Source organism: Roseobacter cerffii (assembly GCF_054226325.1).
Genome location: NZ_CM135757.1, coordinates 1 through 447210 on the forward strand (window position 1 = coordinate 1; position 447210 = coordinate 447210).

Annotated in this window: 429 protein-coding genes, 1 tRNA gene, 1 pseudogene and 3 riboswitches (1 of these 434 only partly in view); of the genes and pseudogenes, 226 read left to right on the plus strand and 205 right to left on the minus strand. The window is 62.0% G+C overall.

Going from position 1 to position 447210, the window contains the following annotated elements; translation table 11 throughout:
* The 5 genes from dnaA (at position 1) to gyrB (ending at position 6897) form a co-directional block, all read left to right on the plus strand.
* Entirely contained in the window at positions 1 to 1374 is a 1374-nt protein-coding gene (gene dnaA, locus ACVC7O_RS00005; protein WP_458324058.1) for a chromosomal replication initiator protein DnaA, read from the plus strand.
* A gap of 142 nt (positions 1375 to 1516) precedes the next feature.
* On the plus strand, positions 1517 to 2635 hold the full coding sequence (dnaN, locus tag ACVC7O_RS00010) for a DNA polymerase III subunit beta (RefSeq protein WP_458324059.1): 1119 nt from the start codon (positions 1517 to 1519) through the stop codon (positions 2633 to 2635).
* Positions 2636 to 2683: 48 nt separating this feature from the next.
* Positions 2684 to 3787: a DNA replication/repair protein RecF gene (recF, locus tag ACVC7O_RS00015; protein WP_458324060.1), complete on the plus strand. Its 1104-nt coding sequence runs from the start codon at positions 2684 to 2686 to the stop codon at positions 3785 to 3787.
* Positions 3784 to 4404 (plus strand): LysE family translocator, encoded by a 621-nt coding sequence (locus tag ACVC7O_RS00020; RefSeq protein ID WP_458324061.1) that lies wholly within the window; start codon positions 3784 to 3786, stop codon positions 4402 to 4404. Before recF ends, ACVC7O_RS00020 begins: the two co-directional genes overlap by 4 nt.
* A 78-nt stretch (positions 4405 to 4482) precedes the next feature.
* The gene (gene gyrB, locus ACVC7O_RS00025; RefSeq protein ID WP_458324062.1) at positions 4483 to 6897 is read left to right on the plus strand and encodes a DNA topoisomerase (ATP-hydrolyzing) subunit B; all 2415 of its coding nucleotides are present in this window, start codon (positions 4483 to 4485) and stop codon (positions 6895 to 6897) included.
* A gap of 114 nt (positions 6898 to 7011) precedes the next feature.
* Here the strand turns inward: gyrB and ACVC7O_RS00030 are convergent, their stop codons facing one another.
* Together ACVC7O_RS00030 and ACVC7O_RS00035 are read right to left on the minus strand one after the other, a co-directional pair.
* Entirely contained in the window at positions 7012 to 7815 is an 804-nt protein-coding gene (locus tag ACVC7O_RS00030) for an enoyl-CoA hydratase (RefSeq protein WP_458324063.1), read from the minus strand.
* Between the two features lie 70 nt (positions 7816 to 7885).
* Positions 7886 to 8839 (minus strand): fatty acid desaturase, encoded by a 954-nt coding sequence (locus tag ACVC7O_RS00035; RefSeq protein WP_458324064.1) that lies wholly within the window; start codon positions 8837 to 8839, stop codon positions 7886 to 7888.
* Positions 8840 to 9040: 201 nt separating this feature from the next.
* Between ACVC7O_RS00035 and ACVC7O_RS00040 the strand changes: the two genes are divergently transcribed.
* Positions 9041 to 9817 carry a helix-turn-helix domain-containing protein gene (locus tag ACVC7O_RS00040; RefSeq protein WP_458324065.1) on the plus strand — a complete coding sequence of 259 codons (777 nt, stop codon included), beginning with the start codon at positions 9041 to 9043 and terminating at the stop codon, positions 9815 to 9817.
* Between the two features lie 59 nt (positions 9818 to 9876).
* On the opposite strand, the gene ACVC7O_RS00045 is transcribed toward ACVC7O_RS00040, so the two are convergent.
* The 6 genes from ACVC7O_RS00045 to ACVC7O_RS00070 all read right to left on the minus strand — a co-directional run bounded on the left by ACVC7O_RS00045 (position 9877) and on the right by ACVC7O_RS00070 (position 16726).
* Positions 9877 to 10308: an acyl-CoA thioesterase gene (locus tag ACVC7O_RS00045; protein ID WP_458324066.1), complete on the minus strand. Its 432-nt coding sequence runs from the start codon at positions 10306 to 10308 to the stop codon at positions 9877 to 9879.
* Positions 10309 to 10345: 37 nt separating this feature from the next.
* The gene (cueR, locus tag ACVC7O_RS00050; RefSeq protein WP_458324067.1) at positions 10346 to 10744 is read right to left on the minus strand and encodes a Cu(I)-responsive transcriptional regulator; all 399 of its coding nucleotides are present in this window, start codon (positions 10742 to 10744) and stop codon (positions 10346 to 10348) included.
* Positions 10741 to 12996 carry a heavy metal translocating P-type ATPase gene (locus tag ACVC7O_RS00055; RefSeq protein ID WP_458324068.1) on the minus strand — a complete coding sequence of 752 codons (2256 nt, stop codon included), beginning with the start codon at positions 12994 to 12996 and terminating at the stop codon, positions 10741 to 10743. Before ACVC7O_RS00055 ends, cueR begins: the two co-directional genes overlap by 4 nt.
* A 56-nt stretch (positions 12997 to 13052) precedes the next feature.
* On the minus strand, positions 13053 to 14567 hold the full coding sequence (locus tag ACVC7O_RS00060; RefSeq protein WP_458324069.1) for a heme biosynthesis HemY N-terminal domain-containing protein: 1515 nt from the start codon (positions 14565 to 14567) through the stop codon (positions 13053 to 13055).
* A 13-nt stretch (positions 14568 to 14580) separates the two neighbouring features.
* The gene (locus ACVC7O_RS00065) at positions 14581 to 15963 is read right to left on the minus strand and encodes a COG4223 family protein (RefSeq protein WP_458324070.1); all 1383 of its coding nucleotides are present in this window, start codon (positions 15961 to 15963) and stop codon (positions 14581 to 14583) included.
* A 67-nt stretch (positions 15964 to 16030) separates the two neighbouring features.
* Positions 16031 to 16726 (minus strand): uroporphyrinogen-III synthase, encoded by a 696-nt coding sequence (locus ACVC7O_RS00070; protein ID WP_458324071.1) that lies wholly within the window; start codon positions 16724 to 16726, stop codon positions 16031 to 16033.
* Between the two features lie 88 nt (positions 16727 to 16814).
* On the opposite strand from ACVC7O_RS00070, the gene tsaD reads away from it, so the two are divergent.
* From tsaD to ACVC7O_RS00095, 5 genes are read left to right on the plus strand one after another with little or no spacing between them, the layout of a single operon-like run.
* On the plus strand, positions 16815 to 17912 hold the full coding sequence (gene tsaD / locus ACVC7O_RS00075) for a tRNA (adenosine(37)-N6)-threonylcarbamoyltransferase complex transferase subunit TsaD (protein WP_458324072.1): 1098 nt from the start codon (positions 16815 to 16817) through the stop codon (positions 17910 to 17912).
* Complete coding sequence (locus tag ACVC7O_RS00080; protein ID WP_458324073.1) at positions 17909 to 18871, plus strand: NAD(P)H-dependent glycerol-3-phosphate dehydrogenase; 963 nt, start codon at positions 17909 to 17911, stop codon at positions 18869 to 18871. Before tsaD ends, ACVC7O_RS00080 begins: the two co-directional genes overlap by 4 nt.
* A complete protein-coding gene (locus tag ACVC7O_RS00085; RefSeq protein WP_458324074.1) occupies positions 18872 to 19144 on the plus strand; it encodes a YciI family protein in 273 nt (90 codons plus the stop codon).
* Positions 19144 to 19563 (plus strand): EVE domain-containing protein, encoded by a 420-nt coding sequence (locus ACVC7O_RS00090; protein ID WP_458324075.1) that lies wholly within the window; start codon positions 19144 to 19146, stop codon positions 19561 to 19563. Before ACVC7O_RS00085 ends, ACVC7O_RS00090 begins: the two co-directional genes overlap by 1 nt.
* Positions 19564 to 19613: 50 nt before the next feature.
* Positions 19614 to 20009, plus strand: a complete 396-nt coding sequence (locus ACVC7O_RS00095) for a DUF1761 domain-containing protein (RefSeq protein ID WP_458324076.1) — start codon at positions 19614 to 19616, stop codon at positions 20007 to 20009.
* A gap of 235 nt (positions 20010 to 20244) precedes the next feature.
* Here ACVC7O_RS00095 and ACVC7O_RS00100 read toward each other — a convergent pair whose 3' ends face one another.
* The 3 genes from ACVC7O_RS00100 to ahcY all read right to left on the minus strand — a co-directional run bounded on the left by ACVC7O_RS00100 (position 20245) and on the right by ahcY (position 22985).
* On the minus strand, positions 20245 to 20586 hold the full coding sequence (locus ACVC7O_RS00100; RefSeq protein WP_458324077.1) for a DUF2853 family protein: 342 nt from the start codon (positions 20584 to 20586) through the stop codon (positions 20245 to 20247).
* A gap of 217 nt (positions 20587 to 20803) precedes the next feature.
* The gene (locus ACVC7O_RS00105; protein WP_458324078.1) at positions 20804 to 21433 is read right to left on the minus strand and encodes a PRC-barrel domain-containing protein; all 630 of its coding nucleotides are present in this window, start codon (positions 21431 to 21433) and stop codon (positions 20804 to 20806) included.
* A gap of 166 nt (positions 21434 to 21599) precedes the next feature.
* Entirely contained in the window at positions 21600 to 22985 is a 1386-nt protein-coding gene (gene ahcY / locus ACVC7O_RS00110; RefSeq protein ID WP_458324079.1) for an adenosylhomocysteinase, read from the minus strand.
* A gap of 182 nt (positions 22986 to 23167) precedes the next feature.
* On the opposite strand from ahcY, the gene ACVC7O_RS00115 reads away from it, so the two are divergent.
* From ACVC7O_RS00115 to ACVC7O_RS00125, 3 genes are all read left to right on the plus strand, one after another.
* A complete protein-coding gene (locus ACVC7O_RS00115; RefSeq protein WP_458324080.1) occupies positions 23168 to 23812 on the plus strand; it encodes a hypothetical protein in 645 nt (214 codons plus the stop codon).
* A gap of 99 nt (positions 23813 to 23911) precedes the next feature.
* On the plus strand, positions 23912 to 24517 hold the full coding sequence (locus tag ACVC7O_RS00120; RefSeq protein ID WP_458324081.1) for an HD domain-containing protein: 606 nt from the start codon (positions 23912 to 23914) through the stop codon (positions 24515 to 24517).
* Entirely contained in the window at positions 24514 to 24999 is a 486-nt protein-coding gene (locus tag ACVC7O_RS00125; protein ID WP_458324082.1) for an N-acetyltransferase family protein, read from the plus strand. The genes ACVC7O_RS00120 and ACVC7O_RS00125 overlap by 4 nt, the downstream gene beginning before the upstream one ends.
* Before the next feature lie 94 nt (positions 25000 to 25093).
* Here ACVC7O_RS00125 and ACVC7O_RS00130 read toward each other — a convergent pair whose 3' ends face one another.
* The gene (locus ACVC7O_RS00130) at positions 25094 to 25648 is read right to left on the minus strand and encodes an ActR/PrrA/RegA family redox response regulator transcription factor (protein WP_458324083.1); all 555 of its coding nucleotides are present in this window, start codon (positions 25646 to 25648) and stop codon (positions 25094 to 25096) included.
* 85 nt (positions 25649 to 25733) lie between these two features.
* A complete protein-coding gene (locus ACVC7O_RS00135) occupies positions 25734 to 26351 on the minus strand; it encodes an SCO family protein (RefSeq protein WP_458326129.1) in 618 nt (205 codons plus the stop codon).
* Between the two features lie 95 nt (positions 26352 to 26446).
* Between ACVC7O_RS00135 and regB the strand changes: the two genes are divergently transcribed.
* From regB to ACVC7O_RS00195, 12 genes are all read left to right on the plus strand, one after another.
* On the plus strand, positions 26447 to 27835 hold the full coding sequence (gene regB / locus ACVC7O_RS00140) for a sensor histidine kinase RegB (protein ID WP_458324084.1): 1389 nt from the start codon (positions 26447 to 26449) through the stop codon (positions 27833 to 27835).
* 83 nt (positions 27836 to 27918) lie between these two features.
* Complete coding sequence (locus tag ACVC7O_RS00145) at positions 27919 to 29469, plus strand: PAS-domain containing protein (protein ID WP_458324085.1); 1551 nt, start codon at positions 27919 to 27921, stop codon at positions 29467 to 29469.
* Between the two features lie 46 nt (positions 29470 to 29515).
* Entirely contained in the window at positions 29516 to 29986 is a 471-nt protein-coding gene (gene tsaE, locus ACVC7O_RS00150; protein ID WP_458324086.1) for a tRNA (adenosine(37)-N6)-threonylcarbamoyltransferase complex ATPase subunit type 1 TsaE, read from the plus strand.
* Entirely contained in the window at positions 29983 to 31005 is a 1023-nt protein-coding gene (locus tag ACVC7O_RS00155; protein ID WP_458324087.1) for an aminoglycoside phosphotransferase family protein, read from the plus strand. Before tsaE ends, ACVC7O_RS00155 begins: the two co-directional genes overlap by 4 nt.
* Positions 30981 to 31673 (plus strand): nucleotidyltransferase family protein, encoded by a 693-nt coding sequence (locus ACVC7O_RS00160; RefSeq protein ID WP_458324088.1) that lies wholly within the window; start codon positions 30981 to 30983, stop codon positions 31671 to 31673. The genes ACVC7O_RS00155 and ACVC7O_RS00160 overlap by 25 nt, the downstream gene beginning before the upstream one ends.
* A complete protein-coding gene (gene addB / locus ACVC7O_RS00165) occupies positions 31666 to 34623 on the plus strand; it encodes a double-strand break repair protein AddB (RefSeq protein ID WP_458324089.1) in 2958 nt (985 codons plus the stop codon). Before ACVC7O_RS00160 ends, addB begins: the two co-directional genes overlap by 8 nt.
* The gene (addA, locus tag ACVC7O_RS00170) at positions 34620 to 38006 is read left to right on the plus strand and encodes a double-strand break repair helicase AddA (RefSeq protein ID WP_458324090.1); all 3387 of its coding nucleotides are present in this window, start codon (positions 34620 to 34622) and stop codon (positions 38004 to 38006) included. The genes addB and addA overlap by 4 nt, the downstream gene beginning before the upstream one ends.
* 36 nt (positions 38007 to 38042) lie before the next feature.
* Positions 38043 to 38363: a thioredoxin gene (trxA, locus tag ACVC7O_RS00175; protein ID WP_458324091.1), complete on the plus strand. Its 321-nt coding sequence runs from the start codon at positions 38043 to 38045 to the stop codon at positions 38361 to 38363.
* 134 nt (positions 38364 to 38497) lie between these two features.
* A complete protein-coding gene (gene hslV, locus ACVC7O_RS00180) occupies positions 38498 to 39055 on the plus strand; it encodes an ATP-dependent protease subunit HslV (protein WP_458324092.1) in 558 nt (185 codons plus the stop codon).
* Positions 39052 to 40128: a hypothetical protein gene (locus ACVC7O_RS00185; RefSeq protein WP_458324093.1), complete on the plus strand. Its 1077-nt coding sequence runs from the start codon at positions 39052 to 39054 to the stop codon at positions 40126 to 40128. Before hslV ends, ACVC7O_RS00185 begins: the two co-directional genes overlap by 4 nt.
* Positions 40129 to 40131: 3 nt before the next feature.
* A complete protein-coding gene (gene hslU / locus ACVC7O_RS00190; protein WP_458324094.1) occupies positions 40132 to 41436 on the plus strand; it encodes an ATP-dependent protease ATPase subunit HslU in 1305 nt (434 codons plus the stop codon).
* A gap of 38 nt (positions 41437 to 41474) precedes the next feature.
* Positions 41475 to 42701 (plus strand): MFS transporter, encoded by a 1227-nt coding sequence (locus ACVC7O_RS00195; RefSeq protein WP_458324095.1) that lies wholly within the window; start codon positions 41475 to 41477, stop codon positions 42699 to 42701.
* Here ACVC7O_RS00195 and ACVC7O_RS00200 read toward each other — a convergent pair.
* From ACVC7O_RS00200 to ACVC7O_RS00210, 3 genes are read right to left on the minus strand one after another with little or no spacing between them, the layout of a single operon-like run.
* Positions 42685 to 43278 carry a Smr/MutS family protein gene (locus tag ACVC7O_RS00200; RefSeq protein WP_458324096.1) on the minus strand — a complete coding sequence of 198 codons (594 nt, stop codon included), beginning with the start codon at positions 43276 to 43278 and terminating at the stop codon, positions 42685 to 42687. The genes ACVC7O_RS00195 and ACVC7O_RS00200 overlap by 17 nt on opposite strands.
* Positions 43275 to 44312, minus strand: a complete 1038-nt coding sequence (gene mltA, locus ACVC7O_RS00205) for a murein transglycosylase A (RefSeq protein ID WP_458324097.1) — start codon at positions 44310 to 44312, stop codon at positions 43275 to 43277. Before mltA ends, ACVC7O_RS00200 begins: the two co-directional genes overlap by 4 nt.
* A complete protein-coding gene (locus ACVC7O_RS00210; RefSeq protein WP_458324098.1) occupies positions 44309 to 44968 on the minus strand; it encodes a Tim44/TimA family putative adaptor protein in 660 nt (219 codons plus the stop codon). The genes mltA and ACVC7O_RS00210 overlap by 4 nt, the downstream gene beginning before the upstream one ends.
* A gap of 105 nt (positions 44969 to 45073) precedes the next feature.
* On the opposite strand from ACVC7O_RS00210, the gene ACVC7O_RS00215 reads away from it, so the two are divergent.
* Positions 45074 to 45550 carry an FxsA family protein gene (locus tag ACVC7O_RS00215; RefSeq protein WP_458324099.1) on the plus strand — a complete coding sequence of 159 codons (477 nt, stop codon included), beginning with the start codon at positions 45074 to 45076 and terminating at the stop codon, positions 45548 to 45550.
* 59 nt (positions 45551 to 45609) lie between these two features.
* A complete protein-coding gene (gene secB, locus ACVC7O_RS00220; protein WP_458324100.1) occupies positions 45610 to 46089 on the plus strand; it encodes a protein-export chaperone SecB in 480 nt (159 codons plus the stop codon).
* A gap of 3 nt (positions 46090 to 46092) precedes the next feature.
* Here secB and dnaQ read toward each other — a convergent pair whose 3' ends face one another.
* From dnaQ to ACVC7O_RS00240, 4 genes are read right to left on the minus strand one after another with little or no spacing between them, the layout of a single operon-like run.
* Entirely contained in the window at positions 46093 to 46779 is a 687-nt protein-coding gene (dnaQ, locus tag ACVC7O_RS00225; protein ID WP_458324101.1) for a DNA polymerase III subunit epsilon, read from the minus strand.
* Complete coding sequence (gene coaE, locus ACVC7O_RS00230) at positions 46772 to 47365, minus strand: dephospho-CoA kinase (protein ID WP_458326130.1); 594 nt, start codon at positions 47363 to 47365, stop codon at positions 46772 to 46774. Before coaE ends, dnaQ begins: the two co-directional genes overlap by 8 nt.
* Positions 47362 to 48210, minus strand: a complete 849-nt coding sequence (locus ACVC7O_RS00235; protein ID WP_458324102.1) for a shikimate dehydrogenase — start codon at positions 48208 to 48210, stop codon at positions 47362 to 47364. The genes coaE and ACVC7O_RS00235 overlap by 4 nt, the downstream gene beginning before the upstream one ends.
* On the minus strand, positions 48207 to 48806 hold the full coding sequence (locus tag ACVC7O_RS00240; RefSeq protein WP_458324103.1) for a Maf family protein: 600 nt from the start codon (positions 48804 to 48806) through the stop codon (positions 48207 to 48209). Before ACVC7O_RS00240 ends, ACVC7O_RS00235 begins: the two co-directional genes overlap by 4 nt.
* A 404-nt stretch (positions 48807 to 49210) precedes the next feature.
* On the opposite strand from ACVC7O_RS00240, the gene hemJ reads away from it, so the two are divergent.
* The 7 genes from hemJ to ACVC7O_RS00275 all read left to right on the plus strand — a co-directional run bounded on the left by hemJ (position 49211) and on the right by ACVC7O_RS00275 (position 56596).
* Positions 49211 to 49660 (plus strand): protoporphyrinogen oxidase HemJ, encoded by a 450-nt coding sequence (gene hemJ / locus ACVC7O_RS00245; RefSeq protein WP_458324104.1) that lies wholly within the window; start codon positions 49211 to 49213, stop codon positions 49658 to 49660.
* A gap of 135 nt (positions 49661 to 49795) precedes the next feature.
* Entirely contained in the window at positions 49796 to 51091 is a 1296-nt protein-coding gene (gene rho, locus ACVC7O_RS00250; RefSeq protein WP_458326131.1) for a transcription termination factor Rho, read from the plus strand.
* 29 nt (positions 51092 to 51120) lie between these two features.
* Positions 51121 to 52407 carry a tRNA uridine-5-carboxymethylaminomethyl(34) synthesis GTPase MnmE gene (mnmE, locus tag ACVC7O_RS00255; RefSeq protein ID WP_458324105.1) on the plus strand — a complete coding sequence of 429 codons (1287 nt, stop codon included), beginning with the start codon at positions 51121 to 51123 and terminating at the stop codon, positions 52405 to 52407.
* Positions 52408 to 52411: 4 nt separating this feature from the next.
* A complete protein-coding gene (mnmG, locus tag ACVC7O_RS00260; RefSeq protein ID WP_458326132.1) occupies positions 52412 to 54283 on the plus strand; it encodes a tRNA uridine-5-carboxymethylaminomethyl(34) synthesis enzyme MnmG in 1872 nt (623 codons plus the stop codon).
* 5 nt (positions 54284 to 54288) lie between these two features.
* Positions 54289 to 54885: a 16S rRNA (guanine(527)-N(7))-methyltransferase RsmG gene (rsmG, locus tag ACVC7O_RS00265; RefSeq protein WP_458326133.1), complete on the plus strand. Its 597-nt coding sequence runs from the start codon at positions 54289 to 54291 to the stop codon at positions 54883 to 54885.
* The gene (locus ACVC7O_RS00270; RefSeq protein WP_458324106.1) at positions 54878 to 55687 is read left to right on the plus strand and encodes a ParA family protein; all 810 of its coding nucleotides are present in this window, start codon (positions 54878 to 54880) and stop codon (positions 55685 to 55687) included. The genes rsmG and ACVC7O_RS00270 overlap by 8 nt, the downstream gene beginning before the upstream one ends.
* A 9-nt stretch (positions 55688 to 55696) precedes the next feature.
* The gene (locus tag ACVC7O_RS00275) at positions 55697 to 56596 is read left to right on the plus strand and encodes a ParB/RepB/Spo0J family partition protein (RefSeq protein WP_458324107.1); all 900 of its coding nucleotides are present in this window, start codon (positions 55697 to 55699) and stop codon (positions 56594 to 56596) included.
* On the opposite strand, the gene hemW is transcribed toward ACVC7O_RS00275, so the two are convergent.
* The 3 genes from hemW to rph are packed head-to-tail and all read right to left on the minus strand — an operon-like array spanning position 56593 to position 59064.
* Complete coding sequence (gene hemW, locus ACVC7O_RS00280; protein WP_458324108.1) at positions 56593 to 57750, minus strand: radical SAM family heme chaperone HemW; 1158 nt, start codon at positions 57748 to 57750, stop codon at positions 56593 to 56595. The genes ACVC7O_RS00275 and hemW overlap by 4 nt on opposite strands.
* Positions 57743 to 58354, minus strand: a complete 612-nt coding sequence (gene rdgB, locus ACVC7O_RS00285) for an RdgB/HAM1 family non-canonical purine NTP pyrophosphatase (RefSeq protein WP_458324109.1) — start codon at positions 58352 to 58354, stop codon at positions 57743 to 57745. Before rdgB ends, hemW begins: the two co-directional genes overlap by 8 nt.
* Positions 58351 to 59064 carry a ribonuclease PH gene (rph, locus tag ACVC7O_RS00290; protein ID WP_458324110.1) on the minus strand — a complete coding sequence of 238 codons (714 nt, stop codon included), beginning with the start codon at positions 59062 to 59064 and terminating at the stop codon, positions 58351 to 58353. The genes rdgB and rph overlap by 4 nt, the downstream gene beginning before the upstream one ends.
* A gap of 112 nt (positions 59065 to 59176) precedes the next feature.
* Here rph and hrcA point away from each other — a divergent pair, with 112 nt between their 5' ends.
* Together hrcA and ACVC7O_RS00300 are read left to right on the plus strand one after the other, a co-directional pair.
* Positions 59177 to 60241 carry a heat-inducible transcriptional repressor HrcA gene (gene hrcA, locus ACVC7O_RS00295; protein WP_458324111.1) on the plus strand — a complete coding sequence of 355 codons (1065 nt, stop codon included), beginning with the start codon at positions 59177 to 59179 and terminating at the stop codon, positions 60239 to 60241.
* A gap of 9 nt (positions 60242 to 60250) precedes the next feature.
* Complete coding sequence (locus ACVC7O_RS00300; protein ID WP_458324112.1) at positions 60251 to 60814, plus strand: nucleotide exchange factor GrpE; 564 nt, start codon at positions 60251 to 60253, stop codon at positions 60812 to 60814.
* 53 nt (positions 60815 to 60867) lie between these two features.
* Here ACVC7O_RS00300 and mutS read toward each other — a convergent pair whose 3' ends face one another.
* Complete coding sequence (gene mutS, locus ACVC7O_RS00305) at positions 60868 to 63504, minus strand: DNA mismatch repair protein MutS (protein ID WP_458324113.1); 2637 nt, start codon at positions 63502 to 63504, stop codon at positions 60868 to 60870.
* Between the two features lie 135 nt (positions 63505 to 63639).
* Between mutS and ACVC7O_RS00310 the strand changes: the two genes are divergently transcribed.
* Entirely contained in the window at positions 63640 to 65895 is a 2256-nt protein-coding gene (locus ACVC7O_RS00310; protein WP_458324114.1) for an NADP-dependent malic enzyme, read from the plus strand.
* On the opposite strand, the gene msrA is transcribed toward ACVC7O_RS00310, so the two are convergent.
* Positions 65896 to 66558: a peptide-methionine (S)-S-oxide reductase MsrA gene (msrA, locus tag ACVC7O_RS00315; RefSeq protein ID WP_458324115.1), complete on the minus strand. Its 663-nt coding sequence runs from the start codon at positions 66556 to 66558 to the stop codon at positions 65896 to 65898.
* A gap of 190 nt (positions 66559 to 66748) precedes the next feature.
* On the opposite strand from msrA, the gene ACVC7O_RS00320 reads away from it, so the two are divergent.
* On the plus strand, positions 66749 to 67444 hold the full coding sequence (locus ACVC7O_RS00320) for a sulfotransferase-like domain-containing protein (protein WP_458324116.1): 696 nt from the start codon (positions 66749 to 66751) through the stop codon (positions 67442 to 67444).
* Between the two features lie 9 nt (positions 67445 to 67453).
* Here the strand turns inward: ACVC7O_RS00320 and ACVC7O_RS00325 are convergent, their stop codons facing one another.
* A complete protein-coding gene (locus ACVC7O_RS00325) occupies positions 67454 to 68671 on the minus strand; it encodes an argininosuccinate synthase (protein ID WP_458326134.1) in 1218 nt (405 codons plus the stop codon).
* 132 nt (positions 68672 to 68803) lie between these two features.
* On the opposite strand from ACVC7O_RS00325, the gene ilvA reads away from it, so the two are divergent.
* Positions 68804 to 70039 carry a threonine ammonia-lyase IlvA gene (ilvA, locus tag ACVC7O_RS00330; protein WP_458324117.1) on the plus strand — a complete coding sequence of 412 codons (1236 nt, stop codon included), beginning with the start codon at positions 68804 to 68806 and terminating at the stop codon, positions 70037 to 70039.
* Entirely contained in the window at positions 70039 to 70860 is an 822-nt protein-coding gene (locus tag ACVC7O_RS00335; RefSeq protein WP_458324118.1) for an SDR family oxidoreductase, read from the plus strand. The genes ilvA and ACVC7O_RS00335 overlap by 1 nt, the downstream gene beginning before the upstream one ends.
* On the opposite strand, the gene ACVC7O_RS00340 is transcribed toward ACVC7O_RS00335, so the two are convergent.
* Entirely contained in the window at positions 70857 to 71189 is a 333-nt protein-coding gene (locus ACVC7O_RS00340) for an Hpt domain-containing protein (RefSeq protein ID WP_458324119.1), read from the minus strand. The genes ACVC7O_RS00335 and ACVC7O_RS00340 overlap by 4 nt on opposite strands.
* A gap of 152 nt (positions 71190 to 71341) precedes the next feature.
* Between ACVC7O_RS00340 and ACVC7O_RS00345 the strand changes: the two genes are divergently transcribed.
* Entirely contained in the window at positions 71342 to 72622 is a 1281-nt protein-coding gene (locus tag ACVC7O_RS00345) for a PP2C family protein-serine/threonine phosphatase (RefSeq protein ID WP_458324120.1), read from the plus strand.
* On the opposite strand, the gene ACVC7O_RS00350 is transcribed toward ACVC7O_RS00345, so the two are convergent.
* Positions 72610 to 73047, minus strand: a complete 438-nt coding sequence (locus ACVC7O_RS00350) for an NUDIX domain-containing protein (protein ID WP_458324121.1) — start codon at positions 73045 to 73047, stop codon at positions 72610 to 72612. The two genes, ACVC7O_RS00345 and ACVC7O_RS00350, sit on opposite strands and share 13 nt — an antisense overlap.
* Before the next feature lie 81 nt (positions 73048 to 73128).
* Here ACVC7O_RS00350 and hslO point away from each other — a divergent pair, with 81 nt between their 5' ends.
* From hslO to ACVC7O_RS00390, 8 genes are all read left to right on the plus strand, one after another.
* On the plus strand, positions 73129 to 74118 hold the full coding sequence (gene hslO / locus ACVC7O_RS00355; protein ID WP_458324122.1) for an Hsp33 family molecular chaperone HslO: 990 nt from the start codon (positions 73129 to 73131) through the stop codon (positions 74116 to 74118).
* Positions 74108 to 74704: a CoA pyrophosphatase gene (locus ACVC7O_RS00360; protein WP_458324123.1), complete on the plus strand. Its 597-nt coding sequence runs from the start codon at positions 74108 to 74110 to the stop codon at positions 74702 to 74704. Before hslO ends, ACVC7O_RS00360 begins: the two co-directional genes overlap by 11 nt.
* A complete protein-coding gene (locus ACVC7O_RS00365) occupies positions 74680 to 75858 on the plus strand; it encodes a CCA tRNA nucleotidyltransferase (RefSeq protein WP_458324124.1) in 1179 nt (392 codons plus the stop codon). The genes ACVC7O_RS00360 and ACVC7O_RS00365 overlap by 25 nt, the downstream gene beginning before the upstream one ends.
* Positions 75859 to 76024: 166 nt before the next feature.
* Positions 76025 to 77869: an ABC transporter ATP-binding protein gene (locus ACVC7O_RS00370; protein ID WP_458324125.1), complete on the plus strand. Its 1845-nt coding sequence runs from the start codon at positions 76025 to 76027 to the stop codon at positions 77867 to 77869.
* Positions 77866 to 79698 (plus strand): ABC transporter ATP-binding protein, encoded by a 1833-nt coding sequence (locus tag ACVC7O_RS00375; RefSeq protein ID WP_458324126.1) that lies wholly within the window; start codon positions 77866 to 77868, stop codon positions 79696 to 79698. The genes ACVC7O_RS00370 and ACVC7O_RS00375 overlap by 4 nt, the downstream gene beginning before the upstream one ends.
* Positions 79699 to 79738: 40 nt before the next feature.
* The gene (locus ACVC7O_RS00380; RefSeq protein ID WP_458324127.1) at positions 79739 to 80968 is read left to right on the plus strand and encodes a class I SAM-dependent RNA methyltransferase; all 1230 of its coding nucleotides are present in this window, start codon (positions 79739 to 79741) and stop codon (positions 80966 to 80968) included.
* Between the two features lie 31 nt (positions 80969 to 80999).
* Positions 81000 to 81779, plus strand: coding sequence for an ion transporter (locus tag ACVC7O_RS00385; protein WP_458324128.1), 780 nt, complete (start codon positions 81000 to 81002; stop codon positions 81777 to 81779).
* Between the two features lie 85 nt (positions 81780 to 81864).
* Positions 81865 to 82365, plus strand: a complete 501-nt coding sequence (locus ACVC7O_RS00390; protein ID WP_458324129.1) for a L,D-transpeptidase family protein — start codon at positions 81865 to 81867, stop codon at positions 82363 to 82365.
* Positions 82366 to 82368: 3 nt separating this feature from the next.
* On the opposite strand, the gene dalA is transcribed toward ACVC7O_RS00390, so the two are convergent.
* Positions 82369 to 82896, minus strand: coding sequence for a divisome-associated lipoprotein DalA (dalA, locus tag ACVC7O_RS00395; protein WP_458324130.1), 528 nt, complete (start codon positions 82894 to 82896; stop codon positions 82369 to 82371).
* 166 nt (positions 82897 to 83062) lie between these two features.
* Between dalA and ACVC7O_RS00400 the strand changes: the two genes are divergently transcribed.
* A complete protein-coding gene (locus ACVC7O_RS00400) occupies positions 83063 to 83674 on the plus strand; it encodes a L,D-transpeptidase (protein WP_458324131.1) in 612 nt (203 codons plus the stop codon).
* A gap of 140 nt (positions 83675 to 83814) precedes the next feature.
* Positions 83815 to 83991: a hypothetical protein gene (locus ACVC7O_RS00405; RefSeq protein WP_263842363.1), complete on the plus strand. Its 177-nt coding sequence runs from the start codon at positions 83815 to 83817 to the stop codon at positions 83989 to 83991.
* 71 nt (positions 83992 to 84062) lie between these two features.
* Here ACVC7O_RS00405 and hemH read toward each other — a convergent pair whose 3' ends face one another.
* On the minus strand, positions 84063 to 85133 hold the full coding sequence (gene hemH, locus ACVC7O_RS00410) for a ferrochelatase (RefSeq protein ID WP_458324132.1): 1071 nt from the start codon (positions 85131 to 85133) through the stop codon (positions 84063 to 84065).
* 57 nt (positions 85134 to 85190) lie between these two features.
* Positions 85191 to 86003: a methyltransferase domain-containing protein gene (locus tag ACVC7O_RS00415; RefSeq protein ID WP_458324133.1), complete on the minus strand. Its 813-nt coding sequence runs from the start codon at positions 86001 to 86003 to the stop codon at positions 85191 to 85193.
* A gap of 17 nt (positions 86004 to 86020) precedes the next feature.
* Here ACVC7O_RS00415 and ACVC7O_RS00420 point away from each other — a divergent pair, with 17 nt between their 5' ends.
* From ACVC7O_RS00420 to ACVC7O_RS00435, 4 genes are read left to right on the plus strand one after another with little or no spacing between them, the layout of a single operon-like run.
* Positions 86021 to 86749, plus strand: a complete 729-nt coding sequence (locus ACVC7O_RS00420) for a ComF family protein (RefSeq protein ID WP_458324134.1) — start codon at positions 86021 to 86023, stop codon at positions 86747 to 86749.
* Positions 86750 to 86785: 36 nt separating this feature from the next.
* A complete protein-coding gene (gene grxC / locus ACVC7O_RS00425) occupies positions 86786 to 87043 on the plus strand; it encodes a glutaredoxin 3 (RefSeq protein ID WP_458324135.1) in 258 nt (85 codons plus the stop codon).
* Entirely contained in the window at positions 87043 to 87876 is an 834-nt protein-coding gene (locus tag ACVC7O_RS00430) for a carbon-nitrogen hydrolase family protein (RefSeq protein ID WP_458324136.1), read from the plus strand. The genes grxC and ACVC7O_RS00430 overlap by 1 nt, the downstream gene beginning before the upstream one ends.
* Positions 87873 to 88316, plus strand: a complete 444-nt coding sequence (locus ACVC7O_RS00435) for a MarR family winged helix-turn-helix transcriptional regulator (protein ID WP_458324137.1) — start codon at positions 87873 to 87875, stop codon at positions 88314 to 88316. Before ACVC7O_RS00430 ends, ACVC7O_RS00435 begins: the two co-directional genes overlap by 4 nt.
* Here ACVC7O_RS00435 and ubiG read toward each other — a convergent pair.
* Positions 88313 to 89059: a bifunctional 2-polyprenyl-6-hydroxyphenol methylase/3-demethylubiquinol 3-O-methyltransferase UbiG gene (ubiG, locus tag ACVC7O_RS00440; protein ID WP_458324138.1), complete on the minus strand. Its 747-nt coding sequence runs from the start codon at positions 89057 to 89059 to the stop codon at positions 88313 to 88315. The two genes, ACVC7O_RS00435 and ubiG, sit on opposite strands and share 4 nt — an antisense overlap.
* Before the next feature lie 48 nt (positions 89060 to 89107).
* On the opposite strand from ubiG, the gene pip reads away from it, so the two are divergent.
* From pip to infB, 6 genes are all read left to right on the plus strand, one after another.
* A complete protein-coding gene (gene pip, locus ACVC7O_RS00445; RefSeq protein ID WP_458324139.1) occupies positions 89108 to 90079 on the plus strand; it encodes a prolyl aminopeptidase in 972 nt (323 codons plus the stop codon).
* Positions 90076 to 90972 carry an ABC transporter substrate-binding protein gene (locus ACVC7O_RS00450; RefSeq protein WP_458324140.1) on the plus strand — a complete coding sequence of 299 codons (897 nt, stop codon included), beginning with the start codon at positions 90076 to 90078 and terminating at the stop codon, positions 90970 to 90972. The genes pip and ACVC7O_RS00450 overlap by 4 nt, the downstream gene beginning before the upstream one ends.
* A gap of 133 nt (positions 90973 to 91105) precedes the next feature.
* Positions 91106 to 91684, plus strand: coding sequence for a ribosome maturation factor RimP (rimP, locus tag ACVC7O_RS00455; protein WP_458324141.1), 579 nt, complete (start codon positions 91106 to 91108; stop codon positions 91682 to 91684).
* Positions 91685 to 93304, plus strand: coding sequence for a transcription termination factor NusA (gene nusA / locus ACVC7O_RS00460; RefSeq protein ID WP_458324142.1), 1620 nt, complete (start codon positions 91685 to 91687; stop codon positions 93302 to 93304).
* 22 nt (positions 93305 to 93326) lie between these two features.
* Positions 93327 to 93947: an RNA-binding protein gene (locus ACVC7O_RS00465; RefSeq protein WP_458326135.1), complete on the plus strand. Its 621-nt coding sequence runs from the start codon at positions 93327 to 93329 to the stop codon at positions 93945 to 93947.
* 9 nt (positions 93948 to 93956) lie between these two features.
* Positions 93957 to 96431, plus strand: a complete 2475-nt coding sequence (gene infB / locus ACVC7O_RS00470) for a translation initiation factor IF-2 (RefSeq protein ID WP_458324143.1) — start codon at positions 93957 to 93959, stop codon at positions 96429 to 96431.
* Between the two features lie 81 nt (positions 96432 to 96512).
* Here infB and ACVC7O_RS00475 read toward each other — a convergent pair whose 3' ends face one another.
* The 4 genes from ACVC7O_RS00475 to ACVC7O_RS00490 all read right to left on the minus strand — a co-directional run bounded on the left by ACVC7O_RS00475 (position 96513) and on the right by ACVC7O_RS00490 (position 99277).
* On the minus strand, positions 96513 to 96647 hold the full coding sequence (locus ACVC7O_RS00475) for a hypothetical protein (protein WP_268247480.1): 135 nt from the start codon (positions 96645 to 96647) through the stop codon (positions 96513 to 96515).
* Between the two features lie 130 nt (positions 96648 to 96777).
* Positions 96778 to 97176 (minus strand): (deoxy)nucleoside triphosphate pyrophosphohydrolase, encoded by a 399-nt coding sequence (locus ACVC7O_RS00480; protein WP_458324144.1) that lies wholly within the window; start codon positions 97174 to 97176, stop codon positions 96778 to 96780.
* A 4-nt stretch (positions 97177 to 97180) separates the two neighbouring features.
* Positions 97181 to 98407, minus strand: coding sequence for a bifunctional glutamate N-acetyltransferase/amino-acid acetyltransferase ArgJ (gene argJ, locus ACVC7O_RS00485; RefSeq protein ID WP_458324145.1), 1227 nt, complete (start codon positions 98405 to 98407; stop codon positions 97181 to 97183).
* Positions 98408 to 98413: 6 nt separating this feature from the next.
* A complete protein-coding gene (locus ACVC7O_RS00490) occupies positions 98414 to 99277 on the minus strand; it encodes a peptidylprolyl isomerase (protein WP_458324146.1) in 864 nt (287 codons plus the stop codon).
* Positions 99278 to 99450: 173 nt separating this feature from the next.
* On the opposite strand from ACVC7O_RS00490, the gene secA reads away from it, so the two are divergent.
* The 3 genes from secA to ACVC7O_RS00505 all read left to right on the plus strand — a co-directional run bounded on the left by secA (position 99451) and on the right by ACVC7O_RS00505 (position 104875).
* Positions 99451 to 102159, plus strand: coding sequence for a preprotein translocase subunit SecA (gene secA / locus ACVC7O_RS00495; protein WP_458324147.1), 2709 nt, complete (start codon positions 99451 to 99453; stop codon positions 102157 to 102159).
* A 106-nt stretch (positions 102160 to 102265) separates the two neighbouring features.
* Entirely contained in the window at positions 102266 to 103294 is a 1029-nt protein-coding gene (locus tag ACVC7O_RS00500; protein ID WP_458324148.1) for a hypothetical protein, read from the plus strand.
* Positions 103295 to 103315: 21 nt separating this feature from the next.
* Positions 103316 to 104875, plus strand: a complete 1560-nt coding sequence (locus ACVC7O_RS00505; RefSeq protein ID WP_458324149.1) for a substrate-binding domain-containing protein — start codon at positions 103316 to 103318, stop codon at positions 104873 to 104875.
* 3 nt (positions 104876 to 104878) lie between these two features.
* Here ACVC7O_RS00505 and radC read toward each other — a convergent pair whose 3' ends face one another.
* The 3 genes from radC to dnaK all read right to left on the minus strand — a co-directional run bounded on the left by radC (position 104879) and on the right by dnaK (position 109101).
* Positions 104879 to 105640, minus strand: a complete 762-nt coding sequence (gene radC / locus ACVC7O_RS00510; protein WP_458324150.1) for a RadC family protein — start codon at positions 105638 to 105640, stop codon at positions 104879 to 104881.
* 318 nt (positions 105641 to 105958) lie between these two features.
* Complete coding sequence (gene dnaJ, locus ACVC7O_RS00515) at positions 105959 to 107113, minus strand: molecular chaperone DnaJ (RefSeq protein ID WP_458324151.1); 1155 nt, start codon at positions 107111 to 107113, stop codon at positions 105959 to 105961.
* Between the two features lie 77 nt (positions 107114 to 107190).
* Positions 107191 to 109101 (minus strand): molecular chaperone DnaK, encoded by a 1911-nt coding sequence (dnaK, locus tag ACVC7O_RS00520; protein ID WP_458324152.1) that lies wholly within the window; start codon positions 109099 to 109101, stop codon positions 107191 to 107193.
* A 211-nt stretch (positions 109102 to 109312) separates the two neighbouring features.
* On the opposite strand from dnaK, the gene ACVC7O_RS00525 reads away from it, so the two are divergent.
* Positions 109313 to 109915 (plus strand): alpha-ketoglutarate-dependent dioxygenase AlkB family protein, encoded by a 603-nt coding sequence (locus ACVC7O_RS00525; protein WP_458324153.1) that lies wholly within the window; start codon positions 109313 to 109315, stop codon positions 109913 to 109915.
* A gap of 6 nt (positions 109916 to 109921) precedes the next feature.
* Here ACVC7O_RS00525 and ACVC7O_RS00530 read toward each other — a convergent pair whose 3' ends face one another.
* Positions 109922 to 111535 (minus strand): putative bifunctional diguanylate cyclase/phosphodiesterase, encoded by a 1614-nt coding sequence (locus ACVC7O_RS00530; RefSeq protein WP_458324154.1) that lies wholly within the window; start codon positions 111533 to 111535, stop codon positions 109922 to 109924.
* 127 nt (positions 111536 to 111662) lie between these two features.
* Positions 111663 to 112487 carry an ABC transporter permease gene (locus ACVC7O_RS00535; protein WP_458324155.1) on the minus strand — a complete coding sequence of 275 codons (825 nt, stop codon included), beginning with the start codon at positions 112485 to 112487 and terminating at the stop codon, positions 111663 to 111665.
* Positions 112488 to 112606: 119 nt separating this feature from the next.
* On the opposite strand from ACVC7O_RS00535, the gene cysQ reads away from it, so the two are divergent.
* From cysQ to ACVC7O_RS00565, 6 genes and pseudogenes are all read left to right on the plus strand, one after another.
* Entirely contained in the window at positions 112607 to 113404 is a 798-nt protein-coding gene (gene cysQ, locus ACVC7O_RS00540; protein WP_458324156.1) for a 3'(2'),5'-bisphosphate nucleotidase CysQ, read from the plus strand.
* The gene (locus ACVC7O_RS00545; RefSeq protein ID WP_458324157.1) at positions 113404 to 114204 is read left to right on the plus strand and encodes a 3-deoxy-manno-octulosonate cytidylyltransferase; all 801 of its coding nucleotides are present in this window, start codon (positions 113404 to 113406) and stop codon (positions 114202 to 114204) included. Before cysQ ends, ACVC7O_RS00545 begins: the two co-directional genes overlap by 1 nt.
* 252 nt (positions 114205 to 114456) lie before the next feature.
* Complete coding sequence (galU, locus tag ACVC7O_RS00550) at positions 114457 to 115350, plus strand: UTP--glucose-1-phosphate uridylyltransferase GalU (RefSeq protein ID WP_458324158.1); 894 nt, start codon at positions 114457 to 114459, stop codon at positions 115348 to 115350.
* 150 nt (positions 115351 to 115500) lie between these two features.
* Complete coding sequence (locus ACVC7O_RS00555; RefSeq protein ID WP_458324159.1) at positions 115501 to 116517, plus strand: glycosyltransferase family 2 protein; 1017 nt, start codon at positions 115501 to 115503, stop codon at positions 116515 to 116517.
* Between the two features lie 203 nt (positions 116518 to 116720).
* Positions 116721 to 117707, plus strand: coding sequence for a glycosyltransferase family 2 protein (locus ACVC7O_RS00560; protein ID WP_458324160.1), 987 nt, complete (start codon positions 116721 to 116723; stop codon positions 117705 to 117707).
* Positions 117704 to 119404 (plus strand): annotated as a pseudogene (locus tag ACVC7O_RS00565) (DUF5927 domain-containing protein). Before ACVC7O_RS00560 ends, ACVC7O_RS00565 begins: the two are co-directional and overlap by 4 nt.
* Before the next feature lie 19 nt (positions 119405 to 119423).
* On the opposite strand, the gene ACVC7O_RS00570 reads toward ACVC7O_RS00565, so the two are convergent.
* From ACVC7O_RS00570 to ACVC7O_RS00665, 20 genes are all read right to left on the minus strand, one after another.
* Positions 119424 to 119888, minus strand: a complete 465-nt coding sequence (locus tag ACVC7O_RS00570) for a PTS sugar transporter subunit IIA (RefSeq protein ID WP_458324161.1) — start codon at positions 119886 to 119888, stop codon at positions 119424 to 119426.
* A 44-nt stretch (positions 119889 to 119932) separates the two neighbouring features.
* On the minus strand, positions 119933 to 120499 hold the full coding sequence (gene hpf, locus ACVC7O_RS00575; protein WP_458324162.1) for a ribosome hibernation-promoting factor, HPF/YfiA family: 567 nt from the start codon (positions 120497 to 120499) through the stop codon (positions 119933 to 119935).
* Between the two features lie 252 nt (positions 120500 to 120751).
* Positions 120752 to 121510, minus strand: a complete 759-nt coding sequence (gene lptB, locus ACVC7O_RS00580; protein ID WP_458324163.1) for an LPS export ABC transporter ATP-binding protein — start codon at positions 121508 to 121510, stop codon at positions 120752 to 120754.
* Positions 121510 to 122001 (minus strand): LptA/OstA family protein, encoded by a 492-nt coding sequence (locus tag ACVC7O_RS00585; RefSeq protein ID WP_458324164.1) that lies wholly within the window; start codon positions 121999 to 122001, stop codon positions 121510 to 121512. The genes lptB and ACVC7O_RS00585 overlap by 1 nt, the downstream gene beginning before the upstream one ends.
* 3 nt (positions 122002 to 122004) lie before the next feature.
* Positions 122005 to 122613: a hypothetical protein gene (locus tag ACVC7O_RS00590; protein ID WP_458324165.1), complete on the minus strand. Its 609-nt coding sequence runs from the start codon at positions 122611 to 122613 to the stop codon at positions 122005 to 122007.
* Positions 122614 to 122619: 6 nt separating this feature from the next.
* Positions 122620 to 123585, minus strand: coding sequence for a KpsF/GutQ family sugar-phosphate isomerase (locus tag ACVC7O_RS00595; protein WP_458324166.1), 966 nt, complete (start codon positions 123583 to 123585; stop codon positions 122620 to 122622).
* Positions 123582 to 124196, minus strand: coding sequence for a ribonuclease D (locus ACVC7O_RS00600; RefSeq protein WP_458324167.1), 615 nt, complete (start codon positions 124194 to 124196; stop codon positions 123582 to 123584). Before ACVC7O_RS00600 ends, ACVC7O_RS00595 begins: the two co-directional genes overlap by 4 nt.
* 93 nt (positions 124197 to 124289) lie before the next feature.
* Positions 124290 to 124973 (minus strand): PAS domain-containing protein, encoded by a 684-nt coding sequence (locus ACVC7O_RS00605; RefSeq protein ID WP_458324168.1) that lies wholly within the window; start codon positions 124971 to 124973, stop codon positions 124290 to 124292.
* A gap of 238 nt (positions 124974 to 125211) precedes the next feature.
* Positions 125212 to 126345, minus strand: a complete 1134-nt coding sequence (locus ACVC7O_RS00610; RefSeq protein ID WP_458324169.1) for a Gfo/Idh/MocA family protein — start codon at positions 126343 to 126345, stop codon at positions 125212 to 125214.
* Between the two features lie 2 nt (positions 126346 to 126347).
* Positions 126348 to 127400, minus strand: a complete 1053-nt coding sequence (locus tag ACVC7O_RS00615; RefSeq protein WP_458324170.1) for a sugar phosphate isomerase/epimerase family protein — start codon at positions 127398 to 127400, stop codon at positions 126348 to 126350.
* Between the two features lies 1 nt (position 127401).
* Positions 127402 to 128478, minus strand: coding sequence for a LacI family DNA-binding transcriptional regulator (locus ACVC7O_RS00620; protein WP_458324171.1), 1077 nt, complete (start codon positions 128476 to 128478; stop codon positions 127402 to 127404).
* A 10-nt stretch (positions 128479 to 128488) separates the two neighbouring features.
* Positions 128489 to 130120, minus strand: a complete 1632-nt coding sequence (locus ACVC7O_RS00625) for a dihydroxyacetone kinase subunit DhaK (RefSeq protein WP_458324172.1) — start codon at positions 130118 to 130120, stop codon at positions 128489 to 128491.
* A gap of 13 nt (positions 130121 to 130133) precedes the next feature.
* Complete coding sequence (locus tag ACVC7O_RS00630; RefSeq protein ID WP_458324173.1) at positions 130134 to 131129, minus strand: ABC transporter ATP-binding protein; 996 nt, start codon at positions 131127 to 131129, stop codon at positions 130134 to 130136.
* Entirely contained in the window at positions 131122 to 132219 is a 1098-nt protein-coding gene (locus tag ACVC7O_RS00635) for an ABC transporter ATP-binding protein (protein ID WP_458324174.1), read from the minus strand. Before ACVC7O_RS00635 ends, ACVC7O_RS00630 begins: the two co-directional genes overlap by 8 nt.
* A complete protein-coding gene (locus ACVC7O_RS00640; protein WP_458324175.1) occupies positions 132212 to 132583 on the minus strand; it encodes a bleomycin resistance protein in 372 nt (123 codons plus the stop codon). The genes ACVC7O_RS00635 and ACVC7O_RS00640 overlap by 8 nt, the downstream gene beginning before the upstream one ends.
* The gene (locus ACVC7O_RS00645) at positions 132583 to 132777 is read right to left on the minus strand and encodes a hypothetical protein (protein ID WP_458324176.1); all 195 of its coding nucleotides are present in this window, start codon (positions 132775 to 132777) and stop codon (positions 132583 to 132585) included. The genes ACVC7O_RS00640 and ACVC7O_RS00645 overlap by 1 nt, the downstream gene beginning before the upstream one ends.
* A complete protein-coding gene (locus ACVC7O_RS00650) occupies positions 132774 to 133712 on the minus strand; it encodes a carbohydrate ABC transporter permease (RefSeq protein WP_458324177.1) in 939 nt (312 codons plus the stop codon). Before ACVC7O_RS00650 ends, ACVC7O_RS00645 begins: the two co-directional genes overlap by 4 nt.
* Entirely contained in the window at positions 133709 to 133894 is a 186-nt protein-coding gene (locus ACVC7O_RS00655) for a hypothetical protein (protein ID WP_458324178.1), read from the minus strand. Before ACVC7O_RS00655 ends, ACVC7O_RS00650 begins: the two co-directional genes overlap by 4 nt.
* Positions 133894 to 134841 carry a carbohydrate ABC transporter permease gene (locus ACVC7O_RS00660; RefSeq protein ID WP_458324179.1) on the minus strand — a complete coding sequence of 316 codons (948 nt, stop codon included), beginning with the start codon at positions 134839 to 134841 and terminating at the stop codon, positions 133894 to 133896. The genes ACVC7O_RS00655 and ACVC7O_RS00660 overlap by 1 nt, the downstream gene beginning before the upstream one ends.
* Positions 134842 to 134940: 99 nt before the next feature.
* A complete protein-coding gene (locus ACVC7O_RS00665) occupies positions 134941 to 136260 on the minus strand; it encodes an ABC transporter substrate-binding protein (RefSeq protein ID WP_458324180.1) in 1320 nt (439 codons plus the stop codon).
* Between the two features lie 451 nt (positions 136261 to 136711).
* Between ACVC7O_RS00665 and ACVC7O_RS00670 the strand changes: the two genes are divergently transcribed.
* Positions 136712 to 137122 (plus strand): VOC family protein, encoded by a 411-nt coding sequence (locus ACVC7O_RS00670; protein ID WP_458324181.1) that lies wholly within the window; start codon positions 136712 to 136714, stop codon positions 137120 to 137122.
* A 73-nt stretch (positions 137123 to 137195) separates the two neighbouring features.
* Here the strand turns inward: ACVC7O_RS00670 and arfB are convergent, their stop codons facing one another.
* Positions 137196 to 137618, minus strand: coding sequence for an alternative ribosome rescue aminoacyl-tRNA hydrolase ArfB (gene arfB / locus ACVC7O_RS00675; RefSeq protein ID WP_458324182.1), 423 nt, complete (start codon positions 137616 to 137618; stop codon positions 137196 to 137198).
* 97 nt (positions 137619 to 137715) lie between these two features.
* On the opposite strand from arfB, the gene ACVC7O_RS00680 reads away from it, so the two are divergent.
* Positions 137716 to 138105 carry an STAS/SEC14 domain-containing protein gene (locus ACVC7O_RS00680; protein ID WP_458324183.1) on the plus strand — a complete coding sequence of 130 codons (390 nt, stop codon included), beginning with the start codon at positions 137716 to 137718 and terminating at the stop codon, positions 138103 to 138105.
* Between the two features lie 324 nt (positions 138106 to 138429).
* Here the strand turns inward: ACVC7O_RS00680 and ACVC7O_RS00685 are convergent, their stop codons facing one another.
* From ACVC7O_RS00685 to ACVC7O_RS00700, 4 genes are all read right to left on the minus strand, one after another.
* Complete coding sequence (locus tag ACVC7O_RS00685) at positions 138430 to 139050, minus strand: queuosine precursor transporter (RefSeq protein ID WP_458324184.1); 621 nt, start codon at positions 139048 to 139050, stop codon at positions 138430 to 138432.
* Positions 139051 to 139140: 90 nt separating this feature from the next.
* Positions 139141 to 140058, minus strand: coding sequence for an esterase-like activity of phytase family protein (locus tag ACVC7O_RS00690; RefSeq protein WP_458324185.1), 918 nt, complete (start codon positions 140056 to 140058; stop codon positions 139141 to 139143).
* Positions 140037 to 140966, minus strand: a complete 930-nt coding sequence (mepA, locus tag ACVC7O_RS00695) for a penicillin-insensitive murein endopeptidase (protein ID WP_458324186.1) — start codon at positions 140964 to 140966, stop codon at positions 140037 to 140039. Before mepA ends, ACVC7O_RS00690 begins: the two co-directional genes overlap by 22 nt.
* Positions 140963 to 142294: an MFS transporter gene (locus ACVC7O_RS00700; RefSeq protein ID WP_458324187.1), complete on the minus strand. Its 1332-nt coding sequence runs from the start codon at positions 142292 to 142294 to the stop codon at positions 140963 to 140965. Before ACVC7O_RS00700 ends, mepA begins: the two co-directional genes overlap by 4 nt.
* A 154-nt stretch (positions 142295 to 142448) precedes the next feature.
* Between ACVC7O_RS00700 and ACVC7O_RS00705 the strand changes: the two genes are divergently transcribed.
* The 3 genes from ACVC7O_RS00705 (at position 142449) to yaaA (ending at position 145712) form a co-directional block, all read left to right on the plus strand.
* Positions 142449 to 142736, plus strand: a complete 288-nt coding sequence (locus tag ACVC7O_RS00705) for a YggT family protein (protein ID WP_263842428.1) — start codon at positions 142449 to 142451, stop codon at positions 142734 to 142736.
* A 111-nt stretch (positions 142737 to 142847) separates the two neighbouring features.
* Positions 142848 to 144893 carry a DNA helicase RecQ gene (recQ, locus tag ACVC7O_RS00710; protein WP_458324188.1) on the plus strand — a complete coding sequence of 682 codons (2046 nt, stop codon included), beginning with the start codon at positions 142848 to 142850 and terminating at the stop codon, positions 144891 to 144893.
* A 39-nt stretch (positions 144894 to 144932) separates the two neighbouring features.
* The gene (yaaA, locus tag ACVC7O_RS00715; protein WP_458324189.1) at positions 144933 to 145712 is read left to right on the plus strand and encodes a peroxide stress protein YaaA; all 780 of its coding nucleotides are present in this window, start codon (positions 144933 to 144935) and stop codon (positions 145710 to 145712) included.
* Here the strand turns inward: yaaA and ACVC7O_RS00720 are convergent.
* The 5 genes from ACVC7O_RS00720 to ACVC7O_RS00740 form a co-directional block, all read right to left on the minus strand.
* Positions 145697 to 148009 (minus strand): response regulator, encoded by a 2313-nt coding sequence (locus ACVC7O_RS00720; RefSeq protein WP_458324190.1) that lies wholly within the window; start codon positions 148007 to 148009, stop codon positions 145697 to 145699. The genes yaaA and ACVC7O_RS00720 overlap by 16 nt on opposite strands.
* A gap of 103 nt (positions 148010 to 148112) precedes the next feature.
* The gene (locus ACVC7O_RS00725) at positions 148113 to 150155 is read right to left on the minus strand and encodes a hypothetical protein (protein WP_458324191.1); all 2043 of its coding nucleotides are present in this window, start codon (positions 150153 to 150155) and stop codon (positions 148113 to 148115) included.
* Entirely contained in the window at positions 150152 to 152929 is a 2778-nt protein-coding gene (locus ACVC7O_RS00730) for a DUF4159 domain-containing protein (RefSeq protein WP_458324192.1), read from the minus strand. The genes ACVC7O_RS00725 and ACVC7O_RS00730 overlap by 4 nt, the downstream gene beginning before the upstream one ends.
* On the minus strand, positions 152926 to 153831 hold the full coding sequence (locus ACVC7O_RS00735; protein WP_458324193.1) for a DUF58 domain-containing protein: 906 nt from the start codon (positions 153829 to 153831) through the stop codon (positions 152926 to 152928). Before ACVC7O_RS00735 ends, ACVC7O_RS00730 begins: the two co-directional genes overlap by 4 nt.
* Positions 153828 to 154835, minus strand: a complete 1008-nt coding sequence (locus ACVC7O_RS00740) for an AAA family ATPase (RefSeq protein WP_458324194.1) — start codon at positions 154833 to 154835, stop codon at positions 153828 to 153830. The genes ACVC7O_RS00735 and ACVC7O_RS00740 overlap by 4 nt, the downstream gene beginning before the upstream one ends.
* Positions 154836 to 154902: 67 nt before the next feature.
* On the opposite strand from ACVC7O_RS00740, the gene ACVC7O_RS00745 reads away from it, so the two are divergent.
* The 3 genes from ACVC7O_RS00745 to ACVC7O_RS00755 all read left to right on the plus strand — a co-directional run bounded on the left by ACVC7O_RS00745 (position 154903) and on the right by ACVC7O_RS00755 (position 156618).
* Positions 154903 to 155478, plus strand: coding sequence for a DUF1285 domain-containing protein (locus ACVC7O_RS00745; RefSeq protein ID WP_458324195.1), 576 nt, complete (start codon positions 154903 to 154905; stop codon positions 155476 to 155478).
* A gap of 74 nt (positions 155479 to 155552) precedes the next feature.
* On the plus strand, positions 155553 to 156296 hold the full coding sequence (locus ACVC7O_RS00750; RefSeq protein ID WP_458324196.1) for a TIM barrel protein: 744 nt from the start codon (positions 155553 to 155555) through the stop codon (positions 156294 to 156296).
* Positions 156297 to 156375: 79 nt separating this feature from the next.
* Positions 156376 to 156618, plus strand: coding sequence for a DUF2798 domain-containing protein (locus ACVC7O_RS00755; RefSeq protein ID WP_458324197.1), 243 nt, complete (start codon positions 156376 to 156378; stop codon positions 156616 to 156618).
* On the opposite strand, the gene polA is transcribed toward ACVC7O_RS00755, so the two are convergent.
* The 3 genes from polA to ACVC7O_RS00770 all read right to left on the minus strand — a co-directional run bounded on the left by polA (position 156615) and on the right by ACVC7O_RS00770 (position 160182).
* Positions 156615 to 159410, minus strand: a complete 2796-nt coding sequence (polA, locus tag ACVC7O_RS00760) for a DNA polymerase I (protein ID WP_458324198.1) — start codon at positions 159408 to 159410, stop codon at positions 156615 to 156617. The two genes, ACVC7O_RS00755 and polA, sit on opposite strands and share 4 nt — an antisense overlap.
* Positions 159411 to 159488: 78 nt before the next feature.
* The gene (locus ACVC7O_RS00765; protein ID WP_458324199.1) at positions 159489 to 159944 is read right to left on the minus strand and encodes a hypothetical protein; all 456 of its coding nucleotides are present in this window, start codon (positions 159942 to 159944) and stop codon (positions 159489 to 159491) included.
* Positions 159945 to 160005: 61 nt separating this feature from the next.
* The gene (locus ACVC7O_RS00770) at positions 160006 to 160182 is read right to left on the minus strand and encodes a zinc-finger domain-containing protein (protein WP_458324200.1); all 177 of its coding nucleotides are present in this window, start codon (positions 160180 to 160182) and stop codon (positions 160006 to 160008) included.
* Between the two features lie 233 nt (positions 160183 to 160415).
* On the opposite strand from ACVC7O_RS00770, the gene ACVC7O_RS00775 reads away from it, so the two are divergent.
* The 4 genes from ACVC7O_RS00775 (at position 160416) to ACVC7O_RS00790 (ending at position 164932) form a co-directional block, all read left to right on the plus strand.
* Positions 160416 to 160865, plus strand: coding sequence for a hypothetical protein (locus ACVC7O_RS00775; RefSeq protein WP_458324201.1), 450 nt, complete (start codon positions 160416 to 160418; stop codon positions 160863 to 160865).
* Positions 160866 to 160946: 81 nt separating this feature from the next.
* Positions 160947 to 162464 carry a 2,3-bisphosphoglycerate-independent phosphoglycerate mutase gene (gene gpmI / locus ACVC7O_RS00780; RefSeq protein ID WP_458324202.1) on the plus strand — a complete coding sequence of 506 codons (1518 nt, stop codon included), beginning with the start codon at positions 160947 to 160949 and terminating at the stop codon, positions 162462 to 162464.
* Entirely contained in the window at positions 162461 to 163591 is a 1131-nt protein-coding gene (locus ACVC7O_RS00785) for a murein hydrolase activator EnvC family protein (RefSeq protein WP_458324203.1), read from the plus strand. The genes gpmI and ACVC7O_RS00785 overlap by 4 nt, the downstream gene beginning before the upstream one ends.
* Before the next feature lie 6 nt (positions 163592 to 163597).
* Positions 163598 to 164932, plus strand: a complete 1335-nt coding sequence (locus ACVC7O_RS00790) for a S41 family peptidase (protein ID WP_458324204.1) — start codon at positions 163598 to 163600, stop codon at positions 164930 to 164932.
* Positions 164933 to 164988: 56 nt separating this feature from the next.
* Here ACVC7O_RS00790 and ACVC7O_RS00795 read toward each other — a convergent pair whose 3' ends face one another.
* The 3 genes from ACVC7O_RS00795 to ilvD form a co-directional block, all read right to left on the minus strand.
* Positions 164989 to 165360, minus strand: coding sequence for a hypothetical protein (locus tag ACVC7O_RS00795; RefSeq protein WP_458324205.1), 372 nt, complete (start codon positions 165358 to 165360; stop codon positions 164989 to 164991).
* Between the two features lie 12 nt (positions 165361 to 165372).
* Positions 165373 to 166146 carry a DUF6478 family protein gene (locus tag ACVC7O_RS00800; protein WP_458324206.1) on the minus strand — a complete coding sequence of 258 codons (774 nt, stop codon included), beginning with the start codon at positions 166144 to 166146 and terminating at the stop codon, positions 165373 to 165375.
* Positions 166147 to 166296: 150 nt separating this feature from the next.
* Complete coding sequence (ilvD, locus tag ACVC7O_RS00805; RefSeq protein ID WP_458324207.1) at positions 166297 to 168030, minus strand: dihydroxy-acid dehydratase; 1734 nt, start codon at positions 168028 to 168030, stop codon at positions 166297 to 166299.
* 207 nt (positions 168031 to 168237) lie between these two features.
* On the opposite strand from ilvD, the gene ACVC7O_RS00810 reads away from it, so the two are divergent.
* The 5 genes from ACVC7O_RS00810 to ACVC7O_RS00830 all read left to right on the plus strand — a co-directional run bounded on the left by ACVC7O_RS00810 (position 168238) and on the right by ACVC7O_RS00830 (position 175256).
* Entirely contained in the window at positions 168238 to 171327 is a 3090-nt protein-coding gene (locus tag ACVC7O_RS00810) for an ABC transporter transmembrane domain-containing protein (RefSeq protein ID WP_458324208.1), read from the plus strand.
* A gap of 12 nt (positions 171328 to 171339) precedes the next feature.
* The gene (locus ACVC7O_RS00815; RefSeq protein ID WP_458324209.1) at positions 171340 to 172239 is read left to right on the plus strand and encodes a CPBP family intramembrane glutamic endopeptidase; all 900 of its coding nucleotides are present in this window, start codon (positions 171340 to 171342) and stop codon (positions 172237 to 172239) included.
* 56 nt (positions 172240 to 172295) lie between these two features.
* On the plus strand, positions 172296 to 173246 hold the full coding sequence (accD, locus tag ACVC7O_RS00820) for an acetyl-CoA carboxylase, carboxyltransferase subunit beta (protein ID WP_458324210.1): 951 nt from the start codon (positions 172296 to 172298) through the stop codon (positions 173244 to 173246).
* Complete coding sequence (locus ACVC7O_RS00825; protein ID WP_458324211.1) at positions 173243 to 174517, plus strand: bifunctional folylpolyglutamate synthase/dihydrofolate synthase; 1275 nt, start codon at positions 173243 to 173245, stop codon at positions 174515 to 174517. The genes accD and ACVC7O_RS00825 overlap by 4 nt, the downstream gene beginning before the upstream one ends.
* A 160-nt stretch (positions 174518 to 174677) precedes the next feature.
* On the plus strand, positions 174678 to 175256 hold the full coding sequence (locus ACVC7O_RS00830; protein WP_458324212.1) for a hypothetical protein: 579 nt from the start codon (positions 174678 to 174680) through the stop codon (positions 175254 to 175256).
* On the opposite strand, the gene zapE is transcribed toward ACVC7O_RS00830, so the two are convergent.
* A complete protein-coding gene (gene zapE, locus ACVC7O_RS00835) occupies positions 175253 to 176311 on the minus strand; it encodes a cell division protein ZapE (protein ID WP_458324213.1) in 1059 nt (352 codons plus the stop codon). The two genes, ACVC7O_RS00830 and zapE, sit on opposite strands and share 4 nt — an antisense overlap.
* 234 nt (positions 176312 to 176545) lie before the next feature.
* Between zapE and ACVC7O_RS00840 the strand changes: the two genes are divergently transcribed.
* The gene (locus ACVC7O_RS00840; protein ID WP_458324214.1) at positions 176546 to 177787 is read left to right on the plus strand and encodes an MFS transporter; all 1242 of its coding nucleotides are present in this window, start codon (positions 176546 to 176548) and stop codon (positions 177785 to 177787) included.
* Here the strand turns inward: ACVC7O_RS00840 and ACVC7O_RS00845 are convergent.
* The 7 genes from ACVC7O_RS00845 to mbfA all read right to left on the minus strand — a co-directional run bounded on the left by ACVC7O_RS00845 (position 177784) and on the right by mbfA (position 183556).
* Positions 177784 to 178707, minus strand: a complete 924-nt coding sequence (locus ACVC7O_RS00845; protein WP_458324215.1) for an alpha/beta fold hydrolase — start codon at positions 178705 to 178707, stop codon at positions 177784 to 177786. The two genes, ACVC7O_RS00840 and ACVC7O_RS00845, sit on opposite strands and share 4 nt — an antisense overlap.
* Positions 178704 to 179621, minus strand: coding sequence for an ornithine cyclodeaminase family protein (locus ACVC7O_RS00850; RefSeq protein WP_458324216.1), 918 nt, complete (start codon positions 179619 to 179621; stop codon positions 178704 to 178706). Before ACVC7O_RS00850 ends, ACVC7O_RS00845 begins: the two co-directional genes overlap by 4 nt.
* Positions 179618 to 180238: an HAD family hydrolase gene (locus ACVC7O_RS00855; protein ID WP_458324217.1), complete on the minus strand. Its 621-nt coding sequence runs from the start codon at positions 180236 to 180238 to the stop codon at positions 179618 to 179620. The genes ACVC7O_RS00850 and ACVC7O_RS00855 overlap by 4 nt, the downstream gene beginning before the upstream one ends.
* A gap of 27 nt (positions 180239 to 180265) precedes the next feature.
* The gene (locus tag ACVC7O_RS00860) at positions 180266 to 180721 is read right to left on the minus strand and encodes a YaiI/YqxD family protein (RefSeq protein WP_458324218.1); all 456 of its coding nucleotides are present in this window, start codon (positions 180719 to 180721) and stop codon (positions 180266 to 180268) included.
* Positions 180718 to 181548 (minus strand): S-formylglutathione hydrolase, encoded by an 831-nt coding sequence (gene fghA, locus ACVC7O_RS00865; RefSeq protein ID WP_458324219.1) that lies wholly within the window; start codon positions 181546 to 181548, stop codon positions 180718 to 180720. Before fghA ends, ACVC7O_RS00860 begins: the two co-directional genes overlap by 4 nt.
* 67 nt (positions 181549 to 181615) lie before the next feature.
* Entirely contained in the window at positions 181616 to 182545 is a 930-nt protein-coding gene (locus tag ACVC7O_RS00870) for an AEC family transporter (protein ID WP_458324220.1), read from the minus strand.
* A 36-nt stretch (positions 182546 to 182581) separates the two neighbouring features.
* On the minus strand, positions 182582 to 183556 hold the full coding sequence (mbfA, locus tag ACVC7O_RS00875) for an iron exporter MbfA (protein WP_458324221.1): 975 nt from the start codon (positions 183554 to 183556) through the stop codon (positions 182582 to 182584).
* Positions 183557 to 183694: 138 nt separating this feature from the next.
* Here mbfA and ACVC7O_RS00880 point away from each other — a divergent pair, with 138 nt between their 5' ends.
* Both ACVC7O_RS00880 and ACVC7O_RS00885 read left to right on the plus strand, forming a co-directional pair.
* Positions 183695 to 184312 (plus strand): TetR/AcrR family transcriptional regulator, encoded by a 618-nt coding sequence (locus tag ACVC7O_RS00880; protein WP_458324222.1) that lies wholly within the window; start codon positions 183695 to 183697, stop codon positions 184310 to 184312.
* Positions 184313 to 184402: 90 nt separating this feature from the next.
* Positions 184403 to 184750: a DUF2794 domain-containing protein gene (locus tag ACVC7O_RS00885; RefSeq protein WP_458324223.1), complete on the plus strand. Its 348-nt coding sequence runs from the start codon at positions 184403 to 184405 to the stop codon at positions 184748 to 184750.
* 83 nt (positions 184751 to 184833) lie between these two features.
* Here ACVC7O_RS00885 and ACVC7O_RS00890 read toward each other — a convergent pair whose 3' ends face one another.
* The 3 genes from ACVC7O_RS00890 to ACVC7O_RS00900 form a co-directional block, all read right to left on the minus strand.
* Positions 184834 to 185571: a C40 family peptidase gene (locus ACVC7O_RS00890; protein WP_458324224.1), complete on the minus strand. Its 738-nt coding sequence runs from the start codon at positions 185569 to 185571 to the stop codon at positions 184834 to 184836.
* Between the two features lie 50 nt (positions 185572 to 185621).
* A complete protein-coding gene (locus ACVC7O_RS00895; protein ID WP_458324225.1) occupies positions 185622 to 187007 on the minus strand; it encodes a leucyl aminopeptidase family protein in 1386 nt (461 codons plus the stop codon).
* 63 nt (positions 187008 to 187070) lie between these two features.
* Positions 187071 to 187451 (minus strand): hypothetical protein, encoded by a 381-nt coding sequence (locus ACVC7O_RS00900; protein ID WP_458324226.1) that lies wholly within the window; start codon positions 187449 to 187451, stop codon positions 187071 to 187073.
* A gap of 145 nt (positions 187452 to 187596) precedes the next feature.
* Here ACVC7O_RS00900 and ACVC7O_RS00905 point away from each other — a divergent pair, with 145 nt between their 5' ends.
* The 5 genes from ACVC7O_RS00905 (at position 187597) to ACVC7O_RS00925 (ending at position 190658) form a co-directional block, all read left to right on the plus strand.
* Positions 187597 to 188247 (plus strand): carbonic anhydrase, encoded by a 651-nt coding sequence (locus tag ACVC7O_RS00905; protein WP_458324227.1) that lies wholly within the window; start codon positions 187597 to 187599, stop codon positions 188245 to 188247.
* 36 nt (positions 188248 to 188283) lie between these two features.
* Positions 188284 to 189261, plus strand: coding sequence for a sodium-dependent bicarbonate transport family permease (locus ACVC7O_RS00910; protein ID WP_458324228.1), 978 nt, complete (start codon positions 188284 to 188286; stop codon positions 189259 to 189261).
* A 3-nt stretch (positions 189262 to 189264) separates the two neighbouring features.
* Entirely contained in the window at positions 189265 to 189576 is a 312-nt protein-coding gene (locus ACVC7O_RS00915) for a P-II family nitrogen regulator (RefSeq protein WP_458324229.1), read from the plus strand.
* A 36-nt stretch (positions 189577 to 189612) separates the two neighbouring features.
* A complete protein-coding gene (locus tag ACVC7O_RS00920; protein WP_458324230.1) occupies positions 189613 to 190023 on the plus strand; it encodes a hypothetical protein in 411 nt (136 codons plus the stop codon).
* 107 nt (positions 190024 to 190130) lie between these two features.
* On the plus strand, positions 190131 to 190658 hold the full coding sequence (locus ACVC7O_RS00925) for a hypothetical protein (protein WP_458324231.1): 528 nt from the start codon (positions 190131 to 190133) through the stop codon (positions 190656 to 190658).
* A gap of 59 nt (positions 190659 to 190717) precedes the next feature.
* Here the strand turns inward: ACVC7O_RS00925 and ACVC7O_RS00930 are convergent, their stop codons facing one another.
* From ACVC7O_RS00930 to ACVC7O_RS00950, 5 genes are all read right to left on the minus strand, one after another.
* On the minus strand, positions 190718 to 191740 hold the full coding sequence (locus tag ACVC7O_RS00930; protein WP_458324232.1) for an aspartate-semialdehyde dehydrogenase: 1023 nt from the start codon (positions 191738 to 191740) through the stop codon (positions 190718 to 190720).
* Between the two features lie 67 nt (positions 191741 to 191807).
* Positions 191808 to 192584: an HpcH/HpaI aldolase family protein gene (locus ACVC7O_RS00935; RefSeq protein ID WP_458324233.1), complete on the minus strand. Its 777-nt coding sequence runs from the start codon at positions 192582 to 192584 to the stop codon at positions 191808 to 191810.
* 32 nt (positions 192585 to 192616) lie between these two features.
* Positions 192617 to 193240, minus strand: a complete 624-nt coding sequence (gene bluB, locus ACVC7O_RS00940; RefSeq protein ID WP_458324234.1) for a 5,6-dimethylbenzimidazole synthase — start codon at positions 193238 to 193240, stop codon at positions 192617 to 192619.
* A 41-nt stretch (positions 193241 to 193281) separates the two neighbouring features.
* A complete protein-coding gene (locus ACVC7O_RS00945) occupies positions 193282 to 193956 on the minus strand; it encodes a winged helix-turn-helix domain-containing protein (RefSeq protein WP_458326136.1) in 675 nt (224 codons plus the stop codon).
* 1 nt (position 193957) lies between these two features.
* Positions 193958 to 194245, minus strand: coding sequence for a hypothetical protein (locus ACVC7O_RS00950; protein ID WP_458324235.1), 288 nt, complete (start codon positions 194243 to 194245; stop codon positions 193958 to 193960).
* A gap of 176 nt (positions 194246 to 194421) precedes the next feature.
* Between ACVC7O_RS00950 and ACVC7O_RS00955 the strand changes: the two genes are divergently transcribed.
* The 5 genes from ACVC7O_RS00955 (at position 194422) to ACVC7O_RS00975 (ending at position 198393) form a co-directional block, all read left to right on the plus strand.
* The gene (locus ACVC7O_RS00955; protein ID WP_458324236.1) at positions 194422 to 194913 is read left to right on the plus strand and encodes a hypothetical protein; all 492 of its coding nucleotides are present in this window, start codon (positions 194422 to 194424) and stop codon (positions 194911 to 194913) included.
* 171 nt (positions 194914 to 195084) lie between these two features.
* Positions 195085 to 195714, plus strand: a complete 630-nt coding sequence (locus ACVC7O_RS00960; protein ID WP_458324237.1) for a ribonuclease HII — start codon at positions 195085 to 195087, stop codon at positions 195712 to 195714.
* Between the two features lie 90 nt (positions 195715 to 195804).
* The gene (locus ACVC7O_RS00965; RefSeq protein ID WP_458324238.1) at positions 195805 to 196899 is read left to right on the plus strand and encodes a DNA methyltransferase; all 1095 of its coding nucleotides are present in this window, start codon (positions 195805 to 195807) and stop codon (positions 196897 to 196899) included.
* 138 nt (positions 196900 to 197037) lie between these two features.
* Positions 197038 to 197598, plus strand: coding sequence for a TetR/AcrR family transcriptional regulator (locus tag ACVC7O_RS00970; RefSeq protein WP_458324239.1), 561 nt, complete (start codon positions 197038 to 197040; stop codon positions 197596 to 197598).
* A gap of 42 nt (positions 197599 to 197640) precedes the next feature.
* Entirely contained in the window at positions 197641 to 198393 is a 753-nt protein-coding gene (locus ACVC7O_RS00975) for an SDR family NAD(P)-dependent oxidoreductase (protein WP_458324240.1), read from the plus strand.
* Between the two features lie 42 nt (positions 198394 to 198435).
* On the opposite strand, the gene ACVC7O_RS00980 is transcribed toward ACVC7O_RS00975, so the two are convergent.
* The 3 genes from ACVC7O_RS00980 to mutY form a co-directional block, all read right to left on the minus strand.
* The gene (locus ACVC7O_RS00980) at positions 198436 to 198861 is read right to left on the minus strand and encodes a response regulator (RefSeq protein ID WP_458324241.1); all 426 of its coding nucleotides are present in this window, start codon (positions 198859 to 198861) and stop codon (positions 198436 to 198438) included.
* A 69-nt stretch (positions 198862 to 198930) separates the two neighbouring features.
* Entirely contained in the window at positions 198931 to 200082 is a 1152-nt protein-coding gene (locus ACVC7O_RS00985) for an alkane 1-monooxygenase (protein WP_458324242.1), read from the minus strand.
* A gap of 67 nt (positions 200083 to 200149) precedes the next feature.
* Positions 200150 to 201226, minus strand: a complete 1077-nt coding sequence (gene mutY, locus ACVC7O_RS00990; RefSeq protein WP_458324243.1) for an A/G-specific adenine glycosylase — start codon at positions 201224 to 201226, stop codon at positions 200150 to 200152.
* Between the two features lie 84 nt (positions 201227 to 201310).
* Here mutY and ACVC7O_RS00995 point away from each other — a divergent pair, with 84 nt between their 5' ends.
* Together ACVC7O_RS00995 and ACVC7O_RS01000 are read left to right on the plus strand one after the other, a co-directional pair.
* Complete coding sequence (locus ACVC7O_RS00995; protein WP_458324244.1) at positions 201311 to 201820, plus strand: DUF721 domain-containing protein; 510 nt, start codon at positions 201311 to 201313, stop codon at positions 201818 to 201820.
* A 13-nt stretch (positions 201821 to 201833) separates the two neighbouring features.
* The gene (locus ACVC7O_RS01000; RefSeq protein WP_458324245.1) at positions 201834 to 202511 is read left to right on the plus strand and encodes a DsbA family protein; all 678 of its coding nucleotides are present in this window, start codon (positions 201834 to 201836) and stop codon (positions 202509 to 202511) included.
* Between the two features lie 89 nt (positions 202512 to 202600).
* Here ACVC7O_RS01000 and lpxK read toward each other — a convergent pair whose 3' ends face one another.
* From lpxK to ACVC7O_RS01030, 6 genes are all read right to left on the minus strand, one after another.
* Positions 202601 to 203593: a tetraacyldisaccharide 4'-kinase gene (gene lpxK / locus ACVC7O_RS01005; RefSeq protein WP_458324246.1), complete on the minus strand. Its 993-nt coding sequence runs from the start codon at positions 203591 to 203593 to the stop codon at positions 202601 to 202603.
* The gene (locus ACVC7O_RS01010) at positions 203580 to 204827 is read right to left on the minus strand and encodes a 3-deoxy-D-manno-octulosonic acid transferase (protein WP_458324247.1); all 1248 of its coding nucleotides are present in this window, start codon (positions 204825 to 204827) and stop codon (positions 203580 to 203582) included. The genes lpxK and ACVC7O_RS01010 overlap by 14 nt, the downstream gene beginning before the upstream one ends.
* A gap of 6 nt (positions 204828 to 204833) precedes the next feature.
* The gene (locus ACVC7O_RS01015; RefSeq protein WP_458324248.1) at positions 204834 to 205076 is read right to left on the minus strand and encodes a DUF4170 domain-containing protein; all 243 of its coding nucleotides are present in this window, start codon (positions 205074 to 205076) and stop codon (positions 204834 to 204836) included.
* A gap of 57 nt (positions 205077 to 205133) precedes the next feature.
* Positions 205134 to 205919: an inositol monophosphatase family protein gene (locus tag ACVC7O_RS01020; RefSeq protein WP_458324249.1), complete on the minus strand. Its 786-nt coding sequence runs from the start codon at positions 205917 to 205919 to the stop codon at positions 205134 to 205136.
* On the minus strand, positions 205906 to 207252 hold the full coding sequence (locus ACVC7O_RS01025) for a TldD/PmbA family protein (protein ID WP_458324250.1): 1347 nt from the start codon (positions 207250 to 207252) through the stop codon (positions 205906 to 205908). The genes ACVC7O_RS01020 and ACVC7O_RS01025 overlap by 14 nt, the downstream gene beginning before the upstream one ends.
* A gap of 122 nt (positions 207253 to 207374) precedes the next feature.
* The gene (locus tag ACVC7O_RS01030; RefSeq protein WP_458324251.1) at positions 207375 to 208898 is read right to left on the minus strand and encodes a DUF2125 domain-containing protein; all 1524 of its coding nucleotides are present in this window, start codon (positions 208896 to 208898) and stop codon (positions 207375 to 207377) included.
* A 128-nt stretch (positions 208899 to 209026) separates the two neighbouring features.
* Between ACVC7O_RS01030 and ACVC7O_RS01035 the strand changes: the two genes are divergently transcribed.
* Both ACVC7O_RS01035 and ACVC7O_RS01040 read left to right on the plus strand, forming a co-directional pair.
* Positions 209027 to 209776, plus strand: coding sequence for an SDR family oxidoreductase (locus tag ACVC7O_RS01035; RefSeq protein WP_458324252.1), 750 nt, complete (start codon positions 209027 to 209029; stop codon positions 209774 to 209776).
* Positions 209773 to 210417 (plus strand): enoyl-CoA hydratase/isomerase family protein, encoded by a 645-nt coding sequence (locus ACVC7O_RS01040; protein ID WP_458324253.1) that lies wholly within the window; start codon positions 209773 to 209775, stop codon positions 210415 to 210417. The genes ACVC7O_RS01035 and ACVC7O_RS01040 overlap by 4 nt, the downstream gene beginning before the upstream one ends.
* Here ACVC7O_RS01040 and ACVC7O_RS01045 read toward each other — a convergent pair.
* Positions 210385 to 210678, minus strand: coding sequence for an HNH endonuclease (locus tag ACVC7O_RS01045; RefSeq protein ID WP_458324254.1), 294 nt, complete (start codon positions 210676 to 210678; stop codon positions 210385 to 210387). The genes ACVC7O_RS01040 and ACVC7O_RS01045 overlap by 33 nt on opposite strands.
* 73 nt (positions 210679 to 210751) lie before the next feature.
* Between ACVC7O_RS01045 and ACVC7O_RS01050 the strand changes: the two genes are divergently transcribed.
* The gene (locus tag ACVC7O_RS01050) at positions 210752 to 212086 is read left to right on the plus strand and encodes a mechanosensitive ion channel family protein (protein WP_458324255.1); all 1335 of its coding nucleotides are present in this window, start codon (positions 210752 to 210754) and stop codon (positions 212084 to 212086) included.
* Positions 212083 to 213267, plus strand: coding sequence for a TIGR03862 family flavoprotein (locus ACVC7O_RS01055; RefSeq protein ID WP_458324256.1), 1185 nt, complete (start codon positions 212083 to 212085; stop codon positions 213265 to 213267). The genes ACVC7O_RS01050 and ACVC7O_RS01055 overlap by 4 nt, the downstream gene beginning before the upstream one ends.
* Here ACVC7O_RS01055 and ACVC7O_RS01060 read toward each other — a convergent pair.
* Positions 213246 to 213830: a glutathione S-transferase family protein gene (locus ACVC7O_RS01060; RefSeq protein ID WP_458324257.1), complete on the minus strand. Its 585-nt coding sequence runs from the start codon at positions 213828 to 213830 to the stop codon at positions 213246 to 213248. The two genes, ACVC7O_RS01055 and ACVC7O_RS01060, sit on opposite strands and share 22 nt — an antisense overlap.
* 135 nt (positions 213831 to 213965) lie before the next feature.
* Between ACVC7O_RS01060 and ACVC7O_RS01065 the strand changes: the two genes are divergently transcribed.
* Positions 213966 to 214394 carry a GFA family protein gene (locus ACVC7O_RS01065; protein WP_458324258.1) on the plus strand — a complete coding sequence of 143 codons (429 nt, stop codon included), beginning with the start codon at positions 213966 to 213968 and terminating at the stop codon, positions 214392 to 214394.
* Between the two features lie 3 nt (positions 214395 to 214397).
* Here ACVC7O_RS01065 and holA read toward each other — a convergent pair whose 3' ends face one another.
* The 4 genes from holA to ACVC7O_RS01085 form a co-directional block, all read right to left on the minus strand.
* Positions 214398 to 215399, minus strand: coding sequence for a DNA polymerase III subunit delta (gene holA, locus ACVC7O_RS01070; protein ID WP_458324259.1), 1002 nt, complete (start codon positions 215397 to 215399; stop codon positions 214398 to 214400).
* Positions 215399 to 215875 (minus strand): LPS assembly lipoprotein LptE, encoded by a 477-nt coding sequence (gene lptE, locus ACVC7O_RS01075; protein WP_458324260.1) that lies wholly within the window; start codon positions 215873 to 215875, stop codon positions 215399 to 215401. Before lptE ends, holA begins: the two co-directional genes overlap by 1 nt.
* The gene (gene leuS / locus ACVC7O_RS01080) at positions 215862 to 218414 is read right to left on the minus strand and encodes a leucine--tRNA ligase (protein ID WP_458324261.1); all 2553 of its coding nucleotides are present in this window, start codon (positions 218412 to 218414) and stop codon (positions 215862 to 215864) included. Before leuS ends, lptE begins: the two co-directional genes overlap by 14 nt.
* A gap of 87 nt (positions 218415 to 218501) precedes the next feature.
* Positions 218502 to 219002 carry a DUF3576 domain-containing protein gene (locus tag ACVC7O_RS01085; RefSeq protein ID WP_458324262.1) on the minus strand — a complete coding sequence of 167 codons (501 nt, stop codon included), beginning with the start codon at positions 219000 to 219002 and terminating at the stop codon, positions 218502 to 218504.
* A gap of 286 nt (positions 219003 to 219288) precedes the next feature.
* Between ACVC7O_RS01085 and ACVC7O_RS01090 the strand changes: the two genes are divergently transcribed.
* A complete protein-coding gene (locus ACVC7O_RS01090) occupies positions 219289 to 220245 on the plus strand; it encodes a porin (RefSeq protein WP_458324263.1) in 957 nt (318 codons plus the stop codon).
* A gap of 107 nt (positions 220246 to 220352) precedes the next feature.
* Positions 220353 to 221006, plus strand: coding sequence for a YggS family pyridoxal phosphate-dependent enzyme (locus ACVC7O_RS01095; RefSeq protein ID WP_458324264.1), 654 nt, complete (start codon positions 220353 to 220355; stop codon positions 221004 to 221006).
* A gap of 6 nt (positions 221007 to 221012) precedes the next feature.
* Here the strand turns inward: ACVC7O_RS01095 and ACVC7O_RS01100 are convergent, their stop codons facing one another.
* Positions 221013 to 221522: a L,D-transpeptidase family protein gene (locus ACVC7O_RS01100; protein ID WP_458324265.1), complete on the minus strand. Its 510-nt coding sequence runs from the start codon at positions 221520 to 221522 to the stop codon at positions 221013 to 221015.
* Complete coding sequence (gene ribA / locus ACVC7O_RS01105; protein ID WP_458324266.1) at positions 221519 to 222607, minus strand: GTP cyclohydrolase II; 1089 nt, start codon at positions 222605 to 222607, stop codon at positions 221519 to 221521. Before ribA ends, ACVC7O_RS01100 begins: the two co-directional genes overlap by 4 nt.
* A gap of 161 nt (positions 222608 to 222768) precedes the next feature.
* On the opposite strand from ribA, the gene ACVC7O_RS01110 reads away from it, so the two are divergent.
* The 5 genes from ACVC7O_RS01110 to ACVC7O_RS01130 all read left to right on the plus strand — a co-directional run bounded on the left by ACVC7O_RS01110 (position 222769) and on the right by ACVC7O_RS01130 (position 226327).
* Entirely contained in the window at positions 222769 to 223455 is a 687-nt protein-coding gene (locus tag ACVC7O_RS01110; protein WP_263842530.1) for a response regulator transcription factor, read from the plus strand.
* 260 nt (positions 223456 to 223715) lie between these two features.
* Complete coding sequence (xth, locus tag ACVC7O_RS01115; protein ID WP_458324267.1) at positions 223716 to 224504, plus strand: exodeoxyribonuclease III; 789 nt, start codon at positions 223716 to 223718, stop codon at positions 224502 to 224504.
* Positions 224505 to 224558: 54 nt separating this feature from the next.
* On the plus strand, positions 224559 to 225473 hold the full coding sequence (locus ACVC7O_RS01120; RefSeq protein ID WP_458324268.1) for a tetratricopeptide repeat protein: 915 nt from the start codon (positions 224559 to 224561) through the stop codon (positions 225471 to 225473).
* Between the two features lie 27 nt (positions 225474 to 225500).
* The gene (locus ACVC7O_RS01125) at positions 225501 to 226145 is read left to right on the plus strand and encodes an LON peptidase substrate-binding domain-containing protein (protein ID WP_458324269.1); all 645 of its coding nucleotides are present in this window, start codon (positions 225501 to 225503) and stop codon (positions 226143 to 226145) included.
* Positions 226142 to 226327 (plus strand): Trm112 family protein, encoded by a 186-nt coding sequence (locus ACVC7O_RS01130; RefSeq protein ID WP_458324270.1) that lies wholly within the window; start codon positions 226142 to 226144, stop codon positions 226325 to 226327. Before ACVC7O_RS01125 ends, ACVC7O_RS01130 begins: the two co-directional genes overlap by 4 nt.
* A gap of 11 nt (positions 226328 to 226338) precedes the next feature.
* Here the strand turns inward: ACVC7O_RS01130 and ACVC7O_RS01135 are convergent, their stop codons facing one another.
* Positions 226339 to 227601, minus strand: coding sequence for a UbiH/UbiF/VisC/COQ6 family ubiquinone biosynthesis hydroxylase (locus tag ACVC7O_RS01135; RefSeq protein ID WP_458324271.1), 1263 nt, complete (start codon positions 227599 to 227601; stop codon positions 226339 to 226341).
* 48 nt (positions 227602 to 227649) lie between these two features.
* On the opposite strand from ACVC7O_RS01135, the gene ACVC7O_RS01140 reads away from it, so the two are divergent.
* From ACVC7O_RS01140 to ACVC7O_RS01155, 4 genes are all read left to right on the plus strand, one after another.
* The gene (locus tag ACVC7O_RS01140; protein WP_458324272.1) at positions 227650 to 228978 is read left to right on the plus strand and encodes an amidase; all 1329 of its coding nucleotides are present in this window, start codon (positions 227650 to 227652) and stop codon (positions 228976 to 228978) included.
* Positions 228979 to 229083: 105 nt separating this feature from the next.
* The gene (locus ACVC7O_RS01145; RefSeq protein WP_458324273.1) at positions 229084 to 230268 is read left to right on the plus strand and encodes an aminotransferase class I/II-fold pyridoxal phosphate-dependent enzyme; all 1185 of its coding nucleotides are present in this window, start codon (positions 229084 to 229086) and stop codon (positions 230266 to 230268) included.
* A gap of 18 nt (positions 230269 to 230286) precedes the next feature.
* Positions 230287 to 233097: a DNA translocase FtsK gene (locus tag ACVC7O_RS01150; protein WP_458324274.1), complete on the plus strand. Its 2811-nt coding sequence runs from the start codon at positions 230287 to 230289 to the stop codon at positions 233095 to 233097.
* Between the two features lie 117 nt (positions 233098 to 233214).
* Entirely contained in the window at positions 233215 to 233820 is a 606-nt protein-coding gene (locus tag ACVC7O_RS01155; protein WP_458324275.1) for a LolA family protein, read from the plus strand.
* A 5-nt stretch (positions 233821 to 233825) separates the two neighbouring features.
* Here ACVC7O_RS01155 and ACVC7O_RS01160 read toward each other — a convergent pair whose 3' ends face one another.
* The gene (locus tag ACVC7O_RS01160; RefSeq protein WP_458324276.1) at positions 233826 to 234410 is read right to left on the minus strand and encodes a transglycosylase SLT domain-containing protein; all 585 of its coding nucleotides are present in this window, start codon (positions 234408 to 234410) and stop codon (positions 233826 to 233828) included.
* Positions 234411 to 234659: 249 nt separating this feature from the next.
* Between ACVC7O_RS01160 and hspQ the strand changes: the two genes are divergently transcribed.
* Entirely contained in the window at positions 234660 to 234986 is a 327-nt protein-coding gene (gene hspQ / locus ACVC7O_RS01165; protein WP_458324277.1) for a heat shock protein HspQ, read from the plus strand.
* 35 nt (positions 234987 to 235021) lie between these two features.
* Here hspQ and ACVC7O_RS01170 read toward each other — a convergent pair whose 3' ends face one another.
* The 3 genes from ACVC7O_RS01170 to ACVC7O_RS01180 form a co-directional block, all read right to left on the minus strand.
* The gene (locus tag ACVC7O_RS01170; protein ID WP_458324278.1) at positions 235022 to 236596 is read right to left on the minus strand and encodes a gamma-glutamyltransferase family protein; all 1575 of its coding nucleotides are present in this window, start codon (positions 236594 to 236596) and stop codon (positions 235022 to 235024) included.
* Between the two features lie 249 nt (positions 236597 to 236845).
* Positions 236846 to 237331, minus strand: coding sequence for an ATP-binding protein (locus ACVC7O_RS01175; protein WP_458324279.1), 486 nt, complete (start codon positions 237329 to 237331; stop codon positions 236846 to 236848).
* Positions 237332 to 237337: 6 nt separating this feature from the next.
* Complete coding sequence (locus ACVC7O_RS01180) at positions 237338 to 237676, minus strand: STAS domain-containing protein (RefSeq protein WP_458324280.1); 339 nt, start codon at positions 237674 to 237676, stop codon at positions 237338 to 237340.
* 79 nt (positions 237677 to 237755) lie between these two features.
* Here ACVC7O_RS01180 and ACVC7O_RS01185 point away from each other — a divergent pair, with 79 nt between their 5' ends.
* From ACVC7O_RS01185 to ACVC7O_RS01235, 11 genes are all read left to right on the plus strand, one after another.
* Positions 237756 to 238928 (plus strand): thiolase family protein, encoded by a 1173-nt coding sequence (locus ACVC7O_RS01185; protein ID WP_458324281.1) that lies wholly within the window; start codon positions 237756 to 237758, stop codon positions 238926 to 238928.
* Positions 238925 to 239380: a GAF domain-containing protein gene (locus ACVC7O_RS01190; protein WP_458324282.1), complete on the plus strand. Its 456-nt coding sequence runs from the start codon at positions 238925 to 238927 to the stop codon at positions 239378 to 239380. Before ACVC7O_RS01185 ends, ACVC7O_RS01190 begins: the two co-directional genes overlap by 4 nt.
* 236 nt (positions 239381 to 239616) lie before the next feature.
* Positions 239617 to 240189, plus strand: coding sequence for a helix-turn-helix domain-containing protein (locus ACVC7O_RS01195; protein WP_458324283.1), 573 nt, complete (start codon positions 239617 to 239619; stop codon positions 240187 to 240189).
* The gene (locus tag ACVC7O_RS01200) at positions 240190 to 240810 is read left to right on the plus strand and encodes a LysE family translocator (RefSeq protein WP_458324284.1); all 621 of its coding nucleotides are present in this window, start codon (positions 240190 to 240192) and stop codon (positions 240808 to 240810) included.
* A 1-nt stretch (position 240811) separates the two neighbouring features.
* Positions 240812 to 241186, plus strand: a complete 375-nt coding sequence (locus ACVC7O_RS01205; RefSeq protein WP_458324285.1) for a GFA family protein — start codon at positions 240812 to 240814, stop codon at positions 241184 to 241186.
* Positions 241187 to 241189: 3 nt separating this feature from the next.
* Positions 241190 to 243643, plus strand: coding sequence for a GcvT family protein (locus ACVC7O_RS01210; RefSeq protein WP_458324286.1), 2454 nt, complete (start codon positions 241190 to 241192; stop codon positions 243641 to 243643).
* Positions 243640 to 244530: a homocysteine S-methyltransferase family protein gene (locus tag ACVC7O_RS01215; protein WP_458324287.1), complete on the plus strand. Its 891-nt coding sequence runs from the start codon at positions 243640 to 243642 to the stop codon at positions 244528 to 244530. The genes ACVC7O_RS01210 and ACVC7O_RS01215 overlap by 4 nt, the downstream gene beginning before the upstream one ends.
* A gap of 14 nt (positions 244531 to 244544) precedes the next feature.
* Positions 244545 to 246989 carry a GcvT family protein gene (locus tag ACVC7O_RS01220; protein ID WP_458324288.1) on the plus strand — a complete coding sequence of 815 codons (2445 nt, stop codon included), beginning with the start codon at positions 244545 to 244547 and terminating at the stop codon, positions 246987 to 246989.
* 237 nt (positions 246990 to 247226) lie between these two features.
* Positions 247227 to 247874, plus strand: coding sequence for a pseudouridine synthase (locus ACVC7O_RS01225; protein ID WP_458324289.1), 648 nt, complete (start codon positions 247227 to 247229; stop codon positions 247872 to 247874).
* A gap of 81 nt (positions 247875 to 247955) precedes the next feature.
* On the plus strand, positions 247956 to 248273 hold the full coding sequence (locus ACVC7O_RS01230) for an ArsR/SmtB family transcription factor (protein WP_458324290.1): 318 nt from the start codon (positions 247956 to 247958) through the stop codon (positions 248271 to 248273).
* Positions 248270 to 248695 carry an SRPBCC family protein gene (locus ACVC7O_RS01235; protein WP_458324291.1) on the plus strand — a complete coding sequence of 142 codons (426 nt, stop codon included), beginning with the start codon at positions 248270 to 248272 and terminating at the stop codon, positions 248693 to 248695. Before ACVC7O_RS01230 ends, ACVC7O_RS01235 begins: the two co-directional genes overlap by 4 nt.
* A gap of 202 nt (positions 248696 to 248897) precedes the next feature.
* Here ACVC7O_RS01235 and ACVC7O_RS01240 read toward each other — a convergent pair whose 3' ends face one another.
* Both ACVC7O_RS01240 and ACVC7O_RS01245 read right to left on the minus strand, forming a co-directional pair.
* Positions 248898 to 250100, minus strand: a complete 1203-nt coding sequence (locus ACVC7O_RS01240) for an EAL domain-containing protein (RefSeq protein ID WP_458324292.1) — start codon at positions 250098 to 250100, stop codon at positions 248898 to 248900.
* A gap of 128 nt (positions 250101 to 250228) precedes the next feature.
* The gene (locus tag ACVC7O_RS01245) at positions 250229 to 251656 is read right to left on the minus strand and encodes an aldehyde dehydrogenase family protein (RefSeq protein WP_458324293.1); all 1428 of its coding nucleotides are present in this window, start codon (positions 251654 to 251656) and stop codon (positions 250229 to 250231) included.
* Positions 251657 to 251793: 137 nt separating this feature from the next.
* Here ACVC7O_RS01245 and ACVC7O_RS01250 point away from each other — a divergent pair, with 137 nt between their 5' ends.
* Complete coding sequence (locus ACVC7O_RS01250) at positions 251794 to 252447, plus strand: peroxiredoxin (RefSeq protein ID WP_458324294.1); 654 nt, start codon at positions 251794 to 251796, stop codon at positions 252445 to 252447.
* Positions 252448 to 252572: 125 nt separating this feature from the next.
* On the plus strand, positions 252573 to 253229 hold the full coding sequence (locus ACVC7O_RS01255) for an HD domain-containing protein (RefSeq protein ID WP_458324295.1): 657 nt from the start codon (positions 252573 to 252575) through the stop codon (positions 253227 to 253229).
* Positions 253230 to 253278: 49 nt separating this feature from the next.
* On the opposite strand, the gene ACVC7O_RS01260 is transcribed toward ACVC7O_RS01255, so the two are convergent.
* From ACVC7O_RS01260 to ACVC7O_RS01275, 4 genes are read right to left on the minus strand one after another with little or no spacing between them, the layout of a single operon-like run.
* Entirely contained in the window at positions 253279 to 254454 is a 1176-nt protein-coding gene (locus ACVC7O_RS01260) for an acetate/propionate family kinase (RefSeq protein ID WP_458324296.1), read from the minus strand.
* Positions 254451 to 255860 carry a bifunctional enoyl-CoA hydratase/phosphate acetyltransferase gene (locus ACVC7O_RS01265; protein WP_458324297.1) on the minus strand — a complete coding sequence of 470 codons (1410 nt, stop codon included), beginning with the start codon at positions 255858 to 255860 and terminating at the stop codon, positions 254451 to 254453. Before ACVC7O_RS01265 ends, ACVC7O_RS01260 begins: the two co-directional genes overlap by 4 nt.
* Positions 255850 to 256623 (minus strand): enoyl-ACP reductase FabI, encoded by a 774-nt coding sequence (gene fabI / locus ACVC7O_RS01270; RefSeq protein WP_458324298.1) that lies wholly within the window; start codon positions 256621 to 256623, stop codon positions 255850 to 255852. The genes ACVC7O_RS01265 and fabI overlap by 11 nt, the downstream gene beginning before the upstream one ends.
* Positions 256624 to 256626: 3 nt before the next feature.
* A complete protein-coding gene (locus ACVC7O_RS01275) occupies positions 256627 to 258348 on the minus strand; it encodes a PHA/PHB synthase family protein (protein WP_458324299.1) in 1722 nt (573 codons plus the stop codon).
* A gap of 420 nt (positions 258349 to 258768) precedes the next feature.
* Here ACVC7O_RS01275 and ACVC7O_RS01280 point away from each other — a divergent pair, with 420 nt between their 5' ends.
* From ACVC7O_RS01280 to ACVC7O_RS01290, 3 genes are read left to right on the plus strand one after another with little or no spacing between them, the layout of a single operon-like run.
* A complete protein-coding gene (locus ACVC7O_RS01280; protein WP_458324300.1) occupies positions 258769 to 259788 on the plus strand; it encodes an ABC transporter substrate-binding protein in 1020 nt (339 codons plus the stop codon).
* Complete coding sequence (locus ACVC7O_RS01285) at positions 259775 to 260596, plus strand: ABC transporter ATP-binding protein (RefSeq protein ID WP_458324301.1); 822 nt, start codon at positions 259775 to 259777, stop codon at positions 260594 to 260596. Before ACVC7O_RS01280 ends, ACVC7O_RS01285 begins: the two co-directional genes overlap by 14 nt.
* Positions 260597 to 260598: 2 nt before the next feature.
* Entirely contained in the window at positions 260599 to 262161 is a 1563-nt protein-coding gene (locus ACVC7O_RS01290; protein WP_458324302.1) for an ABC transporter permease, read from the plus strand.
* On the opposite strand, the gene ACVC7O_RS01295 is transcribed toward ACVC7O_RS01290, so the two are convergent.
* Positions 262158 to 263213, minus strand: a complete 1056-nt coding sequence (locus ACVC7O_RS01295) for a glycosyltransferase family 4 protein (RefSeq protein WP_458324303.1) — start codon at positions 263211 to 263213, stop codon at positions 262158 to 262160. The two genes, ACVC7O_RS01290 and ACVC7O_RS01295, sit on opposite strands and share 4 nt — an antisense overlap.
* 125 nt (positions 263214 to 263338) lie before the next feature.
* On the opposite strand from ACVC7O_RS01295, the gene mdoH reads away from it, so the two are divergent.
* From mdoH to ACVC7O_RS01350, 11 genes are all read left to right on the plus strand, one after another.
* Positions 263339 to 265171: a glucans biosynthesis glucosyltransferase MdoH gene (gene mdoH, locus ACVC7O_RS01300; RefSeq protein ID WP_458324304.1), complete on the plus strand. Its 1833-nt coding sequence runs from the start codon at positions 263339 to 263341 to the stop codon at positions 265169 to 265171.
* A gap of 15 nt (positions 265172 to 265186) precedes the next feature.
* The gene (locus ACVC7O_RS01305; protein WP_458324305.1) at positions 265187 to 265795 is read left to right on the plus strand and encodes a YceI family protein; all 609 of its coding nucleotides are present in this window, start codon (positions 265187 to 265189) and stop codon (positions 265793 to 265795) included.
* A gap of 216 nt (positions 265796 to 266011) precedes the next feature.
* The gene (locus ACVC7O_RS01310; RefSeq protein ID WP_458324306.1) at positions 266012 to 267160 is read left to right on the plus strand and encodes an MHYT domain-containing protein; all 1149 of its coding nucleotides are present in this window, start codon (positions 266012 to 266014) and stop codon (positions 267158 to 267160) included.
* A 90-nt stretch (positions 267161 to 267250) separates the two neighbouring features.
* The gene (locus ACVC7O_RS01315; RefSeq protein ID WP_458324307.1) at positions 267251 to 268105 is read left to right on the plus strand and encodes an FAD binding domain-containing protein; all 855 of its coding nucleotides are present in this window, start codon (positions 267251 to 267253) and stop codon (positions 268103 to 268105) included.
* Positions 268106 to 268153: 48 nt separating this feature from the next.
* A complete protein-coding gene (locus tag ACVC7O_RS01320; RefSeq protein WP_458324308.1) occupies positions 268154 to 268648 on the plus strand; it encodes a (2Fe-2S)-binding protein in 495 nt (164 codons plus the stop codon).
* Positions 268645 to 271074, plus strand: coding sequence for an aerobic carbon-monoxide dehydrogenase large subunit (locus ACVC7O_RS01325; protein WP_458324309.1), 2430 nt, complete (start codon positions 268645 to 268647; stop codon positions 271072 to 271074). Before ACVC7O_RS01320 ends, ACVC7O_RS01325 begins: the two co-directional genes overlap by 4 nt.
* Positions 271075 to 271119: 45 nt before the next feature.
* A complete protein-coding gene (locus ACVC7O_RS01330; protein WP_458324310.1) occupies positions 271120 to 271995 on the plus strand; it encodes an AAA family ATPase in 876 nt (291 codons plus the stop codon).
* Complete coding sequence (locus ACVC7O_RS01335) at positions 271992 to 273170, plus strand: vWA domain-containing protein (RefSeq protein WP_458324311.1); 1179 nt, start codon at positions 271992 to 271994, stop codon at positions 273168 to 273170. The genes ACVC7O_RS01330 and ACVC7O_RS01335 overlap by 4 nt, the downstream gene beginning before the upstream one ends.
* Positions 273167 to 273955, plus strand: coding sequence for an XdhC family protein (locus ACVC7O_RS01340; protein ID WP_458324312.1), 789 nt, complete (start codon positions 273167 to 273169; stop codon positions 273953 to 273955). The genes ACVC7O_RS01335 and ACVC7O_RS01340 overlap by 4 nt, the downstream gene beginning before the upstream one ends.
* Entirely contained in the window at positions 273948 to 274556 is a 609-nt protein-coding gene (locus ACVC7O_RS01345) for a nucleotidyltransferase family protein (RefSeq protein WP_458324313.1), read from the plus strand. The genes ACVC7O_RS01340 and ACVC7O_RS01345 overlap by 8 nt, the downstream gene beginning before the upstream one ends.
* 111 nt (positions 274557 to 274667) lie before the next feature.
* The gene (locus ACVC7O_RS01350; RefSeq protein ID WP_458324314.1) at positions 274668 to 275123 is read left to right on the plus strand and encodes a CoxG family protein; all 456 of its coding nucleotides are present in this window, start codon (positions 274668 to 274670) and stop codon (positions 275121 to 275123) included.
* A gap of 35 nt (positions 275124 to 275158) precedes the next feature.
* Here the strand turns inward: ACVC7O_RS01350 and ACVC7O_RS01355 are convergent, their stop codons facing one another.
* The 5 genes from ACVC7O_RS01355 to ACVC7O_RS01375 form a co-directional block, all read right to left on the minus strand.
* Positions 275159 to 277366 (minus strand): TRAP transporter permease, encoded by a 2208-nt coding sequence (locus ACVC7O_RS01355; RefSeq protein WP_458324315.1) that lies wholly within the window; start codon positions 277364 to 277366, stop codon positions 275159 to 275161.
* A 91-nt stretch (positions 277367 to 277457) separates the two neighbouring features.
* Complete coding sequence (locus tag ACVC7O_RS01360; RefSeq protein ID WP_458324316.1) at positions 277458 to 278438, minus strand: TAXI family TRAP transporter solute-binding subunit; 981 nt, start codon at positions 278436 to 278438, stop codon at positions 277458 to 277460.
* Between the two features lie 293 nt (positions 278439 to 278731).
* Complete coding sequence (locus tag ACVC7O_RS01365; protein ID WP_458324317.1) at positions 278732 to 279457, minus strand: hypothetical protein; 726 nt, start codon at positions 279455 to 279457, stop codon at positions 278732 to 278734.
* A complete protein-coding gene (locus ACVC7O_RS01370) occupies positions 279454 to 280746 on the minus strand; it encodes a hypothetical protein (protein ID WP_458324318.1) in 1293 nt (430 codons plus the stop codon). Before ACVC7O_RS01370 ends, ACVC7O_RS01365 begins: the two co-directional genes overlap by 4 nt.
* A 376-nt stretch (positions 280747 to 281122) precedes the next feature.
* Complete coding sequence (locus tag ACVC7O_RS01375; RefSeq protein ID WP_458324319.1) at positions 281123 to 281782, minus strand: class I SAM-dependent methyltransferase; 660 nt, start codon at positions 281780 to 281782, stop codon at positions 281123 to 281125.
* 228 nt (positions 281783 to 282010) lie between these two features.
* Between ACVC7O_RS01375 and ACVC7O_RS01380 the strand changes: the two genes are divergently transcribed.
* From ACVC7O_RS01380 to ACVC7O_RS01415, 8 genes are all read left to right on the plus strand, one after another.
* Positions 282011 to 282397, plus strand: coding sequence for a Fur family transcriptional regulator (locus ACVC7O_RS01380; protein ID WP_458324320.1), 387 nt, complete (start codon positions 282011 to 282013; stop codon positions 282395 to 282397).
* Between the two features lie 34 nt (positions 282398 to 282431).
* Positions 282432 to 283046, plus strand: a complete 615-nt coding sequence (gene zrgA / locus ACVC7O_RS01385) for a zinc uptake protein ZrgA (protein ID WP_458324321.1) — start codon at positions 282432 to 282434, stop codon at positions 283044 to 283046.
* 2 nt (positions 283047 to 283048) lie between these two features.
* Positions 283049 to 283750: an ABC transporter ATP-binding protein gene (locus tag ACVC7O_RS01390; RefSeq protein ID WP_458324322.1), complete on the plus strand. Its 702-nt coding sequence runs from the start codon at positions 283049 to 283051 to the stop codon at positions 283748 to 283750.
* Positions 283747 to 284997, plus strand: a complete 1251-nt coding sequence (locus ACVC7O_RS01395; RefSeq protein WP_458324323.1) for an ABC transporter permease — start codon at positions 283747 to 283749, stop codon at positions 284995 to 284997. Before ACVC7O_RS01390 ends, ACVC7O_RS01395 begins: the two co-directional genes overlap by 4 nt.
* Complete coding sequence (locus ACVC7O_RS01400) at positions 284994 to 285500, plus strand: DUF3299 domain-containing protein (RefSeq protein ID WP_458324324.1); 507 nt, start codon at positions 284994 to 284996, stop codon at positions 285498 to 285500. The genes ACVC7O_RS01395 and ACVC7O_RS01400 overlap by 4 nt, the downstream gene beginning before the upstream one ends.
* A 291-nt stretch (positions 285501 to 285791) precedes the next feature.
* Positions 285792 to 286364: an aspartyl/asparaginyl beta-hydroxylase domain-containing protein gene (locus tag ACVC7O_RS01405; RefSeq protein WP_458324325.1), complete on the plus strand. Its 573-nt coding sequence runs from the start codon at positions 285792 to 285794 to the stop codon at positions 286362 to 286364.
* 28 nt (positions 286365 to 286392) lie between these two features.
* Complete coding sequence (locus ACVC7O_RS01410; protein WP_458324326.1) at positions 286393 to 287313, plus strand: alpha/beta fold hydrolase; 921 nt, start codon at positions 286393 to 286395, stop codon at positions 287311 to 287313.
* Positions 287310 to 288959, plus strand: a complete 1650-nt coding sequence (locus tag ACVC7O_RS01415; RefSeq protein ID WP_458324327.1) for an ATP-binding cassette domain-containing protein — start codon at positions 287310 to 287312, stop codon at positions 288957 to 288959. Before ACVC7O_RS01410 ends, ACVC7O_RS01415 begins: the two co-directional genes overlap by 4 nt.
* An 88-nt stretch (positions 288960 to 289047) precedes the next feature.
* Here the strand turns inward: ACVC7O_RS01415 and ACVC7O_RS01420 are convergent, their stop codons facing one another.
* The 5 genes from ACVC7O_RS01420 to ACVC7O_RS01440 form a co-directional block, all read right to left on the minus strand.
* Entirely contained in the window at positions 289048 to 289719 is a 672-nt protein-coding gene (locus tag ACVC7O_RS01420; protein WP_458324328.1) for a response regulator transcription factor, read from the minus strand.
* 130 nt (positions 289720 to 289849) lie between these two features.
* Positions 289850 to 291409: an ATP-binding protein gene (locus ACVC7O_RS01425; RefSeq protein WP_458324329.1), complete on the minus strand. Its 1560-nt coding sequence runs from the start codon at positions 291407 to 291409 to the stop codon at positions 289850 to 289852.
* A gap of 151 nt (positions 291410 to 291560) precedes the next feature.
* Positions 291561 to 292661: a hypothetical protein gene (locus tag ACVC7O_RS01430; protein ID WP_458324330.1), complete on the minus strand. Its 1101-nt coding sequence runs from the start codon at positions 292659 to 292661 to the stop codon at positions 291561 to 291563.
* Between the two features lie 191 nt (positions 292662 to 292852).
* A complete protein-coding gene (locus ACVC7O_RS01435; protein WP_458324331.1) occupies positions 292853 to 293620 on the minus strand; it encodes an anti-sigma factor family protein in 768 nt (255 codons plus the stop codon).
* A 1-nt stretch (position 293621) separates the two neighbouring features.
* Positions 293622 to 294152, minus strand: a complete 531-nt coding sequence (locus ACVC7O_RS01440) for an RNA polymerase sigma factor (protein WP_458324332.1) — start codon at positions 294150 to 294152, stop codon at positions 293622 to 293624.
* A gap of 143 nt (positions 294153 to 294295) precedes the next feature.
* Between ACVC7O_RS01440 and ACVC7O_RS01445 the strand changes: the two genes are divergently transcribed.
* From ACVC7O_RS01445 to ACVC7O_RS01460, 4 genes are all read left to right on the plus strand, one after another.
* A complete protein-coding gene (locus tag ACVC7O_RS01445) occupies positions 294296 to 295747 on the plus strand; it encodes a S8 family serine peptidase (RefSeq protein ID WP_458324333.1) in 1452 nt (483 codons plus the stop codon).
* A gap of 168 nt (positions 295748 to 295915) precedes the next feature.
* Entirely contained in the window at positions 295916 to 297607 is a 1692-nt protein-coding gene (locus ACVC7O_RS01450) for an SLC13 family permease (protein WP_458324334.1), read from the plus strand.
* Positions 297608 to 297711: 104 nt separating this feature from the next.
* Positions 297712 to 298893, plus strand: coding sequence for a glycerate kinase (locus ACVC7O_RS01455; protein ID WP_458324335.1), 1182 nt, complete (start codon positions 297712 to 297714; stop codon positions 298891 to 298893).
* Positions 298894 to 299093: 200 nt separating this feature from the next.
* Positions 299094 to 300041 carry a D-amino acid aminotransferase gene (locus tag ACVC7O_RS01460; protein WP_458324336.1) on the plus strand — a complete coding sequence of 316 codons (948 nt, stop codon included), beginning with the start codon at positions 299094 to 299096 and terminating at the stop codon, positions 300039 to 300041.
* Positions 300042 to 300056: 15 nt separating this feature from the next.
* Here the strand turns inward: ACVC7O_RS01460 and ACVC7O_RS01465 are convergent, their stop codons facing one another.
* Positions 300057 to 300908 carry a LysR family transcriptional regulator gene (locus tag ACVC7O_RS01465; RefSeq protein ID WP_458324337.1) on the minus strand — a complete coding sequence of 284 codons (852 nt, stop codon included), beginning with the start codon at positions 300906 to 300908 and terminating at the stop codon, positions 300057 to 300059.
* A 92-nt stretch (positions 300909 to 301000) separates the two neighbouring features.
* Between ACVC7O_RS01465 and ACVC7O_RS01470 the strand changes: the two genes are divergently transcribed.
* From ACVC7O_RS01470 to ACVC7O_RS01515, 10 genes are all read left to right on the plus strand, one after another.
* The gene (locus ACVC7O_RS01470; protein ID WP_458324338.1) at positions 301001 to 301780 is read left to right on the plus strand and encodes a sulfite exporter TauE/SafE family protein; all 780 of its coding nucleotides are present in this window, start codon (positions 301001 to 301003) and stop codon (positions 301778 to 301780) included.
* Between the two features lie 347 nt (positions 301781 to 302127).
* The gene (locus ACVC7O_RS01475; RefSeq protein ID WP_458324339.1) at positions 302128 to 302940 is read left to right on the plus strand and encodes a hypothetical protein; all 813 of its coding nucleotides are present in this window, start codon (positions 302128 to 302130) and stop codon (positions 302938 to 302940) included.
* Between the two features lie 35 nt (positions 302941 to 302975).
* Positions 302976 to 304529, plus strand: coding sequence for a DUF2272 domain-containing protein (locus ACVC7O_RS01480; RefSeq protein ID WP_458324340.1), 1554 nt, complete (start codon positions 302976 to 302978; stop codon positions 304527 to 304529).
* 138 nt (positions 304530 to 304667) lie between these two features.
* On the plus strand, positions 304668 to 306332 hold the full coding sequence (gene bchE / locus ACVC7O_RS01485) for a magnesium-protoporphyrin IX monomethyl ester anaerobic oxidative cyclase (RefSeq protein WP_458324341.1): 1665 nt from the start codon (positions 304668 to 304670) through the stop codon (positions 306330 to 306332).
* A 2-nt stretch (positions 306333 to 306334) separates the two neighbouring features.
* Complete coding sequence (gene bchJ / locus ACVC7O_RS01490) at positions 306335 to 306937, plus strand: bacteriochlorophyll 4-vinyl reductase (RefSeq protein ID WP_458324342.1); 603 nt, start codon at positions 306335 to 306337, stop codon at positions 306935 to 306937.
* Between the two features lie 472 nt (positions 306938 to 307409).
* Entirely contained in the window at positions 307410 to 308831 is a 1422-nt protein-coding gene (locus ACVC7O_RS01495) for a hypothetical protein (RefSeq protein WP_458324343.1), read from the plus strand.
* A 158-nt stretch (positions 308832 to 308989) separates the two neighbouring features.
* Positions 308990 to 309262: a hypothetical protein gene (locus tag ACVC7O_RS01500; RefSeq protein ID WP_458324344.1), complete on the plus strand. Its 273-nt coding sequence runs from the start codon at positions 308990 to 308992 to the stop codon at positions 309260 to 309262.
* Complete coding sequence (locus tag ACVC7O_RS01505) at positions 309263 to 310339, plus strand: glycosyltransferase (protein WP_458324345.1); 1077 nt, start codon at positions 309263 to 309265, stop codon at positions 310337 to 310339.
* Complete coding sequence (locus tag ACVC7O_RS01510; protein WP_458324346.1) at positions 310336 to 312399, plus strand: glycosyltransferase; 2064 nt, start codon at positions 310336 to 310338, stop codon at positions 312397 to 312399. The genes ACVC7O_RS01505 and ACVC7O_RS01510 overlap by 4 nt, the downstream gene beginning before the upstream one ends.
* Positions 312396 to 312830 (plus strand): hypothetical protein, encoded by a 435-nt coding sequence (locus ACVC7O_RS01515; RefSeq protein WP_458324347.1) that lies wholly within the window; start codon positions 312396 to 312398, stop codon positions 312828 to 312830. Before ACVC7O_RS01510 ends, ACVC7O_RS01515 begins: the two co-directional genes overlap by 4 nt.
* Before the next feature lie 60 nt (positions 312831 to 312890).
* Here ACVC7O_RS01515 and ACVC7O_RS01520 read toward each other — a convergent pair whose 3' ends face one another.
* Positions 312891 to 313928 carry a LacI family DNA-binding transcriptional regulator gene (locus ACVC7O_RS01520; RefSeq protein ID WP_458324348.1) on the minus strand — a complete coding sequence of 346 codons (1038 nt, stop codon included), beginning with the start codon at positions 313926 to 313928 and terminating at the stop codon, positions 312891 to 312893.
* 113 nt (positions 313929 to 314041) lie between these two features.
* Here ACVC7O_RS01520 and ACVC7O_RS01525 point away from each other — a divergent pair, with 113 nt between their 5' ends.
* From ACVC7O_RS01525 to ACVC7O_RS01550, 6 genes are all read left to right on the plus strand, one after another.
* The gene (locus ACVC7O_RS01525; RefSeq protein ID WP_458324349.1) at positions 314042 to 315568 is read left to right on the plus strand and encodes a sugar ABC transporter ATP-binding protein; all 1527 of its coding nucleotides are present in this window, start codon (positions 314042 to 314044) and stop codon (positions 315566 to 315568) included.
* A complete protein-coding gene (locus ACVC7O_RS01530) occupies positions 315555 to 316577 on the plus strand; it encodes an ABC transporter permease (protein ID WP_458324350.1) in 1023 nt (340 codons plus the stop codon). Before ACVC7O_RS01525 ends, ACVC7O_RS01530 begins: the two co-directional genes overlap by 14 nt.
* Before the next feature lie 26 nt (positions 316578 to 316603).
* Positions 316604 to 317644, plus strand: coding sequence for a substrate-binding domain-containing protein (locus tag ACVC7O_RS01535; RefSeq protein WP_458324351.1), 1041 nt, complete (start codon positions 316604 to 316606; stop codon positions 317642 to 317644).
* A gap of 110 nt (positions 317645 to 317754) precedes the next feature.
* Positions 317755 to 318513, plus strand: coding sequence for an ATP-binding cassette domain-containing protein (locus ACVC7O_RS01540; protein ID WP_458324352.1), 759 nt, complete (start codon positions 317755 to 317757; stop codon positions 318511 to 318513).
* Complete coding sequence (locus ACVC7O_RS01545) at positions 318510 to 319637, plus strand: ABC transporter permease (RefSeq protein ID WP_458324353.1); 1128 nt, start codon at positions 318510 to 318512, stop codon at positions 319635 to 319637. The genes ACVC7O_RS01540 and ACVC7O_RS01545 overlap by 4 nt, the downstream gene beginning before the upstream one ends.
* A 76-nt stretch (positions 319638 to 319713) precedes the next feature.
* Complete coding sequence (locus tag ACVC7O_RS01550; protein ID WP_458324354.1) at positions 319714 to 320862, plus strand: substrate-binding domain-containing protein; 1149 nt, start codon at positions 319714 to 319716, stop codon at positions 320860 to 320862.
* A 61-nt stretch (positions 320863 to 320923) separates the two neighbouring features.
* Here ACVC7O_RS01550 and ACVC7O_RS01555 read toward each other — a convergent pair whose 3' ends face one another.
* On the minus strand, positions 320924 to 321553 hold the full coding sequence (locus tag ACVC7O_RS01555; RefSeq protein WP_458324355.1) for a helix-turn-helix transcriptional regulator: 630 nt from the start codon (positions 321551 to 321553) through the stop codon (positions 320924 to 320926).
* 39 nt (positions 321554 to 321592) lie between these two features.
* Positions 321593 to 322564: a pyridoxal-phosphate dependent enzyme gene (locus ACVC7O_RS01560; RefSeq protein ID WP_458324356.1), complete on the minus strand. Its 972-nt coding sequence runs from the start codon at positions 322562 to 322564 to the stop codon at positions 321593 to 321595.
* A gap of 238 nt (positions 322565 to 322802) precedes the next feature.
* On the opposite strand from ACVC7O_RS01560, the gene ACVC7O_RS01565 reads away from it, so the two are divergent.
* Together ACVC7O_RS01565 and ACVC7O_RS01570 are read left to right on the plus strand one after the other, a co-directional pair.
* Entirely contained in the window at positions 322803 to 324347 is a 1545-nt protein-coding gene (locus tag ACVC7O_RS01565) for an acyl--CoA ligase (RefSeq protein ID WP_458324357.1), read from the plus strand.
* The gene (locus ACVC7O_RS01570; protein WP_458324358.1) at positions 324344 to 325321 is read left to right on the plus strand and encodes a 2-dehydropantoate 2-reductase; all 978 of its coding nucleotides are present in this window, start codon (positions 324344 to 324346) and stop codon (positions 325319 to 325321) included. The genes ACVC7O_RS01565 and ACVC7O_RS01570 overlap by 4 nt, the downstream gene beginning before the upstream one ends.
* Before the next feature lie 2 nt (positions 325322 to 325323).
* Here the strand turns inward: ACVC7O_RS01570 and ACVC7O_RS01575 are convergent, their stop codons facing one another.
* The 4 genes from ACVC7O_RS01575 to ACVC7O_RS01590 all read right to left on the minus strand — a co-directional run bounded on the left by ACVC7O_RS01575 (position 325324) and on the right by ACVC7O_RS01590 (position 329366).
* A complete protein-coding gene (locus tag ACVC7O_RS01575) occupies positions 325324 to 326829 on the minus strand; it encodes a tripartite tricarboxylate transporter permease (protein WP_458324359.1) in 1506 nt (501 codons plus the stop codon).
* A gap of 37 nt (positions 326830 to 326866) precedes the next feature.
* The gene (locus ACVC7O_RS01580) at positions 326867 to 327370 is read right to left on the minus strand and encodes a tripartite tricarboxylate transporter TctB family protein (protein ID WP_458324360.1); all 504 of its coding nucleotides are present in this window, start codon (positions 327368 to 327370) and stop codon (positions 326867 to 326869) included.
* A gap of 43 nt (positions 327371 to 327413) precedes the next feature.
* The gene (locus ACVC7O_RS01585) at positions 327414 to 328385 is read right to left on the minus strand and encodes a Bug family tripartite tricarboxylate transporter substrate binding protein (protein ID WP_458324361.1); all 972 of its coding nucleotides are present in this window, start codon (positions 328383 to 328385) and stop codon (positions 327414 to 327416) included.
* Positions 328386 to 328511: 126 nt separating this feature from the next.
* Positions 328512 to 329366 carry a universal stress protein gene (locus ACVC7O_RS01590; RefSeq protein ID WP_458324362.1) on the minus strand — a complete coding sequence of 285 codons (855 nt, stop codon included), beginning with the start codon at positions 329364 to 329366 and terminating at the stop codon, positions 328512 to 328514.
* Positions 329367 to 329585: 219 nt separating this feature from the next.
* Here ACVC7O_RS01590 and ACVC7O_RS01595 point away from each other — a divergent pair, with 219 nt between their 5' ends.
* Complete coding sequence (locus tag ACVC7O_RS01595) at positions 329586 to 331442, plus strand: SLC13 family permease (RefSeq protein WP_458326137.1); 1857 nt, start codon at positions 329586 to 329588, stop codon at positions 331440 to 331442.
* Positions 331443 to 331488: 46 nt separating this feature from the next.
* Here ACVC7O_RS01595 and ACVC7O_RS01600 read toward each other — a convergent pair whose 3' ends face one another.
* The 8 genes from ACVC7O_RS01600 to ACVC7O_RS01635 form a co-directional block, all read right to left on the minus strand.
* Positions 331489 to 331650: a hypothetical protein gene (locus tag ACVC7O_RS01600; protein WP_458324363.1), complete on the minus strand. Its 162-nt coding sequence runs from the start codon at positions 331648 to 331650 to the stop codon at positions 331489 to 331491.
* Entirely contained in the window at positions 331647 to 332078 is a 432-nt protein-coding gene (locus tag ACVC7O_RS01605) for a hypothetical protein (protein WP_458324364.1), read from the minus strand. Before ACVC7O_RS01605 ends, ACVC7O_RS01600 begins: the two co-directional genes overlap by 4 nt.
* Positions 332068 to 333312, minus strand: coding sequence for an agmatinase family protein (locus ACVC7O_RS01610; RefSeq protein ID WP_458324365.1), 1245 nt, complete (start codon positions 333310 to 333312; stop codon positions 332068 to 332070). Before ACVC7O_RS01610 ends, ACVC7O_RS01605 begins: the two co-directional genes overlap by 11 nt.
* Positions 333290 to 334060, minus strand: a complete 771-nt coding sequence (locus ACVC7O_RS01615; RefSeq protein ID WP_458324366.1) for an ABC transporter ATP-binding protein — start codon at positions 334058 to 334060, stop codon at positions 333290 to 333292. The genes ACVC7O_RS01610 and ACVC7O_RS01615 overlap by 23 nt, the downstream gene beginning before the upstream one ends.
* A complete protein-coding gene (locus tag ACVC7O_RS01620; protein ID WP_458324367.1) occupies positions 334057 to 334869 on the minus strand; it encodes an ABC transporter permease in 813 nt (270 codons plus the stop codon). Before ACVC7O_RS01620 ends, ACVC7O_RS01615 begins: the two co-directional genes overlap by 4 nt.
* Before the next feature lie 45 nt (positions 334870 to 334914).
* A complete protein-coding gene (locus ACVC7O_RS01625) occupies positions 334915 to 335961 on the minus strand; it encodes a putative urea ABC transporter substrate-binding protein (protein WP_458324368.1) in 1047 nt (348 codons plus the stop codon).
* Between the two features lie 80 nt (positions 335962 to 336041).
* A riboswitch (guanidine-I (ykkC/yxkD leader) is annotated at positions 336042 to 336147 on the minus strand.
* 137 nt (positions 336148 to 336284) lie between these two features.
* Positions 336285 to 336824, minus strand: coding sequence for a DUF1993 family protein (locus tag ACVC7O_RS01630; RefSeq protein WP_458324369.1), 540 nt, complete (start codon positions 336822 to 336824; stop codon positions 336285 to 336287).
* 87 nt (positions 336825 to 336911) lie between these two features.
* A complete protein-coding gene (locus tag ACVC7O_RS01635; RefSeq protein ID WP_458324370.1) occupies positions 336912 to 338867 on the minus strand; it encodes a bifunctional 2',3'-cyclic-nucleotide 2'-phosphodiesterase/3'-nucleotidase in 1956 nt (651 codons plus the stop codon).
* A 245-nt stretch (positions 338868 to 339112) separates the two neighbouring features.
* Between ACVC7O_RS01635 and ACVC7O_RS01640 the strand changes: the two genes are divergently transcribed.
* On the plus strand, positions 339113 to 341533 hold the full coding sequence (locus ACVC7O_RS01640) for a methyl-accepting chemotaxis protein (protein ID WP_458324371.1): 2421 nt from the start codon (positions 339113 to 339115) through the stop codon (positions 341531 to 341533).
* Between the two features lie 45 nt (positions 341534 to 341578).
* On the opposite strand, the gene ACVC7O_RS01645 is transcribed toward ACVC7O_RS01640, so the two are convergent.
* The 5 genes from ACVC7O_RS01645 to ACVC7O_RS01665 all read right to left on the minus strand — a co-directional run bounded on the left by ACVC7O_RS01645 (position 341579) and on the right by ACVC7O_RS01665 (position 347826).
* A complete protein-coding gene (locus ACVC7O_RS01645; protein WP_458324372.1) occupies positions 341579 to 342550 on the minus strand; it encodes a hypothetical protein in 972 nt (323 codons plus the stop codon).
* A 172-nt stretch (positions 342551 to 342722) separates the two neighbouring features.
* Positions 342723 to 343871 carry an MBOAT family O-acyltransferase gene (locus tag ACVC7O_RS01650; protein WP_458324373.1) on the minus strand — a complete coding sequence of 383 codons (1149 nt, stop codon included), beginning with the start codon at positions 343869 to 343871 and terminating at the stop codon, positions 342723 to 342725.
* A 15-nt stretch (positions 343872 to 343886) separates the two neighbouring features.
* Positions 343887 to 344030 carry a hypothetical protein gene (locus ACVC7O_RS01655; protein WP_458324374.1) on the minus strand — a complete coding sequence of 48 codons (144 nt, stop codon included), beginning with the start codon at positions 344028 to 344030 and terminating at the stop codon, positions 343887 to 343889.
* Positions 344014 to 345885, minus strand: coding sequence for an AMP-binding protein (locus ACVC7O_RS01660; RefSeq protein ID WP_458324375.1), 1872 nt, complete (start codon positions 345883 to 345885; stop codon positions 344014 to 344016). The genes ACVC7O_RS01655 and ACVC7O_RS01660 overlap by 17 nt, the downstream gene beginning before the upstream one ends.
* 15 nt (positions 345886 to 345900) lie before the next feature.
* Positions 345901 to 347826, minus strand: a complete 1926-nt coding sequence (locus ACVC7O_RS01665; protein ID WP_458324376.1) for an AMP-binding protein — start codon at positions 347824 to 347826, stop codon at positions 345901 to 345903.
* Positions 347827 to 348170: 344 nt separating this feature from the next.
* Here ACVC7O_RS01665 and ACVC7O_RS01670 point away from each other — a divergent pair, with 344 nt between their 5' ends.
* Positions 348171 to 348839, plus strand: a complete 669-nt coding sequence (locus ACVC7O_RS01670; protein WP_458324377.1) for an acetyltransferase — start codon at positions 348171 to 348173, stop codon at positions 348837 to 348839.
* A 7-nt stretch (positions 348840 to 348846) separates the two neighbouring features.
* Here ACVC7O_RS01670 and ACVC7O_RS01675 read toward each other — a convergent pair whose 3' ends face one another.
* The 6 genes from ACVC7O_RS01675 to ACVC7O_RS01700 all read right to left on the minus strand — a co-directional run bounded on the left by ACVC7O_RS01675 (position 348847) and on the right by ACVC7O_RS01700 (position 354940).
* Positions 348847 to 349533: a D-lyxose/D-mannose family sugar isomerase gene (locus tag ACVC7O_RS01675; protein WP_458324378.1), complete on the minus strand. Its 687-nt coding sequence runs from the start codon at positions 349531 to 349533 to the stop codon at positions 348847 to 348849.
* Positions 349530 to 350807 carry an amylo-alpha-1,6-glucosidase gene (locus ACVC7O_RS01680; protein WP_458324379.1) on the minus strand — a complete coding sequence of 426 codons (1278 nt, stop codon included), beginning with the start codon at positions 350805 to 350807 and terminating at the stop codon, positions 349530 to 349532. The genes ACVC7O_RS01675 and ACVC7O_RS01680 overlap by 4 nt, the downstream gene beginning before the upstream one ends.
* Positions 350808 to 350815: 8 nt before the next feature.
* A complete protein-coding gene (locus ACVC7O_RS01685) occupies positions 350816 to 351856 on the minus strand; it encodes an ABC transporter ATP-binding protein (RefSeq protein ID WP_458324380.1) in 1041 nt (346 codons plus the stop codon).
* A 33-nt stretch (positions 351857 to 351889) separates the two neighbouring features.
* The gene (locus ACVC7O_RS01690; RefSeq protein WP_458324381.1) at positions 351890 to 352732 is read right to left on the minus strand and encodes a carbohydrate ABC transporter permease; all 843 of its coding nucleotides are present in this window, start codon (positions 352730 to 352732) and stop codon (positions 351890 to 351892) included.
* Positions 352729 to 353574 carry a carbohydrate ABC transporter permease gene (locus tag ACVC7O_RS01695; protein WP_458324382.1) on the minus strand — a complete coding sequence of 282 codons (846 nt, stop codon included), beginning with the start codon at positions 353572 to 353574 and terminating at the stop codon, positions 352729 to 352731. Before ACVC7O_RS01695 ends, ACVC7O_RS01690 begins: the two co-directional genes overlap by 4 nt.
* Before the next feature lie 97 nt (positions 353575 to 353671).
* Entirely contained in the window at positions 353672 to 354940 is a 1269-nt protein-coding gene (locus ACVC7O_RS01700; protein WP_458324383.1) for an extracellular solute-binding protein, read from the minus strand.
* 297 nt (positions 354941 to 355237) lie between these two features.
* Between ACVC7O_RS01700 and ACVC7O_RS01705 the strand changes: the two genes are divergently transcribed.
* Positions 355238 to 356242 (plus strand): LacI family DNA-binding transcriptional regulator, encoded by a 1005-nt coding sequence (locus ACVC7O_RS01705; RefSeq protein WP_458324384.1) that lies wholly within the window; start codon positions 355238 to 355240, stop codon positions 356240 to 356242.
* 28 nt (positions 356243 to 356270) lie between these two features.
* On the opposite strand, the gene ACVC7O_RS01710 is transcribed toward ACVC7O_RS01705, so the two are convergent.
* The 6 genes from ACVC7O_RS01710 to ACVC7O_RS01735 form a co-directional block, all read right to left on the minus strand.
* Positions 356271 to 357017: an alpha/beta fold hydrolase gene (locus tag ACVC7O_RS01710; protein ID WP_458324385.1), complete on the minus strand. Its 747-nt coding sequence runs from the start codon at positions 357015 to 357017 to the stop codon at positions 356271 to 356273.
* Between the two features lie 217 nt (positions 357018 to 357234).
* Positions 357235 to 358803 carry a GMC family oxidoreductase gene (locus ACVC7O_RS01715; protein ID WP_458324386.1) on the minus strand — a complete coding sequence of 523 codons (1569 nt, stop codon included), beginning with the start codon at positions 358801 to 358803 and terminating at the stop codon, positions 357235 to 357237.
* Positions 358804 to 358828: 25 nt separating this feature from the next.
* Positions 358829 to 359353 (minus strand): twin-arginine translocation signal domain-containing protein, encoded by a 525-nt coding sequence (locus ACVC7O_RS01720; protein ID WP_458324387.1) that lies wholly within the window; start codon positions 359351 to 359353, stop codon positions 358829 to 358831.
* 46 nt (positions 359354 to 359399) lie between these two features.
* Complete coding sequence (locus tag ACVC7O_RS01725; RefSeq protein WP_458324388.1) at positions 359400 to 359795, minus strand: VOC family protein; 396 nt, start codon at positions 359793 to 359795, stop codon at positions 359400 to 359402.
* Positions 359796 to 359895: 100 nt separating this feature from the next.
* Positions 359896 to 360189, minus strand: coding sequence for a ribbon-helix-helix domain-containing protein (locus ACVC7O_RS01730; RefSeq protein WP_458326015.1), 294 nt, complete (start codon positions 360187 to 360189; stop codon positions 359896 to 359898).
* A 137-nt stretch (positions 360190 to 360326) separates the two neighbouring features.
* Positions 360327 to 360716, minus strand: a complete 390-nt coding sequence (locus tag ACVC7O_RS01735) for a GFA family protein (RefSeq protein ID WP_458324389.1) — start codon at positions 360714 to 360716, stop codon at positions 360327 to 360329.
* Between the two features lie 264 nt (positions 360717 to 360980).
* Between ACVC7O_RS01735 and ACVC7O_RS01740 the strand changes: the two genes are divergently transcribed.
* Genes ACVC7O_RS01740 through ACVC7O_RS01755 form a run of 4 tightly spaced genes read left to right on the plus strand, consistent with a single transcriptional unit; the run spans position 360981 to position 364177 of the window.
* On the plus strand, positions 360981 to 362468 hold the full coding sequence (locus ACVC7O_RS01740; protein WP_458324390.1) for an FAD-binding protein: 1488 nt from the start codon (positions 360981 to 360983) through the stop codon (positions 362466 to 362468).
* Complete coding sequence (locus tag ACVC7O_RS01745) at positions 362465 to 362863, plus strand: hypothetical protein (RefSeq protein ID WP_458324391.1); 399 nt, start codon at positions 362465 to 362467, stop codon at positions 362861 to 362863. Before ACVC7O_RS01740 ends, ACVC7O_RS01745 begins: the two co-directional genes overlap by 4 nt.
* Positions 362860 to 363906: a hypothetical protein gene (locus ACVC7O_RS01750; RefSeq protein WP_458324392.1), complete on the plus strand. Its 1047-nt coding sequence runs from the start codon at positions 362860 to 362862 to the stop codon at positions 363904 to 363906. The genes ACVC7O_RS01745 and ACVC7O_RS01750 overlap by 4 nt, the downstream gene beginning before the upstream one ends.
* Entirely contained in the window at positions 363896 to 364177 is a 282-nt protein-coding gene (locus ACVC7O_RS01755) for a hypothetical protein (protein WP_458324393.1), read from the plus strand. The genes ACVC7O_RS01750 and ACVC7O_RS01755 overlap by 11 nt, the downstream gene beginning before the upstream one ends.
* Positions 364178 to 364183: 6 nt before the next feature.
* Here ACVC7O_RS01755 and ACVC7O_RS01760 read toward each other — a convergent pair whose 3' ends face one another.
* Positions 364184 to 364483 carry a chorismate mutase gene (locus ACVC7O_RS01760; RefSeq protein ID WP_458324394.1) on the minus strand — a complete coding sequence of 100 codons (300 nt, stop codon included), beginning with the start codon at positions 364481 to 364483 and terminating at the stop codon, positions 364184 to 364186.
* 269 nt (positions 364484 to 364752) lie between these two features.
* Here ACVC7O_RS01760 and ACVC7O_RS01765 point away from each other — a divergent pair, with 269 nt between their 5' ends.
* On the plus strand, positions 364753 to 366294 hold the full coding sequence (locus ACVC7O_RS01765) for an ankyrin repeat domain-containing protein (protein WP_458324395.1): 1542 nt from the start codon (positions 364753 to 364755) through the stop codon (positions 366292 to 366294).
* 87 nt (positions 366295 to 366381) lie between these two features.
* Here ACVC7O_RS01765 and ACVC7O_RS01770 read toward each other — a convergent pair whose 3' ends face one another.
* From ACVC7O_RS01770 to ACVC7O_RS01800, 7 genes are all read right to left on the minus strand, one after another.
* Positions 366382 to 367152 (minus strand): LamB/YcsF family protein, encoded by a 771-nt coding sequence (locus ACVC7O_RS01770; RefSeq protein WP_458324396.1) that lies wholly within the window; start codon positions 367150 to 367152, stop codon positions 366382 to 366384.
* On the minus strand, positions 367149 to 368183 hold the full coding sequence (locus tag ACVC7O_RS01775) for a 5-oxoprolinase subunit C family protein (protein ID WP_458324397.1): 1035 nt from the start codon (positions 368181 to 368183) through the stop codon (positions 367149 to 367151). Before ACVC7O_RS01775 ends, ACVC7O_RS01770 begins: the two co-directional genes overlap by 4 nt.
* Complete coding sequence (locus tag ACVC7O_RS01780; RefSeq protein WP_458324398.1) at positions 368180 to 368911, minus strand: 5-oxoprolinase subunit B family protein; 732 nt, start codon at positions 368909 to 368911, stop codon at positions 368180 to 368182. The genes ACVC7O_RS01775 and ACVC7O_RS01780 overlap by 4 nt, the downstream gene beginning before the upstream one ends.
* A complete protein-coding gene (locus tag ACVC7O_RS01785; RefSeq protein WP_458324399.1) occupies positions 368901 to 369839 on the minus strand; it encodes a hypothetical protein in 939 nt (312 codons plus the stop codon). The genes ACVC7O_RS01780 and ACVC7O_RS01785 overlap by 11 nt, the downstream gene beginning before the upstream one ends.
* On the minus strand, positions 369840 to 371147 hold the full coding sequence (locus tag ACVC7O_RS01790; RefSeq protein WP_458324400.1) for a TRAP transporter large permease: 1308 nt from the start codon (positions 371145 to 371147) through the stop codon (positions 369840 to 369842).
* Positions 371148 to 371151: 4 nt separating this feature from the next.
* The gene (locus ACVC7O_RS01795) at positions 371152 to 371676 is read right to left on the minus strand and encodes a TRAP transporter small permease (protein ID WP_458326016.1); all 525 of its coding nucleotides are present in this window, start codon (positions 371674 to 371676) and stop codon (positions 371152 to 371154) included.
* 63 nt (positions 371677 to 371739) lie between these two features.
* Entirely contained in the window at positions 371740 to 372720 is a 981-nt protein-coding gene (locus ACVC7O_RS01800; RefSeq protein ID WP_458324401.1) for a TRAP transporter substrate-binding protein, read from the minus strand.
* Positions 372721 to 372903: 183 nt separating this feature from the next.
* Here ACVC7O_RS01800 and ACVC7O_RS01805 point away from each other — a divergent pair, with 183 nt between their 5' ends.
* The gene (locus ACVC7O_RS01805; RefSeq protein WP_458324402.1) at positions 372904 to 373419 is read left to right on the plus strand and encodes a winged helix DNA-binding protein; all 516 of its coding nucleotides are present in this window, start codon (positions 372904 to 372906) and stop codon (positions 373417 to 373419) included.
* Positions 373420 to 373571: 152 nt separating this feature from the next.
* Here ACVC7O_RS01805 and ACVC7O_RS01810 read toward each other — a convergent pair whose 3' ends face one another.
* Together ACVC7O_RS01810 and ACVC7O_RS01815 are read right to left on the minus strand one after the other, a co-directional pair.
* Positions 373572 to 374783, minus strand: a complete 1212-nt coding sequence (locus tag ACVC7O_RS01810) for a winged helix-turn-helix domain-containing protein (RefSeq protein WP_458324403.1) — start codon at positions 374781 to 374783, stop codon at positions 373572 to 373574.
* The gene (locus tag ACVC7O_RS01815; protein WP_458326017.1) at positions 374780 to 375757 is read right to left on the minus strand and encodes a LacI family DNA-binding transcriptional regulator; all 978 of its coding nucleotides are present in this window, start codon (positions 375755 to 375757) and stop codon (positions 374780 to 374782) included. The genes ACVC7O_RS01810 and ACVC7O_RS01815 overlap by 4 nt, the downstream gene beginning before the upstream one ends.
* A gap of 188 nt (positions 375758 to 375945) precedes the next feature.
* Here ACVC7O_RS01815 and ACVC7O_RS01820 point away from each other — a divergent pair.
* A tRNA-Arg gene (locus tag ACVC7O_RS01820) sits at positions 375946 to 376022 on the plus strand.
* Between the two features lie 344 nt (positions 376023 to 376366).
* Here the strand turns inward: ACVC7O_RS01820 and ACVC7O_RS01825 are convergent.
* Both ACVC7O_RS01825 and ACVC7O_RS01830 read right to left on the minus strand, forming a co-directional pair.
* Positions 376367 to 377734, minus strand: a complete 1368-nt coding sequence (locus ACVC7O_RS01825; RefSeq protein ID WP_458324404.1) for a sensor histidine kinase — start codon at positions 377732 to 377734, stop codon at positions 376367 to 376369.
* Positions 377734 to 378402: a response regulator gene (locus ACVC7O_RS01830; protein WP_458324405.1), complete on the minus strand. Its 669-nt coding sequence runs from the start codon at positions 378400 to 378402 to the stop codon at positions 377734 to 377736. The genes ACVC7O_RS01825 and ACVC7O_RS01830 overlap by 1 nt, the downstream gene beginning before the upstream one ends.
* A gap of 128 nt (positions 378403 to 378530) precedes the next feature.
* Between ACVC7O_RS01830 and ACVC7O_RS01835 the strand changes: the two genes are divergently transcribed.
* The 5 genes from ACVC7O_RS01835 to ACVC7O_RS01855 all read left to right on the plus strand — a co-directional run bounded on the left by ACVC7O_RS01835 (position 378531) and on the right by ACVC7O_RS01855 (position 384074).
* Entirely contained in the window at positions 378531 to 379637 is a 1107-nt protein-coding gene (locus ACVC7O_RS01835) for a tricarboxylate transporter (RefSeq protein WP_458324406.1), read from the plus strand.
* Positions 379638 to 379701: 64 nt separating this feature from the next.
* The gene (locus tag ACVC7O_RS01840) at positions 379702 to 381729 is read left to right on the plus strand and encodes a tripartite tricarboxylate transporter permease (protein ID WP_458324407.1); all 2028 of its coding nucleotides are present in this window, start codon (positions 379702 to 379704) and stop codon (positions 381727 to 381729) included.
* Positions 381726 to 382817, plus strand: coding sequence for a 4-oxalomesaconate tautomerase (locus ACVC7O_RS01845; protein ID WP_458324408.1), 1092 nt, complete (start codon positions 381726 to 381728; stop codon positions 382815 to 382817). Before ACVC7O_RS01840 ends, ACVC7O_RS01845 begins: the two co-directional genes overlap by 4 nt.
* Positions 382818 to 382866: 49 nt before the next feature.
* Entirely contained in the window at positions 382867 to 383100 is a 234-nt protein-coding gene (locus tag ACVC7O_RS01850) for a hypothetical protein (RefSeq protein ID WP_458324409.1), read from the plus strand.
* Positions 383097 to 384074: a D-2-hydroxyacid dehydrogenase family protein gene (locus tag ACVC7O_RS01855; protein WP_458324410.1), complete on the plus strand. Its 978-nt coding sequence runs from the start codon at positions 383097 to 383099 to the stop codon at positions 384072 to 384074. Before ACVC7O_RS01850 ends, ACVC7O_RS01855 begins: the two co-directional genes overlap by 4 nt.
* Here ACVC7O_RS01855 and ACVC7O_RS01860 read toward each other — a convergent pair.
* Together ACVC7O_RS01860 and ACVC7O_RS01865 are read right to left on the minus strand one after the other, a co-directional pair.
* On the minus strand, positions 384043 to 385068 hold the full coding sequence (locus ACVC7O_RS01860) for an AbrB family transcriptional regulator (RefSeq protein WP_458324411.1): 1026 nt from the start codon (positions 385066 to 385068) through the stop codon (positions 384043 to 384045). The genes ACVC7O_RS01855 and ACVC7O_RS01860 overlap by 32 nt on opposite strands.
* Positions 385068 to 385703, minus strand: coding sequence for a GntR family transcriptional regulator (locus tag ACVC7O_RS01865; RefSeq protein WP_458324412.1), 636 nt, complete (start codon positions 385701 to 385703; stop codon positions 385068 to 385070). The genes ACVC7O_RS01860 and ACVC7O_RS01865 overlap by 1 nt, the downstream gene beginning before the upstream one ends.
* 76 nt (positions 385704 to 385779) lie before the next feature.
* On the opposite strand from ACVC7O_RS01865, the gene tcuA reads away from it, so the two are divergent.
* Positions 385780 to 387252 (plus strand): FAD-dependent tricarballylate dehydrogenase TcuA, encoded by a 1473-nt coding sequence (gene tcuA / locus ACVC7O_RS01870; protein ID WP_458324413.1) that lies wholly within the window; start codon positions 385780 to 385782, stop codon positions 387250 to 387252.
* A 73-nt stretch (positions 387253 to 387325) separates the two neighbouring features.
* Here the strand turns inward: tcuA and ACVC7O_RS01875 are convergent, their stop codons facing one another.
* The 8 genes from ACVC7O_RS01875 to ACVC7O_RS01910 all read right to left on the minus strand — a co-directional run bounded on the left by ACVC7O_RS01875 (position 387326) and on the right by ACVC7O_RS01910 (position 395625).
* The gene (locus ACVC7O_RS01875; protein ID WP_458324414.1) at positions 387326 to 388117 is read right to left on the minus strand and encodes a glutathione S-transferase C-terminal domain-containing protein; all 792 of its coding nucleotides are present in this window, start codon (positions 388115 to 388117) and stop codon (positions 387326 to 387328) included.
* A gap of 11 nt (positions 388118 to 388128) precedes the next feature.
* Complete coding sequence (locus ACVC7O_RS01880; protein WP_458324415.1) at positions 388129 to 389472, minus strand: cytochrome P450; 1344 nt, start codon at positions 389470 to 389472, stop codon at positions 388129 to 388131.
* A gap of 30 nt (positions 389473 to 389502) precedes the next feature.
* Positions 389503 to 391185, minus strand: a complete 1683-nt coding sequence (locus tag ACVC7O_RS01885) for a Dyp-type peroxidase (RefSeq protein ID WP_458324416.1) — start codon at positions 391183 to 391185, stop codon at positions 389503 to 389505.
* On the minus strand, positions 391182 to 392228 hold the full coding sequence (locus ACVC7O_RS01890; protein WP_458324417.1) for a hypothetical protein: 1047 nt from the start codon (positions 392226 to 392228) through the stop codon (positions 391182 to 391184). The genes ACVC7O_RS01885 and ACVC7O_RS01890 overlap by 4 nt, the downstream gene beginning before the upstream one ends.
* A complete protein-coding gene (locus tag ACVC7O_RS01895; RefSeq protein ID WP_458324418.1) occupies positions 392221 to 392916 on the minus strand; it encodes a hypothetical protein in 696 nt (231 codons plus the stop codon). The genes ACVC7O_RS01890 and ACVC7O_RS01895 overlap by 8 nt, the downstream gene beginning before the upstream one ends.
* Positions 392917 to 393387: 471 nt before the next feature.
* Positions 393388 to 394155, minus strand: a complete 768-nt coding sequence (locus ACVC7O_RS01900; RefSeq protein WP_458324419.1) for a nuclear transport factor 2 family protein — start codon at positions 394153 to 394155, stop codon at positions 393388 to 393390.
* A 77-nt stretch (positions 394156 to 394232) separates the two neighbouring features.
* Positions 394233 to 394730 carry a nuclear transport factor 2 family protein gene (locus ACVC7O_RS01905; RefSeq protein ID WP_458324420.1) on the minus strand — a complete coding sequence of 166 codons (498 nt, stop codon included), beginning with the start codon at positions 394728 to 394730 and terminating at the stop codon, positions 394233 to 394235.
* 1 nt (position 394731) lies between these two features.
* Positions 394732 to 395625: an MBL fold metallo-hydrolase gene (locus ACVC7O_RS01910; protein ID WP_458324421.1), complete on the minus strand. Its 894-nt coding sequence runs from the start codon at positions 395623 to 395625 to the stop codon at positions 394732 to 394734.
* 150 nt (positions 395626 to 395775) lie between these two features.
* On the opposite strand from ACVC7O_RS01910, the gene ACVC7O_RS01915 reads away from it, so the two are divergent.
* Complete coding sequence (locus ACVC7O_RS01915) at positions 395776 to 396669, plus strand: LysR family transcriptional regulator (protein WP_458324422.1); 894 nt, start codon at positions 395776 to 395778, stop codon at positions 396667 to 396669.
* Positions 396670 to 397010: 341 nt separating this feature from the next.
* The gene (locus ACVC7O_RS01920) at positions 397011 to 398909 is read left to right on the plus strand and encodes a methyl-accepting chemotaxis protein (protein ID WP_458324423.1); all 1899 of its coding nucleotides are present in this window, start codon (positions 397011 to 397013) and stop codon (positions 398907 to 398909) included.
* Between the two features lie 178 nt (positions 398910 to 399087).
* Here ACVC7O_RS01920 and ACVC7O_RS01925 read toward each other — a convergent pair whose 3' ends face one another.
* Together ACVC7O_RS01925 and ACVC7O_RS01930 are read right to left on the minus strand one after the other, a co-directional pair.
* A complete protein-coding gene (locus ACVC7O_RS01925) occupies positions 399088 to 400800 on the minus strand; it encodes a flotillin family protein (RefSeq protein ID WP_458324424.1) in 1713 nt (570 codons plus the stop codon).
* A gap of 45 nt (positions 400801 to 400845) precedes the next feature.
* On the minus strand, positions 400846 to 401517 hold the full coding sequence (locus tag ACVC7O_RS01930) for a YqiJ family protein (RefSeq protein WP_458324425.1): 672 nt from the start codon (positions 401515 to 401517) through the stop codon (positions 400846 to 400848).
* A 153-nt stretch (positions 401518 to 401670) separates the two neighbouring features.
* On the opposite strand from ACVC7O_RS01930, the gene ACVC7O_RS01935 reads away from it, so the two are divergent.
* The 8 genes from ACVC7O_RS01935 (at position 401671) to cobJ (ending at position 410462) form a co-directional block, all read left to right on the plus strand.
* Positions 401671 to 402120: a helix-turn-helix domain-containing protein gene (locus tag ACVC7O_RS01935; protein ID WP_458324426.1), complete on the plus strand. Its 450-nt coding sequence runs from the start codon at positions 401671 to 401673 to the stop codon at positions 402118 to 402120.
* A 71-nt stretch (positions 402121 to 402191) separates the two neighbouring features.
* A riboswitch (cobalamin riboswitch) is annotated at positions 402192 to 402396 on the plus strand.
* 86 nt (positions 402397 to 402482) lie between these two features.
* Positions 402483 to 402881, plus strand: coding sequence for a DUF1636 family protein (locus tag ACVC7O_RS01940; protein ID WP_458324427.1), 399 nt, complete (start codon positions 402483 to 402485; stop codon positions 402879 to 402881).
* The gene (cobW, locus tag ACVC7O_RS01945) at positions 402874 to 403932 is read left to right on the plus strand and encodes a cobalamin biosynthesis protein CobW (RefSeq protein WP_458324428.1); all 1059 of its coding nucleotides are present in this window, start codon (positions 402874 to 402876) and stop codon (positions 403930 to 403932) included. The genes ACVC7O_RS01940 and cobW overlap by 8 nt, the downstream gene beginning before the upstream one ends.
* 3 nt (positions 403933 to 403935) lie before the next feature.
* Positions 403936 to 407229 (plus strand): cobaltochelatase subunit CobN, encoded by a 3294-nt coding sequence (gene cobN / locus ACVC7O_RS01950; protein ID WP_458324429.1) that lies wholly within the window; start codon positions 403936 to 403938, stop codon positions 407227 to 407229.
* Positions 407226 to 408362 carry a precorrin-3B synthase gene (cobG, locus tag ACVC7O_RS01955; protein WP_458324430.1) on the plus strand — a complete coding sequence of 379 codons (1137 nt, stop codon included), beginning with the start codon at positions 407226 to 407228 and terminating at the stop codon, positions 408360 to 408362. Before cobN ends, cobG begins: the two co-directional genes overlap by 4 nt.
* Positions 408359 to 408988, plus strand: a complete 630-nt coding sequence (locus ACVC7O_RS01960; protein ID WP_458324431.1) for a precorrin-8X methylmutase — start codon at positions 408359 to 408361, stop codon at positions 408986 to 408988. Before cobG ends, ACVC7O_RS01960 begins: the two co-directional genes overlap by 4 nt.
* Positions 408985 to 409713 (plus strand): precorrin-2 C(20)-methyltransferase, encoded by a 729-nt coding sequence (cobI, locus tag ACVC7O_RS01965; protein WP_458324432.1) that lies wholly within the window; start codon positions 408985 to 408987, stop codon positions 409711 to 409713. Before ACVC7O_RS01960 ends, cobI begins: the two co-directional genes overlap by 4 nt.
* Positions 409710 to 410462, plus strand: a complete 753-nt coding sequence (gene cobJ, locus ACVC7O_RS01970; RefSeq protein ID WP_458324433.1) for a precorrin-3B C(17)-methyltransferase — start codon at positions 409710 to 409712, stop codon at positions 410460 to 410462. Before cobI ends, cobJ begins: the two co-directional genes overlap by 4 nt.
* Here the strand turns inward: cobJ and ACVC7O_RS01975 are convergent.
* Positions 410435 to 411190, minus strand: a complete 756-nt coding sequence (locus ACVC7O_RS01975; RefSeq protein ID WP_458324434.1) for a cobalt-precorrin-6A reductase — start codon at positions 411188 to 411190, stop codon at positions 410435 to 410437. The two genes, cobJ and ACVC7O_RS01975, sit on opposite strands and share 28 nt — an antisense overlap.
* Here ACVC7O_RS01975 and cbiE point away from each other — a divergent pair.
* The 11 genes from cbiE (at position 411189) to ACVC7O_RS02030 (ending at position 421040) form a co-directional block, all read left to right on the plus strand.
* The gene (gene cbiE / locus ACVC7O_RS01980) at positions 411189 to 412388 is read left to right on the plus strand and encodes a precorrin-6y C5,15-methyltransferase (decarboxylating) subunit CbiE (RefSeq protein ID WP_458324435.1); all 1200 of its coding nucleotides are present in this window, start codon (positions 411189 to 411191) and stop codon (positions 412386 to 412388) included. The genes ACVC7O_RS01975 and cbiE overlap by 2 nt on opposite strands.
* Positions 412385 to 412753, plus strand: a complete 369-nt coding sequence (locus tag ACVC7O_RS01985) for a cobalamin biosynthesis protein (RefSeq protein WP_458324436.1) — start codon at positions 412385 to 412387, stop codon at positions 412751 to 412753. The genes cbiE and ACVC7O_RS01985 overlap by 4 nt, the downstream gene beginning before the upstream one ends.
* Positions 412750 to 413544: a precorrin-4 C(11)-methyltransferase gene (cobM, locus tag ACVC7O_RS01990; RefSeq protein ID WP_458324437.1), complete on the plus strand. Its 795-nt coding sequence runs from the start codon at positions 412750 to 412752 to the stop codon at positions 413542 to 413544. The genes ACVC7O_RS01985 and cobM overlap by 4 nt, the downstream gene beginning before the upstream one ends.
* A complete protein-coding gene (locus ACVC7O_RS01995) occupies positions 413537 to 414856 on the plus strand; it encodes a cobyrinate a,c-diamide synthase (RefSeq protein ID WP_458324438.1) in 1320 nt (439 codons plus the stop codon). Before cobM ends, ACVC7O_RS01995 begins: the two co-directional genes overlap by 8 nt.
* A complete protein-coding gene (gene cobA, locus ACVC7O_RS02000; protein ID WP_458324439.1) occupies positions 414853 to 415572 on the plus strand; it encodes a uroporphyrinogen-III C-methyltransferase in 720 nt (239 codons plus the stop codon). Before ACVC7O_RS01995 ends, cobA begins: the two co-directional genes overlap by 4 nt.
* Before the next feature lie 37 nt (positions 415573 to 415609).
* Positions 415610 to 415789: riboswitch (cobalamin riboswitch) on the plus strand.
* Positions 415790 to 415839: 50 nt separating this feature from the next.
* A complete protein-coding gene (locus ACVC7O_RS02005) occupies positions 415840 to 416517 on the plus strand; it encodes an energy-coupling factor ABC transporter permease (RefSeq protein WP_458324440.1) in 678 nt (225 codons plus the stop codon).
* Positions 416518 to 416577: 60 nt separating this feature from the next.
* Positions 416578 to 417321, plus strand: a complete 744-nt coding sequence (cobF, locus tag ACVC7O_RS02010) for a precorrin-6A synthase (deacetylating) (protein WP_458324441.1) — start codon at positions 416578 to 416580, stop codon at positions 417319 to 417321.
* Positions 417322 to 417426: 105 nt separating this feature from the next.
* On the plus strand, positions 417427 to 418329 hold the full coding sequence (locus tag ACVC7O_RS02015) for a metal ABC transporter substrate-binding protein (protein WP_458324442.1): 903 nt from the start codon (positions 417427 to 417429) through the stop codon (positions 418327 to 418329).
* 85 nt (positions 418330 to 418414) lie between these two features.
* Positions 418415 to 419314, plus strand: a complete 900-nt coding sequence (locus ACVC7O_RS02020; protein WP_458324443.1) for a manganese/iron ABC transporter ATP-binding protein — start codon at positions 418415 to 418417, stop codon at positions 419312 to 419314.
* Positions 419311 to 420192, plus strand: coding sequence for a metal ABC transporter permease (locus tag ACVC7O_RS02025; protein WP_458324444.1), 882 nt, complete (start codon positions 419311 to 419313; stop codon positions 420190 to 420192). Before ACVC7O_RS02020 ends, ACVC7O_RS02025 begins: the two co-directional genes overlap by 4 nt.
* Positions 420192 to 421040, plus strand: a complete 849-nt coding sequence (locus tag ACVC7O_RS02030; protein ID WP_458324445.1) for a metal ABC transporter permease — start codon at positions 420192 to 420194, stop codon at positions 421038 to 421040. Before ACVC7O_RS02025 ends, ACVC7O_RS02030 begins: the two co-directional genes overlap by 1 nt.
* Positions 421041 to 421103: 63 nt before the next feature.
* On the opposite strand, the gene ACVC7O_RS02035 is transcribed toward ACVC7O_RS02030, so the two are convergent.
* Positions 421104 to 422825, minus strand: coding sequence for a BCCT family transporter (locus ACVC7O_RS02035; RefSeq protein WP_458324446.1), 1722 nt, complete (start codon positions 422823 to 422825; stop codon positions 421104 to 421106).
* A gap of 136 nt (positions 422826 to 422961) precedes the next feature.
* Between ACVC7O_RS02035 and ACVC7O_RS02040 the strand changes: the two genes are divergently transcribed.
* Complete coding sequence (locus ACVC7O_RS02040) at positions 422962 to 423903, plus strand: LysR substrate-binding domain-containing protein (RefSeq protein WP_458324447.1); 942 nt, start codon at positions 422962 to 422964, stop codon at positions 423901 to 423903.
* Here ACVC7O_RS02040 and ACVC7O_RS02045 read toward each other — a convergent pair.
* The 6 genes from ACVC7O_RS02045 to ACVC7O_RS02070 are packed head-to-tail and all read right to left on the minus strand — an operon-like array spanning position 423889 to position 429836.
* Positions 423889 to 424290 carry a Na+/H+ antiporter subunit G gene (locus ACVC7O_RS02045; RefSeq protein ID WP_458324448.1) on the minus strand — a complete coding sequence of 134 codons (402 nt, stop codon included), beginning with the start codon at positions 424288 to 424290 and terminating at the stop codon, positions 423889 to 423891. The genes ACVC7O_RS02040 and ACVC7O_RS02045 overlap by 15 nt on opposite strands.
* Positions 424287 to 424553, minus strand: a complete 267-nt coding sequence (locus tag ACVC7O_RS02050; protein WP_458326018.1) for a K+/H+ antiporter subunit F — start codon at positions 424551 to 424553, stop codon at positions 424287 to 424289. Before ACVC7O_RS02050 ends, ACVC7O_RS02045 begins: the two co-directional genes overlap by 4 nt.
* Positions 424554 to 424570: 17 nt before the next feature.
* Positions 424571 to 425068: a Na+/H+ antiporter subunit E gene (locus tag ACVC7O_RS02055; RefSeq protein WP_458324449.1), complete on the minus strand. Its 498-nt coding sequence runs from the start codon at positions 425066 to 425068 to the stop codon at positions 424571 to 424573.
* Between the two features lies 1 nt (position 425069).
* Positions 425070 to 426620, minus strand: coding sequence for a monovalent cation/H+ antiporter subunit D (locus ACVC7O_RS02060; RefSeq protein WP_458324450.1), 1551 nt, complete (start codon positions 426618 to 426620; stop codon positions 425070 to 425072).
* Positions 426617 to 426964: a Na+/H+ antiporter subunit C gene (locus tag ACVC7O_RS02065; RefSeq protein WP_458324451.1), complete on the minus strand. Its 348-nt coding sequence runs from the start codon at positions 426962 to 426964 to the stop codon at positions 426617 to 426619. Before ACVC7O_RS02065 ends, ACVC7O_RS02060 begins: the two co-directional genes overlap by 4 nt.
* 1 nt (position 426965) lies before the next feature.
* Positions 426966 to 429836, minus strand: a complete 2871-nt coding sequence (locus tag ACVC7O_RS02070; protein WP_458324452.1) for a monovalent cation/H+ antiporter subunit A — start codon at positions 429834 to 429836, stop codon at positions 426966 to 426968.
* A gap of 270 nt (positions 429837 to 430106) precedes the next feature.
* Between ACVC7O_RS02070 and ACVC7O_RS02075 the strand changes: the two genes are divergently transcribed.
* The 5 genes from ACVC7O_RS02075 (at position 430107) to aspS (ending at position 436555) form a co-directional block, all read left to right on the plus strand.
* On the plus strand, positions 430107 to 430955 hold the full coding sequence (locus ACVC7O_RS02075) for a LysR family transcriptional regulator (protein ID WP_458324453.1): 849 nt from the start codon (positions 430107 to 430109) through the stop codon (positions 430953 to 430955).
* A gap of 94 nt (positions 430956 to 431049) precedes the next feature.
* The gene (gene acdA / locus ACVC7O_RS02080; RefSeq protein ID WP_458324454.1) at positions 431050 to 432267 is read left to right on the plus strand and encodes a 3-sulfinopropanoyl-CoA desulfinase; all 1218 of its coding nucleotides are present in this window, start codon (positions 431050 to 431052) and stop codon (positions 432265 to 432267) included.
* 240 nt (positions 432268 to 432507) lie between these two features.
* A complete protein-coding gene (locus tag ACVC7O_RS02085; protein ID WP_458324455.1) occupies positions 432508 to 433812 on the plus strand; it encodes a tetratricopeptide repeat protein in 1305 nt (434 codons plus the stop codon).
* A 106-nt stretch (positions 433813 to 433918) separates the two neighbouring features.
* Positions 433919 to 434602 carry a GntR family transcriptional regulator gene (locus ACVC7O_RS02090; RefSeq protein WP_458324456.1) on the plus strand — a complete coding sequence of 228 codons (684 nt, stop codon included), beginning with the start codon at positions 433919 to 433921 and terminating at the stop codon, positions 434600 to 434602.
* A 177-nt stretch (positions 434603 to 434779) separates the two neighbouring features.
* The gene (gene aspS / locus ACVC7O_RS02095; RefSeq protein WP_458324457.1) at positions 434780 to 436555 is read left to right on the plus strand and encodes an aspartate--tRNA ligase; all 1776 of its coding nucleotides are present in this window, start codon (positions 434780 to 434782) and stop codon (positions 436553 to 436555) included.
* Between the two features lie 102 nt (positions 436556 to 436657).
* Here aspS and ACVC7O_RS02100 read toward each other — a convergent pair whose 3' ends face one another.
* On the minus strand, positions 436658 to 437377 hold the full coding sequence (locus ACVC7O_RS02100; RefSeq protein WP_458324458.1) for a response regulator: 720 nt from the start codon (positions 437375 to 437377) through the stop codon (positions 436658 to 436660).
* A gap of 154 nt (positions 437378 to 437531) precedes the next feature.
* On the opposite strand from ACVC7O_RS02100, the gene mce reads away from it, so the two are divergent.
* Positions 437532 to 437936, plus strand: a complete 405-nt coding sequence (gene mce, locus ACVC7O_RS02105; protein WP_458324459.1) for a methylmalonyl-CoA epimerase — start codon at positions 437532 to 437534, stop codon at positions 437934 to 437936.
* Between the two features lie 18 nt (positions 437937 to 437954).
* Entirely contained in the window at positions 437955 to 438251 is a 297-nt protein-coding gene (locus tag ACVC7O_RS02110; protein ID WP_458324460.1) for a DUF1467 family protein, read from the plus strand.
* Here ACVC7O_RS02110 and ACVC7O_RS02115 read toward each other — a convergent pair.
* The 4 genes from ACVC7O_RS02115 to ACVC7O_RS02130 form a co-directional block, all read right to left on the minus strand.
* On the minus strand, positions 438205 to 438906 hold the full coding sequence (locus ACVC7O_RS02115) for an EI24 domain-containing protein (RefSeq protein WP_458324461.1): 702 nt from the start codon (positions 438904 to 438906) through the stop codon (positions 438205 to 438207). The genes ACVC7O_RS02110 and ACVC7O_RS02115 overlap by 47 nt on opposite strands.
* On the minus strand, positions 438903 to 439481 hold the full coding sequence (locus ACVC7O_RS02120; protein WP_458324462.1) for a nitroreductase family protein: 579 nt from the start codon (positions 439479 to 439481) through the stop codon (positions 438903 to 438905). Before ACVC7O_RS02120 ends, ACVC7O_RS02115 begins: the two co-directional genes overlap by 4 nt.
* Positions 439482 to 439483: 2 nt before the next feature.
* Entirely contained in the window at positions 439484 to 440584 is a 1101-nt protein-coding gene (locus ACVC7O_RS02125) for a class II histone deacetylase (RefSeq protein WP_458324463.1), read from the minus strand.
* 95 nt (positions 440585 to 440679) lie between these two features.
* Positions 440680 to 441159, minus strand: coding sequence for a VOC family protein (locus tag ACVC7O_RS02130; RefSeq protein ID WP_458324464.1), 480 nt, complete (start codon positions 441157 to 441159; stop codon positions 440680 to 440682).
* Between the two features lie 195 nt (positions 441160 to 441354).
* Here ACVC7O_RS02130 and ACVC7O_RS02135 point away from each other — a divergent pair, with 195 nt between their 5' ends.
* A complete protein-coding gene (locus tag ACVC7O_RS02135; RefSeq protein WP_458324465.1) occupies positions 441355 to 441882 on the plus strand; it encodes a hypothetical protein in 528 nt (175 codons plus the stop codon).
* A gap of 13 nt (positions 441883 to 441895) precedes the next feature.
* On the opposite strand, the gene trpS is transcribed toward ACVC7O_RS02135, so the two are convergent.
* A complete protein-coding gene (gene trpS / locus ACVC7O_RS02140) occupies positions 441896 to 442912 on the minus strand; it encodes a tryptophan--tRNA ligase (RefSeq protein WP_458324466.1) in 1017 nt (338 codons plus the stop codon).
* Positions 442913 to 442989: 77 nt separating this feature from the next.
* On the opposite strand from trpS, the gene ACVC7O_RS02145 reads away from it, so the two are divergent.
* The gene (locus tag ACVC7O_RS02145; protein ID WP_458324467.1) at positions 442990 to 443676 is read left to right on the plus strand and encodes a rhomboid family intramembrane serine protease; all 687 of its coding nucleotides are present in this window, start codon (positions 442990 to 442992) and stop codon (positions 443674 to 443676) included.
* Here ACVC7O_RS02145 and murJ read toward each other — a convergent pair.
* Together murJ and ACVC7O_RS02155 are read right to left on the minus strand one after the other, a co-directional pair.
* Positions 443673 to 445217, minus strand: a complete 1545-nt coding sequence (gene murJ, locus ACVC7O_RS02150) for a murein biosynthesis integral membrane protein MurJ (RefSeq protein WP_458324468.1) — start codon at positions 445215 to 445217, stop codon at positions 443673 to 443675. The two genes, ACVC7O_RS02145 and murJ, sit on opposite strands and share 4 nt — an antisense overlap.
* Positions 445214 to 447210 carry the 3' portion of a [protein-PII] uridylyltransferase gene (locus ACVC7O_RS02155; protein ID WP_458324469.1) on the minus strand. The gene runs 781 nt beyond the window's last position, so only the last 1997 of its 2778 coding nucleotides appear in the window; the start codon falls outside the window, past its right edge; the stop codon is at positions 445214 to 445216. The genes murJ and ACVC7O_RS02155 overlap by 4 nt, the downstream gene beginning before the upstream one ends.

A 447210-nucleotide genomic window follows, 5' to 3' on the forward strand; every position in this document is an offset into this window, starting at 1 on the left:
ATGACTAAAGAAAAGTGGGGGCAGTTGAGGCAGCGACTGCTGAAAACGGTAGGGCAAAACAACTATACCAATTGGATCGAGCCGATCGAGTTTCGGGCCGCAAACGACGGGATCGCAACCTTCGATGTGCCGACGAACTTTCTGGGCAATTACGTGAGCCAGAATTTCGCCGATCTGATCCTGCATGAATTGAAGACGGAAGACCCGAGCCTGCGACGGCTGCGCTTTGCAGTGCCCGCCGCAGTGGGTGCCGGAGCCGAGATGGACGACGCTCCCGCCGCCGAGCAGCGCCCAGAGGCGCCGCGGGCCGCGAAACAGGCGGTGGGCAATGCGCTGACGACAGCGCCGCTCGACAAGCGCTTTACCTTCGACACCTTCGTAGTCGGCAAGCCCAACGAATTGGCCCACGCGGCGGCGCGCCGTGTGGCGGAGGGCGGCCCGGTGACCTTCAACCCGCTCTTTCTATACGGGGGCGTTGGTCTGGGTAAGACCCACCTGATGCACGCGATTGCCCATGAATTGCGTCTGCGCCGCCCCGAGATGAACGTCCTCTACCTCTCTGCCGAACAGTTCATGTACCGCTTCGTGCAAGCCCTGCGCGACCGCAAAATGATGGATTTCAAGGAAATCTTCCGCTCGGTCGATGTGCTGATGGTGGATGATGTGCAGTTCATCGCGGGCAAGGATTCCACGCAAGAGGAGTTCTTTCACACGTTCAACGCGCTGGTGGATCAGAACAAGCAGATCATCATCTCTGCCGATCGTGCGCCCGGCGAGATCAAGGATCTGGAAGATCGCGTGAAGTCGCGCCTGCAGTGCGGGCTGGTCGTGGACCTGCACCCGACAGACTATGAGCTGCGCCTCGGCATCCTGCAGAGCAAGGTGGAGCAGCAGCGCGTGAACTACCCGGACCTTGAGGTCGAGGCGGGTGTGCTGGAGTTCCTCGCGCATCGCATCTCGACCAACGTGCGGGTGCTGGAAGGTGCGCTGACCCGGCTCTTTGCCTTCGCCTCGCTGGTGGGCCGCGAGATCAACATGGAGCTGACGCAGGATTGCCTGTCGGACGTGCTGCGCGCCTCGGAGCGCAAGATTACGGTCGAGGAGATCCAACGGAAAGTGTCGGATCACTACAACATTCGCTTGTCGGACATGATCGGGCCGAAGCGGTTGCGGAGCTATGCCAGGCCCCGGCAGGTGGCGATGTACCTCTGCAAGAAGATGACCAGCCGGTCGCTGCCCGAGATCGGACGCCGCTTTGGCGGGCGCGATCACACGACCGTCATGCACGGGGTGAAGCGGATCGAAGAGCTGAAGACCCAAGACGGTCAGATCGCTGAAGATCTGGAACTTCTGCGCCGCGCGCTGGAAGAATAGTCACATATCAGGACCCGTCGTGCGGCAATGCAGCGACGGGTCTTGACGCCCTGCCCTTTCCACCACACAAACCAATAAAACGCTTGTGAAGTCGGTAGAAGAGGGTAGTTTGCTCCTCCCGGCTGCTGGGAGGATAAGGCACATGAAGATCAGTATTGAACGCGCGTCCCTGCTCAAGGCCGTGAGCCAAGCCCAGTCGGTGGTCGAACGGCGCAATACGATCCCGATCCTCGCCAACGTCCTGATTGAAGCGGAAGGCAGTGATGTGACCTTCCGCGCGACGGACCTCGATATCGAGGTGGTTGACAAAGCGCCTGCACAGGTGGAGCGCGCGGGCGCCACGACGGTCGCGGCCACCACGCTACATGAGATTGTGCGTAAGCTGCCGGATGGCGCGCTGGTCACGCTGACCGCCGATGGCGCGACGGGTCGGCTGACGGTCGAAGCGGGGCGGTCGAATTTCTCGCTCGCGACGCTGCCCAAGGAAGACTTCCCGGTCATGGCGTCGTCGGAGTACGCCTCAAATTTCTCGGCCTCTGCGCCGGTGCTGCGACGGCTCTTTGACAAATCGAAGTTTGCCATCTCGACCGAAGAGACGCGCTATTATCTCAACGGTGTCTATATGCACATCGCCGATGCGGACGGTGGGCAGAGCCTGCGCTGTGTGGCGACTGATGGGCACCGGCTGGCCCGCATTGACGCGGAGCTGCCCGACGGAGCGGCTGACATGCCGGGGGTGATTGTGCCGCGCAAGACCGTGGGCGAGTTGCGCAAGCTGCTGGACGATGACGAGATGAAAATCGCTGTGTCAGTGAGCGAGACCAAGGTGCGCTTTGCCACGCCCGACATCACGCTGACCTCGAAGGTGATCGACGGGACATTCCCCGACTACACGCGGGTCATTCCGCAGAACAATGCGCGCAAGCTGGAGGTGGATGCCTCCGACTTTGCCCAGGCGGTGGATCGGGTGGCGACGGTGAGCTCCGAACGCTCGCGCGCAGTGAAGCTGCAACTCGACGAAGACCGATTGGTGCTGTCGGTGAATGCCCCGGATTCAGGCGCCGCAGAGGAAGAGCTGGCCGTCGCCTATGGCGATGAAAAACTCGAAATTGGGTTTAATGCCAAGTACTTGCTGGAGATCGCCAGCCAGGTGGACCGGGAAAATGCGGTGTTTCTGTTTAACTCCTCGGGCGATCCGACCCTGATGCGGGAAGGCAATGACCAATCGGCGGTCTATGTGGTCATGCCGATGCGCGTCTGACCTCCGGCGTCCTGCCGGGAAATCTCTTAGCCAAAGAAGGTGTGAGCCATGGCGCTGTACCTTTCGGCGTTGACCCTATCTCATTTCAGATCTCACAAGGTCGGGCGGCTGACGCTCGATGGGCGGCCCGTGGCGCTCTATGGCGCGAATGGGGCGGGCAAGACCAATGTGCTGGAGGCGGTGTCGCTGTTCTCGCCGGGACGCGGGCTGCGGCGGTCGAGTGCGGAGGATATGACGCGGCGGCCCGAGGCCCTGGGTTGGAAGATCTCGGGTGTGTTGCAGTCGCTGCATCAGCTGCATGAGATCGAGATCTGGTCGGAAGGCGGCGCGGCCCGGCAAGTGCGGATCGATGAGAAGGCGGCCCCGCAGGTGGCCCTCGGGCGGATTGCGCGGGTTCTCTGGCTGATCCCGGCCATGGATCGGCTGTGGATCGAAGGGCCGGAAGGACGGCGGCGGTTTCTCGACCGGATGACGCTGAGCTTTGAGCCCGGCCACGCGGAGGCGACGCTGGCCTATGAGCGCGCCATGCGCGAGCGCAACCGTTTGCTCAAGGATATGGTGCGCGACCCGGCCTGGTATGCCGCGTTAGAGACGAAAATGGCGGAGACCGGGGTGGTGATCAATGCCAATCGGCGGGCAGCGCTTGCCCAGTTGGCCGAGGCGCAGGAGGGTGCACAGACGGCCTTTCCGGCGGCAGAGCTGACGCTGACCCATGCGGAGGGAGAACTGCCCCAGACGATTGACGAGTTACGAACGGCGCTGGCTGAGAGCCGCCCGCGGGATGTCGCGGCGGGGCGCAGCCTGATCGGGCCGCATCGCGCGGATATCTCCGGTGTCTATGCGGCGAAGGGCGTGCCTGCGAGGGACTGCTCGACGGGCGAGCAGAAGGCGCTGCTGGTCTCGCTGATCCTCGCCAACGCACGGGCGCTGGCGCGGGACTTCGGGGCGCCGCCGCTCTTGCTGCTCGATGAGGTGGCCGCACATCTGGACCCGGACCGGCGCGCGGCGCTTTACGACGAGATCGCAGCCCTCGGCGCGCAGGCCTGGATGACGGGCACGGAGCCTGAGCTCTTTGCGGCGATGGGGGATCGGGCGCAATACATCGAGGTGCGCGACAGCGACGGGTTGTCGGAGCTGGTGGCCCGCCCGTGACCATCGCCTGGGGTGATCTGCTGCTTTATGCGGGCGCGCTGGTGATCCTATTCCTGACGCCGGGGCCGGTCTGGCTGGCACTGATGGCGCGGGCGCTCTCGGGCGGGTTTGGCGCGGCCTGGCCGCTGGCGGTGGGGGTGGCCGTGGGGGACATCCTCTGGCCACTGGTGGCGGTGCTGGGCATCTCCTGGGTGCTGTCGGTCTTTGATGTGTTCATGGCGGTGCTGCGCTGGGTCGCCTGCGGGGTATTCATCGGCATGGGGCTCTTGCTGATCCGGCACGCGGACCAGAAGATCAGCACCGACAGCCGGTTGACCCGCCCCGGTGTCTGGCCTGGGTTCCTAGCGGGGCTGGTGGCGATCCTCGGCAATCCGAAGGCGGTGCTGTTCTACATCGGGGTGCTGCCGGGCTTCTTCGACCTGCGCGCTGTGACCGCGCCGGATGTCGGTGCGATCATTACCGCCTCGGTCGCCATTCCGCTCATTGGCAACCTGTTGCTGGCCGCCTGCGTGGGCCATGTGCGGGCCCTGATCACGGCCCCTCGGACGCTCGCGCGGATCAACGTGATCTCGGGGGTTTTGCTGATCTTGGTCGGTGTGGTTATCCCCTTCGCCTGACACAAAATATTGTGCCATTTGCGTGACATTCCTCCTTAGAAACCTTATAAAACATGAAAAATACAAAGGTGGTGCGGCATGTCCGACAACGAGCAAACGCCAGACGAGTATGGCGCTAATTCGATCAAGGTTCTCAAGGGCTTAGAGGCTGTCCGCAAGCGGCCCGGCATGTACATCGGCGACACCGATGACGGCTCGGGCCTGCACCACATGGTCTATGAGGTGGTGGACAACGGCATCGACGAGGCGCTGGCCGGTCATGCGGATGCTGTTACCGTTACCATTCACGAAGATTCCTCGGTCTCGGTGAGCGACAATGGGCGCGGAATTCCGGTGGGGATTCACGAGGAAGAGGGTGTGTCCGCCGCCGAGGTGATCATGACCCAGCTGCACGCGGGCGGAAAGTTCGACAGCAACTCCTACAAGGTCTCGGGCGGTCTGCATGGGGTGGGTGTGTCGGTGGTGAACGCGCTCTCCGACTGGCTGGAGCTGCGGATCTGGCGCGAAGGCAAGGAACATGTGGCGCGCTTCGAAGGGGGTTTTACCGTCAAGCATCTGGAGGTGGTTGGTGAGACTGATCGGACTGGCACCGAGGTGCGGTTCATGGCCTCGACCGACACGTTTTCGAACATCGAGTATTCCTTCGAGGTGCTGGAAAAGCGGCTGCGCGAGCTGGCGTTTCTGAATTCCGGCGTGCGGATCATTCTGATGGACGAGCGGCCCGCAGAGAGCCTGCGCTCGGAGCTCTTCTACGAGGGCGGTGTGAAGGAGTTTGTGAAGTACCTGGATCGGTCGAAGAGCTCGGTCATGCCGGAGCCGATTTTCATCCAGGGTGAGCGCGACGAGATTGGCGTGGAAATCGCCATGTGGTGGAACGACAGTTACCACGAGAATGTGCTGCCCTTCACCAACAACATCCCGCAGCGCGATGGCGGCACGCATCTGGCCGGCTTTCGCGGGGCGCTGACGCGGACGATCAACAACTACGCGCAGTCAAGCGGGATTGCGAAGAAAGAGAAGGTCAGCTTCACGGGCGATGATGCACGGGAGGGGCTGACCTGTGTGTTGTCGGTGAAGGTGCCGGACCCGAAGTTCAGTTCCCAGACCAAGGACAAGTTGGTGTCGTCCGAGGTGCGCCCGGCGGTGGAAGGGCTGATGAACGAGAAGCTGGCCGAGTGGTTCGAGGAGAACCCGAACGAGGCGCGGATCGTCGTCAGCAAGATCATCGAGGCGGCACAGGCTCGCGAGGCGGCGCGGAAGGCGCGCGAGCTGACACGGCGCAAGACGGCGATGGACGTGAACTTCCTGGCTGGCAAGCTGAAGGACTGTTCTGAGAAGGATCCGTCTAAGACCGAAGTTTTTCTGGTCGAGGGGGACTCGGCGGGCGGATCGGCACAGACTGGACGGGACCGGCAGACGCAGGCCATCCTGCCGCTGAAAGGGAAGATCCTGAATGTGGAGCGGGCGCGGTTTGACCGGATGCTCTCCAGCCAGGAAATCGGGAACCTCGTCATGGCGCTCGGCACCGGCATCGGACGCGACGAGTTCAACATCGACAAGCTGCGCTACCACAAGATCGTAATCATGACCGATGCGGATGTGGACGGCGCGCATATCCGCACGCTGCTGCTCACGTTCTTCTATCGGCAGATGCCGGAACTGATCGAGCAGGGGCATCTCTATATCGCGCAGCCGCCGCTCTATAAGGTCTCGCGCGGCAAGTCCGAGGTCTACCTCAAGGACGAAGCAGCGATGGAAGAATATCTGATCAATCAGGGCGTTGAGGGCGCAATGCTGCGGCAGGGCAATGGTGATGAGATCGCGGGCGCGGACCTGATGCGCGTGGTCGAACTGGCACGGCAGATGCGCCGCGTGCTCGAGGCCTTCCCGACGCACTACCCGCGCCACATCCTCGAGCAGGCGGCGATTGCAGGGGCCTTTGCGCCCGGGGTCGTGGACGCAGACCTGCAGGGTACGGCCGACAAGGTGGCCGCGCGGCTGAACCTCATCGCCGAGGAATACGAGCGGGGTTGGCAGGGGCGGATCACGCAGGATCACGGCATCCGGTTGGCTCGTATCCTGCGTGGCGTCGAAGAAGTACGCACGCTGGATGGGCGCATCCTGCGCGGGGGTGAGGCGAAGCGCACGGGCAGCTTCACCAAGGAATTGCAGGAGACCTACAACCTGCCCGCGACGCTGGTGCGCAAGGACCGCATGCAGACGATCCTCGGGCCACTGGACCTGCTCGATGCAATCCTGCAGGAGGGCGAGAAGGGGCTGTCGCTGCAACGCTACAAGGGGCTGGGCGAAATGAACCCCGATCAGCTTTGGGAAACAACGCTGGACCCGGATGCGCGCACCCTGTTGCAGGTGAAGGTGGACGATATGGCCGAGGCCGATGACATTTTCACCAAGCTGATGGGCGACGTGGTCGAGCCGCGGCGGGAATTCATCCAGCAGAATGCGCTAAGCGTGGAAAACCTGGACTTCTGATCCGGCGCGCGCCCGTCCGGCACCGCCGGACAGCCGCCGATCCCCCTCGATGGGGGTGAGGCGGCTTGCTCATACCCCCGGACCGATCAGTCGCGAGCACCAGAAGATACCGCGTCAGTCATCCAACCACTCTGGCATGGGTTTTTTCGCGATAAAGGCCTCGATCCCCCGCTCAGTGTCACGGGCGAGCATGTTCTCGGCCATGCCAGCACCCGTGTAGGCATAGGCGTCGGTCAGCCCCATGTCGGCCTGCTCATAGAAGGCCTGCTTGCCGATTTTCACAGCAACCGGCGCCTTGGAGACGATCTTGGCGGCCATCACGCGGGCCGCAGCAGAAAGCTCGGCCTGCGAGACCACCTGGTTGATCAGACCCATCTCGGCGGCGCGCTCGGCGCTCTGGAATTCGCCCAAAAGCAACATCTCCATCGCCTGTTTGCGCGAGAGGTTGCGGGACAGCGCGACCATGGGCGTCGAGCAGAACAGGCCGATGTTCACGCCAGAGGTGGCAAATGTTGCGGTCTCAGACGCCACCGCAAGATCGCAGGTTGCCACGAGTTGGCAGCCTGCGGCGGTGGCGATCCCCTGCACCTCGGCAATCACCGGCTGCGGTAGGTTCACGATGGACAACATCATCTTCGAGCAGGTGGCGAAGAGCCCGTTGAAGTAAGCCTTGCCGCCATCCGCATCCGCGCGCCGCGCGGTCATTTCCTTGAGGTTGTGACCCGCGCAGAAATGATTGCCTGCGCCGCGCAGGATGACCGCCCGCGTCTCGCGGTCCGTCGCGATGTCATCGAGTGTCGCTTGCAGCGCCGCCAGCATATCCTCGGACAGCGCATTCAGCGACTTGGGCCGGTTCAGCGTGATCGTCGCGATCCCCTCGGCGCGGTCCAGCAGGACCGGTGCATCTGTGTCTGTCATTTGCGATCTCCCCCTCGGTCCGGCGTCGCAGTATCAAAGCGGGAACTGCGGCGCGACTGCAAGGAAAATGTCAGGCGCCTGGCTGCGCGTCCTGCGCACGCTCTGCATGGAACTCCGGCGTGTCCCAGAGCAGATGCGGCACCGGATCCTTCGTTTTGAAGAGGAACAGCCGCGCGATTTGCGCGTAGGAGCGATACGCATAGCCGCCGTTGCGCTGCAGAAAGGCGGCGCGACGGGCCCCATAGTAGGCCCTGAGCTGGTACCATGGCATACGCGGGTGCGCGTGATGGACGGCGTGCAGATTGTTGTGCAGGAAGAGGAAGGCGAGCGGGCCCCGGTCTTCGATGATCACGCTGCGGCAGCGGGCACGTTCATGCGCGCGATGCTCAAGGAAGGTCCGGATTTTCAGGATCGAGTGGCTGGCATAGGCACTGAGCAGGTAGAGCCACACGGGCATATCGGCCACGAAAATCCACCACAGACCCACGGGGATGAGGCCGAGGATATGGAAGACATATGCGTCTCTAACGTTGATGGTTTTGTCCCGAATAGCGGAAAGATCCGCCTTGTAGAAAGCGATGAGCCCGATGAGCGGGCCGATCAGTATCCGGCCCAAAAGCGTGTTGTTCCACGTGTAGATCAACCGGCGCGGCGGGCTCCAGTGCACCCAAACAGCCGGGTCAATGAAGTTGCTTTCCGGATCGTCGTAGGGGTCGGTCAGCGCCGGGTCATGGTGATGCGCCAGATGCGTGTCACGGAACCGGTGATAGGGGATCAACAGGCCCAACGCGGGTAAGACCAGCGCGGTGTTCAACCGCTCATTCCGGAACGGGTGGCCGTGCAGCACCTCGTGGCTGAAGGAGGAATAGAGCGTGAGGGACAGGGTGAGGATCAGGCCCGTGGCCAAGAGGCCGAAGGTGTCAGAAGACGTTGTTGAAAGTGCAAAGCCAGCGTAGCAGAGCACACAGATGAAGAGGGTGGGCCATTCGATGACCGGCGTGTCATTTACGTCCGGGGCCTTCAATTTATCCCTTTCTTTCAATGGGTTTTGCAGTTGAAAATTTCTCCATCTATTCTGGCCTGGCTGGCAAATGCCGCAAGAGCGTGAATTTGCGTTACCTGCATTACTTATGTAACTTAACCGCGATTTTGTTGTGATCTTACACATTTGATGTATTCTCACAGCGTGGATAGGCGTGATCTCTCGGCAGGATTCAAGGAACGGTTGAAACAGGTCCTGGCCTCGCACCCGGCGGGCAAGGGCCAGTTTCTACGGGACGTGGGCATGGACCGCTCGGCGCTCAGCCAGTTCCTGAACCCCGAGAGCGACCGGCTGCCTCGCGCCGAAACGCTGCGGCGGATTGCACGGGTGAGCGGGGTGTCGGTGGATTGGCTGCTGTGCCTCGAGAATGCGCCGGAGGGGCGACAGGAGGTCGCCGAAAGCGTGCAGATCGAGAAGGCGGTGCAGGCGGATGGGTCCACCCCGCTGGACCAGTGGCGCAGCGCGGCCTCGGGGTTCAAGCTGCGCTATGTGCCCTCGACCCTGCCGGATATCGTGAGCTTCTCACCAGAGAATGTGCCGGATGCACGCGGTGGCGGGGTGGAGAATGTGCTGGAGCAGGTGTCGCTCGACGACATGGATGTGGAGATCGCGATGCCGGTCCAAACAGTGCAGGATCTGTCCGCGCGCAGTGGCCTGTGGCGCGGGGCGGACCCCGAGCAATGCCGCGAGCAACTGGCCTATATGGCCGGGGTCTGTCGCAAGAATTACCCAGCGCTGCGGCTTCATCTCTATGACGGGACGCAGACGTTTTCTGCGCCCTTCACGGTCTTCGGCAAGCAGCGCGTGGCGCTCTATATTGGCGATGCGTATCTGGTGATCAGCAGCCCGGACCAGATCCGCGGCTTCGCCAAACAGTTCGACCGGCTTGTGCGGCGGGCGATCGTTGGCGCGGATGTGGTGCATGAGATGCTGGAGAATCTGGCGGAGAGGGTACGCTAGGGCCGCTTGGTCTGGCCAGTCAGGCGGGCGGAAGGGTTAGAACGATAGTATCGAGATATTTAGTCCGACGCAGTCTCGCCGCTGAGATACCGCTGCATCTCGGCGCGCAGATCGTCGGACCAGGGCACCGGGCGCCCGCTTTCCATGTGCACGTAGACGAGCACCGGTGTCGCGGTCATGCGCAGTTCGCCCGCGCATTTCGCCGTGATCCGCAGGTGCGCCGAGGTGCGGCCTAACCGCAGGACCGACAGCGACCAGGTGAGCATATCGCCCATCTTGCTGGGCGCGGTGAACTCGGCGCCGATGGAGACCGTGGGCACGCCATAGCCCGACTCCATGTGCATCTGCGAAAAGGAATGGCCGAGGCCCGCGTCATGCCATTCCTCGACGGTCTGGTTCACCATCTCGAAGTAGCGTGGGTAGAAGACGATGCCGGCAGGATCGCAGTGCTGGAAGAGCACCTTGATCTGGTGTTGGAAAATCTCGCTCATCCGCACACCGTGACCGGTCTGCGCGCGGCGTCAAGGGTCAAGCGCTGCCGCGGTCGGCGGCGAGGTCGGCGAGGATGGGGCAATCGGGACGGTCATTGCCCGCGCAGGCATCGATCAGGTGTGAGAGCGTATCGCGCATCTGGCCAAGCTCGGCGATCTTGCGATCGATCTCACTGAGGTGCGCTTGCGCGAGCCGCTTCACATCGGCGCTGGCGCGCGTCTGGTCGTTGTAGAGCCGCAGCAGATCGCGGCAGGCCTCGATCCCGAACCCAAGCGAGCGGGCGCGCCCGATGAAGGCGAGCTTGTGCAGATCACTGTCGGAGAAATCGCGGTAGCCATTGGCGCTGCGCGCAGGCGTGATCAGGCCGATGTCCTCATAGTAGCGGATGGTTTTCACGGGCAGGCCAGTGCTGTCGGCGACGTCGGAGATGTTCATGCGGATTCTCTCTTGAGCCCGCGCAGGCGCAGCGCGTTGCTCAGCACGAAGAGGCTGGAGAGCGCCATGGCCCCGGCGGCGAGTTGCGGCGACAGGAGCAGCCCGAAGCTGGCGTAGAGCGCGCCTGCGGCGACCGGGATGAGCGCGGTGTTGTAGGCGAAGGCCCAGAACAGGTTCTGGCGGATGTTGCGCATCGCGGCGCGGGAGACGCTCATCGCCGTTTGCACGCCGCGCAGATCGCCGGACATCAGCACCACATCCGCCGCGCCAATGGCGATATCGGTGCCGCTGCCAATGGCAATGCCCACATCGGCCTGCGCCAGCGCAGGAGCGTCATTGATGCCGTCACCGACGAAAGCGACCTTGGCGCCATCCGCCTGAAGTGTCTCTAACGCGGCGGTTTTACCCTGTGGCAAGACACGGGCAATGACATCATCAATGCCGATCTCGCGGGCCACAGCGTCGGCCGTTTCCTGTTTGTCGCCGGTGATCATCGCCACGCGCAGACCTTGCCTGTGCAGATCGGCGATGATCTCAGCCGCATTGGGCTTGATCTGATCCGTGACGGAAATGAGCGCAGCGGCTGTGTCACCGATGGCGGCAAAGAACACCGTCTCGCCTGCGGCAGCGCGGGCGTCAGCCACCGCCAGAGCATCGCCGAGGACCATGCCATTCTCCTGCATCAGCGCCTCGGAGCCCACAAGGATACGCTGCCCGGCGACCTGTCCCTGTGCGCCCAGACCGCTGAGGGCGGTGACCTCCTGCGCGTCTGGGATCTCCAGACCCTCAGCGTGCGCGGCCTCGACGATCGCACGGGCCACCGGATGTTCGACCCGCCCTTCGACCGCTGCCACGAGGGACAGGGCGGTGCCACGGTCCATCGGACCCAAGGGCTCGAAACTGCTCAGCACCGGCGCGCCTTCGGTCAGCGTGCCCGTCTTGTCGAAGGCCACCACATCGACATCGGCGAGCGCCTGCAACGCGTCGCCTTTGCGGAACAGCACGCCCAGCTCGGCGGCGCGGCCGGTGGCGACCATGATCGACGTGGGCGTGGCAAGCCCCATGGCGCAGGGGCAGGCAATGATCAGCACCGCGACCCCGGCGACGAGCGCGTAAGAGACGACCGGCGTGGGCCCGAAGGCGAGCCAGAGCAGCACGGTGAGCGCGGCGAGGCCAAGCACGGTGGGCACGAACCAGAGGGTCACCCGGTCAACCAGCGCCTGGATCGGCAGCTTGGCGCCCTGGGCGTCCTGCACCATGCGAATGATGCCGGCAAGCACCGTCTCGGCCCCCACATGGGTGGCGCGCAGCGTGAGGCTGCCGGGACCATTGATCGTGCCGCCGGTGACCGGATCGCCCGCGTGTTTCTCGACCGGAATCGGCTCGCCCGTGATCATGCTTTCATCGAGATGGCTGGTGCCTTCGGTGACGGTGGCGTCGACAGGCACACGCTCGCCCGGACGCAGGAGGATGATGTCGCCGGGCACGATCTGGTCCACCGCGATGGTCTGCGACGTGCCATCCCGCAGGACCTGCGCGGTCTTCGGTTGCAGCTTGAGCAGCGCGCGGATGGCCGCGCCGGTCCGCCCTTTGGCACGGGCCTCGAGTGAACGGCCCAGAAGGATGAAGAAGACGATTACTGCAGCGGCCTCGAAATAGACGACACGGGCCGCGTCCGGCAGGAGGCCCGGGGCGAGCAGCACGCAGAGCGAATAGCCATAGGCCGCAGAGGTCCCGACGGCGACGAGGCTGTTCATATCCGGGGCGCGGTGCAGGAGGGCTGCGACGCCCTTGGTATAGAAGGCCCGACCCGGTCCGGCGAGGATGAGCGTGGTCAGCACGGCCTGAATCCACCAGCTTTGCTGCATCCCGATGGTCTGCATCACCAGATGGTGGAACGCGGGGATCATGTGACTGCCCATTTCGAGCACCACGACCGGCAGCGCCAAGAGCCCTGCAAGCCAGGTCCGCTGCGCGAGCGCCTGGGCCTCTTCGGTCTTGCGGTCCTGGGCTGTGTCAGGCGCGCGGGCTTTCAGCACCTGCGCGGGATAGCCTGCGCGGGTCGCGGTCTCGGCAAGCGTCTCTGCCGTCGGGCCACCGGCGCCGACCTGAACGGTGGCCTCCTCGGTCGCCAGGTTCACGGCCACCTCGCGCACGCCTGGCACGGCGGCCAAAGCACGGTCGACGCGTCCCACGCAGGACGCGCAGGACATGTTGTCAACGGTGAGTGTGATCGTCTGCAGCTCGCGCATAGCCGGAGGCCCCGCAATGGTTCACGGGTGACATAAGGCCTCCAGTTACTGGAAGGTCAAGCGCCTTGAGTGCGTTTTTCTTCCTCGGCGGGCATCTCGTCCGGCGTGACCTCTTCGGCGTCAAGCAGTTCGGCCTCGGGGATGTCGTCGGCGTCAGACGTGTCGTCTTCGGATGGGGTGCTGACCTGATCCTCGACCGCGCCGACGATAAGGGGCAGCATCTGCACGCCGCCCGGCATCGCCACCTCGGCAATGGGCGGCGTCCTCCAGGACAGCGTGTCAAAGCTTTCGCAGTTCTCGCAAATCGGCGCCCATTCGGCATGGATGTGCTGGCAATTGTCACAGATCCATTGCGGCCCGCGCGAGACGGTAAGCGCCCGCGCCAGCCAGCCACGGACCACCGCGTCATCGGCTCCTTCACCGCGTTCAATCGCCGCCATCAGCGTGACAGACCGGGCCGTGGGATCGGTTTCCACCAGATCGCCCAAGGCGCGGCGGGCTTCGGGGAAGTCTTCATTGGCGATGTGCAGCTCGGCCAGCAGCATCTTTGTCTCGGGGTTTTGCGGGTTGATCCGGGTCAGCAGGGCAAAGCGCTTGATCCGCTCGCTCGGCGTCTCATCCGGCGCGATGGCGGCGAAGGTCGAGGCGAGATCGGGGTGCGGCATGGTCTCCCAGGCCTTCTTGATGATCCGCGTGGCATAACGCGGCTTGCCCTTCTCGATATAGCTTTGCGCGGCCATGACGGCGGCGGGAATGAGGTCGGGCGAAAGCTTGTTGGCCTCGATCGCCTTTTCCTGCGTCTCGATGCTGGCGTCGCCATCGAGGATATCCTTGGCCTCCGACAGCGCCAGCACGGCATCGCGACGTTTGTGCACATCGCGCGGCAGACTGCCGTATTTCAGCTTGGCGCTTAGCGTCTGACGGGCACCTGACCAATCCTCGTTCTGGGCCTGAAGACGCAGGAGAACATCCTGGATCTCTTCGTGCTTGGGTTTGATGGAAAACGCCTTTTCCGCCAGCTTTAGAGCCGTTTCCGTGTCGCCATCTGCCAGCTTCTGCTTGAGGATGCCGCGCACGCCGACAAAGCGCGTGGCGTCATTGGTCACAAGCTTCTTGTAGGTCTCCTCCGCCTTGCGACGGTCGCCCGCCATCTCGGCGGCCTGCGCGGTCAACAGGTTGGTCAGCTCGGGCTTCTTGAGATAGCGGTCGGCCTTGGCGGCCTTGGCCATGGCCACCCGGCCTTCCCCACTGGCCAGCGCCATCATGCCCTCGGAGAGTGCGTCAAAGCCCTTGCGCTCGCGGTTGCGGTCGAAATAGCGCGACAATGCGGTTTCATCGCCATTCAGGAATTTCCAGGTCGCGAGCAGTAACGACAGCAGCTTGAGCAAAATCCAGACCGCCACGACGAGCACGACCACCGCGATCACCGATTGCAGCGGGCCAAAGGTATATTCGCTGCCCATGACGGTGACCTGCACGCCGCCCTGGCTTTCCAGCAGGTAGCCCGCGCCCAGCGCAAGTGCGGCGACGACCCCGACGAAGAGGATAATCTTGATAAGGGACCAGAGCATAAAATCGACTTTCTTAATTGACCGTCAGACTGTCGGAGAGGGCCTTGGCGGCATCGCCTGCCGCCTTGCGGGCCGTGGCCCCCGCCAGCCAATCCTGCATGGCTGCCTTGGACGCATCGGGCAGCGCGTCCGTCTCTGCCAGCGCCGTATCGAGATCCCCCGCCTGCAGAGCCGCTTCGGCGCGGGACAACACTGCATCGGGGTCGGAACCTTCGCGCGGCGTGACCGAGCGTGCGCTGAGCTGTCGGCGAAGGAAGCCACCGATGCCTTGCACTTCGGATTCAGGCACTTCGGCCCGGGCGGCGGCAAGACCCGCGCGGGCCGCTTCAGGGAAGGATTCCCGCAAGGCCGCGACCGTCGGCACACCCTCAAGGGCGGCACTGCGCAGGGCATCCGGCACTTCCACGGGGGTGACTTCTTCCAGTGCGCCCAGCGCGGGCTCGAAAGCTTCACCGCTTTCGACTGCGGTGACCACGCGCGTCAGGGCCGCGCGCGCCAGCAGACGCTCTGCTTCAGCGCTTGCGCGGGCGTCTTCCTCGGCCAAGCGGGCTTCAAGCTCATCGATCGACGACTGCAGCGCGGCCAGCTCTTCGCTGTTGTCTGGTGGTGGCGCGACGGGTTCGACCGCCGGGCGCGCTTCGACCGCGTCGAGCCGCGCGGTGAGCGTTTGCAGGCTTGTCTCAATCGACGCAAGCGATTGGCTGACGTCCCCAAGCTCGGCTGACACATCGGGAACCTCGGGCATCTCTGGCGCCTCTGCCGTCTCGAGCGTGGTGAGCCGGTCGGACAGGCCCGCGATCTCGGTGGTCAGAGGCGTGAGATCGACCGGCTCTGGCGTGTTGGCGCGCGGCAGATAGGCATCGAGCATATCTCCGCGGCCCGCGATGAAGCCCAGAAGTGCTGCGACGATCCCGCCAAATACCGCAGGCCAGAAGCTGGCGCGCGGCTGTGGGGGGACGGGTTGCGGCGGTGGGCTGTCCTCGACCTGTGTCTCTGGTTCGGGCTGTGGGTCCGGTTCCGGATCAGCAGCCAGTTCGACCGTATCACCGGGGAGGCTCTCTTCGGTAAGCGTGCTGGCATTTTCCAGCGTGTCATCCCCCGGACGCGTGTCGTCCGTATCCGGCTCATGCGTCTCGACGGTGTCGGCCCAGACAAATCCTTCGGTCCGCTCGTCGATGTCATCGGCGGCCTCAACAGTCTCGGCAGGCTTCTCGATTTGAGGATCGTCGGCGATCTCGGAGGCAACGGTATCGGCATCGGCGGCGATGTCTTTGATCTCGTCCGGCGGTGTTTCAGAGCTTGTCTCGACCTTGGAGACCTCGGGCAGATCGTCCCGCGTCTCGTCCTCTGTCACCTGTGGTGGCTTGTCCTTGGTCGGTTTTTTGGGTTTGGCCACAACATCCACCTTTTCGAATCTTCCCCAGCGGCGCACTCGAGAACCTTACTCGGGCGCATCGCACCTCTCAACCCAAGCTGACGCGCGCCACAAGCTTTTCAAGGCGACCCACCATCGCCTCGGCGGTGGGGTGGTCGGCGATTTCAAGCGCTTTCAGCGGCAAATGCGCCAGCGGCTCGGCCACCGCCGCGCTCAGGGCCAGCACATGCGGCTGCGCATTCTTTGGGCAGTCTTGCGCAAAGCGCTTGGCCGTGCGCGGGGAAAAAACAGCGACGAGCACCGGATCTGGGCCGGTCAGGGCAGTGCGGGCCGCGGGCGTCAGCGACGTAAAGCGCTGATCGTAAAGCGTGACGCGGGTCACCTGCATGCCGCTCTCGGACAGGCGCTCGGCCACCTGCCCCCGGGTGTGCCGCCCTGCCAGGTGCCACGTCTGCCCAGAGAGTGGCGTGGCGAGAAGGGCGGCGACGAGGGCGTCCGCCGTCTCGCCTTTGCAGACCGCGTTCCAACCCGCTTCGCGGGCCGCAGTTGTTGTCGCCGGTCCCACACAGAACGCCCGCCTGCCCTGCCCCTGCGGCGCGAAACGCACCCCATTGGCCGAGGTGAAGATCACTGCATCCTCCGGGCCAATGGCCACCTTGGCCTCAACCGACAGGATCTCGATCAACGGGCTTTCGATGATGGTCAGGCGGTCGCGCAGGGCGTCAGGCAATTGATCGACAAACCGCACATTCGTCCGCGCAGGGCGCGTCAAGATCAGCGACATGGGGGGCGTGCCCATCAGAACCCTCGGCATTGTTTGCGGCCCACTCCGGTGTTACCTGCGAGCCGAGAGGCTTGCAACGGGGTCGCATGTGACGGGGTCGCTGACAGTTCTGGGGTTGGAAAGCAGCTGTGATGACACCGCGGCGGCGGTGCTGCAGCGCGATGCTGCAGGCCAGACCCACATCCTGTCGTCCGTGGTGCAAGGTCAGACGCAGTTGCACGCGGAGTTTGGCGGTGTGGTGCCCGAGATTGCGGCGCGGGCCCATGCCGAACGACTGGACCATTGCGTCGAACAGGCTCTAACACAGGCGGATTGCGCGCTGTCCGAGCTGGATGCGATCGCTGTGACGGCAGGGCCAGGTCTGATTGGCGGGGTGGTTTCCGGGGTGATGTGCGCCAAGGGGCTGGCTGCGGCCACGGGCCTGCCGCTCTACGGGGTCAACCACCTGGCGGGCCATGCGCTGACGCCTCGGCTGACCGATGATGTGGCCTACCCCTACCTGATGCTGCTGGTGTCCGGCGGGCACTGCCAGTTTCTGATGGTCGAGGGGCCGGACAGTTTCACGCGGCTGGGTGGGACGATTGATGACGCACCGGGCGAGGCGTTTGATAAGGTGGCGCGGCTGTTGGGCCTGCCACAGCCGGGTGGCCCATCGGTCGAAGCGGCGGCGCAACGGGGTGAAGCTGACCAGTTCGCCCTGCCCCGGCCGCTGCTGGACCGGTCTGGCTGTGATATGTCGTTCTCGGGGCTGAAGACCGCCGTGCTGCGCGTACGAGACGGGGTTGTGGCGGCGCATGACGGGCTGCCAGAGGCTGCGCAAGCAGACCTATGCGCGGGCTTTCAGGCTGCGGTTGTCGATGTGTTGATCGAGAAGACACGCCGGGCGCTGGCCGTCTACCTCGAGGCAGAACCGTCAGAGCCCTGCTTTTGTGTCGCGGGCGGTGTTGCGGCAAATACTGCGATCCGTGCCGGGTTAGAGACGCTTTGTGCCGAAAGCCGCGTCAGGTTTTCAGCTCCGCCGCTGGCGCTCTGCACAGACAATGCGGCAATGATCGCCTTTGCGGCGATGGAGCAGATGGGCACAAGCGCACCGGATGGGTTCGCGCTGTCGGCACGTCCACGCTGGCCGCTGGACCGGGCGAGCCCGGCGATGCTCGGCAGCGGAAAGAAAGGGGCCAAGGCATGACCGTCGCAGTGCTGGGCGGTGGCGCTTTCGGGACCGCGCTGGCCATTGCGCTGTCGCATACGGGATCCGTCCAGCTCTGGGCACGGTCCCCTGCACAGGCCAGCGCCATGGCCGGGCAGCGTGAGAATGCCGCCTATCTGCCGGGATGTACTTTGCCCGCGGAGCTGGCTGTGACCTCTGATCTGGACGATATCGCAGGTGCCGACGTGCTGTTGCTGGCCATCCCGATGCAGCACCTCGGCGCTTTTGCGGAGGAGCACGCCAGCTTTCTTGACGGCAAAACGCTGGTGGCCTGTTGCAAGGGGATGGACCTGCGGACCGGTGCGGGGCCGGTAGAGATTTTGGCGCAACACTGCCCGGGCTCGGTTCATGCCCTGCTGACCGGACCAAGCTTTGCGGGTGATATCGCGAAGGGGCTGCCAACGGGCCTGACGCTCGCGTGCGCCGACGCAGACCGGGGGCAAAAGCTGCAGGAGCGGCTGTCGACCCCTACCCTGCGGCTCTATCGGACCACGGATGTCATTGGCGCGACGCTGGGGGGCGCGTTGAAGAATGTGATGGCCATTGCCTGCGGCGCGACGATGGGCGCTGGTCTGGGTGAAAGTGCGCGCGCTAGCATCCTGACGCGCGGGTTTGCCGAGATGCAGCGGCTGGCGCAGCACAGGGGCGCGGAGCCTGCGACGCTGGCGGGGCTCTCTGGCTTTGGGGACCTGGTGCTGACCTGCACCTCGACACAATCGCGCAACTATCGCTTTGGGATGTCCATCGGTGAGGGCGTCGCCTTCGACCCCGCGGTGACCGTAGAAGGGGCGGCGACGGCGCGGGCAGCGGCACGGCTGGCAGAGCGCGAAGGGCTCGACCTGCCGATCACTTCTGCGGTTGCGGGGCTGGTGGAAAAGCGGTTGGATGTGGCGCAGGCGATGGACGCTCTGCTGTCGCGCAGCTTGAAGGAAGAATAGATGCTGGTTGCCCTGATCGCGCATGACAAACCCGGCGCGCTGCCGATCCGGCAGGAGAACCGCCCGGCGCATGTGGCCTATCTGAAAGAAAGCAGTGCGGTGCAACAGGCAGGGCCGCTGCTCGATGCCGCGGGCGACATGACGGGCTCCCTGATCATTCTGGATGTGAGCGATATGGACGAGGCGCGCCAGTGGGCGGCGGCCGATCCCTATGGCAAGGCGGGGCTTTTTGCCTCTGTCGATCTCATTCCGTGGAACAGGGTGATCGGCTGATGCAATACTGGCTCTTTAAATCCGAAACCACCACTTGGAGCTGGGACCAACAGGTCGCCAAGGGCGAGGCGGGCGAGGAATGGGACGGCGTGCGCAACTATCAGGCGCGCAACTTCATGCGCGAGATGAAAGTGGGTGACCGGGGCTTCTTCTATCACTCGCAGAAGGAGCGCGCGATTGTTGGTATTGTCGAAGTGATTGCCGAGGCGCATCCGGACAGCACCACCAATGACGACCGCTGGGAGTGCGTGGATATCAAGGCGATCAAGCCGGTGAAGACACCGATCACGCTCGACGATATCAAGGCCGAGCCACGGCTGTCCGAGATGGTTCTGGTGCGCAATTCGCGGCTGTCGGTGCAACCGGTGACGGCGGAGGAATGGCGGATCGTCTGCGAGATGGCAGGCGTTTCAGACTAGCCCGGGCGTCATCTTGATGGCAGTCTCTGCGCAAAAAGCGGAGGGACACCATGGAATACATCAGCGTTTTGGTCGCCGGGGTGGCGGGCTTCATGTTCGGGGCGGTCTGGTACACGGTACTGGCCCAGAAGTGGATGGAAGCCTCGGGCGTGCCGCTGGATGAGAGCGGACAACCCGCCAACCGGTCGGACCCGATCCCCTATATCACCAGCCTGCTCGGCGCGATCCTGGTGGCGGGCATGATGCGGCATACCTTTGAGCTGAGCGGGATCGACACGGTGGGCAAGGGGCTGGTCTCAGGCCTTGGGATTGGGCTGTTTCTGGTCAGCCCATGGATCGCAACATTCTACAGCTTTGGCGCGCGACCGCGCAGGCTGATCCTGATAGATGGCGGTTATGCGACCTTTGGTTGTACCGTCATTGGCACGGTTTTGACGCTGTTCTGAAAAGACCGGCCCGGAAACGACGAAGGGTTCTGACGCCAAGCCAGAACCCTTCTTCACCCCACGCGCTCCCAAGTCCACCGCACGTGTTTGAATCTGGTCCTGGCCATGCTGGCCGGATGAGACAGAGATAGACGAGACGGTGAAGAATTGCAATTTTTCAATGTTTTAAATGCGTCGCAAAAAAGAAACGCCCCCTTAAGACAAGGAGGCGCTTCGCAGATCAGAGCGGCGTTGATCAGCCGTAGACGGCTTCCTTGCCGAAATGCTTGGTCAGCATGTAGTAGACCACCGCGCGGTATTTGTTGCGCTCGGACTTGCCGTAGGTTTCGATGACCGAATTGATTGCGGCCTCAAGCTCTGGCCCGTCGGCGAGGCCCAGCTTCTTGATCAGGAAGTTGTTTTTCACGGTTTCAATCTCGCCCGCCTGGCTGGAGGCAACGGTGGCCGCATCCGCGTCATAGATCGAGGGGCCGCAGCCGATTGTCACCTTCGTCAGAAGGTCCATGTCGGGTGACATGCCACATTTGTTTTTCAGATCATCAGCGTATTGCGCGATCAAATCGTCCCGTTTGCCCATAAAATTCACTCCCTATTGGCAAAATCGGCCGGCGTGTCCGACCGTTGCGGGGGAGACTAGTCATATATGTCCATTCACAAAAGGAGTTTTTGTGCGCGGAATTCCCCACCACGAACTCTCGCCGACCGGGGACATCCGGAGGTTGCGCGTGCCGAGACCGAGGCGCGAAAAAAGGGGCCCGCTTTGGGGCCCCTTCATGTCATCGTAGAGGTCGGGTTTAGGACACCTGGTCGATCGGCATGTCTTCCGGCAGACCTTCGACACCGGTTTCGTCAAATTCAGGCTGGGCTTCCAGCTCGGTCTCGGTCCAGTTCGACAGCGTCAGCGTGTCTTCCTCGGCACCCATGTCAAACTCGTTCAACGGAATGGCCACAGTGTACTCACCCAGGCCCAAGAAACCGCCGATGCCGATGACAGCAGCCAGATCGTCGCCGTCGCGGACGATGTAGTCGATCTCACCCACGACTTCGCCATTGGCTTCAGCCACGTTCTTGCCGATGAGATCGCCAACCACCATGCCGGACATTTCGGCATCGACCGACGCGTCAGCTTGCAGCGCGTTCTCGGTGTAATCAGCCGCATCGTTCACCGCATCTGCTGTGGCCGAGGCCGCGTCTTCGGCGGTCTCCTCAACAGCGGTGGCTGCGTCAGATGCAGCGTCGGCTGTTGCGTCAACGGCGTTCTCGGTTGCCTCGGCGGCATTGTTGGCGAACTGCTTGGTCTCATCAGCAGCTCTTTCCATCGATGTTTCCGCGTTGATCTCGGTCTCGGTGGAGACGCTGGTGCCCGCAAACGCGGTGCCAGCGGTCAGCGCGAGGATTGCAACGGTTGTCTTCAGATGTGTCATCTTAGCCTCCATAAATTGCATACATCGAGGCAACATCAACAGCGGCGATTCCGTTCCCGAAAATCAACAAAAAAGCGTGCAATTTCAAAAAATTGGCGTCCGATACAGAAAACGGCGCGCCCGCTGGAACGGACGCGCCGCATTGCGCGTTTTGCTCCGTTTCAGATCAGTAGCGGTAGTGCTCCGGCTTGAACGGACCCTCGGGGGCGACGCCGATGTAAGCGGCCTGATCCGCGTCCAGCGTGCTCAGCTTCACACCGATCCGATCAAGGTGCAGGCGTGCGACTTTCTCGTCGAGATGCTTGGGCAGGATGTAGACGTCGTTCTTATACTCATCGCCCTTCGTCCAGAGCTCGATCTGCGCCAGAACCTGGTTGGTGAAGGAGGCCGACATCACGAAGGAGGGGTGACCGGTGGCGTTGCCGAGGTTCAGCAGGCGGCCCTCGGAAAGCAGGATCAAGCGGTTGCCGTTCGGCATCTCGATCATGTCCACCTGTTCCTTGATGTTCGTCCACTTGTGGTTCTTGAGCGCGGCCACCTGAATCTCATTGTCGAAGTGGCCGATGTTGCCGACGATGGCCATGTCCTTCATCTCGCGCATATGCTCGATGCGGATCACGTCCTTGTTGCCGGTGGTGGTGATGAAGATGTCGGCGTCCAGGTTTTCTTCCAGCAGCACAACCTCGAACCCGTCCATGGCGGCTTGCAGCGCGCAGATCGGATCGACCTCGGTCACCTTCACCCGCGCACCGGCGCCACGCAGCGAGGCGGCAGAGCCTTTGCCCACATCGCCGTAGCCCATGACGACAGCCACCTTGCCCGCCATCATCGTATCAGTGGCGCGGCGGATGCCGTCGACCAGCGATTCCTTGCAGCCGTACTTGTTGTCGAACTTCGACTTGGTCACGGAGTCGTTCACGTTGATCGCAGGGAAGGGCAGCTGGCCCTGTTTCACCAGATCGTAGAGGCGGTGCACGCCGGTCGTGGTCTCTTCCGAAACACCGATGATCTGGTCACGCATCTTGGTGAACCAGCCCGGGGAGTCGGCCATGCGCTTCTGGATCTGCGCCTTGATCACGGTTTCCTCTTCAGAGGTCGGCACCGGGATGATCTCTTCCCCTGCCTCGGCCCGCGCGCCGAGCAGCACGTAGAGTGTCGCATCGCCGCCATCGTCGAGGATCAGGTTTGGCCCATCCTCGAACATGAAGGATTTGTCGAGGTAATCCCAATGCTCTTCCAGCGACTGGCCCTTGATTGCGAAGACGGGAGTACCGCTCGCAGCAATCGCGGCCGCGGCGTGGTCTTGGGTGGAGAAGATGTTACAGGACGCCCAGCGCACATCCGCGCCAAGGGCCACGAGCGTCTCGATCAGCACCGCGGTCTGGATCGTCATGTGCAGCGAGCCGACGATCCGCGCACCTTTGAGCGGCTTGCTCTCGCCGTACTCATCGCGCAGCGCCATCAGCCCCGGCATTTCGGTTTCGGCGATGTTCAGTTCCTTGCGCCCATAGTCCGCAAGCGCGATGTCTTTTACGATGTAATCCGTGGCCATCTGGATATCCTCTTCAACCGGGGGTTCGGTTTGTTCAACTCATAGTTTGACCGGGGGCATACCACTCCACCATAAGGCCAGCAATCCCCTGTATTTTCTTTGGAAAACACTCTGTTTACTTTTGAAATGCGATTGTCAAATGGTAGTCTTCCCCGGGGATTTTTTTCTGAAGGGGTAGATAGATGACAGTACTTTCGATTCTCAAAACAGCGGTATTTTCCGCAGGTCTCGCACTGGCCGCGACCGTAAGCCAGGCCGCCACGGTGGCAAATTTCACCTCGGGCGGCACGGTGACAGCCGCCACAAATGGCACCGGGTATTCCGCATCGGGGACATTCACGGGGCAGTTTTTCGATCCGACGCTGAACCCGTTTGCCAAGGACGACTACCGGCTGGACGCGACACTGACCGTCAACAATGTCACCGTCTTCTCGGGCATTGAAACGGTGGAAGACAGCACGCTTTTCGAGCTGCGGCCCTTGCTCTTTGCCGGGGTGGTCTCGCTGGAGCCGAGCTTCATTCCGGCGGTTCCCGGCATTCTGGCGGTGGTGTCTGGCAATGCGGGCACGATCCAGCCGGTGGGCTCGGGCATTTTCGCCTCCTTCTCGAGCACCGGGCCGATCCCGCAACTCGGCGGGTTCATTGAGCAGTTCACCGGCTATGTCGGCGACACCAGCACGCCGCTCTTTAGTGACCGGTCGATGAATTACCTGCTGACGGTGGACATCGAGCGCGTAGCACCCGTGCCGCTGCCCGCGAGCTTGCCGATGCTGGCGTTGGCCGGTCTGGGGCTGGGCGCATTGGCACGACGCCGCAAAACAGCCTGACCACCTCTAGTGACGACGGCATGAATGGCCGGGCCCCAGCGGCCCGGTTTTTTCTGTGAGGCTCTTGCCCATTCGATGACAGCCATTCACAACAAGCGGATGGCTCGACCCGCAAAATTCCCCCGCGCCTGGCAGCGCATGCTGTCGGGGCGCAGGCTCGATCTGCTCGACCCCACGCCCGTGGATATCGAGATCGAGGACATCGCGCATGGCTTGGCCTTCGTGGCGCGGTGGAACGGCCAGACGCAAGGGGACCATGCCTATTCGGTGGCCGAGCATTCGCTGCTCGTGGAGACGCTGTTTGGCCGGATTGCCCCCAAGGCACCCGCCAAATGGCGGCTGGCCGCCCTTCTGCACGATGCGCCGGAGTATGTGATTGGCGACATGATCTCACCCGTCAAGGCGGCGGTCGGTCCGGGATATGAAGCGCTGGACGACCGCTTGGCGGCGGCGGTACATCTTCGGTTCGGGCTGCCCGCTGCAATCCCGCCGCAGATAAAGCGTCAGATCAAGAAGGCTGACAAGATCAGCGCCTGGATGGAGGCCACGCAGATCGCCGGGTTCTCGGAGACCGAAGCGAGCAGGTTTTTCGGCAAACCGGATGTCAAATATACCGAAGCCCTGCGCATCGTGCTGCGCCCGCCGATCGAGACAAGGCGCGCATTCACCGAGCGCCACGGCGCACTTCTGGAGGACATGGGATGATCGCGGTGCGCAAGGCGATGGCACTGGATTGCAACTCAATGGCGCAACTGTTGAACGAAATCATCACGATCGGCGGCACAACAGCGCTGACCCGTCCCGTGACCGGCGAGGATCTGAAAGACTGGATGACCAGCGCAGCAGACCGATCCGCCTGGCATGTGGCGGTGAACGACGACGAGGCCGTTGTCGGGTTTCAGTGGATCGCGCCGAATTCAAAACTGCCCGAGGGCGCGGTTGATATCGCAACCTTCGTGCAAGTGGGACAGACTGGGCTCGGCATCGGATCAGCCTTGTTCAACGCCACCGCCAGGGCGGCGAAGGCACTGGGCTACAGCTGGATCAATGCGACCATCCGGGCGGACAACACGGGCGGCCTGACGTATTATCAGAGCCGGGGCTTTCGGGACTGGCGCTTTGACGAGGATGTCCAACTCGACAGCGGCCAGCGCGTGGACCGGGTCAGCAAACGCTACGATCTTTGAGGAGGCAGGTGGCCTGAAAGCCCACCTTACCTGCCGGTGGCGGACGTCTGATCTGGCAGGTTGGGTGGGCTTTCAGGCCGCCCCGCGTCGCCCGCTATCTGGGCGACCGTTTGGCCAGAATACGCTGCAAGGTGCGGCGATGCATGTTCAACCGGCGCGCCGTCTCGCTCACATTGCGATCGCAGAGCTCGAACACCCGTTGGATGTGCTCCCACCGGACGCGATCCGCGCTCATCGGGTTTTCGGGCGGGGGCGGAAGATCGTCACCGCTGGCCAGAAGCGCATTCACGATGTCCGCCGCATCTGCAGGTTTCGAGAGGTAATCCGTCGCGCCGATCTTGACTGCTGCGACGGCGGTCGCAATCGCACCGTAGCCGGTCAGAACCACAACCCGCACGTCCGAGCGCTTTTCGCGGAGGACCTCGACAACATCGAGGCCGTTGCCATCCTCGAGCCGCAGATCAACGACCGCGTAGGCAGGCGGGCGGGCGGTCGCAATCGCTGTTCCAGCCGCAACCGAGTCGGCGGTTTCCACCGCAAACCCCCGTTTTTCCATCGCTTTTGCCAACCGGCGCAGAAAGGGTTCGTCATCGTCGACCAGCAACAGGCTGTTGTCGTCGTCCGGGTTGAGGTGCGCAGCATCTTGCATGGGGCGTCTTTCTTGCAGCTTATCCGTTGCCTCACCTATATGTGGCAGTCCGCTGCACTCGTCAAACGCTGCGACAGTTTGCGCCTCAGGCGTTCTCGACGAAACAGGCGACTGTATCTGCGATGTCTTCGGCTGTGGCCTCGCGGCGGAAGAACTCGACAAAGCCTTGTTCTGGCAGCACCAGATAGCTGAAGGTCGAGTGATCAACGAGATAGAACTCATCGCCGCTGTCATGGGCCTTGTAATAAGTGCGGTAGGCTTCGCTGGCCGCCTTCACCTGCTCAGGCGAGCCGGTAAGGCCGATCATCCGCTCGTGCAGGTTGGCGGCGAAATCGCCCACAACCTCGGGCGTGTCGCGTTGGGGATCGATGGAGATAAACACCGGCGTGGTGGAGATATCGCGTGCCGCAAGAAGGTCGACCGCATCGGCGTTGCGCGCCGTGTCGATTGGGCAGACGTCGGGGCAGAAGGTGTAGCCGAAATAGATCAACGTCGGCTCGGTGATGACGTCGGCATCGGTCACCGTCTCCCCTTGAGCATTCACCAGCTCAAACGGGCCGCCGATGCTGCCTGCGCCGCCCGCGACCTGGCTCGCGCTGCATTGCGCAAATGCTGTGTCGCCCTGCGGCGATTGGGTGGCAAACCAGATCCCTCCAAGAAGACCAACAATGGCGATGGCGGCAAGGGGTGCGATATAGCGCATGGGTGTCGCGTCTCCTGAATTGTTGTAGAGTGGTTTTATCACCTCGCAGTCCTACCGTCCTGCGACATCTATGCAACTCAATATGTGGTGAGCCGATGCCCGAGAGCACCGTCAGACCCTTCAGCGGTCACACGCGCGCCAACTGGATCCGGTTGCGCACGATGATCCTGCTGCGGTGGTTCGCGATTGCGGGCCAGTTGACGGCGATCACGGTGGCGCAGCATTGGTACGGGCTGCAGCTGGAACTGGGCCTGTGTTACCTCGTGATCGGCGCCTCGGTCATTGCCAATTTGGTCGCGATTTTCGTCTTCCCGGAGAACAAGCGGCTGAGCGAGGTCGAGAACATGCTGATGGTGCTGTTCGACCTGCTGCAGCTCAGCTTTTTGCTGTTTCTGACGGGCGGCCTGCACAACCCCTTTGCGCTGTTGATGTTGGGCCCGGTCACGATTTCCGCCGCGGTGCTGACGCTGCGCTCGACCGTTCTGTTGGGCAGCACGGCCATCCTGATGGTCTCGATCCTCTCGCAAATTCACCTGCCGCTTCGTACCGAAAGCGGCCTCATCCTGGAATTCCCGCAGCTCTTTGTTTTTGGCAACTGGATCGCGCTGATCATCGCGATTGTCTTTATTAGTGCCTATTCTGTGCGCGTCACCTCCGAGATTCACTCCATGTCGGACGCGCTCGCTGCGACCCAGATGGCGCTGGCGCGCGAGCAGAAGCTGACCGATCTGGGCGGCGTGGTCGCCGCCGCGGCGCACGAGTTGGGCACACCGCTTGCAACCATCAAACTGGCCAGTGGAGAGCTCATCGACGAGTTGACCGATACGCCTGAGCTGCGTGAGGATGCCGTGCTCATCCGCGAGCAGGCCGACCGCTGTCGGGACATTCTGCGCAACATGGGCCGGGCCGGAAAAGACGATCTGCACATGCGCCAGGCACCGCTGATGGCCGTTGTCGAAGAGGCTGCAGAGCCGCATATGGGGCGCGGCAAAACAGTGCATTTCCACCATCTGGAAAGCCCGAAGCAACAGCCCGCAATCCTGCGCAAGCCCGAGATTATCCACGGCTTGCGTAATCTGATCCAGAATGCGGTCGATTTCGCGGAGGAGGAGGTCTGGATCGAGGCGGGCTGGAGTGACACCGACGTATCCTTGCGGATCATGGACGACGGCCGCGGCTTTCCGCCGCATCTTCTGGGGCGGATCGGCGACCCGTTCATGCGCCGCCGACCCGGCAATCCCGAGCGACGGCTGCGTCCGGGGTATGAAGGCATGGGGCTCGGTCTCTTCATCGCAAAAACGCTGCTGGAGCGCTCCGGCGCAGAGCTGCGATTTGCCAATGGACGCGATCCGGCGGCTTCGGAGGGCGGCACCCATACGGACCTTGGCGCGATTGTTCAGGTGACCTGGTCGCGCGACCGGATTGACGCAAAATCCGCCGATCCGGCCCGGGTCGTGGGCGAGAATCGCCCTATCACCGCTTAAGCCGTCCCTGTTGTTAACCCCCCATTAACCAGCACGCACAGATAGTAAACGGGTCTTCTTCTCACGCAGGGATCCACAGGCTCATGCCGATTTGGGACATAGCGGCTGTCATTGCTGCTGCCGGGCTCAGCGCGGGCGCGGCACTGTTCTGGATATCGCGCTCTGTACAACCCGCCCCGTCCACCATGCCCGAGGCGAGTGGCGAAAGCCGACCAGACGGCATCTCGTTTCTCTTCGACAAGGAGAACCTGCACCACGCCTCCGAGACGGCTCAACAGCTCTATCGGCTGGTGCCCGGCCAGGACGATTGGGCCACGTGGCGCGAGCGGATGCTGAACCGCTTCCCCGGATTACCCGAACGGCCGCTGCCAAACCAGCCCGGTGATCTGACCATCGAGGCGCGGCATGCGGAAGACACCGCGACCCTGAAGCTGACCAGTCGCGGCCAGTTCACACAGATCCACATGGACGACGACCGGATGATCAATGCGGCGCAGTCGCAGAAACTGCGCGCGCTGCATCGCGAGCTTGCGGACCTGCGGCGCGCCAGTGATACGACGCCTCATGCAGTCTGGCAGCTGGACTCGGCAGGCAAGGTGACCTGGCACAATGCGGCTTACGAAGACCTCTACAACCGCTTGCACAACACGGCGCCACAGCCGACCGTCCCGGTTTTCGAAGTTGCCGATACGCTGAACGAGAAAACCGGGCGACAACGCGTCTCGACCAAGTCGGCCATCGACGGCAAGAAAGACTGGTACGATGTGAACGCGGTCACCGTCGGTGATATCACGATCTTCCACGCGGTTGACGTGAATGCGGTGGTGAAATCCGAGGTCGCCCAGCGCAACTTTGTGCAGACACTGGCGAAGACATTCGCGCAGCTTTCGATCGGTCTCGCGATTTTTGACCGCAACGGGCAGCTCGCGCTGTTCAACCCCGCGCTGATCGATCTGACCGACTTGCCCGCGGATTTCCTTAGTGGGCGCCCGACGCTGCTGTCATTCTTTGACCGGATGCGGGAGAACCGGCGCATGCCGGAGCCCAAGAATTACCACTCCTGGCGGCAGGAGATTTCCGAAGTGATCGCAGCGGCCACGGACGGGCGGTATCAGGAGACCTGGACGTTGGAGACGGGCCAGACCTACCGTGTCCGCGGACGTCCGCACCCCGATGGTGCGATTGCCTTCCTGATCGAGGACATCAGCGCCGAAGTGTCTCTGACCCGAAACTTCCGGGCCGAGTTGGAGCTTGGCCAATCGTTGATGGACACCTTCGATGAAGCGCTTGTTGTGTTCTCCTCGACCGGGGTGCTGACCTTCTGCAATCTTGCCTATCGCGAGCTTTGGGGGCTCGATCCGGACAACTCCTTTGCCGATATCACCATCGCGGATTCGGTGCAGGAGTGGAAACGGCAGTGCAAACCGGGCGCCCGCTGGGCAGCCCTTACGGATTTCGTGCGCGGCTATGGCGAACGCACGAGTTGGGACATGCCAGCGACACTGAATAGCGGGTCCGTGCTGGCCTGCACTGTGTCACGGATTGCATCCGGCGCTACGGTCATCCGTTTTATCCGCGAAGACGAAAAGGCTTCGGGCTCGAAACTCTCTGGACGCATCCAGCGCAGCGCCTGACCCCATTCCCTCTTGCGGCGGCGCACCGGCGCGGTAAGCATGGGGCATGGGCGGCGGCAGTATCTCTCTCATCATGGACAGCAGCGAGGCGACGGCAGAATTTGCAGCCGCACTTGGCCCGCAACTGGCGCCCGGCGATACGATCTTGCTGAACGGTTCGGTGGGTGCGGGCAAGACGCATCTCGCGCGGCACCTGATCCAGTCGATCCTACTGGAGCCCGAGGACATTCCCTCGCCAACCTTCACCATCGTACAGATCTATGAGACCTGTCGTGGCCCTCTGTGGCACGCGGACCTCTACCGCATCGCAACCGACGCGGAGGTTGAGGAGCTTGGGCTCCTGGACGCCTTTGAGACCGCCATCTGCCTTGTGGAGTGGCCCGAGCATCTCGGGCCGTTGCGCCCGGACACAGCGTTGAACATCTGGCTGGACGCGGGCCCAACGGATGACAGCCGGGTTCTGAAAGCCAGTTGGCACGCGCCGCACTGGCAGCGCAAGATTGAGGCTGCGGCATGAGCACGCGCACAGCAGATCTAGACGCATTCATCAAGAAGGCGGGCTGGTCCAACGCCGAGCGGGTCTCGCTCGCCGGGGATGCGTCCAACCGGCGGTATGACCGGCTCACCGCACCCGATGGCAAACGCGCGGTGCTGATGGACGCGCCACCTGAGAAGGGTGAAGATGTTCGGCCCTTCGTGCAAATCGCTGAGTATCTTGGCGGTATCGGGCTGAGCGCGCCACATGTCTTGGCCAAGGATGAGGTGTGCGGTTTCCTTCTATTGGAAGACCTTGGCGATGCGCTCTTTGCGCGCGTTCTGGAGCGTGAACCAGATTTGGAGAACAGTCTCTACGCAGCGGCAATTGATGCTTTGGTGCATCTTCATCAGTCTTCGCCACCCGCATTGCCAGCCTATCATGCTGGCGTCACGGCACCGCTCGCCGCGCTTGCCTTCGACTGGTACCAATTCGGCGCGACAGGAGCGGTGGACGCGAAAGCCAAGGCGCGGTTCATGCAGATGATCACGCCTCTTTTGGCGCAGCTGGATGACGACACGCGGGTTCTGATCCAGCGGGACTACCACGCGGAAAACCTACTGTGGCTGCCAGACCGGGACGGCACCGCGCGGGTCGGGCTGCTCGATTTTCAGGACGCGATGCTGGGTCATCCAGCCTATGATCTTGTTTCGGTGCTGCAGGATGCGCGCCGCGACCTTCAGCCCGAAACCGAACAACGCATGATCGACCGCTTCTTGCAGCAACAGCCGCAGGACGCCGCGCGGTTTCGGACCGCCTACGCCATTCTCGGGGTGCAGCGGAACCTACGCATTCTTGGGGTCTTTGCGCGGCTTTGCCTGCGCAACGGCAAGCTGCAGTACGTTGATCTGATCCCACGGGTCTGGGGTCATGTGCAGACCAACCTGGCGCATCCTGCGTTGGCCGAGGTCAACGATATGGTCAACACCGCGCTGCCCGCGCCGACACCCGATGTTCTGGACACTTTGAGGGCGAAATGCGCGACTTGCCCGGATCGGTGATGCTCTTTGCGGCGGGGTTTGGGGCGCGCATGCGTCCGCTGACCAATGACCGACCGAAGCCGATGGTCGAAGTGGCCGGTCGGCCGCTGATCGACCATGCGCTTGATCAAGTCACCGATATCCCGCCTGACCGCATCGTGGCCAATCTGCACTACAAACCCGAGCCGCTGCAGCAGCATCTCGCACCGCTGGGTGTGCAGACGATTGTCGAGCGCCCCGATATTCTCGACACCGGCGGCGGGTTGCGCAATGCGCTGCCACAATTGGGAGCGGGGCCTGTTTTCACACTGAACACGGATACGATCTGGACGGGGCCGAGCCCGCTCGATGTGTTGCGCGCGGCCTGGCAGCCCGACATCATGGATGCACTGCTGATCTGTGTTCCCCTGGGACAAACGCATGCCTATGACGGGCAGGGCGATTTTGAGCTCGACACCGAGGGGCGGCTGACCCGCGGCCTGGGCCATGTCTATGGTGGCGCGCAAATCCTCAAGACGGATCGCCTCGCAGAGATCCCCGACGCCGCCTTTTCGCTCAACCGGGTCTGGGACCTGATGCGCGCCGATAGCAGACTTTTCGGTGTGCGCTATCCGGGGCAGTGGTGTGACGTGGGCCACCCCGGCGGCATCGCCATCGCCGAAACCGTTCTGGCGGATGGGCATGTTTGACGACAGCACGCAACCGCGGCTCTTTGGTATCGCGCCCGGGGTCGATTTCCCGAAGGCGCTGGTCAACGGGTTGATCGCCCGCATGTCCGGTCAGCCGCCGGAAGCGATGGCGCGGGTGCAGCTGATCATGAACACGCGCCGGATGCAGCGGCGGTTGAAAGCGCTTTTTGACGCGAGAGAGGCAATGATCCTGCCACGTCTGCGGTTGATCACCGATCTGGGCGCGCTTGACCCCGGTATCGCCGGCCCACCACCGATCCCGCCGTTGCGCAGACGGCTTGAGCTGATCGCGCTGGTCTCACGACTGTTGGAGCGAGAGAAGGACCTCGCGCCGCAGTCTTCGCTCTATGATCTGACGGACAGCCTTGCTGCACTGATCGACGAAATGCAGGGGGAGGGGGTCACGGCCGAAACGATCGCGGGGCTCGACGTGACCGACCAGTCCGGTCACTGGCAGCGCGCGCTTCAGTTCATTCGCATTGCGCAAAGCTATCTCGATCAAAGTGATACAGCACCGGATCAGGAAGCCCGCCAGCGCCTCATGGTGACCGCGCTGGCAGAAAAATGGGCAGACAATCCGCCGAACGACCCGATCCTGATCGCGGGCTCGACCGGCTCGCGCGGAACCACAATGCTGTTGATGCAGGCGGTCGCCAAGCTGCCGCAGGGGGCGCTGATCCTGCCGGGGTTCGATTTCGACATGCCCCCGCATGTCTGGGCCAAGCTCGGGGATGCGCTGCTCTCGGAAGATCATCCGCAGTACCGGTTTCAGAAGATGCTGAGCGCGCTGCGCCTTGCCTCGGGTGATGTGGCTCCGTGGGATGATCAACCGCCACCCTCGCCAGAGCGCAATGCGCTGGTCTCACTATCGCTCCGGCCCGCACCGGTGACGGATGCCTGGTTAACGGAAGGAGCGCAGCTCAAAGGCATCACCGCGGCCACGGCAGATATCACGATGCTCGATGCGCCAAGCCCACGCAACGAGGCCCTAGCCATCGCGCTCCGTCTGCGGGAGGCCGCGGAGAAAGGGCAGACAGCGGCGCTGATCACCCCAGACCGGGTGCTGACGCGGCAGGTGACAGCCGCTCTCGATCAATGGGACATCCTGCCTGACGATTCGGCTGGGACGCCGCTGCACCTGTCGCCACCGGGCCGCTTCTTGCGGCATGTGGCGCAGCTCTTTGCCCGGCGGCTGGATGCGGAAGCGCTGCTCACGCTGCTGAAACACCCGCTCACCCACAGCGGGGCCGCGCGGGGGCCGCATGTGCTCAACACACAGCGGCTCGAGTTGAGAATCCGCCAGCGGGGGCTGCCCTATCCGGACCCAGACGGGCTGCGTCGACTTCTGCAAAACACGGTGAAGTCGGAAGGCGAGCAGGCCGCGCTGATGGACTGGGCGGATTGGGTGGGTGAGACCTTCACAGGGCGCGACCACGCCGGCCCTCGACCGCTGAGCGACTGGGTATCGCGCCACCTTGCACTGGCCGAGCGTATTGCGGGCGGCCTCGGTAGTCCGGATGCGGGCGAGCTGTGGCAAAAGAAGGCGGGGCAAAAGGCGTTGGAGGTCATGCAGACACTTGCGGATCAGGCCGGATTTGGCGCGCCCACGACTGCATCGGACTATGGCGATCTGGTTGGCGCGCTGCTGTCGGACAGCGAAGTCCGCGACCGCGATGCACCGCACCCCGACATCATGATCTGGGGGACGCTGGAAGCGCGGGTGCAGGGGGCCGATCTGGTGATCCTCGCCGGGTTGAACGACGGCATCTGGCCCGAAGCCCCGACGCCCGACCCGTGGCTGAACCGTGCGCTGCGACATCAGGCAGGGCTGCTACTGCCCGAACGCCGCATCGGGCTGTCGGCGCATGACTATCAGCAAGCCATCGGCGCCAAGGAAGTGTGGCTGACGCGGTCGATCCGCTCGGATGATGCCGAGACGGTGGTCTCGCGCTGGCTCAACCGGTTGCGCAACCTTCTGGACGGTCTGCACGCGCAAGGTGGCCCAGACGCGCTGCGCAATATGCTGTCCCGCGGCGAGACATGGCTGGCACGGGTCCGAGCTTTTGAAGAGGTGGCGCCCGCCCCACCGGCCCGCCGCCCCTCGCCCAAGCCACCGCGAGCCTCACGGCCCAAGACGCTCTCGGTCACCGACATCAAACGCCTGATCCGCGATCCTTACGCGATCTATGCGCGGCATGTGCTGAAACTTGTCCACCTCGGCCCACTTGTGCAGAGCCCGGATGCCCTGATGCGCGGCACCCTGGCGCATGACATCCTCGAGCGCTTCATCCGGGACACACAGCGTGATCCGAGCCTGCTGACCACCGATCACCTGATCCACCTCGCCCGCGAGGTGATGGCCGAGCATGTCCCTTGGCCCGCGGCGCGCGCCATGTGGCTGGCCCGGATTGAGAAGATCGCGGAGTGGTTTGTGGACCGCGAGCGAGATCGACAACGCAATGCCAGCCCCATCGCCTTCGAGAATCAGGCCAAGGGGCAGCTGACCTGGCCCGATATCGACGTCACACTCAACGCCCGCGCGGACAGGATTGACCGCGATACCGACGGCAACCTCCTGATCTACGACTACAAGACGGGCAAACCGCCGACCCCGAAACAGCAGGCGACCTTTGACAAACAGCTCCTGATCGAAGCGGCGATGATCGAGGAGGGCGCGTTTGCCGAGATCGGCGTGGGCCAGGTTGCGCTGGCGCTCTTCATCGGGCTCGGCGCTGACCCAAGCGAGGTGGAAGCACCGCTCGACAGCGAGCCACCGAAAGAGGTTCTGGCCAATCTGCGGGCGCTCATCGAGGCCTATCTCGACCCTGACCAGGGCTTCACCTCGCGCCGGATGATGCAACAGGACGCCAACGTGGGCGACTACGACCAACTGGCCCGCTTCGGCGAATGGGATGCAACCGACGATCCCGTGCCGGAGGATCTCTCATGACCCCTCGGGACGAAGCGACCGAGGCGCAGGTTCGGGCGGCCCGGCCCGACGCCTCGACGTGGTTGGCTGCCAACGCCGGGTCCGGCAAGACGCGGGTTCTCACGGACCGGGTCGCGCGGCTTTTGCTGGATGGCGTCGAGCCACAACACATCCTCTGCCTCACCTACACGAAGGCCGCGGCCTCCGAGATGCAGAACCGGTTGTTCCGGCGTCTCGGTGCTTGGGCGATGCTGCCCGAAGCGCAGCTGCAGCTGTCCCTGCGGGAGCTCGGCATTGACGGTACCATTGACAGCGCGCGGCTGCGCGATGCGCGCACACTCTTCGCGCGCGCGATCGAAACACCCGGCGGTCTGAAAATCCAGACCATCCACTCGTTCTGTGCAGCTCTTTTAAGGCGGTTTCCGCTCGAAGCGCGCGTGAGCCCTCAATTCACCGAAATTGAAGACCGCGCCGCGGACCTGCTGCGCGCCGAGATTATTGACCAGATGGCAGATGGCGAGGATGCCGCCCTGATCACGGGTCTGGCCCGCCACTATTCGGGCGAGGACTTCGAAAAACTCACGCGGATGGTGGTGCAGAACCGGGAAGGGTTTAACGAAGCATTGGACTTCGAAGATTTACTTCAGCTATTCGGTGTCTCAGATAAACCAAGTGTCATAGACCTCCCCGGCTGGGTCGTCGATCAGTCAGTGAAGGAATGGCTTCCGGACGCAATAGAGTTACTGAAAAGTTTCAGCAAAACGATGGTTGATCTAGCCGACGCGCTTCAGGCTATCAACCTCGAAACCCCAACAGCTTCTGACCTCCACCTACTGAAAACCCAATTTTTGTATCGACGAGGCACATCGTTCAAATCTGAAGCCAAGCTCAACACAGTTCCAACAAAAAAAGCGCAGGAGGGCTTGGGCCCCCTACTCGTGAAGCTTCACGAGTTAATGATGCGCACTGCTGAAGCAAATGAGATTCAAGCCGTCGAAACTGCCGCGCGGAAAAGCCACGCGCTGCACCAATTCGCCGGGCGCTTTATTGCGCTCTACGAAGAGCAGAAGATGCTACGCGGCTGGCTCGATTTCGACGATCTGATCTTCAAGGCCCGCGACCTTCTCACCGACCCCGCGGTGGCAGCCTGGGTGCTGTTTCGGATCGACGGCGGCATCGACCACATCCTGGTTGACGAAGCCCAAGACACCAGCCCAGCGCAATGGGACGTGATCCGGAAGCTTGCCGCCGAGTTTTCGAGCGGCGAGGGAGCCCGGAAGGACGTGGCGCGCACGCTGTTCGTTGTGGGTGACAAGAAGCAGTCGATCTATTCCTTTCAGGGCGCCGACCCACGCGAATTCGACCGAATGCATGCAGAGTTCAAGGCCAAGATGGAGGCGGCAGGCCACCGATTTCAGAGCCTAACACTGGCATATTCGTTCCGATCGTCACCGGCGGTTCTGGATGTTGTCGACACCGCATTTGAGACGAAGCCCGAGGCCGGCTTCAGCGAAGACGCCCGGCACAAAGCCTTCAAGAGCGCATTGCCGGGGCGCGTCGACCTCTGGCCCGTGATTGAACCGCAGGACGACACCGACGACCGCAAATGGTTCGAACCGCTCGACCGGCGCGGGGCGCGGCATCACACGGTGCTTCTGGCTCAACAGATCGCAAGCCAGATCAAGCAGATGATCGACACGCGGGTCACAATCCCGGTGGATGTGGATGGCGGCCATGCCAAACGACCGGTGACGCCGGGCGACTTTCTGATCCTCGTCCAACGTCGTTCTCAGCTCTTCGCCGAGATCATTCGCGCATGCAAAACCCATGATCTGCCAATTGCCGGAGCGGATCGGTTGAAAGTGGGTGGCGAGCTTGCGGTGCGGGACCTTGCGGCGCTGCTGTCGTTTCTCGCGGTGGCCGAAGACAGCTTATCGCTGGCCACGGCGCTGCGGTCCCCGCTCTTTGGGTGGAGCGAGAAAGCGCTCTTTGATCTCGCGCACGGGCGATCCGAAGACCATCTGTGGCAAACCTTGCGCGACCAGCCCGATACCCATGCGGACACGCTGGCGATCTTGAACGACCTGCGGGCAAATGTCGATTTTCTGCGGCCCTACGACCTGATCGAGCGTATCCTGACGCGGCATGGGGGGCGCAAGCACCTGCTCGCGCGTCTGGGGCGAGAGGCGGAGGATGGCATCAACGCACTGTTATCTCAAGCGCTGGCTTATGAGCGCAATGCGATCCCAAGCCTGACGGGCTTCCTGGTCTGGATGGAAACCGATGATCTGGAGGTCAAGCGCCAGATCGACAGCGCCTCAGATCAGATCCGGGTGATGACGATCCATGGTGCCAAGGGGCTGGAGGCGCCCATCGTGATCCTGCCGGACATGGGCAAACGGGACATTCAGATCAAGGACGATGTCGTCTCGCTGGAGGGGCATCCGGTCTGGAAGACCAATGCGTCCGAGATGCCAGATGCGATGGCGCGCCGTGTCGATGAGATGAAGCAGGCGCAATTCGAAGAACGCATGCGGCTGCTCTATGTGGCTCTAACACGGGCGGAAAAGTGGCTGATCGTTGCGGCGGGAGGTGAGCTGTCGAAGCGAAACGACAGCCTCTACCAGATCGTCGAGGCGGCGATGGGCAGCTCTGAAGCGAAACAGATCCAGTTTCAGGGCCTGCAGATCAGACGCCATGCCCATGCGGATTGGGATGCTTTGCCCGAGTTGGACCTGCCGGATGTCGTCCGACCGAAGGTGCCGCTTGATCCGCTGTTTGCGCAGAAGGCGCCGGACCGACCCGCACCGACGGAGACACTTTCGCCGTCCGATCTCGGGGGCGCGAAGGCCCTGCCGGGTGAGACGGGACGCGATGAAGCGGCCGCCAAAGCCTACGGCACGCTTGTGCATCTCTACCTGGAGGTCTTGAGTGGAACGGCGCCCGAGGCCTGGTCCGCAGCCGTCGCAGCGCTGCAGGCGGCGACGCCCGACACCCCTGATCACCAAGAGGCGCACGCCGAAGCGATGGCCGTTCTGCAAAACCCCGGCCTGGTCTCGCTTTTTGCCACTGACACGCTGGCCGAGGTTCCGATCTCCGCACCCTGGGGACCTGCGCGCCTGTCAGGCATCATTGATCGGCTGAGTGTCTCTGATGACCGTGTTCTGGCCGTTGATTTCAAGACAAATCGCAGCGTGCCGTCGGCTGCGGACAGCTGCCCGGAGAGCTTGTTGCGCCAGATGGGCGCCTATGCCCACGCGCTGGCGCTGATCTATCCGAACCGTCAGATTGAGACCGGAATTTTGTGGACACGCACACAAAGCCTGATGATGCTTCCGCACGAAATCGTGACACAGGCGTTAGAACGCGCGCAACATCTTGACGTCGGACCAACGGCTACCTAGGTTCATCGCCCAAGCATAGCCTGTCAGGAGAGCACAATGGCCACCCTTGCTGTAACCGATGAAACATTCGATTCAGAAGTCAAGAATTCGGACATCCCAGTGGTGGTCGATTTTTGGGCAGAATGGTGTGGCCCCTGTAAGCAGATCGGCCCCTCTCTCGAAGAGCTTTCGGCCGAGATGGACGGCAAGGTGAAGATCGTGAAGGTCAACGTCGATGAGAACCCGAATTCACCCGCACAGATGGGCGTGCGCGGTATTCCGGCGCTCTTCATCTTTAAGGACGGTCAGGTCGTGTCGAACATGGCGGGCGCCAAACCGAAGGCCGCCCTGCAAAGCTGGATCGAAGATTCGATCTGATCTTTTCCTGACATCGAAAACCGAAGGACGCCTGTTTCGGGCGCCCTTTGTCGTTCAGCGGACCGGGCCAACACCGGCCCTTGTAGGCTTTGAAGCGCCGCGCCATATAGAGCAGCACGACAAAGGAGGCCCATATGGCGCAGGACGAGTTTCCCGGTTGGCACGGGACCACGATCATCGGAGTGAAGAAAGCCGGTGAGGTGGTGATTGCGGGTGACGGACAGGTGTCGCTGGGTCAAACGGTGATCAAGGGCACCGCGCGCAAGGTGCGCCGCCTGAGCCCCGGCGGCTTCGATGTGGTCGCCGGTTTTGCCGGATCGACTGCCGATGCCTTCACCCTGCTGGAGCGGCTCGAGGCCAAGCTGGAAGCAACGCCAGGGCAATTGGCGCGCGCCAGTGTCGAGCTAGCCAAGGACTGGCGGACCGACAAGTACCTGCAGAAGCTCGAAGCGATGCTGATCGTTTCGGATGGCAAAGACCTTCTGGTCATCACTGGCGCAGGCGACGTGCTGGAGCCCGAGCATAATGTGGCCGCCATCGGGTCGGGTGGGAACTATGCGCTGGCGGCCGCGCGGGGCATGATGGACGGGGACCGTTCCGCCGAAGAGGTGGCGCGCGACGCGATGGCGATTGCCGCGGATATCTGCGTTTACACCAATGGTAACCTGACGGTGGAGAGCATCTCCGCATGATCGACCGCGACGATCTTCGTGCCTCGGTCAGCGCCGGTATTCTGACCGAAGCGCAGGCGGCGGCGCTCATGAGCCTCGCCCACAGTCGCAGCGGGGCACGCGAAAACCTTGCGCCCGGGGACGAACCCTTTGAGCTCTTTCGTGGCTTCAACGAGATTTTCATCGTGGTGGGCATGGCCATCCTGGCGATGGGCTGGATCGGGATCGTCACATTCTGGATCGCGGATGATCCAGTGCGCACGCGCGACACGCTGATCTATGCGAGTCTTTTGGGCGTGGCGGTGCTCTGGGGACTGTCGGAATACTTCATTCGCCGTCGCCGCATGGTGGCGCCCGCGATTGCGCTGGCCGTTCTCTTTGCGGTGAACGCGGCCTACGGTTTGGCCGGTGCGTTCTCCGAGATTTTCATGATTGCGCAAGGGGATAACAGCAGCCTGCCGTTACCCTTCAGCCTGGCCACGCTGGCGCTGCTGGGATTCTGGCTGCGCTTCCGGGTGCCCTTCGCCCTCGCGCTGATCGCAGTCGCGGCCTTCGGCGTCGCGATCCTGATTGCCGGGAACAGCAGTGGATCACCGCAGTCTCTCGAACAGCTCTTCCTGCTCTCCGCCGGCGGCCCCTTCGCCTGGATCACGCTCGCCCTTGGTCTGGTGGTTTTCGCGGTCGCGATGATGTTCGACATGTCTGATCCGCACCGTGTCACACGCCGAGCGGCGAATGGCTTCTGGCTGCATGTGGTGGCCGCGCCCGCCTTGGTGAACACCATCGCGCTGACCCTGCTTGACCGCGAAGAAAGCTGGTCCGACACCATGCTCGTCGCCGTGCTCACGCTCTTTGCGCTCGTCGCCATCGTGATTGACCGCCGGTCCTTCCTGATCGCCGCAATCGGCTACACAGTGATCCTGACCGCCACGATCTTTGAAGGGGATGGCGCCGTGTTCACCGTGTTCTTCCTCGGCGTTGTGCTGCTCTTCCTCGGCGCCCGGTGGGAAAAGATCCGCGCGCGCCTTCTGGCGCTGCTGCCGGGGTTTGTCCCGCTGCACCGGCTGCCGCCCTCTCATATGACAAAGGCCTGATCCATGACCGACCTGACCCCCCGCGAGATCGTCTCCGAGCTCGACCGTTTCATCATCGGGCAGAAGGACGCCAAGCGCGCGGTCGCCGTGGCCCTGCGCAACCGCTGGCGGCGCAAGCAATTGGCCGATGATCTGCGCGACGAGGTTTACCCCAAGAACATCTTGATGATCGGACCCACCGGCGTCGGCAAGACCGAGATCAGCCGCCGCCTGGCCAAGCTGGCCCGCGCGCCGTTTCTGAAGGTTGAGGCGACCAAGTTCACCGAGGTGGGTTATGTGGGCCGCGATGTGGAGCAGATCATCCGTGATCTGGTGGACAGCGCCATCGTCATGACCCGTGAGCACATGCGCGAGGACGTGAAAGCCAATGCCCGTCGGGCCGCTGAAGAACGCGTGATCGACGCCATCGCCGGGGAAGATGCGCGCGAAGGCACCCGCGAGATGTTCCGCAAGAAGCTCAAAGCGGGCGAGCTGGATGACCAGATGATTGACCTTGAGGTGGCGGATACGTCGAACCCCTTCCCGATGATGGACATTCCCGGTCAGCCGGGGGGCATGAACATGCTCAACCTCGGCGATATCTTCGGAAAAGCCATGGGCGGGCGCACCACCCGCAAGCGGCTGTCAGTGGCCGAGAGCTATGACGTGCTGATCGGCGAGGAGGCGGACAAGCTGCTGGATGATGAAACGGTGACCAAAGCCGCCATCGAAGCGGTGGAGCAGAACGGGATCGTCTTTCTCGATGAAATCGACAAGGTCTGCGCCCGCTCCGACGCCCGCGGGGGCGATGTTAGCCGCGAGGGCGTGCAGCGTGACCTGCTGCCACTGATCGAGGGCACCACCGTCAGCACCAAGCATGGGCCGGTGAAAACCGACCATGTGCTCTTCATTGCATCAGGCGCCTTCCACATCGCCAAGCCCTCGGATCTGCTCCCCGAATTGCAAGGTCGCCTGCCGATCCGCGTCGAGCTGCGCGCGCTCACCGAAGAGGACTTTGTGCGCATCCTGACCGAGACCGACAACGCGCTGACCCTGCAGTACACAGCCCTCATGGGCACCGAAGAGGTCACCGTGAGTTTTGAGCCCGAAGGCATCGCAGCCCTGGCCAAGATCGCCGCGGACGTGAACCAATCGGTCGAGAACATCGGCGCGCGCAGGCTTTACACGGTCATGGAACGGGTCTTCGAGGAACTGTCGTTCAATGCGCCGGACCAGGCGGGCGAGAACGTGGTCGTAGATGCGGAGTTTGTCGAGAAAAACCTCGGCGCGCTGACGAAATCCACCGATCTCAGCCGCTACGTGCTTTAGCGCTTTCCTTCCGCCCGTTTGCCTGCGACATCAGGCGGATGGGCTATCTCCGCTTCCTGATCGACAACCGGCTGTTCCTGTTGGCGGGGTTTCTGTTGTCGTTCAACTCCTCCTACGGGCAGACGTTTTTCATCGCGCTCTTTGCCGGTGATATCATGCGGGACTTTGGCCTGACCGACGGGCAATGGGGCGGGCTCTATACGCTGGGCACAACGCTGTCAGCGGCGACGATGATCTGGGCCGGTGTGCTGACCGACCGGTTCCGCGTGCGCAACCTGTCGCTCGGAGTGATGGGGCTTCTGACGCTCGCCTGCCTCGCGATGACAGTCAGCCAGGGGTGGGCTCTGCTGATCCTGACGATCTATGCCTTGCGGCTGCTCGGGCAGGGGATGATGTCGGAACTTGCCTATATCGCGATGTCCCGCTGGTTTGTCGCAGCGCGTGGGCGGGCGATCTCCATCGCCTCGATGGGCTTCGCCGCGGCGCAGGCAGTGGTGCCGATCATCTTTGTCGCCCTTCTGGCCGTGATGGACTGGCGCGCGGTGTGGATCATTGCCGCAGTGCTGGTCGTCGTGAAAATCCCCGTGATCCGGGCGCTGCTCCGGCAAGAACGCACACCGCAGTCACTCGCGGAGAACAGCACAAGCCTTGGCATGGCAGGGCGGCATTGGACACGGGTTGAGATGCTGCGCCACCCGCTCTTTTACCTGCTCATCCCATTGATGATCGGTCCGCCTGCCTGGGGCACTGCGCTCTTTTTCCAGCAGGTGCACCTCACGGAGGTCAAAGGGTGGAGCCTGGTGGCCTTCGTCTCGCTTATGCCGATCTTTACGCTCGCGATGATCGCCTTCACCTTTGTGACCGGCTGGGCGGTGGACCGGTTTGGCGTCACGCGGGTTATGCCGTTTCAGCTCTTGCCCTTCGCGGCAGCCTTCGTGGTGCTCGGTTCAGCGGATACGATCTTTGCTGCTGGGATCGGGCTTTTGATCTTTGGCGTTGGGCAGGGGATGCACGGCACGGCGATCACCGCGTTCTGGGCTGTCTTCTATGGCACCCGACATCTCGGTGCGATCAAAGCGGGGGCGGGGGCGCTGATGGTCTTTGGCTCCGCCATCGGGCCGGGGATCAGCGGCGCGTTGATCGACTACGGCATCGACTTTCCGCAACAGATGATCCCTTACGCCGGCTTCTACCTCCTGGGTGCGGCGCTCGCCACGCTTGGCGTCCTGCGCTATCGGCACGACCTGCCTAGCGGGTCCGCCTGAGATAAACGTAGTAGGCGCCACCGCCACCGTGGCTGATATGCGCCTGGCTGACTTGCATGACAACGGATCGCAGCGGTTGTGTCGACAACCACTGCGGCACCTGGTGGCGCAGCACGCCGTGCCGCACCGGGATAGGGCCACCTTCATCGCGGTTTTTGCCCTTTCCAGTGATCACCAGCACGAGGCGTTTGCCCGACCCGTGAGCTGACAAAATGAACTTCACCAGAACGCTGTGCGCACGGTCCAGCGTCATGCCATGCAGATCGATGCGCGCCTCGGGCGTCAGCTTGCCCCGCTTCATCTTGCCAAAAGTCTTCTGGTCCATCTGAACGGGTGCTGATTGCATGCGGTCGGGCAGGGACGGCATCAGATCGAAAGTGGTCTTACGCGGCTCCGGCTTGGACGGAAAGGTTTTGCGCAGCTTGCCGAAATCCGGCTGTGGTTTTTCGACGGGCCGCTTTGGTTGCGGCGCAAAAGCGGTGGGGTCAAATGTCTCGCGCGAGTCGAGCGCTGTCGTGCGTTCCGTGACCTTGCGCCAGAGGGCTTCTTCCTCGGGCGACAGCTTGCGCCGTGTCACAGCGCGCTGTCCGGCGCCATCGCGTAAGCGCGCTGGATGGGCAGCAGGACGACCATCCGCCCCGGATCCTTCAACTGGCCCGCGTCGCGTCCAGCCTGATCGCCGGTCCCGAAAAAGACATCCGCCCGTTGCGCGCCCTTGATCGCCGAGCCAGTGTCCTGCGCAATCATCAGCCGGCGCAACGGGTCCTTGCCATCCTTCTCGATCCAGACCGGTGCACCGAGAGGGGTGTAGGCCGGGTCTACCGCGATGGTTCGCATCGGCGTGACAGAGCGATTCATCGCACCCAACGGCCCCTTGTCGGCAGGCACGTCGCTGACCTCGCGGAAAAACACGTAGGACGGGTTGTGGAACAGCAATTCGCGCCCTGCGACCGGGTTCCGCCGCACCCAGTTCTTGATCACATCGGCGCTGACCTGATGGGAGGCATAGGTCCCGCGGCGCACCAGCTCCGCCCCGATGGAGCGATATGTATGCCCATTCGCACCGCCGTATCCCACCCGCAGCTTGCCACCATCAGGCAGGTTCACCCGGCCAGAGCCTTGAATTTGAAGAAAGAAAAGCTCCACCGGGTCGTCGACCCAGGCGATCTCCAGACCGCGCCCTTCGAGAAGACCGCCATCGAGAATCTGGCGGCGGGAATACCATAGGTCGGTCTGCTTGGCCTCAGGCGGCATGGCGTAGAGCGGATAGCGATAGCGGGGCGAGCGCTGGCGCGCACCGTTAAGCTCGGGCTCGAAGTACCCGGTGAAGAGCCCAGGGGTGCCGTCTTCGATCAGAACGGGGCGGAAGAACAGCTCGAAGAAGGATTTCGGATCCGGATCCGACGTCGCATAGGCGCACATTGCGCGCCAGTCGGGGTCATCCATGTCCTGGCAGGTGTTGCGAAAGGTCTCGAAAGCGGCGGCGTGATCATCGTCGGCCCAGCCGTCGAGGTCTTTGAACGACAGCACCTCGATCTGCGTCTCGCTGTCAGCAGGCCCCGACATGCCCAACAGCCCAGCCAAAAGCACCGCCGCGACGGCTGGTGTCATGCGTCTGTGGAAACAAGCAGCCAATTCGGATCGTCCGATCCCATGGTCCGGGCAAACGACCAGGTGTCTTTCTGGCGTTTGATCTCCTTGGCGCTGCCATCGATAACCTCGCCTTCCGCATTGCGCACAACCGAGGTCAGCTCGGCCACGAACCGAATGGTCAGCTCCGCTTCCTGCGTGTCATCGTTGAAGGTTGCGTCCATCAGCTTCAGCTCGCGTACGCCGATGAAATTTGATTCCACAGTGAGGCCCTGATCTTCGCGGGCCGCGATACCGTCGACAAAGGATTCGTAAATATCCTCGGCAAGGAACGGCTGGATCTCGGACAACTCGCCCTTTTCATAGCCCATGACGATCATCTCATATGCGCTGCGGGCCCCACCAAGGAAATCAGTGACACTGAACGATGGCTCGATACGCTTCATCGAGGCCAGCGCCTTGGCCGCGTCGCTGTCTTCTTCCACGTGATCAACGATATCGAGATCCGGCCCGCCTTCGATCACCTCGAACTCAGGGCCAGAGCGGCTGCGCGCCTGCGGTTTGGGCAAGGGCGGCTGTTCGAACCCGTCCCGTGTCCCCAGCACGTTCTTCAGGCGCAGAATCAAGAAAACAGCGATGCCAGCAAGCACCAGAAGCTGTATCAGGGGCGAATTCATAGGTACCTCATGGCGGGTCAATCATGGAAACGGGCGTTTATCTCCCTTATGTAGGTGGCGGGCCTGCGCAAGTCCACTCTGCGGTCCCGGAAAGGAAGCTTCAAAATGTGGCTATTTATCGCATTTCTGGCAGTCCCACTGATTGAAATCACGTTGTTCATCCAGATTGGCGGCGCAATCGGGCTGGGGTGGACCCTTGTCACGGTCGTTCTGACCGCGATTGCAGGCACGTGGTTGGTGCGCAATCAGGGCCTGTTGGCGATGAGCCAGCTGAAATCCTCCTTTTCCGACATGCGCGATCCGACCGAACCGCTGGTGCACGGCGCGATGATCCTATTTTCCGGGGCGCTTTTGCTGACGCCTGGGTTTTTTACGGATGCCGTCGGATTTCTTCTGCTGATCCCGGCCGTCCGGGTCTCGGTCTTCAAGGCGATCCGCGCCCGCGTGAATGTCCAAACTTTCCAAAGCGGGCCTCAACCGCGGCGACCCTATCCGGGCGACGACATCATCGACGGGGATTACTCGGAGGTGCCGCCCGAGCGTGACCAGATCAAGCGCCCCTCCAAGTGGACCGACCATTGAGACCCTCCGAGCAAGCTGGTAAGGCTCGCCCGATTTGATTTTCACGGTAGGAGACCCCCATGGCTGAAGCCGAAGCACAACAACAAGGGCCGCAGATGCGGGTCCTTGGCCAGTTCATTCGAGATATGTCATTCGAAAACATCATGGCGCAAAAGGGCGCGCCCGCCGATGTGACGCCGGACGTTCAGGTGCAGGTCAACCTGGATGCGAAGAAACGCAGCGCCGAAGGCCAGTATGAAACCGCGATCAAGCTGAATGTGACTTCGAAAGGCAAGGACGGCGATGCAACGCTGTTCGTGCTCGAGATCGACTATGCCGGCATCTTCCAGATCGAAAACGTGCCGGAAGACCAGTTGCATCCCTTCCTGCTGATTGAATGCCCGCGGATGATCTTCCCGTTCCTGCGCCGCGTGGTCAGCGACGTAACCCGGGACGGTGGCTTCCCGCCTCTGAACCTTGAAAACATCGATTTCCTGGCGCTCTATCGCAATGAAATCGCACGCCGTCAGGCGGAAGAGGCGCCAAAAGCCGACGCGTGACCGTCAGGCTCTGTGCCACAAAGCACCGTCGCCCAGCGTGGCCACAAACTCGGCATGGGCGGCGGCTTCTTTTTCAGACAATCGAGATTTGAGCGGCGTCGGCCGCGGGCGCGGCACCCAGTCGTCGCCCGTCCCGCCTGCATTGGACTGTGTGGCGGTCGACAGTCCAAAATCCGGCTGGCGCCCGCCGATGAGCTCAAGATACACCTCGGCGAGGATTTCACTATCCAGCAAGGCGCCGTGCAGGGTTCTTGCAGAGTTATCGATGCTGAACCGGCGGCAAAGCGCGTCCAAAGACGCAGGCGAACCCGGGAACCGTTTCCGTGCAATCTCCAGCGTATCGATCGCCTGCTCCCAGGGGATTTGCGGCAGACCCATCCACTTCAGTTCCGCGTTCAGAAACTTGATGTCGAACGCCGCATTGTGGATGACAAGTTTCGCATCGCCAATGAAATCCAGAAACCCCCGACCGATCTCGGCGAACTTGGGTTTGTCCCGCAGGAAGTCATCGCCCAGCCCGTGCACCTGAAAGGCTTCCTCGGGCATGCTGCGTTCGGGGTTGACGTATTCGTGATAGGTCTTGCCGGTTGCCACGTGGCCCATGAGCTCAACCGCACCGATCTCGACGATCCGGTCGCCGGTCTCGGGGTCGAAGCCCGTTGTTTCGGTGTCCAGCACAATCTCACGCATGGCGCAGCCGCTCCCTGATCTGCTTCAAGACATCCTGAACCTGCGCGCGGGCATGTTCAACCGTATCGGTGATGATGACGTAATCGGCACGCGCGCATTTCTCCGCATTGGGCATTTGGTTGGCGCGGATTTTTTCGAAATCCTGGCGGGTCATGGTACCGCGTTCGAGAACGCGGTGTTCCTGAACCTCGGGCGGTATGGACACACAGACCACCGCATCCATGTCGGCCTCACCACCGGTTTCAAAAAGAAGGGGAATGTCGAAGACAGCGACTGTGGCTTGTGTTTGCGCAATGAAATCCTTGCGATCCTGGACGACCAGGGGATGCACGATGCCTTCGATGGTCTTCAACGCGGACGGATCACGCGCGATGATCTCGCGCAGCGCATCTCGTGAAATGGCGTCATCACTCACCGCATCCGGAAACACAGATCCCAGCGGCGCGACAGCCTTGCCGTCTTTTGCATAGAGCCGATGCACGGCCGCATCGGCATCCCAGAGCACGCAGCCTTCGTCGACAAACATCTGCGCGGTTGTGGACTTCCCCATGCCAATCGAGCCGGTCAGCCCCAATCGAAACATCAGCGCAGCACCACGGCGCGGGTTGTGTCATCCACCTCTGGCCGCGGCCCGAACCAACGCTCAAAACCGGGGACGGCCTGGTGCAGCAACATGCCCAGACCATCCACCGTCACACAGCCTCGGTCTTCAGCCACCTGCAAAAGCCGGGTCTTCAGTGGTGTGTAAACCAAATCAGTGACGACAGCTGTTTTTGGCAGCCCGTCCAGAGGTACACGCATCTCTGGTTTTCCGACCATACCAAGAGAGGAGGTGTTCACCACAAGGCTCGCGTCTTCCATCATGTTTCCGGCCTGCACCCAATCGACCACGGTGATCCGATTGCCAAAATCCGCTTGCAGTTTTTCGGCACGTACACGCGTCCGGTTCGCGACCATGATTTCGGGCACGCCCGCTTCGAGAAGTGACGCGATGACGGCACGTGCTGCACCACCAGCACCCAGAAGAGCGGCAGGCCCGCTTTGCGGGGACCAGTTTGGCGCCCCGGCCTTGAGGTTTTCGATAAAACCATACCCATCCGTATTGTCAGCGTGGATCTTGCCATCACTGCGGAATATCAAGGTGTTGGCGGCCCCGATCAGGGTCGCGCGATCCGTGATCAGATCGGCGATCTCCAGCACAGCCTCTTTATGCGGGATTGTGATGTTCACCCCGACAAAACCAGCCTTGGGCAAAGTCATCAGAACATCGCGCAGGTCCCGGGCGTTCACGTCCATGGGAACATAGAAGCCACGCACGCCGTAGGTGTTCAGCCAATGCCGATGCACCAGTGGCGACTTCGAATGCGAAATTGGCGATCCAATTACCCCTGCCAAGGGGATCTTTGCTGGGGACGCTGACGTATCGCTCATTGTTCCAAATCCCCGCGCAAGGTCAGATAGGCCAAAAGCTCGAGCAGCGGCAGACCTAAGACATTGAAATAGTCGCCTTCGATGCGGGTGAACAGCCGCACACCTTCTTCTTCCAGCTTGTAGGCACCAACGGCATGTTGAATGCTGTCCCAGTTTCGCGCGACATACCCGGCGATGTAGCTGTCAGACGCATCGCGCATCCGCAAGCGCACTTGGCCCACATGCCGCCAGATGGGTTGGCCACCCTCATAGATCACCGCGGCGGACAGCAACATGTGCCGGTCGTTCCGCAGGGTTTTGAGCTGGGCCTCAGCCTCTTCGGGCGAGCCTGGTTTTGAGAGCAGCGTGCCACCGTGATCAAGCACCTGATCACAGCCGAGCACAAGCGACCCGGGGTGCTTTTCGCTGACCTTTCGCGCCTTCAACTCGGCCAGCGCATCGGCAATATCGCGGGGCGGGGCATGCTCGGCCAGCATCGACTCGCGGACCATATCTTCATCGACCCGCGCGGGCTCAACCGTGAAGGTAACCGCTGCCTGACGCAGAAGCTGGGCACGAATATCTGACGAAGATGCCAGGATGAGCGGCTGGGCCATGTGTGTAAGCCTGTGCACAGGGTTAAGGAATTCTTAATATGTTCTTCTGGGGAAATTGGCCGGATCGCGCAAGGGAAAGAAATCCGGTGAGCAACTCTCGGCACCGCAAGAACTGCCCCTCTGCGGAGAAGGATAACGTGGACGATGTGCATAAGGCATCCGAGGACGGGTTACGCACAGGGTTATCCCGCCTGAAATCTAACATGACTTTATATAACTTATTGTTTTTAAAAGGACATATATAAGAGAAATGAGATGTCCGCGGCCTGCGGACCGTTTTTCCCCAAGCGGATAACCCATGGCACAATCCGCTAATCCACAGATATGGCGATCCCTACCAAATCATCATCCTTTTCTCTTTCTTTATTAATGAATAAGAGAGGCCGACGGATCGGAGCCTTTGCATGTCAGACCTGCTTGTTGTCGCATATCCCTGGATCAAGGCATTGCACATCATGTCCGTGATTGCATGGATGGCAGGGTTGTTCTACCTGCCACGCCTGTTTGTCTATCACGCTGAACAGGTTGGACAAAGCGGCGAAACGCATGCGCTGTTCCAGACGATGGAGCTAAAACTGCTACGGGTGATCATGAACCCTGCGATGATCGCGACCTGGGTTTTTGGTCTTTGCCTGGTTTTCACTCCTGGCATTGTCAGCTGGGCCGAGATCTGGCCTTGGACCAAGGCGGCTGGTGTTTTGGCGATGACCTGGTTTCACCATTGGCTTGGGCTGCGCCGCAAGGATTTCGTGGCTAGCTCCAACGAAAGATCAGGCCGACACTACCGGATGATGAACGAGGTACCGACGCTGCTCATGGTGCTGATTGTCCTCTCCGTCGTCGTACGCTTCTGAATCAATTGACTCGCAACAGGCCTGCGCCTATGTACCCTTCACCGTCCCGTCCGGGAATGGCGCAGACCTGACATCACCATTTGCAAGACAGCCGGGACCAACCCGCGGCTGATCACGGGTATTTCCATGACAGACATGACCGACACACAAGCCGCTCCGGAAACGCTTGAGACCTTGAATCTCGCGGATCTGAAACGGAAGAGCCCCAAGGACCTTCTGTCGATGGCAGAAGATCTGGAAATCGAAAACGCATCGACCATGCGCAAGGGCGAGATGATGTTCCAGATCCTGCGCGAACGCGCGGATGAGGGCTGGGAAATCTCCGGCGACGGCGTGCTTGAGGTTCTGCAAGACGGGTTCGGATTCCTGCGTTCGCCCGAAGCGAACTACCTGCCGGGCCCCGACGACATCTACGTCTCACCAGAAATGATCCGCAAATATTCGCTGCGCACCGGTGATACCATCGAAGGCGTGATCAAGGCGCCGGATGACAACGAGCGGTACTTTGGCCTGCTCGACGTTACACAGATCAACTTCGAGGATCCGGAGAAGGCCCGTCACAAGGTGGCCTTTGAAAACCTCACGCCGCTTTACCCAGATGAACGCCTGACGATGGAAACGGATGATCCGACCGTGAAAGATCGGTCGTCCCGGATCATCGACCTCGTTGCGCCGATCGGAAAAGGTCAAAGGTCCTTGATCGTGGCGCCGCCGCGGACCGGCAAGACGGTTTTGCTGCAAAACATCGCCAACTCCATCGAGCGCAACCACCCGGAATGCTATCTGATCGTCTTGCTGATTGACGAACGGCCGGAAGAGGTGACGGACATGCAGCGCTCGGTCAAAGGCGAAGTGGTGTCTTCGACGTTTGACGAGCCCGCAACGCGGCACGTGGCTGTTTCGGACATGGTGATCGAGAAAGCCAAGCGCCTGGTTGAGCACAAACGCGATGTGGTCATCCTGCTCGACTCGATCACCCGTCTGGGGCGGGCCTTCAACACGGTTGTACCGTCGTCCGGGAAGGTCCTGACCGGCGGTGTGGATGCAAATGCTCTGCAGCGACCCAAGCGCTTCTTCGGTGCCGCACGGAACATCGAAGAAGGTGGATCGCTCACTATTATCGCGACGGCGTTGATCGATACCGGCAGCCGGATGGACGAGGTGATCTTCGAAGAATTCAAAGGCACAGGCAACTCGGAAATCGTGCTCGACCGGAAGATTGCGGATAAGCGCGTGTTCCCGGCGATGGATATCCTGAAGTCCGGCACGCGGAAAGAAGACCTGCTTGTCGATAAGATTGATCTGCAGAAGACATTCGTGCTGCGGCGCATCCTCAACCCGATGGGGACAACGGATGCCATTGAGTTCCTGATTTCCAAGCTCAAACAGACCAAGACCAACTCGGATTTCTTCGATTCCATGAATACATAACTTATTGTTTTAAAACAGTGGGTTAAGATATGGATACGATATTTGCGCTGGCGACGGCCCAAGGTCGGGCCGGAGTATCCGTCGTGCGTCTGTCAGGGCCGAGCGCCTTTGACATCAGTCGGATCTTGGCGGGGTCACTGCCTACTGTGCGTCAAGCGGCGACACGCATTTTGCGCACTGCTGGTGGAGAAGTCCTCGATCATGCGCTGGTGCTGACCTTCGAAGGGCCCCACAGTTTCACGGGTGAAGATGTGGTGGAGTTTCATCTGCATGGCAGCGTCGCAATCGTTCGGGCAGTGCTGGAAGAACTTGGCAGATCCGAGGATGCGCGGCTTGCCGAGCCGGGAGAGTTCACACGGCGTGCCCTCGAGAACGGAAAGATGGACTTGGCCCAGGTGGAAGGGCTCGCCGACCTGATCGACGCGGAGACCGAGGCGCAGCGCGTGCAGGCGGCCCGCGTCTTCTCTGGCGCACTCGGTGACCGTGTGGAGACGTGGCGGCGCAGCTTGATCCGTGCAGCGGCCTTGCTGGAGGCGACCATCGACTTCGCCGACGAAGACGTGCCCGTGGATGTCAGCCCGGAGGTGCGGGACCTTTTGAATGGCGTTCAGGCTGATCTGTCAGATGAGATTGCGGGCACCCATGTGGCAGAACGCATTCGGATAGGATTTGAGGTTGCCATTGTCGGACCACCCAATGCCGGCAAATCAACCCTGCTGAACCGGCTGGCGGGTCGTGAGGCCGCAATCACATCCGAGTTGGCGGGAACAACGCGTGATGTGATCGAGGTGCGGATGGACCTTGGTGGGCTACCAGTCACATTTCTCGACACCGCTGGCTTGCGCGAGAGCGATGATGAGATTGAGGCCATTGGTGTAACTCGAGGTATCGAGCGCGCTGAGCGGGCTGATTTGCGTGTTTTTCTAGCGCAGCGGGGGGATAATCTGATTTTGGCGCCAAAGCCTGAGGACGTCATCGTCGCACCAAAGGCAGATCAGAATCCAGATAATGTGGACGGTATATCTGGAAAAACAGGATATGGTGTTTCGCGGCTTATTGACCGTATCAGAACTGTTTTGTCGGGGCGTGCAGCAGGCGCAGGTTTGGCGACGCACGAGCGCCATCGCGTGGCAATGGAGAAGACGCTTGAAGGTCTGCGGGCGGCGGATGAACTCATTGCGCAGGGACCCGAGCATTATGATATAGCGGCGGAGGAGTTGCGGCACGCGATTCGAGCGCTGGAGTCGCTTGTCGGCCGTGTGGATGTCGAGAACCTTCTGGACGAAATCTTTGCAAGCTTCTGCTTGGGAAAATAGCGGAGTGTTTCACGTGAAACATTTTGATGTTGTAGTTATCGGCGGGGGTCACGCCGGATCGGAAGCCGCCCATGCCGCTGCGCGTATGGGCGTCAAAACAGCGCTTGTGACGTTGTCCGAGGATGGAATTGGCGCGATGTCATGCAATCCGGCGATCGGCGGTCTTGGAAAAGGTCACCTTGTGCGGGAGATTGATGCGCTCGATGGCGTTATGGGCTGCGTTGCGGATAAGGCTGGCATTCAATTCCGCTTGCTCAACCGTCGCAAAGGCCCTGCCGTTCAAGGGCCACGCGCGCAATCGGACCGTGAGATTTATCGCGCTGAGATGCTTGCCGAGATCAAGTCACAAGACAACCTGTCAATAACTATAGGTGAAGTTGTTGATTTCCGCATGTCTGATGGGTCGGTGACGGGCGTGATCCTGCAGGATGGCAGCGAAATAGAAGCAAGGCGCGTGATCCTGACAACCGGAACATTTCTCCGCGGTATTATCCACATCGGCGATGTGTCTCGGTCCGGCGGGCGTATGGGCGAGAAGGCATCAGTCAAGCTGGCAGATCGCATTGATTCATTTGACTTGCCGCTTGGTCGATTGAAAACAGGAACACCGCCGCGTCTGGATGGACAAACCATCCGCTGGGATGACCTTGAGGACCAACCAGGCGACGATGATCCAGTCCTGTTTTCCTTCTTGTCAAAAGGAGTTTATGCGCGGCAGGTGTCCTGTGGGATTACGCATACCAACGAGAAAACTCATGACATCATTCGCCAAAATCTTGAGCGATCAGCAATGTATGGAGGGCATATTGACGGGATCGGGCCGCGGTATTGCCCGTCGATCGAAGACAAAATTGTTCGGTTTGCCGATAAGACATCGCATCAGATCTTTCTCGAACCGGAAGGGCTAAGCACTGATACGGTTTATCCAAATGGTATTTCGACATCTTTGCCTGAGTCGGTACAGGAAGACTATGTCAGATCAATACAAGGCCTTGAAAACGCGGTGATTCTGCAGCCGGGCTACGCGATTGAATATGACTATGTTGACCCGCGCGCATTAGATGCCACACTGGCGCTTCCCAGTGTTCCTGGCCTCTACCTGGCCGGACAAATCAACGGAACAACGGGCTATGAAGAGGCCGCGGCCCAAGGCTTGGTTGCTGGGTTGAATGCCGCGTTGAGCGTTCAGAATCGAACTCCTGTGATCTTTTCAAGATCGGAAAGCTATATCGGCGTGATGATCGACGATTTGACGACTCGTGGAGTTAGCGAACCCTATCGAATGTTCACCTCACGGGCCGAATTCCGGTTGTCTTTGCGGGCAGACAATGCAGATCAGCGACTTACACCGCTGGGTATTGAGCTTGGCTGTGTTGGAGAAGAGCGCAAACGGCAATATGGTGAGAAAGCAGATCAGTTGGTACGGGCGCGGACATTGCTGACTGAACAGCTCTTTACACCGTCGATGGCATCTGACGTTGGTATAAAGATCAACCAAGATGGGTCCAAGCGAACAGCCATGCAATTGCTGGCGTTTCCTGATGTTTCGTTCGCGGAAGTCGGCGCCCTTGATGAAAGCTTCAAGAGCATCGAGCCAGAAATCCAACAGCAGATGGAGCGAGAGGCGCTCTACGCGAATTACATTGAGCGTCAGCAGAAAGACATTGCACTTCTCCGGAAGGATGAAGAACATCTGATCCCGGCGGACTTCGACTATGTTGGACTTGATGGATTGTCCAATGAGCTGACAGCGAAGCTTGAAGCTGTGCGTCCGACGTCGCTGGCGCAGGCCTCCCGTATTGATGGGATCACGCCTGCCGCGCTGACATTGATTCTCGCCAAGTTGCGGCAACTCAAACGGAAGAAGTTTGCGTGACACCGGTGATATCAGATGTTTCACGTGAAACATTATATCGGCTAACACGATATCATGATTTGCTGTCCAAGTGGTCTCCTCGGATTAATCTGATATCCAAATCAAGTATGTCCGAGATCTGGGACCGCCATATCTGGGATTCTGCACAGATCTACCCGTTGGCCACGACGGGTAATCAGTGGGTCGATATTGGAAGTGGCGGGGGCCTTCCAGGGCTCGTGATCGCCACTTTGGCCAAGGAGCGTGATCCGGAACGTCAGGTCAAGCTCATGGAGAGTGACATTCGGAAGTCGACCTTTCTTAGGACTGTAATCCGGGACCTTGATCTAAACGCGATTGTGCATGTTGAACGGCTGGAGGCAGCTGAACCTGCTCAAGCGGATGTGCTGACAGCCCGTGCTCTGGCAGATCTGTCGACGCTGCTGTCCTTTGCTGAACGGCATTTGAAACCGACGGGTCAAGCCCTGTTCATGAAGGGCGAAACCTGGGAAAAAGAGGTCGAAATCGCACGTCAGTCGTGGTCTTTTGACCTTGTGGCACATAAGAGTAAGACCAACCCAAAAGCTGCCATCCTTGAGGTAAGAGAAATCAAACGTGTCTGACCTGTCACGCCCCAAAGGCCCCAAGATCATTGCAGTTGCCAATCAGAAGGGCGGCGTTGGCAAAACAACAACAGCGATCAATCTCGCAGCTGCGCTGGCTGAGGCTGGTCGGAAGGTCCTGGTGGTTGACCTCGACCCGCAAGGAAACGCATCAACGGGCCTGGGGATTGAAGTCGAAGACCGGGCATTCACGACATATGATCTTCTGCTGGATGACGTCGATCTCAGCTCGGTGGTGATGCCGACTGTCACACCCGGCCTGATGATCGTGCCGGCAACAGTTGACCTGAGCTCGGCTGACATTGAGCTGATCGCGAATGAGAAGCGCAGTTTCCTGCTGCATGATGCGCTGCGCCAGACGGCAATGGATGCGTTTGAGTTGGACTACATCCTCATCGACTGTCCGCCGTCTCTCAACCTGCTCACTGTGAATGCGATGATCGCGGCGCATTCGGTTCTTGTTCCGCTGCAGAGCGAATTCTTCGCGCTGGAAGGTTTGTCGCAGTTGATGCTGACCATCCGCGAAGTGCGTCAGAGCGGAAATAAGGACTTGCGGATCGAAGGTATTGTGTTGACCATGTATGACAGACGCAACAACTTGTCTTTACAGGTCGAGCAGGACGCGCGCGATAATCTTGGCGAGCTGGTGTTCACCACCCGGATTCCGCGGAATGTACGGGTGAGCGAAGCGCCGTCTTTCGCAATGCCGGTGCTGACCTACGACACAGCGTCGAAGGGTGCGCAGGCCTATCGCGCTTTGGCGCAGGAAGTGCTGAGCAGAAACACGAAGACGGCAGCATAGGGGGCAGATATGGCGGCTGGAGCAGATCGCAAACGCGGATTGGGTCGGGGGCTGTCGGCCTTGATGTCAGACGTCGCGGAGACCGAAACGGTCGTCAGCGCCGGCCCTTCAGCCGCCGAACGGCGCGTGCCCATTGAGCAGATTTCGCCAAACCCGGATCAGCCGCGGAAGCGGTTTGCCGAAGGCGATCTTGACGATCTGACAGCATCGATCCGAGAGAAAGGCGTAATTCAACCTCTGATTGTGCGCGAGATCTCTGACAATCAATTCGAAATCGTGGCGGGCGAACGTCGGTGGCGCGCCGCCCAAGCTGCGAAATTGCATGAGCTTCCCGTCGTCGTCCGCAGCTTTACCGACGTTGAAGTGCTGGAAGTCGCGATTATCGAGAACATCCAGCGGGCCGACCTGAACCCGATCGAAGAGGCCGCGGGCTATCGGCAGTTGATGGATCGGTTTGGTCATACGCAGGAGAAAATGGCTGAGGCTTTGGGGAAAAGCCGCAGCCACATCGCCAACCTGCTGCGGCTGTTGACGCTTCCGGAAACTGTGCTTGAGATGGTGCGTAACGGCGACCTGAGCTCAGGCCATGCCAGGGCGCTGATCCCTGCAGATGATCCGCTGAAGCTGGCGCAGATGATCCTCAAGGGGGGACTCTCGGTGCGGGCGACTGAGGCACTCGTCAAGAAACAAGCCGCTGGTGATGACGAGGAAACCGGGGCCAAGGCGCCCAAGCTAAAGTCTGACGCCAAGGATGCCGATACCAAGGCGCTCGAAGGTGATCTGTCAGCGTCTTTGGGGATGAAGGTGGTGCTGAGCCACAAGCCAGGCGGCGAGGCGGGTCAGATGACGGTCCACTACAAGTCACTGGATGAGCTCGATGAACTTTGCCGGATGCTGAGCGGCACCTAGTCTCGCAACAGCGCTTCGATCACCGCGTTTAAAACTATAAATCCCTGATTTAAAACAATTAATCTCTTCCCAGAGATATCAATTAGGCCTAATTCCACGAGCTCATCAAGCACCTCCTCCGCGAGCGGCGCGCCTTTGAGCGCTTCGAAACGATCAAGGCAGACGCCTTCCTTGAGACGCAGCCCCATCAACAGGAATTCGCTGGCCTGGTCGTCAGATGATAGCAGCGCACGGGGCTTTTCGGCTTTCTCGTCCCAAACCGCGGCAAGCCACTTGGCCGGGTTGGAGTAGCACTCGGTCGCCCACCGGTGGCCGTCCAGGGTAAGGCGCCCATGTGCTCCAGGCCCAATGCCGAGGTAATCGCCATATCGCCAGTAGATCAGATTGTGTCGAGACTGCGCGCCGTCTCGGGCGTGGTTCGAGACTTCATATGCGGGAAGGCCATGCTTTGCGCAGATGTCCTGCGTCATCGCAAAGAGATCGGCGCTGAGGTCTTCATCGGGCAGGCCGCGCAGCTTGCCGGCATTGTAACGGTCTCCGAAGGCGGTGCCTTGTTCGATGCTCAGTTGATAGAGCGAGAGGTGATCGACTGCCATGGACAGCGCTTGTTCCAGTTCGGCGCGCCAATCGGCCAATGACTGTCCTTGCCGGGCATAGATCAGGTCAAAGCTCACCCGGTCAAAGCATGTCCGTGCAATGTCAAACGCGGTCATGGCTTCTTTTGCGCTGTGCAACCGGCCAAGCTGTTTGAGATCCGCATCGTTCAGCGCCTGGATGCCCATCGAGATCCTATTGACGCCCGCCGCACGAAATGCGGCGAACCGCCCGGCTTCGACCGAGCTTGGGTTGGCTTCGAGGGTGATCTCAAGATCATTGGCACAGGGCCAGGAGCGTCTGATCTTCTCAATCACGCGGCTCACGATCTCCGGATCCATCAGGCTGGGTGTTCCGCCGCCAAAGAAGACCGAGCGCAGAATACGGCCCTGCGTCTCAGCCGCCGCGCGATCAAGCTCTCTCAGATAAGCATCGCACCATGCGGTTTGGTCAATCGTTCGGCTGACGTGGCTGTTGAAATCGCAGTAGGGGCATTTCGCCTCGCAAAAGGGCCAGTGCAGGTAGAGGCCAAAGCCGCCTGCTTCCCAATCCTCAGCCAAAGCAACCTGCGATCAGTTTGGCAAAGGCATCCGCGCGATGGCTGATCCGGTTCTTTTCCGATGGGTGCATCTCGGCAAAGGTCAGGTCGTAGCCGTTGGGCTGAAACATCGGATCATAACCGTGGCCCGTGTGCCCACGCATCGGCCAGACCAATGTGCCATCGACCGTGCCCTCGAACACCTCGTCATGCCCATCGGGCCAGACCAAAACGAAGGTGGCGCAAAAGCGGGCCTTGCGGGGATGTGCGGCGCCTTGGTCTTCCAGCATCTGGTGCGTCTTGGTCATGGCCATGACGAAGTCACGGCCGTCTGGTGTTTCCGCCCAATCAGCTGTGTAAACACCCGGTTGGCCGTTAAGCGCTTCAACTTCGATCCCGGAATCGTCGGCGAGGGCCGGCAAGCCGGTGGCCTCGACGGCGGCGCGCGCCTTGATCCGTGCATTGCCGATAAAGGTCGTCTCGGTCTCTTCCGGTTCAGCGAGATTCATCTCGGCGGCGCCGACCACGTCGACACCATGCGGTTCGAACAGCTGCTGCATCTCTTCCAGCTTGCCCGCGTTATGCGTGGCCATCAGAATGCGCTTGCCGTCGAACCTACGTCTCATGTGGTTGCGGCCTTTTGCGCTGAAACCAATTCGCCCACGCCTTTTTCCGCCAAATCCATCAATGCGTTCATCTGGTCGCGCGAGTACGTCGCGCCCTCGGCGCTCATCTGCACTTCGATGAGCTGCTGCGAGGCGGTCATGATGAAATTGCCATCGACGCCCGCTTCGGAATCCTCCGGGTAATCGAGATCCAGGACCGGTTGGCCGGCGTAAATGCCACAGCTGATCGCCGCCACCGGGTCAAGCATCGGGTCACTGATCACATCGCCGGATTTCATCAGCTTGTTCACCGCCAGCCGCAGGGCGATCCAGCCGCCCGTAATCGAGGCGCATCGGGTCCCGCCGTCGGCCTGCAAGACGTCACAGTCGACCGTGATCTGCCGCTCGCCAAGTGCGACGCGGTCCACACCGGCGCGCAAGGACCGGCCGATCAGCCGTTGGATTTCGATGGTGCGCCCACCTTGCTTGCCAGCCGCCGCCTCGCGCCGCATCCGCGTGTTGGTGGCGCGCGGCAGCATGCCATATTCTGCCGTGACCCAGCCAAGCCCAGAGCCCTTGATGAACGGCGGCACGCGGTCCTCGATGGTGGCGGTGCACAAAACATGCGTGTCGCCCATCTTGATCAGGACCGATCCTTCGGCATGTTTGGTGAAACCTGTTTCGATGGAAACGGCGCGCATTTCGTCCAGAGCTCGACCAGAGGGTCGCATGGGATATCCTTTCCTCGTGTACCTTCCGATACCGCCCCGCGGTGTACAGATGCAACCCCGATTGAATTCTTGGCATTTCATGCTTTTATAGCGCCTCAGCTGGGGCCCCATCATGAGCGACGCGTCACATATCCTTGGAGAAATGAACGACCGGTCACGGGAAGTGTTTCGGCGCGTGGTGGAAGGGTATCTGGAAGATGGCGCGCCCGTAGGCTCGCGTACGCTGACTCGCGATTTCAGCGAAAAGGTCAGCGCCGCGACCATCCGCAACGTGATGCAGGATCTCGAATATCTCGGTCTGCTCGACAGCCCGCATGTGAGCGCGGGGCGCATTCCGACACAATTGGGCCTGCGGATGTTCGTCGACAGCCTGCTCGAGATCGGCACGCCGGATGAGACGGACCGCGAGAAGATCGATGCGACACTTGGGGCGAATGAGCAGGATGTGAGCGGTTTGCTGGACCGGGTCGGCTCAGCTCTGTCCGGGGTGACCCATGGCGCATCGCTGGTGCTCACACCAAAACATGAGGCGCCGATCAAGCACATCGAGTTTGTTTCGCTGTCGCCGGATCGAGCGCTGGTCGTTCTGGTGTTCGGGGACGGGCATGTGGAAAACCGGTTGTTCACGCCGCCGCCCGGACAAACCCCGAGCTCGATGCGGGAGGCGGCGAATTTCCTCAACGCGTTGATCGAAGGCAGGACGCTCAGCGAGCTGCACGCGACGATTCAAACCGAGATCCGTGCCCGCCGCCAGGAGATCGATTCGCTGGCGCAGGAGCTGGTGCAGAGCGGTCTCGCTGTCTGGGAAGGCGAGGGCGACCAGATCGAGCGCCTGATCGTGCGCGGGCGGGCCAATCTGCTGGGCCAGGACGGCGAAACAGAGGACCTAGAGCGTATCCGCAGGCTCTTTGATGACCTTGAACGCAAACGGGATATCGCCGAATTCCTTGAACTCGCGGAAGAAGGCGAGGGTGTGCGCATTTTTATTGGTTCTGAGAACAAACTTTTTTCACTTTCGGGTTCCTCTCTGGTGGTTTCCCCATATATGAACGCTGATCGAAAGATCATTGGTGCGGTTGGCGTTATTGGTCCGACGAGACTGAATTATGGACGCATTGTGCCGATCGTGAATTACACGGCGCAGCTGGTCGGAAAGCTGATCTCTGACCGGAGCTAGAGGTGGACTATGGCAGAGCCCAAGAACGAAGAGTTTCTGGACGATATCGAAGACGCGGAAGCCGAGGCTTTTGCAGATGAGATGCAAGAAATTGATGACGAGGCGTTGGAGATCGACCAGCTGCGTGCCGAGCGTGATGAACTGCGTGATCGCTTCATGCGCGCGCTGGCCGACGCGGAGAATGCGCGCAAACGGTCGGACCGGGATCGGCGCGAGGCCGAGAACTACGGCGGCTCCAAGCTGTCGCGCGATATGCTGCCTGTCTATGACAATATGAAGCGTGCACTGGAGACGATTACCGATGAGCAGCGCGAGACGAACTCGGCTCTGATCGAAGGGATCGAATTGACCATGCGTGAGCTGCTGAGCGTCTTCAAAAAGCATGGGATCGAAATCATCGCGCCAGAAGTGGGAGACCGTTTCGACCCGCAGCATCACCAGGCGATGTTTGAAGCACCGGTGCCAGGGACCAAGGCGGGGGACATTATCCAGGTCGCCGCCGAGGGGTTTATGCTGCACGACCGGTTGCTGCGTCCGGCGCAGGTTGGGGTGTCATCAACACCGGCGAGCTGAGGGTTTCCGTCAGCCGTCGGGACATGAGTATTTTTGGAAGGGTGAAGACGCAGTCAGGATTTGGCTGCGTCTTTGAGTTTGTAGAGGGCGTCGAGCGCTTGCCGCGGAGTGAGCTCGTCAGGATGAATATCCTTAAGAAGCGTATCGACCTCCGAGGTCTTCAGTGCTGGAGGCGTGGGTGCGGAGGTTGCTGAAAAGAGCGGCAGATCATCAATTAGGGTTTTCTGGGTTGCACCGCCTTCGCGTTCACCTTTCTCCAAGGCGTCCAGCACGATGCGTGCACGGGCAATTACCGTGGGCGGAAGACCAGCCAGCTGTGCGACTTGGACACCGTAGGACCTGTCGGCCGCACCTTTACGCACCTCGTGCAGGAAGATGACCTCGCCCTCCCATTCCTTCACGGTCACCGTCGCGTTTTCAACGCCGGGGAGCTTGCCCGCGAGCGCGGTCATTTCGTGGTAGTGGGTCGCAAAAAGTGCGCGGCTTTTGTTCACGTCGTGCAAGTGTTCCAGCGTGGCCCAAGCGATGGACAGCCCGTCATATGTCGCGGTGCCCCGCCCGATTTCATCTAAGATCACCAAGGCCCTGTCATCCGCCTGGTTCAGAATCGCAGCGGTTTCCACCATTTCAACCATGAAGGTGGATCGACCGCGCGCGAGGTCATCGGAGGCACCCACGCGGCTGAAAAGCTGACTGATCAGACCGATGTGCGCTTCTTCAGCGGGAACAAAGCTGCCCATTTGCGCGAGCAGTGCGACGATCGCGTTTTGTCGCAGGAAGGTAGACTTACCGGCCATATTCGGGCCGGTCAGAAGCCAGACATGTGCGCTGCCGTCATCCGTGCTCAGATCACAATCGTTGGCAATGAACGGTTCGCCGGATCCGGACTTGAGCGCATGCTCTACAACCGGATGACGCCCGCCTTTGACATCGAATGTGCGAGTGCCATCGACCTTCGGGGCCACCCAGTTTTCTGACACCGCCAGGGCGGCGAGCGCGCTGGCCAGATCAAGCTCGGCCAGACCCTTTGCCGTCTGTGCAATGGTGGCGGCGCTGGTCAAAACAGCATTGCAGAGTTGTTCAAAGAGACGTTTCTCAATCTCCAATGCACGTGCGCCTGCATTGAGAATCTTTGTCTCCATCTCCGACAGCTCAACGGTCGTGAAGCGCACCTGATTGGCGGTGGTCTGCCTGTGGATGAATGTCTCCGACAGCGGCGCGGATAGCATCTTCTCCGCATGGGTCGATGGGGTCTCGATGAAGTAACCCAGAACATTGTTATGCTTGATCTTTAGCGAAGAAATCCCTGTGTTAGAGACATATTCGGCCTGCATCTTGGCGATGACCACCCGCCCCTCATCGCGCAGTTGTCGGGCTTCATCAAGCTCGGGATCGTGATCTGTGGCGATGAAGCCGCCGTCGCGGGCGAGCAGTGGGGGTTCCGCCACCAAGGCCGCATCAAGATGATCAATAAGCGCCTCGTGACCGGTGAGTGCAGAGAGTGCCTCCGCAATCAATTCAGGCAGATCAGCGCCGACCAATGCATCGTGGATCACTCCGGCGTGCGTCAGCCCGTTGCGGATCGCCGCAAGATCGCGGGGCCCGCCACGGTCCATCGAGAGGCGCGACATCGCACGGTCAAGATCGGGGACTTTCCGGAGGCTGTCTCGCAGGGCATCACGCCGGGATGTTTCGGTCACGCACCAAGACACCGCGTCCAACCGCGCCTGCACGAGATCGAGAACGCGCGAGGGGCTGGCGAGACGCCGCTCAAGCAGTCTTGCACCGCCGGCGGTGACTGTTTTGTCGATCACCGACAGCAGCGATCCGGCGCGTCCACCGGAGAGCGCCTGGGTCAGCTCGAGGTTCCGGCGCGTGGCCGCGTCGATCTGAACCGTCCGCGCTTCGGCCTCCTTTTGCGGGGGGCGGAGCAGCGGCAGTTTTCCTCTCTGCGTGATCTCCAGATATTGCAGGATCGCGCCCATGGCCGAGACCTCAGCGCGCGAGAAGCTGCCGTAAGCGTCGAGCGTTTCGACAGCGAAAAGTGCGCACAGCCGCGCCTCAGCACTGGTGCTGTCAAAGGCTGACCGCGCGAGGCCGGTGAGGGCAATGCCAAAATCCTCAGCCAGCTCCCGCAGCTCAGATTCTTTCGTCTCGGAGACAATCAGTTCAGATGGCGCCAGTCGGGCCAGCTCTGGACCAAGCCGCAGATCGCTGAGCGGCATGATGTGAAAGGCACCGGTGGAGATGTCGACCCAAGCGAGAGCCTGGGCATCGCGGACCTCGGCAAAGGCGGTCAGGTAGTTGTGCCGCCGTGCCTCAAGCAGGCTGTCTTCGGTCAAGGTCCCCGGCGTGACCAGCCTCACCACATCGCGTTTGACCACGGATTTGGAGCCGCGCTTCTTTGCTTCCGCCGGGCTTTCCATTTGCTCGCAGACCGCCACGCGAAAGCCCTTGCGGATGAGCGTCAACAGGTAGCCTTCGGCGGCATGGACCGGCACGCCGCACATGGGGATGTCGGCGCCGTCATGCTTGCCGCGTTTGGTTAGTGCGATGTCCAGCGCCTCGGCGGCGGCCACCGCGTCATCGAAGAACATCTCGTAGAAATCGCCCATGCGGTAGAACAACAGCGCATCCGCATAATCGGCTTTCAGATCGAGATATTGCGCCATCATGGGCGTGACGGTCATATGGCCCCCCGGCAGTTTCCGCAGACCTTACAAATGCGGGCCACGGGGTAAAAGCCTCAAATTCCGCTGGCTTGAGGCTCTCCGCGCGCTGGGCTAGAGGTTACGCGCTCAGACCGTCAGAAAAGGCCAGAACCCATGTCGAAAACCCGCGTGACGCCCGAGGAGGCGCTGGCCTTCCATCTAGAACCAACCCCCGGCAAGTTTGAGGTCACGGCGACGGTGCCCATGACAACCCAGCGCGACTTGAGCCTGGCCTATTCACCGGGCGTTGCCGTGCCTTGCGAGGCGATCTCGGCTGATCCTGAGACGGCCTATGACTATACGAACAAGGGCAATCTGGTTGCGGTGATCTCCAACGGCACGGCAGTGCTGGGTCTGGGCAATCTTGGCGCGCTGGCGTCGAAACCGGTGATGGAGGGCAAGGCGGTGCTCTTCAAACGGTTTGCCGATGTGAACAGCATCGATATCGAGCTCGACACAGAAGATACGGATGCGTTTGTGGACGCGGTCAAGCTGATGGGGCCAACGTTTGGCGGCATCAACCTCGAAGACATCAAGGCGCCGGAGTGTTTCATCATCGAGCAGCGCCTGAAAGAAGAGATGGACATTCCCGTCTTCCACGACGACCAGCATGGCACGGCGGTGATCTGTGCGGCAGGGCTGCTGAATGCGCTGAAGCTGTCGAACAAGAAAATCGAAGACGTGCGCATCGTGTTGAACGGCGCGGGGGCGGCGGGCATCGCTTGTCTGGAGCTGTTGAAGGCAATGGGTGCCAAGCATCAGAACTGCATCATGTGTGACACCAAGGGTGTCATTTATCAGGGCCGCACCGAGGGTATGAACCAGTGGAAGTCGGCCCACGCAGTCTCGACCGAGTTGCGCACGCTTGAAGAGGCTATGAAGGGCGCGGATGTCTTCCTTGGCGTGTCGGTCAAAGGGGCTGTGACGCAGGAGATGGTGATCAGCATGGCCGATGATCCGGTGATCTTCGCCATGGCGAACCCGGACCCCGAGATCACACCCGAAGATGCGCATGAGGTTCGGCCCGATGCGATTGTGGCCACCGGGCGCAGCGATTATCCCAATCAGGTCAACAACGTGCTGGGTTTCCCATATCTCTTCCGGGGGGCGCTCGACATTAATGCGCGTGCCATCAATGATGAGATGAAGATCGCCTGCGCCCATGCGCTCGCCAACCTTGCGCGCGAAGATGTGCCGGATGAGGTGGCGCTGGCCTATGGGAAGAATCTTAGCTTTGGGCGGGATTACATCATTCCGACGCCGTTTGATCCGCGACTGATCCACCGGGTGCCGCCCGCCGTGGCGCAGGCGGGGATGAACACCGGGGCTGCGCGCCGCCCGATCATTGACATGGAGGCTTATGAGCTGTCGCTGAAATCGCGCATGGACCCGACGGCGAGCATTCTGCGCGGTATCAACGCCCGGGCCCGCGCCAACCAGGCACGGATGATCTTTGCGGAAGGGGACGACCCGCGCGTGCTGCGCGCCGCGGTCATGTATCAGCGCGCGGGCCTCGGCAAAGCGCTGGTCGTCGGGCGTGCCGACGACGTGAAGGCCAAGCTGACCGAAGCGGGTCTGGAAGGGGCCGATCGCGAGATCGAAGTCGTGAATGCGGCCAATACTCTCCATTTAGAGACTTATAAGCAGTTCCTTTATGAGCGGCTGCACCGGCGTGGATTCGATGCGCAGGACATCCACCGGCTGGCAGCGCGCGACCGGCATGTCTTCTCGGCGCTCATGCTGCAGCATGGACACGGCGATGGCCTGGTCACCGGGGCGACGCGCAAGTCGGCGCATATTCTCGACCGGATCAATCACGTCTTCGATGCCGACAAGGACCATGGTGTGGCGGGGATCACGGCGCTGATCAGCAAGGGGCGGATCGTATTTATCGCGGACACGATCGTGAACGAATGGCCGGATGAAGAGGACCTCGCCAATATCGCTGAACGTGCGGCGACGGTTGCACAGAATATGGGGCTCGAGCCGCGGGTGGCCTTCGTGAGCTTCTCGACCTTTGGCTATCCCGTCTCGGAACGCGCGGAGAAGATGGCCAAGGCGGCGGACGTGCTTGATAGGCGCGGCGTGGATTTCGAGTACGAAGGTGAGATGACCGTCGATGTGGCGCTGAACAGCCTCGCGCAGGAAGCCTATCCTTTCTCGCGTCTGACCGGGCCGGCAAACATCCTGATCGTCCCCGCGCGCCATTCGGCAAGCATCTCGGTCAAGCTGATGCAGGAGCTGGCGGGCGCCACGGTCATCGGACCGATTCTTGCGGGTGTCGATGGATCGATCCAGATTTGCTCGACCGTGTCCACGGCCAATGACATCCTGAACATGGCCGTGCTTGCGGCCTGCAAAGTGGGCTGATCAGCTGTTCACGAAAGGGGCGTCGTTGCCCCAGAGCTCCTTGACCCGCGCGTCACGACCACAGGCTTCGCGGTAGGCGGTGTAAGCCGAGGCCTGGCGTTTCGGGCCAAATCGGGTGATCACCAGCTGGCGTCCTTTGTAATAATCCTGATGATATGCATCGGCGGGATAGAACTCCGACGCGCTCAGAATTGGCGTCACCACTGTGAGCCCAAGGTCTGCGGCGGCCTTGGCCTTGGCGGCGGCGGCGGTTTTTTCTTCTGCGGCTGTGCTCGTGAAGATCGCCGTGCGATAGCTTTCGCCCCGGTCACAGAACTGCCCGCCCGCATCCGTGGGGTCGACCGAGCGAAAGAAGAGATCAAGCAGGCTGCGGCGACTGACAACATCGGCGTCGAAGGTGATCTGAACCGCTTCGTAATGTCCGGTGCCACCCGAGGTCACCTGTTTGTAGCTAGGGTTCGATACGGTGCCGCCGGTGAAGCCCGAAACAGCTTCTTTCACGCCACGGACCTGTTCAAAGTCTGCCTCGACGCACCAGAAACAGCCGCCCGCAACCGTCAGCGTCTGCAGGTTTTCCGCATGGGCGGTTTTGCTCTGCGCCACAAAGCCAACCACGATCATTGTCGCCAGCGCAATGGATTTGAATGTTTCCCGTTTGGACATATCGCATCTCCTTTGGTCCAAGTCTGTCGAGTCATACGGATGCGAACAATTCACGAGCCTGCGATGTCACGGGCTGGTGAGATGAGTTTACAGGCTTGGCTTCCTGGCCCGCGCTTTTTAGCGTGACTTGAAACATGCGGAGAGGCGGTTGGATGCGGTTTGAAACAATCCCCGGGCGGGTCGCGCTGCGATGAGGATCGCGATGTGGTCCGGTCCGCGGAATCTCTCCACGGCGATGATGTATAGTTTTGGAGCCCGATCCGATTTCACGGTGATGGACGAGCCATTTTACGCAGCCTATCTCGCGACCTCGGGTGCAGATCATCCGATGCGGCAGGAGATTCTCGCCGCACATGAGACGGATCCGGCCCGAGTGGCCCAGCTGTGCATGGCAGAGGGGTCTTCGCCCCATCTCTACATGAAGCACATGCCGCACCATATGCTTGATGGCTTCCCGCTCGATTGGGCGCGGGACTGTTTGAACGTGCATCTGATCCGCCACCCCGCCCGCGTGATCGCGAGTTATGCGGCCAAGCGCGCGGCGCTAACCCTTGAAGATATCGGGTTTGCCCAGCAGCTGCGTCTCTATGAGATGCTGGGCGGTATCGTGATCGACAGCACCGACATTCGCGCAGCGCCCGAGCGAATGCTGCGCCTGCTTTGCGATACCATTGGTCTGCCCTTTGATCCGGCTATGCTGCACTGGCCCGCCGGTTCGCGTCGTGAAGACGGGGTGTGGGCCAAGCATTGGTACGGCGCCGTCCATCAAAGCACCGGGTTTGCGGGCGCCGAGGGCGATTTGCCCTGTTTAGAGACTGATTTGCGCCAGCTCGAACGCGCGGCGATGCCGCACTATAACCAACTTGCCGCCGTCAAGCTGGTGTGACTGATCCGACTATTTTAACCGACGATCCCGCGCGGCGAGCAGTTTCAGACGCAGCGCGTTCAGTTGAATGAAGCCTGCTGCGTCCTTCTGATCATAAGCGCCTGCGTCATCCTCAAAGGTCACATGTGCCTCGGAGTAGAGGCTGTGATCGGACCAGCGGCCCACGGTGCGGACGTGACCCTTGTAGAGTTTCAGGCGGACAGTGCCGGTCACATGTGCCTGTGAAGCGTCGATCGCGGCTTGCAGCATGGTGCGCTCGGGCGAGAACCAGAAGCCGTTATAGATCAGCTCGGCGTAACGCGGCATCAACTCATCCTTGAGGTGCATCGCGCCGCGGTCGAGCGTGATCGATTCGATGGCGCGGTGCGCCTCAAGCAACAGCGTGCCGCCAGGTGTCTCGTAGATCCCACGCGACTTCATGCCGACGAAGCGGCCTTCCACAAGGTCGAGCCGACCACAGCCGTGTTTGCCGCCCAGCTCATTCAGCTTCGTCAGGATCGTGGCGGGCGACATCGCCTCGCCGTTGATGTTGACGGCATCGCCCTTCTCGAAGCCAATCTCTATGTACTCCGGTGTGTCGGGCGCATCTTCCGGGTTCACCGTGCGCTGATAGACGTAGTCGGGCGCGTCGACCGCGGGGTCTTCCAGAACCTTGCCTTCGGATGACGTGTGCAGCAGGTTGGCGTCGACGCTGAAGGGTGCCTCGCCGCGTTTGTCCTTGGCGATGGGAATCTGGTTCTTCTCGGCGAAGTCGATGAGCTTGGTTCGGCTCGACAAATCCCACTCGCGCCAGGGGGCGATCACCTTGATCTCTGGGTTCAGAGCATAGGCAGCGAGCTCAAAGCGCACCTGGTCGTTGCCCTTGCCCGTGGCGCCATGGGCAACCGCATCGGCACCGGTCTCTTCCGCAATCTCCACCAGACGTTTGGAGATCAAGGGCCGCGCGATGGAGGTTCCGAGCAGGTACAGTCCTTCGTAGACTGCATTCGCTCGAAACATCGGGAAGACGAAGTCGCGCACGAATTCCTCGCGCAGGTCTTCGATATAGATGTCGGTCGCGCCCATCAGCTCGGCCTTTTTGCGCGCCGGTTCCAGCTCCTCACCCTGACCGAGATCGGCGGTGAAGGTCACGACTTCACTGCCATATTCCGTTTGCAGCCATTTCAGGATGATGGACGTATCCAGACCGCCGGAGTAGGCAAGCACAACTTTCTTGGGCGCAGACATGAGCAGTTCCTTCGTCTCGAAATCCGGGCTGCGATAGCGGGTTTTGACAGGGGCGGCAAGCCAGATGCGCGTTGACCGGATGGCCATGCCCGCCTACTGATCGAAGGTCTTGGCAGAAGAAGGACAGAAGTGATGCGCGCCTCCGCGTTTGCCGATGCCGCCCGGGTTGCAGAACGGGAGATGCGGGCCGTGTTTCCGCCAACGCCGCTGTTGCGGAACGACCATCTGTCGGAGCGGTTCGGCGCCAACGTCTGGCTGAAGCGCGAAGACCTCAGCCCGGTGCGATCCTACAAGCTGCGGGGCGCATTCAACGCCATGCGCAAGGTGATCCCCGGCCAATCGCTTTTCGTCTGTGCGAGTGCTGGAAATCATGCGCAGGGCGTCGCCTTCATGTGCCGGCATTTTGGCGTTCGTGGTGTCATTTTCATGCCGGTCACCACGCCACAGCAAAAGGTCCAGAAGACTCGGATGTTTGGGGGCGAGCATGTCGATATTCGCCTGATAGGAGACTACTTCGATGAAACGCTTGCGGCGGCACAGGCCTTTTGTGCGACCGAAGGCGCGCATTTCCTGTCGCCCTTCGACGACGAGGATGTCATCGAGGGCCAGGCGTCTGTGGCCGTGGAAATCGAGGCGCAACTGGGGCGTGCGCCGGATCGGATCGTCCTACCCGTGGGCGGTGGCGGGTTGTCGGCGGGTGTACGCAGCTACTTCGAAGACGCCGTCGCATTCACGTTTGTTGAGCCAACGGGCGCGCAGAGCCTTGGCCGCGCGCTTGAAGAGGGCGCTCCGGTCGATGTCTCGCCGATCAACAGTTTCGTGGACGGGGCCGCCGTCGCCAAATTGGGCGCGCGCACCTTCGCTCGGCTTAGAGATGTCGCTCAGGCGGATGTCTTGCATCTGTCCGAAGACCGCATCTGCACCACGATCATCGAGATGTTGAACGTGGAGGGCATCGTTTTGGAGCCCGCCGGGGCGTTGGCGATTGAGGCTCTGTCAGATCTGCGTCAGCAGATCGCGGGCAAGACGATTGTCTGCGTGGCATCCGGCGGCAACTTCGATTTTGAGCGCCTACCGGAGGTGAAGGAACGTGCGCAACGCTATTCGGGCGTGAAGAAGTACTTCATTCTGCGCATGCCGCAGCGACCCGGGGCGCTGAAGGATTTTCTCTCGATCCTTGGACCGGACGATGACATTGCCCGGTTCGAATATCTCAAGAAGTCGGCGCGCAACTTCGGTTCGGTTCTGATCGGGATCGAGACGACCCATCCGGATAACTTCGCGCGGTTCCTAGCGCATCTCGATGACGCGGGGTTCACCTATACTGACATCACCAATGACGAAACGCTGGCGCAGTTCGTGATCTGATGCCCGCGGCTGCATTCAAAGACAAAGTGGTTGTGGTCACTGGCGGGGCCAGCGGAATTGGCGCGGCCCTGGCTCGGAAACTCCAGGAGCTGGGTGCGCGGGTGGCGATCGCCGACCTTGAGGCGAATACTGTGAAAGAGGTTGCAGGGGAGATCGGTTGTTTAGGCTTGCAGTGCGACGTGACGCGCGAGGCGGACATCAGCGACTGCGTCGGTCAGGTCACCCATGTCTTGGGTCCGATTGATGTCTTCGTCTCCAATGCAGGGCTTTTTTGCGGTCAGCCCAGCCATGCGGCGTCGGCGTCGGACGATGTGTGGATGCGCAACTGGATGGTGCACGTTATGGCGCATGTCTATGCGGCCCGGGCCGTGTTGCCCGCGATGCTTGAGCGTCGATCAGGGTCTCTGATCAACGTGACTTCGGCGGCGGGTCTGTTGAACCAGATCGGCGATGCGGCCTACTCCGCAACAAAGCATGCTTCTCTGAGCTTTGCCGAATCGCTCGCCATCGCCCATGGCGATGCGGGCATCCAGGTTTCGGCGGTCTGCCCGCAATATGTGGCGACGCCGCTGATTGGGCTTGCTGACAAGGACGCTGCGACCTCGGCAGGTTTACTCACGGCTGATCAGGTGGCTTCGGTCATTGTCGAGGGTGTCGCCGGGGGTCAGTTTCTCATCCTGCCGCATCCTGAAGTTGCAGGTTTTGCACAACGGCGTGCGCAGGATCATGACCAGTGGATTGATAGAATGCGGCGTCTGCAGTCAAAATCTCTAGAGCAGTTGGGCGCCGCTCACATCACAGAGCTCTATCGTCTGGATTAACCTGCGAGTTTGTCTTGCAAATCTGAGAGGAAGGATTGCCGGGACTGCGAGTAGCATTGCAGGATCTCGTTCAGATCAATGAGCGCATCGGCAGCATTTGCTGCAGCGGTTTCGCCCGCCTGACACAGCTCGGAGAATGACCGAAACCCGAGGCTGAGCGCGCTACCTTTCAGGAAGTGCAGCTTCTCTTCGAGGTCATCATGCTGCTTTTGAGCAGCCAGCGCATCGATCGCGGAATCGACCTCTTCGAGGAAGAGCTCAACCACTTCCTCGAAATCCTCGGCGCCCACTTCTTCTCGCAGCGTTGCGACCCTGTCCCAGTCAATCATCGCGCTTTCTCCGAACAATCATGTCGGAGCTATGCCACACGGAGCCTAATGGCAGGTTTGCGCCAAAGGATTTTTACAACAAACTTTATGCTTCACCGGACCTTAAGCTTTTCACACGTACACCGTGCTGAACGAAGGCCGAGCCAACTTTTATGAAAACCGATTTGTCCGCACCAGATCTGCAGGGCCCGTCCGATCACGCGGATGGGCTCAAGCTTATTTTGGTGGTGGACGACAGCCGGCTTCAGCGGAAGATTCTGTCCAGTTCTTTGAAGCGGTGGGGTTATGAAGTGATCGAAGCGGACTCAGGCGAGGCCGCGCTCGAAGCCTGCAAGGAGCGTGCCCCCGAGCTGATCCTGAGCGACTGGATGATGCCCGGGATGTCCGGGATCGAGTTCTGCAAAGCCTTTCGCGAGATGTCTGGCGAAAGCTACAGCTACTTCATCCTGCTGACGTCGAAGAGCGAGAAGAACGATGTGGCGGAAGGCCTCGACGCCGGAGCTGACGACTTTCTGACCAAGCCGGTGGATGGTCACGAGTTGCGTGCCAGGCTCACAGCAGGGCAACGTATCCTAGAGATGCAGCGCGAGCTGACCCTGAAGAACCAGATGATCACCGAGACGTTGGACGAGCTGCAGCGGCTCTACGACTCACTCGACAGCGACCTCATCGAGGCCAAGCAGTTGCAACAGTCGCTTGTACGCGAGCGGTTCAAATCATTCGCTGGCGGTGACCTGTCGCTTCTGTTGCGGTCGAGTGGCCACGTCGGTGGCGATCTGGTTGGTTTCTTTCCAGCCGCTGAAGGCCATCTTGGCCTCTTTTCCATCGACGTCTCAGGGCACGGCATTAGCTCCGCGCTGATGACCGCACGCCTTGCGGGGTACCTGTCGGCGACGGCGCTCGACCAGAACATCGCCCTGGAGAAGACCGAAGACGGGTATCGCTCGCGGCCTCCGGCCGAAGCGATTGAGACACTCAATGAGCTGGTGCTCGATGAAATGGAGACGGAACACTACTTCACAATGATGCTGGCGGACATCGATCTCGCCACCGGTGAGGTTGTGATTGGTCAAGCCGGTCATCCACATCCGGTCATTCAACGGGCCTGCGGTCAGCTCGAACAGGAAGGAACCGGCGGATTTCCCGTGGGGCTCATGTCAGGCGTGACGTTTTCGCAATTTGAAATGCAGCTCAGACCGGGGGATCGGCTCTTGATCCTGTCGGATGGTGTAACCGAATGTCCGAGCCTTCATGGTGACTTTCTCGGTGAAGAAGGGCTCGAAGATCTCTTGCTGACGCACCAAGATGTATCCGGTCCCGCGCTGTTTGAAGCGCTCGTGCAGTCGATGACGGAGATCTCTGGACTGACCGAGTTCCCGGATGACGTCTCGGGGCTACTCTTTGAGTTCTCGGGCCCGGCTCAGGAGAAGTAGCGCGCCAGAAACAGCCGGTCACCATCATTACCCATGCTACCAACAGCCTCTTCGGGCGTCATCACAAGCGTTTCGTGATCGGGCTCGGACGGTGCACCCATCTGACGGATGGGTCGGGCGGCGAAGACATGGCACAGTTTTTCGGCCCAGATGTCATACTCCGGCATATAGGCAAACCGGCGAAACGCGCCCAACCGCCGCGGCGCGGCGATCCGCCAGCCCGTCTCTTCCAGAACCTCGCGGTGCAGCGCGTGAATGGGGCTTTCGCCCGGGTCGATCCCGCCGCCGGGAAGCTGAATGTCGATGATATCCGAGATCTGTGCTGTCAGAAGAACCTTCCGCCCAAGGGGCAGAATCGCATAGGCACCCGGCCGCAGAATGTATCTCTGATCTGTGCGGGGTGCATGGCCGATGCGCCTTATCATTCTGGCTTGCCCTCTTTTCAACAGACCTGAGACGGTTATATGGAGCCGGTATGCCAACCCCTTGGCGATAAGGAAACCCCCATGACACTCGGACAGCAGATCGCGTGGGACGATACGGTCCTGCCCTTCCAACTTGATGCCAGCGATATCCGCGGCCGTGTTGCGCGGCTGGATGGTGCGTTGAACGGTATCCTGAAGCAGCACGACTATCCGCCGCTGGTTGAAGCTTTGGTGGCTGAGATGGCTTTGCTGACCGCGCTGATCGGCCAGACGATCAAGCTGCGCTGGAAGCTGCAATTGCAGGTCCAATCCAAAGGCGCGGTTCGCATGATCGCGACAGACTATTATGGCCCCGAGAAGGAAGGTGATCCGGCCCGGATCAGAGCCTATGCAAGCTATGATGCCGACCGGCTGACAGAGGCCGCCCCCTTCGATCAGGTGGGCGAGGGGTACTTCGCCATCATGATCGACCAGGGTAAGGGGATGACCCCGTATCAGGGGATCACCCCGCTGGAAGGCGGCTCCCTGGCATCCTGTGCCGAGACGTATTTCGCCCAGTCCGAACAGTTGCCAACGCGGTTTTCGTTGAGCTTCGGCAAGTCGACCGAGCCCGGCGTTCCAGAGCATTGGCGCGGTGGCGGAGTCATGCTGCAGCACATGCCCAAGGCGTCGCCCTTTACGGCGCAGGGTGAGGGCAATGGCGAGACCTTGTCAGCCTCCGATCTCGTTCAGGACGATGAGGCGGAGAACTGGAGCCGGGTGAACATCCTGCTCGACACGGTCGAGGATATGGAGCTGATTGGGCCGTCTTTGGCGCCAAATGATCTTCTGCTGCGGCTCTTCCACGAGGAGCAGCCGCGGGTCTTTGACACGCAGACCGTCCGGTTTGGCTGCACCTGTTCGGAAGATCGCGTGCGCCAGAGCCTGTCGATCTACTCGGCCCGGGACATCGAAAAGATGACCACCGACGAGGGTCGCGTCACGGCGGATTGCCAGTTCTGTGGCGCGCATTACGATCTCGATCCCGCAACCGTCGGGTTCGAGGCCAAGCAGGACAGTCATGACGCATGACATCGAGACGCTTCGGGCCGCTCTGGCGCGCCCGGGGCGTCCGTCGTCTGACTTTGACCTCAATCCAGAAACGGTGTTGCCCACCGGGCGCAAGCTGCGTCCGGCGGGTGTGCTGGCGCCAATCATTGAGCGGGAAGGCGCGCACCACCTTTTGCTCACGAAGCGCTCCTCTGCGCTGAAACACCATCCGGGCCAGATCGCCTTCCCTGGGGGCAAACAGGACGAGGGGGACGCGGACGTGATCGCGGCGGCCCTGCGCGAGGCGCAAGAAGAAATAGGCCTGCCCCGTGCGCATGTGGATGTTCTGGGTACGCTGCCAGCGCATGAAACGGTGACCGGCTTTATCGTGACGCCCGTGATCGCCCGCGTGACCCGACCCTTTGACATTTTACCCGAGAGAGGCGAAGTGGACGAGGTCTTCACCGTACCGCTCTCCCATGTGTTGTCAGAGCCGAACTACGTGATCCAGTCGCGCTGGTGGCGCGGACAGCAGCGATCCTATTTCGCGGTGCCCTACGGACCCTATTACATCTGGGGCGCAACTGCGCGTATGTTGCGGGCATGGACCGACCAGATCTCAGGATGATCCCGCCCGATACGGACTGGCTGACCGATGCGTCGGTCCAAACCGTGTGCGCGGCCATCAGCGTAGAGGGCGCGCCTGTCTATATGGTGGGTGGCTGTGTGCGCGATGCTGTTCTGCGTGTCGGTGGCGCGGACGTCGATATGGCCACACCGCTCCCCCCGCTCGAGGTGACCCGGCTCGCGGAGGCAGCAGGGCTGAAGGTTGTGCCAACGGGGCTTGATCATGGCACTATAACGGTCGTTGCCGACGCAACTGGGTTCGAAGTTACCACCTTCCGAAAGGATATGCACACCGACGGGCGCCGCGCCGTTGTCGCCTTCTCGACAGATATTGCGCAAGACGCGCGCCGCCGTGACTTCACCCTGAATGCGCTTTATGCGACGCCCGAGGGCAAGATTGTGGATCCGCTTGGCGGCCTGCCTGATTGTCTGGCGCGGCGCATCCGCTTCATCGAGAATGCACAAGACCGCATCCGCGAAGACTATCTCCGCATTCTGAGGTTTTTCCGCTTCCACGCCTGGTATGCAAACCCTGATGACGGATTTGATCCTGATACCCTGGACGCAATCTCGTCCAATGCACCTGGATTAGAGACGCTTTCTGCCGAGCGTGTGGGTCAGGAGATAGGCAGGTTGTTGGCCGCGCCCGATCCCGGTCCAGCACTTGCGGTCATGCAGCAGGTGGGTGTGTTGCAGCGGCTTCTACCGGGAAGTGATGTGCGTCTGGCCGGGCCGGTTGTCCATCTTGAGGCGGAGATGGGTCTCGCGCCGGATTGGCTTCTGCGCTTGGCTGCCTTGGGTGGCGCGGACCTGTCCACCCGACTGCGGCTCAGCAGCAAACAGACCAAGGCGCTGGAAACCCTAGGGCAGGCGTTGAGCGAGATGACGCCGATCCGAGAGATCGCTTACCGGCAGGGGTATGACACTGCCCGGCGCACTCTGATCCTGCGCGCGGCGATGGCCAATGAGCATTGCGATCCGGCAACGCTTGACCCCTTGAAACAAGCAGCGGAAGCGCAGCTGCCGATCAGCGCAAAGGACTTCATGCCTGCCCTCAGCGGCAAGGCGCTCGGCGATCACCTGGCCAAGCTCGAGGACCGCTGGATCGCCTCTGATTTCCAGCTGACGCGTGAAGAATTGATGACAGCTGACTGAAGTGGTCGACAAGTCAAAACTTCTCTTGTAAGTAGCAGACTACCAACACGGAGGAATACGAAATGTATCGCGGGATCTGGTTCGACTGACTTTGTCATAACCACACCCCGGATGGCCTGCACCGCAGCGCCTGATCATTTCGCATATCTACCGAAGGCTCCCCGCCATGTTCCGCTTTTTCGAACGTCTTGTTGACCCCTATTGCGCCTATACAGAGACGAATAATCCGCCGCAGACACTCTGGCCGTTCATGCTGCAGTATGCGCAGCCGTTCAAAAAGGTGTTCTGGCTTGCTGGCATCATGTCCATCGTTGTGGCCGCGATCGAGATCTGGCTGATCTTTTACATGGGGCGGGTTGTGGACTTGCTCGAGGATGATCCGCAGACGATGTGGGACCAGTACGGAACCGAGCTGATCCTCGTCGCTCTCTTTATCCTGATCATGCGGCCGCTGCTACAGGCCATCGATGTGGCATTGCTCAACAACGCGATCCTGCCGAATTTCGCCACGATGATCCGCTGGCGCGCGCACAAGCAGGTGCTGCGCCAATCTGTTGGCTGGTTCGAGAATGATTTTGCCGGACGTGTCGCCAACCGGATCATGCAGACGCCGCCCGCGGCGGGCGAAGTGGTGTTCCAGGTCTTCGACGCGATTTCCTTCTCGCTCGCCTATCTGTTGGGCGCGGCGATCCTGCTGTCGTCGTCTGATCCGAGGCTGCTGATCCCGCTTCTGGGCTGGTTCGTTCTCTATGGGCTGCTGCTGCGCTGGACAATCAAGCGGGTAGGCCCGGCCTCCAAGGCGGCATCCAACGCGCGGTCGGTCGTGACCGGGCGTGTGGTCGATGCCTATACCAACATCCATTCCGTCAAGATGTTCGCGCATCATGAAAAGGAGCTCGACTACGCCAAGGAGGCGATCGAGGAGACCCGGCGCACCTTTCAGGTCGAGATGCGGATTTTCACCATCATGGACGTGATGCTGGTGCTGCTGAACGGGTTGCTCATCATCGGAGTCGTCGGCTGGGCGATTGTACTTTGGATGCAGGGCGTGGCCAGCGTGGGTGTCGTGGCGGCGGCGACGGCGCTGACCCTTCGGCTCAACGCCATGACTGGCTGGATCATGTGGGCTCTGACCACTTTCTTTCAGGAGCTGGGCGTAGTCTCTGAGGGCATGGAGACCATCGCACAGCCGATCACCCTGACCGACAATGCTGGCGCGAAGCCCTTGCGGCTGACCGATGGCACCATCGAGATCAAGGACCTGTCGCACCACTACGGCCGCGGGTCCGGCGGGCTCGACGGGATCAATCTGACCATTCGTCGGGGCGAGAAGATCGGTCTGGTGGGTCGGTCCGGCGCGGGGAAATCAACGCTCGTGAAACTGCTCTTGCGGTTCTACGACCCGGAACGCGGCCAGATCCTGATCGATGGTCAGGATGTCACGCAGGTCCAGCAGGACAGCTTGCGGCTGGCCATCGGCATGGTGCAGCAAGACAGCTCGCTGCTCCACCGCTCGGTGCGAGACAACATCCTTTACGGTCGTGCCGACGCGACCGAGGAGGATGTTTTTGCCGCCGCGCGCCAGGCGCAGGCGCATGAGTTCATCCTCGACCTGCAGGACCCGGAAGGTCGGCAGGGTTATGACGCGCAGGTGGGTGAGCGGGGCGTGAAGCTTTCGGGTGGCCAGCGCCAGCGGATCACGCTTGCACGGGTCATCCTGAAGGATGCACCAATCCTGCTGCTCGACGAGGCGACCAGCGCACTCGACAGCGAAGTGGAAGCCGCTATTCAGGACACGCTCTACGGCATGATGGAGGGCAAGACGGTGATCGCGATTGCGCACCGGCTCTCCACCATCGCACAGATGGACCGCATTCTCGTGCTCGACCGAGGCATGATCGTGGAAGATGGCAGCCATGACGCGCTTTTGGCGCGGGGCGGACTATATGCAGAATTCTGGGCCCGACAATCGGGCGGATTTCTGGCCGCGGATATCGAGGAGGCGTCTTGACTATATCAAACTGGATCAGCGCTTTCCGTCCCGCAGACGGGCCGCCCCCGCGCAGCCTCGGTGCGTTCATGCGGTGGTGTCTGTCTGGTGCGTGGCCTGCCCTGTGGCTGGCCGCTTTTCTCTCCGCTGCCGCCGGCGCAATGGAGGCGGGCACCGCACTGATCCTCGGCAAGGTCATCGATGCAACTGCCGCCCTCGGACCGGAGGCGTTTTTCGATGGCGCAAACCTCGCCCTCGTCATTGCAGCCGTTGCCTTTTTCATGGTCGCGCGCCCGATCTTTTTTGGCCTATCTGCGTCCGCCAACGCGATCATCGTGCAACCGAATGTGAACCCGCTCGTCCTCTCGCGGCTGCACCGCTGGACGCTGGGTCAGACGGTCGCGTTCTTCGACGATGATTTCGCTGGTCGGATCGCGCAGAAGCAAATGCAATGCGCGCGGGCCGTTACAGATGTGGTCTCTGAAGTCATCAACGTCGTGGCCTTTGCGCTGGCCTCACTTGTTGGCTCGGTCCTTTTGTTGTTCGCCATCGACTGGCGTGTGGCCATTGGGTTCGGAGTCTGGCTGATTGGCTATTTTGCCATGATCAACTGGTTTCTGCCCCGGGTGCGCAAACGGTCCGCCGGAAGGGCTGGCGCACGGGCGATGGTATCGGGCCAGGTGGTCGACACGATCACCAACATCAAGACGGTGAAGCTATTCGCCCACGCCGATCAGGAAGATCAGGCCGCGTTGAATGCAATGCAGACCTTCCGCAAACGGTCTGTCGAGTTCGGTTATCTGTCCGCAGGCTTCCGGTTTTCGCTGATGGCCGTGGCGGGGCTTTTGCCGGTGGTACTGCTGGGCGGGACGATCCTGCTCTGGCAGTCCGGGCAGGCCACGCAAGGCGATATCGTCGCCGCAGGTGCGGTCGCTATTCGGATCGCGCAGATGACCGGCTGGGTCAGTTTTACGCTGATGGCGGTCTATTCCAACATCGGCGAAATCGAAGACGGTATCCGCACGCTCACGCCGCGCAATCGGGTCGAAGATGACGCCGATGCCCAACCTCTCAAGGTCCCTCAGGGGCAGATCGAGCTGCGCGGCGTCGGATTTGCCTATGGTCGTGATACCGGTGGCGTGCGCGGGATCGATCTGACGATCAAACCGGGTGAGAAGCTGGGGATTGTCGGCGCCTCGGGTGTCGGGAAATCCACGCTTGTGGCGCTTCTGCTCCGGCTCTATGACGCCGAAGAGGGTGTGATCGAGATTGACGGGCAGGATATCACCAAGGTCACGCAAGAGAGCCTGCGCCATAACATCGGTATGGTCACGCAGGAGACGGCGATGTTCAATCGCTCGGCGCGGGAGAATATCATCTATGGCCGACCGGGCGCGAGCGAGGCGGAGGTGATCGAGGCGGCCCGTAAGGCCGAAGCGCATGAGTTCATCGTGGATCTTGTCGATCATGAGGGGCGCAAAGGCTATGATGCGCATCTTGGCGAGCGCGGCGTGAAGCTTTCGGGCGGACAACGGCAGCGCATCGCGCTGGCGCGAGCCATTCTCAAGGATGCGCCGATCCTTGTGCTGGATGAGGCGACCAGCGCGCTCGACAGCGAGGTCGAGGCCGCGATCCAGACAGCGCTCGACCGGGTGATGGAGGGCAAGACCGTGCTGGCCATCGCACACCGGCTTTCGACCCTCACGGAAATGGACCGGATCGTGGTGATGGATGCCGGTCAGATCGTGGAGAATGGCAGCCACGAGGCGCTCTTGGCGAAGGGTGGGCTCTACGCAAAATACTGGAACCGGCAGTCAGGTGGCTTTATCCGGACACAGGCCGCGGAATAAGGGCTTTTGCGCAAGCCCGTCCTGCCGTAATCCAAGCGCAATGACGGAACTCACTATCAAACACATCGGGCTGCAGGGCGATGGCGTGGCCGATGGACCGATCTATGCCCCGTTGACCCTGCCGGGCGAGGTTGTGGCCGGTGTGCTCGATGGAACTGTTCTGCGTGACATCAAGGTGCACCACCCCTCGGAGCGCCGCGTGGCGGCCCCCTGCCACCATTTCAAAGCTTGCGGTGGGTGTCAGTTGCAGCATACAGATGATGCCTTCGTCGCGGAGTGGAAGGTGGATGTGGTGCGGCGTGCGCTTGCAGCGCAGAACCTCGATACTGAGTTCCGGCCCATTGCGACCTCTCCCGCCCAATCGCGACGCCGGGCGGGCTTTGCAGCACGGCGGACCAAGAAGGGTGCAATGGCCGGATTCCATGGGCGCGCGTCCGACACGATTGTCGAAATCCCAGGCTGCATTCTGGTCACCCCCGAGGTTCTGGGTGGGGCGCCGGTGGCGAAGATGCTGGCAGAAACCGGCGCGAGCCGCAAAGCCACCCTGTCGGTTCTGGTCACGGCGACAAACACAGGCCTCGATGTTGCGGTGAGCGGCGGCAAGCCGCTCGACGGGCCGCTCAGACAGCAGCTTGCCATGATTTGCGAGCAAAAGGGGCTTGCCCGGCTATCCTGGGACGGTGAGGTCGTTGCGATGCGCAGCCCACCGATCCTGGACTTCGATGGTGTCGACATCGCGCCCCCGCCAGGCGCGTTCTTGCAAGCAACGGCGCATGGGCAGGGGGCACTGACCTCGGCTGTGAGGGAGATCACGCAAGGGGCTGCGAAGGTCACCGACCTCTTTGCCGGATGCGGAACCTTCGCCCTGCCGCTGGCACGCGGGGCCGAGGTTCACGCAGTGGAAGGCGACGCCGAGATGACCCGCGCGCTCGATCAGGCCTGGCGCAAGGCACAAGGTCTCAAGGCCATAACGACCGAGGCGCGTGATCTCTTTCGCCGCCCGCTTCTGGCCGAGGAGTTTCGCGGGGTCGATGCCGTTGTGCTCGACCCACCGCGCGCGGGCGCCGAGGCGCAGGTCTCTGAAGTGGCGCAGACCGATGTGCCGCGCATCGGCTATGTCTCGTGCAACCCGGTCACCTTTGCCCGAGATGCCAAAACCCTAGTCAACGCGGGCTTTACCCTCGACTGGATACAAGTCGTTGATCAATTCCGCTGGTCGGCGCATGTGGAGCTTGTCGCCTGCTTCACATCGCCCCATATGCGCGGATGACGGATGACGGATGACGGATGAGGAGAGGCAGATGACACTACGGCAGAAACTGGATGTCTGGCTGGACCAGTCCTGGGTGATCAACACCGTCATGGCGGTGATCATCTTCAATGCCGTTCTGCTGGGTATGGAAACCTCGCCTGCCCTCATGGCCGAGGCGGGGCCGCTCATCATTGCACTGGATACGGCCTGTCTTGGGTTCTTCATTGCCGAGCTTTTGCTGAAGATTTTCGCGCGGGGCACGCGGTTCTTCAAAAGCGGTTGGAACCTTTTTGACTTCGCCATCGTGACCGCAGCCCTGATCCCCGGGTCGCAGACGATGTCGGTGCTGCGGGCGCTGCGAATCCTGCGGGTGCTGCGCGTTATCTCGGTCGCGCCGCGGCTGCGCCGGGTGGTCGAGGGTTTCGTGACCGCACTGCCCGGTATGGCGAGCGTTTTCCTTCTGATGGCGATCATCTTCTACATCGGCGCGGTCATTGCGACGAAGCTTTTTGCCTCCAGCTTTCCGGACTGGTTTGGCTCGCTGCCGCTCAGCGGTTACACACTCTTCCAGATCATGACGCTGGAAAGCTGGTCCATGGGCATCGTCCGTCCGGTGATGGATGTTTATCCCTATGCCTGGGCGTTCTTCGTGCCCTTCATCATGATCACCACCTTTGCGGTTGTGAACCTTCTGGTCGGTCTGATCGTGAATTCGATGCAGGATGCGCACCAGGAAGAGGCGGGTGCGGTCACCGACGCCTACCGCGATGAGGTGCTGACCCGCTTGATTGCGATTGAGAAACGGCTCGAAGAAAAATCTGATAAATGACAAATTTGTGAGGTGTTTAACCAATTTTCCATGGTAACCGTGTCAAAAGAGCAGAACGTCGAAAAGACACACGGGACAGCAAAAAATGCGTCGCAGAGATTTGATTATGACAACCGCCGCGGCGATGGCGTTGGGTGGTTGCGCAGGCAGTTCGAAATTCCGCCGGTATGATGGGCCGGAAGTGACCTATGTGGTGGTGAACAAGGGACAGCGGCGGATGCATCTGCTGCACCACGAATCCTTGCTCAAGAGCTATGATATTCACCTCGGGTTTGCACCGATCGGACACAAGCAATTTGAAGGCGATGGCAAGACGCCCGAGGGTGTTTACCGGATCGATCGCCGCAACCCCAATTCGGAATTCCATCTGTCGCTTGGGATTTCCTATCCCAATGTGAACGACGTTGCCGCAGCGAAGGCGATGGGCAAGTCGCCGGGCGGAGACATCTTCATCCACGGCCAACGAAACCCGTTCAAGCGGGACAAGCCGGATTGGACGTGGGGCTGCATTGCCGTGACCAATGATGAGATCGAAGAAGTCTATGCGATGGTGCCCGATGGCACGCTGATTGTGCTCAACGCCTGAAGATCAGACCGATCCGGCGCCGGGCGCGGCGCTGCCGGTCACCAATGTCCACCAGATCTTGCCGTTGTTTTCCTGAAACCACGAGAAACCCATCTGTGTGGCGTCCGGCGACAGGATCACACGGCGGGTGTCGGGCTTCTCCATCCAGGCCGCCAGCGTTTCAAGCTCGGACTCATAGGTCTCCGAAATGTTTTCGCCCACGAGGCCGCCCGCATAGCCAACCCGTTGCACCCTGTCGATCGGGGAAGATCCGTCTGAGCCAAAGTGCCAGGGTCGGTTCTGGATCGACATATCGCGGGAATGGGTCGCGGCCGCCGCATTCAGCTTGGGGTCGAGCTCCAGCGGGGCCTGGCCAGATGCGCTGCGCAATGCGTTGATCGAGTCCAGCATACGGAACTGTATCTTGCCGGTGTCATTCCGTCCGATTCGGTAAATTTTGCCACTGCTCGAGCCGTCTGAGACAACCGGACCCTGCCCACAAGCAGCGAGTGTGAGCCCCAGCGCCATAAAAATCGAAATCAGACGGATCATTTTGCACTCCTTAAACGTTGTTTTACCGCATATCCGGCTAGAGGTTGCAATTCAAACGCACATCAGGGCATCCGGTTCAGATGACAAGTGTTTGATTTGCGACTGCGGCATTCGCGCAATAAAATGCTAACGATCTTACACAAGTCCGTGTCTATGGAGGCATCTGATGTCTGTTAAAGGTTTTGAAGTCCCGAGCCGCCGCGCCTTTCTGGCTGGCAGCGCTGCCATGTTGGCGACGCCAGCGATTGCGCAGGACATATCGTCTGTGAATTCATCGGCTACCACGCAAGGTGAACGCGACCTGAGCGAAGTGGTGCGCCGCAACATCTCGAGCTTCCGGACGCTGGACTGGCGCCCCTACTTCTCGAACCTGAATAACGGTGCTGTGCTGGTCGATATCGACAGCCGGGCGCTGCATTACTGGGCAGAAGACGAAAGCTTCTACAAGCTTTACCCCTCCAGCGTTCCGCTGACCGAAGAGCTGACACGGCGCGGGCGGACCAAGGTGGTGCGCAAGGTTGAAGGGCCAAGCTGGCGTCCAACACCTTCGATGTTGAAGCGCAATCCCGAATGGCCGGAATACATCGGCCCAGGTCCCGATAACCCCATGGGAACGCACGCACTTTACCTGAGCTGGACATATTATCGTATTCATGGAACTCACGATACGCGGAAAATCGGGCGTCAATCATCGAACGGCTGCATCGGGCTTTACAACGAGCACATCGCCGAGCTTTACGAGCTGACAAAGGTCGGTACGCAAGTGTTGCTAATTTGACGACATTAACCTTGTTCTGCCGAACGAGTCCGGAATCGAGTTTGCAAACATCACGTTATGATGCTTTACCGACAATCACGAGGTAAGTCTTGGGTGCGTTCTATCGCTATGCGTGGTTCGCCGATTCTGGAGGTTATGATATGAAGAAACTCGTTCTCGCCGCTGCACTGACAGCCGCCGCATCGACAGCATATGCCGGTTCGCTGGCCGAGCCTGTCGTCGAAGCGCCGGTTGTTGTTGAAGAAGCAGAAAGCTCGTCCACAGGCGTGCTGCTGCCGATTCTGCTGCTGATCATTGTTGCTGCAGCTGTCTCCTAATCGGACGACAGTATGGTTTTGAAAAGGCGGTGCTTTGGGCGCCGCCTTTTTTCATGCGTTGCACCGATAGTTTAGCGTAGCCAGCCCTTGAGGTTGTCGTCGATCACATTTGATAGCGCGGTGACATGCGCATCGTCATCGTTGAGGCACGGGATATAGGTGAAGGTTTCGCCACCGGCTTCCTCAAAGCTTTCTTTGATCTCTTCATTGATTTCTTCAAGGGTTTCAATGCAATCCGCTGAAAACGCCGGCGCGCAAACTGCGATGTTCTTCTTGCCGGCCTCAGCCAACCGGGCAACCTCCTCCACCGTATAGGGCTGGAGCCATTCTTCGGGCCCGAATTTCGACTGGAAGGTGGTGGTGATCTCGGTGTCTTTCCAGCCCAAACGCTCTTTCAGAAGGCGCGTCGTCTTCTGGCATTGGCAGTGGTAGGGATCACCTTCCATCAGGTACCGGATCGGAACACCATGATAGGAGCACACCAGAATATCCGGTTTGGTTTCCATCGCCGCATATGACCTCTCAATCGATTGCGCCAGGGCGTCGATATAGTCCGACCGATCATAGTAAGGCTCGACCGTGCGGGTCACCGGTTGCCATTTCTCGTGGGTCAAAGCGCGGAAAAACTCGTCATTCGCCGTTGCCGAGGTCGCCCCGGCGTAATGAGGATAGAGAGGAAAGAACAGGATTTTGCGGCAGCCCGCCGCCGTCATCTCGGCCACTTTCGAGCGCGTCGATGGGTTGCCATAGCGCATGCAGAAATCGACCATGACCTCACTGCCATGGCGCTTCAGCATCTCCGTCTTGATCTTGTCGGTCTGCGCCTTCGTGATCGTCATCAACGGGCTCTCACCCGCCTCTTCGTTCCAGATCGATTTATAGGCCGCACCGCTCGAAAACGGGCGCTTTGACAGGATGATCAGCTGCAGGAGCGGTTGCCAAATCCATGGGCTGTAATCAATCACGCGGCGGTCGGACAGGAACTCGTTCAGATAGCGGCGCATCGACCAGTAGTCGTAGTTGTCGGGCGTTCCGAGATTGGCCAACAGGATACCGATTTTGGGCAGAGCGATCTCGGGATGATCGTCCTTGGCATGGGTCGGTCGAACTTTCACGGGCGTCGAGGCGCTGCTGTCCAGCATCGTGGTTGGTCCTTGTACGAACGTATTGAGCCTCAGATAGACGGTTTTGCGCTCCCGTCAATCGGGCAGGGGCGTTTCCGGAACAGCCAAAGCATCGGCGAGGCGCTGCTTGGCCGAGCCTGGGCGGAGTGGTTTTTGCTGGCTGTCATCCGGCGCCCAGCCGGTGAGAAACACCATCTCGAAGGTGGCGGGCAGCCGGCCCGATGCTGTGGCGAAATGCTCTGTATAGAGCCTTGATGTCTCTTCAAAAAGCTTCCGGCTATCAGGTCTTCGGTGCCGCGCGTTAAGCGCGTTGCTCTCGCCCATGGCGCGCAGATCGCGCATCAAGTGCCAGGTGTCCTGATATTCCACCGTGAAGGTGAGACTATCTGCCACGGGCAGCGCCAGCCCGGCTCGCTGCAAAAGCGCACCCAGATCACGGATCTCGCCCATCGGCGCGATGCGCGGGGAAAGACCTCCGGACAATCCGATTTCAGCCTGCCCGAGACAGCTGCGCAATTCCTGCAGGGTTTGCCCGCCCAGCGTCGCGACCATCAACATGCCATCGGGTTTCAGGGCTCGGCGACACTGGATCAACTGGCCCACCGGATCATTTGCCCAATGCAGCCCCATCGCATGCACCACCAGATCATGCGCCTCGACGGCGAGGGGCAGGTGGTCACTGTCCTCGCAGATCACTGCACCAGGCAGGTGTTGTTCCCAGACGGTCCGAAAAGGCGTCACAACCGCCTGAGATGTAAACGACCTGTTAACCATGGAGAGGCGATCTTGGATTTCGTCCGCCGCGGCCTCCTGCAGGAAGAGCGCGGTGGCGCGGGCACGATGCTGCTGCAGGGTGGTGACATCGGTCAGGCGTTTGGGGTCGGTCATAAAGGGAAAATAGGCGGGTGGCGTTCAGTTTTCAAACGGCGGTTTCGACGATCTATCCTCCGCGGTGCCTGGGGTGCGGCGACAAGGTCCTGAGCGATTTTGGTCTCTGTGGTCCCTGCTGGCGCGACACCTTGTTCATCGGCGGGTCCATCTGCGATTCCTGCGGTGTGCCCCTGCCGGGTGAGGACGGGGGCGACACATTGAAATGTGATGACTGCATGCGTAACCCGCGCCCGTGGAGCCGAGGACGCTCGGCCCTGATCTATAAGGACAATGGCCGGCGGCTAGTGCTCGGGCTCAAACATGGGGACCGGCAGGAGATCGCAAAGCCAGCCGCGCAGTGGATGGCGCAGGCAATCTCGGATTTGCCAAAGGAGAACCTGATCATTGCGCCGGTGCCGCTGCATTGGACGCGGATGGTCAAGCGGCGCTACAACCAATCCGCCCTTTTGGCCCAGGCGCTTGCGAAACACACCGGTCTACCGGTGTGCCCCGATCTTCTGCAACGCCCGCGACGGACCCCGCCGATGGAAGGGATGACCCGCGAGGTTCGGTTTTCCTCGGTCAAAGGTGCGATTTCCGTGCATCCACGACGGCGCCACCGGCTGGTCGCGCGACCTGTTCTGATCGTGGACGATGTTCTGACCTCGGGTGCCACCCTCGCGGTGGCCGCAGATGCCTGTCTTGCAGCGGGATCAGGGCCGGTATACGTGGTGACACTGGCGCGCACGGTGAAGGATGCCTAAGTTCCTGAATAACGCTTTGTGTCATGAGGAACGATCATGCAACCTGTTGAAATCTACACCTCGCCGCTCTGTGGATTTTGCCACGCGGCCAAGCGCCTGCTGACCCAGAAGGGGGTGACCTTTTCCGAGGTCGACGTCTGGGCCAACCCTGACCGCAAGCCCGAGATGATCCAGCGCGCCAATGGGGGGCGCACGGTGCCACAGATCTTTGTGGGCGACACCCATGTGGGCGGTTGCGATGACCTTTATGCGCTGGAACGCGCGGGTAAGCTCGACGCGCTTCTGGCGGCCTGATGAAGACGGCGCTACTGCAGCTCAACGTTTCGGACGATCCAGTCGCCAATCTCGACGTGACCCGCACCATGGTGCGTGACGCGGCCGAACAAGGCGCGGATTTTGTGCTGACGCCGGAAGTCACCAACTGCATCTCGACCAGCCGGTCGCATCAGTCTGACGTCCTGCAGCTCGAAGAGGATGATATCAGCTTGGCGGCGCTGCAGGCTGACGCCAAGGCGCTTGGCATCTGGCTGCTGATCGGGTCGCTCGCGCTGCAGACGCGGGATAAAGACGGGCGCTTTGCCAACCGGTCCTTCATGATCGACCCGAAAGGCGAGATCGTCGCGCGGTATGACAAGATCCATATGTTCGATGTAGATGTCACGCCGGAAGAGACCTGGCGCGAGTCCGAAGGGTATCGCCCCGGCGCGCAGGCGGTGCTGGCCCAGACCGCCTTTGCGCCGGTCGGTCTGTCGATCTGCTATGACCTCCGGTTTCCCAAGCTTCATGCCGCGCTCGCAAACGCGGGTGCGCAGATTTTGACCGTCCCGGCGGCCTTCTCGCCGGTGACGGGCGCTGCGCATTGGCACACGTTGTTGCGGGCGCGGGCGATTGAGACGGGCTGTTTCGTGCTCGCCCCCGCGCAGACCGGCGAACATGCAAGTGCGCATCACAAGACTCGCAAGACCTATGGTCATTCGCTTGTGGTGGCCCCATGGGGCGAGGTCCAAATGGACGCAGGTACAGAGCCGGGCGTTTACATCACGGACCTCGATATGGGAGAAGTGGCGCAGGCGCGGGGCCGTGTGCCCAGCCTTGAAAATGCGCGACCCTTTGATGGACCCGAATGAGCGACGACAGAAATGCCCTGGCCATTGCGCTCTTTAGCGAGGTGTTGGCGGCGGACCAGATGGTCCGCGCGCGGCTGAGCCGAGTGTTGCCCAAAGGTATGGAAATCTCGCATTTTTCGGTCTTGAACCACCTTGCGCGGACTATGGATGAACGCACGCCGGCGCAGTTGGCCGAGACCTTCCATGTCACCCGTGGCGCGATGACCAACACCTTGAGCAAGCTGGAATGGGCGGGTTATGTGCACATCCGGCCCGATTGGGATGACGCGCGGCGCAAGATGGTGGCGATCAGCCCCGCGGGCCGTCAGGCGCGGGATCACGCGGTAGGGTCAATCACGCCATTGATCAATCAGGTTGTGGAAAAGCTGGGCGACAACCAGGTGCGCGAGGCACTCCCGATCCTCCGGGAAATGCGCCGCCAACTGGGTGAAGACGCCTAGGCTGGCTTCACGCTGGCGGTCACGTAATTCACGCTCAGGTCCCGATCGGACAGGCGCCACGACCAGGTCAGCGGGTTGAAGACGAACCCTTTGCGGTCCACCGGATCGAGCCCCGCATCCCGCATCAGATCATAAAGCTCATCCGGGGTGATGAACTTCGACCATTCATGCGTGCCCTTGGGCAGCCAGCGCATCACATGCTCGGCCCCAATGATCGCCATCATGTAGGACTTCGGGTTGCGGTTCAGCGTCGAGCAGATGTGCAGCCCACCCGGTTTCAGCAGGTTTTGGCAGGCGGTCAGATAATCGATGGGCGAGGCCACATGCTCAACGACTTCCATGTTTAGCACCACATCGAACTGTTCGCCCGCCTCGGCCATATCCTCGGCTGTGGTGTGACGATAATCGATGGTGAGGCCGGACTGCTCTGCATGGATCTGCGCCACGGGGATGTTCCGCTCGGCCGCATCGGCACCAACCACATCCGCGCCCAGCCGCGCCATGGGCTCGGCTAGAAGCCCGCCGCCGCAGCCGATGTCGAGAATGCGCAGGCCCTTGAACGGCGCCTCGGCTTTCAGGTCGCGGTCGAACTCCGCCGCAATCTGCGAGGTGATGTAATCGAGGCGACAGGGGTTCAGCATGTGCAGCGGTTTGAACTTGCCGTTCTCATCCCACCACTCTGCCGCCATCGCCTCGAATTTCGCGATCTCGGACGGGTCAACAGTGGTCTGAGGCGCTTGCATTCTGATCTCCATGTGCTCAAGTGCATTTTCGTATTATATAGGCCTGTAATGGACAAATTCTCGGACCAAAAGCGCGCAGTCCAATACCTGTACCCGCCGATCGATCCCTTCGATCAGCGGATGCTGGACGTGGGTCAGGGACACAAGGTCTATGTGGAGCAATGCGGCAACCCGCAGGGCATTCCCGTGATCGTTTTGCATGGCGGTCCGGGCGGCGGATGCAGCCCGGCGATGCGGCGCTATTTCGACCCCGAGATTTACCGCGTGATTCTCTTTGACCAGCGTGGGTGCGGCCGGTCGCGTCCGCATGCGAGCGTCACGCATAACACCACCTGGCATCTGGTCGATGATATCGAGCTCATCCGGCGGGAGTTGGAGGTTGATCACTGGATCGTCTTCGGGGGCAGCTGGGGTGCCACGCTGGCGCTGATCTATGCGCAGGCGCATCCCGATCACGTGCGGCATATCGTGTTGCGCGGTGTCTTCCTGATGACCCGTGCAGAGCTGGACTGGTTCTATGGCGGTGGCGCGGGCAAGTTCTGGCCCGAGGTCTGGGCCCGGTTCACCGCGCTGATCCCGGAAGATGAGCGTGGCGATCTGATCGAGGCCTATCGCAGGCGGCTCTTTTCGGGCGACATCAGCCTGGAGACGCGGTTTGCGCGGGCCTGGTCGTCCTGGGAAAACGCGGTTGCCTCGATCCACTCCTCCGGCTCCACCGGTGAAAGCCCGGGAGACTATGCGCGGGCGTTTGCGCGGTTGGAGAATCACTATTTTTCCAACGGTGGGTTTCTTGAGTTCGATGGTCAGATCCTCGCGCATATGGGCCGAATCGCCCATATTCCAGGTGTCATCGTGCAGGGCCGCTATGACATGATTTGCCCACCTGACAGCGCCTATGCGCTGGCGCAGCGCTGGGAGAATTGCGATCTCAAGATGGTGCGCAACGCCGGGCACGCGCTGTCCGAACCGGGGATCAGCGCCGAGCTTGTGCGCAGCATGGATAGGATCGCCGGGAAATGAGCCGCGTGACCCGACATATAGACCGGCGGGCGCTCTTTGCGACGGGTGCGGCGGCGGCCTTGCTGGCGGCCACTGGCGTCTCGGCCGGGCCACAGCCTCAGCGGGGCGGGCGCTTGCGCATGGCGCTGTCCGGTGCCGCGCGGACGGATACATTCGATGCGCGGGTGCCACACGGGCTCTTCATGCAAGTCGCGATGGTCGGGATGGTTTTTGACACGCTGACCGAGGTTGGCGCTGACGGCACCTTGCGCGGCGAGCTTGCCATCTGCTGGCGCGGCAGTGCCGACGCCTCCGTTTGGGAGCTCGACCTACGCCCGGGCGTGCAGTTCCACAACGGTGCGGCGTTTTCGGCGGATGATGTGGTGGCCTCGCTGGCCTTACATCGCGAGACGGCTTTGGCAGATGTTCTTGAGATCGTCGCGTTGGACGCGACCCGCGTGCGGATCACCCTCGCGGCGCCGGATGCGGATTTTCCGTACCGTCTCTCGGCACCAGCGCTGGTGATGTACCCGGCGGCTGATCTCACGCGCGCCATGGCCGAGGGCATCGGCACCGGTCTTTATCGCCTGCATCGATTTTTACCTGCGCGACAGGTCATCGGGCAGCGCGTCGAGACGCATTATAAAGACGGCGAGGCGGGCTGGTTCGACAGTGTCGAGCTGGTGTCGATTCCGTCGGATCCCGTCCGGGCCGAAGCCCTGCGCGAGGGGTATGTGGATGCGGCAGACCTGTCGGCTCCCACCGATTTGGAAGATTTGGCGACGGTCGCGCTGCTCCCGGATGCACAGCATCTGAGCGCCGCCGTACATGTGAATATCCAGATGCCGAATGCGGTTGGAACGCGCGCCCCGCTCGACAACCTGCGCGCGGCAGAGCGGTGGTGGATGGGCTAAGCCGATCAGGGGTTGCAGACTCGCAGCACCGAGCGTATATCGATCACAACAGCGGCGCGTTCGGGTCCATACCAAACGCTCCACCGGAACACGATACGGGCCGCGCGCCCGTTTTTTTGTGCCTGAAAGACTGATGACAAACGATCTGATTGCAAAAGCTGCCATCGACCGCCGCATGGCCGAGATCATCACCCCGGTGATCGAGGATATGGGGTTTGAACTGGTGCGGGTGCGTTTGATGTCGGGCAAATCGACTACGCTTCAGATCATGGCGGACAAACCCGAGGGCGGTATTGAGGTCGATGACTGCGCCGAGATCAGCCAGGCGGTCAGCGCAATTCTCGATGTCGAAGACCCGATCCTCGATGAATACACGCTGGAGGTGTCGAGCCCCGGCATCGACCGCCCGCTGACCCGCCTGAAGGACTTCGAGATGTTCGAAGGCTACGAGGCTAAGATCGAGACGGGCGAGATGATCGACGGGCGCCGCCGCTTCAAGGGCGAGCTGGCCGGTGTCGAGGGTGACGAGGTTCTGATCAACGTGGCTGAGGGCACGATTGGTCTGAAATTCGAGTGGTTGTTGGACGCAAAACTCGTGCTGACCGACGATCTGATCAAGGAAATGCTGCGCCAGCGCAAGGCATCAGGCGCTATCGACGAGACAAAATTCGACGAGATCCAGACGGATCAGTCTGCTGAGGGAGACCTGTAAATGGCAATCACATCTGCAAACCAGCTGGAGCTGTTGCAAACCGCCGAGGCTGTGGCCCGTGAGAAGATGATCGACCCCGGCCTGGTGGTCGAGGCGATGGAAGAATCTCTCGCCCGTGCGGCCAAGTCCCGCTACGGCGCGGAGATGGACATCCGCGTCTCCATAGACCGGAAGACCGGGCGTGCGACCTTCACCCGCGTGCGCACCGTGGTCGAGGAAGAAGAGCTGGAGAACTATCAGGCGGAGTTCACGGTCGAGCAGGCCAAGCAGTATCTCGATGATCCGAAAGTCGGTGACACCTTTGTCGAGGAAGTGCCCCCGGTCGAGATGGGCCGGATCGCCGCACAATCGGCCAAGCAGGTGATCCTGCAGAAGGTGCGCGAAGCTGAGCGGGATCGCCAGTTCGAGGAATTCAAAGACCGCGCTGGCACCATCATCAATGGTCTGGTCAAGCGCGAAGAATACGGCAACGTCATCGTCGATGTGGGCGCGGGCGAAGCGATCCTGCGCCGCAACGAAAAGATCGGGCGCGAAAGCTACCGCCCCAACGACCGCATCCGCGTTTATATCAAGGACGTGCGGCGCGAACAGCGCGGGCCTCAGATCTTCCTGAGCCGGACGGCGCCTGAATTCATGGCCGAGCTGTTCAAGATGGAAGTGCCGGAGATCTATGACGGCATCATCGAGATCAAGGCCGTGGCCCGCGACCCGGGATCACGGGCGAAAATCGCTGTGATTTCCTACGATGGGTCCATCGACCCGGTGGGCGCCTGCGTTGGTATGCGCGGCTCCCGTGTGCAGGCGGTTGTGAACGAGCTTCAGGGCGAGAAGATCGACATCATCCCTTGGAACGAGGATCAACCCACCTTCCTGGTGAACGCCTTGCAACCGGCTGAGGTGAGCAAGGTGGTTCTCGATGAGGAAGCTGGCAAGATCGAAGTGGTCGTGCCTGAGGAACAGCTGAGCCTCGCCATTGGTCGTCGTGGGCAGAACGTGCGTCTGGCGTCGCAGCTGACCGGGCTCGACATTGACATCATGACCGAAGAGCAGGAAAGCCAGCGCCGTCAGGCCGAATTCGAGATGCGCACGAAGCTCTTTGTCGACAATCTGGACCTGGACGAGTTCTTTGCTCAGCTTCTGGTTTCGGAAGGCTTTTCGAACCTCGAAGAAGTGGCCTATGTCGAGCTGGATGAATTGCTGGTCATTGACGGCGTGGACGAAGACACAGCCAACGAGCTGCAGGCCCGGGCCCGCGACGTGCTCGATGCGCAGAACAAGGCAGCGCTTGAAAACGCACGCGCATTGGGTGTTGAGGATAGCCTGGTTGAATTCGAGGGCCTCACACCCCAGATGATTGAGGCGCTGGCCAAGGATGATGTGAAGACATTGGAAGACTTCGCCACCTGTGCCGATTGGGAACTGGCCGGTGGCTGGACAACCATCGAGGGCGAGCGCGTCAAGGATGACGGTGTTCTGGAGCCCTTTGATGTGTCTTTGGAAGAAGCGCAGGATCTGATCATGACCGCACGGATCATGCTCGGCTGGGTTGACCCGGCTGATCTGGAAGCCGAGGCCGAAGAAGAGGTCGAGGGCGCTGAAACCGAGGAGACCGAGGCCTGATTTCAGGCCTCGGATGAGCCTGATGGGTCGCGGTGGCGCTCCAAAAGACCGCAGTGACGGTCCGGACCGCAAGTGCATTGCCACGGGCGAGGTACAGCCGAAATTCAGGCTGATCCGCTTTGTCGCCGGGCCGGATGACCAGGTGGTGCCGGATGTGTTGGGTAAATTGCCAGGCCGGGGAATGTATGTCGCGGCTGATCGTGTGGCGCTGCAAAGGGCCGTAGACAAGAAGCTCTTTGCCCGAGGCGCGAAAAAGCCGGTCACCATCCCCGACGGATTGGTTGACGCGGTGGAAGATCAATTGGCGCGCCGCGTGGTGGATCTGATCTCACTGCAGCGCAAAGCAGGCAAGGCGGTTGCCGGGTACGAAAAGGTAAAAAGCTGGCTTCAGATGGAAGAGGCCGAGGTTCTGATCCAGGCCATTGACGGCTCGGGTCGCGGGAAATCGAAATTGAGTACGCCGCACTATGGCCATTACATCGGCTGGCTGACGGCAGACGAATTGGGTTTGGCATTCGGACGTCAAACTGTGATACATGGGGCGCTCGCCTCTGGTGGACTCACGCAACGTGTTGTAGAGGAAGCCAACCGATTAAAAGGCGTGCGCGTAAAGGAGGGTGGCAGCGGCCACTCGAAAGGATAGACGAGCTTCATGAGCGATACTGACGGCAAAAAAACATTGGGTCTGCGCGGGGGCGCGCGTCCAGGCAACGTAAAGCAGAGCTTTAGCCATGGGCGCACCAAGAACGTCGTTGTGGAGACAAAGCGAAAGCGCGTTGTGGTGCCGAAACCGGGCGCCGCCAAGTCTGCGTCGGGCACAGCGACCGTGGGTGATCCGTCGAAGCGGCCTGCCGGGATTTCCGATGCGGAAATGGAACGCCGTTTGAAGGCGGTTCAGGCTGCCAAGGCGCGCGAGGCGGAAGAGGCCGCGGCCCGTGAGGCTGAGGAGAAAGCGCGCGCCGAAGAGCGTGAGCGCCGCCGGGCCGAGCAGGAAGAGAAAGAGCGCGCTGAACGTGAGCGCGAAGAAAGCCTGAAGGCAAAGGCCGAGGAAGACGCACGCCGCAAGCAGGAGGCCGAAGCTGCTGCAAAAGCGGCCACTGCCCCTGTCGAGAAACCCGTTGTTGCGCGCCCGACGAATGCCAAGGCACCGGAAGCGGCACCGCGCAAACAGCAGGACCGTGACCGCGATAACAACCGCCGCGGCGGCAAAGGTGGCGAAGACAACCGCCGCTCGGGCAAGCTGACGCTGAACCAGGCCTTGGCCGGTGGCGAAGGCGGGCGCCAGCGCTCGATGGCGGCGATGAAGCGCAAGCAAGAACGTGCCCGTCAGAAAGCCATGGGCGGCCCGGTCGAGCGCGAAAAGGTTGTCCGCGACGTACAGGTGCCCGAGGCGATTGTCGTCTCCGAACTGGCCAACCGCATGTCGGAGAAGGTCGGCGAGGTCGTCAAAGCGCTGATGAACAACGGCATGATGGTCACGCAGAACCAGACCATCGATGCGGATACTGCTGAGCTGATCGTTGAAGAGTTTGGCCATAAGGTCGTGCGCGTGTCTGACGCGGACGTGGAAGACGTGATCAAGGAGGTCGAGGACGACGCGAAAGACCTCAAGTCGCGCCCGCCGGTCATCACGATCATGGGGCACGTCGACCACGGCAAAACCTCGCTTCTGGATGCCATTCGCAACGCGAAGGTTGTGGCCGGCGAAGCAGGCGGCATCACACAGCATATCGGTGCCTATCAGGTCAAAACCGATGGTGGCCAAGTGCTCAGCTTCCTCGATACACCCGGCCACGCGGCCTTCACCTCGATGCGCTCTCGCGGCGCGCAGGTGACCGATATCGTGGTGCTGGTGGTGGCTGCGGATGATGCGGTGATGCCGCAGACCATCGAAGCGATCAACCACGCGAAGGCTGCCGAAGTGCCGATGATCGTGGCGATCAACAAGATCGACAAGCCCGAGGCCAATCCGGACAAGGTGCGCACCGACCTGCTGCAACATGAAGTGATTGTCGAGAAGCTCTCAGGTGATGTGCAGGACGTCGAGGTATCCGCGATCTCCGGGCAGGGTCTGGATGAATTGCTCGAAGCCATTGCGCTGCAAGCCGAGATCCTTGAGCTCAAGGCGAACCCCCATCGGGCGGCCGTTGGCGCCGTGATCGAGGCGCAGCTTGATGTGGGCCGTGGACCCGTGGCGACGGTTCTGGTTCAGAACGGTACGCTGCACCAGGGTGACATCTTCGTGGTGGGTGAGCAGTACGGCAAGGTGCGCGCGCTGATCAACGACAAGGGCGACCGCGTCAAGAAAGCTGGCCCCTCCGTGCCGGTTGAGGTTCTGGGTCTGAACGGGACGCCGGAAGCGGGTGACGTTCTCAACGTCACCGAGACCGAAGCTCAAGCCCGTGAAATCGCGGCCTATCGCGAACAAGCCGCAAAAGACAAACGCGCCGCTGCCGGTGCAGCCACCACGCTCGAGCAGCTGATGGCGAATGCCAAGGCCGATGAGAACGTGAGCGAGCTACCGATCTTGGTGAAAGCCGACGTTCAGGGCTCGGCCGAGGCCATCGTTCAGGCGATGGAGAAGATTGGCAACGAGGAAGTCCGCGTCCGCGTGCTGCACTCGGGCGTCGGTGCGATCACCGAGACCGATGTGGGCCTTGCCGAGGCAAGTCAAGCGCCGATCATGGGCTTCAACGTGCGTGCCAATGCGTCGGCGCGGAACACCGCGAACCAGAAAGGCGTCGAGATTCGCTATTACTCGGTGATCTACGATCTTGTGGACGATGTGAAAGCAGCAGCCTCTGGCCTGCTCAGCGCCGAGATCCGCGAGAACTTCATCGGCTATGCCACGATCAAGGAGGTCTTCAAGGTCACCGGCGTCGGCAAGGTTGCAGGCTGTCTGGTCACTGAGGGCGTTGCGCGCCGGTCTGCGGGTGTGCGCCTTCTGCGCGACAACGTGGTGATTCACGAAGGCACGCTGAAGACACTCAAACGCTTCAAAGACGAAGTGGCCGAGGTTCAGTCCGGGCAAGAGTGCGGTATGGCGTTCGAAAACTACGACGACATCCGCGCGGACGACGTGATCGAGATCTTCGAGCGCGAAGAGATCACGCGAACACTCTCGTAAATCCGAGTGCAAAAAAACAAAAAAAGGGTGCGGCGTAATTGCCGCGCCCTTTTTTCGTGTGTTTGAGTGCTCGAGAGTTGACTAGGCGGCTTTGGTGACCGGCGCGCCAGTGTAACTCGTGTCATCAACCTTCACGACGATACGTCCGTCGGGCAATGCCCGAACGTAAAGCCCCTGAATTGACACAGCACTCCCCAGAGTGATCGTGCGTAACATTGTCGTTCTCCTCCCCAGGATCATGACTATGAAGAAATTATCGCGATTTTATTAAATTACCATAAACAAATTTAGGTAATTCCTCTCATAGGCGAAAAATTGCGAACAGTATCGCTTTGCGCGCTATTGCCTATAGCCAATCGCGCAAAATCGGGATCAGTGGCAGGTCGGCTGCAGGCATCGGATAGTCCCTCAATTCCATCGGGCGAACCCACTTAAGCTTCTGATTTTCCTTGGAAACCGGCGTACCTTCCCACTTGCGGCAGGCAAAGAGCGGCATCAGCAAATGGAAATCGTCATAACTGTGGCTCGCAAAGGTTAATGGCGCCAGACAAGACTGCCAGGTGTCAATGCCCAGCTCTTCGTTCAATTCGCGGATCAGTGCCGATTCTGGTGTCTCTCCCGGCTCGATTTTGCCGCCGGGAAATTCCCACAGCCCTGCCATGGATTTTCCCTCGGGCCGTTGTGCGATCAGGACGCGCCCATCGACGTCGATGAGCGCCACGGCAGAGACAAGAACCGTTTTCATGCCGTCACGACCGATAGTCTGCATTGATATCGATGTAGCCGTGGGTCAGGTCACAGGTCCATACCGTGGCTGCGCCGTCGCCCAGGCCGATATCGACGGCAATCAACAGCTCCTGCCCTTTCATATGCGCCGCTGCGGCAGTCTCGTCGTAGCCCGCGCTCACCCACCCCTTTTCGGCAACGAGAACATCGCCGAAGCGGATTGAAAGCAGATCGCGATCAGCCGCGGCCCCTGATTTTCCGACCGCCATCACCACCCGGCCCCAATTCGGATCCTCGCCGGCGATGGCTGTTTTCACCAGCGGTGAGTTTGCAATCGACAGGGCGTGGGTCTTGGCGTCCGCGTCGTTTGCCGCGCCGGTTACGATGATCTGCACGAATTTGGTCGCACCTTCACCGTCCCGCACCACCAGATGCGCGAGCTCCAGCATCACGGACCGGAGCGCGTCGGAAAACGCGGTGTCGCCACTGACGTCGACGCCCGAGGCCCCGGTCGCCGCGACGAGCAGCGTGTCGGAGGTCGAGGTATCGCTGTCCACGGTGATGCAGTTGAAGGTCTCGGCGTTGTGCTGTGAGACCAGCTGTTGCAGCTGCACCTGATCTATGACCGCGTCAGTGAAGATGTAGACCAGCATGGTCGCCATGTCGGGTGCGATCATCCCCGAACCCTTGGCAATCCCGGCGATCTTCACTCTGCCATGCGCCGTTTCAACTTCCGCGGTGGCACCTTTCGCGAAAGTATCCGTCGTCATGATTGCTTGCGCGGCAGCGGCAATTCCGTCGGGTGCAGCCGTTGCAGAAAGGCTCTGCAGATGCGCCGTGATCTTGTCGAAGGGCAGCGGCTCGCCGATAACGCCGGTGGACGCGGTGAAGACCCGCTCTTCCGGCACATCACAAGCCGCGGCCGTTGCCGCCACGATTGCACCCACGGCATCCGCGCCGTTGCGCCCGGTGAAGGCATTGGCATTGCCAGAGTTCACTAGGATAGCGGCGCCCTCGGACGCTGGCCCACCCAACTTCTCCTGACAGTCCAGCACAGGTGCCGCGCGGGTGGCGGATTTAGTGAAGGCGCCGGCAATCGTGGTGCCGGGCGCAAGCTTTGCCAGCATCACATCATCCCGCCCCTGGTACCGAACGCCCGCAGCGATGGTGGCAAACTGCACACCGTCAATGACGGGCAGCGCAGGAAACTGCTTGGGCGCCAGAGGCGACACCGCCGTTACTTTCGCCATCGGAAGTTAGTCCAGCAGATCGATCTGTTTGAGGATCGCCGGGTCAATCTCGACATCCGCCCGCACCTGCACATCGGCGGATTCGGTGGCGGACCGGATCGCCTCCTGCGCCTTGATCTGGCTCAGCTCCTGTGTGAGATCGGCGCGCACGTCCTCGAGGGTCGGGATTTCGGCTTGCCGTGTCTCGTTGAGCTTGATGACATGCCAGCCGAATTGGGTTTCCACGGGGTCGGAGACCTCGCCAACGCCGAGCGCAATGGTGGCCGCTTCAAAGCTCGGCACCATCATGCCGGAGCTGAACCAGCCCAGATCGCCGCCATTCGGACCTGAGGGGCCGATGGACTTGTCGCGCGCGGTCGCCGCGAAATCAGCGCCGCTGTCCACAGTCTCCTTGACGGCAATGGCCTCTTCTTCGGTCTCGACCAGAATATGCGAGGCGTTGTACTCCTCCTCGGGGTCGATGTCGCCGAACTGCCGGTCGTAAAGCTCTTGCAGAGCCTCGTCGGTCACCGCCTCCTGCAGCACGCCTTCAACCACTTCGCCCGCCATCAGCGACCGCTCTTCATTCTCGAGAGACTTGGTGATGCGCAACGGTGTGTCGCCTTCGAAGGTCTGTGCAAGCGCGCTCTGCTGCACGAGCTGTTCGAGAATGCCGTCGTAGAGCACCTTATCCTCGAGCTGCTGATACTGCTGAGGCAGCGTCGCGCGGGCGGCAATCATATGGCCCAGGGTGATCTCCACACCGTTCACCGTTGCCACGACTGTCTCGGCATTCGGGGTCTCGCTTTCGGACTGGTCCTGCGCCAGAGATACCGTGGCGAGGCTCGCCACAAGCGCGGCGCTCGCCAGACGTCTGAAGTGTTTCTGCATGGATTTGTCCTTGGGCTGCGTCGCGGTTGAGCACGACATTGACACGGTTTCGCGTGACCCTTACATCGCCCTATGGGCGCGGCCAGGGGGTCGCATTGCCTTTCTATCTATGGGCTGTGTCGCAGACGAGCAAGCAGATCAGCGCCAATACTTGAACTTCGGCTGGAGAACGCATGCTGGGCATCGGAACACTCGCGAAAAAGGTCTTTGGGACGCCAAATGACCGAAAAGTCAAAGCGACCCGCCCCCTCATTGACAAGATCAACGCCCTTGAGCCGGACTTCGAGACGCTGACCGACGATGGGATCAAGGAGAAGACCGAAGAGCTGCGCAAGCGCGCGCTGGACGGCGAGAGCCTCGACAGCCTGTTGCCGGATGCCTTTGCCAACTGTCGTGAAGCAGCGCGGCGTGCGCTTGGCCTGCGGGCCTTCGACACCCAGTTGATGGGCGCGATTTTCCTGCATCAGGGCAATATCGCCGAGCAGAAGACCGGCGAAGGCAAGACGCTGACCGCCACCTTCGCGGCTTATCTCAATGCGCTGACCGGCAAGGGCGTGCATATCGTCACGGTGAACGAATACCTGGCCAAGCGCGACGCGGCCTGGATGGGCCAGGTGTTTGGCGCGTTGGGTCTGACCACAGGTGTGGCCCACGCTGACATGACGGAAGAGGCCAAGCGCGAGGCCTACAGCAGCGACATCACCTATGCCACGAACAACGAGCTTGGGTTCGACTATCTGCGCGACAACATGAAGTCGGAGCTCAGCCAGATCTTCCAGAAGTATCACAACTTCGCGATTGTGGATGAGGTCGACTCGATCCTGATCGACGAGGCGCGGACGCCGCTGATCATCTCCGGACCGGCGCAGGACCGCTCGGACATGTATAAGGTGATCGACACGGTCATCCCCGAGCTGTCGGACGAGCACTTCGAGCTCGATGAGAAAACCCGCAACGTGACCTTCACGGATGAGGGCAACGAGTTTCTCGAAGACCTGTTGCGCCAGCGTGAGATGCTGGAAGAGGGTCAGACCCTCTACGATCCGGAAAGCACCACCATCGTGCACCACATCAACCAGGGTCTGCGCGCGCACAAGCTCTTTCAGCGCGACAAGGATTACATCGTCCGCGATGACGACGTGGTGCTGATCGATGAGTTCACGGGCCGGATGATGGCCGGGCGCCGCCTGTCGGACGGGCTGCACCAGGCGATCGAGGCCAAGGAAGGTGTGTCGATCAAGCCCGAGAACGTCACCCTCGCTTCCGTGACCTTCCAGAACTACTTCCGGCTTTACGACAAGCTCGCGGGTATGACCGGGACGGCGCTGACCGAGGCGGAGGAATTTCAGGAGATCTACGGGCTGGGTGTGGTCGAAGTGCCGACCAACAAGCCCATCGCGCGGGTCGATGAGGACGATCAGGTCTATCGCACCGTGCGCGAGAAATATGCCGCCATGCTCCAGCAGATTCAGGAGAGCAACGCCAAGGGGCAGCCTGCGCTTGTTGGTACCACGTCGATTGAGAAGTCAGAAGTGCTGAGCAAGATGCTCACCGAAGCCGGGATCACGCACAATGTGCTGAACGCGCGCCAGCACGAGCAGGAAGCACAGATCGTTGCCGACGCGGGTAAGCTTGGTGCCGTGACGATTGCGACCAACATGGCGGGGCGGGGCACCGACATTCAGCTCGGCGGCAACGTCGACATGCAGGTGATGAACGCCATTGCCGCCGATCCGGAGGCTGACCCCGAAGAGATCCGCGCCAAGGTCGAAGCACAGCATGCCGATGAGAAAGCGAAGGTTCTGGAGGCCGGCGGCCTCTATGTTCTGGCCTCCGAACGGCACGAAAGCCGACGCATCGACAACCAGCTGCGAGGCCGTTCCGGTCGGCAGGGCGACCCGGGGCGGTCGTCCTTCTATCTCAGCCTGGAAGACGATTTGATGCGGATTTTCGGGTCAGAACGTCTCGAAAAAGTGCTCACAACGCTCGGTTTGAAAGAGGGCGAGGCCATCGTGCACCCCTGGGTGAACAAGTCGCTGGAGCGGGCGCAGGCCAAGGTTGAGGGCCGCAACTTCGACATTCGCAAGCAGCTTCTAAAGTTCGACGACGTGATGAACGAGCAGCGGAAAGTGGTCTTCACCCAGCGGCGCGACATCATGGAGGCGGCTGACCTCAGCGAGATCACCACTGACATGCGGCACCAGGTGATTGATGACATGATCGACCAGTATCTGCCGCCGAACACCTATGCCGATCAGTGGGACTCCGAAGGGCTCCACGCCGCAGTCAAGGAACAGCTCGCCATCGACGTCCCGGTGATGGACTGGGTCGAGGAAGAGGGCGTCGATGATGAGGCGATCCGCGACCGTCTGGTGCAGGCAACGGATCAGTTCATGTCCGAAAAGGCCGAGCAGTTCGGCTCGGAGAATATGCGCAACATCGAAAAACAGCTTTTGCTGCAGGTGATCGATGCGAAATGGCGCGAGCATCTTTTGACGCTCGAACACCTGCGCTCGGTCGTGGGCTTCCGTGGCTATGCGCAGCGTGACCCGCTGAATGAATACAAGAACGAATCATTCCAGCTCTTCGAGGGCATGCTCGATGGGTTGCGGGCTGATGTGACCCAGAAGCTTGCCCAGATCCGGCCACTTTCCGAAGAAGAGCAGCGCCAGATGCTGGAACAGATCCGCGCCCAGCAGGCCGCACAAGTCGCAGCCGCGGCGGGCGCAGCAGGGGGTGCAGCTGTCGCGGAAAATACGGGCGATGCGGCCCCTGGCTTTGTCGAGGATGATCCGTCGACCTGGGGCAATCCAGGTCGAAACGATCTCTGCCCCTGTGGATCCGGAAAGAAATTCAAGCATTGCCACGGGCGTCTGGTCTAGGGAATCTGCCTTCTTCTTGCCCGAATGAGACCCCCCTGCGGTCACAACTCAGCCCTGTTTACCTTTCATTAAGGACCTGTCCGACTGGTGGAGAGGGAAGACAGGTATGTCGCATAAGACGGAAATTGCCACGGCCGTAGGCACGTTGGCCTGCGCTGTCGGCATCGGCTTTGTGATGCAGAGCGGTGAGGTCGCCGAGTTGCGATACGGTTCCACCGCAACGATCAGCGACGAGGTCGTGGCGCAGAGCACGGTTCTGCTCGACAAGATCGAGATCGCCAATCTGCCTTTTCTGAGCGTTGAACCCGAACTGGCGGTAAATGATATCACGCTCACTTCTGCCGAAGATGATACATTCGGGAACCTGCCCAGCATCGAAGAACCGGTTCTGATCCTCGCCTCGGCGGCAAGCCCGCTCTATGAGCCCGCTGCCCCTGAGATACGCCCCAAGCATGTATGCCCCGTGACCCTGTCGGCAGAGACATTCGCGGCAGCAATGGTCAAGCTCAGCGTGACAGCACCCTGCTTGCGGAATGAACGGGTGGTCGTGCGCCACAAGGATCTGGAGTTTACCGAGACGACCTCGACCTCGGGAGGGCTCGACCTGACGGTTCCGGCTCTTGCTGAAGAGGCAATCTTCGATGTGGCTTTCGTCAATGGCCAGATCGAAACGGCGACAACCTTTGTGCCAACGATCACGCTCTATGATCGGGTCGTGGTTCAATGGCAGGGCGAGAATACAGTTCAGTTGCACGCGCGGGAATACGGCGCGGATTACGGTGACCGCGGCCACATCTGGGCCGGGGCCATGCGCGATCTGTCTGTGGTGGCCGGCGGGAAGAGTGGTTTCCTCACGCGCCACGGTGACAACTCGGTGCTGCGGGCGGCGATGGCCGAAATCTACACCTATCCCGTCCAGATGGCCGAAGACCCGAACGCCATCCGGTTCAGCATTGAAACGGAAGTCACCCCCAGCAATTGTGGACGCGAAGTCACTGCAAAAGTGCTGAAGCTGATGGGCGGAACGCTGCTGCCCGCGCGGTCGGTCTCGCTCGCTGTGCCTGGATGTGGTGCCGTTGGCAATTTTCTGGTGTTGAATAATCCGCTGCAAGACCTGACAGTCGCTGAGAACTGACACAGCCCCAAGAGGTCTTACATGAGATTCAGACGTGCAGCGGCGATCGCTGCACTTGGTCTTTCTGCCCTCCTGCATCCAGCCGAGGCCCAGGATGTGACCTTGACCTCACGCGACGGCAGCATCGAGTTGACGGGGACGCTGCTGGGGTTTGATGGCGAGTTTTACCGGATCGATACGCTCTACGGTGAGCTGACGGTCGATGGGTCGGGCGTACTCTGCGACGGTCCCGGTTGCCCGAACCTTCAGGATTTCGTGGCCGAGCTGAACATCTCGGGGTCCGCTACCATGGGCGCGGTTCTGATGCCCGCGCTGGTTGAAGGCTTCGCCTTGCGCAACGGATACCTGGCCGAGCGGGTTGTCGAGGACAAGACCCACTTCAACTATCGCCTGACCGACGAGCAAACCGAAAAGCTGGCTGCGGTGTTCTACTTCCGTGTGACCAATACCGATGAAGGCTTCGCCGATCTGCTCGCCAACGAGGCGGATATTGTCATGGCCCTGCGAGAAATCCGTGCGGATGAACATGCGCGCGCCGAGGAGGCGGGCATGGGCGACATGACTGGCGACAACCGCAGCCGCGTCGTGGCGCTCGACGGTATCGTGCCGATTGTCGCGCCGAACAACCCGGTGCGCGAGATCTCTCCGCTGGAACTGGCGCGGGCCTATGCGGGGCAGATCACAAACTGGTCGGATTTGGGCGGGCCCGACGCACCGATCAGCCTGCACGCGCCGGTGCAGAAAACCGGTCTGGGGCAGGCCATTGAGGACAAGATCATTATTCCGCCGGGCTTTCAGATGTCGCCCAACATCACCCGTCACGCCCGTGGCATCGAGCTGTCCCAGCAGGTTGCCTCGGATGCCTTCGCCTTGGGTGTGGTCAGCTTTGCTGAGGTCGGAGACGCGGAGGCACTGACGCTCAGAGGGCGCTGTGGGCGTCCGCTGCGCGCCACCCGGCGGACCATCAAGACAGAGGATTATCCCCTGACTGCGCCGATGTTTCTCTATCTTCCGGCGCGGCGCTTGCCCAAGATTGCGCGGGAGTTCCTGGCCTACACCCGCGGGCCGTCAGCACAGATTGTGATCCGCCGCGCGGGCTTTGTTGACCAAGCGCCTGAGGAGGTGCCGGTGGACGATCAGGGTAATCGTCTCGCAAATGCGATTGCCGCCGCGGGCAGTGAGGTGCCCCTGACCGAGTTGCAACGCATGGTGGATGTGCTGTCGCCGATGAAGCGGCTCACCACGTCCTTCCGCTTCGAAGCGGGGTCGGTTCGCCTCGATGCGCAGTCGCGGTCGAACGTCCAACAGCTCGCGCGCGGTCTGGAGCAGGGGCGGTACGACGCGCGCCAGCTGCTGTTCGTGGGCTTCAGTGACGGGGAAGGCCCCGCGATTGCCAATCAGAGCATCGCCTTGCAGCGGGCCGAAGCGGTGCGCCGCGCGATCATCGAGGCTGCCGAGACGGCGGACATCGATCAGGTGCAACTTGAGATCGATGCCTTTGGCGAGGCGATGCCGATGGCCTGCGATGGCAGCGCCTGGGGCCGTCTGACGAACCGTCGGGTGGAAGTCTGGGTGCGCTGAACCTCAGATATAGCCCTCGCTGCGAAAGCTGAGTTCGCGGGATTTTCCGATGATCAGATGGTCGTGCAAGGTCAGCCCGAGTGCCTGGCACGCGTTGTTGATCTGATCCGTCATCGCGATATCAGCCTGCGATGGCGTAGGGTCACCCGAGGGGTGATTATGTACGAGAATCAACGCACTGGCGTTTAACTCCAGCGCCCGCTTGGCAACCTCGCGCGGGTAGACCGGTACATGGTCCACTGTGCCCTTAGCCTGCTCTTCATCGGCGATCACCACGTTTTTGCGGTCGAGGTAGAGCACACGGAATTGCTCGGTTTCGCGATGCGCCATGGTGGTGTGGCAATAGTCGAGCAGCGCGTCCCAGCTGCTCACGACGTTCTGCTGGATGACCCGGGCGCGCGCCATGCGATGGGCCGAGGCTTCGACGATCTTCAGCTCGGTGATGACGGCGTCGCCCACCCCGGTGATGTCGCGCAGCCGCTCGACGGGGGCAGTGATCACGCGATTGAAATCGCCGAACCGATCCATCAGCGCGTGCGCCAGAGGTTTGACATCGCGGCGTGGAATGGCGCGAAAGAGAACCAGCTCCAGCATCTCGTAATCCGGCATGGCGGAGGCGCCGCCCAGCATGAAACGATCGCGCAACCGCTTGCGGTGGTCGGCGATGTAGGACGGGGGTGTGCCGTTCGGCAGCGGGGTGGGTTCCGCTTCGTCGAGCAGGAACGGAAGTGGGGCTTCGGCGAAGATATGGGGGTCACGACTCATACCCGGGACTGTGCGGAGTCATGGTTTCTGATTGGTTAACTCGGAACGTCAAACTGCTGTCGGTGCGGGGTCTGTATCGCGTCGGTAAAACGTCGGTATTACGTCGGTGCGCAGCGCACGGTGAAACACGAGAGCGCGCAACACCAAGGGGTGGCCTGAAAGCCCACCCCACCTGCCAACACGACCCTTCGGGCAGGCAGGTAAGGTGGGCTTTCAGGCCACCTTTGGTCGATGGCGAGAGGGATATCAGGCCGGTTTATCGGGGCTCCGCCCGTGATCCGGCGAAACGCTCCACTGGAGCGTTTCCGGGGAGCCAGATCACCCCTTCATCGAATCCCAGAAGGTTTTCACGGAGGAGAAGAAACTTGAAGTTTCCGGGTTGTTGTTCTCGGCGAGCTCGTCGAACTCGGCCAGAAGCTCCTTCTGGCGCGCGGTCAGGTTGACCGGGGTCTCGACGGCCAGTTCGATGAACATGTCCCCCGAGCCCGCGCCGCGCAGGGCGGGCATGCCTTTGCCGCGCAGGCGCATCTGGCGACCGGATTGGCTGCCACCCGGGATCTGCACCCGCCCGCGGCCGCCGTCGATGGTCGGCACCTCGATCGAACCGCCCAGCGCTGCCTTGGCCATGGAGACCGGCACGCGACAGAAGAGGTTGCTGCCTTCGCGCGAGAAGAGCTCGTGTTCAGCCACATCGATGAAGATATAGAGATCGCCCGAGGGCCCGCCGCGCATGCCCGCTTCGCCTTCGCCGGCGAGGCGGATGCGGGTGCCGGTTTCGACACCCGCGGGGATGTTCACGCTGAGCGCGCGGTCCTTCTCGACCCGGCCTGCGCCCTGGCAGGTGGTGCAGGGGTTCTTGATGATCTGACCGAGGCCCGAGCAGGTCGGGCAGGTGCGTTCGACCGTGAAGAAGCCTTGTTGCGCGCGCACCTTGCCCATGCCGGAGCAGGTCGGGCAGGACGTGGGCTCGGCCCCGCCTTCGGCGCCCGAGCCGTTGCAGCTGTCGCAGCTGACGGAGGTGGGCACGTTGATGGTTTTCTGCAGCCCGCTGAAGGCTTCCTCGAGCGTGACCCGCAGATTGTAGCGCAGGTCTGACCCGCGCGCGGCGCGCCGTCCGCCCCCGCCGCGTCCGCCACCCATGAAGTCGCCGAAGAGATCGTCGAAGACGTCAGAGAAGGCGGATCCGAAATCGCCCTGGCCGCCGCCAAAGCCGCCGCCGGGGCGTCCGCCGCCCCCGCCCATGCCGCCTTCGAAGGCGGCGTGGCCAAACCGGTCGTAGGCCGCCTTTTTTTCGGCGTCCTTTAGGATCTCGTAGGCCTCGTTGGCCTCCTTGAACTGGGCTTCTGCGTTGGGATTGTCCTTGTTGCGGTCGGGATGCAGCTCTTTCGCTTTCTGGCGATAGCCCTTCTTGATCTCGTCCGCGGACGCGCCTTTGGCGACACCAAGCACGTCGTAGTAGTCACGTTTTGCCATCCAATGGGTCCCCTTGCTGGAACGTGAGAGGCCGACCCGGGGGTCGGCCTATGCAGTGGTTCCGGGTTACGCGCCGCTTACGCGCGCTTGTCGTCGTCGAGATCTTCGAACTCGGCATCGACGATGTCATCATCGTCACCGCGCGGCGCATCCGCAGCCTCGGCCACGTCTTCGCCCTCTTCTTGCGCGGCCTTGTAGATGGCCTCGCCCAGCTTCATCGCCGCCTCGGTCACGTTCTGGATGCCCGACTTGATCTTGTCGGCATTGTCGGTTTCCAGCTCGTCCTTGAGCGCGGCAATTGCCAGCTCGATGGCTTCGATGGTGGTCGGGTCGACCTTGTCGGAGTGCTCTTCCATCGACTTCTCGGTCGAGTGGATGAGGCTTTCCGCCTGGTTCTTCGCCTCGATGAGCTCCCGGCGCGCCTTGTCGGCTTCCGCGTTCTCTTCGGCGTCCTTGACCATCTTGTCGATGTCCTCATCGGACAGACCGCCCGAGGCCTGGATGGTGATTTTCTGTTCTTTTCCAGTGCCCTTGTCCATCGCACCCACTGACACGATGCCGTTGGCGTCGATGTCGAAGGTCACCTCGATCTGCGGCATGCCGCGCGGGGCGGGCGGGATGTTTTCGAGGTTGAAGGCGCCGAGGATCTTGTTGTCGGAGGCCATTTCACGCTCACCCTGGAAGACCCGGATGGTCACCGCGTTCTGGTTGTCTTCGGCGGTGGAGAAAATCTGGGACTTCTTGGTCGGGATCGTGGTGTTGCGGTCGATCAGACGGGTGAAGACACCGCCCAGCGTCTCGATGCCGAGCGACAGCGGGGTCACATCGAGCAGGACCACGTCCTTGACGTCGCCTTGCAGAACACCGGCCTGGATGGCGGCGCCCATGGCAACCACTTCGTCGGGGTTCACGCCCTTGTGCGGCTCTTTGCCGAAGAATTTGGTCACTTCTTCGACCACTTTCGGCATGCGGGTCATCCCACCCACGAGCACGACCTCGTCGATGTCGGAGGCGGAGAGGCCCGCGTCTTTCAGCGCCGCCTGGCAGGGCTTGATCGAGTTCTTGATGAGGTCGCTGACAAGGCTTTCCAGCTTGGAGCGGGTCAGCTTCATGACCATGTGCAGCGGCTGGCCGTTGGCGCCCATCGAGATGAACGGCTGGTTGATCTCGGTCTGGCTGGAGGACGACAGCTCGATCTTGGCCTTCTCGGCTGCCTCTTTGAGACGCTGCAGGGCCATCTTGTCTTGGGTGAGGTCGACCTGATGCTCCTTTTTGAACTCATCCGCGAGGTAGTTCACGATGCGCATGTCGAAGTCTTCACCGCCGAGGAAGGTGTCGCCGTTGGTGGATTTCACTTCGAAGAGGCCGTCGTCGATCTCGAGGATGGTCACGTCGAAGGTGCCGCCGCCGAGGTCATAGACTGCGATGGTTTGCGTGTTCTCTTTGTCGAGGCCATAGGCCAGCGCTGCAGCCGTCGGCTCGTTGATGATGCGGAGCACTTCGAGGCCCGCGATCTTGCCCGCGTCTTTCGTGGCCTGGCGCTGGGCGTCGTTGAAATAGGCGGGGACGGTGATGACCGCTTGGGTCACCTCTTCGCCGAGGTAGCTCTCGGCGGTCTCTTTCATCTTGCCGAGGATGAAGGCGGAGATTTGGCTGGGCGAGTATTTCTCGCCTTTGGCTTCCACCCAGGCGTCGCCGTTGCCGCCGTCGATGACGTTGAACGGCATGTTCTTCTTGTCTTTGGCCAGGTCCGCGTCGTCGAACCGGCGACCGATCAGACGCTTGACGCCAAAGATTGTGTTTTCGGGGTTGGTGACGGCTTGCCGTTTCGCGGGCTGGCCCACGAGGCGCTCGTCATCCGTGAAGGCGACGATGGACGGGGTCGTCCGGGCCCCTTCGGAGTTTTCGATGACGCGGGGTTGGCTGCCATCCATGATGGAGATGCAGCTGTTGGTGGTTCCCAGGTCGATACCAATGACTTTGGCCATGTTTTGATCCCTCTTTAATTCAAGGCGATGACACGGAGCGAGTGGCCCGTTATGGCGCCGCTGCCCCGATCTGGTAACACATGAAGCGGGTCGCTTCGTGCGGTTCGCAGCGTATATAAGGAGGGGCCCGGGGCGCTGCAACCTTTAGGATTGGGGTGCGCGGGGATTCTTGTGGCAAAACCCATGCATTTTTGGACAGGGCGAGGACAGCTTGGCGCATCTAACGGTTGCAGGCTTCGACATTTATAAATCTTACCTCGATCTGCCGGCGCAGGAGGCGTTGCTTGCGGCGCTGCGGGAGGTCGTGAGACAGGCGCCTTTCGTGGCGCCGGTGACGCCGCGCGGCAAGCCGATGTCGGTGCGGATGACGGCGGCGGGAACCTATGGCTGGATCACCGACCGGCAGGGCTATCGCTATGCTGCCGCGCATCCCAATGGCACGCCCTGGCCCGCCATTCCGGAGCAGATCATCGGCATCTGGGACGCGCTCACCGGGCTGGAGCGCAGGCCGGATTGTTGCCTGATCAACTACTACGGCGAGGGCGCGCGGATGGGGATGCATCAGGACAAGGACGAGGCGAGCTTTGACTGGCCGGTGGTGTCGATCTCGCTGGGGGATGAGGGGCTCTTCCGCATGGGTGGCCCGGCGCGCGGGGGCAAGACGCAGTCGATCTGGCTGCAGTCGGGGGACGTGGTCGTGATGGCAGGTGCGGCGCGGCTCGCGCATCACGGGGTGGACCGCATCCGCTTTGGCTCGAGCAGCCTGATGCCCAAAGGCGGGCGGATCAACCTGACCTTACGGGTGGTGACCTGAGCGGGCTTACCCGGCCTTGCTGTGTGGTGTCTCACCCGGGTTGTCGCGGCCCTCTTTCCGAAGCCGCAGGTCGGCCCATTTGGTCTCGAGCAGCCAGGCGACGTCGGTGGCCGAAACCGCCTTGTCAAAGAGAAAGCCCTGACCCAGCCCGCAATCCAGGGACTTCACGAACTCCAGGTCCTGCAGCGATTCGATGCCTTCGGCGGTCACGTCGAGTTCCAGCCCGCGGGCCAGCGACATGATGCCCGTCACGATTTTCTGGTTCTGCGGCTGACCGCAGATGTCGGTGACAAAGCCGCGGTCGATCTTGATGCTGTCGAAGGGCAGCTGCCGCAGGCTGGCCAGGCTGGAATAGCCGGTGCCGAAATCATCGAGGGCAACTGAGATGCCAATGGCCTTCAGTGCGTTCAGCTTTTCGCGCGCGGCGGGGAAGTCGCGGATCACGGAGCGCTCGGTCACCTCGATGGTCAGACGCTTTGGATCGAACTTGGTGTCCTCGAGGATCGCGGTGATGTCTTCGACCAGGGCACGATCATGGAACTGCAGCGGCGAGACATTGAAGGACATCGACAGGCGCGCGTCCCATTCGTTGGCGGCGGCACAGGCGCGGCGCAGCAGGCTGTTGCCCAGCGCGCTGATCTGGCCGCTGTCCTCGGCGATCTCGATGAAGACGCCGGGGGAAATCGTACCGCGTTCGGGGTGGTGCCAGCGGGCCAGCACCTCGAACCCGGTGATGTATTGCTTCTCGATGTCGACGATGGGCTGAAACCAGGGTTCGATCTGATCGGTCTTGATGGCTTCGCGCAGCTCGGCCTCGATCTGGGCGCGTTCGGTCGAGTGGCGGTCAAGCTCAGCGTCGTACCAAGCAAAGCGCGCGCGGCCTTCGTTCTTGGCGGTGTAAAGCGCCCGGTCCGCGCGACCGAGCGCGTCGGAATGGCAACTGCCGCTGGCCCAATTGGCGAGGCCCACGCTGCAGCTGATGTAGAGCTGCGTTCCCTGGAACTCGAAGGGTTTTTCCATTGCGTGCAGCAGGCGCCGGGCGATCCGCTCGACATTGCTGGCGTCGCGGCGCGGCTCGAAGATGACGGCAAATTCGTCGCCCCCAAGCCGGGCAATCATGTCGGTGTGGCCCAGCATGGCCTCCAACCGCTCGGCCACGCCGCGCAGGATCGCGTCGCCCGCCGCATGGCCCTGAACGTCGTTGATCGGCTTGAAACGGTCGAGGTCGATCATTGCGATATAGCGGCTTGCGCTGTCGGCATCGGCCTCGATCTTCTGCATGGCCTGGGCAAAGGCGCGGCGATTCATCAGCCCGGTCAGCGGGTCGTGGCGGGCGTTGCGCTCGGCGCGGCGATACTCCTGCGCGCGCTCCTTCATCACCTTGCGCAATTGCCGCGATTTGTAGATCGACGAAAAGATCAAGGCGACGGAGAGGTTCACCACCAGCAGCGCCAACTCGTCCAAATCCCAGTCTTCATGCGCGCGGGAGAACTCGTAGAACTCCTCGAACAGCTCCATCTCGGCGATGATGGGCCAGGTCACCACAGCGGAGACAAAGAACACGACATGCGCGTTGAAAATTTTGCTCTTCCAATCGGAGTTGAAGATACTGCTGAACATGGGCCGCCTCGTAAAATTTCGCTGCGGACCCTAGGGTTTCGCCGGTTGCCAACAGGTGAACCGCCGCCAGCAAAACGGGTTGCCCTTTATCCAAATTTTACAGGGTTCGAGTGCCCGCAGGCCGGGATCAGCGGCGTGCGCTCCAGCTGAGCGAGGCGTGACGGCGGGTGTAGAATTCGCCCATCAGGCCGATCATCAGCAGCACGACCCCCACCCACATGGCATAATGCCAATCGGTATAGCGGGGGTTGTAGTTGATGAAGGTGAAGCCGCGCGCCTGGTCGATGGCATGAAACAGTGGGTTCCAGTCGAACATCGCGAGCATGAAGCTGGGCAGGCTGTTGGCCACGAACATCTTGCCCGAGGCGATCATGTTGGCGCGCTGGTAGATCGTCGAGAAGATGCTGACCACCTGGGGAAACCACGGCTTGAGGGCCAGCAGCACCAGCCCCAGCGCGATGCCGGTGAACCAGGCGACCAGCAACATGCCGAAGGCGGCGGCTGGCTCTTCGATGACCACCGGTGTGAAGGCCACGTGGTAGCCGAAGAGGATGATGCTGAGCGAAAGCACCTGGACATAGAGCGCGCCAATGGCAGCCGAGGCGATGGCGATGATGGTGTTCATCGGCGCGTGCTGCATCATCGGGCTGGCCGGGCCTTCGGAGCCCACAACCGCGCTCATCGACTTGGTGTGGGTGAGGAAGAGGAAGATGCCCGACATGATATAGAGCAGGAAATCGCCCCGGATCGCCGAGCCGCGCAGCCCTAGCAGCGAGAACATGACGTAGAAGGCGAGCACGAAGATCAGCGTCTGCAGCACGTTGATGAAGATCGCGGCAAAGGCGTTGTTGTGGGTCTTGCGCACGGATCGCACGGTGGAGTGATAGATCAGCTCCAACAGCGTGAGGGCGGAGGCCGCCCCCGTCGATTTGCGTCTGCTTGCCTGAAACATGACCGCTCTGCCTTGTGATGATCACCAGTTTTGCACGGAATTCTTGCTGTTCCGTTAGAGGTTCACCATAAGGGGCATCGTTTTCAACATCAATCATCGAGACATGGACGGTACGGGTTATGGATTACGTGAAGCTGGTTGAGGTCATGCGCCGGTTGTCGATCGAAGCAGGGGCGAAGATCATGGAGATCTACGACGCCGACGACTTCGACGTGAAGGTGAAGTCGGACGACAGCCCGGTGACGGCGGCGGATGAGGCGGCCGATGCGCTGATCTCGGCGGGGCTGCGTCAGGCCTTTCCGGACGTGATGCTGGTGACCGAGGAGCAATCGGCCACGCATGACACCACGGGCGATACCTTCCTGATCGTCGATCCGCTGGATGGCACGAAGGAGTTCATCCACCGGCGCGGCGATTTCACGGTGAACATCGCGCTGGTCGAAGGCGGTGTGCCGACGCGCGGTGTGGTCTATGCGCCCGCGAAGGGGCGTATGTTCTACACCGAGGCCGATGGGCATTCGGTCGAGGAGACGGGGGATCTGGCTCTGGACCAGGTGGGGCCGACGCAAGCGATGTCGGTCTCGGAGGCGGACAATGGCGCGCTGATGGTCGTGGCGTCGAAGTCACACCGCGATCAGGCGACGGATGATTACATCAACAAATACGCCGTGAAGGACATGAAAAGTGCCGGCTCGTCACTGAAGTTCTGCCTGGTGGCGACGGGGGAGGCGGACCTCTATCCAAGGCTGGGGCGCACGATGGAGTGGGACACGGCGGCAGGCCATGCGGTGCTGGCGGGTGCGGGTGGTGCCGTGGTGCGCTTCGATGACCTCACACCGCTGACCTATGGCAAGGACGACTATGCCAACCCGTTCTTCATTGCCCATGCCCCGTCTGTCGATCTGAAAGACAGCTGATGTCGGTGCTGATTGTCATTCCGGCGCGCTATGCGTCCACCCGGTATCCGGGCAAGCCACTGGTCGGGCTGACGGGCGCCTCGGGCGTCACGCGCAGCCTGATCGAGCGCAGCTGGCAGGCGGCCTCCGCCGTGGCCGGGGTGGACCGGGTCGTTGTGGCGACGGATGACGATCGGATCAGGGAGGCGTCCGAGGCGTTCGGCGCGGAGGTGGTGATGACCTCGTCGGACTGGGTGAACGGCACCGAGCGCTGCGCCGAGGCGCATGCGCTCTTGGGCGGCGGTTATGAGATCGTCGTCAACCTGCAGGGCGATGCGCCGCTGACCCCGCATTGGTTCGTGGAGGACCTGGTGAGCGGGCTGCGCGCCGCCCCGCAGGCCGAGATCGCGACCCCGGTGCTGCGCTGTGATGGCGCGACGCTGACCGGGTTTCTTGAGGATCGCAAAGGTGGTCGGGTGGGTGGGACCACCGCTGTGTTCGACAGTGCGCATCAGGCGCTTTACTTCTCGAAAGAGGTGATCCCGTTCACCTCCGCGACCTACGGCGATGCGGAGGAGACACCGGTGTTTCATCATGTCGGTGTCTATGCGTACCGCCCCGACGCGCTGGCCGCTTACGCCACCTGGCCGGCCGGTCCGCTGGAGCGTCTGGAAGGGTTGGAGCAGCTGCGCTTCATGGAGAACGGCCGGTCTGTGCTCTGCGTCGAAGTGAGCGCGAAGGGGCGGCATTTCTGGGAATTGAACAATCCGCAGGACGTCCCGAAACTCGAGCGGATGATGGCCCAGATGGGCGTGGACTGACGCCAAACAGCGCCAGATTTTAAGGACTTAGCAGATTGAGGGCGTTTCGGGCCGCGGAACTGAAGTTCAAAAAATGCCTAAAATTATACACGTATTGCGAGTATACTGGCGGGACTTCGCTATATTTCGTATTGTAGACCTGATTGCGCTAAAAAATCGCTTTAATTGGAGTGCAAGTCGTGTTTTTGACGCATTTGAGCGCTAAATGATGCTCGCGGGGTGCGATTAATTTTGATGTGTGAGGGCAACAGTATGAAACGCAAAGTGACCAAGGCGATCTTTCCCGTAGCCGGGATGGGGACACGCTTTCTACCCGCGACAAAATCTGTACCAAAAGAAATCATGACATTGGTGGACCGCCCGTTGATCCAATACGCGATCGACGAAGCGCGGGCCGCTGGCATCAAGGAATTCATCTTCGTCACCTCACGCGGCAAGGGCGCGCTCGAGGACTACTTTGACCACGCGCCGACGCTGGAAGAGGAGCTGCGCAAGAAGGGCAAGGACGACCTCCTCGAAGTTCTGGAAACAACTTATATGGAGAGCGGCGCCATCGCCTATATCCGCCAGCACAAGGCGCTGGGCCTTGGCCATGCGGTCTGGTGCGCACGCCGCTTGATTGCGGATGAGCCCTTTGCGGTCATTCTGCCCGACGACGTGATCGCGGCAGACAAGCCGTGTCTACAGCAGATGGTCGAAGCCTATGAGGAAACCGGCGGCAACATGGTCGCCGCAATGGAAGTGGCACCCGAGAAGGCGTCGTCCTATGGCGTGCTCGACGTGGCCGATGACATGGGCTCGATGGTCAAGGTGAAAGGCATGGTCGAGAAGCCGAAGGCCGAGGAAGCGCCCTCGAACCTCGCGGTGATCGGGCGCTATATCCTGTCGCCCTCGGTGCTCAACAACCTCAACAAGATGAAGTCGGGCGCGGGTGGTGAGATCCAGCTGACGGATGCCATCGCGCAGGAGATCGACAAGAAAGGCAATGTCTACGGATACCGCTTCCGCGGACAGCGGTTCGATTGCGGATCGAAGTCCGGGTTCCTGCAGGCGACGGTCGCCTTCGGCCTCGACCGGGACGATCTGCGCGAAGATCTCTCGGCTTACCTGCACGATGTGGTGAACATGGGCAAAGCGGCGGAGTAACCCCCCTGCCCCCAGGCTGATCCCGACAGATGTGCGGCGCCGGAGTCACTCCGGCGCCGTTTCCGTGTGGCCGGAACAGATTCGCGGTTGGCGGCCCCGTCCAAAGCAGCAATATGAACGGCACCTGACCTCGCTGTGAAAGGTTGCCGGATGGTGCGGCGCTCGCCCTGGTCCCGATACAAGCTGCGGCTGCGGCGCAAACGCATGTTGTGGCGCGCCTTTCGCAGCCGTCACCAGCTGACAGCGCTGAGGGACAGGACCGTCGAAATCCTGGACGATGATATCCTGCTGTTTGCCACCCTGCGCAACGAAGCGCTGCGGTTGCCGCATTTTCTCGAACACTACCGAAAGCTGGGCGTGCGTCACTTTCTGATCGTCGACAACGGCAGCGAGGACGAGACGATGGCGTTGCTCGATGCGCAGCCGGATGTGTCGCTGTGGTGGACGGCGGAGAGTTACAAGGCATCGCGGTTCGGGATGGATTGGCTGACCTGGCTCATGCGGCGCTATGGCCATGGGCATTGGACGGTCACGGTCGATGCCGATGAGCTGCTGATCTATCCCGATCACGACAGCCGCCCGTTGCCACAGCTGACCGCGTGGCTGGACGGCCAGGGGCAGCAGATGATGGGCGCGCTGATGCTGGACCTCTATCCGAAGGGGCCGCCCAACACGCATGAATATGTCGCCGGGCAGGACCCCTGCGAGGTGCTGCAGTGGTTCGACGGCTATGGCTATTGGGCGCAGCTGCAGCAGAAGATGGGCAATCTCTGGCTGCAGGGCGGGCCGCGCGCGCGCTGTTTCTTTGCCGATGATCCGCGCAGGGCGCCAACGCTGAACAAGATCCCGCTGGTGAAATGGCACCGCAGCTATGTGTTCGTGAACTCGACACATAACGCGCTGCCGCCCAGGCTGAACCGGACCTATGACGAAGGCGGTGCCGAGAAGCTCACCGGGGTGCTGTTGCACACCAAGTTCCTGCCGGATGCCGCTGCCCGCGCCAAGCAGGAACAGCAGCGCCGGGAGCATTTTTCGAACTCTGCGCTCTATGATGATTACTATGTGGCGGTGGGTCGGAATCCGGACATGTGGACGCCTGAGTCGCTCCGGCTGGCCGGGTGGCGACAGCTGCTGCGTGTCGGTTTGATGTCACGGGGCGGGTGGTGACGTAAGGGAATCCGCTCAAACGCCGCCAGGCTTTCAAAATTATTGTGAAAATTAGATTTTTGAGCAATAAAATATCAATAAGTCGCAGTTAACCAATCGCGACACAAATCGATCGCTGGAGATACGGGGCACGAGGCTCTTTCAAACCGGTGGTGGAGGCGGCGGAGAAGGTCTGAAGCTTGGGAATCTTGGGATCCTACCGGATGCGTTGGGCGCGCAAGCGTTTGCGTATGCGCGCCCGCCGGAAAAGCCTGCAGTTGCGTCGGGTCTCTGATCGGACAGCGCGGCTGCGTCGCACCGACATCCTGCTGTTTTCGACGCAGCGCAACGAGATGCCGCGTCTGCCTTACTTCCTCGAATACTATCGCGACATGGGGGTCACGCATTTCCTGATCGTGGACAATGGCAGCACCGATGGATCGATGGAGTATCTGGCCGAACAGCCGGATGTGTCGCTGTGGCGGACGGCGGGCAGTTACAAGTCGGCACGGTTTGGCGTCGACTGGCTGAACTACCTGCAAGGGCGCTATGGTCATGGGCACTGGTGCCTGACCGTCGATTCCGACGAGTTCCTGGTTTATCCGTTCTGTGATACGCGCCCGCTGCGCGCGCTGACCGATTGGCTCGACAGCTGTTCGATCCGGACATTCTCGGCGATGATGCTGGATATGTATCCGAAGGGTCGGCTGGATGCGCAGCCGTATCTGCCCGGGCAGAACCCCATCGATATCGCCTGCTGGTTCGACAGCGGCAACTACACGATGTCGCGCAATCCGCTTTACGGCAACCTGTGGATCCAGGGCGGGCCGCGCAGCCGGGTGTTCTTTCCCGATACGCCGGACCTGGCACCGGCGCTGAACAAAATCCCGCTGGTGAAATGGGACCGGCGGTATGCCTATGTGAGCTCGACCCATATGCTGCTGCCCCGCGGGCTGAACCTCGTCTATGACGACTGGGGCGGCGAGAAAGCCTCGGGCGTGCTGTTGCACGCCAAGTTTCTCGACACCTTCGCCGCGAAGGCCGCCGAGGAGGCAACCCGCCGCGAGCATTATGCGGAATCGACCGAGTACCGCGCCTATACGGCGGGGCTGGAGGAAGAGCCGCAGCTGTGGTGCAAATGGTCGGAGAAATACATCAACTGGCGCCAGCTTGAGATCCTCGGCCTGATGTCCAAGGGGAATTGGGCGTGAGCGTCGGTGTCGTGATGCTGGTGCACACCGCCTTTGACCGGGCGGAGCAGGTGGCGCGGCATTGGTCGGCGGCGGGCTGTCCGGTCATCATCCATGTGGACAAGCGGGTGCCGCGCCGGGTGTTTGACGCGTTCGAGCAGGCGCTGGCCGATGTGCCGAGCCTGTCGTTCTCGAAACGCTTCCGGTGCGAATGGGGCACCTGGGGGATCGTGGCGGCGACGCAATCGGCGTCCGAGCAGATGCTGGCGCGCCATGCGGAGGTGCGGCATGTGTATCTGGCGTCGGGCGCGTGCCTGCCGCTGCGACCTGTCAGCGAGCTGATCGACTATCTGGCGGACAGGCCGAAGACCGATTTCATCGAAAGTGCCACCACTTCGGATGTGCCATGGACGGTCGGCGGGCTGTAGGCGGAACGGTTCACGCTGCGTTTTCCCTTTGCGTGGAAACGGCACCGGTTTCTCTTTGATCGCTATGTGACGTTGCAACGGCTGTTGGGGGTCAACCGCAAGGTGCCGGGTGGGTTGATCCCGCATATCGGCTCGCAGTGGTGGTGCCTGACACGGCAGACCCTGTCGGCCATTCTGCAGGACCCGGCGCGCGGCGATTTCGAGCAGTATTTCCGCCGGGTGTGGATCCCCGATGAGAGCTATTTCCAGACCCTGGTCCGGCAATATGCGATCACCATCGAGAGCCGGTCGCTGACGCTGTCGAAGTTCGATTTCCAGGGCAAGCCGCACATCTTCTATGACGATCATCTGCAACTGCTGCGGCGGTCGGACTGCTTTGTGGCGCGCAAGATCTGGCCGCATGCGCACCGGCTTTACGATGCGTTTCTCGCGGACCCGGCAGGCGCGATGAAGAAGACCGAGCCCAATCCGGGCAAGATTGACCGCATCTTTGCCAAGGCGGTGGACCGGCGCACGCGCGGGCGGCCGGGGCTTTACATGCAGAGCCGCTATCCGCGCGAGGATCGCGAAAACGGTGTGACGGCGGCGCCCTATTCCATGTTCCAGGGGTTTGCGGAGCTCTTCGACAATTTCGAGCCGTGGCTGGCGAAGGCAACGGGCGCGCGCGTGCACGGCCATCTTTTCGCACCGGACCGCGCACATTTCGCGGACCGGCAAACGGTGATGAACGGGGCGTTGAGCGACAGTGCGATCCTGCGGGACTACAACCCCGAGGCCTTCCTGACGAACCTGATCTGGAACACCCGCGGCGAACGGCAGTGTTTCCAGTTCGGGCCCGGAGACAACCAGGCGATTAATTGGCGTGTCGCGAAGGACCCCAATGCCCAGATCTCGGTGATCAGTGGCGCCTGGGCGGTGCCGCTCTTCCGGTCGAACGCGAATTTCATGGATTTGCGCAAAGCCGCCGCCGAGCTGCAGAAGATCGAGAGCGAGCATCTGAAGGTGCTGCGGTCGAGCTGGACCAAGGCGCGGGTGCGCATCTGGACCATGGCGGATTTCATCGAAGCGCCGATGGAGCCGTTGCAGACGATCCTTGATGAGATTGGCCCGACCAGCCAGAGACGGTTGTCAGAGGTGCCGCGGATGGTCGATCTGACCGGCTTTGGCCAGTTCCTCCAGAACCTTAAGAACCAGGGCATGCACCCCTATCTGATGGGGGATTTCCCGGTCGATCAGGGCACCGTGGTGCAGGATCGGGACAAGCCGCGCAAGCCCTACCTCGTGCGGTAACTGCGCAACGACAGGCGGATCAGGCCGCCTGTTCGGATTCCGCCGAGGTCAGGATCGTGTGCAGCGTCGCCGGGTTCGGGTTCGCCCGCAGTTTCGAGCAGATGCCCGGATCGCGCAGGGTGCGCGAAACGAGCGCGAGCGCCTTGAGGTGCTCGACCCCGGCATCTTCCGGCGCAAAGAGCGCGAAGGCGATGTCGACCGGCTGGCGGTCCACCGCGTTAAAGTCGATGGGTTTGTCGAGAAGGACAAAGGCGCCGACGACCGTATCGAGACCATCGAGCCGCGCATGTGGCAGCGCGATGCCATGTCCGACACCGGTGGGCCCCAGCGCTTCGCGCGCCAGCAAGGCATCGAGCACATCACCCGATTTCAGCCCATACGCCTGTTCCGCGAGATCGCCGAGATCCTGCATAAGGCGTTTCTTGCTTGAGGCGGAGGTCAATACCTTCACGGCCTCAGGCTTGAGGAGTTTGTTAAAATCCATTCTGCTCGCACTAGTTGGGAGGCAATTGTGCCTCGGTAGAAATCCTACTGCGGGTCTATCCAGCCAATGTTCCCGTCATCGCGACGGTATACGACATTCAAGCCCTCTTTGCCTTCGTTTCTAAAGACCAGAACCGGCGCGCCGGCCAGTTCCATCTGCATCACCGCTTCGCCCACGGAGAGAGATGGGATTTTGGTTTCCATCTCGGCAACGATGATCGGTTGCAGGGTCTCGGGTTCCTGTTCGCCTGAGTCGGCGTCTGATGCGAGGATATATGAGGACGCGCCGTAGATTTCAACCGGTTCGGCCCGATCTTTGTGATGGTCTTTCAACCTACGCTTGTATCTTCGGAGCTGTTTTTCCATCTTGTCGCAACAGGCATCGAACGCGGCATAGATCTCGGTCTGGTGGGCCTTGGCCTGGGCGGTCAGGCCGGTGGAGAGGTGCACGGTCGCTTCGCAGACAAACTCATGGGCCGACTTGGAGAACACCACCACCGCTTCGGTCGGGCGTTCGGCGTATTTCTTCACTGCTTCGCCCAGTTCATCCTTCACGTGGGTTTGCAGCGCTTCGCCAATGTCGATCTGTTTGCCGCTGATTTGATACCGCATAGTCACTCCTTCGTATGGCGGACCGTGGGCTTGCACTCCGGGCGCACGGGCGCCGGGAGGCCGAAAGTCACAGTCACGGAAAGTGGCGTTCGACCCGATGCCTGACGTCGGAGCCCTGGCAAGGAGGACGATGCGACATCAGACAGGACCGGGTGCGTGCCATGCCTTCATTGAGCCCGAAAATCTGTCTGGGAGTCAAATAAAAGCGGCGTGGATTCGCGTAAAAAGTGTTTTCACGCCGATGGTCTTTAGTCAGGAAATTTTGAAGTTGTCGCCGAGGTAGACGCGGCGGACGTTCTCGTTCTGGACCACGTCATCGGGGGTGCCGGACATCAGCACGCGGCCCTCGTGCAGGATGTAGGCGCGGTCCACGATTTCGAGGGTTTCACGCACGTTGTGGTCGGTGATCAGCACACCGATGCCGCGCTTTTTGAGGTCAGCCACGAGGTGCCGGATGTCGCCCACCGAGATCGGATCGACGCCCGCAAAGGGTTCGTCGAGCAGCAGATATTTGGGGCTGGCGGCGAGGCAGCGCGCGATCTCGACACGGCGACGCTCGCCACCCGAGAGCGCCAGCGCGGGCGCGCGGCGGAGGTGTTCGATGGAGAACTCGCTGAGCAGTTCCTCGAGCCGTTCGCGCCGCTTGTGGCGGTCGGCCTCGGTGATGTCGAGGATCGCGCTGATATTGTCCTGCACGGAGAGCCCACGGAAGATGCTCATCTCCTGCGGCAGATAGCCGATGCCCAGCCGGGCGCGGCGATACATGGGCAGCGCGGTGACATCCTGCCCGTCGATCGTGACGCTGCCGCCCTCGGGTGTCACGAGGCCCGCGACGGCGTAGAAGGTCGTCGTTTTGCCGGACCCGTTGGGGCCCAGAAGGGCCACGACCTCGCCGCGTTCGAGGTACATGGAGAAATCGCGAATGACGGTTTTCTTGCGGTAGGATTTGCGCAGGTGGTCCACATGCAGCCCGGCAGAGCCTTCGGCCACGGTCAGCTTGGGTTGGGCCATTACTGATTGCCTGTCTGCAGGATCGTCTTGACCGATCCGCTCATCTGCGCGGTGCCGTCTTCGAGCTGTACGGTCATCTTGTCGGCGGTCAGCGCCGAGGGCCCCTGGGTCAGCAGCACATTGCCGGTCATCACGATCACGCCATCATCGATGCTGTAGTCGGCGCGTTCGGATTCGGCGGCATCGGGGCCGGAGACGAGGGTGACCCCACCCGTCGCTTCCATACGCTCGATGCCTTGGGTGTTTTCGCGGTAGACGACCAGAAGGCGTTCAGCCGAGAGCCGCATCTCGCCCTGGCCGACGATGACGTTCCCGGTGAAGACGGCCTCGCCGGTCTCCTGATCGACCGCGAGGTTCTCGGCGGTGACTTCGACGGGCAGATCGGTGTCCTGCTTGATGGCGCCAAAGGCGACTTGAGTGCCTTGCGCGAAAAGGGCAGGGGCTGTGGCCAGCAGAAACAGCGGCAGCAGAATAAGTCTTAATAAAATCACGGGTCAGTCATCCACCTGTTTGGGCTGATATACCAGTTTCACGCCGTTTGTGAAAACCAATTGGGCGGGGCCACCGGACTCTTCGGCCGAAAGCTCCATCGCGCCTGCCACGAGGTCACCGCCGGGCGTCGTGGCGAGCACGGTGCCGGGCGAGCGCAGGTTCAGGACGGTCACCCGGGCCGAGAGCGCCTGGCTGGTCATCACGTACCCTTGCGAGGTGGTGACGACGACGTTCCCGGTCAAGTTCGCAAGGTCATTGGCGATGTTCACGAGGGCCGCATCTGACGTTACGTTAATGGTGGTGCCGCCCACCATGTCGATCTTGACGAAGACGTCTTCGGCCTGGCTGGCGCCTGTGAGGCCGCCGGGGCTGGTGACCTTTTCCGCCACGAAGGCGATCTGGTCGCCATCTGCCGAGGTGCCGGAATAGTAGGGCCCGGAGATCTGCTGGTTGAGCAGCCGGTCCTGCACTTCGGTATCGGCGAAGGGGATCGCCTCGGTCGGGTCGATAACGCGGGAGAGCAGGAACAGCGTCGAGAGCAGGCCAAGGGCGGCGAGCGGCAGCACCACTTTCAATAAGGCCACCGTGCGCGAATAGCGGTCCCCCTTCATCGCGGCTTATCCGAGGCCGACGCGCAGGCAGTCGTGAATGTGGATCAGGCCCACGGGTTTCGGGCCATCGACGACAAAGAGGCAGGTGATCCCGCGGCCCTTGTTGCCGTCGTTCATCACCGCCACCGCCTTTTCGGCCAAAGCGTCCGGTTCGATGGTCGTGGGCGCGGGTGTCATCACATCCTGTGCGCGCTGGTCGAGCAGCCCGTCCATGTGCCGCCGCAAGTCACCGTCGGTGATGATCCCGGCGAGATGACCCTCGCCATTCTGGACACCGACGACACCAAAGCCCTTCTGGCTGATCTCGATCAGCGCCTCCGACATCGGCGTATCGAGCGAGATGAGCGGCAGGGCTGGGCCGGTGTGCATGAGGTCGGACACCCGGCTGAGCTGGGCGCCCAGTTTGCCACCGGGGTGAAAGTCGCGGAAGTTTTCCGGCGTGAAGGCGCGGTGTTCCATCAGCGCGATGGCCAGCGCGTCGCCCAGTGCCAGGGTCATCGTAGTGGAGGACGAGGGCACGACGCCCGTGCCGCAGGCCTCGCCGAGGCGGGGCAGCAGCAGTACCACGTCGCACTCGCGCCCGAGGCTTGAGCCTTCAACGCTGGTGATGCCCAGCAGCGGGATGCTGAACCGTCGGGAGTAGGCAACGAGGTTGGCGAGCTCCGGCGCCTCGCCCGAGTTCGAAATCGCCAGCACTACATCGGCGCTGGTGATCATGCCCAGATCGCCATGGCTCGCTTCCGCCGGGTGCACGAATTGCGCAGGCGTGCCGGTGCTGGCCATGGTGGCCGCGATCTTGCGGGCGATATGGCCTGATTTGCCGATGCCGGTGACGATCACGCGGCCCTTGGCATTGAGCAGCAGGTCGATGGCGTCACGAAACCGGCCATCAAGCGTCTCGGCCAGCGTGCCGAGCGCCTCGGCCTCGATGCGGATCACCCGCCGGGCGGTATCGAGGAACGGCGTGCTCATGAATGGGTGAAGATGTCCGTGTCAGGCCAGCCTTCGAGGTCGAGCCGGGCGCGGGTCGGCAGGAAATCAAAACAGGCCTGCGCCAGCTCCATCCGCCCTTCGCGTTCCAGCATGACGTTCAGCGCCTCGCGCAGACGGTGCAGGTAGAGCACGTCGGAAGCGGCGTATTCCACCTGTGCTTCGGTCAGCGTGTCGGCGCCCCAATCGCTCGACTGCTGCTGTTTGGAGATGTCGATGTTCAGCATCTCCTGCAGCAGCTTCGCCAATCCGTGCCGGTCGGTATAGGTGCGCACAAGGCGGCTCGCGATCTTGGTGCAGTAGACGGGTGCCGCGAGTGTGCCGAAGGTATGCTGCATCGCCGCGATGTCGAAGCGCCCGAAGTGGAAGAGCTTGAGCACCTTGGGATCGGCCAGCAGGGCGCAGAGGTTCGGCGCCTCGGTCTGACCTTGCGCGATCTGCACCAGATGTGCCTTGCCGTCACCACCTGAGAGCTGCACGACGCAGAGCCGGTCGCGGTGCGGGTTCAGGCCCATGGTCTCGCAATCGATGGCGACGATGGGCCCGAGGTCGAGCCCATCCGGCAGATCATGTTTGTAAACGCTGTGTGTCATGCGCCCCCTATAGCTTGCCTTTCAGCCATGTGAAAGCGCCGCTTGGGGGGAAAGGCCAGCGGCTTTTGGCCCAGCGTGACCCGGCGCCAGCGCTCAGATTTCGGCACCTGTGCTTTCGTTCAGGGCGCGCAGGGTGCTGCCGCCGGTCGGGGTCGGATCGCCCTTTTCGGCGGAAAGATCCGGCGTGGCGCGGCGCACCGTCTCGCGGATGTCTTCGACCGAGCGTTGCACGGAACGGCAGACACAGCAGAGACGGCTGACCCGGCTGGCGCTGTCATCGCTGAACAGCCCCTGCTCGCGCGCGGCATCGAACATGCCCAGAAGGTTCTGCAGTTGCATGTCCGCGAGCGCCGAGAAATAGCGGATGTTATCGAAGGTCATCTGAGTGCCTTCCGACTGCGCCTCCACGGCGATCTGGATCGCGGTGCCAATGACACGATCGCCGCCCGAGGGCAGGCGCACGGGCTGAATGGTCGTGTCCCATTGCTGAACGCCGCCCGGCAAGGCCAGCGTTTCCAGATAGCGCAGCGGCCTCTGGGTGCGGGCGCATTCGGTATAGCGGCCAATCACGATATCCGCCTGAGGCGGCGGAAGCAGATCGCGCAGGCTGGTGCCGCGGGCCGTGGCGGGTTCAAACCCGGTGGCCTCGGCGTGGGCGCGGTTGATGCAGATAATCTCGAAATCACTTTTGTCGGATGCCCGTTCTGCTGCGAACATTGGGACGGAAAATTGATCAAGTATCGCCGCAAGTTTCTCTGCGGAGGTGGTGTTTAACATGGGTCCCCTCAACTCTTAAAATACGAAGGGTGGCCCAAAGGTCTTGCCAAGTCGTTTCGAAAGCTGCGCAGATTTGAGACGAGTTTGAGCGATGCTGCAGGTGCGAAGAAGGGCGGGTTGCGCCGCGTTTTGAAAGCCGATGGATTTCAAAAGGATACCCGCAGCGCCGGGGCGCCGCGGGTGTTGGTTTCTGGTTTGTGAACACTGTGTTCACGGTCGTCGTGGACCGCCGGTATGGTTAATCGGCGAGGGTGACCCAGGCGGCATTGCGGGCCGAGGAGCGCACGCAGGCGTCGATAAACTGCATACCGCGCCAGCCGTCGGTGATGGTTGGGTAGGTGACATCGCCGCCGGGCGCTGTGCCGTCGCGGTGGGCGATGATGGCCTCGGCTGCTTCGCTGTAGATGTTCGCGAAGCCTTCGAGATAGCCCTCGGGGTGTCCGGGTGGCACGCGGGTCACCCGGGCTGCCGCCTCGCCAGCACCAGCACCATTGCGGGTGATCAGCCGCTTGGGTTCGCCAAAGGGCGTGTGCCAGAGGTAATTCGGGTCTTCCTGCGCCCATTCGAGGCCGCCGGTCTCGCCATAGACGCGGATGCGCAGGGCGTTTTCATTGCCCGGCGCGACCTGGCTGCACCAGAGCATTCCCTTGGCGCCGCCCTTGAACCGCAGCATCACGTGCCCGTTGTCATCGACCTGTCGGCCCGGCACGAAGGCGTCGAGGTCGGCGGCGAGGCTGTCCACCTCGAGCCCGGTGATGAACCGTGCGAGGTTATGCGCATGAGTCCCGATATCGCCGGTCGAGCCCCCTGCCCCGGACCGCGCGGGATCGGTGCGCCAGTTGGCCTGTTTGAAATCCTGCTCGATCGTGAGCCAGTCTTGCGGGTACTCGACCTGCACGACGCGGATCTTGCCGATTTCTCCGTTGGCCACCATCTCGCGCGCTTGGCGCACCATCGGGTAGCCGGTGTAGTTGTGGGTGAGCACGAAGAGCGCGTTCGACGCCTCCACCGCCTTCACCATCTTGCGGGCGTCCGCCATGGTCGAGGTCAGAGGCTTGTCGCAGATCACGTGAATGTCGCGTTTCAGAAATTCGCGCGCGGCGGCGAAATGCATGTGGTTGGGTGTGACGATGGCGACCGCTTCGATGCCGGTTTTCAGACGCGCTTCGCGGATCGCCATCTGCTTGAAATCATCATAGATGCGCGGCAGCCCCAGCGCGTCGCCCGAGGCGCGCGATTTCTCGGGCGTGGACGAGAGGGCGCCGGCAACGAGCTCGTAGCGGTCATCCAGCCGCGCGGCGATGCGGTGTACGGCGCCGATGAAGGCGTCATTACCGCCGCCAACCATACCTAGGCGTATGCGATTGCTCATGATCAGATCCCCAGCATCTTGCGGTTCGCGGCGTCGTCGGTGCCCCCGTCAGCGAAATCATCAAAGGCGCGTTCGGTTACGCGGATGATGTGGTCCTTGACGAATTGTGCGCCTTCGCGCGCGCCATCTTCGGGGTGCTTGAGGCAGCATTCCCATTCGACCACGGCCCAGCCGTCGAAGTCATTGGCCGCCAGTTTCGAGAAGATCGCTGCGAAATCTACCTGCCCGTCGCCCAGAGAGCGGAAGCGGCCTGCACGGTCGACCCAAGACTGATAGCCGCCATAGACGCCCTGCCGCCCAGTCGGATTGAACTCCGCGTCCTTGACGTGGAACATCTTGATCCGGTCGGCATAGATGTCGATGTGATCGAGGTAGTCGAGGCACTGCAGCACGAAATGCGACGGATCGTAGAGCATGTTGCAGCGGGCGTGGTTGTCGACCCGTTCGAGGAACATCTCGAAGGTCACGCCATCGTGCAGGTCTTCGCCTGGATGGATTTCGTAGCAGATGTTCACGTCGTGCGCGTCGGCGTGGTCGAGGATCGGACGCCAGCGCTTGGCGAGCTCGTCGAAAGCGGTCTCGACCAGCCCTGCGGGGCGCTGCGGCCAGGGGTAGATATAGGGCCAGGCAAGCGCGCCGGAGAAGGACACGTGGTTCTTGATCCCCATGTTGGCCGAGGCGCTGATCGCCTTCATCACCTGGTCCACGGCCCATTCCTGTCGGGCCTTGGGGTTGCCGTGCACCGAAGGGTCGGCGAAGCCGTCGAAGGCCGCGTCATAGGCCGGATGCACGGCGACCAACTGGCCTTGCAGGTGGGTCGAGAGCTCGGTCACTTCAACGCCGTTCTCTGCCGCTGTGCCTTTGATCTCGTCGCAGTAGTCCTTGCTGTCTGCCGCCTTCGCGAGGTCGAAGAGGCGCCCGTCCCAGCTTGGCAGTTGCACGCCCTTGTAGCCACAATCGGCGGCCCATTTGGTGATCGCGCCCCATGAATTGAAGGGCGCGTCGTCGCCCGCGAATTGCGCCAGAAACAGCGCCGGTCCCTTGATCGTCTTCATCTCATCCTCCCGTTGAGCTGCCCGGGTCGGGCGGCAGATTTTCCTTCAGGTATACATCAATCCGAATGCGCTCCTGCGCCATGTTGATTGGCGCGCTGTCGCTGTTGGCGCGCATGATCCGCACCGCACTGCGCACCAGGTGGCCCGAATCCTGGCTGATCACCGCGTCGAACAGCCCGCGGCCCAAGGCGTCCCGCGACAGTGGCGTCAGTTCATGCGCGATGACCACAGGGTGCGGCGCGGGCGCCGTTGCATCGAAATGCCGGATCAGCCCGGCGTTTCCGGCGGCGGAGGAGTAGATGCCGACAATATTTCGCTCGCTCGAGAGCGCCTGCGGCATGAGCCGTTCGATCAGGTCGGGATCGTCGCGACCTTCCAGCGAAGCCAGCACGTTCAGATGCGGAAAGTCGCGGGCCATCACCTCGTCAAAGCCAAGGCGACGCTCCAGATGGTCCCGCGCCAGCATCGAGCCAGTGACCACCAGAACATCGCCGCCCACGGGCCCGAGAAAGCGGCCCATCAGCTGCGCTGCCGTGCGCCCGGCGGCGATGTTGTCGATGCCCACATAGGCGTTGCGCTCAGAGCTGGGGATGTCCGACACCAGCGAGACGACCGAGACCCCATGGGCGCGCAGCCGCGAGATACTGTCCCGGACGGACGGCGTCTCGGGCCCGAAGATCGCCACGCCATCCACCTGCGCAGGATCAAGCGCGTTGATCGCTTCGGCGAGGGCCATGGGGTCGAAGGCGGGAACGCGGGTGCAGGAGACCTGCGTGCGTTCCCGTTTGAGACCGGTTGAGAGATCGCTCACTTGCCGCTCGATCAGGTCGATGAACTCATTGTTGGCGGCGGGCAGGATGAAGAGAAACCGATAGACACGTCCGCGGGCCAGATTGGCGGCGGCCGTGTCGCGCACATAGCCCAGATCGGCGATGGCGCGGTTGACCTTTTCGACCGTGACCTTGCGCACGCCGGGGCGTTCGTTCAACACCCGGTCCACGGTCGCGAGGCTCACCTGCGCGACGCGGGCGATGTCGTTGACCGTGGGGTTCAGAGGGGTGTCTCGGCTGGTCTTCATGGCGACCTGGCTATGCCTTCAGCGCGGCGGCCAGCCCTTCGAAGAGCCGTGCCACGGCCTCGGCGCCGGGGTCGTTGTGGCCGATCAGGTTTTCTTCCGGGACGTAGGAGGCGCGACCGGCCTTTGCGCGCGTCATCTGTGCAGTTCCATTCGCACCCGTACGGGCAGCTTCGGCGGCAGCGTCAACCCCCTGTGAGAGCGCCTCCAACGCTGGGTGCAGCGCGTCGATCATCGTCCGATCTCCCCGCTGGGCACCGCCCACCTGGCTGATCCGGTCGAGGCCCGCGCGCAGGGCCTCAGGCGTGGGCTTGCCATTGGCGCAGGCGTCGCCGGTGGCTCCGAAGAAGATCGCGAGGATCACGCCAGAGGAGCCGCCCATGGTCTGGCTGAGTTCATTGCCGACCGCGCGGAACAGCTGTGTCAGGTCCGCGAGCGGCATCCGGTCCATCGACCCTTTCAGCGCGCGAGCGGCAGTGGCGAGGGTGCTGCCGGTGTCACCGTCGCCGGACTTGGCGTCGAGCGTGTTGAGATCGCTTTCTGCGGCGATCAGCAGGTCACAGCAGGTCTCGATCAGGCTGCGAGTGGCCGGGTGATCCGAGGGGATCGGCTGAATGGGGCTGAGACCATCTGGCAGAGGTTTCACATCCACCGGGGTGAGCGGCGAGAGGCCCGGCCAGTCCGACAGGGGAACCGCGCGCGCAAGCCCGGCTTCGTTCTCGGGTGTCAGCGGCAGGATGGAGACGGAGAACCCGTGCATGTCGAGCGACGTCATCAGCGGCGCGGGACCGATCACTGCCGTGATGGACGTCGCCTTGTCCGAGGTGGCCAGCGCGTGGGCGAGTACGGACATTTCCAGTGGTGTGGTACTGCCGAGGTTGTTGAGCAAGGCGACATGCGGTTTGTCATCCATATGCGGGGCGAGTTTGTCGAGCACCATCTCCATCGCGCGCGTGGCGCCGGTAAAGTCGACCTGCTCGACGCCCGCCTCGCCGTGAATGCCAAGGCCAAGCTCGGCTTTGCCGGGGGCGATGCGATCCTCCTTGGCGGAGCCCGGGACGGTGCAGGTGTCGAGCGATTTGCCGATGGAGGCCATCTGCCCGACGATCCGCTCTGCGGCTTGAGTAATTGTGTCGAGGTCAGCGCCGTCATCGGCCAGGGCCCCCACGATCTTGTGCACGAAGAGGGTGCCCGCCACGCCGCGCGCTTGCGGCAGGTCTGGCAAGGCGACGTCATCATCGACGACCACCATTGAGACTTTCAAACCATACGCACGCGCACGTTCTGCGGCGAGACCGAAGTTCAGCCGGTCACCGGTGTAGTTCTTCACGATCAGCAGGCACCCGGCCTCGCCCGTCACGGCGAGAATTCCGGCAAGCACAGCATCGACAGAGGGCGAGGCAAAGACTTCGCCGCAGACCGCCGCTGTCAGCATGCCTTCGCCCACGAACCCGGCATGGGCCGGTTCGTGCCCGGACCCGCCGCCCGAGATCAGCGCGACGCGGGATTTGTCCCAATCGCTGCGGCAGACAACCTTGATGTGCGGATAACCATCCAGCCGGTAAAGCCGCCCACCGGAGGCGGCGAGGAGACCGTCAATCGCATCGGTGACCAGCGTTTCCTTGTCGTTGATGAACTGTGCCATGGTCGTCTCCTTCTCAGTAAATCCGGTCGCCCCGGGCGTCGAAACACAAGGGGTCCTGCGGCGCGATCTTCAGTGCGCTGCCGGGGGCGTAGTCGGCATGCGGGTCGGCCAGAGTGATGATGTCATGCCCGTCGAGATGCAGGTGCAGACGGGTGTGATCGCCCAGCCGTTCGAGCCGATCCACGCGGGCCTCGCGCCCATCGCCTTGGGCCACATGCTCGGGCCGCAAGCCGATCTGATGAGCGCCTTTTGGGGCTGTGCCGAAGAGATCACCCGGCAGGATATTGATGCGCGGCTGACCGAGGCGGGAGGCGACATAGACGGAGTTCGGGTTCTCGTAGATGTCGCGCGGGGTGCCGAATTGCACCAGCCGCCCTTCGTTGAGGACGCCAACATGGGTCGCCATGGTCATCGCCTCGATCTGATCGTGGGTGACGTAGAGAATGGTGGCACCGAGGCTCGCCTGAATGCGCTTGAGCTCGATCCGCAGATCGGTGCGCAGCTTGGCATCCAGCGAGCTGAGCGGTTCGTCCATGAGATAGACCTGCGGGTCGCGCACCAGCGCACGCCCGATGGAGACCCGCTGCATCTCGCCCCCCGACAGTGCGGTGGCCTTGTTGTCGAGCTTGTGGCTGATCTGCAGGACCTGCGCGACCTCGGTCACCTTGCGGGCGATTTCGTATTTCGGTGTGTTGAGAATCGGCGATTTGAGCGGGAATTCGAGGTTCTCGCGCACGGTCAGATGGGGGTAGAGCGAATATTGCTGGAACACCATGGCGACATCGCGCTGGGCGGGCGTGTCGCCATCGACGATGCGACCGCCGATGCTGATCTGGCCCGCGTCGAGCTTTTCCAAACCCGAGATCAGGCGCAGGGTCGTGGTCTTACCCGCGCCTGTGGGGCCGAGCAGTACGACGAAGGCGCCGTCGGGGATGGTCATGTCGATATCGGCAACGCCGACCGTGTCGCCGAAGGACTTCGAGACGCCCTTGAGGATCACTTCAGCCATGGGTCACGATCCCCTCATTGAGCTCGGAACGCAGTGCGCGGCCCGTAGTTTCATCAAAGAGCGTCACCGCCTCACCCTTGAAGCCGAGCCCGACTCTTTCGCCGACCGTGGCCACCTGGCCGGCCGGGACACGCGCCTTGAGTTCGCCGTTGGGCGTGTCGAGCGTGATGATCTGCGTGGTGCCGAGATATTCGGTCGCCAACACTTCGCCGCGGTAATCGCCGGTGTCACTAAGGGTGACATGCTCGGGGCGGACGCCGAACACCAGCTTGCCGGATGCGCCCTGCATCTGGCGCGGGACGGCCAGGGCGTGCCCCTGCATTTCAATGCTTTGCGCGCCGTCGGCGACCGACCCCTCGAAGCTGAGGAAGTTCATAGAGGGCGAGCCGATGAAGTCGGCGACGAACATGGTGGCGGGCTTGTCGTAGATTTCCTGTGGCGTGCCGAATTGCTCGACCACCGCGTTGTTCATGACCACGATCTTGTCGCCCATCTGCATCGCCTCAAGCTGGTCGTGCGTGACGTAGACGGTGGTGGCGCCCATGCGATCGTGCAGCGCGCGCAGCTCTTCCGACATGTGCTCGCGGAACTCAGCGTCGAGCGCGCCCAGGGGCTCGTCCATCATGAAGGCCTTGGGGTCGCGCACGATGGCGCGCCCGAGCGCGACGCGTTGCCGGTCGCCACCCGAGAGCCCGCCCACCGGTTTCTTCAGGATGTCTTGAATGCCGAGGATGGTGGCGACGTCTTCGACCTTGGCCTTGACGTCGCGCCGCGCCATGCCCTGGCTGACCAGCGGGTAGCTGAGGTTTTTGTAGACATTCATATGCGGGTAGAGCGCGAACATCTGGAAGACAAAGGCAATGTCGCGCTGGCTGGGCGGCTTCTGGCTGATCTCTTCGCCGTCGAGATAGATTTCGCCCGAGGTGGGCAACTCCAACCCCGCAATCATCCGCAGCGTCGTGGTTTTGCCGCAGCCGGAGGGGCCGAGCAGCATGAAGAATTCGCCGTCTTCGATGGTGAAGGAGCTTTCTTTCACCGCAGTGAAATCGCCGAATTCCTTGCGGACGTTTTTGATCTGAATCTCAGCCATCGAGATATTGCCCTATGCGCAAAAGGTGGCCATCGGGGTCCAGAAGGTGCAGCTCGCGCATGCCCCAGGCGCGATCCTCGGGCCCGTCGGCACGGGGAAAGCCGTTGTCCAAGAGTTCCAGCTCCGCGACCGTCGTGCCGAAGCCATCCACATCGTCGGTGCGGATGTAGACCGCGTGATCGGAGGTATCTGCCTTATGCTTGGGATCATGGGTGAAATGCAGCTCCATCTTGTCCTTCACGAAGATCAGGTAGCCGCCGAAATCGTCCCACCGGCCTTGCAGCTCAAAGCCCAGGCTTTCGTAGAAGGCCACCGTCCGGTCCATATCGGCGCAAGGCAGGATTGCGCAGGTCGAGAGGAACATCAGCGGTCCTCCGGGAAGTGGCTGACGATGATGAACATCACCGTGCCGATGAGTGTCGTGATGAAGGAATAGGTGTAGGCCCACATCACGAAGGGTTGCATCAGCATGAAGACACCAACGGCGATGATGATGGTCGCCAGCATCTCCCACGGCCCGCGGCGGAGACGCAGGAGGCCTGAGATGAAATTGCTCATTTCCGTACGGCTCCGAATGTTATGCCGCGCAGCAGGTGTTTGCGCAGGGCCACGGTGAAGATCATCACCGGCAGCAGGAAGATGGTGGCGCCCGCTGCTACGGCGGGCCAGTCGAGGCCACCCACGCCGATGATCGTCGGGATGAAGGGCGGTGCCGTTTGCGCGGTGCCGGAGGTGAGCAGCACGGCAAAGGCGTATTCGTTCCACGCAAAGATCAGGCAGAAGATTGCGGTGGAGGCGATGCCGGTCGCCGCTTGCGGCAGCACAACCTTGTAGAAGGCCTGAAAGCGGGTGTAGCCGTCGATGAGCGCCGCCTCTTCGTATTCGCGCGGGATTTCATCGATGAAGCCTTTGAGCAGCCAGACCGCTAGCGAGATATTGACCGCGGTGTAGAGCAGGATCATGCCCAGGTGCGTGTCCGACAGACCCAGTTGGCGGTACATCAGGAAGATCGGGATGGCCACGGCGATGGGCGGCATCATCCGTGTACTGAGGATGAAGAACAGCAAGTCATCGGCCAGCGGGATCTTGAACCGGCTGAAGGCATAGGCGGCCAGCGTGCCGAGGAAGATGCTAAGGAAGGTGGAGCCGAAGCCGATGATCACCGAGTTGAGGAAGCGTTCGCCGAATTTCGACGGGCCCGCGATGACCATATCGTATTGGCGCACGATCTCCTCGTACCAGGTCTCGGGCGGGTTTGCGGCGAGGAATTCGTCGGTCTGGCGCGTGCGTGTGGTGAAGAGATTCACGTAGCCTTCGAGCGTGGGATCGAAGATCACCTTGGGGGGGTAGCTGATGGCGTCGGCGGGCGACTTGAACCCGGTGAGCATGATCCACGCCAGCGGCACCATCGTGATCAGCGCATAGAGGATCACGAGAGAGCCGGCGAACCATTTCGAGCGGGTGCTGGGCTCGGTGACGGAGAAGCTGCTCATGATGGTGTCTCCGATGGGTCCGGCTGCGGATCGGCGATCGCCATACTCTCGATCCGGGCGGGTGGGGTGTCGGTGTTGGCGTGATCTGCCAGCGATGCGAAGGCCAGCGCCAAGGGGGTCAGCGGGGCAGCCCAGCTGGAGAGATGGGAATCCTTGGGCAGGCGGATTTCACAGAATGACATCACCGCTCCTTCACCTTGTTGAGGGCTTTCACGTAGATCGAGGCGAGGCCGAAGACGGTCACGAAGAGGATGATCGCATAGGCCGAGGCATAGCCCGTGCGCCACTTCTCGAAGGCCTCGCGCTTGAGGTTGATCGAGGTGAGCTCGGTCGTGGAGCCGGGACCACCACCGGTGAGCTGGACCACAAGGTCGAACATCTTGAAGTTCTCGATGCCACGGAAGAGCACCGCGAGCATCAGGAAGGGCAGCACCATGGGGATGGTGATGGTGAAGAACTGACGCAGTTTCGAGGCGCGGTCGATCTCGGCCGCCTCGTAGATGTAGTCCGGGATCGAGCGCAGACCCGCGAGGCAGATCAGCATCACAAAAGGCGTCCACATCCAGGTGTCGACGATCACGATCGACCAGGGCGCGAGGTTCACCTGGCCCAGCATCTCAAAGCTGGAGGGGTCGCGGCCGGTAAAGAAGGCGACGATGTAATTGAAGAGCCCGATTTGCGGCTGGTAAAGGAACTTCCAGAAGTTGCCCACCACCGCCGGAGACAGCATCATCGGCAGTACGATGATCGTGGTCCAGAGGTCGTTGCCCTTGAATTTCTTGTTGATGAGATAGGCGAGCGTAAAGCCGATCAGCACCTGCAGCAGGATTGTCCAGAAGAGGAAATGCGCGGTGGCCTGCATGTTGAGCCAGATGTCACTGTCCGTGAGGATGCGTTCGTAATTGCGCAGGCCCACGTAATCGACCTCGCGATTGGGTCGGTTGGCGCGGAAGTTGGTGAAGCTGAGGTTGATCGTCCAGATCAGCGGGAAGATGTTGATCGCCAGCAGCAGGAAGATCGTAGGGCCTACGAAAATCCAGGCGATGGCCCGGTCGCTGAGGCCGCGGATCTTGCGCGCCACAGTGGGCGGTGTGGCCTGGGCAGCGCGGGTGATGGGGGTCTCTGTCATCTGGCACGACTTTCCCGTCGCAGGGCGGCCTGATGGGCCAACCCTACGGTGTGAGCAGGCAGGTAGGGCGGGCTTTCAGGCCGCCCCACCCGGTGGGTCTCAGAGCTTGCCTTCGTCTTCGAAGGTTTCGGTCCAATCCTCGATCAGCTTGTCGAGCGCTTCCTTGGCTGTGCCCTGATCGGCGACCACGTAGTCATGGATGCGCTTTTGCATGGCGAGCAGAAGTTCGGCATAGGCCGGCTCCTGCCAGAAGTCCTGCACGGCGCCCATGGCTTCGAGGAAGTCACCGGCAAAAGGTGCGCTGTCCTTAAAGGTTGGGCTTTCGAGCACGGCCTTGTGGGCTGAATAGCCGCCCAGATCCCACCACTTCTGTTGGACTGCGGGATCGGCAAACCACTTGATGTACTCAAGCGCTGCGTCCTGCTTGTCGGAATAGGCGACAACTGAAATGCCCTGTCCGCCGAGGGTGGAGCCCTCCTGATTCTGCGGCGGGTTCACGAAGAAGTCGATCTTTTCGCCGCCTGTGTTCGGGTCGGCATAGAGGCCCGGGAAGAAGGCGAACCAGTTCATCGCCATCGCGACCTGACCGGATTTGAAGGCGTCGAGCGATTCTCCCATGTAGGAGTTGGTGTAGCCCGGAGGGGTCGCGGTCTCGTAGAACTCCTTGTAGAATTCCAGCGCTTCCACGGCTTCAGGCGAGTTCACCGCACCTTCCATGTCGTAGGAGCCGGGCGTGTTCTCGTACTTGAAGCCCCAAGGATAAAGCGCCCCGGTCACACCCATTGTGATCCCTTCGGAACCCCGTTCGGTGAAGATGGCCGCGCCATAGACCGTTTGCCCGTCAATCTCGCGCTCCTGGAAGAATTGTGCGATCTCCAGCAGCTCTTTTTGGGTCTGAGGCTCGCCCAGCTCGCGGCCCGTGGCCTCTTTGAACGCGGCGCGGATGTCCTCGCGCTCAAACCAGTCCTTGCGGTAGAACCAGCCGTTGGCATCGCCCATGGCGGGCAGCGCGTAGTAGTTCGGCGTGCCTTTCGGCCAGGTGGAGTAGGCGTAGACGGTCGCATCGGCGAAATCGTCCATCGAGATGCCTTCGGCGTCGAAGAAGTCGTTCAGCTTGACGTAGTGGCCGTTCTCGGCCCCGCCGCCGATCCACTGGCTGTCGCCGATCAGCAGGTCGCAGAGGTTGCCGCCCGAGTTCAGTTCGTTCAGCATCCGGTCGGCGAAATTGGGCCAGGGGATGAACTCGAAGTTCATGGTGTGGCCGGATTGTTCCTCGAATTCCTTGCTGAGCTCCACGAGTGCGTTGGCCGGATCCCAGGCCGCCCAGCAGAGTGTCAGGTCTTCGGCCTGTGCGGATGCGCCAAAGCCCGCCGCGGCAAGGCTGAGTGCACTGACGGCCGTCAGTTTCGAATATGTCATGTGGTACCTCCCTAGTGGTCCTGTCCGATCGGTCCCCGCCGAGTCGGTTCCGGACGTCTTCACGCTAGATGAGGGACGTACCTCATGTCGACATATTTTTGAGGGACGTACCTCAGAAATGGATCAGCACACTGATAAATAACGAAATTAACTTGATTTCGTGTTTGAACAACCGCGCGTCATATCGGGCAGGTCCACCGTAAAGCCCCCCTTTTGGCGGCGCGTCTTACATGCAGGTCCTGGCACCCAGACGAAGATTCGCACGAGCATGGCAGGCGCGAAAGAGACCTGTTTAGCCGGAAGAATGCACCGTCACAGGGTCAGCAAAAGAAGAGTTTCTGGGCGGTGGAATGAAAGCGACCTTACAGTGCGGACCGGTCTGCCACCCGGACCATGGCGCCGTGTCGTATCCGCGATTGTTCGTGGAATGGGATATTGATACGCAGTTGCCATGCCCGCACGTATCGCGCTCTTTTCTCTCTTGGTCCCGGATTACGACGACGCCTTGGCGTTTTTCCTGCGCATCGGGTTCGAGTGCCGTGAGGACACGGATCTTGGAGGCGGGAAACGCTGGGTCCGAATTGCGCCCATAGGCGGAGAGACAGAAATTCTGCTGGCTCGGGCCGTCGGGGATGCGCAGGAGGCTGCCATCGGAGCGCAAGGTGGTGGCCGGGTCTGGCTTTTCCTGGAAACGGAAAACTTCGACGCGGACCATGACCGGATGCGCGCCCAAGGCGTAGAGTTCGAGGCCCCGCCGCGCGACGAGCCTTATGGCCGGGTCGCCGTGTGGTCCGATCCCTGGGGCAATCGCTGGGACCTGATTGAATTCAAGCGCGCGGATCGCGGCGGCACGGGTGCCTAGAGAGTGGGCTCTGACCAGGCGTCAGTGGGACGTGCGACGCGAGGGCTGATCTCGGAAGATTTGGCGTCGCCGCTCACTCGCTCTCCCGCACCGGTCCGCGCAACGCCTTGACCTCGCCGCGCACCTTCTTGGCCTTCAGGCGCCGCTTCTTGGATCCGAGCGTTGGCTTGGTCGCGATACGGCGCTTCGGAGCAACCAGAGCTTTGCGGATCAGATCGGCCAGCCTGTCGCGGGCGATATCACGATTGCGCGCCTGGCTGCGGGTTTCATCACATTGGATGATGAGCGCACCCTCGGTGGTCCAGCGCCGCCCCGCGAGACGTTTGAGCCGGGTCTTCACGGGACCGGGCAGCGAGGGAGAGCGCGCGGCTTCGAACCGCAACTCCACCGCGGTCGCCACCTTGTTCACGTTCTGACCGCCGGGGCCCGAAGCGCGCACGAAGGTTTCGGTCAGCTCCCAGTCCTGAATCTCGATGGTGTCGTTGATCCGCAGCATCGCGGGTGGCTCCTTGGCCCGGGGTGACGGTTGCGGAACAAGCGGTTCCGGCCGCGCGTTTCCTGTTCAGAGTTCACAATAGAGAAAGGAGACGACGATGTTGACCACTTCTTCGATTGTTCAGGTTGCGACCAGCCGCGACGATCTCTTTGCCTTCCGGATCACTGGCAAGATCAGCCGGGCGGATATGACGGCGATGGCGGAATACGTGAACGATGTCTTTGACCGCCATGACAAGATCGACATGCTGCTGATTTTTGACAAATACGAGGGCGCAGAGAGCGGTGCAAGCCTGAGCTGGGACGCGCTCAAGTCCCGCGTCCGGGCATTGAGCGAGGTTCGACGTTATGTCGTGGTTGGTGCACCGGAGGCCGCGGCGGACATGATCGAGACATTCGGCAAGCTGATCCCCGTCGATACCGAGACCTTCGACACGGAGGAACCGGCCTGGCGTGCGCTCGGTGCAGAGGCGCGGGCGGCGGCTTAAGCCACAAAAGATGCGGACTGTCGCATCAAAAAGGGCCGCACGGTGATCGTGCGGCCCAATCGAATGGTTTCAGGAGGGGGATCGGTTAGACCGATGTCCACTCGGGAGTTCTGCCCGTCAAGGGCTGCCTCAGCAGGCGACCTCCAAAGCTGTTCCGACACCTCGCTCCAATACCTTTCTTGACACTGGATCACCTCCTTTACCTATCTGTTGACGTTGCAAGAATCGTCGCACAGGTTTCAGAAATCACCAAGCATTTTTTCGTTAACGGCGCGGTACCGCGCGCCTCGACAGGCCTTCAGTGTTCCAAAAACATGCAAACCCTCAGGTTGCAGCTGCGAGCCGGGTGGTGATCAGGCGGAAGGGGACCAAGGCGAGCAAGGCCAGCGAAAGCTTGACCATCCAGTCCGCGACAGCGAGCGAGACCCACAAGGGCGCTGCGGGGCCGACACCGAGGATCGGCAGGACTTCACCTGCCCAGCTCACGTCATTCGCGGGCTCGAGGAAGCTGAGGCTGGCAGAGAAGGCGATGGTGAAGAAGAGCGCTGTGTCCACCGTGCTGCCGATCAGCGTCGAGGCGAGCGGGGCGCGCCACCAGCGGCCATCACGCAGGGCCGAGAAGATCGCCACGTCAAGGAGCTGTGCGGTCAGGAACGCGAGGCCAGAGCCAATCGCGATGCGCAAGGTGACCAGCGGGCCGAATTCGCCCATAATCTGCGTGCCGATCAGCGAACAGCCGACGCCCACGAGGAAGCCCACGAAGACGACCCGCCGTGCCGGGCCCGCGCCGTAGACGCGGTTCATCACATCGGTCACCAGAAAGGCGAGCGGGTAGGTGAAGGCCCCCCAGGTCAGCCATTGGCCGAAGAGAAACTGCACGAGGATGTTCGAGGCCACAACGATGGCGGCCATGGCAAGAATGCCGGGAAGGTGAGCGCGGGTCATGTGATGTATCCGTTTTGGCAAGGGTGCGGCACTTGGTCGGACCGTGTGGCCGACGGGCGGTCTTTAGGGCCTGCGGCGGCGCAACGCAAGTCACTCCGTGAGACGATATTCCACGATTTCGGTGCGCAGCAGCGACAGGAAGTTGTCATCGGCGATCATCGTCAGGTGGATTTGGCCTGCGTCATTCGCCCAGACAGAGAGGCCTTCGAGGTTCCAATGCTGCCGTCGCGGGGTTTCGAGAACGGTCTCGATTTCTTCAAAGGCGGTCGGCGTCACGGTAATCGCGCGGACGCGGCTGCGAAAGCCCGTCCAGTGGACATACCGCTCCAACAGATAGAGGCGACCGTCCGGCCCGAAGTCTGCGCCGACGGGGCGATAGGCGCCGTTCAGGGGCAGCGTGAAGGGCTGCTGCCACTTCTCACCGGGCGCACGGCGATAGATCAGGGCTTCGGAGGCGCCACGCGGCACCCCTTCGGGCAGGGTGAAGAGCGTGCCCTGCCCGTCAATCGCCACCGCTTCAAGCCCCGCATTCACATGCAGGGCGCGCCACGCGCGGGTGTAGGACGGCCATTTGGCATCGCTGTCCCAGGTGTCATATCGCAGGATCCGGTGCGCGCCCTCGAAGGACACGAAGAGGCGCCCATCCGTATCGAGCGCCAGTCCCTCGGCATCATCATGCGGGTAGCGCTCGATCTCGCCAGACTTGTCCACCAGGGGTTGGCGCTCCTCCAGCGTCACTTCGGTGATCGCGCCATCGGTGCGATCAATTGTCCCCCGGATGAGGTTCGCGCGATCCGTGACAGCGAAGAATGTCTGGCCGTCCGGAGTGATCTCGAAGCCGGAAAAGCCGCCGAACCACTTGGCGTCATGCTGCCAATGGTATGTCGAGACATGCTGCGCGGGTTGATCCTCGGGTGCCACGGCAAGCGGCGCCGGGATCGGGAAGAGGTAGAGGAGCAGCGTGATGGCCAGCAGGCCAAGCCCCGCTACTGCAAGACCGTAGCGCATTGCTGGGGCAGATCGGCGAGCAGGATTTGACGCCGGGGTTTTGGCGGCGGCGCATTGGGATCAGGCGGCGGCGGGTTCAGGATGGTGTTGACCCAGGCCTGCGCATCCGCGCAGCCGTCACCGGGGGGCGGCGGCGCCTGATCGACACAGCCCTCCGCGCCCGCCGGGCAGCTAAGACGCACGTGGAAGTGATAGTGATGCCCGTACCATGGCCGGATCTTGTTGAGCCAGCTCCGGTCGCCCGTGGCATCCTTGCACATCCGCACTTTGGCGCCCGGGAAGATGAAAATCCGTGCCACGCGCGGGTCAGATGCGGCGGCTTTGAGGATTTCGTGGTGCTGGCGCGTCCAATTGTCGTTCACGAAGGCGCCCCGCTCGCGGCGCAGAGAGATCGACGAGATGCTTTCACGCTGCGCCACCGAGAGGGCGAGGTTATCGGCAGGGCGCAGCCAGATGTCGGCGTCGAGCCCAATCTGGTGGCTGGCGTGGCCGGACAGCATCGGCCCGCCGCGCGGCTGGCTGAGATCGCCCACGTAGAGCCCGTTCCAGCCGGGCTGCTGCGCGGCCTTGCGGCTGAGGTCCATCACGTAATCAACGGTTGCGGGATGCGCCCAGTTGCGGTTGCGCGACAGGCGCATGGCCTGCCAAGTCGGCCCGGTTTCCGCCAGTTGCGCGGCACCGGCGACGCAGCCCTTGGCATAGCTGCCGAAGGGGGCGGGAGCGCCGAGCGATGCCTCGCGTTTCGCGCCGAAGAGCTGTTTCGCGGGTTCGTTGCTCTTGGCATGACCGGAGGTGCCGATGGTGGGCAGGATGGCGGAGGCCTGCGCCTCGGATTGCGGCGTACCATCCGAGCAGGCGGCGAGCCCGAGCATCAGGGCGGTGAGAGCGGCGAGGCGGCGGAGGGTCATGTGCTGAAATCTCCATTCGGCTTGACCCACGCTAGCAGGATCAACCCAAGGATGAACAGCCCGATTATCGGAGTGACACCGATTTGCTGAGACCCGCTTGCGGCGGTCACGATTCCGATCAGCAAGGGCGCGAGAAAGCTGGTCGCTTTGCCCGAGAGTGCGTAGAGGCCGAAGCCTTCGGTCATGCGCTGTGGATTGGCTTGGCGTACCATCATTGTCCGGCTGGCCGATTGCAGCGTGCCGCCCGCCGCGCCGATGAGCGCGCCGAGCACGTAGAAGGCGATGTCGGGTGCGCGGCTGCCCTCGGGCAGGGGCAGACCGAAAAGGCTGTCGCGTGAGACGAAGACGATTGTGATGGCCACGGCGGTCAGCACGCCGATGGAGGTTTTGATCACCGCGCCGGGGCCAAAACGGACGTCGGCCTTGCCGCCGAGCCAGGCGAAGAGCGCGCCGGTGATGATCGCGATGATGCCGAAGACGCCCACGTCGACCACGGTCCAGCCGAGCATGCCTTGAGCGTAGATGCCGCCGAAGGCGTACATACCGTTGAGCGCGTCGCGGTAGAACATCGACGCGCCGAGGTAGGAAAAGAGCGAGGGCGTCTGGGGCAGGCGGCGGAGTGTCTTGCGCAAACCAGCGAGCGCCGCGCGGACAGCCCCTTTGGCGGCTTTGACCGGTTTCGGATCCTTAACCCAGAGGAAGAAGGGGATCATGAAGAACGCATACCAGATCGCGGTGAGCGGGCCCACAAAGCGGGTGCCTTCCCGCGTCTCGGCATCAAGGCCGAAGGCGGGTTCGCGCCCGATGAAGGTTTTCCCGGTTGCAGCACTCTCGGCGAAGAAGAAGAGCATGATCACCAATGTGACCAAGCCGCCCACATACCCAATGGCCCAGCCGGTGCCCGAGATACGCCCGATTTCTTCGCGGGGGCCGAGGTCTGGCAGCATGGCGTTGATGAAGATCGTCGCGAACTCCATGCCCACGAGGCCCAGGGCGAAGAGAAAGAGCGTGAGCGGCAGGTTGAAGCTGTCGGGGCTCGCGGCCCAGAGCCCCGCGCTGCCGATGACGTAGAGGGCCGAGAAGAGCCAGATGAAGCGCATCCGGTTGCCCGAGGTGTCGGCGATGGCACCAAGCACCGGGGCGAGCACGGCAATGGTGATGCCCGCAGCGCTGATCCCGAAGCCCCAGGCGGCCTGGGCGCGGGCGCCGTCCTGCATCAACTCGCCGACATAGGGCGCGAAGATGAAGGTGATGAGCAATGTATTATAGGGCTGGCTGGCCCAGTCGAAGGCGTACCACCCCCAGATGCGTTTGCGTGCGCTGCTCATGCCCCTGCCTGCCTGATCCCGTTGTCCGAGGTAGAGCAGGCGGGCGCGGCTCAGGCAAGGGAAGCTTTGCGCGGGATCAACCAAGACAGGCGCGCGGCCTTGCGAAACGGGGCGCTCTTGCTTAATTGAGGCGCACGCAAAGAGAGGTCTGCCGATGCAATCGCTGTTCGAAATCATCATGCTGCTGCTGAACGTGCTGTGGTTCTTCATCATCGCGCATGTGATCATGAGCTGGCTGATCAATTTCCAGGTGCTGAACACGCGCCAGCAGCTGGTCGCGCAGATCTGGTACGGGCTGAACCGCATTCTGGAGCCGATTTATGCGCCCGTGCGCCGGGTGTTGCCGCCGATGGGCGGGATTGATCTGGCGCCGCTGGCCGTGCTGTTGGGTGTCGCAATCCTGCGGATCGTGCTGGTCAACAATTACGGCCTATTTGTCTGATTTTCCGCCTCCGGCGGGAGTATTTTCCGAAGGGTGAAGCATCAGGGCTTGTTCACGATTCCTTAGTGTGTGACTCTGCAAAAAAGAGCAGTTCACACTAGGGTTTTTCGAATGACAGGCGCCGCCGCGGTGTTGAAGGATGTCTTTGGATTTGACGATTTTCGTCCCGGTCAGGGCGAGATTGTCGAGGCGGTGATGGCGGGTGAGAACGTACTGGCCATCATGCCAACCGGCGGCGGGAAGTCCTTGTGTTTTCAATTGCCTGCACTGTTGCGAGACGGGGTCACGGTGGTGATCTCACCGCTGATCGCGCTGATGCGGGACCAGGTGCGCGCCTTGCAGGAGGCTGGTGTGGCCGCGGGGGCCCTGACCTCTGGTAACACGCCCGAGGAAACCGATGCGGTGTTCGAGGCGTTGGCAGCGGGATCATTGAAGCTTTTGTATATGGCGCCGGAGCGGTTGGCGGCGGGCTCGGCCACAGCGCTTTTGCGGCGCGCGAATGTCTCGCTGATCGCGGTGGACGAGGCACATTGCGTGAGCCAGTGGGGGCATGATTTCCGCCCTGACTATCTGCGCATCGGAGCGCTACGGCGTGATCTTGGGGTGCCGCTGGCGGCCTTTACGGCGACCGCGGATGCAGAGACACGGGCGGAGATTGTCGAGAAGCTCTTCGATGGCGAGGCGCCGCATGCCTTTCTGCGCGGGTTTGACCGGCCCAATATTCATCTGGCTTTTGCGGCGAAGGATGGTCCCCGACGGCAGATCCTGGAGTTTGCAGCAGCGCGCAAGGGGCAATCGGGGATCGTCTACTGCGGGACACGCGCCAAGACCGAAGGGCTGGCCGCTGCGTTGCGCGAGGCGGGGCATGCGGCGTTGCACTATCATGGCGGCATGGAGGCCGAGGACCGGCGCATTGCCGAGACCCGGTTTCAACGGGAAGACGGGCTGATTGTGGTGGCGACGGTGGCCTTTGGCATGGGCGTCGACAAGCCGGATATTCGTTGGGTCGCGCATGCCGATTTGCCGAAATCCATCGAGGCTTATTACCAGGAAATTGGCCGTGCGGGCCGGGATGGGGCGCCCGCCGAGACGCTCACGCTCTTTGGGCCGGATGACATTCGCCTGCGCCGGTCGCAGATCGACGAAGGCTTGGCGCCGCCCGAACGGCGAGCGGCGGATCACGCGCGGCTGAACGCGTTGCTGGGGCTCGCCGAGGCCCTGGAGTGTCGGCGCAAGACGCTGCTGGGGTATTTTGACGAAGGCGAGGTGAGCTGCGGCCATTGTGATCTCTGTGATCGCCCGGCCGAGGTGTTTGACGGGACCACGGCGGTACGCAAGGCGCTGTCGGCGATCCTGCGCACCGATGAGTGGTTTGGCGCGGGGCATCTGATCGACATTTTGCTGGGCAACGAGACCGACAAGGTGCGGCAGCGTGGGCATGACCAACTGCCGACCTTCGCCGTGGGCAAGGAGTATGACCGCCGAGCGTGGCAGGCGATTTTTCGGCAAATGATGGGTCATGATCTTGTGCGGCCTGATCCGGAGCGGCACGGAGCGCTGCGGATGACTGATGCGGCGCTGCCAATCCTGCGGGGCGAGGCGGAGATTGCGCTGCGGCGCGACAGCATCCGGGCGGCGGCGTCATCGCGGCGCCCGGCGGTGAAGGCGATGGTGTCGGAAGAAGACGCGCCGCTGCTCTCGGCGCTGAAGGCGAAGCGCCGGGCCTTTGCCGAGGCGGCGAAGGTGCCAGCTTACGTGATTTTCAATGACCGCACGCTGATCGAGATGGCGCAGACCCGCCCGCAGACGCTGGACGACATGGCGCGGATCAGCGGTGTGGGTGCGAAGAAGCTGGAACGCTATGGTGCGGCGTTCTTGGAAGTGATCGTGGGCGAGGCCCAGCAGATGCATCCGACGCGGCGCAAGCTGGCCGGGCGCGCGGCGGGCTCGGTCTATGATCGGCTATTGGCGGTGCAGGCCGATCTGGCACGGGGCGAAGACGGAGTGGAGAAACCACTGAGCTGCTCGGCGTCGCTGTTGGCGAAGGTGGCGCAGATGCGCGAGGCGGATGCCTCTGCCCTGGAGCGGTTGCTGGGCGACCGGCGGGCGGAGCGCTTTGGCCCTGCCTTTCTGGACGTGCTGCGGGAGGCGAGCTAAGTCGCTGTTCAAGAGAAATGAACCGATGGGGGTACGGGCATGTTGGTGGTGATTTCGCCAGCCAAGCGGCTGGACTGGGCGGAGCGGGATGTGAAGATGACGGCCCCCGCGTTTCAGGAGGATGCGGTGCGGCTGGTCAAGACCGCGCGCAACCTCACACTGGGCAAGCTGAAAGGGTTGATGGATCTGTCGGATGATCTGGCGCGGCTCAACCGCGACCGCTTTGCCGCTTTTGAAGAGGCACCGTCGGAGGAAACCACCCGCCCCGCTGCGCTCGCCTTTGCGGGCGACACCTACCAGGGGCTGCATGCGGGCAGTCTGGATGCGGAGGATATGGCCTGGGCGCAGGAACACCTGCGCATCCTGTCGGGGCTTTACGGGCTGTTGCGCCCGCTCGATGCGATCCAGCCGTATCGATTGGAGATGGGCAGCCGGATGAAGACGCGGCGGGGTGCAAACCTTTATGACTACTGGCGCGATGGGCTGTCGAAGGCGCTGAATGCGCAGGCGGAGGCCGTGGGTTCGGATGTCTTGATCAACTGCGCGAGCCAGGAATACTTTGGGGCTGTGGCGCCCAAAGCGCTGAAACTGCGGGTGATCACGCCCTCCTTCATGGAGGACAAGCACGATGGCAGAGGGCCACGGATCATCAGCTTTTTCGCCAAGACGGCGCGCGGCGCAATGGCGCGCCATATCATCGAGAACCGGCTGACCGATCCCGCGGATCTTCATGGTTTCACAACCAGCGGATATGCCTTTCGGGAGGACCTGTCCAAACCGGATGCGCCGGTCTTCGTGCGGGACTATCCGACGGCCTGATCGGGAACCTCATCCTTGGGGTTGACCGCATCCTTGGGACAGTAGTCGAGGATGTGGCCATGCATTTCGGCCTTGCGCACCGGCTTTGACATATAGTGGTCGAGGCCAACCGCGAGGATATCGACATTGTCGCCCTCCATCGCATGGGCGGTGAGCGCGATGATGGGTACGTGGCGACCGGTTTCGGTTTCGATCTCGCGGATTTTCTGCGTGGCCTCCTTGCCGTCCATCTTCGGCATCGAGATGTCCATGAAGATCAGGTCGGGGTCAAAATCGGTGTAGGCCTCGACGGCCTCGAGCCCGTTGTTGGCGAACTTGAGTTCCACATCGACATCCTTGAGCATCTTGCGCAGCACAAGCTGGTTGGTCTTGTTGTCCTCGGCGGCGAGCACGCGCATGCGGCGCGGGGCGGCAAGCGGCACTGTGTCATCGACGGGGGGTGTTGCGGGGGAGGGTTCAGCCTCTGGCGGGGGTGACGTGTCGACCACCTCGACCGGAGCGGGCCGTGACCGCCGGTGCGAAAAGGTTGGCACCGCCGCGGGGGCGTCGCCCTCCTCGGGTGCGGCCTCGGCTTTGCCTTCCCATGCGGCGAGCCATTGCAGCATATCCTTTCGCGGAAACGGCCGCTGGAAGATCGCATCGACACTGTCCTTGTCCGCATCTGCGCGGGCATAGCCGACGTTCGAGCTCAGCAGATGCATCGGCATCTCGTGACCTGCTGCACGGGCGGTTTTGGCAAACTCGAGCCCGTTTGTCTCGGGCATGATATGATCGACCAGTACAAGATCGACGCTGCGGTCGAGCATGGCCAGGGCCGAGGCCGCATCTGTGCAGCTGGTCACTTTCAGGCCAAGCTGTTCAAGCTGATGGGTCAGGATTTTTAGATTTGGTTCGAAATCGTCGATCACCATGACGTGGCGCAGCTTTTCAGGCAACGCGGGATAGTCGTTCTGCAGACCGTTGGCCGCGGGGAAGGTCACCTCGAAACCGAAGCAGGAGCCAACACCTTCTTCAGATGTGAGCCAGATGCGCCCGTCCATCATCTTGACCAGATGTTTGGAGATCGCGAGGCCGAGCCCGGTGCCATCGAACTGGCGATTGCGCTCGTTTTCGACCTGATTGAACTCGCCAAATACATGTTCGATCATGTCTTCCGCGATCCCGATGCCGGTGTCTTCGACGGTGATGGCGAGCGTGACATCGCCGGTTTCTTCGTTGGGCGTGCCGCGGACCTTCACGAGAACATGGCCCTCGGATGTGAACTTGACCGCGTTGCCCATCAGGTTGGTCAGAATCTGCCGCATCCGCCCCGGATCGCCGACAAAGTCGGACGGCAACAACAGGTCGTAGTCGAGCGTCAGATCAAGCCCCTTATCGCGGGCGGACGACTGCAGAAGCATCATGATCTCGAGGATCGATTGCTCCAGATCGAAGGGTTCGGGGTGCAGTTGCAGCCGCTCCGCCTCGATCTTGGAGTAGTCCAGCACGTCGTTGATGATGACCAGCAGCGCTTCAGCAGAGTTCTTGATCGTATCCACATAGAGGCGCTGTTCTTCGGTGAGCGGCGTGTCGACCAGCACGTCGGCCATGCCGACAACACCGTTCATCGGCGTGCGAATCTCATGGCTCATATTGGCGAGGAAGGCGGATTTGGCGCGGTTCGCGGCCTCGGCACTTTCGCGGGCGGCTTTCAGCTTTTCCTCGTATTTCACGGTCGAGGTGATGTTGAGGCCCAGCGAGATGATGTCGCCATCCGGGCCGCGCCGGTCGATCACCTTGATGTACTCGCCATTCCAAAGGCGGATCACCTCGGGTTCGGGCACGGTTTGCTGCACACGGTCGATCATATGCTGGCGCCAGGCGGCGGGTGTCTTGTCACCGATGTCGACGATGCCTTCTTCGGTGAGGACCTGTAGGATGGTCACGTAGCTGACGCCGGGTTTGATGTCCTCCAGCCCGTCGAAGACCGCGAGATAGGCCTTGTTGGCCATGATCATTTCCAGATCGGGCGTGAAGAAGGCAAAGCCGTCATTGATGGTCTCGATTGAGTGCCAGAGGCGGCGCTCGACAATTTCGATCTTCTCATGCGCCGCGGAGAGGTCGGATTTCACGCGCTGGTTTTCGTTGCGGACGTTCGCGACCTCGGCCCGGGTCTCGACGATCTCGTGGCTGAGCTGTTTTGCGTGTTCGCCCAGTTTGCGATTGGCAGCAAAAAGCTCCGCCTGCTTGAGTTCAAGCAGGCGTTCAGCGGCCAGCCGACCGCGGCGCTCTTCAGCCAATCTGTTGGCGAGACTCATCCGACCACCGGTATTCTTCAAACCTTTTGAGCGCACTCTGCGTCAGATGAGGTGAAGAACTGCTTAACCTTGGCCGGCGGTTGGCAAGATTCCTGCTCTGGGCTTAGCGCCGTCCTTCGCGCAGCCAGGCTGCGGTGAGCAGACCCAGCGACAGGAGCAGCACCAGCCAGCCGGGCAGCAGGTTGGTCTGGCGCACGTCGCGGGTCTCGAAGGCCTCGCGCGGTGTCAGGCCAATCCAGCCGCGCCCCGCCGCAGGCCGACCCGCGCGGACGTTGCGCAGTCGCGGCAGGCCCTCTTCAAGACGCACGGCCCCGCCGCGCAGGGTGGCGATGACCGGGTCGAGCACCTCGGTGGTGGCGATGGTCTGCTCGAATTCGCGCGGAGCAGCGGGGCCGAGGCCAATCACTGCCGATTGATCGCCATTGGCAAGGCGGTAGAGACCAATCTCCGGGCCCTCGAAGGTGGTCTCGAAGACGCCGGGGCTTGTTTCGGTCAACTCAAGTTCGGTGGTGTTGCCCGAGGGGTCGGTGATGGTCACCGGAGGTACGTCGTCCGATAGCGTGCGGCGTTTGATCCGCATGGTCTGGCCGGTGGCCTCAGCGGTGAGGGATTCCTCTTCCAGCTCGGGCTCTTTCATCATCCAATGAGCGAGGCGACGCAGCAGTTCCAGCTGCGGCCCGCCGCCTTCGTAGCCGCGATTCCAGAGCCAGGCGTGATCGGAGGCCAGCAGCGCCACGCGGCCTTCGCCGACACGGTCGAGTACCAGAAGCGGGCGGTCATCGATGCCGGACATCACAGTGTTGCCGCCCGACTGCGCGAGGTCGATCTGGCGCAGCCATCGGCCCCAATCACCACCGTCCGGCAAGCCCGTCGTTACAGGATGACGCTCGCCGAGATCGGTGACCGTGGGCAGGAAGGGTTGATCGAGCACGCGGGCGGTGGGCGAGGCGGGCAGGACCGCGCCCAGGGGCGAGCGATAGAGGCTGTCGGCGCTTGCAAAATCTGCACCCGCCGCGACCAGCACGGCGCCGCCCTCGCGGATGTAGTTGGCCACATTGTCGAGATAGAGCGCAGGCAGGATGCCGCGGCGCTTGTACCGGTCGAAGATGATCAGATCGAAGTCATCGATCCGTTCGAGAAACAGCTCGCGCGTCGGGAAGGCGATGAGGCTCAGTTCGCTGACCGGAACACCGTCCTGCTTTTCCGGCGGGCGCAAGATGGTGAAATGGACAAGGTCTACAGAGCTGTCGGATTTGAGCAGGTTACGCCAGGTGCGGCCCCCCGGATGCGGCTCGCCCGAGACCAGCAGCACGCGCAACCGGTCGCGCACGCCGTTCATCTGGATGAGCGCGGTGTTGTTGCGGTCGGTCAGCTCGCCCTCGGCTTCCGGCACGGTGAACTGGATCACGTTGCGCCCACCATGCGGCAGGGTGATGGGCAGCTCGATATCCTCGCCGATCGGCACCTGGAAGCTCTGCGGGTTCTCGCCATCGACCGAAATCTCCAGCGGCGCGAGGCCCGAGCCTTCCGGTGCAGCCCCCATATCCTCGACGCGCAGGGTCAGCGTAACCGGCTCGTCGATGATGGCAAAGGCGGGGGCGTTGCGGATCTCGAGGCGGCGGTCCCAGTCATCTTCCTTGCCGGTCATCAGCAGGTGCATGGGTGCGGGCAGATCCATGGGCAGATCGGCGTCATGCACCTGCCCGTCGCTGATCGCGAGAACGCCGGCGATGCGGGCGCGTGGCTCTTCCGCCAAAGCGGCGGAGAGTGCGGTCATCAGCTGTGTGCCTGCGTCGCCGTCGCCGTCGGGCACAGTGATGCGGCGCACCTCGGTGTTCGGCCGGGCGGCGATGGAGGTGGCGAGCGCATCGGCGGCGGAGGTGGATTGTTCAGGTCGATCCGACAGCTGCTGGCTCGCGCTTTCATCCTCGAGCAGCATCACGATATCGGTGAGCGGCGCGCGGTCCTCCTGCTGGTAGGATGGCCCGGTCAGGGCCGCGATGACGACCAGCGCCGCAAGCGCGCGCAGGGCCCAGCCGTTCAGCCCGCGGACCACGGCGAGCATCACGCTGATCGCAGCGATGACCGCGACCGTGATCAGCAGCGGCCATGGGATCAGCGGATCGAAGATGACGCTCCCGGTCATTGGCCCAACCTATCGAGCAATGCTGGCACATGCACCTGGTCGGATTTATAGTTGCCGGTGAGCACATGCATGATGAGGTTCACGCCGAAGCGGAAGGCCAGCTCGCGCTGCCGCTCGCCCGAGAAGCCGCGGCCAATAGGCACAAGTGGCGCGCCGTTGGTGCTGATCGCCCAGGCCGCGGCCCAGTCGTTGCCGCCGATGACCACCGGGGTCACGCCGTCGTTGAGGTTGCGGAACGGCATGCCTTCGACCTGCTCGGCATCGGGCGGTGCGGCTTCGACCCAGACGTCGCGGCTGCTGTGGCGTCCGGGAAAATCCTGCAGCAGGTAGAAGGTGCGGGTCAGCACGTGATCGGCGGGCAGTGGTTCCAGCGGTGGGATGTCGAGCGGGGCGGCCAAATCCTGCAGCTTGCGCCCGTTGGGGCTGGCATTGCCGAAGCGCGCCACATCCGCGTCACGGGTGTCAAAGAGGATCAGCCCGCCGGAGCGCAGATAGGCGTTGAGTTTGGCGTAAGCCTCGGAAGACGGGCGTGGCTGATCGGGCGTGATCGGCCAATAGAGCACCGGGAAGAAGGCCAACTCGTCCACTTCCAGATCGACACCGACGGGGGCGGCGGGCTCGACCGAGGTGCGGAAGAACAGAGTCTCCGAGAGCCCGCGCAACCCGGCGTCGGACATGTCATCAACGTTGCGGTTGCCGGTGAGCACGTAGGCGAGCACCACCTCGGCCGTGGCGTTGAGTGCAAAGGCATCCTCGTCAGCGGTTTGTGCCTGCACGCCCTGCGGCAGGCCGAGCGGTAGCAGGGCCAGAACTGCGACGGCCGCGACGCGGTTGACCTTGCCGAGAAGGCGACCGGAGAGCGCGAGAGAAGCGACAACATCCGCGAGCAGAAGCAGGATCGCGAGGCTCAGCAGCCAGCCAGCGACCGGTTGCTCTGGCGGCACGGCGAAACCTTTCACCGGGATGCGATCGGGCCATGTGACCGGCGTCAGCGTGTCTTCGGCCTCGATCACGTTGCGCGCGAGGCGTCGGTCGCCGGAGGCGTAGATGCCGGGTTGCATATCGGGACCCGGCGGCGCGGTCAGCAGATCGGCTCCGGGTACACCCGGCAGCGTGCCTGCGTCACGCAGGGTGCCAAAGCCGTCCATCACCTGTTCGGGCGTCCAGGTGGTGCCCTCGAGCTGGCCCGCGTCGGGGCGGGAGGCGGAACTGGAGATCGCCAGACGTTCCAGCATCTGCACGAAGAGGCCGGAGAGTGGCAGCGTCGACCAATCGGCGGTGGCAGTGACGTGGAAGAGAACAATCTGCCCCTGCTCGCGCGCCTTGCGGGTGACGAGGGGGGTGCCATCGGTCAGCTCGGCAATGACCCGCTCGGCAAGTGTTGGATCAGGTTGCGCCATGACCTGGCTCGTCACCTGCACGTCGGGTGGGATTTGCAGACCGAAGAAGGGGGAGTTCTCGCGGAAGGGTGCCAGTGCCTTGGGTTGGCCCCAGCTCATCGCACCGCCCACCGTGCGCCCGCCCGAACGCAGGCGCACCGGCATCATCGGGTCTTCATCGGCCCGGCTGACATCGCTGGCCGCCACGCGTGGCCCAGCAAACCGCACCAGCATGCCGCCCTCGTCGATCCAGGCGCCCAGGCCCTCTTCCTCGGCCGGGGAGAGGGTGGCCACATCGGCGAGCACGATCACATCGGGGTTTGCGGGTAGGATTTCATCCAGAGCACCGCGGATCAGGTCGGCATTGGGGGCCAGCGCCTGTTCGATGTAGTGCAGCGGTGAGAGCAGCTCGAGGCCTTCCCGGCTTTCGCGTCCGGCGATCAGGGCGACTTCGCGGCGGCGCAACCCATCGTCGGCGAGCGTAGTGCTGCCTGCGGAGCGCTGGCCTTGCAGGTCAAACCGGGTGATCCGGGCGCGCAGCTCAGAGGGCAGAGACAGCGCGGTGCTGGCGCTGGTCTCACCTGTGGCGAAGGTCGCCGTGGCGGTGGCAAGAATGGTGGCATTGCCTGCGGGGTCGCGGCCCTGGGCCTGTACGGTCACCTCCCGCTCCGGGCCAGCGGCAGCGCGGATCGCCGTCAGCTGCACTGCGCCATCCTCAAAACCCGCTGGTGTCATGGCGAGCACATTGGCCGCAGTCTGATAGACTTCGACCGCGCCTTTGGTCTCAAACGTGGTCAGGGCGGCGTCGCGCCCGGGATAGTCCAGACCATCGCTGAACCACAGCGTGTCAAAATCCGGCGTGTCGGCCAGGAAGGAAAGCGCCAGCGTCGTATTGGCCTGATCGGGCTGCCACGGGGCGGGTTGGAAGCCCGGCAGACGGCTGCGCCAGGCGTCGGCGGTCTGGAACACAGGCGGTTGCGGGCGGGCGAGATCGAGGAAGGCGACCGTGCGTCCCGCACGGCTCGCGCGCGTCAGCTGGGCGGCAATGGCGTCTTCCTGCTCGGCCCAGCGGGTGGCCCCGGCCCAGCTGCCGTCGAGCACGATCAGCAGCGGGCCGCTGCCCTGCGCCTGATCTTCGTTCGGATTCAGAACCGGACCCGCGAGCCCGAGGATAATCGCGGCGGCGGCCAGCATCCGCAACAGAAGGAGCCACCACGGCGTGCGGTCCGAGACAGTTTCGTCATCCTTGAGGCCGAGCAGGAGCGCCACGCCCGGGAAGCGCCGCCGCATCGGCGCGGGCGGCACCGCACGCAGGATAATCCAGAGGATCGGCAGCGCCAGCAGGGCCAGCAGAAGCCAGGGCGCGGTGAAGCCGATGCCGCCGAGAACCGTCATCTGGTCCCCCCGGTGTCGAGGGCGCGGTAGAGCCAGAGCAACGCAGACTGGGCAGAGTGATCGGTATGGTGCACCCCGTATTGCCAGCTGGTCAGCGCGCAGAGGTTTTGCAGCTCTTCCTTGCGGGCGGCGAGGCGGTCGAGATAGCGGTCCTTGAGGTCGTTGGCCTTGAGCGTCTCGTGCACAAGACTGCCACCGACGCTTTCAAAGATGGTGCGGCCGCGGAACGGAAAGGACTCCTCCGAGGGGTCGAGCACATGCAGCAATACACCGCGCACGCCCCGGTCGGCAGCCTTGGTGAGCGCGAGTTTCACCTCCTCCACATCGCCCATGAAGTCGGAGATGAACAACGCGCGCGCCGACGGGATCATGGCGCGGTGCTCGGGCGGGGCGTAGTCCTCGGTGGCATCGGTTGTAAAGGCTTCGGCCAGTCGCAGGATCTGTGTGTTGCCACGGCGCGGCGGCAGCGTGGTGCCGGTAAGGCCCACACGTTCGCCCCCGCGCACCAGCAGAATGGCGCAGGCGAGGCCGAGGAGCCGTGCCCGGTCGGCTTTCAGAGGCAGATCATCGGTGCTCGAAAACCGCATCGAGGCGCCTTGGTCAATCCAGAGCATCACGGATTGGGCAATCTGCCACTCACGCTCCCGGACGAACTCCTGATCACCGCGCGCGGAGCGCCGGTGGTCGATCAGGCGGCGACTGTCGCCGCTCTGGGCAGGGCGGTATTGCCAGAAATCGTCCCCCATGCCGGCGCGGCGCCGTCCGTGATCGCCAAGCAGTACGGCCCCGGCCAGATGCTCCGCGCGCGCCAGAAGGGCCGGCAGGGTTGCGGCCCGCGCCTCTGCTGCAGCGCGCAGCGCAGTGGGTTGGGCTGCATAGGGGTGGGATGCGGAAGCGGTCACGCGGCTGCTTTTACTCCGGCAAGGTCGGCGGCGGTGCTGTCGATCAGATCGGCGAGGCTGTCACCGCGGGCGCGGGCTGCGAAGTTGAGTGCCATCCGGTGGCTGAGCACGGGGCGTGCCATATCGAGCACATCCTCTGCAGACGGTGCCAGCCGCCCGTGCAGCAGCGCGCGGGCGCGAACGGTCAACATCAGCGCCTGTGCGGCGCGCGGGCCGGGACCCCAGGCGACCGTATCACGCACCTGTTGCGATGCGCCTTCTTCCTCTGGGCGGAAGGCGCGGACCAGGTCGAGGATCATCTCGACCACGCTCTCGCCCACTGGCATCCGGCGCAGCAGCTGTTGTGCCTCGAGAAGCTGTGCGGCGGTGAAGACCTCCGTCGAGGCTTCCTCGCTGTCGCCCGTCGTGGCCAGCAGGATATCGCGCTCGGTGTCGCGGTCGGGATAGGCCACGTCGATCTGCACGAGGAAACGGTCGAGCTGCGCTTCGGGCAGGGGGTAGGTGCCCTCTTGCTCAATCGGGTTTTGCGTGGCGAGAACATGGAACGGCACACCCAAGGTGCGGTTTTCGCCCGCAACAGTGACGGTTTTCTCCTGCATTGCCTGCAGAAGCGCCGATTGTGTCCGCGGGGAAGCGCGGTTGATCTCATCGGCCATGAGCAACTGGCAGAAGATCGGCCCTTGGATGAAGCGGAAGGCGCGGGTGCCGTCGGCAGCGGTGTCGAGCACCTCGGAGCCGAGTATATCGGCTGGCATCAGGTCAGGCGTGAACTGCACGCGGTTGCCATGCAGGCCCATGACGGTTGAAAGGGTTTCAACCAGCCGCGTTTTGCCCAGACCGGGCAGACCGATGAGCAGACCGTGGCCACCGCAGAGCAGAGCCGCCAGAGTGAGTTCCACCACGCGTTCCTGCCCAATGAAGCGTTTGGTGATCGACGCCTTCGCCTCGCCCAGCCGCGTACCCAGCGCTTCGATCTCGGCGACCATGTCTTCTGCTTCACTCATGACATCCTACTCCGGTAGCTTATATGCATGGTGTAACCTATCGCGCCTAAGGGAAATGGCAAAAGCAATGAGTGGACAAAAAACCGTGACACCGTCGGCAGAAAGTCTTGCGGCGTCGTTAACTGCCGCAAAAACGCGCGGATTGCCGCCCGTGCATCTCTGGAACCCGCCATTTTGCGGCGATCTGGACATGCGGATCGCGCGGGATGGGACATGGTTTTACCAGGGCACGCCGATCGGGCGACCCGGTCTGGTCAAGCTGTTCTCGTCGATTCTCAAGAAAGAGGGCGAGAAATACTTCCTGGTGACCCCGGTCGAGAAGGTGGGGATCACAGTGGATGACGCGCCCTTCGTTGCGGTGGATTTCGAGGCGACGGGCGAGGGCGCCGATCAGGTGCTGACCTTCGTGACGCAGGTCGACGACAAGGTCGTGGCAAGTGCTGATCTGCCGATCCGCGTGGTGCGGGATGCCGAGACCGGTGAGCCTTCTCCTTACGTGCGCGTGCGTGCCGAACTGGACGCGCTGATCGACCGGAAAAGCTTCTATCGGCTGGTCGATATCGGCGCGCACCACGACGATTGGTTCGGGGTGTGGTCGAAAGGCACCTTCTTCCCGATTATTCCAAGCGCCGACCTGCTCTGACGCGAAACCGGTTTGCGGTGTCTTGCGGTGCGCCCTAACGTGCCGCCGACCGAAGACCGCAGCCGGACCTCTACATGAAATTTGCCGCCAACTTGAGTGCTCTTTGGCCGGAGCTGCCGTATCTTGACAGGTTCGATGCTGCGGCGGAGGCCGGATTTGATGGCGCCGACGTGATGTTTCCTTATGAGATGCCCGCGAAGGAGACGCAGCGCGCGCTGATGCGGGCCGGGCTGCAGATGGTGCGCATCGCTGCCCCGCCGCCGAACTATACCGGCGGAGCACGCGGATTTGCGGCGGTGCCGGAGGTGGCGGATCGGTTCTCTTACGATCTGCGGCGGGCGGTGCGTTATTGCGGGGCGCTGCGGACGCCAGTGCTGCAATTGCTCGCGGGTGCGGCGGGGGGTGACGCAGCGCGCCAGACACTGGTGCAGAACCTCAAGGCTGCGGCAGCGGCGGCCCCTGACGGTCTGCTGATCACGATCAGCCCGGCAAATGCCACCGACCTGCCGGGCTCGTTTCTGAACGGCTATGATCAGGCGGCGGCAATCCTGCAGGAGGTCGGGGCGTCAAATGTTGGATTGCAGTTCGACAGCTATGAGGCCGAAGTGTTGCACGGCGATGCGGTTGAGGTGCTGGAGGCGCATGCCAAGCTGATCCGACATGTGCAAATCTCCGACCCGCCAGACGGCGCCGCCCGACTGGAAGCGTTGGCCACCGGCCTGATGGATATTGCTTACGACGGATGGGTGAGTGTCGGATATGCGCGCGCGGCACCGCCGGAGGAGCACCGAGAGCATCTGCAAAGGCTGCGCAGATAGCGGGCGTTCTGTGCGCGGCGGCACATGGCAATCGGGTCCGCTGGTCCTATAGTCGCGGCGTCCTTGCAGGAGAGCAGTCATGATTCCCGCCCGTTACCAACACGTCCTTTTCGGCTTCATTCTGTCCGGCCTGATGTCGTTCATCGTCTCGGGGATTGCGACGGTGCGGACGGTCGGTTGGATCGACGGGTTCGTGCTGCTCTGGATGACGAACTGGCTGCCCAGCTGGGCGGTGGCCTTCCCCACAGTGCTGGTGGTCGCGCCGATCACCCGGCGGATCGTGGCACGGCTGGTGCGACCGGAGTCGCAGACGCAAGGTTAGTGCGCGACGGCCCAGTTCTCGCCCTGCCCCGCATCGACGCTGAGCTGCACATCGAGCTTCACAACGGGATCACAGGCGGCTTCCATGACATCGCGCGCCGCCCCGATCAGATCGTCTTCCGCGCCTTGCTCCACTTCGAAGAGCAGTTCGTCATGCACCTGCAGCAGCATCTTGGCGGGCAACTTTGCGATGGCATCGGGCATCCGGACCATAGCGCGGCGGATGACGTCGGCGGCGGTGCCCTGAATCGGCGCGTTGATCGCGGCGCGGGCGGCAAAGCCCGCATGCGGACCCTTGGCACCGATGTTGGGCGTGTGGATACGCCGTCCAAAGAGCGTCTGCACATAGCCGTGCTCTTTCGCGAAGGCTTTGGTGTCGTCCATGTAGGTGCGGATGCCCGGGAAGCGTTCGAAATATCGGTTGATGAACTCCTGCGCCTCGCCGCGTGGGATGCGCAGGTTGCGCGCGAGGCCAAAGCCCGAGATGCCGTAGATCACGCCGAAGTTGATCGCCTTGGCGCGGCGGCGGATTTCGGGCGTCATCTCGTCCATGGGCACGTCGAACATCTCGGAGGCGGTCATGGCGTGGATGTCGTCGCCTCGCGTGAAGGCCTCCTTCAGCGCGGGGATGTCGGCGATATGCGCGAGGATGCGCAGCTCGATCTGCGAGTAATCTAGGGCGACAAGTGTCTTGCCGTCTTCTGCCACAAAGGCCTCGCGGATGCGGCGGCCCTCCTCGGTGCGGATCGGGATGTTCTGCAGGTTGGGGTCGGTCGAGGCGAGACGGCCCGTGGAGGCACCGGCAATCGAGTACGATGTGTGCACGCGCCCTGTCTCGTCGTTGATATGGTCCTGCAGCGCGTCGGTATAGGTCGATTTCAGCTTGCTGATCTGGCGCCAGTCGAGCACGCGGGCGGGCAGTTCGTGTTCGGTAGCGAGGTCTTCCAGCACATCCGCGCCGGTAGCATAGGCGCCTGTCTTGCCCTTCTTGCCGCCTTCCAGCCCCATCTCGTCGAACAGGATTTCGCCCAGCTGTTTGGGAGAGCCGACGTTGAAGCTGCGCCCCGCCAACTCATGGATTTCCGCCTCAAGCCCCGCCATGCTCTGGCTGAAAGCGTTGGACATGCGGCTGAGCGTGTCGCGATCGACTTTGATGCCGGTCCGTTCCATCTGCGCCAGCACGGGCACCATCGGGCGTTCGAGCGTCTCATAGACCCGGGTGACCTGGGCGCGGTGCAGCGAGGGCTTGAACTGCTGCCAGAGGCGCAGGGTGATATCGGCATCTTCGGCGGCGTAGGGTACGGCGTCGTCCAGCGGCACCTTGTCGAAGGTGATCGCCGATTTACCAGAGCCTAACAAGGGTTTGATCGGGATCGGTGTGTGGTTGAGGTAGCGCTCGGCAAGCGTGTCCATGCCATGATTGTGCAGGCCGCCGTGCATGGCGTAGGACATCAGCATCGTGTCGTCGATGGGGGCCACGGTGATATCGTGGCGGGCGAAGATCTTCAGGTCGTACTTCATGTTCTGACCGATCTTGAGGATCGAGCGGTCTTCGAGCATGGGTTTCAGCATCTCCAGCGCCTCGTCCACCGCCATCTGGCCGTCGGCCAGATCATCGGAGCCGAAGAGATCATCACTGCTGCTCTTCTTGTGAATGAGCGGCACGTAACAGGCCTGCCCCGGTTCGACGCTGAGCGAGATGCCAACCAGATCGGCGGTCATCTCGTTGAGGCCGGTGGTCTCGGTATCGACAGCCACGTAGCCGCGCTCGTAAATCTGGTCGATCCAGGCCTGCAACTCGTCCGCGGTGCCGATTTTGGAATAGCCCGCACGGTCGAAGGGCACCTCCTCGATTTCCGGCGCTTCGGGCGCGGAGGCGGGGGTGTCGTCGATCTCGGGTGGTTCGACTTCGAGCTGCGTGGCGATGCGCTTGGTAAGGGTGCGGAACTCCATCTCGGCCAGGAACGGCATCAGCTGCTCGGGGTCCGGCGTGCGCACTTCCAGATCGTCGAGGGTGAAATCCAACGGTGTGTTTTCTTCCAGCAGCACCAGTTGGCGCGACAGCCGGATTTGGTCTGCGTGATCGATCAGGGTTTGGCGGCGCTTGGGCTGTTTGATCTCTTCGGCGCGTTCCAGCAGCGCGTCGAGATCACCGTATTCGTTGATCAGAAGGGCCGCCGTCTTGACCCCGATCCCCGGCGCGCCTGGGACATTGTCGACGCTGTCACCGGCAAGCGCTTGCACGTCTACGACGCGGTCCGGATAGACGCCGAATTTCTCAAACACACCGTCGCGGTCGATGCGCTTGTTCTTCATCGCGTCGAGCATTTCGACACCGTCGCCGACCAGCTGCATCAGATCCTTGTCCGAGCTGATGATGGTGCAGCGCCCACCGGCGGCCCGCGCCTGTACCGAGAGCGTGGCGATAATGTCGTCGGCCTCGTAACCTTCCAGCTCCTTGCAGGCGATGTTGAAGGCCTCGGTCGCGCGTCGCGTCAGAGGGATTTGCGGGCGCAGATCCTCGGGCATCGCCTCGCGGTTGGCCTTGTACTGGTCGTAGATCTCGTTGCGGAAGGTGTGGCTGCCCTTGTCGAAGATCACGGCGACATGCGTGGGAGCATCGTCACCCGTGCTCGTCTCCACATAGCGCTGCAGCATGTTGCAGAAGCCTGAAACCGCGCCGATGGGTAGGCCGTCGGACTTTCGGGTGAGTGGCGGCAGCGCGTGATAGGCGCGGAAGATGAAGGCTGATCCGTCGATCAGATGAAGATGATGCCCTTTGCCGAATGCCATGCCCGTCTCCCACGCTGTTGTCTGCCTACATGGCGTGACAGCGCGGCGAAGTCCAGAAAGGCTTCGGTGAGGTGGGTACTACCCGAAGATGGAGTCCATGTTCTGCAGTATCCCGATCAGCAGCATGACACCCGCGATGATCATTACGATGATCAGCAGGACCTGGACGAAGATAGCACAGACGCTCAGTGCCATGCCGTAGCCAGCCACCTGTTTCGGCTCGCGGCGTATGTAGGCTGTGGTGGCCATGAGAATGCCGAGCACACCCGCGGCAGGTGCCGCCACCATCAAGATGCGGTCAACATCCCAAGCGCGTTGCACAACTGTCGTATCTGGCTGTTCCAAACCGAACAATGAGCGCCAGGCGGCGGCACGCATGTTGCCCGCGATCTCGCCCATCGTGGTGCCGATGTCTGGCTGGGGTGCAAAAGGGCCTGCGAACATGACCAGCAAGGCAATAAAAAGACCCAGCCCGCCGAGCGCGATGGCTGCGATGGAGAACGGGATTGGTTGATCAGGGGCCTCGATCTGCACGGCACTGCTCCTTTGCTCGTCGCGGACCTAACCGCTGAAAAGGGCAGAAAAAGGGCGCAGTTCAGGACTTCTCGGCGAAACTCTTGTGGATGTATTTGCAGTCACAGTAGCCACATTCGACCCAACCGGTGTCTTTCGGGATCTGCAGCCAGACACGCGGGTGGCCCAGGGCACCTTCACCGCCATCACAGGCGATGCGGAAACTCTCAACGATCTTGGTTTCGGGCGGCTGCTGCATGGGAGGCGGGTCCTTTGGCTTTGCGCTGCTGTTATGACCAAAGCGCTTGCCAGTCGCAAGCCTCTGCGTGCGCGGCGAGGCTCAGCTGATTGACCGGTTGGGATCACATGCATAGCGTACATACGGGCGGGATAGGTCACTCGAGGAGAGTCGTCATGCTTCAGGTCAGATCACCACGGAAAAAGTTGCGGAGAGATGCGGGTGGCGCCGGGCAATCCCGGGCGGATGCCAGAATGATGCAGCTGCGCGCGCGAGCCGATCAGAGCGGTACCGTCCAATCTTTGCAGCTTTTGCAGCGCAAAGCGGATCAGGCACCGCTGCAGCTCTACGCGAAAACGCGCGCAGACGACGGCGGCTGGTTCATCGGCGTGCCTGCGGCCTGCCATTTGCACGTCGAGATCAGCAAGCCGCATTTCAAATACGGCAACGACAAGGGCAGCCGGATTGACTTCGGAACCAATATGGACCAGCCGCGCTTGCAGCGGGCCTATGAAGAATTGAAAGCGAACTATCAGGGTAAAACCGGCTATGCGGATTGTATTGAGTACCTGGAGGAGTACGGCTGTCGGGATATCCCGCCCAAGACGTTGATCGAACATGGGCTGTCCCAGGGAAGCTATCCGCCACGGTTGAACACCGGCACGAAATTCGTCGGTGAGAATGGCACGCTGCATACGCATTGACGGACGGTGGTGAAACGGGTTCACCCGCGCTCCGACAGCCGTTAGAAGGAGGCGAACCGCCAAAACCGGAAGCCAGTATTCATGTCTGCGAAGAAGCCCGTTGTCCTTTGTATCCTCGACGGATGGGGGATCAGTGACCGCCGCGAGGGCAATGCACCGCTGCTGGCTGAGACACCCACGATGGACCGGATCATGGCGACCTGTCCAAATGCGACACTGACGACATTTGGCCCGGATGTGGGCCTGCCGAAAGGGCAGATGGGCAATTCCGAGGTGGGCCATACGAACATCGGCGCTGGCCGCGTGGTGGCGATGGACCTCGGCCAGATCGATCTGGCGATCGAAGAGGGGACCTTTGCAGAAAACACGCGGCTGAAAGCCTTCATCACGCGGCTGCATGGCACGGGTGGCACGGCGCATCTGATTGGCGTGGTGTCGGATGGTGGAGTGCACGGGCATCTCACCCATATGATCGCGGCGGCCAAGGCGCTCAATGCGGCGAACGTGCCGGTTGTCATTCATGCGCTGACAGACGGGCGGGACGTGGGGCCGAAGACGGCGCAGGGCTATTTTGAGACACTTCAGGAGGCGCTGCCGGATCGCGCGACAATCGCGACGGTCACGGGCCGCTACTATGCGATGGACCGTGACAACCGTTGGGATCGGGTGTCGAAGGCCTATGCCGCCATCGTCAAGGGCGAGGGGACCAGCGCGGCGGATGCGGAAACCGCTGTCGCCGAGGCCTATGCCCGCGATGAAACGGATGAGTTCATCCTGCCAACAGTGCTCGAAGGATACACAGGCGCCAAGAACGGCGATGCGGTGTTCTGTCTGAACTTTCGCGCGGACCGGGCACGTGAGATTATGGCGGCGATTGGTGATCCGCAGTTCGATGCTTTTACAACCGGTGACCGGCCCAACTGGGCCGCGCTGATGGGCATGGCGCAGTATTCCGAGGCGCATTCCGAATATATGTCGGTGATGTACCCCAAGCCCGAGATCGTGAACACGCTGGGCGACTGGGTCTCGCAGAAGGGGCTGCGCCAGTTCCGGCTGGCAGAGACGGAGAAGTATCCGCATGTGACCTTCTTCCTGAACGGCGGCGAAGAAGTGTCTTTCGATGGCGAGGACCGGAAAATGCCGAAGTCCCCGGATGTCGCCACCTATGATCTGCAGCCCGAGATGTCGGCGGGTGAGGTGACCGAGGCTTTGGTGAGCGCAATCGAGGCGGGATATGACCTGATTGTCGTGAATTATGCCAACCCGGATATGGTGGGGCATACCGGCGATCTGGGTGCCGCGATCAAGGCCTGTGAGGCGGTTGATCAGGGGCTGGGTGCCGCGCTCGACGCGCTGGAGGCCGTGGGCGGTGCGATGATCGTGACCGCAGATCACGGCAATTGCGATGTGATGATCGACCCCGAGACGGGTGGGCCGCATACGGCGCATACGCTGAACCCCGTGCCGGTTGCGGTGGTGGGCGGCCCAGAGGGTGCTGAGCTGAGTGACGGGCGTCTGGCCGATCTGGCACCGACGGTCCTGCACCTGATGGGGATCGATCCGCCACCAGAGATGACGGGACGGTGCTTGCTGTCATGAAATGGCTCGCGTGGATCATTTTCCTGCTGCTACCCTCTTGGGCTGTTGCGCAGCCGGAAAATGCCGACCGTGCCCGTGCCGCGATGGCCATGTTGCAGGCGGCCTCTGAGCAGCTTGAAGCCGCCGAATCCGCCCGCGACCGGGTGCGCGCGCTGACCCAGACCATTCAGGCCTTCGAGGAAGGGTTGGCCACCTTGCGCAGCGGTTTGCGGCAGGCATCAGTGCGCGAGGCGCAACTGGCCGCACAGCTGCAAGCGCGGAATGAAGAGGTCGCCGCACTGTTGGCGGTGCTGCAACGGATCGGCGCGCAACAGTCTCCCATTGCTTTCCTGCACCCCGCGGGGCCGATGGGTACGGCGCGCTCCGGGATGCTGCTGGCGGAGATGACCCCGGCCTTGAATGCGCGGGCCAGCAACCTGCGGCGTGATCTCGAGGATCTGCAGATCTTGCGCGCCATGCAAACGGATGCGGCGGGTCAATTGACCAAGGGGCTGAACCAGGTACAGGCCGCGCGCACCGCACTGAACCAGGCGATTGCAGAACGCACCGAACTGCCCATGCGGTTCACGCAAGACCCGGTGCGCGAGGCGATCCTGCTTGCCTCTGCCGAAACGCTCGACAGTTTTGCGCGCGGGTTGTCCCGTGTGGCAGTCGATGTGACGGTCCCGGCACCAACAACACTCGCTGGTAACAAGGGCGATCTTCAACTGCCGGTCCAGGGCATCATTCTGCGCGCAGCGGGGGCGGCGGATGCGGCGGGGGTGACACGGCCCGGCATCATCATGGCAACGCGCCCCGAGGCCATTGTCACCAGCCCGGTTGCGGCGACAATCCGCTATACCGGGCCTCTGCTCGATCTCGGACAGGTGGTGATTCTGGAGCCACAGGCCGATGTGCTCTTTATTCTGGCAGGTTTGGACGTTGTTTACGGTACCGCCGGGGAGGTCATTGACGTGGGCGCACCCTTGGGGCTTATGGGGGACGCTGCGGCTGAAAACCGGCGGGAATTGTCAACAGATGGTGATGACACTGGCATCGAGCGGTCAGAAACGCTCTATATAGAAGTAAGACATCAGAACGTGCCCGAGGACCCGAGCCTCTGGTTCCGAACCGATAAGGATGGATAGAGACCAATGAAAAAACTTGCCATGGCGGCAGTGGGCGGCACCCTCGCAGGTATCCTTGCGACCACGCAGGTGGTAGGGCCCCTTCTGGCGCAGGAAAGCGCGAAGTCGAGCAATGTCTACGAGCAACTCGATCTCTTCGGTGACATCTTTGAGCGGATCCGGGCGCAATATGTCGAAGAAGTGGACAGCAAGGAACTGATCGAAGCGGCGATTGACGGGATGCTGACCTCGCTCGATCCGCATTCCAGCTACCTCTCGCCCGATGACGCCGCGCAGATGCGCGTCCAGACCCGCGGTGAGTTTGGGGGCCTCGGCATCGAGGTCACGCAGGAAGAGGGCTTTGTGAAGGTCGTCTCGCCCATCGACGGCACACCTGCGGATGAGGCCGGTGTCGAGGCGGGCGATTTCATCACCCATGTGGATGGGGAATCCGTGCTCGGCCTGACGCTGGATGAAGCGGTGGAGATGATGCGGGGGCCGGTGGGCTCGGAAATCCTGATCACGATCGTTCGCGAGGGCGAGGTAGAGCCCTTTGACGTGTCGATCATCCGCGACACCATCAAGCTGACCGCAGTGCGCACACGGACTCAAGGCGATACGGTCGTGTTGCGCGTCACAACGTTCAACGACCAAACCTACACCAACCTCGAAGCGGGTCTCGAAGAGCAGATCGAAGAAGCGGGCGGGATCGACAAGATCAATGGCATCGTGATCGACCTGCGCAACAATCCAGGTGGTCTGCTGAACCAGGCGATCCGGGTGTCGGACGCTTTCCTCGAAGAAGGCGAGATCGTGAGCACCCGGGGCCGCGAGATCCAGGACGGGGAGCGTTTCAACGCCACCTCCGGTGACCTGGCCGAGGGCAAGCCAATCGTGGTTCTGATAAATGGTGGTTCGGCCTCGGCCTCCGAGATCGTTGCCGGTGCGCTGCAGGATCACCGCCGCGCGATCGTCGTGGGAACCAAGAGCTTTGGCAAAGGGTCGGTGCAGACGGTGATGCCGCTGCGAGGCGAGGGCGCGATGCGCCTGACCACCGCACGCTACTACACCCCGTCGGGCCGCTCGATCCAGTCGCTGGGCGTCTCTCCGGACATCGTGGTGGAGCAGCCCCGGCGTGTGCCCGAGACAGAGGAAGAGGACGACTCGCCGCGCAGCTTGCGTTCCGAAGCGGATTTGCGCGGCAGCCTGAACAACGACAGCCTGTCGGAAGATGAGATCAAACAGATCGAAGCGGACCGGGCCAAGGCAGAAGCGGCAGCGGCACTGCGCGAAGAGGATTATCAGCTGGCCTATGCCATCGATATTCTCAAAGGTCTGAATGCGCTGGTGCCGGTGGAGTAATCCCCGCCAACTCAGACACACAAAGAACCCCGCCCCTGAACGGCGGGGTTTTTCATTTAGGCGGTCTCGACACAGTGGCGGCGAAAGGCGCGTTTCAGCAGATCAAGCTCAGCGCGCAGCAGATCGACCTCGGCGCGCAGATCGTCGCCCAGAGCTTCCCCCGCGATCAACGTGACGCTGTCCAACCGTGCCCCGGTTTCGGCGTTGCTGATCAAGATGGTCTGAACCCCGTCAGCAATGGCCTCGGCAGGCAGGGGGAACTGCAGAAGCCAATCGGTGGTCCCATCAACGGCTGTCATCGTGACGTCCGGCACCTGTGTCTCGAGATGGGTGACGCTGATCTCTGGTGCGGTCGTTCCACCGCCGGAAACGATACCTTGCCAGACCCCGCCTTGCATCTTGGTTTTGGTTACGACCAATTCGCCCATCCGTAACGTCTCCTAGATCTGCGCGCGTTGACGGCGCGAGAAGGTCAGATCCCGCAGGGTCACAAGATTCATGTCCGGCCCCTCGAAGATCAGGTCAATCCAGGCCCGTTCGACGCGCTGTTCGTTCAGGTTGGAATAGGCGAGATCGAAATCCACGGTGACGGATGCATCCCGCAGATCGAACTCGCGCACCATCTGTTCGGTGTTGGGACCGTGCCGAATGTTCAGCCGCGCGAAGATCTCAATGGGCTTTTCCATGTCGATGAGGGTGCTCAGTTGCAGGATATGCGTGCGTTTCAACCCGTCGATGGCGGGGTCCGGCAAGTCGAGCACGACCGAGAGAAAGGAGCCGTCAAATCGGAAGACATCGACCCGCAACCCGTATGGTGCGAGGTCTTCCTGCCGTGCGTTTCGGACCTGCCGCAGGGTGAGCTCTGACCGGTCGCAATCATGGAAAACGGTGATCTCATCTCCGACCTTTGCCTGATTCCGGATCCCGGCCTGCCCCGGGGTTGCCAACGGGCCGCGCCAGAGCTCGGGGCGCCAGGACCAATCGGCATTGTGCGGTTTCGGAAAGCTGTTTGACCCTACGACCGGCAGGGCCAGACGTTCGTCCGCGGTGTGAATGAGACGGTCGAGATGAGCGCGCAACATCCGCGCACGGGTGCGCTGTCGCCGCAGCAGGCTCAGCTTGGCTGTCTTGGCGTCGCGCGCCGACAGCGCCCAGCGGTGCAGCGCCCGGCGATAGATCGCCGTGTCCCAGAAGGTGTCGCCGCTTTTACCCATCCGTCCTGTCTGCCTCGCGCTGCGCATTTCGGTTATCCACCGAAAGGGTTGCGAGAGTATAAACCACGATTGCGGGACAATCCGCTTCTTTTTTCTTGATTGTGTCGTGTGATGGCTGGCCCCGCGTATGGCGGGCACCAGCGATACCGATCAGAGCGCCATATACTCGTGACCTTCTTCCTTGGCGCCGGGATGCGTGACCGCGCCAAGATATGTCGGGCCCACGAGCTTGGCATATTTCCAGAGCGCGCCTGCGCCATAGATCGTCGGGCGCGGCCCGGTCCAGGCAGCCTTGCGCTCGGCCATCTCGTCATCCGACACATCGACCGAGATGGTGCCTTCGAGCGCGTTGAGCGTGATCATGTCGCCGTCTTTCAGCAGCGCGATGGGCCCACCATGCGCCGCCTCGGGACCCACGTGGCCGACACAGAACCCGCGCGTGGCACCCGAGAAGCGGCCATCGGTGATCAGCGCCACCTTCTTGCCCATGCCTTGACCCGAGAGGGCGGCTGTGGTCGCCAACATCTCGCGCATGCCGGGCCCGCCCGCGGGGCCTTCGTTGCGGATCACGAAGACGTCGCCTTCTTCATAGGTGCGGTTCTGCACCGCCTCGAAGGCGTCCTGCTCGCATTCGAAGACGCGCGCGGGGCCGGTGAAGAGGAGGTGCTGCGGCTCCATCCCGGCGATCTTCACGATGGCGCCTTCCGGGGCGAGGTTGCCTTTCAAGCCGACCACGCCGCCCGTCGTGCTGAGCGGGGTTTCGACCGGGTAGATCACGCGGCCATCCGCTTCAAGCGAGACCTTGTCCAGCTCTTCGCCGATGGAGCAGCCGGTCACGGTCATGCAGTCTTCGTGGATCAGCCCCGCCTTGCGCAGCTCTTTCATGACCACGGGGACGCCGCCCACCTCGTACATGTCTTTCGCCACATACTGGCCGCCGGGCTTCAGGTCGACGAAATAAGGCGTGTCGCGGAAGATCTCGCAGACATCTTCAAGGAAGAAATCGATGCCTGCCTCATGGGCCATTGCGGGCAGGTGCAGGCCCGCGTTGGTCGACCCACCCGTGCACGCGACGATCCGCGCGGCGTTTTCGAGGCTCTTGCGCGTGACGATGTCCCGCGCGCGGATGTTTTTCTCGATCAGGTTCATCACCGCCGCGCCCGAGGCTTCGGCATAGGCGTCGCGGCTCTCATAAGGCGCAGGTGCACCCGCGGAGTTTGGAAGGGCGAGACCAATGGCCTCTGACACACAGGCCATGGTGTTTGCGGTGAACTGGCCGCCGCAGGCGCCTGCGGAGGGACACGCAACGGCTTCGAGCTTCTCTAGCTCGCAGGTGGTCATATTGCCCGCCTGATGCTGGCCCACCGCTTCGAAGACGTCCTGCACGGTCACGTCCTTGCCGTTCAGCCGCCCGGGCAAGATCGACCCGCCATAAAGAAACACGGAGGGCACGTTCAGCCGGATCATCGCCATCATCATGCCGGGCAGGGATTTGTCGCAGCCCGCGAGCCCTACGATGGCGTCGTAGCAATGCCCGCGCATGGTCAATTCGACCGTATCGGCGATGGCCTCGCGCGAGGCGAGGGACGAGCGCATACCCTCATGTCCCATGGCGATTCCATCCGTCACGGTGATGGTGGTGAATTCGCGCGGCGTCCCGTATTCGCGCTTCACGCCCATCTTGACGGCCTGCGCCTGACGGTTGAGCGCGATGTTGCAGGGGGCGGCCTCGTTCCAGCAGGTGGCGACACCGACCAGCGGCTGGTGAATCTCCTCCTCCGTCATGCCCATGGCGTAGTAATACGACCGATGCGGCGCGCGCGCGGGCCCTTCGGTTACATGGCGACTGGGCAGTCTGGATTTGTCGAAGCGCTGGCTGGTCATGGGCTGTCTCCCCCTCAAAAACGTCCCTGTTCGAATAGCCAACCCCCCGATGGCCTGCAAGCCACAAGCGTTCAGATATGCACACGGCCTGACCATATGTGCGCTTGTATTGGCATAGGTGCAGCCCTAAGTAGTTGAATCACCCGTGAGTGTGCGCCTGACGCCCCGCACCCGGTGCTGCGTCAGCCCTATACCGAAAGCCATTGCATGGAATCTTCACTCTTTGCGTTCATTTGGAAATTTTCCAAACGAGAGCAGCTCTTTCTGCTGTTCTTCACGCTCTTCACCTTCCCGTTCCTCTACGCCACGCTCGAGCTGCCGAAGCGGATCATCAACGATGCCATCGGGGCCGCCACAGAAACGGTGACGGTGATCGGGATCAGTATGACCCAGACACAGTTCCTGATGGCCCTGTGCTTTGCCTATCTGGGCGCGGTGCTGGTGCACGGGCTGCTGAAAATGCGGTTGAATACAATGAAGGGTGTGCTGGCCGAACGCATGCTGCGGCGCTTCCGTTATCGGCTGATCAACCGGATGACGCGCTTTCCACGCAGCTATTTCCGCAATACGAGCCAGGGCGAATTGGTGTCGATGGTCACATCCGAGGCCGAGCCCATGGGCGGGCTGATGGGCGATGCGGTGGCACAACCGGTGTTCCAGGCGGGGCAGATGCTGATCATCGTGATCTTCCTCTTTGCCCAGAGCGTGTGGTTCGGGCTGGCAGGTGTCGCGCTGATCCCGCTGCAGGCCTGGCTCATCCCGATGCTGCAGCGCCAGATCAACCAGCTGAACAAGAAGCGCATCGTAGAGGTGCGCAGCTTCTCCTCCGAGATCGGCGAGACAGCGGCGGGCATTGGTGATCTGCGCACAAATGGCGGCCTGCGCTATCGTCTTGCGACGTTCACGGACCGCCTGGGGCGGCTCTTCGAGATCCGCTTCCAGATCTACCAGAAGAAATTTTTCATGAAGTTTCTCAACAACTTCATTACGCAGCTGACGCCCTTCTTCTTCTATTCCGCGGGCGGATACCTTGCGATCCGGGGCGACATCACCGTGGGCGCGCTGGTCGCGGCACTGGCGGCTTACAAGGATCTCAGCTCCCCTTGGAAAGAGCTGCTGACCTATTACAACCAGGTGCAGGATATGTCGCTGCGCTGGGATATCGTGACAGAGCGTTTCGCGCCGAAAGGCATGATCGACGAGAAGCTCTTTGAGGGTGAGCCCGAAGAGGTGCCGCACCTCGATGGCGCGATCTCCATCGACAATGTGACCGTGCGCAATTCGGATGGAAACCCGGTTCTGGAAAGCATCAGCCTCGAGATACCGGCGGGCGCGCGTGTGGCGATCCAGACAACCAGCCAGGTGGAACGTACGGCGCTGGCCGAACTTCTGACGCGGGAAGTGCTGCCCGCACGGGGCAGCGTGACCGTCACCGGGCATGATTTGTCGGAACTGCACCAATCGGTGATCGCGGCGCGCATCGGCTATGCTCATTCCCGGCCTTATCTCTTTGATGGCACGTTGGGCGACAACCTGTTGATGCCGCTCAAATCGAGCCCGAAGACGGTGCTGTGGGACCCCGACCGCAAGGATCGCAAGACGACCGAGGCCAAACGGGCAGGCAACAGTCTGGACAGTATCAAGGCCGATTGGCTGGATCCTGGGCTGGCAGGGCTGAGCTCGGCCGAAGATATTCGCGGCTGGTGGTTCCAGCTGGTTGAAGCGATGGGCATTGACGAGTTGATGTTCCGCCGGATGCTGACGTCGCGCATGGACGCGGACGCGCACACGCAGCTCGCCGCCTCGATTGTCTCGCTGCGCGATGAGGTGCACGCGCGGCTGATCGAAGAGGGCCTCAACGAATATGTGAACCGGCTACACCCGGAGGAATTCAACCCGTCAATCCCGCTGGGCGGTAACCTGATGTTTGCCGCGCCCAAACGCCAGATTTCGCAGCGCGGGCTGGCCGCGGAAAGCGGGTTGGTCGAACTCATCACCGAGCTCAATCTGGCGGAACAGGCCATCGCCATCTCGCAAACGCTGATCGAGACGCTGCACCAGACCTTCGGGCGTGACGGCACGAGCCATCCGTTGTTCACCGCACTGGATATTGAAGAGGAGCTTTATGACCGCCTCGTCGACATCGCCACCCGGCGCAAGGAGAAGGGTGATGGGGCGCTGACGGAGGAAGAATTTACTCTGCTCCTGACAGTCCCATTCGCCTTCACCGCAGAACAGATCGGCCCCGGTTTCCCTGAAAGCTTCAAGACGGAAATCCTGGAAATCCGTGCGAGCAAGGGCGAAGAGATGCGCGAGCGGATGCGTGGGCTTTTTGTGCCGATCCTGCCGGAAAACTACCTGCCGCGCCTGACGCTCATTGAGAACGCGCTCTATGGGCGCGTTTCGTCCATGGCGGGTGTGCAGGGCGAATTGATCGAAGATCTCGTCGCCGAGGTCCTGTCGAAACATGGCCTCAAACGACAGGTCGCCGAGACTATTCTCGACGTCAAGACCGGGCTCGGCGGGACCAATCTGGCCGGTGTGTTCCAGGAGCGCGCGGCCTTCAGCCGGGCCGGGATCAAGCGGCCCGATATCCTGATCCTCGACACCGTTCTGGCCAGCCACGATGCGGCGAGCCGCAAACGCGCGCGCGCCAAGCTGCAGGACCTGCTGCCCAATACCACGATGATCTTCCTGGAAGACAAGTTCGAGAACCCGACGGCCTATGACATGTTCGTCGAGATCAAGAACGGGCGCATCGATGGTGAGGAGCAGGGTGACAGCACCGAGACGGAGGACAGCGGCTCCGATGATTTGCGCCGGAAAATCCGGGTCATCTCGCGCACGCCGCTCTTCGAGAACCTGGATTCGCGCTCGCAGCGGCTGCTTGCCTTCTCGGCCCAATGGTACAAGGCCAAGAAGGACCAGCGCATCTTTACGATGGGCGAAAAACCGGACGCGGCCTACCTGTGTCTGTCCGGCTATGCCATGATGGGCTACCGTGATGACGATGACGAATGGCATGATGTGACAGCCGTGGGTCCGGGTCGGTTGATCGGCGATCTGGCTGTCATCCTCGATGAACCGCGGCAGTTGGATCTCGTGGCGCAGGAAGAGACTAAGTTCCTCCGCATCGGCGCCGATGAGTTTCGAGCGGTGATCGAGACGGACCCGAAGGTTCTGATGAGCCTGTTGCAGACGGTGGCTGGCCATTTGACGGGGGCTGCGGAGCTTTTGCGCGAGGCGCGTGTGAGCATCCCGCAGGACGATCAGGAATACGCACGAGCAGACGCGTAAGGAGAGTGATCCATGTTCTGGCGCACCGCTTACCGCGCGCATGAGCGCCTGATCGCACCCGCCCGCGAGACGGCTCAGATCTGGCGGCTGGTCATGGGTCTGATCATTGCCGCCGGCGTCTATCTGATCTGCAATCAGACCTTCTTTCAGACGCTCTTCACCTGGCAGGGCCGTAATGCCCGCAGCTTTGCCGATACGCTCGATCGGGGCGACACGCCGATGGCGATGTTCCTGCTGCTCTTCAGTTTCGGGTTCATGATCGTCGGCGTGGCCGTGGCCTTGCGCGTGGTCCACAAGCGCGGCTTCGGCGGGACGCTGGGTGATCTGCCCTTATGTTTCAGGCAACTGCGGGACGTTCTGACCGTTCTGATCGTGATCAACGCGGTGATCTGGGTTTTGCCGCCCTGGGGGATGGATGCACCGCTGGTCTCGAACCTCAACCTTGGTGTCTGGCTAATCCTGTTGCCGGTCTCTCTTCTGTCCGTCCTCATTCAGGTGAGCGCCGAGGAGGTGCTCTTTCGCGGCTATCTCCAACAGCAACTGGCCGCACGGTTTCGCGCCCCGCTGGTGTGGATGCTGATCCCATCGGTCCTCTTTGGCCTTGGACACTACCTGCCCGAAGAGGCGGGGCCAAATGCGCAAGCCATCGCAATCTGGGCGACGGTGTTCGGGCTCTTGATGGCCGACCTCACCGCCCGCGCGGGCACGCTCGGCCCGGTCATTGCGGTGCATTTTGTCAACAACGTCACAGCCATCCTGATCATCTCAATGCCGGACAGCCTCTCCGGCCTCGCACTCTACCACAGCCCGTTTTCACTGGCCGACAGCGAGGCTGTGGCGGCTTGGCTTCCGGTCGATTTTGGCTTCATGCTGGTCAGCTGGCTGGCGGCCCGTCTGGCCATCCGCCGTTGATTGCACTTTCCCCGGGACGGGATTAACTAGAGGCAAGGGACGCCAAAGGAACCGCCATGAACTGGATCACGAACTATGTCCGGCCGCGGATCAATTCGATCTTCTCGCGCCGCGAGACGCCGGACAATCTGTGGACCAAATGCCCCGAATGCGGGACAATGCTGTTCCATCGCGAAGTGTCGGACAACCTGAACGTCTGCACCAACTGCAATCACCACATGCACATCACGCCGCGCGACCGCTTCACAGCGCTGTTTGATGGCGGCATTTTCACCGAAGTACCGGTGGAAGCGCCCAAGGCGGATCCGCTGAACTTCCGGGACCAGAAACGCTATCCGGATCGGCTGAAGGCGGCGCAGAAGCAGACCAATGAGGCCGAGGCGATGCTGGTCGCCAGTGGCGAGATCGGGCGCACGCCGATCGTGGCTGCGGCACAAGACTTCTCCTTCATGGCCGGATCCATGGGCATGTACGTGGGCAATGCCATCATCGCAGCCGCCCAGGAAGCTGTGAAACTCAAGCGCCCCTTGATCCTCTTCTCTGCTGCTGGCGGCGCGCGGATGCAGGAAGGCATCCTGAGCCTTATGCAGATGCCGCGCACCACGGTGGCGGTGCAGATGCTGAAAGAGGCGGGCCTTCCGTACATCGTTGTGCTGACGCACCCCACCACGGGTGGCGTGACGGCCAGCTATGCGATGCTGGGCGATGTGCATATTGCCGAGCCCAACGCGCTGATTTGTTTTGCTGGCCCGCGGGTGATCGAACAGACGATCCGCGAGAAGCTACCCGAGGGGTTTCAGCGGGCAGAGTACCTGCTGGATCACGGGATGCTCGACCGGGTCACCCCACGCGGGCAGATGCGGGATGAGCTGATCTCGATTACGCGGATGCTGCTGGGCCTGCCGCCCGCGGTGCGGGGTGATTTGCCACCGCCGGAGCCGCCCGCGGACCTTCCACATGCGCTGTCGGAAGAAGAAGACAAAGCCGCCGAGCCCGAGCAGAAATGACCTCCGCCTCATCGGACGTCATCCTGCAACGGATGATGACCTTGCACCCCAAGATCATCGATCTGACACTGGATCGGGTCTGGCGCCTGCTCGCCGCTCTTGGCAACCCGCAGAATGACCTGCCCCCGGTGATCCATATTGCCGGGACCAACGGCAAAGGCTCGACGCTTGCAATGATCCGCGCGGGCCTGGAGGCGTCAGGCAAGACGGTGCATGCCTATACCAGCCCCCATCTCGCTCGGTTCCACGAGCGCATCCGCGTCGCAGGGCAATTGATCTCGGAAGATGATCTGACGGCGGTGCTGGACGAGTGTTATGCTGCGAACAACGGGGAAAACATCACTTACTTCGAGATCACCACCTGCGCAGCACTTCTGGCCTTTGCGCGGGTGCCTGCGGATTACACCTTGCTGGAGGTCGGTCTCGGCGGGCGGCTGGATGCGACGAACGTCGTAGCGCAGCCGGAGATGACCGTGATCACACCCGTGTCTCTCGACCACCAGCAGTTTCTGGGCGACACGCTGGGCGAGATCGCCTTTGAGAAGGCGGGGATCATCAAGCGTGGCGTGCCCTGTGTCGTCGCGCGTCAGGAGGAGGCAGGGCTCGATGTGATCGAGCAGGTCGCGACGCGGCTGGGTGCGCCAGTGCTGGCCCATGGGCAACACTGGCACATAGGGCCCGAGCGGGACGGGATGATCTATCAGGATGAGCAGGGGCTGCTGGACCTGCCGCGCCCCAACCTGCCCGGTGATCATCAGATGATGAACGCGGGCGCCGCCCTCACGGTGTTGCGGCAACTTGGTATCGATAATGTGGCTTGCGAGGCAGCGATCACCCGGGCGGAATGGCCCGCTCGGATGCAACGCTTGCGCACAGGACCGTTGATCGAGGCCGCGCCGAATGTCGAGCTGTGGCTGGATGGTGGGCACAACCCTGCAGCCGGGGTGGCACTGGCTCAGCACCTGGCGGATCTGCCGAGCCGACCCACCTATCTCATTTGCGGCATGCTGAACACGAAGGATGTTGGCGGCTATCTCGGCCCGTTGGCGAAGGCTGCTCAAGCGCTGGTCGCCGTGTCGATACCCGGTGAGACGAACACCCTGCCCGCCGAGGCGACTGCCGGGGCCGCGCAGGAAGCAGGTTTCGAGGCATCGACGGCATCGACGGTCGGTGAGGCGCTGGAGCGGGTCGCGGCGCAGACACCAAATGCACGGGTGTTGATTTGCGGGTCGCTCTACCTCGCGGGTGCGATCCTGCGCGAGAACGGATAAGCGCGATTTCCGTCCCAAATCGAACAAATCCACAACTCTAGATTTAGCTCTACCCGCAGTATATTGACGGCATGTGGAGAGCGCACCTATATATTGCGTCGGGTATGATGTGCGGGAGACAACCTCGGTCAGCGAGGTGGCCGCACCTCGGGGAACTGTCATGGATCAGAACGGTCGGGAGCGCACTTCCGAGTTGGATTTGACGCGCATGATCGTGCGTCCGCAGGCACCGTCCGCTGCAGTCTGGTGGCCGGTCGTTGCACTTCTTGCGATGGCTGTGGTGGTTGTTCCGGGCGTGATGATCTTCAAGATGGGCGTCGCCCCCGAACCTTCGCACAAAGCGCCGGTCGCGCAGGTGTCAGTGCCGCAGGTCTCCCGCACTACGACGTTTCTGCTGGACCTACCGCGCCCGGTGCCCGCGCTGTCCGGCCCGCCGATCAGCGTGCAGCTGCGACAGCCCATACGGATCACGGACCGCTCGGCCAAGAGGCATGATCTGAGATGGCTGGTTGCCCGAGCCCTCGACCGGTTTGACCACGTGGCAGCCGATCAGGATGTTTTGCAGACGACTCTTGTTCGCGTGCTGGCCGAAGGCCGCAGCGATACTTACGTCGATGCTGCCCTGAATGCTGCGCTGGCGCGAGGCGAATTCGCCGTTCCCATCGCGCTGGCCACGCCCTTGGGTGAGATTGACACGCCGCGGCTGCTGCTGGCCGTTCTAGAAGAAGCGCAGGGCTAAAGACCCCAGCCGTCCGACTGCATTTCGCGCAGGCGTGAAGCGGTGCGTTCGAACTCAAATGTGCCTTCGCCTTCGAGATAGAGCATCTCGGGCTTCGCGGCTGCCGAACAAATCAGCCGCACCTTGGCTTCATAGAGCGCGTCGATCAGCGTTACAAAGCGTTTCGCCTCGTTGAAATTGTTTCGCGACAGGGTTGGAATGTTGTCAAGCATCAGCACCTTCACCGCCTCGGCGAGTGCGAGGTAGTCCGCGGGCCCGAGTGGTTTGCCGCACAGGTCGTGGAACCCGGCCCGCGCCACACCGTTGCGGAAGGCGGGCAGCTCCACCTCTCGGCCCTTGACCTTGAGGATCAGGGGTTCGCCTCGCCCGCCCGCAAAATCGCTCCAAACCGCGTCCATCGCAGCACGCGCGTCGGCATTGATCGGCGTGAAATAGACCGGTTGCCCGCCGAGTCGGTCCTGCCGATAGTCAGTCGGGCTCGCCAGTTCCACCACATGCATCTTCTCTTTGATCAGGGCGATGAAGGGCAGAAAGAGATCGCGGTTGAGCCCGTTGAGATAGAGGTCATCCGGCACCCGATTGGATGTTGTCACAACGACAACCCCGTCAGCAAAGAGCGCCTCGAAGAGCCGTCCGACGATCATCGCGTCAGTGATATCGGTGATCTGCATTTCGTCGAAGGCGAGCAGGCGCACCGAGGCAGCCACATCGGCGGCCACCGGGGCAATGGCGTCTTCCACCCCGGTCTTGCGCACTTCATGCATGGCGCTGTGGATTTCCTGCATGAAGGCGTGGAAATGCACCCTGCGGGCAGGGATGCCCTCCAGATGTTCGACGAAGAGGTCCATCAGCATCGACTTGCCGCGCCCCACCCCGCCCCAAAGATAGAGACCCTTTGGCGGCTCGGGAGGCTTGCGGAACAGGCCCTTCTTCACAGGCGTCTGGAGCGCGGTCCTGATCCGATCAAACTCCGGCAGAACGGTCAATTGCGCGTCGTCCGGTTGCAGGGAGCCGTCGTCGATCAGGCCTTGATAAATGTCGCCCAGCGTTTGCATTTCTCCGCCATAACGCGGCCATGTGGCGGAGAAAAGGCTGCTTTGGAGCATTTCGACTTATAGGTGAATCGGTTTGCAAGACCACTTGGCCAAGCCTGGGCCGTGAAAACTGATAATCGCTGTTTCAGATTACAGTCGAAATGCGCAGGCATCAGAAATTGTGATGTCAGCGCAAAAAATGCTGAATTGACCGATGCGGGCCTCCGCGTAGTGTCTCGACTATGGAGGTTTCCCATGCAGGCACGTGCGCCCCTTTTTACACCGGTTCTGATCGTTGGCTGCGTGATCATTGTCGCAAGCTTCGCGATCCGCTCGGCCTTTGGCGTCTTCCAGATTCCAATTGCGGAAGAGTTTGGCTGGCTGCGCGCGGAGTTCTCGCTGGCGATTGCCATTCAGAACCTCGCCTGGGGCATCGGGCAGCCCTTGTTTGGGGCGCTGGCCGAGAAAATCGGGGATCGCAAAGCGATCATCCTCGGCGCCATAATCTATGCGCTGGGGCTTGTGCTGTCGGCCTATTCCGTCACGCCCATCGAGCATCAGCTATACGCCTGGCTGGTGGGCTTCGGCATTGCAGGCACTGGCTTTGGTGTGATCCTAGCGGTCGTCGGCCGCGCCGCCTCGGATGAGAACCGGTCGATGTCGCTGGCGATTGTCTCGGCGGCGGGCAGCGGCGGGCAGATCTTTGGTCCGCCGATGGCGCAATGGATGCTGGGGTTCATGCCTTGGCAGAGCATCTTTTTGATCTTCGCGCTCTCGATCATCCTTGTTCTCCTGCTCTTGCCGCTGATGCGTGCGCCGCAGCTTGCCACCCGCACAGAGCTGGAAGAGAGCATGGGCGAGATCCTGATCAAGGCGTTCCGCGATCCGTCCTACACGTTCATCTTCCTGGGCTTTTTCTCCTGCGGTTATCAACTCGCCTTTATCACCGCGCATTTCCCCGCCTTTGTTGAAGAGCTGTGCGGACCGATTGCACCGGGTGGCATGCTGGACAGCATGGGCGTGAGCACAACCTCCGCCCTCGGAGCCGTGGCCCTCTCGCTGATCGGCGTGGCCAACATCGGGGGCACCTTGCTGGCCGGGTGGCTTGGCAAGTACTATTCCAAGAAGTACCTGCTCGCCGCGATCTATGTGGGGCGGACGGTGGCTTCAGCGCTCTTCATCATGTTCCCGATCACGCCCACCAGCGTGATCCTGTTCGCCATCGTCATGGGCAGCCTGTGGCTTGCGACGATCCCTCTGACCTCAGGGCTGATCGCGCACATCTACGGGTTGCGTTACATGGGCACACTTTATGGCATCATATTCTTCAGCCACCAGCTGGGCAGCTTCATGGGCGCCTGGCTGGGCGGGCGGATGTATGATGTCTACGGTGATTACACGCTGGTCTGGTGGATCGGTGTAGGCGTGGGCGCGTTCAGTGCGATCATTCACCTGCCCATCCGGGAGCGCAGGCTGGAAGGTTTGCGCACCGCCTAGGCTGTCTCATGGGCAAAACTGTTGATCTGCTCCAGAACATCCAGCGTGTGCGAGTAGGGCAGGCCATGGCCCGCACCGGTGATCACAGCGCTCCGCATCTCGTCGTTCCATTGGCTGAGCACCTGTGATGAGCTGAGTGGGATGACGATGTCCTCTTCCCCCCAAATGGCCAGCACAGGAACGCCTGCCTGCTTCAGCCGTTGTTGTTCGGCTTGCATCTCATCGGACAGCAGCCCGCGCAGGCTCTCCCGGACGGCGGGCACAAATCCACGCCAGTTCAATTCGGCCTCCTGCAGCGCATTGATGCCCTCGACACTGCTGGGCTGTTCAGCCTCGGCCTGTAGACTGTTGCGCAGAACGGTTGGATAGCGCACCAGCATCAGCCACGTCCCGATCACCGGGGTGCGCGCGGCAAAGGCGACAAGCCCCGTCACAACGGGCTCAATCCCCGCAGGGGCCAGCAGGATCAGCTTGCGCAGGCGTTCGGGCTTTGTCGCGGCAAATTTGGTGGCAATGGCCCCGCCCATGGAATAGCCGATCAGCGTAATATCATCCTCGACACCCTGATCCGCCAAGAGATCATTGAGCTGGGTCTGGAAAAACGCATGGTCCTGTGCGCCCGCCGGACGATCGGAAAAGCCGCGCCCGTAGAGATCATAGACCAACACGCGAAACCCCATGCGCGCCAGGCCCTTCGCCAGCCCTCCCCAGACGAAACTGGGCGTGGTCAGCCCGTGGACGCAGACCGCCACCGGCCCGTCGCCAGTGCCGTACCAGCGATAGTGCGTGACCCCCTGGGACAGGTTGGCAAAGCTGCCGGGCGCCTTGGTGCGGGCCTTGGCGTTCATCGGCTTGCGGGTTGCTTCGATCACAAGCGGGATTGCGATCAGGGCCGCAAAGATCAGGTAAGCCCAGATCATCTGCCTGCCTTCCATTGGTCGAGGATGTAACGGCTCGTCATCAGGTCGAGATGCGCGCCGCCGCCGTTCTTGAAAATCGTGATGTCGTCCGCAGTTTGGCGCATAAAGGCATCAAGCGTGTAGTAATCGGCGATGATGTCCGCCTGGGTGATCGCGCCGGTTTCGAGCGGGATCTTGATCTCGCCGATATGGCCGACGGTGGTGTCGACGCTGTCGACGAAGAGCCGCCCACGCTGCAAGGCTGTGTCGTCCAGCTCGCGCATGTCCGGACGGTACGCACCGATCAGGTCGAGATGCTGACCCGGGCGCAGCCAATCGCCGTGGATCAGTGGTTCGGTCGACATGGTGGCCGATGTGATGATGTCAGCAGCCTTGACCGCCTCATGCAGCACGGGGGCAATCATCAGATCGGGGATGTCAGCGGCCAGTCTCTCGGCGTTCTCCCGGGTCCGGTTCCAGACCGTGAACCGCGCGTTTGGAAAGGCAGCGCCATAGGCCGCGTGCAACCCGCGTGCTTGTGTTCCTGCACCAACAATCAGGATGTTTTCGCTGTCAGCACGGGCAAGACGCCGCGCGGCCAGCAGGCTGTCTCCTGCGGTTTTCCACTTTGTGACGAGGTGAAAGTCAACGATGGCCTCCAGCGTGCCGTCGCGATCCGAGAACAGCATGACCCCACCGTTGATTGACGAGATCCCCCGCGTCGTATTGCCGGGAAATACGGTGGCGGACTTGACAGCGAGGCCGAGCCCGTCGATCCACGCCGCGCGGTTCAGCAGTGTGTCTTGGTCGCGGTAGAGGAAGCTGTCCGCAATCTCGGCCTTCGGTCGGTTGTGCCCGTCGGCCAGCGCGTCGGTGAGGGCGATCCAGTCAAGCAGCGCGTCGCCCTCGGCAAAGGATATGACGGGCGCGGTCACGCCGCTTCGGCCTCGGTCAGCAGGCCCGCCTCAACGAGACGCGCCGCCCAACCCGCAGGCCCTTCGAACAAATGCGTTTGCCAGCCGCGTGATGCGGCCGCGGCGATGTTGTCGTCTCGATCATCGGTGAAGATCAGATCGGACCCGCTCAGGCCCGAGGCCTGTTCGAGTTGCGCATAGATATCCGGATCGGGCTTGGTCACGCGCATGTGGCCGGAGATGAAATCGCGATCGAAGTGCCGCAGAAAGGGGTAGTGCGTTGCGGCGTAGTCATAGCTTTCGACGCCAAAGTTCGTAAGCGAGAATACCGGCGTGCCCTTGCGCTGAAGCGCCTTCATCAGCCGGACGGAGTGATCAATGACCGGGGAGGCCATCTCGATCCAGCGGTCATGCCACATGCGGATTTCGTCCCGCCATTCCGGTGTGGCGTCAGCTTGTGCATAGATCGTCTGGGTGAAGTGTTCGCCCCGATCGACACGGTCGTTCATGCCGTGCAGATCAACCGCGTCAAACATCGCGCGGCGGCGGTCTGGCCCGATGACGGCGTCGTAAAACCGCTCGGGCTGCCATTCGATCAGCACATTGCCGATATCAAAAACCACCGCTTTGGGGTGCATGCGCGCCTCGTCAAAAGTCTTTTTATATCAATCAGTCGCCGTCGCAGACCGCAGGGCCCGCTCCAATGCATCCAGAAAACGCGAGCGGTCGGCTTTTGTAAAGCCCTTGCCGCCGCCTTGGCGGAAGGGATCGGCGGCGCGCAGATCCGCCATCAGGTCACGTGTGGCCAGAACATTGCCGATGTTCGCCTGGGTCAGCGCCTCGCCATTGTGTTTGAGAACCCTTGCACCCGCCTCGATGCATTTCGCCGCCAGGGGAATGTCGCCGGTGACGACCACATCCCGTGCACCGCAACGCTCGGCGATCCACATATCCGCCACATCCGGTCCGTCCGGCACGATCACCGTCTCGACCAGCGGGTTCTGCGACGGGCGTAGCCCGCCGTTGGAAACCACATACATCTGCACCTTGTGCCGCGTGGCAACCCGTTCTGCCTCGGCTTTCACCGGGCAGGCATCCGCATCGATGTAGAGCGCCGTCATGCGTAGAGGGCGTCGGCGTGGAAGGCCACGTGTTCCTCCATGAAAGTGGAGACGAAGAAATAGCTGTGATCATAGCCCGGCTGCATCCGCAGCGTGGCCTGTTGCCGCCGTGCGGCTGTTGCTTCGGCCAGTGCTTCGGGCTTCAAGAGATCAATGAACTGATCGTTTGTCCCGGTGTCGATCAGGATCGGCCCATCAAACCCCTTCTCCCGCATCAAGAGGGTCGCATCATGCGCCGCCCATGTCTCTTCATTGTCCCCCAAATATGCAGACAGCTGCTTGCGCCCCCAATCGCTGGCGGTCGGATTAGAGATCGGCGCAAAAGCCGAGACCGAGCGGAAGCGCCCCGGCAGCGACATTGCCATGGTCAGCGCGCCATGCCCGCCCATGGAGTGCCCGGTGATTGCCTGGCGGTCCATATCTACGGCAAAGGAATGATCGAGCGCTTTGGTGAGTTCTTCGGTGATATAATCCCACATCTGGAAGTGCCCAGCCCATGGGTCTTCGGTGGCGTTCACGTAGAACCCGGCGCCCTGGCCCAAATCATAAGCCTCGTCATCGGCCACGCCCTCGCCCCGGGGCGACGTGTCTGGGAAGACAAGCCCAATGCCTTGCTCCGCCGCCCAGGCCTGCGCGCCGGCCTTGGTCATTGCATTTTCATGGGTGCAGGTCAGCCCCGACAGGTACCAGAGCAGCGGCACCGGGCCATCCGCTGCCTCCTGCGGCAGAAACAGCCCGAAGGTCATGTCGCAGGCGCAGACTTTGGACGCATGCGTATAAACGCCTTGGGTTCCGCCAAAGCAGGCGTTTTCTGAGATGGTTTGCATGGGCGGGCTCCTCGGATTGAACTCCTCTGATGGCTACCGCGCGGGCGCGGTTGCGGCAATAGCCACCTTAGGTTGGGGCGACCGTCGCGATGATCCCGCTGACGGTCAGGATGCTGAGCACGGTCGATACGAGGATTGCGGCTGAAACGCGGTGGGGCGCGACACCGTAGTGCTGGGCCAGGATGTAGACATTCCCCGCGACGGGCAGCGCCGCGGCGGCGATGATCACTGCGGCGAAGTAAGGGTCGGCTGGGAACAGGTAGAGCACACCGACGGCCACGAAGAGCGGGTGGAGACCCAATTTGCAAAAGCTCAGCCAGCCTGCGATTTGGAGCCGCTCTGCTGATTTGCTCGCCAGCGAAGCGCCGATGGCGAAGAGGGCGCCCGGCGTGGCTGCGGCGCCTAAAATGGCGAGGAATTCATTCGCAGGCGCGGGGATAGGCAGGTCGTAGACCGACCAGATCAACCCCGCACCAATCGACATGATCATCGGATTCTTGACCAACCCGAGGCCGACGGTGCGAAACACACCGAGGCCGAGCCGCCCGTCGCGCGAGCCGGTGATCAGGATCACAATCAGGCTGGAGAAGACGATGAGGTCAACTGCAAGCGCCATCATGATCGGGCCAATCGCGGCCTCTCCAAGCAGGAGCGTGAGCATCGGCACGCCGAGAAAGCCAACGTTTCCAATGGCGGCGCATTGCGCTTCGACTGCCGTGGTGGCCACGTCGAGCTTGCGCAGGTACCCCACCAATGTCGCCACGAGATAGACGGCAAGTGTCCCGATCAGGTAGCCCGCGACCAGGTTGCTGTCCCATACTTCCTCAAACGACAGGTTGGCCGAGAAGCGGAACAGCATCGCCGTCAGGGCAAAGTAGAACACGAATTTGGTGAGATAGGCGGTGGCTTCTTCGGTGAAGAACCGCGTGTAGCCCGCCCAGTACCCCAGACCGATCAGTGCAAAGAAGGGGACGGTCTTGAGAAAGATATCAACCATATGAGGTTGTTAGAGACTGTGTGGCGGCTCCGCAAGCTAGCCCGAGCCGATCAATACGCCCGCGCCGAAAACCAGTGCGCCGCCACAGACCACCTGCAGCGTGGCGCGCCAGAAAGGGGTTTCCATGTAGCGGTTCTGAATCCATGCAATGGCCCAGAGTTCGACAAAGACAACCGCAATCGCGAGCGTGGTGGCTGTCCAGAAATCAGTGATCAGGTAGGGCAACGCGTGGCCAAGCCCTCCGACGGTGGTCATGATGCCGGAGGCGAAGCCGCGTTTGATCGGTGAGCCGCGCCCCGACAGCTGGCCGTCATCGGAGGCTGCTTCGGTGAACCCCATGGAAATCCCCGCGCCGACAGAGGCGGCGAGCCCGACCAGAAAGGTCGTCCACGTGTCCTGCGTGGCGAAGGCCGTGGCGAAGATCGGGGCGAGCGTCGAGACGGAGCCGTCCATCAACCCGGCCAGGCCCGGCTGTACCCACGTCAGCAGGAACTGGCGGTGCGCAGTCTTGTCTTCGGTTTCCCGTGCATCGGTACCAAGGTGTTTGGCCTCGAGGTCACTGGCGGCTACCTGGTGACCCGCTTCTGCCGCCGCAAGATCGCCGAGCAACCTGCGGGTCTCCGCATCCGTCGTCTGCGCCGCGGCGGCGAGGTAGAAGGTCTGCGCGTCCCGCTCCATTGCTTCCGCTTCGGCACGGATGCGGTCAAGCCCGAGGTTTTCGACCAGCCAGACAGGGCGCCGGTGATAATACCCCGCGATATGCTCTCGCCGGATCAGGGGGATAACCTCGCCAAAGCGCGCTTGATGAACATCGATCAGCCGTTGACGATGTTGGTCTTCCTCTTCCGCCATACCGTCGAACACCCGCGCGGAATCGGGGAAATCGGGCCGCAGGTGCTCGGCATAGCCTCGATAAATCCGCGCGTCATCCTCTTCCGAAGAGATCGCTAATGCGAGAATTTCCTGCTCGCTCAGATCGCGGAAGCGTTTGTGGGAAAAGGGAAATCGCATGGCTATAGCCTTCAAGTTTAGAATCATTCTAATGTGATGCGAACACATCGGCAACAGGCTTTGCGCAAGGTCAGGCCGGATTTTACTTGGAACTGAACCGTTCGGTTTATACTGTGGAGGAGCTTGACCGGGGGGCCTATGACAGCAACAGCCGAAATCATCCGCAAGGGACGCAAGTTCGATCAGGTCCTTGAGGGTGCGCGGCAGGTCTTCATGGCAGACGGGTTCGAGGGCGCCAGCGTTGATGAGATCGCGCGGGTCGCCAATGTCTCGAAGGCCACGCTTTACAGCTATTTTCCGGACAAACGGCTTCTGTTCATGGAGGTGGCCACCACCGAATGCCAGCGACAGGCCGACGACGCCCTCAGCAACATCGACATGAGTGCGGCGCCAGAGCAGGTCTTGCAACAGACGGGGCGGCACTTCCTGCGGTTCATCACCTCGCAGTTCGGCCAGCAGATCTTTCGGATTTGCGTAGCGGAGTCAGACCGCTTTCCGGAACTGGGCCAGAAGTTTTATAACTCCGGCCCGGCGGTGATGCGCGCCGAGATGGCTGCTTACTTCGAGCAGGCAGAGGCGCGCGGGGAACTGAGGATCGAGGACCGCGTCTTGGCCGCGGACCAGTTCGGCGAGCTCTGCAAGGCGGATGTTTGGCCGCGACTGATCTTTGGCATGACCAAGGTTGTCACGCCCGAAGAGATCGAGCGCGTGGTGAATGGCGCGGTGAAGACATTCATGGCGCGCTATGGCGCTTAAGACCGTTTGACGGCGCGATGAGGCTGCGCCAGTCACCCAGCTGACATCTGAGGGCTTGATTTGTGCGCTGAACGGCGCAAAGCTGGCGCAATGAACATCCCGGTGCCACCGTCCAACAGCCTGCATCAGTTTCCATCGCAGCAGGTCGCCTTCCACCGCACAGAGCTTTCCGTGATCTTGTCTCTCTATGGCCGGTTTGTGGCCGCTGGAGAATGGCGCGACTATGGGATTTCCTGCCTCCGAGACGTGGCTGTTTTTTCGGTCTTCCGTCGCACAGCAGAGAACCCAATGTACCGTATCGAAAAGCGGCCGCGGATGCGGGACAAGCAAGGGATGTATTCGGTTGTCGGAATGGATGGCCAGATCTTGCGGCGTGGGCATGATTTGAAGACGGTGCTGCGGGTGCTCGAGCGCAAGCTAATCCGCGCCGTCGAGTAGAAACCTGTCAAGCGGAGGCCCGTTCCGGGCCACATGATATCTGCAACCGCCTCCGGCGCTTGCGTCTGGCGCATAGGTCGGCGTCAGGTCAGAGCCAAACGTTTGTGTGATGTAACGGGCCCGTCGCCCTGCATGGCGATGCGGGTGATTGCTGCTTCGATCGGTTCTTCCGCGACGGCCATATGCCCGGCGTTCGCGTGCAGAAGCGTCCCGGGAGACTGGACCCATGCGACATGCCCCTTCCAGAACAGCAGATCGTTGCGTTCGTATGGGGTGCCGGGTGGCAAAGTTGTTCCGAGGGATTCTTCCTGTTGATCGCTGTCGCCCGCGCAGGGCAGAGCACAGGCCAAACAGGCGACCTGCACCAATCCAGAACAATCGATGCCCCACACGCTGTTGCCCCCCCAGAGATAGGGCGTACCAAGGAAGAGCTCTGCCACCGCGACCGGGTCGGTGGCGATATCGCTGACGCGGTGCAGATGCTGGCGCGGAATGTAGCCGAGCTCAGTTTCTATGAACGTGGCGGTTTCGGTGCGTGCGGTCACGCGACTGCCAAAGGAAAGGCTGTGGCATTCGGGCGATTTCATGTCTGCCTCTTGATAGGCATGCGTCGCGCGGGCCGTGACATGGTGGGTCGGCTGCTGCGGCGGCCCAAGAGCCATGTCGGTGACATAGCCGCAATAGCCGTCTTTGGTTGCGCGGATCAGGCTCCACCCTCCGGCGCGATGCAGGACGGTGACTGCATCGCCATAGAGCAATTGCCGGTCGCGAGGTCCGTCCGGCGCGCGCAGCAGATCGGCAAGCGGCGTGGAGATCTGCATGGGCTCTGACAGTGTTGCCAAAGCCGGGTCCGGCGTTGTGCGTCGGTCACTCACGGGGCGGACATCCCGGCGATAACGCGCAGCAGGGCGCGGGTGGCCTGCCCGACACCGCCCTTCGGGCGCCCGGGCGCATCATTTGGCTGCCACCCGTAGATGTCGAAATGCGCATACGTCGTTTGTTCGACGAAGCGGCGCAGGAAAAGCGCGGCTGTGATGGAGCCCGCAAAGCCACCCTTCGGCGCATTGTCGAGATCGGCGATGCCCGGTTCGATCAGTGAGTCGTATGGGGTGTGGAACGGCATGCGCCAGACCGGATCAGCTGTGGCTGCGGCTGCAGTTTCAAGACGGTCAACAAAGCTTGGATCGTCGCAATAGTAAGGCGCGAGATCCGGGCCAACGGCCACGCGCGCCGCACCGGTCAGCGTGGCCATGGAAACGATGAGATCGGGGTCATCCTCCTGCGCGAGCGCCAGCGCATCGGCGAGCACGAGGCGGCCCTCAGCGTCGGTATTATTGATCTCGACCGTGAGCCCCTTGCGCGACGTCAGGATATCGCCGGGCCGGAACGCGTTGCCTGAGACGGCGTTTTCCACGGCCGGGATCAGCACGCGCAGCTGAATGGGAAGCCCGCTGGCCATGATCATCTGCGCGAGACCGAGCACCGCCGCCGCGCCCCCCATGTCCTTCTTCATCAGGCCCATCGACGCGCCGGGCTTCAGGTTCAGACCGCCCGTATCGAAGCAGACCCCCTTGCCCACCAAGGTAATCTGCGGCCCGGCATCGCCCCAGTGCAGATCGATCAGACGGGGCGCACGGTTCGCGGCCCGACCGACGGTGTGGATGAGCGGGAAATTCTGGGCGAGAAGGTCTTCGCCAAGGGTGACCATGATCCGCGCGTCATGCTGTGCGGCCAGATCATGGGCCGCTTGTTCAAGATCGTCGGGGCCCATATCGGATGCAGGGGTGTTGATGAGATCGCGGGTCAGTGCCTCGCCGGTGGCGATCGCCGCAATGGCGTTTGCATCAATGCTCTCGGGGGCCACCAGCGAGGCTGCCATAGGTGTCTGGGTCTTGTAGCGATCAAATCGATACCCTGCCAGCAACCAGCCAAGGGCTTCAGTTTCGGCCACATCCTCGGGGAGCCCCGAGGCGATCTCATACGCGCCTTTGGGCAGCTTGGAGGCGGCGGCGGCGAGGTGAAAGCGCGCGCGCGCGCGGGTCTTTTCGTTGCCGAAACCCACCAGAGCGCCTGCCGGCGCACCATCGGCCCCCGGCACCGAGACGGCCTGCCCCAGAGCTCCAGTGAAATCCATCGCATCGATCCACGCGCCGATTTCCGAAGGCTGAGCCTTGCGCCAGGTTTCGAAATGGTCCTGATCAACGATGTGCAGGGGGCGTGTGGGCGTGGAGGGGTCGGCGAAGAGGGGAAGCGGCATGGGCGCGGGCCTTGTTTGGAGCGTTGTGCTCAGCCTAGCCTGTCGCGCTCGCCGCGCAAGGTATCAGATGGTGATGTCCTGCAGGTCCCAAATGGCGGTCAGCGATTGCTCGCCAATCCGAATGAGCCGCGCGAGGGTCGCCGCGACGGCGGGGCCATCTCTTGCGTCAATAGCGCAGATGACGTCGCCTGCCACACGGGTCAGCGCATGCATTCCGATCTGATCGCCGATGGCGATGAGCGAGCGTGCGCATTTGCGCAGCTCATCCATGTTGCTTGCTGTGTGAAGACGGCTGCAGTGAGACAGGCGCAAGGCCATTTCTTCCATGGCCCGGCAAACCACGTCTTCGGCCCCGGCCTCGCCGAGTTCCGCATAGAGCGCGGCCAGTCGATCTTGATCGACGTGCACAGTTTCTTTCAGCCCAATTTTCAGGACTTGATCCATCAGACTCACCCTTATAAGCCCCCACGGCACGTGACCGTTATGCCGCGCAAACCTATCCAAAGTGTTGAGACCACGGGCGCTTTTCCCTCGAATTCTATGTGAATTCGGTATAGTTCAGCCCTCAAAAAAGACGAACGGGACAGTTATGGATGACGTAAAACCGCTGCCGAGTTACCTGGTGCAGCGCTATCACGGCTGGAAGGCGACGGGGTATTCCGAGAACAAGGCCTGGTATCGCCATCTTGCGACCGAAGGGCAGCACCCGCGCGCGATGGTGATTTCCTGCTGTGACAGCCGGGTCAATGCGATCTCGATCTTTGGCGCGGATCAGGGCGAGTTCTTTATCCATCGCAACATCGCCAACCTTGTTCCACCGTACCGACCGGATGGCGACTATCACGGAACCTCTGCAGCGGTCGAATACGCGGTGGACGTGCTGCACGTGGCACATCTGATCGTGCTGGGGCACTCGAATTGTGGCGGGGTCAAAGGTTGTATCGAGATGTGCCGCGGGAATGCGCCAGATCTGGAAGAGGAAACCAGTTTCGTTGGGCGTTGGATGGATATCCTGCGCCCGAAGTACGACCTCGTGGCGGATGAGAAAGACGCGATCACGCAAGCGCAACTTCTTGAAAAGCAAGCGGTTCTGGTCAGCCTGGAAAACTTGCTGACCTTTCCCTTCGTGAGCGAGAAGGTTAAGGGCGGCGGGCTCACGTTGCACGGTCTATGGACAGATATCGGCGAAGGCGGGCTTGAATACTTCGATCCCCGCAAACAGGCGTTTCAAACCGTCTAAGGACATGCGCCCGCATGGCGGGGCAAGGAGCAGTGCATGGAACAAATCCTCTCATTGGCGGCAACAAACCTGCTGTCGCCGATCATCCTGTCCTTCGCCCTTGGGCTTGCTGCAGCACTTGCGCGGTCCGACCTGAGCGTGCCGGAGGCGGCGGCCAAGGCGCTGTCGATCTACCTGCTCTTTGCCATCGGCTTCAAAGGGGGGGTGAGCGTATCGGCCCACGGGATCGACGTGAAACTGGGGCTCACGCTGATCGCTGGCGTGATCCTTTCCGCCGCTCTGCCGCTGATTGCCTTTGCCCTGCTTCAGGTGATGACACGCCTCAGCCGCCTGGATGCGGCCGCGGTTGCGGCCCATTATGGCTCGATATCCATCGTAACCTTCGTCGCGGCGACCTCGGTCCTTGAGAGCAGCGGGATCGCATCGGAAGGTTATATGGTCGCGGTGGCCGCCGCTATGGAGGCGCCTGCGATCCTCTCGGCACTCTGGCTGATCTCACGCAATGGCACTGGCCAGCGGATGGACAGCACTCTTTGGCGCGAGATTCTGCTCAACGGCTCCATCGTTCTGCTTGTGGGCTCGTTCTTCATCGGCTGGGCGACGGGCGAAGAGGGGCTGAAGGAAATCTCGAGCTTCATCGTGGCGCCGTTCAAGGGCGTGCTTTGTCTCTTCCTGCTCGATATGGGGCTGGTCGCCGGGCGGGGGCTGCGTGAACGCAGGGACGTGCTGCGTCCTGGCGTTCTGGCCTTTGGCCTTCTGATGCCCGTGATCGGCAGCCTCTGCGGGCTGGGGGCGGGGCTGTTGCTGGGGCTCTCAAGCGGTGGCGTCGCACTGATGATGGTGCTCTCGGCCTCGGCCTCCTATATCGCGGTACCCGCGGCCATGCGCGTGGCGCTGCCTGAGGCAAATCCATCCATCTATCTTACGCTGTCGCTGGGCGTGACTTTCCCCTTCAACCTGACACTTGGCATCCCGCTCTATGTTGCGGTGGCCACAACCATGACAGGAGGTTGACCCATGCAAACCCATCAGGCCAAACGGGTCGAGATTACCATTGAAGCGATCATGCAGTCGCGGCTGACCGAGGCTCTGCTCTCGGCGGATGTGACCGGCTTTACTGTGCTGCCGGTTCTGGGCGGCTCGGGACGCTCCGGTGCCTGGACCCGCGCGGGAGAGATCGGGCGGGCCAGCGGCATGGTACAGGTCATCTGTATCATTCGCCCTGAGAGGCTCGACAAGCTGCTTGAGGCCGCCTTCGACGTCGTCGAGCGGCACATTGGCGTGGTCACAATTGTTGACTGTGGAGTGCTTCGGGCCGAGCGGTTTTAACACTTTGTAAACCAAAATTAAGGAATCCTCGCGGGCATGAACCGTCGCACCGTTTCGATTCAGTTGCCTGCTGATCTAGCGCTTGCAGTTCACGATCTGGCGACGGAGCAGGAAGGCACCGTGGCGAAGATCGTGGAAGAGGTGCTTGTTGCGCACCTGGCTGCCCACAAAAGTTCGAAAAAGAAGTCTGAAATTGTCGATCCACGGTTGGTTTTTGCCCTACAGAAACTGTTGTTTCGCGACATGGCGGAGGCCGACAGCTGGGATGATCTGGACGAGCGGCTGCGTCGTCATGGGTACTTTTTGAGAATTGCCTGGGGTGGGTTGTCCCTGCACACCGAGACCAGCGGGCAGAAGCTCTGCAACACCGCGGATCTGGGCTTTTCCTATGTGACGTTCCTGCGTCGCTTCGGTCCGGGCAAGCCGAAAGACCCGCGCGCAGACTAGGCGCTGCGCAAAACCGCTGTGCCGGTTCACTCTCCATTGACAAGTCACCATCAGCTCGGCTTGTTGCACCGGGGCATTGGATTGAACTGGCATCATGGAGACTTTCGATGCAGATTTTTCGCTGTGCCCTGGGTGGGGCGGCTTTGGCTATTGGAGCCACTGCCGCGTTGAGCCTTGAGTTGGCCGTGCTCGCGTCCTGCTACACCCGTATCTATTCCGCAGACCACCTGGAGGCGCAGCCTGCGCAGAATGTGGTCACCCTGGCGTTGTCACTCCGCCTTGAGGAGGGGTTTGCAACGGTGCGTCTCACCGGCACGGACCGCGCTGGCCGGTCCGGATTTTTGTCGTTCATGTGCCACGAAAGCGCGTCGGGGATCTATGCGGATGGCTGCAACACTTTGGAAGGGGACAGCCAGATTTGGATACAGCCGCAGGAGAACGGGGATCTCTCGATCAGGACGCGCAACGTGTTTCTCTCTGACATCGGGCAGGGGATCGACTATCTCGATGATGTCGAGGGGCACTATCGTTTCTATCTGGAAGAGGGGCCGCACTCCTACGAACCCAATACGGGGCCGTTTTACACATTTCGGCTGAGCCCTTCCGAACCTGCGGACTGTGTCGAGGCCGGGTGAACGAAAACGCCCCGCCAGCGATGCGCAGGCGGGGCGTTGTCATCTGATGTGGAGCGCGCTCAGCCCTTCTTGAGGATGCGGTTGCCCAGCAGCTCGGCAATCTGCACGGCGTTCAGCGCCGCGCCCTTGCGCAGGTTGTCAGAGACGCACCAGAAGTTCAGGCCGTTATCAATCGTGCTGTCCTGTCGGATGCGGCTAACGAAGGTCGCGAAGTCACCAACGCATTCGACCGGAGTGACGTAGCCTGCGTCTTCACGCTTGTCGATCACCATCACGCCCGGTGCCTCGCGCAGAATCTCGCGCGCCTCATCCTCGTCCAAGTGATCCTCGAACTCGACATTCACCGATTCCGAGTGGCCCACGAAAACCGGCACGCGCACACAGGTGGCCGTGACCTTGATGGACGGATCGACGATCTTCTTCGTCTCCACCATCATCTTCCATTCTTCCTTTGTGTCGCCCGAATCCATGAACACATCGATCTGCGGTATCACGTTGAAGGCGATCTGCTTTTGGAACTTCTTGGGCGGCTTCTCATCGGTCGGGTTGTAGATCGACTTGGTCTGATCCCAGAGCTCATCCGCCCCTTCCTTGCCCGCACCGGACACCGATTGGTAGGTCGAGACCACAACGCGTTTGATCGTCGCGCGGTCGTGCAGCGGCTTCAGCGCCACGACCATCTGCGCGGTCGAGCAGTTGGGGTTGGCGATGATATTTTTCTTCGCATAGCCCTCGATGGCGTCCGGGTTCACTTCCGGAACAATCAGCGGCACATCCGGATCATAGCGGTAGAGCGAGGAGTTATCGATCACGACACAGCCCGCCTTGGCCGCCTTGGGCCCGTACGTCTTGGTCGCCTCGGCGCCGATGGCAAAGAGCGCAATGTCCCAGCCGGTGAAATCGAACGTGTCGAGATCCTTCGTCTTGAGCGTCGTCTCGCCAAAGCTCACTTCCGTACCCAGCGACCTGCGCGACGCAAGCACGGCAATTTCGTCCACCGGGAAGTGGCGTTCGGACAGAATGTTCAGCATTTCGCGGCCCACATTGCCTGTGGCACCCGCAACAACGACGCGGTAACCCATCTCATTTACTCCGATTCAGGTGATGGTCCGCGCCTCTTATACGCATGGGCGGTTAAGGGAAAGGGCCTCAGCCGGTCTTGGCCTTCCATTTGGCGCTGACGGCCTTGGCGGAGTTGAGCAGCAGCGCAATGTCCATGGCCACGGCAACAAAGCGGGCGCCAGCGTCAAGCGAGGCCTGGATCATCTCGTCATTGGGTGTGAGGATACCCGCCGCCTTGCCGCTGTCGCTGATCTGCTTGAGGGCGGCGAGGATCGTGGCCTGCATGTCAGGGTGATTGGTATGACCAAGATAGCCCATGCTCGCAGAGAGATCGGCGGGGCCGATGAAGACACCATCGACGCCCTCAACGGCCAGGATCTCATCGAGATTGCCGAGGCCGGTCTTTGTCTCCACCTGCACCAGCAGACAGATTTGCGCGTCCGCCGTTGGGCCGTAATTCTCCATCTGCCCGAAGTTCGACACGCGGCCCACCGCATAGCCGACGCCGCGGGTGCCATGGGGCGGGTAGTGGCAGGCGCGCACCAACTCACGTGCCTGTTCGGCTGTCTCAACGATGGGCACAAGGATGGTCTGCGCTCCGGCGTCCAGCACTTGCTTGATGATCCAGGTCTCACCGATTGGTACGCGCACCACCGGGTGGCTGGGGCTGCCTTTGAGCGCGACAAGCTGGTCGCGGATCGAGCGGATGTCGTTGGGTGAATGCTCCCCGTCGATCAGCAGCCAATCATACCCAGCGCAGCCGAGGATTTCCGCGGTGATGCCTTCGGCAAGGCTCATCCAGCAGCCAAGCTGGGTTTCGCCCTCGGCGAGGGCTTTCTTGAATGTATTTGTTGGCGCGGGCATGGGTCCTCCTTTGTGCGATGCGGTTGTGTCGGTCAGCGCGTTTGCCAGGGGGCGGCGGTGTTTTCCTGCCAGCCGGTTTGATGCAAGAGCGGTGTGTCGGACATATCCTCAGCATAGCCAAGACATAGGTAGCCGGTGAGGGACCAGTCAGCCGGGGTCTCCAGCGCACTCTCCACGGCGGCAGGGTCGAGGATCGACACCCAGCCGACACCGAGGTTCTCTGCCCGCGCGGCAAGCCAGAGCGTGTGTATCGCCATCACGGTCGAATAGCTGAGCATCTCCGGCATGGTCTGGCGTCCGAGGCCTTTGCCCTCTTTGACTGCATGATCTGTGAAAACCGCCAGATGCACGGGTGCTTCGCGCAGGCCTGCCAATTTCAATCTGACATATTTTTGCCGGTCTGGCGGGGCATAGGCCGCAGCTGCTTCGCGATTACAGGCCTCGAAACTCTCGATCACGGCGGCACGGCGATCTGCGCTCTCCACCCGGATCACGCGCCAGGGCCTCGCGTTGCCGACCGAGGGCGACAGGTCCATGCGGGCGCGCAGCCTGTCGAGCACCGCCTCTGAAACCGGTTCGGTCCGGAAATGCCGTACGTCGCGCCGCCATGTCAGCAACTCGTCCAATGCATCCCGATGCGTGCTGGTCAATTCCACGTCGTGTTTCCCTGTTACGGGCAGATGCCCGCCAGAGGCTCTTAAATCACTTTGATCACGTCCTTGTCGATGGCCAGCATATAGCCGCGACGCGCGATGTTCTTGACCAATAGCTCGGCGACGATCTGATTGCCTAGAGTATCACGCAACCGTTTGATGCGCGTTGCACCCGCGGCCTCCTCGCAGTCCGTGGGACTGCGGCCCGAGATCATACCCTCGATTTCCGACCCCGAAAGCACGTCGTCATCCATGCGCGCCTCGGCCAGCACCGACATGGTTTCCATTGCCGCATCGGTTAGCTTGAAGCCAAGGTTGTTGAGATAGACGGTGTTTTCCTCACGGCTGATCAGCAGGGAGTTCACCTGAATCCCTGCGCGTTCGATCTGGGCCACGCGGCGGTTCACGTTGACCAGCATGACCAGAAACACCAACGCCGCGGTCAGCATGGCCGTCGCAAACACAAGCAGCACGAAGATCACCAGCCGGTAGCTCATCAGGGTGTCGGAAAATGCCGTGCCCGACTGCGCAAGGATCTCGAGCAGCTTGACCTCGGCCTGCGTGGTCAGGTCGTCATTCTCGATGAACAGCTGTTCCACGCGGGCATTGAACGCATTGCCGTCCGGCAGCGCCCAGAACATCAGCCCTGCCGCGATCAGCAGGACAAGCACGATGGCAGCTATTCCAAAGACAACAATCCGCGCGCCGGAACGACGCATGTCAGAAGCGGAGGAAGTTTGCTCCTGCACTCTGTTTCCTTTCTTCCAGCCCGCTTTCGTCGAAGACCGAGACAACATTTAGCAGGGTCCATCCGCGTGCAGCCAGCCGTGCTTCCAGCTCCGCCTTGGCCCCGCCCATCGAACACTGCGAGATCTCCGCAACACCATAATGCAGCCGCAGGGGGTTGTCCTGCTTGGCCTTGTAATCCGCGTAGCATCCGGCGGTGAGACCCGCCTGCGGCACTGCCAAAGCCAGGATCAGGCCTGCGATGAGGGCTGTGTGTTTCATGACGTGATCCTGCGCGCGAGACCTAAGATATTCAATAACAAAAAGGGCTTGGCGCAGATGTTATCGGATAACTGCGAGCTGATATTGCCTGTCTGACCGGGGTGGGCCCAGGTTGATCGGGACACGACCGCTGGCACCGTTCGAGGGGTCACAAGATCAGGACAGGGAGTAACCCCATGCACCGCAAGTTCATCGTCACCATCGTTGCAGCCGCCCTTGCGGTAACGGCCATCGGCACCGCACCCGCCCGCGCCGATGACGACGCACTCCGCGCCTTGGCTGCTATCGCGGGCCTCGCGATTGTCGGCAAGGTGATCCACGACCGCAACAAGCGGAAGGCTGAGCAACACAGTGTGTCGCGCAACAGCGCACCGATCTACGAGTACAACCCGAACCGGTATCGTAGCAATCGTGTAATCGACATCAAGCCTCGCCCCCTGCCGCATCGGGCGAACCGCAGGCTGCTGCCCGGGGATTGCCTGAGATCAGTGCAAACCTGGGATGGGCGTGTCCGCTACTTTGGCAAGCGGTGCCTGGAGCGCAACTACCGTTATGTCGATCGCCTGCCACAGCAGTGTGCTGTGCGGTTTCGTGGCGAGGATCGGTCTCGCAGGGGCTACGAGGCACGCTGCCTGAACCGCGCAGGCTATAAATTGGCCCGCCAGTGACGGCGGGTCGATACAAGGTCGGAGGGCTCCCCTGAACCGGCCTTGACCTAGAAGGGGGCGTTCGGGCGCTCCCTTCCTTTTCTTAACCAGTGCCGCGCGCTCTCCTTCGGGAGGGCGCGTTTTTCCGTGGAATGGGGTTGCGCCGATAGGCGGATCGTCGGATCAGAAGACATGGGACCTGACTTTGAATTCGAACGCGCAGCCTATGCAAAGGGTGCTATGCGGGTTGCAGGGGTCGATGAGGTCGGTCGCGGGCCACTGGCCGGGCCGGTCACGGCGGCTGCCGTCGTGCTCGACCCGGATCGGATTCCAGAGGGGCTCAATGATTCCAAGCAACTGTCGATCAAGAAGCGTGTGTTTCTCGCGGAGCAGCTGATGGACTGTGCAGAGGTGTCGGTGGCACACGCCTCTGTCGAAGAGATAGAGCAACACAACATCCTGCGGGCAAGCCATATCGCGATGCAGCGCGCGCTCGCCGGCTTGCCCAACGCCGCCGATCATGTGCTCATTGACGGATCGATGGTGCCCCGTGGTCTGAACATCTCGGCTCTGCCGATCCCGAAGGGTGACACCCGTTGTCTGTCGATTTCTGCGGCCTCGATTGTAGCCAAGATCGCCCGTGACAAGCTGATGGTGGATTTGGCGCAACAGCACCCCGGCTATGGCTGGGAGACCAACATGGGTTATGGATCGAAAAGCCACATCTCGGCGCTTCAAAATCTCGGGCCGACCCCACACCATAGACGAACGTTCAAGCCGGTCCACAATATGTTGTATCAAGATAAAATCGTAAAGCCTTGATTCAAAAAAGAATTTGACCGCGAATCGCCTTTGACTCATTCTGGCTTCAACCAACGAGTGCATGAAGCACCGGGACAGAGGCAGATACCGATGACGAAGACCAAAGGCGCCGCGGCGCTTCCTTTGAACACGATTCTGGATGGCGATTGCATCGAGGTCATGAACGCCCTGCCCGCAGCGTCCATCGACCTGATTTTTGCCGACCCCCCTTACAATCTGCAGCTAAAGGGGGAGTTGCATCGCCCGGACAATTCCCGCGTCGATGCTGTGGACGATCATTGGGACCAGTTCTCTAGTTTTGCGGCCTATGATCGGTTTACGCGCGACTGGCTCAAGGCGACCCGGCGCCTGCTGAAGCCCGATGGGGCGATCTGGGTGATCGGAAGCTATCATAACATCTTCCGTGTGGGTTCCGCGTTGCAGGATGCGGGCTTCTGGATCTTGAACGATGTGGTTTGGCGTAAGTCGAACCCGATGCCGAACTTTCGCGGAAAGCGGTTCACGAACGCCCATGAGACAATGATCTGGGCGGGCAAGTCCGAGGAGAGCAAATATACCTTCAACTACGAAGCGCTGAAGGCGCTGAATGAAGGGATCCAGATGCGCTCGGACTGGGTGCTGCCGATCTGCAATGGGCATGAGCGGTTGAAAGACGACAAGGGCGAAAAGGCCCACCCGACGCAAAAGCCGGAAGGGTTGCTGCACCGGGTACTTGTGGGCTCGACCAATCCGGGCGACGTTGTGCTTGACCCGTTCTTTGGCACGGGGACCACGGGCGCTGTTGCCAAGATGTTGGGCCGTGAGTTCATCGGGATCGAGCGGGAAGCAGCATACCGTAACGTGGCAGAGAAGCGGATTTCCAAGGTGCGCAAGTTTGATCGCGAGGCGCTGCAGGTCTCGACATCGAAACGCGCTGAACCACGCGTGCCGTTTGGTCAACTGGTGGAACGCGGGATGCTGCGGCCGGGCGAAGAGCTCTATTCCCCGCGTGGCCACATCGCCAAGGTGCGCGCTGATGGCACACTGATCGGAAACGATGTGAAGGGTTCGATCCACCAGGTTGGAGCTCATCTGGAAGGCGCGCCGAGCTGTAATGGCTGGACCTATTGGACCTTTAAACAGGATGGCAAGAAGGTGCCCATCGACGTGCTTCGCCAGCAGATCCGGTCGGAAATGGCCAATTGATTTAGAGACTTACCGAACACCGCCGGTGCCTGCGGCCTTCTGAACAAGGCTGCCTTCAATAGGCACACACCTGAACCTCGCCCTTTGTGGCGAGGTTTTTTTCTTGACGGGGGTGGAGCTACCTACTACTTGGTAGGCATGGACATGAAAACCACTCTCCTCGATACGGCCGAGCGCTTCGCACGCAAACGCGGGTTTGATGCCTTCAGCTATGCGGACCTGTCGCGCGAGGTGGGAATCCGTAAGGCGAGCATTCATCACCATTTCCCGACCAAGGCAGATTTGGCCGCCGCGTTGGTGACCCGGTACCGGGAAGACTTCATGGCGTCGCTGAGCAAAATCGAGCAGATCGAACCCAATGCCGGTGCGCAGCTGGCGGCTTACTTCAAGCTCTACAAGGCTGCCATGGATGGGGGTGCGCAGGTCTGTTTGTGCGTCTCGTTCAGCGTCAGTCTCAACAGCTTCGATGCCTTGGTGGTGCGCCAGATCAACCGATTTCATGCCGAGAGTCTGGCCTGGCTCGAGCGGGTGTTCGAACGTGGGCAAGCAGATGGGACAATCTCTGGTGCAAGTGATCCCGCGATGGAGGCGCATGCCTGCTTGGCGGTCGCCGAAGGCGCGCAGCTTATTGCGCGGGCAAGCGGCGAGATGGGCGACTTTGATGCCGCGATCAGCGCGACAGCGGGGCGCGCTCGCTAAAAAATTTGAATCCAAAACCAACCAACTAGTAGGAAGATACTCATGTTTGATAACAAGACAGTGATCGTAACTGGTGGTGCCTCTGGCATCGGCAAAGAGGTCGCAAGCCGCCTTGCGCAGGCCGGGGCCCATGTGATCATCAATGGGCGCGATACGGAGAAGCTGGATCGGGTCGCTGCCGAGATCGGCGCCACTGCCATCGCGGGTGATATTGCAGATGTCGCCACGGCCGATCGGGTCGTGGCAAAGGCCGAGCAGACCTTTGGCGGCGTCGACATCCTGATCAACAACGCGGGCATCTTTGCGCCCAAGCCGTTTCTCGAGCAGACCGAGGCTGAATATGACGCCTTTGTTGACACCATTCTGAAGGGCAAGTTCTTCATGGCGCAGGCGGCGGCCAAATCCATGGTCCGGCGCGGCGGTGGCGCGATTGTACAGACCGGCTCCATGTGGGCACTGCAGGCAATTGGTGCGACGCCCTCTGCGGCTTACTCAGCAGCGAATGCGGGCGTGCACCAGATGGTGCGCAACCTCGCGCTCGAGCTGGCCGAGCACCATATCCGTATCAACGCGGTGGCGCCTGCCGTGGTCGAGACGCCCGTCTACAATACGTTCATGTCCGACGAGGAGGTCGCCGCGACGCTGCCGGGTTTTAACGCGTTCCACCCGCTTGGGCGGAACGGGCAGCCGAAAGATATCGCTGAGGCGATCCTGTTCCTGGCGTCAGACAAGGCGTCCTGGATCACGGGGACCGTGCTGCCGGTTGATGGTGGTGTCATGGCAGGCCGAAACTAGAGTGACGTCGCAGGGCCTGCGCCCTTGCGCAGGCTCCACACCTCAGCCTGCCCGCTTCGGTCGTGCGTTGTGATTGAGTGCCGCGTGGATATAGCGCGCGCCGAAATCCGATTTGTTCACAACATGGATCACACCCGCCGATTGCGCTTTGTCGAACATGAACGGCGTGGGCCAATCACTGACCATCACGATCGGAATTTTCGAGAAATCCGGGTTTGTCGAGAGCTCCAGCGCAAAATTTGCGCCCGTTCCGTCTGGCAGATGGTTGTCGAGCAGGATGATGCTCGTCTGATACCGCGCCATGTGTTCACGCGCTTCTTCAATCGTCGCGGCCACGGCCACAAAGACATCCTTGAAGCTTTTCTCGAGGATGCGTTTGATCCGCTCCTGATCAAAGACACTGTCTTCGACGATCAGGCATGTCTTGGTCGACGCCCCGATTTGAAGTGCTGCATTTTGCTGCGGCATTGTCTGCTCTCACGTGAAACCACCTGAGCGGGACCTTACCCCAATAATGCTTAAGATATGGTGTTCGCCCTACCGCGGCATCGGGTTTTGGGCTCGGTTGTAGGCGACCCAATCGGTGATCTCCGGGTAGTAGGTCTGTCGCCAGCGGCGCACCCTCGGGTTCATGATACGCCGCCACAAAGGGGGCATCATCGCCGCCATGGTCATGATCGGATAGCCATAGGGCAACTGCGGCGCTTCGTCGTCGGAATAGGTCTGCAGGACAGGAAAGCGCCGGTCGGGCTTGAAGTGGTGGTCCGAGTGGCGCTGCAGGTTGATCAGCAGCCAGTTCGACATCTTGTGATCCGCGTTCCAAGAATGCTGCGGTTTCACATGTTCGTATCTGCCGTCGCCGAGGTGTTTGCGCGTCAATCCGTAGTGTTCGATGTAGTTCACCAACTCCAGCTGCCAGATCGCGGTTCCGGCCTGTACCAGGAACAGGGCAAGCCCAGACCAGCCCCCCAGAACCAGAGCCAGCGCCAGGAACAGGCCTTGCAACGCCCAATAGCGGAAAAACGGATTCGAGCGGTGATGCCAGCGCAGCCCCTTGCGCGCAAGCATCTGTTTTTCTGCGGTAAATGCCGACTGAAGTGACTGGCGCAATACCCTGGGATAAAAGCGATGAAAACCTTCGTTATAGCGCGCGGTCACGGCGTCCTTGGGGGTGCCGACATAGCGGTGATGCACCAGCAGGTGTTCCGAGCGGAAATGCGAATAGAGCACCATCGCAAGCAGGATATCGGCCATCCAGCGCTCGGTCTTGTTTTTCTGGTGCATCAATTCGTGGCTGTAATTGATCCCGATCGTGCCCGTGATCACGCCGACACCGAAGAACATCACGACCCGCTCGACGGTGCTCAGGTGCTCGGCTTGCGGCACGTACCAGATTAGGCTGAAGAGCAGGCAAAACTGTACCGGTGCCCAGATCAGTGTGATGGCCCGGTACCAAAAGAGATGCTGCTCGGGCGTTTGCGGGTCGGCATTGCTGGTCTCATGACCAAACAGGGCATCGAGCGCGGAGAAGAGAAACCATGTGAGCACAGGCAGGAGCGCCACCGTCCAGCCGCCCTGTGTCGCACTGACCCAGGCGATAGGCACCAGCAACAGCGACACCCAGAAGGGTGCTGCGCGCGTGGGGCGCATCAGGTCAGCGAGGGGCACTGTCGGTTGGCTTTGTGTCATGCTCGGTTCTCTCGGCTTGTCCCAGTCTAGGCCAGCCGGGTTTATCCTTCCAAGTGTGACGTAACGCTTAAAGGTGGCTTCGTGCGAGATCGAAAGCCTTGCGCATCACCGTGGGCAAATCGCTCGGGCGGAAGTCGCTGGAGGCGACGAAACGACAGCGTGTGGGGGTAGCGGTGTTGTCGAGTGTGGCGATCCGGACTTCCAGCCTCAGATGGAAATGCGTGAAGGTGTGCCGGACCTCGGCGCTCAAGGCCTCCCAGTCGCTATCTGCGGGCGGTGATACATCTGCCAAGGCGACGCCGCTGTCGACCCAATCGGTGCCGGGCCAGCCCAACATGCCGCCCAAGAGGCCTGTCTCTGGCCGGGTTTCGAGCAGCCAGGCGCCATCCGTCCGGCGGGCAATGAAGGTGATACCGTGGCGGGTCGGCTTGGTTTTCTTGGGCGTTTTCCGCGGCAGGTCGGGCGCCGTGCCAAGCGCGCGCGCTTGGCACGGCGCCTGCCACGGACAGATGCCGCAGGCCGGTGATTTCGGGGTGCAGATCGTGGCGCCGAGGTCCATCACCGCCTGCGCATAGTCGCCTGGGCGCGCTCCTGGCGTCAGCGTATCTGCGAGGGCCATGAGTTCCGGTTTTGCGGCTGGAAGGGGTGTGTGCACATCGTGCAGGCGTGCCATCACACGTTCAACATTTCCGTCAAGCACGGTGTGGCGCAGATCAAAAGCGATCGAGGCAATGGCCGCCGCCGTATAGGGCCCGATACCTGGAAGCTTCAGCAAGGCGGCATGATCTGCAGGGAACTCACCGCCATGGTCGGCCACGACTGCGCGCGCGCATTTCAGAAGGTTCCGCGCCCGCGCATAGTATCCGAGGCCCGCCCATTCGCCCATCACGTCGGCGTCGTCCGCCGCTGCCAAATCCCCGACGGTCGGCCAGCGCGCGGTGAAACGGTGGAAATAGTCCTTGACCGCCGCAACTGTCGTTTGCTGCAGCATGACCTCCGACATCCAGACGCGGTAAGGGTCGGGCCGTTCGCCAGCCTTGCGCGCGGCGGGCGACACCCGCCATGGCATGGTGCGCGCATGTACGTCGTACCACTCCAGCAGCGCGGCGTTCAAATCTTCGGGAGCATGGGTCAGGTCACGCAATGTTTATGATTGTCCATCTGCTTTGTCTGGTTGATGGCGCCGCGGCAGGCTATGCTGAGCCATCCAATTCTCGAGAAGATAGTGATGTCCCGCAGACGTGCCAGTACAAAAGGATTTACCCGCACGGCCAGCCTGCTCACCGGCCGGATCCGAGCGGCCTCCGAAAGCCGGGGATTCGCTCAAAGCCGTCTGCTGACCCATTGGGCCGAGGTTGTGGGTGTGGATATCGCTGCGATCTCACGCCCGGTGGAGGTCAGCTATGGCCGCAGCGGCATGGGTGCGACGCTCACGCTTCTGACCACCGGTGCCCAGGCGCCTATGCTGGAGATGCAGAAAGAACAGATGCGCGCGAAGGTGAACGCGGTCTATGGCTACAACGCCATTGCACGGATACGCATCACTCAGACGGCGGCGACGGGGTTTGCTGAAGGGCAAGTGGCCTTCGAGGCAGCGACGCCCGCCAAAGAGGAGCGGCCTGTTGATCCGACCATCCGGAAACAGGCGCAAGAGACTGCAGAACCCGTCCAGGACGCCGCACTCCGTGATGCGCTGACCCGTCTGGGCGAGAACATACTGACGAAGACAAACCGTTGAAAAGGAAACGCTGATGTCGCGACTGATGATTATCTCTGCCGCTGTGGCTGTGCTTGGGGTTGGGGCGTATTTCGTCACATCGCCAGGGCCGTCCTCGTCGGTGTCACCTGCCGATCCTCTGGGTGCAGCCTATGCGCAGGGCACGGAAGCCGAGATCGACACCTCAACCATTGCCGAGATGAGCCTCGGCAATCCCGACGCGCCGGTGACCGTGATCGAATATGCCTCCTTCACCTGCCCGCATTGTGCAAGCTTCCATGCGGGGCCGTACAAGCAGCTGAAGGCGGACTATATCGACACGGGCAAGATCAACTTCGTCTATCGCGAGGTGTATTTCGACCGGTTCGGCCTCTGGGCGTCGATGATCGCGCGCTGCGCGGGCACGCCGCAGAGCTTCTTTGGCATGACGGATCTCATCTACGCGCAACAGTCGAGCTGGGCGCGCGCCGGGGAGCCAACGGCCATCGTGGGAGAGCTGCGCCGGATCGGTGCTTTGGCCGGGTTGGATAGCGAGACCATGGAAGCCTGTTTGCAGGATGGCGACAATGCCCGCACGCTTGTGGCCTGGTATCAGGAGAACGCTGAAGAGCACGGCATCGACAGCACGCCGAGCTTCGTGATCAACGGTCAGAGGTACTCCAACATGTCCTATGACGAGATGGCGTCTCTGATCGACGCAGCGGCAGAGTAAGACATCGTACATCTGAAACTGAGAGAGCGGCGCCTTCGGCGCCCTTTTTCGTATCGGAAGCCGTTGCCGACGTCTGGGTCGGCGCGACTCTAAGGCTTGGGCAAAGCGTCGAGTTTTGCAAACAAGGCGTTCTGATCATCCTCGAACGTGAGCCGGACCGGCAGCGTAATGACTTTCGTGCGGAAGGTCGTTGGCAGGCGCACGGCGTCCTTCTCGGTTGTCACAAGTTGCGCACCGCGGGCCTTCGCATCGGCCTCCAGACGCGCCATCAGGGCTGGGGTGAGCGGCTGGTGATCTTCCAGCGCTTCAGCATGCACCACGTCCGCGCCGAGCGACCGGAGCGTGGCAAAGAACTTTTCCGGATGGCCGATCCCCGCAAAGGCCACCACGCGCTCATCTGCCCAATCCATACCGGTCTGCAAAGGGGTCAGCTCTGCAGTGACCCGGGGCACGCGGGGGCTGCTGGGAAGCTGGAAGCGTTGCTGAGCGGTGGCGTCGCCCAGGCTCAACAGCACGTCCGCTCGCGCGAGACCTGCCTCGATTGGCTCGCGCAGTGGTCCAGCAGGCAGACAGCGCCCGTTGCCGAAACCCCGCTGTGCGTCCACCACCAGGATGCTCAGATCTTTGTGCAGCGCGGGGTTCTGAAAGCCATCGTCCAGCACCACGACACTTGCACCCGCAGCCTCGGCCGCGCGCCCGCCCGCCGCCCGGTCTTGCGCCACCCAGACCTCGGCGAAGGCCGCCAGCAGCAGTGGCTCGTCCCCCACATCGGCGGCGGTATGCTGTGTGGGATCCACCTGAACCGGGCCGGTCAACCGCCCGCCATACCCGCGCGTCACCACATGGGGTGTGTGAAACGCGCTACCGAGCCGCTCGAGCACGGCCACGACCGTGGGGGTCTTCCCCGTTCCGCCCGCATTGATGTTGCCTACGCAGACAACCGGTATCCCGAGCCGTTCGGGCTCGGTCTTTGACAGACGCCGCGCGGTCGCCTGGCCGTAAGCCCAGCCGAGCGGGCTCAGCAGGCGCGCCAGAAGTCCGGGCCGGTCGGTTGCGTTGAACCAGAAGTCAGGCGCGCGCATTCTTCTGCTCCAGCCGGGCATCGAGCGTGTCTTCCACCAGCTCGATCACCCGGTCGGTCAACTCGGCGCCGTGGCTGATTACATCCCAACCGGCATGGGCCATCGCAGCGGCTTGATCGGGGGCGATGAGCCGGGTGATGGCAGCCCCAAGCGTTTGGGCGTCTCTTACGATTCGCGCGGCCCCGGCATTGGCGAGACGGGTGTAGAACGGCAGGTAGCGCCGCACGTTCGGCCCATAAAGCACCGCCGAGCCCAAGGCCGCTGCCTCAAACGGGTTACAGCCGCCGTGACCAGGCGAGAGTGAGCTGCCGAGAAAGGAAACCGGTGCGAGGCGGTAAAAGAGGCCAAGGTCATCGGCATCTTCCGCGACCATGACCTGGGTCGTTTCACTGGGCTCGCCAAGAGAGGACCAGGTGCTGACGCGAAAGCCTTCCAGCGCCGCCTTCTCCGATATCCGGGCCACCTCGTCGCGCAATGCAGGCTGCAGGATCAGCAGCAGCCTGTGGGAATAGCGCAGCGCATGGCGGTGGGCCGCAAAGATCACATCGGTTTCCTCGTCGCGTACGGCCGTGGCCAGCCAGACCGGGCGCCCGCCCAATGTCGTGATCATGTCGGTGAGGTCGGTCTCATCGCAGGGCAGCGCCTGACCACCCGCCTGCAGGGGCGGTGTGACCTCAATGTCGCTGCGCCGCAGACCGAGTTGTTCCAGCCGTGTTGCAGCCTGATTGGAGCGGGCCATCAGGGCGACGAACTCAGTCAGAAGCTCCCGTGTGAGATCCGGCAACCAGCGGTCCCGCCGTCCGTCGAACCCGCCGGTATCCGCATCTATGAGCACCATCGGGCAACCCTGTGCGCGCGTTTCATGCACCAGCGTCGGACGCAGACGCCCCCAGGCCCAGATGCACATGTCGGGTGCCCAATGCTGGAGAAACTTGCCCACCGCCGAGGGATGCTCGGACGGCAGTTCCTCCAGATGCACAAACTCGGTCTTGGGGCTCGTGGTGCGGGCGGCGTCGAGACTGTCGCGATCAGGAAGGGTGATCAGCACCTGCAGCCTGTTGCGCGCCGCGCAAAGCCTCTGGGCGAGGTCCTGAAGCGCCAGAAGGTTGCTCGCTTCGGCGGCATGCAGCCAGACGAGTTCACCGTCGGGGCGTGTGCCGGATGGGGTGAAAGATCGAGCCGCTGACCTGCGTGACAGCGCCCGATACGCCGCCATGCTGAAAGAGCGGCCCATGGCCCGTTAGCCCAGTTCTTCGGTCGCAGAGGCCGCTGTCTCTTCGTCCCGCAAGCGGTGCAGATGCGCAATGAAGTACCGCATGTGCGCGTTGTCGACCGTCCGCTGCGCCTCGGATTTCCAGGCGTTGAACGCGGTGGCATAGTCCGGGAAAATCCCAACGATATGAATGTCATCCACATTCTTGAACGTATTGCGGGCGGGGTCGACCAATTCGCCCCCGAAGACGAGATGCAGCCGTTGCGTCATGGGTTTTATCCTTTGAAACGGAGAGTTGGCGGAATGTCGCGTGTCTGGGGGCCGGGGTCAAGGCGCGTCGGGCGCAAGTGCTGCAAGCACTTCGCCGTGCAGATGGGGCCCTGCTGCGATAACACCGTTGAGCTGCGGCGTGGCATTGTTGAAGCGCAGCGGCGCGCCAGACTTGTCGGTACAGATGCCACCCGCTTCTGTCACGATGAGGGCGCCTGCGGCGATATCCCATTCCCAGCTGGGGCGGAAGGTGAGCATGGCGTCAAATCGCGCTTCGGCCACCAACCCGAGCCGATAGGCCAGCGAGGGGCGGTGCGAGCGGTGGAACGCGGGCTCACCCGAGGCCCAGTGGCGCGGCTCCATCACCGGCTTGGCGGCCAGCACCTCCGCCACGTCGAGATCGCCCGCGTCGGAGGCCGTGAGCGGGGTGCCGTTGCAAAACGCACCTCGACCCAGCGCAGCGGTATAGAGCTTGTCGCGAAGCGGCAGATACACCGCCGCCGCCGTGATCTGACCGCGGTGCGAGACGGCCACGGAATGCGCCCAGGTCCGCGAGCCTTCCACAAAGCTCCGGGTGCCGTCGATGGGATCGATGATGAAGAGCGTTTCCTGGTCGAGCCTCTCGGCACTGTCTTCGCTCTCCTCCGACAACCAGCCGTAGTCGGGACGCGCCCCCCGTAACGTCTGCTCCAGCGCGGTGTTCACCGCCAGATCGGCCTCGGTCACCGGCCCTGCATTCCCGGGTTTGTCCCAGCTCTGCGCCTCCTTGCCGACAAACCCGGTGGCCACACGGCCTGCCAACCGGATTGCATCGGTGATGAGCGCGAGGTCAGTTTCCTGCAAGGGTCATTCCCGAGACCAGCAGCGAAGGCACGACACGGCTCAGGTGCGGGCGCGCGTCATTGGCGGGCACGAGACTGCGCAGCATGTCGCGCAGGTTGCCCGCGATGGTGCATTCGTTGATCGCGTGGGTGATCTCGCCATTTTCGACCCAATGGCCCGCCGCACCACGGGAATAGTCCCCCGTGTTTGGGTTGATCGTCGAGCCGATCATCGAGGTCACCAGCAGCCCGGTGCCCATGTCACGGATCAGGTCCGCACGGCTTGCTTCGCCTTGGGTCAGCGCCACATTCCACGTGGTGGGCGATGGGCCGGACGACGTGCCTCGCCCGGCGTTTGCGGTCGACGGCATCCCCAGCTTGCGTCCGGTGGCCAGATCCAGCGTCCAGCCGGTCAGCACGCCATTCTTGACAATGTGGCGGGAGTGGGTGGGCAGACCTTCCGCATCAAAAGGGCGCGAGGAGGCTGCCCGCGGGCGATGTGGGTCTTCAAAGAGCGACAACTCTGCAGGCAGGACAGCCTCGCCCATGGCATCGCGCAACCAGGATGCGCCGCGCGCGATGGAGGCGCCGTTCGCTGCGACCAGAAGGTGGCCGATCAAGGTCGATGCGACCCTCTCGTCAAAGAGCACGGGGTAGCTGCCCGTCGGCGGTTTGCGCGCATCGAGCCGTTGCACGGCGCGTTCCGCCGCGCGACGTCCAATTTCGTGCGCATCACGCAGGTCGGACTGAAAGGTTCGGCTGTCGCCATCCACATCCCGCTCCATCGCGGCGCCGGTCCCGGCGATTGCCACGCAGGAGAGCGCACGCCGAGTGCGGCTGTACCCGCCTGAAAACCCGTTCGTCGCCGCAAGATGCATGTGTTGTGCCGAATACCCGGCGGAGGCCGATTGCACTTGGGTAATGCCCGCATTCTCAAGTGCTGCGGCTTCTGCTGCCTCAGCGTCGTTCTGCAGATCCTCCGGTGACGGCTCCGCAGTCGGGTCATGTAATTCGAGCGCGGAGGCGTCGAAGTCCTGTGCCAATTGGCGGGGATCAGCGAGACCGGCATGCGGGTCTTCTGGCGCCTCCTGCGCCATGGCAACCGCCCGCACCGCCATCTCAGTCAGGGTCGCTGCGCGGATATCCGAGGCGGAGACGGTCGCGCTACGCTGCCCCACGAACACCCGCAGACCGAGGTCGATACCCTCGGCCCGCTCCGCCTGTTCCAGCACGCCCGCGCGCACGTCGATATTGAGAGAGGTACCCTGAACCACAACCGCATCGGCGGCATCGGCTCCGGCGGTGCGGGCCGCGTCGAGCAATTGGGCGGTCAGGTCCTCGGGAGGGGGTGTCATGCAGTCAGCTCCATTTCAATGCCACGTCAGGTAGCGGGCCGATGGGTGTCCTGCAAGGCAAGACCGCAAAAAGGGGCGCCCGATGCGCCCCTTCGATGCCTGTTCTGCTGCGTTGGCGCGCCCTATTGGATGCGCTGGCCGTTTGCGAGAACATGGCCTTGATCGTTGATCTCGATCTTGGAGTTCAGCGTATCAGGCTCATCGCCTGGCACTGCGAGCAGGCCCATCATCATCCGCGCGCCCATGGCTTGGTCCTCGGGCAGGAGCCCGATGCCAACCAGCTTGTCGATCAGCGCGTTGGCCCCGGTCAGCGTCAGATCCGCGGCCCCTGTTGGTTTTGGTGGACCATCGGGCGCGGAGTTATCGAAGGTAAAGGCGCCTTCGCCGTTGAGCTCAGCTCCCGCGACGCTGATTTGCAGGCGATTGATATCGACCGAGTCGATTTCCGCCGGTGTCACGGTGGGGCTGCCCGACATCACCGCGCCTGACGGGTCGAGGAAGTCAAAGAGCAGCCGCGCCTTGCCCGCAAGGTCCAGAACAATGGTCGCGGGGTCGCGCGGCAGCTGCTGGCCCGGATCGAAGATAGACCAGAGCGCTTCGGACATCGAGAAGTCGTTGAAGGCGAAGCCCACGGCAAAGTCCTGCATCTCTTCTGACTTTTGCAAAGGCATGGCGAGGTTGAAGCGGGCGTTGTCCATATCGAGCGCCAGAGGCAGTGGCAGCTGGTCGCCCGACATCGCCACCTGCAGCTCGTTCTGATCGCCCGAATACTCAAGCCCCTCGGCCCCCATGGTCACGTTGAGTGTCCCGCCAGCTGAGGACGTCTGAGCGGCAAAGGTCGGGGTGCCGTTTTCGACAACGCTCATCTTGGAGGCTCCGCCCGAATAGCCAAAGGTGCCATCCGCCGTCATCCCTGCCGCCAGAAGCGCCGACATGTCCGTTGCCTGAACAACGGCAAGCGGTAAGGCGCTGCTGCCCGTGAAATTCAGCCCGTCGATGGTGCTGCTGAAGTCGAAATCACCGGAGCCCTCGGGATCGTTGAAACTGATCTCGTAAGCGGCGGCCTGGGCGATCATGTTCTGGTCATAGGCGCGCTTGCCACCGACGGTCGATTGGGTTGTTCCCGACAGCCCGCTCAGCAACAGGCGGCCGGCTGCGTCCTCGTTGCTGACCGCCTCGCCATCCACCGTCAGGCCGGTCATCACCATCTCGATGCTCTCTGCGGCATAGGTGCTGGTCATGTCGGTGGGCACGCCCGTCACAACCATGTCCATGGCTGTGGTGCGGATTTCCATATCGATATCGACGTCCGAGGCGGAAGGGTCTTTCAACTCGACGTCGAAGGCGACTGTCTCGGGATAGATCACATTGACCGACCCATCGTCATTTTCCCGAAAATCCAGCCGCTCGACACGCATGACCATAGAGCTGCCGTCGCCCAGATCCGGAGCGGTCATCTCGATGTCTTCAACGGTCAGCGTATCACCTGATTGGGTCTCGGTCGCGGTCATCTCGTAGCCGACGCCGGTCATGTAGGCCTGCCAATCCGCCCAGACGTCCTGGGCGGTGACGTCGGCCTGCGCCGTGCCTGCCAGAAGCAGGGCAACCGAAAGGCCTGTGCTTGTACGGATACCAAGAAAAGTCATGCTTTTGTCCTTATCACCAACAATTGCGCGCATGGTCTGCGAAGGCTTGGGGATGGTCAAGGGGAAGTGGCTCTGGACCCGCCTGCCTTGGCCCTCTACGACTCGGGCAAAGAAAGGGAGTGATGCTGATGGATATGACGGGAAAGACAGTTCTGATCACCGGGGCGAGCCGCGGCATCGGGGCAGAGACAGCGCGTGTTTTTGCCAAGGCTGGAGCCAATGTGGCGCTTGTGGCGCGGGGTCAGTCGCAGATTGCGGATCTGGCGGGCGAGATCGGCCAGCAGGCCATCGCGATCCCCTGCAACGTGGCGAGCAATCGCGAGGTGAGTGCGGCAGTCGAGACCACGGTCGACACCTTTGGCGGGCTCGACGTGCTGATCAATAACGCAGGTGTGATCGAGCCGATTTCGCATCTGAGCACTTCGGACGTCGACGCCTGGGGCGACGTGATCGATATCAACCTCAAGGGCGTCTACTATGGGATGCGCGCGGCGGTGCCGGTGATGAAGGCCGCAGGCGGCGGGTCGGTGCTGACGATCAGCTCGGGTGCTGCCCACGGGCCGGTGGAGGCCTGGAGCCACTATTGCGCGTCGAAGGCGGCGGTGAATATGCTGACCCGCTGCCTTGACCGCGAAGAGGCGGAGCATGGCATTCGTGCCATGGGGCTGTCGCCCGGCACCGTGGCCACCCAGATGCAGCGCGAGATTAAGGCAAGCGGTGTGAACCCCGTGAGTCAGCTGGACTGGGATGTGCACATCCCGGCGGACTGGCCAGCGCGGGCGCTTTTGTGGATGTGCAGCCCCGAGGCCGACGATTGGTGCGGGCAGGAGATTTCCCTGCGCGATGAGGACATCCGCCGCAAGGCGGGGCTCATATGATCGACATTGATCGCGACGGGGGGATCTGGACGATCACGCTGAACCGGCCCGAGAAGGCCAACGCGCTGACCGAAGAGATGCTAAGGGACCTGACGGAAGCGATGCGCGCCGCGCAGGAGGGGCGCGCGGTGATTTTGACTGGCACCGGCAAGGTCTTCAGCGCGGGTGCAGATCTCGAGGCGGCACGCGCCGGGCTTGCGACCTCACCCGCATGGGAAGAACTGTCGGCGGCGGTGGCCAGCCTGCCCGGGCTCTCAATCGCCGCATTGAATGGTACGCTGGCGGGCGGGGCCATGGGTATGGCGCTGGCCTGCGACATGCGGATTGCCGTGCCGACGGCCCGATTTTTCTACCCGGTGATGAAGCTGGGGTTCCTGCCGCAACCCAGTGATCCACCGCGCATGGCGACCCTCATCGGACCGGCGCGGACCAAGCTGATCTTGATGGGCGGTCAGAAGATCGATGCCGACGAGGCCCTGCGTTTTGGTTTGATCGACCGGATTGTGCCTGCCGACGATCTGCTGGCACATGCGCGCTCGCTCACCGAGGATACGGTGGCCGCCAAGCCAGAGTTGGCGCGACAGATCAAGGATATGTGTCATTCGCCCCTATCGCTTGCGCCGCCCGCCGGGCACTTTTGATAGGAACCCCGGGGGCCGTTTCCGCACCCAGGCGATGAATTTCTGCAGACGCGGATGAGCGCGCAATGCGTCCACCGTTGCATAGTCGCGGGCCAGTTCCGCTTCGGTGAGCGTCGCATGGATTTCCCGATGGCAGATGTGATGCAGCAGCACGGTCGGCCCGCCCTTGCCGCCTTTCAGCTTGGGGATGAGGTGATGCAGGCTCTGTTTCACGTCCCTCGGGATCGGGCGATCACAGAGAGGGCAGATTGGGTCGGACATCTGGACTTGCTCCGGCAGGCGGTGACAGGCAAGACTTTAGGCGTCACCCAGGGGATGAAAAGAGGGCGTTTGAGTGGAATTTGACCTCGCCGCACAGCCGGAGATCGTGCAGCAGGCGGCGGAATATGTGCTGATCGGGTGGGACCTGGCCAAGTCCTGGGCGCTGAGCCCCGCGGCCTGGTCGCAGTTCGCGCTGCTGATCGTCGCCTATCTGCTCGCCGTCCTGGTGGCCCGGCGCCTACGTGGCCTGCTGGGTCGGGTTTTGGCCCCACCGGACGGGTCCGACAGCCTGCTATCGCAGGCGCGGCGCGCCATGTTGCTGGGCTTGCCGCTGCTTCTGCCACTGCTGGCCTATTTCTTTACCGCTGTGGGCGAAAGCGTCGTGCGGTCGCTCTTTGACAGCGGCGCGGTGATTGCGTTCGGCAAGCGGTTTTTCATGTTCCTCGCGGTACGCACGCTGGTGCGCGAGATCATCTCCGATCCTTTCCTCAAGCTGCTGGGCCGCTATGTGCTGCTGCCGATTGCGGCGCTCTATACGGTTGGGTTGCTCGATCCGCTTGTGGTGAAACTCAACGAGATGACGGTGACGCTGGGCAACATCTCCTTCTCGGTGATGTCGCTGGTGCGTGGTGTGATCGCGGGCGGTGTTCTGTTCTGGCTCGGCGGCTGGTCCACCCGCCAAACCTCGCAATTCATCGAGGCGCAGCAGGACATGCGCCCGTCGCTGCGGCAACTCATGGCCAAGGCCATCGAGTTTGCCATCTTCGCTGTCGCCTTCCTGCTGCTCTTGAACATCATGGGCATCAACCTCAGCGCGCTGGCCGTCATCGGGGGTGCGATTGGTGTCGGTCTCGGGTTTGGCCTCCAGAAAATCGCGTCGAACTTCATTTCCGGTGTGATCCTGCTGATCGAGGGGCAGGCAACCGTTGGCGATTACGTCGAGCTCGATGGGGGCGAAGCAGGGCAGATCGTGAAAATGACCGCGCGCGCAGCGATCCTCGAGACCTTCGATGGCCGCTGGATCGTGGTGCCGAACGAGGATTTCATCACCACGCGGGTGGTGAATTACTCCGACAGCGGTTCGGCCAACCGCTATGAGGCGCCGTTCTCAGTCAGCTACGACACGGATATCAACGCAGTGCCGCCGATCATCGAGGCGGCGGTGGCGAAGCACCCGGATGTGCTCGACGCACCCTATCCACCCGATTGCGAGCTGCGAGGCTTCGGCGACAGTGGCATCGATTTCGCGGTGGAGTTCTGGGTCAACGGGCTCGATGACGGGCCGAACAAATACACCTCGGACGTATTGTTCCTCATCTGGAATGCGTTGAAAGACAACGGCATCGAGATCCCCTATCCGCACCGGGTGGTCGAGTTCAAAGGGGACGCCCCGCAGGTCTCCGGGTGAGCCATGCCCTCGTGATTGGCGGGGGACCTGCCGGGTTGATGGCAGCGGAGGAGCTGGCCGCTGCCGGTTTGCGCGTCACGGTCTGCGAGGCCAAGCCGTCCGTCGGACGCAAGTTCCTGATGGCGGGCAAATCCGGGCTCAACCTCGCCAAGGACGAACCGCTGGACGCGATGTTGCCGCGCTACTTCGAAGCCTCTGACCTGTTGCGCCCGTGTCTGACCGCTTTCGACGCGCAGGCAGTCCAGGATTGGGCGCGGGGCTTGGGCCAAGAAGTGTTCACGGGGTCAACCGGGCGTGTCTTTCCGCGTGCCATGAAAGCCTCGCCTTTGCTGCGGGCGTGGTTGCGGCGGCTGAACGATGCCGGTGTGGTCTTGCGCACCAATATGCGCTGGCGTGGTTGGCAGGACGGAGACGCGGTTTTCGATGGCCCCGATGGCGGGGCTCTGATCGCCGCTGATGTGACTGTGCTGGCTCTGGGCGGGGCGAGCTGGGCGCGGCTTGGCTCGGACGGTGCCTGGGCGGACATCCTTGCCGCCCAGGGCGTCCAACTGGCTGGCTTTGCACCGTCCAATGTCGGGGTGCAGATTGCGTGGTCGGATCACATGTTAAAGCGCGCGGGACAGGCCTTGAAGGGTGTGCACTTCACTGCGGGACCGATGTCGTCGCGTGGCGAGGCCGTGATCAGCGAAACCGGGTTGGAAGGCGGTGGCATCTACGAGATCAGCCGCGCCATTCGGCACGGCGAAGAGCTTGTCTTGGACCTGCTGCCCGATCTTGAAGTTGCAGAGGTGGAGAGGCGGCTCTCGCGCAGTCGTGGCAAGGCGAGCCTTTCCACACATCTGCGCAAGACGCTGAAACTGGACCCGGTCAAACTCGCCCTGGCGCAAGAGATGGCGCGGCCCTTGCCGACGGACCCCGCAGCGCTGGCTCAGGTGTTGAAACGGCTTCCGCTCGACCATCAGGGGCTGCGTCCGATGGACCAGGCGATCTCGGTTGCCGGGGGGGTCCAGTTTGACGCCCTGACGCCGGAGTTGATGCTAAAGCGGATACCCGGCGTCTTCTGTGCCGGTGAAATGCTGGACTGGGAGGCGCCGACCGGGGGCTACCTCATCAACGCCTGTCTGGCCACCGGGCGTTGGGCGGGCCGGGCTGCCGCGGCCTACGCTGCCGAGGCCGCCTGAAACGCTGGCCGCTCTCGCAAAGCCTTGCCGTAGTGGAAGAGCTTGTCATCCGTGCGCGGGAACTTGGCGCCAATGGCCCAATTCAGACAGTGACAGGCAAGGATATCGGGCAGGGTGATCTCGTCTCCCATCAGGAACGGGCCATCGAGCCGCGCTGACAAGGTGGCCGCGGAGCGCTCGAACTCGAACTTCAGCGCATCCTTGACCGCAGGCACCCGCCTGTCTTCGGGAAGGACGAAGCTGTGCTTGGCCGCCGACCAGAGAATCGCGTCGAACTCGTCGATGAGCCACAGGGTCAAGGCGTCCTGATGCGCCCGGGCAACGGTGCCCGCGGGAGCCGTCAACTTGCCGTGTTTGTCTGCGAGATAGGTCATGATTGCGACGGAATCGGTCAGAACGGCATCGCCATCAACAAGGGCGGGGATTTTGCCCAGCGGGTTGTATCTCAACGCCTCGTCACTCCGCGCACCCGCCTCGATGTGCTGGTAAGGCTCGCTCATTTCCTGCAGCATCCAGAGAACGCGAAACGCGCGGGATTTGGTGGCGCCGATGACTTTGTACATGACCTTAGCACTCCTGCGAAAAATGGGTCACCGGCACCATTCCACGCATGGCAGCGGCTGACAACTCTTGCCAGAATCTGTCAGTGGCCTATGAGACGACTAGAGTTGATCCATTCAGAAAAGCGGAGTGATATCATGTCGAAGACCGGAGGATGCCTGTGTGGCGCCGTGACCTACACCTTGAGCAGTGAGCCAACGGAGGTGGGCGCCTGTCACTGCAACATGTGCCGCAAGTGGAGCGGCGGTATCTACATCGGTCTCGAGGTGAAAGCGAACGCGGTTGACATCAAGGGCGCCGACAATCTGACCGCTTATGCTTCGTCCGAATGGGCCGAGCGCGCGTTTTGCAAGATCTGCGGCAGCAGTGTTTACTATCGCGTCACCGCCCCCGGCCCGCATGCGGGCACCTATCACTTCGGAGCGGGCACAGTTGATGATCTGGGAGACGCAGCGATGACCGGAGAGCTTTTCATCGACAACAAGCCCAAGGGCTACAGTTTTGCGGAAAAGACCCACCAGATGACCACCGAGGAGGTCATGGCGCTGTTTGCGCCAGAAGAGTAGCGCCTAACGTCCGCCGAGCATCGACAGGCGGATGAAGGCCCGTTCGACCAATGCCATGCCGGGTGCGTTTTGCCCCGACGAGCGCAGTTGAAGGTCGGTATCGGTGAGCAGGGTGATCGCGGTCTCGAGCTTTGCGGCGCCCCATTTGCGCGATTGCGCGAGCATCCGGTCCCGGTTGGGACCAAAGATGGCGGGTCTGCCGGAGGTGTCACTGGCGGCGCGGTGCAGGGCGCGGAAATGGCGCATGGCCCCGATGCAGAGCCCCACAGGCGTGGCCCCTTGGGCGACCAGTTTCTGCATCACGGGGCCGATCTCCTGGGTGCGCGCCTCGGCCACCACCATCAGGATGTCATCCACATCCGCTTCGGTCGAGGTCGGTGCACAAGCTGCAATATCCGTGAGCGACACAGGAGCATCGTCACCCATTTTAAAGAGCGCCAGCTTCTCGACGGTCTGCCGGAAGTCGCCAGGGTCGATAACCTGGGCAAGGTCGGTCAGCGCCGCCATCGCTTCTTGTGGCACATCCGCCACTCCGGCCTCCCGCAGCGTACCCTCGATCTCGTCGCGCGTCGGCGGGTTGTCGTAAATCGCGGCGGCATAGGCTTGGGGATGCCCCTCGAAGGCCTTGCGGACCTTTGACGTGGGCTTGAGTGCGCCCGCCGTCACCACGATCTGCGCATCGCCCGGCTGCCAATCTTCCAAAGCAGCGAGGATGGCAGGGGCTGCAGTGTCGTTCACCTCCTCTACAAAGACCGCGCGCGGGCCTGGGAAGAACCCGACCGCCTTGATCGCGTCCAGCAGCAGCGCAGGGTCTTTGCGAATGTCGGCACCACTCATCCGGCTCAGGCGCATTTCTTCTTCAGCGCCGTCGCCCAACAGCGCATTGAGCATCTGCTGGCGTTTCAACGCGACGCGCATCCCGTCGGCGCCATAAATCAGCAGGCCGGTCTTGGTCTCATCCGGCTTGGCCAAATAGGCATTGGCGTCACGGGTAGAAAGCTTCATCAGAGATCGGCGACGAGAACACGGGTGACCACCTGATCGGCCAGAAGCACCATGAGCCGCCGCTGTGCATCGCGTTCCGCCGCGAGCGTTGCGACGGTGGTACCAGCGGCCGAGTAGCCGGTGAAGTTGTCGGCCCGGCCTGAGGTGATGACCCGCCCCGTGCTGGCCTCGACCAGCGAATAATCCGCGCGGCCGAGGATGTTGTAGCGGGTGATATTGCCTTCGCGGTCAACGGCAAGGCTCTCCTGCCGGGAACTGACCGTCAGGGCGAGTTGGTACTCAGGATCAACAGCGCGTCCCAAACGCTCCTCAATCCGCTGGGTGATGAGAAAGCCATTGCGCGTGTCCGGTTCGGACACGGTGATGTTGTTCTGCAACTCTGTCGCGCTGCCGCCCGGCGCATAGACCGGCGCGAAGCCGCATGCTGCCAGCACAAGTGGCAGTGTCAGCAATAGTTTGCGGCTAAACAACAACATTCACGATCCGTCCCGGCACCACGATGATCTTCTTGGGGCTCGCGCCATCCAAGGTCCTGATCACAGCCTGATCCGCAAGGGCTGCCTTTTCAACCTCTTCTTTGGGCATGTCGGCGGGCACGGTGATCTCCGCCCGGCGCTTGCCGTTGACCTGAATGGGCAGCGTGACGGTGTCAGAAACCAGCATCGCCTCGTCCGCGACAGGCCACGGGGCGGTGGTGATGAGCCCTTCGCCACCCTGATGCGCCCAGATGTCCTCGGCGAGATGCGGCGTCATGGGCGACATGAGTTGCGCCAGCGTCATGACGGCTTCGCGCTGTGCAGCATGGCTGGCCTTGGACTTCTGCAAGGTCGCCGTGAACGCGTAAAGCTTGGCAATAGCTGCATTAAAGCCAAAGCTCTCGATGCCCATGGTGACGTCGTGAATACAGCTGTGCATGGCACGCAAGAGGTCCGTGTCACCCTCGCCGGGAGCGTCCTTGTCCATGGCGCCAATGCGGTCGCAGAGGTTCCAGACGCGCGTGAGGTGCTTGAAGGCCGCTTCCGCGCCCGCAGCCGTCCATTCCACATCGCGTTCGGGTGGGCTGTCGCTCAACACGAACCAGCGCGCGGTATCAGCGCCATAGGCTGAAATGATGTTGACCGGGTCCACCACATTTTTCTTGGACTTTGACATCTTGGCCGAAGGGACAACCTCGACCAGCGGGCCATCCGCCCCAAGCCGTGCGCCGGATTCGGTCCAGTGGATATCATCGGGGAGATGATAGACCGGCCGCCCCCTCTCATCCTTGGTCATGTAGATTTCATGCGTGACCATACCTTGGGTGAAGAGCGCATCGAATGGCTCTTCGGTCCCCTGCGGCAGGTGCCCGGTGATCCGCATCGCGCGGGCGAAGTAGCGAGAATAGAGCAGGTGCAAGATCGCGTGTTCGATCCCGCCGATGTACTGGTCCACGTTCATCCAATAGGCGGCGTCCTCGATCACAGTGGGCGTGTCCGCATCGGGTGCGGTGAAACGTGCGAAGTACCATGAGCTGTCCACGAAGGTGTCCATCGTGTCGGTCTCGCGTTGCGCCGGTTTACCGCAGGCCGGACAGGCGCAGTCGCGCCAGGTCGGGTGCCGATCAAGCGGGTTGCCAGGCACGTCAAAACTCACGTCATAGGGCAGCTCGATCGGCAGGTTTTCTTTTTTCTCCGGCACCACACCGCAGTCGTCACAATGCACGACAGGAATTGGGCAACCCCAATAGCGTTGGCGGCTGAGACCCCAGTCACGCAGGCGGTACTTGGTCTGGCCCTTGCCCAGGCCTTTCGCTTCGAAATAGTCGATGGTGGCGTCGATGCCCTGCTGGCTCGTGGCCTCGGTGATGCCTGTGAAGTGCTCGATGTAGACGATCTTTTCCGTCTTCGCAGGCACGAGGGCCTCGGTACCTACCTCGGTGTCGTCACCGGGCATGTAGAACGCGTTTTGCACTGGCAAATCGTATTTGCGTGCGAAATCAAGATCCCGTTGGTCATGGGCCGGGCAGCCGAAGACGGCGCCGGTGCCGTAGTCCATCAAGACGAAATTGCCGATCCAGACTGGCAGCTCGACACCTTCATAGACCGGGTGTTTTACCCGGACGCCGGTATCGACGCCCTTTTTCTCCGCTTTCTCCATCGCTGCCTCGGTCGTGTCCATCTTGCGGCACTCTTCGATAAAGGCAGCGAGTTCTGGGCTCGACCCTTCCAGCGCTTTCGCGACCGGGTGATCCGGCGAGACGGCAATGAAGGACGCACCGCGCATGGTGTCCGGTCGGGTGGAATAGCACAGAATCGTGCCATCGCCATCGGTGCGCTCAAATGAAACCTCGATACCACGGCTCTCGCCGATCCAGTTCTCCTGCATCAGCCGCACCTTGGCGGGCCAGTTTTCGAGCCCCTCGAGGGCGTCTTTCAACTCGCCTGCCATGTCGGAGATCTTGAAGAACCACTGCGTGAGCTCGCGCCGTTCGACCTCAGCACCTGAACGCCACCCCTTGCCGTCGATCACCTGCTCGTTGGCGAGTACGGTCATATCGACCGGGTCCCAGTTCACCTGCGCGTTCTTGCGATAGACAAGCCCCGCGTCCAGGAAGTCGACAAACAGGGCCTGCTGTTGCCCATAGTACTCCACATCACAGGTGGCAAACTCGCGCGACCAGTCGATGGAAAGCCCCAAGGGCTTCATCTGGTCGCGCATGTCTCTGATGTTGTCGTAGGTCCAGTCCTTCGGGTGGCCGCCAATGGCCATCGCCGCATTCTCCGCGGGCATCCCGAACGCGTCCCACCCCATCGGGTGCAGTACGTTGTGGCCCGTTGCGAGCTTGTACCGCGCGATCACGTCGCCCATCGTATAGTTGCGCACGTGTCCCATGTGGATGCGCCCCGAAGGATAGGGGAACATCTCGAGCACATAGTACTTCGGCTTATCGGCGGTGCGGACCGCCTTAAAGATTTCATCCTGCGACCACGCCTCTTGCCAGCGGGCCTCGATCTCGGCGGGGGTGTAACGCGTCATCATGACGTCCTTTTCACGTGAGAGCGCCGGGAGCCGTTTTTCGACGGGGCCCGGCGCTGGTATCCTTGGGTCTGAAAAATCGTGACTTTAGAGCCTGTTATCGGCGATACGCAGCTGTCGGGCCCGACTTAGGATCGCATCTTCCACGGCACGGACGGTCGCGGCGCTTGCCGGACCACCCTGGGTCTGCAACGAGACGTTGAGCGAGCGCGCATCCAGAGCCGGATCGTTGATGAGCACCGTTGCGCGATATGCGCGGCCACCACCGGGCGGTCGCCCGAACCCGGTTATGATCACCCCGGTGAAGGGATCGACGGACTGCACAGGCAGGAAGTTGAGAACCTCGAGCGAGGCGCTCCAGATGTATTTGTTCACAGCGACATTGGTTTCGACATTCCGGCGCGAAAACGCATCCCAGATTGTCTCTGCCCCACGTCCGTCCGAGACCCGTGCGACGTCGCTATCGATATCGGGGTCGTCAAACGGGCGGGGGTTGCCGGAGGAGGACCCGCTCCCCTGTCCGCACGCAGACAGCGCGACCGCCACACTGAGAGTGGCAAAAAGCCTGAAAAAACTGGTTCGTGTCATGGCGCCATCCGCTGCTCAATTCGTGCTGCACGTTAATCCAACAGAGCAAGGAGGGACAAGGGCGTTATCATGGGTGGTGACGGTATACGCAGGCAGACACCTACGCCGAAAAATATGTGGCTGTCGGGCGATGAAATGGAGTGTGGCAAAGCTGCACCATTTTTCGAGGCTCTCGTTTCGCCGGTCTCCAAGTTCTTGCAAAAGGGGGGGGTTAGACGCCAAACACAGCCTAGGTTCAAAAGGGATTCTCCCGTTGGACAACGAATAGCAAACCGAGGACAAGTTCATGAAAAAACTTCTCATCGCGACAACAGCTCTGGTGGGAACAGCCAGCGTCGCAGCAGCAGATGTGACATTCAGCGGCTACGGCCGTTTTGGTATCCTGTACGAAGAAGACCGTGCTGACGGTTCGACCATTCAGGAAGAAACACGGATTGAAAGCCGGTATCGTCTGAACATCGACTCGTCGACTGAAACAGACGGCGGTATCCGTTTCGCCGCACGTATCCGTGTTGAAGCCAACGAAAATGCCGACAACTCCGCAAACCAAGGTGCCTTCTCCGGTGCACGTTTCCAAGTGTCCTCCGGCGGCCTGCGCGTTCGCGTTGGTAACATCTCCGGCGTGACAGACGCGGCAGAAGTTGTTGACTACTTCGGCTTCGAGCCGGGCCTCGTTGGTCAAACCGGTCAGTACGCCAACAGCGGTGTGTCGCTTCCGGCGTTCGCCAGCACAGCTGCTGGTGCCAACGGCATCAACGTCAAGTACGAAATGGGCGACTTCGCGTTTATGGCATCGTACACCGATGACCATTCCGTGAACGACGGTGCGTCCTCGACGACAGTTTCGGCTGGTGACTCTTACGAGATCGGTGCATCTTACACCTTCAGCGCATGGACACTCGGCGCGGTATACGGTCAGTTTGAACCTGCCGGTGGCGGTGGCATGGAAGACTGGATCGTTGCAACTCTGTCCGGTACCATCGGTATCGCGGATGTTTCGTTCCTGGTCTCCGACTTCGAAGGTGACGACGACGCCGTGTTCGGTGCTTCTGCCTCCATCCCGGTCGGCGCAGCAACAAACATCCTGGCATCCGTCTCTGACGGTGGTGCAGACGGCAACGACACCTCCTACGGCATCGGCTTCCGTCACTCGCTGGGTGGTGGTGTCCGCCTCGACGGCATGGTTGGCTCGAATGAAAAAGGCAACACCATTGCTGACCTGGGTGTTCGCTTCGACTTCTAAGTCGATCTGAACAATCCAAGAGTTTAGGGGCGGACCTGCGGGTCTGCCCCTTTTCTTTTGGTCAGCGCTGTTATCTTGTGGCCCTGAAGACGATATGGGGCAGAGATATGGGTCTGCGGGACATTATGGACAAAGTGGCCGCCGCCGAGCACGCGGTGGGGCGAGCAGCTGGCACCGTACACCTGATCGCGGTGTCGAAGGTGCAGCCCAATGACCGCGTCAAAGCTGTGCTTTCAGAAGGGCATAGATGCTTTGGCGAAAACCGGGTTCAGGAGGCTGCTGGCAAGTGGCCCGGTTTTCGCGAGGCATTTGACGAGATCGATCTGCACCTGATCGGCCCTTTGCAAACAAACAAGGCGCGACAGGCCTTCGAGTTGTTTCAAACGATCCACTCATTGGATCGCCCCAAACTCGCCAAGACGTTTGCGCGGCTTGCTCAGGAGATCGGGTCCTGCCCGGACCTCTTTGTGCAAGTGAACACAGGCGAAGAGCCGCAAAAGGCAGGTGTTCTGCCAGCGGATGCGGATGCCTTCGTGGCCGACTGCCAGGCGATGGACCTCCCCGTTCGGGGGCTGATGTGTATCCCGCCAATTGACGAGGAAGCGTCGTTGCACTTCGCGCTTCTGGCCAAGATTGCTGCGCGCAATGGTCTTGATGGGCTTAGCATGGGCATGAGCGCGGATTTCGAGAAGGCGATTGCTCTCGGCGCCACGCACATCCGCGTGGGCTCCGCAATCTTCGGGGAGCGCACACCAGCCTGAGCGTCTTCAACCTGCGCTGTGACCTGGAATGATCAATCGCGTCTCAAATCGGATTGCGCCTGCAATCTGGCGCAGGTGCGAGCGCGACAGAGCAATGCAGCCTTCGGTCGGAAAACCCGGTCGGCGGTATTGATGAATGAAGATCGCCGATCCGCGCCCCTTGACCGGATAGGGCCAGTTCCAATCGGTCAGAATGATGAGATCATAAAGCGGATCGGCGCGGCGCAGTTTTTCATGGCTGGCCGCGTAAGGGGCGCTGACCATCATGTTGTAATCCGGTGCCGTCACATCATCTGACCAAAGATCCCCCAGCCCGATGGGCAGAGCCCAATCGGCAGGCCGGGCCATCCGGTCCGGACGGTAGAGCATGCCAACGATGCGGTGTACGCCTGTTGGGGTCGCACCATCGCCTTCGCGTTTGTGCGCGGTCCAGCCGGTCTTGCCGATGGTGCAGGGGTAGGTTTGGCCCTGAAACCGCAGCCCGCGCGGCGTCAGTACCAAATCGTTGGGCGTCATAGAAGATGCCCCGACTTCGCGGCTTTCGTCGCCAAATAGCTCGCGTTATGCCGGTTCTCGCCAACCGCAAGCGGGACACGTTCTTCCACCTGGATGCCGCTGGCCTGCATCATCTCGACCTTTCGCGGGTTGTTGGTCAGCAGCCGCACGCTGGAAAACCCCAAGGCTTTCAGGATGTCCGATCCAAGGCGAAAATCGCGCTCGTCATCCTCAAAGCCGAGCCGGTGATTGGCCTCCACCGTATCGAACCCTTGGTCCTGTAGGGAGTAGGCGCGCATCTTGTTTGCCAGACCGATGCCGCGCCCTTCCTGGTTCATGTAAAGCAGTACGCCATCACCGACCTGACCCATCTGCGCCAGCGCGGCGCGTAGTTGTGGGCCACAATCGCACTTCAATGAGCCCATCAGATCACCGGTAAAGCAAGCCGAATGCAGCCGCGCGAGGACAGGTTGGGCCCGATCAGGACGACCGATTTCGACAGCATAGTGCTCCTCACCACCGTCTTCGGGGCGGAAGATATGCAGCCGACCAGCTTCGGAGACCTCGAGCGGCAGCCGCGCGCTGACGACAGGGTGCAGCGGGCTGCGCTCGGCCAGGTGGGCCTCTGCTTCCGCGAGCGAAATCAGGGTCAGCCCGTTTTGCTGTGCAAATCTGGGTGCATCGGTCAAAGATGTCGTCACCATCGCAGGTAGGAGCCGGGCGGATTTTGCCAATTGCAACGCCGCTCGATGGCCGCTTACTGGTCCACCACGGGCGCACTGAAGCGGGCCTTTCATCGGGGTCATCAAGTCCCCTGCCGGGTCTGCAATGCTGCGCACCCACTCTGGCGTCGCGTCATGTGGCAGTTGAACCCGGGCCAGATCGCCGTCATAGGCGCGCGCTTTCAGGGTCTCGGCCCGGCGTGCGGTGATGGCAATGACTGTGTCGCCGGGCATGTCCTGCAGTGCGGCCAGTCGGCCCGCATCGAGCGTTTCGGCCGCGCAAATCAGCAGTGGCGTATCGCCATCCAACACGACAGGAACGCCCATTCGCAGGTCTGCGCGGGCCCGGGCCAGCTGTTCTGTGATGTCAGGTCCGATGCTCATGATGTTACAATGCCTGTATAATCCGCGGCTGATCTAGGCCAATTCGGACGAAATTGAAACATTTCGTAGGGGCTGCAACACGAGCGCGTGAGAGAATTTGCCACAAGCTTGCGAGATCAGCCGTGAAGACACATTTCTGTGGCACTCAAGGGAGACACCGCATGCCGCAACTGAAAAAGATACTGTTGGTCGATGACGATGACGATCTGCGCGAGGCGCTGAGCGAACAACTGATCATGACCGAAGACTTTGATGTATTCGAAGCCGCCAATGGCGCCGACGCGATGGTACGCGCCAAAGAGGCGCTTTATGATCTGGTCATTCTCGACGTCGGTTTGCCCGACACCGATGGCCGCGAGCTTTGCCGTCTGATGCGCAAACAGGGCGTGAAAAGTCCGATCCTGATGCTGACAGGTCACGACAGTGACGCGGATACCATCCTCGGGCTTGATGCGGGTGCAAACGACTATGTCAGCAAACCCTTCAAGTTTCCGGTGCTTCTGGCCCGCATTCGCGCACAGCTACGCCAGCACGAGCAATCCGAAGACGCGGTGTTCCAGCTCGGGCATTACACCTTTAAACCATCGATGAAGATGCTGGTGACGGAGGACGACAAGAAAGTCCGCCTGACAGAGAAAGAGACCAACATCCTCAAATTCTTGTACCGCTCGACCGATGGCGTGGTGCCGCGCGACGTGCTGCTGCACGAGGTGTGGGGTTACAATGCTGGTGTCACAACCCATACGCTCGAGACCCACATCTACCGGCTGCGTCAGAAAATCGAACCAGATCCGTCAAACGCGCGCCTTCTTGTGACCGAATCAGGCGGATATCGTCTTATGGCGTGAGGCGTTGGGTTTTTATTAACCAATTTACGCTTATATGAATGACAGGCGTTGGTCATTCACGCCCATTCAGGAATCCCGTGCATGTCCGGGTTATGACATGCAACCTCCCTGTTGGACTTGGCCGGGCCTTGTGCCCGGTCTTTTTTTGCCCGCTGTGCAGTTTGTTTGATCACCGATGCAGGCCGGTATGGTCATGTTTCGGCATGGCGGAGCCTCGCACGACAGGCTAGGGTGCCGCGACATCTGGTGGGAGCGTGCACATGAGTTTTACCCTGGCAACCTGGAACATCAATTCGGTGCGGCTCCGCGCGGATCTGGTGCTCAAGCTGATGGCCGAAGAAGGGCCGGATGTCCTCTGTCTTCAGGAGTGCAAAAGCCCGGTCGACAAGATCCCGCTCGAGGCTTTCGCTGCAGTAGGCTATGGGCACGTGGTCGCGCGGGGGCAGAAGGGCTACAACGGCGTTGCGATCCTGTCGAAACAGCCCATGATAGAGGTCGGCGCGCATGATTTTGCCGCTTTGGGGCACGCGCGGCATATCGCCGGGCGGCTCGAAAACGGGGTGACCGTACACAACTTCTATGTTCCTGCGGGCGGCGACGTTCCGGACCGCGACGTGAACGAGAAATTCGGCCAGAAGCTCGACTATCTGACGGAGATGCGCGATTGGTTCCGCGAAAACCGGCCTGAAAAGGCCATCCTCGTGGGCGATCTGAACATCGCGCCGCGCGAGGATGATGTGTGGGACCACAAGAAGTTGCTGAAGGTCGTCAGCCATACGCCGATCGAGGTCGAGCATCTGGGCGAGACGCAGGACGCGGGCGGTTGGGTTGACGTGACCCGCAACGATATCCCCGACGGGCGGCTTTACAGCTGGTGGTCCTACCGGGCGCGAGACTGGGATGCCGCCGACAAGGGCCGCAGGCTCGACCATGTCTGGGCAAGTCCCGACATTGCGACTGCCGCACATTCCAGCCGGATCATGCGGGACGCTCGCGGCTGGGAAAAACCGAGCGACCACGCCCCCGTCTTTGCCAGTTTTGACCTTTGAATTGGCGCGGCGTCTCCCATATAACCCGTGACGCAACCCGGAAGGACAAAGAAGATGGATCTGAACCTGAGCGCTGCCCCGGCTGATGCTGATCTGATCAAGGATACAACCGAGGCGACCTTCATGGCCGATGTGGTCGAGACATCGCAGACCGTGCCGGTAATTGTCGACTTCTGGGCACCCTGGTGCGGGCCTTGCAAGACCCTCGGGCCGCAGCTGGAAGAGGCCGTGCGCGCCGCCAAGGGTGCGGTGAAGATGGTGAAGGTCAATGTAGACGAGGCGCAGATGATCGCAGGCCAGCTGCAGATCCAGTCGATCCCGACAGTCTACGCGTTCTTCAAAGGCCAACCCATCGATGGCTTCCAGGGTGCGGTGCCGCAGTCAGAAATCAAGGGCTTCATTGACCGGGTCGTGAAAGCGGCGGGCGGCGAAGCGCCGGGCGACACCCTCGACGAGGCGGTGGCTGCTGCCGAGGAGATGCTGGCCGAAGGTGCCGCGACCGATGCGGCACAAACCTTCGCCGCGATTCTCGGTGAGGATGCGAACCACGCGGGTGCCTATGGTGGCATGGTGCGGGCCCATATCGCGATGGGCGAGCTTGATCAGGCCGAGGCGATCCTGAATGGAGCGCCTGCGGAGATTTCCGCTGCGCCTGAGCTGGAAGCAGCGCATGCACAGCTCGAACTGGCCCGGCAGGCGCAAGGTGCGGGGCCGCTTGACGAGTTGAAGGCCGCGGTCGAGGCCAGCCCGGATGACCATCAGGCGCGGTTTGATCTCGCGCTTGCGATGCATGCAGGCGGCGATGTCGAAAGCGCGGTGGCCGAGCTTCTAGAGCTGTTCCGCCGGGATCGCGAGTGGAACGAAGGGGCTGCCAAGACCCAGCTGTTCACGATCTTCGAGGCGCTGAAACCCAACGATCCGGTGGTTCTGAATGGGCGCCGCAAACTGAGTTCAATGATATTTGCCTGAGCCTGCCCGCGGGCTAGGTCGTCTTTTATGATAAAAGCCGCCGAGCTCCCAGATACCATTGCGATTTTTCCGCTGTCCGGTGCTCTGCTGCTGCCGCGCGCAAGGCTGCCGCTGCATATTTTCGAGCCGCGCTATCTCCAGATGCTGGAAGACGCGCTCAAAACCTCGACACGGCTGATCGGCATGATCCAACCCAATGAAGTACCCGGGCGCAGTGGCACCGGGCTGCATTCCATTGGCTGCGCAGGCCGGATCATGCAGTTCTCCGAGACCGAGGATGGGCGCTATCTGATCACGCTGGGGGGTGTCTCGCGGTTCCGGGTCGTGCAGGAGGTGCAAGGCTTCACCCCCTATCGCCGCTGTGACGTGAAATGGGACGGGTTCGACCGCGATCTGGGACCCGAAGAGAAGGACAGCTGCTTTGATCGGCCGGATTTCATGACGTTGCTGGGCCGCTACTTCGACGCGCGGCAGCTGTCGGCGGATTGGGACACGCTGAAGGAAGCGGATGACGAGCTGCTGATCAATTCACTGTCGATGATGCTGGAGTTCGATCCAGAGGACAAACAGGCGCTGCTCGAGGCGCCGTCTTTGCCAACACGCCGCGAGACTCTGATCACATTGATCGAATACCAGCTGCGCGGCGGCAGCGAAAGCGAGATGATCCAATGACCGAGAGCACAACGGAATTCGACCGGCGTATGCTGGAGGCGCTGATCTGTCCGCGTAGCCAGACCACGCTGCGATACGATGCTGAGCGGCAGGAGCTGATTTCCACCACGGCCAATCTCGCCTACCCGATCCGCAACGGTATCCCCGTGATGCTGGAGGATGAAGCGCGGGTGCTCGACTGAGACCTGCCGCTTTAAAGCGGTCTGCCTTGCAGCAAACGCGGCAGATCACCGGTTAAACCAGCGGCTTCCCGAATGAAGCCTCGGCGCAATCCGGGCACGCGTGACACAAGTCCCATGCCCAGGTCGCGGAGACCTCGAACAATCGAACTATCATTTGAAAACAGCCGGTTAAAGGTATCGGTCGCGAGTGCCAAGGTCGTGTTGTCGAAACGACGCCATTGTTGGTAGCGGCTGAGGACCGGGGCCGCGCCAATGTCTTCGCCTCGGCGTGCGGCATCGGCAATCACGTCCGCAAGGGCGGCAACATCGCGGATACCCGCGTTCAGTCCCTGACCCGCGATCGGGTGAATGCCATGCGCGGCATCGCCGACCAGAGTCACACGCGGCGCAATCAGCGCATTGGCGAGCGAGAGCGAGAGCGGATAGGTAAAGCGCGCACCAGCCAGCGAAATCTCTCCGAGAAAACTGCCGAACCGTGGGCGCAGGACGTCGAGATACTCCGCATCCGGCAGCGCATTGATCGCCCGCGCGTTCTCATCCGTTTCGCTCCACACAATGGACGACCGGTCGCCGGTCAGGGGTAGGATGGCGAGCGGCCCGGGGGGCATGAAGAACTGATGCGCGACCCCGTTGTGGGGCAACGCGTGCTTGACGGCGCAGACCAACGCGGTTTGCCCATATCCCCATCCTGTCCGAGAGATGCCCGCGCGCGTGGCCGTGCCCGAACCACGGCCATCACAGCCGACAAGAAGCCGCGCGCGCAACTCCTTCCCGGATGCCAGTGTGACGCGCACACCGGTTGTATCGACCACCTGTGCGACGACCTCATCGGCATTCACTTGCTTGATCGCTTTGGTCGACTTCACAGCATCCAGAAGGGCGGGCCGCAGGTGCCGGTCCTCAACCATGTAGCCCATGGGACCTTCCTCGATCTCGGCGTGATCGAAATGCATGAAGAAGGGTGACGGGCCCTCTCCCGCACGCCCATCACTGACCTTGATATCGAGCATGGGCTGGGCCACGTCTTCGATGGCGTCCCAGACACCCAAGGCCTTGAAAAGGCGCGTCGATGTGAGGGCAAGGGCGTAAGAACGCCCATCAAAACCGGCATTTTTGCGGGTCTTGATCGGCAGCGCGTCGATCAGTGTCACGCTCTGCCCGGCACTGGCCAGCGCAAGCGCCAATGCGGGCCCGTTTAGCCCGCCGCCCACGATGATGATGTCGCTGTCGAAACTCATAGAGTTCAATAGGGCGCAGGGCGGGGGATTGTCCATGCGCGCTTGCGTCGCTACCGTCGCCCGAGGCAGCGCGGGGAGCAACATATGCAAGCATGGCTGGAGATGACGGCGGCGGATCTTGGGCGCGGGATCGCGGCGGGTGAGATTGATCCCGTGACGCTGACGCAAACCTATCTCGACGCTATCGAAGCCCATGATCTGAAAGACAAAATCTATGCCCGCGTGACATCTGACCGGGCCTTATCCGAAGCGGCGGCGGCAGCGGCACGTGCGGCATCGGGCCAGCGGTTGTCGCCGCTCGACGGGGTGCCCATCAGTTGGAAGGATCTCTTCGATACGGCGGGCGAGGTGACGGAGGCTGGCTCCAAACTTCTGCAGGGGCGGGTGCCCGACGCAGATGCGCAGGTTCTGGCCAATGCGACGGCAGCAGGGCTCGTCTGTCTGGGCAAAACCCACATGTCCGAGCTGGCCTTCTCAGGGTTGGGCTACAACCCGAACACTGGCACGCCGCCCTGCGTCAACGATGCGAAGGCGGTGCCGGGCGGGTCGTCCTCGGGTGCGGCTGCATCCGTGGCTTTCGGGTTGGCGGCGGCGGGCATCGGCTCGGACACCGGCGGGTCAGTGCGCATTCCGTCGGCATGGAACGATCTTGTGGGGCTCAAAACCACCTCTGGCCGTCTGAGTCTCGAAGGCGTTGTGCCTCTTGCGTTGAAGTTCGACACCGTCGGGCCGCTCTGCCGGTCGGTCGAGGATGCCGCACTTCTGCTCGCCATCATGGAAGGCCGCCCGCCCGCTGATTTGGGCGGCGCCACGCTGCAGGGCAAGCGGTTTGCGATCCTGAACACCATCGCCTTGGACGACGTGCGCGATGCGCCGATGGAGGCCTTTCAACAGGCAATCCTGAAGTTCACGGCGGCGGGGGCCACGGTCGAGCACATCGCGGTGCCCGAGATCGAAAGTGCGATGGAGCAGGCCAGTTGTCTCTATACATCAGAGGCTTACGGGCTATGGCGCGATGTGATCGAGGCCAATCCGGACGCGATGTTCCGCGAGATCCTCGAGCGCTTCCGTTTGGGCAAGACCTATTCCGGCCCCGATTATGTTGCCGCCTGGGCAGCGCTCGAAGCGGCGCGTCTGGCCTATGATCGGGCAACTTCCGCCTTTGATGCGGTGTTGCTGCCCACAGCCGCGATTCTGCCGCCTGAGCTCGAGCGGTTGAACACCGATCACGACTACTATGTCACGGAAAACCTGCTGACCCTGCGCAACACGCGGATCGGCAATCTGATGGGACTGTGTGCGCTCACACTACCCACGGGCACACCGAGCTGTGGCGTGATGATGACGGCCCCGCCCGACTGTGAAGCGGCGCTTTTGCGGTTGGGCGCAGCCGCCGAGGCGGCCTTGGCCTAAAAGCCACAAATTCCGACAAAGCTGCGCGTTTTTGTGGACGCAGGCGGTGCCCTTCGGTAGTTTGAGAGAAACGGGACGTGAATGATCCCGATCTGAGGCAGTTTAATGGTGTATCCTGAGCGGTTTTCGAACCTTCCGGCACATGCTTGGCCGCGTCTACGCGCGTTGCTCGACGCCCATGAGGGCGGTGGGCCGACGATCCATATGACCATCGGCGAGCCGAAACATGCCTTTCCGTCCTGGGTGATGGACGTCATTGCCGAGAACGCAGGTGGGTTTAACAGCTACCCGCCGAACGATGGTACGCCGGAATTGCGGACGGCAATCACCGGATTTGTTCAGCGGCGCTATGGCGTGCCGCTCGACCCTGACCGTCAGGTCATGACGCTCAACGGCACCCGCGAGGGGCTCTACAACGCGGTCATGGCGCTCTGTCCCGAGACGAAAAATGGCCAGCGCCCGGCGATTCTGATGCCGAACCCCTTCTATCAGGTCTATATGATTGCGGCGCTCTCGGTCGATGCAGATCCGATCATGGTGCCTGCAACCCGCGAAAACGGCCATCTGCCTGACTTTGCAAGCCTGCCGGATGATGTGTTGAACCGGACGACAGCGGTCTACATCTGTTCGCCCGCCAACCCCCAAGGTGCGGTTGCGACGCGCGACTACTGGCAGGGTCTCATCGCTCTGGCAGAGAAGTTCGATTTCAAGATTTTTGCGGACGAGTGCTATTCCGAGATTTACCGCGACACACCGCCTGTTGGTGCACTTCAGGTGGCCCACGAACAGGGCGCTGACCTGAACCGTGTGGTGATCTTTCACTCGCTCTCCAAACGCTCGAACCTGCCTGGCCTGCGGTCCGGGTTTGTGGCGAGCGGCTCCGAAAACATCCGCGAAATCCAGCAACTGCGCAATTTCGCTGGCACACCGTTGCCCCAGCCCCTGCAAGCCGCCGCGGCGGCCGTCTGGAACGACGAGGCGCATGTGGTCGAGAACCGCGCGCTCTATGTGGAAAAATACGAGCTGGCCGATCGCATCCTTGGCAATGTGCCCGGATATGCGAGCCCCGAGGCGGGCTTTTTCCTCTGGCTGCCGGTTGAGAGTGACGAGGCCGCCGCGGTTAAACTGTGGCGCGAGACAGGTGTGCGGGTGCTGCCGGGCGGCTATCTGGCGCAGGACTGGGACGGCAGCAACCCGGGGCAAGAGTATATCAGGGCTGCGATGGTGGCCCCAAAAGCGGAGACGGAGCGCGGGATCGAATTGATCCGCGACTGCCTCTATCCGCAATAAAGTACGAGGGATCAGAGCATGGCATATCAGACACGCGGGCGGGACCCATTGTTGGACAGCTCCATGGCCGAAGCGGTTGAGAAGCGGGGCAAGGAGCTTTTGGGGCTTGTCCTGATTGCGCTGGGATGCATGGCCTGCGCGATGATCGCGTCTTATACGCCGGATGATCCCAATTGGATGGTGTCCACGGATGCGCCGGTGCAGAACTGGCTGGGACGGCCTGGCGCGTCGCTGGCCGCGCCGCTCTTCATGATTGTGGGTTGGGGCGCCTGGGGCATTGGCCTTGTGCTGGTGGCTTGGGGCCTACGCTTTGCGCTGCACCAGGGCTCGGACCGCGCGATTGGGCGTTTGATTTTCGCGCCAATTGCCATTGCGCTGGGGTCAATCTATGCCGCGACGCTGACACCTGATGGCAACTGGCTCGACACGCACAGCTTTGGCCTGGGCGGGCTCTTTGGCGATACGGTGATGGGCGCGCTGCTGACCCTGCTGCCCATCGGGTCGACCTTCACCGTCAAGCTGATGTCGGTGCTGATGGCGCTTGGCATTCTCGCCTTTGGCGCCTTCGTGACCGGCTTCACCAAGCCTGAGTTGATGCGCATCGGGCGCTTCCTGCTGGTCGGCGTCGTGATGCTCTATGCGGGCCTGATGGCGCTGCTGGGGCGCGGGGCCAGCGGTGCATTGGCCACAGCACAATCGATCTCTGCGCGCCACGCGGAGCGCAGGGCTGAGGCCCGCGAAGCGCGCGCCGCGATGATCGCCGACGAGACCATTCACACCGAGGTGGCACCCGTCGATGACGCACATGCCTACCCAGAGCTGCGCGCGGAGCCGAAGGTGGGCATCTTCTCGCGCATGCCGGGCCTGATCAAGCGCACAGACCCTCTGCCGGAGCCCGAGCTGGTCGAGAGCGAGATGGCCGCCGACGTGGACGATGCGCCCGGTGAAGACCGTATCAAAGCGCGGATCGCCGATGTGATCAAATCGCGCGCGCGCACGAGCAAAGCCGTGCAGACACCGATCACGGCGCCGCTGACCCGGGGCCGGGGTCGCGGCCCCGATGCGCTCGTGTTCGATACAAGTGGCGCGCGTGCAGAGCCGCCGTTGACGGCCGGGCACGCACCAGCCATCCCGCCCGCACCGGACGAGATGGACTTCGGCGAACCACCCGTCGTGGAGCCGATGATCGAAGCACCTGTCGTGCCAACGGCCGAACCACGTCGCGTGGTGCAGCAGCCCGCGCGCAAACCTGTTCAACCCTCGGCGCGCGCGCAAGCCGAAGCACAACCCAAACTGTCCTTCGACGACACCCACCCGGGTTTCGAGCTGCCGCCGCTCAGTTTGCTGGAAAACCCGGTGAACGTCCCGCGCCTGCAGCTGAGCGATGAGGCGCTGGAAGAGAACGCGCGGATGCTTGAGTCAGTGCTGGACGACTATGGCGTGAAGGGCGAGATCGTCGCCGTGCGTCCTGGTCCGGTGGTCACGATGTACGAGCTAGAGCCAGCGCCGGGCCTGAAAGCCAGCCGCGTGATTGGTCTGGCTGATGACATCGCGCGGTCCATGGCAGCGTTGTCGGCGCGGGTTTCGACAGTGCCGGGCCGCTCGGTGATCGGGATCGAACTGCCGAATGACAGCCGCGAGAAGGTCGTCCTTCGCGAAATCCTCTCGGCGCGCGATTTTGGCGACAGCAACATGCGCCTGCCACTGGCCTTAGGCAAAGACATCGGTGGCGATCCGGTTGTCGCCAACCTCGCCAAGATGCCTCACCTGCTGATCGCGGGGACGACCGGCTCGGGCAAATCCGTCGCCATCAACACCATGATCCTCAGCCTGCTCTATAAGCTGACGCCGGAAGAATGCCGGATGATCATGATCGATCCCAAGATGCTGGAACTCAGCGTTTACGACGGTATCCCGCATCTGCTCTCACCCGTTGTGACCGACCCTAAGAAGGCGGTGGTCGCGCTGAAATGGGTCGTGGGCGAGATGGAAGAGCGCTATCGCAAGATGTCCAAGATGGGTGTGCGCAATATCGAAGGTTTCAACGGCCGGGTGCGCGAAGCGTTGGCCAAGGGCGAGATGTTCACCCGGACGGTGCAGACCGGCTTTGACGATGAGACCGGCGAACCGGTGTTCGAAACCGAAGAGAACACGCCCGAGGCGCTGCCTTACATCGTGGTGATTGTCGACGAGATGGCCGATCTGATGATGGTCGCGGGCAAGGAGATCGAGGCCTGCATCCAGCGTCTGGCGCAAATGGCGCGGGCCTCCGGTATCCACCTGATCATGGCGACACAGCGCCCCTCGGTGGATGTGATCACCGGCACGATCAAGGCGAACTTCCCGACGCGGATTTCCTTCCAGGTGACGTCCAAGATCGACAGCCGCACCATTCTGGGCGAGATGGGGGCCGAGCAGCTCCTGGGCATGGGCGATATGCTCTACATGGCGGGTGGTGCCAAGATCACCCGCTGTCATGGCCCGTTCGTGTCGGATGAGGAGGTCGAGGAAATCGTGAATCACCTCAAGGCCTATGGCGAGCCGGACTACGTGTCGGGCGTTGTTGAAGGGCCGTCCGAGGAGAAGGAAAGCGATATTGACCTGGTGCTCGGCCTTGGTGGGAACACCGACGGCGAAGATGCGCTTTATGATCAGGCGGTACAGGTCGTAATCAAGGACCGCAAGTGTTCGACCAGCTATATCCAGCGGAAACTCGCTATCGGCTATAACAAGGCTGCGCGCCTTGTGGAGCAAATGGAGGAGCAGGGTCTGGTGTCTGCTGCCAACCATGTGGGCAAGCGCGAAATTCTGGTACCGGAACAAGGCTGACGCTCGCGCGTTACCTTCGCAATCACGGCGATTTGCGGCGGGTCTTGGCCGCTGCTATCGCATATCAGCCCGCGCGGCCCTATGTCAGCCGGGACATCAGTTGCGCAAGGAGCCTTGATGAAACGTCTGGTTTTGGCCTCTGTGGCCGTTTTTATGAGCGTCGTGGCGGCGGGGTCCGCTGCCGCAGAGAAACTCTCGCTCAACGAGATTTCCAGCTATCTCAACAGCCTGAAAACCGCTCAGGGTGCCTTTACGCAGATCAATGACGACGGATCGATAAGCACCGGCACGCTGTACATCAGCCGCCCTGGCAAGATGCGGTTCGAATACGACCCCCCCGAACAGGCGCTGGTTCTGGCCAGCGCCAATGCGGTGGTGATCATCGACCGGAAGTCGAACCAGCCGCCCGAAACCTACCCTCTCAGCCGGACGCCGCTGTCGCTGATCCTCGCGCGGCAGGTCAATCTCGGGCAGGCGCGGATGGTGATCGGGCATGACTTCGATGGCACAGCGACCATCGTGACCGCCCAGGACCCGAAGAACGCGGAATATGGCACCATCCAGATGAGCTTCACCGACAATCCGGTGCAGCTGCGGCAATGGGTGATCAATGATGCCAACGGCGGGCGGACCACGGTTGTGCTGGGCGCGTTCGAGACCGGGGTGAGCCTGCGCAACACCCTGTTTGATCCGGGTGTTGCGCTGCGTCAATTGGAGCGCTGAGCGACCTAGCGCAAGTTACAGGTTGCCAGTTGCGCCTGATACACGTCGGCGCGGGCATCCACCTTGTTTGCGACGCTCAGAAGCCAGGATTTCCGGTTGTAGCTGCCGCGCGCATAGCCCGTGTGCCCTTCGTGATAGGCCAAATACTGATTGCGCGCGTCCGTGAGCGGAATGCCGTTTTTCGAGCGGCTGGTCACCATGTACCACCCCATGAAATCTGACGCATCGCGAATCCGGTCACGCCGGGCAAACCGCTTGCCGGTGGCCTTCTTGTAGTCGTCCCACGTGCCATCGAGCGCCTGCGCATAGCCATAAGCGCTCGACACGCGCCCCATGGGAATCACCCCAAGCGCATAGCGGTAGGGCGTGCGTGCATTGGAGATAAACTTGCTCTCCTGATGCATGGTGGCCATCTGCACATGCACGGGGACGCCCCATTTCTGCTCGGTCCGCTGGAATGCCTTAAGGTATTCGGGGCGCTCATCGACGATTCTGCACGCGTCATCGAGATGCCGCGGTGCTGTGCCCTGACCGCCTCCGCAGGAGGCCACCAAAACAACCAATGCCAAAGCGCGAAGAGTTCTGCTCATCTGCCTCTCGCTTCTATTATGTGTTTTTCCGCGAGTTTAGCCGAAAATGACCGGATGGGGAATCACGTTTTACGTGTCTTGACCCGGAACGCTATGTTTTTAGTCACTTCTTGCCGAAAGCCCTTATGGCGGAGGATTGCCGAGACTGTCAGCCTCCGCTTCACAAACTGTTTCGCAAGAAATGAAGGCTGTGATTGGACAAATCGCACTTGAACCGTTTAGGCTCGGTCGGTAAGGGGCTTGTTTGTAATGTTAAGAACGCGTGCCAAATATCATCTCGGACAGGTTGTCCGACACAAGAAGCACCCCTTCCGCGGGGTGATCTTTGACGTAGACCCCGAGTTTTCCAACACCGAAGAGTGGTACGAGGCGATTCCCGAAGACAGTCGCCCCGCGAAAGAGCAGCCCTACTACCATCTGCTGGCCGAGAATGAGCAGAGCTACTATGTCGCGTATGTCTCCGAGCAGAACCTGATTGCGGACTACTCCGGCGAACCCGTGGACCATCCGGACATTCCAGATCTGTTCGGGCCGTTCCAGAACGGCACTTACCCGCTGCACTTCCAATTGAACTGAGCCAAGGGTGGCCTGAAGCCCACCCAACCTGCCGGTCAATACCCGAGGGCGCAGCCGTCCTTACGCGGGTCACTGGCCCCTTCCAGTACTCCATCGTCGCGGATCAGGATCGCCTGCGCACCACCAATCGGGGTGTCGGGGATGCTGACGTCGTGCCCCATGTCCGACAGCTCCTGCCGCACCTGATCGGAGTACCCCCTCTCAACCTTCATGGTGCCACGGTCGGAAAACGCCCGCGGCATATCGATAGCGGCCTGTGGGTCCAGGCCGAAGTCTTCGATGTTCGAGGCAAAGCGGGCATGGCCCGTTGGCTGATATGCGCCACCCATGACACCGAAGGGCATGACAACCTTGCCCTCGCGCCGCAGCATACCGGGGATGATCGTATGCATGGGTCGTTTGCCACCCTTGAGTTCGTTGGGGTGACCTTCCTCGAGCGTGAAGCCTGATCCGCGATTCTGGAGAAGAATGCCAAACTTGTCGGACGCGATGCCGGACCCGAAGCCGTTGAAGATGGAATAGATCAGCGACACTGACATGCCATCGCGATCAACAGTCGTGATGTAGATCGTGTCCTTGTGGATATTCTCCGAAATCTCGGCGGCGTTCTGCATGGCTTTGCCGGGGTCGATCAACGCCGCGAGCGCCTTGGCCGTTTCCATGTCGAGCATGTGGTCGAGCCGGGTCGTGTAGTCCGCATCCGCCAGAAACCGGTTGCGGGCGTCATAGGCTAGCTTGGCGGCTTCGGACTCGATATGCGTGCGTTCGGTGCCGAGCGGATCCATGTTGGCAATATCGAATTGCGCGAGGATATTCAGCATCAGGATGGCCGTTGCCCCGTGGCCGTTTGGCGGGTGCTCAACCACCTCGATGTCTTTGTAAGGCCCGGAGATGGGCGTTGTCGGCGTGGAAGCAGTATCGGCGAAGTCCGCCATCGTGTGGCGCCCGCCAAGCGCCGAGAGCGTACTGACCATGTCCTCGGCAATCTCGCCTGTGTAGAAGGCATCCCGGCCTGACTGCGCGACGCGGCGCAAAACCTCTGCTTGTCCAGGTGCGCGAAAGAGCTGACCGACTTGGGGAATTTTCCCGTCGAGAAGGTAGAAGTCGCGCGCCTTGCCCTGCAGGACCTCAGCGTCGTTCCCCCAGTCGAAGGCCGCACGCGGTGCGACCGGAACACCGTTTTCGGCGGCCGCGATGGCCGGAGCGAGCAGCGCGTCGAGGCCCAGTGTCCCGACGGTCTCGGACAGATGGCAAAACGCATCGATGGCGCCGGGAATCGTCACGGAATGCGGGCTTTGGACGGCGACAGTGCTCTCTCCCGCAGCGCGCAGGTCCGCGGCATCAAGCGCGGCAGGCGCCCGGCCCGAGCCGTTCAACGCCTGCACATCGCCGTCGCCTTTTTGCCAGAGTACAAAGCAATCGCCGCCGATGCCCGTCATTTGTGGCTCGCAAATGCCCAACACCAAAGCGCCAGCGATCGCAGCATCCATTGCGTTGCCGCCACGTTCTAGAATGTCGATGGCGGTCTTGGCGCCCAGCGGGTGAGAGGTCGCGCACATCCCATTGGTGGCAAGGACGGGGGAGCGCCCGGGAAAGTGGAAGTCGCGCATGGGAGAGCCTCTCGAACAGTTTTTTGGCAACCTAACTGCGCAGGCGGCAATGTCCATGGCGGGGCGTGTCCGTTCTGTCGGGAGGTAAAGTCCTCGACGCCGCGCACTGGGTGGGGGCTATTACGCGCAGCGCCGAGGGAAGCTATATGCAGCTACCCTCTCAATATGCGAAACGATCAAGGCCGCAATATGATTGCAAGGGGGCGCTTTGAGGGAAGAATGCGGAGGAATTAAGGCCCGACCCGTCGTTCAGTGCCGGGTGTCGCCGGATGGCAGCGCAACGGCGAGACGCATGGAGAGCTGGTTTTCAGACCCGACCCGTTCGTAGAGCACGTCCTTTGCGAGGTCTTGAATGAGAAACCATCCGAACCCGCCCTCAGGCAGATCCGCAAAGTCGACATCAAGGGAGACGGGTTGGCCCAGGGGCGTTCGACCATCGGGCATGGCCTTGCCGTGATCGACGATTTGAAGATGCAGGCCATCCAACTGATGCGCACAGGCGATGGAGATGGTTCCGGCGGTGTCCGGGTCGGGATAGGCATGCTCGACCACGTTGTTGAGAACCTCGGCCAAGACCAGCTCAACCGTGCCCGCTTCCTCGCTGCCCAGCTCCAGGGGCCCAAGCGCGCTCAGAACCTGCTGGAGTGCGTCGCGCACGGCCATCTCGCTGCTGCGGATCGAGACGGTGAACGGGGGCAAGATCGGCATCTGTCCGGCCTTTTCGAGCGAGGTCATTTAGGATCAGTGGCGCAGCTCTGCAAGCGCACCGTCGAGGGTGGAAAACACACTGAACACCGAATCCATCCGGGTGAGCTGGAACACGCGCTCCACCGTGGGTGTCAGACCGGCCAGCGCCATTTTCCGGTCGGCGCCAAGCGTTTTCATCGAGGCAACGATCGCCCCAAGCCCACTGGAATCAATGAACTGCACCTCGCTGAGGTCCAGAACGACCGTGTCGGGCCCATCTTCCGTCTGGACCCGCATCGCGTCCTTGAATTCCAGCGCAACCGCCGCATCGATCCGGTCTTCGCGAACAGAAACGATGCGCAACTGCTCTTCTGTTTTGGTGGAGAGTTGCATTAAATGGCCTCACTACTCTTTCACCTGCTCTCTAATCGGCAAATCTTACGAATCTGTTAGGCATCGAAGGGATGACATCATGCGCAACGTCGTGATCGCGGGAGCGGCCCGAACACCCATGGGCGGGTTTCAGGGCGATTTTTCCACGCTGGACGCGTCCGACCTTGGCGGCTGTGCAATCAAGGCGGCGATGGAGAACGCGGGCACGCCTGCGGTCGAGGAGGTGCTGATGGGGTGCGTGCTTCCCGCGGGGCAGGGACAGGCCCCTGCGCGCCAGGCGGGGTTCAAGGCTGGCCTGGGCGAGGAGATTCCAGCCACCACGCTGAACAAGATGTGCGGATCGGGCATGAAGGCGGCGATGATTGCGCATGATCAGATCGCTCTCGGGCAGACCGGCGTGATGGTCGCGGGCGGAATGGAGAGCATGACCAACGCCCCGTATTTGCTGGAAAAAATGCGCAGCGGCGCACGGCTTGGGCACGGCAAGGTGATTGATCATATGTTCCTCGACGGGCTTGAGGATGCCTATGACAAGGGGCGTCTGATGGGGACCTTTGCCGAGGACTGTGCCGAAACCTATCAATTTACGCGTGATGTGCAGGACGGGTATGCGCTGGCCTCTCTTTCGCGCGCTTTGGACGCGCAGAAAACGGGCGCGTTTGAGGGTGAGATTGCGCCGGTTGAGGTGACCACGCGCAAGGGGTCGGTGACTGTGGCGGCGGATGAGCAGCCGGGCGCGGCACGGCCGGACAAGATCCCGCAGTTGAAACCGGCCTTCCGGGAGGGCGGTACCGTGACGGCGGCCAATTCCTCGTCGATCTCGGATGGGGCCGCTGCGCTGGTTTTGGCCTCCATGGAGGCTGCCGAGGCGCAGGGTCTGCAGGTGCGCGCGCGGATTGTCGGGCATGCCAGCCACGCACAGGCGCCTGGGCTTTTCACCACCGCGCCGGTGCCTGCGGCGCAGAAGCTGCTGGAGCGAATTGGCTGGGACAAGGCGGACGTTGATCTCTGGGAAGTGAACGAGGCCTTCGCCGTGGTGCCGCTTGCGTTCATGCGGGAAATGGGGCTCGACCATGAGATCGTGAACGTGAATGGCGGGGCCTGTGCGCTGGGCCATCCAATTGGCGCCTCGGGCGCACGGATCATGGTAACCCTCTTGAATGCAATGGAAAAACGCAATGTCAAACGGGGCGTCGCGGCCATCTGCATTGGGGGTGGCGAGGGCACGGCTATCGCGATTGAGCGTGTATGACCGCGGACTATGACGACCTGCGCAAGACCATCGCGGCGCTGACCGAGGGCGAGACGGATGCCGTGGCTCTGATGGCGACGGTGGCCTGCGAGGTGCACCATGCGGATGACCGGTTTGACTGGACTGGGTTCTACCGGGTGACGGAACCGGAGCTTCTGAAGATCGGGCCGTATCAGGGCGGGCACGGGTGCCTGGTGATCCCGTTTGCGCGCGGGGTCTGCGGGGCGGCGGCGCGCACCGGAGAGGTGCAGCTGGTCTCTGACGTGGAGGCCTTTCCGGGTCATATCGCCTGCGCCAGCTCGACCCGGTCGGAGCTGGTGCTGCCGGTGCGGAATCGGGCGGGTGAGGTGATTGCGGTCTTCGATATCGACAGTGACCAGCCGGACGCCTTTCGCGCGGCGGATGCCGAGGCGCTGGGCGGTATCCTGACCTCGGTTTTCGGGCGCCTCTGACCCTGGGGCAGCGAATCGGCAGTTAACCTTTGTTTTTCAACGGAAAACCGATGTCTGTTTCACGTCGGTATAACGTCGGTATTACGTCGGTGTTTTGCACCGACATGGGCCGGTTTAACGCAGCGCGCGGTGGTCCGCTGATCGACAGAGCACGCCGTGGGCGACCGTGAAAAACTGCTGGATTTTTTCACTCGAATCGTTAACGTGAAGAAACGCGAGATTTTTTCACGAGACAGATGCGCCACGACCTGCCCTCACACCCCGACACGCTTGGCGCGGACCTGCGCGCCCTGCGAAAATCGCGCGGGCTGACGCTCAGCGATCTGGCGGAGAGGCTCGGGCGTTCGGTCGGATGGCTGAGCCAGGTGGAACGCGATAAATCCGAGCCGTCGATCACCGACCTGCGCCACATGGCTGAGGCGCTGGAAGTTTCGGTGTCGATCCTGTTTCGGCACGCGGCGGCCCCCGCCCATGAGGCGGGATATGTGGTGCGCAAGACGGCGCGGCGGCGGATCGGCAACACGGTGGCCGGGTTGGTCGAGGAGCTGCTGTCGCCTGACCTGACCGATGATTTCGAGATGGTGCATTCGACCTTCGAGCCCAACAGCCGGATCACCGAAACGGTTACCCGACCAACGCAGGAGGTGGGCTATCTGGTGTCCGGACGGCTCGATCTGGAGATCAGCGGGACCACGCACACGATCACCCCCGGCGACAGCTTTCGCATTCGTGGAGAGGCCTTCCGCTGGGCCAACCCCTATCCTGACCCGGCTGTGGCCATCTGGGTCATCGCGCCGCCGGTGTATTGAATGAGCTTCGAGGCCTGGACCATATTCGCGCTGTTCTGGGTGGTCTTCGTCACCACACCGGGGCCGAATGCGGTCAATTGCATCACCAACGGGATGCACCTGAGCTTTCCGCGCGCGATGGTCGGCGTGCTGGCGATCCTGACGCAGGCGACGCTGTTCCTTGTGCTCTCGGCACTGGGGATCACGGCGCTGATTGCGGCCTCGCCCACCGGGTTTTTCATTGCCAAGCTCGTGGGCGCTGGGTTCCTGATCTACCTCGGGGTACGTGGCTGGATCATGGCCAGGCGCCCCGTGGTTGTGGGCGACCGGCCTGCCAAATCGGTCTATCTGCACGCGCTGGCGGTCGCCACGATCAACCCCAAGAGCGTCGCCGGGTATCTCGCCGCCTTTTCGCAATTCGTGGCAATAGACGTGCCGATCTGGGAGCAGATGGCGGTGATCGTGCCGACGGCGCTGACCATCACGGCGCTGAGCTATACCGGGTTCACCCTGCTGGGTGCAGGGCTGGAGCGCGCGGCTTTGGGCGCGGTCTTCAACATCTGGGTGCGGCGGGTGCTGGCGGCCTGTTTCGTGATCTACGGGGTGCTTCTGGGCACCTCGGCCACACCGGGGAGGGCGTGAGATGATCACGGGCAGCTGTTTGTGTGGCGCGGTCACGTACGAAGCCAAGGGCACGCCGGGCGCGCCCGCCGCTTGCCATTGCACCCAGTGCCGCAAGCAATCGGGGCATGTCTGGGCGTCGTCTTACCTGGAAGACGGCACGCTGGAGATCTCCGGCGAGGTGCGCTGGTTCCAGTCGTCGGAGAAGGCGCGGCGCGGGTTTTGCCCGATCTGTGGCTCTGCGCTCTTCTGGGAGCATGACGACGACGATTTCATCTGTTTTTCAACCGGCTCGATCGACGGGCCGACGGGGCTGCGCCTGCGCGGCCATATCCATACCGCCACGAAAGGCGATTACTACACAATCTCGGCCGACGAGCCGCAAAGGGAGACCTAAGACATGGCAGATTTTCCAACAACGGCCCGCGTGGTCATCATCGGCGGCGGTGTCGTCGGCACCTCGACGCTCTATCACCTCGCCAAGGCGGGTTGGACCGACTGCGTGCTGCTGGAGAAGAATGAGCTGACGGCTGGGTCGACCTGGCACGCGGCGGGCAACTGCCCGAACTTCGCAGGCTCCTGGGCGGTGATGAACATGCAGCGCTATTCGCTGTCGATGTACCGCACGCTGGCCGAAGATGTCGATTACCCGATGAACTACCACGTCACCGGCGCGCTGCGGCTGGCGCATTCCAAGGACCGGATGATGGAGTTCGAAAAGGTTGCCTCCATGGGGCGGTACCAAGGCCTGGAGATGGGGATCTGCACGCCCGAAGAACTGAAGGAATACAACCCCTTCATGGAGACCCATGATCTGGCGGGCGGTCTGTGGGATCCGCTCGATGGCGACATCGACCCTGCGCAGCTGACGCAAGCGTTGGCCAAGGGCGCGCGTGACGCGGGTGGCCGGATCGAGCGATTCTGCCCCGTCACCGGTATCGAGCGGGATGGTGACGAGTGGGTCGTGAAGACCGAAAAGGGCGACATTCGCTGTGAGTATGTCGCCAACTGCGCGGGCTACTATGCGCAGCGTGTGGGCGAGATGTTCAAGCCCTTCGGCGGGCGCACCGTGCCCATGGTGGTGATGAGCCACCAGTATTTCCTGACCGATGAGATCCCCGAATTGGCCGCGTGGACCAAGGAGAAGGGCCACAAGATGCCGATGATCCGCGACGTGGATATCTCGTATTATCTGCGACAGGACAAGAACGGCCTGAACCTCGGGCCCTACGAGCGCAACTGTAAGGCGCATTGGGTCACGCCGGATGATCCGATGCCGGAGGATTTCTCCTTCCAGCTGTACCCCGATGATCTCGAGCGCTTGGAGTTCTACATCGAAGATGCGATGGAGCGGGTGCCAGCTTTGGGCACCGCCGGGGTGGGGCGGAATATCAACGGGCCCATTCCTTACGCGCCTGACGGGCTGCCCATGATCGGCCCGATGCCGGGCGTGAAGAACGCCTTTGAGGCGCATTCGTTTACCTTTGGGATCGCGCAGGGCGGCGGGGCCGGTAAGTGCCTCAGCGAATGGATCATGCACGGCGAGACCGAGCTCGACATGTGGGCGGTCGACCCGCGCCGCTACACGGATTATGCGGATCACGATTACTGCCTGGCGAAAGCGCTGGAGACCTATGGGCACGAATACGCGATGCATTACCCGCATCACGAATGGCCGGCGGGGCGTGACAAGAAGCTGTCGCCGAACCATGACCGGCTCTTGGCCGATGGCGGCCAGATGGGCGCCTACAATGGCTGGGAGCGGGCCAACTGGTTTGCCAAGGACGGCGACGACACGTCCGAGGAAGCGACCGAGACATGGGACCGTAACGGCCCTTGGGCAGTGCGTGTGAAAGAAGAGGTCGAGGCGGTGCGCGATGGCGTGGGTGTGCTCGATATGCCGGGCTTCTCGCGCTACACGCTCACTGGTGAGGGCGCGGCAGAGTGGCTGCGCGGCCAGATCGCGGGTGCGCTGCCGAAAGCAGGCCGTATGAACCTGGGGTATTTCACTGACAGCCGGGGCAAGATCGTGACCGAGGTGACCATTATTCGCTGGGGCGAGGATGATTTCTGGCTGATGACGGCGGCTGTGGCGCAATGGCATGACTTTGAGTTCCTGCAAAGCCGCCTGCCTGCCGATGGCTCGTTGACGATGACCGACATCACCAAGGAGTGGTCCACGCATCTACTGACTGGGCCCAAATCGCGCGACATGCTCGCGGGGCTGACCGACGATGCCGATCTTTCCACCGGGTGGCTGACCATTCAGGAGGCGACCGTGGCGGGCAAGCCGGTGAAACTCTTCCGCATCTCCTTTGCGGGCGAGTTGGGCTGGGAGGTGCATACGTCGTTCGAGGACAGCGCGGAGGTTTACACCGCCATCCGCGACGCGGGGGCGGCACCCTTTGGCATGTATGCGCTGAACTCCATGCGGATCGAGAAAGGGTATCGCAGCTGGAAAGGCGACCTGTCCACGGACTACTCCCTGCTGGAAGGCGGGATGGAGCGGTTCATTCGTTTCGACAAGCCGCAGGATTTCATCGGCAAGGCCGCGTTGCAGAACGAAAAGCAGCAGGGCTCCAAGAAGCAGTTTGTCACGCTGGTGGTCGATGCGGGCGATCAGGACGCGCCCTATATGGCGCCGCTCTTCCACAATGGGGAAGTCGTGGGGGAGACCACCTCGGGCGACTGGGGCTACCGGGTGAACAAATCCATCGCACTTGGCATGTTGCGCAAGGATCTGACCGACCCGGGCAGTGAGGTCGAGGTGGAAATCTACGGCCACCGCTACAAGGCGACGGTGCAGCCCGACCAGCCGCTGTGGGATCCGGAAAACGAAAGGATCCGTGCGTGACACAGATCACGCTTCTGGACGGAGGCATGGGGCAAGAGCTGATCCACCGCGCGGGGGATCGGCCAACGCCTCTTTGGTCGACGCAGGTCATGTCGGATCATCCCGGCATGGTGCAGGGCGTGCATGCGGATTTCTTCGCCGCAGGCGCGACGATTGCGACAACCAATACCTACGCGATTCATCGCGACCGTCTGGAAGATACGCCTCTGGAGGGGCGTTTTGAGGCCCTGCATGCGGCAGCACTTGCAGAGGCCAAAGCCGCACGCGCGGCACATGGAGCGGGCCGTATCGCGGGAGGGATCGGCCCGCTCCGTGCAAGTTATCGCCCGGATCTGCACCCGGAGGCGGAGGTGGCTGTGCCGCTTTTCGCCGAGGTGGCGGGTGTGCTTGCGCCGGAGTGTGATCTGCTGATCCTGGAGACCTGCGCCTCGGTCGCCCATGCCCGCGATGCGCTGGCGGGCGCGCGGACCACCGATCTGCCGGTCTGGCTGTCGCTGACGGTGTCTGACACCGATGGCACGAAGCTCCGCTCGGGTGAGCCTCTGGCCGATGCGCTGGAGGTGGCTGCAGAGGCGGATGCGGTGCTGATCAATTGCTCGGCGCCAGAGGCCGTGACCGATGCCCTGCCGATCCTCGCACCGCTGGGCAAGCCTTTTGGCGGCTATGCCAATGCGTTTGAGATGATCACCGAAGATTTCCTCAAGGCCAAACCCACCGTCGAGGCGCTGACCGCCCGGCGGGACATGGGGCCGCGCGCCTATGCGGGATACGTCCTGCAATGGGTCGGCCTTGGCGCCACCATCGTCGGCGGATGCTGTGAAGTCAGCCCCGCCCATATCGCTGAACTCGCCCGGCGGCTGCAGGCCGTCGGCCATACCATCGTTTAAAGGAAACACTGCTCATGGCTCTGCCACCGTCTCACGCGCGCGTTGTCATCATCGGGGGAGGGGTGATCGGCTGCTCCGTCGCCTATCACCTGACCAAACTTGGGTGGAACGATGTGGTGCTGCTGGAGCGCAAGCAGCTGACGTCCGGCACGACGTGGCATGCGGCAGGGCTGATCGCGCAGCTGCGCGCGACGGCGAATATGACGAAGCTGGCGAAATACTCTCAGGAGCTTTACGGCAACCTGGAAGAGGAAACCGGGGTCGCGACGGGCTTCAAGCGCTGCGGCTCGATCACCGTGGCGCTGACCGAGGAGCGGCGCGAGGAAATCCTGCGGCAGGCGGCCATGGCGCGGGCCTTTGGCGTGGAGGTCGAGGAAATCTCGCCCTCCGAGGTGAAGGAGCGGTATGAGCATCTGAACATCAAGGGGGTAACCGGGGCCGTGTACCTCGACAAGGACGGTCAGGGGGACCCTGCGAATATCGCGCTGGCGCTGGCCAAAGGCGCGCGGCAGCGCGGCGCGCAGGTGCTGGAGCGCACCAAGGCCACACGGATTGCGCGCGAGGGCAAGCGCGTCACCGGTGTGGACTGGGAGCAGGGCGGCGAGAGCGGCCATATCACGGCGGATATGGTGGTGAACTGCGGTGGTATGTGGGCGCATGAGGTGGGGCGCATGGCGGGGGTCAACGTGCCGCTGCACGCCTGCGAGCACTTCTACATCGTGACCGAGGCCATCGCGGGGCTGACGCAGTTGCCGGTGCTGCGCGTGCCGGATGAATGTGCGTATTACAAGGAAGATGCAGGGAAAATGCTGCTGGGCGCGTTTGAGCCCAACGCCAAGCCCTGGGGGATGGAGGGCATTCCGGCGGACTTCGAGTTCGACCAGCTGCCCGAGGATTTCGACCACTTTGAGCCGATTCTCGAGGCGGCGGTCGAGCGCCTGCCGATGCTGGCGGAAGCGGGCATCCACACCTTCTTCAACGGGCCGGAGAGCTTCACGCCCGATGATGCGTACCATCTGGGTCTGGCGCCGGAGCTCGACAACTTCTGGGTGGCGGCGGGCTTCAACTCCATCGGCATCCAATCCGCGGGCGGCGCGGGCATGGCGCTGGCGCAGTGGATGGAGGATGGCGACAAGCCCTTCGATCTGGGCGATGTGGACATCAGTCGGATGCAGCCGTTCCAGGGCAACAAAAAGTATCTTTATGAGCGCTCCACCGAGACGCTGGGCCTGCTCTACCAAGACCACTTCCCGTTCCGCCAGAAAGCGACGGCGCGCGGCATCCGCCGCTCGCCCTTCCACCAGCATTTCATCGACAATGGCGCGGTGATGGGCGAATTTGCAGGCTGGGAGCGCGCCAACTGGATCGCGAAACCGACGCAGCCGGCGGAGTATGAGTACAGCTGGAAGCGGCAGAATTTCTTCGACAACGTGGCCGAAGAGGTCACCGCGATCCGCACCAATGTGGGCATGTATGACATGTCGTCCTTCGGGAAGATCCGGGTTGAGGGGCGCGATGCGGTGGCGTTCATGAACCACGTGGGCGGCGGGCAATACGACGTGCCGGTGGGCAAGATCGTCTATACGCAATTCCTCAATGCGCGCGGGGGGATCGAGGCGGATGTGACGGTGACGCGGGTCAGCGAGACGGCGTTCCTGGTGGTGACCCCGGCGGCGACGCGGTTGGCCGATCAGACCTGGATGCAGCGCCATGTGGGTGAGTTCAACGTGGTGATTACGGACGTGACCGCGGGCGAAGGCGTGCTGGCGGTGATGGGGCCGCGCTCGCGCGAGCTGCTGCAGATGGTCTCGCCCAATGATTTCTCGAACGATGCCAACCCCTTCGGCACCGCGCAGCAGATTGAGCTGGGCATGGGGCTCGCGCGGGTGCACCGGGTGACCTATGTGGGCGAGCTCGGCTGGGAGGTCTACATGAGCACCGATATGGCGGGCCATGTGTTCGAGACGCTGATGGAGGCAGGCCAGGAGCTCGACCTCAAGCTCTGCGGGATGCATATGATGGATTGCGCGCGGATCGAGAAGGGCTTCCGCCACTTCGGGCATGACATCACCTGCGAGGATCACGTGCTGGAGGCGGGGCTTGGCTTTGCGGTGAAGACCGACAAGCCCGCGTTCATCGGGCGCGATGCGGTGCTGCGCAAGAAGGAAGAGGGGCTGAAGAACCGGCTTTTGCAGTTCAAGCTGACCGATCCGGAGCCGCTGCTCTATCACAACGAGCCGATCATGCGGAACGGCGAGATCGTGGGCTATCTCGCGTCGGGGGCTTACGGGCACAGTCTGGGGGCGGCGATGGGTCTGGGCTATGTGCCCTGTGCCGGGGAGACGGCGGCAGAGGTGCTGGCCTCGGAGTATCACATCGACGTGGCCGGGACGCTGGTGAAAGCCGAGGCCTCGCTGAAGCCGATGTACGACCCGAAGTCGGAGCGCGTGAAGGCCTGAACCAGGGGTGGCCTGAAAGCCCACCCCACCTGCCTGCTCGGACCGTTGGTGCTGGCAGGTTCGGCGGGCTTCAGGCCGCCGCTTTGGCGTTGGATTGCTTTGTGCGGCCTCTCGCCTTCGGCTCGACCGCAAAACGCGATACTTCTCTTTCGATTGAAGTTCGAAATGCTGGAGGCCGCCGAACCTTCCAAGGGCGCCGAGGGTTGAACATTGGCGCGCCATCTGCGAGCAGGCGGGATGAGCGACATCTATGCCCCGCCCCAGGACCCGCTGGTCCTCCTGCATGAGGATGCGGAGGTGCTGCTCGTGGACAAGCCGGCGGGGTTGCTGTCGGTTCCGGGCAAGGGGCCGGAACTGGCGGATTGCCTGCTGACCCGGGTGCAGGCAGCCTTTCCCGATGCGCTGCTGGTGCATCGGCTCGACCGGGACACCTCGGGGGTGATGATCTTCGCGCTCACGCGCCATGCGCAGCGCCACCTTGGGCTGCAGTTCGAAAAGCGCATGACCCAGAAGACCTATGTGGCGCGGGTCTGGGGCGTGCCTGCTGAGAAGACGGGCACGGTCGATCTGCCGCTGATCGTCGATTGGCCGAACCGGCCGCGTCAGAAGGTGGACCATGAGACCGGCAAACCCGCGCAGACCGATTGGCGGGTGCTGAAGGACGAGGGCACAACCGCACGGCTGCGGCTGCAGCCCAAGACCGGGCGCAGCCATCAGCTGCGGGTGCATATGATGGTGCTGGGCCATCCGATTCTCGGCGACTCGTTCTATGCCACCGGCCCGGCGCGCGATTTTCCGCGCCTGATGCTGCACAGCCAGGAGCTGCGGTTCAAGCATCCTCAGGGCGGGCGCTCCATGAAAATAAGGGTCAATCCGCCGTTCTGATTACCGTGGCGGTCAGGGCTTGACGCGATACCTTCTGGTATCATAAAAGGGATACCGAATGGTATCACTTCTGGAGCCCCCATGCCCCCGGTTCAATCCACCTTCCGCGCGCTCGCGGACCCGACCCGCCGCGACATCCTGGTGATGTTGCGCGACCGCGACCTGACCATTGCCGAGGTCGCGGAGAACTTTGACATGACCCGCGCCGCCGTCAAGAAGCACCTCACCGTGCTGAGCGACGGCGGGCTGATCACTACCCGCACCAGCGGGCGGGAGCGTATCAACACGTTCAACCCCCAAGGCATCGACCCCGTGATGGACTGGCTGAAATACTTCGACATCTTCTGGGATGACCGCCTTGCCAAACTCAAAACCGAAATCGAAAAGGACACGACATGACAGCTCCTGTTTTGCGCAAGACGATCTTCCTGAAGGCCACCCGCGCCGAGGTCTGGGCGTTCCTGACTGAGCCCGAACATCTGGTGAAATGGTTTCACGCGCCGAAACAAACCTTGGCCGAAGGGCAGAAGCTGGAGATGTATGGCAGCACCAGCGGTGACCTGCTGATCTGGGGTGAAGTCAAGGTGGCGCGCGCGCCGGAATACCTGGAGCATACCTTTACGGTAAAACCGATGGGGGATGCGGTGAGCCTGGTGAAATGGACGCTGACCGAGGTGACGGGCGGGACGCAGCTGTCCCTCGAGCATTCGGGCCTGCCCGCGACGGCAGAGGGTTTCGGCATGGTGCTGTCGCTCGACAAGGGCTGGGACGAGCACTTTGGCCAGATGCGTGAGGCGCTGCACGATCCGGTGCCGGCCTGACGCGGGATCGGGTTGGGGCCGGGCGCGTTTTGCCCGGGCCGACCCATGCCGCCCGAAGCTGTGGCCCGGCGGACGGAACCCACCAGCGCGCTGCAGGTAGGCGAGCAGATGGCGGCGTCTTGAGGCCGAAGCGTCGCCCCGTGTCACATCTCCGGGGCGTGAACCGCCTGTGCGGTGGGTCTTGCCGCCTGTCGCCGCGCGGCTAAGCGACGTTGGACGTGGCCCCGCGCCCCGCGATGATTTCGGTCACCTCCTGCTCAGGGAGCGGTTTGTAGAAGTGATAGCCTTGGGCGAGATGGCACCCCAGCCGCTGCAAGCTCTGCACCTGCGCGTCGGTCTCTAGGCCTTCGGCGATCACATCAACCTCCAGATCGCGGCCCAGCTGGATCATCAGGCTGACGATGCTGTGCGACACCGGGTTGCTATGCGCATCGGCGACAAATGTGCGGTCGATCTTGAGCGCGGTGATCGGCAGCGATTTGAGATAGGCGAAGTTGGAGTGGCCGGTCCCGAAATCATCGATGGACACGCCGCACCCCAGGGCGCGCAGGCGCTGGAAGTTCGCCTCGGCAATCTCGAAATCATCGATCAGCGCCGTTTCTGTGATCTCCAGCCGGAGATGCGCGGGCGCGAGATCATTGGTGTCGAGCACGAAGGCCAGAAAATCGACAAACCCGGTGCGGACGATGTCCTTGCCAGACACGTTGATGGAGAGAAACAGCGCCTCGGGCGCGCCGTCCAGGGCTCTGAGACGCCGAAGCGCGGCACAGCCCTCGATGATGGCAAGCTCGGTGATCCGCTTGATCGAGCCGGTGGTTTCGGCGACGGGGATGAAGTGGTCTGGCGAGACCTCGCCCAGCTGCGGGTGCTGCCAGCGCATCAGCGCTTCGCACCCGATGATTGCGCCATCGGCCAGTTGCACGATGGGCTGAAAGACCAGCGAGAACTCGCCCCGGTCGAGCCCGCGCAGGATGTCGGTTTCGAGCCGGAATTGCTCGATCAAGTCGCCGGCATTCCGCAGCGTGCTTTCGGCAATCGGCACCGTGTCGGCGGTCGCAGCGGTCTGCCGCGTGAAGGTGGCCGCGAAGTTGATCGAGGTGTCGATACAGGCGCGCAGGATCGGGTCGATCTTCTCGAACCGGTTGTGGATGCGGTCGGCGGAAATGCGGTAGACCGTGCAAGCGGTCAGCGCCTCGACCGTCACGGTGCGCGGCTGGCTGGTGAGGATCGACAGCTCGCCGATAATCGCGCCCGCGCCGCGCCGTTCCACGTTGATCCGCTGCCCACCTTCGGTCCGGTAGAGGATGACCTCGCCGGTTTCGATCACATAGGCATGTTCGTTGGAATCGCCTTCGCTGTAGAGAATATCTCCGGCAGACAGGTGTATTTCCAAGACCGAGGTCATTCGGGCGCTTTCAGGCGAGGACGGTTGCAAGCATCCGCGGAACTCTCGCCCGAAAGTCTTTCCAAAGGACTTCCAAACCGGCACGATTTGCCGCCAAGTTTAAGAAATTTGTTGTCCGCGGTCGGGGGTTACTCCGCCGCCCAACCCGAGACCGCCTTGACCTCGAGGAACTCCTCGAGCCCGAAGGTGCCGCCCTCGCGCCCGTTGCCCGACTGCTTGTAGCCGCCGAATGGGGAGCCCTGGGCAAAGCCCTGGCCGTTGGTCTCGACCATGCCCGAGCGCAGACGGCGGGCCACGCGGCGGCGTTTCTCGTCATCTTCGGTCTGGATGTAGTTGGTGAGGCCATAGGGCGTGTCATTGGCGATCTGCACGGCCTCCTCTTCGGTCTCGAAGGGGATGATCGAGAGCACCGGGCCGAAGATCTCTTCGCGCGCGATGGTCATGTCGTTGGTGACATCGGCGAAGACGGTGGGCTTGGCGTAAAACCCGCGGTTGAGACCATCCGGGCGGCCGAGTCCACCGGCGACGAGACGGGCCTCGGACATGCCGGTCTCGATCAGCGCCTGCACCTTATCGTACTGCGCCTTGGAGACGAGTGGGCCGATGTGGCGGCCTTCTTCAGAGGCGGGCCCAACATGGGTGGCCTTGGCCGTTTCAGCGGCCATTTCAACGGCTTCGTCGTAGCGGGATGTGTGCACGAGCATGCGCGTGGGTGCGTTGCAGGACTGGCCGGTGTTGCGGAAGCAGCGGATGGCGCCCTGTTTGGCGGCCTTGGGGTGCGCGTCCTCGAAGATGATGTTGGCGCCTTTGCCGCCAAGCTCGAGGCTCACGCGCTTGAGCGTATCGGCGGCGGCCTTGGAGATGGCGATCCCTGCGCGGGTGGAGCCGGTGAAGCTGACCATATCGACCTCGGGATGCGCGGAAAGCTGGCTGCCGACGCCTGCGCCATCGCCGTTGACGAGGTTGAAGACGCCCGGCGGGAAGCCGGCCTCATGCACGAATTCGGCGAAGAGCAGGCCGGACAGCGGCGCAATTTCGGAGGGTTTCAGCACCATGGTGCACCCGGTGGCCATCGCAGGCACTGCCTTCAGGACGATCTGGTTCATCGGCCAGTTCCAGGGGGTGATCAGGGCGCAGACGCCAATGGGTTCGAGCAGCGTCTTTTCGGTGGCGGTGTAGTCGCGTTCGAAGCTGAAGTCTTCGAAAGCTTTCAGGAAGCCTTCCAGATGCCAGGAGCCAGCGCCGACCTGCTGCGCGCGGCTGAGGTCGATGGGCGCGCCCATCTCCATGGACATAGCCTGTGCCATCTCTTCGGCGCGGGCGTTGTAGATATCGAGCAGTTTGCGGATCAGCGCGGTGCGCTCCTCCTTGGAGGTCTGCGACCAGCTGTCGAAGGCGGCGCGGGCGGCGGCAACGGCGGCATCGGTGTCGACCTGATCGCCCAGCGAGATTGTCGCGCATTGCTCTTCGGTCGAGGGGTCGATGACGGCAAAATCATTGGGTGTGGCGGGTGCAACCCACTGGCCGTTGATGTAGAAATCGCGTTTTTCCAGCATGGGGTTTGTCCTTCGTGTCTGGGCTTGGGCGCAGTCTGTCACTGCCAAGATGGGTCCGCAAGAGAGGGGATGAAACCCCGACCCGATGCGATTAAGTTAACGCCACGAGTCACCATAGCATTGCACCGGAGGACACCATGGGCTTGCGCATCAACGACACCGTTCCGAACCTGACCGTCGAAACCGACCACGGGACCCTTCAACTGCATGACTGGATCGGCGACAGCTGGGCTATTCTGTTCTCGCACCCCAAGGATTTCACCCCCGTCTGCACCACGGAATTCGGCGCTGTGGCACAGCTGGCCGATGAGTGGGAGAAGCGCGGAACGAAGGTGATCGGTGTGTCGGTCGATGGTGTCGAGGACCACAAGAAGTGGAAGGGTGACATCGAGAAGGTGGCCGGCGCCAAGGCCGGGTTCCCGATTATCGCGGATGATGGGCTGGAGGTGTCGAAGGCCTTCGACATGCTGCCCGCCGAGGCCTATCTGCCCGATGGCCGTACGCCCGCGGACAGCGCTACGGTGCGCTCGGTCTTCATCATCGGGCCAGACAAGCAATTGAAGCTGAGCATGACCTACCCGATGACCGTGGGCCGGAACTTCGCCGAGGTGCTGCGCGCGCTTGACGGGTTGCAGACCTCGATTGGCAAGGGCGTGGCGACGCCTGCGAACTGGAATGTGGGCGACGATGTGATCGTCCCTCCGAGCGTGTCGGACGAGGACGCCAAGGCGAAGTTCGGCGAGTTCACCGCCGTGCTGCCGTACCTGCGCACGATCAAGGCGCCTGAATAGGGGGCCATGGGGCGGCGGCGCCCTGCGCCGCCTCGGTCAATCCAAACAGCGCAACCGGGCACGGGGCGCCTGACGACGGGGTGCATCGCATTGCGGCTCGGCGCCCCTTCTGACATGAGCGGGTCATGGATATCACCACGCGCTTTTCGCCATATGAGACCATCGCGAGACAGCTTTTGCCACACGCGCTGGAGGTGACGGATGATGCGTCGCATGACGTCGCACACCTGCTCAGGGTCTGGAAAAACGTCCAGACGATCTCGGAGGTGGAAGGGGGCGACGGGCGGACGCTGATCGCCGCGACGCTGCTTCATGATTGTGTTCATATCCCCAAAGATTCGCCTCAGAGATCCTCGGCCTCCCGTCTGGCGGCGGAGAAGGCGCAGGGCGTGCTGGCGGGCCTCGATTGGGCGAGGGATGTCTCGGACAACGTCGCCCATGCCATTGAGGCGCACAGCTTTTCGGCGGGCATTGCGCCCCGGACGCTGGAGGCCCGGATCTTGCAGGATGCCGACCGTCTGGACGCCATCGGTCATATCGGGATCGCGCGGTGTTTCTATGTTTCAGGCCGCCTGGGACGGGCGCTTTATGATCCGGACGACCCTTTGGGCGCGGCACGGGATCTGGACGATCTGACCTATGCCATCGACCATTTCCAGACCAAGCTTCTGCAATTACAGGGCTCGTTCCAGACACCCACGGGGAACGCGCTTGCGGCCAAGAGGCACAAGGTCGTGCAGGACTTCATGGAGGGCCTGCTGACGGAAGTTGCGGGCGACTGACACCCGCTGCCGGTGGCGCGGCACCAGTGCCCCGCTCCAATGCGGCGTCTCAAGAAGCGCGCTGGGCGGTCTGCCACAGGGCCACATTCACCGCGCTGGCGATGATGCGCTCTTCGTCCGTCGGGATCACCATGACCCGGGTGGGGCCGCTGTTGATCTCGCGCGCGTTCTCCGCGTTGCGCGCGGCGTCGATGGTGATGCCGAGGTACTCCAGACCCTGGACAATACGGTGCCGGATGGGGGCCGCGTTCTCGCCAATGCCGCCGCAGAAGACGAGCGCGTCGATCCCGCCGAGGACGGCGGTGAGCGCGCCGATCTCGCGCCGGGCCCGGAAGACGTAATAGTCGATCGCCTGTGCCGCCTCGGGCTGGTCACAGCTGAGCAAGGTGCGCATATCGCTGGAGAGGCCCGACAGACCCAGAAGGCCGCTTTGCTGGTAGAGCATCTTCATCACGTCACCAGGCGCGATGCCCTTCTGTTCGATCAGGTAGAGCACGACGCCGGGGTCGATCTGGCCGCAACGGGTGCCCATGGGCAGACCGTCGAGCGCGGAGAACCCCATGGTCGAACCCACGCTTTTGCCATCCCGCACGGCGCACATCGAGGCACCATTGCCCAGATGCGCAATCACCAGACGGCCGGCGTGAAGATCGGGGTAGTCCCGCGCGATGACGCCCGCGATGTAGTCGTAACTCAGCCCGTGAAACCCGTAGCGGCGGATGCCTTCGTCGTAGAGGTGGCGGGGCAGGCCAAAGGTGTCGTTGACCCAAGGGTGGTCGCGGTGGAAGGCGGTGTCGAAACAGCCGACCTGGATCGCGTCGGGAAAGGCCCGCCGTGCGGCCTCGACACCGGCGAGGTTGTGAGGCTGGTGCAGGGGCGCGAGCGGCGAGAACTCGGCCAGCGCGCTCAGCACATCCGGGGTGAGCACCATCGGTTCGGCGTAGTTCGGGCCGCCATGCACGATGCGATGGCCGATGCCCGAGATCACCAGCCCCGCCAGATGCGGCGTGAGCGCATCGATGACCTGCGCGAGGGCGGCGGCCTGGGTGAGCGCGCTGATCGCGGTGCTGGTCTTCTCGCCATCCTGTTCCAGCACAAGCCGGGCGTTGGTGCCGAGGCCATCGACCTGCCCGGTGAGCAGCATCTCGGGCTCGGGGGCGTCGCGGTAGAGCCCGAATTTCAGCGAGGACGAGCCGGTGTTGAGGGTTAGGATCGCCGTGGTCATCGGGTCACCGCCGCGTTGAAGAGCCCGGCAATGGCGGCGGAGGCGACACGCGTGCGCCGGTCATCCGCGCGGCTGGTCAGGATGATCGGCACCTGTGCGCCCAGCACGAGGCCCGCCGCCTCTGCCCCGGCAAGATACATCAGCTGTTTGGCGATCATATTGCCCGCCTCCAGATCGGGGGCGACGAGGATATCCGCCTGCCCGGCCACCGGTGATGTGATCCCCTTGGAAGCCACGGCGCGCATTGAGATCGCGTTGTCGAAGGCCAGAGGGCCGTCGAGCACACCGCCCGTGATCTGGCCGCGATCGGCCATCTTGCACAAAGCGCCGGCCTCGACGGTGGATTGAAGCCGCGGGGTGATGGTCTCGACCGCGGAGAGCAATGCGACCTTGGGCCGGTCGATGCCAATGGCGTGGGCCAGCTCAATTGCGTTCTGCACGATGTCCGCCTTGGTCTGCAGGTCGGGGGCGATGTTGATCGCGGCATCGGTGATCAGCAGCGGCTTGGGGTAGGTGGGCACATCCATCACGTAGACGTGGCTCATCCGGCGTTCGCTGCGCAGCCCGGTGGATTTGGCCACCACCGCCGACATGATCTCATCCGTGTGCAGCGCGCCTTTCATCAGTGCCCGCGCGCGGCCCTCGCGCACCAGCGCCACCGCACGTTCGGCGGAGGCATGGCTGTGCGGGGTGTCGATGAGCTCGAGCGCGCTGATGTCCAGCCCGGCTGCCTCGGCGGCCGCTTTGATCCGCGCCTCGGGGCCGACCAGAAGCGGCTGGATCAACCCGAGGTCAAAGGTCTGCAGCGCCGCCTCGAGGGCTGTGGCATCGCAGGGGTGCACGATGGCGGTGGGCAGCGTGGGCAGCTTGCGCGCCTCGGCCAGCAGCCGGTCGTAGCCACCGCCGCGCTTGTGCATGACGAGGTCGGGCATCACCACCCGGGGGCGTTTGATCTTGCGGTCAGGGGCGATGACCGTCGCGGTGCCGGTGATCACCGGCTTGCCATCGCCATTGGTGCAGAGGCATTCGAGCGTGAGGCGCTTTTTCTCCACGTATTTCTCCGTGACCGTCACCCGCACGGTCACCGTGTCGCCGATGCCCACGGGTTTGAGGAACTTCAGTGTCTGGTCGAGGTAGATCGTGCCCGGGCCGGGCAACTGCGTGCCGAGCACGGTCGAGATCAGCGCGCCGCCCCACATGCCATGCGCGATGACCTTGTGGAAGATGTCGGCTTCGGCGAATTCCTCGTCCACATGGGCGGGGTTCACGTCGCCGGAGACGGCGGCAAAGGCGTCGATGTCCTGGGCCGAGAGGGTGCGCACCAGCTCGGCAGAATCGCCCACGGCGATGTCATCGAAGGGGCGGTTTTCAATGTAACCCATGCTGGGGCTGATGTCAGACGACATGGTGGCCCCCGTCGATATAGGCGGTGTTGCCGGTGACCGAACGTGCGAATTCGGAGACGAGACAGGCCGCCATCGCGCCCACCTCTTCGATGGTCGTCAGCCGGTGCAGGGGCGCGCGTGTCTTGGCGTCGTCGATCAGCTTGTCGAAATGCTCGATCCCCGAAGCTGCACGGGTCTGCAGCGGGCCGGGCGACATGGCGTTGACGCGGATGTTCTTGGGGCCGAGCTCCACCGCAAGATAGCGGGCCGTGGATTCGAGCGCCGCCTTCACAGGGCCCATGATGTTGTAGTTGTCCACGACCTTCTCGGCCCCGTGATAGGAGACCGTCAGGATCGTGCCGCCCTCCTGCATCAGCGGCTCCGCCCGCTTGGCGAGACGGATCAGGGAGTGGACCGAGATGTCCATGGCCAGCCCGAACCCTGCCTGCGAGCAATCCACCACGCGGCCATGCAGATCGTCGCGCGGGCAGTAGGCGATGGAGTGCACGAGGAAATCGAGCCGCCCCCAGCGGGCGCGGATGGCCTCGAAGACGGCATCCATCTGGCCGGTGTCGGTGACGTCGAGGGGCAGGAGCAGATCGGCCTCGACACCCTGTGCGACGGGTTCGACAAACCGGCGCGATGTTTCGGTCTGATATGTCAGGGCAAGATCGGCGCCCGAGGCGCGGAAGGCGCGCGCGCAGCCCGCGGCGATCGAGTTTTCATTGGCCACACCCACGACCAGCCCCTTCTTGCCAGCCAGGAACGTTGTATTGGGCAGCATCGCTTACTCCATTTTGACATAGGTTCCGGGCGCGTCCTCCAGCGCGCCGCTCATCTTTGGCGGGGTGATCTTCTGCCCGGACTGCGCCGCCAGCCAGGCCGTCCACGCGGGCCACCAGCTGCCCTCCTGCAGCTGTGCGGCTTCGATCCAATCCTCGGGCGTCAGGGCCTTGTCCTGATCGCGCATGGTGTGGATGCGGAAGTGGCGCCGCTTGTGCCCCGGCTCCGAGATCACACCGGCATTGTGCCCGCCATTGGTCAGCGCGAAGGTCACATCCGCATGGCCGAGGTTATGGATCTTGAAGACCGATTTCCATGGGGCGATGTGGTCGGTTTCGGTGCCGACGCCAAAGACCGGTATGCGGATATCGCGCAGCGACACGGCGTGGCCGTGCACATGGTAGCGCCCGGTGGCGAGATCGTTGTTCAGGAACATCTGCCGCAGATACTCCGAGTGCATCCGCGCAGGCATGCGGGTGCTGTCGGCGTTCCAGGACATCAGGTCGTTCATCTCGGCCTCGCCCTGGCCGAGCAGGTATTTGCGGATCATCTGCGACCAGATCAGGTCATTCGAGCGCAGCATCTGAAAGGCGCTCATCATCTGGTCGGCTTCCAGATATCCCTGCGCGGCCATTACATCCTCGAGAAAGGAGACCTGGCTTTCGTTGATGAAGAGCATCAGCTCGCCCGCTTCGCTGAAATCGGTCTGCGCGGCGAGCAGCGTCATGCTGGCGAGCCGCGCATCACCATCGCGCGCCATGGCCGCCGCAGCAGCGGAAAGAAGCGTGCCGCCGAGGCAGTATCCGGCCCCGTGGATCCTGGTCGCGCCCGTCGTTGCGCCGATGTGATCCAGGGCAGCCATCGGCCCCTGGTGCAGATAGTCGAGCATGCCGAGGTCCGCATCCTCGGCCCCCGGATTGCGCCAGGAAATGGCGAAGACCGTGAAGCCCTGTTCGGTCAGATAGCGGATCATCGAATTCTCGGGGCTGAGATCGAGGATATAGTATTTCATGATCCACGCCGGGACGATCAGCACCGGCTCGGGGTGCACCGTTTCGGTTCGAGGGGCGTATTGAATGAGCTCCATGAGATGGTTGCGGAAGACCACCTTGCCGTCGGTCACCGCAACGTCGCGCCCGACCAGTTTGCTGGGCGGTTTGCGTGTGCCCTGGAAGGCCTCTTGCATGTCGGCAAAGGCCCGCACGGCACCCCGGACGAGGTTCTGGCCGCCGGTCTGCAGGGTGCGCCCCAGCGCCTCGGGGTTGGTTGCGAGGAAATTGCTGGGCGCGATGGCATCCAGCATCTGCCGCACCAGAAAGGTCATTGCCGCGTCGTGAGCCGGGGTCAGCCCAGGCACGTCCGACGTGGCCGCATCGCAGAACTCTTCCGCCAGCAGGAAGGCCTGTGCCCCGGCGGCGAAGGGCGCCCTGGCCCAGCGGGGGTCGCGAAACCGGCGGTCCCCCGATTTTGGCGTCGTGGGCCAGTCTTCGGGGGCGGTGGGGCAGCCTTTCGCCACGTATTGCAGCCAGTTGAGCCAATTCTCCTGCGCCTTGCGCGCAAGGGCGATCTGCTTGTCGGGCGCCGTTGCGAAATGCAGGGCCCAATCGTTCAGCATACTGAGAGTGGACACGGGCGAGGTGCCCAGTGTCATTCGGGCGATGGACTTCCGAAGAGGATGGTCCGCAGCGCCGCGTGACCGCGGGCTGGCGATGTCGAGATCTTTCATGTTGCGCACCTGAAGTAATCGGTTTCCCCTCGTAGGTAGGGGCCGAACATCACAAACATGCGACTTCTGTCCCGGACTGCAAGAGCATCTGGTCGCAGGCTGCCGCGAGGGCATGGTCGCGCGGCAAAATTAGGCAAGTGTGCGCGCCTTTCGGCGCCTCAAGCGGCGCGCTTTTGAGCACCGCGCTGTTCAAAACCGCGTGAAGGCAAAGCCCTGCAGGGGTGGCCGTTTGGCGCGGTGCGGTGCGGCGTTTGCAGGCGGAGCCCGTGAAAACGGGGCTTTGGGGTGGCAGAAATCGGCCAGTGGCACGTCAGGCCATGTGTGTCTTTGTCGCGCCTGGCCGTCTTGGTGGACTTTCTGCTTCTTTCCTGCGCGCTGACATGTTTCCTTGGGACCGTCAGAAAAACGAGAGGCTGATCAATGGCAAGAAAAACCATGCAAACGGCGGGCCTGTCGCGGCGCAGGCTGCTGCAGTCAGCGGGCGCGATGTTGGGTGCCGCCGGCAGCCTGCCCCTGGGGGCTGCACGGCTGGCGGCGGCGACGCCGGTCAATTTTCAGCTGTCCTGGCTGCACTCGGTGCAGTTTGGTGGCAGCTATATCGCCGACGCCAGGGGCTATTGGGCTGACGAGGGGCTCGATGTGTCGCTGTCACCGGGTGGCCCCAATGCGCCGGTCGAACCGCCCGTGGTGACGGGGTCGGCGCTGGTTGGTATTTCGGCGGCGGACTATACGGCGGCGGCCGTCGAAAACGGGGCGCCCTTCAAGATCCTCGCCGTGGCGATGCAGAAGAACCCCTTTGCCATATCTTCGCTGCCCGACAATCCGGTGGAAACGCCCGCCGATCTCGCCGGGAAGTCCATCGGCATGGCAACGGCGAATACGCCTGTGCTGAAAGCCCTGTGCGATCTGAACGGGGTGGACATCAACGACATCGAGATCGTGCCGACCCAATATGACGGGGCGCCGTTGCTGGCCGGGCAGGTTGACTGCCTGCTGTCGTGGTCGACGGACCTGCCGGTTGCCATGGTGATGCAGGGGGCCGAGCCGGTTGTGATGCTGCTGGCCGATCACGGGTATGCGGTGCACTCGCAGACCTACATCGCGACGGACGACAGCATCGCCAACCGCCGTAGCGAGCTGGTGGCCCTGCTGAAAGGTGAGGTGCGTGGCTGGAACGATTACCTTGCGGATACGGATGCCGCGGCGGAGCTGACCATCGAGCGCTATCCCGATGCGGGGCTCGATCTGGAGACGCAGAAGCTGCAGGCTGAACGGCAGGTGCCGCTGATGTTCTCGGAGCTGACCGAGGCCGAGGGGTTCGGGTGGTTCACCGAAGACACGGTTGCGGCCAATGTCGAGACGCTCGCGCTGTTGGGCCGGTCGGTGACGCCGGAGCTCTGGGACCGCAGCATTCTGGAAGAGGTGCATGCCAGCGGCTAATCTCGCGCCTTCCGCCCCCGGGACATTGCTTGACATTCGGTTGGACGCCGTCTCGAAGGCGTTTCATGGCCCGGGCGGGGCGCTGCCGGTCGTCGACCGCGTCACGCTGCATGTTCCGGGGGGCAGCACCACGGCGCTTGTTGGCCCTTCGGGATGTGGAAAATCCACCGTTCTGCGGTTGGTCGCGGGGCTTGACGAAGCGGACGAGGGCAAGGTCACCATCGAGGGTGCGGTGCCGACCCTGCGCCGTGCGGAAAAGGCGCTGTCGGTCGCTTTTCAGGATGACGCGCTGCTGCCCTGGCGGACGCTCGAGGGCAACATCGCCCTGGCGCGCCGGTTGGCCAAGATGCCGCCCGCGCCCGAGCTGGTCGCCTCGCTGATCGACCGGGTGGGTCTTGCGGGGTTCGAGAAAAAGCGCCCGGCGGAGCTTTCGGGCGGGATGCGTCAGCGCGCGGCTATCGCCCGCAGCCTTGCCACCTCGCCGCGGGTGCTGTTGCTGGACGAGCCCTTCGGCGCGCTGGATGCACTGACGCGGCGACGGTTGAACATCGAATTGCCCCCCGTCTGGGGGGAGGGGCAGACCACGGTGCTGGTCGTCACCCATTCCGTGGCCGAAGCGGCCCTGCTTGCGGATCGCATCGTGGTGCTCTCGCCCCGGCCCGCGCGCACCGTGGCCACCATCGAGGTGCCGCTTCCGCGACCGCGCCGCGCGGAGATGATCCATCAACCGGCGTTCATCGAGGCGGTGCGGGCCACCGAGCATGCCCTTGCACAGGCGGATCACGACGCTGCCGGGGCAGACGCCTAGACATGGCAGAGCTGCGCGCCCTCGGCCCCCGGTTGCGGGGCGGTCTAGCGGTACTCGGGGCACTTGCCATCTGGGAGCTGTTGGCACTGGCGCTTGATGGTTCGTTTTTGCTCGCAGGTCCGGTGGGGGTTCTCAGCCATATCGCCGAGCACGCAGCCCTTCTGGGCCGAGCGCTGATGGCCACCTTGCAGAGCGCCGCGCTGGGCTTTCTCTGGGGCAATCTGGCGGCCATCACCCTCGCTGTCCTCGCAATCCTCGTGCCACCGGTCGAGCGGCCCATCCGCATCCTGTCGCTCGTCATCTTCTGCCTTCCGCTGATTGCCACCGGGCCGATCCTGCGCGTGCTCTATGGTCCCGGGATCGGCCCGCAGGTGACATTGTCGGCGTTGAGCGTCTTCTACACGACGCTGATCCCGCTGCTGGCCGGGCTGCGCGCGGTGCCGCGCGTCTGGCTTGATCTGGTCGAAAGCTACGGGCGCGGGCGCCTGACGGCGCTGGTCGAAGTGCGAGCTATGGCCTCTCTGCCCTATCTGGTCGCGGGCTTGCAAATCGCCGCCCCCGCGGCCTTCCTCGGCGCGCTGATCGGCGAGTTTACCGGCGCGGAGCGTGGCCTTGGTGTGCTGATCCTGCAAGCGATGCGCAGCCTGGATACGGCGGCAACCTGGGCGATTGCCAGCGTGGCCGCCACCGTGTCGATTGCAGGCTACGTGCTCGCGGGCCAGCTGTTGCGACCGCTGTGGGCGGATGCACCGCCGGTTTTGCTGGTGCCTGCATCCAAACCGGCGAAGGCAAAGCGAGTTCAGGGCGTTGCGGTTGCTCTGTTTCTGGTGCCGGTGATCCTGCTGCTCTGGCAGGGCGCGATGAACGCGTTCGATCTCAGCCCGTTCTTTGCCAAGCGGCCTGCGGACATCTGGGCGTTTCTAGCGACCCACCCGGAGGCCGCCGCGCACCGCGCGACCCTGTTCGGGGCGCTGGGACAGACCGTCGCCACCGTGGTGCCTGGATATTTCGCGGGGCTGATCCTGGGGGCCGTGCTTGCAGCGCTCTGCATCCTGCTGCCACGGCTGGCCTCTGCCGTGCTGCCGCTGGCGGTAACACTGCGCGCCATTCCCATCGTGACGACAGCGCCGCTGATCATATTGTGGTTGGGCCGGGATGGCGGCGGCGTGGTGGCCATTGTCGCCGTCATGATCTTCTTTCCGACGCTGATCGCCTGTCTGCATGGGCTGAGGCTGGTGCCGAAGGCGGTTGTCGATGTGTTCGACAGCTATATGGCGGGGCCGTGGAACCTCTTGATCTATGCGCGGGTGCCGGCGGCCTTGCCCGCCCTCTTTGCCTCGGCGCGGATTGCCGTGCCCGCGGCGGTGCTGGCCGCAACCGTGGCCGAGTGGTTAGCGACGGGCACAGGGGTCGGGAACCTGATGGCGCTTGCGGCCTCGACGTCGGATTACAACATGCTGTGGAGCTCGGTCGTCGCACTCACATGCGTGGCCGTCGTGGCCCATGCGCTGGTGGCTCTGGCAGAGCAGGCGATCTTCCGACGCTATGCGCCGGAGCAGCTTTAGGGCTGCGGCGCGATCCGGGCGAGTACTGCGCTGACGATCCGCGCGGTGTCCTCCCAATCGGGCAGGGACCGGCCCGCGCGGGCCGATGCCGCGGACATCCTGCGCCGCATGTCGTCCTCTGTCAGGAGCCTGCGGAGCGCTGTGGCAAAGGCGGTGCTGTCTCCGACAGGGACAAGATTCCCGGCATCCGGCGGCACCGTATCGGGCACGGCGCCACCATCGCAGGTGACGATGGGCAAGCCGTGCACCATGGCCTCGGCAAAGACCATGCCATAGCCCTCGTAATGGGTGGCCAGCGCAAAGATAGATGCGCTGGCGTATTGTGCGGCCAGATCGTGGGGGGAGAGTGAGCCCGTAAAGCGCACCCTGTCTTTGAGCCCGAGGCTGTCGGCCAGCGCGCGCAGTTCCGCGCCATAGGCGGGATCGCCCGCGCGACCGACGATGCTGGCCGTCCACGGCAGGTCGGTCAGATGTGCCAGCGCGCGCAGCAATGTGTCGTGCCCCTTGCGGGGAACGAGCTGTCCGACAGCGAGGATTTCGGGCACTTCGGTGCGCGGGGCGGGCGAGGGGGCGGGCCGCAACACACCGGGGGGTGCGACGGTGATGCGGCTGTCCGGTACGCCAAAGTCCTGGGTCAGGATCTCGGCGGTGTGCGGGCTGGGCACGATCACATGCGCCGTGCGGGCCAGGTTGGCCTGTTCGCTGCGCATCAGATCGGCGGCGCGCTCCGGGGCGAGACCGGTCTCGTAGGCCAGCGGGTGGTGGGTCACCGCGACGAAGGGCGCCTGCATCTGTGCCAGCTGATCCGGCGGTAAGGCACCGCTGAGAAATCCGTCGAGGATCACCGGGCGATCGGCCGGAAGGGCGGCGAGCCTGGTCACGATCTCGTGCACAACGCGGGCGGTCGGATGAGGAAAGCCGCCCGGCAGCGCCAGATGCGTGACATCCCAACCCACCCGGCGCAGCGCCAGGAGAAGCTGTTTTTCGTATATATATCCGCCAGTTAGAGTGTCGATATCGCCAGGAATGGCGAAGGTGGCCGCGCGCGTCACGAGAGGACGGGCATGAGCGGAATGGTGCCAGATGCTGTCTCACCCCGCCGTTCCAACGAAAATGTCACTGGACCCTCTTCATCTAAGCACCACGTAACAGCCGCATGACAAGGAGTAGGAGTGGGATGGTTTCAGTTCAAGACCCCGCGGAGCACAACGAGATCGCAGACATGGCCCCGAGGCTCGTCGATCCGCTGCCTGACGATCACGCGGCCCGCGCACCAGCCACACCCCGCTCCATCACACGTCGCCGCCAGTTCGTGCTGGCGCTGAACCTTGTGACCATCGGGCTGCTGTTTGCGGCGATGGTGAAGATCCTGTCCTTTGGCGGTCTGACGGTGGGCGAGTGGGTGATGCTTGTTGCCTATGGTGTGACGCTGCCGTGGTTGTCGATCGGCCTCTGGAACAGTGTCATCGGCTTCGTGCTCGACCGGCAATACGGCGCGCAGGCTGCATCGCATGTGACACCGGCTTTGCGTCGCGTGACCGGTGCTGAGCCGATCACCAGCAAGGTTGCAATCGTGATGCCGCTGCGCAACGAGGACCCGTCGGCATCGCTGAGCCGGTTTACCGGTGTGCAGCGGGCGCTGGCGCAGACGCCATGGGCCGCGCATTTCGCGTTCCATGTTTTAAGCGACAGTGACCGGGCCGACATTCTGGTGCGGGAAGAGGCGGGAGTTGCCAAATGGCGCGCCGCCGCACCCGAGGCACAGATTTCCTACCGTCGGCGCGAAGACAACGTCGGCTACAAGGCGGGCAATATCGCGGAGTTCCTGGAGCGGACCGGCGAGACCTATGACTTCTTCATTCCGCTGGATGCGGACAGTGTCATGGGGTCCGAGGCGATCCTGCGTCTGGTTCGGGTGATGCAGGCGTCCCCCGAGATTGGCATCCTGCAATCGCTGGTCACCGGGTTGCCGTCGCGGACATTCTTCACCCGCGCGTTTCAGTTCGGCATGCGCCACGGTATGCGCTCCTACACGCTTGGCTCGGCCTGGTGGCAGGCCGATTGCGGGCCGAATTGGGGACATAACGCCATCATTCGCACGGCGCCGTTCAAGACGCATTGCATGATGCCGGTCCTGCCGGGGAAAGGGCCGCTGTCGGGTCATATTATGAGCCACGATCAGCTTGAGGCGGCCCTGATGCGGCGGGCGGGCTATGAGGTGCGCGTGATCGCCGAGGAAAGCGAAAGCCATGAGGAGAACCCGCCGAGCCTTGCGGATTTCATCCGACGCGAGCTGCGCTGGTGCAATGGCAACATGCAGTACATTCGGCTGCTTGGCCTGCGCGGTCTGGCGCCGGTCAGCCGGATGCAGCTCTATCTCGCGATCCAGATGTATCTGGCGGCCCCTGCCTGGATGCTGTTCATCATCATGAGCGCGGGGCTTCTGGCCTTGCCGTCGCAGTTCGAAGGGATGCCGATCTGGAGCGGGCTGGCGCTCTTTGCGGTGCTGATGACGCTGAACCTGATGCCGAAGCTCATGGGCCTGGGCCAGGTGCTGGCCGAGGAGGGGCGGGCGCAGGCCTATGGCGGGCGCAGGCGCGTGGTGCTGGGTGGTCTGGCCGAGATCGCCTTTTCCATGCTGACAGCCCCGATCGTCGCCTTCGGGCTGACGGTGTTCCTGGCCGGGCTGGTCTTCGGCAAGCGCGTCGGTTGGGACGCGCAGCAGCGCAGCCGGGAGCGGTTGCATTGGGGTGAGGCGGCCCGCGTGCTCTGGCCGCAAACCGTCGCGGGCGTGGTTTTGACGATCTGGCTCGCCAGCGTCGCACCCTGGGCGCTGGCCTTCGGCGCGCCTGTGCTTCTGGCGATGAGCCTTGCGATCCCGATTGCCGTCGTGTCGACTGGCCCTGCCTTGAGCCGCTGGTCGATGTCCCAGGGTCTGTTCGATATTCCCGAGGACCGTCACGAAGACCCGCCTTTGCTGCATCAAGACCTGCAGGCCGATGCAGCCTGATATGGAGATTTGAACATGCGCACATCTTTCCCGAAATCTCTTTGCCGCAACCTTGCGATGGGGGTGCTGTCCGCCGGGCTGATCGCGCCCGCCGCACGGGCCGATATGGCAACCTATGAGATCGACCCTGATCATACGACCGTGGCCTTCACCATCATGCATGCCGGTTACGCGAAGACCCTGGGTCGATTTGCCGATGTCGAAGGCAGCTTTGCCTATGATGAGGAAACGCAGACCCTGTCAGACGTCTCTGTCACCATCGAGACGGCCAGCGTTCAGACCTGGCACGAGGCGCGAGACAACCACGTGAAGTCGGACGACTTCCTCGCCGCCGAGGCGCACCCGCAGATCACCTTTGTTGCCACCGGTGGGCAGCCGATCTCGGAGACCACGGGGACCGTGACCGGTGATCTGACGATCCGCGGTGTGACGCAGCCCGTGACGCTGGATGTCACCAAGAACCTGCTGGCTGTCTATCCCTGCTGTCATCAGAAAGAGACCGTGGGCATCTCGGCGACGACAACGATCCTGCGCAGCGATTTCGGCAGCACCTATGCGCTGCCCGTGTTTGTCGGTGACGAGGTCGAGATCATGCTGGAGTTCGAAGCGATCCGGCAGGAGTGAACGCGGACCGGCTTTGCGACCAAGGTGAACCCGCTCATCTGGCGGGTGGGTGATGGCCTTGACGCACCGAGCATGTGACGGGATGGGTCAGCTCGCGCGATGACGCGGTAGCCCACCCGCTGGTGCGCACGCTCCGGCCCGTTTCCGGTCGGGCCTTCACGCCACATCACGGCTTCTGCATTTGCCAAATGCCCGTTCCTTGGGCATTTTGATCCCATGCAGTTTCTGCCGTTTGCGCACAGCACATTTCTGGTAATCATGTCCTGCGTCGTCGCCCTTGCTGCGGGGTTCACAGGCTTGTCGCTCACGCGGGATCTGTCGAAACGACCGGTCTTTCAGAAGAAGGCGTCGATCACGCTGGCCTCCGTTGCCCTGGGCGGCGGGATTTGGGCGATGCACTTCGTCGCGATGCTCGGCCTGCAGCTGCCAATCCTCTTCTACTATGACGCGGCGATCACGCTGGTCTCGGCGCTTGTTGCGATCCTGATCGTGGGCGCCGCGCTACTCCTGTTGCATTTCACCGAACGCGGCCCGCGCATCCTGACGGCAGCGGGCGCGGTGATCGGCGTCGGCATCCTGGTGATGCATTACATCGGCATGGCGGGGCTTGAGCTCTGCCGCGCCGTCTATACGCCGATGGGCGTGATCGCCTCGTCGGTGGTGGCGATCGGGCTCTGCATCCTCGCGGTCTGGGTGGCCTATGGCCAGCGGACCAACCGCAACATCCTTCTCGGCACGCTCTGCTTTGCGATCGCGGTTTGTTCGGTGCACTTCCTGGCGATGGCGGACACGCGCTTTGTCGCGGTTCCGGGCGTGTCGGAGTTTGGCCCCGCGATGAGCAATGAGACCCTGGCGCTCGGGGTGATCTTCTTCAGCTTCGTGATTTTCGGCGCCTGTCTCTGGGTCAGCGTCACCTATCTGGTTGCCCCGTCGTCGGAGCAGGCCCCTGCCCCTGCCACGGCTCCGCCCGCGCCCGCCGCTGCTGCGCCGCGGCTGCAAATCCCTTGTGAGCGGGAGGGCAGCAAGGTGTTTGTGGCGCCGAAGGACGTGCTCTTTGTCCGCGCCGACGGGCATTACACGCAGGTCTATACACAGACCGAACGGCTCTTTTGCGTCTGGCCGGTGACCGAGGCAACCAAGCGCCTGCGGCCCGCCGGATTTCTGCAGACCCATCGGAGTTATCTGGTGAATCCCGACCACGTGGCGCGGTTTGAGCGGACCAAAGACAAGGGGCGCTGTATCTTTCACGGCGACGATCTGCCGCCCGCGCCGGTGAGCCGCTCAAAGCTGAAGGTGATCCAGGATGCGCTGGCCGCGCAGGTCGGCGCAATTCGTGCAGGAGACGGCGCAGTTCGTGCAGAATAGCCGTTTTTCGTTGATTTTCTGAAGCCATCGCCCGGGCTCTGTGCACTCCTTTCAGGCAGCCAGAACATTTGCTTGAAGGGAGGAGAGCCGATGATTCCAGCGGCATTCGAGTATTATCGACCAAAGGATATGGACGGTGTCCTGTCGATCCTGGACGAACACGGTGATGACGCGCGGGTCATGGCGGGCGGTCACAGTCTGATCCCGATGATGAAACTGCGCATGGCCGATGTGCCCCATCTGATCGACCTGCAGGATGTGGGCGGCCTTTCGGATATCGAGGTGGGCTCCGACAGCATCAAGATCGGCGCGATGGTCACGCAGGCCGATATCATCGATCATGACGGGTTGGCCGCCGCAGCGCCAATCCTGCGCGAGGCGGCCTTGCAGATTGCCGACCCGCAGGTGCGTTACATGGGCACGGTGGGCGGCAATGTGGCCAACGGAGATCCGGGCAACGACATGCCGGGGCTGATGCAATGCCTCGACGCCACCTTCACGTTGATCGGCTCCGCCGGAGAGCGGCAGGTGCCGGCGCGCGATTTCTATGAGGCGGCCTATATGACCGCGCGCGAGGATGACGAGGTGCTGACCGGGGTCATCCTTCCGCTGCCGAAGGGCGGCTATGCCTACGAGAAGCAAAAGCGCAAGATCGGCGACTATGCGACCGCTGCGGCAGCGGTGCAGATCGTGAAGGACGGGGGCACCTGCGTGGCGGCGGCCATTGCGATGACGAACTTGAGCGACACGCCGGTCTTTTCCGAGGCTGCGGGTGCGGCGCTGGTGGGCTCATCGGTGGATGATGACGCCTTGCGCGCCGCCGCCGATGCGATGCTGGGTGACATCGACCCCACGGAAGACAATCGCGGCCCGGTCGCGTTCAAGAACCATGTGGCTGGCGTCATTCTGCGCCGCGCCATCGCACGCGCTTGGTCGCGCGCCTGAGGGAGAACCGCCCTCAGACCGCGACGCGGCAGGGCAGAGGAGAATTTCATGTCGAAGAAAATGCACATCAAGCTGAACGTGAACGGCAAGGACGAGGAGTTCCTCGCCGAGCCGCGCGAGCTTTTGATCTATACGCTGCGCGAGCGGCTCAACATCACCGGGCCGCATATCGGCTGCGAGACCTCGCACTGTGGGGCCTGCACCGTGACGCTGAACGGCAAGTCGGTAAAGGCCTGCACCATGTTTGTGGCGCAAGCCGATGGTGCCGAGGTGACCACCATCGAAGGCATCGGCGGGCCGGATGATCTGCATCCGCTGCAGACGGCGTTCAAGGAGCATCACGGGCTGCAATGCGGCTATTGCACGCCGGGGATGATCACGCGGGCGACGAAGCTGCTGGAAGAGAACCCGAACCCCACTGAGGAAGAGATCCGCTTTGGTATGGCGGGCAATATCTGTCGCTGCACCGGGTATCAGAACATCGTGAAGAGCATTCAGGCGGCTGCGGCTGAGATGAATGCAGCCAAGGAGGCGGCGGAATGAAGGACGAAGTGGAAAACCGCGAGGATCGCGTCGCCAACCTGAAGGGCATGGGCTGTTCGCGCAAGCGGGTCGAGGACGCGCGCTTTACCCAAGGCAAGGGCAACTACGTCGATGACATCAAGCTCGATGGCATGATCTTCGGTGATTTCGTGCGCTCGCCCTACGCGCATGCGCGGATCACCAGCATCGACACCGAAGCTGCGCTTGAAGTGCCTGGCGTATTGGCGGTGCTGACGGCGAAGGATCTGGAGCCGCTGGGCCTGCATTGGATGCCGACACTGGCGGGCGACAAGCAGATGGTGCTGGCAGACGGCAAGGTGCTGTTCCAGGGCCAGGAGGTCGCCTTTGTGGTGGCCGAGGATCGTTATGCCGCCGCCGATGGGATCGAGGCGGTCGAGGTCGAGTATGAAGAACTGCCTGTGATCGTCGACCCGTTCGAGGCGCTGAAATCCGACGTTGTCTTGCGCGAGGATCTGGTGGCCGAAGATGGGTCCTTGCCGGACGGCGCGCATGGGCCGCGCAAGCACGCCAACCACATCTTCACCTGGGAGGCTGGAGACAAGGCGCCGACCGAGGAGGTCATCGCCAATGCCGACGTCGTGGCCGAGGAGAGTATGTACTACCACCGCACGCACCCCTGCCCGCTGGAGACCTGCGGCTGTGTGGCGTCGATGGACAAGGTCAATGGCAAGCTGACGCTTTGGGGGACCTTCCAGGCGCCCCATGCGATCCGCACGGTGGTGTCGCTGATATCCGGGATCGAAGAGCACAACATCCGCGTGATCAGCCCCGACATCGGGGGTGGTTTTGGCAACAAGGTCGGTGCCTATCCGGGCTATGTCTGCTCGGTTGTGGCGTCCATCGTGACCGGAAAGCCGGTGAAGTGGATCGAAGACCGGATGGACAACCTGATGACCACCGCCTTCGCCCGCGACTATTGGATGAAGGGTCGGATTTCGGCGACCAAGGAGGGCAAGATCACCGGGCTGCACTGTCAGGTGACAGCCGATCACGGCGGGTTTGACGCCTGCGCCGATCCAACGAAGTTCCCTGCTGGATTCATGAACATCTGTACGGGGTCTTATGACATTCCGACGGCATACCTTGAGGTGGACGGCGTCTATACCAACAAGGCACCGGGTGGCGTGAGCTATCGCTGTTCCTTCCGTGTGACCGAGGCGGTCTATTTCATCGAACGCATGATCGAGGTGCTGGCCATCGAGCTCGACATGGACGCCGCCGAGCTGCGCCGGATCAACTTCATCAAGAAAGAGCAGTTCCCCTATACTGCAGCGCTCGGCTGGGAGTACGATAGTGGCGACTATCACACCGCCTGGGACAAGGCGCTGAAGACGGTGGATTATGAGGGGCTGCGCGCCGAACAGGCGCAGCGGATCGAGGATTTCAAGGCGGGCAAGACGCGCACGTTGATGGGCATCGGCCTCAGCTTCTTCACCGAGATCGTAGGCGCCGGGCCAGTCAAGAACTGTGACATCCTCGGCCTTGGGATGTTCGACAGCTGCGAGATCCGCATCCACCCCACCGGCTCGGCGATTGCACGGCTCGGGACGATCTCTCAGGGCCAAGGCCACGCGACGACCTTCGCGCAGATCCTAGCGTCTGAAATCGGTCTGCCCGCCGACAGCATCACCATCGAGGAAGGCGATACGGATACGGCACCGTATGGTTTGGGAACCTATGGCTCGCGGTCTACGCCCGTCGCTGGCGCTGCGACAGCGATGGCCGGTCGCAAGATCCGGGCCAAGGCGCAGATGATCGCGGCCTACCTGCTCGAAGTGCACGATGATGACGTGGAATTCGATGTGGACCGCTTTGTTGTGAAAGGTGCGCCAGAGCGGTTCAAGACGATGAAAGAGATCGCTTTCGCCGCCTACAATCAGGCCATTCCGGGGATCGAGCCGGGGCTGGAGGCGGTGAGCTACTATGACCCGCCCAATATGACCTATCCGTTCGGGGCCTATGTCTGCGTGATGGACATCGACGTGGATACCGGCGTGCCCGAAATCCGGCGCTTCTATGCGCTCGATGATTGCGGTACGCGGATCAACCCGATGATCATCGAAGGGCAGGTGCATGGCGGTCTGACCGAAGCGCTGGCCGTTGCTCTGGGGCAGGAGATTGCCTATGACGACATGGGCAACTGCAAGACGGGCACGCTGATGGACTTCTTCCTGCCGACCGCGTGGGAAGTGCCGAACTACGAGACCGACTATACCGTGACGCCCAGCCCGCATCACCCGATCGGGGCCAAGGGTGTGGGCGAAAGCCCGCATGTGGGCGGTGTGCCGTGCTTCTCCAACGCAGTGCAGGATGCGTTCCGCGCCTTCGGTCTGCGCCACACCAACATGCCGCACGACCATTGGCGGATCTGGAAAACCGCCAATGAGCTTGGGCTGCATGGCTGATCCCTCAGCGAGGGCGGGGATCATCCCCGCCCCATGGAGACACCGATGAACTGGACTGAGCTACAGGCCGCCCTCAGTGGCGAGGGATATGTCGCCTCAGACGATCTGGCGGTGGCGCTGCATCTGGCGCTGACCCTGGGGCGCCCGCTGCTGCTCGAAGGGGCTGCGGGCGTAGGCAAGACCGAGGTCGCGCGTACGCTTGCGGCGGTGCGCGACACGCGGCTGATCCGGTTGCAATGCTACGAAGGGCTTGATGCGGCGCAGGCGATCTATGAGTGGAACTACCAGCGGCAACTTCTGACGATCCGGGCGGCGGCGGAAGATGGCGAGACCGGCGCCGCGGTCGAAGCGCGCATCTTTTCCCGCGACTTCCTGCTGGAGCGTCCGCTGCTAGCGGCCATCACGCAAGAGCTTCCGCCGGTTCTGCTGATCGATGAAATCGACCGCGCCGATGAGGAATTCGAGGCCTATCTGCTCGAGGTTCTGTCGGACTATCAGGTCTCGATCCCCGAGTTGGGGACGATCACCGCCACCAGTCGGCCGATTGTGATCCTGACCTCGAATGGCACCCGCGATTTGTCGGACGCGCTGCGCCGCCGCTGTCTGTATACCTATGTCAGCTATCCGGACCGCACAACCGAGCTTGCGATCCTCAAGGCCCGGTGTCCGGAGGTCGAGGCGCATCTGGCCGATCAAATCATCGGGTTTGTCCAGACGCTGCGCGAAGAAGAGCTCGAGAAGACGCCGGGCATTGCCGAGACGCTGGACTTTGCCGCAGCCCTCATGGGGCTTGGTATCGCCGATCTCACGTCGGACCCGGCGGTGCTGCAATCGACGCTCACCACGTTGCTCAAAACCCAGAGCGATCAGGCGCAGATCACGCCCGAGGTGGCGAGCCGGATCGCGGGGCGTGCCGCATGAGCCGGGTGACCCGCTTTGCCGCCCGAGACCCGGGGCCTGCGGCGCGGGTGGCCGGGTTCGTGGCGCACCTGCGGGAGAACGGCCTGCGCCTTGGGGTGGCCGAAGCGGATGTGGCGCTGAGCGCCTTGACCCACGTGACCGCCGCGCGCCCGGACGACTGTCGCCGGGCGCTGCGAGCGGTCTGCACCGGGTGCAAGGAGGAAGCGGAGCGCTTTGACGATCTTTTCGACAGCTTCTGGCTGGATGCGGGCCGCGTCAAACAGCGGGTGATCCCGAAAGCCTCCAGCATCAGTGAGGATGTGCATTCGTCGCGTGATGGCAGCGGGTCTGAGGCCAGTAGCAGCGGGTCGGCCACGGCCCCTGACGGTGGGCAGGGCGAGGCGGACAGTGATGGCACGGGAAAGCTGATCGCGACCGAATTGCGCAATCTGTCGCGCAAGGATCTGCGCGATATGGTGCGGCCGGAGGAGATTGCCGAGGCTGAAGCGGTGGCGCGGCGCCTTGGGGCGGCGTTGCGCGACCGACGCTCGCGCCGCCGGATCGCGGCGCGCCGGGGTGACCGTCTGCATTTTCGCAAGACGATCCGCCACAGCCTGGCCACTGGCGGAGAGCCTCTGCGCCTCTTGCGCAAACGGCGCCCTGATCGCAGCCGCAAGATCGTTGCCCTATGCGACGTCTCGGGGTCCATGGGGGTATATGCACAGGTGTTCCTGGCTTTCCTCGCCGGGCTGATGCGGGCAGATCCGGCGGCGGATGCTTACCTCTTCCATACCCGCCTCGTGCGGATCACCGAAGCGCTGCGCGACAAGGATGCGATGCGGGCCATTGGGCGGATGTCGCTGATGGCCGACGGGTTCGGCGGAGGCTCGAAGATCGGGCCGTCGCTGGCGCGCTTCTCCGAGACCTATGCCAAGCGTTTCGTCGACGGGCGCAGTGTGGTGATGATCCTGTCGGATGGCTATGATACGGCGCCGCCAGAGAGGATCGCCGTGGCCCTCGCGACGCTCAAGAAGCGCGGCTGCACGGTGATCTGGCTCAACCCGCTGAAGGGGTGGCGGGACTATGCGCCTGTGGCGGGCGGCATGGCGGCGGCCTTGCCGCATGTGGACCTCTTCAAAGCGGCCAACACGCTGGCGGATCTGGCGGCGCTTGAACAGGAGCTCGGCGCGCTATGACCCCGGCGGAGATGCTTGACCCGGATCTGGCGGACGCGGCGGAAACGCTGCGCACACGGCAGGAGCCCTTTGCCTTCGCGACCATCGTGCGCACGGCAGGCTCCACCGCTGCGAAGCCCGGCGCCAAGGCGCTTCTGAGCGCAGATGGCACGATCCTCCAGGGGTGGTTGGGTGGTGGCTGCACCCGGGGCGCGGTCAAACGGGCGGCGTTGCAGGCGCTGAAGGATGGCACGCCCCAGCTCGTCTCGGTGGCGCCGGAGGACCTGCTCGCTGAGAAGGGCGTGGTGGCGGGCGAGGAGGTCGACGGCATGCGTTTTGCGCGCAATGGCTGCCCGTCGCGCGGCACCGTGGATATCTTCATCGAGCCCTGCCTGCCGATGCCCGAGCTGGTCGTCCTGGGCACATCCCCCGTGGCGCAGGCCCTGAGTGCGCTGGCGCCCCAGTTTCATTGGCGCGTATCGGCGACCACACCGGGATTGGCAGATGAGACGCAACATCAGAAACGTGTGCTGGTCATCGCCACGCAGGGGCAGGGTGATCTGGATGCGCTGAAGGCAGCGCTGTCGGCATCCTTCGACTATGCCGCTTTTGTCGGAAGTGCCCGCAAGTTCGCAAGCCTTGCGCAGAAGCTCGAGGAGGCCGGTTTCGACCGTGCGGTGATCGATGCGGTCAAAGCGCCTGCCGGGCTCGACCTCGGTGCGGTCACGCCCGAGGAGATCGCGCTCTCCATCCTTGCGGAGCTGGTCCAGGTGCGACGTCGGGACATGGGGCATCGGGATGGCTGAGGTCGTCACAATTCTGCTCGCTGCAGGCCTCTCGCGCCGGATGGGTGCCCGGAACAAGCTGCTGCTGCCCATCGGCGATGCGCCGATGATCACCCAGGTGGTGAGAACCTATGAGGCGGCGACCGGCGGGCCGATCATCGTCGTGACGGGGCATGAGGCCGATAAGGTGGCGCTGGCGCTGCACGGGACGCGGGCGACACCGCTGTTCAACCCGTCTTATGCAGATGGGCAGATGACCTCCGTTGTCTGCGGCTTGCGCGCGGCGGGACAGGCAGATCTTTTGCTCATCGGCCTGGGGGATCAGCCGCACCTGCAACCGGAGGACCTTGAGACGCTTTTGGCGGCCCATCGGACGGGTGATCCGACCAAGATTTCGATCCCGCAGCGCGGTGAGGACCGCGGCAACCCGATTGTGGTGCCGGGTTCCTTGCGCGCCCGGTTGCTCGCTGACCCCAAATCACCCGGCTGCAAGACCTTCACTCGGGCGCACCCAGACGAGGTTCAGTTTCACGCCCTGCCTGCGCGGGGGTTCTACGCGGATGTCGACACGCCGGAAGACTATGCGGCCCTGTCGGATGCACCGCAGGGCGCCCCGGTATGAGCAGGCTGAGGCGCGCGTTCGCACGGTTGCGGCGGACATGGGCGCTGACGCCTGAGCAGGCGGAGCAGCTTGCGATGATCAAATTCCCCTGTTGCTGAAGAAGGAAAAGCCATGGAACTTTCAGACGAAATCATCATCAATGCACCGAAGGACCGTGTCTATGCGGCGTTGAATGATCCCGACGTTCTGCAGCAGTGCATCCCGGGATGTGAGGAGCTCATCAAGCATTCTGAGACGGAGCTAGAGGCCAAGGTGGTGCTGAAGGTTGGTCCGGTCAAGGCGCGGTTCAGCGGAGATGTCCAGCTAGATACCGCTGGCGCGCCGGATGCGTTTTCGCTCACGGGGCAAGGCAATGGCGGTGCGGCGGGGCACGCGAAGGGCGGCGCCGATGTGACGCTGACCGACGGGCCGGATGGCACGACGGTGCTGCGCTATGATGCGAAGGCGGACATCGGCGGAAAGCTGGCGCAGCTTGGCAGCCGGCTGATCCAGAGCACCGCGAAAAAGCTAGCGGCGAAGTTCTTCAAATCCTTCGCCGAGGTCGTCAACGAGGATGTCACTGCGTAGCCAGCGGCGGTTTGTGCCCCGCAGAGGATCTTGTCTCACTCTGCGGGTTCAGGCTCAGCCGGGCGCAAGCGAGCCCAGAAGAAGAGGCCTGCTGCGATGGCTGCGCCGATCAGGTCGGTGAGCAGGCTGCCCGCGATCATGCAAAGGGCCGCCACCAGCAGGATGGTTCGGATCACGATCCCGGCTGCGCGGCCGGCCCACCAGCCCTGGACGCCCGAGGACAGCAGGAAGACGCCAAGGATGGCTGTGACCGCTGCCTGGATGATTTGCAGCCAGGTGCCGTCCATCAGGATGGCGGAGTGATAGAAGAACATGAAGGGCACGATGAAGGCCGCGATGCCGACCTTGAAGGAGGTCACCGAAGTGGCCATGGGATTCGCGCCGGAGATGCCCGCCGCCGCATAGCTCGCGAGCGCGACGGGCGGTGTGATTGCCGAGACCACCGCGAAGTAGAAGACAAAGAAATGTGCGGTCAGGGCCGGGATGCCCAGCTGGACGAGCCCGGGTGCGACGACGGAGGCGGCCACCGCATAGGCGGCGGTGGTGGGCATGCCCATGCCGAGCAAAATCGCGATGCACATGGCGAAGAAGAGTGCCAGAAGCTGGTTCGCGTCGGCGATGCTGAGCAGCACCGAGGAGAAGCGCGCGCCGACCCCGGTGAGCGAGATGACCCCGACGATGATCCCCGCACAAGCACAGACCGCGATGATCTGCACTGACATCGTGCCTGCCAGTTCGAAGGCCTTGGCGATGGACCGGGGGCCCATGCGGAAAGGCGTGAGCCAGGAGACGACGGCGGCAGCGGCAGTGGCCAGCGTGCCTGCGCGGATCACCGAATACCCCATGAAGAGCGCGCCGATCAGGATCAGGATCGGCAGGAACAGGAAGGCCTTGCGCGCCATATCGGCGAGCTTTGGTAGCTCGTCCTCGCGCATGCCGCGCATGCCGAGCTTGGCCGCTTCGAAATCCACCATGAAGTAGACGGATACGAAATAGAGCACGGCGGGAATGATCGCCGCGATGGCGATGTCAGTGTAGGGGATGCCGGTGATCTCGGCCATGATGAAGGCGCCCGCGCCCATGATCGGGGGCATGATCTGGCCGCCGGTGCTGGCGGCTGCTTCGACGGCACCGGCGGTCTTGGGCTTGTAGCCCACGCGTTTCATCAGCGGGATGGTCAGTGACCCGGTGGCCACCACGTTGCCCGCGCTGGTGCCGTTGATCATGCCCATGAGACCGGAGGCGAAGATCGCCACCTTGGCCGGGCCGCCACGGGCGCGACCGGCGGCAGCGAAAGCGAAATTGACGAAGTATTCGCCCACTTTGGACGCCTGCAGGAAGGCGGCGAAGATGATGAAGAGAATGATATAGGTCGAGGAAACCGCCGTGGTGGGGCCCAATATTCCGGCGTCGGTGTAGACCTGGCTGAAGAAGCGGGCCCACTCGATGTTGGGCGCATTGAGGAAGCCCGGCAGCATGTCACCGACAAACACATAGACCAGGAAGATCGCGGCAATGACCACGAGTGCGAGCCCGGCCACGCGGCGCGTGAGCTCCATGATCAGCGCGGTGCCTGCCACGGCGGCGAGGCTGATGCCAATCGGCGCGAAGGGCGTGCCGGTGGCGTTGCGCATGAGTGTGCCGTAGATGGTGATGAGATAAGCGGCGACGGCGATGGCGCAAACCGAAAGCAAGAGGTCGGCTGGCACCACGGCGGCGCGGTCCCGCGGGCGCAGCCAGCCAATCAGAATGCCGATGGTCGTGGCCACGATGAGCGGCACGCCATATTGCCAGATTTCAGCTGACCGGATGCCCGGATCAACCCCGTTCCATTGCACACCTCCCCCGATGTCCGAGGCAAAACGCAGGGCCGTGATCAGCGCGAAGAGCGCGGGCAGCATCGCAGCCCAGGCCAGCCAGTCCAGCGGGTGCCGCGTTGGGCCCTGCCGGAAGGGGCGGGCGCTGTAGAGCAGAAAGCCGAGGATCAAGGCGCCCGCGATGTGCACGATGCGGAAGTTCCAGGTTTCCATCGGGAAGACCGGGAGGCCGGGAATATCAACGCCCGTCCACTCGCGGATCGACCAGCCGTTCAGCACCGCCATGTGGAAGATAGCGTAAACGCCTGCGAAGACGGCGATGACGAACTTGAGATTGCCGGAGAAGACGCTCCGGTTCTTCTCAACCAGTTCTTCATCTACGCCGGCCGTGTCGAGGGGGTCATTGCTTTGAGGATCTGACGTCATGAGGTGGGCCGCCGCAGTCTGAGGAATTCTTTGGATCGCACACCGCTTGGCGTGCGAAAGGGGCTCCGCAGGTCATGCGGAGCCCGTTGGATCAGCCGCCGTGGATCTGGTCAGCTGGGATATCGGCGCCTGCGTTCTCCTGGAACCAGCGCGCAGCACCCGGGTGCCATGCGATCACGCCGCCGTTCTTGTCCCAGTTCTCGGGAACTGTGGAGCGGGCCGCGCGGTGGATGTTCACCATGCGGTCATTGTCCGACATGATGATATCGACCACCGCATGCACGAAGCTTTCCGGCAGATCGCAGTTGGCGATGGCGAAATTCCACATCGACACCGACCGGGCGTCTTCCGTCAGCGTGGTATATGTGTCTGCCGAGATGCTGAAATTGGCCACCGGGAAGGAGTCCATGATGGTGCTTTGTTCGTCCTCGGTGAACTCGATGATGTTCACATCGGTCTGCACTTCAAGCTGGCTGACCGCTGGCACGGGCACGCCTGCTGCAAAGGCGATCACGTCGATCAGCCCGTCCTGCAATTGCCCGCCAAGGTCAGACCATGAGCCGTTGCGCCGCTCGAAATCGACGCCGAGTGTTTCCATCATGCGCGGGAAATAGGTGTCGGAGGTCGAGCCCGCCGGGCCGAAGCCGATGCGCGCACCTGCCGGGATCTCGGCGACCGACGTGATGCCCGAGGATGACAGGGCGGTCACGGAGAAGGGGGTCTGGTACATCGGGAACATCGCGCAGGCGTTGGTCATCTGCAGACCGGGCGCGATGGGGCTTTCGCCCGCGATGGCTTCCGCTGCCGGGCCCATTGTGGTCATGCCGAACTGCGTGTCGCCGGTATGCACGAGCGCCATGTTCTGACCCGGACCACCGGTCACCTCGCCACCGCCGGTCAGGCCGAGCTCTTCCGCCACGAGGTTTGCCCAGCCGGAGCCATAGGCAAAGTAGGTTCCGCCTTGAGAGGCGGTTGCGACGGTGAAGCTGTCAGGCCAGCCTGTGCGGTCTTCTTCGGCAAAGGCCGCGGTCGAGATGAGTAAGCTCGCAAGCGCGAAAGCTGAGTGTTTCATTGATTTTCCTCCAATGTTGGTGCCGACCTTGCCTGATCGGGTATCTTCAACAAAGTGTGAGATGTGCGGAAACGTCGCAATCTCAAGGCAAAAACCCCGCGATGACGCCGATTTGACCCCAGATACACCCACAAGTTGTCGGTCTAAGGCATTAGATGGCGCATTTCCGGAATCGCAAGCCCTGAAGTGCCCTTTCGGCGGTTCTTTTCGCGGTGTCCGGCTGAAGACCGGCGGCCAAGGACCTCTTGTATTCGTCCGCTCTGGCAACAGCGCGCTCCTGTGCAGACCTTCTCTCAGTCCTCTGTCTCATTCGCCTCCAGCAGCGCGCGAAGCTCTCCCTCGTAGAGATAGTCGAAGAAGACCTGCTCGAGGCCGAAGTCTGTTACGAACTCTTCCAAAGCCTCGGCCGATGGGCGGGAGGTGTCGAGAGACAAGGCGCGCTCGACGATCCGAGGACAATCGGCCTCGGGCACATGCAGAATGCTTTGCAGGAAAATCGGCAAGAAGTGCTCTGGCTCTTCAGCGTTCCAGACCAGAAGCTCGTTCTCCTCAAAGACGCTGGTCATCAGGATGTCGATTAGAGGTTTCCAAGTTGCTGCATGGACAACCTCATAGTTACCTTCGACATAGTTCTCATGCCGAAAGAGATAGGCGATGTGATCCGTCAGGAAGAGGTGGAAGCACACCTTGTAGTCGGGGAATATCTGCTGAAGCTGACGCAGTTTATAGGTGTACTGGAGCCCTTCGCCGACGCAGTTCAGCGGGGCCCCCGGGTAGATCATGCGCGGGCGCGAGATGAACAGATTGCGCCCGGCCGCCTGTTCCTTGAAGGCAAGGAGCGGGATCGCCTTGCCATCGACAGCATTCCGCAGATCATCTCGGTAGGTTTCGGCTGAAATATAGAAGGCGCTGGTGTTCTCATCGTTCAGCGTCTGCTCTTTGAAGAGTTGCTCGAACAGCTCTTCCAACACGCCATCAACGCCGACGTGAACGTGCAGTTCCGGGCGGTTGGCGGTCACTGGGCGAACCCCAGCGCCTGGGCTGCCGTCTTGCAGGCGGCGTAGATTTCGAACTCCTTTGCCCAGAAGTCTTTGAGATTACTCTTACCATGGGCGCTGGTCAGCCCGGTCTTTGGATCAGACAGATTTCGATCAGAGCTCTTCGGGAGGGGCAGCCCAAGGATATCGGTGATCCTTTCCAGCTGGGGCGCTACATGGTTCGTCTCGCAACAAATCAGAATGTTTTGGGACTGAAGTTCGTAGTCTACCGCCTGGGGTGAGTGCAGAAAATGGGCGTAGTTGTGTTTGAGATGGAAAATCGAAGACATCGCAAACCGTGCGGCGGATTTCAGGCGCTCGTCCTTGGAGCACAGAGCCTCGGCGAGCGCGTCGGGTGTGTCGAAGAAGGAAAACGCAACGGCCTCACCTGTGCTCCAATTGACATCGTAGTCCGGACGGCCTTGCCGCATCCGGGCCAGAAACCCGGCGACAAAGCGCTCCTCGGGATTCCGAAAGAAAAAAGCGAGCTTCCGGTCGCGCCCGAATTTCTTGATGGTGCTGATCAATGTGTCACCATAGCTGCTGGGGTAGACGTCTTTGGCACGGTCTGCATGCTGTTCGGCAAGTGTCTTGAGGAAGGTACCACCGGTTTTGCTGATGTGCAGAAGAACCTTCTTGGGCCCGGGCGCCGTCTTTGATCGAGACTTGGATACCCCTTCCGATATCGTCTTTTGCTTTTCGGCCTCCCGGCTTTCGAGAAACGAGGCGCCTAGGGAGGCCCAAATCTTCTCGATGTCCGCTTGATAGCGGGTGTGCAGCTCTTCTCGTTGGGTTTGGGAAAAGACCGCCGTTTCAGGTGCGCTGCCCAACCGAGAGAGGCTGTTAAAATCGCCTTGGTCCAACAGTGTCGAGACCACATCATCCTCGCCGGGGCGGACATTTTGCGCGCGCCGATTAAGCTTGGTATCGCCCCAAACAGGCCAATCTGTCGATAGTCGCAGGAAGCGCTTGGGATTGTCGCGGAGGTGAGCAAACTCCCGAACAATGATTTGGGCCTCTGGAAACACGGAACGGATATCATCGATCACGTCGGCCCAACCGCGCGAGCTTTGGCAAAGCGCGTCCAACTTTTTTGCTGTCGGAAAAGTCATGCCGCTGCGGCACAGGCTGAAGAGAATTGCGGATGTCCAGAACCCCCCGAACTCGCGGATGGACAGCATGACGACGTCCGGTTGGAAGACCGCCTCAAGACGGCGCAGGTTTTTGGCAACGTTGGGATAAAGCGTTTCAGTCTCGATATTGTGCTCCATGGTCCCGAGCAGGTTTTCCTCGCTGATCAGCAGCTTGCCATCCGGATGCGCAGCGGTCTGTTCAAGCTTCTCTGATACGCTCTTTGGAACAGGTGCCGCGCGGCTCTCAGGGGGACATAGGACCTCGATGTTCTCAGCCCGCAGCACGCTGACGTTGTCCTGCAGAAACCGCTGAAGAGACGTCGTACCCGTTCGGTGTGCCCCAACATGTAAAACGGATCTGATCATTCTGTGGTCTGCCTTGTGCGTGGAGCTTTCTTTTTACAAGGCGGCATGAAAAGCGAAAGCGCCATCGCTCGGAATACTGCGGGGTGTAGTGTTTCGGCACCCTCGCAAGCCGGTGAGTCACTTGTTGACCATGAGGCCTTGATTGCTGCTAGACGCTCATGCGTTTTCGTTGCTCGGGCGTGGCCTGGCGATCAACAGCCTCGGCCCGTTTGATGGCCCATTGGCCGTATTGATCGATGTGGATCAGATCAAATCCGGCGTCTTTGCTGAACTGCCGGACAGCAAAGTACACGTCCGAAATCTTTCCATTCGCATTGACCCACATGTCGTCACCCATGATCACCCCGTCAGGAAGAAGGCATCGGCTGATCGCGTTCAGGTCGGTCATGACGGACGCGTAGCTGTGGTTTGCGTCGAGATAGACCCAGCTCAGGAATGGACTGTCGTGCTTCGCAAGCCAGTCTGTTCCAAAGTCCTCGACGACGACGCACTTGGAGTCAGCTGTTTCCGCCCGAGCAAGGGTGGCCTCCTTCGCGATATGGGTGCTCAGAGCAACCTGCGCCGTGTAGGTGCCCCAGTTTGGAAAATGAGTGCCATGCAGTTTTGACCAAGGATCCACCAGGTAGATGCATTGTGACGGGATCTCTTCTGCCAGGATGTCGGAAAACAGCCCGGTGAAGACCCCAATCTCTGCTCCGATGGCCTGTTTCGGCGCGTGCCGAAGAACCGCTTTACGCGCCTCCAGGCGGTGGTCACCATTTTGCTCCAGCATCTTCAGTTCGGGGTATTTGCTGTAGAGAGACTGCATAAAGGTCTGCCATCAAAGTCCAGGTGGCATCGGGTTAGACCGCTCTGTCGCCTTTGCATAGGGCTTTGTTGTCGCTGGGTGCTCGTGCCATTTCTCCCCGGCTGCTCATCCCATGTCATCTTCTTCGACGGAGTGAGAGTATGCCGGATTTGGCCGATGGAAAACTTCTCGCTTGAAGCGTGTTATTTTATAAAATAACAAAAATGTGCTAGTCCCGAAAGGCACCCTATGCGCAAACAGGCGGCAACCCGACAGTCGGATATCCTGACGGTGCTCAGGGCGTCGGACACGCCCATGACTGCCTATCAGATATTGGAAGCGTTGCAGCAGGACGAGCCAGATATCGCGCCGCCGACCGTCTACCGCGCGCTTGCTGCCTTGACAGAGCAGGGCCGCGCCCATCGGCTGGAATCTCTGAAGTCCTTCGTGCCCTGCCGCTGTGACCATGCGCCGAGCCTTGCGGTGCTCACGATTTGTGAAAGCTGCGGCGTCGTGCAGGAGCACGATGGCGGCCCGTTGTTGCCGCAACTCACGTCGCTGATCGCGGCCACCAACTTCAAACCGGCGCGGCACATTTTCGAGCTGCGCGGGCAGTGTGGTACCTGTGCCGCCTGAGCGCTATCTACCCAATCCATCAAAGAGGTCAGACATGAAATACGGTTTCCCTATTCTTCTCGTCCTTTCGGCTGCGCCCGCGCTGGCCGACGACACGCGCCAGCTTGGCGCGCATGAACATGGCGTTGGCCAGTTGAACATGGCCATCGAGGGCACGACAGTTGCGCTGGAGTTGCATGCGCCCGGTGCGGACATCGTTGGCTTTGAATATGAAGCGACCAGCGCTGAGGATCGGGCCGCGGTCGACGCGGCGGTTGCCACGCTTGCGCGCCCCTTGGAGCTGTTTGTCTTCCCGACGGCGGCGGAGTGCAGCGTGACGGAGGCCAGCGCCAAGCTCGAGATCGACGAGGCGCATGGCGATCATGGACATGACGACCACGGCCATGACGATCACGCACACAAGCAGGACGACCATGCGCATGATCACGATCATGAGGCCCACGCGGAAGAGGCGGGCCACAGCGAATTCCATGCCGAATACACGCTGAATTGTGCCAATCCCGACGCGCTCTCCGGGATCAGCTTTGCCTATTTCGATACATTCGAAAACGCGCAGAAGCTGGAGATGCAGATCGTGTCAGAGGCCGGTGCACAGGCCCTCGACGTGACGCGCGCCGCACCAGAGCTCAACTTGCGCGGCATGTTCTGAGCGTGGCCTCGCCCGCTGCCATGCTCGCGCTTCGGGGTGTGCGTTTTCGCTGGAAAGCGCGCGCAGGGTTCTCTCTGTCCATCTCGGAGCTCGATATCCTGGCGGGCGAGACGGTCCTGCTTCTAGGCGAAAGCGGGTCTGGCAAATCGACCTTGCTGTCGCTGATCTGTGGAACGGTTCTGGCGGATACTGGGCAGGTTGCTGTTGCCGGACAGGACATCGCAGCGTTGTCCGGCAGCGCCCGGGACCGCTTTCGCGTCGAACAGATCGGGATGATCTTTCAGCAGTTCAACCTGTTGCCGTTCGGCTCGGTGCTGGACAATATCCTTCTGCCGATCCGGTTTGCGCCCGAAAGACGCAAGCGGGTGGGAAATGGCAAGGCCGAAGCCGTTGCCCTGTGTGAGGCGCTTGGGCTGCCACCGGGCATCACCAACGCGAAAGCGGCGACGCTGAGCGTCGGCCAGCAGCAGCGTGTGGCCGTGGCGCGTGCGCTCATTGGGCGACCGCCAATCGTGATCGCGGATGAGCCGACATCGGCGCTGGACGCGGGCAGTCAATCGGCCTTTCTCGATCTGCTGTTCGCGCAGGTTCAGGCGCATGGCACGACCCTGCTGATGGTCAGCCATGACCCGCGGCTGGCCGACCGGTTCGACCGGGTGCTGCGGATGGAAGACATTGCGCAGATCGAGCGGCAGGCGGCATGATCCTGCGGCTGGCCATCGGCTCGCTCGGGGCGCGGGCGTTGACGGTGAGCATGACCGTTTTGGCCATCGCGCTCTCGGTGGTTTTGTTTCTCGGGGTCGAAAAAGTCCGCACGGGCGCGAAGGCAAGCTTCGCCGATACGATCTCGGGCACGGATCTGATCATCGGGGCGCGCTCGGGCTCGGTGCAGCTTTTGCTTTATTCCGTTTTCCGCATCGGGAACGCGACGAACAACATCACCTGGGAAAGCTATCAGGACATCGCTGCCCAACCGCAGGTGGACTGGATTGTGCCGATCTCGCTGGGGGACAGTCATCGACAGTTCCGCGTGATGGGCACAAGTGACGCGTTTTTTGACCGGTACAAGTACCGTGGCGGGCGGTCTCTTCAGGTCCGGGAAGGTGCGCTGATTGGTGATCTCTTCGATGCGGTGATCGGAGCCGATGTGGCGGCGACGCTGAATTATGGCGTTGACGACCCGATTGTGGTGGCCCATGGCATCGCGTCCTTCACCGAGCACAAGGACCAGCCGTTCCGAGTGTCGGGCGTCCTGGAAAAGACCGGCACGCCGGTGGACCGGACGGTGATCGTAAGCATGGAAGCGATTGAGGCGATCCACGTGGATTGGCGCAATGGCGCGCAGATCCCCGGCCAATCAACCCCCGTCGCAGTGATCCGGGAGATGGACCTCACGCCAAAGGCGGTGACCGCGGCACTTGTAGGGGTGAGCAGCCCGCTACAGACCTTCTCGCTGCAGCGGGCGATCAACACCTACCCCGATGAGCCCCTTCTGGCGGTGTTGCCCGGCGTGGCGCTGCAGGAGCTGTGGGCCATTGTGGGGGTCGCAGAGACCGCGCTGCTCGGTGTTTCGGCCATGGTCGTGGTTACCGCGCTGATCGGCATGATGGCGACGATCTTTTCCAGCCTGAACGAGAGGCGGCGCGAGATGGCGATTTTGCGCGCGATGGGGGCACGACCGCTGACCATCGTGGGGCTTCTGGTGCTGGAAGCGGCGCTGACGGCGGCGGTGGGCGCGATCCTTGGGCTGGGTCTGCTCTATGTCGGTCTGAGCGTGATGCAACCGATCATCGACAGCGCCTATGGCCTCTGGTTGCCCATCGAGGCGCCATCGCTGCGCGAGGGTCTGGTGCTGGTCGGCGTTGTGAGCGCTGGCGCACTTGTGAGCCTCGTGCCAGCGCTCCGGGCCTATCGCCTGTCGCTGGCAGATGGTATGATGGTGCGGACATGAGCCGAGTGACCCGCAGACATCTGATTGCCACCGGGCTGGCCGGTACGGCGTTGCCCGTCCCTGTGTGGGCTGCAACGCCGCGCGAGACCAGCTGGGATGATCTTATCCCTCCAGGCGTGCCCTATGCCGAGATCATCGGCGAGGGTGCGATGGACGTGATCAACGACACCTGGAACCCGATCTACGACGCGAACGCGACCAAGCTGAACGAGGCGCTCAATGGCGCTTACATCAGGATGCCGGGCTATATCATCCCGATGGAATTTGGCGCCGAGGGGGTCAGCGCCTTTCTTCTGGTGCCCTATGTGGGGGCCTGCATTCACGTGCCGCCGCCACCGCCCAACCAGCTTGTCTTCGTGAACACCGAAACCCCTTGGCCGAGCAACCAGCTGTGGGATGCCGTCTGGGTCACCGGGACAATGCGGACGCACCTGCAGGCCACCGACATCGCCGATACGGGCTATGCCCTCGCTGCGTCGGACATCGAGCTTTTCACCTGGTAGGCCATGTTCCGGTGGCTTGTGTCTTGACTCGATTCGTCGGTGGCGTGCGCGCGCGAAGGCCCGTTTGAGCGGCGAAAACACCCTGCATCACCCTGTCCTGACACCCGCATGAACGTTAGGTGAAAGCGCCGTTAAGGCGGAATGAATTTACCATTAAAATCAGTATCTTGGTTGATAAACTGGGCGCCCCCTCTCATCTTTCAGACATAGCCGCCGCCGACCTTCAGGTCAATCGTGGCGGTCGTTCACCACGTGCGGTTCCCATGTCGCCCAGCCTGAGAGGAGATCCAAATGAAATACTTCAAACGTTTGAAATCTGAAATCGACCCCGCTCCGTTTCTGGAGGAGATCAGCGGCATCGCCGACGCCTGGGACATGTCGACCGGCCGCCAGGACAAGATCCCGGTCCAGCGTGAGGCCAAGGCCATCCCGTTGCGCGGCCTGCGCAAGTCTGCCATCCGTGGGCGCGCGCGCCGTGACGTGCATGAAAGCCGCTGGACCACCGGGTCGGCGCAGTACCCCGTTGCCCGCGCCTTTCTGGAACAGTTTGCCGAGGAGCAGGATAGCATTCTCGGTCGCGCCAAGATCGTGTGCCTGCCAGCAGGCAAACGCGTCTATCCGCACATCGACCGTGGCGAGTACTACCGCGTGCGCAACCGCTATCATTTCGTGCTGACCTCGACCCATGGCTCTTGGATGAAAGCGGGCGATGAAGAGGTGCGCATGCAGCAGGGCGAGCTCTGGTGGTTCGACAACGACCAGATGCACGAGGCCAACAACGACGGGGATCAGGACCGGATTCACATGATCTTTGACATGCTGCCCGCGCATCTGGCCGAGGATGTTCTGGGCAGCGCCGCCTGATCCAATCTTGAAAAAAGGAGTGCCAGTCATGTGTGTTCGTTCCAGTTCTTTTCCGGGCCAGACCTACCGGCTTGTCTTTCGGCCTGGCGTCGGACGGGCGGGTCTGGCGTGCTGGCTGGCACTCCCTCAGACCATTGCGCGCGGTGCGCCGCCGCTGGTGGCCGTGCATGGCATCCGCCGTGGGGCCGATCTTCAGGCGGCCCTCTTTGCTCACCGCGCGGCGGCGCAGGGGCGCCCGGTGATCGCGCCGGTTTTCGACAAGGCCAATTGGCTTGGCTACCAGCAGGCGGTTCTCTGTGGGCGCGCCGATCTGGCGCTGCTCGATCTTTTGTTGATGCTGCGTCGCGAGGGCGTGGTTTTTTCTGAGCAGATCGAGCTTTTTGGATTTTCGGGCGGCGCGCAATTCGCCCATCGCTTTGCGATGCTGCACCCCGAGCGGGTCGCGCGGCTGAGCATCGCATCGCCCGGTTGGTATACCTTTCCGGACGCTGCCTCGTACCCCTATGGGCTTTGGCCGCGGCCTGATCACTCTGACGAGTGGAGCTACCGGATGGTGGCGAGCCTTGATCGGTTCCTGTCCATCCCCATGCGGGTGACAGTCGGTGAACGGGATTGCCAGCGCGACAGAAACACCCGCAGCGGACCGGCAATCGACGCACAGCAAGGGCGGCATCGCCTAGCCCGTGCCCGGCGCTGGACCCGCGCGGTGCTCCGTGCGGCGGAAGAGCTGAAGGTCCGCCCTGACATCGCCTTGCACGTGCTGCCCGGGTGCGGCCATGACTTTGAAACCTGCGTGACGGCGGGCGGGCTTGATCGGATTGTCGTTCCGGACCGGCCCGAAGATGTTGTGGAGCAGAAGTGTCTCGGAACCTGCTCTGCAGAGGCGCGGCGGGCCTGTGTCACCCATAGCAGCGTCGCAGCCTCGCCGACCGTAGAGGTGGTGCAATGAGCGCGCTGCCCAGGATCACCGGTGGCGGGCGCCGTCGAGGCTTGGCCCTGTTGGTTGCGCTTGCGCTCGGCCAAGCGGCGGCGACGGGCCTAGCGGCCTTTGCCACCAGAGATATTTTTGCCGCGTTTCGCGAGCCCTCTTCCGCGTTGCCAATGCTGGCCCTGATCGTGCTGGCCGCGACCGGTGTTGCCATCGGTGTGCTGCGGTTTTTCGAACGGCTGACTGCCGAAAAGGTCGGCCAGCACTTTGCCGCGGCACTGCGCATCAAGCTCTTCAAACACATGGCGCGGGTCTCGGCTCGTGACCTCGCCGCGCGGCGCAATGGCGCGCTTGCGCTCCGGTTTGTGGGCGATCTGACGGCGGTGCGGGCCTGGGTCAGTCTTGGGCTCGCGCGGATGATCTCGGCGCTTGTGGTGCTGCCGATGGCGACGGCGGTGCTCTTCTACATGAACGTCGAGATTGGCCTTGCGGTTGCCGTGCCCATGGCGGCCGGGCTGCTGCTTTCGGCGATCCTAGGGCCGCGCCTTGGCCCGGCGCACCGGCGCCTGCGGGCGCGCCGGGCGCGCCTTGCCGCCGACATGAGCGAGCGCATTCCGCATGCGCCAGAGTTGCGCCTGCTTGGTCGGATGCAGATCGAAACCCGCAGATTGCAGGCGCGCACCGACAAGCTTGTCGATGCGGCCCTCGCTCGGGCCCGGGGCGCGGCGCTCTTGCGGGCGATCCCGGATGTCATTTCGGGGGCCGTCGCCGCATGTGTGTTTTGTGTGGCGCTGACGCGCGGCTTGCCCGCGGCGGAGGCTGCCGGTGCGCTGGCCGCCGTGGGGCTGATGGTCCAACCGATGCGCGAGCTGGCTGGGGTCTGGGACAGGCACCGAGCCTGGCAGACCGCGCGGGAGAAATGCCTCAACCTGCTGAATGTCCCCAAGCTCGAGATCGAGCGCGCCGAGGACGCCAGCCTGCCGAAGGCGCCCCCGAACCTGATCTTTTCCAATGTCTCTTCCGGTGCGCTCACCAATGTGACCGCTACGGCGCTTCCTGGTCAGACGATTGGCATCATCGGTGCCAACGGCGCGGGCAAGTCCACCTTGCTCAGCCTCGCCGCGGGTCTGGAACACCCGGCGTGCGGTGACGTGCTGCTCGGCGAACTCTCTCCTGCTGCGCTGACCCCGCGCGAGCGCCGTGAGATGATCGCACTGATCGGCGCGCGTTCACCGGTGCTCAAGGGCTCGTTGCGTCGCGCGCTGACGATGGGTGTGCAGGGGCGCCCGACCGATGCCGAAATCCTGCAGCAGTCGCAGATCTTCGGCTTGGAGAAGGTGATCCGGCGCCTCGGTGGCCTTGATGGTACCGTGGCAGAGGGTGGGCGGAACCTTTCGGCTGGCGAGTTGCGCCGCGTGCTGTTGACCCGCGCAGCGCTCACCAAGCCGCGGTTGCTGCTCCTGGACGAGCCCGATGACGCGCTGGACCAAGATGGTCCGGAGCTGGTGCGTGCCCTGGTCGAAGGGTGTGGCGCGACCACGCTGCTGATCACGCACAATATGTGTATTGCCCGGATGATGGATGTGCTCTGGCTCGTCGAGGACGGTCGCATTGTCGACACCGGCGCCCCGGACGATCTGCTGGTCGATCTCGATCTGACCAGCTGATGTGGGCGCCCGCGCGTCTCGGGGGCTGACTCCCGCGCCCGAGACGCGCTCATTCATTTCTGAGATTGCTGAACAGAGGCCAGGTGCCTCAGCCGAACCGATAGCCTGCGCCACGCACGGTTGTGATCAGGCCGCCATAGGGCCCCAGCTTCTTGCGCAGCCGTCCGATGTAGACGTCGACCACATTGGTCATCGGGTCTTCATGCGTGCCCCAGACGGAGTTGAGGATGCGCTCACGGCTGAGCGCGCGGTTCTTGCTGGCCATCAGGATCGCGATCAACTCGCGCTCCTTGGCGGACAAATCCACGACCACACCATCCACGGTGAGCACCATCGCCGCGCTGTCATAGACCAGCCCTTCATGCTGCAGCTTGCCGTCGTTGTCATCGCTGGCATAGCCGATCACCCGGCGGTGCAGGGCCTCAATCCGTGCGATCAACTCGTCAAAGTCGAAAGGCTTGGGCAAGTAGTCATCCGCGCCGAGACGGAGCCCAGCCACGCGTTCATCGGTGCTGTCGAGTGCGGTGAGCATCAGGACAGGCGTGGTGTTCGACCGGGCGCGCATCTTCTGGCAGACCTGCTGGCCGCTGATGCCCGGCAGCATGAGATCGAGGATGATCACGTCAAAGTCGCGATCCTGCATGATCTCAAGCCCGGCTTCACCATCGCTTGCATGTTCGACGACCCAGCCTTCTGCCTTGAGCCCGCGGCGCACGAAATCCGCCACGCGCAACTCGTCTTCAATCAACAGGATATTCATGTGTCTGCGCCTTCTGATATCTTGCGGGCGCGCTGCTGTCGCCCCTGGTATCAGGCAAACGGACGACGGCGCAGGTTATTCCCTATGCTTGATTGTATGGGCATTTTTTTATGCGGGGACGGTTTCAGTTTTATGAGACGACCCGCAAGGGCGGCGTCAGGGGCAGGTCCATGATGCTCGAAAGTCCGCCGCCCTCGCGATCCTGCAACAGCGCGTTTCCGCCATGCGCCCGGGCGATGGAGCGCACCACCGGCAGGCCGAGCCCCGCTCCGTCTTCGTAGCGGTCCGCAGCGTTGGAGCCGCGGAAAAACCGCTCGAACGCCTTCTCTTTTTCATCGTCCGGAAGGCCCGGGCCGTTGTCTTCGACACAGAGCCGATAGCCGTTGGCGGTGCGCAGCAACCGGACGATGATCTCTGGGCCGCCATAGCGGCGGGCATTCTGGATCATCGCTGCGATGCACTGGCGGATTCGCGACACATCCAGCGACATGTCGGCCTGCGTGATGTCCGTGACCACGGGGATGTCAGGCCCAAAGACCGCGACGGCCTCCTGCACGAGATTTTGCAGGTCAACCCGCTCGCGCTTGAGCTTTGTTTGCCCGGCCTCCTCGCGGGAGATGAACAGGAGATCGTTGACCAGAAGGTTGGTGTGCTTAGCCGTCTCGCGCGTGCGGCGCAGGGCCTCGCGGTATTCCTCGACCGTCTTGTCTTCCCCGCGCAGGGCGACATCGCTTTCCCCCTGAATGATCGTCAGCGGCGTGCGCAACTCATGGCTGACATCGGCCAGCATTTGCCGACGTGCGTTCTCGGCGGCCCGTGATTTGCGGAGCAGTTGTTCGAGCTCGGAGGTGCGGGTGCGCACGGCTTCCTCGAGTTCGGTGTTCTGCGAGGTGAGCGATTGAGTTCGTGCTTCGACCGTCGCGGCCATATCGTCCATCACCCCGCCAATCTCGGCGATCTCGTTGCGACCGCGGATGGCCATGCGGTGATCAAACCGCCCTTCTGCCAGCGCGTTCACGCCTCTCATCAACCGCTGCATCGGTTGCACAATCTGGGTGGTGTAGATCCACAGTGCGATGGCCACGACAGCAAGTGCCAGAATAACGAGGAACAGCGTGATGGTATTCGCCGCTTTCTGATGCTGCTCGGCTGCGGCGCGGGTGTCCTGAACTTCCTCCAGCTCTTCTGCGAGGGCGGACTGGATCATCGAGTGGAAATCCCGGTCGATATCATCGTCCAGCATCACCGAGAGGCCGGTCCAGTTGCGACCGAACTGCTCCACCGCGGTATCCTTGCGTACCACTTCGAAGCGCGTGATGAGGTCTTCGATCTTGCGTTCGATTTGCGACAGAAGCTCAAGCTCTTCGATCTCCTCATCGCCAACCAAGTCGATCTCCTGACCGATCAGAGCCCGGATCGACCGGATATTCTGGCGGATCAGGCGGATAAGCTCGGCCTCGCCCATACCCTCATCGCGGTCGCCGATCAGCATCGCGTCCCCATATTGCTTGAAGAGCTGGTAGGTGTTGCTGCTCAGCTTGAGGTGAACCTCGTAGGATTCATGCGCGAGGTTGATGCGCTCATTGAAAAAAGCGGCGCGCTGCGACGTCCAATAGGCGAGCGCGGTGCCGCAGAGCGCGACGATCAGCATCAGGGCGGCCAGACCGCGCAGCAAATTTGCAATACTCATGATCCCGTTTCCCACGATCTGGACCACCTGAGGTCGGCCCAATTATGCGGTGTCCAATGACCGCTGCCCAGCCCGTTCGCCGAGATGGTCCGAAAGGCGCAAAGGGCCGCATGGGATATGCGGCCCTCCGTGTCGGTTTTGGCTTTGTGGATCAAGCGGCTGTCATCTTTTCGATCAGGGCCGGTTCGGGTTGGGTCGCCTTGGCCGTGCGCAGGAAGGGGCGGGCCACCGCCATGACAGCCGACGGGTTGCAGAGGTCTTCGCGCGACATCTGCGGGATGCCCGTGGCGGCCCGCGCTTCCATCATGGCAAGCGGCGATTGCGTCAACTTGCCGGACATCGCGAAGGGCTTGAGGCCATGATCCGCCAGAACCCGCGTCCCGCCGACAGCACCAAGCGCGTCAGGTGTGGCAAAGAGGATCGCGTCCAGCCGGTCCCGAATTTTGGATCCTGCGAGGATTTCCTGCGTCTCCTGCTGGAAGACGCCGTCTGCGATTTCGACCACCACGATATCGGCGCCGTTTTCCGCAGCGGTGCCGACAAGGGTCTCGAACCCTTTCTCGATCCGGTCCATCGGCATCCGGTAGGTTGTCGGCATCCCCGCATCGGTGAAATCCATCGCGCTCACGCCAGCATCTTCGAAGGCATTGAAGTCGCTGAAGGCGCCCGTGCCGGTCGCTTTGATCCCTGCGACGCTGAACCCGGCGCGCGACAGGCCATGCGCGAGGCTGACGGCTGCTGTGGTCTTGCCCGCGTTCATTGAAGCACCGAAGACACCAATCACCGTGACATGCTGAGGGATGTCTGTTTCAGGCAGGCCGTAGCGAGCGATATTGATCACCTCGCCGCTGCGATCCGTCAGAAGAGCGATGGGCCGCAGCTTGGTCGGCTCGACCATACGGGCGTGTGCGTGCTCCATGGTGCCGACGACGCCGCCACCGGCGAGAAGGTCGGCGCCGCTAGCAGTGATCCGCGCCGCACCTTCGAACTGGTCGGGGGCATAGCGGTCACCGATGCAGAGCACGACCTTGTCGCCGAGATAGCTTGTCGATGCACGCCCACTGGCGAGTTGGATCTTCTGGTGCTGGTTGATCTCAGTGATCTCGCAGAGCACCAGGTCGCCGGCTACCCCGAGGGCGACCGCGGGGTCGAGACCGGCCACATCGTCGTGATCGACGCGCCGGGTGGTGAAAGCCCATTTTGCATTCAGGTGAAGCATCGTCAGGTCGAAATCGAAACTGTGAACGGTCATGTCAGTCATCCTCTTGGGTTAGTGCGTTCGAGGATCAACCTAAGCACCGGATGTGTCTGTATCCTGTTGGTGCAGTGAACGGTTTGGTAAAGTATCATGAACGGAAGATGAATGTTTAAATATTTGATTTCAAATATAAAAATGTCCTTTGGCGTGTGCCAAAGGCGATGCCGTCCTGGATTGAGATCGGATCAGCGCAGAGCGTCCAACGCGGCGGCTTCAGCGTCGGGTTCGAGGGGTGGTCCAGCCTCGTTCGCGGTCAGATAAGCGTCGAGCACATCAAGTGACGAGGCCGGGGCGTAGCCGGTCTCGCTCGCCGCCGCTGCGGCCACAGCCATCTGCACATCCCACTGGCCATTGCGCTGACAGGCAACAGAGACGATGGTCATTCCATCGACGCGGTCGAACTCAAACTCGCGGCAGAGGGTCTCTGCACCGTCGAAGAAGGTCGCGATCGGCGCGATCCGTGCGCCATTGTCCAGAACGGCATCTTCACCAGACGGTAGCGTATTGAGTGCCGTAGTAATGCGGGCATCGCTTAGCGCGGCGATCTCGATGCTGCCGAGGCCGGTGTTCGGCACAGGCGCCAGTGTCAGACCGGCGCCGAGACCGACAGCCAACGCCAACCCAGCGGCAAGTGGCAGGCGCCAGACGGGCATGGCCTCGGGTGCTTTAGGCGCCTGAGGGAAGGCCACGACGGTGTCGTCCGTGGCGGGAGCGTCTTGCGATTGCGCGGCCAGAGCACTTGCATGTTCAACCAGATGCGCCGGGACAGGCTCCTCGAGCGCGGGGGTCCAGGCCTCCTTGGCCACCGCCCGCGTGTTGATGAAAAGCGCAAGCCGATCTGCCAGCACGGCGCTCTCGGCGAGCGCCAAGTCCAGCTCGGTCGCGCGGGCTTCTTCCAACTCGCCATCGGCGTAGGCCATCAGTTCTTCGTCAGTAAATTCAGGATGTTGCATCTCAGCTCTCTCCTTGGCTGTCAGAAGAACGCGCGGGTGTCTGGTTTATTCCAAGTTTTTTCGCGATAGCCAGCCGCGCCCGGGCAAGGCGGCTCATCACCGTCCCAACGGGGGTTTCGAGAACCTCTGCTGCTTCCTTATAACTCAGCTCCTCAACACAGATGAGCATGATCACATCGCGCTGTGGTTCGGGCAATGTCTCGATGGCCGCCTTGGCCGATGTCAGCATCAGAGCGGTCTCGGTCACCTTGGCGCCATCCACGGTGCTGGCATCGGGCGCATCGTCGATGTCGATCTCCGTGCCGCGGGTCTTGCTGCGCCGGGTCATATCGATCCAGGCGTTGCGCAGAATGCGGAACAACCACGCATCGAGCCGCGTGTCAGGGTCGAATTGCTCCCGTGCCTTAAACGCTCGTTCGACCGTGATCTGCACGAGGTCATCCGCCGTGTCCGGCGATCTGCACAGCGAGATCGCAAAGCGTCGGAGGTTGGGGAGAAGCGCAATGATGCCATCTGCAAAGGTATCTGACATCTTTGTTGAACTTTCGTGCGTTAAAGCGTGGAATATTCTGGAGAGCGCCCCGTTACCTTTATGGCAATCCTGAACAGCGGCGCAAGAATGCGGCGCGGTCAGAGGCCGGAACCTGCAGATTGCGGCTGACATGGAGACCAGGCATGCAACGATTTCTGTTTCATTTGATCTTGTCCTTTGCGGTGGCCTTTGTCGTGCCTGCGGTGTGGATCGAAAGCCCGATCTCTGCTCTGGCCTGGGCCGATGATGACGACGGAGATGACGGCGACAACGGTGACAGCGATAGTGACAGTGACAGCGATAGTGACAGCGATGATAGCGACGACGACGATGATGATGACGATGATGATGACGACCGTGACAGTCGCCCGCGCAGCGGGTCGAGCGGTGAGGGCAACTTCCTTGATCGCCTGTTCGGTCGCACACCCCCTGCACGGACAACGCAACGCGCTGCACCGCCTCCACCTCCGCCACCGAGCCGGGCGGCTGATGAAATCGTTGTGCTGGACCTTTCGGACGCTGATCTCGCGACCCTGACGGGGCTGGGTTATGAGGTCCTGCGTACCGCTCAAATCGCAACCGTGGGCAGCACGGTCCGGCGCCTGCGCGTCCCCTCCGGTACCGGGCTTGAAGCCGCGTTGGAGGCCATCCGGCAGCTCCCGTCCGGTCAGTCGGCGGATTTTAATCATTTCTACCGGACCAATGAGGGCATCGTAGGTGGATGCGAGGGGCTGCATTGTGCCTCCTTTGATCTCGTAGGCCTGCGCGCTTCGGCACAGGCGCTTGCGACCTGTCGTCAGGCAACTGCCCGGATTGGCCTGATCGATACGGGCATCAACCCGGATCATGAAGCCTTCGACGGTGGACGCCTGTCTGTGCTGGCGTTCGAAGGGCACGAGCAAGGTGGCTCGGGCGCGCAGCATGGCACGGCTGTGGCCGCAATTCTCATCGGCTCCCGCGCGGGGCGGGCTCATGGCTTGTTGCCCGAAGCTGAACTGCTGGCGATTGACGCCTTTCACAAGTCGGGCCGTGACGAGCGAAGCGATGTGTTCAGTCTGGTGCAGGCTATGGATCAGCTGGCCGTGGCCGAGGTCGATGTGGTCAACATGAGCCTGGCGGGCCCTCACAACGTTCTGCTCGAGCGGATGGTCGCGCGCATGACCGATGCGGAAATCCTGATCGTCTCTGCGGCAGGGAATGACGGGCCGCGCGCTGAGCCGGTGTTTCCGGGCGCCTATGCTCCGGTGCTGACGGTGACCGCGGTCGATGCGTCCGGGCGCATCTATCGCCGCGCGGGGCGCGGGCCGCACGTGGATCTTGCAGCACCCGGTGTCGAGGTCTGGACGGCGGCGTCCATTCGCGGGGTGCGGTCCAAGACAGGCACCTCCTTCGCCGCGCCGTTTGCCACAGCCGCCGCGGCGATGCTGATGTCGGCGCAGCCTGAGCTGACAGTTGCTGATGTGAAATCGTTCTTGCGCGACACCGCGCTCGACCTTGGTGACGAAGGCCCGGATGAGGTTTTCGGTGCGGGGCTTGTGCAGTTCGAGCCGATCTGCAGCGGGCGATTGAGCACGGAACCGGCTCTGCTGGAATAGCCTCCCATAACCCATCAGAAAGATGCCGCGCGTCGCCTTTTTTGGGGGCGCGCGCCGTCTGATCGGCGACCCTGCGCTTGTGTGAAGCTTTTGTGACGCATACAGGAATAAGCCGCCCCCTGCCTCGTTTTCCTTTCAATCGCAAACAGCGCCTTGGAAGGAAACCCGATGACGACGCTCACCCTGTCTCCAACCTTCACGTACACTTGCCCATTGACGCGGACGGAGCTCTTGGCCTTGCCACTCGCTGCCATCGCAGCGTTTCTGTTCTGGAGCGTCCCGGACGCACTCGCGCCTGCCGGACGTAATGCGTTGACGATCACGGCACTGGCCATCCTCGGGTGGACCATGACGCGGCTGCCGGACTCGCTGGTGGCGATTTCGGCGGCTCTGGCGCTTGTGCTCACAGGAACCCTGCGGGAAGACCAGCTCTTTGCAGCCCTGGGCCGTGATCTGGTCTGGCTGTTGGTCGCGGCTTTCGTGATCGCATCGGTTCTGAAATCGAGTGGGCTGATGGAGTATCTGGTGGCGCGCGCGCTGGTTCCGTTTCGGTGTTTCCGTGCGCTATCGTATGGTCTCACCGTCCTGATCGCATCAACTGCATTCTTCATCCCGTCCACCTCCGGGCGTGCCGCGCTGTTGCTACCGGTGTTTCTGGCCCTCGCCAGCCAACTGCCGGACCCCCGGCTTGTCCGCCCGCTTGCGCTTCTGTTTCCGACAGTGATCCTGCTATCGGCAGGCGGCTCGCTCCTGGGCGCCGGGGCCCATCTGATCGCGGTGGATGCCATCGCGCGCGCCGGGGGGCCAGTGATCGGTTATCTGGAATGGATCCTGCTCGGTCTGCCGGTGTCGTTGTTGTCCTGCTTTCTGGCCACAGGTTTGATCCTGTGGCTGTTCGTGCCCGCCGACCTGCGCGGGGCGGACATCACTTTGGCCCAGCCAACCGACCCGCTAAATGCTCGGCAAAAGCGGCTGGCCTTGGTTCTGATCGCATTGCTTGCGCTGTGGACAACGACGATGGTGCACGGACTTTCTATTGTGGTGATCTCGCTCGGCGGTGCGCTGGTACTGCTGGCGCGGCCTTTCACGGACCGTAAGACAAAGGAGATTTTTCGCGATGTGGATGTAGAACTCATCCTCTACCTGACCGCGACCATCGTCATTGCGGATGCGATCATCAGCACAGGTGCAGACAGGTGGCTGGCCAACGGCCTGATGGCCGTACTGCCCGAGGCGTTGGTCCGCAACCGGGTTGTCGCGGTTGGTGTCATGACGCTCGTCGCGGTTCTATGTCATTTGGTCATCACCTCGCGCAGCGCACGCGTCGCGGTTTTGATCCCGGCGGTGGCGTTGCCGATTGCAGCCTTTGGGCATGACCCTGCGCTGATCGTGATGGTCGCCGTGCTGGGGACCGGCTTCTGCCAGACGATGATGGCCAGCGCGAAACCCGTGGCGATTTACGGATCGCTCGACCAACCGACCTTTGTCCAACGTGATCTCTTTCGCTTGGCCGTGCCGTTGATGCCAGCCGTTGCCGTGCCGCTCTGCGTTGTTGCGCTGGTGCTTTGGCCCGCGCAACTGGAGGAGCGCGCGCCCGTCGCCGTGCAGAGTGTGATCCAGCAGACAACTCCAGAGCCGGTGGCGGAGGGGGCTGCGGGGCCTGTTCCCACCCAAAGCCTGCGCCCTGTAATGCGCCCGGATCGACCAAGATCGGTCGAACGACCGACGCAACAGGAAGCCACGCCCGCCCGCAAAGCCGCTAGTCATCACTTGGCGCAACTCGAGGCGGACCTTGCCACGGCTGCGCGCGGCGTGCAGCGCGGCATCCGGCAGTTGGGCGACCGCCTTGGGCTGAGATAGAGCGGCGAAACCCCGCCTGATGCGTAAAGTCTTTTATCAGGCGGGGAATAAATCCCAAGCGCTATCGTTCTCCTTTTATGAAGTAAATTCAAGGAGATAATAAGATGACCTTCACGATCTTGGTTGCCCCGTCGGGGTTCAAGGAGTCCCTGTCCGTCGATGATGTGACCCGTGCCATCAGCGAAGGCGTTCGCAGCGCTTTGCCGTCCGCGCGTGTGCTGGAAGCACCGATGGTTGATGGCGGCGAAGGCTTCACCGAGGCACTGGTAAATGCCACGCAGGGCACATTGCAGGAGGCGACCGTGACGGGCCCGGTTGGTGACCCCGTCGCGTCGTTCTTCGGCCTCATGGGAGGATCCGGCCCTCGCACTGCCGTTCTTGAAATGGCCGCTGCGGCTGGGCTGAGCCTCGTTCCCAAGTCCATGCGGGACCCTGGCCGGACGACAAGCTACGGCGTCGGCGAGTTGATCCGGCGTGCACTCGATCACGGTGCGGACCGCATCCTTGTGGGCTGCGGAGACAGCGGCATCAACGACGGCGGTGCTGGGATGGCGCAGGCTTTGGGTGCACGCTTGCTTGACAGCGACGGAGAGGAGATCGGGTTTGGTGGCTATGAGTTGTCGCGTCTTGCCCGGATCGACACCAGTGGGCTCGACCCGCGCCTCGCGCGGGTCTCCATCGATGTGGCGGTGAACTGGCATAATGTTCTGTTGGGACCAAAGGGCGTTGCGCGGGTCTTTGGGCCACAGAAGGGTGCATCGCCTCAGCAGGTCGAGGCGCTTGAGGCGGGTCTTGCGCGCTATGCCTCGGTTATCCGGTCCCATGCTGGTCTCGATCTGGGGTCGGCGCATGGATCGGGCGCCTCCGGTGGGCTTGGCACCGGGCTTGTTGCTTTTGCCGGGGCAACCTTGCACCCGCGTTTCGATATCGTGATGCAGTATCTGAGGTTTGACGAGATGCTGGAAGATGCGGATCTGGTGATCACGGCGGAGGGGTCGCTTGATGGCCAGTCGCCTTATGGAAAGGTCCCCTGCGAGGTGGCCCGTCGCGCGCGGGAACAGGGCATCCAGACAATCGCGCTGGCTGGAACCATCGGCAAAGGCGTGCGGGAAACACTGGACAATGGTATTGACGCCTTTGCTTCGATCATCAAGCGGCCCTGCTCGCTCGACGAAGCGATTCACAAAGGTGAAAAGCTCCTCCGGCGCGCGGCTGAGGATGCGATGCGCATGATGATTGTGGGCATGCGGCTGACGGATCGCCCCGGCGCGGCCCAGCCGCTCTAGCCGGGTCCAAACCCTTCTGCGGCCGCTGGCGTTCTCTGGGGATCGCTGGCGGCTTTTCTTCGCAGCATTATCCTTGCCCATATGTCTGTGGAGCGGAATTCGGCTTTCCCGCTGTCCAGTCAATCAGGTAAGTCTTTTACAACACAAGGCGCGTGCCTGCGGTTTTGCGCGCCTGGCACTAACGAAAGTATCGCCGAGATATGGATCAGCGTTCCGAGAGTCACTCGACACATGACGCCGAAGAGGATGCCCGCAACAAGGACATTCAGATATTCCTGAACGGCGCTCTTGTTCCCAGGGATCAGGCGCTTGTTTCGGTCTACGACTCCGGTTTCATGCTGGGGGATGGTATGTGGGAAGGATTGCGACTGTACGATGGCGTATGGGCATTCTTCGACGCGCATATGGACCGGCTGTTCGACTCCTGCAAGGCGGTGTCGCTCGACATCGGCATGAGCCGTGAGGAAATTCGATCCGCACTGGACGCGACAGCCGAGGCCAATGGCATGACGACGGATGCGCATTGCCGCTTCATGGTGACGCGCGGTGTGAAAGCCAAACCCTTCCAGCATCCCGGCCTGAGCCGATCAGGCCCGACCGTTGTGGCCATTGTTGAACACTCCAAACCGGTCGACAGCTTGCAAAGCCGCGGCATGCGCCTGGCCACGGTGCCGCAGGTGCGCGGTCTGCCGATGTCCCAGGATGCGAAGTACAACAGCCACTCCAAGCTGAACTGTGTGATTGCTTGTTTGCAAGCCGAACAGGCGGGTGCCGATGAGGCGCTGATGCTCGACCCGCATGGATTCGTGAACACGACGAACGCGTGCAACTTCTTCATTGTGCGCCGGGGCGAGGTTTGGACCTCCACGGGCGACTACTGCATGAACGGCGTGACGCGACAGGCCGTGATCGACCTCTGCCATGCCAATGACATTCCCGTGCGCGAGAAAAACTACTCGCTCTACGAAGCCTATGGGGCGGACGAAGCCTTTTTGACTGGGACTTTCGGGGCGCAGACACCCGTGGCAGAGATTGATGGCAAAGCGATTGGCGGGGGCACAGGCGCGGGGCCTGTCACGCAGCGTATTCGCGAACTCTACAAGGTGCTGATCGCCCGGCACGTGGCAGAGCAGAAGGCGCAGCGGTAAAGGTGCGCGGCGGCGCTAGGGTTTTAGCAGTTGATTGTTCAGGATGGTGGCGAGGGCTTTGACGTCCGGTGATGAAGTCTTCGGATCCCGATAGAGCGACAGCGCTACATTCTTGAGGGACGGCAGGCGGAGGCGCGCCCCCAGATCGACCAGTGGTGGGGTCACCGATGTGGCAGGCATGACAGTGACTGCGAGGCCCGCCAGAACGAAGGCACGCACACCAATCGGATGCGGGCTGAGGTGAGCGAGGTAGCCGGACCGGCCCACCCGATCCAGCGCTTCGAAGGCATAGCCACGCAGGTCCCGACCATCGGTGAGAAAAACCAGGGGTACATCGCCGGATTGCGGCATTTCGAAAGTGTCGGTGCCGACCCAAACCAGCGCTGTTCCTTCAACAAACTCGCGGCCCGGGCGGCGCCCCTGATCCATCATGAACGCCAAGTCTATTTCGCCCGCCTCCAGCAGCGGTAACAACGCATCGCTGCGTTCGCACTGGATCTGGATTTGCACGTCTGGCTCGATTTTTGCAAAGAGCTGCAATGCTTTCGTGACGACCGAGAGAGCGAGTGTCACCGTGGTGCCCAACCGGATACGACGGGTCGCGCGCGCACCGCGGACCGCTCTGATGGCCTCGTCTGACAGCCCGAGGATACGTCTGGCATAGACGAGGAACGCCTCGCCTTCCGCGGTGAGTGACATGGGTTTGCCGCGCCCACGGTCAAAGAGCGGACAGTCAAGCTCCTCTTCCAGTTTACGAATGTGGGTGCTCACCGCTGATTGGACGGTGTGCCGCCGATCAGCGGCCACCGAGAAGTTTAGCGTGTCAGCGGCGATGACGAAGCTTTCGAGGGCGTTTAAGTTCTTCATGAATTCTGAATAGAGATTTATTTGATCCGAAAAAACCGTTTTTAAGATTTCCTCTTGCCCACTAGGCCAACCCGTAGAAAGCGGAGAGGCCGATGGATCTAACCACCTCATTCTACGTCGTTACGGGTGCTGCCGTGTTGATCACGGGTATCTCCAAAAGCGGATTTGGCGGTGGGCTGGGTGTTATGTCGGTGCCCTTGATGAGCCTCTATATTTCGCCGCAATTCGCTGTGGCGATTTTGATGCCCGTCCTGCTGGCCATGGATTTGATCATTGTCTGGCAGTACCGCGCGCGTTGGAACCGATCGGTGGTCGCCATGCTTTTGCCGGGTGCTGCTGTCGGTTTGTTTATCGGTGCCACTATGTTTCAGTGGATGAGTGCCGACGTGATCCGCTTCGCGGTCGGGGTTTTGGCGATCTTGTTCGTGGCGCAGTTTGCTCTGAATCGGCAAAGAGGAGACATCATCGCGGCGTCGCGACGCAGTACAGTTTTCGCGCTTGGCACTCTGTCCGGGTTTGCCAGCTTCGTCGCACATGCTGGTGGGCCGCCGGTCAAGGGCATTCTGCTGCGTCAGCACATGGACAAATCGATATTTGTTGGAACCAACACGATGTTCTTTTTCGCAATGAACATCATCAAGACGGTCGCGTATGGTGCGATGGGCCAGTTTGAAAAGGACAGCCTCACCATCAGCCTGCTTTTGTCGCCACTGCTCTTTGCAGGCATCGGTTTGGGGATGGTCCTGCACCGCTTCATTTCTGCGGCTGCCTTCACCCGTGTGGTCTATGGGTTTTTGTTGTTGGCTGGCCTCAAACTGCTCTCGGATAGTGCCGGTGTCCTTTGGAGTGATGCGGTTGCACGCTTCGGGTAGGGTGGCATGTCGCCTGCGCATTGCTGGATGAGTCGTGAGCAAGTGGCGGCGCCGCGTCCTCGGTCACGGCGTCCACCATCGCATTTGCATGGGGTCACTCAAGGGCCGGACAAGGTGATCGAACACGGAATCTGTGCAGCCTACAGATAAACGTAAGAATTTGATTTTATTTAAAGTATCATGCAGCCCACAGGACCTGATCAACGTGGTTGAGCTGTCGGCAGATCTTGTCCGGCGGGGTTGTCGCCACTCCTGATTGCTGCACTGCAAATGCACGCTCGCTTGACGGGAAACGTGCGGCTGTGTCACCATCTGCGAATTATTTGATAAATTTTAGGCATTTCGAGATGAATATTGTTCGTCGATGGATCGTGCTGGTGGTGTGTTTTGTCGCTGCTGGATGCACCGTTCCCGGGTCCGCCGCCTTTCAGGACTATACCGAGTCCTATGACGCCGCGCGGGAGGCGTCGCTTCAAGTTGTTGACGCGTACAACCAGTACGACAAGATGTCTCGAAGGCGGCAGACCGATACCGCGACTTTCGATCCGGACTTCGCGGATGTCTATTCGCCAACGGCTTTGTCACCGATCAGCCTCACGATTACCGAGGGGTTCGCCGCGGCCACGACCTTTAACGAGGTGCTCGCGCGTTACGCTGACAACGACACTTTGCGCTTGCAGAAGGATGAGATTGAGCGGCTGAATGCAGCGTCTGCAAATACCGCCACAATCCTGGCGGGGCCTGGGGCAGGCGGGCAGGTCCGCGCGGTGATCGGTGCCACGCAGGCTCTGGCGAACTTGTCGCTTGCCGGTGCAGACCGGGAGGATTTCATTCGCAACGTGCGCGACAACACAGCGACCGTTGATGCGTTTCTCGAAATCCTCCGCGATGACACCACCGATATGTACCAGACCGCGCGTCTGTCTACGGCGTTGTCGGGTGGCAGCGTCGAGAAGCTTGAAACCTTTCGGGGCATGCTCGCCACCTGGGTGCTGCTGATTGATCAGACGCGCAAGGATCTGGAGATCCTCAGAATCCGCGTTGAAGCAGGTGCCGAGGGCCAGAGTGCGGTGAGTCTCCTGTCGGAATCAGCCGCGCGCATCGACAGGCACGTCACCGACATTGACGCGGCCTACACGGCCTTGGTGGGAGTTTTCTAAGACTTTTTAAATTTACTCATTTTGGGGGAAGGGCCATGGCAGACAATCCGTATCGGTCTGAAATTACGCAGATCACGACGGCCATCATCGACTTGCAACTGGAGCTTGCTGCAAGCTCTGGCGCCGAGCGGGACAGGTTACAGCAAGAGCTGAAGGCCAAGAGCGCGGTGGCGATGAAATTGCAGGAGCAGTCGGATGCCTGGCGTCTGGGGCGACTTACAGAGGCGGTCACTGCTCTGCAGGAGCTCGCGGCATCAGAGCTGGCAAAACAGGCGCGCGTGGTGGCCCGCCTCAAACGCCTGCTTGAAGCGCAAGGCGTCTCGCCCACAGAGACAGAAAACACCACGACGACCAATACCGTTTCATCGCCGGGGCCGGTCGCCGAGCCTGTGCCATCCCCTACCCCAGGAGATCACTTGCGCATCGTCGTCACGCCGCAGGACTTCGATGCTTTGGCCCGGGTGGCGCAGAGTGAGGTCGGCCATTTCGGGAAGTATGGGGTCAACCAGTTGAAAGGCGGCCTAGAGGCGGTTGTTGAAACGATCCTCAATCGGGTCGCCCACGCCTCCTTCCCATCCAGCATTCAAGCGGTCGTTGACCAGCCCTTTCAGTTTTCCGCGATCAACTCGACCGGCAGCTGGTCCGGTCTGAAACAGGCAGAGACGCAGGTGCAGGGCATTGTGCGCGACTACTTGCAAGGGCGGGTCAACGGGTTGAGCGGCCCGCTGGGCGGTGCGACGCATTTTCTCAACCCTTTTCTGTCGTCCGTGACTGCGCTGTCACAATGGGGAAACCACGTTGTCGCCAATGCCGTCGCCGTCTTCGGTGATGAGAGCCGCGAGGATGTGCATTACCATGGGTTTGCCCCCGGTACGCCCCTGCCGAAGCCGCATACGATCCATTTCGAAACGGAATCTCCGCTCTTCGACGCGCGCGGTGCGACGTCCGGTACGAGCCAGACAACCGGGCTGCGCGCGGGGCTGATTGCGACACTGAATGCGGAGCTCGAGCGGTTCGACAACGGTAAGCACAAGGAGGACGACGACACGCATTTCAAGCGGGTTGGTGACTATTGGAAAGCGCTTGGATTGCCGTATCACGGCAAGTCGGTGGTCGCCTTTGCCGATGGCAGCACGGGCAACCCGGCGTGGTCGGCGGCCTTCATCAGCTGGGCGATCCTGGAACAGGGGATCGATGCGCAACGCTTCAAGGCAGCGCAGGCGCATTGGAAGTATTTCGAAGATGTGGTGGAGGAGCGTCTGCCCGCGCCCCTCTTCGAAGTGATGGACCCGCAGGTCTATCCGCCACGCCCCGGCGATCTTGTGCACTATGGCCGCGGAACAGCCTCGCGGTTCAATCTGGCGGCGGCGCGAGATCATTTAAAGATCGACGGGTACTACCCATCGCATTCCGACTTCGTAACAGATGTCGATCTTGGTGAGGGCGTAATCACAACGGTTGGCGGCAACGTCGAAAATTCTGTGAAGGCCAAGCGCCCTGCCATCGACGGCAACGGGCTGCTAAAGCCGAGGCGCCAACGTGGCGAGGATTTTCCGTGGATCGCGATCCTAAGAATGCGTGACGCCTGATCGGATATCTGGGCGATTGATCCGCTTGGAGCCGCGGAGTTGTCTCAAGGTCTTATAGGCTCTGAGGCTCGCCTTGATCTATGTCAACTAAAGCGGACGCCTAATATGTCATTCTCAATTGACACATGGGAGTCCAATATGCGCATCCTTTTTGTTCATCCGAACTATCGCTCTGGCGGCGCGGAGATTGCCGGAACCTGGCCACCTGCCTGGGTCGCTTATCTGACAGGGCATCTGAGGCAGTCTGGTTTCGACGACATCCATTTCATCGATGCGATGACCGACAACATCAGCGACGCGGAACTGGCGCAGCGCATGGAGGCGCTGCAGCCGGATGTGATCGGCGTCACCGCCATCACGCCATCGATCTACCGCGCGGAAGATGTTTTGAAAGTCGCAAGCGAGGTCGTTCCGGACGCAGTGCGTGTGATGGGCGGCGTTCATGCGACATTCATGTTCAAGCAAGTGCTGTCAGAAGCGCCCTGGATCGACGTGGTGGTGCGCGGTGAAGGCGAAGAGATCTGCACTGAATTGATGCTGGCAATTGAAGACGGGCGCTGGCCCGCCGAGCGGCGCAAGATCCACGGCCTCGCCTTCCGCGAGGGCGATGAGATCGTGGCGACCCCAGCGGCGTCCACGGTCAAGGATCTCTCAGCGATCAAACCCGACTGGACGGTGCTGGAGTGGGAGAAGTACATCTATATCCCACTCGGCACACGCGTCGCGATTCCGAATCTCGCGCGCGGTTGCCCGTTTACCTGTTCGTTCTGCAGCCAGTGGAAATTCTGGCGCGATTATCGGGTGCGTGATCCCAAGGATGTGGTCGATGAGATCGAGGACCTGGTCGAGAACCACGGGGTCGGGTTCTTTATCCTTGCCGACGAGGAACCCACCATCAACAAGAAGAAATTCGTGGCTTTCTGTCAGGAGTTGATCGACCGCGGCCTGCCAAAGCGGGTGAAGTGGGGCATCAATACGCGCGTCACCGATATCTACCGGGACAAGGATCTGCTGAAATTCTACCGCAAGGCCGGGTTGGTGCATGTGTCACTGGGCACCGAAGCCGCCGCGCAGATGAAGCTCGACCAGTTCAACAAGGAAACCAAGGTCGAGGAGAACAAGACCGCGATCCGCCTCCTGCGCGAGGCTGATATCCTTGTAGAGGCGCAATTCATTGTTGGCCTCGACAACGAAACGCCGGAGACGCTGGAAGAGACCTTTCGCATGGCCTGGGATTCGCAACCCGATCTGGCGAACTGGTCCATGTATACGCCCTGGCCCTTTACTCCACTCTTTCAGGAACTGAAGGATCAGGTGCAGATTTATGACTTCTCGAAATACAACTTTGTCACGCCGATCATGAAGCCTGCGGCGATGGAGCGGGGCGAACTTCTGGACGGCGTGATGAACAACTACCGCCGGTTCTATTCGCGCAAGGCCCTGTTTCACTACCCGTGGCGCGGGACGGGATTTCGGCGACGCTACTTGTTGGGGTGCCTCTATGCCTTCCTGAAGGCGGGGTTCCAGCGGACATTCTACGACTTGGGTAAGTCTGGCTACTGGGGGCCGCAGACCAAGGCATCAGTGGATTTTCACTTCGACGAATCGCGGCAGTTGGCGGAGGCACAACTCGATGACTGGGAAGCCTCCGCTGACCGTGCTGCCCGCGCGGCAGAGCGTCGCGCGGCTGTTCGAGATCAGATGAAGGATCGTGCGGTGGCGCGGACGCAGGCGTTTGAGATGCCGAATGGCGCAAAGGTCCGCGCCTGCGGTGGAAGTGATGCACAGATGAAGGACGTGTGACCGTGCCGCAGCCTGTGGCAGGTCTCATCGGCCCGAATGCGGTGCTGCAAATGCTGCCACTGATCGAGCGTATCGGCGGGCGCGACCGCGTAGACCGCATGCTTGCGGCGGCAGGCATCTTCCGGGTGCCCGATGGTACGGAGATGATCCCCGAGGGTGATGCAGCACGGTTGCATCGCCTCTTGCGTCAAGAGGAGCCCGCGCTGGCGCCAGAGCTCGCCGCCGAAGCGGGTCGGGCAACCGCACGTTACATTCTCGAACATCGCATCCCGCGGGCGGCTCAGCATGTTTTGCGTGTTTTGCCGGCGCGATGGGCGGCGCCGGTGCTGTCACAGGCAATCTGCGCCCATGCGTGGACCTTCGTTGGATCGGGTGGTTTTTCAACGTGTGGGCCCTGGGAGTTTGCCATTCAGGACAACCCGGTGATCCGCGGTGAGGTGAGCCACACGCCACTTTGTGCATGGCACGCCGCCGTCTTCGAGCATCTTTATCGCGCGCTGGTGCACCCGAAATGCCGGTGTATCGAAACCGCGTGTGGCGCTCAGCCAGGATATGATAGCTGCAGGTTCCGTATTTCAATGGACGCTGATCGGGCGATCGTCTGATATCTCCCGTTAGGTTTCATTCAGGTGGTTGATCGGGCGATCTCTATACATTTGGCACTTTGCGGGCGCAAAGATCACCGGTGCTTAACTGTCGCGCAACATTAGAAAAGCCCAGCGCGCACTTTGCAAAATAACCGGAATGGTTGTATATCTAAACAATACTTTAAGAGATTCGCTTATTGTTAACTGATGTGCAGTCTGGGGGCTGTATTGTATGTCAGCCAGTACCGGGCCAAACAACACCGATCCACCACCAAAGCAGGACGCTGCGCCCAGCAGCGCAGAGCGCGCGGCGCTTCAAGCTGATCTGGAAGAGCGGCTGGCCGCGGCACGGGTTGAGCGCGCCAAAGTCCTCGCAGCGAAGGGCCCCGCCCGCAAGAAGCCATCTGCCAAACGTCCCGTCTTTCGGCCTGACCCGCCCGGAGCGGAAGGGTTTGCCCAAGTACATGCTGCGCTGAACGCGTCGGAGGTGATGCCGAAAGTGTCGATGGATACCGTGAATCCATCGCAGGCGATCGCGCCGGAGCCGACCGAAATCGCGCAGACGGAAGGCTCCCAAGTCAAGCGGGGGCTCTATGTCCCGCAGACAGCTCTGATCGCCTTTGCCTGCTTCTTCGGTCTCGGCTTTGGTGTGATCCTGAGCTTGGGGGCCGTTGTGGGCCTAGGTTGGGTGTCCGTCTCTGATTGGCGCGGTTCAACTGGGACGGCGATACAGCAGGTGGGAGAGACATCACCCGCGATCTCGCAAGTGGCGCCGACGGCGCCGGATGTGAGCGCAAGCGAAGTCGTTCCGGCGCCTGCCGAAATCGCTTCTACGGTCTCTAAGCCCGAGGTTGCATCCGTTTCCTCCGCCCCAGCTTTGAGGATCGCAGAAGGCCGCGATGCCACCTTGAGCGCCGTGATGTCGCCTGGCCCCCAGGTCGATGCAACCAGTGCCGTAATCAGCTTTACGCCTTCGCCCCAGGCGGCACCAATTGCGATCCCCGTCGCCTTCAGCCCGCTGCAGCGAGAGATCACCGATGCTACGGTGCTAGCCGATCCCCAGCAGCGCCAGGATGTGCCGCCCGCTCTGCCTGATCGCAGCACCATCGTGGCGCCGCAGGTGTCGGTTTCATTGCGAGCACCCGAAGCGGAGGCCGCACCTGTCAATTTGCCTGGTTGGTCAGGCAAGAAACCACAAACGCAGTTTGCGAAAACCCTGTTTGACGTGGGCAGTGATGTCGTCCCGACCGTTGCCGAACAGGCCCCGCGCAAACCCAGCTTTGATGTTGTAGTCTTGGCCAGTTTGAGCTCCTCTGAATATGAGGTGCCAACCCCCTCCAAGCTGGGATCGCTGACTTTAGCACCGCGCATTGGACCGCGCGGTACTGCGCTTGTGTTGCCCGAAAAAGCACACGGCCTGCCCGCGGTTGGTGGCCCGGTTGTTCGCCCGAAAACTCTGGCGGCGCAGTTGGGTGCAGCGGGCGAAGACATTGAGCGGATCGCCCTTTTCACATACGCGCCGTCCAGTGTGACAAAAGATGTTTTGGATCAGAAACTCAGTGATCTCAAAACCACCGGCTTCCCGCTCGCCGAAACCAGTCGGGTCAATTTCAAGGTCTCAAAAACACATATTCGGTACTATACGGCCGCTGACGAAACCGTGGCGCGTGCTATCGCGGAAACGGTAGGTGGCACGGCCCGCGACTTCACGCGCGAGAAGATAACGTCACCCTCCGGGCGGATCGAAATCTGGATGGCTGGCACCCGTGTCGGCGCACCGCCGAGGGCAAAACCCAGGGTTTCGACCGCGCAACGCCGCCAAGCCGTGCAGACGCAGCAGCAGGCCCGCGCCCGGACGCAGCTGAAAAGCAGGCTGGTTGATAGTTTGAAGCGCAAAGAGTATCTGCGTTAACAGTTATTAACCAAGATTTGCTTTGCGATTGACAGATGTGATACCTAATTCTGGCGGCCGCGAATTGGCAGCTGTTTTGACGACAAGCGTTTTGCTTAAAGCGATTTTTGTTCTGGGTTTTTGACGTGCCGAATAATCGACTTCTGGCTGTTGTGACGATGCTCATCTTAGTGGGCTCATCTGGCAGCGCACAGGACGATATCTCGCTCCAGGAACTACAAGCCATCGAAAGCCTGATCTCGGGCAAGGACTGGCGCGCGCTCTACACCTATGTCGTTGCCAACCCCAAGTTCACAGCGGGGAATGATCCTCTCGCTGTCGAGTTGCGGTCCTTTGTCGATGACGCCAAGCGCGGATTTCTGAATACCTTTGATGCAGACCCTGACCGGACCAGCGGGCCCGAGGAGCAGGCGCGTACCAGCATCTATTAGATGAGGGGATCAACCCATCCTGTGAAATCGGCCTTCAAGATTGCCTATATTGTCGATCCGCGGTTCCGTGGTGGCACGTCGTCTGCGGTAGCAGCCGAGCTCGAAGTGGTGTGCCGATTTGCAAAGGTCGAGGTCTATGCGCTGTCCACGGCCATGTTCTCCGGGCAGGTGGTCGCGCCGCGGTTGTCCAAGACTTTGGCGCGGCTGAATATCCCTTTGGTCTGGGATCCGACTGAAATCAGCGCCGATCTTGTGATCTTTCACAATCCGTCGTGTCTGAAGTTCCAGTCGCATCTCGGCACCAGAATTCTCGCGCACCATCTGATCGTCGTGACACATGAGAATTTTCTCAGACCGGGTGGAGCAGAGGGCTTCGATGTCGCCAAATGTCTTGATCAGATCGCGCGGTCTTCAGTCAGCGTCTACCGCACGCTTGCACCCATCTCGGCTTGGAACCGGCAAACGGTCGCGGACTGGCTGTCTGATCGGCGACTGGCCCAGCCTTGGGGCGTTTTGGAATGGGATTGGTTCAATATCTGTGCCTTTGATTTCATGCCGCCCAGTGATGCGCCCGCTGACCGGCGGGGGCGGCATTCGAGACCGGGCTTTGAGAAGTTTCCCGACGAAGCGACGATGCACAGATGCTTTCCCAAGACAGCGCAGAGCAATGTGATCTTAGGCGCGGACGGGTTTTTGCAGGCTGGAACTGTCCCCGAACACTGGCGCGCCCTTCCGTTTGGGGCCATGGCCGTATCCGACTACTTCGACGAGATTGATTTCCTCGTCTACTTCACCGCACCCACGTGGCGTGAGAGTTTTGGTCGCGTTCTGGCTGAAGCGGTCGCCGCAGGAAAGATCGCAATCACGGATCCTGACACCGCAAAAACCTTTGACGGCGCTGTCATTGCGGCCCCGCCAGAAGAGGTGGATGCGCTCATCGCGACATATATCAGAGAACCGGCGCGCTATGTCGCAGATGTGCGGGCAGCGCAGCAGGCTCTGCGCCGCTTTTCCCCAGAGAGTTTCGCCGCGCGTTTCGCCGGACTGGTCACGGATTATATGCGAGCCACCGCATGATCCTTCTGTGCAGCGGACAGGTTTCGGCCAAACACTTCGACGCGCTTTTGCTTTTTGCGGCACAGCTGGAGAGCCTTGGCCACGATATTGCGATCCATCCCGCCAGCCTTCCAGAAGACATCCTGAAGCAGCAAAAGTATGAGCTCGCCCCGTGGTTGGCGGATGAAGAAGATATCACGGCTGAAACGATCCTGGTGATCGGCTCAGAGGTGATTGCGGATGAGTGCCAACACTTCCTGCGGTCGCTGAACTGTGGCGCGGACATCCCGATTTGGGCACTGGGTCATTTCCAGACGCATCAGGATGAGATCAGCGCAAGAAACAAGATCGCTTACGCCACCGGGAGGGAGCCGGAGGTTCTGAACCTCGTAGGGCCGCAGCGCCCGCTTCTGATCGAAGATCAGGTTACACCGCTGGCCACACCGTTGCGTTCGGAGCCGGATCAGCACAGCGGACGCACAACGCGGCTTCTCGTCTTCGTCCCTGCCGACGACCTCGAAGACAGCGACACGCTGACGAGACTTGCCGAACTCAGCTATAGCCCGGAGATCGAGCTTCATGTGCTGACCAACGCCAAGGGCAAGGATCTGATCCGGCGGTCAAGACATGGCATGCTCTCGGTGATCGGATATGTTGAGCTGCCACCCGCACAGATCATTAATTATGCGGATGTGATCGCGTTCTTCGGCGCCAATGTCCCAGGCGAACGCATGGCGGCCTTGGCACTTCTGGCCATGGGGGCAGGCAAGGTGGTGATCGATTGCACTGAATCTGCCAGCTTCGCCGCGACGGGCGCGCCGGTCCTGAAGGGGCCGGGTCAGGTTGCGACCCTGCAGGGTTATCTAAGTGACGTGGTGCTGAAGAACCGAATCGAGATCGGGCGCCGCATTCTGAGTAGCAGCTGGTTGGCGCAGTTTGATGCCGCCACGCTGGCGCGCGAGCTTGAGCTCACACCTCCTGCCGCAAAGCCTGTCCCGTCGCAGCCACAGACCGTGTTTTTCCCGACAAACGGAAATGGGCTTGGACATGCGCAGCGCTGTGCCCTCATCGCCGAGGCGATGGGGGATAGCGTTGACCGTCGATTTGCTGCCTTCCCGAGCTGCGTCGGCCTGCTGGAAAACCGCGGCTTTGGCTGCGTGCCAATGATATCTCGCAGCGTTGAACACGAAGAGGACTTTGCCGCTGATCTGGTAAACTATCTGCGCCTGCGCAACGTGCTGAGGCGGGGGGATCGGTTTGTCTTTGACGGTGGTTATGTTTTCGATTCCGTCTATCGCACCATTTCAGACCTCCAGATTGCCGCAGTCTGGATCAGGCGCGGGCTCTGGCGTCCCGGGCAAATCAACCCGACCGCCCTAGAGCGTGAGCGCGCGTTTTCACGGATCATCGTTCCGCAGGAAGCCTTTCCGGAGTTGAATACCGACTACTCCGCCGGATCGCATGTGAGCAACGTCGGGCCCATTGTGCGTCAAGGTCGCCTGAGCCAGGATGAAATTGCTGATCTGCGCGACCGATTGGGCCGCCATTTCGACAAGACCTTCGATACGCTGGTTGTAACCATGCTCGGCGGCGGTGTCGCGTCAGAACGCACGGCCCAGACCCAGCGGCTGTGTAGCCTTCTGGAACAAAGGGCGGACTGCCTTCATCTCGTCGTTGCCTGGCCCAATGCCATGGTCGCCGACGGGCTCTTTGGTTGGCAGAACAGCCGCGTGGTGCGGACGGACCATACCCTTGATCTCTGTCAGGCCGCTGATCTGACCGTGTCGGCGGTCGGATACAATTCCTACCACGAAATCCTATATGCGGGTGTGCCCGCAATCTTCATCCCGCAGTCGGCGCCATTCCTTGATGATCAGGAACGGCGGGCGCGTGCGGCGGTAGAACGTGGTTTGGCGGCTCTGGTGCTCGACGATGAACTCTTGATGCTGGAGCGCGAGGTAAGCGCGTTTCTAGATGGCGCAAAGGCCGATGAGCTTAGGGCGGCGCTCCGCGACGCGGCTCTGCCACACCCGGGCAATCGAGACGCGGCGCATCTGATTGAGGCGGAGGGGTGCTCATGATTCTCGAACAGGACTATCCGCGCATTCTTGCAAATGTGTCTCCGCACGCCCCGCATGATCTCGATCATGCACTCTTCGGTGTGCCGACCCGAGCAGATAGCCTTGGGGTAGGTCCGGACATGCGGCCACCAGCGACGGGGCTATGGACGCTCTCGGATGCGCACATCTCTCGTGTCGGCATTCGGATCACAGCGCCCGTTGAGCGCCCCGCGTTTGTGGCCTCTCGGCTCGCCGCTATTGCCATTGAGCGGCAAGTGCTGCCCATTTTCCTCAGCCACATCGCGCCCAGCGATATGTTGCGCTTCGGGTTTCGGGTCGAGCATGTGTCCGGCGCCACAGAGGCCGCGCGCGCGGTCTGTGAGGAGCAGATCAGGCGGTTTTGGAAGATTGCCATGATTGTCGATGCCGCTGACGTCGAAAAGCTCGGATAAGGTCGCGCCTGTGGCTCAGAGTTCGCCATGAAAATACGCATCGCGTTTTTCCTGGCCGCGCTAACCTGTGTGAGCCGACTTGACCGTTGAGCCTGGGATCAATCGGAATCCGATGTCGCGGCAGGGGGCAACCGGCTCGTCCGACAGCCGTGCCAGCATCATCTCGGCGGCGACCTGTCCCAACTTGAGGTGTGGCACATGCACCGATGTGAGCCGACGCCGCATGACCGCCGCAATTGGCAAGTCGCCCCACCCGGCAATACCGATGTCGTGAGGCACCCGCATGCCTTTCGCTTCGCAGAACTGCAGACCGCCAAAGGCCATTGAGTCGTTCTGATAGTAAATGCACTCGATCCCCCGAGCCGAGCCGAGCAGCTGTTCAGTGCCGTAGTAGCCCGGATAGTAGGTCGCCGTGTCATGCAGACAAAGCTGCCGCGCAACGGTGCCGCTGCTGCCTTCCACCGCTTTGCAAAAGCCGTCGAGCCGTGCAGAGGCGGCATTGGCTGTGTCATGCGAGGTGCCGACATATCCGATCTTGCGGTAGCCTTGTCCGACGATGAAGCGACCCATCTCAAAGCCGCTGTCAAAGTGGTTGATGCCGACGCTCATATCCATGGGACTGGAGTTGAGGTCCCATATCTCGACAATTGGCACATTCGCGTTGCGCAGCATTTCGAGTGACCGTTTGGAATGGTAACGGCCGGTCAGGATAAGACCCGCGGGTTGCCAGGAGAGCACGGTCCGGATCCAGTTCTCTTCCTCGCGCAACGTGTGCTGCGTCAGCCCGAGGACTGATTGGTGGCCAAATGCCCCCAGTTTTCTGTCGATGCCTTCTAGCACCTGCGCAAAGACTTCATTGCCCAGCTCCGGGATCGACACGCCGACGAAGGTGGATGTCTTGTCGCCTGCGAAAACGGTTGCGAGCCGATTCGGCAGATAGCCAAGCGCATCCACTTTCTCCATGACATTTGCGCGGGTTTTCTCCGAATAGCCGCCTTCTCCGCGCAAAACCCGGCTGGCCGTCATCTTCGAGACACCCGCCGCGCGCGCCACCTCGGACAGGCTTACCTTGTTGGTTTTACTTTTCTTTTCGCTCATGCAGGTCGGTTTACGTTACGGGTAACTTAAGGCTTGACAGATTTCAGAGTTACGACAAGCATTAGCGCAACGTTACGGGTAACTCAACCGCTCGGGCGTGGGAGGAGCTTAAGATGCAGAACCTGCAATCGGGTCTGTTCTTTGATGGTATCGACAAGCACTTCGGTGGCACATACGCGCTGAAGGACGTGTCGCTCTCCGTTGGGCGTGGCGAGATTGTCGCGCTGCTCGGCGAAAATGGTGCGGGCAAATCCACTCTGATCAAGGTGCTCGGTGGCATCCATACGCCTGATGCGGGGCGTGTGCTGATCGACGGCGAGCCCTACCAGCACCGGCCTGCGGGTTTTGGCGAGCGGCAGAAGGTGGCTTTCATTCACCAGGACCTCGGCCTCATTGAGTGGATGACGGTGGCCGAAAACATCGCGCTGGCGCTGGGGTTCTCAAAACGCAACGGTATGATCCGCTGGGGCGAAGTGGAGCGGTTCGCGACCGAGGCCCTGAAGAAAGTTGATTGCGACTTCGAGCCCACCACGCGGGTTGAGAACCTCAGCCGCACCGAGAAATCGCTGGTCGCCATCGCCCGTGCGCTTGCTGTGGACAGTGAGTTTCTCGTGCTGGACGAGCCGACTGCCTCCTTGCCCGCCGACGAGGTCGGGCGCCTCTTCGCCGCGATCCGCCCATTAAGAGACCGGGGCGTTGGCATGATCTACGTCAGCCATCGGCTTGACGAAATCTTCGAGATTGCAGATCGCGTTGCGGTTCTGCGCGACGGCGAGATGGTTGGGGTCCGCAGCATCGACCACACGACGCCCGAGGAGCTTGTCCAAAAGATCGTGGGTCGAAAGACCCGTGAGACTGTCCGTGCCGAAGACGCACCGGGCCGGGAGATACTGGCGCTCGAGAATTTTCAAGTGGGCAGTGTCGGCCCGCTCGGTTTCAAGCTCCGTCAGAACGAGATCGTTGGCCTTGTGGGCCTGCGCGGGGCCGGTCATGAGGCGATCTCGCGCGCTCTTTTCGGGCTAATGCCGTTTTCGGGGAAGGTCACGCTGAATGGGGCAGAGCCCACGCTGTCCACGCCGCAGGCGGCGATGGGTTCGGGCATCGGCCTCGTCGCGAAGGACCGCACCGAGGAATCCGTGGCCATGAGCCTCTCGATCCGCGAGAATACCTTTCTCAACCCAGACGGCATCGGGCGTCGGCTGCTCAATATGCTGGCCCCTCGGACCGAGGCGGAACAGGCTGCGATCATCGGAGCCGAATTGGGCCTCTCGCCAAACGACCCCGACCTCGCCATCGAGGCGCTGTCGGGCGGCAACCAGCAGAAGGTGGTGCTGGGGCGTTGGCTGGCCACCAAACGTACGCTCCTGCTCTGTGAAGACCCCACTGCCGGTGTCGATGTTGGCGCGAAGTCCGAGATCTATGCGCTCCTTAATCGGGCTTTGGCGGATGGCGTTGGTATTCTCGTGATCTCCACGGACTTCGAAGAGATCGCAACCATTTGTCACCGCGCCGTGGTGTTCAGCCAGGGTGCCATCGTTGATGAGCTCTCGGGCACCCGCCTGAGTACCGAAAATCTGATCCAGTCGGCATCGGCTGGGAACATGACCAAGACAAAGGACACGCCCCATGCAATCGCTTGACTCGAACGCGCTGGAGCCGACCAAGGCCGAGCTGCGCGGGCTGTCCTTCGGCAAGCGGCTGATGCGGTTTTTGCCGGTCTACGGGCTGGTGATCCTGACCGTTTTCCTGATCGGGCTGTTCTCGGTGCTGCTGCCCAACACCTTTCCGACAATGCTCAACCTGCGCGCCATTGTCAGCGACAAAGCGATCATCGCCTTGCTGAGCCTTGGCGCAATGATCCCGATGGCGGCAGGCCGGATCGACCTGACGGTGGGGTACGGTATAGTCCTGTGGCACATCCTCGCCATCAGCCTGCAAACCATGCTCGGCCTGCCATGGCCGATTGCCGTGGCGGTTGTCCTGCTGTTGGGCGCGCTGACCGGGTTTTTCAACGGTCTTCTGGTCGAGGTGGCCAAGATCGACAGTTTCATTGCCACACTTGGCACGGGCACCGTGCTCTACGCCTTGGCGCTGTGGCACACAGGCGGTCGGCAGATGGTTGGCGTGCTGCCCGATGGCTTCTACGCGCTGAACAACACCTTTGTCTTTGGGCTTCCGATCACGGGCTACTACCTGCTTGGCATCACCATCGTGATGTGGCTCGTGCTCGAATACACGCCCGTGGGCCGGTATCTCTATGCGATCGGTGCCAACCAACGGGCAGCACAGCTGAACGGCATTCCCACCCGCAAATACGTGATCGGCGCCTTTGTTGCGTCCGGCACGATGACCGCGCTCGCCGGTGTCCTGCTGGCGGCGAAGCTGCGCATCGGGCAGGCGAGCGTGGGGCTTGAGTTCCTGTTGCCCGCGCTTGTGGGCGCGTTCCTGGGCTCCACCACGATCAAGCCGGGCCGCGTGAACGTTTGGGGCACCATTGTCGGTGTTGCGATCCTGGCCGTGGGAATTTCCGGCATCCAGCAATTCGGTGGTTCGTTCTGGGTCGAGCCACTTTTCAACGGCGTAACACTGCTGATCGCCATTGGCATCGCGGGTTACGCGCAGCGCCGCAAGGGTGCTGAGAAGCGCTGAATCAACTGACTTTAAGGGAGGAAACCATGAAGAAGAGAACATTTCTAGCGGCGCTGGCCGCGACAACGATGCTGACCGCCGCGCCGGTCCTGGCCGCTGACTGGGATGGCCCGACCACCGGGCCAGCCGCAGCTGAAGGCAAGTCCATTGTCGTGGTTGCTGGCGATCTGAAGAACGGTGGCATCCTCGGTGTCACCGAAGGCGTCGAGGAAGCTGCCGCGAAGATCGGTTGGGACGTGCGCGTTCTGGACGGTGCGGGTTCGATCCAGGGCCGTACCGGTGCGATCGGCCAGGCAATGGCGTTGCAGCCGGACGGGATCATCATCAACGGCTTCGACGCTGTTGAACAGCAGGCTGCGCTCGAAGGTGTCGTGACTGCGAATATCCCAATGGTCGCTTGGCACTCCGGCCCTAAGATCGGCTGCGATGCGCCAGGTGGCATCTTCGCCAATGTCTCGACCGATGCGATGACCGTCTCCGAAGTGGCAGCCGAGTGGGCGCTGGAAGATGGCGGCAAGGACATCGGCGTGGTGATCTTCACCGACAGCACCTACCAGATCGCCATCGACAAGGCAGACCGTCTGAAAGAGACCGTCGAAGCCGCAGGTGGGACCGTGCTGGAGTATGTCGATACTCCGATCGCCGACACCTCCAGCCGTATGGGGCCGCTGACCACCAGCCTGCTGCAGAAGTATGGTGAGAGCTGGACGCATGCTCTGGCGATCAATGATCTCTACTTCGACTTCATGGGCCCATCACTGGCCGCAGCCGGTCTGGCGCCGGACAAGGGACCGCAAGCTGGCTCTGCTGGAGATGGCTCGGAAGCTGCGTTCCAGCGCATCCGCTCGGGCGGTTATCAGGCGGTGACCGTGGCCGAGCCGCTGAACTTGCAAGGTTGGCAGTTGGTCGATGAGCTCAACCGCGCGATCCAGGGGGAGCCTTGCTCGGGCTATGTGACCTCACCCGCGCTGGTGACCGCTGAAGGTCTGGAGAAGCTGGGCGACAGCAACGCCTTCGACCCCGATATCCCCTATCGCGCCTCCTACGCCGAGATTTGGGGCAAGTAAGCTCCAACTCCCAGGGGGTCTCTGCGTCATGCGGAGGCCCCGCCATCTCACTCAGCGGTGACACGCGCGCCCCACCAGCGCAGTCACCCTTCGCGAAGGAGACATCTCCCGTGTCTGATCCTCTTGTTTCTATGCGCGGCATCAGCAAGCGCTTCGGCGGGGTAACAGCCCTGCAAGACGTGAACCTCGCCGCCTATGCCGGCGAAGTGCTGGCCATCGTCGGCGACAACGGGGCTGGCAAGTCGACCCTGATCAAGGTTCTCACAGGTGTCTACCAACCGACCGAAGGGGATATCTATATCGACGGCGAAAAGGTGGAGTTCTCCAACCACGCCGACGCCGCGAAAGCTGGGATTGATGCTGTCTATCAAACACTTGCACTGGCCGATCACCTTGATCCGGCTGCGAACATGTTTCTGGGCAATGAGCTGACCAAGAAGGTGTTCGGCATCACCGTGCTCGACAACAAGAAGATGCGGTCCGAAACCGAACGTGTTCTGATGGAGCGTCTGGGCGTGCGTCTGAAATCGCTGGATGCGCCGACTGACAGCCTGTCGGGCGGACAACGGCAGGCGGTGGCCATCGCACGTGCCGTCTATCACGAGGGCCTGCGGGTGCTGGTGATGGACGAACCGACTGCCGCTCTGGGTCCGCAGGAAACTGCGCGAACCCTGAAGCTGATCAAGGCGCTGAAAGCTCAAGGTCTTGCCGTAATCCTGATCAGCCACTCGCTGGATGATGTGTTCGAAGTGGCGGACCGGGTGCATGTGCAGCGCCGCGGTCAATGTGTGGGTGTGGCGCTCACATCTGAAAGCTCGACCCAGGAAGTGCTGGGCATGATCGTTGGTGCCAAGGAGGACGCCGCATGAACACCGCAGTTGCGACAACTGAGAAGGCACCGCTGACCGAACGGTTAGAGCCCTACATGGCGGTCATTGCGCCGATGGCGATGATTTTCGCCATCTTCCTGTTCATGGCTGTGGCATCGCCCGAGCGATTTTACCGGATCAGCAACTTGGAGCTGATCCTGCAGGACGCCGCCCTTTACATGCCGATGGCGATGGCGATGACCTTCGTCATCACCCAGCGCGGGATTGACCTGTCGGTCGGCTCGGTGGCTGTTCTGTCGGCGATCATCATGGCCTTTCTGGTCAAACAGTTTGGCTTTTCGATCTATGTGGGTATTCCGATTGCGCTGACCATCGGAGCGCTCCTGGGCTTGATCAACGGTCTGGTCATCACCCGCTTTAACGTCCCCGATCTGATCGGAACGCTCGCAATGGACCTTGTCTATAAAGGTCTGGCGCTTTTGCTGGCCAAGGGCCTGGTTCTGGCGCGCTTCCCTGATGTGCTCACCGAAATGGGCCGCGGGCAGACACCCTTCTTCATCCCAACACCTGCAGTCATCGGGATGCTGACCATGGTGGCGGGCTACTACATCCTGCAACGCACCCATTTCGGCCGGTACACGGTGGCCATCGGTTCCAACCCGGAAGCGGCGGAGCTGACCGGCATCGGTGTGAAACGCCACAAGGTCTATGCCTATGTGCTCTGCGGGGCCTGTGCCGCGCTGGCGGGTCTCATGCTGACCGGGAAACAGAATGCCATTCAGGCGACCATGGCGCCCTTCTTCAACCTGCACGTCATCGCGGCGGTGGTTGTGGGCGGCACATCTCTCTTCGGAGGGCGTGCGTCGATCATCGGCTCGTTTTCGGGTGTTCTCTTGCTGGCCATGATGCTCAACGCGCTGGTGACGCTGCGGATCGAGTTCTTCTGGCAGCCGGTGGCCTCAGGCTTTGTGATCATCAGCTCGGTCGCGCTCTATGCCTGGATCCAGAAGAAGGACCGCGATGGTGCGGGCGGCTGGTTCTCGGATCTCAAGACAGCGGAAGGTCAGAAACTGCTGCGCTTTTCCGCGCTGCTGATCGGCACCCTGATTGCCTTGCTGGCAATCGGAGGCGTCTTTGCCGGAGACCCCGCACCCAGCGGGTAACGGCACAACGAGGTGCGTCACGGGGACAAGGCAAATGTCACCCACACCACACATTTTCCAAATGGGAGGAAACCAAATGAAATTCATGACAACAACAGCATTGGTGGCGTCGGTTGCCATCGGCTCCGTTGCATTGGCCGATGGCCACGCGACCTTGCCGCTGAAGGAACTGCCTGACATCGCGGAACGTGACTACTGGGTGCCCGAAGAGGTGAACGCCGAGGGCAAGCTGGAAGCCATGCAGGCCGTCGTCGGCGGCGAAGCGGTGAAGTTCACCGGCACGCAGGACGCACCGGTCCAGATCGCGCTGATCTACCCGTCGTCCGACACGTCGGACTTCTGGGCGCGTAACTATCTGGCGATGACCAAGCGTCTCGACCAACTCGGCGTCCAGTATGAAACGACCGAGTTCGCATCCCGTCAGATCGAGCATTCGCTGCAAACGACCTATGCCAACCAGGTCGTTCTGGACAAAGACATTTACGACTATGTGATCTTTGGCCCGTCTGAATTGGCCATTCAGGCCGACAACATTTCGAAACTGGCCGCCGAAACCGATGATTTGACCACCTATGTCTGGGCGTTCCACACGCCGTTGAAGGAGCTTGAGCACCAGCCCGCGGCTTGGTTTGACTTCTCGTCGGCGGCGGGTGCCCTGACCATGTGCGATTACATGATCGGGCGTCTGGGCGAGGGTGTGATCATGGCGATGAACCGCGGTATCCCCGGCATCACCGACAACCAGCGGTCTGGTGATTTCAAGGCGTGCGTCGAGGAAAAAGCCGGCTGGACCACTGTCTATGAACACTACGGCGAGTATCAGCGCGAGGGGGGCTTTGCCGGTACATCGCTGATCCTGCAGTCCTACCCGGAAGCCACTATCATTCACAACGCCAATACTGCGATGGCGATGGGCTCGGTCGAGGCGCAGGTTTCGGTTGGTAAAGAAAAGGATATCTTCTCCACTGGCTGGGGCGGCACGGGCCTTGAGCTTGAAGCGATCCGCCGCGGCGAGCTTGATGCCACGCCCATGCGCATGGGCGATGACGTGGGCGCGGCAACAGCAGAGGCGATCAAGGCCGATCTGGAGGGGCGAGCGCACGAATTGCCATTTGTCTTCCTTGGCCGGATCACTGTGGCGCATGACGAGATGAGCCTCGAAGAGATCGACGCGCTGGAGCAGGAAGCGTTCCGCTTCTCAGGCGTCGGCGCGTTGTCGCGATAACGAATTGTGGGGGCGACGCCTCGGCGGATGCCCCCATACAGGCGCCAGATGGTGAGAGCGGCTACGGCGCCGACGAACCGGACCGTGGGTTCGCGCCGGCGAGCTGCTTTAGGTCCTGATAGACCGTCGCCCGGCTGACACCCAAGGCACGCGCCACAGCCTGTGCTGCGCGTTTTCGGTCGAACGTGCCTTGTTGCGCCAGTTCGGAAATCAGCTGTTTGCGGGGCTCTGGCTGCAGGTCTTTCAGCAGCAAACCATTTCTCGCGCACCAGGTGGCGACAAAGCGGTGCAACTCTTCCAGCCAATCGGTCGCAAGTGGATGCGCGGCCTCTGACGCGGGAATGGAGGTGAGCGCGGCCAGCACAGCCTTCGCCCCCTCAAACTGCGACACATCCATATTGATGCATAATAAGGCATCGGCGGTGCCGTCCGGGTCTCGCAACACCACGCTGATGGATTTGATCGCGCGCCCGTCCGGCATGGTTTTGCGATAGGGTCCGTGGACGTCCTCCGCCCAGTTTTCGATGCCCAGCTCTTCCAGGTAAGACGGATCGCCGACCAAGCGGCCAGATTGTGTTCCTTCGACACAGGTGACGGTCCCGGAGCTCAGATCATGTACGATGACTTCGCAAAACGGGGCGAAGAGTTCGACAAGCGCCCGCGCGATGCCGCTAACGTCCCGACGTGCCATGGCAGGCCTCCTCCGGAGTTGTTCTAGATGGCCAAAGTGTCATGATCGGTCATCAATCACGGGCAGGATGACATCCTTGTCGAAGTTTGCCCCGCACAAGACGACTGCGCTGTTCAGCCCCGCGAAACGAGCCGGGTCTGCCCGCCATGGTGCAAGCGCCATCCCCGCTGAGCCTTCGACCAGCATCTTCTCCTCCCAGGCGATCGACCGCACACCATCCGCAATCTGATCTTCCGAACAGGTGATGAGCTCATCGACGACCTCGCCTGCCAAGGCCAATGTGACCGTCCCGTCGTCGATTCCTCCGGCGCAGCCATCGGCGAGTGTGATGTCGTGTGCCACCTCGATCACCCGGCCCGCGCGGATGCTCGCGTCGAGCGCTGCCGAATTGGCCGTGCTCACCCCGATCACCCTGGTCTGCGGCGAAAACGCCTTCAGCACGGAGCCAATGCCCGAGATCAGCCCGCCGCCACCTATTGAAATGAAAACAACGTCGAGCTTGGGCACCTGTCGCAGCAGCTCCAGCCCAATGGTGCCCTGACCCGCAATGACCGTCTCATCGTTGTAGGGAGAGACATAGATCTTGCCTTCGGTCTTAGCCAGAGCGCGCGCGTGCTGTTCGGCTAGGCCTGAGTCGTCCGAGTGCAATATGGTTTCGACACCCAGCGCTTCGATCTTGTTGAGCTTCTCGCGCGCAACCGTTTCGGGCAGCACGACCGTCAGCTCATGGCCCGTGATCTTCGCCGCCGTGCTCAGCGCCAGCCCGTGATTGCCCGAGGAGGCAGTGATGATCGGGGTGTCGGTGCTCAGGGACGTCAGTTTTGATAGGGCGCCGCGGAATTTGAACGACCCGGTGCGCTGCAGATTTTCTGCCTTGAAGAGCAGTTGCGTGCCGTCATCAAGGGACCGGCGTGATGGGATGCAGGGTGTCTCGCTCAGAAATGGGGCGATCCGCCGCTGCGCGGATACGGAGAAGGCAGCCTGGCGGAGAACAGCGGCAGAAGCGGTCATGGTTTCTTCCTTGATCAGGTCGGGCGGACACTCGGTGCGGTGACCGGTTTCCATAAGAAATAGATTTAATGTCCAGAATCACTCTAAATGTCTAGAATTGAGATAAAGCGCTGCGCAGAGCGTGCTTCCTTAAACCGCGGCCTTTGCCCATCCTCTTGTTGTCCGATCCTTGCTTGTCTATTGCGATCAATCTGTATCAAGCTATGTCCAAGCAGACGGCGATTTTGGGAGGACTACCGTGCCGGAAACCATCAGCGATCTCATCTCGGACCATCCGGGCACGGCCCCGGCGCTTGGGGCGCCCGACCGCGAATGGCTCACATATGACGGTCTGCGACAGTTGTCGGACACCGTGCGCGGGTCGCTCGACGCCGCGGGCATTGGCGCGGGCGACAGGGTGGCGATTGTGCTGCACAACGGGCCCGAAATGGCCGCTGCGTTCTTCACTATCGCGCAGGCCGCCGTTACTGCGCCGCTTAACCCGGCCTATCGGGAAGAGGAATTCTCTTTCTATCTGGAGGATCTGAACGCCAAGGCGTTGGTACTCCTTGAGGGAGACGACGGCCCTGCCTTTGCCGCCGCGCAGAAGCTTGGCATTGCGGTTCTGCGGCTGGAGAAGGACGACGCCGCCCCTGCGGGCAGTTTCCACCTCGAAGCCGAAGGCACCGCTGCTGCGGGAGTTGACTCAAAGCCCGATGTCGCCGATGTGGCTCTGATCCTGCACACCTCGGGTACGACCTCCCGGCCCAAGATCGTCCCGCTTTTGCAATCGAATGTCGCGGCCTCGGCGCGCAACATCGCGGCGTCGTTGAACCTTACACCGGAGGATCGGTGCCTCAATGTGATGCCACTTTTTCACATTCACGGGCTGGTGGCGGCGGTCTCGGCCACGTTTGCCGCTGGTGGGCAAGTCTGGTGCGCACCGGGATTTGACGCTTTGAAATTCTTCGGGTGGGTCCGCGATGCTGACCCCACCTGGTACACGGCGGTGCCAACCATGCACCAGGCGATCCTGTCACGCGCGGGCCGCAATACCGATGTGATCGAGAATGCGCGGCTGCGCTTCCTGCGCTCGTCTTCTGCGTCACTGCCCGGTCCGGTCATGACCAAACTGGCCGAGACATTCGGTGCGCCGGTGATTGAAGGCTATGGCATGACCGAGGCCGCGCATCAGATGTGTTCCAACCCGCTGCCGCCCGGCGTCCAGAAGCCCGGCGCGGTGGGTCTGCCCGCGGGTCCGGACGTTCGGATTGCGCATGAGGCCGAGGCACATCTGCTTGACGGTGATGCGGTGGGTGAGGTCGTGATCTCGGGCCCCAATGTCACGCCGGGATATGAGAACAACCCGACCGCTAATGCCGGGGCCTTTTTCGAGGCGGAGGGCAAGCGGTGGTTCCGGACCGGCGACCAGGGCGCATTCGATCCTGATGGGTATCTTGCGCTCACCGGTCGGTTGAAGGAGATCATCAACCGGGGGGGTGAGAAGGTCAGCCCCTTGGAGGTGGACGATGTTCTCTCCGCCCACCCGGATGTTGCCCAGGCGCTGACCTTTGCCGTGCCGCACCCAAAACTGGGCGAGGAGGTTGCTGCCGCCATAGTGCTGCGCGAAGGGGCCGAGACAGGTGACCGGGCAATCCGCGATTTCGCCGCCGAGCGGTTGGCGGATTTCAAGGTGCCGCGCAAGGTGGTGATCCTCGACGAGATCCCGAAGGGCGCAACGGGCAAGCTGCAGCGGATCGGGCTCGCTGAGAAACTCGGACTGGTCAAAGAAGCGGTATCATGAAGATCTGCATATTTGGAGCGGGCGCCATTGGCGGATACATGGGTGCAAAACTCGCACAGGCGGGCGCCGATGTGAGCCTCGTGGCGCGCGGTCCGCACCTGGCGGCGATGCAGGCAAATGGGCTGACCCTGATCGAGGAGAGCGAGCAGACGACCGTGCCCGTTACCGTCTCGGAGGACCCGAATGATCTCGGCCCGCAGGACTATGTAATCGTGACGCTCAAGGCGCATTCGGTGCCGCCTGTGGTCGACAAGATGCAGCCGCTCATTGGGCCGGAGACCACCATCGTCTCGGGAGTGAACGGCGTGCCTTGGTGGTACTTTCACAAGATCGGTGGGCCGCTGGAAGGCACGCGCCTGGCGAGCGTTGATCCCGGCGATGCGCAGTGGAATGGCTTCGGGCCGGACCGCGTTTTGGGCTGTGTGGTCTATCCGGCGGCCGAGGTGAGTGAGCCCGGCGTCGTCAAGCACATCGAAGGCAATCGCTTTTCTTTAGGCGAGCCGGATGGATCGAAGTCCGACCGGGCGATGGCGCTTTCCAAAGCGCTGAGCGCGGCGGGTCTAAAAGCTCCGGTCCGCCCCAAGCTGCGCGACGAGATTTGGGTCAAGCTCTGGGGCAACCTCTCGTTCAATCCGATCTCGGCGCTGACTCACGCGACGCTCGATGTGCTCTGCACCGACCCCGACACGCGCACGGTGGCGCTGAACATGATGCTCGAAGCGCAGGAGATCGCCGAGAAGCTTGGCGTGAAGTTCCCCATCGACGTAGATCGTCGCATTCAGGGCGGTGCAGATGTGGGCGCGCATCGGACCTCGATGCTGCAGGACCTCGACGCCGGGCGCCCGATGGAGATCGACGCTTTGGTAGGCTCTGTGCAGGAGCTCGGGCGCGTGACTGACACACCGACGCCCACAATTGATACAGTCTTGGGGCTGATCAAGCTGCGGGGTCGGGTCGCCGGGCTTTACACCTGAGCCTATGCGGTCTTTCGACCTCGGCGCAGCATCTTGAATGCGGGCAGGAAGATCAGGATCAAGGCAACAATCGTGATCGGCCCCGCGATGGGCCGCGTGAAGAAGATCGACGGATCGCCCGAGGACAACAGCAGCGATTGCCGCAACGTTGGCTCGGCGATGGGCCCGAGCACGATGGCCAGAACGGCGGGGGCCAGCGGGTAGTCGAACTTCCGCAGGAAGAAGGCTCCGATCCCGAAGATCACCATGAGCCAGATGTCGAACATGTCCCGCGTCGCCGCATAGCCGCCGACAATGGACAGCACGAAGATCATCGGGGCGAGCACCGTGAAGGGCATACGCAGCATCCAGATGAAGAGCGGGATGAAGGCCAGGTTGATCAGTACCGCGGCGGCATTCGACACGTAGAACGATCCGATGAGCCCCCAGACGAACTCTTGTTCATCGATGAAGAGCCGTGGTCCAGGCGTCAGCCCCCAGATCACCATACCCCCGAGCAGAATGGCGGTGGTCGGCGAGCCTGGGATGCCCAGCGTCAGCATCGGCAACATCGACCCTGTGGACGCAGAGTTGTTGGCGGCCTCAGGCGCGGCGACGCCATCCGGGTTGCCCTGGCCGAAGGTCTCGGGTTTGCGCGAGATCATCTTGGCGACGCCATAGGACATCAACGAGCCCGGCGTCGCACCAGCGGCGGGAAGCACCCCGACGAAGAAGCCGAGGAAGGAGCCGACAAAGGTCCCCTTCCAGCCGCGTTTCGTGGCCTCCTTGGCATCCGAGGCCATGCCCTTCACGGTCATCTTGGGGGTGGTCTTGGTGACCTCACCCCGCGACTGTTCGATGGTCCAAAGCATCTCGCCAATGCCATACACTCCGATGGCCAGGACCAGAAAGCCGATGCCCTGCAGGAAGCCGTTCATCTCGAAAAGGACTAAACGCGGGGCGCCGGAGATTTGATCAAAGCCGACGGACCCAAGGACCAGCCCGAAACAGATGGAGAAGATCGTCTTTGGAATATCGTCACCGCCTAGGCCCACGAAGGTGGCGAAGGCGAGCAACATGAGTGCAAAGACCTCGGGCGGCCCGAAGGACAGTGCAACTGATGCGAGCGCCGGTGCAAAGAGCGTGAACAGCATGTTCGCGACCGTGCCACCGATGAAGGAGGCCAACGCCGCTGTCACCAGTGCGAGGCTGGCGCGCCCCTGTTTGGCGAGCGGTCGTCCATCAAAGGTTGTCGCGACGGCCGTGGAGGCGCCGGGAATGCCAAGGGTGACCGATGAGATCGCACCACCGTACATGGCCCCATAGTAGATCGCCGCGAGGAAGATGATCGCCGACCCGGGAGGGACCAGGAAGGTCACCGGCAGCAGGATTGCCACGCCGTTCACCGATCCCAGACCCGGCATCGCGCCGATCAGCAGGCCCACGCTGACTCCTATGACGATCATGGTGAGGTTCAGCGGCTGCAGGGCAAGCAGCATGCCGTCAGCAAGAAGCGCGAGGATGTCCATAGTCAGCCGGAGTCCTTACCAAATCGATGCGGGGTTCTCAGTAGATGATCTCGTAGAGAACGTTGAAGACGGGGTCGGTGAAGGGCATCCCGCTAGGCATCGTGATCCGCATGGCACCTTCGAAGAAAAAGAAAAACGCGAGCGGCGTGATCAACGCGAGCGACAGGCTGAGGCCCCAGCCGTGCCGACCCAGGTACTTCACGTAATAGAGCAGAAACACCGCAACGGCACCGTACATCGAGATGATGTTGACCAGTGCCACGAAGACCACGATGCCGCCGCCCACGAGGATGAGCATCCGCCATCCATGTGCGTCCAGAACCGGCTCTGATGATTGGGACGGCGGGCTGGTGCCCCGCCACCAGTTGATCGCGATCATCACGCAGCAGAGCAGCATGATCGCCGACAACCAGAAGGGCCACGCGCCCCCACCCGGACCTCGCCCAGCGATGTATCCGATCGGAAGCTCCGTGCTCTTCCACATCAGATAGATCGAGAAAAGGGCCAGAATGCCCGCGGTTACGACCTCACCGATACGCATCTGGCCCTCATCTTTTTGTCTTCGCGGTCAATGCCCGGCGGTTTTACTCGCCGAGTGCTGCCAGCAGTTTCTTGTGGTTCTCAACCTGCAGGCCCCAGTAGTCCTGTTGCGCAGCAGCATCCATCCAAAGCGGGGAGAGGCTTTCGGATTCCAGATACCCCTGCCACTCCTCACTTTCGAAGATCTGAGTGAAGATATCCTGATAATAGGCCGCGGCCTCATCCGACATGCCTGGCGCGCCGACAACAGCCCGCTGGTTGTAGTATGAGAAGTCGTGACCTTTTTCCTTGATGGTGGGCACATCCGGATAGGCTGGCATGCGTTCGTCCGAGAAGGCAAGCAGCGGCACGAAGTCACCCGCTTCATAAAAGCCCTTGGCTTCGGCGGGGTTGTTCACGGTGGCCATGATCTGCTTGCCCGCGAGGTCCTTGGCCACGGCACCGCCGCCATCATAGGGGATGTACTTGATGTCGAGATCATAGGCGTCGGACATATAGGCAATCACGATAGAATCCTCCTGGCCTGCCCCGGTGCCACCCATTACGAACTCGCCATTCATGGACTTTACTTCCTCGACATACTCCTCGAACGTCGTGATCCCGGAGTCCTTGTGCATCCACAAAACGAATGGATCGACGCCCATCATTGCGATTGGCGTGAACGTTTGAATGTCGATGCCGAGATTGGCTTGCCGGAGCGGCGTCGTGAAGAAAGAGTTCAGTGTCACCAGGATCGTGTGATCGGGATCATTGGTGCCACTGACATGGATCAGCGCTTCGGCGCCTGAGCCGCCACCCTTGTTGTTGGGCACCAGCGGTCGATTTGTCAGGTCCTTCTTCTCCGCAACTGACTGAATGAACCGTGCGATCTGATCCGCGCCACCGCCAGGGCCCGCCATGATGGTGAAGTCAATCGGTTTTCGCGGCTGCCAACCGTCTGCGAAGGCAAATCCCGGTGCCGCGACCATCAAACTGGCCGCCAGACCCCCCAAAAGATGACGTTTTGTAAATCTCATATCAGCTCCTCCAATCCTGTCTTATGGGCATGGGTCGCATTGCCAAAGCCCGTCCGCGCTACTGGTGAAAGGGTAACTATCTTGCGTGAAGATGATTTCAACTATTATTTTATTGCTGCGCGAAACTCAATGTGCCAGCCCAACGGGAATGTCGGCGTCATCCACAACTGCTTGGGTGTTTCCGCCAAAGAGTGTCTCGCGTTCGTGGCTGGTGCTGTAGGCTCCCATCACCAGAAGGCCGGCGCCGACGTCCTTCGCGTGGTCGAGCAGCGCGACTCCCGGCGACTCGGCGTCAAAGCGGCGAACATCGGCAGATATGCCGCGTAATTTGTAGTAGTCGACCAGTTCTTCCGCCGTTGCGCCATGCGGTTCTCCGCGACCACCCGCGAGGATGATAACCGACCCTGCTGAAGCCACGAGGTCGAGCGTCAGAGCCACCGCACGCGATGCTTCGAGCGAGCCGTTCCATGCCACGGCGATCCGGTCACAGAAGTCCGCTGGTACCGTGCCACCGGTCGGGCACATCAGCACCGGGCGACCGGTCTGGAACAGGCCGGATTTAAGCGAGTTTGTCCCCACGTTGCTGTCGCGGTCTGGCTTGGCTACGACGATGAGGTCGGCCAGACGTCCGTTGTGTTTGATCACATCGGCCATACGACCGTGCTCTTCCACGAACTCCACAGTTGTGCTGTTGTCCGCCGCCGCTGCAGTCTCATCCAGACCGAGCTTCTGTGCGAGTTCATGCAGCTCTTCTCGAAGGCTCTGTTCCTGTTGATCGGCCAACTCCTGCGCCTGCTTCAGCATGGTCTTGCGAGCGAAAGACGGCATGGGAACGCCATAGGGCATCAGGTCTTCCGCCCGGGCCCGACAATGGGCCACGACGATATGCGCATTGTGTTTTCGCGCAAGTGTGGCCGCGTGACCGAGAACGGTTTCGACCAGCCCGTCACCCCGCACAGGAACCAGGATTTTCCTCAACATCGTGCATGCCCTCCGGTCAGATCATCCCGATCGTTGCATTCTCTGCGCGCTCAGTACGGTGGCGTATGTTAGTGACCGCAATGATCGCTCAGGCCGATAACATAGGCCATTGATCGAAAAAAGATACTGGCCCGACAGTTTATTGCGCAAACCGCTGTTCGAATGGTAACAAAAGGCAAGGGGAGAAGAGCAGTGGAACCCATAAGTCTTACTTTTGAGATGTCAGTGGTGCTTGGCCTGCTGGCATTTACAGTCTTTTTGTTTGTGTCCGAAATCGTTCGCATAGATCTGGCCGCGATCATGGTGATGGTCCTGCTGGGTCTGCTGAGCCAGATTCCTGCGCTCAATTCGTTGGCGGACGTCAGCCGTCTTTTCGATGGGCTCGCCTCCAATGCGGTGGTCTCGATCATTGCGGTGATGATCATCGGCGCGGGTCTCGACAAGACCGGGCTGATGAGCAAAGTCGCCTCGGTGATCCTGAAACATGGGGGCAAAACCGAGACGCGGATTATCCCGATCATTTCAGGCACGGTCGGGGTGATCTCATCGTTTATGCAGAACGTCGGTGCTGCCGCACTTTTTCTCCCGGTTGTCAGCCGGATCTCGGTGCGCACCGAACTGCCGCTCAGCCGGTTGCTGATGCCGATGGGGTTCTGCGCCATTCTCGGTGGAACGATGACGATGGTGGGGTCGTCACCGCTGATCCTGCTCAATGATCTGCTGCTCAGCGCAAATGCCGGGCTGCCCGCAGATCAGCAGATGACGCCCTTCGGGCTCTTCTCGGTCACCCCGGTCGGCATTTCACTGGTGATTACCGGCATTCTCTATTTCGTGGTATTTGGCCGGTGGGTCTTGCCATCGGGGCGCAAGGAAGGCGACGCAACAAGCGGGACCTCGCTGAAAGAGTACCTCAAGAGCATCTATGGTCTGAAGACCGATATTTTCGAGATCAGTATCCCCGCCGGGCATGACTGCGTGGGAGAGACATTCGACGATGTGATGCAGCGCTATCACATCTACATCATCGGCAGCGCCTATCAGGGCAAACGCTGGTTTGCGCCGGTGATCCAGACCCAGATCACCGCGCCTTGCCGGATTGCGGTTTTGGGGCGCAAGAAAGTGATCGACCAGATGGTGGTCGAAGGTGGCTACATTCTGCATCCACAGCTCGACGTCTTTGCCGAGGACTACGCGCCTACCAAATCCGGTGTGGCCGAGATGGTTGTTCCGCCCGGGTCGTCAGTGATCGGCAAATGCGCCCATGATCTGGTCTTTCGCAAGACCTACGGGGCCAGCCTGCTCGCCATCCACCGCGATGAAGAGACCATGAGCTATGTCGAAACCGAGGACCATGCGCCCACCGCCGTGGGCGAGGTGCCGTTCCATGCCGGTGACACGCTGGTGATCCACAGCACTTGGGAAGCGCTCACGCGGCTGACGCGTGATCGGGACTTCGTGGTGGTGACCACCGATTTCCCGCAGGAGGAGCTGCGCCCGAAGAAAGTTGGCTGGGCGCTCGTTTTCTTTCTTATTTCGATCTCGCTCATCCTCTTTACCGATCTGCGCCTGTCGTTGTGTCTCTTGACGGGTGCGGTCGGCATGATCTTGACCGGCGTGCTTGACATCGATGATGCCTACGCAGCTGTCAGTTGGAGCACCGTCTTCTTGTTGGCCAGTCTGATCCCGCTGGGCCAGGCGGTGCAGACGACGGGGACGGCGGAATGGATTGCGCAGCAGATACTGGCGCTGCTGAATGGATGGCCCTTATGGTCATTGCAGGCGGGGGTCGCCGTGCTGGCCACCGCCTTCACGCTGATCATGTCGAATGTGGGGGCCACGGTGCTTCTGGTGCCTCTGGCGGTGTCGATTGCCGTTGCCGCGGGTGGCGATCCGGCGATCTTTGCGCTGACCGTGGCGATCTCGACATCGAACTCATTTCTAATCCCGACGCACCAAGTGAACGCGCTTATCATGGGCCCGGCAGGCTACAAAGTGACGGATTTCATGAAAAGCGGCGGGGTCATGACGATCCTATTCCTGATCGTTTCCCTGCTCATGATGAACTTGGTCTTTTGAAGACGTGCCGCCAGACCGCGTGTCATCGGTCTAGCGGCGATGGTTTTCAGGACCGACGGCGCAGGCCTACTGCGACGAAACCGGCGAGTGTCGTCAGAGCCACGCCCGCGATCAGCCCCAGCGGAGAGGCAGCCGCAAGCTCTGCTTCATGATGGGCGAAGGCGGGTGTGGCAGCGACAAGCGCGATTAGGGGTGCGAGATATTTCATGCGGTGTCCTTTCCGGAAGCGGGATGAGTTTGGAGAAAGCTGCGCAGGTCAGTGACATGCTTGGCGTCGAGCGAGACGTAGATGAAGCCCATGTTGGTGCGCTCCGTCACCATCTCTCCGGGATAGGGCAGATAGCTGAGCTCGCGCGAGCCAAAGGAGGGCGAGGCCGTGCCCACCTGCCATTCGGTGCTCAGCTTTACGTCCACCAGCTTCATCGACGGCCCGCCGCCGGGCGCGTCGATCTCCAGCGGCACTCCGGCGATGCGCAGATAGGACATCTTGTCCTTCGCCGCGACGAACCCGTCGATGAATTGCTCGGTGAGCACCTGCAGTTCCGCTGCGTTGTCGGCCTCATGCATATGACTGTGCAGGTGGTCCGGGTGGTCATGGTTGTGGCCGATATGGCCGTTCACGATGTCATGTGGCATTGGACCAGCGCTTTCCTTCGAAGTCTCCGTGGGGGATATCGACCGGCTTGTCGATGTGCCGCTTGTGCGCCCCCATCTTGCCAGCGGCAACGAGCGAGCCCAGCACGTCGACAATCACCCGCGTGCCCATCAGCGCCGTGATCTCGGACTGATCGTAAGGCGGTGCCACCTCGACCAGCTCCATTCCGCAGATGCCTTCGGCGGCCACCTTCGAGGCGAGGGCCAGCGCTTCACGCGGCAGGAAACCTCCCGGTTCCGGCCAGCCTGTGCCGGGGACAAACCCGCAGTCGATGCTGTCGATGTCGAAGGACATATAGACCATGTCGACCCCGTCCCAGGCCATCTCGAGCGCCATCTCGGCGGTCTTGTCGACGCCCATTTTCTCCATGTCACCCATGGTGATGATGTTGGTCTCGCGCTCGCGCGCGACCTTCACCGCCTCGCGTGGGACCTGCCAGCCGCCGATGCCCACCTGCACGAGGTTCTTGGCGGGCACGTTCGGCAGGTTTGTGGAGTGGAACCACGGAGTCGTGTGCATCCGCTCGTCCAGGTCTTTCTCTTGGATGTCCGCATGGCGGTCGAAATGCACGATACCGATCTTCTTCGAGGTGCACTCCGCAATGCCGCGCACGCAGGGAAAGCCGATGGAGTGGTCACCGCCGATCATGATCGGCAGCGAGCCGGAGGAGGTCACGTGGCTGACCGCGCGGCTGATCTGGTCAAAGGTCTTTTCGATGTTGGCGGGGATCGTGAACACATCACCCGCGTCACAAAGCGTCATTTGCTCGCGCAGATCGATGCCCATTTCGTAGTTGTAGGGCGTGTAGAGCGCCGAGATCTTGCGGACCCCCTGCGGACCGAACCGCGTGCCCGCGCGGTAGGTCGTGCCACCGTCAAAGGGGATGCCCAGCACGGTGGCGTCATAGTCCTTCACTTCGGTCACATCCTCGGCGTAGGGCGCCTTGAGAAAGGTGTTGATGCCTGCGTAATGCGGCAGCTCGCCCCGCGCGAAGGTCGGGATCGATTTGTCCTCAATGCTGTCGGCCCCCGTCAGCCCCATGCGCAGCGCCCATTTCTTTTCCTGCTCCCATCCGCTTTCGGGGATGTCGCCCTCGGCCTGCATCGCCTTCCAGCCGCGCAGCTTGGTCAGATCGGGGTGGTGCGCGCGGCGCCCGTCGCGGTGCTGATCGCGCGGATGATGCGACCGGCTCCTATCCGTTGGCCTGCAAAACATGGGTGTCCTCCTTGAGTGTTTGAAATGGGATGCCGCCATCGCGGGCATCAAAATCGTACGTGATGGTTGCGCCGTAGAGGTTGGGATCATGCGGGTCCCAGCGCGGCTTGTCGAAGACAAGCACCCGATCGCCGAGCTTGAAAGCCTCCTCCAGATCATGGGTGACCATGAAGACGGTCATGCCGGTCTCGGCGCGCAGATCTTGCAGGAAGCCATGCATTGACAGCCGCGTGCCTGGATCGAGCGCGCCGAAGGGTTCGTCGAGCAGCAGCACGCGCGGCTTGGCCGTCAGCGCCTGACCGATGGCCAGCCGCTGCTGCATGCCGCCCGACAATGTCGCGGGGTACTGATCGGCCACGTGATCCAGCCCGATGCGTGCGAGAGTTTCATCAGCGCGGGCTTGCGCCTCCTTGCGGGCCGTGCCGAAAAACCAGCCCCACGGGCTACGGAAGCTCTCGCCCGAAACGATATTCTCCCGCACCGTCATATGCGGAAAGACGGAATAGCGCTGGAAGACGATACCACGGTCCAAACCGGGCTCGCGCGCGGGGTCGGCGCCTGCAATGCGAATTTCTCCGCGCGTGGGCCGCTCCTGCGCTAGCAAAAGCCGCAAGAAGGTGGATTTGCCGCAGCCCGAGGCGCCAACGATTGAGAGAAACTCGCCTTCTTGCGCCTCCAGATTGACCCGCTCGATGATCGTGCGACGCCCATAGCTCTGGAAGATGTTCTGGACAGTCACGAAGCTCACAGGCCCTCCTCCGTCCAGGGGAAGAACCGCCGCGACGCCCGTCGCAGGGCCCAGTCGATCAGGAAGGCGAGCAGCGTGATCCAGATGACGTAAGTCAGGATCACGTCCATTGCGAGATAGCGGCGGACGAGGAAGATGCGATAGCCAAGGCCGAGATCCGACGCGATGGCCTCCGCCGCAATCAGGAAGAGCCAGGCGGGCCCGAGCGACAGGCGCACGGCGAGGATCAGGCGCGGCATCAACTGCGGCAGGGCCACGCGCAGTGCGATAACCCAGCTTGAAGCTCCCAAGGTCTGAGCCTTGACGATCATCTCCTGTGGCACTTCGATGACCCGCTGGCTGAGGTCCCGGATCAGGAAGGGCAGGGTGCCCACAATAATAAGAACGACTTTGGAGAGTTCGCCAAGGCCGAAGACGATGAACAATATTGGTAGCAGTGCGAGCGGAGGGATCATCGACAGCACCGCCACGAACTGTGCCAGAAAGCTGCGCATCAGAGGCAACAGTCCAATGGCCAAACCAAAGATCAACCCGATGAAGGCGGAGATACCGACACCCAGTGCGAGCCGTTGCAGACTGGCCCAGGTGTCATGCCAGAAGAGGATGCGCCCGCTTCGGCGGTCCGGTTCGGTGATCAGGCGCCACGCTGTGTCCCAGACTGTGCCTGGCGCGGGCAGGAGCTTGTCCGAGGGGTTCGCGGCCAGACGGATTTCCGAGCCGATGGCGTAGGCCACGAAGACCCCCACGAAGGGTAAGAGCATCAGAAACACCGCAAGCGGCCGGCTCGGTTTTAGATTGATGATCCGCATCTGTAGGTCCCGCCCCCCAAAAAAAAGGGGGGCGGACACTCTTGCTCAGAGCGCGCCGTCTGCGGCCATTTGCATGTAGGTCGTGTCGAAGCGGAACATCACGTTGTTCTCATCCCCCGTCGTGCTGCCGTCCGGATAGGCGACGCCCACGAAATCGGCTGAGGGCGCGCCTTCGCCCAGAATGCCTTTGTCAAAGAGGAACTCGGCGACGCTGAGCATGGTCTTTGGTAGCTCCGCGCTGGAGGTGAAGGTCACCGCGTCTGCGGGATCATAGAACATCTCGGTCGAAGCCAGCTGCGCCTTGTAACCCGCCAGATCCGTCCCCGAGGCTTCGGCCATTGCCGTGAGCACCTCTTCATCACCCGCTGCCATCAGGCCCATGACTTCATACCAAGCCCCGGCCATCGCCTTGCCGAAGTCAGGATTGGCCTCCAGGGTTTCGGTGTTCACCACCATCAGGTCGATGATCTCGCCGGGGATGTCGGAGCTGTCGAAGAGTTTCGTCGCCTTCGGGTCTTCGAGAATGGACGAGACCAATGGGTTCCAGGTCACAACCGCCTGCACATCTTCGGTCGCGAACGCCGCGATCATATCGGCGTCGGATGTGTTGATCACCCCGCCCAGATCGGACTCGGCAAGACCGACACTGTCGAGGCCGCGCGCCAGAAGATAATGCGACACCGAGAGCTCCACGAGATTGACCGGCATGTCCTTGAGGCTGGCCAAATCGCCATCGCCCTTCAGGATCACCGCGTCATTGCCGTTGGAATAGTCGCCCACGATCAGCGCGGTGGTGTCCACGCCACCACCCGAAGGGATCGAGAGCGTGTCCATATTCGTAGCGGAGACTCCATCGAACTGGCCCGCCGTATACTGGTTGATCGACTCGATGTAGTCGTTGATCTGTACGATCTCGACGTCGATCCCGTATTTGTCGGCCCATTTGTCCATGATGCCGCTCTCTTCGAGGTAGCCCCAGGGCATCCAGCCCACGTAGATCGACCAGGCCACTTTGAATTCGGTCTTTTCCTGCGCAAAGGCACCCGTGCCAAGGCACAAGGCGATTGCGGTCAGTGCTGTCAGTTTTTTCATCTTCGGTCCCCATTGGTTCTTGTCGAATGGAATGACCGCGTGGAGGGCATGAGCGGAGCGCGGGTCAAACCAGCGCAGTAGCCTCCCGGGATTTTGCCCCGCCGTGTACTGCCCGGTCTGTCGCCGGACAGCGATATCTCTCGGACCTGGCCCTCTGCGAGAGGCGGAACCCTAGACATCCTGCAATGTCGATCAAAATCCGCTTTGTCGGCCTGCGCCATGGAAAACAGGGGTTTCGGAGCGGGCTTGCGACCCTCTGCTCAAAAATTGTGCAAATAGTTGTGCGCTGCGCGGCTTTGTACTACTTGGCCGAGAACCTGAGGTTAGATCGTTCCTCCGTACTCGTGTAGCGCGTCGAAGTCCGCTTTTCCCAGGTCCAGCCCGGCGACGCGCAGGGCCGCATAGGTCATCGACAGATGGAAGATCATATTCGGCAGTGCAAAGCGGAGGATGTAGTCCTCTGGCTCCTGAGTTAGCGCGGCTTGCCCAGCAGTGTGAGAGACCACATAGCGCAATTGGTCCGGTGTGATGCGTGCAACCAGCATGGCCGTTTCGTCATGATAGCGCGTGAGGCTTCGCACGCTGATTGCATCCGGTATCTCGGGAACCTGCACCCCTGCCGGCGGGCCCGCCGCGCGGGCGGCGAATTGGATCGCGATGGCAAGATGAGTCCCGGTATCGAAACCGTCCGGGGCGATTTGCGTGACCAGCAGATCGGCCGCGGTGTTCTCCCGGCGAACCAGTTGCAGCAGGTGCTGGCAGCGGTCGAGATAATACGCAACGGTCTTGAGCGCGGGCGCCGCGAAATCTGTGGGTATCAACGTCCTATGGGGCTGCGGCCCTTGCGGATGCCGATGCCCCACGGCCCTTCTTCTTAGACAATGGCTCGTGTTGGCCGGGCGAGGTCGGGTCGAAGTCGACCTGACCCCGCCTTGGATAACCTGCGAGGATCAAAGGCTGATCCGGAAGCGGGCAAACCCATCTGGCCCGTCGCCCGCGGCCTCGATCTCGGCATCCACCTGATCGAGGTAGGCTTTTGCCGCTGGCCCGGTGTCGAACAGGACGGTCGTGCCCTCCATCGGCGCGAAGGACCAGTTGCTGTCCGCCCGCGGACTGATTGTCCCCTTCTCCACGATGTAGCGCACGATCACATCGCGGTTCGTGTCGGGCCCTTCGAAGATGACTGTTTCGGGCGTGGCACCGGGGAACTTGCCGCCGCCACCGGCGCGGTAGTTGTTGGTGGCGATGATGAACTCTGCCTCCATATCTAGCGGCTCACCGTTGTAGGTCAGGTTCACGATCCGATTGGCCTCAGGGTCCAGCAATTCGCCCTTCGGATCGTATTTCGAGGGCTGCGACAGATCGATCTGATACTCGACCCCATCGATCACATCGAAGTTGTAGCTCGGGAAGGAGGCGTTGATGAGCGGCGCGTCCTGTGCGCCCGGCTCGACGCGGTTGAAGATGCCTGCCGACCGCTCCAGCCAGTCCTTGACCTGCTGCCCAGTGACCCGCACGGCCCGCGTGGTGTTGGGGTAGAGATAGAGGTCGGCTACGTTCTTGATCGCCACATCGCCGGCGGGCACGTCGGTGAAATATTCCGGCCCGCCGCGACCTCCGGCCTTGAAGGGGGCGGCGGCGGAAAGAATGGGCAGACCTTCGTGTTCAGTGCCCTTCAGCATCTGCTCGATGTACCAGAGCTGGGCGATGGACACGATCTGCACTGACGGATCGTCCGCCACCAGGGCAAAGTAGCTGTGCAACGGCGCGTCCGTCTTGCCGACCGCGCGCCGCACATAGGCAAGTGTCTCGTCATGCTCCGTTTGCACCGACGCCAGTACGGCGTCATCGCTCTCGACCAGAGGCGTCACACTGCGGTCTTCGTTGCGTTTCGAGATGGGCCGCGCTTCGGAGCTGGAAGAGACGACGCGCCATTCGTTGCCGTCCTTTTCGATCAGCAGATCGATAAGCCCCATATGGTTGCCCCAGAAGCCCCCCATGGTGGCGGGCGTGCCCATGACAGTACCCGCAGCCACATCGACGCCCGCAAAGCCGTCGTATTCAGGCGAAGGGAAGACGAGATGGCTGTGTCCTGTCAGGATCGCATCGACCCCATCCAATGCGGCCAGCGGAACGGCTGCGTTCTCCATGCCGTCACTGGCATTGGGTGAGCCGATGCCGGAGTGCGAGAGCACAACGATAATGTCCGCGCCCTCTTCCTTCATCTGCGGAAGGTAGGCCTGTGCGGTCTCGAGAATATCGCGCGCCTGTACCTTGCCTTCCAGATGACGGCGGTCCCAATTCATGATCTGCGGCGGGACAAACCCGATCAGGCCCACCTTGATCGCGTGATCCGCACCCGCACCATCCGTAACTGTATGATCGAGGATCACATACGGCGGAATCAGCGTCTTATCCTGTGTCGGATCACTGCCCAATTCCAGTGCCACATTTGCGCTGACCACCGGGAAGTCCGCGCCCGCAAGTGACTTCATCAGGAAATCGAGCCCGTAGTTGAACTCGTGATTGCCCAGCGTCGACGCATCGAAGCCCAGTGTGTTCATCGCCTGGATGACCGGATGCAAATCACCCTCTTTCATCCCGCGCTCGTAGGCGATGTAGTCACCCATCGGGTTGCCCTGCAGGAAGTCGCCGTTGTCAATGAGAAGCGCGTTGGACGACTCATCACGAATGCCCTGGATCAGCGCCGCCGTCCGTGCCAACCCAACCGTGTCCACCGGTTTGTCACCGTAGTAGTCGTAGGGAAAGACATGCACGTGCAGGTCCGTGGTCTCCATGATGCGCAGATGCGCCTGGTTTGTGCTGGCATTGGCCGAGAACGGATGCAGCGCGATGAAGCCTGCAGTGCTGGCCAGAAAGCCGCGACGGTTGAGTGACATCGACATGGTGGGTCCTTTGGTTCGTGTGTCCGGGCTGGATAGGTTTGGAGTGTAACCGGCATGTGAAACCGCGTCAGTCACTCGTTTCGCGTTTTGCGTGTGCAATCGGCATCTCTTCGCTTGCGCGAGCCGCATTGGAAAAAATGAATGATGTCGTGCGCTTACATCGTTCGGAGCGCTTCTGAGTAAAGAAACTATTAGTGTATTCTATCGTATGCGGGGTTTCATCTAAGTGCCACAAGGAGGCCACGATGCCGCTCGACTCGCTCCAACAGACCTCTCTGAAAAACTTGTCTCGCCTGATCGTTCTGGCGCTGACGTCCATGGGGCTGGTCCTAACCGCCTGCGCCGCGGTCATCGTCTTTCTTCTGAGCGAATCCGAACGTGATGCGGGGGTGCTGTCACACTCGGCTGATCCCGTTGGCATCGAGTTGCGCGAGGTCGTCACCTACATGGGATATGGTGGGCTCATCCACTCTTTTAAGAATTATGTCCTGCGCGGGACCGAGCGACACTATGAAGCGGTCTTTGACGAGGCGCATGCTGCAAAGACATCGTTGCAGCGTCTTGCGCTTACCAGTGCGGAAAACCGTGTTCATGCGGAACGCATCACAAGCGTCATTTTGGCCTACGAAGAGAAGACAGATGAAGCCAGGACCCTCTTCGAGGCAGGTGCGACACCGGAAGAGATCGATAGCGCGGTCAAGATCGATGATGGCCCGGCGCTAGACGCCCTTGCCGAGATCTCCGAACAGCAGCGGCAGGCTTATGCAGAGGCAACGGCCCTGCCGCCGGGCTCAGAAAATCGAAGCAAATCCGGTCTGCTGAACGATCTGCGTGCCGCAATGGGGTTCGGCGGGATGATCCACCAGTTCAAGAATTATGTTCTCCGGAAGGACGAAGCTCGCGTGGCAAAGATCGAAGCGGCGCTCGACCGGGCGGAGAAAGACCTCGAGTATTATCGTGCGGAGCTGAACAGTGACGCTGAGATTGCAGCGCTCGACGCACTGGCAGGGACTGTTGCGGCCTATCGAAGCGCGCTGCAGGACGCGCAGGAGGCCGTTGCAAACGGGCTGACGGCGACCGAGATCGACGCCTTGGTGAAGATCTCCGACGGCCCCGCCCTCGATGCGTTGGCCAAGCTCGATTCGACCGTTGATGTGAACCTTTATGAGCAGACCCGGGATCTCGATGATGACATCCGGTGGTCCAAGCTGATGGGCCTCGCCATCGCGATCGCGACCGCGACGATCTGCGGAGGTATGGCGATTGGCATCGGATTTGTCCTGCACCGCTCCGCCGTCGGTCCGGCGCAGGATATCTCCGGCCGCATATCGACGCTCGCCGGCGGCGACACAGCGGTCACTTTCGACGATCTTGCAAGCAATACCGAGATCGGACGGATCGCAACGGCAGCAAGCTCTTTCCGCCAGTCGCTCATCCGGAACATCGATCTGACGAAGGCAGCTGAGAAGGCCGCCGAGGAGCATCGCGCGATGGCAGAGGAACAAACCCGCATGCTCGCCGAGCAGAAGGCGCTGCAGGAAGAGCAGGCTCGCGTCGCCGCTGAGAGCGCGAAACGGCAGAAAGAGCAGGACGCGCTACAAGAGAAGATCGGGCTGGTCTCGCAGGCTGCGGGCAACGGCGATTTCTCAACACGCGTCTCGATGGAGACGACTCACGAGGACCTCGCCTTGGTCAGTCGTCACGTGGATGACCTTCTGGAATCGATTGAAACCGGCGTTGATGCTATTTTTGCCGTCACGCGCAAGATGCACGATGGCGATTTGAGCGCGCGGATGGATGGCGAGTTCAAAGGCGCCTTCCTTGCCCTGCAGGATGCCTTCAACGCCTCGCTGATGCAGATCGCCAAGCTGGTCGATGCGGTGCTTGAAAATGCAGGGGCGATTGATCTCGATACCAATGCGATTGCAGGCGCAACCGAATCCTTGGCCAAACGGACCGAGACGCAAGCCATGTCTCTGCAAGAGTCGTCGAGCGCTGTCGCCCAGCTTTCTGCCTCGGTCCGGTCGGTCGCGGAGCAGGCAGGGGATGCGCGGGACCTTACTGGTCAAGCTATGCAGATCGCCGAGCAGTCGGGCGACATTGTAAAGAAAGCCGTGAGCTCGATGAAGTCGATCGTCGAGGCGTCGCGCGAGATCTCCAAGGTCACGTCGCTCATCGACGACATCTCATTTCAGACCAATCTATTGGCGCTGAATGCCGGCGTCGAAGCAGCGCGTGCCGGTGAGAGTGGGCGCGGGTTCAGCGTTGTCGCCTCGGAGGTGCGGGCACTTGCGCAACGCGCAGCGAATGCCGCGAGCGAAATCAACGATCTGATTGCAGCCAGCGAAGCCCAGGTCGTGACGGGTGCAGCGCAGGTCGATCAGACCGGTGATGCAATCGCGCAGATCTCGGAGTTCATCGATGGGCTGAATGCTGCGATGACCACGGTTGCATCGGCGACGGTTGAACAAACCGGCGCGCTGGAACAGGTGAGCACCACCATGACGCAGCTCGATGAGGTCACACAGCAGAATGTCGCGATGTTCGAGGAAACCGCCGCCTCGACGGCGGCGCTCAAACTGCGCACGGACGCATTGATGGATACCGGCGGTCAGTTCATCACGTCAAAGAACAAGATTGGCGGCGCAGAAGTCGCGTCCGTCTGATAGCTTGCTTCGCACCTACAAACCGACATCGGTCCCGCGAAGTGGTTACCGGCAGGTCGCACTCTCAAACTCGGGAGATGCGGTGAGGACCGATGCGATCCTCTCCGCGGCTTGCCGGGCCCCTTGCGCCGAATAATGTGAGCCCGAGAGGTAATTCGTCGGAACCGGTGCGATGGCCTGCAGTGCGGTTGAATGAGAGAGAGCGTTTGCGCCATCAAAAATTGATGCGGACGCCGTCCTCCAGAGGGCGCGGATACCGTCCTCTGCTTGACGGTTTTTTGCGAAACTCTCGAAGTAGAAGACATCGGTCGTGCCAAAGGTCGCCAGCAGGCGCTCCAACGCCTCGACCTCTTGCGCGACGGCTTCGCCGGGGCTGCCTCGTCCGCTCGCACGCCAATAGGGCGTGTAATTGCGAAGCTGCCAGTAGAGTTTGAGTTTGCCCAGCAACGGCAAGTGCTCTCCTGCGATTGGGTCGGGTCTCTCCGCATCCGCAGTCGCCCTTTGCAAGCGTTCGAGACTCGGGCTGTACCCGGGGTGCACCAGCACAATGGCGTCAATACCCAGAGTCGGGGGTAGGCGGCCAAAGAGTTGCCGCAGATCATCAAAACCATAGGCGGGTCCGGAGATCGACACGTAGTCGAAACTGCACGCCGATGCTTGTTCGTTCAATATCCCTACCAACTGGGCCGGTATCGTCTGGTCTTGCGGCAAGCCCGGCCCGAGGATCGTGCTGGTGCCGAGCACAGCGAGGCGGGCCCGGCCCTCTGGCTTTGGCAGCTCGACATCTGGTCCGCGATTGCCACGTGCATTGATCTCGATATCCCCGAATGTGCTGTTTGGCACGAAGCCGTAGGTGCTGAGCTGATCATCTGAAACGCCGACCTCGTCCCGAAACCGCGCCCAATCGAAGTCCTCGTCAAGCGGGCCTGAAATCAACACGCCCTGCGAGCGCAGCACGGCTTCGGCGAGCCCGAGGCTCAGAAAAAGCACGCCAAGAAGAACGAGCACAAAGGTCAACTCGCTCTTCCGCTCTCGATTTGCTCCGAAGAACCTCATCGCCCGTTGTACCCGAAAGGCGCCGGCGCCTCGAAACTGCAAAGACCGGCGGCGATGATCAGCGCGGCAAACCAGATACCGCAGAGCACTGTTGCGACCTTTGGTCCAAACCGGGCGTTCAAATATCCATACATCAAAACAAAACTCCCAGAAGCGTGCGATAGACATCGATCGCATCAGCCGGATGCGGGACGCTGACGATTACGAAGCTCAACCAGACAAAATGTACGGTCAAGAGGATGCTGATCGCATCGGTGACAGGGACGTATCGCGTCGGCACGGGGGGCAACCAGGTGGTTTTCACCGTTTGCCAATACTGCCACACGACGATCCCGAGCCCGTGATACAGACCCCAATACAGATAGCGCATCGAGATCTCGTGCCACATGCCGATCACGAACATCGTCATGAGCGCCCCCAGCGCGGGCCACCGCGTGACGCTGACGACTGAGTCATAGATATAGTCACGGCACCACCGGGAGAGCGAGATATGCCAGGCCCGCCAGAAGCTGCTGATATTGGTTTGCAGATAGGGCCAGTTGAAATTCTCGATGATCCGGAAGCCGAGCAGCCGTGCGAAGCCGATGGCGATGTCGGAGTGCCCGGAGAACTGCAAATAGATGTTCAGACCGGTCTGAACGACGGTGAGATAGGCCACCAACGCACCGTCCTGCTCGGGCAGACCGGCGATCCAGTCGCCGAATTGCCGCTGCACCAGAAAATTGCTCAGCACACTGATCTTGACATAGCCGTAGAGGATCCGCTCGGCACCCTCTGAGAGCAGCACGCTGTCGAACCTTTGCCGCTTCAGATCGCGGAGAAAGTCATCAATGCGGTGAATCGGGCCGATCACGAAAGTCGGCAGGAAAAACAGATAAGCGACGAGATCCCGGAAACTGCAGGGTGGCTGCCGGTCGGCAAAACGCTCCATCAGAAAGTGTACGGATCGGAACGTGTAGTAGCTCAGGCCAAGCGGGATCACGACAGTCTCGGCCAAGTTGCTGCTGTCGATCGTGATGCCCAGCTTGAACCAGATCAGGGCCAACACCATCGTTGCGATGGCCGCGATCAGGACTGGGCCGCTCACCCGTGCCCGGTTGCCGACCATATGGCAGAGGCCGACGAACGCACAAAGCAGCGCGACCGAAATCGGTGAGATCGACAACAGAAAGAGGAAGGAGAGCGCCACGAGCGTATAGAGCCGTGCTGCGCGCGGCACCAGCCAATAGAGCGTGACCGTCACCCACATCCAAGCAAACCATGGAAGCGACACAAACTGCATGCTCTGATCCGCCCGTCAGCGCAAAACGTCGTAAAGGCCGATGCCGAGGACAAAGAGCGCGACGAGCACACCTGCCACGGCCCAGACCCTTGGTGGCGCCGCCTGTTGGTTTGCTTCCAGATAGCTGCGGCTATCTTTCTGATCAGGCTGCCTGGCCACAGGTCTTCTCCAGCAAACGCGCCAAATCGCCCAGCGTCTTCACACCAAGAAAGTCCCGCGCCGGGATCTTGATGTCGTATCGCGTCTCGGCCGCGAGGATCAATTGGACGTGCGCAAAGCTGTCCCAGCCGACGGTTGTCTTCGGCTCGGAGGTTAGCGACAGCTCTTCTGCAGGGCAGTTGAAAACCTCCGCCGCAAGAACGAGTACGTCTTCCTCCAACGGCACGCCATTCTTCCCGCCGCTTGCCCCGGCGGTTTGAGCAAGTGTTTGCAACTCACCGATCAAAGCCTTGCCCGACGGCGTGCGTGGGATTTGGTCGAGCATCATGAGATCACGTGGGACTTTGTGCGGAGCGAGATGCTCTCGACAGTGGGCGATCAAATTCGCCTTTGTGTCGTCGGTTGCGTCATACGTCGGCGCCAGGGTCACAGCTGCCACCACCTTTTCACCGAATGTTGGATCGCTCACACCAAACGCCACCGCACCGGCGACGGAAGGATGGCGGAGCAACGTATCGGAGATGTCGGCTGGCTGAATGTTGATGCCGCCCGAGATGATGATCCCGCTGGAGCGGCCCGTGATGGTCAGAAATCCGTCAGCGTCCTGGATCGCCAGATCGCCGGTCTTAAACCATCCATTCCGGAAGGCCGCCGCAGTCAACTCCGGGCTCGCCCGATACCCTTTGGCGATGATGTCGCCTCGAATGGCGAGCTCGCCTTCCACACCCACGTCGACCGCGTTGCCGTCGGCGTCGCGAAGCTCGACCTCGCAGCCGACGGGCGTGCCAATTGTGCCGCGCTTGTATCGGTCCGCCGGGTAGCAATACGTCGCCTCGCTCACAGTCTCAGACAGCCCGTAGGTGTTGGTCACTATGATCCCGAAGCGGTCCTCAAAGGCCTCCCACAGCGGGAGGGGCAGACGGTCGCCGCTGGAGCGGATCATCTTGAACTCGGGCGTGTCGAAGGCGTCGTCGAATGACGCGGGCAGCCCCATGATCATCGCCATGATCGTCGGCACAGTGATAAAATGGCTGATACGGTCGCGGTAGATCGACAGGACCAGATCTTCGAGTTGCTCGAACTGGAAGGACGATGGCCGGTAGAGCGTCGCGCCTGCAAAAAGCGCGTGCAGAGGGCCATGCATGATCCCATCGGTGAAATGCAGCGGCAGCGGATTGAGAATGCGCGCGTCGCGATCAAGCCCGTAGACCTCGGCGAAGGCTTTGAGCTGGGCCTCGAGGTTGCGATGGCTGAGCTCAACGAACTTGGGCTGGCTGGTCGTGCCCGAGGTCATCAGCAGCATCGCTGTGCTATCGGGGTCCGGTGCGACGGCCTCGTCGACCGGCTCAGCCGCGTCGATCAGCTTTGCCAGACCGGCACGCGCTGTCTTTGAGGCACCACCACCCAGAAGCCGCCCGACCAGCCCGGTCGCCGCGGCTTCTGTTTCGATGGCTGTATGTGTCAGCCCCTCGGGCAGCGGCGCCTGGTCCAGGATGTCACGGTCGAGCACCACGTGGGACACGCCGCTGGCCGTCAGTGCAAGGCGCCGCTCGGCACTGGTCAGATCGGGGTTGAGGCTGATGACGGGGATACCCGCGCGCAAGGCAGCGACAAAGAGCTGTGCCATCTCCACCGGGGATCGGGTGCACAGCGCCACGCCAGCCTGCGCATCGCAAAGCTCACCCAGCACGCGGGTCAGCTTCCTGACCCGCTGTGCGAAGAGCTTGTAGCTCAGCTCCTTACCGTCGATGACGAGGATCGGTTGCCCGGGGTCCGCAGCGCTTAGGCAGCGGTCAATCCAGCTGATCGCATCCACTTGACGGGATTGGTCTACCTTGATCATTTTCTCTAACACGTCAACAATCCTTACCTAGTAAAACTCGTTCTGCGTTTCTGTCGATTGCAATTTTTGCTCTATAAACAGTGCCTTGAGCGCGGCCTTATTGACCTTGTTCTGTGCGACCCGCGGGACATCGCCCGCAATCATCAGGCCGACAGGGGTTCTCAGGTGCCCCAGTTTCTCTTGTACCAGCGCTCTCAAAGCGGGCTCTAGCGATGGGTCGATTTCACCCTTCGGGATCACCGCACCCCCGATCCGCTCAAAGCCTTCAGGGTCAAGGACGGAAAACACGCAAGCCTCTTTGACCCGCGCATCGGCATGCAGGATGTTCTCGATTTCGATTGGCATCACGATCTGCCCATCCGGCCCCTTCATCAGGTCCGTTGACCGCCCCAGAAGGGTGATGCCGCCGTCCGCGTTATAGCAGGCGAGATCACCGCTATCGAACCACAGCGCATATCCCGGTGGGCGCTCGGGCAGGCTGGCATACCCGTTCGCGTCCTGATCGTCGGGCCTGATATAGCCGTCCATCGTGCTCAGCGACACCACGAGAAGCTTGCCGGTTTCACCGGGCGCTGCAAGCTTGCCCTCAGCGGTCACCAATCGGGCCAGCACTTCGTTTTCGAAACCACCTCCGGCGCTCAAGACGCGGACGGCATTGGTGCGCGCCAGGAAGGCGCCACCATATTCGCGGCTGCCCATGTATTCGATAATCTGCGCGTTGGACCGTGCGCGGAAGGCCTTGGCCAGCGGCGTGCCGAAGGGCGCCGAGGCACTCATGAGGTAGCGCAATTGGCGCGAAAACGGGCCCGCGATCCGGTCGCCGGAGGCCATGATTGCGCGCAGCGCTGCCGGGACCGCCATTGCGACTGTCACATTTGCTGTGACGCAGTCCATCGCGAAGTCGAGCGGTGATCGACGTGATCTGGCTCTGGGCAGCAGCACCTTGGTGGGGCGCATCAGCGGAATATGGAGCGCTACGTGGGACGACATGTCGCCGATGAAATCGCCAGCGGAGCACAGGAGGTCATCGCTGGAAAAGTCGGCGAGGCGGGTGGCCCGGTCAGCCCCGAACCATATCGCGCCATGTGACAGCAGAACCGCCTTTGGCAGACCCGTCGAGCCGCTGGTGGAGGAGATAATGCACAGATCCTCAGGGCTGACGGCGGCAGGTGTCTCGTCGGCGGCCACAGGCTCTGGCGCGGCACTCAACCAGGTTTCAAAATCTCCGTCCGTCGTGTGCTCCAGATCGTCAGCGAGGGTGATCACGCGACCTGCGCTTTGCAGATCAGACAGATCATCAGAGCGCACAGTGAAGGTGAGCTTGGCCGGGGTGCGATCCAGCTGGCTGCGCATCACCTCGCGGCCTGCATTATTGTTAAGCCGGATGATCGGCGCACCATGCAGCCACGCGGCAAGCGTGAGCACGTAGGTTTCCAACCGCAGGGAGCTGTCCGCGGCGATCACGTTCCCGCATTCGACACCAGCAGCCCGAAACGCCGCACGGACTTTGACGACCAACTGGAAGAGTTCGCCGACACTCAGCGCGCCGCCCTCCGCCAGATAGAGAAACATCTCGTCCGGATTACGTTGCGCGAGCCGGTCATGGACACACTGCGCCATCGTACGCTTCGACCACGGCTGGCTGGGGCGGACCGCTTCGCCATCTGCATAGCGCAGGTGGTACGAAGCCAAGCTGTCGGTCGTTAGCCCAAGTTTGTCGGCCAGCCCCGCCTGCAGCTGTTCCAACTGGCCAACTGGTGTACCGCTCAACTGGCCGAGCCGTTCAAGGGGCGCCCCCGATGTGCACCAGAAGAGAACCGCATCCTCGTCAGGGGTGAGAGCGACCTCGCCCTTGCCCGGCACCTGCACGACACCTCTTCGGCAGTCATGGATCAGTGTCCCGGTCGCCGACACCTTGGCGTCTGTCGATCGTATGGCGATGTCGTCTTGCATTTGGTGTTGTCTAAATCTTCTGTTCTTCAAAAGTATTCTTGGCATTCGGCGGTCGTGAACCGCTGCTTGAAAGTGTTAAGCCTTAAGCTTCGCTGGTAAGGGTTTTGGTGGATTTGATCCGCCTGCAATGAAAGTCAGGCGCTGTCATAGCACGTTTGTGGGGCCTTCGCGTGAAATAAATGTGGAAAAATGGTTACCGTGGGTCGGCATATTGTAAATGAACACGTTCACAAAGCGGTGCAAAAGTTGCATGTCTTTCGAAGAAATGTTTTGTCCACCGCGTGCGTTGTGCCGCGAAAGACCCGCGCCCGAAGGGTGCTTTGTCCGATATCCGCAAGGTTTTCATGACGCCTAAACCCGATATCATCCTTTTTGGGACCAAGAGCCCTCTCACGATCGACTATGAGGAGACGGTCCGGCGGACCGGGATTATACTGCTGGCCGCGGTGTCGCGTGATGACACGAACCGGTTGTGGCAGCGCGACAAGCTGATGTCGCTTGAGGACTGTATGGCGCGTTTTCCAGGTGCTGCCTTCGTACCTTGTGCCTTTGCGCCGGGGAACCGTCAATCATTGCGTGATCAGGCGCTCGAAGCAGGGTTTACACCACATCCGGGATTGCTCGACCCGACGGCGATCATTGCCTCCAGCACACGTTTGGGGCAGGGCGCCTTCGTGAACGCTGGCGCGGTGATCGGCGGGCTCTGCGTGCTGGGCGACTACGCCCTCGTCAATCGCAGCGCCAATATCGGGCACCATAGTTTCGTTGACGATTTCGTCAGTATCGGGCCGGGAGTTACAATAGCGGGCAACGTCCGAATCGGCGCTCATGTCACCGTCGGCGCTGGCGCGGTGATCCTGCCCGATGTCCGGATCGGTGAGGGTGCCGTCATCGCAGCGGGATCGGTGGTGCGCCGCAATGTGGCAGCGGATACGCTGGTGTCCGGCAATCCCGCAAAGGTCAGCCGTTTGAGCCCGTCCAGGACTGTTTTGCGGCAGAACCGTCAGGAATAGCTGCGCCTTATGTCAACCAACTGCGGTAGTCGCTGACCAGAAGGTGGGTGGGGTCTACATCTTCCTCGATTTCGGCAAAGCGCCCGATGGGTTCGCGAAAGATGTTGTCCGTCTCATCGTCGTTAACTGTCGAGACCTCGCCGATCAGCACATCGCCACCTTCGCCCCAGAAGGCGTGCCAGTCGCCGGGCATGAGCGTGACGCTCTCGCCGGGTGCCAGTTTGAGTTTCTCACCGGGCGCAAAATCGCGGCGCAGCCCATCGCACCAGACCGTACCGCCCCGGTCTTCGGCAAATCGGCCGTGGTCATCTGAACCAAAGAGCTCGATCACCAGCGTGGCGCCACCCCGGTTGATGATGTCCTCGGCCTTGATCACATGGGTATGCATCGGGCTGAGCTGATCCTGTCTCGAGATCAGCAGCTTTTCTGCATAGCACATGCCGCCGCCGCGCTGCAGATCAGCCAGGCGCCCGTTGCGCAGGGTGAAGAGAAAGAGGCCCATCTCATCATACCGACCGGCACCGTAGTCGGTGATGTCCCAACCACAGCGCGCCTCAATCACCGCCGCCGCCTCGATACGCCGGGCCTTGAACGTCTCGGGTGACCAATAGGCGAAGGGTGGCAGAACGAACCCGCACGCGCGGATCATCTCATCCGCGTCCGCCATGATGTCGTTGATCCGCGAGCGTTTCATGCAGGTGTCAGTTCCTGATTGAGAAATTCGATGACGATGGCTGCCGTCCAGGTAAACTGGTCGCCGCCACAGGGTTCGGCGGTGATGGGGTCGTAGTACTCGGCAAATCCGCTGCGTTCAATCAGGCGCAGGCTATCCGCGACGATCCGTTGGGCAATGCCCCCCTGACCGCTGCGAATGAGCCCATCAGCGATCATGTAATTCACGATCAGCCAGACAGGCCCGCGCCAATAGCGCAGGCTGTCAAACTCCGCCGCGCTTGGCTCGTGGCTTGGCACAAGGTAGTCCACCTGTCCGCCCAAAGTGGCGAGCCGCTTGGCAATTGCCCCTGCTCGCGACGCGGGGATTGGCGCAAACCCTGCCAGCAAGCCCGCGATGGATGGGCTCTGAATCAACGCTCCTGTGGTCCGGTCCTGACAGAGATATTGACCAATGCCATCGCTCCAGAGCGTTTCCATTGCGGCGATGCCTCGGGCTGCAAAGGCGCGCGATTGCGCGGCCATCTCTGTCAGGCCAAACTGCTCGGCGAGGTCTGCAAGATCGGTGCATGACCGGATCAGAATGGCGTTGAAGCCGGGGTCGACCACCTGAAACGGCGAGGCGTCGTGGAGTCTGGTATTGTCCCAGCCAAAGCTGCGGAACCGCTGGACCAGCCAGATGTAGCGTTCGTATTGCGCCTGCGTGGGCCTATGCGAGGGGTTGGCGTGCTGAATGTCGCGGCGACTGAACGGTTCGACACCCTCTGTGGGCACGCGCTCGAAGACGTCATCCCAATCGACGGAATTGTCACGCCCGGATTCCCAGGGGTGAATGATTGCGACAAGCCCGGTGCCCTGCGGGTCGCGACAGCGATAGAACCATTCGTGCCAGGCGTGGATCATCGGCAGCAGCGCGCGCGCGCGGGTGGCCGCCAAGTCCGGGTCGCGTGCCCGGTCCACGAGGCGACGCACAGCAAAGCCTGCGACGGGCGGTTGCGTGATACCCGACGTGGGCACCGACCGCCCGGTGCGCCAGACATCCGGACCGGGGAAGTATCCATCGTCTTCTTCGTGGAAGACGATATGTGGCACCATCCCGTCGGGCCATTGATTGGCAAAGAGCGTGTCGATCTCTGTCCATGCGCGTTCTTCGTCGAAGTGCGAAAACCCTAGCGCACTGAGGCAGCTGTCCCAGTTCCACTGGAAGGGATAGAGCCCATGGGTCGGTACGGTATAGCCGCCCCGGTCGTTGCGCCGCAGGATCGCCTTGGCCTGTTCGATCAGATCTTCTGTCATGAGCGCCCCTACGCGACGGCCAGCGTGGTCTGCGGATCAAACCAACGCACGCGATCGGGCTGTGGCGTCAGCGTCAGCACCTCGCCGGGTTTAATCTTGAAGTCACTGTCCAGGACCGCACGGAAAAGCTGCCCATCGACCTCGCAGGTGACCAACAGATGCGCGCCCAAGGGCTCCACCACCTTTGCCACTGCCTTGATGCCATCTTCCGAAAGACGCAGGTCTTCAGGGCGGATCGCGAACTTCAAGGGCGCGGAGGCCCCCGGCCCATCGATCACCTGGCCTGCTACCTGCCATTTGCCGCTCTCCGCTGGGTTGGCGGGTAAGAAGTTCATAGGCGGGTTGCCGATGAAACCTGCGACAAACTCGGCGGATGGGTTGCGATAGACCTCGATGGGCGAGGCGGCTTGCACGATCTTGCCTTCGTGCATCACGCTGATGCGGTCTGCCATGCTCATGGCCTCCACCTGATCGTGGGTCACATAGATCGCCGTCGTCTTGCTCTCGGCCAGCACGCCTTTTAGCTCCGCGCGCATCTCCATCCGCAAGAGCGCGTCGAGGTTCGAGAGTGGCTCGTCCATCAGGATCACATCCGGCTCCATCGCCAGCGCGCGCGCCACCGCGACCCGCTGGCGCTGACCGCCCGATAGCTCCCCGGAATAGCGTTTCAGCAACTGCTCAATATGCATCAGCCCCGCCGTGCGCTCGACCCGGCGCGTGACTTCGTCATTCGGCAGCTTCTGCATCCGCAGACCAAAGCCGATGTTCTCGAAGACCGTCAGATGCGGGAAGACCGCGTAGTTCTGGAAGACCATCGAGATGCCGCGATCCTTGGGTGAGAGGTTGTCGATGCGCCGCCCACCGATCCAGACCTCGCCAGTGGTGGCCGTTTCCAGCCCCGCGATGATGCGCAGCAAGGTGGATTTGCCGCAGCCCGAGGCGCCCAGCAGCACCATGAACTCCTGATCTTCGATGGTCAGGTTGATGTCATGCAGCGCCTGATACGCGCCAAAGGTCTTTGCGACGTTCTTGATTTCAATACGAGCCATATCTTAGGTTCCTTTTTCTGGTCGCCGCCCTCCTTAACGGTTGGCGATGCCCCACATGGCAAAGAGGTACTTGCGCACCGCAAAGATGAAGATCAGCGCGGGCACCACGAGGATGAAGCCACCGGCAAATTTCAGATGCAGCGGCGAGGTGTCGAGGTTCTGCAGCAGGAACGCGGTGAGCGTCCGGTTCTCGATGGTCAGCACGGCGGCCGCGAACACTTCGTTCCACGAGATCACGAAGGCGAAGATCGCCGAGGCGGTGATGCCCGGCAGGATCAGCGGTAGTACCACCTTGGTAAACGCCGTGAGCCGCGTGCATCCAAGGGTCCATGCCGCTTCTTCCAGCTCAATCGGGATGCCGGAGAAGAGCGAGAAGGTGATCAGCACCGCAAATGGAATGGCCAGTGTGGTGTGCACGAGGGCCAGCCCAAAGGCCGTGTCATCGAGCCCCGTCTGGATGAACATCACCGCGAGCGGCAGCGCCAGAAGGGGCAGGGGGAAGGCCCGCGTCAGCAGGATCAGGAGTCGAAACAGCCCCTTGCCCGGAAAATCGAAGCGCGAGAGCGCATAGCCTGCCGGTGCCCCGATGATGATTGACATCACCATAGTCATCGCCGCCACCAGCACCGAGTTCTTCAGCGCCGTCAGCATCCCCGCAAAGCCTGCGAAGAAGGTCAGGCTGCCGAGGTCGAACTCCGGCCAGAACGGCTTGGGGAAGCTGTTGACGGTTTCCGGAGACGACAGCGTGTTGATCAGCAGGAAGTAGATCGGCACGATCACCCAGGCGCAGAGGAAGACGACGGAGGCGATGTAAAGATACCGCCCGGCCGCCCCTGCATCTCCAGGGGCGACGTCTGTTGCAGTCGCATCGGTCATATCGTTGCTCCTTTCGGGACGCGCAGCACGCGCAGGATGACGAGGGTGAAGGCAATCGAGATGCCGAGGATGATCAGCGCCATCGCCGCCGCTGCTCCACTGTCGAGCAGGTCGAACTGATAGGCGTAGGTCTCACCCATGAGGACTGGGAAGAGCGTGCCGCCAAGCGCTGCGACCACCGCGAATATCTCGAAGGCCAAGATCACGCGCAGGACCAGCGCCGTCTGCAAGGAAGGCCGCAGCATCGGCAGGGTGATCCGCGTGAAGCGCTTCCAAGGCGAGGCCCCGAAGACCTCCGCTGCCTCGTAGTATTCCTTGGGGATAAGCCCGATGCCTGCCACGAGGATCACGAGCATGATCGCCGTTGCCCGCCAGATCTCGGCCAACGCAATGGCGAGGAAGACGATCCCGGGGTGTGTGTAGGACAGGAAGTTGACCGGCTGATCGACGATCCCCAACCCGCTCATCATCGAGTTCAGGAAGCCCGATTGCTCGAAGATCGCCAGCCAGATGATGCCCGCGGCGAGGTCAGAAATACCCAGCGGGATGGTCCAGATGTAGAGGACGATGTCGCGACCCTTCTGCATCCTATTGACCATCGTGGCCATCAGGAGGGCCAGCGCCAGCTGCACGGGCACCACCGCGGCGGCCAATAGCAGCGTGTTCTGCATGGAGATGGGGAACTTCCAGTAGGAGACGACCTCACGGAAGTTATCGAGGGTGAAGCCTGCGCCGGTGCTGAAGGCCTGTTTCGAAACAAGAACAAAGGGGTAGAGGAAAAACAGGCACAAGAACAGCGTGACCGGGAGGATCAGGACGTACGGAAGGATCCGGGCGTTCATGACGGCACTCCTGACTGGCGCATCCGCGCCACAAATGTGTTTTCAGAGGAGAGGATGTCCGGGCCCGGGAGGGCAGGCCCGGACGAGGCCTGAGCGGTTACTCGACCGGGCAGGCGCCTTCGGACGGCGCATCAGGGGCCCAGCACGGCGCGCCGGTCTCTTCCATGATGGCGGCCAGGCGCTTCTTCTGGTCTTCCAGCACGGCCTCGATGGGCTGACGGGCCAGGATGATCCGCTCGAAGGTGTCGACGAAGACCCGGTTGAAATCACCGCCCTTGTCACCAAGACCGGCAGGCAGCAGGCCGGGGTTCGCATCAGGCGCGCCGCTCATCTTGGCGACAGCCGCGCCTGCGGCTTGCACGGAAGGCGGCAGATCATCGGGCAATTCCACGTCTACAACGGGGAAGAAGCTGGTGGCCCGCAGGGTCGCGATCTGCGTCTCGGGCGAGAGCATGTACTTCACCAAATCCTTTGCCGCATCCATGTCGGGCGCGGTCTTGGGAATGGCGATGCCTGCGATCACCGGCATGAAGCCGCGCCCCGCCGGGCCTGCGGGTGCCGGGAAGGCAACAAAGTCGTCGGGCCGTTCATTGAAGGCCTGTGCGAGACGCGAGGTGTGGTCGAAGACGATCCATGCATCCCCAGACAAAAGCTGCTCCTGAAGGAAGGAGAAGTTGGTCGAGGCGGGGTTCGTATGCTCCCACAGCTCGGCGAATTTCTCCCAGGCGGTGACGGCCTCGGGTGACGCAAAGGTCCGCACCACGCCGTTGGTGTAGGAGGGATAGAGATAGCCTTGGAAGAACCGGTGCTTCAGCCCCTTCGGACCGGCCGGAAAGCCGAACTTCGGCGAGCCTGTGCCCTCGTGCACATTCGCCGCCCATGCGATCAGCTGGTCGTAGGTCAGGGCGTCGATATCCGCGCCCTCGGGCAGATACTCCAACGCTTGCTTGTTTGCGGCCATGATGTAGCTCGCCTGCATCCAGGGAATGTACTGCGGCTTGTCCGTGCCGAGCTGGGCAAGGCTGTTGAATGTGTCGCTTGCGGCGCTTACGCCCAGAGCGTCGAGATCAATCAGGTTCTCGGGGTCCATCGCCGAGAAATCCCCGTGCAGCGCCCCAAGCACGCCTATCGATCCAGACCCCGCTTGCAGCTCGGCGTTCAAACGTGTCAGCCAAGGGCCGCCATCGTTCGGTTGATAGTCAACCGTATCTCCGGCACCGGCCAGAACCTGCTCGCGCATTGCCTGGGCTTCCTCCACCGGCTTGGCCTGTGTCGACCAAAACAGCACGTCGGCCTGCACCACCGTGGCGCCCACCAGAACGGCGAGCCCGGATACGGCGCCCGCAATCTTCAATCGAAGGGTCATTTTTTCCTCCCCCTTGCGTTGTCTCTCCCTGCTCCGCGATCAGACGCGGGGCGCATGTGCGGGACGGATAGAGACGACATGACGTCCTTGCCCCGCAGTCTCGGTCGGCGACGTGACTGAACGCTGGGTCGCCATTCGATGGTTAATTTTGATATAACGTTATATCAGATGTCAATGTTTTTCTGCCCGTATGCCGTGCATGCGCGGAAAGCCATTGAGAAAATAACTGAAAATCATTGATGTTTTGCCCTGTTGGTGGAAGAATTTCGATATATCGTTTAATCATCTGGGCGTGGAATGGCAGGCAAACCGAAACTTGAAACCGTCGCTCGAGAGGCTGGCGTGTCCATCGCGACGGCCAGTCAGGTGATGCGCGGCGCGGGGCGAATCTCGGAAAAGACCCGCACCAAGGTGCTCAAGGCTGCGCAAAAGCTTCACTACGTGCCGGACAACCGTGCGGCCTCGATGCGATCCGGCCAGAACCGTGAAATCGGCTTTGTGATCAACAAGATCTCCAATCCGTTCAACGCCGAGGTGATCAGCGGAGTGAGCGATCTTCTGGAAGCGGATGGTTACCTCGTGTCTGTGCTCGACGCGCGCGATGACCCCGACCGCCAGGGCCGTCATATCGATGCCTTCATCCGCAATGGCCGTGGTGGGTTGCTCTGGGTGCCAGCCGAGCAGACGCCGCAGAAGACATTCGAGTTGCTCGCCGCCCATCGCATTCCAACGGTCACCTTCCTGCGCCGTCCAGAGGCGAGCGGGTTCGATCATGTGGGCATTCGCAACGCCGAAGCGACGGCGCAGGCGACGAATCATCTGGCGGACCTTGGGCACCGACATATCGCGTATCTCGGAGGTGAGGAGCTGACCGCCGTGCGGCGCGAACGCATTGCCGGATACAAGACGGTCATGGCCGACCGTGCGCTTGGTACGCCCGTCATCTGGGATTCAAACGACATCAAGCAGGCAGGGATGCAGGCGATGATAGCGCTGCGGGCGGCCCATCCCGAAACCACGGCAGTCGTCTGCAACGGCGATATCGTTGCCCTTGGCGCCTGCCACGGCATTCGGCGGATGGGGTTGCAGCCGGGCAAAGAGGTCTCGGTGGTGGGGTTTGACGACATCCCCGATGCCGCCGTGGCGACACCGCCGCTCACCACGATGGCGGTCTCGCCTTATCAGCTCGGCCGACGCCTCGCGCGAGTGATGCTCGAACGGCTGTCGGAACCTGCCGGGCCTGCGTCGGTCTCCGAGGTCTCGGCTGAACTGGTTCTGCGCGCGACCACGGGTCCGATCTGATGTGTTCTCCCTGCGGCCTGATCGGGCTTTAGCGCAACCGCTTCTGAAGAAACGCATCGATCGCCTGCCGCAACCCTGATGGGTTGTCCCAGTGCAGCATATGCCCGCCTAGCAGTGTGACATGCTCCGCAGTCGGCACCTGCTGCGCAATTAGGGCAGCGCCTCCATGGGTGGCGCGGTTGTCGCGCCCCGTGATGACCAGTGTCGGCGGGGTGATGTGTTTAAGGTGAACCCGGCCATCATAGTGCAGCGCCGCGTCGAGTGCGGCGGAGAGGCTGGCCTTTGAGTGTCGTGTCAGCTGGACGCGCAACTCCTGCCGCGTCGCCTCCGGCTGGCCCATCCCTGACAGCCAGGCCACCGCCTTGGGGGACAGGTTCGACAGCATACGCGCGGCGATCCAAGCTGACCATCTCTTGAGCAGGCTGTCGCGCACCGTTGGCACCGCCTCGACGAGGATCAGCGCCGCAATGCGATCCGGGGCACGCACGGCGATCTCCAACGCGACCATCCCGCCCAGCGAATGACCGATCAGAATGCAGCCAGGCGGTATCTCAGCAAGCAGCGCTCCGGCAAATGCTTCAACTCGCGGCGGGCTGATCGGGGCGGCGGTGCCGTGACCGGGCAGGTCCGGCGTCCGCGCATGCGGCAGGTCTCGGGTTATCTCCCGCCACGTGCTTGCCGAAAGGCCCGCGCCATGAATCCAAAGGCTTGGGTGGTCATTTAGTCCCCGAGAACTGGTCGGGTGACCGGATTCGCTGTGGCCTTCGGGTTGCATCGTACCTCCGCGTCTCCCATTGCCGCCCAATTTGCCCAAGCCTAAAGGCAAGCGGAACCCCTCGGCGTCAAACCGCGACAGCCGGATGATAGATTCTTGCGGCGCCGAAGAGTTTGGGGAGACGGTCGAAACTCCTGAGTTGCGATGACCAAAATCGGCGCGCCTCAAATGAAAACGGGCGCCCGTGTCGGGCGCCCGCCTCCAGAGTGTTGTCGCCTTACAGTGTCTGCGCAGACAGCTCTCGCGCCAGATGGTCCGCCTGCCGGATTGCCAGCGCCACGATGGTCAGTGTCGGATTTTCCGCAGCACCCGTCGTGAACTGCGAGCCGTCCGAGATGAACAGGTTCTTGATGTCATGGGTCTGGCCCCATTTGTTCACCACCCCATCACGCGCATTCTCCGACATCCGGTTGGTGCCGAGGTTATGCGTCGACGGGTACGGCGGCGTCGGGAAGGTGCGGGTGGCGCCCACCGCATCGTAAACCGCCGCGCCCTGCTGGAACGCATGATCGCGCATCGCCCGGTCGTTCGGGTGGTCGCTGTAGTGCACGTTGGCCACTGGCATGCCGTATTGGTCTTTCACAGCGTGGTTGAGTGTGACGCGGTTGGTCTCCTGCGGCATGTCCTCGCCCACGATCCACATGCCTGCCATGTTCTCGTACTGATCGAGCGCTGATGTGAACTCGCGGCCCCAGGCGCCCGGATCGAGGAAAGCGGCCATGAAGGGCAGGCCGAGGCTGAGTGTTTCCAACTCGTATCCGCCAACAAACCCGCGTGACGGATCATGACGAGATTCATCCTGGATGATCCCCGCCATGGTCGTGCCGCGCCACATCTTCACGGGCTGGTCGAAGACCGCATAGACCGAGCCCGTGAGGTGCCGCATGTAGTTGCGCCCGACCTGCCCAGAGCTGTTGGCCAACCCATCGGGATACATGGAGGTAGCGGAATTGAGCAGCAACCGGGGGCTCTCGAACGAGTTCCCCGCCACGCAGACCACGCGCGCCATCTGCTTCTGCTCATTGCCGTCCGCATCGGCGTAGACAACCCCGTTCACGAGGCCATCGTCGCCATGCTCGATGCGCAGCACATGGGCGCGCTCGCGCACTTCCAGATTGCCGGTCGCCTCGCCTTGCGGAATATCGGTGTAAGCCGCCGACCACTTCGCGCCCCACTTGCAGCCCTGGAAACAGAAGCCAGTCTGTTGGCACATCTGCCGGTCGCCATCAGCGCTGTTGATCGCCATGCGGCCTGTATGCACTTGCTCGTATCCCAGCGCCTTCGCGCCCGCCTCGAAGACCTTGTAGTTGTTGTTACCCGGCAGGCCCGCGTTGCCGTTGGTGCGCGTGACGTTCAGCTTCTTCTCAGCCAGATCGTACCACGGGTCCATCTCCTCGGCGTCGATAGGCCAGTCGAGCAGGCTCGCGCCCTGTACGTTACCGTATGTCTCCGCCGCCTTCCACTCATGCGGCTGGAACCGCAGCGAGGCGCCCGCCCAATGGGTGGTGGTGCCGCCCACCGCCTTGACGATCCACGCAGGCAGGCCGGAAAAGTCCTTCGCCACCCGCCAGTCACCGGACGTCGTGCGCGGGTCGAGCCAAGACAGTTGACCAAAGGCCTCCCACTCGTCGTTCACATAGTCCTCGGGCAGGTACCGCCCGCCCGCTTCCAACGCGACGACGCTCACGCCCTTCTGGGCCAGTTCATTTGCCAGCACGCCGCCGCCCGCGCCCGTGCCGATCACCACGACGACCGATGCGTCACTCAATTCAAAAGGTGCAGCCATAATCTCTCTCCTCCCAGGCTATGGCTCAAAGCCAGGTTATGTCGTCAAAACCACGGTCCAGATAGCCGCCCTGGCTGAAGGACTCGCCCTCATAGCCAAAGATCGGCCAGACCGCTTTCTGGTTGTAGAGGCCCGTGACGAGCCCGCCGCGCACCTTCTGGAAGAACGGGCTTTCCTCGATCTGGCGCAGCAGATCGACCCGGTCCCGCTCCCAGCCGATGTCGAGATAGCTGCCGTGGCCCTTGCCTTGCGCAGCAGCGTCGAGCATCGCGACCCCCGCCTCGACCTCCTCCGCAGCCTCCGCCGTATCATAACCCTTCACCGCGACGACGTAGAACTCATCGCCTACCCGGTCGTGCGGATAGATGTCCCGTGCCATCTGCACGAGCGTTGCCATCGTGCGCGGCTGCAGGGCGCCGGTTTCTGTCGCCCAGGCTGCATCAGCGCCGGCGAGGTAGCCTGCGCCGACGACAAATGCGCTTCCGGCTGCCGCGCTGTGTTTCAGCAGCTGGCGTCGGGTCATCGCCCTTGGCTTGCTTGATCTGTTCATTGAGTCTCCTCCCTCAAATCCTGAACATATGCGAGCGCCTGCGCGCTCAGAGAAACCGACCGCTGCGCTCCAGAACTTCGATCTGGTAGCCATCCGGGTCGGCGACGAAAAAGAACTTGCCCACCAGCTTCCCGTCGGGCGCAAATTCGACAATCTTGCGGGGTTTGAGGCCAGCCGCTACAAAGCGCGCGTGCTCGGCCTCGAGGCTCTCGACCGAGACAGCCAGATGTCCGTATCCATCGCCCAGATCATACGGGTCCGTACGGCCCTTATTGACGGTCAGTTCGACCTCGAAAGGCACTTCCGAATTGGACAGGTAGACAAGTGTAAAATCTGTGAAGTCCAGCCGATCCGCGATCTCCAGCCCAAAAGCTTCGCGATAGAAGGCAACCGACTTTTCCTCGTCGAGCACACGGATCATGCTGTGGATGGCTTTGGCCAAAGCGACCTCCCCTGGTTCATTTGCTGATCGTCTCAGCAAATCACTGGGGGCCGCGCGCGGGTAGTAACCCGCTACTACGTCACCGGATTTTGAAGCAGAGCTATTCTGCTGCCAGGTGCGTCACGTCCTGGTCGGTCTTCCGGTCCAGGAAGACAAGGCAGGCGCAGCGCAGCAAGGACGAGAAATTCTTCGGCTCGCCGCGCTGCTCCAGCACCTCGCTGTGCAGCGTCGAGATGAAAGCCGGGGTCGACATTTCGTTCATTTCTGCGATCTCGTCGAGGATACTCCAGAAACTGTTTTCGAGCCGGATGCTGGTGCTTTGTCCGTTCAGCCGCAGCCGACGGGTTTGCAGCTGGTACCGGCTCGGATCTTGGCTGGCAAAAATCTTGCACATTGTGGTGTCCTCCCGCGCGACGCGCATCCGGGCACCGCGTCTACTGCGGGCGGCCCGGGTCACGTTTTTCTTATGACTTTGCAGTCGAAGTATAGGGGGCAGACCGCGTTATGTTGAGTCCTCAATTGGTCGCGGGTTCAGGTGGCGATATGTACTTTCCACCACTTCGGGCGCGGGGTCACATAGGAATGCGCTCCGGGCGCAAACTCCTTGTAGTGGGCCTTGTCGAAGGCACCGAGCAGCAGAGCCACGATCGGATCATCGTCGATGGCACCGATGCTGCTGCCGCAGGCCGGGCAAAATGCGCGTGACGAGGCCTTGGATGAACGGTAGGTCGCAGGCGCGCCACCCGCGCCCGTCCAGCGCACTCGATCCGCTGGAAGCTCGACCCAGACCGCTGTCAGCGCTCCGCTGTGACGTTGGCACATTCGGCAGGAACAGCTATGCGGCTTCGCGATGGGCCCCGTCACCTCGAACCTGATGGCGCCACACAAACATCCGCCTTCATAGATCCGTGGCTTTGCCATAGGTCGTATCCTCCCGATCAATTGCGTCAACGCGACATTGCCGGACAGACTACCCGTTCCAGCCTCCTGGCAAAGCGGGAACGTGACCGGACCGTTAAGAATGGGGTCGCGATGCGGGGCGCTGCCAATGATTTGCGCGCGTGTCGTGCGCTGCACCCCACAGAGATTTTGTGGCTCGCCATACGATCTTTTTAGACGGGGCACGATTTCAACGGTAGGTTGGCGCGCAGGTGTTGGTACGATTATTTGAAGAAAGAGTTTGATATGAAGACATTTGGCAGACGCGCGGTGCTCTTGGGCAGCGGCGCGGTGATCGGGGCCGTGGCGGCCCGCACCTTCGACAACGATCTGACGCGCATCGCCCCGCGCCTCGTTTCAGAGACGGCACCCTCCGAGACCACATTGAACGATGCGAGCGAGCTCAGTGCCACGCCGGTGCATAAGCATATCGTCATGGCCGAGGACCCGACCGCCGCACTGGTCAAGCGGCTGCGCGCCGAAATGACCGAGGCCAGAGCTGAAGGGCGCCCTGTCAATGTCGGCGCAGCGCGGCATTCGATGGGCGGGCAGGCGATCCCGCGCGCGGGTCATGCGATCACCTTCGACAATGGCTTTGTCGAAATCGACAGCGCCGCCCAGAGCTACCGCGCCCACGCAGGCGCCCGCTGGTCGCAGGTGATTGCGGCGCTTGACCCGGTGGGGCTCTCGCCGCAGGTGATGCAGTCGAACCACGATTTCGGAATTGCCGCGACCTTCTGCGTGAATGCCCACGGCTGGGCGGTGCCTTTCGGCCCTATGGGCGCCACCACCCGCGCCATCGAGCTGTTGCTGCCCGACGGCGATCTGGTCCGCTGCAGCCGCGATGAAAACCCCGAGCTCTTCGCCATGAGCATGGGTGGCTACGGTCTCACCGGCGTGATCATCGCCATGGAGGTCGCGGCCGAGCCGAACCTGCGCCTGAATCCGTCTTTTGAGAAGATGCCCGCAGACGCCTTTGGCGACGCCTTTGTCAAAGCCGTTACCGACCCAGAGGTGAATATGGCCTACGGTCGGCTGAACGTGGATCACGATGCGTTCTTCGAAGAGGCCTTCATGGTCACCTATCGCCCCAGCGCAGATCAGTCCGATCTGCCGCCCGCGTCCGGCTCTGGCTGGGTGTCGCGGCTTGCGAGCCGCGTCTATCGCACGCAACTCGGCAGTGAACGAGGCCGCAAACTGCGCTGGAGCTTCGAGACCGGCCTCGGCCCGATGGTCGGCGGTGGCGCCAGCACCCGCAACTCGCTCATCAACGAGCCGGTGGTGACGCTGGACGATCGCAACCCGCAGCGCGTCGATATCCTCCATGAATACTTCGTCTCGCCCGCACGCTTCCCGGAGTTCCTGCAGCTCTGCCGCGATATCATCCCAGCCTCCTACCAGGAGTTCCTGAACGTCACCCTGCGCTACATCGACACCGATGCGGAGAGCTGGCTCAGCTATGCCACTGAGCCGCGCATCGCCGCAGTCATGTCCTTCAGCCAGGAAAAGACCGCGCGTGCCGAGGCGGATATGCAGCGCATGACGCGCGCGCTGGTGGGCGCTATAACCGAGATCGGTGGCAGCTATTACCTGCCCTACCGTCCGCACCCCACACAGGCGCAACTCGTTGCGGCCTACCCGCGGGCGGTGGACTTCGCCGAGGCCAAACGGACACTGGACCCCGGTCTGCTTTTCCGTAGTAATTTCTGGGACAGCTATCTGGAGACCCTGTGACCCACCTGCAAAAGATCTGCCTGGGCTACTTTGTCGTCCTGATGGCGGCGGCATCGCTGAACTACATCCCGGGGCTGACGGACGAGGCGGGGCTCGCCTTCGGCATCTTCGCCCTCGACATCTTCGATGACGCGCTGCACGTGGCCTCCGCGCTCTGGGCGCTTTACGCCGGGCTGCGGTCTCATGCCGCCGCCCGGTTCTTCCTGATCGTCTTCGGAGCCCTCTATCTTGGGGATGGCATCTTCGGGTTCTTCACCGGCTATGGCTATCTCGATCTCGGCATCTTCACCAATGCATCCGCGGGCCTGTCGTTCACCTTTCTGCGGCTGGCCGCAAACCTCCCGCATCTGGCTCTGGGCGCCTTCGCCCTCTGGGCGGGGCTGAGGCGCGCGTGATCCGGACGTTTGGCCGCTGGCTCGGGCGCGTCCTTCTGGTGCTTCTGCTCAGTGTTGCCGGCTTGCTTGCGCCGGTGGCGTACACCGAGCTCGCCTGCCGTGGCGAGGCGGCGCCCGAGCCCTATGACGCGATCCTGCCGCCCGAGCATCACCGGGCCGAAAGCCGGACCTATCTGACCTATCCCGAATGGCACATCGTGCACGCTTATGATGACTACGCGCAGGTGATCGCCACGGACGATCCGCACACCTTCGGCTTTCTGCGCAGCATCACTGGGTTCTGGTCCACCCTCTGCGACGTGACCCGCGTCGCCAGCGCCCATGGCGGCGTGCCGGGTGAGACCAAGCAGATGGTCTATGTGATCGGCGTCAGCTTCACCGCCGAGCTGCTAATGAAAGCCGCCTATGAAGAAACGCTGGGACGCATAGCCACCGTCCTGCGTGGCTCTGAACGTACGCCGCTTGACGACCTCTCCGCTGATCAGGCGCGCCGCTACGCCACCTTCCTTCAGCAAGTGCCATGGTACCGCTGGGATTTCGCCACTGACGCCGAAGCGCTTGGGGCCGCCGCAACGGACGCGCTGCGGGATCGTGAACGACGCATCGCTCTGGGGCTGGAGTATGGCGCCAAGGCCGCCTACGCCCAAGTTATCGCCGCAGCAGTGGAGAGCGTTGGGGCGGATGACTTGACCCTGCGCATGGTCCTCACGGGGTATCCGGGGCAGGGTGAAGAGGGGCTGGAAGTCATCGCGGTGCGGGACGAAGGGCTCGAGGTCCAGACGATCCGCTACCGTGCGCTCACGCATCTGCTGCAGGACCTCGCGTCGCGTGGCGTCGATTTTGTCGAAATTGCAGGGAATGATGATATCATGCTCACCGTGATCAGCGCGGCCCCCACATTCGATGATGCGCAAAGCACCCTGCGACGGCAAGGCTATAACGACTATCGCCATCTCGTCGGCCTGAAGGTGCGCGACCTAGGCGCACGCCTGCGCCAGTACCAGCAGGACGGCACGCGCGTGGAGCATATCCATGATTACTAGGGTGATGCTGGGCCTCTGCTGCCTGTTCACCGGATGGATCGCCGTACTCGCCGCGGTCATGCTCGTGCCGAAATCGGCGCCCGCAGCTCTGGTGCCCGCCGCCCTGCCGGGCTTTGCCGAGGCGCTGCCCGAGACGATTTCCATTGTGGAACAGACAGCGTTGGGAACAGTGCTGACGGGAGAGGACGCGGATCTGGTGCGCGCGCTCTATCGCGCTGGTGCTGTCATCGTGCTGCCGGCCGGGCTTGCGGGCTGCGCACCGCTGGGTTGAGTGTGGTCAGGCGTCCAGCTCCACCTCTTCGCGTGTGATGGACCACTCGATAAGGTCCCGCCAGATCTGCTCCGCCAGAGCGGGGTCGAGACCTTGCACAGCAGCCCGGTCGCGCACGTTTCGGACCACCTCTTCCACCCGGTCGGTGATGCGCGCAGGTAGACCCACGCCCTTCTTGATCTCGGCGGCGCGGTCGATATAGCGGCTGCGCTCGGCCAACAGGTCAATCAGGGCGGCGTCGATCGCGTCGATCTGAGGGCGCAAGATGGCCATATCGGCGCACAGATCGGGTGGGGTTCGGGTCATCTCGCCATGTCCTTTGCGCAGCTGCCAACACCTCCGCTCGTTCTAACCAGAGGTTGAAGGGGTCACAAGCCGCAGGTCTGCGGCATCTCGCCCGGCGGCGATTGTGGCTTGGCAGCGACGTGGCGCGCAGGCTAGGATACCGCTGCCGCAAGGGGCGGCACCCAGGTTCGCGGACAGCCGTCATCGGCACCCCTCACAGTACCAGACGGACACTTTGGTGTTTCTCATGCCCGACCAAGCGGACCACAGGGCCAGATGTGAGGAAACCCATGACCATATCTCTTGACCAACTGCGCCGTGATGCCAAGGCGCTTCGCAAAGCCTACGAGGCGGGAGAGACCTATGCCCGCCAGCGGGTGGCCAACTATCCGCCGCGCCCGGAGGGCGTGGCGCTCAAACACGCGGACTTCCTGCATGTGATTGCCCGCGAGGCGCGGTTCGAAAGCTGGCCCGCGCTCAAGCTTGCGGCCGAGCTGCAGGGACTCGACCGCGCCGCGCGACAGCAGCGGCTGAAGATCGCCGTCTTCGAGGGTCAGGTCCATGTGATCGACCGGCTGCTGGCCGATACGCCCGACCTTACGGACGGGCTGCTCGGTCTGCAGATCGCGCTCTATGATCAGGCGGCGGTCGAAGCGGCCCTGGCGCGGGACGCAGGCGCGGCAACCACGCCGTTGGGCCCGCGCACGCCCATCTGTCATCTGGCCTTCTCCGGCTACATCCATCACCGCCCCGACCTGGCGCCGCAGATGATCGCCATCGCGGAGCTGTTGGTGGCCCATGGCGCCAGCGTGAACGACTCCATGCCCGTCGCACCCGAGAACGACCACCAGCTCTCTGCCCTCTATGGCGCGATTGGCCATGCGAACAACATGGTGCTGGGGCGCTGGCTGTTGGAGCAGGGGGCTGATCCGAACGACGGCGAGTCGCTCTATCACGCGACCGAGCTGGGGCATCATGAGGGGCTGCGAATGCTGCTCGAACATGGTGCGGACCCGGCAGGGACAAATGCGCTGCTGCGCGCGATGGACTTCGAAGATGTCGAGGCGGTCAAGATGCTGATCGCCGCCGGGGCCAAGCCCAGCGAGTTCAACGGTGCCCATGTGGGCGGCGAGCGTCCGTGGGTCATTCCGGCGCTGCATCAGGCCGCGCGGCGGATGTGCGGGCCTGAGATGATCGAGATGTTACTCGCGGCGGGCGCTGACCCGGAAGAAGTGTTCGAGGGCTGCTCAGCCTATGCCTACGCGCGGGTCTTCGGCAACGAGGCGCTGACACGGGCCATCGAGGCCCGGACAGCGCCGCCCGCGCTCAGCCCGGTGGAAGAGCTGCTGGCCGCTGCCGCCGCGGGCAGAAGCACCGAGGGCGCCAAGCTGGACCCAGCCGATCTGCCGGACGCCTATCGCAATATCATCCGCATGATCCTGCATTTGCCGGGCAAGCTCGATCACATCAAGCGGCTGGTGGCGCTTGGCGTACCCTTCGATCTGCCGGATGCCGAAGGGTTGACCCCGCTGCACGTGGCGGGCTGGGAAGGGTTGCCCGAGGTGATGCGCTACTTCATGGATCTGGGCGCTGATCTGGAGCACCAGAATGGCTATGGCGGTACGCTGCTCTCGACCATCCTGCATGGCTCGGAGAACTGTCCGCAGCGAAGAGACCGCGACCACGCCGCCTGCCTGACCCGCGCACTTGAGGCCGGCGTGCCGCTGCCGCGCCGGGCGGCAGACCTGGCGGGGGTGCCGGAACTCGCGGACATTCTGGCGGACTGGTCAGAGCGTCACCCTGAGCAGGTTGTGAACGGCGGCCCGGTCTAGGGCGGTCCGGCTCTGGCCGAGTCCCGCGCATCGCCGTTTGGGTTCGCACGACCGGCGATCTGCGGGTCTGTGCTCACTCGACTTGTGTCACGCCGTCCGCCCGTCGAACTGCGTGACGGTCACACCTGCCGCTTCCAAAGCTCCCCGTACGGAGCGGGCGATCTGCACCGCTGTAGGCGTATCGCCGTGCAGGCAAATGGTGTCGATCCCTGTGTCGATCCGCTTGCCGGATGCGGTCAGGATCGCGCCCGCCTGCACCATCTCGACCATGCGTTGCCCGGCAAGCTCCGGGTCGTGGATCACCGCGCCCTCAAGGCTACGGTCCACCAGCGTGGCATCCTCGTTGTAGGCGCGGTCGGCGAAAATCTCGCCGGCAAAGGCGCAGCCCAAGGCGCGCACGGCCTGTTCTTGCGCAGTCGCGCAGAGCACCATGACGATCAGGTCGGGATCGACCGACAGCGCCGCCTCATAGCAATCCCGCGCCAGCGCCTCGTCTTCGGAGGCCATATTGGCCAAGGCGCCGTGCAGCTTCAGATGCCGGACACGCCCTCCCAGCGCGCGGGCCACCCCGACAGAGGCGGCCACCTGAAAGCGGATCAGGTCCTGTAACTCAGCGCGCGGGATAGTCAGACGCCGCCGTCCAAAGCCCTGCAGATCCGCAAAACCCGGGTGCGCGCCGATGCCGACGCCGTTTTCCATCGCGATCCGCATGGTCTGCGCCATCACCGACGGGTCACCCGCATGGGCGCCGCAGGCGATGTTCGCGGAGGTGACGGTCTGCAGGAGGGCCGGATCATCGCCCATGGTCCACGGCCCGAAGCTCTCGCCCATATCGGCGTTCAGATCTACACGGGTCATTGTGGCTCTCCTGTCATGGCAAAAGGGTCGGCGGTGGCCGAGACCGCGCCGCTCACGAGTTGATAGCTTAGCAGATCGGCGATCTCACGCGGGTCACGGACCAGCGGTTTGATGCGCGACGGCAAGGCTTTGATCGCCGCCCGCGCGCGGGTTTCGATGTCGATGGCCTCCCCCAGAGAGACCCATTCAAAGCGCAACTCGGTTCCTGCGGCGGCCTGCGCGACCATCGGCAGATCTGCGGCGATGACCGTTCCGATCCGGGGATAACCACCGGTAGTCTGGCTCTCGCACATCAGCACATAAGGCGCGCCGTCGCCGGTGACCTGGATATCGCCGGCGGTGATGACTTCGGAAACGATGCTCAGCCCGCCGTCCGCGTGGAAGCCTTCCCCCTCCATATCCAGCCGCACGCCTTGCCGGTTCGCACGGGGGTCACGGCGAAAGAGCGTCTTACAGAAACGCGCGCGGGTGTCCGCGGAAAACAGCTCCGACTGAAACGATGGCAGAACACGGATCACACCGCCGCTCAAACGATCGTCTGGTGTGAGGAACAGACCCGACCGCGCCGTGCTCGGGCTGATCGGCAAGCTATCCCCGGCCTGCAGCAGCTTGCCAATCCCTGCAGTCAGATGCGCCGAGCGCGCGCCCATCTCGAGCGTTGTGTCGAAGCCGCCCGCCACATGCAGATAGCCATAGGTGCCCGCCCGCACGCCACCGATCACCAGCTTGGCCCCTGCGGGCAACGCGTGACTGGCATTCCAGATGAGCGGTGCGCCATCCAACGTTGCGGTCATCTCGGCGCCGGTGAGTGCGATGACGGTGTCGACATTGGCCTCGAAGGTGCCGCCAAACCCCATCATCTCCACCGCGGCGCAGTCTGGCGTCTGACCGAGCAGGGCCGCTCCTTCGTGCAGCGCAAGCAGATCCACCGCGCCGCCGCGCGTCAGACCCTTGGCCAGGTAGCCGCTGCGCCCGAGGTCTTGCAGGCTAAGCGCGGGCCCGGCACTCAGGATGGCCAAAGCACCGCTCATGCCAGCGCCTCGCGCTCGGCGGCGCCATAGCTTTCGGATGCGGTCAGTTTGTCGAAGGTCACGCGGTCGATGGCAGGAAAAACCAACTCGTCCCCGGGCGAAAGCGCAAAAGGCACATCTGCCTGTTGGTCGAAATTGCGAAAGGCGGTCTGGCCCACATGCCGCCAGCCTGTCGGCGTCGGCCCGGTGAAAATGATCAGCTGCCGGATCGCAGTGACGAGCGCGCCGCGCGGTACGCTCTTGGTCAGACCCTGCTGGCGCGGGATGTTCCAGATCTCTGGTAGCTCCCCCAGATAGGGCTGGCCCGGCGCAAACCCTAATGTCAAAACGCGTACCCGCGCGGTCGAAAGCTGCCGGATCGCCTCGTCGGGATCGAGCCCGGCGACCTCCGCCGCCTCTTCCAGCTGCGGTGCAAGGTCGGTGCCATAGACCGTTGGCACATGCCACAGCGTGCGACCGCCGGGCAGCGGGGCCGCAAACCAGTCTTCCCGCGCCAGCAGAGCCCGCAGCCGGTCTTCGACCGTTTCGGCGGGCACGGTCACCAGATCGACGGCCACGAAGACCGAGACGAGCGTCATCATTGTCTCGCTCACCTCCGGCCAACCCTCGGCGTCAACGGCGCTGCGGAAGGCCAAAGCCGCCCGGTTGGCAGGCTCGCTCATCCGGTCGCCGAAGCTGACCAGCAGGCCCGTGAGACCGACGCGTCTGATGGTGAGGCTATGCGTCATACGCGGGTGCCAGCCGGTAGAGCGGCGAGAGCAGGATCGGCGTGAGATACATCGGGAGCTGCCAGCAGGCCACGAAGATCATCACCGGCGCCATGATCTCGGGCGGCAGGGTGACGAGAAAGAGCGCGATATTCCGGTTGCCCGCGGCCAACGCCAGCGGCCCGCTCACGTGTGCCAGCGTTGTACCCCGCAAGACGAGCAGCGCCAGACCCTGTAGCCCAAAGGACAGCCCAAAAGCGGCCATGGCCCAGAGCAGCGCGGCAAGCGGATCGCTGCGCAGCACGGGGCCAAGCGCGGCCATCAGGCCTACGACGATCACAGCAAAGAAGAACACCGACGCCCCATCCATCGCCTTGGTTTGGGCAGGGCTTGCCACCGGCAAGAGCCAATGCCGCAACAGAAAGCCGAGCGCCGCAGCGCCGAGGATGATCAGCAGCGCGCGCAGCCCGACGCCGAGCAGGAAGTAGACGTCGACGACCACCGGCACGGCCACCAGGACCGGCAGCAGCGTCAGGGGAAAGAGCGCAGTCCCGAGGACAAGAAACTGCATCATGCGCCCCGGATCCTGTCGCAGAATGATCGCCAGCGAGGCCCCGCCCGCGATGGTCGGTGCGGCTGAGGCCAGCACCAGCGCCAGCACCACAGGCGTGCCGCCCAGCCCGCTCAGACGCGCGACCCCGGCCACTGCCAGCGGCACCACCAATTGCAGCACCAGCACCGCAGGCAGGCTCCACCGCAGATCGCTGAGCGCACCAAAGGCCGCACGATGCCCGATCCGAAAGGCGGTGATCACCAACAACACGGCCACCATCTCTGGCAGCCATGGCGCCATCGCGGCGGCGACCCCGGGCAGGGCGATCCCGGCCAGAAGGCCGAGGATCAGCAGGGTGCGAGAGTACGTGGCGCATAAGCTCAGGGCCCAGAGCATCTAAGGCGTGTTTCGGATATTGTCCGGCAACCAGGTGGCGATGCCAGGGAACCAGATCAGCACAAAGACCATCAGCACCATGATCAGGAACATCGGCAGCGCGGCCTTGGTGATGTACCCCATCTCGTGGCGGGTCATGCCCTGCAGCACGAAGAGGTTGAAGCCGATGGGTGGTGTGATCTGCGCCATCTCGACGACAACCACGACGAAGATACCGAACCAGATCAGGTCGATCCCTGCCTCGCGCACCATGGGCTCGACAATCGCCATGGTCAGCACCACCGCCGAGATCCCGTCGAGGAACATGCCGAGGATGATATAGAAGACGAGAAGCGCCATCAGCAGCTCGAATCGCCCCAACTCCATCGCCGCGATATTGTCGGCGAGCGCGCGGGGCAGGCCGGTGAAGCCCATCGACAATTTGAGGAAGGCAGCACCCGCAAGGATCAACGCGATCATGGCACTTGTCCGCATCGCGCCCATCAGGCTCGCGCGGAAGGTGGTAGGCGTCAGCGACCCCTGCGCCGCTGCGAGCACCAGTGCGCCGATCACGCCAATCGCCGCCGCTTCCGTTGCCGTCGCATAACCGCCGTACATCGAGCCGATCACGACTGTGATGAGCATCAGCACCGGCAGCAGGAAGCGAGAGTTCCGCAGCTTTTCGGCAAAGCTCAGCCCGGTGTCCATCTTCGGGTTCCATGAAGGTGAGACCTTCGAGACAATGGCGACATAGGCCATGAACATCCCGGCGAGGATCAGCCCCGGGAAGACGCCTGCAAAGAAGAGCTTGGTGATGCTTTCGTTTACGGTCACGCCATAGACGATGAGCGCAATCGACGGCGGGATCATCAGCCCCAGCGTGGCCGCGCCGGCCAGCGTGCCGATCACCATCTTCTCGGGATACTCCCGCGCGCGCAGCTCCGGGATGGCCATCTTACCTACCGTTGTCAGCGTGGCCGCCGAGGACCCCGAGACAGCGGCAAATATCGTGCAGGAGACAATATTCGTATGCACCAAACCGCCAGGCATCCGCGCGAGCCAGGGCGACAACCCCTTGAACATGTCTTCAGAGAGCCGCGTGCGGTAGAGGATCTCCCCCATCCAGATGAAGAGCGGCAGGGCGGTGAGCGTCCAGCTCGACGACGACGCCCAGATCGTGGTGATCATCGTGTCGCCCACGGGCCGCGTGGTGAAGAGCTCCATCCCCACCCAGGCCACGCCCATCAGCGCCAGGCCAACCCAGACGCCCGTGCCCAGCAGCAGGAAGAGGACAATCAGGAAAAGTATGATCGCGTAAAGTTCGGTCATGACATCAGGCCTCGAAACTTTCGTCCACCGTCTCGCGCACGATCCGGTGGTCACCTTTGAAGATCACGGCCAAGAGATTGTCCGTCAGCGCAATCGCCATCAGCCCGCCGCCGATCACCATGACCGATTGTGGGATCCACAGCGCCGTGGCGTCCTGCCCCTGGCTCACCTCATTGAACTTCCACGACCAGTAGACGAACCAATAGGCGTAGTAGGTGAAGTACCACGCGACCGCCGCAGCAATAGCAAAACACCAGATTTCCAGCACCCGGCGGGTCTTCGCGGTGACGGCGTTCAGCAGGATCGACACGCGGATGTGCGCCCCGCGATTGAGCGCATTGGCAAAGGCCAGAAAGCTCGCCGCGGCCATGGCATAGCCCGCGTAGTCGGGCGCGCCCGGGAAAATCTCACCCGTCCAGCGCGCCACCATCTGCGCCACGATCAGCCCCAGAATGGCAATGAGGCAGAGCGCCGCCGCCACGCCGGAGGCCAGATACAGAAAATCAAGCGTCTTGCGGATCGCAGTCACCGGCTCACCCTCTAGTGCTGTCTTGGGAAAAGGGCGGCGCGTCACGCACCGCCCGGAGGTCGCTTATTGCGACGCTTTAAAGGCATCGACAAGGGCCGCGCCGTCTTCACCTGCCGCTTCCAGCCACTCGGCGGTCATGGTCGCGCCGATCTCGCGCAGCTCGCCCATCAGGGCGTCACCAGCCGGTTGCACAGTCATTCCACCTTCAGCCAACCCGTCCATGGTGAATTGCGTGTAGTCCTTGGAGGCCTGCAGTCCCCGCGCTTCGGCCTCAGTGGCACAAGCCCGGATCGTTTCCTTGTTGGCGTCGGACACATCGGCCCAGACGTCTTGGTTGACCATCACATAGTTGCGCGGCAGCCAGGCATCGACCTCGTAAAAATGCGTGAGGCTTTCCCAAACTTTGCGGTCATATCCGGTGGCTCCAGAGGAGACCATCGACTCCGCCACACCGGTGGCAAAGGCCTGGCTGATTTCAGCCGCCTCCACCGTCACCGGCAGCATCCCTGTCAGCTCCGCCAGGCGGCTCGTCGTGTTGTTGTAGGAGCGGAACTTGACGCCTTCCATATCCGCAACGCTGTTCACTTCCTTCTTGAAGTAGAGCCCCTGTGGCGGCCACGGCACGGCATAAAGCAGTTCCAGGTTCTGCTCATCCAGCAGCGCTTCGATCTTGGGCTTGGCAGCAGCGTAAAGCTTTTCGCTGTCGTCAAAAGAGGGTGCCAGGAAGGGCACCGAATCGAACCCGAAAACGGCGCTTTCGTTCTGGTGACCAGAGAGCAGACGTTCCCCGATCTGCACCTGACCGGTCTGGATCGCGCGCTTGATATCGGCGCCTGCAAAGAGCGAGCCGCCCGGATGCACCTCAATGGTGATCTCGCCATTTGTGCCCGCGCCCACGCATTCCGCGAAGGCCACGCCGTTCTCCGAATGAAAATTGGACGCCGAATAAGCCATCGGCATGTCCCATTTCTCTGCGGCCAGACTGGTGCCTGCCGTCAGTGCCAGAGCTGCCGCGCCCGCCATCAAATCTCGTGTGAATGTCATTTGGTTTTCCCTTGTTGGTCGTCTGTTTATCCGCGCGCAGAGGTTGGCCCCTGTCACACGAGCAATGCACCTCGCGGACGGCCCATGGCACGGCGAGGTGATTCCCTAGCGTCAATACTGACGAACTTTCACAACACGTCAACAAAATGTTGACAAAATGTCTGCGTTGCGGAGAATTCGGGTATGTCTGATGGATTTCTGGGCCCTGTCGTCTCCTCCGCGCATCTGGCGAGCGGATCGTTTGCCGAAATTTCCGAGCTGGAGTTTGGGCTGACGCTGGCCAACAACGCCTTTCACCGTTGGATGGTGCGCGCGATTGCCATGGCAGGCTATCCAGAGTTAGGCGCGCTCGACGTGCTGGTGCTGCACTCAGTCTATCACCGGGATCGCCCGAAGAAGCTTGCCGACATCTGCCTTGTGCTGAATGTCGAGGATACGCATACGGTGAACTATGCAGTGAAAAAGCTGATCAAGGCGGGGTTGGTGAAAGACGGGCGACAAGGCAAGGAAAAGACCGTGGCGGCGACCGAGAAAGGGGCTGAGACCTGCGTCCGCTATCGCGAGATCCGCGAAGGCTTGCTGCTGCGGGCTGTGGGTGAGCTGGGGCTTGAGCCAGAGCAAGTGAGTCATGCCGCCTCGCTGCTGCGTCTGATGTCCGGGCAATACGATCAAGCGGCGCGGGCGGCGACCACCTACTGAGCTTTGCGCTGTCGCTCCCTTTTTCCGTAGGGGTTTGAGCTGCGTGGCGCCCGCTTTGCCGGGTATACCTTGGCACACCCGGCAAAGCGGGCGCGCGCCTGACCCGGACCGCTGTCAGCATGCCTCCCCGCGCGCAGATTGCTGCTGTGGTGCTAGGACGCTCTTAACCAGCCGTCGTCGAACGCGACATGCCCCACGCCCGCCAGACGGGTAAGCCGCGCGAGCTCTGCTTCGAAGGCGGCGACGCGCCCCTTGCCCCACCGCACCCGTGGCTCCGGCCAGAGTGCGCGCACCTGCAGCACATCCCGGTCGCGAAAGGCCTTCATGTCCACGCGGCCCACAAGCCGATCGCCTTCGAGGATCGGAAAGACATAGTACCCGTACTTTCGCTTTGCCTCCGGCACAAAAATCTCGATCCGATAGTCGAAACCAAACAGCCGCTCTGCGCGTTTGCGGTCTCGCAACGCCGGATCAAAAGGGCTCAGCACCCGCAACCGCGATGCCGGCTCCATGCTCAATGCCGGATCGGCCAGAATGTCCGGCTGGGCATAGCAGTTCTGTGTCTTACCATTTGTGCAGATCACCTCGACCGGCTGCAACTCCCCCCGCGCCAAGGCTTCGGCGCACCATGCCTTGGCCTCATCCAGCGTCACATGATCCCAGAACGCGGCGATCTCCGCGGGCGTTGCAAAGCCCAACCGGTCCAGCGCCCCAGCGCAGCACCAGTTGACGATCTCCGCATGCTCCTCCGGGTCCAACGGATCGCAAAGCTCTGTGTCGATCACGCGCTCCGTCAGATCATACCGCTTGCGGAAGCTGTCGCGCCCCACCACACACAGGGCCCCGCTGCGCCATAGATACTCCAACGCCGTCTTGGACGGGTGCCAATCCCACCAACCGCCGGAGCTGCGTTTCTCGTCCAGACCGACGTCGGACGAGCACAGCGGCCCCTGCTCCCGGATCTGGTCCAAGACCGGCTGGAACTGCGCCTCGAACCCGTCCCGCCGCCATGCGCTCCACTTTTCCCGCAGCCGCGCCGCGTCCCGTTCCCGCCGCAGCTGCCACTGGCGATAGAAGGCCATGGGGATCACCGCCGCATCATGGGTCCAATGCTCAAACAACTGACGATCCCGTTCATAGAGCAGCTTGAGCGCCTTGGGCCGGTAGGCCGGGCGCCGGGAAAACAGGATCAGATCATGCGCGCGCGCCAGCGTGTTGATGCTGTCAAGCTGGACAAACCCCAACCGCTCGATCAGCGCCAGCAGGTCTGCACCCTTGGCCGGTCCGGCAGGGTGTTCGCTCAAGGCGTGACGATCAAGAAACAGCCGCCGCGCGGAGGTGTTGTCCAGAACCGCGGTGTTCATCCGCGTTGGTTGCGGCGCAAGGTGTCCCCGTAGGTGATCGTCGGCGTGAGGGAAATGCGCGCAGGCTCGCCAGGATCGGCGTCCTCGGGCAGCGCGCTTCGGTCGAGGATGATCTGCGCCGCCGCCGCTCCAATCTCCAACCGGCAGGCATCCATCGTCGCCAGCTTGCGCGGCAGCCCCTGCAGCAGCTCAACCCCGTTGAAGCCTGCGAGCCCAATCTGGCCGGGGACATCAATCCCCTGATCGAGCAGGTAAAGCAGCCCACCTGCCCCGATCATATCATTGGAATAGTAAAGAAAATCGAGCTCCGGGGCGGTCTCCAGCATCGCTTCGGTCATTTCACGGCCCTTGGCCAGAGCCGAGCCGCCCGAGTAGAAATCCCGCGCTTCGATCTCGATCCCGGCCTTGGTCAGCCCTTCGGTAAACCCCTCGAAGCGCTTCCGCGCGCGGTGATCCAGCGGCATCTTCGTGCCCATAAACCCGATGCGCGTATAGCCTTCCTTGAGGATCGCGGCGGCCATCATGCGCCCCGCGCGGCGGTGCGAAATGCCCACCATCGCATCCACCGGGTTGCCGTCGGTGTCCATGATCTCCACCACCGGGATGCCAGCATTCTGCAGCATCGCACGAGCTGGATCGGAGTGCTCGAGCCCCGCGATGATCACCCCCGAGGGTCGCCAGGACAGCATCTCGTACAGCACCTGCTCCTCTTTCTCGGGCAGGTAATCTGTCACGCCGACAACCGGTTGCAGCGGCGTGCCGTCGAAGGTCTTGTTGATGCCTGTCAGCACTTCAGGAAAAACCATGTTGGACAGCGACGGGATGATCACAGCGACAAGGTTCACCCGCTGTGACGCCAGCGATCCTGCAATCTGATTGGGCACATATCCCAGCGACTTGGCCGCCTCGAGCACCTTCTTGCGCGTCGCTTCAGAGACGTCGCCGCGGTTGCGCAGCACCCGGCTGACCGTCATCTCCGACACCCCGCAGGCTTCCGATACATCGCGAAGGGTCAACGGGCGCTGCTTGGGTCTTGTCACTGCACATGTCCTGCGTTTGTTGCCCCTTCGTACCGCAGGTGCGGCCTTGCTCGCAAGCGCACTTCGACGGCGGCATTCCGGCGATGACAAAGTGCCGGAGTTGCTCTACACCCGGCGCAGGTGGTCCCGTGGCTCAACTGGATAGAGCAGCCCCCTCCTAAGGGGCAGGTTGCAGGTTCGAATCCTGCCGGGATCACCAGTTTTTGGCATCTTTGGGAGATATGATCCTCTCGCCTATGTGGCCGGTTTGGTCTCCTTGCAGGGTCGGGGTTATCACCCGTCGCGATGTTCTCGACGCTGATGATTATCTCGAAAGGACCGACGAAGCTGAGGTCCAGCATCAACGCCGGGGTCTCTTCGACAACGCCAACAGACCTCCAGTTCAGCGGGATTTTCGCCAGCAATCATAGGTGACCATGCACACCCGCATCTCACCTGCTCAACTCCTGCGAATGGAAAGTCAGTGAAAGATTTCAAGGGCGGATCTGTGCAGCAGAGACCACTAGGCAGTCAGCCCCGTCTCTGCCAATGCAGCTGCTCGCATTAGCGCCCATCGCCTGACAGGCGCAGTTCGACCTCGAGCCCGCGCTCGAGAGCGCGAAGCGTGAGGGCGCCACCATGCGCCTGTGCAACTGCCTCCGCGATGGACAGGCCGAGGCCGGAGCCGGATGTCGCTGCGACGGTCCGAAACCGCTCGCGGGCGGCGTCTTGTTGCTCCGCGGTCAGCCCGACACCGTCATCACACACCGTGAGAACGACCGCGCCTGTCATTCGCTTGATGCTGACGTGCACGTCGGTCAGCCACGCGCCACCGTGGCTCAGCGCATTGTCGACCAGGTTGCGCAGCGCCTCGCGGATCATGGTTTCATCACCGGTCATGTGCCCCAGAGCCCCCGCCGCATCAAATGCGACACGCGGCACATGCCCTGCGGGTGTCTCCATCTCGTCGGCCCAGTCCCGAAACGCGCGATCCAGATCAAAGCTCTCCATCGCCACATCGGGGCTGATCGCTTTCGCCCGCTCGAGAAAGAGGAGTTTCTGGGTCAGGCTTGCCGTCTCGCGCGCGGCGTCCAGAAGATCGGCCGAGCGTCTTTGCGCCTCGGTCCAATCCGGCGCCGTCTTCAGCGCTTCGGCCAATGAAAGAACACCCGCGATCGGGTTTTTGAGCTGATGCGCCGCGTTGGAGATGAACTCCGATTGCGCCGCCATGCTCCGTGTCACCTGGCCGAACAAACGGTTCAGGGTGGCGACGATGCCGCCAACCTCCTGCGGCACGGCGCGTTTGATCGGCGACAGCTCATCGCTGCTGCGGCTGGCAATCGCTGCTTCCAGATCCGTCAAGGGTCGCAGGCCGATCCGAATGCCGAACCAGACGATCAGGGCCACAGCCGCAATCAGACCCGAGATTGCCATGAGCGATCGCAGCAGAAGATCGCGCACGAACGCGGTCCGCACCGAGGCCTCTTGCCAGACGGTTGTAGTAAAGATCCCCGCGAACCCGTCGACTTGGGTGCGGTTCTGCAAACGCACGCCGTGGACGGTCTGGCCGAGATAACGGGCTTCGAAGTAGTTCGGCGCCGTGGCCTCTTCGCTGGGGCTCGGAATGCCGACCGGTGGCGTGGCATAGCCTGCGACGATCACGCCGTCCGGGGCATAGACGTGATAGAACACGCGACCGCCGGAGGTGTCGGACAAGAGGTCTCGCGTGCGGGGGGACAGCGCGTCGCCGCCTGAGATCGTCACGTCATTCGCAACGGCGAGGGCGGCGGCCAGCAGGCTTTTGTCGAAGACGTCCGTCGCGGTCTGTCGCGCGTTGTTGAGCTGCCAGAATCCCACCAGCGTCGCGACCAGCAGGAGCGGGACGAGAATGATCGCGGTCAGCCGCCCGCGCAGAGACCAAACCTGCCCCATCAATCCGCCGTGACGAGCGCATAGCCGATCCCACGATGCACGCGGATCGAGATGTCATAGGCCGACAGGCGCCGCCGCAGCCGGGAGACATAGACCTCGACCACCTTGTCGTCCGTGTTGCTGCCAACGCCATAAGTCTTGTCGAGCAGGCTGTCCTTGGACACGGGCGTGCCACCGGCTTCGGCAAGAGCCACCAGCACCGAGAGTTCCCGACGCGGCACGTCGATAGGGTCGCGACCGGCCAGAAGCTGCGGGGTCTCCACATCCAGTGTCAGCACGCCAATATCAATGGTGCGCCGCGGCGCGATCTCCTTGCGCCGCGCCAGCGCTCTGATCCGGGCCGCGAGCTCGTCCATCTCGAATGGTTTGACCAAATAGTCATCGGCCCCGGCGTCCAATCCGACGACCCTGTCCTTGGTGGTTGACCGTGCCGTCAGCAGGATCACCGGGCGCGGGTCGTTGCGCCGCCGCATGCCTTCCAGAACTTCGAGACCATCCCGTCCCGGCAGGTTGATATCGAGGATGACGAGATCGCAGTCCTCCTGCTGCAGGAACTGATCTGCATCGTCGCCATTGTCCAACAGATCTACCGCGTGCCCGTCGTCGCTGAGGCGGTAGGCGATCCCCTTCCGGAGGCTCTTGTTGTCTTCCACGAGCACGATGCGCATGCCCAAGTTTTCATCGCTATGAAGGGTTCGTGCAAGGTTAATGCGCCAACAATCAATCAGAGAACCGGAGAATCAATCGGCTCAAAAGGGTTCCGGCGCGACGGTCGTGCCGGATTAGGGAGGATATTATGACACCAATGAAAACCACGCGCCGCGTGGCGATGAGCCTTGTGGCCGCGGCGGCTGCAGGCCTTGCGACCCAGGCATCCGCAGACGGCCATGGCATCGATCTTGAAGGCAAAACGGTGGAATGGGTGATCCCATTCTCGGAAACCGGCGGCTCGGCAAAATGGGCCAACTTCTATGCGCCGCTGTTGTCCGAGGCGCTGCCGGGCAGCCCCACCGTTGTCGTGAAATTCATGCCCGGTGCGGGATCGACCAAGGGGGCCAACTGGTTCCAACAACAGAGCTATGACGACGGCACGCTGATCTTCGGCTCCTCTGGCTCGACGCAATTCCCCTATCTGCTGGACGATCCGCGTGTGCGCTACGAATACAACGATTGGAACGTCGTCCTGGCCTCCGGCACAGGCGGCGTCGCCTATCTGCAGCCTGATCTGGCCGCGAAAATGGATGGTCTCGATGCCTCGGGGCTGCAGGACACAGACTTTATCTATGGCTCGCAAGGGGCCACGCGCCTCGATCTGGTGCCGCTTCTGGCCTGGGAGATGCTGGGCCTCAATGTCGAGCCGGTCTTTGGCATCAAAGGCCGCGGCGATGGGCGCCTGATGTTCGAGCGTGGCGAAGCGAATATCGACTATCAGACCTCGTCGTCGTACCTCAAGGGCGTGACCCCCCTTGTTGAGGCGGGCACAGCCGTGCCGATGATGTCCTGGGGCGCGCTCGACGCCGATGGCAGCATCGTGCGCGACCCGACCTTCCCCGACATGCCGACCTTCAAGGAGGTTTGCGAGGCGACCGAAGGCTGCGAGACCAGTGGCGAGCAGTGGGATGCCTGGAAGGCCTTCTTCGTTGCCGGGTTTCCGGCGCAAAAGATGGTGTTCCTGCCCGCAGGCGCCTCTGAGGATGCGCAAGCGACCTACACAGCCGCATTCGAGGCCATCAAGGCCCGTGCCGACTTCAGTGAAATCTCGTCGGGTCGCCTTGGCGTCTATCCGCAGATGACCGGTGAAGAGGCCAAGGGCGCTCTGGCCAGCGCCACGGAAGTGCCAGAGGCTGCAAAGAGCTTTGTGGTCAACTGGCTCAGTGAACGCTACGGCGTCACGCTGAACTGATCCCCAAAATCCGGCCCCGGCGCGTCACGCTCCGGGGCCAATACTTTCAGCTGGAGGTCGTCCGATGGACTTCGTTTCGGTCGCGCTCCCCGCGCTCGGGGATGCGGCAGGTCTGATCCTGCAACCAATCGTTCTTGGATATCTTGTCCTCGGTGTCGTAATGGGCCTGTGCATCGGCGTTTTCCCCGGCCTCGGCGGGATTGCGGGTCTGTCGCTGCTCCTGCCCTTCATGTTCGGCATGGACCCGGTTCTGGGCCTCGCGCTGATGATTGGGATGGTCGCCGTGGTGCCCACCTCCGACACCTTCGCCAGCGTGCTGATGGGCATCCCGGGGTCTTCCGCCTCGCAGGCGACCGTGCTTGATGGCTTCCCGCTCGCCAAGAAAGGCGAAGCGGCGCGTGCCCTGTCCGCGGCCTTCGCGTCGTCCCTCTTCGGCGGCCTTGTCGGCGCGGCCTTCCTCACGGTCTTCATTCTCGTCGCACGACCCATCGTGCTGGAATTCCGCACGCCAGAGCTCTTGATGATCACGATCTTCGGCCTGTCGATGGTCGGCATTCTCGCCGGTCGCGTCGCGCTCAAAGGCATCGCGGCGGCGGGCCTCGGCATGATGATCGGCACCATTGGCGAGGGCGACAGCGCAGGTGAACTGCGCATGGCCACCTATGACATGCCCTATCTGGTTGACGGGCTGAAGCTGGTGATCGTTGGCCTCGGTATCTTCGCGATCCCCGAAATCGTCGCCCTGCTGCGGCAGGATCGCTCCATCTCTGACCGCTCGCCTCTCGGTGGCGGCTGGATCGGCGGCGTGCGGGACTGGTTCGCCAACATCTGGCTCTCGGTCCGCTGTTCGATCATCGGCGTTGTGGTCGGTGTGATCCCCGGCCTGGGGGGCTCGGTGGTGGACTGGATCGCCTATGGCCATTCGGTGCAGACCACCAAGGACAAATCGAAATTCGGCTCGGGCGAAATCCGTGGCGTGATCGGGCCTGAAAGCTCGAACAACGCCAAGGAAGGCGGCGGGCTCGTGCCAACGCTTCTCTTCGGCATCCCCGGCTCGGGGTCCATGGCGATCTTCATCGGAGCGATTGCGCTGCTTGGCTCCGGCAATATCGAGGTCGGCCCCTCCATGCTGAAGAACAACCTCGACATCACCTATGCCATCGTCTGGCTTCTGGCGCTGGCCAATGTGGCGGGCACGCTCATCTGCATCGCGGCCTCGGGTGGTATTGCGCGGCTCACCACGATCTCCTTTGCGCTGCTCGCGCCCTTCCTCTTCATGATCATCAGCTTCGCGGCCTTTCAGTCCGGCCAGGATATCATGGACCTCGTGGCGCTCTTCGCAATCGGGTTGCTCGGCATAATGATGCGCCGCTTTGACTGGTCGCGGCCCGCTTTCCTGATCGGTTTCGTCCTGTCGAACCCTGCGGAAACCTATGCAAACCAGGCCGTGCAGATCGCACAGTCCCGCTTCCGCAAGAGCTTCGAGGAGGGGATGGACTACATCTTCTCGCCCATCGTCATCGTGCTGATCGTCATCACGCTGATCTCGGTGGTGGTGGGCCTGCGGCAAGCCAAGACGATCATGGCCGAGGGCGCGGTCGACAGCGGCGCCAAACGCGCGCCGCTCATCTTCCTGCTGGTCGTGCTGGGGTACCTGGCAGTGGCCTTCACCAACGCGGCGATGATCCCCGACTATGCGGCAGCCGACCGTGTGTTCCCACGCTTCGTCTCCGGCGTCACCATCCTGGCCTGCGTCATCCTGCTGGTACAGATGATGATCCGGCCCGAAACCCATCCGCTCTTTGCCGACCGTGAACTCATTGATCAGGACGCCAATGCGCATGGCCTTTGGTCGACCCTGGCGTGGTTCGCCGGGCTTCTGGTCCTGACCGCGCTGCTGGGCTTCATCCTGGCGCTCGCGATCTTCCTCTTTGGGTTCATCCGGTATCGCGCCGGGCGCAGTCTCGGGTTCGCCACGGCCTACACGGCGGCGGGCATCGCCTTCATGTGCGCCATGGCCGGTGTGCTCAATCGCGATTTCCCGCAGGGTCTTTTGCAGTCTTATGTCGATCTGCCGTGGCCGCTCACATGACCCAGCGTGCGATCCCGTTTCTGTTCATGCGCGGGGGCTCGTCGCGCGGGCCCTATATGCGGTGCGAGGACTTGCCGGATGATCCCGAAACGCTCGCCCGCGTGCTGGTCGCCCTCGTCGGCTCCGGCCATCCGCTCAACATTGACGGGATCGGTGGCGGCGCGGCGGTGACCACCAAGGTGGCGATGCTGTCTCGGTCCGAGGATGACTGGGCCGACGTGGATTATTTCTTCGCCCAGGTTGGGGTCGAAGACGGTCTGGTCGACTTCAAGCCGACCTGCGGCAACATCCTCGTCGGTGTCGGGCCTGCTGCTATCGAGATGGGCCTGGTTGCAGCCACCGGCGCGACAACCGAGGTGCGCATCCGCGCGGTCAACACCGGTGCCCGCGTTCTGGCCCATGTCCAGACCGATGGCGGTGCGGTGGTCTATGACGGTGACGCGCAGATCGATGGTGTGCCCGGAACGGCCGCACCGATTGAGCTCATGTTCCACGACGTGGTGGGCGGGGCGACGGGCGCCATGTTCCCCACCGGCAACCAGATTGACGTGATCGACGGTATCGAGGTCAGCTGCATGGATGTGGCCATGCCCATGGTCATGGCCCGGGCCAGTGACTTCGGGCTGTCAGGCGCGGAAACCGCCGCCGAGCTTGATGACAACCGTGCGTTTTTCGCGCGCATGGAAGCGGTGCGCCTCAAGGCCGCGGTGTTAATGGGCATGGGGGATGTCTCCACCTCTGTCACGCCCAAGTTCGGGGTGCTTGCCCCGGCGAAAAACGGGGGCACGGCAGCAGTGCGATACTTCATGCCTTGGAACACGCATCCCACCCTTGCCGTCACCGGCTCACAATGCCTGAGCGCCTGCCTGCTCTGCCCGGGCACTGTGGCCGAGGGCCTCGCATCGGGGCTCGATGGCTCGCCCAGCCGGCTGCGCCTTGAGCATCCGATGGGTCATCTCGACGTGACCGTGGCGCATACGAATGGCGGCAACGGGTTTGATGTCATCTCCGCCGGGCTGGTGCGCACAGCGCGAAAACTGGCCGCAGGCGAGGTCTTTGTACCGCGCTCCATATGGGCAGATCATTGACTTCAGCATATTTGGTATACTATGGTATACAAAAATCTGGAGACTCCCCATGACTTCTGAAGATTGCCTCATTGTCGCCAAGGCCGAGCTGAACATGGCGCGGCAATTGCTGCAGGACGAACTCCGCAGCTATCCAACGCCCGTCTCGGGATGCGATGCGCAGTACAACTACCTGATCGGGCTGCGCGGCTCAGTGTCCGAAGCATTGCGCGCCCTTGAAGGCCCGCGCTTCGTCGCCACCCCGCGCACGCCATCCCCAACCGCAGGCGTTGAAAGCCGGTGAAGGTTCACATCCTCGATGACTGGTTTGACACTTTGCGGGGTCTGCCATGTTTCGAGCTTCTGCGGGACCATGACGTGACCGTCTGGACCGACCACGAACTCGATCCGACGGCGCTCGCGCAGCGCGTGGCGGAGGCCGATGCGCTTGTGCTCTTTCGCGAACGCACCAAGATTGGCCCGGACCTGCTCGAGAAGCTCCCGGCCCTGCAGCTGATCTCGCAACGAAGCGTCTATCCGCATGTCGATGTGGCAGCCTGCACCCGAAACGATGTGCTGCTCTGTTCCAACATGCATTCCGACACCCCGTCTTATGCGGCTGCGGAGCATACGCTCGCGCTGGTCCTGGCCAGCTATCGCCAGATCCCGCAGCAGGTCGCCTCGATCCGCGCCGGGGACTGGCAGGCAGGCGTCGGGCGAACCCTCAGAGGGCGGACGCTTGGGCTCTACGGCTACGGTCGCATTGGCCAAGCCGTCGCGGGTTACGCCAAAGCGATTGGCATGAAAGTTCAATGGTGGAGCTCAGAAGCTGGGCGGGCCCGCGCGCAGGCGGATGGAGAGACTGTGCCGGAGAGCCGACAGGCGTTCTTTGCGGCCTCTGACATCGTCAGCCTGCATGTGCGTCTGAAACCCGACACACGCGGTTGTGTCACCGCAGAAGATCTGGCCGCTATGCAAGATCGGGCGCTGTTCGTGAATACATCCCGCGCCGGTCTTGTGGCGGCCGGTGCATTGGAGGCCGAGATTGCGCGGGGCCGGATTCACGCGGCGGTCGATGTGTTCGACACCGAACCATTGCGAGATACCGCGCATCCTCTTCTGACCCATCCGAATGTCCTAGCCACACCGCACATCGGCTACGTCACCGAGGATGAGTTCGACCTGCAGTTCACCGATATCTTCGAACAGATCAATGCCTTCGCAGCCCGCGCGCCGATCCACATGATCAACCCCGAGGTCTGGGAGAAAACAGCCTGACCGCGATAGGCGCCCCGAGGATCACCACGAAGATGCGCAGGATATGGTGCGCCACGACAAAGGCCACATCGGCGCCCACGATCAGGGCCAACACGGTCAGCTCCGCCTGACCGCCCGGCGCGAAGGCCAGCAAGGCCTCCATTCCCGGCGCGAGATCGGCCAGAATGACGAGTTCGACCACCACAACGGTCAACACGATCAGGATGGCGCAGAAGCCAGCGCCGGCGAGTAGGTCCCGGCGCACCTCCTGCATCGTGATGCCCGCATATTTCGCTCCTATGGTCATTCCGATAAAGAACTGGGCCGCCCATATCGCCTCGGCTGGCGGTCGGAAGTGCAGCAAACCGGCGAGGGTCACGGCGGCGGTCAGGATCAGCGGCCCGAGGATCGACGCGCCGAAGAGGCCGATCTTCCTGGCCCCCCACCAGCCGATCAACGCACAGGCGACCATCAGCAGCAGCTCCTGCAGCGGCACGGTTTGCATCGGCACCCCCGGCGGATTGCTCAGGTCCGCCGCCCAGACCCAGCTCAACAGAAAGGGAAGTGCCACCACGATGATCATCACCCGCGTCGCATGGATCAGCGACAGCGTGCGGATGTTGCCGCCCGCATCTTCGCCAAAGGCCAGCATGTCTTGCAGACCACCCGGCATCGCCGAATAGTAAGCGGTGGGAAAGTCATAGTTCCAGACCCTCTGGAAGTACGGCACCCCGACAATACCGATCACGAACACCGTCACGGGGATCAGCAACAGCGTCGGCCACATGGCCGGGAAGGTGGCCAGAACAGGCGGTGTCAGCGTCGCGCCGACCGCAACGCCAAGGACCGTGCGCATCCCGTCGTTGAGCGGTTTCAGACCTTTCAGCGGAACACCCAGCAGCGCCGCGGTCAGACAGGCCCCAATCGGCCCCAGCAGCCAGGGCAGGGGAACGGCCAGAAGATGAAAGACGGCCACACCGACAAGCGCGATCAGAAAGGTCTGCGCAATCTGCATCACTCCGCCAGTGCCTTCAGCCGCTGCCGCAGCGACGTCTGCAGATGGGCTTCTGCCGCGGCACCTGCCGCTTCTACGTCGCCGGATCTCAGCGCGTCGATGATCGTCTGATGCTGGCGCACCACGGTCTCGATGCGCGCCTCGTCGGTGAAGGTCGTCGGGCCCAGCAACAGCAGCGAATTGTTCAGCGCGCGCGCCGCTTCCAGCAGAAACCGGTTGCGACACGCCAGGTAAAGACCCCGGTGAAACTCCTGATTGATCGCGGCGGCGCGCGCCGGGTTGCCGCGCTCGGCCGCGATCTCCTGATTGAGGTCATCGAGCGCATCGAATTCGGCCTCCGTCCCATGCTTCACGGCCAGTTCAGCGGCGGTGCGTTCAAACACGACACGCATCTCGTAAAGCTCGACCACCTCCGCATGTTCCAGCCGCCGGACGACAGCCCCGATGCGGGGGCGGTGCTCGACGATCTGATCGGCCTCAAGCCGGCGCAGCGCTTCGCGCACCGGCGTGCGCGACAGCTTCAGGCGCTCGCCCACATCCTCTTCACGCAACCGGTCTCCGGGCAGATAAACGCCCTCGCGGATTGCCGCCAGCAAAGCCTCATAGGCCGTCTCACCGCTGGATTTCTGGGTCATCGTCTGCCGTTTCGAATTCATCCATTGCAAATTGTATCCAATCGGATACAAGGTGTCTAGCCGAAAGGAGAGACCAATGTCGAAACCGCAAATCATTGTTGTTGGATCGGGCAATGCCGCCATGTCCGCCGGGATTGCCGCGCTGGAAGCGGGGGCGGATGTGCTAATGCTGGAAAAGGCCGGGCCAGAGCTTGCGGGCGGCAATACGAAATACACCGCCGGTGCCATGCGCATCGCCTATGACAGCTCCGACGCACTGTTGCCGCTTCTCGCGGATCCGGATGATCCACGCCTGCCCAATACCGATTTCGGCTCCTACACCGCGCAGAATTTTGCGGATGATCTTCTGGGGTTCAACGAAGGGCGCCCCTTGTCTCCCGAACAGGAGGTGCTGGTCGCGCAGTCCTATGAGGCTGTTCGCTGGCTGGCCGGGCATGGTGTGACCTACGCGCCGATCTATGACCGCCAGAGTTTCGAGAAAGACGGCAAGCACATCTTCTGGGGCGGATTGACCCTGGCCGCGGAGAACGAAGGTGTGGGGCTCTTCGACATGGAGCTTGCCGCCTTCCAGCGCCTGGGCGGGCGCATCCGCTACGCGGCCGGTGTCACCGGGCTGATGACCAACGACGCAACGGTGGTGGGCGTGCGGGTCGGCGATGAGGAAATCGCGGCGGATGCCGTCATCCTCGCCTGTGGCGGGTTCGAGGCCAGCGATGACATGCGCGTTGCGCAAATCGGCTCCGATTGGTCCGCGGCCAAGGTCCGGGGCACGCCCTGCAACACGGGCGACGGGTTGCGGATGGCGTTTGAGCTGGGCGCGATGCGATACGGCAAGTTCGACGGCTGCCACGCGACTCCGATGGACTTGCACATGAAGGACTTCGGGAATCTCGACCTGCCGCCCAAGGATCGGAAGAACTATCGCAAGATTTGTTACTTCCTGGGTGTGATGTTGAACGCAAAGGGCGACCGGTTTGTCGACGAGGGCGTCAATTTCCGCAACTACACCTATGCGCAGTTCGGTCGCGCAGTGCTCGAGCAGCCTGGGCACTTCGCCTGGCAGGTCTTCGACGACAAGGTCTCTGACCTCCTCTACGGGGAATACCGCTTTCACGATGCGAGCTATGTCGAGGCCGATACGCTCGAAGAGCTGGCCCAAAAGCTGGCGGGGGTCGATGCGGACGCAGCCCTAAATACGCTGAATGCCTTCAACGCCGCCGTGGACGATGAGGTCGCCTTTGATCCCACGGTTCTTGACGGCAAGCGCACAAAGGGCCTCGCGCTCGACAAGACAAACTGGGCGCAGGCGCTCGACACGCCGCCGTTCAAGGCCTTCCCGGTGACGGGAGGCATCACCTTCACCTATGGCGGGCTGAAAGTTGACGAACGCGGCGCGGTGCTCACCGACAACGAGACCGCAATCCCGGGTCTCTTTGCCTGCGGCGAACTTGTGGGCGGCGTGTTCTTCGGTGGCTATCCGGGCGGGTCGGGTCTGACTTCCGGCACTGTTTTTGGCCGCCGCGCGGGCCAAGGGGCGGCAACGGCCTAGGTTCGCATTTGTCGAGAAGTCCAGGACCAGCCCGCCAAGCCGCGGTCACACCGCTCGCCCCATGGCCGCCGCGTCAAACGCAGAGCAACTGCGCCGGACGGTGGTCATTGTAGATGCGCTGGATAAAGAGGCCCGTCGGTCGTTGACGCAGGTCTTTGTAGACCTTCTGCATGAACACGGGGCAGGCAGCCTCGTTGGGCAGCATCCCGTGATAGCCTTGCGCCAGGATCATCGGCCCCAACGCCGCCGCCGTCGCCAGATCAGCATACGACAGCCGGTCTCCGACCAGATAGCGGCGCCCATCCGCCAGCATCGCGTCGAATTTGTCCCAGCCTTCGTAGATGCTTTGCAATGACCTGTCCGCGACGCCCTCGTTTAGCTTCAGCCCCTTGTACATCAGCGTCCGAATGGTGCCGAAGGCCAACAGACAGGTCAGCTTTTCGTACCAGGGCACATGCGTGGTCAGCGAAGGCCAGACGACCGATTTGTGCTTCAGGAAGTTCCAATAGGACCAATTCACCACGTCGTCGCCAAGCGTCCAATAGGCGTATTTGACGATGTCATCGACCTCTTGCGCCCGGTCCGGCTCGGTCGCGGCATCGGGCAAAAGCCGCTTCTCTGCGGGGGCGTCCGGGTCAAAGAGCTCCGCGATTTTCAGGCAGCCTGCGGTCTTGGTGGTCCCGTCCGCATGCACGAAGAGCGGATAGTCATCCTTGCCCTGTCCCCAGGATTTCAGCGCCAGCACATGAAAGATCGGCGCATGCGGCCGTTCGGTATAGTCAACGTCGTAATGGGCCAGCAGCCAGCGGCCCAGATCCACCCCGGACGATGGCAGCAGCGTTACGAGGAGAGGTTTGCCTGCCACGCCGCCGCCTTTCACGTATCGAATTCGAGATGAAAATGCGCCGGAAAGCCGAGGTCTCCGGTGCTGATCTGGCCGGCCTCACCGCTGGCCCGGCGCAGGTTCTTCTGCTTGAGCAGCGGTTTGAGGATCGCCGGGATGACGGCCTGATTGATCTGATCGCCGAAGCAATTGTGCATCCCGTAGCCCCAGATCATGTAGGTCTCCCAGGGTCGGTCCGTGCGGAAGCTGGTGGGCTCGGGGATCTCGAAGCGGTCAAAACAGGCCGAGAAGTTGGCCGCAAAGACGATCTGTCCCTTGCGGATCTTGACCCGACGCAATGTCGAGGTTGCGACCTCCGTGTCGTGCGTCGCCCGGCGGTAGATCACCGGGTTGAATGGATTGAACCGCAGTGCCTCCCAGCAATGCCGCGCCAGCAGGGCATCGTCGTCGTTTAACGCCGCGCGGTGCGCCGACGCCAGCGCGTCGGGGCGGTTGAGCAACTCATCCAGCGCAAGGCAGCTCGCCTTGGAAATTGTCGGGATCGCCCCGATCAGCAGACCCAATAGGTTATTGCGGATGCCCAGATCGCTCATGCCGGGTGTGTCCGAGGATTGCAGCGCGAGGCACCGGTTGAGGATGTCGGGCGCCGTCGTCGGGTTGGCCTTGCGCTCCGCAATATGCGCATCGAGATAGCTGCGCAGCTCGGCGGCCTGCTCCAACGCGACCTTCCCCTTCTCCGGATCAGCGCCAAGATCCTGAAACAAGTACCAAAACAGCGTCGTCGTCCACTCTTGCATGGCCTGACGCTCACCACCGCAGCCGAAATAGGTGTCGGTCATGTCCCAAGGCACCTCGAGGGTGAGCGCGGGGACGATGTCGATCTTGCCGCCGCTCTGGTCGACGATCTTGGTGGCAAGCTCCGACGCGCGCGGTTGGACGATCTCGGCGACATCGGTCATCCGCGCGGCAAGGCGCATCGCCGAGGTATCGCGCGTGTAATCCCAGCCGGGCTGCATCCCCAGAAAGAAGTTTTCTCCCTCGGTCAGTTGCCGCATCCGGGGGCCATAGACTACCTCGAAATCGGCATTTCTGTTCAGCACATCCATCACGTCGGCGCGCCGGGTGACGAGCGCGGTGCCGGTGTTGTCATAGCACTTCATCACGACCCGGCTGAGCGAGAGGTTCGGCCAAACCCCTCGAAGCAGCGCAAACACCCAGCGCTGTGTACCCGGTTTTTGAAAGAAGCTGCCCACCCCTCCCGCGGGCAGGGCCCTGATGCCGCCAACCAGGAGATTGAACAGGGCCAAGAGGGCCTCGCCCCAGACCGCGAGGCGCTGGAAGATCGAGACAAAGATATTGAGGACGGCGGTGATCATAGTGACACCTCGACTTGTCTTGAGTTCGGGTCAGGTCGGATCGACGATGCCCATGGCCATCATCCGCAACGCGGTCATCGAGGGCGCAAAGAAATAGTCCCCGCCGCGACATTCCACAAAGGTCTTGAGCTTGCTCATCACATAGGGCGGCTTGCCGGATTTCGGGTCCGACGGGATCGTGAACCGCTTGTGCTCCTCATGGTTGCCGAGCATGGGGCAAGTGTTGTTGCCCTGGTGGAAATCCAACCCGTACTGGATCCATTGCTGCTGCACGAACTCGAACTGGCGGAAGAGGCTGGCGCCCATGATGATCATAATCACGCCCTGCTCGGTGCTGTCCGTCTTCTTGCTGTTGTCCGATGGCCCATATGGCAACCCGCGCCGTAGGATCCGCCGGCGCTTGTTGAGGGCGCTGGTGGCCTTGGCATTTTTCGGCTGCGCGCCACTCTCCGACACCCCGGTCTCGTTCAAGGGGTCGAGATAGTCGCGGGTGTTCATCCGCCGCATATGCGCGCCACCCGGACATTTCAGGCCCGCCATATCGTCCGCATATCTGAAGTCCCGCGCTTCGGGCGAGGCGATGTAGGCGAGGTTTTTCAGATACCCCATCTCCGGCTCCACATCCGAGCCGCGCCAGCCCTTGCTGGTGCCAAAGTCGATCCATTCCTGGTAGGTCGGCACCTTCGACAGCGGCACACCGTCAGACCAGCGCCCGCACATCTTGGCCCGGATCGTCTCGACAGCCTCCTCCACGGAAATCTCCATGACGGCGGCATAGCGCTCGGCCTCTTCATTCACCACCGCATCAAAGCTGCCGACATTCTCGTGCAGTTTGCGGTAAGCAAAGAAGGTGCCATTGCGCATGAATTCAGGCGGCGGCGCTGTGGGTGGCAGCTCCTGGCTCTCATCGGGGTGGCCAAGGATGAACTCCCCCGTTGCCAGCGGTTCCCAACCATCGCCCATCAGCTTGCCGCGCCCGATGACCGCCTCGGCCTCGATCTCCAGCGGCAATTGCCCCTCAAAGACCGGGTTCCCGATACCATCGGTGAAGCCGAAGTGCTCCTTTGGCGTGGGCCGCATGGTGCCGCCCACGTCCTCGAAGACGGCGCTGGCCTCCTGATAGGGTTGATCCCCCTTGGCGCCCACACCGGTGATATGCGTGACGCCACAGTCCTTCGCGGCGGCCAGAACCCATTTGGTCCGGGCCTCGAGCTCGGCATGCGGCTTGTCCAGAACGTCGTTGCTCTCGCTTTGCGCGTTCAGCGTGACCATCACGTGCACGTCATCCTTGCCAAAGCCCAGCGTCCCCGGTTTGCGGCTCTTCTGCCAGATCGGGTCCCAGTGCGCGTCCCAGTTCTCCTGCTGCACTTCCTCTTCGGTCTTGGTCTGATCCCGGTCGCCGAGGATGAAGGCCCGCTGCTTCATGCCCTCGATGAATTCATCCGGCATCGCCTGAAGCATGCGCACGGGCAGCTGCAAGGCCAGAAGCCCCGGAAAGGTCAGCGCGATGTTGGTGGTGCACTTGGGGCGCGCCTCCTTGCTGGGCCATCGCGCTGCCGTGGTCACGTTCTGGCGGATTTCCTCAATGAAACCGCGACCCGCCTTGGGCGTGTTGAAATGGAAAAAAATGTATCGAGCAAAGGGAAAGGAATAGCGGCCATAGGCCCGGGTGACATTGCCCTGAATGTCGTTGAGGTTCAATTTGCGTGTCATGTCGGGCTCGCGTCTTTCAATGTGACGTTCGTGGGATCAGCAGAGGAGATCACCCCCGGTTTCTGGGTCATGGCGTGCCGGTTCTCGGGATCATGCTCCGCGACAAAACGGCCGAATGCCGCATAGAGTTGATCTGGCGGTAGTCCCTGGTTTTCGATGAAGAACTCCGAGAACTTCTGCTGGATATAGAGCCCCTTCAGAACCGATGGCAGATCGTCGTACTTGGCCGGGGCGAGAGGCTTTTCGCCGTTCGAGATGGCAAACCTGATCGCCACAAAAGCGAGCAGGAGCCCCAGCGTGATCGACAGGATCCACGTGGGCAGGGTCAGCCACCCCAGCATCGGGACGGTGGCCATGCCAAAGAGCCACAGCACCAGTGTCAGCAGGCCAAATCCCAGGGGAACCAGCACGCCGTAGAGCAACGGTTTTAGGGGCAGATTGTGGAACTTCGCCGTCTCCAGATCGAGGTAGTAGTCGTGAAACGGCATGGTCGTTTCGACATGGCAGCGGTTGAGGTAGACGGCAAAATCATCCGCCGTGGTGACGTTCTCGAAGTCGTAGCAGTTGGAATAGACGTCCCGCAGCTCCTCCTCCATCGTCTCCCACAGCGTGCGGGCATAGGCATCGCGCACCGCGCGCGCCTGCGGGGGGCTCAGCTCGGTGGGCAGCGGGTCGCCGTCCTTCACCACCGCGTCAACATCGGCACAAAAGACCAGATAAGGCGCGTTCAGCCGGTCCACCGGTTGCGGCACAGACTGGTTGTTCCCGGTCAGCCGGGCGAGCAAAGGGTTTTGCGTATTGCGCCCGTTATAGATGGTGTCGTTCAGCACAAACATCCGCGCCAGGTGGTTGCGCAGGTTGCGCGCAAAGGGGCTGTTATAGCGGTCGTCCACCGTCGCTGGCGACTGGTTGGCGGTCGGAAACTTGGCGAGCGCGATGCGGACCCGCTGTTCATATGAGGTTTGCGGGTCGTCTTCCGGCGCACCAGGTTTGATCGGCGCCATCGTGGTCAGAAAGATATGTCCGGAATCAAGATCAGGCATTGGGCTGCTCCTTTCCGGTCGAGGCGCGGTGGTCGGCATAGGCCATTTGCGCAGCCTCGATATAGTCTCGGCGGTTCACCTCCGCCCGCTCCGTGTCGAGGCTTGCGACCGGGCCAAATCCCGGGTCGCCAAGTCCCGCCTGCATCTTCCGCGCAGCGTCTTCGTAGGCGGCGGCAAAGGCCTCGGGCGTGGCCGACCCGTGCATCTCGGCGAGCTTCAGCACCTGATCATAGACCACGAGGCTGGTCTTGATGTCGCGCTGCGCCGAGCCCGGCGTGGCGTTGTAATAGTAATCCGTGTTGACTTGGTTGAAGGTGATGTAATCCTTGAACGGCGTGATCGGGATCGACTTGGGGTACTTGATCGACGAATACCAGAAGAGGTCCAGACCGCTCGGGATTCCGTCCGAAAAGGCATCGATGTACTGGTCCCAGGTGCCGTTGAAGTTCGAGCAGAAGAGCACGTAGTCGTTTTTCACCCGCTCTTTGCCCTGGCCGAGATTGGGCCAGTCGTCCGGCTTGATGATCACCCAGCGCGCAAAGTGGATCAGCGACAGGCCCAACAGCCCCAACAGGTTACTCGGGAGGCCGCGCGAGGCCATAAAAAGCAGGCGATTGATCCAGGTGATCTTCGGATTACTCGGCGTCACCACGTTCATCGCATATGCTTTGCCTGCAATGTTCGACATAAAAAACCTCTTTGATCAAATGTGCACAGCTGCGGGTCGCGCCGTGCGGGTAATCACGCATATCAATGTGCCAATGGTGACCCAGAGTTGAAAAAACTTCAACCTTGGCGTGATGCCGGTCTCGATTTTGATGACGAGACTACCTGCCCGCAGCCCGCTCTCTCGGGTCGTGACACACGCGTTTTGGCCCGGTCCGCTGGGCTGCCGGGCCCTCACAATACGCAGCAGTACGGTTGCAAAAAATAGCCGTTGATGCAGCCGTTTGAACGACAGCACCCTTCGCCAATATCTGAGCGCAAATGCTGAAACCGATGGACCTGGAACTGCAGTCTCGACGCGCGTGGCAAGCTCCCCGTCCGGCCGCAGGCTCCCATCAGAAATCCACAGATCACAGGACCCGCCTCGGGCGTCACCTCAAAAACTGTCCTCGCCTGTACCGATCAACGATCCGGCGCGTCGGTGCCGACCACATCAGAACTTGCCCGAATTCCCCCACGCATCACGCGGGCTGATCTCTTCCGCATTCATCCAATGCTCCGCGATCTTGCCGTCGGCGATGCGGTAGAGATCAAAGACAGCGATATCTTTACCACCCGCGTGCCGTTTGCCGTAGGTCACGACGAAATCGCCCTGACCCATCAGGTGGAACAGCATGTCGTAAGATCCCGCCTGATCCGACGCCAGCCAGTCTCGCAGCCCCGAGAGACCGCCGCCGATGTCCGGCGCATGTTGAACAAGGCCCTCTGCAACAAAACCGCCAATCTTGTCCGGTCGACCTTCCTGCAAAACCTGCTTTGTGAACTCCAGGACGAGCGCCTTGTTCGCCTCCGTGTCGGCTGTGACATCCACCGTACGGACGCCAGCAACCATATCCTCGCCTGATCTGGTCTCGCGGGTGTAGGGCGCAATCGTGTCCCAGTGCTCCAGGATGAGCCCATCGGGGTCTGTGTAAAACATGTCCATCGTGACCCATTCCGCCGCGCCGTCGTTCAGCGACTGATAGGCGCTGCAAAACACCCACGGGCCGTCCTCCAAGATGCGGATGATCTCGATCTCGCGTTTGGGATTGCGTGCCACGAAGGGCTCAAAGAAGGCCAGGAAGCCCTCGAACCCATCGCCCACGCCCGTCGAATGCTGGGTATAGCGGTGCCCTGTGTACCTCTCTACGGCGTCGCGGGCCTTGCCACCAGCGATGCCCTCCAGATAGATGGCGCGCACATTGTCCAGCCCTTTGCCCATCGGACCCTCCGTCTCGGGGTGTGTCGTTCCGTGGTAGTGGTGGATACAGCCCCAGGATAAGGGCCGTATCCCGCCTGTCAGCGTCGCCCGTGATAGGCTTGGCTGACGGCAAAACTGTCCTCAAACCAATGCCATAGGACAATCTGACCATCGCGCACCTTGGCGCGCAGCGCGAAGGTGAACTCGCCGATCTCCTGACCGGACTGCGTCGTGACCCCGTTCATCACACCGAACACGGCAACCGTATCGCCAGAGGCGAAGGCATCGGTGTTCTCCCATTTTGTCGTCTGCAGATTGGCGCCGAAAACGCCGAGGAAGTCGAAAATGGCATCCTTCCCCCTGGTCTCTCCGATCCAGGGCAAGGTCGTGTCTCCTTCGTTATGCCAGACCATGTCGTCCGCCATCAGCGCTGACATGCCCTCCATGTCGCCGCTGCCCATTGCGCCCATAAAGGCCATGACCGTATCGAATGAGGCTTGGCTGGTCGGGTCCATCTCTTGTGCTCCTGCCTGGTTTGCGAGGATCAGCGCGAGCGCCGCGCCAATCGATGTCTTCAAAGCGGTTCTGCGATGCATGTCAGGTGCTCCAATACTCAGGGATCAGGGATAGGAGGAACTCGCCGCTATAGCCCGGGAAGGCCGCCTTGAGCTGCGCGGCTGCGTCGTCGGGTGTGGCTGCGGTTGTCATCGCGTCATCCAGCACGCGGATATACGCGATGGCGGTGTCCAAAGCACCGCGCGTGGCGGGCAGACCGTGCCCCACCAGCAAGATGTCAAAGGCCGGATCGTCGCGCAGGTCTTCCAGCGTCGCGATCCAGTTCTCACGGTCAACGCCGGGCGCGAAGAAGACACCGTTGTAAACGAGATCTTGCACGATCGCGACTTTCTGGTCCGGCAGGACGGTGACAATCATATCCGGCGCTTCGGTCTGCTCATAATGGCGGAACTCGACCGCAACGCCCGACATCTCCGTCGTCCCGAGGGTGATGTCTGGGCCCTGCAACACATTGGTTGGCTTGGGGAAATTACCGCTTGTAGCCTCGGCTGCGACGGTGTCGCGTATCTGCGGCAGCGTCGTAAAGCTGATCTCTTCCAGCGCCGCCGCACCGCCCCAGTGGTCCGGATGCGCATGGCTCAGAATGGCCTTGCCAACCGGTTTTCCAATGGCCGCGATCAGCGCCGAGACCTCCTGCGCCGTAGGTGGCAGCATCGTGGCATCGACAACCAAAAGCTGGTCGTCGAATTCGACCACATGTGATGTCACATGCACGGCCTGGGCGGGCGAGACATAGGTGTGGAACGTCACCCCGCCGGTGGCAAAGCTATGAATCGTGCCGGACGGCATGTCGCCCTGCGCCCGCGTGACATGTGGCGTCAAGGCCCCGGTCAGCAAGGTCGCGGCGCCCAGGGTCAGCGCGGCTCCCTGCAGCACCTCGCGGCGGTTCAGACTGGGGTGGGTGTTCTCTATCATTCCATCATCTCCAATTGCCGTGGGTCCAGAGTGCGCCGTGCGCTGGAAGGTGCCAGCCGCCCCCCTGATGGACTGGGTCAAAGGATATTGATGCGAATCGTTCTGAGTAACCGTGTTATTAAAGATCAAACTATTCTGCCGAGGCGAACAATGATCGACAAATTGCGCAGCATCGCGATTTTTGCAGCGGTGGTGGATCAGGGGACATTCCGCGCGGCGGCCAAGCATCTCGGACTGGCGCCGTCGCGGGTCAGTCAAACGGTCTCTGACCTCGAAAAGGACCTCGGGGTCACTCTCCTTTACCGCTCGACCCGGCAGATGTCGCTCACGCAGGAAGGGCGCATTCTGCACGACAAGGCGCATGACATGCTAGCCGCGGCGGAGGGTGGCCTCGACGCGATCAACCCCGCCGCGACAGAACCGATTGGCAAGCTGCGCATCTCGGCACCTGCGTTTGTCACGCAAACCGATCTGATGGACCGGTTGGCGGCTTTCGCGAAGACCCACAGTAAGGTCTCGCTGGACCTGCATTTCACCGATGAGCGGCAGGACATGATCGCCGACGGTTTCGACGTCGCCATACGCGCAGGGTGGCTGGAAGACAGCGCGTTCCTGTCGCGGAAGATCACTGATGCAGAGCGGTTGCTGGTGGCCAGCCCGGACTATGTTGCGTCGCAACCGCCTGCAGCTGAGCCGGGCGATCTGGAGGCCTGGCGCTGGATTCGATTTGCCATGCGGCCCGACCGAACCGAGCTGATGTCATCCTCGGGCGATCTGGTCACCGTTCTTGGCCAGTCGCACGTCACGGTCAGCTCGGCTGATGCGCTCTACGAGTTCGCCGCACGCGGCCTTGGCGTATCGGCCATTCCCGAACATCTGGCCTGTCGCGGCTTTGCCAGGGGTGATCTCGTGCATGTGCTGCCGGACTGGTCATTGAAGCCCCTGGGCATCTACGCCGTCTGGCCCGACGTGTCCCGTCGCGAAAACCTGACGATGACGTTCGTGAGATTTTTGGCGGCTGATCCGCCAACATCCTCCGGGTGACACCCCGACTGCCCGGAACTCTTACAATCCCCGAACGCGTGGCTCTCGGACATCAAGGCGTCACAAACGGTAAGGGCCTTTTGGTGTTTGGGCTTCCGTAAATGGCGCCCGGTCAACGCGTGCAAACCGTCCTGCCGCCCAGACCCTCGGAGCACCCGCTCATGCAACGGCGCTCGAACGCAAAAATCACGCCGCGATTAGCAGATTTTTAAAGCGCCGCTTTTATGCCAGCCGAGGGCACCAATCTGAGAGGTTTTTGACGTATGAATTTCCTGGGTCGAATTGGCGTGGGTGGACGTCTCTGCGCACTTGTTCTGCTGTCAATCGCGGGTCTTTTTGCGATGCAGAAAACCGCGGTCTTCACCTTTCAGGACGCTTCCATCGAGATGAAGGAGGTCGAACTGACCCACCTGACCGAGGTCGCGATGTCCATGCTGCGCGGCTTTCACGCGCTTGAGGTCGCAGGCGAGATGACGCGCGAGGAGGCCCAGCAAGCCGCGGTCACCGCGATCGAGGCGCTGCGCTATGAGGGTGAGAATTACTATTTTATCACCGATATGAGCCAAGTGATGGTGGCCCATGGTGCGAACCCCGCGCTGGCAGGGCGGGACTTCACAGACTTCACGGATCCGAATGGCGTCTACCTCTTCCGCGATATCGTGGACAGCGTGCGCGACGGCACCGCGGGGACTGTCTGGTATCAATGGGCCGCGCCCGGCGCGCAGGATGGCGACCCGCCCATCGACAAGATTTCAGTCGTAATGCCCTTCGAGCCGTGGAACTGGGTGGCCGGGACCGGGGCGTATTTGTTGAACATCGAAGCCGCGCAAGCCTCGGTCAATCGCGACCTCTATCAGATGCTGATCACGCTCGGCGTGGCGCTCGCCGCGGTGGCCGCCGTGATCGCCTATAGCGTCACGCGTCCGCTGGGGCGCCTGACCAGCCGCATGTCCGCGCTATCCGAGGGCGATACCACTTCCGATGTGCCCTACAGCAAGGACCGGAACGCCTTTGGTGAGATATCGCGGGCGCTCGAGGTCTTCCGCACCGGCTTGATCGAACGCGCCGAGATGCAGGAGGCGGCACAGCTGCGTGAGACAGAAGAGCGCGCGCGGCAACAGCGGGAAATGGAACGGGAACGCCTGCAGGAAGAGCAAAACCATGCGGCGGAACTGAAGGCGCAGGAAGAAAAGCAGCGCATCGAAGCTGAGGCGCAGGCCGAGAGGGAGGCGCGCCAGCGGGCCGAGATGGAAGAGCGCGAAGCCCGCACCGAACAGCAGAACAAGGTGGTCGAGGCGCTTGGCCAGGGTCTCAAGAAGCTTGCCGAAGGCGATCTGACCGGCGAAATCTCCGACGAATTCCCGGCTGAATATGAGAAGCTCAGGGCGGACTTCAACTCGGCTATCATTTCCCTGCGGGATGTCGTCGGCGCCGTGACCAACAACGCGGGCTCGATCCGGCTCGAGGCGGGCGAGATCACGACAGCGGCGGATGATCTGTCGCGCCGCACCGAAAAGCAGGCTGCGACCCTTGAAGAGACAGCCGCAGCCCTGGATGAGTTGACAAGTTCGGTTCAATCCGCGGCGGAAGGCGCACGCGAGGCCTCCGAGATGTCCAGCGATACGAAGGCCTCGGCAGACAAGGGCGGGACCGTGGCGCGCAAGGCGGTGGACGCCATGGAAGGTATCAAGGCCTCGTCCGAAGAGATCTCCAAGATCATCCAGGTCATTGAAGAGATCGCCTTCCAGACGAACCTTCTGGCGCTGAATGCCGGCGTTGAGGCGGCGCGCGCTGGTGAGGCTGGCCGCGGTTTTGCGGTCGTCGCCACCGAAGTGCGCGCGCTTGCGCAGCGCTCCTCCGAGGCGGCCCGTGAGATCACCCTTCTGATTTCAGACTCGACCCAGAAGGTGCAGCAAGGATTTGATCTTGTGGGTGAAACCGGTGCGGCTCTCGGCGATATCCTGACGTCGATTTCCGAGATTGCAGATCGCGTGAACACCATCGCGGCCTCGTCGCAGGAGCAGGCGCAAGGCATCAAGGAGATCAACTCCGCGGTGAACGAACTCGATCACGTCACCCAGCAAAACGCAGCAATGTTCGAGGAGACCACCGCTGCCAGCCATGCGTTGACCCAGGAGACCAATGCACTCGTATCCGCGGTCGAGAGATTTCGGCTCGGGGATGGTGCGGCACCTGCCGCCACCGGCGAGGAGGCTGCCGCGCTGCGCAAGGCAGGCTGACACCTCTCTGTGAGCACGGAACGCCAGCCTGAACTCTTGTTCAGCGCGGTTCATGGTTGCGGTTGAGGGTGACCCGGCCTCGCGCGCTCGACAGAAGTGATCGACCGCAAAATCTGAAGATACCTCAAAAAAAGGGGTCGCGTCTCCCGCGACCCCACATGTCTTCAGAGCAAGCGGCTTACTGCACAGTCGATTTTGGCGCGGCGGCAACCGGCGCCTCGGGCGCTGCGTCATCAGTCTCTGGCGCTGCAGCCGTCTCATTCGGCAGCGATGGTGTTGACGCATCGGTCACCGCCCCATTTGCCACATTTGCAATGCCATTCTCGAGACTGATGCCAAGCTCCTTGCCCAGAGCCTGCATCGCCGGCATCTGCAGCGCCATACCCAAGACCGAGTCGAGGGCTTGGTTGACCGGGGTGCCGCCACCCGGAGCCATCTCGCCGCCAATACCACCCATACCGGTCACCTGGTGGATCTTGATCGAATCGATCTTCTCGGCGGGTTTGACCATCTCGGCGATGATCGCGGGCATCGCTTCCAACTGCGCCAGACGCACCTTCATCGCAATGATCTCGGCGCTCAATTCGTTTTCCGAATTGGCGATCGCCGTCTGGCCTTCCGCCGTTGCCAGCAGGTCGGTCCGCTTCGCTTCCGCGCGCACCTTCACCGCATCCGCATCCGCTTGCGCCTCTTCCAGCAGGGCCGCAGCGCGGTCGGTCGCGGCATCCTTCTCGGCTGCCGCCGCGAGCTGGATCGCCGTGGCCTTCCGCTCCGCTTCTTTCTGAGCCTCGATGATGGCAATGCGTTTCTGACGCTCCGCTTCAGCCACCGCACGTGCGGTCTCGATGGCCTCCGAGGCCTTCTTCGCCTCGGCCCGGGCCTGGTCGGCGGACGCGCGTGCCTGGCTTTCTTCCTCGGATTTGCGCGCGACGATGATCTGACGATCCTGATCGGCGACCTCCAACTCGCGCTCCTTGGCAATCTCCGCCTCGCGGATGGCGCGTTCGCGCTCGATCTCGGCCGCCCGCACCGCGCGCTCCCGCTCGATCCGCGCTTGCTCCTTGGCCTGGTCCGAGGCCTCCTGGCTGCGTGCGATTTCAGCCTGCTGCTTGGCCTTCAGGGTCTCAATCTCGCGGATTTGGTCGAGCGAGGCCTCCTCCTGTTCGCGATCAATGTTGTACTTAATCTTCTCCGCTTCCATCTCGGACCGCGCGACCGACACATCCGCCTCGGCGGTGATCTCGGCGCGCTTCTTGCGCGAGGTGGCAATCACCTCGGCGAGCTTCTGCATACCCACCGCGTTGAAGGCGTTGTTCTCATCCAGCGACTCAAAGGGTGTCTGGTCCAGCGCGGTGAGCGAGACCGCCTCCAACTCCAGACCGTTCTTCAACAGGTCTTCCGAGATCGCGTTCTGCACCTCCTGCACAAAGCTCGCACGGTTCTCGTGCAGCTCGTCCATCGTCATCTGCGCCGCAACAGCGCGCAGGCCATCGACCAGTTTGCCTTCGATCATCTCGCGCAGCTGATCCACATGGAAGGTCCGGTCCCCCAGCGTCTGCGCGGCGCGGGAGATTCCGTCTTCGGTTGCATTCACCGAGACGTAAAACTCTACGCCCACATCAACCCGCATCCGGTCCTTGGTGATCAATGATTGATCGTTGATACGCGCAACTTCGAGGCGCAGGGTCTTCATGTTGACCTTGGCGATCTCATGCAAGAAGGGGATGACGATCACACCGCCATCCATGATCACCTTGCGACCGCTGGAACCGGTACGGACAAGGCTCGTCTCGCGCGTGGCGCGCTTGTAAAGCCGGGCGGCGATCAGGCCGATGAAAAGAAGCAGGCCAACGACGACGGCTGCAATGGTCAGGATAGCGTTTAAGGGCATTCGAAACTCCTCTCGTTGAGAAAACTGGGTAAGTCTGGCGGGCGGTCAGATCACGAAGAACTGGTCGCCGCGTTTGCGGATCAGGGTGACATCGCTGCCTTGCGGAAAGACGCCGTCGTCATAAAGCGGCTCGACCCGCAGGTAGTGGGTGTTGCCAAAGCGATCCTTGATCTTGGCTTCGGCAGGCTTTCCGCGCGCGGCGGTGCCTTGCGTGATCGTACCACGATGCCCGCCCAGGAACCGACGGCGCATGGCGCTTGTCTCGGTTTTCGGCATGATTGCGGCCACCCAACCGGTGATAAACCGTGTCAGCGTCACCGCAGGGACCAGCGCTACGGCCGTCGCGACCAGCATGGGCACAGCGATCCCGAAGGCGCTCAAAACGACCGATTGCAGGACCAGGCCGGACAGGCCGAACATGGTCAGAAAGCAAACCAGCCATATTAGAAAGGGCACCTCGCCAACACCCAACCAGCCGAGGAGCCCCGACGGACCAGACACTTCGGTCTCGACCAAATCCGCCGCATCGGCGTCGATGTCGAGCGACAGATCGAAATCCGCATCCATATCCACATCGACATCGGGTGCATCAGCCCCGATCCCCAGGACACTGCTGCCGAGCAGAAGGCTCAGAATTTCCAGCAAAAACAGGGCCAAAACAATCGCTAGAGCACTTGCAAAGGGCAAGGACTGCGGGTTGAGAAATACGTCCAGCATAGTCATCCTTTCTGCTCTCACATAAGCACTTCTTCACGAAAATGTTAGAGATAAATGTGCATATGGTGAAATTTTATTCACTTTAGTTGAAACATTGCAGAAATTTGCCTATCTATGCCCGGTCATCTCACGCAATGCACCCTGGGGCGCCCCATGCCGGATTTCATGCGACGTCGAAGACTGGCGCGATTTCTTAATCGCAGCGCGGATCGCGTTGGCGATCTCGATCCGCCCGAACGGGGCTGGATTTCCACGTTGAGGCAGGCGCTGTCGATGTCGGCCGAGGATGTGGCCGCGCGCAAGGGGGTCAGCCGCAACGCCGTCTATCAGGCGGAACGCAGCGAAAAGGAAGGGTCGATCTCGCTCAAGCAGATGGACCGCCTCGCACGCGCCATGGGCGGGCGCTTCGTCTACGCCATCGTGCCGGACAAACCCGTCGAGGCGATCAAATACGATCAGGCGCTGCAAAAGGCGCGCCTGCAGTCACAGTCCGAGACCGGTTTTGACGATATGCCAACAGAAGAGCAGCAGGACTGGATCGAAGACTACGCCGCACAGCTCATGCAGGACATGCCGCCCGATTTCTGGTCTCTTCCGAAGTAACCCGTCTGACCGACGGCAACCTCCCCGAAACCCCACGTCGGGTTGCGCTTGACAAGGCGCGCCGATCTAAAGCAACTGCTTGGTGCGCTGGTGCTTGGGCTTGCCTGAGTGAAAAGGGAATGTGCAGCCGCGATCCGGCAAAGCACAGCCGCCCCCGCGACCGTGAACGGAAAGGGCTGCCAAGGCCACTGGAGCATCGCTCCGGGAAGGTGGGCAGACCGCAGGCAAATGCCGAGATTCGTGAGCCGGGAGACCTGCCAGCGCGATGCGAAAACCGGACGGGGTGTTCCGGTGACGAGACACGCGCCCAAGGGCCTCTCTCGCCATCTGACCCGCGTCCCATGACAGATGGGACATGGACTATGACAACCAAGGCAATTGAGCCTGCGCCACCACCAACCGAACTGCTGGTCTGCATCAAATGTCGGCGCGGGCAGGATATCCCCGAGGATGACCGCCGCCCGGGCCAGCGGCTCTATGACACGCTGGCCGCCAACACGCTGCCCGATGGCATCCGCCTCACCGCCGTGGAATGCCTGCAGAACTGCGACCATGGCTGCACCATCGCTCTGCGCGGCGGTGATCGCTGGACGTATATCTACGGAAACATCGATGAAGTGTCGCATCCGGACGTGCTGCTCGACGGGGCGGCGCGCTACAACGCCACGCAAGACGGTTTGATCCCGTGGCGCGAGCGCCCGGAGCACTTTAAACGCAACTGCATCGCGCGCATCCCGCCGCTGGAGACGACCCATGACTGATCTTGCAAAACTTCCCGTCACCGTGATCACCGGCTTTCTGGGTTCGGGCAAAACCACGCTGATCTCGCAGCTCATGCAGAACCCCGGCGGCAAGCGCCTAGCGGTCGTTGTGAACGAGTTTGGCGATGTGGGCGTCGATGGCGACATTCTGAAAAACTGCGCCATCCCCGATTGCCCGGCGGAAAACATCATGGAGCTGGCCAATGGCTGCATCTGCTGCACCGTGGCCGATGATTTCATCCCCACCATCGAGGCGCTCATGGCACTCGAGCCGCGCCCCGACCACATCCTAATCGAAACCTCAGGCTTGGCCCTGCCAAAGCCCTTGCTGAAAGCCTTCGACTGGCCGGATATCCGCTCCAAGATCACCGTCGATGGTGTGATCGCATTAGCCGATGCCGAGGCCGTGGCCTCTGGTCGTTTCGCCCCGGATGTGGCCGCTGTGGACAAGCAGCGCGAAGCCGACGAGAGCATCGACCACGAAACCCCGCTGTCCGAGGTCTTCGAAGACCAGATCTCCTGCGCCGACATCATCCTTCTGACCAAGCCTGATCTTGCAGGCCCAGACGGTGTGGCGAAGGCCAAAGCGATCATCGCTGCCGAAGCCCCGCGCCCACTGCCCGTGGTCGAGGTGGCTGAAGGCATGGTCGATCCCCGCGTGATCCTCGGGCTCGAGGCCGCCGCGGAAGACGATATGGACGCGCGACCCAGCCACCACGACGCCCCCCATGATCACGACCACGAGGACTTCGACAGCATTGTCGTCGACATCCCCGAACTCGCAGAGCCGGCGGACCTCGTCCGCGCCGTGGAAACCCTCGCCGACGCGCACAACATCCTGCGGGTGAAGGGCTATGCCGCCGTTGCGGGTAAACCGATGCGCCTGCTGGTCCAGGCGGTCGGCGCGCGGGTGCGGCATCAGTACGACCGCCCCTGGCAGCCGGGTGAGGCGCGGCAGGGCCGTCTCGTGGTCATCGCCGAACATGACGACATCAACCGCGCCACCATCGAAGCGGTGCTGGGCGTGCACGCGCCCGAACCCGCCGAGTAGGCCATGCACGTCGTCTTCCGCGAAAGCCACGGTCTGGAAGAGACCGAGACGCCCACCGATCTGGGGCAGACGCCCGCAGATCTGGTGGTGCTCTCGTTTTCCGACAGCGACCTGGGCGCTTTCGCGGAAGCCTGGCGGCGTGGCGGCGGGCCCGAAGGCAAGCTGCCCACGCTCCGCCTTGCCAATCTCGCCGCTCTGAAACACCCGCTCTCCGTCGACACCTATGTGGAGCAAACGCTGGAGGGCGCGAAAGGTATCCTCATTCGCCTCATCGGCGGCGTACCTTATTGGTCCTACGGGCTGCAGCAGGTGCGTGCGTTGGCGGAGCGCAAAGGCATTGCGCTCGCCGTACTGCCCGCCGATGGACGCATGGACACGCGGCTTGACGACCATGCGACCCTGCCGGTCTCGACCCTGCGCCGCCTGTCGCATCTCTGCGACACCGGCGGTGTGGTAGCGGCGCAAGCGGCACTGGCACAAATGGCGCTGGCCGCCGGGCTCTACGCTGGGCCCGTTCGCGGCGCCAAGTCCCTGCCGCTGGTTGGCACCTGGACGCCTGAGCATGGGGTGACCTGCCCGGTTCTGATGCAGACCGCGACCGAAAAACCGCGGCTGCTCATCACCTTCTACCGCTCTTACCTCGTCGCCGCCGACCTTGCTCCAATTGAGGCGCTGTTCGCTGCCTTCCGCGCGCGGGGCTACGATGTGCTCGGTCTCTTTGCCCCGTCGCTCAAAGCTCCAGAAGCAGCAGGCTGGCTCCGTCGCCAAGCGGCCACCCTCACACCCGCGGCCATCGTCAACGCCACCGCCTTCAGTGGCAAAGGTGAGGGCGGCACCTCGCCCCTCGACGCAGGCCAAGTGCCGGTGTTCCAAGTGGCGCTCGCTACCTCGACACAAGAGGCCTGGGCCGAGGCCGAGCGCGGCCTATCGCCTGCCGACCTCGCCATGCATGTGGTGCTGCCCGAAGTCGATGGTCGGATCATGGCTGGCGTCGCTTCATTCAAGCAGCCCGGCCTGCGCGATCCGCATCTGGAATTTGCCCGCTACGCCCACGCGCCGGTGCCCGACCGCATTGCAGCCATCGCCGACCGGGTGGACGGCTGGCTGACGCTGGCGCGGACGCCGGTGGCCGAGCGGCGCGTCGCGCTGCTGCTCTCGACCTACCCAGGGAAAAACTGGAACACGGGCCACGCGGTCGGGCTCGATGCGCCTGCATCGGCGGACGCGATCCTCGAGGATCTGCGCGGCGCGGGCTACGCGATACCGACATCGCACCGACGCCATACCGACGTGACACCGACGTCATACCGATGTTGGAATTTGGCCGAATATCGCGCTGCTCTGGCCCGCCTGCCGCAGCGCCTGTGCGACGATTTGGAGACCGTCTGGGGCGCCCCGGAAAACGACCCAATGGTGCAGGATGGCGCCTTCCACTTCCCGGTCACCGAGGCGGGTCAGGCCTTCATCGCCCTGCAGCCCGAGCGCGGGCACCCCGACCACCGCGTCGATGAGTACCACGATCTGTCTCGCACACCGCGCCACGGCTATGTCGCCTTTTACCTCTGGCTGCAGACGCAAGCAGATGCGCTGGTCCACATCGGTGCGCATGGTACTTTGGAGTGGCTGCCCGGGAAATCTGTCGCCTTATCAGAGGCTTGCTGGCCGGAAGTGCTGACGGGCGCGCTGGCGGTGATCTACCCCTTCATCGTGAACGATCCCGGCGAGGCGGCGCAAGCCAAGCGCCGCATCGGTGCAGTCACACTGGGCCATGTCCCGCCGCCCCTGCGTGAAAGCGGCACGCCAGATCGGCTCATACGCCTCGAAGCCCTGCTCGATGAGTTCTCCAACGCTGACGGCCTCGATCCGCGCCGCCGCGATCGGTTGCAGGCGGATATCCGCGACGAGGCGCAGGCTTTGGGCGTCGAGGACGACCTCGGCCTCGACCGTGCCGGATGCAACGCCGAGGCGATCACGCGGATCGACCGTTTTGTCTGTGATATCAAGGAGATGCAATTTGGCGAGGGCTTGCACGTCTGGGGCCGCCCGGCCCGTGCGACCAGCGCCTTCGAGACCAGCCTCTCGGTTGCTGCAGAGCGGCAGTCGCTGCTCGATGCGCTGGACGGGCGTCGCATTGAAGCCGGTCCCTCCGGCTCGCCCTACCGCGGTCGCATGGACGTTCTGCCCACGGGCCGCAACCTCTACACCACCGATCCCCGCTCGGTCCCAACCCGTGCCGCCTATGCGCAAGGGGTCAAGTTGGCGGATGAGTTGATCCGGCGACACCTGCAGGATGCGGGCGATTGGCCGCGCGGTCTCGTGGTGGATCTCTGGGGCTCGGCCACCATGCGTACGGCGGGCGAGGATTTTGCCATGGCGCTGCATCTGCTGGGCACCCGGCCCGTCTGGGATGAGGGGTCTGAGCGGGTCTCCGGCATCGAGGTTCTGCCGATCACCGAGTTGGACCGGCCTCGCATTGATGTCACCCTGCGGGTCTCCGGCCTTTTCCGCGACGTCTTCCCGACGCTGTCAGCGCTTTTTTCTCAAGCAATACGGGCGCTTGCCGTGCGCGATGAGGCGCCGGATTGGAACCCCTACCTGGGCCGCGACGATCTCGCGCGCGTCTATGGTCCGCAGCCGGGTCGCTTTGGCGTCGGCATGGCCGACGCCGCTGAAACCTACACGTCCGAGGGTCGGCAGGCGGCGGGCGAGGCCTGGCTGAATGCCAGCGCCTGGGCGCTGGATGGCGACAAGGCGACCGAGCAGGGCGCGGGCCTTCGGGCGCGGGTCGCCGCAGCTGACAGCTTCGTGCACGCGCAGGATCTGCCCGAGACGGATATTCTGCTCGCCGCCGACTACGCGGCCCATGAGGCCGGATTTGCAGCGGCGCAGGCGATCACCGGCGGTCAGGCCGCACTCTATCATCTCGACAACACCGATCCGAACCGCCCGCGCGTCCGCGCCTTGCCGGAAGAAGTGGCCCGGGTCGTGCAGGCGCGCGCCGCCAACCCTGCCTGGGTTGCCGGGATGCGGGCGCATGGTTTCCGGGGCGCGGCGGAGATTGCCGCCACCCTCGACCACATGGCGGCCTTCGCGCATCTCGCGGGGGCCGTGTCGTCGCATCTGTTCGACCTCTATCACGACGCCACGCTGGGGCATCCGGAAACGGACCGTTTCCTGCAGGGTGCCAACCCCGAGGCGCGCGCCGCGATGCTTGCCCGCTTTGCCGAGCTTCATGCGGCGGGCCTCTGGGCCACACGTCGCAATTCCATCCTGGCCCATCTGGAGGCCGCGCAGTGATCCCGGAACCGACGGTCAAGGGATGGTGCCCCGGCGCCTATCGCCCAATGATGTCGGGCGATGGTTTGATTATCCGCGTGCGACCGTTCTTTGCGCGCCTCGACAGGGAGCAGGTCTTGGGGCTTTGCACGGTGGCAGAGACCTTTGGCAACGGCTTCATCGATCTGACCAATCGTGCCAATCTGCAAATTCGAGGCATCGCAGAGGGCGACCATGACCGTGTCCTACAGGCGCTGCACGCGTTGGGTCTGCTTGATGAAGACCCGGAAATCGAAGCTCGGCGCAACATGCTCGTCACGCCCTTCTGGGGCCAAGATGACGACAGCTATCAGATCATCCTTTTGCTGCTCGATGCGCTGCCGCAGCTTCCAGAGCTGCCCGCAAAATTCGGCTTTGCGGTGGATACTGGGGCGGTGCCGCTGCTGCAGACCGCGTCCGCTGATATCCGGATCGAGCGGGCGGACGAGGGTTTTCTACTGCGCGCCGACGGGTCGGGTCGCGGCCGATTGGTTCAGCGGTCCGAGGTCCAAAACGCAGTGATCGAGCTCGCTGAGTGGTTCACACGTCACCGCGCTGCAGATGAACGCAGGATGGCGCAGACCGTTCAGCGGGCTGGCCTGGCTGCGTCGTGGACAACCATTACCAAGCCGAGCGGCGGACTGCGCCCGAAGCCTGGTCATCACGCCCTGGGTGCCTTGGTCGGTGCCGCATTCGGGCAGCTCGAGGCTGGGGCACTCAAGCAGGTGATGACGGACACCTCTGCCACAGGACTGCGCGTTACGCCTTGGCGCATGATCCTTCTGGAAGGCACCGAACGCGTGACGGCGCCTGACCTCATCAGTTCGGACAATTCACCACTTCTCACGGCGCAGGCCTGTCCCGGGACCCCGTTCTGCACCACTGCGACGGTCGAAACACGAGCTCTCGCGCGCGCCTTGGCGTCACAGATTGGCGGCAGCGTGCATGTGTCGGGCTGCGCCAAGTCCTGCGCGTCCAAGCAAAGCGCAGATGTCACGCTGATCGGGCGAGACGGGCGTTTCGATCTTGTACGGAACGGCCACGCGTGGGATGCCCCCCAGAAGACCGGGCTGCGGCCTGACGAGATTCTGACGGAACTGAAAACGCCTGCATGACTTACACCTATGAAACCGACGGCGCCGCGATCTATACGCAATCCTTCGCCACGATCCGGGCCGAGGCGGACCTCGCGCGCTTTGCGGCTGACGAGGAGCAGATCGCTGTTCGCATGATCCACGCCGCAGGTCTCGTCGGTTTGGAGAAGCACATCCGGTTTTCCCCCGAGTTTGCAACGGCGGCGCGTGCGGCTTTGCAGGGGGGCGCCCCGATCTTGTGCGATGCGCGAATGGTCAGCGAAGGTGTCACACGTCCGCGCCTCCCTGCGAGCAACGCCGTTATCTGTACCTTGCATGATGATGGTGTGCGGGACCTGGCTGCGCAGATGCAGAACACCCGGTCTGCAGCCGCGCTGGAGCTCTGGCGCCCCCATCTTGAAGGTGCGCTGGTGGCCATCGGCAATGCGCCCACCGCGCTCTTTCACTTGCTCAACATGTTGCAGGATCCAGACTGTCCGCGCCCGGCTGCGATCATCGGATGCCCGGTGGGCTTCGTTGGCGCGGTGGAAAGCAAGGACGCGCTTTGGGCGGATCAACCCGTGCCCTGCTGCATCGTGCAGGGGCGTCTTGGCGGCAGCGCGATCACTGTCGCGGCGATCAATGCGATCGCGAGCAGGGCCGAATGAGCGTCGGGACCCTCTATGGGGTGGGCCTTGGCCCAGGTGATCCCGATCTGATGAGCGTCCGGGCCGACCGCCTGTTGCGTCAGGCCAAGCACGTGGCCTTCTTCCGCAAGGCCGGTCGCGCGGGCCAGGCCCGCCGAATTGTCGAAGGGCTTCTTCACTGTGAAGCCATTGAATTTCCTATGGAATATCCTGTGACGACAGAGATCCCTGTCGAGGATCCGGCATATAACGCAGCCCTATCGAGCTTCTATGCCGCTTGTACCGATCACCTGCGTCATCTCGTGGAGAAGGGCGAGGATGTGGTGGTGCTTTGTGAAGGCGACCCGTTCTTCTTCGGCTCTTTCATGCACCTTTACACCCGGCTGAAAGACGAGGTGCCGGTTGAGGTGGTGCCCGCGATCACCGGCATGTCCGGCGCGTGGACGGCCACCGGTCAGCCGGTCACCTGGGGCGATGATATCCTCACGGTACTGATGGGCACCCTGTCGGAAGATGTGTTGACCGACGCCATGGCGCGCTGCGATGCGGTTGTGGTCATGAAGATCGGGCGGCATTTCGAGAAGGTGAAATCGGCCCTGAAAGCCGCGGGCAAGTTTGAGGCCGCTTGGCTCATCGAATATGCCAGCATGCCGCAACAGAGCGTGCAGAAATTGGCCGAGGCCGGGGACAAGATCACCCCGTATTTCTCCATCATCGTCGTGCACGGGCAGGGCCGCAGGCCATGAGTGGTTGGCTGGTGATTGCCGGACTGGGTCCGGGGAGCGCTGATCTGGTGACCCCCGACGTCAGCGCGGCGCTCGCCGAGGCCACGGATGTGGTGGGCTACATCCCCTACGTGGCGCGGGTCGCCGAACGGGAGGGTCTGACGCTGCACCCAAGCGACAACCGGGTCGAGCTCGACCGGTCGCGCCACGCGCTTCAGATGGCATCCGAAGGGCGGCGTGTCGTGGTTGTTTCCTCCGGCGATCCTGGCGTTTTCGCCATGGCCGCCGCCATCTTCGAAGCGGTCGAGGCGGGCCCGGACACGTGGCGTGACTTGGATATTCGCGTGGCGCCAGGCATCACCGCGATGCTGGCCGCCGCCGCCCGTGTGGGGGCTCCTTTGGGGCACGATTTCTGTGCCATCAACCTCAGCGACAACCTCAAGCCCTGGTCCCTGATCGAGCGGCGTCTGCGCTTGGCGGTCGAGGCTGATTTCGCCATGGCGTTCTATAATCCGCGCTCGAAGGCGCGACCTGAGGGGTTTCAGAAGACCCTCGATATCCTCAAGGATGCCTGCGCCGACGACCGCCCGGTGGTCTTCGCTCGTGCCGTCTCAACGCCCGAGGAGGATATCTGCATCGTCCCGCTACAACAGGCCGAGGCCGGGATGGCCGACATGCGCACGATGGTCATTATCGGCGCGTCGAACACCCGGATGATCGCCCGCGATGGCACTCCTTGGGTCTATACGCCGAGATCGGTCGAGGCATGAGCGATCCAGTCCAGAACCGCCGGAATGTCGTGCAGCTCGACCCGGGCGGGCAATGTCGGGCGCGCGATCATGATGACCGGCAGACCCAAGTCCCGTGCCGCGCTGATCTTGGCGTAAGCGCCTGTTCCGCCAGAGTTCTTCGACACGATAAGGCTGATCTTGTGTTCTCGCATCAGGGTCAGGTCGCCTGCAACACTGAAGGGTCCACGGTCGACAATCACGTGATGGTCCGGAAATGGGGGAGGTGTATCTGGCGGGTCAACCAGCCGGAGCAGATAGCTGTGCTGCGGATGCGGTGCAAAGGCGGGCAGGTTCAGGCGTCCAATGGCCAGCATGACCCGTTCCGCGGGCCGGTCGAGCGCAGCAACGGCGCCCGCGATGTCCGGAACCGCGGTCCAGTTGTCTCCGCTCTTCGGACTCCACGGCGCGCGGGTCAGCGCGGCCAATGGGACGAGTGCCTTTGCACAGGCAGCCACCGCATTGCAGCTCATCTGAGCGGCAAAAGGATGCGTCGCATCAATCACATGGGTGATGTTGTTCTGCTGAAGATAGTCTCGCAGCCCTGCCACACCGCCAAAGCCGCCGATCCGCTGTGGCAGAGGTTGTCGAACCGGGCGCGCGACGCGGCCTGCAAAGGAGATGGTGCCGCGCAGCCCTGCTTCGGCCAGCGCGCGGCACAGCGCGGTGGCTTCGGTCGTGCCGCCGAGAACCAGCAGGTTCGGGTCCATGTCTGAGGCTCCGTGGTTGACCATCATCGGGTTGGGAGAAGATGGCCTCAAAGGCCTCGCCCCCGCAAGCCGCAAGGCGTTGGAGGCTGCGGAAATCGTGATCGGCCCGCCGCGGCATCTTGATCTGGTTGGGTCACTTGGTTGCGAAACACGTGCCTGGCCGGTTCCTTTCGCGGATGGCATCGCGCCGCTCCTCGCGCTGCGTGGCAAGCGGGTGGTCGTGTTGGCCTCGGGCGATCCCTTCTGGTTTGGCGCGGGGGGCACCCTGGCCAAGCACCTCGATCCACAGGAATGGTTGAGCTTGCCGGGGCCGTCCAGTTTTTCCCTGGCGGCCAACCGTCTGGGATGGTCCCTCGACCGCATTACCTGCCTTGGGCTGCACGCCGCGCCTCTGAGCCGCTTGCGTCCGCATCTTGCGCGCGGTGCCCAGTTGCTGGTTTTGCTGCGTGACGGCGCGGCGGTTCAGGAACTTGGTGCCTATCTCGCTGGCGAAGGTTTTGGCGTCTCCTCTCTCGCGGTTCTCGAAGCCCTCGGCGGGCCGCGTGAGCGGATCACCCACGCAACCGCAGCGACAGTGCCTGAGGAGAGGTTTCAGCACCCCGTCTGTGTCGCTATCGGTGTGGCGGGTAATGGCGCTGCGCTCTCGTTGGCCGGCGGTCGACCTGACGCGTGGTTCGAGAGCGATGGTCAGATCACGAAGCAACCGGTGCGCGCGCTCACGCTTTCGGCTCTCGCGCCTGAGCAAGGCGAGTTGCTCTGGGATATTGGCGGTGGCTCGGGCTCTATCGGCATCGAATGGCTGTTGGCCCATCCCACTCTGCAGGCGATCAGCTTCGAGCCGCGCGCGGATCGGGCCGCGCGGATCGAGAGTAACGCAGCCAGGCTCGGCGTCGATCGTCTGACCGTCGTCAACGGTGCTGCGCCCGAGATCCTCGACGGTCAGCCCAAGCCTCACGCCGTGTTTGTTGGTGGCGGCCTCTCCGCAACCCTTCTGGACTGGCTGGAAACCCATCTTGATCCAGGCACCCGCATCGTCGCGAATGCGGTGACACTGGAGACCGAGGCGCTTTTGCTGCAAGCTCGGGAGCGATTGGGTGGAGATCTGATCCGGCTGGAGCTGTCCCGTGCTGAACCGCTGGGACCCAAACGCGGCTGGAAGGCCAGCTATCCCATCGTACAATGGAGTGTGCGCTTATGATTGCGGCAGGGTTCGGATTTCGGAAAGAGGCCTCCGCGGCCAGCTTGGAAGATGCCTATGCAAAGGCCTGCGAGTCCGCTGCGCCCGAGGTGCTGGCCACGGTGGATGACAAGGCCATCGCCGAGGCGTTTCGACTGTTTGCAGAAGAGCTTGATCTGCCGGTCAAGGCGGTTCCGGTGGATGTGCTGAAACAACAGAAGACAACCACGGAATCGGCGGCGTCCAAGGAGCGGTACGGTACGGGCTCGTTGGCCGAAGCCGCGGCTCTGGCTGCGGCCGGGCCCGGCGCGCGGCTCTTGACCGTGCGGCAGATATCGGCCGACAAGCTCGCGACCTGCGCGCTCGCCATCAGAGAGACCTCATGACCGTCCATTTCATCGGCGCCGGACCTGGCGCGCCCGACCTTCTCACTCTGCGGGGGCGGGATCTGATCGCCGCCTGCCCGGTCTGCCTCTATGCCGGATCGCTGGTGCCTGACGCGGTGCTGGCACATTGTCCGCCGGGCGCCGAGGTGGTGAATACCGCGTCGATGTCTCTCGACGAGATCATCGATGCGATCTCGGTTGCGCACGCAGCTGGCAAAGACATCGCGCGGCTGCATTCCGGTGATCTATCGGTGTGGTCCGCGATGGGCGAGCAGATGCGTCGCCTACGCGAGGCAGACATTCCGGTGTCGGTGACGCCCGGTGTGCCCTCCTTCTCCGCAGCCGCCGCAGCCCTTGGCACCGAGTTGACGCTACCGGGTCTCGCACAATCGGTTGTTTTGACCCGCACACCGGGGCGGGCGTCATCGATGCCGGAAGGCGAGACGCTCACAAATTTCGCCGCCACCGGTGCCACGCTGGCGATCCACCTGTCCATTCAGAACCTCGACACGGTGGTGCGCGATCTGACACCCGCCTATGGCGCGGATTGCCCGGTGGCGGTGGTCTACCGGGCCAGTTGGCCGGACCAGCAGATCATCCGCGGCACGCTCGGGGATATCGCCGATCAGCTGGACGCCGGGATTGCCCGAACGGCGCTCATCCTCGCCGGGCCCGCTCTGGCAGGCGAGGGGTTCGATGAAAGCTGCCTCTACGCGGCGGACTACGACCGCCGTTATCGACCGCAAAGCGCGGACAGCCCCTGGGCCAGCTGGAGTCACGGCGATGATTGAACGACCTGGGATCATGATTTCAGCGCCCTCGTCAGGCACCGGCAAAACCACGGTGATGCTGGGCCTGCTGCGCGCGCTTGCGGATGACGGCCTGAAGGTGCAGCCCTTCAAGTCTGGCCCGGACTACATCGACCCTGCGTTTCATCAGGCGGCCTGCGGGCGCGCGTCGTTCAACCTAGACACCTGGGCAATGGGCCCCGATCTGCTGAACGCAATTTCAGACGAGGCGGACGGCGCCGAGCTTTGTGTCGCCGAAGGGTCCATGGGGCTCTATGACGGTGTGGCCACGCGCGGTCAGTCCGGTTTTGGCAGCAGCGCGGAGACGGCGCAACGCATGGGCTGGCCTGTGGTTCTGATCGTTGATGTGAGCGGGCAGGCGCAATCGGCGGCGGCGACCGCCTTGGGTTTTCAGACCTACAACCCCGATGTGCCCTTCGCGGGCGTGATCCTGAACCGATGTGCCTCTCCGCGCCACGAGCGTCTCGCGCGGCTGGGGATGGAGAACGCGGGGCTTAAGGTGCTGGGCGTCCTGCCGCGCCGTGGAGATCTGACATTGCCCGAGCGGCATCTCGGCCTGATCCAGGCGGTTGAGCATCCCGATCTCGATGCGGCCATTGCGGGGTACGCCGAGTTTCTGCGCGCGCATGTCGATGTTGCGGCGATCCGGCAGGCCGCGCGAGGCGGGGCCGCAGCCGTATCGGGAGCGGATTTACCAGAGCCACCCGCGCAGCGCATCGCCCTGGCGCAGGATGCGGCATTTTCCTTCACCTACCCGCATGTTCTGGAGGGGTGGCGCCGCGCGGGGGCGGAGGTTGTGCCGTTTTCACCCTTGGCTGACGAGGAGCCGGACCCTGCTGCGGATCTTGTCTGGCTGCCCGGCGGATACCCAGAGTTGCACGGTGCGACCCTGGCAGCCGCGACGCGGTTCAAAGCAGGTCTGCGGGCGCATGCTGCAAGCAAACCGGTGCATGGCGAGTGCGGTGGCTACATGGCGCTGGGGCAGGCGCTCATCGACAAGGAGGGCACGCGGCACGAGATGGCGGGTCTGCTTGGGCTCGTGACCAGCTTTGAAAAGCGGAAATTTCACCTCGGCTACCGCCGGGCTGTGTTGCACGCTGGCTTGCCCGGCCATCAACCTGGCGCAGCTCTGCGCGGGCACGAGTTTCACTACTCGACCATCCTCGATCAGCCCGACGCGCCGCTGGCCGACGTCGTGGATGCCGATGGAAACCCTGTGCCGGAAACCGGCTCTCGCCTCGGCAATGTGACCGGCACCTTCTTCCACCTGATCACCGCCGAGGAGCAGGCGTGACCGGTTTCGTCAGCTTTGTGGGCTCGGGACCGGGCGATCCTGAGCTGTTGACGTTGAAAGCCGTGGATCGTCTGAAACGGGCCGACGCAGTGCTGTTCGACGATCTCTCCTCCGGGCCGATCCTCAGCCATGCCCGCTCCGGGGCCGATCTGGTGGGGGTTGGGAAGCGGGCAGGGCGCCCCTCGCCGAAACAGCACCATGTCAGCCGCCTGCTGGTGGAATATGCCGAGATGGACCAGCGCGTGGTGCGGCTGAAATCGGGCGACAGCGGGCTCTTTGGGCGGCTGGAGGAGGAGTTGGTGGCCCTGCGCGAGGCTGGCGTCCCCTACGAGATCATCCCCGGCATCCCGTCGGCCTGTGCCGCTGCGGCTGCGGCGGGTATCCCGCTTACACGCCGGCTGACGGCGCGCCGGGTGCAGTTCGTCACGGGGCACGATGTCAGCGGGCAATTGCCGCAAGATCTCGACCTCAACGCCCTCGCAGACCCCACAGCCTCGACCGTTGTCTTCATGGGCAAGCGAACCTTTCCAAGGCTGCTCGATGCCCTTGCTGCACGGGGTCTGCCCGGCGACACCCCCGCGATCCTTGCCGAAAGCGTCAGCACACCGGATCAGAGCATCCGGCGCACCACCGTTTCTAAGCTGGCTGCGCAATTGGACCGCGAAATCAGCGACCAGCCAGCGTTGATCCTCTACGGGCCGTTCGCCGAGAGTTGAACGTCGCTTTTGCGCTTGTCCGCGCGCGCAGATCAAGGATACGACTGAAGCACGGTGCCACGACTTGTGGCTGAAAAGGGAACTGAGTGAAAGTCTCAGACTGCCCCCGCAACTGTAAGCGGTGAGCGCTCCGGATGATCCACTGGCCTCTTGGCTGGGAAGGACCGCAGCGCCTCGACCCGCAAGTCAGGAGACCTGCCGTAAAGCTCAAACCCGTGTGATCACGGATATTTATCCGCCGGAGGGGCGGGACAGAAAGGATCAATCATGCATATCGAACCCGGCGTCGTCGATGGGGCCAAGATGGCCTTTGCCTATGCAACCGCTGCAGGGGCTGCGGGCTATACCGCCAAACTCGCACTCCACGACCTCAAGATCCACAGTGCCGGCTCATTCGCGGTGCGGACCGTTTTGGCCGCCCTCGGCACCTTCATCTTTTTCGAGGTGTTGCCGCATTTCCCGGTGGGTGTCTCCGAGGTGCACTTCATTCTTGGCACCACGCTCTTCTTGCTGATGGGTGCGGCGCCGGCCGCGCTCGGCCTTGCGCTTGGCCTCCTGATTCAGGGGGCTTTCTTCGCACCGAGCGATCTGCCGATGTATTTCGTCAACGTCACGACTTTGCTGGTGCCGCTCTTCGCCATTTCGGCTTTGGCGCAGCGGTTCATCCCGGCGGATCGGGCCTATGTCGATCTGGCCTATGCTGACGTCTTCAAGCTGTCCGCCATGTATCAGGGTGGCGTTGTGGCCTGGGTCGCGTTCTGGGCGTTCTATGGCCAGGGATTCGGTGCCGAGACGGTCCAGTCGGTCTGGACCTTCGGAATTGCGTATCTTCTGGTGATCCTGATCGAACCAATTGCCGATCTGGCGGTGCTTGCGGGCGCCAAGGCGCTTCGGTCGGGCAAAGTCGAGGGTCTGTTCACAGCGCGTCTCTACGAAGGCGCGTAATCTAGGTAAGGCGCGGCCCGGACCCTGCGATGTGGTCCGGGCTTTCTTGTGGGTGACAATATGATCACTGAGCTCTGGCTGATTGGTATCGGCACCGGGTCACCGCATCACGTGACGGGTGAAGGATTGCAGGCCATCCGCGAGGCGCGGACAATCCTCGTACCACACAAGGGCTCTGGCAAAGATGATCTGGCCGAGCTGCGCTATCGCATCATCGAAGCTGCAGGCTCGACCGCGCAGGTCCTCCAGTTCGACTACCCCGAACGCGATCCCGCCTTGCCCTACGAGGAGCGCGTGACGCGGTGGCATGATGAGATCGCGGTGCGGTGGGCCCAGACGGCTGATCAGGCGGGTTCGGATGGGCCTGTGGCCCTGCTGGTCTGGGGCGATCCGTCGCTCTATGACAGCACGTTGCGCATCGCCGGACGTTTGATCCCACCGCCCACCATCCGTGTGGTGCCGGGTATTATGGCGATACAGGCTCTGACCGCAGCTCATGCGATCCCGCTCAACGACGTGAATGGGCCGATCCAGATCACCACCGGGCGCCGCCTGCGCGATGCAGGATGGCCCGAGGGCATAGATCGTCTTGTGGTCATGCTCGATGGCGAAGCAAGTTTTCAGGAGCTGACAGAGCCCAACCTCACGATCTGGTGGGGCGCCTACCTGGGCATGCCGGAACAGATTATCGCGGCGGGTCCGTTGGCAGAGGTCACGGACAAGATCCTCGATGCCCGCGCTGCTGCTCGGGCGCGGCATGGGTGGATCATGGACACCTATCTGCTCAGCAAAACCACGAACTGAACAGATTGTGCGTTGAGAACTTGAGAATCATTCTCAAATTACTTGACAGTTGCGAGTGATTTGCATTTACAGGTGGCAAGAGCTGTCTATGTCATGGAGAGTCTGATGCTAAGAAGAGTGATGCAATCAACGTCCGTCGCGGCGCTTGCCGCGGTTCTGGCGACCGCAGTCGCCGCGGATGAGAAGATGAAGGTGGTCACCACCTTTACCGTTCTGGCCGATATGGCATCAAACGTTGCGGGCGATGCGGCCGAGGTGGTCTCGATCACCAAGCCGGGCGCCGAGATCCACGGATACGAGCCGACGCCGCAGGATATCGTGCGGGCCTCGGATGCAGATCTGATCCTCTGGAACGGCATGAACCTTGAGCTGTGGTTTGAGCAGTTCCTCTCCAACATGGAGGATATCCCGTCGGTGACGCTTACGGATGGCATCGACCCGATTCCGATTGCTTCCGGATCCTATGAGGGCAAACCCAACCCTCACGCCTGGATGGGCTTGGATAACGCGCTGATCTACATCGACAATATCGTTGCTGCTTTTGTCGAGACCGACCCGGACAACGCCGAAACATACGAGCAGAACGGCGCGGCCTATAAAGACGCGCTGCGCGAGACCATCGAACCCCTTCGCGCAGCCGTTGCGGAGATCCCGGACAATCGGCGCTGGCTGGTGACCTGCGAAGGCGCGTTCAGCTATCTGGCGCGCGACTTCGGAATGAATGAGCTTTACCTCTGGCCGATGAACGCTGATCAGGTTGGGACACCTCAGCAGGTGCGATCCGTGATCGACGGTGTGCGCGACAACGATATCCCCGTCGTCTTCTGCGAGAGCACGGTGAACACGGCGCCGGCCGAGCAGGTTGCGCGCGAGACCGGCGCGGCCTACGGCGGTGTTCTCTATGTCGACAGTCTCAGCGCGGCGGATGGCCCGGTACCGACCTATCTCGATTTGCTGAAGGTCACGTCAACCACCCTGGCTGAAGGGCTCACGGAGGCCATCAATTGATCGACCGGTGACAACGGGCTATGTGCCCGTAGAAGAGCGACGATCAGGGGCGGCGCGAACGGTGCCCCTGGGTTAGGACAACGATATGCGCGATGATCCATTCCAACGCGACACATCGCCGGGCGCACAGACCGGCGGTGTTGGTCTGCGTGCGCAGGACGTAACCGTCACCTATCGCAATGGGCACACCGCGCTGTGGAATGCGAGCTTCGAAATCCCGCGTGGGACAGTTACGGCGCTTGTGGGCGTCAATGGTGCCGGGAAATCGACCCTTTTCAAGGCGATCATGGGTTTTGTGCCCGCGTCGCAGGGCGACATCAGCATTCTGGGGATGAGCGTGCGCGCGGCCCTCGGCAAAAACCTCGTGGCTTACGTCCCGCAGTCGGAAGAGGTGGACTGGGCATTCCCCGTTCTGGTCGAAGACGTGGTGATGATGGGTCGCTATGGCCACATGGGCTTTCTGCGACGCCCCCGGCAAGCGGATCACGACGCGGTTGAAAAGGCGCTCGCACGGGTCAGTATGCAGGATTTTCGGCACCGCCAGATAGGCGAGCTGTCGGGTGGCCAGCGCAAGCGCGTGTTCCTCGCCCGCGCGCTGGCACAGGATGGACAAGTAATCCTGCTCGACGAGCCCTTCACCGGTGTGGACGTGAAAACCGAAGAGCAAATCGTTGCTCTGCTGCGCGATCTGCGGGCCGAAGGGCGCGTCATGCTGGTCTCGACCCACAACCTTGGCTCGGTGCCGGAATTCTGCGACCGGACCATCCTCGTCAAGGGCACAGTGTTGTGCCACGGCCTGACGGAGACGACCTTCACGCGGGAGAACCTCGAGAAAGCCTTTGGCGGTGTGCTGCGCCATTTCACCCTGGGCGGCAACACTCTGCACGATGACGAGGACGCCCGCGAGGTGACGATCTTCACCGATGATGAGCGGCCGTTCGTGCAATACGGCGACAAGACCCAGCGCACGGACCAGGGCTCATGATCGACCTGCTGCTCGAGCCCTTTGGCTACAGCTACATGACCAATGCGATGTGGGTCTCGGCGTTGGTCGGCGGGGTCTGTGCGTTTCTCTCCGCCTATCTGATGTTGAAAGGCTGGTCGCTGATCGGAGATGCGCTGTCTCATTCCGTCGTACCGGGCGTGGCAGGGGCCTACATCCTCGGGCTGCCCTTCGCCCTGGGGGCCTTTATCGCCGGTGGTCTGGCGGCGGGGGCGATGCTCTTCCTGTCGGAACGTTCCGGTCTGAAGGTCGATGTCATCATCGGCCTGATCTTCACCTCCTTTTTTGGCCTTGGGCTCTTTATCGTCTCGATCAACCCGATTTCAGTCTCGATCCAGACCATCACGATGGGCAACATTCTCGCCATCACACCCGAAGACACGTTGCAGCTTGTCCTGATCGGGTTGATTTCGCTGACAGTGCTTTTGTTGAAGTGGAAAGACCTGATGGTGACCTTCTTCGATGAAAATCACGCGCGCGCCATCGGGCTGCGTCCCGGCCTTTTGAAGGTTGTCTTTTTCGTGCTGCTGTCCGCCAGCGTCGTGGCGGCGATGCAGACGGTGGGCGCGTTTCTGGTCATTGCGATGGTGGTCACCCCCGGGGCGACCGCTTACCTGCTCTGTGATCGCTTCCCGAGGCTGATCGCAACCTCTGTCGCCATCGGCGCGGGCAGCAGCTTTCTCGGTGCCTACATCAGCTACTTCCTTGATGGCGCCACCGGCGGCATCATCGTCACGCTGCAAACCGTGATCTTCCTGCTGGCCTTTTTGCTCGCGCCGAAGCATGGGCTGCTGGCCGCGCGGCGCAAGGCAGCGATACAGCGAGATGCGATGCCGGACCGGACAGAGGAGCTCGCCTGATGGATCCGCAGACGTTGCTCATGCCGTTCTCTTTCGGGTTCATGCAGAACGCGTTTCTGATTTCGATGATCGTATCGGTCCCGACCGCGCTGCTCTCCTGCTTTCTTGTGATGAAGGGCTGGGCGCTGATGGGCGACGCGGTGAGCCATGCAGTGTTGCCGGGTATCGTGCTGGCCTACATCTTCGGCATTCCTCTCCTGATCGGCGCCTTCCTCGCGGGCATGACCTGTGCCATCGCGACCGGGTATCTCTCGACGAACAGCCGGGTGAAGCAGGATACGGTGATGGGCGTTGTCTTCTCGGGCATGTTCGGCGTGGGCATCGTGCTGTACGTTTCGGTCGAGACCAATGCGCATCTCGATCACATACTCTTTGGCAATATGTTGGGCGTGGAGCCGAATGAGCTTCTGACCGCCGGGCTCATCTCGGCCGTGGTCGGGGTGATGTTGGTACTGAAGTGGAAAGACTTGCTGTTGCATAGCTTCGACCCGGCCCAGGCGCAGGCGTCCGGGCTTTGGGTCAACGCGCTGCACTACGGTTTGCTCGCGGCCTTATCGCTCACGATTGTTGCAACCCTCTCTGCCGTTGGGCTGATCCTGGCGATCGGGCTGCTAATCGCGCCGGGCGCCATCGCCTTTTTGCTTGTGCGCAAGTTCTCCACCATGCTGTGGGTGTCGGTTCTGGTCTGCATGGCGTCGATGCTCCTCGGGACCTATGCCAGCTTTTTCCTCGACAGCGCCCCCGCACCGACAATTGTCCTGATCCTGACGGCGGTTTTCATCGTGGCCTTTGTCCGGCGCCAGGTTCAGACGCGACGGACGTCTCTCAAGCGGGTTGCGAAAGGCTGAAAGAGCGCTTGAAAAGAAAAAGCCCCGCAGAGTGCGGGGCTTTTCCAGGTTTCCGGTACCAGCTTATTCAGCGGGGCTGGCCGACATCTCCTCATCGATCTGATCGAAGGTGGTCGGAACCCCGGCTGCTTCACGACGTCCGTCGTTGAAGATCGCCTTGATCAGTGCGAGGCACATCAGAACCATCACGATCGAGAAGGGCAGGGCCCCGATGACCATCGCGGTCTGGATCGCCGACGTCCCGCCAGAGATCAGCAGACCAGCCACCACAAGGCCAAGTGCGGCACCCCAGAACAGGATGTGCGGGCGGGCTTTCGGGCCTTCGTCGCCTGCTGCATTGATGGTGTTCACGATCAACACGGCGGAGTCTGCCGAGGTCACGAGGAACGTCATCAGCAACACAACGATCATGACGGCCATTCCCCAGGCAAGGACTTGCGCGATTGGGGCAAGCATGAACTCTGTCATGGCAAAGATCTTGTCGCCATTGCCGGCGTCATAGATCAGCCCGTTTGCGCCACCGTTTAGTTCAAGGTCGATGGCGGTACCACCGGCCCAAGCGAACCAGACAAAGCACATCAGCGACGGCACGATCATCGCACCCAACACAAACTCGCGGATGGTCCGACCGCGCGAGATGCGCGCCAGGAACAGACCCACGAAGGGGGCAAAGGCGATCCACCAGGCCCAGTAGAAGACCGGCCACCAGCCCTGCCACTGCGCCAGCAGGAAGGCTTCCGACCCTTCGACACCGTCAGAGGCATAGACGTTGAAGCTGAGGAACGGCAGAGCGATCAGGTACTCCCAGATGCCGACGAAGAAGGCATTCACGCCGAACCATGTCGCCCCGAAGAGGATGAAGAAGCTCAAGAGGACAATCGACAGCACCATGTTGATGTTCGACAGCCATTTGATGCCCTTGCCAACGCCTGAGAGCGCCGAAAGTGTCGAGGCACCCATGATGATGAGCAGGGCGATGATGATGCCGAAGGTGTTTACCGTGTTGGCAATGCTCTCGCCATCGGCGTTGACGGCGCCTTCAGGATGCACAAGACCGCCGATGCCGATCCGGGTCATGCCCGCAACGAATTGGTCCACGCCGAATCCAAGTGTTTGCGCCACGCCGAGGATGGTCGCAACCACGGCCACGATGTCGATGAGGTGGCCCAGAAAGCCGGATAGCTTTGCGCCGAAGAGTGGTGTCAGCGATGAGCGGATGGTCAGCGGCAGGCCGCGGCGGTAAGTGAAGAACGCAAGACCAAGCCCCGCAACCGCATAGCATGCCCAGGCGCCAAGACCCCAATGCAGGTAGGACCACGTGTAGGCGGTCAGGATGTTGTCTTCGGCTCTAGCGGTCGTGATACCCTGAATAACTGATGGGTTATTCTGGAAATGCGCGACCGGTTCAGCAACGGCCCAGGTCAACATACCGACACCGATACCGGCACCGAACATCATGGAAAACCAGGAGAAATTCGAAAATTCGGGTTTCTCGCCATCGACCCCGAGGTTAAGGCGCCCGGCAGTGGGCCAAAGTGCGAGGCCGAGGCAGACGATCACAAAGAACGTCACGGTCCAGATGTACCAACCTGCCGCCGAGGCGAGGATGGCGGAGTTCCAGGCGCCCAGCACCGAACCCGCCCATTCCGGCCAGACGATCGCCCAGACCACGAGCGCAGATATGATTATCTTTGCGGGCACTGCGACTTGCTTGGAAAATCCGTTGTAGAAACCGCCCTCGGCGGTTTTGATCGGTAGATCAGATAATGGGGGTTTTATGGACATTCATTGTCTCCCTGTTCCCTGTTGGCCTGCATCACAGATGCCTGCGGGCTTCATGGTAGGGACAAGAGTATAACTTGTATAGTGTTTGATAACCGGCAACATTGCCAACTATAGTTCGATATTTTAGAAACCTTGGATGGCAAAACGCGCACTCTTACGCTCGCTGAGCGATGTCGACATCCGGTTGATCCGCGTGTTCATCACCGTGACGGAGTGCGGTGGCTTCGCGGCGTCTGAACTGGAATTGAACATTGGCCGGTCCACGATTTCCAAGCATATCTCTGATCTGGAGCTGCGCATTGGGTTGAAGCTCTGCAACCGCGGGCCCTCGGGGTTTTCACTGACCCCTGAAGGCGAGCAAGTCCTTGAAGCTGCGCATGAATTGCTGGCCGCGATTGACGGCTTTCAGGCGCATATCGACAACATCCACACGCATCTGACCGGCACCTTGCGGCTGGGACTATTCGATCAGTCAACGACGAACCCCGACGCGTCCGTGCACCGGGCGATCCAGTCTTTTGACATCACGGCGCCGGAGGTTGCCTTTGAAATCGCGCTTGCCCCACCTGGCGTTCTGGAGGCGCGGGTGACAGATGGCACGCTCGACATCGCCATCGTGCCAATCCACCGCCAGTCAAGCGCCCTCCACTACACGCCGCTCTACGAGGAGCACATGACGCTCTATTGCGGTGAAGGGCATCCGCTCTTCGAAGCGGAAGATACGGCGCGGGCAGCGGAACTGGACCTGGCGCAGTACAAATACGCGGGCTACGCCTTCAACTCACCAAACATGATGGCGGGGCAAAACCTCGGCATTCGCCGCGCGGCACGCGTTCAGGAAGAGGAGGCGCTCTCCCTTCTCATCCAGTCCGGGCGATATCTGGGCTATCTCGCGGATCACGTGGCCGAGACATTTTTGCGCAAAGGGGCCGTGCGTGCGGTTGCGCCACAGGACACGGGGTATACGACGCGCTTCGCGGCCATCGTGCGCCGGAAACCCGCGTCAGATCGCAAGACCGATGAGTTTCTTCGGTGCCTCGTGCACGCACATGCGCGACCACCCTTAGACGCGGTGTGATTGCTCGGCGCCATCCGGGACGTGCTTGTCCTCTTCGGGCACGTTCAGGGTCGACCACGTGTCGTCGCGCGGCGGCTCGGGTGGCGTGTCGCAGGCGCGGCGGTGGATATTCACCTTCGCCATGAAGTTCGCCGAAATCGGTGCCGTCACGAAGAGAAACGCCATGATCAGCAGCTCGTGCATCGAGCCTTCGCTGTAGGTGAAGGAATGCAGCATCGAGGCCAGAAGGAACGCGCCGATCCCGACCGTGCCGACCTTGGTCGGCGCATGCAGGCGGGTCATGGAATCGTTGAATTTAAGCAACCCGATGGCGCCGACAAGTGCAAAGATCGCGCCGACCAGAAGACAGATCGCGATGGCATAGGTCATGATGATCTCGCCGCTCATTCGATGATATCCCCTCGCAAGACGAACCGGGCATAAGCCACGGTCGAGACAAACCCCAGCATCGCGATGATCAGCGACACCTCGAAGTAGATACGCACGCCCTGCGCAATGCCCAGAAGAACAATCAGTCCGATGGCGTTCACCACCATCGTGTCGAGCGCGAGGATCCGATCTCCTGTCGATGGCCCAAGGACAAGCCGGATCATCGACATGATTTGCGCCAGAACCGCGACCACGAAGGCGATGATCAGCGCGATATCCATCAGCTGTTCGGCAGAGCTCATGCGAATATCTCCTTCAAACGGCGCTCATAGCGCGACTTGATTTCGTCGCGCACGGCGTCCGGATCATCGGTGTGCAGCACGTGCACCAGAAGGCTGTGACCTTCATCGGACAGATCAGCCGAGACGGTGCCGGGCGTGAGCGTGATTGTACCGGCCAGAATTGTGATGGCCTCGGGTTGTTTCAGCTCCAGTGGCACCACGATCCAGGCGGGTTTCAGCTTGGCGTTTGGCTTGGTCAGTACGATCCAAGCCACCTCCACATTGGCGACCATAATGTCCCAGATCACCATGATGCTGTATGTCACCATGCGACCCACATGGAACGATTTGGGGGGCTCCGGCCACCAGGCCGAGGTGACCCAGGGGATCATGACGCCAAGGATCACGCCGAAAACGACCATTCCGGCGGTCACCTGATTTTGAAGCAATGTCCAGACAACGGCCAGCAGCAGCGTCAGAAAGGGATGCGGCAGAAGCCAGCGAAACGCGTTCATGTCAGTATCCCTCCTTCGGCGTGCTGAGCTTGCCGGGGGTGTCCAGCACCGTCGCGATGTAGGGCTCGGGATTGAAGAGCTGGTCGGACACGGCGGTTATGTAACGGGTGGCGGGCCCGGCAAAGACGGTGTGGGCCACAAGAAGGGAAAGCAGCCCGCCAACGGCGACATAAGACAGTGTCGCTGGTGGCGGTGCGCTGTCCTCTTCCGCCGCCGTATCGGGCGCTGGCGTGGCCTTGGCTTTCCAGAAAAGTATGCTGCCCGCGCGGGAAAATCCGACGACGGCGATGAGGCTTGAGATGAGGACAATCGCCCAGATCCATGCCGCCGAGGACGAGCTGAACGCCGCATCAAGGACCAGCAGTTTGCCCAGGAAGCCGGACAGGGGCGGCAGGCCCGCCATGGCGATGGCGGCGGCAAAGAACAGCGCCGAGGTCAGAACCGCGCCGGGAACGACCGGCTGCGCGATGAGGCGCAGGTCCGCACGTCCGCTGCGCACAAGATCGACGATCAGGAACAGCGCGGCTGCGGCGAAGGTGGAATGCACCGTGTAATAGAGGGCCGCAGTGATGCTGGTGGGCGTGAAGAGAGAAATCGCGACCATCACCATGCCCATCGATCCGATGACGGCGAAGGCGACCAGCCGGTCGAAACGACGTGCAGCCAGAATGCCGATCATCCCGATCGCCAGTGATGCGAGCGCGGCGGGCAGAAGCCAGGTTGTGTGCAGACCGGCGGTGACCTCCAGATCGGGGCTGAAGACCATGGTGTAAACGCGGATGATGGCGTAGGCGCCGACCTTCGTCATGATTGCGAAGAGCGCGGCCACGGGCGCTGGTGCTTCGGCATAGCTCGACGGCAGCCAGAAGTGCAACGGCAGCACCGCGGCCTTGATCGCGAAGACAAGCAGCAGAAGAACCGCGGCGAGGCGGATACCGACCGTTTCCTCGGCATTGATCAGCGTGACGCGCTGCGCGAGGTCGGCCATGTTCAGCGTGCCGGTCTCTGCGTAGATCGCCCCAAGCGCAAAGAGAAAAAGCGTCGAGCCCAGCAGGTTGAAGAGCACGTATTGCACACCCGCACGCAGCCGCGCGTTCCCGCCCGCGTGGATCATCAGCCCGTAAGAGGCGATCAGAAGCACCTCGAAGAACACGAAGAGGTTGAAGAGGTCGCCTGTCAGGAAGGCGCCCATGATCCCCATCAGCTGAAACTGGAAGAGCGCGTGGAAATGGCGCCCGCGGTTGTCCCACTCGGACCCGATGGCATAGAGCAGCACAAAAAGTGCCAGCACTGCGGTGAGCATCACCATCATGGTCGAGAGCTTGTCCGCGACCACCACGATGCCGAAGGGCGCGGCCCAGTCACCGAGCTGGTAGAGCGTGATCGTTCCGTCGGAGGCTTGCCACATCAGCCCCGCTGCGATGCCGATCAAGGCGATCACGCCCGCGACGGAAAAGACGCGCTGAATGCCGATGTGATAGCGCGCGGCCAGCACGATGAAGGGGGCCAAAAGCGCTGGCAGCACGATGGGGGCGACAATCCAATGGGTCATGTGGCGTCTCCCGCGCTGGTATCGGCGGGGTCATCCACCCGGTCATCATCCGCGCCCAGATAGGCGCCAAGGGCAATCATCACGACCACGGCGGTCATGCCGAAGGAGATCACAATGGCGGTCAGCACCAGTGCCTGTGGCAGCGGGTCGGCGTAGAATTCAATGCCATCGCGCAGGATGGGCGGCCCGCCGATGCTGAGCCGACCGGATGCAAAGAGGAAGACGTTCACCGCGTAGGTCAGCAGTGAGATGCCCAGGATCACCGGGAAGGTGCGCAGCCGCAGCATCAGGTAGATGCCGCCTGCGGTGAGGATGCCGATGGCAGATGCAACGAGAAGTTCCATGTCACACCCCCTCCTTCACGGCCGTCAGTTCGGTTTCGTCTCGGGACGGGTCGATGTCCATAGGGTGTTCTGGATCCTTCACATGGGCGCGGCGGGCGAGGCGCGAAAAGCTCTCCAGCGACAGCATCACCGCGCCGACTACCGCGAGGAAGACGCCGAGGTCAAAGAGGGCCGCGGTCGCAAGCTCAAACTCCTGGAACGGCGGGATCCGGACGTAGGTGAAATCCGAGGTCAGGAAGGGCTTCGACACGAACCAAGAGCCGATACCGGTGAGCCCTGCAATCAAAACCCCCGCGCCGATCACACCATGGTAGGGATAGCGCAGCCGCGCCGAGGCCCAGCTGAACCCGCTTGCCATATATTGCATCACGACCGCAATCGAGACGACCAGACCGGCGATGAAGCCACCGCCCGGCTCGTTGTGGCCACGCAGGAAGATGTAGAAGCCCACCATCAGCACCACAGGCATGATCACGCGGGTGAGCACCACCATCATGGTAGGGTGCATGTCGCCCGCGCGCGGCTGATCCGGTTTGCGATTGAGCAGACGCGCACGCACCGGGCCGGACAACAGCGTCTCGGTCAGCGCATAGATCAGGAGCGCCGCGATGCCCAGCACGATGATCTCGCCGTAGGTGTCAAATCCCCGGAAATCGACGAGGATCACGTTCACCACATTGGTGCCGCCGCCGCCCTTGTAGGAATTCGCGAGGTGGAACTGCGAGATCGGCGCAGTCACAGCGTCGCGCACAAGGAAGTGCCAGGCCATACCCATGGCGGCGAGACCACCGGCCACGGCGATGGCGGCATCGCGGGTCCGGCGTATGACCGTGCTTTCAACCGGTGTGCGGTTCGGCAGGAAGTTGAGCGCCAGCAGCAGGAGGATGATTGTCACCACCTCAACGGTGATCTGTGTCATAGCAAGGTCCGGCGCGCTGAAGAACACGAACCCGACCGACACCATCAAACCCGCGATCCCGATCAGGATCAGGGACATCAGGCGGTTGCGGTGCAGGAAGACCATGCCGACCGTCGCTGCGACGAGCATGATCCATCCCGCGATGGCCATGGGCGTGACTGGTTGCATGTCGCGCGTCGCGGCGCCCACCGATCCCGTGGCCCAGGCGTAGTAGCCCGCGCCGATCACTGTGACGGCCATGATCGCGCCATAGCGAGAGAACGCACCGTTGTGCAGGCCGTGGATGAGCCGTTCGGCCATACCCACGACCGCCGCGATCAGCGCTTCGAAAATGGTCTTGGCCTCGGGGCGCGGGGCCGCGTCCCACATCCGCAGAAGCGGTGTGAAGACCGCCATCAGCAGAAGCCCGCCAACCACAGCGGCGATCGACATGAAGAGGGCAGGCACCAGACCGTGCCAGATCTTGATGTATTTGACCTCAAGCTCGCCCACGCCGCCGATCACGGATTTGGCGACGAGGAAGACGAAGTCCTGAACAAGGAATGGCGCGACACCGATCAGCACAACAAGGACCACGAGGATCGCGGGGGGCAGCCACATGCCTGCGCCAGGATCATGCGGCTTGGCCGGATAGTCATCGCGGACCGGTCCAAGAAAAGTGTGTCCGATGAGGCGGAAGCAATAGGCGGCGGAGAACAGCGAGCCGAGGGTTGCCAGCGCTGGTACCAGCCACCAGGCGCCGAAGAGCGTGGTGTGGGTCGCCTCTTCCAACATCATCTCCTTGGAAAGAAAGCCGTTCAGTAAGGGGATGCCTGCCATCGACAGCGCCGCGAGGGTCGCGATGACGAAGGTGATAGGCATCAGCTGGCGCAGCCCGCCGAGGCGGCGGATGTCACGGGTGTGGGCTTCGTGATCGACGATCCCGGCGGACATAAAGAGAGCGGCCTTGAAGGTGGCATGGTTGAGGATGTGGAACACCGCCGCCATGGCACCGAAGGTTGTCCCGGTGCCCAGCAGCATGGTGATCAGGCCCAGATGGCTGACTGTCGAGAAGGCCAGCAGTGCCTTCAGGTCATGCTTGAAAAGCGCAATCACCGCGCCGATCACCATGGTCACCAACCCGGCGGTGGTCACGATCATGAACCACTCTGGCGTACCCGACAGCACCGGCCACATGCGCGCCATGAGGAAGATGCCCGCCTTCACCATCGTCGCCGAATGCAGGTAGGCCGAGACAGGCGTCGGCGCGGCCATCGCGTGCGGCAACCAGAAATGAAAGGGGAACTGTGCCGACTTCGTAAAACAGCCCAGCAGGATCAGCAGCAGGGCAGGCACGTAAAGCGGGTCGGCCTGAATAAGCTCGCGGTTCTGAAGAATGACGCTGAGATCATAGCTGCCCGCGATCTGGCCGAGGATCAGCATCCCCCCGATCATTGACAGCCCGCCCATCCCGGTCACGGTCAGGGCCATACGCGCGCCTTGGCGGCCTTCCGGAAGATGCTTCCAGTATCCGATCAGCAGGAAGGACGACAGCGAAGTCAGCTCCCAGAAAACAAGCAAAAGCAGGATGTTATCGCTGAGCACGATCCCCACCATCGCGCCCTGGAATAGCAGAAGATAGGTGAAGAATTCGCCCATATTGTCGTCCCGCGACAGGTACGACCGGGCATAGGCGATGATCAGCAAGCCTATCCCGAGGATCAAAAAGGCAAAGAAAAAGCCCAGCCCATCGAGCATCAGCGTGAAGTTCAGCCCGAGGCTGGGTATCCAATCGACACGCGCTGTTACCAGTTCGCCGGCCAGAACGGCGGGCAGGTTGGTCAGCAGGCCGATAAACGCCGCCAGCGAGACCGTGAACGTCAGGCCAGCGCAGGCTTGTCGGCCAGCGGAGTTCATCAGTCCAGGAAGCAATGCGCCAAAAAATGGCAGTGCAACGATCAGGAAGAGGGACACACGAACTCCTAGTCATTCGGTCTGAAAAGTTCACCATTATCTGTGTCAGAATGCGATTGTTCTCAAGTCAAACCGACAAAAATCGTTCGAAAAGGCGGCGTTGAGCTTTTTGGGTCGCCACGGCCTCTTATGGCGCGTTTGGCGTGGACTTGCTCAAAAGCGCCGATCAGGGCGCCCGGATGCTCTGGCGATGGACCGGGACCGTCAGATGGCCTAGACACGAGAGCGGTGTTTTACGCACCGTCCTTCTTCCAACTCAAGCGCCAGCCCATGAATATCCAGCAAATGCGCATATTGATCGCGGTGATCGACGAAGGGTCGTTTGCTGCGGCTGGCGATAGTGTGGGGCGCTCTCATTCGGCGATCAGCCTGCAGATCAAGGCGCTGGAACGGGAGTTGGGTCTGGCGCTCTTTGATCGGATGGTGCGCCCTCCCGCGCCGACACCCAAGGCCAAGGCTCTGGTCGATCATGCGCGCAAGGTGGTGAAACTGTTTGATGCCACGCCGACCATTGTCACCGGGCAAGTGGTGCACGGGCGGCTGCGGGTTGGTGCGGTGCCAACGGTTTTGGGAAGTTTCCTGCCGGGTGCGCTTGCCACCCTCCGAACGCATCATCCGGACCTTTCGATCGATGTGCACAGTGGCGGGTCGGACAAGCTGGCCGAGCAATTGCTTCAGGGTGCTCTGGACATCGCGATATGCACGCGGCCGCCGCAACCGATTGCAGGACTGAAGTGGCATCACATCGCGCGCGAACCTTTGGTGGTGATCGCGCCCGAGGACATGCCGGGCGACGAGCGCGCCCTGCTCTCGTCCCATCCGTTCATCTGGTTCAATCGCAAGACCTGGGCCGGCAGCGCAATTGAAGCGCATCTCGAGGTGCGCAAGATTGAGGTGAACGCGACGATGGAGATCGACTCGCTGGATGCCATCGAAACACTGGTCCGGGAAGGTCTGGGCGTCTCCATCGTTCCCGTCTGCCGTGGCAGCGACGGCAGTTGGCCGGGCTTGCGCGCCGTGCCGTTCGGCGATCCGCCGTTCGTGCGGGATGTCGGCGCGCTTCTCATGGCAAATGCACCCGAAGACCCACTGATCCAGGCCTTTCTGCGTGCCCTTTAGGTTCGATTTACTCAAGATAACTGCAAGAACAACTCATTACCGTAAATAAATCAAAACATGTTACGGTCACCTCAATAATTTGGAAGGTGAAGACATGTTCGATCAAGATATTCAGCCCGCAAGCTCTCTTTTCCTGAGCGACGCCGAACAAGCCTTAAAGGCCCGCGCTCGATCCTTCGCCGAAACCGTCCTGAGGCCCCAAGCCGCCGAGACGGATCGAACCGAGCGGTATCCCGAAGCCGTGGTCGCGCAGATGGCGGAGACCGGCTTCATGGGGATGTGTGTGCCAGATGCCCTCGGGGGGGCAGGTTTGAGCTGTGCGGATATCGTGCTGGTCGTTGAGGAGTTCGCCCGCTGCTGCGGCGTGTCCGGCCGCATCGCAGTCGAAGGCAATATGGGCGCCGTCGGGGCCATCCTCGCCTATGGAACTCAAGCCCAACGCGAGATTGCGGCGCGGCATGTGCTGGGCGGTGACAAACCCGCGATCTGCATCACCGAACCCGGTGCGGGCAGCGCTGCGACCGAGATGACCACCACCGCAACCCGCATGGGCGAGGAGTGGGTGCTCAACGGCATGAAGCACTGGATCACCGGCGGCGGTGTGTCGCGCCTGCATCTCGTCTTTGCGCAGGTGGTTGACAGGGGAGAGCGTCAGGGTATCGGCGGCTTCCTGGTGTTTCCAGATGACGCGGGGTTCGAGGTCGGTGCGCGCGAGCCGACGATGGGTCTGCGCGGTATTCCGGAGACTGCACTGCAGTTCACCGATATGCGCTTGCCCGCTGACCGTCTCGTGCGCCCACCGGACGGTGTCGCGCGTGGGTTTGCAAGGTTGATGGAGGCATACAATGCGCAGCGCGTGGGAGCCGCGACCGTGGCGTTGGGTCTGGCGCAATCGGCCTTCGAACTGGCCTGCGCGCATGTGAAATCGCGCGAACAATTCGGGCGGCCCATTGCAGAGTTCCAGGGTTTGCAATGGATTCTGGCCGATATGGCCACTCAGATTGACGCCGCACGTCTGTTGATTTGGCGTGCGGCAAAGAGCGCGGAAAACCGTGCCAGCGGGTTTCCCGACCCGATGCTTGCCGCGCAGGCCAAAGTCTTCGCGTCCGAGATGGCCGTGAAAGTGACCAACGATGCGCTGCAGCTGCACGGCGCCAGTGGGTATTCCCGGAATTCCCTGATAGAGCGGATCGTGCGGGATGCGCGGATGTTTACGATTGGCGGGGGAACCGCACAGATGCTGCGCAATCTGATCGCGGGCAAGGTGCTCGATATGAAGACGCCCCAAACGCGGGATGGCTATGTGACGTAACCGACCTCCGCTGTTGCCGCCCTTGGCCTGAACACGGTCGGATAGAATTTTCGTGAGACACTCGATCCCACTCTGAATTGCGATAAGATGCGGCGTTACGCAGCCACGTTTCGCAAAGGGTCCCTGGTCATGTCTTCCGATGTTGCGCTTAAATCGGTTTCGTCATTCGCAGATGTTCGGGGTGTGCCCGTTTCCCATCGCGATCGTGATGCGATCGATGGTCTTGAACGGGCGGTCCTCATGTCACTGTCGTTCCGTGGTGATGCAATCGCGGAAATCGACGCGGTTCTGGACAGTCATCCCGATTTCATCATGGGCTGGCTGTTCAAGGCGGGATGGCTGACCCAGGCGATGGAAACCCGCGTTTACGACACCATGCTCGACTGTCTGGCCCAATCCGAGCGCCTGTTGGCGGGGTGCAATGACCGCGAATTGGGGCACTATGAGGCCGTGAAGGCCTGGACCCGGGGTGATTTCTTCGGTGCGGTCCAGAAATGGGAGGCGGTGCTGACCCGCCACCCAATGGATTTGCTCGCTCTGGAACTTATCCACTATACAATGGTGCTGCTGGGCGACGTGCCTGGGCAGCGTGACGTCGTGGCCCGGGTCTTCAACCTCTGGGACGAGAGCATCCCCGGCTATGAATTCGTGCTCGGCTTCTACTCATTCGGTCTTGAGGAAAACCGTGATTTCGCCCGCGCAGAGGAACTGGCCCGGCAAGCGCTCGCCATCCGACCCGACAACCCCTACGCGGTGCACACCGTCAGCCATGTCATGGAGATGCGCGGTCGCCAGGCAGGTGGTATTCGCTTCATGCGTGATCATGCGGCGATGTGGGGGACCTCGAACTTTGCCAATCACCTTTGGTGGCACACCGGTCTCTATCACCTCGATCTCGAGCAATACGATCAGGTCTATGAGATTTTCGACACCCATCTCGACTCGCGCAACAAGGATGGCCACAAGTACGAGGAGCTCGACGCGGCCGCGCTTCTCTGGCGCATGAACCTCGTCGGGCAGGATGCGGGCGATCGTTGGACCCATCTCGCCAACAAGTGGGAGCCTGCCGCGCAGGATACGCTTTATGCGTTCAACGATGTGCACGCGATGTTGACCTTCGTGTCGGATGATCGCGAAGAGGCACAGAAGGCGCTCTTGTCGGCCAATGAGCGGTATCTGGAGAATGCGTCGGATGCCAATGTCGCCATGACGCGCGAGATTGGCCTGCCATTTTGTCTGGCGATGCAGGACTTCAAGAAAGAGAATTACAAGGGGTGTGTTGAGCGGCTTCTGCCGATCCGCTACATGACGCACCGCTTGGGCGGCAGCTATGCGCAGCGCGATATCATCGGCTGGACCCTGCTGGAGGCCGCTTTGCGGGCTCGACAGTTTGACCTGGCCCTGGCGCTCGCCAATGAGCGGACCGGCATCAAACCTACCTCGGCGCAGAACTGGCGAGCGGTTGCCCGAGCCTTCGCGGGTCTGGGCGACAAGGGGCAAGCCGACCGGGCGACCGCCAAGGCGCAGTCCCTGATCGCCGCATGACCTGACGAAAATCAACGGCATTTGCGCTCATTGCTTGCAAATTTTTGCACTTTGAGGCCTTCTTGAAGGGTAATCAGTGCTGTGCGATGCCGAAAGTCACATCGGAATGCCTTTGAACGAGACAACGATCAAACCGCTCTCTAACGCTCAACGCGCGTTGCAAGAACTGCGCGAAATGATCTTTTCCGGTCAACTTGCCGCCGGCTCCAACCACCTTGAATCAGAACTCGCCACCTTGCTGGAGATGTCACGGACGCCCGTGCGCGAGGCGGTACTGATGCTGGAGGGCCAGGGTCTGCTTGAGCTCAAACCCCGCAAGGGCGTGCGGATATTGCCGGTTTCCCCAGACGATATGCGCGAAATCTATGATGTGCTGACCGAGCTTGAGAGCCTCGCGGCGGAACAGGCCGCGCAAAAGAACTACGAGGCCGAGGACCTCGCCGAACTGGGGCAGGCCATCGAGGAAATGGAGCGTGCACTGGCTGCAGAGGATCTCGAGCGGTGGGCTGTGGCTGATGATCTCTTTCATGCGGAACTGGTGCGTTTGGGGCGCAATCGGCGGATCGAAATGATTGTCAGCATGATGCGTGACCAGGTGCGCCGCGCGCGTGCGACGACCCTGTTCATGCGCCCGTTGCCGTTGAAGTCGAACGAGGCACACCGGCGCGTCTATCAGGCAATTGAGCAGGGCGACGCGGATATCGCGCGGGCTGCACACCGCGCGCACCGTCAACAGTCGCGTGAAATGCTGGTGGATCTTCTCGAACGTCACCGGTTGCGCGCGTTATAGCTGCCACGCGCTTGGGCGATAGCGCAGTTGGACGAAACCCGACGCCAATTCGTACAGGGCTCTTGCACGTCAACAGAGTAGGCGACGCGGGCCAAGAACTCTTGTGTTGACGGCTTGACTTCCCACCACCCAAACGGTGTATCTGGCGCGAAATTCTGTGCCCGAAGGAATCCACTCATGCACGCATACCGCAGCCACACCTGCGCCGACCTGACCGCTGACAACGTGGGCGACACCGTTCGCCTGTCCGGGTGGGTGCATCGGGTGCGCGATCACGGTGGCGTGCTCTTTATCGACCTGCGCGATCACTACGGCATCACCCAGGTCCTCTGCGACCCGGACAGTGCGGCGTTCTCGGAGGTCGAGAAAGTGCGCGCCGAGTGGTGCATCCGGATCGATGGCGAGGTCAAGGCGCGGGATGCATCACTCGTGAACCCGAAAATCCCCACCGGGGCCATCGAGGTGTTCATCTGCGAGCTGGAAGTTCTGGGGGATGCGGGCGAGTTGCCGTTGCAGGTCTTCGGCGATCAGGAATACCCGGAAGAGACCCGGCTGCGGTATCGTTATCTCGATCTGCGGCGCGAGAAGATGCAGGCAAATATGGTACTGCGCTCGGATGTGGTGTCGTCGATCCGCCGTCGCATGTGGGACAGCGGGTTTCGCGAGTACCAGACACCGATCATCACGGCGTCCAGCCCGGAAGGCGCGCGCGATTTTCTCGTGCCATCCCGCTTGCACCCAGGCCGGTTCTACGCGCTGCCGCAGGCACCGCAGCAGTTCAAACAGCTGCTGATGGTCTCGGGCTTTGACAAGTATTTTCAGATTGCGCCCTGTTTCCGCGATGAGGATCCGCGTGCCGACCGGTCCCCGACCGATTTCTACCAGCTCGATCTGGAGATGTCGTTCGTTGAGCAACAGGATGTCTTTGACGCGATCCAGCCGGTCTTGACGGGGATTTTCGAGGAGTTCGGCGGTGGCAAGGCGGTCGATCAGGAATGGCCGCAGATTTCTTACAAAGATGCGGCGCTCTGGTATGGCACCGACAAACCCGATCTGCGGAACCCGATCAAGATGCAGGTGGTGTCCGAACATTTTGCGGGTTCCGGTTTTGCGATTTTCGCAAAGCTGCTGGAGCAGGAGGGTACGGAAATCCGCGCGATCCCGGCGCCGAGCGGTGGCTCCCGCAAGTTTTGTGATCGGATGAACGCTTTCGCACAGAAGGAAGGTCTGCCTGGGATGGGTTACATCTTCTGGCGCGATCAGGGCAACGGCATGGAGGCCGCTGGACCGCTGGCTAAGAACATTGGTCCGGAACGGACTGAGGCCATTCGCCAGCAGCTAGGCCTCGAGGTAGGCGACGCGGCCTTCTTCCTCGGCGGCAAACCCAAGACGTTCGAAGCCATCGCGGGCAAGGCGCGGACTGTGATTGGCGCCGAGCTGGGGCTGACCGATGAAAACCGCTTTGCCTTTGCCTGGATCGTGGATTTCCCGATCTACGAAAAGGACGAAGAAAGTGGCAAGATCGATTTCGAGCACAACCCCTTTTCCATGCCCCAAGGTGGGATGGCGGCCCTCGAGGGCGATCCGTTGGCCGTGCTCGGGTATCAGTACGACTTGGCGTGCAACGGGTACGAGCTGGTGTCCGGGGCGATCCGGAATCACAAACCGGAGATCATGTTCAAGGCCTTCGAGCTCGCGGGCTATGGCGAGGACGAAGTGCGCAAGCGGTTTGGCGGTATGGTCAATGCTTTCCAGTACGGCGCCCCGCCGCACGGTGGCTGTGCCGCAGGGATCGACCGGATCGTGATGCTTCTCGCCGAGGAGCAGAACATCCGTGAGGTCATCCTCTTCCCGATGAACCAGCGTGCAGAAGATCTGATGATGGCCGCGCCGTCTGATCCAACCAGCGATCAGTTGATGGAATTGGGCCTGCGGATTATTCCGCAGGACTAACCGTCGCCAGTCTTGTCTCTCCGCTCGCAGTGCGTTGTGAGCGGAGAAATCTGACATACTCCCCTACGAGGAGAGAGCGCGTCCTTCAGACTGCGCGTCGGGTTAGATCGCCAGCTTTTGTGTCAGCCGCTCTTGGATCAGCCCCGCGATCTTCGCGGTTTCGGTGCCTGCAGGCTCACCCGCCGCGCGCTTCTTGGCCAGCGCTTCAGCGGCCTTTTCCAGCACCTGATCCTGTGCGGAGCGGGCCACGCCGCCGAGAAACTGCGCCACATAGTCCAACGATTGATCGTCGGGCGGGTCTTCCAGCACATCGGCGATATGCGCCATGTCGTCCTGAAAGGCCATGCGGTCAGGGTGGATGATCTCGTCAGGCAGCTCGCGCAGCCCGCTGGGTTGCCGATCGGGCGGCAGATTGGAAAGCACCGCTTGCTGGAAGACAGCAAGCGAGTTGATCGGTTTCTCCAGAAACCCATCCGCGCCCGCTTGCAGGGCCAGCTCTTCGCCGTTGGTGTCACCAGAGGTGCCAAGAACCACATCAACGCGGGGTTCCGATTGTGTGAGTTCCGAGATCAGGTCGATGCCATTGCCATCGGGCAGGCCGAGGTCAACAATCACGACAGAGGGGCGATAGACCTGCAGGTGGCGCCGCGCCGACCGCATGCAATCCGCGCGCCTGATCCGCGCCCCGCTGCGCAGGCACAAGAGCCGCATCGCCTCGCAAGCAAATCGACTGTCCTCAATCACCAGAACCGTCAGGCCCAAAAGAGGCCGCGACGCGGTGGGCGCAGGAATTGTCGCTGCAAAGGGGTCCGTTCTGTCCATGATCGCCTCCAGGCTGACTCGGGTCGCGACTCAGCATGGCGTATAGATGGCTAACAGCACGTTAATGGCGCCGCGTCCGCGGCGTTCCGTCCCTTGCATCTGTTTGGGGCCCACAGCATAAGCAGGCGAGCCCACTCAAACCGGAGACAAAGACATGATCGGACGCCTCAATCACGTTGCCATAGCGGTGCCTGATCTGGAGGCAGCCGCCGCCCAATACCGCACCGCGCTTGGCGCAAATGTCGGCGCGCCGCAGGATGAGCCCGACCACGGGGTGACGGTGATCTTCATCGAATTGCCCAACACCAAGATCGAACTGCTCTATCCCCTGGGCGAGAACAGCCCGATCCAGGGCTTCCTCGACAAGAACCCCTCGGGCGGCATTCATCATGTCTGTTACGAGGTCGACGATATTCTTGCCGCGCGCGATCACCTGATGGAGACCGGCGCTCGCGTGCTTGGGTCGGGCGAGCCGAAGATCGGCGCGCATGGCAAACCGGTCTTGTTCCTGCACCCCAAGGATTTCAACGGCTGCCTTGTCGAGCTCGAACAGGTCTGATCAGGAGGAAGCCTCGCCATGGGCATCACATCCGCCCTTGTCCTTTTTGCAGTGATCTGGTCGATGACGTTTCTGATCGTGCTGCCGATCCGTGTGAAGACCCAGGGCGATCTTGGCGAGATCGTGCCCGGCACCCACGCGGGCGCGCCCGAGGTTCACAATCTGCGCAAGAAAGCGTGGATCACGACGGCCATCAGCCTGGTGCTTTGGGCGATCATCTCGGCGATCATCATCTTCGAAGTGATCACCGTGCGCGACCTCGATTGGTTCAACCGCGGGAGCCCTGCGGCGCCAGCAAGTGAAACAAGTGGGTAAAGGTCGCGGCCCCCAGAATTGGAATGATCAGGTTCAGGAGGGGGATCGTCAGGGGGATCGCCATCAGCGTGCCCGCGGCCCAGATCGTCAGCATATGACGTGAGCGCAGCACCTTTGCCTCTTTGCGTCCAGCGCGGCGCATCGCGGCCAGGGTGAAGTATTCCCGCCCGAGCAGGAAGCCGTTCAGCCCCCAGAAGATAAACAGCGCCGCGGGCGCGAAGATCAGATAGAGCACAAGCGCGGCGACATTGGCGGCGATCAGAACGCCAAGGAAATTCACCGTATCGCGCAATGCGTCCCCAAAAGGCACAGAGGTTGCCGCAGGTAGATGCGGGTAGTGCTCGTCCTCAACCGCTTGTGCAACGGTCTCGAGAAACATCGACGTGATCGCAGAGGCGACGGGGATCATCAGGAAAGATGACAGCACCGCGAGCAGCAGGGCCGAGCCCCAACTGACCAGATCCTGCAGCCAAGTGACCTCGCCGATGAACCATATGGTCGTGGTCTCGCCGACAAAGCTGGAGATCAACCAAACAAACGCCGCCGACGCTGCGATAAGCAGCGCCAGCGTCAGCGCGAGACCGAGCAGCAGGACGCGGCGAAACCGCCGGTCGGTCATCTGCCCAAGGGCGGCGAAGAAAGCGGTGAGGATCATTGACGCAGCCAGGTGGTGAGCGCGGGGACGTCCGGACGCGGGCGCTCTGGCGGGGCAGAGGTTTCCGTGCCGATATGAATGAAGCCCGCGATATGCTCGTGTTCAGCCAGCCCCAGCGCCTCGGTCATGAAGCCGCGATCGTGACTCGGCCAGCCGCTGAGCCAATTGGCGCCCCATCCCGCGGCGAGCGCTGCGTTCAGCAGTGCCAGACAGACGCAGCCGGCGGAATAACTCTGCTCTCGTGGTGGGATTTTCTCGGATGGCTTTTGCACCTCGATCACTGCGACAGCCAAATGGCCCTGATCGAACTGCGCCCTACCTTTCGCGACCTGCTCCTCTGGAAGGCCAAGCCTCGCGCCGCAGGCTTCAACAACATCTGCCATCCGGGCCATCGCGGGTTTCTCTATCACGATGAACCGCCAGGGCTCCAGCTTGCCGTGGTCCGGTGTGCGCGCGGCGGCCACCAAAAGGGGCTCAAGCTCGTCCGCTGTCGGAACCGGCTCCGCCAGCGTCTTTGCCGGGCGCGACCGGCGGGTGGTCAGGAAGTCAAAGGCGGCAGGGTTGGGGATGGGCATGATCAGAGCTCTTGTGCAAGTCGGTCGATTTCGCCTTTTAGGAAGGCTTCAAATCTGGGGTTCGGCTGGCGGATGTTCAATGCCTCGGCCAGGGGATCGGGCGCGGTGATTGTGCTGCCCGACAATGCCTCCAGCGTTGCGTGCCCGCAAAAGGGCACGTAGGCTTCCGAATACCCGCCTTCATGGACCAGAACCAAACGCCCGTCACACAGCCGTTCCGCCGCATCTTTTACCCGCTGCGTCATTTCGCGGAAGGTCTGCGCAGTGGCGAGCATGCGGGCGAGGGGGTCGATCGCCGAGGCATCGAACCCGCAAGCCACGATGATGAGATCGGGCGCGAAGGCTTCGATGTGCGGCAGAACAATCCTGTCCATCACATGCAGATAGGCGGTGTGTCCCGCCCCGGCGGGCAGTGGCAGGTTCAGGTTGAACCCCTCGCCCGCACCCCTGCCACGGTCAGCGAAAGCGCCGGTGTCGAGCGGATAGTTTCCCTCCTGATGGATAGAGATCGTCAGCACTTCATCGCGATCATAATAGATCGCCTCTGTGCCGTTGCCGTGATGCACATCCCAATCGAGCACGACGACCCGCTTGGTACGCCCCTTCGACTGTGCTTCCTCAATGGCTATGGCGATATTGGCCAGCAGGCAGAACCCGTTCGGGAAGTCGGGCAGGCAATGGTGACCGGGCGGGCGCGAGAGGGCGTAGGCATTGTTCAGATCGCCTGTGGTGACGGCCTCCACGGCGGCGACGGCAAGGCCTGCGGACAGGGCGGCGATCTCGTACCCGCCTTTTGCAAAGGGCGTCCGGCGGCCCAACTCGCCACCCCCTGCATCTGACAGTGCCTTGAACTCATCCAGATAGCTCTCAGGGTGGACCCGTGCGAGCATCTCGCGGGTGGCCTCCGGTGCACGCCGCATCTCGAGTGCGTCTGACAGGCCCGTGACATCCATCAGGTTCTTGAGGCGGCGTTTGGTCTCGGGGTTTTCCGGCAAACCACCTGCGGCGAGAGGCTGCACATGGCCGCCAATCGGTAAGGTGAAAGTATAGTTGCCCCCGGCGTGCCAGAAGCACCGCTCGTCCCAGAAAAAACCTGTGGTCATCTCAGCCTCTGCCCCTTTGTCCGTGCCGCAACGTGGCCGAGTGCGCCGGGATTGTCCATGCGCCGGAGGGACCGTCTCGCCGTGATCTGCGATGCTCAGTCTGCTTCGGCCAACAAGGCATCGACATCAAGCGGGTCGTTCACCATCGCCAAGGTGCCGCCCTGGGTCCGCGGCCAGTCTTCGGGTGCGCGGTCGCGGTAGAGCTCGACGCCATTGCCATCTGGATCGCGCAGGTAGACGGCCTCGCTCACCCCATGATCAGCCGCGCCATCGAAGGGGATGCCCGCGGCCGCGACGCGTTTGAGCACCACGGCCAGGCTGCGCCGGTCCGGATAGAGAAATGCCGCATGGTAAAGCCCCGTATGCCCTTCGGGCGGTGGCGTGCCATCCCTGCTGTGCCAGGTGTTGAGGCCGATATGATGATGATAGCCTCCAGCTCCGAGAAAAGCCGCCGCATTGCCATAGCGCAGCATCAGATCAAACCCAAGGACATCGCGGTAGAAGGCTATCGCGCGATCCAAATCGGAGACTTTCAAATGCACATGCCCGACGGACGCCGTGCCTTGCTTTGTCATGCAATTGCTCCACATTATAGAGTACGGGAGTAATGGTAGGAGCTGGGCGTTCGATGTGCGAGACGCACATACGCGCAGCATCTGTGCAGCGGTGATTGTCACACATCGGCGAAATTTTGCCTTTTCCGCTGTGACATATGAGACTCATTCCGCCGCTTATGGTAGCATCTGAATTCGATCTTGGGGGATAACTCTATGTTCCGCTTCGCAAATTCGCTGATGTCACTTGATATCGTGCAGAAACTGATCGCCTCTCCGCGTGCGGTGGCCGGCGGGCTCGTGGGCCTGGTGGTTCTGGTGTTGGTGGTGCTCTTCACCAAAGCGTTTTTTGTGATCCTCTTTGGGCTGATCGGCACGGCGGTGGGCTATCTGCTGCACAACTTCCAGAAAGATGACAACCCGATCCCCGCGCTGCGGTCGGTCTTCGGGATGCGCCGGTCTCATGCCTTGGCCATTGGCAGCGTGGTTGCCGCCCTGATCGCGGCGTTGCTGTTTCTCGAAGGCATTGGCACGCCGCCGGAGGCGACCTTTACGAAGGCGGTGCTGACCTGCGGCGCTTATGCGTTCTTTGCGTTCAGCGTCTCGTCTTACGTGTTTGGCCGTCAAGCCATGTCGCGTGCGCGGCGCAAGCTGGCACGTGCCGGTGTGGAGCAGACCCACATCTGGCAAATGAATGCCGAAGCATCGCGCAAGAAGAGCGACACGATGAGCAAGGTCTTCTGAGCAGCCAGATCTGCTACCGCACCATGCCGACGATGTCATAGGTCTTGGCAAGAATTGGGGCCGCGATTTCGCGTGCCTGCTCTGAACCGCGTGCTAGAATGCGGTCGATCTCTGCAGGATCCGCCATCAACCGGGCCATCTCCGATGAAATCGGTGACAGCTTGGCAACCGCCAACTCCGCGAGCAGTGGCTTAAACGTGCCAAACTGCTGTCCTCCGACATCGGCCAGAACCTCCGCGACCGATTGCTCGTTCAGCGCCGCGTAGATATTCACCAGATTGCGCGCCTCCGGACGATCTTCAAGGCCCGCCTCTTCCGAGGGCAGCGCATCCGGGTCGGTCTTGGCCTTTCGGATTTTCTTGGCAATGGTGTCGGCGTCATCGGTCATGTTGATCCGCGAGGCATCTGACGGGTCGGACTTGGACATCTTCTTCGACCCGTCCCGCAGCGACATCACACGCGTCGCGGCACCCTCGATCACCGGCTCGGTCAGCGGGAAGAAATCCACACCATAATCATGGTTGAACTTGGTCGCGATGTCGCGCGTTAGCTCGAGGTGCTGCTTCTGGTCTTCGCCAACCGGCACATGGGTGGCGTGATAGACAAGGATGTCCGCTGCCATTAGCGCGGGATAGGCAAAGAGACCAAGCGAGACGTTTTGCGAGTTCTTCCCCGCCTTGTCCTTGAACTGCGTCATCCGCTGCATCCAACCCATGCGGGCCACGCAGGAGAAAATCCAACCCAACTGCGCATGTTCCGGCACCTGGCTCTGGTTGATCAGGATGGATTTTTCCGGGCTGATGCCGCTCGCAATGAACCCTGCCGCCAACTCGCGGGTGTTGCGCGACAGATCCGCCGGGTCCTGCCAGACGGTGATCGCGTGCAGGTCAACCATGCAGTAAATTGTCTCGAAGGCCTCGTCCTGCATGCTGACGAACCGCTTGATCGCGCCAAGGTAGTTGCCCAGCGTCAGCCCGCCCGACGGCTGGATGCCGGAGAAGACGCGCGGCGTGAAGGCAGGGGTGGTCATGGCGGGCTCCGTTCTTGCTGGAAAAGCGGTTTGCGCTGCCTTACCCATGGGTCAGAGCATCGTCAAGGAAGGGACCCATGCACGAGCATAAAGAAGCCCCGCCGGTCAATCCCCTGCCGCCCGTGGTGGTGGTCCTGTTCCTCGCGATCGCGATCCCCGAGGCGGCGTTTGGCCTTGGCGCCCGCGGCCTGATCGGCGGCAGCGAGGCGGTCGGCTGGCGCCTGGCGTCGGTGCAGACCTATGCATTTTCCGGCGATATCTTTGACTGGATGGTGACCAACGGGCGCTGGCTACCCGAACATCTGCTGCGGTTTCTGACCTACTCCTTCGTGCACACCGGCTTCACCTCCGCGCTATTCGCCGCCGTTTTGCTGTTGGCGCTTGGCAAGCTGGTGGGCGAGACCATGGGGCAGCTGGCCGTCCTCGTCTTGTTCTTTGGCGGCGCGATTTTCGGCGCGCTGGTCTATGCAGTGCTGTTGGACGATCCCAACTGGCTGGTCGGCGGATTTCCCGCGGTCTATGGGCTGATCGGCGGCTATTCCTTCGTGATGTGGCAAAGCCTCGCCGCGCGTGGCGAAGAACAGTTGCGCGCCTTCAGCCTGATCGCCATTCTGATGGGGTTGCAGCTTGTTTGGGGGATCTTCTTTGATGTGGGCAACGGCTGGGTGGCTGACCTGGCGGCGTTCTTCTTCGGCTTCGGCGCGTCGGCGGCGCTGGTCCCTGGCGGTATTGCGCGGGTGCTGGCCGCGCTGAGACGCGACTAGCGCCCGCGCCCGAGCGCTTGCCGGATTTCGCCAATCCGGATCGCGCCGATCACATGGGCGATCCCGAAATAGCTGAAAACACCGATTGCAATCAGCACGGCGAGCGCGAAGGCGCGGATCCACGGCATTCCGAGAAAGGGGCTCAGCATCACCGTGCCCAGCCACAACGCACCGCCCATCAGGGCCGAGGCCAGCACCATCCGCCAGATACGGCTTTGGAAGCGGCTGTCGAAGCGGGCGACGTCGCCGTAGCTGCGGGCACCGATCCGCAACAGCGCCACCATGAGCCAGGCCGCGACGGTGGTCGCGATGGCGGGCGCGATCCAGCCCACAACCGGCGCAAGGCCAATCGCCAGAACGGCATTCACCACCATCGAGACCACGGCATAGTGAAACGGTCGCCGCGTATCCTCGCGGGCAAAGAACACCGGCTGCAGGATTTTCTGCATTACGAAGGCGGGCAGCCCGAGGCCGTAGATGGCCACAGCCACCGCGATGGCCGCGGTATCATCAACCGTTGCGGCCCCGCGTTCAAAGAGCACGGAGACAAGCGGAAAAGGGATGACGACCAGAGCCACGGCTGAGGGGATCGTGAGCGCCAGCGACACCTCGGCGGCCCGGCTCAATGCGGTCTTGGCGCCCGCGTCGTCCCGCGCCTGCAACCGGCGCGACAGATCGGGGAGCAGCACCACGCCGACGGCAATTCCAACGACGCCCAGGGGCAGTTGATAGAGCCGGTCTGCTGCGAAGAGCCAACCGACGGCCTTGTCGAAATAGCTCGCAACCTGCTGGCCCACGAGCAGGTTGACCTGCACGACGCCACCCGCGAGGGCTGCAGGGATTGCCACTTTGATCAGGCGGCGCATGTCGGGTGAGAGGCGCGGCCGCTTGAGTTTGACCGCGAAACCCGCGCGCCTCACGGCAATCCATAGGAGCCCGAACTGCACGACACCGGCCACGGGAATGGCCCAGATCAGGGCGCGTGCGATGTCACCGCCGAGCCATGCGGCGGTGGCCATCGCGCTGATCAGGAGCACGTTCAGCAGGACCGGTGCCGCCGCCGCAGCAGCGAAACGCCCGGCTGCGTTCAACATGCCCGAGAGCAGGGCGGCCAGCGAGATAAACAGAATGTAGGGGAACGCGATCCGCCCGAATTCTACCGATAGATCGAACTGCTCTTGTCCGGCAAAGCCCGATGCGAGCCCATAGATGAGCCATGGCATCGCGGCCATCGCCACCAGCGTGAGGACAATCAGAAGCGAAGTGAGCCCCGCGAAAGCCTCAGACGCAAACCCATCCGGGTCCTGCTCACCCTCCAAACGCTTGGAAAACATCGGCACGAAGGCCATGTTGAAGGCACCTTCGGCAAAGAAGCGGCGGAACATGTTGGGCAACCGGAACGCCACCACATAGGCTTGGTAGAGCGGGCCGGTGCCGAGATATGCAAGGATCATCGCGTCGCGGATGAAACCCAGCACCCGGCTCATCAGTGTCCAGCCACCCACCGTGAAAAAGCCCGACATCAGGCGGATGGGCCTCACTCCTTGGCCCTTTCGACGCCCTCATCAATGGCCTGCCGCAGCTTCTTCTCAAGCGAGCGCTGTTTGCTGGCGGAGTAGTATTTCAGCCCGAACATATCCTTCACGTAGAAGGTATCGACGACCTGCTCGCCGTAGGTGGCGATCACGGCGTTGGCGATGTAGACGTTCGCGGCAGCCAGAGTGCGCGCCAGATCATAGAGCAGACCGGGGCGATCACGGGTGTCGACTTCGATGATCGTGTAAATCTCCGAGCCCTCGTTGTCGAAGGTGATATGGGTCGGCACCTTGAAGGCCCGCTCGCGTTTCTTGACCTTATCGCGGTCTTTCAGGGCCTCGCGGGCGACCACCTCACCCCGCAGGGTCTTCTCGATCATCTGGCGTAGGCGGGGCAGGCGCGCGGCGTCATAGGGGTTCCCCTCTGCGTCCTGGATCCAATAGGCATCCGTGACCATACCGTCCTTGGTCGTGTAACTGCGCGCATCCACGACATTTGCACCGACCAGCGCCAAGGCGCCCGCAAGGCGGGCGAAGATGCCGGGGTGATCGGCCATCACGAAACAGGCCCGGGTGGCATCGCGGTCCTCGTCGGGGTGCAGGTCGATCAGGATTTCATCGTCCTTCACGTCCCGCAGCATCTTGGCAAAGGTGACATGTGCGGTGACGTGCAGCGCTTGCCAGTAAGGCGCATAGTGGCGTGCGGTCTCGGCCTGCAGCTCCTTGCGCGGCCAGTCGCTGAGCGCGGCCCGCAGGGCACGTTTCGCCTCCGCTCCGCGGTTTTCGCGGTTGAGATCCTCGAGCCCGGTTTCCAACGCCCGCTTCGTCTGGCGATAAAGGGCCCGGATCAGCACAGCCTTCCAGTTGTTCCATGTGTTCGGACCAACGCCACGAATATCGCAGACGGTCAGAACGCAGAGCAGGTCGAGCCTTTTGACCGTCTGCACCGCCTTTGCGAAGTCGCGCACCGTGCGCGGGTCGGCGATGTCGCGTTTCTGCGCCATGTCGGACATCAGAAGGTGATAACGGACCAGCCATTCAACGGTGTCCGTATCGGCCTTGTTAAGACCCAGCCGCGGCGCGATCTTGCGGGCCATCTGTGCGCCGAGGATCGAATGATCCTCTTGCCGCCCCTTGCCGATGTCGTGGATCAGAAGCGCGGTATAGAGCACCTTACGATCAACGCCGCCCTTGAGGATGGATGAGACCACGGGCAGGTCTTCCTCAAGCTCTCGTTTCTCGATCTGCGCCAGGGTCTTGATGCACTGGATGATGTGCTCATCCACCGTATAGCTGTGGTACATGTTGAACTGCATCATCGCCACGATTGGCTCGAACTCAGGGACGAAGGCCGAGAGTACGCCCAGCTCGTTCATCCGCCGCAGCGCGCGTTCTGGATTTCCATGTTTCAGCAGCAGATCGAAGAAAATCCTCTGCGCTTCGGGCGCGCTGCGTACGTCGTCGTCGATCAGATGCAGGTTTGATTTGATCAGCCGCATCGCATCCGGATGGATCAGCATGCCCGTGCGCAACGCTTCCTCAAAGAGGCGCAAGAGGTTCAGCTTGTCGGATAGGAACGCCGCGTCGTCCGCGATGCCGATGCGGTTGTTGACGACCTGATACCCCTCCTTGACCTTCGGGCGGCGGCGGAAGATGCGCTCCAGTATCGGCTCGGCCTTGACGTGATCGGCCTCCAGCTTGGTCAGGAAGATGCGCGTCAGATCACCGACCTCGGTGGCGTGCAGAAAGTAGTCCTGCATGAAAACCTCAACTGCCCTGCGGCCCTTGACGTCCTCATAGCCCATCGCCTCGGCCACCTGGACCTGCATGTCGAAGGTCAACTGCTCCGAGGCACGCTTGTTCAGCAGATGCAGATGTCCGCGCACGGCCCAGAGGAAATCCTCCGCCGCTGCAAAGCCGCGAAACTCTTCTTCCGTGAAAACACCGATGGGAATGAGATCGGCGGCCCGATCGACGTTGTGCACGTACTTCGCGATCC

Excerpts from the sequence above, each read along its gene's own strand:
- ACVC7O_RS01250 (WP_458324294.1), top strand. The coding sequence starts at position 251,794 with ATGGGCTTGCGCATCAACGACACCGTTCCGAACCTGACCGTCGAAACC.
- ACVC7O_RS00860 (WP_458324218.1), bottom strand. The coding sequence starts at position 180,721 with ATGACGGCGCTCTACATCGATGCGGATGCCTGCCCGGTGAAAGCCGAG.
- ACVC7O_RS01715 (WP_458324386.1), bottom strand. The coding sequence starts at position 358,803 with ATGGCTGCACCTTTTGAATTGAGTGACGCATCGGTCGTCGTGGTGATC.
- ACVC7O_RS01860 (WP_458324411.1), bottom strand. The coding sequence starts at position 385,068 with ATGCAGATTGCGCAGACCTTTCTGATCGCGCTTGTCGGTGTGGCCGTC.
- ACVC7O_RS01740 (WP_458324390.1), top strand. The coding sequence starts at position 360,981 with ATGAAGACATTTGGCAGACGCGCGGTGCTCTTGGGCAGCGGCGCGGTG.
- ACVC7O_RS01345 (WP_458324313.1), top strand. The coding sequence starts at position 273,948 with ATGGCTGAGGTCGTCACAATTCTGCTCGCTGCAGGCCTCTCGCGCCGG.
- ACVC7O_RS00750 (WP_458324196.1), top strand. The coding sequence starts at position 155,553 with ATGAAATTTGCCGCCAACTTGAGTGCTCTTTGGCCGGAGCTGCCGTAT.
- ACVC7O_RS00605 (WP_458324168.1), bottom strand. The coding sequence starts at position 124,973 with ATGTTAAACACCACCTCCGCAGAGAAACTTGCGGCGATACTTGATCAA.
- ACVC7O_RS01915 (WP_458324422.1), top strand. The coding sequence starts at position 395,776 with ATGATCGACAAATTGCGCAGCATCGCGATTTTTGCAGCGGTGGTGGAT.
- ACVC7O_RS01850 (WP_458324409.1), top strand. The coding sequence starts at position 382,867 with ATGACTTCTGAAGATTGCCTCATTGTCGCCAAGGCCGAGCTGAACATG.
- polA (WP_458324198.1), bottom strand. The coding sequence starts at position 159,410 with ATGGCATTCGGCAAAGGGCATCATCTTCATCTGATCGACGGATCAGCC.
- ACVC7O_RS01940 (WP_458324427.1), top strand. The coding sequence starts at position 402,483 with ATGACAACCAAGGCAATTGAGCCTGCGCCACCACCAACCGAACTGCTG.
- ACVC7O_RS01705 (WP_458324384.1), top strand. The coding sequence starts at position 355,238 with ATGGCAGGCAAACCGAAACTTGAAACCGTCGCTCGAGAGGCTGGCGTG.
- ACVC7O_RS01555 (WP_458324355.1), bottom strand. The coding sequence starts at position 321,553 with ATGGCACGTCGGGACGTTAGCGGCATCGCGCGGGCGCTTGTCGAACTC.
- mutS (WP_458324113.1), bottom strand. The coding sequence starts at position 63,504 with ATGACCGTCACGCCCATGATGGCGCAATATCTCGATCTGAAAGCCGAT.
- ACVC7O_RS01925 (WP_458324424.1), bottom strand. The coding sequence starts at position 400,800 with ATGCCCTTAAACGCTATCCTGACCATTGCAGCCGTCGTCGTTGGCCTG.
- ACVC7O_RS00145 (WP_458324085.1), top strand. The coding sequence starts at position 27,919 with ATGCCGATTTGGGACATAGCGGCTGTCATTGCTGCTGCCGGGCTCAGC.
- ACVC7O_RS01415 (WP_458324327.1), top strand. The coding sequence starts at position 287,310 with ATGAGCGCGCTGCCCAGGATCACCGGTGGCGGGCGCCGTCGAGGCTTG.
- hslO (WP_458324122.1), top strand. The coding sequence starts at position 73,129 with ATGACACTCGGACAGCAGATCGCGTGGGACGATACGGTCCTGCCCTTC.
- ACVC7O_RS00560 (WP_458324160.1), top strand. The coding sequence starts at position 116,721 with ATGCGTTGGGCGCGCAAGCGTTTGCGTATGCGCGCCCGCCGGAAAAGC.
- ACVC7O_RS01190 (WP_458324282.1), top strand. The coding sequence starts at position 238,925 with ATGACCGCGGACTATGACGACCTGCGCAAGACCATCGCGGCGCTGACC.
- rho (WP_458326131.1), top strand. The coding sequence starts at position 49,796 with ATGACCGACACACAAGCCGCTCCGGAAACGCTTGAGACCTTGAATCTC.
- ACVC7O_RS00060 (WP_458324069.1), bottom strand. The coding sequence starts at position 14,567 with ATGCTCTGGTCCCTTATCAAGATTATCCTCTTCGTCGGGGTCGTCGCC.
- ACVC7O_RS00910 (WP_458324228.1), top strand. The coding sequence starts at position 188,284 with ATGGAACAAATCCTCTCATTGGCGGCAACAAACCTGCTGTCGCCGATC.
- ACVC7O_RS01700 (WP_458324383.1), bottom strand. The coding sequence starts at position 354,940 with ATGACCCTTCGATTGAAGATTGCGGGCGCCGTATCCGGGCTCGCCGTT.
- ACVC7O_RS00095 (WP_458324076.1), top strand. The coding sequence starts at position 19,614 with ATGGAATACATCAGCGTTTTGGTCGCCGGGGTGGCGGGCTTCATGTTC.
- ACVC7O_RS01780 (WP_458324398.1), bottom strand. The coding sequence starts at position 368,911 with ATGACGCATAGCCTCACCATCAGACGCGTCGGTCTCACGGGCCTGCTG.
- ACVC7O_RS01175 (WP_458324279.1), bottom strand. The coding sequence starts at position 237,331 with ATGACCTCGCTCGAAAAGGCCGGACAGATGCCGATCTTGCCCCCGTTC.
- secA (WP_458324147.1), top strand. The coding sequence starts at position 99,451 with ATGCTGGGCATCGGAACACTCGCGAAAAAGGTCTTTGGGACGCCAAAT.
- ACVC7O_RS01340 (WP_458324312.1), top strand. The coding sequence starts at position 273,167 with ATGACCCCGGCGGAGATGCTTGACCCGGATCTGGCGGACGCGGCGGAA.
- ACVC7O_RS01290 (WP_458324302.1), top strand. The coding sequence starts at position 260,599 with ATGGCAGAGCTGCGCGCCCTCGGCCCCCGGTTGCGGGGCGGTCTAGCG.
- ACVC7O_RS01450 (WP_458324334.1), top strand. The coding sequence starts at position 295,916 with ATGACGACGCTCACCCTGTCTCCAACCTTCACGTACACTTGCCCATTG.
- bchE (WP_458324341.1), top strand. The coding sequence starts at position 304,668 with ATGCGCATCCTTTTTGTTCATCCGAACTATCGCTCTGGCGGCGCGGAG.
- ACVC7O_RS00950 (WP_458324235.1), bottom strand. The coding sequence starts at position 194,245 with ATGAAACACACAGCCCTCATCGCAGGCCTGATCCTGGCTTTGGCAGTG.
- ACVC7O_RS01235 (WP_458324291.1), top strand. The coding sequence starts at position 248,270 with ATGACAGCTCCTGTTTTGCGCAAGACGATCTTCCTGAAGGCCACCCGC.
- ACVC7O_RS01625 (WP_458324368.1), bottom strand. The coding sequence starts at position 335,961 with ATGAAAAAACTGACAGCACTGACCGCAATCGCCTTGTGCCTTGGCACG.
- ACVC7O_RS01930 (WP_458324425.1), bottom strand. The coding sequence starts at position 401,517 with ATGCTGGACGTATTTCTCAACCCGCAGTCCTTGCCCTTTGCAAGTGCT.
- ACVC7O_RS01065 (WP_458324258.1), top strand. The coding sequence starts at position 213,966 with ATGTCGAAGACCGGAGGATGCCTGTGTGGCGCCGTGACCTACACCTTG.
- ACVC7O_RS01205 (WP_458324285.1), top strand. The coding sequence starts at position 240,812 with ATGATCACGGGCAGCTGTTTGTGTGGCGCGGTCACGTACGAAGCCAAG.
- ACVC7O_RS00555 (WP_458324159.1), top strand. The coding sequence starts at position 115,501 with ATGGTGCGGCGCTCGCCCTGGTCCCGATACAAGCTGCGGCTGCGGCGC.
- ACVC7O_RS01670 (WP_458324377.1), top strand. The coding sequence starts at position 348,171 with ATGACGCCTAAACCCGATATCATCCTTTTTGGGACCAAGAGCCCTCTC.
- ACVC7O_RS01755 (WP_458324393.1), top strand. The coding sequence starts at position 363,896 with ATGATTACTAGGGTGATGCTGGGCCTCTGCTGCCTGTTCACCGGATGG.
- ACVC7O_RS01920 (WP_458324423.1), top strand. The coding sequence starts at position 397,011 with ATGCAGAAAACCGCGGTCTTCACCTTTCAGGACGCTTCCATCGAGATG.
- zrgA (WP_458324321.1), top strand. The coding sequence starts at position 282,432 with ATGAAATACGGTTTCCCTATTCTTCTCGTCCTTTCGGCTGCGCCCGCG.
- ACVC7O_RS01150 (WP_458324274.1), top strand. The coding sequence starts at position 230,287 with ATGGCATATCAGACACGCGGGCGGGACCCATTGTTGGACAGCTCCATG.
- ACVC7O_RS01810 (WP_458324403.1), bottom strand. The coding sequence starts at position 374,783 with ATGAACACCGCGGTTCTGGACAACACCTCCGCGCGGCGGCTGTTTCTT.
- ACVC7O_RS02085 (WP_458324455.1), top strand. The coding sequence starts at position 432,508 with ATGTCACTGTCGTTCCGTGGTGATGCAATCGCGGAAATCGACGCGGTT.
- ACVC7O_RS01060 (WP_458324257.1), bottom strand. The coding sequence starts at position 213,830 with ATGTACAAAGTCATCGGCGCCACCAAATCCCGCGCGTTTCGCGTTCTC.
- ACVC7O_RS01710 (WP_458324385.1), bottom strand. The coding sequence starts at position 357,017 with ATGCAACCCGAAGGCCACAGCGAATCCGGTCACCCGACCAGTTCTCGG.
- ACVC7O_RS00980 (WP_458324241.1), bottom strand. The coding sequence starts at position 198,861 with ATGCCGCAGCAAAATGCAGCACTTCAAATCGGGGCGTCGACCAAGACA.
- ACVC7O_RS01520 (WP_458324348.1), bottom strand. The coding sequence starts at position 313,928 with ATGAGCGAAAAGAAAAGTAAAACCAACAAGGTAAGCCTGTCCGAGGTG.
- hemH (WP_458324132.1), bottom strand. The coding sequence starts at position 85,133 with ATGCTGGACAGCAGCGCCTCGACGCCCGTGAAAGTTCGACCGACCCAT.
- ACVC7O_RS02100 (WP_458324458.1), bottom strand. The coding sequence starts at position 437,377 with ATGGACAGAACGGACCCCTTTGCAGCGACAATTCCTGCGCCCACCGCG.
- ACVC7O_RS01140 (WP_458324272.1), top strand. The coding sequence starts at position 227,650 with ATGCAAGCATGGCTGGAGATGACGGCGGCGGATCTTGGGCGCGGGATC.
- ACVC7O_RS01170 (WP_458324278.1), bottom strand. The coding sequence starts at position 236,596 with ATGCGCGACTTCCACTTTCCCGGGCGCTCCCCCGTCCTTGCCACCAAT.
- ACVC7O_RS01550 (WP_458324354.1), top strand. The coding sequence starts at position 319,714 with ATGAAATTCATGACAACAACAGCATTGGTGGCGTCGGTTGCCATCGGC.
- ACVC7O_RS00100 (WP_458324077.1), bottom strand. The coding sequence starts at position 20,586 with ATGGGCAAACGGGACGATTTGATCGCGCAATACGCTGATGATCTGAAA.
- recF (WP_458324060.1), top strand. The coding sequence starts at position 2,684 with ATGGCGCTGTACCTTTCGGCGTTGACCCTATCTCATTTCAGATCTCAC.
- ACVC7O_RS00725 (WP_458324191.1), bottom strand. The coding sequence starts at position 150,155 with ATGACCGGGAGCGTCATCTTCGATCCGCTGATCCCATGGCCGCTGCTG.
- ACVC7O_RS00160 (WP_458324088.1), top strand. The coding sequence starts at position 30,981 with ATGCGCGACTTGCCCGGATCGGTGATGCTCTTTGCGGCGGGGTTTGGG.
- ACVC7O_RS00450 (WP_458324140.1), top strand. The coding sequence starts at position 90,076 with ATGAGCCGCGTGACCCGACATATAGACCGGCGGGCGCTCTTTGCGACG.
- holA (WP_458324259.1), bottom strand. The coding sequence starts at position 215,399 with ATGAAGCTTTCTACCCGTGACGCCAATGCCTATTTGGCCAAGCCGGAT.
- ACVC7O_RS01220 (WP_458324288.1), top strand. The coding sequence starts at position 244,545 with ATGGCTCTGCCACCGTCTCACGCGCGCGTTGTCATCATCGGGGGAGGG.
- ACVC7O_RS02035 (WP_458324446.1), bottom strand. The coding sequence starts at position 422,825 with ATGTCCATAAAACCCCCATTATCTGATCTACCGATCAAAACCGCCGAG.
- ACVC7O_RS00340 (WP_458324119.1), bottom strand. The coding sequence starts at position 71,189 with ATGATTGACTGGGACAGGGTCGCAACGCTGCGAGAAGAAGTGGGCGCC.
- ACVC7O_RS01100 (WP_458324265.1), bottom strand. The coding sequence starts at position 221,522 with ATGACGCCCAACGATTTGGTACTGACGCCGCGCGGGCTGCGGTTTCAG.
- ACVC7O_RS00785 (WP_458324203.1), top strand. The coding sequence starts at position 162,461 with ATGAAATGGCTCGCGTGGATCATTTTCCTGCTGCTACCCTCTTGGGCT.
- ACVC7O_RS01695 (WP_458324382.1), bottom strand. The coding sequence starts at position 353,574 with ATGAACGCCCGGATCCTTCCGTACGTCCTGATCCTCCCGGTCACGCTG.
- ACVC7O_RS00390 (WP_458324129.1), top strand. The coding sequence starts at position 81,865 with ATGCGTCGCAGAGATTTGATTATGACAACCGCCGCGGCGATGGCGTTG.
- ACVC7O_RS01460 (WP_458324336.1), top strand. The coding sequence starts at position 299,094 with ATGGATCAGCGTTCCGAGAGTCACTCGACACATGACGCCGAAGAGGAT.
- ACVC7O_RS00135 (WP_458326129.1), bottom strand. The coding sequence starts at position 26,351 with ATGCGCTATATCGCACCCCTTGCCGCCATCGCCATTGTTGGTCTTCTT.
- ACVC7O_RS01635 (WP_458324370.1), bottom strand. The coding sequence starts at position 338,867 with ATGTCGATGTCACTCAACCGTCGCGGCTTTCTGGCCAGCACTGCAGGC.
- ACVC7O_RS01595 (WP_458326137.1), top strand. The coding sequence starts at position 329,586 with ATGTCAGTGGTGCTTGGCCTGCTGGCATTTACAGTCTTTTTGTTTGTG.
- ACVC7O_RS00275 (WP_458324107.1), top strand. The coding sequence starts at position 55,697 with ATGGCGGCTGGAGCAGATCGCAAACGCGGATTGGGTCGGGGGCTGTCG.
- ACVC7O_RS02005 (WP_458324440.1), top strand. The coding sequence starts at position 415,840 with ATGCATATCGAACCCGGCGTCGTCGATGGGGCCAAGATGGCCTTTGCC.
- ACVC7O_RS02025 (WP_458324444.1), top strand. The coding sequence starts at position 419,311 with ATGATCGACCTGCTGCTCGAGCCCTTTGGCTACAGCTACATGACCAAT.
- ACVC7O_RS00310 (WP_458324114.1), top strand. The coding sequence starts at position 63,640 with ATGTCGAAAACCCGCGTGACGCCCGAGGAGGCGCTGGCCTTCCATCTA.
- ACVC7O_RS00775 (WP_458324201.1), top strand. The coding sequence starts at position 160,416 with ATGATGCAGCTGCGCGCGCGAGCCGATCAGAGCGGTACCGTCCAATCT.
- ACVC7O_RS02135 (WP_458324465.1), top strand. The coding sequence starts at position 441,355 with ATGTTCCGCTTCGCAAATTCGCTGATGTCACTTGATATCGTGCAGAAA.
- ACVC7O_RS01275 (WP_458324299.1), bottom strand. The coding sequence starts at position 258,348 with ATGAAAGATCTCGACATCGCCAGCCCGCGGTCACGCGGCGCTGCGGAC.
- cobF (WP_458324441.1), top strand. The coding sequence starts at position 416,578 with ATGATCACTGAGCTCTGGCTGATTGGTATCGGCACCGGGTCACCGCAT.
- ACVC7O_RS01375 (WP_458324319.1), bottom strand. The coding sequence starts at position 281,782 with ATGCAGTCTCTCTACAGCAAATACCCCGAACTGAAGATGCTGGAGCAA.
- ACVC7O_RS00080 (WP_458324073.1), top strand. The coding sequence starts at position 17,909 with ATGACCGTCGCAGTGCTGGGCGGTGGCGCTTTCGGGACCGCGCTGGCC.
- ACVC7O_RS01325 (WP_458324309.1), top strand. The coding sequence starts at position 268,645 with ATGAAGGACGAAGTGGAAAACCGCGAGGATCGCGTCGCCAACCTGAAG.
- ACVC7O_RS01145 (WP_458324273.1), top strand. The coding sequence starts at position 229,084 with ATGGTGTATCCTGAGCGGTTTTCGAACCTTCCGGCACATGCTTGGCCG.
- ubiG (WP_458324138.1), bottom strand. The coding sequence starts at position 89,059 with ATGCAAGCGCCTCAGACCACTGTTGACCCGTCCGAGATCGCGAAATTC.
- cobN (WP_458324429.1), top strand. The coding sequence starts at position 403,936 with ATGCACGTCGTCTTCCGCGAAAGCCACGGTCTGGAAGAGACCGAGACG.
- ACVC7O_RS00125 (WP_458324082.1), top strand. The coding sequence starts at position 24,514 with ATGATCGCGGTGCGCAAGGCGATGGCACTGGATTGCAACTCAATGGCG.
- ACVC7O_RS00365 (WP_458324124.1), top strand. The coding sequence starts at position 74,680 with ATGGACCGACCAGATCTCAGGATGATCCCGCCCGATACGGACTGGCTG.
- ACVC7O_RS00680 (WP_458324183.1), top strand. The coding sequence starts at position 137,716 with ATGTTGACCACTTCTTCGATTGTTCAGGTTGCGACCAGCCGCGACGAT.
- ACVC7O_RS01835 (WP_458324406.1), top strand. The coding sequence starts at position 378,531 with ATGACACCAATGAAAACCACGCGCCGCGTGGCGATGAGCCTTGTGGCC.
- arfB (WP_458324182.1), bottom strand. The coding sequence starts at position 137,618 with ATGCTGCGGATCAACGACACCATCGAGATTCAGGACTGGGAGCTGACC.
- ACVC7O_RS01180 (WP_458324280.1), bottom strand. The coding sequence starts at position 237,676 with ATGCAACTCTCCACCAAAACAGAAGAGCAGTTGCGCATCGTTTCTGTT.
- ACVC7O_RS01045 (WP_458324254.1), bottom strand. The coding sequence starts at position 210,678 with ATGTCCGACCCAATCTGCCCTCTCTGTGATCGCCCGATCCCGAGGGAC.
- ACVC7O_RS00590 (WP_458324165.1), bottom strand. The coding sequence starts at position 122,613 with ATGAAGGGGGACCGCTATTCGCGCACGGTGGCCTTATTGAAAGTGGTG.
- ACVC7O_RS01770 (WP_458324396.1), bottom strand. The coding sequence starts at position 367,152 with ATGACCCGTGTAGATCTGAACGCCGATATGGGCGAGAGCTTCGGGCCG.
- ACVC7O_RS01685 (WP_458324380.1), bottom strand. The coding sequence starts at position 351,856 with ATGGCTCGTATTGAAATCAAGAACGTCGCAAAGACCTTTGGCGCGTAT.
- ACVC7O_RS01845 (WP_458324408.1), top strand. The coding sequence starts at position 381,726 with ATGACCCAGCGTGCGATCCCGTTTCTGTTCATGCGCGGGGGCTCGTCG.
- nusA (WP_458324142.1), top strand. The coding sequence starts at position 91,685 with ATGGCAATCACATCTGCAAACCAGCTGGAGCTGTTGCAAACCGCCGAG.
- ACVC7O_RS00475 (WP_268247480.1), bottom strand. The coding sequence starts at position 96,647 with ATGTTACGCACGATCACTCTGGGGAGTGCTGTGTCAATTCAGGGGCTT.
- ACVC7O_RS00345 (WP_458324120.1), top strand. The coding sequence starts at position 71,342 with ATGAAAACCGATTTGTCCGCACCAGATCTGCAGGGCCCGTCCGATCAC.
- ACVC7O_RS02055 (WP_458324449.1), bottom strand. The coding sequence starts at position 425,068 with ATGAACGCGTTTCGCTGGCTTCTGCCGCATCCCTTTCTGACGCTGCTG.
- ACVC7O_RS00215 (WP_458324099.1), top strand. The coding sequence starts at position 45,074 with ATGTGGCTATTTATCGCATTTCTGGCAGTCCCACTGATTGAAATCACG.
- ACVC7O_RS01505 (WP_458324345.1), top strand. The coding sequence starts at position 309,263 with ATGAGGGGATCAACCCATCCTGTGAAATCGGCCTTCAAGATTGCCTAT.
- ACVC7O_RS01185 (WP_458324281.1), top strand. The coding sequence starts at position 237,756 with ATGCGCAACGTCGTGATCGCGGGAGCGGCCCGAACACCCATGGGCGGG.
- ACVC7O_RS01330 (WP_458324310.1), top strand. The coding sequence starts at position 271,120 with ATGAACTGGACTGAGCTACAGGCCGCCCTCAGTGGCGAGGGATATGTC.
- ACVC7O_RS00490 (WP_458324146.1), bottom strand. The coding sequence starts at position 99,277 with ATGCAGAAACACTTCAGACGTCTGGCGAGCGCCGCGCTTGTGGCGAGC.
- ACVC7O_RS00895 (WP_458324225.1), bottom strand. The coding sequence starts at position 187,007 with ATGCCGCTTCCCCTCTTCGCCGACCCCTCCACGCCCACACGCCCCCTG.
- ACVC7O_RS01570 (WP_458324358.1), top strand. The coding sequence starts at position 324,344 with ATGAAGATCTGCATATTTGGAGCGGGCGCCATTGGCGGATACATGGGT.
- ACVC7O_RS00885 (WP_458324223.1), top strand. The coding sequence starts at position 184,403 with ATGAACATCCCGGTGCCACCGTCCAACAGCCTGCATCAGTTTCCATCG.
- ACVC7O_RS00350 (WP_458324121.1), bottom strand. The coding sequence starts at position 73,047 with ATGATAAGGCGCATCGGCCATGCACCCCGCACAGATCAGAGATACATT.
- ACVC7O_RS01500 (WP_458324344.1), top strand. The coding sequence starts at position 308,990 with ATGCTCATCTTAGTGGGCTCATCTGGCAGCGCACAGGACGATATCTCG.
- ACVC7O_RS00720 (WP_458324190.1), bottom strand. The coding sequence starts at position 148,009 with ATGAGTCTCGCCAACAGATTGGCTGAAGAGCGCCGCGGTCGGCTGGCC.
- ACVC7O_RS01995 (WP_458324438.1), top strand. The coding sequence starts at position 413,537 with ATGATTGAACGACCTGGGATCATGATTTCAGCGCCCTCGTCAGGCACC.
- hslV (WP_458324092.1), top strand. The coding sequence starts at position 38,498 with ATGGCGCAGGACGAGTTTCCCGGTTGGCACGGGACCACGATCATCGGA.
- ACVC7O_RS01090 (WP_458324263.1), top strand. The coding sequence starts at position 219,289 with ATGAAAAAACTTCTCATCGCGACAACAGCTCTGGTGGGAACAGCCAGC.
- ACVC7O_RS00855 (WP_458324217.1), bottom strand. The coding sequence starts at position 180,238 with ATGCACCCCAAAGCGGTGGTTTTTGATATCGGCAATGTGCTGATCGAA.
- ACVC7O_RS01675 (WP_458324378.1), bottom strand. The coding sequence starts at position 349,533 with ATGAAACGCTCGCGGATCAACGACATCATGGCGGACGCGGATGAGATG.
- ACVC7O_RS01110 (WP_263842530.1), top strand. The coding sequence starts at position 222,769 with ATGCCGCAACTGAAAAAGATACTGTTGGTCGATGACGATGACGATCTG.
- ACVC7O_RS02015 (WP_458324442.1), top strand. The coding sequence starts at position 417,427 with ATGCTAAGAAGAGTGATGCAATCAACGTCCGTCGCGGCGCTTGCCGCG.
- fghA (WP_458324219.1), bottom strand. The coding sequence starts at position 181,548 with ATGCAAACCATCTCAGAAAACGCCTGCTTTGGCGGAACCCAAGGCGTT.
- ACVC7O_RS02040 (WP_458324447.1), top strand. The coding sequence starts at position 422,962 with ATGGCAAAACGCGCACTCTTACGCTCGCTGAGCGATGTCGACATCCGG.
- ACVC7O_RS01960 (WP_458324431.1), top strand. The coding sequence starts at position 408,359 with ATGACTTACACCTATGAAACCGACGGCGCCGCGATCTATACGCAATCC.
- ACVC7O_RS00815 (WP_458324209.1), top strand. The coding sequence starts at position 171,340 with ATGTTCTGGCGCACCGCTTACCGCGCGCATGAGCGCCTGATCGCACCC.
- ACVC7O_RS01225 (WP_458324289.1), top strand. The coding sequence starts at position 247,227 with ATGAGCGACATCTATGCCCCGCCCCAGGACCCGCTGGTCCTCCTGCAT.
- ACVC7O_RS00870 (WP_458324220.1), bottom strand. The coding sequence starts at position 182,545 with ATGGTTGATATCTTTCTCAAGACCGTCCCCTTCTTTGCACTGATCGGT.
- grxC (WP_458324135.1), top strand. The coding sequence starts at position 86,786 with ATGCAACCTGTTGAAATCTACACCTCGCCGCTCTGTGGATTTTGCCAC.
- ACVC7O_RS01720 (WP_458324387.1), bottom strand. The coding sequence starts at position 359,353 with ATGAACAGATCAAGCAAGCCAAGGGCGATGACCCGACGCCAGCTGCTG.
- ACVC7O_RS00985 (WP_458324242.1), bottom strand. The coding sequence starts at position 200,082 with ATGACACAAAGCCAACCGACAGTGCCCCTCGCTGACCTGATGCGCCCC.
- ACVC7O_RS01545 (WP_458324353.1), top strand. The coding sequence starts at position 318,510 with ATGAACACCGCAGTTGCGACAACTGAGAAGGCACCGCTGACCGAACGG.
- leuS (WP_458324261.1), bottom strand. The coding sequence starts at position 218,414 with ATGACGCGTTACACCCCCGCCGAGATCGAGGCCCGCTGGCAAGAGGCG.
- ACVC7O_RS00105 (WP_458324078.1), bottom strand. The coding sequence starts at position 21,433 with ATGACACATCTGAAGACAACCGTTGCAATCCTCGCGCTGACCGCTGGC.
- ACVC7O_RS01430 (WP_458324330.1), bottom strand. The coding sequence starts at position 292,661 with ATGACCGTTCACAGTTTCGATTTCGACCTGACGATGCTTCACCTGAAT.
- ACVC7O_RS00210 (WP_458324098.1), bottom strand. The coding sequence starts at position 44,968 with ATGAATTCGCCCCTGATACAGCTTCTGGTGCTTGCTGGCATCGCTGTT.
- radC (WP_458324150.1), bottom strand. The coding sequence starts at position 105,640 with ATGAGTCGTGACCCCCATATCTTCGCCGAAGCCCCACTTCCGTTCCTG.
- ACVC7O_RS01095 (WP_458324264.1), top strand. The coding sequence starts at position 220,353 with ATGGGTCTGCGGGACATTATGGACAAAGTGGCCGCCGCCGAGCACGCG.
- ACVC7O_RS00770 (WP_458324200.1), bottom strand. The coding sequence starts at position 160,182 with ATGCAGCAGCCGCCCGAAACCAAGATCGTTGAGAGTTTCCGCATCGCC.
- hrcA (WP_458324111.1), top strand. The coding sequence starts at position 59,177 with ATGAGCGACGCGTCACATATCCTTGGAGAAATGAACGACCGGTCACGG.
- ACVC7O_RS00690 (WP_458324185.1), bottom strand. The coding sequence starts at position 140,058 with ATGCGCTACGGTCTTGCAGTAGCGGGGCTTGGCCTGCTGGCCATCACG.
- regB (WP_458324084.1), top strand. The coding sequence starts at position 26,447 with ATGCCCGAGAGCACCGTCAGACCCTTCAGCGGTCACACGCGCGCCAAC.
- ACVC7O_RS01410 (WP_458324326.1), top strand. The coding sequence starts at position 286,393 with ATGTGTGTTCGTTCCAGTTCTTTTCCGGGCCAGACCTACCGGCTTGTC.
- ACVC7O_RS00630 (WP_458324173.1), bottom strand. The coding sequence starts at position 131,129 with ATGGCTGAAGTGATCCTCAAGGGCGTCTCGAAGTCCTTCGGCGACACG.
- ACVC7O_RS00620 (WP_458324171.1), bottom strand. The coding sequence starts at position 128,478 with ATGAAGACCAGCCGAGACACCCCTCTGAACCCCACGGTCAACGACATC.
- ACVC7O_RS01515 (WP_458324347.1), top strand. The coding sequence starts at position 312,396 with ATGATTCTCGAACAGGACTATCCGCGCATTCTTGCAAATGTGTCTCCG.
- mltA (WP_458324097.1), bottom strand. The coding sequence starts at position 44,312 with ATGACACCAGCCGTCGCGGCGGTGCTTTTGGCTGGGCTGTTGGGCATG.
- ACVC7O_RS00370 (WP_458324125.1), top strand. The coding sequence starts at position 76,025 with ATGTTCCGCTTTTTCGAACGTCTTGTTGACCCCTATTGCGCCTATACA.
- ilvA (WP_458324117.1), top strand. The coding sequence starts at position 68,804 with ATGCGCGCCTCCGCGTTTGCCGATGCCGCCCGGGTTGCAGAACGGGAG.
- ACVC7O_RS00400 (WP_458324131.1), top strand. The coding sequence starts at position 83,063 with ATGTCTGTTAAAGGTTTTGAAGTCCCGAGCCGCCGCGCCTTTCTGGCT.
- ACVC7O_RS01840 (WP_458324407.1), top strand. The coding sequence starts at position 379,702 with ATGGACTTCGTTTCGGTCGCGCTCCCCGCGCTCGGGGATGCGGCAGGT.
- lpxK (WP_458324246.1), bottom strand. The coding sequence starts at position 203,593 with ATGCGCGCGCCTGACTTCTGGTTCAACGCAACCGACCGGCCCGGACTT.
- ACVC7O_RS00300 (WP_458324112.1), top strand. The coding sequence starts at position 60,251 with ATGGCAGAGCCCAAGAACGAAGAGTTTCTGGACGATATCGAAGACGCG.
- dnaN (WP_458324059.1), top strand. The coding sequence starts at position 1,517 with ATGAAGATCAGTATTGAACGCGCGTCCCTGCTCAAGGCCGTGAGCCAA.
- ACVC7O_RS01210 (WP_458324286.1), top strand. The coding sequence starts at position 241,190 with ATGGCAGATTTTCCAACAACGGCCCGCGTGGTCATCATCGGCGGCGGT.
- ACVC7O_RS00660 (WP_458324179.1), bottom strand. The coding sequence starts at position 134,841 with ATGACAGAGACCCCCATCACCCGCGCTGCCCAGGCCACACCGCCCACT.
- rph (WP_458324110.1), bottom strand. The coding sequence starts at position 59,064 with ATGCGACCCTCTGGTCGAGCTCTGGACGAAATGCGCGCCGTTTCCATC.
- ACVC7O_RS01885 (WP_458324416.1), bottom strand. The coding sequence starts at position 391,185 with ATGACACGCAAATTGAACCTCAACGACATTCAGGGCAATGTCACCCGG.
- ACVC7O_RS01195 (WP_458324283.1), top strand. The coding sequence starts at position 239,617 with ATGCGCCACGACCTGCCCTCACACCCCGACACGCTTGGCGCGGACCTG.
- ACVC7O_RS00685 (WP_458324184.1), bottom strand. The coding sequence starts at position 139,050 with ATGACCCGCGCTCACCTTCCCGGCATTCTTGCCATGGCCGCCATCGTT.
- ACVC7O_RS01030 (WP_458324251.1), bottom strand. The coding sequence starts at position 208,898 with ATGACTTTTCTTGGTATCCGTACAAGCACAGGCCTTTCGGTTGCCCTG.
- ACVC7O_RS01590 (WP_458324362.1), bottom strand. The coding sequence starts at position 329,366 with ATGTTGAGGAAAATCCTGGTTCCTGTGCGGGGTGACGGGCTGGTCGAA.
- ACVC7O_RS00090 (WP_458324075.1), top strand. The coding sequence starts at position 19,144 with ATGCAATACTGGCTCTTTAAATCCGAAACCACCACTTGGAGCTGGGAC.
- dnaJ (WP_458324151.1), bottom strand. The coding sequence starts at position 107,113 with ATGGCAAAACGTGACTACTACGACGTGCTTGGTGTCGCCAAAGGCGCG.
- ACVC7O_RS01420 (WP_458324328.1), bottom strand. The coding sequence starts at position 289,719 with ATGAATATCCTGTTGATTGAAGACGAGTTGCGCGTGGCGGATTTCGTG.
- ACVC7O_RS01395 (WP_458324323.1), top strand. The coding sequence starts at position 283,747 with ATGATCCTGCGGCTGGCCATCGGCTCGCTCGGGGCGCGGGCGTTGACG.
- ACVC7O_RS01280 (WP_458324300.1), top strand. The coding sequence starts at position 258,769 with ATGGCAAGAAAAACCATGCAAACGGCGGGCCTGTCGCGGCGCAGGCTG.
- ACVC7O_RS00120 (WP_458324081.1), top strand. The coding sequence starts at position 23,912 with ATGGCTCGACCCGCAAAATTCCCCCGCGCCTGGCAGCGCATGCTGTCG.
- ACVC7O_RS00995 (WP_458324244.1), top strand. The coding sequence starts at position 201,311 with ATGTCCCGCAGACGTGCCAGTACAAAAGGATTTACCCGCACGGCCAGC.
- ACVC7O_RS00700 (WP_458324187.1), bottom strand. The coding sequence starts at position 142,294 with ATGAGCAGCGCACGCAAACGCATCTGGGGGTGGTACGCCTTCGACTGG.
- ACVC7O_RS01445 (WP_458324333.1), top strand. The coding sequence starts at position 294,296 with ATGCAACGATTTCTGTTTCATTTGATCTTGTCCTTTGCGGTGGCCTTT.
- ACVC7O_RS01135 (WP_458324271.1), bottom strand. The coding sequence starts at position 227,601 with ATGGACAATCCCCCGCCCTGCGCCCTATTGAACTCTATGAGTTTCGAC.
- ACVC7O_RS01035 (WP_458324252.1), top strand. The coding sequence starts at position 209,027 with ATGGATATGACGGGAAAGACAGTTCTGATCACCGGGGCGAGCCGCGGC.
- ACVC7O_RS01830 (WP_458324405.1), bottom strand. The coding sequence starts at position 378,402 with ATGCGCATCGTGCTCGTGGAAGACAACAAGAGCCTCCGGAAGGGGATC.
- ACVC7O_RS01975 (WP_458324434.1), bottom strand. The coding sequence starts at position 411,190 with ATGGACCCGAACCTGCTGGTTCTCGGCGGCACGACCGAAGCCACCGCG.
- ACVC7O_RS00625 (WP_458324172.1), bottom strand. The coding sequence starts at position 130,120 with ATGGCACAGTTCATCAACGACAAGGAAACGCTGGTCACCGATGCGATT.
- ACVC7O_RS01155 (WP_458324275.1), top strand. The coding sequence starts at position 233,215 with ATGAAACGTCTGGTTTTGGCCTCTGTGGCCGTTTTTATGAGCGTCGTG.
- ACVC7O_RS00505 (WP_458324149.1), top strand. The coding sequence starts at position 103,316 with ATGAGATTCAGACGTGCAGCGGCGATCGCTGCACTTGGTCTTTCTGCC.
- ACVC7O_RS00600 (WP_458324167.1), bottom strand. The coding sequence starts at position 124,196 with ATGACACACAGCGTTTACAAACATGATCTGCCGGATGGGCTCGACCTC.
- ribA (WP_458324266.1), bottom strand. The coding sequence starts at position 222,607 with ATGAGCATCGGACCTGACATCACAGAACAGCTGGCCCGGGCCCGCGCA.
- ACVC7O_RS00650 (WP_458324177.1), bottom strand. The coding sequence starts at position 133,712 with ATGAGCAGCTTCTCCGTCACCGAGCCCAGCACCCGCTCGAAATGGTTC.
- ACVC7O_RS00545 (WP_458324157.1), top strand. The coding sequence starts at position 113,404 with ATGTCGGTGCTGATTGTCATTCCGGCGCGCTATGCGTCCACCCGGTAT.
- ACVC7O_RS01310 (WP_458324306.1), top strand. The coding sequence starts at position 266,012 with ATGCAGTTTCTGCCGTTTGCGCACAGCACATTTCTGGTAATCATGTCC.
- ACVC7O_RS00195 (WP_458324095.1), top strand. The coding sequence starts at position 41,475 with ATGGGCTATCTCCGCTTCCTGATCGACAACCGGCTGTTCCTGTTGGCG.
- ACVC7O_RS00500 (WP_458324148.1), top strand. The coding sequence starts at position 102,266 with ATGTCGCATAAGACGGAAATTGCCACGGCCGTAGGCACGTTGGCCTGC.
- ACVC7O_RS01535 (WP_458324351.1), top strand. The coding sequence starts at position 316,604 with ATGAAGAAGAGAACATTTCTAGCGGCGCTGGCCGCGACAACGATGCTG.
- dnaK (WP_458324152.1), bottom strand. The coding sequence starts at position 109,101 with ATGGCCAAAGTCATTGGTATCGACCTGGGAACCACCAACAGCTGCATC.
- ACVC7O_RS01245 (WP_458324293.1), bottom strand. The coding sequence starts at position 251,656 with ATGCTGGAAAAACGCGATTTCTACATCAACGGCCAGTGGGTTGCACCC.
- ACVC7O_RS01640 (WP_458324371.1), top strand. The coding sequence starts at position 339,113 with ATGCCGCTCGACTCGCTCCAACAGACCTCTCTGAAAAACTTGTCTCGC.
- ACVC7O_RS01355 (WP_458324315.1), bottom strand. The coding sequence starts at position 277,366 with ATGACGTCAGATCCTCAAAGCAATGACCCCCTCGACACGGCCGGCGTA.
- ACVC7O_RS01735 (WP_458324389.1), bottom strand. The coding sequence starts at position 360,716 with ATGGCAAAGCCACGGATCTATGAAGGCGGATGTTTGTGTGGCGCCATC.
- ACVC7O_RS00570 (WP_458324161.1), bottom strand. The coding sequence starts at position 119,888 with ATGGATTTTAACAAACTCCTCAAGCCTGAGGCCGTGAAGGTATTGACC.
- ACVC7O_RS01760 (WP_458324394.1), bottom strand. The coding sequence starts at position 364,483 with ATGACCCGAACCCCACCCGATCTGTGCGCCGATATGGCCATCTTGCGC.
- ACVC7O_RS00240 (WP_458324103.1), bottom strand. The coding sequence starts at position 48,806 with ATGGCCCAGCCGCTCATCCTGGCATCTTCGTCAGATATTCGTGCCCAG.
- ACVC7O_RS00610 (WP_458324169.1), bottom strand. The coding sequence starts at position 126,345 with ATGAGCAATCGCATACGCCTAGGTATGGTTGGCGGCGGTAATGACGCC.
- mbfA (WP_458324221.1), bottom strand. The coding sequence starts at position 183,556 with ATGCGATTTCCCTTTTCCCACAAACGCTTCCGCGATCTGAGCGAGCAG.
- ACVC7O_RS01650 (WP_458324373.1), bottom strand. The coding sequence starts at position 343,871 with ATGCAGTTTGTGTCGCTTCCATGGTTTGCTTGGATGTGGGTGACGGTC.
- ACVC7O_RS01440 (WP_458324332.1), bottom strand. The coding sequence starts at position 294,152 with ATGTCAGATACCTTTGCAGATGGCATCATTGCGCTTCTCCCCAACCTC.
- ACVC7O_RS01800 (WP_458324401.1), bottom strand. The coding sequence starts at position 372,720 with ATGACATTCACACGAGATTTGATGGCGGGCGCGGCAGCTCTGGCACTG.
- ACVC7O_RS00380 (WP_458324127.1), top strand. The coding sequence starts at position 79,739 with ATGACGGAACTCACTATCAAACACATCGGGCTGCAGGGCGATGGCGTG.
- ACVC7O_RS02060 (WP_458324450.1), bottom strand. The coding sequence starts at position 426,620 with ATGACCCATTGGATTGTCGCCCCCATCGTGCTGCCAGCGCTTTTGGCC.
- ACVC7O_RS00730 (WP_458324192.1), bottom strand. The coding sequence starts at position 152,929 with ATGACGGTTCTCGGCGGCATCGGCTTCACCGCGCCCTGGCTTCTGCTG.
- ACVC7O_RS00955 (WP_458324236.1), top strand. The coding sequence starts at position 194,422 with ATGCACCGCAAGTTCATCGTCACCATCGTTGCAGCCGCCCTTGCGGTA.
- ACVC7O_RS00115 (WP_458324080.1), top strand. The coding sequence starts at position 23,168 with ATGACAGTACTTTCGATTCTCAAAACAGCGGTATTTTCCGCAGGTCTC.
- ACVC7O_RS01040 (WP_458324253.1), top strand. The coding sequence starts at position 209,773 with ATGATCGACATTGATCGCGACGGGGGGATCTGGACGATCACGCTGAAC.
- fabI (WP_458324298.1), bottom strand. The coding sequence starts at position 256,623 with ATGCTGCCCAATACAACGTTCCTGGCTGGCAAGAAGGGGCTGGTCGTG.
- ACVC7O_RS00430 (WP_458324136.1), top strand. The coding sequence starts at position 87,043 with ATGAAGACGGCGCTACTGCAGCTCAACGTTTCGGACGATCCAGTCGCC.
- ACVC7O_RS00745 (WP_458324195.1), top strand. The coding sequence starts at position 154,903 with ATGAGTGGACAAAAAACCGTGACACCGTCGGCAGAAAGTCTTGCGGCG.
- ACVC7O_RS01255 (WP_458324295.1), top strand. The coding sequence starts at position 252,573 with ATGGATATCACCACGCGCTTTTCGCCATATGAGACCATCGCGAGACAG.
- ACVC7O_RS00900 (WP_458324226.1), bottom strand. The coding sequence starts at position 187,451 with ATGGATCAAGTCCTGAAAATTGGGCTGAAAGAAACTGTGCACGTCGAT.
- ACVC7O_RS01585 (WP_458324361.1), bottom strand. The coding sequence starts at position 328,385 with ATGAGATTTACAAAACGTCATCTTTTGGGGGGTCTGGCGGCCAGTTTG.
- ACVC7O_RS01530 (WP_458324350.1), top strand. The coding sequence starts at position 315,555 with ATGCAATCGCTTGACTCGAACGCGCTGGAGCCGACCAAGGCCGAGCTG.
- ACVC7O_RS01910 (WP_458324421.1), bottom strand. The coding sequence starts at position 395,625 with ATGATAGAGAACACCCACCCCAGTCTGAACCGCCGCGAGGTGCTGCAG.
- ACVC7O_RS01335 (WP_458324311.1), top strand. The coding sequence starts at position 271,992 with ATGAGCCGGGTGACCCGCTTTGCCGCCCGAGACCCGGGGCCTGCGGCG.
- ACVC7O_RS00655 (WP_458324178.1), bottom strand. The coding sequence starts at position 133,894 with ATGTCATTCTGTGAAATCCGCCTGCCCAAGGATTCCCATCTCTCCAGC.
- ACVC7O_RS00325 (WP_458326134.1), bottom strand. The coding sequence starts at position 68,671 with ATGTCTGCGCCCAAGAAAGTTGTGCTTGCCTACTCCGGCGGTCTGGAT.
- ACVC7O_RS01475 (WP_458324339.1), top strand. The coding sequence starts at position 302,128 with ATGAATATTGTTCGTCGATGGATCGTGCTGGTGGTGTGTTTTGTCGCT.
- ACVC7O_RS00335 (WP_458324118.1), top strand. The coding sequence starts at position 70,039 with ATGCCCGCGGCTGCATTCAAAGACAAAGTGGTTGTGGTCACTGGCGGG.
- ACVC7O_RS02065 (WP_458324451.1), bottom strand. The coding sequence starts at position 426,964 with ATGGAACTTCTCGTTGCATCTGCCATCGGCATCCTCACCGCAGGCGGC.
- cobJ (WP_458324433.1), top strand. The coding sequence starts at position 409,710 with ATGAGTGGTTGGCTGGTGATTGCCGGACTGGGTCCGGGGAGCGCTGAT.
- ACVC7O_RS01015 (WP_458324248.1), bottom strand. The coding sequence starts at position 205,076 with ATGACGCAACGGCTGCATCTCGTCTTCGGGGGCGAATTGGTCGACCCC.
- ACVC7O_RS00845 (WP_458324215.1), bottom strand. The coding sequence starts at position 178,707 with ATGATCTGGGCTTACCTGATCTTTGCGGCCCTGATCGCAATCCCGCTT.
- ACVC7O_RS01525 (WP_458324349.1), top strand. The coding sequence starts at position 314,042 with ATGCAGAACCTGCAATCGGGTCTGTTCTTTGATGGTATCGACAAGCAC.
- cbiE (WP_458324435.1), top strand. The coding sequence starts at position 411,189 with ATGTCTGAGGCTCCGTGGTTGACCATCATCGGGTTGGGAGAAGATGGC.
- infB (WP_458324143.1), top strand. The coding sequence starts at position 93,957 with ATGAGCGATACTGACGGCAAAAAAACATTGGGTCTGCGCGGGGGCGCG.
- ACVC7O_RS01010 (WP_458324247.1), bottom strand. The coding sequence starts at position 204,827 with ATGGGCCGCTCTTTCAGCATGGCGGCGTATCGGGCGCTGTCACGCAGG.
- ACVC7O_RS01610 (WP_458324365.1), bottom strand. The coding sequence starts at position 333,312 with ATGTTTTGCAGGCCAACGGATAGGAGCCGGTCGCATCATCCGCGCGAT.
- ACVC7O_RS01360 (WP_458324316.1), bottom strand. The coding sequence starts at position 278,438 with ATGAAACACTCAGCTTTCGCGCTTGCGAGCTTACTCATCTCGACCGCG.
- ACVC7O_RS01320 (WP_458324308.1), top strand. The coding sequence starts at position 268,154 with ATGTCGAAGAAAATGCACATCAAGCTGAACGTGAACGGCAAGGACGAG.
- ACVC7O_RS01380 (WP_458324320.1), top strand. The coding sequence starts at position 282,011 with ATGCGCAAACAGGCGGCAACCCGACAGTCGGATATCCTGACGGTGCTC.
- ACVC7O_RS00465 (WP_458326135.1), top strand. The coding sequence starts at position 93,327 with ATGGGTCGCGGTGGCGCTCCAAAAGACCGCAGTGACGGTCCGGACCGC.
- dalA (WP_458324130.1), bottom strand. The coding sequence starts at position 82,896 with ATGATCCGTCTGATTTCGATTTTTATGGCGCTGGGGCTCACACTCGCT.
- hemJ (WP_458324104.1), top strand. The coding sequence starts at position 49,211 with ATGTCAGACCTGCTTGTTGTCGCATATCCCTGGATCAAGGCATTGCAC.
- rimP (WP_458324141.1), top strand. The coding sequence starts at position 91,106 with ATGACAAACGATCTGATTGCAAAAGCTGCCATCGACCGCCGCATGGCC.
- tsaE (WP_458324086.1), top strand. The coding sequence starts at position 29,516 with ATGGGCGGCGGCAGTATCTCTCTCATCATGGACAGCAGCGAGGCGACG.
- ACVC7O_RS01580 (WP_458324360.1), bottom strand. The coding sequence starts at position 327,370 with ATGCGTATCGGTGAGGTCGTAACCGCGGGCATTCTGGCCCTTTTCTCG.
- ACVC7O_RS00530 (WP_458324154.1), bottom strand. The coding sequence starts at position 111,535 with ATGTTCAGCAGTATCTTCAACTCCGATTGGAAGAGCAAAATTTTCAAC.
- gyrB (WP_458324062.1), top strand. The coding sequence starts at position 4,483 with ATGTCCGACAACGAGCAAACGCCAGACGAGTATGGCGCTAATTCGATC.
- cueR (WP_458324067.1), bottom strand. The coding sequence starts at position 10,744 with ATGAACATCTCCGACGTCGCCGACAGCACTGGCCTGCCCGTGAAAACC.
- ACVC7O_RS00030 (WP_458324063.1), bottom strand. The coding sequence starts at position 7,815 with ATGACAGACACAGATGCACCGGTCCTGCTGGACCGCGCCGAGGGGATC.
- ACVC7O_RS02045 (WP_458324448.1), bottom strand. The coding sequence starts at position 424,290 with ATGAGCGGCGAGATCATCATGACCTATGCCATCGCGATCTGTCTTCTG.
- ACVC7O_RS00935 (WP_458324233.1), bottom strand. The coding sequence starts at position 192,584 with ATGCCCGCGCCAACAAATACATTCAAGAAAGCCCTCGCCGAGGGCGAA.
- ACVC7O_RS01285 (WP_458324301.1), top strand. The coding sequence starts at position 259,775 with ATGCCAGCGGCTAATCTCGCGCCTTCCGCCCCCGGGACATTGCTTGAC.
- cysQ (WP_458324156.1), top strand. The coding sequence starts at position 112,607 with ATGGATTACGTGAAGCTGGTTGAGGTCATGCGCCGGTTGTCGATCGAA.
- ACVC7O_RS01905 (WP_458324420.1), bottom strand. The coding sequence starts at position 394,730 with ATGCATCGCAGAACCGCTTTGAAGACATCGATTGGCGCGGCGCTCGCG.
- ACVC7O_RS01425 (WP_458324329.1), bottom strand. The coding sequence starts at position 291,409 with ATGAGTATTGCAAATTTGCTGCGCGGTCTGGCCGCCCTGATGCTGATC.
- hspQ (WP_458324277.1), top strand. The coding sequence starts at position 234,660 with ATGTTAAGAACGCGTGCCAAATATCATCTCGGACAGGTTGTCCGACAC.
- mce (WP_458324459.1), top strand. The coding sequence starts at position 437,532 with ATGATCGGACGCCTCAATCACGTTGCCATAGCGGTGCCTGATCTGGAG.
- ACVC7O_RS01665 (WP_458324376.1), bottom strand. The coding sequence starts at position 347,826 with ATGCAAGACGACATCGCCATACGATCGACAGACGCCAAGGTGTCGGCG.
- ACVC7O_RS00825 (WP_458324211.1), top strand. The coding sequence starts at position 173,243 with ATGACCTCCGCCTCATCGGACGTCATCCTGCAACGGATGATGACCTTG.
- ACVC7O_RS02130 (WP_458324464.1), bottom strand. The coding sequence starts at position 441,159 with ATGACAAAGCAAGGCACGGCGTCCGTCGGGCATGTGCATTTGAAAGTC.
- addB (WP_458324089.1), top strand. The coding sequence starts at position 31,666 with ATGTTTGACGACAGCACGCAACCGCGGCTCTTTGGTATCGCGCCCGGG.
- ACVC7O_RS01935 (WP_458324426.1), top strand. The coding sequence starts at position 401,671 with ATGCCGGATTTCATGCGACGTCGAAGACTGGCGCGATTTCTTAATCGC.
- ACVC7O_RS00975 (WP_458324240.1), top strand. The coding sequence starts at position 197,641 with ATGTTTGATAACAAGACAGTGATCGTAACTGGTGGTGCCTCTGGCATC.
- ACVC7O_RS01815 (WP_458326017.1), bottom strand. The coding sequence starts at position 375,757 with ATGACGGTCAGCCGGGTGCTGCGCAACCGCGGCGACGTCTCTGAAGCG.
- ACVC7O_RS01470 (WP_458324338.1), top strand. The coding sequence starts at position 301,001 with ATGGATCTAACCACCTCATTCTACGTCGTTACGGGTGCTGCCGTGTTG.
- ACVC7O_RS02110 (WP_458324460.1), top strand. The coding sequence starts at position 437,955 with ATGGGCATCACATCCGCCCTTGTCCTTTTTGCAGTGATCTGGTCGATG.
- ACVC7O_RS00595 (WP_458324166.1), bottom strand. The coding sequence starts at position 123,585 with ATGAGCACGCCGTTCCTCGATACCGCCCGGCGGGTGATCCGCATCGAG.
- ACVC7O_RS00670 (WP_458324181.1), top strand. The coding sequence starts at position 136,712 with ATGCCCGCACGTATCGCGCTCTTTTCTCTCTTGGTCCCGGATTACGAC.
- ACVC7O_RS00705 (WP_263842428.1), top strand. The coding sequence starts at position 142,449 with ATGCAATCGCTGTTCGAAATCATCATGCTGCTGCTGAACGTGCTGTGG.
- ACVC7O_RS01690 (WP_458324381.1), bottom strand. The coding sequence starts at position 352,732 with ATGACCGATGCGACTGCAACAGACGTCGCCCCTGGAGATGCAGGGGCG.
- ACVC7O_RS02145 (WP_458324467.1), top strand. The coding sequence starts at position 442,990 with ATGCACGAGCATAAAGAAGCCCCGCCGGTCAATCCCCTGCCGCCCGTG.
- ACVC7O_RS00130 (WP_458324083.1), bottom strand. The coding sequence starts at position 25,648 with ATGCAAGATGCTGCGCACCTCAACCCGGACGACGACAACAGCCTGTTG.
- mnmE (WP_458324105.1), top strand. The coding sequence starts at position 51,121 with ATGGATACGATATTTGCGCTGGCGACGGCCCAAGGTCGGGCCGGAGTA.
- ACVC7O_RS01495 (WP_458324343.1), top strand. The coding sequence starts at position 307,410 with ATGCCGAAAGTGTCGATGGATACCGTGAATCCATCGCAGGCGATCGCG.
- hslU (WP_458324094.1), top strand. The coding sequence starts at position 40,132 with ATGACCGACCTGACCCCCCGCGAGATCGTCTCCGAGCTCGACCGTTTC.
- pip (WP_458324139.1), top strand. The coding sequence starts at position 89,108 with ATGGACAAATTCTCGGACCAAAAGCGCGCAGTCCAATACCTGTACCCG.
- ACVC7O_RS00945 (WP_458326136.1), bottom strand. The coding sequence starts at position 193,956 with ATGCGTCGTTCCGGCGCGCGGATTGTTGTCTTTGGAATAGCTGCCATC.
- dnaA (WP_458324058.1), top strand. The coding sequence starts at position 1 with ATGACTAAAGAAAAGTGGGGGCAGTTGAGGCAGCGACTGCTGAAAACG.
- ACVC7O_RS01160 (WP_458324276.1), bottom strand. The coding sequence starts at position 234,410 with ATGAGCAGAACTCTTCGCGCTTTGGCATTGGTTGTTTTGGTGGCCTCC.
- ACVC7O_RS01120 (WP_458324268.1), top strand. The coding sequence starts at position 224,559 with ATGGATCTGAACCTGAGCGCTGCCCCGGCTGATGCTGATCTGATCAAG.
- ACVC7O_RS01775 (WP_458324397.1), bottom strand. The coding sequence starts at position 368,183 with ATGAGCGGTGCTTTGGCCATCCTGAGTGCCGGGCCCGCGCTTAGCCTG.
- ACVC7O_RS01765 (WP_458324395.1), top strand. The coding sequence starts at position 364,753 with ATGACCATATCTCTTGACCAACTGCGCCGTGATGCCAAGGCGCTTCGC.
- ACVC7O_RS01605 (WP_458324364.1), bottom strand. The coding sequence starts at position 332,078 with ATGCCACATGACATCGTGAACGGCCATATCGGCCACAACCATGACCAC.
- ACVC7O_RS01560 (WP_458324356.1), bottom strand. The coding sequence starts at position 322,564 with ATGACCGCTTCTGCCGCTGTTCTCCGCCAGGCTGCCTTCTCCGTATCC.
- ACVC7O_RS00970 (WP_458324239.1), top strand. The coding sequence starts at position 197,038 with ATGGACATGAAAACCACTCTCCTCGATACGGCCGAGCGCTTCGCACGC.
- trpS (WP_458324466.1), bottom strand. The coding sequence starts at position 442,912 with ATGACCACCCCTGCCTTCACGCCGCGCGTCTTCTCCGGCATCCAGCCG.
- ACVC7O_RS00795 (WP_458324205.1), bottom strand. The coding sequence starts at position 165,360 with ATGGGCGAATTGGTCGTAACCAAAACCAAGATGCAAGGCGGGGTCTGG.
- cobI (WP_458324432.1), top strand. The coding sequence starts at position 408,985 with ATGAGCGTCGGGACCCTCTATGGGGTGGGCCTTGGCCCAGGTGATCCC.
- tcuA (WP_458324413.1), top strand. The coding sequence starts at position 385,780 with ATGTCGAAACCGCAAATCATTGTTGTTGGATCGGGCAATGCCGCCATG.
- ACVC7O_RS01865 (WP_458324412.1), bottom strand. The coding sequence starts at position 385,703 with ATGACCCAGAAATCCAGCGGTGAGACGGCCTATGAGGCTTTGCTGGCG.
- ACVC7O_RS02090 (WP_458324456.1), top strand. The coding sequence starts at position 433,919 with ATGCCTTTGAACGAGACAACGATCAAACCGCTCTCTAACGCTCAACGC.
- ACVC7O_RS00740 (WP_458324194.1), bottom strand. The coding sequence starts at position 154,835 with ATGAGTGAAGCAGAAGACATGGTCGCCGAGATCGAAGCGCTGGGTACG.
- ACVC7O_RS01130 (WP_458324270.1), top strand. The coding sequence starts at position 226,142 with ATGACCGAGAGCACAACGGAATTCGACCGGCGTATGCTGGAGGCGCTG.
- ACVC7O_RS01680 (WP_458324379.1), bottom strand. The coding sequence starts at position 350,807 with ATGACAGAAGATCTGATCGAACAGGCCAAGGCGATCCTGCGGCGCAAC.
- ACVC7O_RS00480 (WP_458324144.1), bottom strand. The coding sequence starts at position 97,176 with ATGAAAACGGTTCTTGTCTCTGCCGTGGCGCTCATCGACGTCGATGGG.
- lptE (WP_458324260.1), bottom strand. The coding sequence starts at position 215,875 with ATGTTGTTGTTTAGCCGCAAACTATTGCTGACACTGCCACTTGTGCTG.
- ACVC7O_RS00925 (WP_458324231.1), top strand. The coding sequence starts at position 190,131 with ATGCAGATTTTTCGCTGTGCCCTGGGTGGGGCGGCTTTGGCTATTGGA.
- ACVC7O_RS01305 (WP_458324305.1), top strand. The coding sequence starts at position 265,187 with ATGCGCACATCTTTCCCGAAATCTCTTTGCCGCAACCTTGCGATGGGG.
- ACVC7O_RS02115 (WP_458324461.1), bottom strand. The coding sequence starts at position 438,906 with ATGATCCTCACCGCTTTCTTCGCCGCCCTTGGGCAGATGACCGACCGG.
- addA (WP_458324090.1), top strand. The coding sequence starts at position 34,620 with ATGACCCCTCGGGACGAAGCGACCGAGGCGCAGGTTCGGGCGGCCCGG.
- ACVC7O_RS01825 (WP_458324404.1), bottom strand. The coding sequence starts at position 377,734 with ATGGGGCAGGTTTGGTCTCTGCGCGGGCGGCTGACCGCGATCATTCTC.
- mepA (WP_458324186.1), bottom strand. The coding sequence starts at position 140,966 with ATGACCCTCCGCCGCCTCGCCGCTCTCACCGCCCTGATGCTCGGGCTC.
- ACVC7O_RS00635 (WP_458324174.1), bottom strand. The coding sequence starts at position 132,219 with ATGGCTGAGATTCAGATCAAAAACGTCCGCAAGGAATTCGGCGATTTC.
- zapE (WP_458324213.1), bottom strand. The coding sequence starts at position 176,311 with ATGCAAACGCTGGGCGACATTTATCAAGGCCTGATCGACGACGGCTCC.
- ACVC7O_RS01125 (WP_458324269.1), top strand. The coding sequence starts at position 225,501 with ATGATAAAAGCCGCCGAGCTCCCAGATACCATTGCGATTTTTCCGCTG.
- ACVC7O_RS00915 (WP_458324229.1), top strand. The coding sequence starts at position 189,265 with ATGCAAACCCATCAGGCCAAACGGGTCGAGATTACCATTGAAGCGATC.
- ACVC7O_RS01025 (WP_458324250.1), bottom strand. The coding sequence starts at position 207,252 with ATGACACCCCCTCCCGAGGACCTGACCGCCCAATTGCTCGACGCGGCC.
- secB (WP_458324100.1), top strand. The coding sequence starts at position 45,610 with ATGGCTGAAGCCGAAGCACAACAACAAGGGCCGCAGATGCGGGTCCTT.
- galU (WP_458324158.1), top strand. The coding sequence starts at position 114,457 with ATGAAACGCAAAGTGACCAAGGCGATCTTTCCCGTAGCCGGGATGGGG.
- ACVC7O_RS01260 (WP_458324296.1), bottom strand. The coding sequence starts at position 254,454 with ATGACCACGGCGATCCTAACCCTCAACACCGGCTCGTCCTCGCTGAAA.
- ACVC7O_RS00155 (WP_458324087.1), top strand. The coding sequence starts at position 29,983 with ATGAGCACGCGCACAGCAGATCTAGACGCATTCATCAAGAAGGCGGGC.
- acdA (WP_458324454.1), top strand. The coding sequence starts at position 431,050 with ATGTTCGATCAAGATATTCAGCCCGCAAGCTCTCTTTTCCTGAGCGAC.
- ACVC7O_RS01085 (WP_458324262.1), bottom strand. The coding sequence starts at position 219,002 with ATGACACGAACCAGTTTTTTCAGGCTTTTTGCCACTCTCAGTGTGGCG.
- ACVC7O_RS01350 (WP_458324314.1), top strand. The coding sequence starts at position 274,668 with ATGGAACTTTCAGACGAAATCATCATCAATGCACCGAAGGACCGTGTC.
- ACVC7O_RS00840 (WP_458324214.1), top strand. The coding sequence starts at position 176,546 with ATGCAGGCACGTGCGCCCCTTTTTACACCGGTTCTGATCGTTGGCTGC.
- ACVC7O_RS00800 (WP_458324206.1), bottom strand. The coding sequence starts at position 166,146 with ATGGGTAAAAGCGGCGACACCTTCTGGGACACGGCGATCTATCGCCGG.
- ACVC7O_RS01400 (WP_458324324.1), top strand. The coding sequence starts at position 284,994 with ATGAGCCGAGTGACCCGCAGACATCTGATTGCCACCGGGCTGGCCGGT.
- ACVC7O_RS01000 (WP_458324245.1), top strand. The coding sequence starts at position 201,834 with ATGTCGCGACTGATGATTATCTCTGCCGCTGTGGCTGTGCTTGGGGTT.
- ACVC7O_RS00085 (WP_458324074.1), top strand. The coding sequence starts at position 18,872 with ATGCTGGTTGCCCTGATCGCGCATGACAAACCCGGCGCGCTGCCGATC.
- ACVC7O_RS02020 (WP_458324443.1), top strand. The coding sequence starts at position 418,415 with ATGCGCGATGATCCATTCCAACGCGACACATCGCCGGGCGCACAGACC.
- ACVC7O_RS00435 (WP_458324137.1), top strand. The coding sequence starts at position 87,873 with ATGAGCGACGACAGAAATGCCCTGGCCATTGCGCTCTTTAGCGAGGTG.
- ACVC7O_RS01600 (WP_458324363.1), bottom strand. The coding sequence starts at position 331,650 with ATGAAATATCTCGCACCCCTAATCGCGCTTGTCGCTGCCACACCCGCC.
- mdoH (WP_458324304.1), top strand. The coding sequence starts at position 263,339 with ATGGTTTCAGTTCAAGACCCCGCGGAGCACAACGAGATCGCAGACATG.
- msrA (WP_458324115.1), bottom strand. The coding sequence starts at position 66,558 with ATGTCCAAACGGGAAACATTCAAATCCATTGCGCTGGCGACAATGATC.
- gpmI (WP_458324202.1), top strand. The coding sequence starts at position 160,947 with ATGTCTGCGAAGAAGCCCGTTGTCCTTTGTATCCTCGACGGATGGGGG.
- ACVC7O_RS01895 (WP_458324418.1), bottom strand. The coding sequence starts at position 392,916 with ATGTCGAACATTGCAGGCAAAGCATATGCGATGAACGTGGTGACGCCG.
- ACVC7O_RS01790 (WP_458324400.1), bottom strand. The coding sequence starts at position 371,147 with ATGACCGAACTTTACGCGATCATACTTTTCCTGATTGTCCTCTTCCTG.
- ACVC7O_RS01575 (WP_458324359.1), bottom strand. The coding sequence starts at position 326,829 with ATGGACATCCTCGCGCTTCTTGCTGACGGCATGCTGCTTGCCCTGCAG.
- ACVC7O_RS02030 (WP_458324445.1), top strand. The coding sequence starts at position 420,192 with ATGGATCCGCAGACGTTGCTCATGCCGTTCTCTTTCGGGTTCATGCAG.
- ACVC7O_RS00890 (WP_458324224.1), bottom strand. The coding sequence starts at position 185,571 with ATGCAGATCTCCACGCCGCTTGCCGATCTGCTGCGCGCGCCGGACGGA.
- trxA (WP_458324091.1), top strand. The coding sequence starts at position 38,043 with ATGGCCACCCTTGCTGTAACCGATGAAACATTCGATTCAGAAGTCAAG.
- ACVC7O_RS01435 (WP_458324331.1), bottom strand. The coding sequence starts at position 293,620 with ATGCAACATCCTGAATTTACTGACGAAGAACTGATGGCCTACGCCGAT.
- ACVC7O_RS01805 (WP_458324402.1), top strand. The coding sequence starts at position 372,904 with ATGTCTGATGGATTTCTGGGCCCTGTCGTCTCCTCCGCGCATCTGGCG.
- ACVC7O_RS00965 (WP_458324238.1), top strand. The coding sequence starts at position 195,805 with ATGACGAAGACCAAAGGCGCCGCGGCGCTTCCTTTGAACACGATTCTG.
- ACVC7O_RS01785 (WP_458324399.1), bottom strand. The coding sequence starts at position 369,839 with ATGCTCTGGGCCCTGAGCTTATGCGCCACGTACTCTCGCACCCTGCTG.
- ACVC7O_RS02120 (WP_458324462.1), bottom strand. The coding sequence starts at position 439,481 with ATGCCCATCCCCAACCCTGCCGCCTTTGACTTCCTGACCACCCGCCGG.
- ACVC7O_RS00665 (WP_458324180.1), bottom strand. The coding sequence starts at position 136,260 with ATGACATATTCGAAACTGACGGCCGTCAGTGCACTCAGCCTTGCCGCG.
- ACVC7O_RS01730 (WP_458326015.1), bottom strand. The coding sequence starts at position 360,189 with ATGTGCAAGATTTTTGCCAGCCAAGATCCGAGCCGGTACCAGCTGCAA.
- ACVC7O_RS00905 (WP_458324227.1), top strand. The coding sequence starts at position 187,597 with ATGGATGACGTAAAACCGCTGCCGAGTTACCTGGTGCAGCGCTATCAC.
- ACVC7O_RS01230 (WP_458324290.1), top strand. The coding sequence starts at position 247,956 with ATGCCCCCGGTTCAATCCACCTTCCGCGCGCTCGCGGACCCGACCCGC.
- ACVC7O_RS01200 (WP_458324284.1), top strand. The coding sequence starts at position 240,190 with ATGAGCTTCGAGGCCTGGACCATATTCGCGCTGTTCTGGGTGGTCTTC.
- ACVC7O_RS00645 (WP_458324176.1), bottom strand. The coding sequence starts at position 132,777 with ATGAGCAATTTCATCTCAGGCCTCCTGCGTCTCCGCCGCGGGCCGTGG.
- ACVC7O_RS01265 (WP_458324297.1), bottom strand. The coding sequence starts at position 255,860 with ATGTCGTCTGACATCAGCCCCAGCATGGGTTACATTGAAAACCGCCCC.
- ACVC7O_RS01985 (WP_458324436.1), top strand. The coding sequence starts at position 412,385 with ATGATTGCGGCAGGGTTCGGATTTCGGAAAGAGGCCTCCGCGGCCAGC.
- ACVC7O_RS01510 (WP_458324346.1), top strand. The coding sequence starts at position 310,336 with ATGATCCTTCTGTGCAGCGGACAGGTTTCGGCCAAACACTTCGACGCG.
- yaaA (WP_458324189.1), top strand. The coding sequence starts at position 144,933 with ATGTTGGTGGTGATTTCGCCAGCCAAGCGGCTGGACTGGGCGGAGCGG.
- ACVC7O_RS00415 (WP_458324133.1), bottom strand. The coding sequence starts at position 86,003 with ATGACCGACCCCAAACGCCTGACCGATGTCACCACCCTGCAGCAGCAT.
- ACVC7O_RS01880 (WP_458324415.1), bottom strand. The coding sequence starts at position 389,472 with ATGATCACCGCCGTCCTCAATATCTTTGTCTCGATCTTCCAGCGCCTC.
- ACVC7O_RS00640 (WP_458324175.1), bottom strand. The coding sequence starts at position 132,583 with ATGTTCCTCTCGACCTGCGCAATCCTGCCTTGCGCCGATATGGACCGG.
- ACVC7O_RS00960 (WP_458324237.1), top strand. The coding sequence starts at position 195,085 with ATGGGACCTGACTTTGAATTCGAACGCGCAGCCTATGCAAAGGGTGCT.
- ACVC7O_RS01405 (WP_458324325.1), top strand. The coding sequence starts at position 285,792 with ATGAAATACTTCAAACGTTTGAAATCTGAAATCGACCCCGCTCCGTTT.
- ACVC7O_RS00320 (WP_458324116.1), top strand. The coding sequence starts at position 66,749 with ATGAGGATCGCGATGTGGTCCGGTCCGCGGAATCTCTCCACGGCGATG.
- ACVC7O_RS01900 (WP_458324419.1), bottom strand. The coding sequence starts at position 394,155 with ATGGGCAAAGGGCTGGACAATGTGCGCGCCATCTATCTGGAGGGCATC.
- cobW (WP_458324428.1), top strand. The coding sequence starts at position 402,874 with ATGACTGATCTTGCAAAACTTCCCGTCACCGTGATCACCGGCTTTCTG.
- ACVC7O_RS00830 (WP_458324212.1), top strand. The coding sequence starts at position 174,678 with ATGGATCAGAACGGTCGGGAGCGCACTTCCGAGTTGGATTTGACGCGC.
- ACVC7O_RS01465 (WP_458324337.1), bottom strand. The coding sequence starts at position 300,908 with ATGAAGAACTTAAACGCCCTCGAAAGCTTCGTCATCGCCGCTGACACG.
- ACVC7O_RS00880 (WP_458324222.1), top strand. The coding sequence starts at position 183,695 with ATGACAGCAACAGCCGAAATCATCCGCAAGGGACGCAAGTTCGATCAG.
- ACVC7O_RS01370 (WP_458324318.1), bottom strand. The coding sequence starts at position 280,746 with ATGGAGCACAATATCGAGACTGAAACGCTTTATCCCAACGTTGCCAAA.
- dnaQ (WP_458324101.1), bottom strand. The coding sequence starts at position 46,779 with ATGCGTGAGATTGTGCTGGACACCGAAACAACGGGCTTCGACCCCGAG.
- ACVC7O_RS02050 (WP_458326018.1), bottom strand. The coding sequence starts at position 424,553 with ATGGATATCGCGCTGATCATCGCCTTCGTGGTCGCGGTTCTGGCGCAA.
- ACVC7O_RS00615 (WP_458324170.1), bottom strand. The coding sequence starts at position 127,400 with ATGAAGACGATCAAGGGACCGGCGCTGTTTCTGGCGCAATTCGCGGGC.
- rdgB (WP_458324109.1), bottom strand. The coding sequence starts at position 58,354 with ATGAGACGTAGGTTCGACGGCAAGCGCATTCTGATGGCCACGCATAAC.
- ACVC7O_RS00070 (WP_458324071.1), bottom strand. The coding sequence starts at position 16,726 with ATGTCGCTGATCTTGACGCGCCCTGCGCGGACGAATGTGCGGTTTGTC.
- xth (WP_458324267.1), top strand. The coding sequence starts at position 223,716 with ATGAGTTTTACCCTGGCAACCTGGAACATCAATTCGGTGCGGCTCCGC.
- ACVC7O_RS00920 (WP_458324230.1), top strand. The coding sequence starts at position 189,613 with ATGAACCGTCGCACCGTTTCGATTCAGTTGCCTGCTGATCTAGCGCTT.
- ahcY (WP_458324079.1), bottom strand. The coding sequence starts at position 22,985 with ATGGCCACGGATTACATCGTAAAAGACATCGCGCTTGCGGACTATGGG.
- ACVC7O_RS00045 (WP_458324066.1), bottom strand. The coding sequence starts at position 10,308 with ATGAGCGAGATTTTCCAACACCAGATCAAGGTGCTCTTCCAGCACTGC.
- ACVC7O_RS00055 (WP_458324068.1), bottom strand. The coding sequence starts at position 12,996 with ATGCGCGAGCTGCAGACGATCACACTCACCGTTGACAACATGTCCTGC.
- hpf (WP_458324162.1), bottom strand. The coding sequence starts at position 120,499 with ATGCGGTATCAAATCAGCGGCAAACAGATCGACATTGGCGAAGCGCTG.
- cobM (WP_458324437.1), top strand. The coding sequence starts at position 412,750 with ATGACCGTCCATTTCATCGGCGCCGGACCTGGCGCGCCCGACCTTCTC.
- ACVC7O_RS01315 (WP_458324307.1), top strand. The coding sequence starts at position 267,251 with ATGATTCCAGCGGCATTCGAGTATTATCGACCAAAGGATATGGACGGT.
- ACVC7O_RS00930 (WP_458324232.1), bottom strand. The coding sequence starts at position 191,740 with ATGGGTTACCGCGTCGTTGTTGCGGGTGCCACAGGCAATGTGGGCCGC.
- ACVC7O_RS00405 (WP_263842363.1), top strand. The coding sequence starts at position 83,815 with ATGAAGAAACTCGTTCTCGCCGCTGCACTGACAGCCGCCGCATCGACA.
- ACVC7O_RS01240 (WP_458324292.1), bottom strand. The coding sequence starts at position 250,100 with ATGACCTCGGTCTTGGAAATACACCTGTCTGCCGGAGATATTCTCTAC.
- ACVC7O_RS00235 (WP_458324102.1), bottom strand. The coding sequence starts at position 48,210 with ATGAGCGATACGTCAGCGTCCCCAGCAAAGATCCCCTTGGCAGGGGTA.
- ACVC7O_RS01620 (WP_458324367.1), bottom strand. The coding sequence starts at position 334,869 with ATGCGGATCATCAATCTAAAACCGAGCCGGCCGCTTGCGGTGTTTCTG.
- ACVC7O_RS01480 (WP_458324340.1), top strand. The coding sequence starts at position 302,976 with ATGGCAGACAATCCGTATCGGTCTGAAATTACGCAGATCACGACGGCC.
- ACVC7O_RS00385 (WP_458324128.1), top strand. The coding sequence starts at position 81,000 with ATGACACTACGGCAGAAACTGGATGTCTGGCTGGACCAGTCCTGGGTG.
- ACVC7O_RS01890 (WP_458324417.1), bottom strand. The coding sequence starts at position 392,228 with ATGCCTGATCTTGATTCCGGACATATCTTTCTGACCACGATGGCGCCG.
- aspS (WP_458324457.1), top strand. The coding sequence starts at position 434,780 with ATGCACGCATACCGCAGCCACACCTGCGCCGACCTGACCGCTGACAAC.
- ilvD (WP_458324207.1), bottom strand. The coding sequence starts at position 168,030 with ATGACCAGCCAGCGCTTCGACAAATCCAGACTGCCCAGTCGCCATGTA.
- ACVC7O_RS00360 (WP_458324123.1), top strand. The coding sequence starts at position 74,108 with ATGACGCATGACATCGAGACGCTTCGGGCCGCTCTGGCGCGCCCGGGG.
- accD (WP_458324210.1), top strand. The coding sequence starts at position 172,296 with ATGAACTGGATCACGAACTATGTCCGGCCGCGGATCAATTCGATCTTC.
- ACVC7O_RS02075 (WP_458324453.1), top strand. The coding sequence starts at position 430,107 with ATGAATATCCAGCAAATGCGCATATTGATCGCGGTGATCGACGAAGGG.
- ACVC7O_RS01455 (WP_458324335.1), top strand. The coding sequence starts at position 297,712 with ATGACCTTCACGATCTTGGTTGCCCCGTCGGGGTTCAAGGAGTCCCTG.
- argJ (WP_458324145.1), bottom strand. The coding sequence starts at position 98,407 with ATGGCGAAAGTAACGGCGGTGTCGCCTCTGGCGCCCAAGCAGTTTCCT.
- ACVC7O_RS00790 (WP_458324204.1), top strand. The coding sequence starts at position 163,598 with ATGAAAAAACTTGCCATGGCGGCAGTGGGCGGCACCCTCGCAGGTATC.
- ACVC7O_RS00535 (WP_458324155.1), bottom strand. The coding sequence starts at position 112,487 with ATGTTTCAGGCAAGCAGACGCAAATCGACGGGGGCGGCCTCCGCCCTC.
- ACVC7O_RS00755 (WP_458324197.1), top strand. The coding sequence starts at position 156,376 with ATGATTCCCGCCCGTTACCAACACGTCCTTTTCGGCTTCATTCTGTCC.
- ACVC7O_RS00185 (WP_458324093.1), top strand. The coding sequence starts at position 39,052 with ATGATCGACCGCGACGATCTTCGTGCCTCGGTCAGCGCCGGTATTCTG.
- ACVC7O_RS02125 (WP_458324463.1), bottom strand. The coding sequence starts at position 440,584 with ATGACCACAGGTTTTTTCTGGGACGAGCGGTGCTTCTGGCACGCCGGG.
- recQ (WP_458324188.1), top strand. The coding sequence starts at position 142,848 with ATGACAGGCGCCGCCGCGGTGTTGAAGGATGTCTTTGGATTTGACGAT.
- lptB (WP_458324163.1), bottom strand. The coding sequence starts at position 121,510 with ATGGCCCAACCCAAGCTGACCGTGGCCGAAGGCTCTGCCGGGCTGCAT.
- ACVC7O_RS00810 (WP_458324208.1), top strand. The coding sequence starts at position 168,238 with ATGGAATCTTCACTCTTTGCGTTCATTTGGAAATTTTCCAAACGAGAG.